Here is a 450,016-nt window from a genome sequence, read left to right on the forward strand (position 1 = left end):
GGCAACGAGCCGGCCAACCGCCGCCTGGTGATTCGCGTTCGCGGCGACCTTCGGCTGTAGGAGGTACCCATGGCACTGGAGTCCTGGTTGGGGAAGGTTTCCGAGCGTCAGCGCACCTTCACGGCGGAGCTGGAGACGTCCCGGGTGCAGTCGGAGCGCGGACTCAAGCTGCTGTCGCAGCGACTGGATGCCGCCCAGCAGCGCATGGAAGAGCGCGAGCCCTCGCGCGTCGAGCGCATGCGCGAGTCGATCAACAAGGTCCGGGTCAAGCAGCGGGTATCGGAGAAGGACTTCACCAGCCTCTCCCGCCGGGAGCAGCGTGCGGTTCCCGCGTTGTGGCAGTTCATTGGCGTCGAGCCCATGCGCGGGTTCCTGGAGTGGAGTCCCCACTCCTGGCCGCGTCTGGTGCGTCAGTTGCTGCGAGACTGGAGCCCCGATTGGGATGCGCAGGAGCTGGCGAGATGGGCGCAGCTCGCGGGCAAGGCTCCGAGCAACCCGAGGTGGCGGCTGCCACTTCCCATCGAGAGCGTGCTGCGGCGGGAAGGTCCGGGACTGCTCGCCGCCCGGTGGATGGACAAGCCGCTGCTCGAAGTGGTCGAGATGCTCCGGGCCGCCGGGTTGCGGCCGGTGAGCGTCTACGCCGGGCATGTCGTGGCCGAGCACCTGCGGTTGGGCATCAAGGCGCGCGAGGACTGCACGGTCAGTCTGGCGTTCTTGATGGACGATGCGAGGGGACGGGCGTGGCTGCCCTTCACCGGGACGGAGACGAATGTCCTGCCCGCCCCCATGGATGCCCGCGTCGAGGTGGTGGCCGCCTCGCTGGAGTGCAGGGCACGGGGCGTCTGTAGTGAGTTGGTCCGGGCTCGGCTGACGGAGCGGCTGGTCTCGAAGGATTCCGAGTTCGGAGACCCCCGGCAGTCTCAGTCGGCGTCCGCCTGGGCGCGGGTCCGGGCGCGCGCGCCCGAGGCCTTCCAGGCCTTCCTTTCGGGGCTCATCCAGCAGGACCTGGCGTTCTTCTTCGACCACGGCATGAATGAGGAGGACCGGCGCGAGTTCTGGCTCTGCTACCTCGGCTCCATTCGCTCCACGACGTGCTACCTGGCGGCGCCCATCTACGACTCGCTGGCCCGCAGGGTGGCGGCGCTCCCGCCCGATCAACAAGCTGCCTTCCGGCGCGCGCTGCGGCTGGACCGGGAGAAGTACGAGGTCAGCGCCTTCGTCCTCTCATTTGGGGCGTACGATGTGGTGGAGTTCTCGAAGAACGGACATGCGTCCTACGTGTACCCGCGGGGCGCGCTCCAGCAGATGCTGAAGGGACAGCGCCCGGAGACGGTCAGGGACTTGAGAGATGGCCCGTCCGGCCGGTTCCACATCCAGCGGCTGCTGCACGTGACTGGCTGGCAGGTCCGCGTCACGCAGCAGTTGCTGGCAATCGGCATCGAATGGGACAAAAGCGGGCGAAATCCCTGGAGCTGAGTCGCCCCGCTATCATGCGCCGCCAAGGTGGACGGGCGCGCAATGGACTACCAGGCGATTCTCGACGAAGTGATGGCAGCGGTCCGACCCGTGATTGGCCAGGGACGCGTCGCCAACTACATCCCCGCGCTCGCGGCGGTGGACCCGGGCCGCTTCGGCATGGCGCTGGCCACCGTGGACGGCGATGTCTACGGCGTCGGCGACTGGCGCGTCCCCTTCTCCGTCCAGAGCATCTCCAAGGTCTTCACCCTCGCCCTCACCCTGGCCCGCGACGGTGACGCCGTCTGGCGCCGCGTGGGCAAGGAGCCCTCGGGCAATCCCTTCAACTCCCTCGTCCAGCTCGAATACGAGCAGGGCATCCCCCGCAACCCGTTCATCAACGCGGGCGCGCTCGTCATCACCGACCGGTTGCTCCGCCTCACCGGCGACGCCCGCGGCGTGCTGCGCGACTTCCTCCGCGCGGAGAGCGGCAACCCCACGCTCGACTTCGACCCCGGCGTCGCCGCGTCCGAGGCCGAGCACGGCCACCGCAACTCCGCCCTGGCCCACTTCATGGCCAGCTACGGCAACATCGAGAACCCCGTCCCCCAGGTGCTGGAGCACTACTTCTGGCAGTGCTCCCTCACCGCGAGCTGCGCGGACCTCGCCCGCGCCTGTGGCTTCCTCGCGCGCCACGGCCAGCGCGCCAGCGGGGAGCGCCTGCTCACGCGCAGCCAGGCCAAGCAGGTCAACGCGGTGATGCTCACCTGCGGCACCTACGATGCCGCGGGCGAGTTCGCCTACCGCGTCGGCCTGCCCGGCAAGAGCGGCGTGGGGGGCGGCATCATCGCCGTCATCCCCAACCGCTGCGGCCTCTGCGTGTGGAGCCCCGGGCTGGATGCACGGGGCAACTCCGTGGCCGGTGTGGAGGCGCTGGACCGCTTCACCACCCTCACCGGCCTCTCGGTGTTCTGAGGCCCCGCGGGCTCACGTCATCCGGGACGGGTACGGATAGAAGAAGTGCGGCGTGACGTCTCCCCGGTGCCGGATGAAGAGCGGGCCCCACGACGGGTTCTGGTCGTGCATCTGCTTCAGCAGCCGAATCATCCGGTCGAAGATTCTCTTCACGTCGGCCTCTCCGGCCAGCGCGGCCGTGACACCCGCCGCCACCAGGTGCGCGGCGTAGATGCCCTCGGTGACGCGCTCGGAGAGCGTCCCCACGCCGGTGACGAGCAGGCGGCGCATGTCCTCCACCTTCAGCTCGTCCCGGTTGCGCCAGTTCTGGATGGAGCCCAGGGCATGTCCCTCGAGCGCCTCCAGCTTGTGCATGACAATCGTGTCCGCGACCAGCCGGGCGGACTTGCGTGCATCGTCGGGGGACACCTTCTGTCCCGCGAGCACGAGCTCCGCGGGAACCAGGTCCTTCTCCGTCTCCGCGAGGATGGCTTGAGACCACGCCCCTGCCTGGTCGAAGCGCAGGCGCGAGACGGTGTAGCCCGCCAGGAAGCCCCGGAGGATGTCGGCGGGATGCGGGTCCGCCGAGGGCCCCCGGTTGCGCAGCTTCCCGGGCCCACCGAAGGCGAGGCTCAGCCCCCGGAAGTAGCCGATGAGGCCGATGCCCGCCGCCGGCCCCATGTTGAGGATGCCGAGGACGTCGGACGCCGTCTCGTCGATGCGCTCGCTCCAGTAGTTCCCCAGCGCGGGGAGCCCTTCCGCGGCGAGGCGGTCGTGCACCGCGTTGGCGAGCTCCTCAGGCAGCCCCACGTCGGCGTGGAGGATGTCGTGCCCGCCCACCTCGTGCCCGAGCGCGGCCCAGGCCAGCAGGCCCGCCCTCGCGTGCGCCGGGGGAAGGTTGACGATGCCGGCGTCCATCTCCAGCACGGCGTTCGTCACGTCCACCGGCCACGTGTACGGCCCGAAGTCGGGGTTGCCCCACTTCACCAGCGGGGGGATGACGCCCAGGTCGGGTGGCTTCACACCCCGGCGGTCCTCGGCGCTGAGGAAGCCGTCATACAAGTCACTCACCACCTCCTCGAAGGCGTCCGTTGCGACGAGCAGGTAGTTCTCCCCGTTCTGGAGGATGGTGTGCGCCGCGTCGAGCAGGAGCCCCGCCTCGCGCTCGCGGTTGGGGTCTCTCAGCAGCACGTCCGAGTAACCCTGGGGCCCGAGCTGGTCCAGGATGACCAGGAAGGGCACCAGGACGGCCTCGCGATAGAGCGGCGGCAGGGTGACCCGGGCCGCTTCGAGGCGGCCCCGGAGCTGGTTGTAGTCGAGCGGCTCCGGCGGACCCGGGTCGGTGTCCTGCGCGGCCAGCACGATGTCCTGGATGCAGGCGGGCAGGTTGCGGAGGTCCACGACGGGGGCCTCGCCTGCTCTGCGCGCATCGGTTCGTGACCGACCGGTGGATACCGGACGGGTAGCGATGTCCCCACCGAGCAGCTTGTTGGCCTTCGTTGCGGTGCGCCCCGACGGGGAAACACTTCGTCTGCTCTTCCGACCCTTCTCCTGCCTTGCCATGACCACCTCCACGCTCGCGCGAAGGTGGGAAGCGGACCGCCCCAGGCACACTGGCTCGCGGGGCACTCGGAGTGCTCGCGTCCACACGGCTTCCGGCCCGAGGGGACGTGAAGCGCGGCGAAGGAAACCCGTGGGGGTCGTTCTCCTGTGCGACCGCCTCCGAATTCCCGGGGCGGAGCTGAGAGGTCACGCACATGAAGCTCGCGAAGATGGCGATGATGCTTCCGTTGTTGGCGCTGGCTCCCGCGGTGGCGCAGGCCGGGACGAAGTGCAGCACGACCGCGACGGTGGACGCGACGAACCGGTGGGCGCGGGGCGCGCTGGGCTCCGTGCGCAACAGCGCCGAGGCCACGTCGCTCATCTATTGCATCACCTACTCGTGGGGCTACGCCTTCTGTAGCGCCCGCGACGCCGCGAACGTCACCGGCAGCTGCGGCACCAGCGACCCGGCCTACATCAACGTCCTCAACTCCATGACGGATGACGCGTACGTGTACTTCGCGTGGGATGCGGCGGGCACGTGCACCACCATGGTGGTGGAGAGCATGTCCTGCCTGGACCCCAAGTCGCACTGAGCCCGAGCCTCACGCCCATGCGCCTGTCATTGATGGGAGGCTGGCTGCTCAGCGTCGCCCTCGCGGGCATGGGCGGGTATGGCCTGGCCCGGAGCACGGACTCCGGGCCGGTGCCCCAACAAGGCCCCGACCTCCAGACGCAGCTGGAGCAGCAGCGAGCCCTGCTCGTCTCGCTGCGGGCCCAGGTGGGCGCGCTGGATTCACGCCTCACGGAGCTGGCCCGCGCTCCGTCCGTCGCACCTCTGCCCACGGCCTCCTCGCCACTGCCTGCCGCCACGGCCCTGGCGGCACCTCCCGAGGCGGAAGTCGATGAAGAGGCCCGGGAGCGAGCGCGCGTGGAAGCGGAGGCCCTCGTGTCGCGAGGCGAGCGCATGGTGGAGTCCGCGCTGAGCACGGGGCGCTGGCGGCAGGAGGACATGCTCTCGCTGCGCGCCCTGCTACCCGGGATGCCCAAGACCCAGCGCGAGGCCATGCTGAGCCGGCTCATCACCGCCTACAATGAGGGGCGGCTCACCCAGGAGGAAACCGGACCGCTCTTCTGAGCCAGCGACCGCTGGCGGTGGGCGCAGTCAGGGATTCAGGACCAGGTCCATCAGCCGCAGCGTCATGCCTCCGGTGAAGTCGATGGTGGCGCCGTTGAACCACGCGGCGTCATCACCGACGAGCACGCTGACGAAGCGGGCCACCTCCTCCACCGTGCACATGCGCCCGGCCGGATGCATCCGCGCGTGCGCGGCCTCCAGCCGTACCAGCGCCTCCGGCGAGTACACGTGCTTCAGCGCGGGCGTCATCACCGTGGCGAACTTGAGCAGGTTGACGCGGTGCCCGAGCGGCCCCAATTCCATCGCCAGGTGCTGCACGTACATCTCCAGCGCCGCCTTGGACGCGCTGATGAGCCCGGTGTTGTGCAGGTGGGTTACATCCAGCGGGTTCTGCAGGCCGAGCAGCCGGGCCTCCGGCGCCAACATGTCCGCGGCCACCAGCGCCTGCGCCCAGTAGATGAACGAGTGCGCCATGGTGTCGAAGGTGCGGCGGATGCGGCGCGCGTGCAGCCGGTCCTCGCCCTCCGCCAGGAATTGTCCCACGGATGCACCTGCAATCGAGTGGACGAAGAGCTTCACGCTGCGAGGGCCGGCCACCCGACGCAGTGCCTCCACCCCGGCCTCGGCCGCCTCCGGCGTGGACGCGTCCGCCTGCCAGAGCACCGCGCGGCGTCCCGCCTCCCGCACCGAGGCCTCCATCCGCGCGCCGCTGTCCGGGTACCGCCCGCGGTGGACGCCGAAGACGTCCAGTCCGGGCCTGCGCGCCACCGCCTCCGAGATGGCGGCGCCCGAGCCCGATGAGGCTCCCAGGACGAGCGCCCACTGCGAGGCGCCCGCGCCCTCATCCTCCTCCATACCGCTCATACCCCTCTACCTTCCCAGGCCCCTGCCGCGCTCCGCCGGCCGCTCGCGCGCACTATCCAGCAACGACTGCACCGCACCCGCCACCTCGTGGTGTGCCGCCAGCAGCGCGGCCCTGTCGCCCGCGTCGAAGCCGGGCTCCAGGTGGCGCGTCAACGGCTCGCCCACCCACTGCGTCATCTTCACGGGGAAGGGCAGGGAGAAGGGCCACACGCCCGTCGCGCCCACGCCCAGCCACAACGGCAGCCGTGCCGGCATCCCCACCCGCCGTCCTAACGCATAGCCGTCGTTGAGGCCCAGGTACGCATCGTCCATGCCGCTTCCACCCACGGGGACAATCGGCAGCCGGTAGCGCACCGCCAGCCGCAGGTAGCCCAGCCGCTCGCCCCAGTCCACGCGGTAGCGATTGCGGAAGCTCCGGCAGCCCTCGCGCGTGCCCCCGGGCTGCAGCAGCACGTGCTCGCCGCGCGCCACCGCCTCCGCCAGTCGCGGGTCATCCCCGGTGACGAAGCCCAGTCCGTCCGCCACCGCGCGCATGCCGGGAAGCCGGTCGAAGGCGCCGTGGGCCACGCCGTGCGGCAGGTAGCCCAGGCGCTCGTGCAGCGTCACCGTCAGCATGCACAGGTCCACCGCCAGGGGGCGCCCGTGGTAGCCGACGATGAGCTTCGCGCCGGGGCGCAAGAGCGGCTCCAGGTTCACGACCTCGTAGCGGTGGTAGCGGCGGAGCAGCCGGAAGGTGGCCAGCCACGTGGCCAGCGGCAGGCCGCCCGCGCGCTTCATCCGCCCACCCGGTACAGCACCGCGCCGTGCGCCACGCCCGCGCCCACGCCCACCAGCAGAATCCTGTCCCCGGGCTTCACCGGCCGCGTGCGCAGGAGCCTGTCCAGCCCCACGCCCAGCGACGCCGAGCCCACGCTGCCCACCGTGTCCACCACGCGCACGCTCCGCTCCAGCGTCACGTCCATGGCCCCGAGGATGGCCTCCAGCATGCTCCCGTTGGGCTGGTGCGTGAGCACCCACTCCACGTCGCCCAGTGCGACGTTGGCTTCCGTCAGCACCGAGCGCGCGGCGCCCAGCAGCGCGTCCAGCGCCACGCGTGTCATCTCCTTGCTGGGCGTGAGGAAGCGCATCCGCTCCGGCTTGCCGGTGGCGTGCGGGTTCTCCAGCACCACGTCCGTGGGCAGCGTGCCGTCGTTGCCCAGGGCCACGCCCAGCACGCCCTCGCCGGGGCGCCCCGCGCCGAGCACCGCCGCGGCCGCCGCGTCGCCCAGCACCAGGTACGGACGCGGGTCCTCCGGCGTGGTGGTGCGCGACAGCAACTCCACCGAGACGATGCCCACCGGCCCCCAGCCCGTCGCCACCGAGCGCGCCGCCAGGTCAAAGGCGCTCAAGAAACCCATGCACGCGTTGCTCAGGTCCATGGCGTCACAGGTGCCGGCGAGCCCCAGCGCCGCCGCCACGCGGTTGGCGGTGGCGGGCGTGGTGACGTCGCCGCCCATGGAGGTGACGCAGAGGATGCGGCGCAGCGCCCGGGCCTCCAGCCCCGCCGCCTCCAGCGCGCCGCGCAGCGCGGTGGCCGCCACGTCCGCGGCCTTCGTGCCCGGCGGCGCGAAGTGCCGGGTGTGGATGCCCGTCTTCTTCTCCACCTCCGCGGCATCGCGGCCCACGCGCGCGCACAGCTCCGCCGTCGTCACGGCCGGGCCGGGGAGGACGTGCGCGGTGCCGAGGATGCGGACGGGAATCATGCCGCCCGCCTTCCGCCGGGGTGGGGCTCCTGGGGACAAGCGCGCGTCCTCACGCGGCACCAGAGCGCCTTCAGTTCCTCCAGCTTCTGGGCCAGCGCGCCGTCCGCTGCCGCGCGGTCGAGGATGTCCCGCGCGCGGGCGAAGTCCATGGCCGTGAGCAGCGGCAGCTCCGCCGAGGGGATGTCATAGCTGACGTCCGCCAGCAGCGACTCCGAGTCCCCGCTGCGGTGCAGCAGCAGCACGCCGCTGGCCACCAGGTCCAGCGCCCGCGACACCGGGTTGAGGCCCGCGAGGAAGCGGCCCAGCCCCGTGCGCGGCATGAAGGCCGAGTCGCGGACGCCGAAGGGGAAGATGTTGCTGGAGAAGATGAGGTCCGCGCCCGCGCCCAGCAGCACGTTGGCCGGCACCATGCTGGTGAAGGCGCCGTCCACGTACCGCGCGGGAGGCACCAGCGTGGGGGCGAAGACGCCGGGCGCCGAGCCGCTGGCGCGCACGCCCATCGCCACCGGGCCGTGCTCCAGTGCCACGCAGTGCCCGCTCGTCAGGTCCGTCGCCACCGGCAGGAAGCGGATGGACAGCTCCTCCAGCGAGGTGTCCCCCAAGTCACTCCGCACGAAGCGCTCCAGCGAGTACGACGTCACCATCGCGCCCGTGGCGGCCAGCGAGAGCTGGCGATTCACCGCGCGCTCCTCCAGGCGCAACAGCCCCTCCAGTCCGCTCTTCCCGTCCAGCGCGCTGCCGCAGAAGTACGCGCCCACCAGCGAGCCCATGCTGGCGCTGCTGATGAGGTCGATGGGGATGCCCTGGCCCACCAGCCAGCGCAGGATGAACACGTGGTAGAAACCCCACACGCCGCCGCCGCTGAGCGCCAGCCCCACGCGCCGGTGGCTGATGGCCCGCGCCCAGCGCGACAGTGCGTCCTGCTCCGCGTCGCTCAACTCCACGTCCTCCAGGGGGCGCTCGCCCACGGGCAGCCGCACCAGCCGCTTCAGCCCCAGCCGCAGCCAGCACGCCGGCAGCACGCGCGTGTCCACGGACAGCTCTGTGTCCCGAGGCAGTCCGCCCAGCGCCGCGCCCCGGGACGGGTGCTCGGGGTCGATGACCACCGTGGGCAGCACGCGGTGCCCCGGCGTCAGCGGAGGCCGCGCGTGCAGCGGGCCGGGGACCAGCCGCACCGTCTTTCCCGGCAGTGATGTGTCCGTGACGCGGCAGCCGTCCAGGAAGACGTAGTGCGCGTCATGCTCTCGCGCAACTCGCTGGAGCATGTCCGCATCCACCTGGCCGGGGACTCCCGGTGCGGGTGCGCAGGCGCGGAGCACGCCGTCCGCGCCCATGGAAACCCCGGTGGCCGGGCCCTCCGCGCGCAGCACCAGCACCCGGTCCCCGAAGTCCCGGACGAGCACCTTCGCCACCAGCGCGATGAGCGTGGACAGCGGCGCGCCCGGCACGTCGCTCTCGAAGGCCACCACCTCCGCGCTGGCGTGCAGCGGCTCCTTCCTGGACGGGCCCGCCGCGCGGAGGCCCTGGCCCTGTCGCGGCTCCGCGCGGGCCCGCACCAGCTCCCAGACGGCGTCCCGGGGAAAGAAGAGGCCGTGCGAGTCGGAGGTCGCCCGCGCGGTGACGGCGTTCTTCCCGCCCATCAGCGCCTCCACGCCCAGCGGCGTGCCCGGCCGCAGCGTCAGCAGGTGCTCCCCACCCCGGCGCACGTCCAGCTCCCCGTCCAGCAGCAGGAAGAAGCCCTCCGCGTCCCGGTCCTCCTCACACACCACCGCGTCCTTCGCCCACCAGGCCTCCTGGCCCCGCTCCAGCAACTGCAGCAGCACGGTGTTGCTGGTGTGCCGGAGCGCTGGAGCACGCTTCAGGGCGTAGAGCCTTCGGCGCTGCACATCGAGGCGCGTGGAGTTTGCCATTGAGGCTTCAAAGAATAACAAAGCCTCTCTGGCAGCGGATACGGGTCGGAACGGCCCCGTGTCTATTTTTGCATCGGTATTGCTTGTTTTGCTTGTTTCACGCGGACTCTGGCCGGCCGGGCCCGAAATCCTGTTCCTACTCGCGTGCATACCCGGGTCTCCGGAGCGCCGTGCGCGGGCCCGGGTGCCGGGCCGACGGCGCCAGATATAGCGGGCGCTCCGGTCCCCTCGAATACCTCTGCGTGGGTAGTGCATCCGGGCGCGGAGCCCGGAAGGGGCTCACGCGGACTGTGGCCCCGGGGTGTTTTCCGCTGGGGGCGGAGGGCGCGGCGGGTGGTGCCTTCGGACGCGTGAGCGCGCCGTCTCCACCAGCACGTACAGCACGGGGATGAAGATGAGATTGACGAAGGTGGACAGGAGCATGCCCCCGAAGACGGTGGTGCCCAATGACTTGCGCGCGGAGGCGCCCGCGCCGGAGGCGAGCATCAGCGGCACCACGCCCATGAGGAAGGCGAAGGACGTCATCAGGATGGGGCGCAGGCGCGTCTGCGCGGCGTGGATGGCGGAGTCCACCACGCTCCGGCCCTCGCCGCGCAATTGCTCGGCGAACTCGACGATGAGGATGGCGTTCTTGCTGGCCAGGCCCACCAACATGACGAGCCCCACCTGGCAGAACACGTCGTTCTGCAGGCCGCGCAGGTTCTGCAATGCGAGCGCGCCCAGCATGGCCACCGGCACGCCGAGGAGGATGACGGCGGGCAGGGCGAAGCTCTCGTACTGCGCGGACAGCACCAGGAACACGAAGACGACGCCCAGGCCGAAGATGAGCAGCACGCTGCTGCCCGCCTGCCGCTGCTCCTGGGACAGGCCCGTCCACTCGAAGGTGTAGCCCGCGGGCAGGGACGCGCGCGCCACCTTCTCCATGGCGTCCAGCGCCTGCCCGGTGCTGCGGCCCGGCGCCGCCTGGCCATTGAGGCCCGCCGAGCGGAAGAGGTTGTAGTGCTGGATGTTCTGCGCGCTGGTAATCGGCTTCACGCTCACGAGCGACTCCAGCGGCACCATCTGCCCCGACGCCGCGCGCACGTAGAGCGCGTTGATGTCCTTGGGCTCGTTGCGGAAGGGCACCGCCGCCTGCACGTAGACGCGGTACACGCGGCTGGCGAAGGTGAAGTCATTCACGTACTGGCTGCCCAGGTACACCTGCAGGGTGGAGAAGACGGCGTCCAGCGGCACCCCCAGCGCCAGCGCCTTCTCGCGGTCCACCTGCACGTCCAGGAGCGGCGTGCTGGCGGTGAACGAGGAGAAGACGCCCCGCAGGCCCGGGTCCAGGCTGGCGCGCCCCACCAGCGCATCCGTCGTCTGCGACAGCTCCGCCAGCGAGCGGCCGCCCTGCTGGTCCTCGAGGACGAACTCGAAGCCGCCCACGCTGCCCACGCCGCGGATGGCGGGTGGCTCGAAGGGGAGCACGCGCGCGCCGCCGATGCCCAGCAGCGGGCCGCGCAGCCGCTCCACGATGCCCGCCACGCTCTGCTCCCGTTTCGTGCGCTCGTCCCACGGGTGCAGGTTGATGAAGAGGGTGCCGTAGTTGGCGCCGGTGCCCAGCAGCGAGAAGCCGCCCACGGTGAAGATGTCCTGCACCTCCGGTTGTTTGCGCAGCACGCCTTCCGCCTGGAGGAGCACCTGGCGCGTGTAGTCCAGCGACGTGCCCTCCGGGCCCTGCACCGCGACGATGAGGTAGCCCTGGTCCTCGCCGGGGATGAAGCCCGCGGGCGTGAGGCGGTAGACGAACAAGGTGCCAGCGAGGCACACGACGAAGGCGATGGCCACCGGCCACTTCAGCGGCCCGGTGAGCCGCACCAGCAGCCCGCCGTACGCGTCGCGGAACTTCTCCAGCACCCGGTCGAACGCCCGGAACACCTTCCACTTCTGGCCCTCGTGCGCCTTGAGGAGCAGCGCGCACAGCGCGGGCGACAGCGTGAGGGCCACCAGCGCGGAGAGGCTGATGGAGAAGGCGAGGGTGAGCGCGAACTGCCGGTAGATGATGCCCGTGGTGCCGGGGAAGAAGGACACGGGGACGAACACGGAGGACAGCACGAGGGCAATGGCCACCAGCGCGCCGGCCACCTGCTTCATGCCCCGGTGGGTGGCCTCGCGGGCGTCCACGTTGTCCTGCTCCATGGTGCGCTCGACGTTCTCGATGACGATGATGGCGTCGTCCACCACGAGACCCGTGGCCAGGGTGAGGCCGAAGAGCGTCAGCGTGTTGATGGAGAAGCCGAACGCGCTGATGAAGAGGAAGGTGCCCACCAGCGACACCGGGAGCGTGGTGGCCACCACCAATACGCTGCGCCAGCCGTGCAGGAAGATGAACACCACCAGCACCACCAGGAGGATGGCCTCGCCCAACGTCTGGAGCACCTCTTCAATCGACGCCTGCACCGCGGCGGTGGTGTCGAAGGCGCGTTGGTACGCCATGCCCGGAGGGAAGTTCCCCTTGAGCCGCTCCAGCTCGGTGATGACGCCGTCGCGCACCTCCAGCGCGTTGGAGCCGGGGAGCTGGAAGATGCCCAGGCCCACGGCCTCGCGGCCGTTGAAGCGCAACATCTGCCCGTAGTTCTCCGCGCCCAGCTCCGCGCGGCCCACGTCCTTGAGCCGCACCAGCGAGCCGCCCTGCCCACGCTGCACGACGATTTCGCCGAACTGCTCCGCCGTGGTGAGCTGCCCCAGCACGCGCACGGTGAACTGGTACGTCTGGCCCGGAGGGGCGGGCGCCTGGCCCACCTGGCCCGCGCCCACCTGCACGTTCTGCGAGCGCAGGGCATTCACGACGTCCGTCGCCGCCAGCCCGCGCCGAGCCAGCTCCGTGGGGTCCAGCCACAGGCGCATGGCGAAGCGGCGCTCACCGAAGATGCGCACGTCGCCCACGCCCTTCACGCGCAGGAGCGCGTCGCGGATGAAGACATCCGCGTAGTTGCTGAGGAAGCCCGTGTCGTAGCGGCTCTCCCTGTCGAACAGGCCGAAGGCCATGAGCAGCTGCGTCTGGGCCTTGTTGACGGTGACGCCCAACGCGTTGACCTCGGTGGGCAGCTGCGCGGACGCGGTGGCCACGCGGTTCTGCACGTCCACCGCCGCGAGGTCCAGGTCGCGGCCCTGGTCGAAGGTGACGGTGATGCTGCTCTGCCCGGTGTTGCTGCTGGTGGAGGAGATGTAGCGCATCCCCTGCACGCCGTTGAGCTGGCGCTCCAACACGGTGGTGACGGCGCTCTCCACCGTCTCCGCGGACGCGCCGATATAGGTCGCCGTCACCTGCACCACGGGCAGCGACAGGTCCGGATACTGCTCGATGGAGAGCGAGGGGATGGAGATGGCCCCCACCAGCGTGATGATGATGGACACCACGCTGGAGAAGACGGGCCGGCGGATGAAGAAGTCCGTGAACATGCCGTCCCCTCACCGAGCCGGTGTCGAGCTGCCGCCCGCGCCCGTGGGCTGGGGTTTTCCGTCGCCGCTGCCGCCCACGCCGTGGGAAGCGTCCCCGGCGTCGGGCTTCACCGGCGTGGGCTGAATCGGCTGGCCGTCGCGCAGGAGCTGGATGCTGCTGACCACCACCTGCGTGCCGGCGTCCAGGCCACCCGTCACCTCGTAGGCATTGCCGGAGACCTGGCCCAGACTCACGGGGGCGCGCTGGGCCACCGTGCCGCCGTCGCCCTGGCCCACCACGTAGACGAAGGACTGGCTGCTGATGCGCGTCACCGCGAAGGTGGGCACCTGCAAGGCGTCACGTGTCTCGTACACCACGCTCGCCCGGACGAGCTGCCCGGCCCGCAGCCCCACCGTGTTCTCGACGGCGGCCTTCACCTCGACGAGCTGGGTGGCTGGGGAGGGCGTCGGCGCGACGAAGAAGACGGGCGCGGACACCACCACCTTGCCATCCGCGTCCAGCACCTCCACCGGCGTGCCGCCGACCTTGATGTCGCGGGCCCGCTCGACGGGCACCTGCACGGACACCTCCAGCGCGCGGCTCTGGTCCAGCTGGGTGAGCGGCGTCTGCTGCGTGACGAAGTCGCCCACCTTCACCGGGTAGTTGCCCACCACGCCCGCGAAGGGGGCGCTCACCCGGTAGAAGCCGAGCTGCACTTCCTGCACCTGCATTTCCGCCTCGATGGCGCGCGCGCTGGCCTCGGCCTGCTCGGCCTGCGCCACCGCCTGGTCATAGTCCTGCTGGCTCTGCAGTCCTTCCTTCAGGAGCTGCGCGCTGCGCCTGCGGGTGCTCTGGGCGAACTCGCGCTGGGCCTCGGCGGCGGCCTTCTGGGCCTGGGTGGCGCGCAGGCCGGCGCGCTGCTGGCGGGGGTCCACCACCAGGAGCACGTCGCCCTGCTTCACCCGGGTGCCGGGGCGGACGGGAATCTCCTGCACGTAGCCGGCGACCTGCGGGAAGACGGTGATGCTGCTGCGGGAGATGAGCGTGGCCACGTACTCGCTGGTGTCGCGCACCTGTCCCGGGGCCAGCGCCTGCACCTGGACGGGCATGGCCTTGCCCGCGCCGGCCTGGCCGCCCTGGGGGCCGTCCTCCGGTGAGCCCTTGCACGCCGCCAGGAGCATGAGCCCCGCGCTCCATGTCCTCACCACTCGCATGCCGCCTCCGCCAGGAATGCCTCGACTCGCGACTGCGCCAGCTCGAAGTCGCGGACCACCAGCGCCAGCTCCGCCTGCCGCAGCGCCGACGCGGCATCGATGAGCTCCAGGCTGGTGCCCGTCCCCACCTCGAAGCTGCGCCGGGTGAGGCGGTCGTTCTCCTCGGCCAGCACTCGCTCACGCGCGGCGATGTCGCGGGCCGCACTCGCCACGCCCACCCCGCGCCGCGCCTGCGCCACCTCCACCGAGACGTTGCGCTGCAACTCCACCACGTCCTGCCGGGCCACCTCCGCCTCGGCCCGCGTCTGCCGCAACCGGCCCCCGCGCGCGCCGCCTTCCCAGAAGGGCAGCACGAGGCTGGCGCCGACGTTCCACGCCGGCACCTCCGCGAAGCCGTCCTCCACCGTGAGGGCCACCGTGGTGCTGCTCAACGTCACCGTGGGCAGGTAGCTCCGCTTCACCTCCGTCACCTGCGACTCGGCCACGGTGAGCCGCGAGCGCGCCGCCGCGAGGTCCGGCCGGCTGTCCACGTCCGCCAGCCGCTGGCAGTCCTGCTTCGCGCTCTCGAGCAGCGTCTCGAGCTGGACGCCCCGCGCGAGCCCCACCGCGCTCGAGGTGCCCAGCGTCAGGCCGAGCGACTCCCGCGCCTGTCGCAATTGCTCGTCACCCGTCACCACCAGCGTGCGCGCGGACTCCGCGTCCTGCTGCGCGCGGACCACGTCGAGCCGGGTGCCCGCGCCCAGCTCCAGCCGGCGCTGGGTGAGGGCCAGCCGCTCCAGGGCGGTGCGCAGGTTGATGCGGTTGACCTCGGCCAGCCGCTCCCGGGCGGACACCGCCACCAGCGCCTGGGCGAGCGCGCCGGTGAGCTGGCGCCGTGTCTCGGCGAGGGACAGGGCCGCGGTGCGCCGGGACTCGTCAGCGGTGTGCAGCACGGCGATGGCCTGCAGGTCGAGCAGCGGCATGGATGCGGTCAGCGTCCCCACGACGGGTGGCGAGGTGGGCTTCAGGCTGTCGGTTCCGCCGCTGCTCACCCCACCGCTGATGCCCCCACTTCCGCCGCCGAGGAACGTCGTCGCCTCGGGGTTGAGCACGTTGTACTGGGTGGCCACGGTGCCAGTGAGGGTCGGCAGCAGGCCCGCGAGGGCGATGCGCCGCAGCCCCGCCGCCACCTCCACCTGGGCGAGCGCGGTGCGCAGGTCCGTGGAGCGCTGGCGCAACATGTCCAGCGCCTCCCGCCACGAGGACACCTGCATGGGCGCCGGGGGGATGGGCTCCAGCATCGGGTCCGACACCTGGAACTGCGCGGGTGGCGGCAGGTCCCCGGGCTGCGCCTCGGGAGCGGTGCGCGGAGGCCCCGCCTGGCCTCCCGGGCTCGCGGGTGCGCGCGGTGTGCCGGTGGGAGGAGGCGTGGCGGCCGCACCGGAGCTCGGCTGCCGCACGGCACCGGGGTCCGCCTGGGCAAGCAGGATGCCGGGCAGGACGCCGGAGCGGGAGAGCAGGACTGCCAGCAGCAGGGCATTCATGGGGGCGCGCCAGAGGTACGAGGAGCGCATCCCGGGGACCACGTCCCTACGGGCAACCCTGCGTCTGGTGGACAAATGAAGCGCGCGGGTTGCTCAGCAGTGGATGAAGCACGGGCTGGCAGGAGTCATGCCAGGGGAGTGATTCGCGACGGTGTTGCGAATGCAACGCCGCATCCGAGGCGGCGGGTCCCTCAGGGCCCGCGCCCGGTCATCGCCGTGGAGCCGCTCACTGTCCCTGGCGGAGCATGTTGAGCCGCTGCCTCGCGGCCTTGCTCTGCGGGTCGAAGCGCAGGGCCTCCTCCAGGCGCTCCTGGCCCTTCGGCGCCTGGCCCTGGACGACGTACAGGTCGGCCAGCCGCACGAGGGCCTCGGCGTTGTAGGGCTGGAGGTCCAGCGCGCGCTCGAACTCACGGATGGCGGTGGGCAGGTCCTTCCGGCGGACGGCGAGCTGGCCGAGCATGATGTGCGGCTGCACCAGCCCGGACGTCTCCGGCCGGGAGGCCAGGGACTCCAGCGTGGAGATGGCGCGCGGGTCTCCGAGGCTCGCCAGCGTCAGCGCCGCGGCCTGCCGTACCCAGAGGGAGGCATCCGCGAGCAGCGGCACCAGGTCATTCGCGGCCTCGCGCGCGCCTGCCGTTCCGAGCCCGTCGATGACGTCCGAGCGCAGCAGGCTGTCCGTGGTGCCCTTCAGCGCCGCGCGCAGGGCGGGCACGGCGTCGTGCCTGAAGCGGCGGGCCAGCAGCTTCGCGGCGACCCCGCGCAGCGAGGGCGCCTCCGCCGTGTCGGCGAGCACGGCCTCCAGCGAGGGGCGGCTGGTGGCGGCCGTCTTCTCGTCGAAGGCGTTGGCCAACGTCAGGCGGCGCTGCTGGCGCGTGGCGGCCTGGGGCCACCACTTCGTGAGCGCCTGCGACATGGCCGCGGGGGTCTCCTTGGCGTGGCAGGTGTTGCAGGCGTTGGGGATGTCGTGGCGGGCGGTGTTGTCCGGGGCGGGCACGTCGATGGCGTGGTCGGCGAACTTGTCGAGCACGCCGGAGACGACAGCCGGCATGTGGCAGGACAGGCAGTCATTGGCGGCGCGGGCGGAGTGGTGCGTGTGGGCCTTGCCCTGCGCGAAGACGTCCTCGTGGCACTGCTGGCAGGTGGAGGCGCTGGCGGAGACGTGGGCGGGAGTCTTGGCCGGCTTCGGTATCTCGAGCTCGTTGGCGCCGTGCGGCTCGTGGGGGGCGGTGTGGCAGGTGAGGCAGGTGGCGCCGCCCTGGAGGTGGCAGCGGGACTGGAGGAGGGCCTGGTACTCGAAGCTGGAGGTGCTGGGGCGGCCGTCGGTGAAGTAGTCGCCGGAGCGCTCGTTGCCGACGAGGAGGACGATGGGTTGGTAGTAGTCGTCGTAGCGCTGGCCGGGCTGGAAGCGGTGGGCGCCGTCGAGGATGGGGAACAGCGGGCGGCGCGGCCCGTGGCACTGCGCGCACACGGCCATGGCCTGCGCGTTGGAGAGCTTCGCGGGCTGGACGATGTCCTTCGGGTCCTGCGTGTCGGCGTGGCGGGCGCCGGGGCCGTGGCAGCTCTCGCAGGCGACGCCGGCGTCTGTGAAGCGCGTGTCCCAGGTGTGCGAGGCGCGGTCATAGCTCGCGTCGAGCCCGGTGACGTGACAGTCGAGACAGGCGTGCTGGGCGCTGCGGCGGAAGTTGGCCCAGAAGAAGGGGTGGTCCGGGGTGAGGGCGCCCTGCTTGGTCTCCGAGTAGTCCACCCACTCGCCCTTGCCGGTGACGTGGAAGTAGATGGGCAGCACCTGCCAGCGGCCGTCGGGGAGCATGGTGACGGGGTCCTGCATGCGCTTGCCGCCGACGACCCACTGCACGGGGAACTCGGCGAGCTGGCCGTCCGCACCGCGGGTGCGCATGAGGTGTTTCTCGGCGTCGCGGCGCATCCACGCCTCGCTGGAGTCGCCCTTGAAGTGCGTGTTGCGGAAGTTGCCGACGACGAACTTCGACGTGGCGGGGGAGAGCGCGCGGGAGTGCCAGTCCTTGCGCCACGCGGCGTGCTCGTCCTCGTGGCACTCGCTGCAGGCCTCGGAGCCGGCGTAGGCGCCCACGGGAGGGTGGGAGTCCTTCACCGGAGCGGGCGCGGGGCTCGCGGGGGCGCTCGCCGTGACGGTGGGCGCGGGTGCGGGCGCGGCGGCGACGGGAGGGGAGGGAGGCACGGGCTCCGGGGAGGAGCGCACGGCGAAGGTGATTCCCGCGGCCGCACCGAGCACGGCGAGGACCACGAGGGCGAGCAGGGCGGGGCGAGAGGGGCGCATCGGAGGTGTTTAGGGATGCTGCCCCGGGGGGCGACGCGATACAAGGAGGGCTCATGTCCCGAGAGGCGAGCCTCATCCGGGTGGGAGAGGCCCGTTCCAATGCGGTGAAGTGGACTGGAGTCACGCGTCAGGGGGATCTCGATGGGCGCTGATTACGATGACGACGTCAGGGGCATCATCAAGGTGCGGTTTCCGGAGGCGAAGCGGCTCCCAGGCGGTGGGTGGGGACAGAGATGGCGCATTGAAACGGGTGTGGATGTCCCCATGACAGGCGATGCGCTTGGGGCGGCCGAGAAGGCCATGGCCCAGGAAGATTTTGAGGTGAGGATTGACATAGTCGGCCACCGGACCGTGGACCTGCTGGTGACGACCCGCGAAGACTCGAAACAGGGTCGATTCCTGTATGCAATCTACAATGCCTTGCGCATCTTTGATCAGGGCGTGGCCTCTATTCTTTCAGTTGAAGGGCAGCCACGTGAGCACTGGACACCGTTGCGAGACTGGACGGCTTCACGGAGTTGATTTCGTTCACTGGCGGCCCGTCGAATGATGATGCTCATCCTCGTGTCGGCGCTCGTCTCCCTCTTGGGGCTGGTGCTCTGGTTTTCCTGGGGAACAGGCTTGCTGAGGCGATTCGTCGCAGTGGTCCTGCTGTTTGGCGGGGTCGGGACACTCCTGAGCGTCGTGTACTTCGAGTACTTTCACGGCCGTTAGCGCGTTGAGTCCGAAGTCACGTGGGCTCATCCTGGTGGTCCGGGTCATAGGATGAATTCACGCCCTTTTCTGGTCGCCGCGAGCCGCTAGTTATGGGCCATGACCACGAAACAAGAGCCCCTGAATTCTGGCTATGGCGCGCGGACGACGGCGCGTGAGGTACTTGGCAACCGCAGGCTCGATGGAGCCCTCGCCGTGGTGACGGGCGGGTATGCGGGCGTCGGGCTGGAGACCACGCGCGCGCTCGCTGCCGCCGGTGCGACGGTGGTCGTCCCCGCGCGAACGCTCGACAAGGCACGCACCGCATTGGCGGGCCTGGAGCGCGTGGAGCTGGAGCACTTGGACCTGAGCGAGCCGGCGTCGATTGACGCATTCGCCGCGCGCTTCCTGGCGTCCGGCCGCCCCGTCCACATGCTCGTGAACAACGCCGGCATCATGGCGACTCCGCTCGTGAGGGATGCGCGCGGGTTCGAGTCCCAGCTCGCGACCAACCACCTCGGGCACTTCCAGCTCACGGCGCGCCTCTGGCCCGCGCTGCGAAGGGCCCACGGTGCACGCGTGGTCTCCCTGTCGTCACGGGGGCACAGGCGCGCCGCCATCGACTTCGAGGACCCGCACTTCGAGCGGCGCCCCTACGACAAGTGGGTTGCCTACGGCCAGTCGAAGACGGCGAACGCGCTCTTCGCGCTCGCGCTCGACGCACGGGGCGAGCCGCACCGCATCCGTGCGTTCTCCGTCCACCCTGGGGCCATCATGACGGAGCTGGTGCGGTGGATGTCCGACGAGGAGTTGCACGCCATCCGCTCCGCGAACGCAGCGGACTTCTACAAGAACACCGAGCAGGGCGCGGCGACGAGCGTCTGGTGCGCCACGAGCCCCCAGCTCGAAGGACTCGGCGGCGTCTATTGCGAGGACGTGGACATCGCCCAGGCCGTGCCCGCCGATTTTCCCGAGCAACGCGGTGTGAGGCCGTGGGCGATGGACCCGGACCTGGCCGAGCGCCTGTGGACGAAGAGCGAGGAATGGACCGGCGTGACGCTCACCGCGTGACGCGCCGGAACAGCTTCCGTGCGCGCGTCGTGCTCGCCCCGGGCCGTGGCGAGTAGAGCGTGACACGGAGCTGGTGACCGTCGGGCTCCGAGTGCGTGAGCGCGACGTGCTCGAACTCGATGACGCCCAGGCCCGGATGGTCGATGACCTTCAGGCCCTCCGGCCCTTCGACCACGTCGTGCTCACCCCAGAAGCGCGCGAACTCCGGGCTGACGCTCGCCAGCTCCTCGACGAGCGCATCGAACTCCGTCCGGTCGGCGGCGCGCGCGGCGTCGAGGCGGAAGCCCGCCACGGCCCTGCGCGCATCCGCTTCCCATCCCGGCATGCGTGCGCGCCGGTCCGGGTTCATGAACAGCGACCACAGCCCGTTGCGCCGCTCCGGGGGCAGGAGGCCGAAGTCTCCGTAGAGGATGACCGCCGGTGCGTTCCAGGCGAGCACGTCCCACCGCCGTGTCGAGACCAGGGCCGGAAACGGGTAGTCGTCGATGACGCGCTGAAGGGCATCACTGACCCTGGCGGGAGCGATGGCGGGACGCGCCGCCGGTCGCCCGTGCGCCAGCTCGAACAGGTGCGCCCGCTCCGTCGGCGTCAGGTGGAGCGCCCGTGCGAGGCGCTCGAGCAGCGGCTCCGACACGTGGATGTCCCGGCCCTGCTCCAGCCACGTGTACCAACTCACCCCCACGTCCGCGAGGCGGGCGACCTCCTCGCGACGCAGGCCCGGCGTGCGCCGCCGGGTGCCGGCCGGCAGGCCCACCTCCGCCGGACGAACGCGCGCACGACGGGTGCGCAGGAACTGCGCGAGCTCGGCGCGCCGTGGAATGCGTGGCGTACTCGTCACGAGGCCGCACGTTACGTGAGCGTCGAAGGGGGCACCACGCCCACTCCCAAAAGACAACCGGCGCGGCCGCCAGGAATGGCAGCCGCGCCGGCATTTGAAACACAGGCCTACCGCGAACTACTGACCGGAGCTCACCGTGTAGGTGACGCCGGAGTAGGCCGTGTAGCCCTTGATGAGGACGTAGTAGGTGCCCTGCTTCGCGCCGTTGATGGTGCAGGTCTCCGTGGCGGTGGCGCTCCCCGAGATGCAGTCGTAGCTCGTGGTGGTGGGGGCGCTGCCGAACTTCACGTACATGTCCGCGTCACCCGTGCCGCCCGTCGTCGCGAACTTCATCGCCGTCGCGCCGGCCGGCGTGACGTGCGTGTAGGTCTTGCTGCTGCTCTTCGCGCCGGACAGGTTGCTCACCGTGGAAATGACCGTCCAGGTCGGCGGAGGAGCCACGCCCACCGCCGTCCAGCCCGCGTTCACCGAGGCCGCCGCGGTCGCGCCGTACAGGTCCTGCGCCGCCTGCGCCGTGGCGCCGCGCGCGTCGGAGAAGGTGCTGCCCGGGGTCAGGTACACCGTGTTCGCACGGTAGAAGATGGCCGCGCCCTTCATGATGCTCGTGAAGCCGTCCGCGTCGAGCGCCGGCACCACGGTGGTCGTCTTGCCGCGCGGGTGCGTGCCACCCGTCACCATCAGCTTGAACGCCAGGTTGGCGATACCCGAGTTCCAGTGCACGCCACCGTTGTCCGAAGTGCCGGTGTAACGCGTGGGGTAGTAGTCATAGTCGCCCGCGATGGCCGGGTCGTTCATGTAGCGGAGCGCGTCGCCCGCGGTCGCCGGGGTCCAGCACTCCTCGCCAATCTTCCAGGTGTTGGCCGTGACAGCGCCATCCCGGAACGCCTCGATGGAGGAGCCGAAGATGTCGGACATCGCCTCGTTGAGGGCGCCGGACTCACCCTGGTAGATGAGCTCGGACGAGGTGTCGGTGACGGCGTGGGTCAGCTCGTGGCCCACCACGTCCAGCACCGTCAGCGGGCCGGACTGCGAGCCGTCGCCGTCGCCGTAGACCATCTGCGTCCCGTTCCAGAACGCGTTCACGTAGTTGCGGCTGTAGTGCACCGACGAGATGAGGTTCGTCCCCAGGCCGTCGAAGCTGTCACGCCCGAACTTGCTGAAGTAGAAGTCGTACGTGAAGCCTGCGTTGTCGTGCGCCGCGTTCAGCGTCGCGTCGCTCGTGGGCGCCGTGGTCTCGCTGCGCACCAGCGTGCCGGGCAGCGTCGTCCGGTTGTTGGCGGTGTACGTCTTGCGGTTGCGCTGCGTCTTGATGTTGTCGAACGACAGCGCCGTCTCGCCGGTGTGCGCGTCGACGAACACGTTCGGCATCGCCGGCTCACCTTCGGCCGACACCGTCTCCAGCTGCACCCGCCACGTCAGCCGGGCACCCTTGCCGATGCTGTTGGGGAGGATCTGGAGGTCCGCCTTCGGCGCGCCCACCAGGACGCTCCCGGCGGCCATCTGCGCGACGGCGGCCTGGATGGCCCGGCTCGACCCGATGCTCGGGCGGACGTCGATCTTCAGGTCGCGCGCCAGCCGGTCGGTGATGGAGGAGAGGGTGCCGTCCTCCTTCAGGTGGACGATGGCCTGGGCCCCGAAGACGGGCACGCCGTTGATGCTCTGCGTCACGCGCTCGTGGGCCTTGCCACCGCGCTCCGACAGGGTGCGCTTGGCGGCCAGCTCGCCCGTACCACCAAGGAATTCAGGCTGTTGCACCTGCACCTGACGCAGGCCCTGGCCCGTCTGGCCAAGGGTCTGCAGGTCCTGCGGAGACTGCGTGTCGGCGTCCAGGGTCTCGACGCCGCAAGCACTTCCGAGGAGCAGAGGGAGGATGGAAACAAAACGAGTCATGCGCATGAAGGACTTCCTCCAGATCGGCCAGGTGGCCGAGCGCTACCCTTCTCACGAAATGAAAAGTTCAGTCAAACTGTATAAGTGTAACTCACTTGCATCTTGGGAACCTGAGTGATTCCGGTTATTTAGGTTCGGAATATTTGACTCCCAGTTAATTCTTGTTTTCGCGGCGTGGGAGCAGGCGAGTTCGGACGGGCCTGGCGTCCGGCTTCCTCGGGTTGACGCTGGCGGCGGGCGAGAGGAGCCTCCGGGCCGATGCTCAAGCTCCAGTGGCTCCAGGTCCACCAGTTCCGCTCCGTGCAGCCCGGGACGCGGCTGTCGTTCAGCCCGTCCCTCAACGTGCTCCTGGGAGAGAACGGCACCGGGAAGACGATGCTGCTGGAGCTGGTCGCCGCCGTCGCCAGCTCCGACTTCAGCGCGCTGCGGACGGAGGCGTTCGACCTCGAATACGAGCTGACGTCCGACACCGGCCGCATCACCGTGCGCGTGCGCAACGAGCCGGGAGACAGCGGCACCGGGCTCGTCATGGACCTGGTCGTCGCGCCGGGGGACATGGCGTGGCCGCTCGTCATCCACCGTGAGGGACAGCAGGTCACCGTCTCCCGCCAGGACGACACCTCGGACATCGTCCACGAGCGCATCGCCCCCGAGGTGGGGGGGCGGCTGTGGCTGGTCCTCATGTCCGGCGGCATCGCCTGGGTGGAGAAGACGGGCGAGGGCGCCGCCGCCGTGGAGCCGCTGCTCGCCATGGCCCGCGAGGTGTCCGCCCAGGCGGGCCTGGGCCGCTTCGACGAGGGGCTCGGCTACTTCGACCAGCTCTACCAGGTGGAGCTGCGCCTCTCGCGCCGCGCGGAAGGGGTGCTCGCCACCGGCACCGGGCTCGCGTCGGAGGACCTGCTGGACGGGCTGCGCAAGGTGGCCGCCGCGCAGTGGGGCTCCGCCCGGTACGTGCTCCCCTCCGAGTGCATCCCCTTCCTCCGCGACGCCGCGCGGCTGCTCGGCTTCGCCTCCGCCGAGGCGCTCCTGGCCCCGCTGGAGTCCCAACCCCAGGGCCGGTACGAGACGCTGTCGCTCGGACATCTGGAGCTGGTCTTCACCGGGCCGGGTGGGCGGCGCGTCTCCGTGCGGGAGCTGGGCTACGGCCAGAAGCGCCTCGTGGCCTTCCTGCACTACCTCGCCCATGCGCGCGCCGTGGTGGTGGCCGACGAGCTGGCCCACGCCCTCCACCCCCGGCAGCTCCGCGCCGGCCTCGAGCAGCTCGGCGCCCGGCAGTCCTTCCTCACCAGCCAGAGCCCGCTCCTGCTCGACAGCCTCAACTTCGACTCGGCCGAGCACGTGCGCGATACCTTCGTGCGCTGCCGCCGAGAGGACGGCACTGGCGTCCTCGTCTGGGAGGACCTGTCCCCCGAGGCCGCCGAGGACTTCTTCACCGCGTACCGCGCCGCCCCCCAGCGCGTGGGAGAGCTGCTCCAGGCGCGGGGGCTCTGGTAGCGCCGCCAGGCGCGGGGCTCTGGTAGCGCCGCCAGGCGCGGGGCTCTGGTAGCGCGTAGAGGGACGCGTTCGTCACCCGGATGACGTCCCGCGCCACTTCGGGGTGGGACACCGCGTCATGGCATGGCCTATCCTTCCGGGCGGGGAGGGAACCGCCAATGCCGATGCTGTCCGTCAATGGAACCGAGCTTCACTACGAGGACACGGGGGGCTCCGGGCCGCCCATCGTCTTCAGCCATGGGTTGCTGTGGAGCAGCCGTCTGTATGACCCGCAGGTGGACGCGCTGCGCGGCCGCTACCGCTGCATCGCGTATGACCACCGGGGGCAGGGCCGCAGCGCGGTGCCGCCGGAGAGCGTCATCGACATGGAGACGCTGTACCTGGATGCGATTGGCCTCATCGAGAAGCTCGGCGTGAAGCCGTGCCACTTCGTGGGCCTGTCCATGGGAGGCTTCATCGGCATGCGGCTGGCGGCGCGGAGGCCGGACCTGCTGCGCTCGCTGGTGCTGCTGGAGACGTCCGCCGACCCAGAGCCCCTGGGCAACGTGCCGCGCTACACGCTGCTCAACCTCATCGCCCGGCTCGCGGGCGTGCGGCCGGTGGCGGACCCGGTGATGCGCATCATGTTCGGCAAGGGCTTCCTGAGCGACCCGAACCGCGCCGAGGAGCGGGCCCTGTGGCGCGCGCGGCTGTTGGAGAACCGCAAGGACGTCTGGCGCGCCGTCAACGGCGTCATCAAGCGCCGCGCCGTGAGCGCCGAGCTTCCCAGCATCAAGGTGCCCACGCTCGTCGTCGTGGGCGAGGAGGACGTGGCCACCGTCCCCGCGAAGGCCGAGCGCCTCCACCAGCTCATCCCCGGCTCGCGCCTGGTGCGGCTGCCACGCGGGGGACACTCCGTCACCGTGGAGGAGCCCGCGCTCGTCAACGCCACCCTGGGCACCTTCCTCGACGCGCAGTCCGAGCAGTCCGCGGCGCAGGCGGGCTGAGCCAAAGCCCGCGGCACCCGCGTCCACGCGGGCCGTGGAGCACCTGACAGGACGTGCGGCGGGCGTGCTTCCGTGAGTGCGCCCCCGCGCGTTCGCCGTTATGCCCAACCTTCGAGCCTTGGAAGGAGCACCGTCATGCCAGTGGCGAAGTGGAACGGGGTGGTGATTGCGGAGAGCCCGCGCTGCGAGAAGGTGGAGGGCAACTGCTACTTCCCGGCCGAGGCCATCCGCCGCGAGTACTTCCGCCCGAGCGACACGCACACCGTCTGCCCGTGGAAGGGGACGGCGAGCTACTACGACGTCGTCGTCGACGGGCAGGTGAACAAGGACGCGGCCTGGTACTACCCGGAGCCGAAGGCCGCCGCGTCCAACATCACCGGCCACGTGGCCTTCTGGCGCGGAGTCACGGTGGAGGGCTGAGCGCCTACGCCTTCACCCCCAGCAGCTTCTTTGCCGTCCGGGACAGCGCCTTGTCCGCGGCCACCTCGGGCACGCCCAAGAGCACCTGGGCCACCGGCTTCCCGGCGCCGTGCGCGTTCTCCGCCGCGAGCTTGAGGTACACCGCGCACCGGGCGAGGAACTCCGGGTGCTCGCGCGAGGCCTTCACCCGGTTGAGCAGCTCCTCCGCCAGCGCGTCGGCGGGGAACTTCTCGAACAGGTTGCGCAGCGCCTGGCGCTCCACGGCTTCTGGTCGAATCTCCGCCAGCCGCACCGCGGGCCCCAGCATGGCGAGGCCGAACGTCTTCAGCGACTCGGACACCACGCCCGGCTTCCAGCCGTCCACGAAGGCCGCCAGCAGCGTCTCCGCGCCGCGCACGTCGCCCAGCACTCCCAGGGCATACGTCGCCGTCTTCGCCTCCTCGTCGTCCCCGCCGCGTGCCTCCACGCTGGCGACGTAGCGCTCCAGCACCTCCGCGTCCCCCAGCCACGCCAGGGCCATGGCCGCGCGGTTGCGCACCTCGCGCGCCGGGTCCCCGTACAGCACCTGCCGCAGCACCGGCCACGCCACCGTCAGCCCCACGCCCTCGAGCTGGTCCACCGCGCCCCGGCGGGCCTCCTTCGTCGGCTCCGTGAGCGCCCGCTGCGAGTACGCGTGGATGCGCTCGCGCCGCGTCTTCAGCAGCGCCGACATGGCCTCGGGGCCCGCCTCGCGCGCCCGCACGTCCTCCAGCACCTCGCGCGCGAACAGGCGCAGGCCCGCGTCGTGTCCCTTGCGCGTGAGCGCGTCCAGGAGCTGCCGCGCCTCGGTGCCGCCCAGCATGCCCAGCACGCGAATCGCCGTGCGGCGCACCATGCGGCTGTGGTGCTCGGCCAGGGCCGTCTTCGCCACCGCGAGCGCCTTGTCCCGCGAGCCCTGGGCCACCGCCCGCGCCACGAAGGCACTGGCCGCGCCGTCGCTCCAGGCCGGGTACAGCTCGCCCAGCAGCGCGTCCGGCTTCATGCTCGCGTAGAAGTGCGCCGCGTGGGCCGCCGCCTCGTAGCGGGTCAGCTCGCCGCGCGCGCGCTTCAGCAGCGCCTCGCCCGGAGGCAGCGGCACCTCGGGCCTGCGCACGTGGATGCTCGGGTGCGTGGGCACCGGCTGCAGCGCGCCGCCGTCCACCTGCACCGCGCCCGCCAGCCGCACCAGGGCGATGCCGAGCACCTGGTACACCTTGATGAAGTCGTCCAGCCGCTCCCCCGCGTCGGGCCTTCCGGCCAGCGCTTCCAGCAGCGCCGCCGGCTTCTCCAGCCCCAGCTCGCGCAGCCGCGCCACCAGCGGCTCCACCGCGCGCGTGGACAGCGCGGGCAGCCCGTTGGCGAACTTCTCCGCCAGTTCGTCCCGCACCTCCGCCAGGGCAATGGCCGCGCGCGACGCACCCGCCGCCCGCGCCGCGTCCGACCACCCGCTCCGGGGCACCGCCACCGGCGCCGCCGCCGGCTTCGAGCCGCCCCGACGGCGCGACGTGAAGGCCTCGCCCTCCAGCCTTCCCAGTCCGCGCAGCTCCAGCCCCTCCGGCGTCTCCACCACCACCGCGAGGGGGAACAGCGTGGGCAGCGCCGCCTCCAGGCCCACGTCTCCCAGCACCACCTTCAGCTTCGCGCCCTCCAGCGCCGCGGCCAGGGGCTCCTCCAGCGCCGCGTCCCCCGGGAGGAACAGGCCCCGGTCTCCCGAGTCCACCAGCTGCGAGCGCTGTCCGCTCGCCAGCAGCGTCTCCACCCGGAGCGTCACCGGCAGCAGGTCCGGCGCGAAGACGTCCTTGCGGTGCTCCTGGAAGGCCGCCAGCGCCGCGCCCACGTCCGGCAGCGCCACCTCCACCAGCCGTCGCAGCGCCGCGCCGTCCAGCGGCAGCTTCCGCGCCTCCGCGTCCAAATCCAGTCGGTGCGGCGCGAAGCCCGGATACTGGCCACCCTTCGCCTCTTCCAGCACCAGCCCCGCGTGGCTCTTCTTCGGCTCCACGCTCTTGAGGAACGCGGGGAGAATCTGCTTCTCCGCGTAGTGCTTCCCGGAGGCGAGGTCCACGAAGCGACTCTCACGCACGAGGAAGTTGTCCGGCGTGGTGCGCGTGGTGAAGGCGTACTCCACCAGCGTCAGGCCCTCCACCGGCGCGCGGTCCTTCTTCGTCCACGTCTTGCCAATCAGCTCCTCGACGTAGCGGTCCTCCAGCGCCTCGCCGCCCAGGTGCTTCTCCACCTTGCGCACGGTGAGCAGCATGTCCGCTACAAGGTCCGCGTAGACCGGCGCTTCGAAGGTGCCCGTGCGCGCTACCGCGAGGTCCAGGAGTCCCGCCACCTCCACCGTGCGCGCCGCCAGCCGGCGCAGGCCATTGGCCCGCAGCACCTCTCCGAGCTGGCGCACCTGCTCCGGCCGGTCCGCGCCCAGCGACACCACGCCCGACAGGCCCAGCTCCCGCACCAGCGTGGACACCTGCGCCACGCCTGCCTTCATCAAATCCGCGGTCTCCGCCTTGCCCTTCTTGACGCTCTTCTTCTTCGAGCCGTCCGAGCCACCGGCGGGCGCCGCGTCCGTGGTGACGAAGGCCTCCGGCGCCCGGGCCCACGCCACCAGCAGCGCCGCCGCGTGCTTGCAGAAGGGCCGCGAGCGCGCCGCCATGCACGAGCAGCGCCCCTTCACCTCGCGCCCGTCGCCGAACACCAGCGAGACCTTGTACGGCGACGCCCCCGAGCCCAGCGCGTCCGCGAAGAGCCGGTTCTCGTACCGGGACAGGTTGGAGAGCTGCTTGCCGTCGAAGAGCTGCGCGCCCTTCGTCAGCTCCGCCCGGTCGCTGATGATTTCCGTCAGCGCCCCGAGTCCCCCCGTCAGCTTCCGCACCTCAGCCATGGCGCGCCTCCTTGTCGGCCGACACGAGCGGCCCCAGATCCTGGTTGCGCATCACCCGCTCCACCACGTCCACCAGCTTGCGCGGCGTACAGCCGAAGCACGGAATGCCCAGCGCGGTGAGCTTCTCCGCCATCGCATGGTCGTACGAGGGCTTGCCCCCGTCCGACAGCGCCAGCAGGCACAGCACCTTCGCCCGCGAGTCCACGAGCTGCCGCAGCCGTGCCACCAATTCCTCGGCGTTGCCGCCCTCGTACAAATCCGTAATCAGGATGAAGAGCGTCTTCTCCGGCCGCTGCACGTGGTTGGCCTGCGCGTACGCCACCGCGCGGTTGATGTCCGTGCCACCGCCGAGCTGCGCCGTGAAGAGCACCTCCACCGGGTCCGCCAGCATGGGCGTCATGTCCACCACCTCGGTGTCGAACAGGACGAGGCTGGTGCGCAGCACGTCCAGCGACGCGAAGATGGCCGCCATCACCGAGCTGTAGACGACGCTCTCCGCCATGGAGCCGGACTGGTCCACCACCAGCGTCACGTCCCACTCGTGGTGCCGCCGCTGGTTGGGCCAGAAGTAGAAGCGCTCCGGAATCAGCCGCTTGCGCTCCGCGTCCCAGCCCTTCAGGTTCTGCCGAATCGTGCGCTTCCAGTCCATGTTGCGCGCAATCGGCAGTGGGCTCGTCCTGTCCCGCTTCAGCGCTCCGAACACGGCCGTGCGGACGGACGCCTCCAGCTTCCTACGCAGGTCATCAACGACTTCGCGGACGATTTGACGGGCGATGTCCTTCGCCTGGTCCGGAATCAGCCCGCGCGCGCTGACGAGCGTCGTCACGAGCTCCACGTTCTTGTCCAGGAAGGGCAGCGTCTCCGGCTCGAAGAGGAGCTGCGTCAGCCCCTTCTTCTCAATCGCATCCTTCTGGACGAGCGCAATCACGTCGTCGCGGAAGAAGCCTCGCAGCGCGCCCAGCCACTTGGGGATGTACGGCCGCGAGCCCGACGTGTTCGCGTTCCGCTCGCCGTAGACGAAGGAGAGCGCGTCATCCAATTCCTCCAGGTCCGACTCGCCCACGCCCACCGCGCCCGCGCCGCCGGCCAGTCCTCGCAGCGAGGGGCACGAGCCCGTCTTCTCCGCCGCCGGGCCCAGCGCCAGCCGCCAGCGCAGGAGCGCATCCCGGTCCTTCTCCGATAGGTCCTTGGGGTCCACGCTCATAGCAGGTCGTCCAGGTCATCGAGCGCCTTGCCCAGCTCCGCGCTCATGTCCTTGAGCTTCTCCTTGTCCTTCTCCTCGAGGACGACCTTCACCGCCTGCCCCTTCGTCCCGAGCTGTCGCAGCGCCACCACGTTCTCCATCAGGTAGCGGCGCTCCGTGGGACCCAGCGCGCCCAGTGCTCTTCTCAATACCGGCAGGGTCTGACGGAAGCGCTCGGCCTCCACGCTGGTGAGGAAGTCATCCAACGCCTTCACCACCTCGCGGCTCTTCACCAGCACCAGCGCGTTCACCTGGAGGAAGCCCTCCAGGTACGCCGCGCCCGCCTCCGGCTCCACCGCCAGCGACAGCCGCCGCCCCACCTCCAGCGCCACGTCCGACTCTGCCAGCTCCTGCGCGAGGTACAGCAGCCCCGTGGCCAGTCCCGACGTCGACGGATGCACGGCGTGGCTCTCCATCAGCCCGCGCGCCTCCGCCAGCCACCCGGCCTTGTCCGCGCGAGGCTGCGCCAGCGCCACCTCGTGCAGCGTGCGCAGCGCCTCCAGCACCGGGCCCACTGCGTCCGGCGCGCAGGCACTGGCCTCGCGCACCCGCAGCAGCGCTCGGCCGAAGGTCTTCTCGCACAGCACCGCCACCGCCTCGTCGCCCACGTCGGCGTGCGCCCGGGACGTGCCGTACGCCACCAGCCCGGACAGGGCCCGCGCGGCGGAGGCAAGCGACGGTAGATCCGAGTCCGTGGCCGCGTGCGCATCACAGGCCCGCAGGGCCGCCGCCACCGTCTGCGAGCAGCCGGTAATCACCGACTCCAGCAGCACGTCCGCCGCGTCGGCGGTGGACTTCGCCTCGGTCAGCCGCTCCTGGAGGATGCGCGTCGTCACCGCCTCCAGCGTGTCGCCGAGGACAATCTTCTCCACCAGCGCCACGTCCGTGGACGGCGTCCACTGCGCCTGCCAGGACTCACGCACGCGGGTGAGCGCGGCATAGCCCCCGGCCTCCGCCGGCGGTGCCCCCCGCTGCTGCCCCGCACCCTGGAGCGCCGCGTACGGAATCCCCGCCACGCGCAGCCGGTGCAGGAAGACGGAGGAGCCCACCTCCACGTCGTTGTTCAACCGCAGGGAGAACGTCTCCGGGCTGTCCGAGCGCGGCAGGCGGCGAGCGTCCACCTCGCGCCAGAACTCAGCCTGGAGCGAGTTCTGCCCAATGCGGCTCGCCACCCGTCCCACCTGGTGGCCGATGACGCTCTTCCACAGGAAGCCGTCCACGTGCGTCGCGTCCCCGCGGCACAGCGTGGCCACCGTGGCCTCGCGCAGTTCGTCCAGGCCCGGCGCGCTCTTCTCCCTCATGTCCGCCAGCGTCAACGCCAGCCGGTACGCCTCCAGCACGTCCGACAGCGACGCGGTGAAGCCGCGCGTGCGCAGGTGCCCCGCGAAGTCGATGAGCACCTCCAGCGTCGCGCGCCGGAAGTCGCACTTCGCCTCGTGGGCCTTCTGGTAGAACTGCGGCGCCCGGTTGCCCGCGCCATACCCGAGCTGCTCCGCGAGCCGGGGGAAGCTGTACGGAATCACCGTCACCGCGCAGGGCACGCCCTTGGGCAGCTTCGCCTCCAGCGCCGCGTCCACGTCGCCGGCAATGAAGGCCGCCACGTGCGCGGCGCCCGCCACCACCGCCACCTTCTCCGGCGGTACACCGCTGGCCACCACCTCCAGCACCTTGCGCGCCATGAAGGCATCGCGCCAGCGGTGGTAGTCATTCCGCGGGCCCGCGTTCAGCACGTCCGCCCAGGCCAGCAGCACCGGCCGGAAGCCCTCGGGCGTCCAGTCAGGCGCCTCGAACATCGCCTCCCACAACTCCTCGAAGGAGCGGTAGCCGCGCTCCTTCGCGAAGCGCTCCGAGATGGGCTCCTCGGGCTCATGGGTGACGGAGGTGGCGGCGGACTCCGTCTCGACGCCGGGCTCGGCGCCGGGCTCCTCGCTGTCCTCGCGGTCCACCTCCAGGCTGACGCCGACGGGGATGTCGATGAACTCCGCGCGGGCCTTGTTCGCCTTCGCCCAGCGCAGCGCCGCGTACTCGGGCGAGTACTCCGCGAAGGGCCACAGCGCCGAGCGCGGCGTGCCGTCCGTCCGGTAGCCCAGAATCGCCACCGGCGGCTTCGTCGCCTCGTCGCACAGCACGTCCACGAGGCCCGTCGCGTCACACGGACCTTCCACCAGGATGACTTCCGGCCGGACACGTTCCAGCCACCGGCCCAGCACCGCCGTGGTGCGCGGCGAGTGGTGGCGCACCGGGAACAGGTGCACCCGGGAGAGCAGGGCGAGGTCCATCAGCCCCTCAAGAGCTTCTTGCTCGCGGTGTACAGCTCCTTCCACGCGCCCGTGCGGCTCTTGGCCACCGTCTCCATGTACTCGCGCAGGGCCTTCACGTCGTCCTCCTGCTCCTTCACCACCGCGCCCACCAGCGACGCCGCCAGCTCGTGCGGCGTCACCTTCCCGCCGCCGAACTGCTCCGCGAGGATGGAGCTGTTGAACAGCACACTGATGGCCTCCGCCGTGGACAGCACCGCGCCCGGCGTGCGCACCTTCGTCTTCCCGTCCTTCGTCACGCCCTTGCGCAGCTCCTGGAAGAGCGTCAGCAGCAGCCGCGACAGCTCCTCCGGCGGGGGCACGCCGACCTGGTAGTCATTGCGCAGCTCGGCCTCGCGCTTGGTGACGATTTGAATCTCCTGCTCCAGGTCCTCCACCACCGGCACGGTGACGAAGTTGAAGCGGCGCTTGAGCGCGGCGCTCATCTCGTTCACCCCGCGGTCTCGCGTATTCGCGGTGGCGATGAGGTTGAAGCCCCGCTGCGCGCTCACCACGTCGCCCAGCTCCGGAATGGAGACCTGCTTCTCCGAGAGGATGGAGATGAGCGCGTCCTGGATCTCCGGCGACGTGCGCGTCACTTCCTCGAAGCGGGCGAACTTGCCCGTCTTCATCGCGCGCAGCACGGGGGAGGGGACCAGCGCTTCCGGTGACGGGCCCTGCGCCAGCAGCAGCGCGTAGTTCCATGAGTACTTGAGGTGGTCCTCGCTGGTGCCCGCCGTGCCCTGGACGATGAGGGCGGAGGTGCCGCTGACGGCCGCGGAGAGGTGCTCGGACAGCCAGCTCTTCGCGGTGCCCGGCTCGCCCACCAGCATCAGCGCGCGGTCGGAGGCGAGCGTGGCGATGCACACCTGGATGAGCCCCTTGTCACCGACGTACTTGGGCGTGATGGACACGCCTCCGACGGGCTTGGGGCTCCCGAGGATGTACATCTCCACCGCGCGCGGCGACAGCGCCCAACCCGGTGGGCGGGGCTTGTCGTCGTGGGCGGCGAGGGCTTCGAGCTCGGTCTTGTACTTCGCTTCGGCGGGCAGGCGGATGTCCGGCATGCGGAGAAAGCTATCCCCACGGTCTGACACGCGGCAATCCGTGGGGTGGCTTCTTGGGTGGGACTCGGGACAACCCGTGAGGTGACGTCACGGGTGGGCACCCTCGCGCGTCACGGCTTCCGTCAGGACTCCGGAAACCGCGCCGTCAGCCGCTGCCCCGCTGAAGGATGTGAACCCCATCGAAGGAGGTCGTCCTTGCCCCTCGTCATGGCGCAGTTCTACGTGCTCCGTCCCACGCAGGCGCTGCTCGAGTGGTTGGCGCAACGGGATGTTCCCCAGTGGATGCGGCTGGACCAGCCCCATGTCTGGAGCCAGCTGGGCGTTGGAGACCATGACTACGTGGGCCAGGAGGAGAACGCGCAGACCTTCCTCAAGCTCGCCGTCCTCGCCAACTTCCAGGATGACCTGGAGCGCGCCACGCATTCCCCCATTGGCATCATGGCCGACCACGAAGCGGTGAGGCGGCGGGTGCTCCCGGAGCTGCTCGGGCCACCGCCGCTGACGGTGGAGGTCTTCGACCGCTGGTGGCTCCTGGAGAGCGCGGTGGGACTACACGGCGTCGAGTCCACCATCGCCCATACGCCCGTCCCCACGCTGCGCAAGGTGCGCGGCCCGGAGAAGCTCAGTCCCACGGTGCAGGCCCAACTGGCGTTCACCGGGAGGCGCGTCCGTCCGGTCGGTGAGTGGTGGGAGGACGCCATCCGCGACCGCGAGGAACATGCGCCCTGCCTCCAAGCCGCCGTGAGCTGGGTGCTGGAGCGCCTGGCGGAGAAGACGCCCCACCGTGTCTGCGCGCTCCGAACCCTGCCCTTCTCGCTCGATGCGCGCGTCGAGGACGTCCTCCACGTTCCGGGATGGACGCTGCGCAATCGCGGCCATGACCTCCGCGAGGGCATCCGGCTCACCCTCGAGGACTTCGAGCCGTACTCCGAGGACGTGTGGTCCTTCACGTACCGCGTCTTCGCGGGAGAGCGGCGGGCCGTGCTGAAGGGCACTGCGTCCCTCCGGCTCGAGAAGAAACAGGACGGCTGGACGGTCCGCTCCGGCACTGTCGACCCTTGAAGAATCACCGTGGCGCACGGGCGTCCGGCCGCGCAGATTACCCACCATGATTCAGACCTACCCGCGCACGACGACCACCGAGCGGCTGCTGCTCCGCCCCTTTCGTGAGAGCGAAGTGGAGGTCATCCTCGCCCTCCACGGGGACCCGGAGACGAACCGGTTCAATCCCAACGGGCCCATGCGCACCCTGCACGACGCGCGCGAGCGGCTGGCGCTGTGGCTGGGCGACTGGTCCCAGCAGGGCGTGGGGTACTGGGCGGTGGAGCGGCTCGAGGCCCCTGGCGTCGTCGTGGGCGTCGGTGGCCTGCGCCACAAGGAGCTCCAGGGGCAGACGGTGCTGAACCTCGCCTACCGCTTCGCTCCCGAGGCGTGGGGCTCGGGGTTCGCGACGGAGGTGTCCCGCGTTGCCCTGGAGCAGGCGCGCGAGCACATCCCCGACATCCCCGTGGTGGCCATCATCAATCAGTTGAATGCGCCGTCCATCCGCGTGGCGGAGCGGCTCGGGATGCGGCTGGACCGGGACATCGACTACGACGGCATGCCGAGCCGGGTGTACATGTCCCGGTGAGACTCACCGTGCTTCACGGGTGCGGCGAGGCGATGCCGAAGCGCGCCGCGAGCCACCGGGCGATGGCCTCCTTGCCGGAGATGAACCGTCGCCCCTCGAAGGAGCCCGTCGCGCAGCCGTGGTCATTCGAGCCCTCGCCGAGCACCAGCAGCGGGAGCCACTGGTTGTGCTCGCCCACCAGCTCCACCACCGCGGTGCGAGGCCGGGGCCAGGGGATGCGGCGCACGTCCAGCGCGCTCGCGGCCTGCGGGTAGTAGCTCAGCACGCCCTCCAGCTGCGCGCAGTGCTCGCAGTAGAAGCGCACGCCGGGATATGCCGGGTCCTCGAAGCCGGGAGACAACAGAAACAAGGTGTCGGATGGCATGGTCACCGAGCTAAGCCTCGTTCAGTCCGGGAGCCAGGGCAAATCGACCTCGGGCACCCCTCAATGAACAGCGAGCAGCCGCCGCACCGCCGCCGCGATGGCGTCCGGACGGTCCCTGGGAATGTGATGGCCCGTCCGCTCGACGACCTCGAGTTCGCCGGGTGTGCCGCCGACGACGAGCTTGCTTTGCGAGGCCAGGTTCTCCTCCCAGCCCGGCTCGCCACGGTGGTCCGCGACGAGCGCGAGCACCGGCACGCCGTGCGGAAGCTCCACGTCCATCGCTTCGCGGAAGCTGCGGACCCAGTCGATGTGCTGCGTCTCCGACACCGGCCAGGCCTGCGCCGGGTCGAATTGGTCCTGAGTCACGGAGTCGACGAACACGGCGCCGGCCAGTGACTCGGGCGCGGCGGCCGAGGCCATGCGCACCACGAGCCCGCCATAGGAGTGCCCCACGAGCACCCAGCGCTTCGCCTGTCCCTTCAAGGCATCGAGCAGCAGCCGCGTGTCGTTCCCGGCGGTGCGAGGCCATGAGCGCGGTGGCTCCCACGCGCACGTCCTCACCTCCGGGTTCAGGGCCGCGCGCACCGTGTCCCAGTCCGCCGCGCCCCGCGACGCGCCCGGGATGAAGACCACCGCGAGCTCCCCCGCGTTGCGACAGTCGAGCTTCCCCATGTCGGCGGCGGGAGCGGGGCGAACCGTGGAGCATGCGGAGAGCAGCAGCAGGGCGGGGAGCAATCGGCGCATCGGGTGAGTCTATGGGTTCATTCCCGCCCGTTTGTGAACGGACAGCTCGCGCCGCGCGCGCTGTGCCCGGAGAGGGCTCTCGATGTTGGTTCTGGTATGTCTCGGAAGACATGAATTCCTGTTCTGGGCTCCAGGTTGAACCGACATGCCCGAGAGGCGGACACGAGCGATGAGACGTACGACGCGCTGGAAGTGGACCCTGCTGCTGCTCGCCTTCACGGGGAGCGCTCACGCGGTGACGCCGACGGGCGTGACGAAGGTGTCGCGCGTCACCGGGGCGACGCCGGCCGGAGAGACGATTCCGAATCCCAACCAGACGCATACCAACTACGAGGTGTACGGGACGGACCTTGGCATCATCTGGGACAAGGGCGGCGGTGAGGTCTTCCTGGCGTTCGGCGACACGTTCGGCGCGGGGTGGTGCGGCAACGGAGGCTGTGGTGGCGGCTGGCGCAGCAACGTGCTCGCACGGTCCTCCGATACGACGCTGTCGAACGGACTCACGTTCACCACGATGATTCAGGACCAAGCGCGGCACGCGAAGGAAATCCTCCCGTCGAAGAAGGTGAACAACGACGAGATGACGGTCATCCCCACGGCCGGCGTCACCGTGGGCTCGCGGCACTACCTCCACTACATGTCCGTGAATCACTGGGGTGAGGCGGGGCTCTGGTACACGAACTACTCGGGCATCGCGTACTCGGACGACAACGGGCAGAACTGGGTGAAGCACCCGAGCGCGCGCTGGGTGAACAACGCCTCGTGGACGAACAACTTCCAGATGGCCGCCTTCGTGAAGAATGGCGGGTTCGTCTACATGTACGCGACGCCGAACGGCCGCCGCGGCAACGTGCACCTGGCGCGCGTGCCCGAGGGCTCGCTGCTGGATATCAACGCGTATCGCTACTGGGATGGGAATGGCTGGTCCGCATCCCAGGCGGCGGCTCGGCCGGTCGCCATCGGCATCGCGAGCGAGTTGTCCGTTTCGTACAACGCGGCGCTCGGCCGGTTCCTGATGACGTACCTGAACGAGCACCGGCAGGCCGTCGTCCTCCGCGACGCCGGCACGCCCACGGGTCCGTGGAGCGGCGAGAAGGTGCTCGCCAGTGGCAGTGCGTTCCCCGGGCTCTACAACGCGTTCATTCATCCATGGGGGAACACGGCGACGGAGCTGTACTTCGTCATGTCGCAGTGGACGCCGTACAACACGTTCCTGATGCGGGCGACGCTGGTGGGCGACTCGGAAGGGGACAACCTGCTCTCCGAGCCGGGCTTCGAGACGCAGGCGGCGACGCCGGTGATGGCACCCTGGTGGCTGGAGGGCGGCGGCGGCGTGGACCGCAACGTGGGCGGCGCGCGGACGGGACAGGACAACGGTTTCGTGCGCGCCAGCAGCGGGTGGAATGCGCTGAAGCAGAGCGTGGTGGTGCAGCCGTACACGGACTACACGCTGCGGGGCTGGGTGCGCACGTCCGCGAACAACACGACGGGGTACTTCGGGGTTCGGGGACCGGGCAACGGGCCCATCCTGGGAGAGCGGCCCTTCGGCTCGCTGCCGGGCTACACGGAGCAGGTCGTGAGCTTCAACTCCGGAGCGAGCTCCGTGGTGGAGGTGTACAGCGGCCTGTGGGCGAGCGGGGACACGTGGCTGCAGCTCGATGACGTGAGCCTGCGCCGGGGTGCGAACCTCGTTGGCCACGCGGGCTTCGAGCAGCAGACGGCCGCGAGCGCGACGTCACCCTGGTACTCGGAGGGCAACGCGGGCATCGACCGGGGCGCCGGGTTCGCGCGGACGGGCGCGAACAACGCGTGGGCGCGGAACACGGAGGGGTGGAACGCCCTCAAGCAGGAGGTCGGCGTGACGCCGAACACGAGCTACACGCTCACCGGCTGGGTGAAGACGGCCGGGGCGCACACCGATGGCTACTTCGGCGCGCGCGTGCTCGGCGGTGGACCCATCTTGAATGAGGTCCATTTCACGCAGCCGCTGGGCAGCTACACGCAGCTGACGGTGACGTTCAACTCGGGAGCGAACCACAGCGTGGAGCTGTTCGCGGGGATGTGGGGCCACGGCACGGATACCTGGATTCAGGTGGATGACGTGAGCCTGATGCGGAACTGAGCTCAGTACACGCGGGTGGCCTTCTTCGCCCAGGGGCTCTTCTTGTAGTGCTCGTGCAGGTAGCGGAAGGCCTCCTTGGCTTCCGCCGTGCCCTGGCGGCAGCCGCGCCGGCTGGCCCTCACGACGCGGAAGAGCGCCTTGGGCGAGCGCGGGTCCTCGGGATGCGCCTTCGCCCAGTCGAGCGCCACGCGCGCGAAGTACGGCACCGAGTCCCCCGCGTCGATGAGCGCCTTCCACTCGGCGGCGGAGGTCTTCTGCTCCGCCTCGCTCGCGAAGGGGAAGGGCTGCACGGGCTCGCCCGCCTTGGGCGCGCACCACCAGTTCGTTCCGGACACGTCCAGCGTCAGGTCGAACTTCGGGTCATCGGTCGCCAGCCGGGACACCCAGGGCCCCAGCCGCGCCGACACCGCGGGCAGCCCCATGAGCAACACCTGCGCCTCGAAGCGGCGCTCCTCGGGCGTCGGCTTCCCGTCGATGGCGAGCAGCTCCGCCTTCGCCGCGGGCTCCTTCGCGGCGAGCGACTTCGCCGTGGCCCGCATCGTCTCGTCGTCGCCCACCACGGTGGCGCGGGCGAAGGCCGTCCAGCCCGCCCACCGGCGCAGGGCCGGGGACAGGGCGTCGCTCGCCGCCAGTTCGGCCATCCGCCGCGCAGTCAGCCGGGGCTCCAGGATGGGAAGGACCTCCTCACCGAAGGACACCGGCCGCGCATCGGGTGGTGCGTCCACCGCGTCGCTGTAGCTCTCCATGGACTGGATGCCGGCGAGCCGGCGCGTCGAGTTGCGGAACAGCTCCTCCCAGCTCCGCGCCGTCGCGAAGCGCTCCTCGCGCAGCAGGTTGTCCGCGGACACCTGGTCTCGCGTCAGCTCCAGCGGCACCGTCGCGAGCCGCGCCTGTGCCCCCTTCACGTCCCCCTGCTCGCGCAGCAGGTGCGCGGAGCGGTACGCCAGCGTCACCCCGGCCGGTGAGGCGACAGGCACCTTCGCCGCGTCCGCCAGCAGTGTCGCCAGTCCAGCGGAGTCCGGCCACGCCTTGAGCAGTGCGGTGACGAGCCACGGCACGTGCGCCGTCTTCTTCCATCGGGCCACGGCCGTGTCGTACGCCTGGAGGCGCACGTCCACCTCGGACTGCCCGGGCTCCGTGATTCCCCGCGTGGCGGTGAGCCACTCGGACAGCTCCGCCGCGGGAGCGGGGAGCCCCGTGCAGCGCTCCGCCCGCCACCCCACCAGGTCCAGGTCGCCCAGCTCCGCGCCGAGCGACGAGCCCGTGCCCGGCTGGAGCACGCGCGAGAGCAGCTCGCAGCCCCAGCTCTCCGGCCGCAGGCGGATGCGCACGAGGCTCTGCAAGCGCCGCGCGGGCCCGTGCACCTGCGCCCACTTCGGCGCGGCGAGCACCTTTTCGAGGACCTTGTCCGCCTCGGTGAGCCGCGCGACGAACTCGGGGTCCGTGGGCGGTTGACCGAGGAAGGAAGTCTCCTTGCGCCCGAAGAGCGCCTGGCGCACGCGGCTGCGCGCCACGAGGTACGCACCGAGTGCCTGGTACGGCGAGTCCGCCGACTGGGAGATGCCCTGGAAGGCCTCGGCCGCGTTGTCATAGGCGCCGCAATAGAAAGCTGCGGCGGCCTGCTGGTAGTCGTGCTCGGCCTTGCGGCGGGCCTTCTCGGCGGGCTTCAGGCCTTCGTCGAGCTTCGGCTCCAACTCCTGCACCGCGCCGCACGAGCCGAAGACGGCGACCTGGTTGCGCACCCACTCCTCCACCAGCGCCGGGTGCTCCTTCCACTCGCGCGCGAGCGAGCGCGCGGTGTCCGCGGCCTTCAGGAAGGCATCGCCCTGGATGCGCGCGTACTGGGAGTAGTCGGCTTCCACCACGGCCTGCGGCGCGGAGGCCGGCAGCGAGGGCGCCACCTCCGTCCGGGCGGCGAGCCAGCGCTTCAGCTCGTCCTCACCGGTGAGGGACACGTCGCCCTGCTTGCGCGACCACATGTCCACGAGGTGCCGCTGCTCGTCCGCCGTGGTGGGCACGCCCATCATCGAGCGGTACGCATAGGCGAGGTACATGTGCCGGTACTTCTCGCGCAGCACGCCCAGGCGCCCTGCGGCGAAGGACGTGAAGGGCCGGTCGGGATGGGTGCGGTGGACCTGGATGGGCGAACCGTCGTCGGTGGCACAGGCCTCCGCGGAGGACGGTGGCACGAGGAGCGCGAGGCCGAGCACGGCCGGGAGCAGAGTCTTCATGGCTTCATTCCCGCCACCGCGCGCGTGAACGCCTCGGGCGTCCACGGGCGGGGGCTGAAGAGGTAGAGGGTGGAGACGCCGGGAGGCACGGGCTGCCACTCGTCGAGCGCGAGGCCCACGCTGCCTTTGCACGGCAGCGGAAGCCCACGTGCGAAGCGGGCGCGGAAGGCGGGTGCCTCGGCGCCCATGCGGAAGAGCTGGGGCACCACCTCGTCCACCGGCGCGCGTGTGAGCCAGCTTCCCGCGACGCACCAGGAGGCCAGCCCGGTGATGGACAGGGGCAGGGCCGCGGGCAGCAGCCGGCGCGTCTCCTGGAGCAGCGCGACGTAGGCGTCCTGCTCCGACTCACGCGCGTCGAAGTCGAGCTGCAGCGCCGTCACGTCGGGACGGTGCGCGAGGGTGGCGAGGCGCTCGGCCAGGCTGCGAAGGCGCTCGGGTGGAAAGTCCGCGAGCGAAGTCCCCGGATGCATCTCCAGTCGCACGGTGGCCTTGAGCGAGACTCCCGGTGGAAGGCGCAGCGGCTGGCGGCGCGGGTGCACGAGCACGTCCGTTCCGGTCAGCTCCAGCGTCGCCAGCAGGAAGGCCACGTCTGCGGCCTGGCCCGCGAGGAAGCGCAGGTCCTCCGGCCGCTCCCAGGCCCAGAGGACGACGCGCGGAGGCTCGGCGGCGGGCGTGCAGGCCAGGAGGGTGCACAGCAGCAGTGCGGCCCGGTGGCCATGACGTGGCGTGGCGGCCTCGGAGTCCTCCGGGCGCATGGCGGTTGTCGGGCCACACCCGGCGAGGGCTCGGGTCGCTCGGCGCGGGATGGTGGCCTCGGGCGGTGGGGGACGCGCTGGGAACATGGGGGTGGATGCCGGACGCCGCGTTGATGGTGGGTGCTTCGGCCGTACGGGACATTCTGCAATGCCGGCGCCAGGGATTCATCGCCGGGGCGAGTCATTGCTCCCCGGGGTATGCGCATCCCGGCCTCGCGGTGCGGGTCCGGACAGCGGCGCAGACGCGCCCGGACACGGGCGCCCGGAATAGAGTTCCGCGCATGAGCGACGATGATTCCCGGAAGCACCTGTTCGCCCGCGTCGAGTGTGCGGTGCGCGGCGGCTTCGAGGACGAGGAAGAGCTCCTCGAGAGCCTGGAGCAGTGGGTGGAGGACGAGCTGGGCGAGGGCAGCAGCGCGCTGTACGAGCAGCTGGAGGCCCACGCCCGGAAGCTGCTCCAGGAGCAGCGCGTCCGGGAGGCGGGCTGGAGCGAGCCGACGTTGAATGACGCCATCGACAGCGCCTTCGACGAGCTGAACCAGCGCGGCATCGTCGCGCTGGAGAACGCGGGCTATACGATGTCCGACGGCTGGTCCGACGTGAATGAGATCGCCAACTACCAGGACACTCCGCCGCGCGGGGCCGTCTTCTACCACGGGCAGGACTTGGAGCGCGGCGTCGCGGGCCGGGGACTGATGCTGGCCTTCGGTGCCTACGAGAGCAACCCCGCGAAGCACGCGGAGGCGAGCCTCGCCATCGGCCGCGAGGTGTGTGAGGTGCTCGGGCGCCATGGGGTGAAGACGGAGTGGAACGGCTCCGTCGAGGAGCGCATCCAGATTCCCCCCTTCGAGTGGCGCAAGCGCCGCTGGACCGAGCTGGCCCGGGCGTAGCTCAGCCGCGCTTCGCCCAGCGCTCCGCCCAGTCGACCAGCGGGAGGAAGCGCTCCAGCAGCTCCCGTCCCAGCGGGGTGAGCACGTAGCCCTCGGCCTCGTCGAGCGTCACCAGGTCGCTGTCGCGCAGCTCCTTGAGGCGCGTGTTGAGGACCGAGGGGCTCACGTCGCCACAGGCCTCGCGCAGGGCGCGGAAGGTGAGGGCGTCCCCCCGCAGCTCCCAGACGATGCGCAGGGCCCACCGCCGGCCGAGCAGGTCCAGCAGCACCATGACCGGCCGGCCGGTGCGGGAGCCTCGGGCGGCGGAGCCGGGTCTGGGCGTTCGTGCCACGGTGTCTCCCTTGCGCTACGGAAAACGTAGCGTTAGAAGGATGGTGCTACGGAAAACGTAGCATCCCGAAGACGAGGAGGCGAGACATGAACGGGGCCCGAATCGCGCCCATGGAGCCGCCGTACTCCGAGGCCGTCACCGCCGCGCTCGCGCGCATCATGCCGGAGGGGGTGCCGCCCCTCGTGCTCTTCCGCACGCTGGCGAAGAATGAGCGTGTCTTCAGCCGGCTGATGGCGGGCGGGCTGCTGGACAAGGGCAGCGTGAGTCTGCGCGAGCGGGAGCTGGTCATCGACCGCACCTGCTGGCGCTGCGGCTCCGAGTACGAGTGGGGCGTCCACGTGGCCTTCTTCGGCGAGCGCGTGCGCCTGACGCCCGAAGAGGTCCGCGGCCTGTGCACGGAAGACGTGGAGGCCACGCCCTTCAGCCCTCGCGAGCGGCTGCTGCTGCGGCTCTGTGACGCGCTGCACGCGAGCGCCACCGTGTCGGACGCGCTCTGGACGGAGCTGGCGCGCGAGTGGAGCGAGCCGCAGCTGTTGGAGCTGCTCGTGCTGGCGGGCTACTACCACGCCATCTCGTTCGTCACGAACGCGCTGCGCCTGCCGCTGGAGTCCTTCGCCGCGCGCTTCCCCGGCCCGTCGTGACGCTCAGGCCTGGGACTTGCTCTTCGCGCGGCGCTGCAGCCAGTTCTTGATGAAGGCCTTCACCTCGGGGTGCTGGGACTCGCGGAACTTGTCCGGGGGGCCGTACTCGACGATGAGGCCCTCGTGCATGAGGGCGAGGGCGTCGGCCATGCCGAAGGCGGACGCCACGTCCGGCGTAATCACCAGCGAGGTGGCGCCGAGCTGCTGCTTGCCCGTGAAGATGATTTCGTTGACGGCGGCGGTGGTGAGCGGGTCCAGACCGGCCGTGGGGTCGTCGTAGAGGAGGATTTTCGGCTGGAGGATGGTGGCGCGCGCGAAGCCCACGCGCTTCTGCATGCCGCCGGACAGCTCGCCCGGGAAGCGCGTGGTGGCGTGCGACAGGCCCACCTTGGCCAGCGTCTTGTCCACCGTCTCCTTGATTTCCGCCTCGGACATCTTCGTGCGCTCGCGCAGCGGGAACGCCACGTTGTCGTAGACGTTGAGCGAGTCGAAGAGGGCGTTGGCCTGGAAGAGGATGCCCTGCTTGCGGCGCATGTTGTTCAGCGCCGTCTCGTCCATCTGCGCCAGGTCCTGGCCCTCCACCAGCACCGCGCCCTTGTCCGGCTTGAGCAGGCCCATGATGTGCTTCATCAGCACCGTCTTGCCGGAGCCGGAGACACCCATCAGCACGCAGGTGGTGCCCTCGGGGACGACGAGGCTGACGCCTCGCAGGGCCTCGGTGGCGCCGAAGGACTTGTGGATGTCCCGGACCTCGATGGCCGGGGGACGCGCCGGCTCACTGCTCGTGTCGCTCATTGCCGCTCCACCATAGTGCGCGGGGCGTCCCTCCGCTGCCTCAATCCCTTCGCTCACGGGAGGGCGTACCCCGGGTGCGCGGCGTCTCCCTGGGGGCCTGATGTCCGCGGGTGCACGACGGCGTGACGGAGTGCTTGCCGTGCAGGCAGGGGAAGGGATGCTCCGAGCCATGCGGAGGGTGGACTCGTCGAGACGGTGTGGCGCGCGGTGGGCCCGGGGTCCGGGCGGCGGGGAGGTCTAGCCGCGTGGCGACGGTGTCCCTGCAGGACGTGCGCAAGGTGTACCGGGGCGGGGTGGCCGCGGTGAAGGGCGTGACGCTGGACATCGCGGACGGCGAGTTCGTGTCGCTGGTGGGGCCGTCGGGCTGCGGCAAGTCCACGACGTTGAACCTCATCGCCGGGCTGGAGGAGCTGTCGGGCGGGACGCTGCGCATCGACGGCGCGGTGGTGAATGGGATGTCACCGCGCGAGCGGGACATCGCCATGGTGTTCCAGAGCTACGCGCTCTATCCGCACATGGACGTGGCGAAGAACCTGGCCTTCCCGCTGGAGGTGGCGGGGCTGGGGCGCGCGGACATCGACGCACGGGTGCGCGAGGTGGCGTCGACGCTGGGACTGGAGACGCTGCTGGCGCGACGGCCGAAGGAGCTGTCGGGTGGGCAGCGGCAGCGCGTGGCGCTGGGGCGCGCGCTGGTGCGCAGGCCGAAGGTGTTCCTGTTCGACGAGCCGCTGTCCAACCTGGACGCGGCGCTGCGCGCGCAGATGCGCGGTGAAATCAAGAAGCTGCACGAGCAGCTCAAGGCGACGTTCATCTACGTCACGCATGACCAGGCCGAGGCGATGACGCTGTCGGACCGGGTGGTGGTGATGCACCAGGGCGAGGTGCAGCAGGTGGCGCCGCCGCGAGAGCTGTATGACGCGCCGGCGAACCTGTTCGTGGCGGGCTTCTTCGGCTCGCCGCGAATCAACCTGGTGAAGCCGGGCACGCTGGGCCGGCCGGACGTGGACGTGGTGCTGGGGCTGCGCCCCGAGCACCTGGAGGTGGGGCAGGGCGCGGCACCCTCGGGAGCGCTGGAGGGCCGCGTGTACCTGGTGGAGCCGATGGGCGCGGAGAGCTGGGTGACGGTGGAGGTGGCCGGCGAGCGCATGGTGGCGCGCGCGGCCGGAGACTTCCGTGTGCCCACCGGGAGTCCCGTGTGGCTGCGCTACGACGCGGCGAGGCTGCGGCGGTTCGATGCGAAGTCGGGCCGGGCGGTGTGAGCGGAGAAGTCGCCTCATTCCCTTGCGAGGAACAATCGCTCCACGTCCCGAAGGTGCCGCATGCCCGCCTCGCGCCCGAGGTGCTCCAGGGTGCCTGCTTCCCGGAGGTCATCCAGGGCGATGTCGCCGGGAAGAGGTTCGTCGATGCGGAGGTATCGCTCCGGACCAATCAGCAGACGAGCCTGCTCGTGGGCGGCATCTGCCTGGGCGGCGAGGACGACCTCGATGACATCAGGCGCCCAGCGAAGCCGTCCTCGATTGCGGATGTCCTGGTAGCGGAAGTGTCGCTTCCGTCTTCCGGTGCCTATCGAGAGGAGCCTCGTGGATGGAAAGTCCGCTCCCAGGTAGCGCCGTGCCTCGATGAGCCCCACCACTGAGGGATTGTTCGCCCACAGCCCTCCATCCAGGTATGTGCCGAGCCCTTCAATCTGGACGGCTGGCAGGTACGTGGGGGCGGCCGCGCTCGCCAGCGCCACCTCCCACATCTTCTTCCCGCCTTCCCGAAGGTCTGGATGGTGGTTGTCCTTCCACACCCGGGTTCGCCCTGTCAGCGCTTCGAGCGTGGGAATGGCAATGGGGACGCAGGCGTCGTTCAGCGTCTTCTCCTGGAACGTCCGCTGGAGCCAGTGAATCAGCTGGGTATTGTCATGGGCCGTCCTGAACAGTCGTGAGAACCAGCCGCGGCCCCGGCCGAAGATGAGGGGACCTGCCGTCTTGTATGCCTCCAGCGCCTCCTTCGCCGACATGCCAGAGGCCAGTGCGAGGGCGATGATGGCTCCCGTCGACGTGCCCGTGAGCAGCCGCAGGTGCTTCACGATTCGGATCTGGAGGTGCTCCTCGACATAGGCGAGGCAGGCGGCGGTGAGGATGCCGCGGATGCCACCTCCGTCGAGCGCCAAGATGGTTCGGGGACTAGCATCCATTGAAGGCCGCCCTCCAGGCTGAGCGCGCCCGTTCCCTGTCAGGCGCTTGCAGCGCCCGCTCCGCGTGGGGAATCGCCGTCGCCAGCTTGCCGAGGAACTCGCCGAACGAGGTGGCGTCCCACTCGTCGGGAGTCAGGAGGTTGCCCTCGCCCGCGATGCGGGACAGGGAGCCCTGGGCACGCGGATACCGCTCGACGATTCGCTTCGCCACCGTCATGAAGTCGATGACGGGGTCGCCGGAGAAGGTGTCGTTGGGCAGTTGGTAGAGCAGCGATTCGACGTAGTACGAGGGCGCGACCTTCCTCGTGCCGAACTGGCACGTCTTCCACTTCTTGAACAACCGGACTGCCTGTTTGAAGCCTCCGTTCGTGGCCTGGCTCTTCAGGCGCCCGCGCTCCTGGTGGCCATGGGGCCAGTTCTTCTTCTGCCTGCCCGTCCTGAACGAATAGATGGCGATGGGGTCCCCGGCAGGGTCGCTCCCGAGCGCGATGGCCGGGACGATATCGACGCGCACGCCCGGCGTATTCAGCCGGATGCACTTGTCCTCCCGCTTCCATGGGCCGAGGGGAGCAAGCTTCGCTCCGACCTCCCGGAAGAGGCTGCTCCACTGCTCCGCACCGAGGGACGCGGAGCCCGCGCCGCCGAGGCCCCGCCGTACGGCGACGATGTCGACGTCATTCATGTCCGCCCGGGCCGTGTCGTTGCTGTAGGAGCCCTGGAGGAAGGTCACGTAGTCCCTGTCCCCCAGTTGCGCGCGGACCTTCTGGTGGTGGGCGATCGCCTGAGCTCGCACCGCCTCCGAAGGCCCGCGGGCATAGGCCAGGACGAACTCATTATCCAACGCGCGAGTCATTTGCGGCCTCCTTTCCATGCTGGCTGACGCCCGTGCTGAGCAAGGCCCTCGTTCCGTAGGGCACGCGCTGCAAGGGGGCATCAAGACCCGCCAGTTCGAACAACTTCCGGAACTCCGCCCCGGTGCGCTCGCGGCCTCCGGTCGTCACGAGCATGTGCAAGTCGAGCAGGCCGCCGCTCACGCCTTCGAGGAGCATCTCGATGACATGGACTCGACCTCCTGGCCGTAGCGCTTCGCGAGCACGGTGCAGAATGCGCAGCGCATCCGCGTCATCCCAGTCATGCAGCACACGGGCCAGGATGACCGCATCGGCCTGGACACTCCACGGGGCGAAGAAGTCCCCTGGGAGCACCGTGAGCCGCTCACGCAGGTCCGGTGGCACCTCCACGCTTCGCGCCACCTCCGGCCGCTCCAGCAGCACTCCCTGGAGCTCCGGTCTCCGCCGCAGCAGCTCACACAGCAACGTCCCCGAACCTCCACCCGCATCGAGCACCACCCCTCGGGTGAGCTCCGGCAGGTACTCCGCGAGGTCCGTGTAGTCGTGCCGTGCATACGTGGCCATCGCGCGGTGGTAGCTCGCGACGCGCTCCGGGGCCTTCGCCAGCGCCTCGAAGAAGCGAGGCGGCTCCCAGCGCGTGTCCTGGCGCAGCGCCGCGGGTAGCTCCTCCCAGAGCCCGTAGCAGTCCCGGCCCCAGTGGAGCGCGGCATCGTGCAGGCTCATCGGGTGCGCGGGAGTGAGCAGGGCACCACGCCGGGTCACCTTCCAGGTGTCACCCTCCCGCTCGACGAGCCCCACCTCTCCCAGGGCACGCAGCAGGCGCGCGCAGCGGTCCGGGCGCAGTGCACGTTGCTCGGCCACGTGGGCCACCGTGGCGGGAAGCACTTCCAGGATGCGCAGCTCCGCCGCCGCGCACAGCGTCTGCGTCCTCCAGAAGCCCACCATCTCCCCGGACAGCCCCTCCAGCTCCGTCCGTGAGGGCGGCCGGAGTTCGCACACCGTTTCTCCACGCTCGTCGATGACGGCCAGCGCGCCGTCCTCGCGCTCCACTCGCGACTGGCCGTTGTAGAAGGGCTCCACCGCCGCGAAGCGGTGCGGATACAGCGGGGCCCCGTCCCGGTCTACGTGGTGCCAGCCACGCGCGTCTCTCGCCCGCGCGTAGCCCTTGTGGAACACGTCCAGGTCCAGGAACCGCCGGGCATTCAGCGGGCGCCCGTCCCGGTCAATGTGCAGGTGAAGGCCGGAGCCCTCCTGCACCACCGCGCTGCCCTCCCGGTAGTCTCCGGCGTACGCGTACCGCTCGCCGTACACCGCGCTCCCCTCCCGGTCGATGTGGAAGTAGCGCCCGTCCGTGCCGCGCACGGTGCAGCGCCCATCCTGGAAGTTCCCGCACCACGCGTGCCGCACACCCGCCAGCGCCGAGCCATCCGGGCGCACGTGGAACGCTCCGTCCTCCGACTCCACGGCGGCCAGTGCCTCGTAGAAGCCGAAGGTCCGCCGGAAGCGGCGCGAGTAGGCGGCACGCCCCGCCGTGTCGATGTGGAAGGCGCCTGATGCGTCCAGCGCCGCCGCCAGCCCGGGTGCGTGGAAGGAGAGCACCTCCGTGAAGCGCTCCGAGTACAGGGGTGCTCCGTCCAGCAGGTGGTGCGTCCGGTCCAGCGCAACCCGCGTCTTCGCCCAGTCGCTCATCGCGCCACCTCCGCGGGCTGGCGCATGTTGCAGCCCTTGCACAGCGGGTGCTCGGGGTACGTCTCCCGCAGCCGCAGGTACTTCTCTCCGTTCCACACCTCCTGGATGCCCACGTGGTTCAGGTCGCCGAACTCGCCGAGCGTCCGCCGCTCCTTGTCCGGCGCGCAGCACGGGTCGAAGCGCCCGAGCGCGCTCACCCAGGCCTCCTTCCCGAGGAACGGGCACCTCGCACCGGGAGCCAGGTCCGCCACGGCCTCCTCCCCGAGCACATGGATGTTCTCCATCAATACCGTGCGCCCGTCCGGCAGGGGATGCGCCGCCGCCGCCTCGCGCGCCTCGCGGACGGCCGCGTTCCAGCGGGCGATGGACTCGGGGCTCCGGCGCATGGACAGCGGCTGTATCTGCTCGAAGTGCGCCCACAGGTGGTGGCCCTTCACCCGGTCCACGCCGAGGCTCGCGGCCAGCCGCACGATGTCCGCGAGCTCCGCCACGTTCGACTCCAGGAAGGTGAGCTGGAGCGTCACGCGGCATCGGTGGCCGCCCGCGTGGGCGTGCGCATCCCGCTCGGAGATGAAGGTGCGCACGTTCTCCAGCACCCGCTCCCACCGCGTGCCGAGCATCACCGCTTCCTGGGTCTGCTTCGTCGCTCCGTTCCAGGAAATCTTCACGTCGGAGGTGATGGGCACCAGCCGCCGGGCCCACTCGCGCGCGCCCCTCCGGGGGAAGGTGCCGTTGGTGGTGAGGTTCATCAGCACGCCGTGCTCCATGCACAGGTCGATGATGTCGTCGAAGTGGGCGTAGAGCAGCGGCTCGCCCATGGTGGAGGGGATGATTTCGCGCAGCGGCGTGTCGCGGCTGTCCTCCATCACCCGACGCAGCAGTGAGAGGGGCATCCGCCGCTTCGGCACTCCGGCGGCTTCGCGCTCGCGCTGCGTGTGGCTGTAGGGCGAGTGCTCCTCGCACATGATGCACTTGAGGTTGCAGTCGTCCGGGTTGGTGTCGAAGGTGATGCGCCATGGCCCCGGGCGCGTGGGCTGCCGGGCCTCGCGCCTGCTCCGGATGACCTGGGCGTAGAGCGCCTCCACCTGCTGCACGTGCTCCGCCATGCCGGGGACGTCGCCGCTCACCGACTGGACGTAGCCGCGAGCCCCGAGGCGCGCCGCGAGCCCGGGCTCGTCCACCAGCTGCTGCATGGCTCGTGCGAGCGACCCGGGCTCCCGGTGCGTGAAGAGCAGTCCATTCACTCCGTCCTGGACGTACTCGCGCATGCCGCCCGCGTCGGCGGTGATGACGGGGACGCGGGCCTGGAGCGCCTCATGGATGACGAGCGGCGAGTTCTCCGCCCAGACCGACGGCACCACGATGGCGTCCACGTGGTCGAACACGTCGCGGACGATGTCCATGTTGCGGTACTCGGGGCGCCACTCGACGCGGGCGGCGGCGTCTCCGGGGAGGGCGCGGGCCATGGCCTGGAGTGCCTCCGTGTCCGCGCCGCGAGGGCGGCCCCAGATGCGCAGCCTCGCCTGGCCCTTCACCTGGCCGAAGGCCTGGAGGAGGTGGTGGATGCCCTTCGCGGGGATGTGCGTGCCGATGTAGCCGAGGACGGGCTCCGGCTCGGCCTGGCGCTGCCGGCCGCGCAGGCGCGCGAGGTCGAAGCCGTAGTCGAGGTACAGCAGCTTCGAGGCGGGCAGGCCGAAGTCATCGCGGAAGCGCTCGAGCAGGTAGCGCGAGGGGGCAATGAAGAGGTCCACCCGCTCGGCCATCCGCCTCACGTGCTCCATGCGGCGGCGCACCCAGCCCTGCCAGTGGGCGATGTCCTCCTCCCGCTCCTCGGGAGCGCCGGAGAAGTAGCGCGCGTAGCAGCGCTCGGCGCACTTGCGGTCCTCCTGTCCACCGCAGGCGGCCCAGAGGTTGTTCGGGTCCTCCGGGTGCATCTGCATGAACTGGCCACGCGGGCACATCAGCCAGTAGTCGTGGAGGGTGAAGACGATGGGGAGCTGACGGGACGAGGCCACCTCGAGGAGCGACGTGGAGAGGTGGTTGAGATGGCCCACGTGGACGACGTGCGGCTGGAACGCGTCGACGACCTCCGCGAAGCGCTGGTCCACGCCTTCGTGGCGGTAGCGGTCCCGGCTGTTGGGGAGGTTGACGAGGTGCAACTGGACGCGAGGGTCGTCCGGGTCCGACTCGCGCCGCAGGGTGTAGTCCGGCGCGAAGGAGTCCTCCTGCCGGGTGAAGACCTGGACCTGATGGCGTCCGGAGAGCGCCTGGGACAGGGCCTGGGTGTAGACCTCGGACCCGGCGTTGAACCGCATCGGGTAGCCGTGGATGACCTGAAGGATTCGCATGGATGCAGGTGTCCTGTTCCGGCCGCGTGCGAGTCGCGCCGGGATGAGAGGTAGAGCGAGCCGTGTGCGGCTTCACGCCTGGCAGGCGCATCTCGTGGCAGTGCAGCGGTTGCCAATCCGAGAGGGCGCGAAGCCGTCAGGGCTCTGTTGCTAATTCATGCGAGGGAATGAAGGGCCGCCTGCCGAGTCCATCCGCACCTCCGATTGAATCCGGTGCGTGAAGACACCGGCCTGGTCGATCAAGTCAGCGCGGTGGCCCTCGGGGTGAGGTGCTCCGCCTGTCTGAACGGGAGTCGTGCCGTGAGCGAGGTTCTTCCCGGTACTTCTCCAAATGGGACGTGCTGCCCATTCCCGACGACCCGACAGGTCAAGGAGAGTAGAGGCTCGCTTCAATTGACGTTAGAGAGCTGCGCAATTCTTTGCAAGGTCATCCACGGGGAGGGTTCAATGCCTTGCGAAGCGCTGCATGAGGCGCCCTCCGAGTGAGCGCATGGGGGTGCCGCTGCCGCGTGCTACGCGTGCAGCTCCGCCGGTGCGTACGCCAGCTCCCTCGGACGGTCCCTGACGATGTGCCCGAGCAGCGGCTCCTCCAACTGGAGGAACTCCTCGAAGCGCAGCTCGAGGACCTCCGTGTGCGAGCCCGCGCGGAACAGCAACCGCCCGGCGTGGCGCAGGTGCTCGTCCACCATCACGGGCAGGCCGTAGAGCTGGCCGAAGGGGGGCTCGGCGCCTGCCTCGCACTCGGGGAAGAGGTCGACGAACTCGGACTCCTCCGCCAGCCGCAGCCTCCGGACTCCGAGCATCTCCGCGACGCGGCCCAGGTCCACGGTGTCCGGGGCGCTCACCACGCAGAGCCACAGCCGGTCCGGCGCATGGAGGATGACCGTCTTCGCCACCTGGAAGCCCGTGACGTGCAGCGACGCCGCGAGCGACTGCGCGCGGATGGCCCGGAAGTGCGACCGCCGCTCGAAGGGGACGCGGTGGCGCTGGAGATACGCGATGATGGAGTCCGGAATCATGCGAGCCGCTGCGCCGGACTCAGGCGTAGACCTGGTTTCCTTCGAGCGTCATCTCCAGACGCCGCGTGAGTTGTTCCATCCGGTCGTATCGCTCGCGCAGCATGTCGCGATACGCGCGCTGGTCGGCATGGGCAATCTCGTCCAGGAGCACGCGCAGCGCCGAGTCCAGCGCCTGCTTCAGCTCGCGCGCCTCTATCGCGGACAGTTCCAACAGCATGAAGCACCTCCTGCGACGAACGTTAGGCACCGCCGCGAGCACCGGCCCCGAGTGCCCGCCCGGCGCCCGCGTCGCCCGTCCGCCTGACGCCGTGTCCCTCTCCGCTTCCGCATCGGAGCAGTGGAGGGCTCCTCCTCCTGCTCTGCTGCGCGGTGCGCGCTGGCCCCTCACGTTGAGCCGCGCTCGAGGCAGGGGGAAGCGATGCCCGTGCCAGCAGCAGGCAGCAGGGACGGGCGCTCCTCTGGCCGTCTCCCCGCTGGTGCCGTCCGCCGTGCGAGCCCGCACTGTTCTTCTCATGCGGGCCCGGGTGGTCCGGGCGCCACGAGCACGAGGAGGCCCAGATGGTTCAGGTCGGGGAAGTGCGCGAGGGGATGACGGTGCGGACCGCGGACGGGCGCGTCGTGGGGCGCGTGGCCGCGGTGGGCGACATCCACTTCGAGCTGGAGCAGGGGATCGTGCCCATTCCGCGGCGCGACTACCTGGTGGAGTACGGCGACGTGGACTTCATCCGCGACCAGGACGTGTACCTGGCGAACGCGGACCACCCGCTGCTCACGCTGGAGGAGGACGACGACGGCGGCGCCCTGCCACCCCGCCACTGCCAGGGCATGGACGCCGAGCCCGTGAATGCCGCCCCCGACCTGGAGGTGGAGCCCGTCCACCACTGAGTGATGCGCTGCGCCAGCGCCCCTGGCGCGGGCCCCGTCACGAACTCGCTTTGCTGGAATTCCGACCCGCGGGGCGGTGTAAGCGTCGGGAATCACTCAGGTGGGATAGCCCAGGAATGTCAGACCGTCAGGCTAAACGAGTCCGCTTCGACCAGCCATCCGGGTGGGCTCATGCGACGGTTCTCGACATCCTGCGTTACCGCGGCGCTCTTCGCGCTGGTGTTCTCGTGCAGCTCCGATCCACGTGCCGAAGAGGGGCACGTGGACGCGGCCGCGCGGCCGCTGGCGTTGGCCACGCCGCGCCAGCTGCTGCCCTTCGTCTCGCTGGCGGATGGGCGGGTGCTGGCCGTGGGAGGGCATGACGGCAATCGCACGCTCGCGAGCTGCGAGGTGTTCGAGCCGGCATCGGGCACATGGCACGTGACGGGTTCGATGCGCACGGCGCGGCGCAACCACGCGGCGGCGCGGCTGGCGGACGGGCGCGTGCTGGTGGTGGGGGGCACGCACAGCACGGCGATGGGGGCGCTCGCGAGCGCCGAGGTCTACGACCCGGCCACGGGGGCGTGGACGGACACGGCGTCGATGGCCGAGGCGCGCAATGACCCGGCGATGGTGCTGCTGCCGGACGGGCGCGTGCTGGTGGCGGGGGGCACGGACGTGGACCGGCGGCCACTGCGCTCGGCGGAGCTGTACGACGCGGCGACGGGCACGTGGAGCGCGGCGGAGGCGTCCGGCTTCGCTCGCGGCGGTGCTCGGACGGCGGTGCTGCTGGCCAACGGCAAGGCGCTCTTCGCGAGCGGCCTGCAGGCGGAAGTGTACGACGCGGCGACGGGCCACTGGGAGAAGGCGGGACCGGCGGGCGGCGCGGCGGGGACGCATCGGCTGGCGCACACGGTGACGCTGCTGCCGGACGGGCGCGTGCTGGTGGTGGGGGGCACGACGGCGCGCGCGGCGAGCACGGCGGAGGTATACGCGCCGGACACGGGTGAGTGGACGCTGGTGGCGGCGCCGGCGGTGCCTCGCGAGCACCACGCGGCGGTGGTGACGGCGGACGGCGCGGTGTGGGTGCTGGGTGGCGAGCACTACACGACGGGGGCGCTCGCGTCGGTGGAGCGCTTCGAGCCGGCGACGGGGACGTGGGCGTCGGTGCCGGCGCTGGCGGAGCCGCGCGGGAAGCTGGCTGCGGCGATGCTGCCGGACGGCGCGGTGCTGGTGATGGGCGGTGGGAATGAGGTGGGGGGGTTGCTGTCCGTGAGCGAGCGGTACGTGCCGGGCGGGTGCGTGCCGACGGTGTGCTCGGCGCGGGAGGGGATGTGCGGGCCGGTGGCGGATGGCTGTGGCGGGACGGTGGACTGCGGGCCGTGCGGCGCGGAGGTCTGCGGGGCGGGGGAGTGCCGCGCGGAGGGGTCGAGCGCGCCGTGAGCGGGCGGGCATGCGGCGCCGTGGATGACGGCGGCGCCGCGCCCGGGTGAGATGCGGGCATGAAGCGATTCCTGGTGGTGGGCGCGCTGCTCGCGGGTTGTGGAGGCTCGGAGGAGGCGCAACTCAGTTACACCGAGCTGGCGGAGCGCACGGCCGCGGCGATGTGCACGTACGCGGAGCGGTGTGACGGGAGCACGGGGCCGTATGAGCAGTGCGTGGCGGAGGTGCTCGCGGCGTACGCGGCGGTGGAGCCGGAGCTGAACGGCGCTGTCTCGGGTGCGAAGTCGGGATGCGTGCAGTGCATGCGCATCCGCACCGAGGAGCTGGAGTCGGCGCTGGCGAGCGAGTGCCAGCGGGCTCCGGACGCGGCGCGGGTGAGCGCGGTGTGCGGCGTGGATGACGCGGCGTGCGCGGGGGCTCCTTGAGTTGAGGTCCGTGTTCGTTTCCTGACGCGCGGAGGTTCGGCGCGCTCCTGGCTGCGGAGGAGAAGTCTCTATCGTGTCCGGCAGTGACCGACCTCGTCGGAGGCACGATGGTCATCCCGTCTTGGCTTCAGCGAGCGAGGCTGCTGCTTGGCGCGGGAGGCGGGGTGGCCTTCCTGCTCTCCTGTGGAGCGCACTCCGCGGGCTCCAGCTCCGCGCTTCGAGCGGACCATCCTCGGGGGCCCGGGAGCTTCTGTGCGCTGAATCCAGAGGGATGTCCGCCTCCCACCGTTGCTTCCACTGAGCCTGGTACCTTCAACCTGGACACGTGCCTCAAGGCTTGTGATGCCGGAGGCGCGGTGCTCGAGAGCTTCTGTCGGGGGCTGGCGGAGTCCTGGCAGCGTGAGCTGTGTTGGGCAGCCGTCTCGGGCACGAAGGTCGCGTGCAAGAACATGTGCTACCGCGTGCATGCGTGTATGGACGACTCTACCCGGTGTCCCGAGCGGACAGAGTGAGAGGAGCCTCATGGCTGGCTGGCTGCCGCAGCTCACCTCCATTGATGACCCGATTGCCGACGACTACTGGTCCTTCGAGACGGATGAAGGGCAGAAGCGCTTCGTCCGCATCACCGTCGGCCGGCCCGTCCCGATTCCGGGAGACCCGAACGGGGATTGGTACTGCCCGCTGCTTATCGAGTACCCGCAGCATCCCGACTTCTACTCGGTCGTGGGTGTCGGTCCCGTCGATGCATTGAGGAACGCGATGCGAATCGTGGGAGATGGGTTCCGCGACCTGCGCAAGGTCAGTCCGCGCGCAAAGCCTCCGGCCGCTCCCTGACTTGCACGCTCGCGCGTCACAGCGGCGCACCGCCCCTACCCGTGACAGACTGCGCGCCCATGCGCACCCGGACCCTGCTCGTCGCACCGCTGCTCCTGTCCACCGCCTGTGCCACCGCACCCGCCTCCTCGCCGGGTGAGCCGCTGGCCATCACCGCCACCCGCGCCCCCGCGCCCGAGCGCCCCTTCGGCACCCTGCGCGAGCAGGCCCAGCGCCAGCAGGCCTGGCTCAATGAGCGCATGGAGAAGGCCCTCCCCCAGCTCATGCGCCAGTACGGCATCGAGCTGTGGGTCGTCCCCATGCGCGAGTACAACGAGGACCCCGTCTTCACCGCGCTGTCCGCCCCCACCACCTTCGCCGCCCGCCGCCGCACCATCTACGTCTTCCACGACCGCGGCCCGGAGAAGGGCGTGGAGCGGCTCGCCCTCGGCGGCGGCTCGCAGGGCGGTGTCTTCACCCCGCGCCGCGCCCAGCGCCAGGTGGACGGCGGCGGCGTCAGCCGCGAGGCCGAGCTCTGGGGCCCCGAGCAGTGGCAGGTCCTCAAGCAGGTCCTCCAGGAGCGCAACCCGAAGGTCATCGGCCTCAACGTGTCCCGCACCTTCGCCTTCGCCGACGGCCTCACCCACGGCGAATACGAGGGCATGGCCGAGGCCCTCGGTCCCGACTGGGTCAAGCGCTTCAAGCCCGCGGAGGGGCTCGTCGTGGACCTCATCGCCTGGCGCTCCGCCGACGAGGCCCGCTTCTACGAGGACATGACGAAGCTCGCCTGGAACATCATCGAGCGCGCCTTCTCCAGCGACGTCATCACTCCCGGCACCACCCGCGCGCACGACGTGGAGTGGTGGATGCGGCAGCGGCTCACCGACCTGGGCCTGGACACCTGGTTCCACCCCTCCGTGGACGTGCAGCGCCAGGGCGCCACCGAGGAGCAGCTCGGCGAGGACCCCGTCATCCAGCGCGGCGACGTGCTCCACTGCGACTTCGGCATCACCGCGCTGCGCCTGAACACGGACACGCAGCACATGGGCTACGTGCTGCGCGAGGGCGAGAAGGACGCCCCCGAGGGCCTCAAGGCCGCGCTCAAGGCGTCCAACCGCCTCCAGGACATCGTCTTCGAGGAGCTGCGCCCCGGCCGCACCGGCAACGAAATCCTCCGCGTCGCGCGCGAGCGGATGAAGGGCGAGGGGCTCGACGGCACCATCTACTCGCACCCCATCGGCCTGCACGGCCACGGTGCGGGCCCCTTCGTCGGCCTGTGGGACCGTCAGGAGGGCGTGCCCGGCAACGGCGACCACAAGGTCATCGCCAACCAGTGGTTCTCCATCGAGCTCCAGGCGACGACGGCCGTGCCCGAGTGGAACGGGCAGCGCGTCCGCTCCGCGCAGGAGGAGGACATCACCATCGACGCCCAGGGGAAGGTGCACTGGGGCTGGCAGCGCCAGACGGACTTCCACCTGGTGCGCTGAGCAGCACCGCGGGGCTCCCGTCCAGCGGGAGCCCCCTCACGCTGCCGTCAGCGCGCCGCCCCGGTCATCGACTTCAGCAGCGCCACCAGCGCCTGCTTCTCCTCGTCGGACAGGTCCAGCTTCACGATGGTGTCTGTCCTCCGCCCGGTGAAGGAGCCCGCTGGGTCACCGCCCTCGTTGTAGAAGTCGATGACGTCCTCCAGGGTGGCCTGCGCGCCGGTGTGCATGTACGGCGCCGTCAGCGCCACGTTGCGCAGCGACGGCGTGCGGAACGCCCCCTCCATCTCCTGCTGGTTCGCCTGCGTCCGCAGCGTCTTCAGCCGCACCGCGTCCGTGCCCGCCGGCGCGTCGCTGAAGGCGCTCGCGGCGTTGAACTCCCAGTCCAGCAGCGGCTCCAGCGCCGCCCACTGTCCGCCCGCGCCGCTCCCCGAGTCCTCCACGCCGATGTTGTGGAACAGGTCGTCGCTCAGCGACGGGCCCTTGTGGCACACCACGCACTGGCCCTTGCGCACGAAGGTCTTCAGCGCCAGGTACGCCGCGTCGTCCTCCGCCGTCCCGGCCTCCGCCGCCGCGATGAAGCGCTTCACGTCCTCGTCGAAGGGCGCGTCGATGCGCACCAGCGTCCGCTCGTACGCCGCCAGCACCTTGCCCACGTTGGCCAGCAGCGTCGGGCCCGCCTCGTCCTCGGGGAATCTGCCGAAGAGGGCCTGGTACTCGCCCCGGTACTCCGCCGCCGCCAGCCGCGCGCCCACCACCGTCGCGTCCGAGTTCATCTCCACCGGGTTCGTCAGCGGCAGCACCGCCTGGCTCCAGAGCCGGTCCGCGCGCCCGTCCCACATGAACCAGCGGCTGTAGGCCACGTTCAGCACCGTGGGCGGGTTGCGCAGCGTGCGCTGGCCGCCGCAGCCCTCCGCCGTCGCCGTGTCCACCGTGCGCCCGTCGCCGCCGTGGCAGCTCTGGCACGACACCGTCCCACAGCGCGACAGCTTCGGGTCGTGGAAGAGCAGGTCGCCCAGCCGCTCCGCCCGCGCGACGCCGTCCACCCGGTTGGTGCCGTCCTTCGGGGGCTGCCGCGCCTGGGTGTGGAGGCTTCGGAGCTGGTCCAGCTCGTCGAGGTTGGGAAATGCCTCCTCGGAGTCACACGCCAGCCCCAGCCCGCCCAGGGCCAGGGCGAGCGCTGCGGCGCGCAAGCGATACGGGGTCATCACCGGGTCGTCCTTCTTCACGTCCATGGCGGCCCCGGCCATCCCGGTACCTCACGCCATTCCTGGACTTCGAGCCGGCAGCTTCGCGTCCCCTTCCTCGCGAATCAATCCCCCGCGTCCCCCCTCGAGTGGAGAGGGGACGCGGACCCGGCGTCATCAGGCGCCGCAGCTCAGCGTGAAGTCCCGGTTCGCGGTGCCGTAGCTCTTCATCTTCACCGCCGACGGGGCGGGCGTAATCGTCGGCGTGGCCCCGCTCTCACACTTCAGGCCGGAGTCCACCGCCAGACCTACCTGCAGGTCCATCTCGCTGGGCAGGCCCGACACCGTGAACGAGCAGCGGCCATTGCGGCTGGGCTTCAGCATCGCCCGGCCCAGCGCGTCCGCCGGCGTGGACGGCGACGACACCACCACCTTCAGCTGGTCGCACGCGCCGTCGTTCTTCATCCCGCTCTGCGGCAGGCTCACCACGCCCGCGACGGTGGCGTTGCCCTCGCGGCTGCCTCCTCCTCCCATGGTGGCGCAACCGGTGGCGGCAAGGACGAGGGCGGCAACGGCAATCCGATACATAAATCCTCAATTCGTGGGGTAACGAGAAGGCGGCTCGGCCGCGGTACAGGCGACCTACGGCGCGGCCACCCATACAATTGCGTAGGGAATTCATTCCATTTCTTTTGTGCCACCCCGCCGGTACGGGGTTTCTGGAATTCTCCAGGAATTCCGACCACTTCCGGACACTGTGTCCCTCTTTCGGACACGCGCTGTATCGGAGAATCAGGCCGCTTCATCGCTGCAATCAAAGACAGACATGACACGGTGCGAGATGTCCCGGGAATGGACACACGCGTCCCATTTCCGCGAAGCCGGCGGGGCCGCTTGCTCTGCCGGTGACAGCCCGGTGACGCGGAGCAAACGGCCGGGACGATGGCCCTCCGCCTGCTGCCAGCCGCTGCCGCCGCCCCCACGGTGAAGGCCAGGAGAGGAGACGCGCATGTCGATGCAGAAGCAGGATCAGACGCAGTCGTGGTCGGGACTGGGGGTGGGGACGGACCGGAAGTCCTTCCTCGACAAGGTGTCGGCGCAGCTTCCGGCCTACGAGGCGGCGCTCGCCGCGGAGGCGGTGTTCTGCGCGCTGTCGGAGCGGCTGCCCGGAGGCCTGGTGCGGCAGCTGCGTGAGCAGCTCTCGCCGGACGTCCGGGAGATGATGGGCGCCTGCCACCGGCACCGCGGCGAGGAGCCCGCCAACCTGGACCGCGACGACTTCTACCTCATGGTGGCCAACCACCTGAACGCCGAGCCGGAGAACGTGCGCCTCGTGCTCCACGGCGTGTTCGCCGCGCTCCACACGCAGCTCGTCGAGGCCGAGGCGCGGAAGATAGAGGGCCAGCTCCCCAAGTGGCTCCAGGGGACCTGGGCCGCGGCGCGCCGGCAGATTGACCGCCCGGCCTGAGCCGTCATGTGCCCGCCGCGGCGGGAGGGCCGGTGTCCTCCCGCCCGGCCCTCCCTGGCGCTACCGCCCCCGGAAAGTCGGCGCGGGCGCCCGGAGCACGCATACGTCCGGACGCCCGCTGTCTCCGTGACCGCTCGGTGGAGCGGGCGCTCAGTAGGTCCCTCCCAGCGACAGCGTCGCCGAGTAGCGGCCGTCCCCCACGCCCGGGTCGAGCGTGCTGGGGGCGAAGTCCTGGTCGAACAGGATGTTGTAGGCGACGCGCGCGTCGGCGGTGATGAGGCCGCCCAGCTGGTAGCGCAGCCCGATGCCCGCCGGGACGTAGCCGCTGGTGTCGTCGTTGAAGCCGAGCGCCGAGCCCCGCCCGTCGCTGCGGACGTTGTAGGTCTCCACGCCGACACCGCTCACCACGTACGGCTGCAGCTTCGTGTCCGTCATGTTGCCCACGAGGAGGGCCTGGCCGCCGTTGCGGACGATGTCCGGGCCCTCGGCGATGCCGCCGCCGTTGGGTCGGTTGAAGTCGACGTCAGTCAGGCCGCCGCTGTAGCCCAGCTCGACTCCGAAGTAGGGCGAGGGGCGGTAGCCCAGCGTGGCGCCATAGGACAGGCCGGGGTTGACCGACGGCGCCAGCTGTCCGGTGTAGCCCTCCGCGCCACCGGCCAGCATGGCGTAGACGCCGGTGTCCGCCCGGTTCGTCCGGCTGTACTGCTCCACGGTCTCCACCTCGACGTTCTCCGCGCGAGGCTGGTAATCCTCCTGGGCCCGCGCCGCGCCTCCCCAGAGCGCCGCCGCGCACAACCCGCTCAGCACGAATGCCTTCATCGCTCGGACTCCTTTTTCCTTCGTCCGAAAGGCAACGTGCTCCGCGGGGGTAGTCCCGGCAACGTCCCGGCGCCGGGGGTGCGCCGCTCCTCCCTCCTGGCGGCGGCCCCTCGGGCACTTCATGTGCCCGCCCTTCCCGCCCCGTGGGGCGGGGCGGCCTCATCCCGACGGCCAGAGCGCCCGGCTCACGGCAGCGGCGACAGTGCGTCCAGCGCGTCCAGCGCGTCCTTCGCCTGCACCAGCCCGCGGCCGTAGTCCTCGCTGAAGTCGTCGGCGCCCAGCTTCTTCGCGGTGTCCAGCAGGGCATTCTTCACCTGCTCCGGCGTGGCGGACGGGTGGGCGCTGAAGAGCAGCGCGGCGATGCCGCTCACGTGCGGCGCGGCCATGGACGTCCCGGACATGTACGTGTAGTCCGCCCGGTCCACGTCGATGCGCACGGGGTAGTCGAACAGCCGGCTCAGCATGGTGCTGCCCGCATGGTTGATGGTGACCGCCGGCACCCACGTGCCGCCCTGGGGCAGCGAGAGCACCTGCGCGCCGCTCCCCACGACGTCGGTGGCGAAGATGACGGCCTTGGCACCCTGCATCATCACGTTGACCATGGCCTGCTCCACGGAGACACGGCCGGGGCGCACGTAGGCGATGAAGCCGCTGCACACGCTGCCCGCGCACGAGTCCATCGTCTCCGCCCCGCCGCAGTCCACCAGCTTCTCGTTGTACCCGCCCGGGGGCGCGTACAGCAGCGCGCGAGCCACGGGGGACGTGTCGTCCGCGGTGATGTTGGCCAGGGTGCCCCAGCCCCTGGGGAAGGTGGACAGCACGTCCACGCCCGGCGCCATCAGCCCGAGGTCGTGGCCGCCCGTGGAGAACGGCGCCCGCCGTCCCTGCGCGTCCACCGCGCCCACCGCCAGCACGGACGGGTCCGACGCGGGGTAGGACACCACCTTGCCGCCGTCATTGCCGGACGCGGCCACCACCAGCATCCCGCCGTTGTACGCCGCCTTGAAGGCCTGCAGCGTGGTGCGCGAGGCGAAGCCGCCGCCCAGCGACAGCGAGGCCACCTTCGCCCCCTGGCTCGAGCAGTACTCCAGCGCCTCCAGCACGTAGCTCATCTGCGTGCTGCCGTAGAAGTCCAGCACCCGGGCGATGACCAGCTCCACGCCCGGCGCCACGCCGATGAGGCCGCGGCCCGACGGCAGCTCCTTCCCGGCCTCGGCGCCCGCGCCCGCCCGCGCGGCGATGATGCCCGCCACGTGCGTGCCATGGCCGGTGCCCCAATCGGCAGGACTGCCGTCCCAGGGCTCGTCGTCATCGTCCAGGAAGTCGTGCCCCGCCACCACCGCGCCGCGCAGCTCCGGGTGCTCCAGGTCCAGGCCGCTGTCGATGATGCACACCCGCACGCCCTGGCCCGTGGGCCGCCCCGGGTCCGGTTGGCCGTCCCCGTCCACGTCCCACACCTGGTTCGCCTGCACCTGGCGCAGCCCTTCGGTGTACTCGCCCTTGGCGGTGCTGCCCTTCACCGTCGCGGAGGCGAAGGCCAGCGCCGGCACGGTGGTCGGCCCCAGCGAGTGCCAGACCTGGTCCGGCTCGATGCTCTCCACCCGCGAGTCCCTCGCCAGCGCGTCGCGCTCGTGCTCCGTCAGGCGCGCGGCCACGGCGGGCACGCTCCGGTAGGTGGACGTCACCCGGCCGCCCAGCTGGTGCACCTGCGAGGCGGCCGACACGCCGCCGTCCCGGAAGCGGACGATGTACGACTGGCGGCCGTCATCCTTCGGCGTGTCGGGGCCGCTGGACTGGCCCGGCGGGGCCGCCTCCAGCGCGCCCGCCGAGACATTCGGGCACATCCCGCCCTGGGCGTTCCTGGAAGAAGTGTCCTCCGGTGCGCATGCCACCATCGCCACGAGCCCGACGAGTCCCCAGCGCTTCATGAGCCACTCCTTCCGTCACCGCCACCCGGCGAGATACCCATACGCAGCGGCCCGGATGCCTCCGGCCAGTCGCGCATGCCTCCAGGGAGTGCATCGCCTCGCGCCTCCGCAACGGTTGCGGGAGGCCGGGGCAACGGGAGGTGTGGAGGTTCACATCCCGTGTGTTGGGGGCCGGAACCGCTTCCGGACCCTGGACGCCCCCGGGAACCGCGCCTACGGCGTGGCGCTCCGGCCGCCCACCCACACCGACGGGTGGGCCCCGGACTCACTCGTGAAAAGTCTCAACGACGCGGAGCCGGGGACGTATTGGCGGTTTCACGGACAGTCTTGCCGGAAGGGTCTGACACCCTCCCCGGGGGAGGGGCTTTCCGTTCAGGGCGACAAAGGTGTCCATCCATTGGAAGTCCCCCGCCTGCTTGATTCGTCCAGTGGCGGGTGCTTCGCTGCCGGGAGAAGCCATGAGCACCGCACCTACAGAGTCCCCACGCTTCCTCGGGCGTTATGAGCTCGTCCACCCCCTGGGCCAGGGCGGCATGGGCGAGGTCTTCCTGGCGAAGATCAGCGGCGCGGCCGGCTTCGAGAAGCCGTGCATCGTCAAGACGATTCTGCCGACGCTGCTGAAGGACCGGCAGTTCCTGGACCGCTTCCACCACGAGGCCAAGGTGCTGGTGCACCTCGTCCACTCGTCGATTGCCCAGGTGTACGACATGGGCGAGGCGGACGGCACCTACTTCATGGCGCTGGAGTACGTGGCGGGCGTGGACCTGGCGTACCTGCTGGAGCAGGCGCGGGCGCAGAACGTCCAGGTGCCGGTGCCGGTGGCGCTCTTCATCGGCCAGCGCATGGCCGAGGGCCTGGGCTACGCGCACCGCAAGGCGGGGCCGGACGGCACGCCGCTGGGCATCGTCCACCGCGACGTGTCCCCGCACAACGTCATGGTGTCGTACGAGGGCGAGGTGAAGGTCATCGACTTCGGCCTCGCCAAGTCCGCGGCGCGCAGCAAGTACACGCTGCCGGCCACGGTGATGGGGAAGCTGGGGTACATGTCCCCGGAGCAGGTGCGCGCCGAGGCGCTGGACCACCGCAGCGACATCTACTCGTCCGGCGTGGTGGTGTGGGAGATGCTCGCGGGCCGCTCGCTGATTCCCCACGGGACGGTGGGGGAGATGATGGCGGCCATGTCGCAGCCGGTGGTGCCCTCGCTGACCGAGGCCCGGCCGGACGTGGATGCCGCGCTGGACGCCGTGGTGCGGCGCTCGCTGGAGGCGAAGCCGGACACGCGCTACGCGCGCTCGGATGAATGGGCCCGCGCGCTCAACGGGGAGCTGGTCCGCACGGGCGCGGCGGTGGGCGCGGAGGAGGTGGGCCAGTTCGTCCGCGCGCTGTGCCCGGAGGCCTTCGCCTCGCAGCGCAAGCTCATCTCCAAGGTCAGCTCGTCTTCAGGCCACCACCGCACCCCCGCGCCGGGCACGGGCACGGGCATGTTCGGCACCGGCCCGCAGCCGCCGGCGGACGCTGACGCCTCCGGCTACGAGTCCACGATGGTGCGCGGCGGGAGCGACAGCCAGCCCGCGCGCTCCTCGGGAGGCGTGGCCCGGCCCGACGCCGTGTATGCGGACGATGACGCCGCGGAGCTGGGCGCCACCTCGGTGCGCCAGCCCTCCGGCGCCGCGCCGGCTCCCGCGCGTGCACCGAGTGGAAGCCAGGGCGTGCGCAAGCCGTCGCGTCCGGTGCCCGCGGTGGAGGTGGACGCGTCCGCCGCCGAGGAGGCGCTGGAGGCGCGCGCGGCCCGGAGACGTCCGACGGGGCTCTACGCCGCCATCGCCGTGCTGCTGGTGATTGCCACCGCCGCCACCACCGCGCTGGTCGTCGGCAAGACGGGAGGCGCGGCGCAGGCCCCGGCCACCGCGGTGAAGGACACTCCGGCCCCCACGACGAACAGCGGGAGCGTGAAGGGGCCCGAGACGGCGGCTGGCACGACGGGCACGGCGGTCGCGGGGACTTCGGGCACGGCCTCCAACACGGGGACCGCGACGACGGGAGCTCCGGCCACTGGCGCCGGGGACGCCGGGCCCGTGGTGGCCGCCTCGGGACAGGGCGCTCCGGCGGCGGCGGCCGTGCCGTCCTCGGCGAGCGTCGCCGCTGGCAGCGTGACGCCCGGCACGACGGAGCCGGTGGAGCCCGCGGCGCACCCGGCGCCCACGACGACGGCGAAGGCCCCGGGGAAGAAGAAGCCCGCCACCCCGCCCACCCCTGTTGCCGCGCCCGCGCCGGCCCCGAAGTACGTCACCCCGGCGAAGGTCCTCCAGGTCGTGGACGACAACGGCAAGGTCTACGTCACGCGGTTGGGGGTGACGGGGTTCGTTCCGGACGTCGAGGTGGACGTGGTGGGGCCCCCGCTGAAGAACAACAAGCGGGAAGTGCTCGGCAAGGCCCGGGTGGTGTCGCCGCCTGCCAGGGCGAGGAAGCTGTATCCCCTGCGAGCCTTCCTCGAGCTCGACGAGAAGGCGCAGGTCGCCCCCGGAGACCTCTTCGTGGACGTGTCCGGGTTCGTGGCGGCGGCTCCCGACAAGGCCGAGTCGGGCACCGACACCGAGGAGCCGGCCACCGCCGAGGCGCCCACGAAGCCCGAGAAGAAGAGCATTTATGGCTCGGTGAGGGAGCAGACCTGGACGGAGAACCTCGTCGAGCCGGGCATCAAGATTCGAAACACGGGCACCACGCCGTGGACCGATTGCACGGTGGTGAAGGACAGGCGCAAATCGGCCTGGCTGGGCAGCGTTGCGCCACATGAGGAGAAGTCCGTCAGCAACAAGCGGTTCACGCTCAACACGGCCTACGACGTGGGCTCCGGCAAGGTGGGCATCTACTGCGACGAAGGTGAAACCATCCTGGACCTGAAGTAGCCGGGCTCCACCGCGAAGGGTCCGGCCTTCGTCGCCGGACCCGTGCCCCTCACTCGTTCAGCCGGTCCACGGCCACGGGGCAGTCGGCCACCAGCGCCTTCGCCTCCGCGTCACCACCGCGCGCGCTGCGCACCAGCCGGTCCAGTGAGCGCCGGCACTCCCACGTCGCGTCCCGCGTGCCGTGGCAGCAGTGCCAGCCGGTCAGCGTCTTCCCCAGGTACTTCAGCGTCTCCGCCTTCGTCGGCGTGATGAGCAGCCACACCGCGCCGGCCAGCACCACCAGCCACGGCAACTGCACGGCCACGCCCTTCAGCCGCGGGCCCGCGCCCGGCGTCACCGGCTCGGCGTGCACGCCCAGCTTCGCGTCCAGCGGGCGCCGGTGCAGCACGCCCGTCAGCAGCAACTCCACGGGCGCGGTGGCGGCCCGCGCCAGCCCGAGCGGCAGGCCCGGCGCGACCTCGCCCCGCACCAGCCGCACGCCGGCCACCTGACGCCACAGCGTCCGGCCGGTGAGCCCGCCCACCGCGGACGCGACGAGCCACGCCAGCGCCACGGCGAGCAACATCGTTCCCGCCGTGCGCTCCACCTCCAGCAGGCGCAGCGCGGCCCAGCCGACCAGCGCCGCCGTCGCCAGGTCCAGCAGGTCCGCCAGCCAGAGGTGCCACTGGTACCGGGACTCGGGTCTCACCGAGTCCATCGAGAACAACGCCCCGTCGCTCATCCACCCTCTTTTCGGGAGGCAGGAGCATAGACCGGCCCGCGCCCCCGGGTTGCCCGGACATTCCGCCGTGACAGCCGGGGAACACCTCGCGCGCCCTGTCCTGGAGGTGTCGCTGCACGGACCGCTTCGGCACCCTCGTCCACGCGGGTTCCGGAGCCCCGCCTCCCGAGTCGCCGCGGACCTTCCGCGACTCTCCGTGCGTGGGCCGCGCTGGAGCGCGGGGCTCCCGCGACTCCCGGACGATGCCGGCCCGCCGCCGCGTGTCCACCTTCCCGCCCTCCCCGGACGCGGGGCCCCCGGCCGCGAGCGGAGGCAGGCGAGTCGGGAGGCGCCAGGTGTGCCGTCTGGTTCGACCGGAGGACATGCCTCGTGTCGCCTTCTCGCAGTGGCGTCAGAGGGGAACGGCTCTCATCTTCAGCCCAGCGCGATGCGGCGAAGCCTCCACCACCACCGGGGCTTCGCGTCGGCAGGCGCGATGGCCCTGGCCAGATGGGCGTCGGGAAGGCCCCGGCGTGGTGGGCGGTGACGGGCGAGGCGGCAGCGGCGGGAGCGGTGGGGGGCTGTACCGGGGATGGAGGTCGCGCCCCCGCCGCTGCCGCCAAGGCTGCACCACTCAACGTTGCACCCCAGGTGAGACGTACCGCGTTTGGCCTCCAGACCGGTTCTGCCGGACACTAGGGCCCTCATGTGCATTCCGGGGTACAGGCCCCACGCCGGGTGGCGTGGGCTCATCGGGTTCTTCTTCCTCGCGGGGCTCCTCCTCGCGAGGCCGGGCATGGCCCTGGACCCGGAGCGCCGCGTCTCCCAGTTCAGCCAGGACTCGTGGCGCAGCGACGACGGGCTGCCGCAGAACAGCCTGCTGTCGCTGGCGCAGACGCGCGACGGCTACCTGTGGCTGGGCACGTGGGAGGGGCTGGTGCGCTTCGACGGGGCGCGCTTCGTCGTCTTCGACAAGCGCAACACGGAGGAGCTGCGCAACCACACCATCAAGGCGCTCGCGGAGGACGCGTCGGGCACGCTGTGGGTGGGCACCGAGCAGGGCCTGGTGTCGTACCGCGACGGCCGCTTCGAGCGCGCTTCGGGCGCGGCCGCGCCGCTGGACGGCGTGAAGGTGGAGGAGTTGCTGGTGGGCGAGGGCGTGCTCTGGGTGGGCACGTCCGTGGGCCTGTGGCAGGTACCCCTGGGAGACGGGGCGGCGCGCCAGTACACCGTGGAGCAGGGCCTGCCGGCCTCGTACGTCACCGCGCTGACGCAGGGCGAGGGCGGCTCGGTGTGGGTGGGCACGAAGGAAGGGCTGGCGCGCGTGGTGGGCGGCGAGGTGGAGGGCAGCGCCTTCGCCATTCCAGTGCCGAAGCCGCGGCCGGAGATTCTGGCGCTGAGCCGGGACTCATCGGGCGTGCTGTGGGTGGGCACCAGCTCGGGGCTCGTCTCCTGGAACGGGACGGTGGCCCGGCGCTTCACCGCGGACGACGGACTGCCGGCGACCTTCGTCACCGCGCTGTTCACCGACACGCACGGCACGCTCTGGGTGGGCACGCGCCGCGGCGGCCTGGTGCGGCACAACGCGGAGGGCTTCAGCGAGCCCGTGCCCGGCACCGGCCTGGTGGAGGCCGAGGTGCTGTCCCTGCTGGAGGACCGGGACGGGCACCTGTGGGTGGGCACCTATTCGGGGCTGTTCCGCCTGCGGGACGGCTCGTTCTCCACCTACGGGCTGCCGGAGGGGCTGGACCCGGAGGGGACGGTCACCGCCGTGCTGGAGGACCGGCACGGGACGATGTGGATTGGCACCCTGGGCGCCGGGCTGTACCGCCTGGAGAACGGCGTCTTCCGTCACGTGGGCGCGGAGGAGGGGCTGGCGGAGAAGGTCATCCCCGCGATTCACGAGGCGGCCGACGGGACGCTGTGGGTGGGCACCGTCGGCGGTCTGTACCGGTATGACGGCAAGCGCTTCACGAAGCTGTCGCGCGAGCAGGGAGGCCCCCAGGACGTGGTGACGGCCATCCTGGTGGACTCGCGGGGCGACACCTGGGTGGGGACGCAGGCGGGCCTGGTGCGCATCCACGAGGGCTCCGCCACGATGTACGCCGCGAAGCAGGGCTTCACCCACCCGGTCATCGTCATCACCGAGGACGCGGCGGGTCGGGTGTGGTTCGGCTCGGAGGCGGGGCTGTCGCGGTGGGAGGGGGACAAGAAGGGCTTCCGCCAGTACACGCAGAAGGACGGGCTGCCGGGAGACCTGGTGCTGGCGCTGCTGGCGGACGAGGACGGCACGCTGTGGGTGGGCACGGAGACGGGGCTGGGGCGGTGGCGCGAGGAGAAGTGGGCGCGCTTCACCGTGCAGCAGGGGCTCTACGACGACGCGGTGTTCAGCCTGGTGCCGGACGGGGACGGGCACTTGTGGATGAGCAGCAACAAGGGCGTGTCCCGCGTGTCGCGGCGCGAGCTGGAGGAGGTGGCGGACAAGAAGCGCCCACGCGTGGCCTCGCTGGACTTCGACCAGCGCGACGGCATGCGCAGCGCGGAGTGCAACGGCAACACGCAGCCGTCCGGCTGGCGGGCGAAGGACGGGCGGCTGTGGTTCACCAACCTGAGCGGCGCGATTGCGGTGGACCCGGTGCGGGTGCATGCGAGCCGTCAGCCGCCCGAGGTGCGGATTGAAGAGGTGCGGGTGCAGGGGCGGCCGGTGCCGGTGGAGGGGCGGGTGGAGCTGCCGTCGGGAGGCTCGCGGCTGGAGATTCGCTTCACGGCCTTCTCGCCGGTGGACGCGGCGCGGCTGCGCTTCCGCTACCGGCTGCAGGGGCACGACGACGGCTGGGTGAACGCGGAAGTCCGCATGGCCACGTACACGGGGCTGCGTCCGGGCAGCTACCGCTTCGAGGTGCAGGCGGAGGGCCGCGACGGCGCCTGGTCCGAGCCGGTGGTGCTGGACGTGGCGCTGGAGCCGAGGCTCTGGCAGCGCACGGGGTTCTGGCTGCTGTGCGTGCTGGGGACGGGGCTGGTGGGCGTGAGCGTGTACCTCTTGCGCGTGGGGCAGTTGAAGGCGCGCGAGCGGTGGCTGGCGGAGCGGGTGCAGGACCGCACGCGGGCGCTGGCGCGGGCGAACGAGGAGCTGGAAGCGCACATGCGCACGCTGCGGCAGACGCAGGCGCAGCTCGTCCAGGCGGGGAGGATGGCGGCGGTGGGGCAGCTGGCGGCGGGGGTGGGGCACGAAATCAACAACCCGCTGGCGTACATCGTGTCGAACCTGGAGCACGCGAGCGAGGAGGCGGAGGCGCTCGCGCGAGAGCTGGGGGAGACGCGGGGCGCGGGGCCGAGGTTGCGCGAGGTGAGCCAGGCGCTGCGCGAGGCGCTGCACGGCGCGGACCGGGTGCGGCGCATCGTGCGGGACTTGAAGACCTTCTCGCGGCCGGACGACGAGAAGCAGGGTCCGGTGGAGCTGCACGCGGTGCTGGACTCGGCGGTGAAGATTGCGATGGCCGAGCTGCGCCCGCGCGCGAAGCTGGTGCGGGACTACGGCGACGTGCCGAGGGTGGAAGGCAACGAGGCGCGGCTGGCGCAGGTGTTCCTGAACCTGCTCATCAACGCGGCGCAGGCGCTGCCGGAGGGGCGGGCGGAGGAGAACGAGGTCCGGCTCGTCACGCGGCTGGCGCCGAATGGGATGGTGATTGCGGAGGTGCACGACACCGGCACCGGCATCGCCTCGGAGGCGCTCGGGCGCATCTTCGACCCGTTCTACACGACGAAGCCGCCGGGAGTGGGCACGGGGCTGGGGCTGTCGCTGTGCCACGCGTACGTGTCGGCGATGGGCGGCACCATCTCCGTGGAGAGCGAGCCGGGCCGGGGCGCGGTGTTCCGCGTGGCGCTCCGGCGAGCGCCCCCCGAGTCCCTGGCGGTGCCGGCTATGCCCCGTGCCGCGCGCGAGTCCGGGTCGCTGCCGGCGGTGCAGCTGCCGCGCGGAGCCCGTGAGTCCGGAGCGTTGCCGGCGGTGCAGGTGCAGGGCACCGCGGTGGAGTCGAAGCCAGTGCCTGCGGTGCAGGTGCAGGGCACCGCGGTGGAGTCGAAGCCGGTGCCGGCGGTGCAGGTGCAGGGCACTGCGGTGGAGTCGAAGCCGGTGCCGGCTGCGCAGGTGCAGGCCCCTGCGCGCGAGCCGCAGTCCGTGCCAGCCGCACAGGGCTGGAGCACCGCGCGCGAGTCGGTACCCGCCGTGCCGGCGCCCCGTGCCGCGCGCGAGTCGATGTCGCTGCCCGCCGTGCCCGCGCAGGCACGGAGCGCTCTGTCGGGAACAGGCCTGGAAGCAGGGCAGGAGCGGGGCAGGGAGCCTTCGGCGCGTCCCGGCGCGGGCTCGCCCTCACGAGGTCCGGAGGCCCCGTCCGCGTCGGTGAGCGGCACGGAGGCCGCCACTGTTCCCACCTCGAACGTCGCTGCCGGAGCCACCGCGTCGCGGACTTCGAGCCCGGCGGCCGAGGTCGTCCCCTCCGCGAGGGTTCTCCATGGAGCGGCGCGAGCGCAGGTTCCCGACGTGCAGGGAGCACCCCGCGAGTCCCGCACGGACACCGTGCCGCCAGAGTCAGCCGAAGGACAGGCACTCATCGAGGGCCCCGTGCCGGCGCGCGGGCGCGTGCTGGTGGTGGACGACGATGCGCTGGTGAGCGGAGCCATCCGCCGCACGCTGTCGCGAGAGAATGACGTCGAGGTGTTGGTGAGCGCGAGGCAGGCCCTGGCGCAACTGACGGCGCAGGAGCTGCGCTACGACATCGTGCTCTGCGACCTGATGATGCCGGAGATGACCGGCATGGACCTGTTCGAGGCACTCCAGCGGTCGGCACCGAAAGTCGCCGAGCGGGTGGTCTTCATCACCGGCGGCGCCTTCACGCCGGCCGCGCGCACCTTCCTGGACCGGGTGGAGAACCCCCGCGTGGAGAAGCCCTTCGACCCCGAGGCCCTGCGAACGCTGATTCGCACCGAGGTCGCACGCGTCCGTCGCGCGGCCTCCGAGCGGGCCGCGTAGTCCCGGCCCCCGGGCGCCGTTACCCTTCCGCCATATTCGCAACGAAGTAACAGTTGCCCGCGCCTCCGGTGTTCAGGCCGAAACCTGTGCACGGAGGGGGACGGATGAGCCGAGGGTTGAAGTTGCTGTCGCTGGCGTTGCTCGTGACGCTGGCGGCATGTGGCAAGGACGACGACGGCGGCAGACCGCCCCTCGGAGGCGCGCTGGAGGGGAGCTGGGTGACGGTGGGCTACGGCTACACCGTGCGCTTCGAGGGCGACGAGGTGGATCTGTACGAGCTCACCGCCGTGAGCTGCCTGCCCCTGGCCGACGGAGACGTGGAGGAGGACGGCACCGCGCCGGACCTCGCGCTGCGCTTCACGCGCGAGGGGGAGGCGCTCGTCATCGAGAACGGGCAGACGTTCCACGTCACCGCGCAACGCGCCCCGCTCCCCGAGGTCTGCACCGGGACGAAGCCGCCGAAGAAGGACCCGAGGTGAACTTCGAGGTGTTCTGGCACACCTTCGCGGAGCAATACGCCCTCTTCGACCTCTACGGAGTCGACTGGCAGTCCCGCTACGACACCTTCCGTCCGCGAGTCACCGCCGCCACGACGGACGACGAGCTCTTCACCCTCTTGTCCGAGCTGCTCGAGCCGCTCACGGACGGGCACATCAGCCTCGAAGCGGGCGAGCGCGTCTTCCTCCCCAAGCCGCACCCCGAGTGGGTCGACACGCATCTCGAAGCGGTGAAGCAGTACGTGAGAGCGCACTACCTCGGTGGCCCGGGCGTCACGGTGAAGGCGGGCGAGCGCGTGGCCTGGCAGTCCCTCGACGCGCACGTCGGGTACATCCTGCTCACCGGCATGGCCGGCTTCACGGGCGACGGGACGGATGAAGCGGCGGACGTGGAGGCGGCCGGCCGCGCCATCGACGAGGCGCTCGCGGCGCTGGGCGACAAGGACGCCCTCATCCTCGACCTGCGCTTCAACGGTGGCGGCTACGACGCCGCCTCGATGGCCATCGCGAGCCGCTTCACCGTCGTGGAGCGGGTGGCCTTCACCAAGAAGGCCCGCGCGGGAGCCGGCTTCACGCCTTCACGCGAGTACCGCTTCGCTCCGGCGGGGGCGCGGCGCTTCACCCGGCCCGTCTACCTGCTCACGAGCAGCCTGACCGCCAGCGCGGCGGAGATCTTCACCATGGCCATGAGCGCGCTCCCTCACGTCACCGTGGTGGGGGAGCGGACGGATGGCGCCCACTCGGATGTTCTCACCCGGCAGCTCCCGAATGGCTGGTCCTTCGGCCTGTCGAACGAGCTGTACACCGCGCCGGACGGCGAGGTGTACGAGAAGGTTGGCCTGCCTCCGGACGTGGCGGTGTCCCTCGACGCGCCGGCACTGGCCGGAGGCACGGACCGCATCCTCCAGGAAGCGCTTCGGCTCGCGAACGGCGGCTGACGGCGGGCGAAGCGCCAGTCCCGCGCCCGGTGCGAGCAGCGCACCGGGTCCTCTAAGCCAGGCACCCGCGCTGGAGCGCGACGGCTACAGGTCCAGCACCAGCCGCTTGGAGCGGGCGCGAGACACGCAGACGAGCATGCGCTTGTCGCCCGCGGGCTCCTGCTGGAAGAACGTGTCGCGGTGCTCGGGCTGGCCGTCGCAGACGCGGGTGAGGCACGTGCCGCACGAGCCGGCCTCGCAGTCACTCTGCACGCGCACGCCGTTGCGGCGGAGCACGTTGAGCACGGACTGCCCGGCGGGCACCTGGAGCACCTGGCCGGTGCTGCGGATGGACACCTCGAAGTCGGAGTCCACCTGGCCCGTGGCGGCGCCGGTGCCCTCGGCGGTGAAGGACTCGAAGTGCACCTTCTCCCAGGGCCAGCGGTGGTGCGTGGCCGCGTCGCGCACGGCCTTCATCAGCCCCGAGGGGCCGCAGCAGTACAGGCGCGCCCCTGGCCCGCGAGTGGCCAGCAGCGCCTTCACGTCCAGGCCCTTCGACGGGTCTCCGCCGTCGAAGTAGAAGCGCACGCGGTCCGCGAAGGGCGCGGTGGAGAGCAGCTCGCGGAAGGCGGTGCGCTCGGGCGTGCGGGAGCAGTAGTGCAGCGTGTAGTTGGCGCCGGTGCGCTCGAGCATCCGCACCATGGCCAGCATCGGGGTGATGCCGATGCCGCCCGCCACCAGCACGTAGCTGCGCGCGAAGAGCAGGGGGAAGTTGTTGTTGGGCGCACCCACTTCGAGCACGTCGCCCACGTGGACGCGCTCGTGCATGGCGCGCGAGCCACCGCGCCCCCTGCCATCCATGTGCACGGCGATGACGTAGCGGTGCGTCTCGTCCGGGTCATTGCAGAGCGAGTACGAGCGCACGAAGTCGCCCGGCCCCGGCACGCATACTTGAAGGTGGGCACCGGCCTCGAACCCGGGCAGCGCGCCGCCGTCCTCGGCGACCAGCTCGTACGACAGGATGTCCTCTGCCTCGCGAGTGATGCTCGCGACCCGCACCCGCAGGGTGTCATTCACCACGGTGTCTCCCCTTCCCCTCGCTCGCCGCCGGCGGGACGCCGCCACCCGGTCAGGGCGCCCCGGACATTGGTCAGCGACCGTCCGAGCGGTGATTGCACCGGGGTACAGGGTGTTCGTCCGCTTCAAGGCGATGCAACCCCTTGAGGGCCCGTGAGCTGGGCTGCAAACCCCGCCGCTCGTGGAAACCGGAGCGGAGCGCGGCACGTCTCCGTGACACCCGCGCCTCCCGGAGGGGCACGCGGTGGTGGCGATCGGACAAGTTCGCCCGGCCGCCTGCCGGGCATGCGGAGCAGCGGGCCATCCCCGAGCCACCCCGGCATGCGGGAGCGGCCATCCACACCATCCACTACGTGCCGCGCTGCGCCAGGAGTCCTGCGCTCGGTGGGGGAATGCGCGGCCTCACGACTTCAAGGAGGTTTCCATGGATGCCATCGCGTTGCTGAAGGCGGACCACAAGACGGTGGAGCAGCTCTTCCGGAAGTACGAGAAGGCGGGCCCCAACGCCCACAAGCTGAAGCGGAAGCTGGTGGATCAGCTGGTGCACGAGCTGTCCGTGCATGCCGCCATCGAGGAGCAGGTCTTCTATCCGGCGGTGCGCGCGCGCTCGGAGGAGCTGGGGAGCGACGTGCTGAACGCGCTGGAGGAGCACCACGTGGTGAAGCTGGTGCTCGCGGAGCTGGACGCGATGCCGCCCGAGGCGGAGCGCTTCGACGCCAAGGTGCACGTGCTGATGGAGAGCGTGCGCGCGCACGTGCTGGAGGAGGAGACCGAGCTCTTCCCGGCCGTGAAGAAGGCCTTCCGCCCGCAGGAGCTGCGGACGATGGGGGATGTGCTGGAGATGGCGAAGAGGGCGGCGCCCACGCGGCCGCACCCGCTGGCGCCGGACACGCCGCCGGCCAACCTGGTGGCGGGCGCGGTGTCGGCGGTGATGGACATCGGCCGGGACGCGCTGAGGGCCGCGCGCCGAAAGGCGACTACGAAGGTCCGCTCGGTAGCAGGGCTCCGTCCGAGCCCGAAGCAGGAGCCTCGCCCGGGGTACGGGGCGGGCGGCGACGCGGCGAGCCCGTGAGCCGGGACCGGGCGGATGGCTGAGACGCGCGCCAGGGGCCGGCGGTTCCAGTTCGTGGCGCACGCATGAGGCAGGGCGAAAGAGAGTGAAGGGCACCGTGGCGGAGTGAATGCCGCGCGGTGCCCGGCCGTCTTGTGGGTGAGGACGTCGCATCACGACCCCGCACCACTGGATTCGCCCGAGGAGGCGCCATGCTCCCTGCCCGACCTGTCCGTTCCCTGTTTCTCACCGCGCTGCTGCTCACTGGCCTGGTGGCCTCCGCGCAGCCCGAGCCCGTGTCCCAGCCGCGCCCGCCGGTGGACCCCGCCGTGCGGACGATTCGCGTGGAGGGCACGGGCGAGGTGAAGGCGCAGCCGGACGAGGCCTTCATCGACCTGGCGGTGGAGACGGTGGCGCCGAACGCGAAGGTGGCGGGCGAGCAGAACGCGAAGCGGATGGAGAAGGTGATTGCGGCGCTGACGTCCGCGGGGATTGCGCGGCGGGAAATCCAGACGCGCAACTACTCGGTGTACCCGGAGTACGCGCCGCCCGCGCCCAACGAGCAGGAGCCGAAGCTGAAGGGCTACCGCGTGAGCAACGTGGTCAGCGTGCATGTGACGGAGCTGTCGCGGGTGGGAAGCCTGCTGGACCAGGCGCTCGCGGCGGGAGCGAACCGGGTGGACCAGGTGCGCTTCGGGCTGAGCCGTGAGGACGCGGTGCAGGGCGAGGCGCTGCGTCAGGCCGTGGCGCGGGCGCGCAAGTCGGCCGAGGTGCTCGCGGCGGCGCTGAACGTGAAGCTGGGCGCGGTGCTGGACGCGAGCACGGTGACGGAGCCCCCGAGGCTGTACCCGGCGCGGCTGGCGATGGCGGAGATGTCGGACGCCCGCGCGACGACGACGCCCATCCAGCCGGAGGAGCAGACGGTGCAGGCGAAGGTGACGCTCATCTACGTCATCGAGTCCGCGAAGTAGCCGCGCTCTCCCGTCAGGCGGCACGGTGCTCCGCTGCCTGCCTGACCTCCCTCTGGGCTGGGAGGGTGGAGCACCTGGGTTCTCGGTCGCCTGGACCGTTCGCATCATGAGGAGGGGAGGGACGCCGGGCATGTGGGCCCGGGCCCTCGGACTTCTTGCACGGGCAGGAGGGCAGGGGACGATGACCGGCAGACGCGGCTGGACGTTCGTGGCGCTCGTGGTGGGCAGCCTGGCGCTGGGGTGCCGGGACGAGGAGGTCGAGGGGACGGCGGGTCCCTCGGCGGGCGAACGAGAAGGACGCTCCGATGTCCTCCGGGGGCTGATGGCTTCGAAGGAGCGGGCACCCGAGCCGGAGAACCTCAAGGGTCCCTCTGACTTGATGCCCCAGCCCACCCCGCCCGAGCCCCAGCCGGAGCAGGGACAGGGAGGCTCGGGTCGTCCCGAGCCCATGCGGAGTGTGCAGGGTCAGGTGTCGTGGGTCGGAGACGACGAGCTCCTCATCCGCGACGCGGAGGGCAAGGAGCACGACTTCGAGGTGAACGCGGACACGCGGCTCGTGGTGGGGAAGGACGTCGTGTCGCTGCGCGCGATGCACAAGGACGACGCGGTCCGCGTGAGCTACGACGAGGGCGCGGGCGGTCTGGTGGCGCGCCAGGTGGAGGTGATGCCTGAGCAGGACACGCGTCCTGGCCAGGAACGCGCGCCGCGGGGCGAAGACGCCGCGCCGCCGCGCTGAGCCCGCGCGGGGTGTCGCGTCAGAACGCGCCGCCGTCCGCGCGCCGGCCCGCGGAGGAGCCGAGTCCCGGGTTGAGCGTGGTGTGCGAAACCCAGCCCGCGTCGGGCACGGCGTCCGGCATCCGGTTGATGGACACGTTGTCGATGGTGGTGGTGTAGCTCACCGAGTCCACGACACCGCCGTCGGGAGCACGCAGGCTGGTGGTGTCGCCATCGTTGTTGAGGCCGAGCTGCCCGGTGGAAGCGGACAGCGTGTTGGGAGTGCCGGCGTCGAACCCCCTGGGGCCGCCGTACACGACGAAGGCGCGGCCCGGAGCGAGCGACGTCCCCGAGGGGAAGACGTGCCGCACGAAGGCGGAGTCCCACAGGCTCCAGCCGGACAGGTCCGCGTTGGAGGCGCCGGAGTTGAGCACCTCGATGAACTCGAAGTGGGGGTCGCCCACGCCGGCGTCTCCGGCGGGCTCGTTGGCGAGGACCTCGTTGATGAAGAGCATGGGCGTGGTCGGGGGAACCGAGCCGCCTCCGCCCAGGTCGTACTGACTGACGACGGGGTAGTGGTCGCTGACGGTGTTGCCGTAGTCGGGAATCCAGCTGTCGGGGCGCAGCACGCGGACGGAGCCGGACAGGTAGTCCACGGTCATCTCGTTGGTGGCGAGCGTGTGGTCGATGGCGTCGCGGTACACGACGGTGGTGCGCTCCCCGGCGAGCGACAGCGGCCGGGTGATGAAGGTGTAGTTGACCGTGTCGAGCAAGAAGGGCTCGAAGGGGCTGGCAAGGTACTGGCCGTCATTGCCGCGGGTGATGGAGTGGTCGACGTCATCGTTCCAGTCGCCGATGACGAGCACGCGCTCGGAGGGCATGGCGCTGTCGAGATAGCTCTTGAGCGCGATGCCGCCGCGCTGCCGCTGCCCGTAGGAGACCTCGTCATCGAACGCCTTCATGTGGAGGACGATGACGACGAGGGGCACGTCGGCGCCGCTGACGCGCAGGGTGAAGTCCACGCGAAGGGGCGGGCGGCCACCAAAGTCGGCGGCCTGCGCCGTGAGGATGAGCTGGGCGCTGCGCCAGGTGAGGGAGCTGTCGTAGAGGATGCCGGGCTTCTGCTCACCGGCGCTGTACCAGGACGCGCCGCCAGGGACGAAGGACACGTCGTTGGCGAGGAAGCCGCTGTACCCGGGAAGCTGGGCCTTGAGGGTGGCGAAGTCCGCGGAGTCCACCATCTCCACGAGTCCCCACACGTTGACGCCCGCGTCGCGCATGACGTCGCGCGCGTAGGCAATCTGCAGGTCGTCAGGGGTGCCACCGTCGGAGGTGGAGTTCGGAGGCCCCTGGTTGGGGGCGCCGAACCACTCGAGGTTCCACTGGCCCACGGTGAGCGGGGCGCTCGAGCCGCGCACGTTGAGTGACAGCGCGCGGGAGTCACCGTTGCCTTCGGCGTCCAGCACGGAGACGGTGAAGCTCGCGGAGCCGCTCGCCGTGGGAGTACCGGAGATGACGCCCAAGGCGGACAGCGAGAGGCCCGCGGGCAGCGAGCCGGTGTGGCTCCAGGACAGCGGGGCACGGCCATTGGAGGCGGTGAGCGTGGCGCTGTAGGGCTGGCTCCGGACGGCATCGGGGAGCGAGGCCGTCGTCACGAGCGGTGGGACGTAGACAGGCAGCGTGAGGGTGCGCAGCGCGACGCGGCCGTTGGCATCGGCGACGCGCGCGGTGAACGACGTGGTGCCGCTGGAGGGCGTGCCGCTGATGTTCCCCGTGCTGGACAGGGTGAGCCCCGTCGGAAGCGAACCCGAGAAGATGGTCCAGGTGAGCGGGGCCTTGCCGCCGGAGGCGAGCAGCGAGGCGGAGTAGGACACACCGCCCCGGCCCTCGGGGAGCGAGCTGGTGGTGACAGCGGGGAGCAGGAAGGTGGTGAGCGCGAAGGCGCGCGAGGCGGTGCGGCCATTGGCGTCGGAGATGCCGACCTGTCCGGAGGTGGTGCTCGGGGCGGAGGGCGTGCCGGTGAGCTCGCCGAGGCTGGTGAGGACCAGCCAGTTGGGCAGGGGGCTCGGGGTGAAGAAGGTGTACGGCGGCTTTCCCTCGCTGGCTGAGTACGTGACGCTGAAGGGCTCGGAGACATAGCCGTCGAGCTGGAGGGGCGGGCCCGAGAGGGACGGCAGCCGGTACATGGCGAGCGCGAGCGCGCGGGTGGTGGTGCGCCCGCCGCTGTCGGTGACGCGGACGGTGAGGGAGAAGGTGCCGTTGCTTCCGCCGGGGGTACCGGAGATGGCGCCGCTGCTCTGCGTGAGGGTGAGTCCCTGGGGCAGGGCGCCCGAGTCGATGGACCAGGTGTGCGGCGCGCGTCCCCCGGTGGCGGTGAGGCTGGCGGTGTACGTGCCGCCCACGTACCCGTCGGGGAGTGAGCTGGTGGTGACGGTGGGCGGAGCGTAGACGGTGAGGGACAGCGCGCGGCTGTCGGTGCGACCGCTGTCGTCGGTGACGCGAACGGTGAAGGACGAAGCTCCCGCGGCGGAAGGCGTCCCGCTCAGCGTGCCGTCGGACGCGAGCGACAGGCCCGAGGGCAGGGTGCCGGAAGCAAGGGACCAGGTGAGCGGGGCCCGGCCACCCGAAGCGGCGAGGCGGGTGGAGTACGCCTTGCCCGGGTCGCCATCCGGAAGCGTGGTCGTGGTGATGGAGGGGAGCGCGACGACGGTGAAGGACACGGAGCGCGAGGCGGTGCGGCCGTTGGCGTCACGAGCGCTGACGTCGAAGGTGAAGACACCTGCCTGGGCGGGCTTGCCATGGAGGAGCCCCTCTTCCGCGAGTGTGAGCCCGGGAGGGAGCACGCCCGAGGCGGTGAAGAGGTACGGAGCCTTGCCGCCGGAAGCGGAGAAGGGCAGCGCGACGCTGTCACCGACGTAGGCGCTCTGAGCGGGCACGGCGGCGAGCGAGGGAGGCGGGTACGTGGTGAGGGACACCGCGCGCGTATCGGTGGCGCTCAGCGAGTCGGTGACGCGGACGGTGAAGGAAGTGGTGCCGGCGGCGGAAGCAGTGCCGTCGAGGGCGCCCGAGTCGAGGAGTCGCAGGCCCGCGGGCAGCGAGCCCTGCGTGAGGGCCCAGGTGTACGGAGGCTGACCGCCGGCGGCGGAGAGGCCATGGCCGTAGGGCGCATCGGTGTATGCGTCGGGCAGGGTGGTGGGGGTGACGGTGAGGCCGCCGCGGACGGTGAGCTGGAAGGAAGCGGACGCGGCGCGGTCGTTGAGGTCCTGGACCTCGACGGTGAAGGACGCGGCACCCGGGGTGGTGGGAGTGCCGAGCACGGAGCCGCCCTCCAGCCGGAGCCCTTCCGGCAGCGAGCCCGAGGCGATGCGGAAGGAGAGCGGAGCCTTGCCGCCGCTGGCGTTCAGGGAAGCGGAGTAGGGAGCGCCGACGACAGCGAGGTCGAGCGAAGCGCCGGAGATGGAAGGGGGCGCGAAGACGGACAGCGTGAGGTCGCGCTGGGCGGAGAGGCCGGAGGCGTCCTGGACGCTGAGGGTGACGGCGAAGGTCCCGGAGCCGACGGGAGCGCCAGCAAAGCGGCCATTCGCGCCCAGGCGCAGGCCCGAGGGCAGCGAGCCACTGGCGATGACCCAGATGTACGGAGGCGTGCCGCCGGCGGCGGAGAGCAGCGTCGTGTACTCGTTGCCGAGGTACGCATCCGGGAGCGAGGAGGTGGCGACCGAGAAGCCGGAGCCGAGGACGTCAATGCCAAGCGTCCCGTGAGCGAACCGGCCGGCGGAGTCGCGGACCTCGACGGTGAATGAGGTGGAGCCCTGAGCGGAGGGCGTGCCGGTGATTTCGCCCGAGTCGGAGAGGGACAGGCCCGCGGGCAGGGCGCCCTGGACGAGCTGCCACGAGTACGCGGGCGAGCCGCCGGAGGCGGCGAGGGTGACGCGGTAGGGCTGGGAGACGGTGGCTGCCGGGAGCTCTTCGGTGGTGAGCGTGAGGGAGGAGTCGCCCCCGTCATTGGAGTCCGAACCCGCGTCCGTGAGGGGCACGAGTGGGTCGACGGGCTTGGAGCCGGGACACGCGGTGAGGAAAAGAGCGAGCAGCAGCGACAGGGCGCGGGGGAACCGCATGGCAACTCCGGCCCGGCACAGCAGGGCCCACGGAAGAAAAGGGCCTCACTGTACTGTGTTGGACGAATGGGGGCCCAGGGGTCGCTGCCCACCCACCGGAAAAGAAAAGGGCCGCGGCTCTCGAAGGAGCCGCGGCCCGGATGTTTCAGTCGCGAGGACTCAGGCTACGGATTGGCAGCGCCCCACGAATGCGCACCGACCGCCCAGTCATCCTTGGTGTTGGTGTCAGTGGCGCTGACACGGCGGATGGTGACCGAGGTCTTCGTTGCATTGGAGGCGGGGATGCCCTTCCAGTCGGCAGCCACCTCGATAGCCGTCGGAGCCGAGGTGTACGTGCATGCAGTCCCGGCGCAGTCAGCCGGCAGCCACTGTCCAGTAGCCTGGAGCGCCTGAAGATTGCCTGGGAATGCAGCCGGGGGTGTACCCGTCAGGTCCGACTTCGCGAACGCCACGCCATCCTGGATGGCTCCCGACGGATCCTTAATGACCAGGAGCCGGTTCGACAGCGTGATGCCGGTGGTTCCACCGACGAAGTCCCACGCCGTATCGTAGTTGTCAGCGAACTGGCCGGCAGGGGCCTCATCCTTGGCGGTGGTTTCGGCTTTGACTGTGGCGCCAGTGCCGGTCACGGGGTTGAGGTGAACGACGATGAGGTCTCCTGCCGCCACGGTCACATCCGGAAGCGTGGCCAGGAGCGCCGACGAGTTCAGGTCCTGCTGGAGCACGATGCCATCGGTCGTGCCGGCGCTGAGAACCAGAAGCTCCACGAGGTCCCTGCTGTTCGCCACGCTGGGCTGGACCTCGTTGATGCGCAGGACGGCAAGCGTGCGGTAGCCCTTGAACGTCGCTGTGTTATTTGCACCTACAACAGGGGTCCCTGCCCTATCAGTGACGCTCGAAGCAACCGTGACGGTGTAGCTGGTCCCCGGAGTCTGCGCACTCGTCGTCAGGGTGACCTGCCGACCAGTGACCTGTGCGGCCGAGCTCGTGAGCCCCCCCGTAAAGGTGAACTGAGTAGCCGCGTTGGTGATGCTCGTCGCAGAGATGCTCCGGTCGAACGTCAGCACGACTTCTGTCAGCGACTTCGCGGACGCAGACACAAGCTTGGGCCCGGGGCAATTGGAGACAGTCAGGTCGGAGGCAGAGAACGCAGACGGCTGAGCGTTGTTGGTGGTTCCGTTCACGAACCGCCACATGGGGCCGGCGTTGAGCGTGAAGTCGCAGCCCTGGGCGATATCCATGGCGGTGATCAAGGCGTCGGGAACACGCAGGCGGACGGTATCGGTCCCGGTCTGGATGCCTCCCGTGGTGATCTGGAAGGAGGAGTAGACAGTGCCACCGGCGGCAGCAGAAGCTGAGGCAATCTTGCCAGTCATGGAGAGCAGCGTGGACTCCAGGGTGTCCAGGTTTGCCACCAGGGTCGCTGCAGCAGTCGGGGACTGGTTGACCTTCAAACCCGCCGGGGTCGCGCTCGCGAGGTTCTGAACCGGGTGGCCCTGGCTGATACGGGTGAAGTTGCTGACGGCGGTCGCAATCCTCATCCCGTTGGTGATCGCCTTCGTCGTCACGGTCAGGCTCACCCGGTCGCCAACGGCCACCTGGCTCAGGGTGCCCGTGTCGCTCACGAACACGGCGGGTCCCGCAGACTCCGCCTGGAGGAAGTAGCCACCGCCCTCGCTGCTTCCAGCCACTGCGGGCTTGATGAAGGTGACGAACGCGCCGGTGATGGGAAGGTCGACGGTCCCGGCAGCGGCCGCCTGGAAGGCCTGGATCTGCGCGCTGGTCTGCGCAGGGGTCGTGGAAACGCTCGAGTCCACGCAGGTGTTCGACTCGTTGCACACCTGGGTCAGCGAGCAGTTCGCATTGCTGAGGCACTGTACGCAGGCCGTCCGGTTGTTGCAGATCGGCTTGCTCGCATCCACGGAGACGCAGTTGGCATCCGTGACGCATACCTCGCACACGCCGCGGCCGTTGTTGGCAGTGGTGTCGCAGAAGTCGCGGTTGCTATCCGGCGTGTCCGTGCACTGCGTATCCGAGGAGCAGCCGCAGAAGTTGCTGTTGCACGAAGGCTTGCTCGCATCGCACCGGGCATGGCTGCCGGCGGTGCACTCGACGCAGGTGGTCGGCTGCGTGTCCGTGCGGCAGACCGGGGTCTCCGTGGCGCACGAAGTGTCATCAGCGCAGCCCTCGCAGGCCGTGCCCGCCGCGTTGCAGGTCTGGGTGCCCTGGCAGCCGACAGTGGTGCCGCTGGTCGTCACGCAGACCTTGCACTCACCGGCGCCACTGGCCGCAGTGGTGTCGCAGATGTTGGTGGGTGAGTTGCAGCCCTGGTCCGCCGTGTTGCCCTGGGCCGAGTCGAGGCACACCTTGCACGCGCCCGCGCCGCTGGCCGCAGTGGCGTCGCAGATGGGGGCCGTGGCAGCGCAGCCCGTGTCCTGGGCACCAGCCTGAGCCGAGTCGAGGCACACCACGCACGCGCCCGCGCCGCTGGCCGCAGTGGTGTTGCAGATGGGAGCCGTGGCAGCGCAGCCCGTGTCCTGGGCACCAGCCTGAGCCGAGTCGAGGCACACCACGCACGCGCCCGCGCCGCTGGCCGCAGTGGTGTTGCAGATGGGAGCCGTGGCAGCGCAGCCCGTGTCCTGGGCACCAGCCTGAGCCGAGTCGAGGCACACCACGCACGCGCCCGCGCCGCTGGCCGCAGTGGTGTTGCAGATGGGAGCCGTGGCAGCGCAGCCCGTGTCCTGGGCACCAGCCTGAGCCGAGTCGAGGCACGCCACGCACTTGTCGTTCGCCGTGTCGCAGACAGGAGTCGTGGCGGTGCAGCCCTGGTCCTGACCCGCGCCCTGGGCCGTGTCGGTGCACGCCTTCACGCCCGCGTCGGTGCCGGCATCCGTGCCCGCATCAGTTCCCGCGTCGGTGCCAGCATCCGTGCCCGCATCGGTCCCTGCGTCGGTGCCCGCGTCAGTCCCCGCGTCCACGGGAGGCGGCTGGGTGATGTCACGCTGCGAGCACGTGCCGTCGCTGCAGGTCCATTCCCTGCCCGGGTCCGGCTGCCCGTTGTCGTTACGACAGTCGAACGCGTCGGTGCACTCGTCTCCACAGCCCGTTCCCACCGTCACCAGCACGGCGGTCAAAAGAGCCGGAAGCCAATTCCGTCTCAGCATGCGTTCCCCTCCCAGGGATACAGGTCTCCGCCCCCCTTACACCCGAACCCGGAGAGGGTCCATTGTGCGACCCCCGAGTCACGGTCATTTCACTCGGGGCTCGCTTGAATTGTCAGGTGTTCAAGGACTGGCGCGCGGAGCCTTCGCCGCCGGCCCCGCGTAGAGGTCGATGACTTCAGTGATTGCGCTCTGACACACCGCGCAGAACGGCACCCTGTCTCGGGTGAACATCACGCAGTCGAGCTGGGGTCGGAAATACCCACGCGGCTCGTACATGGCGCCCTCGAAGGCACCCACCCGGCCCGAGAACTTCTGAGAGGACAGGAACTTCTCCTCCCAGTCCCGCTGGGCCACGAAGAGGGCGTCCATCTCCGTCTCCGGCTTGCGCTGGGCGCGAATCTGGCGCCGCTGCTTCTGCACGGTGTTGGAGTGGCTCTCGTAGCCCTCCTTGTTCCACGGCGTGGGGAGCGGCGTGCCCGGCGCCACCAAGTGCTTCCACTTCAGTTGCTCCGGGTCATGCAGCGCGGTGACGTTCTTCTCCCAGGGCTCCAGCCGCTCCTCGGTGGGGGCGTAGACGGACTCGGAGGTGTAGTACTCGTCGGCCAGGCCGGCGAAGTGGTGGCCGAACTCGTGGACGAAGACGTACGGCGCCCACAGGCTGTCAGCGGCCACGGTGCCGTAGAGGCCGAAGATGCCTCCGCCGCCGTAGGTGTTGCCGTTGGCAAGGATTTCCACGAACTCGTAGGGCGCGAAGGCGGCCGCCTCCCGGAACGCCTTGTTGTCGAACGTGAGGACGTAACGCTCGCTGCCAAAGGCGTCGTAGGTGGTGCCCACGGGCGAGCGCCGGTGGATGCCGGTGGACGGCCGGGAGATGCCGGACTGCGCGGCGGCGGGCATCAGTCCCCAGACGTTGAAGTCTCCCTTGCGCTCCTTGAAGGGCGAGAAGGTGAAGAGGATGTCCGCCATGCGGCGGGCGTCCTTCTCGAACTTGGGGCGCTCGGCCTCGGTGTAGCCGTCGCCGAGGATGAGCAGGTCCACCTTCTGCTCCGACGGTCCGTTCTCCACCAGCTTCAGCAGCGGGCCGGGAGCTGGCGGCGAAGACGGGTCCACGAACATGTCCTTCGGGTCCACGACGAGCGACCACACCTCGCGGAAGGCGTTCTGCGCGTCGCGCTTCTTGAGGAGCACCTGGACGGGGCCTTCCGGCGCGGGGAAGCGCAGCGATTCTTGGAAGGTGCGGTGCAGGCTCTTTGCTTCGGTCGTGCTTTCCCACTCGCCGTAGATGGAGGCGAAGCCGCGCGAGAACAGGAGTCGGTTGGTGGCCCTGTCTCGCACCTCGAAGAGGTACTTGCCGAGGTTTGTCTCGTCGATGGCGCGCGAGGGGTGGCCGGGCCAGGGCAGCGGCTCGATGACCGCCTTGTCGAAGCTGAAGCGCTCCTCGGTGGCGTTGCCGGTGTGGAAGTAGTCGACGCGGAAGGTGCGAGGGGCCGCGGCGGAGGCGCTCGTGGCCAACAGCAGGACGAGGAGGGCACGCATCATGCGCGCACTCTACGCGTCCATCAGGGCTCACGCTGTCCTTCCGTGAGCGGGCCCTGCCCATGGCGTGTCCTGGCGCAATGACCAGGACACGCCACGAGAGCCTCTGTCAGAAGGAGCCGGACAAGGTGGCTGACGCGCCTTCCCCGTCCATGGTGACGCCCACGGACACAGGGGGAGGCGTGGTCGAGGACGGCGACAGCAGGAAGAGGACGGCGCCAGTCGCCACGGCGGCCCCTCCGCTGACGAGCAGTCCGGTCAGGACATTGCCCTTCTGGGCCAGCGAGTCGCGGAGCACCAGGGACTCCTTGTCGGTCGAGAGGATGCGGCCGTTGTCGAGCCGCTTCTCCAGCGCATCCAGGTCCTTCTGCGCGAGGAACCGCACCACGCCCGCGCCGCCCAATGCCGCCGCGCCCACTCCAAGCGCCACATAGGACGCCGTGCGCAGACCCGAGGTGGAGCGGGGCGCCGCCGTGTCCTCCACGCCTTCGGAAAGGCGATTGGGCGCGCTGAGGTCCATCCCTCCTTGCGAGCTGTTCGACTTGTCCACGCTGCCCGGCTGTTCCCAGGGCGCCTTGCCGTTGGCGTTCATCACCACGAGGTTGGAAGGGGAGCGGCCGGTGGTGACGAAGTCCACCAGGGCGGAGAGGGCCTCCGCCGGAGCGTCGAGGCCCTGCGTCTTGAAGCCTCCTTCGCGCAGCTTCTGGCCGCCCTCGACGTTGAGCACGGTGGCGGCGAACCACTTCGGCCCGCTGCTCGGACGCTCCAAGCGGACGACGATGACCTCCTCCACGCCGAGCGTGCCGCCCAACCGGACGGAGTGGCTGAGCGTCCGCTCGTCATTTCCGTCCCGGGACGCGAGGCACGGAAAGGGACTGGCGGAGACGGAGCCCTCGTAGGCCACGTCGATGAGAAGGGGCATGTCCGCGCCCTGCACCTGGACCTGGCGCGGGAAGCTGGTGGTGGTGCCCTTCACCAGGGTGATGTCGTAGGTGCCCGCAGCCACCTCCAGAGTCACGGGCGTCTGTCCGACCTTGAGCCCTTCCAGGTACACGTCCGAGGCGGGCTGCGAGGACTTCACGGCCAGCTTCACCTTGCGCGTTTTGGCGAGTTCACGCCGGAGCTTGTCGAACCCCTGTCGGACGGAGGGCGCGAACTGGTCCGGGTCGAGCTCGTAGTCGGGCTGGAGCCGGAGGACGTTGCGGAACGCGGTGTCGCTCTCCTTCGGCTTGCCCAGGGCGCGGTAGTTCAGGCCGTGGAGGAGCTGGGCATCCACGAAGAGCTTCCAGCGCGGCTCGCCCACGGGGAGGCGGGTGATCTGCTGGAGGGCCTCGTCGAGGGCCTGGGCGGCCTTGGCGTTGCGGCCCTCGTAGAAGTGGTCCTGGGCGGCTTCGAGCTGGCGCTGCAGGTCCTCGAAGCTCTTGGAGGACTGGGGGAAGAGCCGCTCGCCGAACTCGGTGGCGGTCAGCACGTCCTGCTCGGGGCGGGACGTGAGCGTGTCCAGGAAGGCCTTGGTCTGGCCGCCGAGCTCCGCGTCGGTGCAGTCGCCGCTGGCGACGACCATGCGCCGCGGTGCCGCATACGTCAAAAGAGGGAGGGTAGCGACGAGAATGGCGATTACACGGGGTGCTTGCATCGAACCAACCTTGGGATGCGTTTAGATGGCCTGAACGCGCAGTAGGGTTCTGGTGACGTGGCGAACGCTGCTGCCACTATTGAATCTATCTTGTTAGCGGTTGAGTCGACGCATCCGTATGTGTGTTTCATCGCCTGCGAAGTGAAACCAGGTCAGGATGAGGTCTCCTGACGGGGTGAGCTGCAGCGACTCGGAAGTGACGTAGCTGTCGACCTCGGAGTTGGACGCGTCATCCAGAAACTGCCAGCTGGTTCCAGTCCAACGTTGCACGTGAAGCCGGCCGTCTGCCCAGGTGAGGAATGGGGTGCCGCTAGAGTCGGCCTGCAGTGAATGACTGCCCAAGGGGCTGATGGTGCGAAATGGGGGTTGGGCGCCCAGAAGTCGCCAATCCTCTCCGCTCCAGTGCTCTGTGGTGAGGGCGTAGTTCCCGTTCCCAAGAGGGAAGTACCAGGCGATTGCCGGCAACCCACTGCTGTTGAAGGTCATTGAAATGCCGGTGATTTGGAGATCGGTGTCGTGATCGCCATCAAGTCGCGTCCACGTCCCATTTACGTATTGGCTGGCGAATACTTTGTTGTAGCCGCCGCGCTCTTCGAACCATGCAACAGTGGCGTTCCCGAGGGGGGAGAACTTCAGTGTCGGATTGGTATGGTAGACGGGGTTGACTAGGATATCAATGCAGGGGCCGATAAGCGCCCATTCGGAAGTTTGCCATTCGCCCGTGCACAATTTGCCCGTCGTACCAGCGCTGTCCTCTGCGCTCCATACGATGCTGGGGTTGCCGCGAGAGCTTGTCTGTAGATCGAAGAATTGTCTCCTGGGCAAGCCATCGGCAGAACTCAACCCACTCCCGAAGTTCACCCATTGATTGTCGACCCATTTCTTGATTGAGATTTCAGCGACGCTCGAGTTGCTCACCTGACTCCATGCGACAACTGGAGTGCCACTGCCATCCAGTACTAGGTCCTTGGAAGGGATTTCCAAGTCGCTCTTGGCTGATGCCAGGCTTTGGCCGAGCGTCTTCCAGTCGCCAGCTTCGAATCTCTTGGCAAGAATGGAGAAGCCGTTGCCGCTCGTGCTTCGCCAGATTGCCGTCAGGTTGCCTGAGTGATCGTATGCGTATTTTTCGACCCAGTCGGAGTGATTGCCGACAATGGCATTGTCCGCACTTCCCCACGGAACCCAGTAGGGGACCAGCCACGTCCATGCCTCGGCAAGGCTCACGCTGTTGCCAGCAAGATCCGTCGCCTGGGGCAGAAACTCGAGCGTGACGGGATTCGAAGGCACATAGCCCTCCCCTGGCACCACCGTCGCCGTCCTCCCATCCGCCGACACTGACACCGTACGCGCCACCTCCACCCCACCCACGGTCAACCGCACGGACTCACTCGTCAGCGTGCCCACCTTCACCGGCTCGGAGAACACCGCCTGGATGGGACTCTTCACCCAGACATCCTGGGCCCCCGGTTCCGGAGTCCGCGACACCACCGTCGGCGGCGTCCGGTCCACCACCACCTCCTGCGCCTCGCTGGCGAACGTCACCTCCCCGAACACCGCCCGCGCCACCAACTGGTGCGTCCCCTCCGCCACCCCCGCCGTGTCCCACGCATACACATACGGCGCTGCCACCTCCGCCAGCACCTCACCGTCGCTCAGCAGCTCGACGCGCTCGGGCGTATGCCCCGTCACCTCCAGCCGGACCTCCAACACACCATTCGTGTAGGCCCGCCCCTCCGGCGAGGTGATGCGCACCTCCGCCTTCGCGGGCTCGATGTCCGGCACGCTGATGCACGCCGGTGAAGACAGCAGGACGACAGCCACCCAGGGCAGCAGGAAGAAAGGTCTTGGGGAGTTCATGGCTCGGAGCCGGTGCAGGGAGCGTTCCGTCGGCTACCCGACAGTCGAGCGCACATACCAAGCCTCCCCGCCTTCCTCCAAACCACCCCCACTCCCCAGAAACCCAAGTCATTTCCGACCCTTGCCCGAACCCATCCCCCGTCCTCCCTGATTGAAACCCCACGGGAGTACGGACGGCCCCCGTCCCGACCGTGGACCCCCGTCCGCTCCGCCGCCTGCCCCCCAAGAGAGCTTGCGATGGCCGGGTGCGTCGCAACGTGCCGTCCCCATCTTGGCGAAGGGGTTGGGGCCATGGGGGCAGGGGCTCGGCCCGGCAAGGAGACCGTGGCTTATGAAGCGTGCTTGGAAGGACCGAGTCATCGTCATCACCGGCGCATCCAGTGGAATCGGCCGCGCCACCGCGCTCGCCCTGGCGAAGAAGGGCGCCCACGTGGTGCTGGCCGCCCGTCGCGAGGAGCCGCTGGATGACCTCGCCCGCGAGTGCGAGTCCCACGGCGTCCGCGCCCTCGTCGTCCCCACGGACGTCTCGGACCCCGCCGCCGTGCGCCACCTGGCCGACGAGGCCCTCAACGCCTTCGGCCGCTTCGACGCGTGGATCAACAACGCGGGCGTCTACCTCATGGGCAGCCTCGAGGAGACTCCCGACGACGCCTTCCGCCAGCTCATGGAGACCAACTTCTTCGGCACCGTCACCGGCACCCGCGTCGCCGTGACGCAGTTCCGCCACCAGGGCTACGGCACCCTCGTCAACGTCTCCTCCACCTTCGGCACCGTCGCCGCGCCCTACGTCAGCGCCTACGTCGCCTCCAAGCACGCCGTGCGAGGCTTCTCCTCCTCCGTCCGCCAGGAACTGCTCAACACCGGCATCGACGTGTGCACCGTGCTCCCCGCCGCCATCGACACGCCGCTGTGGCAGCACACTGCCAACTACACCGGCTGGCGCATCCGCCCCGTGGAGCCCGTCTACACGCCGGAGCGCGTCGCCCGCGCCATCCTCCGTGTCCTGCGCAGCCCGAAGCACGAAATCATGGTCGGCCCCGCCGCCCGCAGCTTCGCCGCCATGCACGGCCTCATGCCGGCCACCTTCGAGCGCACCATGCGCGGCGCCACCGAGTCCCAGCACTTCGAAAAGGTGCGCCAGGGACACACCTCCGGCAGCCTCTTCCACCCCATGGCCGAGGGCACCGGCACCTCTGGCGGCTACCACTCGGCCGGCAAGCAGTGGCTGCGCCGGCTGTTGTTGGCAGGGGGACTGGCGGTAGCGGCCGCCTCCTTCCGCAGGGGAGGGGCAGGACGAAGACTCGGAGTGCGTGTGGCCCACGCGCTGGCCAGCTGAGGGTCATCTTTGCGTCACGAGCCGCCCCGGGTTGCGGCGCTGTGACCGGGCCATGACACAGCCTGGGGAGAGTCCGCCCGCCATGACCGACATCGCCGTCCTCGTGAACCTGCGCGCCCGCCGCGGCACCGAAGGAGTAGGAGGCCTCGTGGAGCGCTTCCTCCCCCGGGCGCGCGTGGCGCTCACCCGCTCTCTCGAGGAGGCACGGGCCTGGATTTCCGACACGCTCCGGCCCAACCCTCCCAGGCTGCTGCTCGCGGGCGGAGGGGACGGCACGATTACCGGGCTCCTCAATGAGCTGCGCATGGCGGGGGTGGCGCTGCCGGCCATCGGCGTGCTGCCACTGGGCACCGGCAACGCCTGGGCCCGCGTCACCGGCGCGCCCCGGGCCGCGGTGGCGCTGAAGCAGATTGCCGCGGTGGGCGAGCGCCTGCCGCCCCTGCGTCCCTTCTCCCTGGTGCGCGTGGAGGGCAAGGTCGCCCCCTTCGCCGGCACCGGCTGGGACGCGGAGATGATTCAGGACTTCAAGAACCAGCTCGCCATGTCCGGGCCGCTGCACAGCACCCAGGCGGGCCTGCGCGGCTACCTCGGGGCCATGTTCACCCGCACGGTGCCCCGGCACGTCTTCGGCGACGGCAACCCGCAGGTGTCCGTCTACAACATGGGCGACACCGCGCTCACCCTGGACGCACGCGGCGCGGTGCAGCCGGTGGCGCATGGGGACAAGGGCGCGCTCCTGTACCAGGGGCCCGCGGGCGTCGCCGGCGCGGCCACCACGCCCGAGTGGGGCTTCGGCTTCAAGGCCTTCCCCTTCGCGCAGGCCGTGCCGCACCGGCTGTCCGTGCGCGTCTATGGCGCCACCGTGCTGGAGGCCACGCGCAACATGTTCAAGCTGTGGCGCGGCGAGCACCCGCTGCCTCGCATGCACGACTGGTTCGTCCAGCGCGTGCGCATGGACTTCGACCGCGAGGTGCCCTTCCAGATGGGCGGCGACGTCATCGGCATGCGCCGCTCGCTGGAGTTCGACCTGGCCGAGGAGAGCGTCCAGCTCGTCGACTGGCGCCAGCTGTCGCGCATGGTGCGGGTGTAGTCGCGGGCCCGGCTTGACCGGGGTGTGCGTTGGACACTATGGCTGCATCCAGTCCAGCGCCCGCGAACGGATGGAGCCGTGAGCCACACCTACGAGTACCCCAGGCCCGCCTTGACGGTGGACTGCGTCGTCTTCGGCCAGGATGAAGAGGACCTGAAGGTGCTGCTCATCCGCCGGGGCGTGGAGCCCTACGCGGGGCGCTGGGCGCTGCCCGGCGGCTTCGTGCGCATGGAGGAGTCCCTGGACGCCGCCGCGCGCCGCGAGCTGGAGGAAGAGGCCGGCATCCGCCCCGGGCACATGGAGCAGCTCTACACCTTCGGCGACCCGGGGAGGGACCCGCGCGGGCGCGTCGTCACGGTGGCGTACTTTGCGCTGGTGAAGCTCAGCGACCACACGCTGCACGCGGCCACGGACGCGCGAGAGGCGGCGTGGTTCTCCGTGTGGGACGCACCCAAGCTGGCGTTCGACCATGCGGACGTCCTCGCCACCGCGCTGCAGCGGCTCAAGGGCAAGGTCCGCTACCAGCCCATCGGCTTCGAGCTGCTGCCTCCCAAGTTCACCCTGACGCAGCTCCAGCGGCTGTACGAAGTCATCCTGGAGCGGCCGCTCGACAAGCGGAACTTCCGCAAGAAGATTCTCGCCATGGACCTGCTGGAGGAGCTGGACGAGGTGGAGCAGGACGTCTCCCACCGCGCCGCGCGCCTCTACCGGTTCGACCACAAGAAATACAAACAGCTGGAGAAGGCGGGCTTCAACTTCGAGCTGTGAGGCTTTGAGCCGGGGCCTCCGGCTCAGCCGAGGTCCTTCACGAGCACCCACGCGTCCTCGGCGGGGACCTGGGTCTCGTGCGAGGGCGCGGGCTGGCCGGGCTTGATGTCGAGAGGTTGAAGCTCCCAGACCGTCATGGTGAAGCCGGGCAGCCGCACGCGCCGCGCGGGCCCGTGAAAGGGGAGCTCCACTTCGTCCGCACTACCCTCGGCCATGCGGGCCGCGGCGTCCGCGCCGGCCTGGGCGATGTCGTCCGGGATGAGGTTCTGCCGGCCCTGGTGCGAGTGGGCGAGCAGGAGTGCTGCCTCCGTCACCTCGCCGCCGCTCAGCGCTCGGAGCACGCGGTCCGCCCAGCGAACGCGCCACAGGTCGGACCAGGCCTCCTGCGACAGCCAGCCCGGCCGTCCCGGCGCTTCGTCCTCGCGCACCGCGTCCGCCCGGTTGACCCAGGACTTGAACGGGGCGGCGCCGCCCACGCGGTGGACCCAGAGCGTGTCCGAGTGCCGCGTGTATCCGGCCAGCCAGTACGCCTGCCCATGGCTTTCGAGGAAGTGGCGCGTCTGCGCATCCAGGGACGTCAGCCTCGCGAGCTGGTCGAGGGTCAGTGACTCGAGCTCGCGCGTGTCGGGCGCGAACTCGGCGTTCAGCTCCGCCATCTCCCAGAGATACACCTCGAGCCCGGTGCGCTCTTCGTCCGGGAGCCGGATGTCGGCCTGCTTCCGCAGCTCGGGCGGAATCGTGCGCGCATCGACCAGGGCCACGTCGCGCTTCCACTCCGCCAGCGGATACGCCTCGGGAAAGCCCGCGTCGGGGCCGAGGAGCACATGCACCCTCTTGCCGAAGGACAGGCTGCTGGGAGAGCGCACGCCGATGATTCCCGGCACGGCCAGGTGGTTTTCAGCAAGGCGGAAGGGACGGATGGCGGACTCCTCTCGATGACGTTTCGTCATCCTACGTGAGTGCCTCCTGACATCCGAGTGTCCGCAAGCCCGCGAAAGCCTTGCCCGCAGGTGCGAGCGGCCCCGATTGATTTGACAAGGTGTCACTTGGACACTATGTTGGTGTTGTATAAACACGAACCTGGAGACGAGGCACCACCGCCGCGCCACGAGAGGAGAGGCGCGCCCGCGGCGCCCGCTTCCAGGAACGTGTGGAGGCCGCCATCCGTGGGGAGCCCACGGACGAGGCGCGTCCCCCTATGCGTCGTCCCGCTGTCCGTGCCCGAAGAGGGCCACGGGAGAGTCATGTCCGCGCTGCCCTTCGACATCGCCGCCGCCTCGGTGCAGGGCCGGGAGCACGCTCGGGCGGGGCGCAACAACCAGGATGCGCTGTGCATCCGCGCCAGCGAGCACGGGCTGGTGGCCGTCGTCGCGGACGGGTGCGGCAGTCAGCCGTGCAGCGAACTGGGCGCGCAGCTCGGGGTGCGGCGGCTGGTGCAGGCGGCGCAGCAGCGGCTCGCGGAGGGCGAGCGCGTGGATGCGGCCTCCTTCCTCCCGGGCCTGCGCGAGGACCTGCTGTGCCTCCTGGGCGAGCTTCGGGGCGAATTGGGCCGCGAAGCGCTGGCGGACTTCCTCTTCACCGTGGTGGGCGCGGTGGTGACGCCCGCGAAGACGCTCATCTTCTCCGCGGGGGACGGGGTGTGGGCGCTCAACGGCGAGGTGCATCCGCTAGGGCCCTTCCCTGGGAATGCGCCGCCGTACCTCGCCTATGCGCTGATGCGCGGCGATGACGTGCCGCTGTCCACGCAGGCGCTGATTCCCACCGAGGACGTGCACGCGCTGCTCCTGGGCACGGATGGAGTGGCGGACCTGGAGCGGCTCGCCTCGGCGCGAATCCCCGAGAAGGACGAGCCGGTGGGCCCGCTGTCTCGACTCTGGACGGAGGACCGGTACTTCACCAACCCGGATGCGCTGCGGCGCCGGCTGGCGCTGCTCAACCGCGAGTCCGTGCGCGCCGACTTCGACGCCCGCCGCGTGGTGCGCACGCCGGGGCTGCTGCCGGATGACACGACGCTCGTGGTGCTGCGTCGCCGCATGGGGAGGGCGTGACGCCATGGACGTGTGGCTCGAGGGGAAGAAGGTGCGGCTGAATCCGGCGCACGCGCTGGGCAAGGGTGGCGAGGCGGACGTGTTCGACCTCGGTGACGGCCGCGCCCTCAAGGTGTTCAAGCCGCCCGAGCACCCCGACTACACGGGGCTGCCCGCGGAGCAGGCCGCCGCGCGCGTCCGCCTGGACGAGCACCAGCGCAAGCTGCGCGTCTTCCCGGCGGGACTGCCCGGGCGCGTGGTGGTGCCGCAGGTGCTCGCCACGGACAAGAAGGGGCAGACGGTGCTGGGCTATGCGATGCGCAAGCTCGACGCCGTGGAGCCGCTGCGCCGCTTCGGTGAGCTGTCGTTCCGCCGCGCCGGTGCCACGTCCGCGCGCGTGGTGGAGGTGCTGCGCGGGCTGCACCGGACGCTCGACGCCGTGCATGCGTCGGGTGTGGTGGTGGGGGACTTCAACGACCTCAACGTGCTCGTGTCCGGAGTCGCGGACGCGTACTTCATCGACGCGGACAGCTTCCAGTTCGGCGCGTTCCTCTGCCCGGTGTTCACCGAGCGGTTCCTGGACCCGCTGCGAGTCGGCGGCAACGGTGCCAACGGCCTGGTGCCTGCGCGGCCCGCGTCGGCGGAGAGCGACTGGTACGCCTTCGCGGTGACGGTGATGCAGGGGCTGCTGTGCGTGGGCCCGCATGGCGGTGTGCATCGGCCGAAGACTCCGGCGGGGCGCACGACGCCCGCGGGCCGGGTGCTCCAGCGCGTCACCGTCTTCCACCCGGAGGTGCAGTACCCCAAGCCCGCGCTGCCGCTGGCCACGCTGCCGGACGACGTGCTGCACCACCTGCACCGCATCTTCGTGGAGGATTTGCGCGGCGTCTTCCCGCTGCCGCTGCTCGAAGGACTGCGCTTTACCGCGTGCGCCTCGTGCGGCGTGGAGCATGCGCGCGGCGCGTGCCCCACGTGCCAGCCGAACGCCACGGCCACGGTGACGCCTGTCACGTCGGTGCGCGGGCAGGTGACGGCGACGCGGCTGTTCTCCACGCGCGGAGTGCTGGTGCACGCCAGCGCCGAGGACGGCGTCCTGCGCTGGCTGTACCACGCGGAAGGGGCGTACCGGCGCGAGGACGGGCGCGTCGTGCTACGCGGTCCGTTGGACCCGTCGCTGCGCTGGGCGCTGCAAGGGGACGTGACGCTGGTGGGGCGGGCAGGGGAAGTGGTGGTGCTGGCACCGGGGAAGCCGGCGGAGCGCGTGGGGGTGGACGCGCCCGAGGGTCAGCCGGCCTTCGCCGCCAACGCGCGTCACCGCTACTGGGCCGTAGGGGGCGGCCTGTGGCGGGACGGGGCGTACGGAGCGGAGCGCATCGGCGACGTGCTGGAGGGACAGACGCGCCTCTTCGTGGGGCCTCGCTTCGGGCTGGGCTTCCACCGAGCGGGCGGGCTGCGCGGGGCGTTCGTCTTCGACGCGGGGCGGACGGGGCTGAAGGACGGGCTCGCGCTGCCGTGGCCCTCGGGCCAACTGGTGGATGCGGAGTGCATCTTCGACGGGCCGAACGCGTGGCTGTTCCTGGTGGAGCAGGCCGGTGGGCGCACGGTGCACCACTGCGTGGTGGTGGGCTCGGACGGAGCGGTGCGCGCGAGCGCGGTGGCCGAGGCCGGTGACGGCTCGTGGCTGGGCAGTGGGCCTCGGGGACGGTGCGCGGCGGGGGACGCGCTGTTCTGCGCGACGGACGCGGGGCTCGTCCGGGTGGAGCTGCGGCAGGGCCGACTGGAGGCCGTGCGCGAGTTCCCGGATGCCGAGCCCTTCGTGGACTCGGGCAGCCAGCTCTTCCTCGTGAAGCAGGGGCTGGCGGTGGTGGGCCGGCAGGACATCTCCGCGCTGCGGATGTCCTGAGCGGAATGAACGTTCCTTTCAATCAACGCGCGCGGGCCGGGGGCCCTCGCGCCACACAGGGGGTAGGACGATGAGGACGCAAATCAAGGAGCTGCCGTTGCCGGGGTTCTACCGGGCGGACCACGCGGGCGAGTACGGCTACGGGCCGAACGCCGGGAAGCTCCAGGAGGCCGCCGTCACCTGGCGGGCGGCGAATGACCTCTCCGTGGCGGCGACGGACAAGTTCAACCTGCACCTGCTGCTCATCGACGTGCAGAAGGACTTCTGCTTCCCCGATGGCTCGCTCTACGTGGCGGGGCGCAGCGGCCGCGGCGCGGTGGACGACAGCCGCCGCATCGCCGAGTTCATCTACCGCAACCTCGGCGCGCTCACGAATGTGACGGCGACGCTCGACACCCACTTCGCGTACCAGATTTTCTTCCCGTCCTTCTGGGTGGACCAGGATGACAAGCCGCTCACCGCGTACCGCGAGGTGACGCGCGAGCAGATTGAGCGCGGGCAGGCGCGGCCGAATCCCGCGATGGCGAAGTGGTTGTGCGGGGGCAACTACCCGTGGCTGCTCAAGCAGGTGAAGTACTACTGCGAGGAGTTGGAGCGGGCGGGGAAGTACACGCTGTACCTGTGGCCGCCGCACTGCCTGCTGGGCAGCGACGGGCACGCACTGGCGGGCGTGGTGCAGGAGGCGCGGCTGTTCCACTCCTTCGCGCGCGGCATGCAGTCGTGGGCGGAGGTGAAGGGCGGCAACCCGCTGACGGAGAACTACTCGGTGATGCGGCCGGAGGTGCTGTCGCGGCATGACGGGCAGCCGCTGGCGCAGCGCAATACACAGTTCCTCAAGACGCTGCTGACGGCGGACGCGGTGGTGATTGGCGGCCAGGCGGCAAGCCACTGCGTGAAGAGCTCCATCGACGACCTGCTGGGGGAGATTGTCGCGCAGGACGCGGCGCTGGCTCGCAAGGTGTACCTGCTCACGGACTGCATGTCGGCGGTGACGGTGCCGGACGGGAAGGGCGGCTTCGCGGCGGACTTCACGCCGCAGGCGGATGCGGCGCTGAAGCGCTTCGCGGACGCGGGCATGCACCTGGTGAAGTCCACGGACCCGCTGGCGAGCTGGCCGGACCTGCGCATCGCCTGAGCGGCACCTGACGGCGGCAGTCGAGTGAATGCGGGACCTGCTCCCTGACGGGAGCGGGAACGGCGGAGCCATGCCCTCGGGGAGAGGGCGAAGGAGTCGGGGACATGATCAGCAAGGCGAACGGTGGGAACGGCAGTGGCATCCAGCAGCTCTTCAGCTCCGCGCACGCGGAGGGCCTGCTGAGCCCGGCGGGGTTGCAGGCGCTGACGGTGGTGGACCTGGGGGCGCAGATTCAGGCGGGGCTCGGCGTGTGCGTGGAGGACGTGCAGGCCAGCGAGGTAGTGCTGGTGACGGTGATGCCGGATGACTCGGGGAGCATCTCGAATGCGGGGCACGAGAAGCTGGTGTGCGACGGGCACAACCTGGTGCTCGACGCGCTCTTGGCGAGCAAGCAGAAGGACGGGGTGCTGTTCCACACGCGCTACCTGAATGGGAATGTGCTGAACCCGTTCCGGCCGCTGGAGGACGTGGTGCGGATGCACTCGGGGAACTACCGGGCGGACCAGGGGACTCCGCTGTATGACCAGGCGGTGGTGCTGCTGGGCACGGTGCTGGCGAAGTCGCAGGAGTTCAGCGGGAATGGCGTGCCGGTGCGGACGGTGACGCTGTTGATTACGGACGGCGCGGACATGCACTCGCAGAAAGCGAGGGCGAAGGACGTGGCGGCGCTGGTGAAGGACCTGCAGCGGGCGGAGAATCACATCATCGCGGCGATGGGGATTGATGACGGGAGCACGGACTTCCGCCGCGTGTTCCGGGAGATGGGCATCGAGGACAAGTGGATTCTGACGCCGGGACAGAAGGCCCAGGAGATTCGGGCGGCGTTCCAGGTGTTCAGCCAGAGCGCCGTGAAGGTGAGCCAGGGCGCGGCGAGCTTCAGCCGGACGGCACTGGGTGGGTTCGGGCGGTGACGGGAGGTTGAGATGGACGAACTGTTGAGCAGGAGCGCGGAGTTGCTCAGGGAGCGCGTCGCGAGGAGCAACCCCGCGCTCCGGGCGTCCGCGTTGACGCGACGCCATGCGCAACAGGAAGCCCACAACGGTGGGTTGTATGGCGGGCCAAGGGTCCACACGGAGCACTTCGAGGAGCGTGGGTTGGTGCTCGTGGACCGTTACACGCAGACCCGGGGCGAGAACCTGAACTTCGAATTCTTCGGTGGGAGCTGTCTCGTGCTGTTGGCGGATGGGAGGTTGGCCGAGCTGGAGCGGTCAGGCTCCACCGGGTGTGACACCGGAGAGTGGAATGCCACGATGCGGTTCGTTTCTCCGGAAGAGGCGGTGAGCCGATACGGCTTGGAGGCCTGCATCGCGAAGCTTTACCGGTAGAGCACGCGACGCGCGGGCGGGCGTATCGTGGAAGACGGTGGGGGGCGGGCGGCTCCATCTTCGCGGTAATGGAGAAGGGGGCCGCGTTATCTTGGCGACGTGGACGACTACCTCAAGGTGCTCCTGCAGGTGGGCAGCCGACTCGAGCAGGCGGGCATTCCGTACATGCTGAGTGGCTCTACTGCGATGAACTTCTATGCACGGCCACGCATGACCCGGGACGTTGACATCGTTGTCGAATTGGGTGCACCGGATGTGGCGGGAATGGTGGAGCTCTTCCAGGAGGACTTCTCGATTGACGAGCAGGAGATCCGCGAGGCGATTGCTCGCCAGTCTCTCTTCAATCTCATCCACTACGACACGGTGGTGAAGGTCGACTGCATCGTTCGTAAGAAAACCGCCTACCGTCAGGAGGAGTTCAAGCGACGGCGCACCATCGATGTTCAAGAGCAGCGCATCTGGGTCGTCTCGCCAGAAGACCTGGTTCTCTCCAAGCTCTATTGGGCCCGAGACAGTCTTTCCGAGATGCAGCTCGGGGATGTGAGCAACATCATTGACGCGCTGCCGGCGTTGGACTGGGCGTACATGGCACACTGGGCTCGGGACCTGGGAATCGAGCCCCTGCTGGAGAAGGTGAAGCGATGAACGACACCCTTCCACGTGCCGAAGCGCTGGTTCGGACCTTGATGCTTCGGCGCTCCGGGGAAGAGCGCCTCAAGATGGGAGCGGACATGTTCTCCGCCTCCCGCGCGCTCATTGCTGCATCGCTACGGGAAGAGGGACTGGTTCCTGGCTCCGCCGAGTGGAAGCTCCGCTTGCTGGACCGGACCTATGGTTCGGAGATTTCGCCTGCGCAGCGGCAACGCCTGCTTGCGCGCTGGCGCTCTGAATCCGGAGCCTGAATCACTCCGGGTGGTAGACGTTCGCGACGGCTCCCTTGTCGAACCGCGTCGAGCTCACCAGCCGGAGGTTCATGGGCTGAGCGCGCTCCGGGAACAGCCGTAGCCCGCTTCCCAGCACCACCGGGTGGATGATGAGCCGATACTCATCGACGAGTCCGTGCTTCACGAGGGACTGCACGAACCTCGCGCCTCCGTAGCCCCGTCGTCGAGCGTCGGGAACAGCCACTCGACCTCGCCCTTCGGTCCACCCACGAAGCCATCGAGGGACATCGACATCTTCAGGAGGAGCTTCCTCATGTCACCCAACTCCCTTCAGCCGCAGGGGCGCTGGACCGGATTGCCCAGCGCTACACCCTGCTCCTGAAGTGGCGACGAATGAGGCCGCGGTGAATCGACACTCCGGGCACTTCCCCAACAAGTGCCCGGAGTCACGACCTGCTCAGTGCACGCGAGCAGGCGGCAGGTTGGACGGCGCCACCCCACCCGACTTGAGCTGCGTGGCAGAGGGGCAGACCAGCGCCTTCAGGTCGTCGGCTCGCCGGCCCAGGTCGTCGAACACTCGCGTCGCGTGCGTCACCGGGTCCGTCACCGTCGTCCCCTTCAGGTAGGGCGACAGCACCGCCGCCTTGCCCGCCACTCGCGGCGCCACGTGGAGGAACTCCGTCTGCGTCTCTCCCGAGTGGCACCCGCTGCACGTGTTCATGGAGAACTTGTGCCGCGCCTCCGTGTTCACGCCCGGCGCCCTCCAGAAGAAGTCCAGCGGCGCCCTCGCCATCGCCCCCAGGAACGGATTCCCGTTCAGACTGTTCGGCACCGTGTGCCGCTCCGCGATGATGTCCGCCTGGTTCTGCTGGATGTAGCTCGCCAGCGTCGCCGTGTTCTCGAAGTGCATCGCGGGTGTCAGCTTCACCGTCGCTGGCATCAGCCCCTGCGCCGTGAGGTTGAACTCGCGCATCTCCCAGGGCTCGGCCAACGTAATCTCGTTGGTCCGAATCTGGTTCAGCGCGCTGCCCGCCTGGCGGCCCGTCATCACCCCCGCCTTCGCGAACCGGTCCGTCAGCGCCTGGAGCTTCGCGTTGTAGCCCGCGCTCCCCACCTTCCCCAGCGCGTGCCAGTCATTGGCCCAGGTCTGGATGGCCGCCGTCGTGCCGCCCGGCAGCGCGTACTCCAGGATGATGGTGAACTCGAGCGGCGCCCCATTCGCGTCCAGCACGCCGAAGACGAAGCGGCCCTCTCCCGCCTGGACTCCCGGATTGCGCAGGTCCATGCGGTTGACGATGGCCAGCAGCCGGAACGGCGCCTTGCTGAAGTCCAGCGGCTTGGACGCGCCGCCGCTGCGCTGCTCCCACGGGCCCAGCACCTTCGTCTGCATCTCCTGCCGCGCCGGCAAATCCAGCCCGTTCACCACCTGCTTCGTCGTCCACGTCTTCAGCCACGCGCGCACCATGGGCGACGGGTCCTGCCCGCCCGCCATCTCCTTCATCAGCGTGCCGAAGTTCCACGCGCCACCGGGCGCCGTGCGCACCGGGTCCTCCACCACCGACAGCGCCGTCACCATCAGCTCGCTCGGACGGTCGATGGTGCACGCCGTCGCCTGGCAGGCGTACGTGGACTCGCAGCCGTTGGCCACGTTGCCGTCGCAGTCGTAGTAGCCCGGCTGGCAGGTGTTGCCGCACGTCGCCGCCTGGCACACGCCCTGCGCGTAGTTGTTGTCCTGGCACGTCGTACCGCAGGCACCGCAGTGGTCCTCGTCCGTCGTCAGGTCCACCTCGCAGCCGTTGCTGGAGTTGCCGTCACAGTCCGCCGTGCCCGCGGGGCAGCGCACTTCGTACGCCGGCCCTTCCGTGCACGTGGACTCGTTGCCCAGCGCGTCCCTCGCCGCCACGAAGACGCGGTGGCTGTTGCCCGTGGCGAACGGCATCGTCGCGCTGAAGCGGCCCTCCGCGTCCGCCTGCACCGTCTTCGCCGGCGTCCCCGTGCACGCCACGTCGATGAAGATGCCCACCGTGGCGCCCGGCTCGGCCGTGCCCGTCACCGTGAGCTGGCGCCCCGTGCTCGTGTACTGCCACTTCGTGTCGATGATGACCGGCCCCGGGGGCGGCGTGCTGTCGTTCTGGTACTCCAAATCGTTGGAGCACGCGGACGGCTCGCCGTAGCCGCCGCTCGTGTCCTTCAGCCGCGCGGACACCGTCAGCTTCCCGTTCTTCGCTACCGTCCCCTGGAAGGTGAAGGCGCCCTGCGCGTCCGCCGTCACCACCTCGTCCACGGGGCCCTCGCAGTCAGCACGCTCGAAGAGCTCCACCGTGGCGCGCGGCGTCGCACGCCCGTCGAACAGAGGCTGCAGGCTGAGCCCCGGCGAGCCGGGCCTCGTGCCCAGCAGCACCGGCGTCGTCCCATCCGTGCCACTGCCCGGGCCCTCCACCGTGGGGCTGCAGCTGGACCGATTGCCGGCTGCGTCGTACGCGCGAACGGAGAAGGTCCTGAACGCCGGCAGGGTGAGGGGCACCTCGCAGGACGTGCTCGTGTCCACCACCGCGCTGCCCACCTCCGTGCCGGTGCAGTCCGGGCCGTCGTAGACGCGCACCGTGGCGCCGGACTCGGCCTCGATGATGAGCGAGCGGCCCGTGGTCGTGCTCTCCGGGGCCCAGGCCGCGATGGGCGTCTGCGGCGACGTGTGGTCCACGGTGACGAAGCCGGCCGAGCGCTCGTTGTTGCTCTCGTCGCTCTCGTCCACCTTGAAGGTCGGGTCCACCTCGGCGACCAGCGTGTACCGGCCTTCGGGCATGGACGGCGCGGTGACCCAGACCCACACGTCCGCGCACTCGCCCGCCAGGGGGCCGCCTCGTGCGCTCGTCGCCAGCAGCCGGTCCGTCGGGTCCATGAAGCGGTCGGCGGAGAGATAGAAGGACACCTCCGTCATCGCGAAGTCGGTCCCGACGTTGCAGACGCGCGCCTGCACCTTCTGCGAGCCCGCCCCCAGGTCCGAGGGGCCTGTCAGGGAGTCGATGCGGAAGTCCGGCTCGCCGGAGCTCGTGTCCGGGTCCGAGGTGTCGGGCCAGTCGGAGTCGTCGTCCCAGTCCGAGTAGTCGTCGGAGGGAGGCTCAATCACACAGCCTACGAGGGAACCCGCGAGCGCGAGTGCCCACCAGCGCCTTGCTTGCATGACAGTTGCCTTGGGGAGCCAGGGGAGATCCGGCCTTGGGGTTGATGCGGTGGCTCCGCCGTGTGCCTGGACGGGCGTGCTCGCCGTTTATTCACGGAATTGAATGGGCGTTGGCCGGGGTAGGTTTCCTGGCCCATGTCCACCCACCTTCGCGTCCTCCTGCTCGCTGAACGCTTCCCTCCGGACATCGGGGGGCTGGCTCGCAGTGGCGCGCGGACGGCGGGCTCGCTGGTGAAGCTGGGGGCGCAGGTGGACGTGCTCGCGTGGACTCGCACCGCGGCGCCCGGTTCGCTCCAGACGGTGGATGACGCGGGCTCCGTCACGCCCTTCGCGCGGGGCGTCACGCTGCACCGGCTGGGCTTGTTCGGCAGCACGGACCTGTCCATGCAGCACACGCTGGATGTGCTCGGCTACCTGCATGCGAAGCGGCGGTATGACCTGGTATGGGGCCACTACCTGTCGCCGCCCGGGTTCCTCGCCGTCGTGTTCGCGGAGTCCGTGGGCATCAGGTCCACCGTCAGTGCTCGCGGCAACGACGTGGACCAGCTCATGTTCCCTCCCGGGGACTTCGCTCGGCTGCTGTGGACGCTCCAGCGCGCGGATGTGCTCACCGCGGCCTCGGCGGACCTCGGGCGGAAGATGAGCATGCTGCTGGGGAGGGACCCGGGCGTCGAGGTCATCCCCAACGCGGTGGACACCGACGTGTTCTCTCCCGGCCCCGCGGACCCGGAGCTCCGCGCACGGCTGGGCATTGCGCCAGACGAGGTGGTGCTCGGCTTCTCCGGAGAGCTGCGCCACAAGAAGGGGCTGCCGTTCCTGCTGTCCGCGCTCACGGAGGTGCGGCGCTCACGGCCCGCGTGTCTGCTCATCATCGGTGAGGTGCGGCCTCGTGACGCCGAGCACCTCGTCGCCTTCCGCGCCGAGCATCCCGAGGACGCCGCGCGGCTGCTCATCTCCGGGCCGCTCGATACGCCCGAGGCCATTGCCGCGCACCTGCGCGTCTGTGATTTGTATCTCCAGCCGTCACTCTGGGAGGGCATGCCCAATGCGTTGCTGGAGGCCATGGCGTGTGCCCGTCCTGTCGTCGCCAGTGACGCGGGCGGCATTCCCGAGGCAGTGGACCACGGACGCAATGGCTTCATCGTGCCCAAGGCGCTGCTCAATCACCTGGGGCAGGCGTGTCTCGACGTGCTCTCGCTGCCTCCCGAGCACCGGGCCGCGCTTGGCACCGCCGCGCGCCAGCGAATCGAGGCGGGCTTCAAGGCCGAGGCGGAGGCGGAGGTGCTTCGGCGCGTGCTGGCCCGAGCCATTCCGTAGGCGCTACGCCGCTGACGGAGTGCTCCGCCGAGCCAGCCCGAACGCCTGTGCATAGGCATCCACCAGCGACGCCTGCGCCCGGCCCCACGGGAAGTCGCGCTCCACCCGCGCACGAGCCTTCACACTCAGCGCCGGCCCCAGCGCCGCATCCGCCCTCAGCGCCTTCACCGCCTCCGCAATCGCCTTCGCCGAGCCCGGCCGGATGAGCAGGACTTCCTCCGGTCCAGCCAGGGTGCGCACCACGGGGAGGTTGCTCGCCACCACCGGTGTGCCCGTGGCCATCGCCTCCAGCAACTTCAGCGGGCAGCAGCCCTGCACGCAGTTGCGGTCGTTCACCGGCAGCGGCACCAGCACCACGTCACACGCATGGTGCAGCCGCGCCAGCTCTGCCTGCGGTAGCGGCTCCAGCAGCTCCACCGCGCCCTCCAGCAGGAGGTCTCCACACCGGTCCATCAGCGCCCGCCGCCCGTTCCTCCTCAGCGGCCCCACCAGCGTCAGCACCGTGGGCATTTCCCGCCGCAGCAGCCGGCACGCCTCGATGGCGTGGTGCACGCCCTGCCACGACGTCATCGTCCCGCTGTACAGCAGCCGCACCGGTCGGCCCGCCTCCATCGCTCGCGGCGGCGCGTACCGGAACACCTCCAGGTCCACGCCGTTCGGAATCACGCGCACACGTCCCGCGTCCGCCCCACGCTGGACGAGGTACTCCGCCGTCACCTCGCTCGGCGTCACCAGCAGGTCCGCGCGGGAGATGCACAGGTCCTCCTGCGCTACCAGCTTGCGCAGCAGCTCCGCGTCGTCCGCCACGTCCGGGTGGTGGTACTTCAGCTCGATGGACGGCAGCCCATTCACCTCGAACACCAGCGCGTCAGTCAGCGCCTCCTTCCTCCGGGCCACCGGGTAGCCCTCGAAGATGGAGCGCACGTGCACCACCGCCGCCTTCGGCCTTCCCCTCCACCACGCCGCCAGGTGCGAGCGGAAGGACAGCGCCTGCTCCACCAAATCCCGGCCCCGTGCCTCCAGCGGGTGGTACGTGACGCCCTCCGCGAGTGCGTGTGGGTCCGTGCTCGCGGTGCTGGCATCCCGAAGCGCCAGCAGGTCCACCCCGCCGAACGCCGCGCCCAGTGCCTCCACGAAGGCCCGGATGTGCACCGCCGCCCCCTTGGGCGCGGGGAAGCGGTCGAACGACGCGTAGACGATGCCGGTGCCGGACGGAGAGGACACGCCCGGTTGCTACCGCGCCATGCCCACGGCCGGCAAATGAGCGCGTTTGACCCTCGCGGCAACGGACCCGTACGCTTCCCCTCCTTCCGTCGCTCCGAGGGGGAGCTTCCCGCCGTGGCCTTCGACTTCGACCGTTTCCGCTTCGAGCGGGTCTACCGCACCACCGCCCCGGTGCCCGTGGTGATGGCCGACCTCGGCGGGCTGCGGAGCTTCGATGCGGAGATGGCCCTGCGGCAGAAGGCGTGGAGCCTGCGCGCGCACATCTGCGGTTACTCGGCACTCGCGGCTGGAATCGGAGCGTTCTTTCTCCTGTCCACGGACTTCAGTGGCCTGGCCTTCCTCCTCGTCGCCGTGCTGTTCGTGGCGATGCTCGTCTGCAACGGCATCTCCTCCCGCTTCCTCAAGCTGGACCTCCAGAACCGGCGCTACGAGTTGGTGGCGCGCCTCCTCCAGCGGCTTCGCAAGGACATCGCTCCGGACGAGCCCGTGACGGTGGAGCTGGACTTCCGCCCCACGACGGACAAGGAGAACCTCGCGGACCGTGGCAGCGCGGGCGAATGGAAGACCGAGTCCTTCGTCCAGCGCTGGCTCACGCTCCAGGTGCGGTTGATGGACGGCACGCACCTGCGGCTCGGCATGGAGGAGCGGCTCCAGCTGCGGCGCCGCACGAGGATCAATCCCCGGGGCAAGTACAAGACCAAGAACAAGCAGAAGGGCACCGCGCTCCTCCACGTCCAGCTCCGCGTGAAGCCGGAGCACCACCCCCACCTCGCCCGGCTCGAGGCGCGGGCGCGACAGGCGGTGCGGCTGCCGGAATACGTCTCGCTCGTGAAGCTGGAGGTGGCGGAGGACCGCCTCTCCCTGCGCTCCGGACTGCCGCTCGACTGGGAGGCCGCGGACCGCGTGTCGCCCGTGTCGTGTGACGCGCCCAAGGCCGCGGTGATGTCACTGCTGAGTCTCTACCAGGTGCTCAACTACTCCACCGCGCTTCGCAAGCAGGCGCCTGTGAGGGTCTCCTCATGATGCGCCGTGTCCTCCTCGTCTCCCTGCTGGTGCTCACCGGGTGCTCGCGCCAGGAAGGCGCCGACTCGCGGGCGCCCCAGACCCAGCAACAGCCTGCCGCCAGTGCCGAGGCCGCCGCCCCGGACAAGCTCAAGTTCAAGGACGCCGACGACCGCGAGCGCTTCTCCCTCAAGCCCAAGGACGACGGCGCCAAGCTGGTGGACGGCGAGGACCGCGAGCTGGCGCGCTACAAGTGGAAGGGCACCTCGCTCAAGGTCTCCGGCCCGGATGATGCCGTGCTCGGCTACATCGTCGGCTCGGCGGGCGGAGCGCTCACCGTGCGCGACGCCGCGCAGCAGCAGATCCTCTTCACCCTCGCGCGCCAGGGGCCGGGCTGGCGGCTCAACGACGTGAAGGGCGCGCTCCTCTACACGGTGTCCCCCGAAGACGAGGGCGCCACCATCCAGGACGCCTCCGGCACCGAGGTGGCCCGCGTGAAGGTGCGCGAGGGCAAGGTGTCCCTGCGCGACGCGACGGGGCGCACGCTGCTCGCGACGAAGTCGCTGGTGAGCGCCGAGGCCGCCGCGTGCCTCGCCTTCGAGCGGATGGAGTTGCCGCTGCGCATGGCGCTGCTCTTCCACCTCCAGTCCCCCCAGGAGGCCCGCCGCCCATGAGCCCCATGTTCGAGGGCCCCTGCCAGCAGAGCACCGGGTTCCTCTTCTCGCATGACTGCGGCCGGCCCGCGGCGGCGTCATGCATGAAGTGCGGCAAGCGCGTCTGTGACATGCACCTCACCGCGCTGGGCGCGGAGCTGGTCTGCTCCACGTGCGCCGAGGACGACGACGAGGAGGACGGCGACAGCGACTCCGGCGACCCGGACTCCGCGCCCGACGAGGACGACCCCAGCTACTACTACAAGGACTACGGCTACTACGGCCCCGGCTCGGCGTGGGGACGTGGCAAGGACCCCAACGACTTCACCGAGGCCGACGGTGAGAGCCTCCGCCACGAAGAGGACGCCTCCTTCGAGGAGGACCTGGGCGGAAGCTGATGGCAGCTTTTCGTTGGCTCATCTATGCGCTCGGCGGTGGGATGGGGCATCTCACCCGCGCCAGCGCGCTCGCGCGGGCGGCCGCGCGCCAGGGGCACTCCGTCACCCTGCTCATCAACAGCCCCTTCGCTCCGGGCGTGCCGCTGGAGGCGGTGCTGGGGCCCGGCGTGGAAGTGCTGCGGCTGGACGCGGCGCTGGACAAGCGCGCCGTGCGGGAGGTGGTGGAGTGCTGCCTCCAGGACGTGCGTCCGGACGTGTTCATCGTGGACACCTTCCCTCGGGGACTGGGCGGAGAGCTGGTGTCGCTGCTGCCGGGGCTGCGGGCCCGGAAGGTGCTCGTCCACCGGGACTTGAACCCCGCCTATCTGGAGCGGTTCGACGTGGCGCGCGCGGTGGACGCGTTCGACTTGCTGCTCGTTCCCGGTGAGGACGCGCCCCTCGCCGGGCACGCTCGCGCCGTGCGCACCTCGCCGTGGCTGTTGCTGGAGGCCGGGGAGTTGCTGCCGCGCGCCGAGGCGCGGGCTCGGCTTGGCGTGCCGGCCGGGGATGCGCGGCCGGTGGTGGCGGTGATGGGGTGTGGCACCCACTCCGAGGTGGAGGAGGCGGGGACGCTCGCCGCGCGGCTGCACTCGCTGCTGGGCGAGGCGGCCCGGGTGCGGTGGCTGGTACCTCCGGGACAGGCGACCGCACTTCCGGTGGCGGCCGAGCCGCTCCACGTGCCGGTGTGGCCCGCGGTGGCGGTGCTGCCGGGCGTGGACGTGCTGGTGGGGGCGGGCGGGTACAACACCGTCAACGAGGCGCGGGCGACGGGCACGCCCTTCGTGGCCCTGGCCCGGCCCCGGCTCTACGACAGGCAGGCGCTCCGGCTCCGCGCGGAGGAGCTCGCGGGCTCCGTGGAGGCGCTGCTGGAGAAGGCCGTCCTGCTCGCCCGCCGTCCCCCTGCGCGAGGGCCCAGGCGGTATGCGAGCGGCACCGGCGACGCCGTGGCGCTCATCGAGCGCCTGCGGCTCAATGCTTGAGGTCCTTGTGGCCCGGCGCCGGGTCGATGCCGTGCGCCATGACGAAGTGGTAGAGCACCTGCGGGTCCTCCTTCGGGCCGCCCATCAGCTCCACCAGGATGTGGCCCTGGGTGCCCGTGTCCGGGTCCGGCGCCACATTCACTTCGGTGACTTCGCGGCCCGCCATCACCAACTCGCCCACCAGCACCTTGCCCTGGAGCACCTGCACCACGTGCTGGCGGTCCTCCTCCAGCAGCGCCCAGTGGAAGGCGTCGTGGTCGTAGAGCATCGCGTCGACGGAGCCACACCGCAGGATGCAGTGCGTGTGTTCCTGGAGCCAGCGCCAGAAGCCATCGAATTTCAGGGTGCGTACCGGCTGGGAGAGTATGTCCATGGAGACCTCGCACGTGGCCCGGCGCTCGCCCGCCACGTCCGTCCTCCCTAGCACGGCCGGGGCTGCTCGGCTCTGGCGCCGTGCAGGGAACCTCACTCCGTGCCCGCCTGCTGTCCAGTCCGCGAATCCCTCCCGCGCCGGGCTTGTTCCTCCTCTCAGGAGGGGGGCGCGCTCACGAAGCCCCGGCTCCGGGAGGGCGGCACGTGGGATTCCCGTCGGATGGTCCGGTGTCTCGCGAGGCCCCCGGCCCCGCCCTGGAGGTCGCATGAGTCTGCGCTCCTGGCTCGCGGCGACGATGGGGGTGCTGGCCCTGCTCACGCTGGCGGCCGCCGTCTCGCTCGTCGTCCTGACGAGCGTGTTGGACCGCTCCGCCAGCACGCTGGGCAACTCCGTCGAGGGCGTCCGGCTCGCGGAGGAGGTGGAGGTGGGTCTGCTCTCTCACGAGCGGCTGGTGAGGGAGCGGTTGACCTCCGTGCCCCTCGATGACGGCCGGGCCTCGCGCGAGGTGCTGGAGTCCTCCCTGCAGCCACAGCTCGCGGAGCTCCGGCGCATCGCCGCCACCGACGGGGAGCGGGCGCTGCTGGATGACGTGCGCAAGAATGTCGACGTCTACCTCGCCCAGCAGCGGGACAAGCTCGAGACGCGCGTCGAGGAGGCGGGGCCACCGCTCGACAGGGCGTTGAACGGGCTGGAGAAGGTCATCGAAATCAACGTGGAGGAGGCCCGCGCCGCGCGCGAGGATGCGGCGCGGCTCAACCGCCTCGCCGACACGGTGGGCCTGGTGCTCGGCGTGATGCTGCTGGCCGGCGTGGTGGCCGTCACCTTCCTGTTGCGGAGCATCGCCCTGCAGCCGCTGCGGGACATCAGCCAGGCCATGCGTCGCTTCGGCTCCGGCCGCAAGCGCACCCGCGCGCCCGAGGCGGGCCCCACGGAGCTGCGCGACATGGCGCGCACCTTCAACGAGATGGCCAACAGCCTGGCGCACCAGCAGGAGCAGCAGCTCGCCTTCCTCGCCGGGGTGGCCCACGAGCTGCGCAACCCGCTGTCCGCCCTCAAGCTGTCCACCGCCCTGACGGGCCGGAGCGGCGCCCCGATGACGCCCGAGCGCATGGAGCGCACCCTGGCGCTGGTGGGCCGGCAGGTGGAGCGGCTGGACCGGATGGTGGGAGATTTGCTCGACTCCACGCGAATCGAGGCCGGCAAGCTGGAGCTGCGGCCGGAGGTGCGCGACGCGAGGGAGCTGGCCCGCGAGGTGGTGGAGCTCTACCGCTCCGGGGACAGCGGGCATGTCCTCCAGTTGTCGCTGTCGGAGACCTCCGTGCTGGTGCGCGTGGACCCGGCCCGGCTGGAGCAGGTGGTGCACAACCTGGTCAGCAACGCGCTGAAGTACTCGCCGGCCGGCAGCCGCGTGGACGTGGCGGTGCGCCGCGTGGAAGAGGAGGCCGTGCTGTCCGTGACGGACCAGGGCATCGGCATCTCCGAGGACGAGAAGCGGCTGCTCTTCGCCCCCTTCCAGCGCGCCGGCAACGCCCGCCAGCGGGCCCCGGGCGTGGGCCTGGGACTGTCGGTGGCCCGCCGCATCGTCGAGGCGCACGGGGGACGCATCGAGGTGGAGAGCCAGCCCGGTACCGGCTCCGTCTTCAAGGTGTGCCTGCCGCTCGCCGCCATGGTGGCCCGGCTCCCCGAGGCCGCGTCCCCGCCGGCCAGCTCGCTGCCTCCTCCGGAGGGGACGCTGCACTGAGGACGGGGCCCGGTGTTGCCTGACGCGCGTCGGCCCGGAGATGCAGGATGCACCCTTGCGGACCCGGACGTACCTTGCGGTCCACACCATGGGAGTTTCCCGGAATATGAAGACCCTGCGCCGAGTCGCGCCGCTCGCCGCCCTGCTGGCCCTCGGGGGCCTGGGGGCGTGTGCGTCCCAGAAGCAGGGGCCGGCCGCCGCCACCCCGCCCGCGCCGAAGCAGGACGCGGCCACTGTCATCCAGTCCACGGAGGGCGGCTTCGCCGTCGCCATCCCCGGGCCGGTGAGTGAGGAGCGCCGCACGCAGACCACCGAGGTCGGCGAGGTGACACTCCACACCTTCATCGCCGTACGCCCGGAGGCGGACACCGCCTACTACGTCTCCTACACGGACTTCCCGGCCGCCGCGGTGGCCCAGGCGGACCCGCGCGACGTGGTGGCCCGCGCCAGCCACGGAGCGCTGGAGGCGCTGGGGGCCACCGGCCTGGCCTCGCGGCCCCTGATGATGGACGGCTTCCCCGGCTGGGAGGTGGAGGGCGTCTCCGGCCCGCGCCACCTGCGCGGCCGCTTCTTCCTTGTGGGCCCGCGCCTGTACCAGCAACTGCTGCTGCATCCGGACGGCAAGCCGCCCCACGACGCGGACCGCTTCTTCGAGTCCTTCAAGCTGGACCCGCAGGTGACGGCGATGCTCACGGGCTCGCGCCGCTCCTGAGCCGTTACCGGAGTGCTGCTACCGCGAGGGCGGGTGCAGCGGCAGCCGGACGGTGAACGTCGTTCCTTCTTCTTCCTCCGAGCGCACGGCGAGGCCACCGCCGTGCGCGCGCACGATTTCGTGCGCGATGTAGAGGCCCAGGCCCAGGCCCCTGCGGCCCGGGGTGTGCGCGCCCCGGCGGAAGGGCTCGAAGAGGTGCGCGCGCAGGTCCGGAGGGATGGCGGGGCCCTGGTTGTGGACCTCCAGCACGGCGATGGTGCCGTCGGCGCGCGTGGTGACTGTCACGGGCGTGCCCTCCGGGCTGTGCTGGAGCGCGTTGCCCACCAGGTTGGAGACCACCTGGGTGAGCCGGCTCCGGTCCCACCTTCCCGGCGGCAGGGGCGCGAGCAGGCTGCGCAGTTCGCGCGCGGGCCAGGCGACCTCCAGCTCCTCCACCACCTCCTGGCAGAGGGTGTCCAGGTGCATGGACACGGGCTCCAGCGGGAAGCCGTCGCCCAGCCGGACGCGGGTGAAGTCGAGCAGGTCGCCAATCATGCGCTCCATGCCGGCGGCGCTCCGGGCGATGCGGGCCACCACGCGGCCCTGGCGCTCGTCGAGCGTGCCCGCATGGAGCAAGGCGTTGGCCCCGGCGAGGATGGCGCTGAGCGGGTTGCGCAAATCGTGGCTCACCACGCCGAGGAAGTGCTCGCGGAAGCGGGAGGTGCGCTCGCGTTCCTCCTCGGCGCGGTAGCGCTCGGTGACGTCGAGCACGGTGCTGACGTAGCCGGCGACGGTGCCGTCCGGGTGCACGTGCGGCACATAGGTGGCGTTGATGCAGCGGGTGCCGCCGCTGTAGGGCACGGGCCGCTCGAAGTGGACGCGCTGGCCGGCCAGGGCGACGCGGACGGCGGGGCGGAGCATCTCGTAGGCTGCGTCTCCCACCACCTCGCGCACGGTGCGGCCGAGCATCGCCTCGCGGGGGTGGTTGAACCACGCGGCGTAGGTGGTGTTGGCGAAGAGGTAGCGCTCCTTCGCGTCCACGTACGCCAGCATGACCGGGGCCGCGTCCGCCACGACGCGCAGGCGCTGCGCGAAGGTCTCCAGGTCCTCGTCGGGCTGTGGTGGGAAGGGAGGGCGCAACACATACCGGCCGTAGCACGGCCTCGAGGCCGTCGCTTGCGAGCGGCCCCGGGGCGTCCAAATCCAGACGCTCCGCTCGCATGCCAGGGCCAATCCCTGCTCAATGACTCATTGCTTCATGCGGGGCGGGTGATGATGCGCCTCCGGGGTGCTCGTGTTGTCGGGCCTGGTTGTCGGATAGTGCTGGCTTCAGTCAGGCAGGAGGCAGGACGGATGCATTGGCGAGCCGCCGGAATGGGGTCACTCTGTCTCGTCACGAGCCTCGGATGCCCGCACGAGTACGCGCGCGAAGGGACCGTTGACCGTGCCGTGCACAAGGACGTCATGGAACGTCAGCGGCAGCGCTGCTCGGAAGAGGACCTCGAGCGGTTCTGCAAGGACGAGGAAAGCGCACAGTGCCGCGAGAAGTGCGGATGACCGCGAAGCGCGCGGTGCTCGGCACTGTCGTGGCGGTGCTTCTGCCGGTGCCGCTCGTGTTGCTGTTCCTCGAGAGCAGGGGGGGGATGGGTCCGGGCCGTGGGGGCGCGGAAGCGGACGGGGTCGTCCCTGTCCTCAGTCACGAAGAGCGTAGGGCGCGGGCGACCTATCACCGGGACTGTGAGCGCGGCTCGGACTGTGAGGCGCCGCTGGCCTGTGTCACGGACCCTCGGGTCTGGGTCGGCTACTGCACCGACAGCCAGTGCATGTCGGACGTGCAATGCCCGGAGGGGCAGGTCTGCCGGAGCGTGGCCTCCACCGAGGGAAGGCCCCTGGTGCGCTACTGCATCCCGAAGGGAGCGCGCCACGAGGGAGAGCGCTGCGTGCCCCTTCCGAGCACTCGGGAAGAAGCGTGTGCCGAGGGTTTGCTGTGCGGAGGCGGCCAGGGGTGGTGCGGCCGTCCCTGCCGTCGAGGCGAGCCGGGAGCCTGCGCGGACGGATTCTTCTGTGCGGACGTCACGCCCGAGCCCATCTGCCTGCCGAGTTGTAGGGCGCAGGGCTGTGCTGAAGGACAGCAGTGCATCCGGTTCGACGAGGGCGCGTCCGCGTGTGCAAACGTATACGGGAGCCAGTGCCAGCAGGCCACCTGCCTACCCGACAGTGAGTGCCGGGTGCTCGACTCGCTGTCACGTCCAGGCAGTGTGTGGATGGACTGCGTGCGCAAGTGCGGGGAGGGACGGCCCGCCTGTCCCTCCGGGAGTGTCTGTTACATGTGGCGCTGCCAGCCCTCGTGCGACCCCCACGTGCCAGGTGCATGCGGGGATGGTTTCCGCTGCGAGCAACTCAAGCCCGACAAGCCGTGGGTCTGCCGTCCGGACTGGTAGCGCGACGCCAGGGTACTGGGGAGCGACATCCGGCCCTGCCACGGCAGGTGCAGTACCTGCGCATGACGGGCCGGGGCTCAGACCGCGCGCAGCAGCGGCAGCCCCGCGCGCATGCGGGCGACGATGAGCGGCTCGACGAGGCTCCCGGAGTCGTCGAACAGCGACGCGTCGAGGACCTTGCGGCGCTCCTCGTCCTTCATGCCTCCCAGCGCGGCCACTCGCGCGCTCACGCTCCCGTGGACGGAGACGACGTTGCTCAGCGAGAGGGCCGCCTCGCCCGACAGGCTCCCGAGCACCTCGAAGAAGTGCCCCTTCTCCACCAGGCACCGCGTGGTGAAGCTCCCCTTCACCACGCACACCTCGTTGCAGAACGAGTTGCCGTACACGTCGCCCACCACCACGTCCCCCAGCACGACGAGCTTCCCCATCGTGAGCAGCGCCCCGGCCCTCAGCGAGCCGGTGACGACGAGCGTCGTGTGCGGCGGATTGACGAGCAGCCCATCCACCTGGAGGTCGCCGAGGACGATGCAGGACTCTTCCTGCTCGAAGTCGGGCAGGTGCACGGGTCCCGGGAGAACGGGGACGCCCTCGCGGAGGGGACCGAAGTAGTCCGAGAACTCGGTGGGGATGCTCGCGTTGAGGCTCGCGGTTTCATCGGCGGACAGTGGGCGCGGCGACGGCAGGCTCATGGACGCGTGACGCTACCGGGTGACGTAGAGGTACGCGAGGCACATCTCGTCCTGGGTGCCCTCGCCCCACCGCACCGTGCGCGGCGTGGGGTTGTCCCAGATGCAGCTCAGTTGCAGCCGCGAGCGGCCCGAGCGGAAGTCCACCGGCTCCTCGTAGAAGTACATCTGCTGCCAGTGGAAGTCCCACGCGGGGATGTCGATGAGCGTGCCGGCCTCGCGCTGCAGGACGATGCGCCGCCCCAGCGTGTGCATGTGCGGAATGACGCCCCATAGCCTCCCCGCCGGGACGACCTGCTGGAACGTGTATCGGTAGCCCTGCCCACCCGCCGGAATCGCGAAGCCGTCGCTCGCCACCAGCATCAGCGCGGCGGGGTTCGCCACCGGCTCCCTCGCGAACTGCAAATCCACTCCCGTGCGGTCCGCGACGCGGGGTCCGTTGTTCAGGTTGTAGTGGACCTGCATCACCACCACCGTGCCCGGCTGCACGCGCACCCCCGTGCCCTCCGGGTAGCGGGTGGCCGGCGTGCCCGGCGCCCACGCGCCCAGCACGGACTGGTCCTCCACGCCCGAGTCTCCGAAGCACGTCCACCCCGGCCCCGGCTCGCGCGCATCGGCCTGACGCGCGGCCGCCTCGGGCACGTTGAAGAGCAGCACGTGGTGCACCTGGTGCCGCGCTCCCGGCAGCACCTCGAAGCCGATGACGTCCCGCGCCTCGCGGAAGCCGGGCTCCAGCAGGAAGCAGTGGTAGTCGTCCTGCTGGGTGCCGTTGGGCACGTAGGCCTCGGCGGGCTCCATGCGCGTGTCCACCCAGCCCAGGCCCTGCGGCGCGGGCTCGGGCGGCGGCGCGGTGGCCGGGTCTCCCTCTGGCGCGCCCTGCGTGGACCAGGCGGAGAGGATGGCCACCTCACCGCGCGTCAGCCGGCGCGAGTCCTTGAAGCGGAGCTCCCCCGGCGCGGGCATCCACGGTGGCATCCGCAGCTGTGTCACCGCGGTGGCCATGGCCGCGTGTCGGGCGGATGCCTGCGAGTAGGTCTTCATCGCGAAGGGCGCCATGCCGGCCTCCGCGTGGCAGCCCTGGCAGCGGCGCTGGACGATGGGCGCCACGTCGTGGTGCCACGTCACCGGGCCTCCGCTGTAGGCGGGGCCTCCCTCCTCGGGCTCGGCGGTCCGTATCTCCGGGAGCGGGAAGGCATCGTCTTCGTCGTCCCCGGGGTCCTCCTTCGCGCAGCCCACGGCCCCCAGCAGTCCGACGCCCGCCAGCAGGGTCAGCAGCAGTCGATTCATCCTTGAATCCTCCTCGTCCGACGTCCGGCCACGCGTGCTCCCGCACCCTGCCAGTGAAACGCGCCGCGCACATCCGTCCCCGGTTGGAGGCGGAGGCCGGGAGGGCGGGCCAGGGGACTCCGTCTGGAGGCGGAGTCCTCGCTCCTCCTCCAGGCGGTGGAGATGCGGGAGGCGGCGTGCCAACCTCGGCGGCCTCCATGCGTCCCTTGCGTCCCTGGCAGCGGTTGCAGTGGCGGCTCACACTGGCCTGTGTGGGCGCCACGCTGGGCCTCGCGTTGCTGCTCGTCGTGGTGCTGCTGGCGCTGGCCGGCAACTACCTGCTCCGCTCGCAGGGCATGGCGGTGGACGTGGCGGCGGAGGCGCTCGCCAAGGCCGGCGGCCTCGCGCCCGCGCTGGCGGCGCGGCCTCCGGACGTGGACGCGATGGAGCGCATCCTCTCGCGGGAGCTGGGGCAGGCGGAGGCGCCGCCGCCGTCGCAGGAGAATGCGCTGGAGGTGGAGATTCGCCTGGGCGGCCCCGGGGCGGGCACGGTGGGCGTGCTCGACGCGAAGGGTGCGCCCCTGATGGCGGTGGACTTCTCCGGCGCGGGCGTGTCGCGCGCGGAGGGCTTCAGTCCCTCGGCGGAGGAGGCCGTGCTCATCACCCGGGCGCTGTCGGGCGTGACGGCACCGGAGTCGCTGGGCCTGCGCGGGGACAATGGCGGCTTGGTGGCGGCGGTGCCGGTGAGGGATGGCGCCGGGCACGTGCTGGGCGCGGTGGTGGCGCGGATGAAGCCACCCATGCGGCCGAGGGACTTCGTGGGCTCGGTGCTCGGGTTCGTCCTCGCGCTGGGCGTGCCGCTGGTGCTGCTGGGCACGGCGGTGGGGCTGGTGGTGGGCGCGCTCAGCGCGCGGCGGTTGCTCGCGGGGCTGCGGCCGCTCACCTCCGCCGCGGATGCGTGGTCCAAGGGAGAGCTGGACGTGGTGGCGTCCGTGCCGCCCGGGGATGAGTTGGCCGTGCTCGCGGACCGGCTCAACCAGATGGCCGGGCAGCTTCGCGCAGTGGTGGGACTGCGGCAGGAACTAGCAGCTCGCGAGGAGCGGGACAGGCTGGCGAGGGACCTGCACGACACGGTGAAACAGCACCTCTTCGCGGCGGCGATGCAGCTGGGCGCGGCGAAGGCGCACCTGCAGCGCCAGCCCGAGCGCGCCGAGGCCTGTCTCACCGAGGCCAGCGAGCTGGTGGGGACCTCGCAGCGCGAGCTGGTGTCGCTGCTCCAGGAGTTGCGGCCGCGCGCTCTCGGCGGCCCGTGGCCCGAGCCGCTGCGCCAGCAGGTGGAGTCGTGGTCCGCGCGCACCGGCATCGCCGCCGACGTGCGGCTGGATGCGGGGCCGTTGCCGCCCTCCACCGCCGAGGCGCTCCTGCGCATCCTCCAGGAAGCCCTGGCCAACGTCGCGCGGCACAGCGGTGCGAGCCGGGTGCGCGTGTGGTTGGGGAGCACCGGGCCCGAGCGCCAGGCCCTCGTGGTGGAGGACGACGGCCGCGGGCTGCCTGCGGAGCGCCGTGGCGGCATGGGCCTGGACATCATGCGCGAGCGCGCCGAAGCGCTGCCGGGAGGCCACTTCCGCCTGGCTCCGGGCGAGGCGCTGCCGGGCCTGCGCGTCGAGGCGGCCTTCACCTCCGGCCCGCCCGAGCTGGTGTCGCGACAGGTGAGTCCCCAGCCCCAGGGTGGGCCTTGAGACCCGCGACCGGAGTGTGACTGCGAGTGTCAGTAATCCAGGGTACAAGGTGAAGCGCGCCACGCTAAAGGCGCATACAGCCTCCTTCGGGAGGCAGAACCAGGGGCACTCCATGTTCACGGTGCGTATGCAGTGGAAGGTCGGGCTGGCGGCGCTACTCGCGGTGGCGGTCCTCGCGGTTCCAGGCGCCGTCGTGGCGAAGGGCCCGCACGGCTCCATCGCCCAGGCACGCCAGCAGCCACTGGGCAGCACGGTGACGGTAGTGGGCGTGGCGACGTCGTTCACCGGAGCGTTCTTCCCCAACGACAACGGCTTCGCCATCCAGGACAAGAAGGTCGGCATCTACATCCTCGACTCGCTCGCCGCGGACATCCAGGTCGGCCAGGTGGTGCGGGTGACGGGCACGCTGACCAACTCCTTCGCACAGGTGCTCAGCGTCGCGCCGACGTCCATCGAGGTGTTGGGCGAGGCGAACGTGCCCCCGCCCCATCCCGTGAAGACGGGGGATGTGAGCGAGGCGACCGAGGGCCGCCTCGTGCGCATCAAGGGCACCATCGTCAGCGACATCGAGGATGACGCCCCCTACGGGTTCAAGTTCGAGGTGGATGACGGCACTGGCCCCACGTTCGTGTTCGTCAACACCGGCACGGGCATCGACGTGAGCGGGCTGGAGCAGGGCCAGCGCGTCGTCATCGAGGGCTTCAGCGGAGAGTTCCTCGGGGAGTACGAAGTGGACCCCGTGTTCCAGGAGGACATCCGCGTCCTTCCGTCACACTGAGGGTTCTCGCGAGACGACATGCCACCGCTCACCGTCCTCATCACCGATGACCACACCCTGGTGCGCCAGGGCATCCGCGCGCTGCTGGCGGCGCAGTCCGACATCGAAGTGGTGGGTGACGCCGCCACGGGTGAGGCCGCGGTGGAGCTGGCGCGTGAGCACGCTCCCGACGTCGCTCTCGTGGACGTGCTGATGCCGGGCCTGGGTGGCATCGAAACGGCGCGGCGGCTGAAGGAGGCCAGCCCGCGCACGCAGGTGCTGATGCTCACCTCGTCGCATGAGGAGGAGCACATCGTTCCAGCACTGCGCGCGGGCGCGCTCTCCTACCTCCTCAAGGACGCGAGCGCCGAGGAGCTGGTGCAGGCCGTGCGTCGGGCAGCGGCGGGCGAGGCCACGCTGCACCCACGCGTCGCCAGCCAGGTGGTGCGCCTGCTGCGCGAGCCCTCACGAGCGCGTCCCTCCGCGCACACCGAGCTGAGCGAGCGTGAGCGCGAGGTGCTGTTGCTCATCGCGGATGGCTCCTCCAACGCGGACATCGCGGCGCGGCTCGGCGTGGCCGAGAAGACGGTGAAGTCCCACGTGAGCAACATCCTCGGCAAGCTGCACCTGGAGGACCGCACGCAGGCCGCCGTCTTCGCCTGGCGCGAGGGACTCAAGCAGCGCTGAGCCGCACGTCCGCGCCGCTCGGTGGAGAAGGTCATGCAGCGTCGAGACGTAGCGGGTGGACCCTCCTACCGCGCCGCCCGGCGGAGCAGCGGCCGGCGCTGTACCGGCGCAGCCTCGAGACGTGGCGGAGTGACTACCCCCGTGGAGAACGGGTGCGCGGCTTGCCCGGTCGGGAATGGCGCCGCACGGTCGCCAGGCCCCTCCGGAGCGGCGTCCGCTCCCTGCCGCTGCCCAGCTCGCGCAGGTGTGCGAGCAGCTCGGTGACGGCGGGACGCACGGGCGCGCGGGCGCGGAGCACCGCGTAGATGGAATTGGTGAGCGCCGGCTTGCCCCAGTCCACCGTGGTCAGACGTCGCCCGGCGCCGAGGCAGAAGTCGGGCACGACGGCGACGCCCTCGTCACGGGCGACCAGCGCGAGCACCTCCTCCAATTCCTCGAAGTGGGCGACGGAGTGCCAGCGCGGCTGACGCCTGCCGAAGTGGTGGCCGAGCCAGCGGCCGACGACGTAGTCGCCCTCGTCGTACGTCACCACGGGGACATCCTGGAACCCGGCCTGCTCGCGCAGGCGCTGCGCCCACTTTGGCCCCGCGGCCAGCACCAGCCGCTCCTCGTACACCGGCTCCAGTGTCAGGCGCGGGTGCACCGTGGGCTGGTAGCTGAAGCCCACGTCCACCTGGCCTTCGAGCACGCGCTGGAAGACTCCCTCGGCCGTGGGGAAACGCAGCGTGAGTCCCTTGCGCAGCCGCGCCGACTCCAGCACCACGGGGAAGAGGACGTAGCGGCCGAAGCCCGCCACCGCCGCCACCTCCAGCGGCCGGTCCTCCTCCACTCCCGATAGGACGGAGTGCACGTCGCGCGCGAAGCCGCCGAGGAACCGGAAGAGCCGGTCCGCCAGCGCCGTGGGAAACAGGCGCGCCGAGCGTCGCTCGAAGAGGGGGGCACCGAGCGCCTCTTCGAGACGCTGGAGCTGGTAGCTCACGGTGGGCTGCGTGCGGTGCAGGCGCCTCGCGGCCGTGGTGATGCTGCCCGTCTCGTAGACCCTCACGAAGGTGCCCAGAAAGGGGAGGTCCGGAAAATCCATGGAGGATTTCTATGGCCTGGGCCCTGAACTATCAATTGGCATGTGAGGCCCGGGCGGGCGCAACTTCACCGCATGTCGAAGTCACTGCCCCTCTTCGCCGTCCTCGCGGCGCTCTGCGCCTGCGCCCACGCCCCCACCATGTCCACCCAGACTCCCGACCACCGGCAGCACGACACCCCCGAGGACGCGGTGCGAGCGTACTTCCGCGCCTCGGACACCGGCTCCAGCCGCACGCTGCGCTCGGCGTTCCACCCCAGTGCTCTCATGCGCTACGTGGAGCCCGACAGCGGCGCGCTGCGCACGGTGACGCAGCTGGAGTGGTGGCAGCGGCTGGACTCCAGCGCGTCCCCGCCTCAGCCCGCCACCGAGCGGCACTTGAAGGTGTTGGACCGCGAAGGCCCGCTCGCGCTGGTGGAGGCCGTGTCGCGCTGGCCGGGCCACGCCTTCGACGACCTGATGCTGGTAGTGGAGACACCCGAGGGCTGGCGCATCGTCGGCAAGGCCTTCGAGCGCATCGAGGCGGGCGCACGGCTTCCCGAGACGCCATCCGCGGAAGTGGACATCCGCGCGGTGCTCGCCGGGAAGATTGAGGCCCATGCCGCCTACAGCCCGGCGCTGCTGCACCAGACGCACACGCCAGACTGTCCGTACTACCGCGTCCACGTGAAGGGCGTCCCCTTCGCCCTCGTCACCCTCTCCGAGGCGGCGGCGGGCTACGCCGACCACCAGGAGCGCGGCGAGACGGACCGCGAGAGTCCCTGGCGAATCCTCGCCGTGGAGGTCCGGGGCAACATCGCGGCGGCGAAGCTGGACGTCGTCTTCGAGGGCGTGCGCTACATCGACCACCTGCTCCTGGTGCGCGAGCGCGGCACCTGGCGCATCGCCGAGGCGGCCTGGGGCGCGCCCCGCTGAGGCCCCGCCTACTTCCGCCCCAGCATCAGCAGGATGCGGTGCAGCCCGAGCCCGCGCGTGGGCTGGATGCGCGTGTTGTGGAACGCGGTGAACTCCCATTCCCCGTTCTGCTTCACTGCCACCAGCGTCTGCCGCGAGCGCCGCCCCGGTGCCAGCTTCTTCTGCCACCGCAGCTTCACCCCGCCCGAGGCATGGACGATGGCCAGCTCCGGCGTCACGAAGCGCACCGACTCCACGTCCCCCTCGATGCGGGAGCCGCGCAGGAAGAAGCCGTCGAACAAGTCCTGATGCAGCTGCGCGTTGGCGCTCCGGCCCTTGAGGTGCCGGCCGTCGAAGGCCACGTAGTCGCAGTCCTCTGAATAGAAGGCCGCGTACGCGTGGCCGTCTCCCCGGTTCCAGCAGTCGAACATGCGGTGGACCCGCTCGCGCAGCAGCCGTTCATCCGTGCCCTGGTTCATGCGGCTCAAATTACGGAGGTCGAGCCGTTGGCGACAGTGATGGTTCATGAGGTATGGAATCACTCCCATGAATCTCTCGGCGGTGGACCTCAACCTCTTCCTCGTCCTCCACGCGGTGCTGGAGACAGGCAGCGCCACGGGCGCGGCGAGGCAGCTCCACGTCACGCAGTCGGCGGTGAGCAACGCGCTGGCGCGGCTGCGGGACGTGCTCGGGGACCCGCTGCTGGTGCGCAGCGGGCGGGGGCTCGTCGCCACGCCCCGGTGCGAGGCGCTGCGGCCGCTCATCACCTCCGCGGTGGCGCAGCTCCAGTCGGCCGTGGACGGAAACCAGTTCAACCCCGCGGAGAGCACGCGCCAGTTCACGATTGCCTGCGGCGACAACCAGCACCTGCATGACCTGCCGCTCATCGTCGAGGCGTTCGCCCGGCGCATGCCCCGGGCGAAGCTGCGCGTGGTGAGCCTGGACTACCTCATTGCGAGCGACGGCCTGGCCACCGGTGACGTGGACGCCACCGTCGGCCCCGAGCAGGCGGGCGAGCGGGAAGGCTTCTTCACGGAGCTGCTCTACCTGGAGCAGGTGGTGTTCCTCGCCCGGAAGGACCATCCGCGCCTGCGCGGGACGGTGCTGACGAAGGAGGCCTTCAATGCGTCACAGCAGGTGGACCTGCACATCTCCCACGGGCGCCCGGGAATCGGCCACCGCCTGTTCGGTCAGATGATGAAGCAGCATGGCCTCACCCAGAACATCGCGCTCACGGTGTCCAACTTCATCGCCGCGGCCGTGGCCGTCAGCCGGACGGACTACGTGGTGGGGATGCCGGCGCGGACCGCGGAGGCCCTATGCGGCATGCTGTCGCTGAAGCAGCTCACGCTCGAGCTGAACCCGAAGCCTCCTCCGCTGACCATGGCGCTCATCTGGCACACCCGCACGCACGCGGACCCGGGCGCGCGAGCCTTCCGCCAGCTGGTCATCGATGCGCTCAGGGACGGCAGTGTGCCGACACGGCCGCCAGCAGCTCGTCCATCTCGAAGGGCTTCTTGATGATGGCCTTGATGCCCGGGAACATGCCCCGCCCGCTGGCCGTCACCAGGATGACGGGCAGCGCGGCCAGCGCCGGCTCCTTCTGGAGGTGCCCGACGAGCTCCTCCCCATCCATGACGGGCATCATCAGGTCCAACAGGATGATGCACGGGCTCAGCCGCGGCTCCCGGCTCAGCAGCTCCAGCGCCTCCCGGCCGTTGTCCGCCTGCACCACCCCGTAGCCCTCGAAGGAGAGGATGTCCTGAACGGCTTCCCGGATGTCGGGGTCGTCGTCCACTACCAGGACGGGCTTCGATGCGGGGCTCACGCCTGCATTGTCGTGGGAACGCCGCGAATGGGAAGGGGGAATACCAGCGAGTGTCTCAAGGCACGCGGTGCTCCCGGAAGGTGACTCGCAGCGTGTATCCGCCCGGAGTCGTTTCAACTTGTACGAAGTCGCGAGGCTGCGGCGTCTCCAGGCGCAGGGTTCCGCCCTGACCGTCGCGCTCCCATGCCACCACCGCCAGGTCGTCCACGGCGAGCAGGCCCGACCCTTTGGCGGGTGGGGCCTCGTGGAGCGCGAGCTGCAGGGCCCAGGGCGCGTTGTAGAGGTCCGGCTGCGGCGGCGAGCGGGGGAAGCTCAGGTCCGTCGTCACCTGCGTCCAGTCGAACGTGCCGCCCGGGTGGCGCAGGACGTCCTGCTCGCCGAATACATTGTAGAACTGGATGGGTTGATACTGGACGACGACGCGGAACGCACCGGCGCCGCGGCCCTTGAGCCAGCCCACCACCGTGAGGTCCTGGCGGGGCTGGCCCTCCGCGAAGCCCGGCAGGCGGAGCCGGTTGTGCAGGTCCACCACCGCGTCCTTTTTGTCGCCCGCGCTTCGCGTCTGGCAGAGCGCCGCGGCGCCCCGGTGCGGCGCGTCCTGGCACACGAAGCCCGCGCCGCCGTCCAGCTCCCAGCGCGCGGCCTCGCTGGCGTCGCCGTCCACGTCGTGGTCCTCGAAGTCGCCGTGGAGCAGCACGTCCCGCCCGGCGCGCAGCCGCCGCGCCGTCGCGTGCTGGCCATTGGCGCCCAGCAGCTCCGCGACGGCCATGGACTCGCCCTCGTGACGGAAGGGCCGCAGGTCCACCGTCGCCGCGCCACTCGCGTCCACCATCACCGGCACGTCCACCGTGCGCTCGGCCACGGCGGCGGACTGGCCCTCGGGCAGCAGCTCTCCGGACGACAGCTGCGGCACCAGCGTCACGCCGCCCTCGCGCGACAGCTCGGAGAGGTTTCGCAGCGTGAGCTCCGCCAGTTCGCCCGCGACGGGGCGGGGCCGGTAGTCCTCGATGTAGACGGGCAGGGCGCGCGCTCGGGACACGGTGGCGCCGTGCAGCTCCACCTCCGTCATCATGCCCACCATCGTCTCCAGCCGGTCCTGGTCGAAGGCGAGGTTGCCGAGCGACTGTGCCACCAGCACGCCCCGGTAGCGCAGGAAGCCGTGGGGCGTGTGCGGGTGGTGCCCGATGACGAGCGCCGCGCCCTGGTCCACCGCGTTGCGCAGCTGCTGCGACGCGAAGTCAGAGGGCCGCTCGCTGTACTCGACGCCCGTGTGCAGGATGGCGATGGGCACCCGCTGCGCGCTCTTCTCGGCGCCCAGCACCGCCGCCACGCGCGCGGTGTCTCGCAGGTCCGCCGCGCCGCCCTGGGTGGGGCCGGCGACGTAGTCGTGCACCTCGCCTTCGCCACTGATGCCGCACATGGAGACGAAGCTGTAGGGCGAGCCCGCCAGCTCCGTGCGCCACGGGCGGAAGGCCTCGTCCGGGGTGCGCCCCGCGCCGCTGTACGAGAGCCCCGCCGCCGAGACATGGCGCAGCGTGTCCTGCAGGCCCGCGTCCAGGTAGTCATAGACGTGGTTGTTGCCCATGCTCACGTAGTCCACGCCCAGCCAGGGCAGCGCGGGCAGCGAGCCGGGGAGGGTGAAGAAGGCGAAGTCCTTCGAGCCGTGCGGCGTGGCCGGCGTGTCCGTCACCGGCGTCTCCAGATTCACGACGCGGAACTCCGCCGCCTGGAAGAAGGGCCGCACGTAGGTGAACACCGCCTTCGTGCCGGGCAGCGGGTCCGATACACGGATGAGCGCGTCGGGGTGGTCTTCCGGGACGCGGTCTCTGGGCGTCTGGTCCGTCGGGTCCAGGAAGCGGCGCCCCAGCGACACGTCTCCGCCGAAGAGCATCCGCACGCCGCCGTCCTTCGGCGTCAGTCGCAGCGGGGGCAGGGCCACCCGTGTCTCGGACAGGCCGCGCCGCAATTCCACCGCGACGAGGGACGGGCGGAAGCCCTCCGCCTCCACTTGAAGGAGCGCGTTGTGCCGGGCGAGCACCGGGAAGCGGAAGCGTCCGTCCGCGCCGGTGCGCTGGCTCGTGTCACCCAGCTTCACCGTCGCGCCGGCCACGGGCGCGCCGGAGGTGGAGAGCACGGTGCCCTCCAGCGAGATGCCGGTGCATGCGTAGTCATGGCGGGCCTTGCGCTCCGCCTCGGGCACCGGGCCGGTGTCACCGGCGGGCTCGGGGGCGCAGGTCGTCAGCGCCGGAGTGTCCTCGGGAGGAGGCTCCTCCGGAGTCGGCTCTGGCGTCGGGTCGGGGTCCGGCAGCGGGCCGGGGGCCGGGTCGGGAAGGGGCGAGCCGCCCGCATCGGGCTCCTCCACGGCCGGTTCCCTCGCGCCCGGCTCCTGCCGCGACTGCGGCTCGCTCGAGCAGGCAACCAGGCACAGCGCCAGCACTCCGGCGGGCAGCCACCGATGCCACATCTTCCGTCCCCTCCCTCGCACGCCTCTGTCCGCATTCGAGGGTGGAAGCGGCGGCGGGCTGGCGCCAGGAACGTTCAGTGCTCGGAGCCTGGTTGCCTGCCCTCCGTTCGTCCGGGAGACGACATGAAACAACCATGGATTACGATTACTTACTGGATGTCAGGTTGGTCTTATTTTACCCAATCTTGAAATAAATCTCATAAAACAAGAATCATCCAGGCTCCTCTTGAAAGGAGCCGCATGAGACCTCACCCGCTCGTTGCATGGCTGTGCCTGGCTTCTCTGCCCGTGGTCGCCGCGCAGGACGTTGCTCCCGCACCCGAGTCCTTCTCACCGCTCCAGCTCTCGCGTGACTCGGCGGCGCTCGCCTCGCGCGGGCGGGACATCGAGGGCGGCAGGCTGTACGTGGACTCACGGACGGAGCAGCAGGAGGGACGGCTCCTGAAGACGTTCACGCTCGAGGTGGAGCGGGCCGGCGACTACTTCGTCGCGGCGCACGCCCAGGCGCTGAACGCCGTCCCCGCGGATGCCCGTGAGGCGAAGGCGAAGTCGTACCCGCTCCAGCGCATCTCCGTGTCGCTGGACGGCAAGGCCCTCGGTGATTTGGACCTGAAGAAGAACGGCTGGCAGTCGTCGCGCATCCAGGGCCAGGGCCGTGTCTACTTCTCCGCCGGCCGCCACACGCTCGCCTTCGAGAGCGCGGCTCCGCACTTCCCGGATGTCGATGCGGTGAAGCTCGTGGCCAACGAAGGTCAGGCCACCTTCGACATGGGCCTCTACGACGAGTACGTCTCCGACCTGAGGCGCGGCGCGGACCTGCGCGTGGGCAGGAAGGACAAGGTGGAGCCCGTCGCGCCGCCGCAGGGCCCGCCGCCGTCGACGGGGCCCATCCAGGGCGCGGCCTCCACGGGTTCGTACACCTGGCAGGTGACGCCGTACACGCTGAGCAATCCGAACGGCAACTACGCGCACCTGATGACGGTGCCGGTGGTCTACACGTACTACCGGAAGCTCACGCTGAACGCGGGCACCAACGTGACGTTCAACACGGCGCCCATCGCGGGGCAGGACTACTACGCGGTGGACCCGGTGATGTACCTGTTCTGCTCCACCGACAACACGGTGGCGTGGTCCAACGACGACGACGTGGGTCGCCACCCGCGCATCAACGTCACCATCCCCAAGACGTGTGAATACAACCTCGTGCTGCGGGCCTACAGCAGCTACTACGCGGGCACGTCCACGGGCTCCGCGGGCACCGTGAATGTCTACCAGAACGGCGCCATCCTGCAGGAGAACGCCATGGTGTCCGGCTACATGGTGAGCGTGGGCACGTCCAACACGGGCACGCTCAACTACTTCACCGGCTACTCCACCGGCCTGCCCATGCTGTGGCTCGCGCCGGAAGGAAACCTGACGCCGATGCGCTTCGCGGGTGGCCGGTACTGGTACCTGCCGCCCATGGACTACAACTGGTTCGACGATGCGCGCTTCCGCATCGTGAAGAACACGACGTCGTTCATGAACATGTACCTGCTCGTGTCCGCCGAGGGCGCCTGGTACGTGTACTGGGGCAACGCGGACGTGTACGGCTCGGTGAAGCACCCCAGCAGCTCGCCGTTCAACTCCTTCCCGAACCTGAAGCAGGCGGACGGGATGCAGACCGCGCCCTCCACCAACACGTACAACTGCGCGTCGTGGGCCGGCGGCCTGACGAACGGGTGGTACTGGGGCTGCCTCTACGCCAGCAACTCCGGCGGCGCCTGCATCAACGGCACGTACTACAGCAATCCCTACTCCTGGTACTCGTGGGACAACTTCTTCGGCAACAACCCGCTGCGCTACACGGGCGCGCTCACGTACACGCGGACCGACGCCAACTCGAGCAACGCCGAAATCGCTGTCTGGTCCACCAGCAGCGACATCTACAACGCGACGCACTTCTCCGTGCGCCGCGAGGCCAACCGCAACCCGCACGGGTATGACTGGGAGAGCAAGCCGGGTGGCCTGGAGCGCATCTTCCACCCGATGAACGCGCTGAACAGCACCAGCTACGGCAGCATCATCGGCTACTACCGCGACGCGGCGAGGGACCCGTACACCCCCTGGCCCCTCGTCCCGGGACTCTCCGGCATGGAGAAGGTCAGCACGCCGTCCCTCACCTTCGACGAGTCCGTGGCCGCGGGCCTCACCGTGGTGCCCCGCGTGGAGCTGACCCGCTCCGAGGCGGGCAAGCTCGCGGAGCTGCGCGCGGGCGTCGGCAAGGCGCGGCCCCAGCTGGACCGGCTCTACAACGACTGGCTGGCCCGCGTCCGCTCCGAGGACCTGCGCGTCTTCAGCAACCCGGCCGTGTTCTTCGAGCAGCGGGAGTTCTCCAAGCTGGAGTCCTGGTTCCGCAACCACGAGGACGTGGCGGTGCCCTTCCTGATGGAGAAGGTGGCGGCCAGCGAGGAGGACGGGCTGGAGTCGACGCTCGCCGCCCTGGTGCTGGGCCGCCTCACCGGTGAGCACGACGGCGTGCTGATGAACGAGGTGAAGGAGGACTGGCGCCGCGACAGCTACACGGCGGACGGCGCGTATGTGGCCCCGTCGGCGCTGGCGAACTCGAAGAACTTCGTGCGCAAGCTCCTCCAGCGGCGGTACGGCGTGGCGGATGAGCGCGCGTCGCTCGCGCCCCGCGCGGAGAACAGCCACGAGCGCTTCAGCGTGTCGCCCAACCCGATGGTCGAATCGTCGAGCGTGCGGTTCCGCGTGGACTCCACCGCCACCGTGTCGGCGGCCCTGTACGACGTGAAGGGCACGCTCGTGCGCGAGCTGGCCTCTGGCGCGTACCCGGCCGGCACCCACGGACTGGAGCTGGACCGTGGCGCGCTGAAGCCCGGTGTCTACTCGCTGCGGCTGACGGTGGGGGACGAGGTGCTCACCCGCAAGGTCGCCATCCAGTAACGGTTGTCACTGGTGAAGGTGCGAGCGCCATCCCGTGTCCCGAGGGATGGCGCTCGCGCGTCGGAGGTGTCAGGGCCGGCGGGGATACTTCGCTTCCAGACAGTCCTGGAGGAGGCAGCCCATGACGAGCCCGATGACCGGTGTCCCCGCCGCGCAGCCCATGCCCTCGCAGCAGCAGGGCGTGGCGCAGGCGGCGCCCATGGACAAGCAGGCGGAGTCGCGCTTCGACGGAGTCCTCGCGGACAAGACCCGCGCCACCGGCACGCCCGCGGTTCAGGGGGTGCACGCGGTGGAGGAGGTCGCCCGCACGGAGCGGCCCGTGCTCAACGCCGTCTCCACCGTCGTGCGTGCGCTGGAGCAGGGCCAGCTCGACATGGACCGCATCATCCGGGAGGCCAGCTCCGGCAAGCCGTTCTCCAACGCGGAGCTGCTGTCGCTCCAGGCTTCCATGTACCGCTACACGCAGGAGCTGGACCTGGTGAGTCGCGTGGTCGAGAAGGCCACCACGGGCCTGAAGGACGTGGTCAAGACGCAGGTGTAGCCGCGCGCAGGCGGAAGGCGGCGCTCAGGCCGAGCCCGGCCAGTACGCCGGCCGTGTAGCAGACGAGGTCGCTCCACAGGAACCCGGCGCCCAGCACCAGCCGGCCCGGCAGCGTCCTGCGCACCGCGTTCAGCCAGGGCGCCTGGTAGAGCTGGCTGAACTCCACCGCGAAGGAGAAGGCCAGAGCCGCGGCCGCCACGTGGAGCACCGGACGCGCGGGCGCCACGAAGCGCAGCAGCAGGAACACCAGCAGCGCCCACAGCGTGTCCCCCGCGTATTCGGCGAAGAACGGCGGCCACGCCACCGACTTCGAGCGCGAGGCCAGGCCCAGCGCCAGCACGAGCACCGCCAGCACCAGCGAGGTGAGGCGCACCCGGCGCGTCGACGGGGGTGGGGCGGAAGGAACGTTCATTCCGCTCAGGTCTACACGGCGGAGGGGAGGAGCGGAATGACGGTTCCTTCCGGTCGGGTGCCCGCGGGGAGCTGAGCCGCATCCGGAATGAACGTTCCTTCCGCTCCTGGGGCGGCGGGCCCTGAGCGGAATGAACGTTCCTTCCGCGCGGGTCGCGGCCCGGCGCCGGGTCCAGGGTGATAGGGTACCCACCCGTTCCACCCTCGGAGGTGCCGCATGGGAGGCCCGTCCCTGCAGCTGGACGCCCACGAGCAGGGGCTCGTGCTGGAGCTGGTGGAGACGCTGGGCAGCTCGCTCAACCTCTCGGAGGTGCTGGACGGGGCGTACGGGCTGCTCGCGCGGCTGCTGCCGACGGACTGCGCGGCCATGTGCGTGTCCCAGCCCGAGCTGCCCGGTGGGTACGACTGGGTGGTGACGCGGATGCCGGAGGCCTTCGTCACCCACTACGGCGAGCTGTCCGCCGTGGACTTCGTGCGCGAGGCCGTCGTCCACCAGCCCAACGTGGTGCTGCGCGACTCGGAGATGGTGACGCCCCGGGCGCTGGAGCGCACGGCGCTGTACCAGCGCTGTCACGAGATTGGCTTCCCGATGCGGCACGTGATGTCGGTGCTGCTGGACGTGCGCGGCGACTGGCACGGCGGCCTCACGCTGTACCGCGAGCGGCAGCGGCCCTTCTCGGACAATGACCGCGCCCTGCTGCAGCGGCTCACGCCGATGCTCGTCAGCACGGTGCGCAACTGCCGACTGCTGGGCCAGCAGTCGCGCCGGGCCGCGCTGCTGGACACCCTCTTCCACCACCAGGGCGCCGAGTGCGTGGTGCTGGCGCCCTCCGGCCGCGAGGTGATGCGCACCGCGCACGCCACCGCGCTGCTGGAGCAATGGTTCTCTCCGCTGGAGCGCGGGCCGGGCGGGCTGCCACTGGCCCTGCTGGCGCCGCTGGCCCGGCTGTCCGGTGCGAGGGGACTGGAGGCACCGCCCCCGGACGCCTGGCTGCGCGAGGGGCCGATGAGGGACCTGCGCGTCACCTACGTGCCGTTGCCACCGGATGGCGCGGGCCGGCGCGAGTGGGCGCTGCTGCTGCGGGAGACGCCGCATGGCACGCCGCTGCCCGAGGCGTGGCGCGAGCGGCTCACGCCGCGCGAGGCGGAGGTGGTGTCAGCCGTGCTGCGCGGCTGGGACAATCAGCTCATCGCGGATGACTTGAAGTGCTCGCTGGGCACGGTGAAGAAGCACCTCCAGCACGTCTTCGACAAGCTGGGGGTGTCCAGCCGCGCCGCGCTCCTGCACCATGCGGCGCGGAAGCAGTGAGTGTGAGACGCGTCAGCGCTCCTCGAACATGGCCTGGATGACGCGCCAGGCAAGCTCCACCTCCCGGCCCGAGCGGTGGGCGAGGAAGTCGCAAATCTCGGCCACGGCATCGGTGCGCTCGCGCTCGAAGCCGTGGAAGAGCGTCTTCAGCGACACGTCCAGGCCCACCGTCAGCTTGCCCAGCGTGTCCAGTGAGGGCGAGAACGAGCCGCGCTCGATACGGCGGATGGCGTCGACGGAAAGGTTGCTGCGTTCGGCCAGGCTCTCCTGTGTCAGCTCCCGCGAGTTCCTCAGCTTGCGTACGTGGTCGCCGAACCGTCGGTGCAGCCGGGTCCAGTTCGCTACCCTGTTCTTTGGTTTCTCCATAAGCCGCGGCGGATAATTTGGGGCATGGGTGTCCCAAGTGAAGGGACGATGTTCGGGGCTTGACCTTGCATCTTTGCAGGGCCTGTTCTCAGGGGTTGGGGTGTCCGAGATGAAGCGAACCCCGCGTTTCAGCTCGCAAGGCGGGTCGCGAGGCTGGATGATTCCAGCGGGCAGGGAAGCGCGGCACCCGGCCGGGAACATGCGTGGGCGGGGGCTTTCGTCTACGCTCCCGGGCGCATGACGCATTCGGAAGTCCGGTGGGGGCGGGCGTGGCTCCCCGTCCTGGCCTGTGGCCTGCTGGCCGCCTGTGAAATCGGGTCGGAGCCGCGACGCCTCACGCCCACATCCATCCTGCCGGCAGCGCCCGTCACGCCTCCGGAGGCGCCCGTGCCCGTGCCGGCGCCCACCGCCGTGCGCGAGCCACCTCCCGCGCGGGTGATGCCTGCTCGCCCGGTACGCGTGCAGGCACTCCAGGAGCTGGCGGAGCGGCTTGGCGCGCCCGGCGCGAGGGTGGATGACCCGTGCGTGAGTCCGGACGGGACGGGCTGCGCGCGCACCGCGCTGGCGCCCTTCTTCGAGTCGCTGGACGCGCTGGCGGTGGGCAGGGCCTCGGGCCCCACCGTCATCGAGGCGTTCGGCAACTCGCTGATCGCCGGAGACCGCATCGTCGACATCCTCCGCGAGGACCTGGGCACCGCCTTCGGCACCTCCGGTCGGGGGCTGCTGCTGGTGGACCGGATGGCGCCCTACGGAGGGCGGGGCCGCGCCAGTCACAGCGCCAGCGGGTGGCAGCCGCGCACGCTGGGCGAGCTGCGCGCGCCGCCGCTGCCCTTCGGAATCACGGGCGTGTACCACGTGGCCACCACCGCGAAGGCACGAGGCCGCTTCAAGCTGGAGGGTGAGTCCCGGGGCACGCTGTGGTGGCTGGACGTGCCGAAGGGCGGGGCGCTCACCGTGTCCAGTGGCGGCCAGGTGCTCGCGAAGACGGAGCCCACGGGCGACGGCGCGGCGCACGCCACCCGCTTCGACCTTCCCGAGGGCGCCACGTCGGTGGACGTGGTGGCGGAGGGCAAGGGCGCGGTGGTGCAGGGCGTGGTGCTCCAGCACGCGCGCCCCGGCATCGTCCTGGACATGCTGGGCGTGCCGTCCGCGGACGCGGGGCTCTACGCGCGCATGGACGACGCCATGCTCCGAGCGCAGCTCGCCGAGCGCGAGCCGAAGCTGATGCTCTTCTTCCTCGGCGGCAACGAGTCCAAGCGGCTGGAGTGGAAGCGCATGGATTTGGAGAAGCTGCGCGCGGACCTGCAGACGCTGCTGCGGCGTGCGCGCGCGGCCGCACCGGCCAGCGCCTGCATGGTGGTGGGGCCGATGGACGCGGTGAGCGACTCGCACGGGAAGGCGCAGACCTTCAAGCAGCGCCCGTTCCTGGAGTCCGTGGTGGGCGCCGAGCGCGAAATCGCCCTGGCCGAGGGCTGCGCCTTCTTCGACACCTTCACCGCCATGGGCGGCGCGGGCTCGCTGGCGCGCTTCTACAAGGCGGGCTTCATGCACGAGGACCTCGTGCACCCGCGCGGCCGGGGGCTGGACCTCCTCGGCCACCTCGTCACGGACGCGTTGCTGCGCGCCTGGGTGGAGACTCCGCCCGGGGCTGGCAGGGTGGCCACCCTATCGCCTGCTACGGGCCCGCGGACTTCCTCGTCCGCGCCCACCGCGGAGGCCGCGCCTTGAGCCCCTCATTCCTGAAGTCCCTGGTCGCCGCCGTCCTGCTGCTCGTCGGGCCCGCCACGTCGTGGGCGGCGCCGCGCGGCGCGCCGGTGTGCGAGCCCGTCGACGCCGAGGGCTCGCCGCGCGCCTTCCCTCCCGAGGCCCAGCGCGCGCTGGACGCCATCGTCCGCGCCGAGCTGTCACAAGGGCCCGTGGCGGGCCTGTCCGTGGGCGTCACGCGGGGCGACCAGCGCTGGGTGTGCGCGTACGGCCAGCGAGACCTGGCCCGCCGCCTGCCCGCGACGCCGCGCACCACGTACCGCATGGCGTCCGTCACCAAGTCCTTCACCGCGGTGGCGGTGCTCCAATTGGTGGAGCAGGGGAAGCTGGGCCTGGACGCGGACATCAGCACGCTGGTGTCCTCCTGGCCGCGGAAGCAGTGGCCCGTCACCGTGCACGATTTGCTGGGCCATCTGAGTGGCGTGCCGACCTATGACGGCCTGGCCTCCAGCAACAACGTGAAGGCGGTGAGCACGCAGGAGGCCATCGCCATGTTCGCGGACAAGCAGCTCGCCTTCGAGCCGCGCACCCGCTACCTGTACAGCACGTGGGGCTTCAACCTGCTGGGCGCCGCGGTGGAGGCGGCCTCCGGCCAGTCCTACCGCGACTACCTGCGCGAGCACGTCTTCCAGCCCTCGGGCATGGAGCACGCCGACCTGGACATCATCTCCACGCGCGACGAACACCAGGCGGTGGGCTACCGCGTGGTGGGCGGCGTGCTGAAGCCGTCGCGCTTCCTGGACGTGTCCAGCCGCTTCGGTGGCGGCGGCACCCGCGGCACGGTGGGGGACATGCTCGGCTTCGGCCGCGCGGTGCTGGCGAACACGCTGGTGTCTCGCGACACGATGGGCCGCATGCAGGCGTCCATGGCCACCTCGGACGGGCGCCTCACCGACTACGGCATGGGCTTCGCGACCTACCCGCTGCGCGGCCACTACCTGGTGGCGCACGCGGGCGGCCAGCCGGAGACCACCACGCTGCTGGTGATGTTCCCCGCCGAGGACACGGTGATTGCCCTGGCCACCAACGTGGAGGGCGAGGCGAAGCGGCTGCGGCGCCTGTCCATCCGGTTGATGGAGCAGGTGCTGGAGGACGGCGTCACGCGGCGCGACGCGCACCTGGCGGACGCGGTTGACGCGGTGGTGTACGAGGGCCTGGGCCGCATCGCCAGCTACGGGCTGGCGTACCACCAGTGGGCCACGCGCGGGCCGGGCTCGCTGCCGCCGGATGAAGATCTGCCCGGCGCCTTCACCCGCGTCTCCGACCTGCTGGACCGCAAGGAGATTGCGAAGGACTCGCGCGCGGCGCTGGAGCGCATCAAGGGGGCGCATGACCCGCGCATGGGCTCCGTCTTCATCCGCGTGGGCGCGCACATGGCGCGCACGCTGGAGAAGGCCCACGGCGCCGAGCGGCTGCGCACCTACCCCGCCGAGGGGCCGCTGTCCTTCTTCTCGGACTACCTGGCTGCGTGCGACGCGCAGGGCCTGCCCGACACGGAGCGCTTCGGCGGGCCGCTGCGCGAGGACCTGCTGCGCTTCGTCTCCAGTTGGAAGCGCGCGGAGGTGCCCGCGCTGCGCCGCCAGCGGCTGGATGAAATGAAGGACCCGGAGCGCCACATGCCCGCGCTGCGCGAGGCGGCGGCCCGGGCCCCGGAGGTGCGGCCGGACTACTCGGACGAGTTGCTGCGCATCGCCGAGGGACATGCGCTGCTCAAGCAGTCCGCCGCGCGCCTGCGCTGGCTGGAGCTCGCGGTGGAACTGCAGCCGCGCAGTGTGGACGCGCGGGTGGCGCTGGCCCAGGCGCTGCTGGCGGCGAAGCGTGACGGCGACGCGCTGCCGCACCTGCGCGAGGCGCTGGCCACGCCCCAGGGCGCGCTGTCGCTGGCCCCCGGCGGGCTGCTCAAGCGCGTGGGCGAGGCGGAATCTCCCCAGGTGGGGCTGGGCCTCTTGCGCGCGGGCGTGACGCTGCACCCGGACTCGCCCGAGTTGTGGGAGGCGCTGGCGAAGCGCGAGGGCGCGCAGGGGCACAAGGCCCAGGCGAAGGCCGCGCTGCGCCAGGCCCGGCGTGCCCGGGAGGTGGCGCCCGCGCCCTCGACGTCCGCGAGCCGCGCGGGCGCGGAGCGGGGCTCCAGCGGTCCGGTGCCGGACGACCACGGGCTCGTGCGTCCCCGCCAGCAGTAGCCCTGAAGCGCCCGCGCGGACAGCGGCGCTTCCTCGTACCCGCCGTCCTGGCTCCGCTCCCTTCGAGCCCCGAGAGTCCGTGGCGCGAGCGCACCGTCGTGCGAGGATGGCGCGCCCATGCGCATCCCCTGTCCCAATTGCCCTGCCGCCATCATCCCGGGTGCCGAGTCCTGCGGAATGTGTGGCGCCTCGCTGCTGAAGGAGGCGGTGCCGGGCTCCGCGGAGCCGGTGTGCGCGGTCCACCCGGAGTACCTGAGCCTGAGCGCCTGCAGCCGCTGCGGCAACTTCGCGTGCGCGAAGTGCCTGCGGCAGGGACCGCGCGGTGAGATTGTCTGCGCCGCGTGCCATGAGCGCCAGCCGGCGGGGCTGCTGGCGTGGGACCGGCGCGAGGAGGTGGGGACGCTCCGGGCCTTCTGGGAGACGTGCCTGGACATCATGTTCCGCCCGGGGCCGACCTTCGAGCGGCTGAATCCGGAGGGCACGGTGGGCAGCTCGCTCGGCTTCACGATGCTGTGCAACTTCGTGGGCTACTTCACCACGGCGCTCGTCTACATGGCCTTCATGGCCGTCTTCCCCATGCCGGACGAGACGATGAAGGCCGACAACGTGGACCCGGCGGCGTTCAAGGCGATTGGCGCCGGCATGTTCGCCGCGATGACGGTCCTGGCACCCCTGATGGGCGTGGTCGTCACGCTGTTCAGCTCCGGCGTGGACCACCTGCTGCTCCGGATGGCGGGCAGTGAGCACCCGTACGCGGTGACGCTGCGGGGCAATGCCCTCTCCCAGGCGCCCTACCTGATTGGACTGATTCCGATGTGCGGCATGTACGTGGCCCCACTGTGGGCCGTCGGCCTGCGTATCATCGCCTACCGCCACCTGAACGCGGTGAGCTGGGGCGGGGCGGCGTTCGGAGCGCTCGCGGGGCCCCTGCTCACCTGCTTCCTGTGCGGCGGCAGCTACCTCGCGCTCTTCTCCGCCGCGTCGGCCATCTCCGGATGAGCGCGGCGACCTGAATGCCACCCCGACAGACGACGGAAGCCGACTACCAGCGGCGGTTGCTCCGGGCGCAGCAGGTGCTGCAGGAGCGCCTGGACGCGCCCGTCGACCCCACGGCCCTGGCCCAGGCGGCGAGCTTCTCGCTGCACCACTTCCACCGCATCTTCCGCGCGCGGATGGGGGAGAGCGTCATGGAGCACGTGCGCCGCCTGCGCCTGGAGCGGGCCGCGCGCAGACTCCGCGCCAGTGCTGACGCGCGCCTGCTCGATGTCGCGCTCGACGCTGGCTACGAGTCCCACGAGGCCTTCACCCGCGCGTTCATCACGCGCTTCGGCGTGCCTCCCTCTGAGTTCCGCGAGCAGCCCCCGTCGCGAGTCCTCGCGTGGCAGCAGGCGCATGCCGGGGCGCCCGGGGTGGACGTCCAGGTGCACACGTATCCAGCGCTGCGCGTGGCCTTCATGCGCCACCGCGGCAGCTACGCGGACATCGGGCACCTGTGGCAGCGGATGCAGGCCTGGGCCACGCAGCACGGGCTCCTCGGCGCGGACCCCGTCCTCTACGGCGTGTGTCCGGATGACCCGGAGGTCACCGAGGAGGCGCTGCTGCGCTTCGACGCGTGTGTCGCCGTCGGTGGAGGCTTCACCGCCACGGACGAGGTCGGCGTCATGGACCTTCCCGGCGGCACATACGCCGTGGGGATGCACCGGGGTTCCTACGCGCGGCTGGCGGAGACGTACCTCGATGTCATCGGCCGTTGGTTCCCCACCAGCGGGTACGAGCCCGCGCCGGAGGCCGTCATCGAGCACTACCTCAACGACCCCGAGCAGACCCCGGAGACAGAGCTGCTCACCGAGGTGCGCGTCCGCATCGCGGATTAGGACAGGCCCACCAGCACCTCGGCTTCGAGGACTCCCCGGGCCATGGCGGCCACTTCGTAGCGCTCGAAGTCAGCGACGTAGCGCCGCTCCGCGCGCCGCTCCCAGGCTTCCCAGACGTGGGCCCAGGTGGCCCAGAGCGCCCGGGCCGGGTCGCCCCGGGCCATGAAGCGTGCGTACTCGCCGCGGGGGATGACCACCCTGCGCAGGCCGTCCGGCACCGGTGCCTCCGCGGGGGCCCGCGTGCCGATGACCAGGGTGTAGGGGCCGCGGTGGTCGCTCTCGTAGTCGCAATAGACGGCGTAGACGTCGCGCGCGTCCTTCCGCGCGGGCAGGTGCTCGCGCATGAAGCGCTGCCAGAAGTGGGGGATGTCCTGGCCGGCCTGCTCGGGCGAGGTGCGCAGCGCCGGGCCGATGATGACGAGGTCTTCGTCCTGCTTCAGGTACTCCGCATGCATCTTCGTGACTCCGCGTGCTCGTGTGGAACGACGCGGAGGAAGGTAGCGGGGGCGCCCGGCGCCCATTTGATGGCCCGTGCTCTTTTCGAGGCGGCTACTGCGCGGTGGCGGTGGACGCGTCGGAGGGCGCCGCCGCGGTGACGGTGCGCGGCTTCGGCCAGAAGCGCGTCGCGTGCACGCCGTCGAGCGCGAAGACGCGCCGCTTCGCCTTCGCGTCATAGACGCGCACGGCCTTGTCGGAGGAGACGAGCAGCAGCGGCCCGCGCACCCGCAGGTCCACCGCGGACGTGGGCGCCAGGGCCAGCTCCTCGGGCTCCACCAGCCGGTCCTGCACCTCCCAGCGCAGCGGCGGCATCAGCGCGGACAGCTCGCCGGTGGCCCGCCAGGCGTAGAGGGGGCCGCCGTCCGTCTCGAGGGAGACCCACTCGCCGAACCTGTCGTGGCCCTTCTCCGTCACCACCGCGTCGAGCCGGGCGGTGTCCTCGCTGCCCTCGGGGAACGCGTTGGTCGCGGGAGCGTCCGCGTCCAGGCCCGAGGTGGAGGACACGAGCATGGTCGCGGTGGTGAGCGCGCCGGTGCCGGCCGCGGTGTCGGCCTCGTAGACGGTGGCCACCGTCTCGATGCGCTTCCACGCGTCACCCTCACGGCGGAAGGCGTGTGCGAGGCCGACGCTGCCCTCGGCCTGGGTGATGGGGAGGCGCTGGCCCTCGAAGAGGAAGTACTCGTCGGTGCCATCCGCCTTGCGGACGAGGTCGTCCACCTGGGACACCAGCGCGACGGGACGGCCCGCGGCGTCGAAGCCCACGGCGTCCGTGTGGCCCGTCTCCGGCAGTGCGAGCGGAGTCCCCTGGCCGGCCTGGACGTCCACCAGCCAGGCGCGCGGCTTCACGGTGCCGTTGCCCCGGTCCACCACCGCGCCCTGCCGGCCGTCCGGGCTCCACGCGAGGCCGAGCCGCTCACACGCCGCGTCCACGGTGAAGAGGGCCTTCTTCGCACCGCCCGTGTCCTGGCGCGTCCAGGTGCAGCCCGAGGGCGGGGCGTCCTGGAGGTAGGAGAGGGTGAACGCGGGCGCGGGCGCTACGGCCTTCGCCTCCGCCGGAGCCGGGGAGGGAGCCACGGGGGCGGGGTCCTGGGACTTCTTGCAAGCACCGAGCAGAAGCACGGAACCGAGGAAGAACGCGGGGCCGAGACGGCGGTCCATGAGGCTCTCCGGGGGAGTGACATCTGCAACATGGCAGAACGGCGGGAGTGGGCGGAAGTCACTCGCGGCGTAGCAGGTGGTACACAAAACGTTTTGACGTGCGGGTTGTGAAACCTGCTTGCCTGCTCTGACTTTCCGTCGCAGGCGCCGCTGTCATGGCGCTCGCCTGGAGCGGCACGTGCGCGAAGGCGGGGTGCGTCACGCGCCTGGAGCGCAGGACGGAGACACCGACACCCGCGAGCGCGATGAGGCGCGGCCAGAGTGGAGTCGGAAACGCCAGTGCGAGGGCGAGGAGCGCGCCCGCGGAGATGGCGAACAGCGCGACCAGGCCGTAACGGCGCGCCCGTACCACGCGCAAGCCCAGGACGATGAGCGCGAGGGCGACGAGGGCGTTCCCCGCATGGACGACGAGCGGTGCTGCTCCCCGCGCGGTGCTCGCCCCGGTGCCGATGGCGGACAGATACACGGCGATGCATACCGGACACTTGGGCACGAGCACTCCCACGAGCACCGGGAGGAATGCGAGGCGAGTGAAGCGCCGGGAGGAGTGGGCTGGCTCGGTGCGATGTCGGAGAGGTGGGGTCCGCATATGCAATCCATAGTCAGCGGCTCCAGCTCCGAGGAGTAACAAGCGCGGCGCGAATCCGTACTCCAGGGAGGAGCTGTGGGGGTGTTCCAGTTGGTGATGCGCAGGCGCGGCGTGAAGCTGTTCCACGGGACGGTCTGCTGACAGGGACTGTGCGAATGCGCCTCTGGCGGTGAGATATGCAGGCGCGGCGCGAAGCTCTTCCGTGGGAGGGCGTGGTGACAGGGACCGTGCGTGCCCTCTCCGCCGGTGACGCGCAGGCGCGGCGCGAAGCTCTTCCGTGGGAGGGCCTGCTGAAGGGGACCGTGCAAGCCCTCTTCGCAGGTGATGCGCAGGCGCGGCGCGAAGCCGTGCCGTGAAGGTAGCCTGTCGGCATGGACTCCCTGATAGCCGCCGCCGCACGCGCGCTCTCCGCCGGTGATGCGCTGGGCGCGCTGAAGCGCGTGGCCCTTCGCGACGACGCTCCGGCGCTCGCGTTGCGCGGTATCGCGATGGCCCAGCTCGGTGAGCATGCGCGGGCTCGTGAGCTCCTGAGGCGCGCCGCCCGTGGCTTCGGCCCGGGTGAGGACCTTGCACGCGCACGGTGCCGGGTGGCCGAAGCGGAGGTGGCGCTGGCGGTGCGCGACCTGACCTGGTCCCCACGCGCACTCGACGCAGCGCTCGTGACGCTCGATGCCCGAGGGGACCGGGCGAACGCACTGCATGCGCGCCTCATCGCGATACGCCGGCTCCTGCTGCTCGGTCGCCTCGACGAGGCCGAGGCCTTGCGCTCACACCTGGATGCGCGTGGCATGCCGCCCGCGCTCGTGGCCGTCGCGGAGCTCGTGGCGGCCGACATCGCCTCGAGACGGGTCCGGACACGCCCGGCGCGCGAGGCGCTCGAACGGGCTCACGAGGCGGCGAGACGCGCGTTCGTGCCCGCCCTGGTGGCCGAGGTCGAGCAGGCCCGCACGGCGCTCGAACGGCCCGCCGCGCGCCAGCTCAGCGCGGGCTCCGAGCGTGCGCTCCTGCTCGAAGACGTGGAGGCGGTGTTCACGTCGGGCGACCTGGTCGTCGACGCCTGCCATCGCGCGCTGCGAAGTGGAGCGCAGGAGGTCTCCCTCGCCAGGAGGCCGGTGCTCTTCGCGCTGGCGCGCGCGCTGGGGGAAGCCTGGCCGGAAGGCGTCGACCGCGACGTCCTCATTGCCCGTGTCTTCGGTGCGCGCCGCGCGAATGAGTCCCATCGGGTCCGCCTGAGGGTGGAGGTCGGCCGCCTGCGCGCGGTGCTCGCGCCGCTGGCCCGCGTCGATGCCACCCAGGACGGCTTCGCGCTCACGCCGCGCCTCGCCCGCGAGGTCTCCGTGCTGCTGCCACCCATCGACGGGGACCCGGCGTCGCTGCTGGCGCTGCTCTCCGACGGCGAGGCCTGGTCGACCTCTGCGCTCGCACTCGCGCTCGGCGAGAGCCAGCGCACGGTCCAGCGGGCGCTCGCCGAGCTCGAAGCCGCGGGACGGGTGCACTCGGTGGGACGTGCCCGTTCCCAGCGCTGGCTGTCGCCTCCGCTCACGGGATTCACGACGACGTTGTTACTCCCCGCGACGCTGCCGGCTGGGTACTCATTGCATGGAGCGGCGGAGAAGCCGCGAGGAGCCACGTCATGACTCGCACTTCAAGCAAGACAGCCACAGCGCAACCTCCGGCCCGAGTGCAGGCCGCCGAGGTCGTGCGGGAATACGGCCCGTTCGCGGGCGCCGAACACGTGCACGGTGTCACGCACGACGGGCGCCACGTCTGGGCCGCCACCGGCGAGAAGCTCGTCGCCTTCGACCCGGAGAGCGGCAAGCCCGTGCGGACGCTGGACGTCGCGTCGGATGCGGGCACCGCGTTCGACGGCAAGCACCTGTTCCAGATTGCCGAGGCGCGCATCGACAAGATCGACCCGGCGACGGGAAAGGTCCTCGCGTCGATACCGGCCCCCGGAGGCGGCAAGGACTCCGGGCTCGCCTGGGCCGAGGGCACGCTCTGGGTCGGCCAGTACCGGGAGCGCAAGATTCATCAAATCGACCCGGAGACGGGCGCCATCCTGCGCACCATCGAGTCCAACCGCTTCGTGACGGGAGTGACGTGGGTCGACGGAGAGCTCTGGCACGGCACCTGGGAAGGTGACGCGAGCGACGTGCGCCGCATCCAGCCGGACACGGGCGAGGTGCTCGAGCGGCTCGAGCTGCCTGCCGGAGTCATGGTGTCCGGGCTCGAGTCGGACGGTGGGGCGCTGTTCTTCTGTGGCGGTGGGCCGAGCGGAAAGGTCCGCGCCGTGCGGCGGCCGAAAGGGGCGCGGTCATGAACAAGCACAGCGTCGTTTCGCGGGAGGAGTGGCTGGACGCGCGCAAGCGCCTCTTGCTCAAGGAGAAGGACTTCACCCACGCGAGAGACCAGCTGAGCCAGGAGCGGCGCGAGCTTCCCTGGGTCCGGGTGGGCAAGCCGTACGTCTTCCAGGGGCCCGACGGCGAGGAGACGCTGTCACAGCTCTTTCAGGGACGAAGCCAGCTCATCGTGTACCACTTCATGTTCGCCCCGGAGTGGGAGGCAGGCTGCAAGAGTTGCTCGTTCTGGGCCGACAACTTCAATGGCGTCGTGCTGCACCTGGAGCAGCGTGACGTGTCATTCGTCGCGATTTCCCGCGCGCCCTTCGCGAAGCTGCAGGCGTTCGAGCGCCGCATGGAGTGGAGCTTCAAGTGGTTGTCCTCCTTCGGGACGGACTTCAACTACGACTACGGCGTCTCGTTCACCCCGGAGGACCTCGCCGCGAAGCGGGCGACGTACAACTACGCGCCGCTCGAACTCTCCAAGACGGACCTGCAAGGCATCAGCACGTTCTACAAGGACGCCGACGGCGGGCTCTTCCACACCTACTCCTGCTACGGGCGAGGGGTGGACATGATGAACACGGCGTATCAGTACCTGGACCTCGTGCCGAAGGGACGCGACGAGCAGGGGCTCCCGTGGCCGATGGCCTGGGTCAAGCACCGGGACGAGTACCGGTGAAGGCGCGTGCCCGGGAAGGCATGGACGCGGCGGCGGTGAAGTAGCAGCCTCGGGGGCCATGGCTTTCGACCTGACGGCGCCCGTGGTCCCGGAGGAGGTCATCTCCCTGGGAACGCTCATCGTGGACCTGGTGGGCGTGTTCGCGGGCTCGGTGCTGGGGGCGTTGCAGGCCGAGCGGCGGAAGATGGACCTGATGGGGTACCTGGTGCTGGGGCTCGTCTCCGGTGTCGGCGGCGGCATCATCCGCGACACGCTCTTGCAGGCGGGGCCTCCGCTGGCGCTGGTGCGGCCGGGGTATCTGACCATGGCGTTGCTGGGCTCGCTCGCGGCCTTCCTCTTCGAGCTGAGACACGGGCCGGGGGTGAAGCTGCTCGCGACGCTGGACGCGCTGACGCTGGGCGCGTTCGCGGTGGCGGGGACACAGCGGACGCTGGAGGTGGGGCTGCACCCTGGCACGTCGCTGTTGATGGGCGTCATCACCGCGGCCGGAGGGGGCATCGTTCGCGACGTGCTGAGCCGGCAGACGCCGGCGCTGATGCGGGCCGTGCCGGGCTACTACGCGACGGCGGCGCTGGCGGCGAGCATCGTCTGCCTCGCGTTCTCCCAGGCGGGGCATCCGAAGCTGGCGCTGTTGGCAGGGATGCTGGTGGGAGGGGCGCTGCGGCTCGTGTCGCTGCGCTTCGGCTGGAGGCTCCCCGTCAAGCGGGTGCGCCCACCGGGGCCGCCGTCGCAGGGTCCCGGGAAGCGCGAGGAGCGTCCGTAGTCGCGCGGGCTGGCGCGCTCCGCCTTCGCGGTGTCAGGCGGGCCGTGCCGCCGGGAAGAGCCGCACCAGCCAGTCCATGACGGCGGCGACGCGGGCACTATGACGAAGGTCCTGGTGGGTGACGGCCCACAGCTCACGGGTGGGGAGCGCGGCGCGCGGGAGCACGGGGACGAGGCGCGCGTCACAGGCCGCGAGCAGCTCCGGGAACACGGCGAGCCCCTGTCCCGCGGCACAGGCCGACATGAGGACGGTGGTGGCGCTGGAGCGCAGGGCGATGCGCGAGGCGGGGATGTGGCGGCGCAGCCACTGTCCCGGCGGCGTGCCGTCCTGCGCTGACTCCGGACCGAGCCAGTCATGCCGGGCCGCATCCTTCATCCCGGAGGGCCGGCCCCGGCGGGCGAGGTAGGGCTCGCCGCCGTAGATGCCGAAAGTGAAGGGCGCCAGCCGGCGCGTGATGAGGGACTGCTCGCGGGGGCGGAACAGGCGCAGGGCGACGTCCGCCTCACGGCGGGACAGGTCCACAGCGAGGTTGTCCGCGCGCAACTCCACTCGCAGCTCCGGGTGCGCCTGCTGGAGCTCCGTCAGCCGGGGGGCGAGCAGGTGGGTAGCCATTCCATCTCCCGCGGTGAGGCGCACCGGGCCCGACACGCGCCGGTCCGCGCCGGTCAGCTCGCGCTCGGAGGCGAATACCTCGGCTTCCACCCGCTCGGCATGGGCGCGCAGCACCTGCCCGTTCTCTCCGAGGACCAGTCCGCCAGGCGTGCGCTGGAAGAGCTTCACGCCGAGCGCCTCCTCCAGCGCGGCCAGCCTCCGGCCGATGGTGGTGGGCGCGACACGCAGCGCGCGGCCCGCCGCGGCGTGCGTGCCATGGCGGTGCACGGCGAGGAAGTAGCGCAGGTCATCCCACTGGAGCATGGCCGTGCATGATTGCACGTCGGACGTGCATGGACGTTCGTTTCCGCAGCCCCGGCCCGGGCGCATGTTTCGGGCATGAAGACCTACGAGCTGATTCGAGGAAGCGGTCCGGAGTCCCTGGTCCCGACGGAGCGGCCGGTGCCGGTGCCAGGGCCGCGCGAGCTACTGTTGAAGCTGCGCGCCGTGTCGCTGAACTACCGGGACCTGGCCATCCTTCGAGGGACGTACGGCGACTATCCGCGCCCGCTGGTGCCCGTCTCGGACGGCGTGGGCGAGGTGGTGGCGGTGGGCGCGGAGGTGCGGCGCTTCAAGGTGGGTGACCGCATCATCCCGGCATATGTGCCGGACTGGGTTCGTGGCGGGCCCACGGAGGAGAACACCCGCAGGCGGCTGGGCGGCCCGTTGGATGGACTGCTGCGCGAATACGCCTGCATCCACGAGGAGGCGGCGGTGGCCGCGCCGACGCACCTGACGGACGCGGAGGCGGCAACGCTGCCGATTGCCGGCGTCACCGCGTGGCATGCGCTGTTCACGGCGGGGCGCGTGGGGCCCGGGGATACGGTGGTGGTGCAGGGGACGGGTGGGGTGTCGCTGTTCGCGCTCCAGCTGGCACGGATGGCGGGAGCCCGGGTGCTCGTGACTTCGCGGAGCCCGGCGAAGCTGGAGCGGGCGGTGGCGCTGGGCGCAGCGGCCGGTATCCACACGGGGACGGAGCCGGAGTGGGATGCGCGGGTGCTGGCGCTGACAGAGGGACGCGGGGCGGAGCACGTGGTGGACGTGGTCGGCGGAGAAGGGGTGGGGCGCTCCATCGGGGCGGCGCGGGTGGGCGGGACGGTGACGCTGGTGGGCTTCCTGGACAGCGCCACGGTGCGGTTCGATTTGACGAGGGCGTTGCGGCGCGTGGTGCGGTTGCAGGCGGTGTCGGTGGGTAGCCGGGAGGACCTGGAGGCGCTGGGGCGCGCGCTGGCGACGCAGGGCGTGCGGCCGGTGGTGGACCGCGTGTTCTCCTTCGACGAGGCACACGCGGCCTACGCGTACCTGGCCAGCGGGGCGCAGTTCGGGAAGGTGGTCATCACGCTCCCTTGAGTGCGCTGCGCTATGTTCGCCCGGAGGGGGAATCATCCATGAGCTTGTTGTCGACCGCAGCGGTGCTCTTCGTGCTGAAGGCCGGTGGGGCGTCGCAGTCCGCCCGGCCCATCGACTTCATCTACTCCCAGGGGGGCTACCCAGACGTGGGCCTGGCCTACGCCGGTTGCGATGCGCTGCCGTCCGCCAAGGTCGACTACTGCGTGCCAGACGGCACCTGGGTGGGACTGTGCTCGCGGAACAAACAGCCCGACGTCCTGACGCGTGTCGAGGGCCCGCTCGTCTTCAAGGACGCGATTCCGCGCATCCAGGGCTGTGAGGAGAAATTCCGGCTGATGTGGAGGCGACAGGGAAGCGACGCGCCGGCCTACCAGGCCCCGAAGGCCGGGCCGGTAAGGCTGGGGCAGGACGGGGAGGCCGTGGACCTCACCCAGGATGGCAACACATACGCCATCGCGCTGGACAAGAAGGCACTCCGGCTCGAAGTGAAGGACACGGCTGGGAAGAAACGCGTCATGAGCCTCCAGAAGGAATTTGGCGACGCCGTGAAGCAGTCGAAATCCGTGTCGCTCGACATCGTGGGGGACGTCAGCGGTGACGGCGCCCCTGAAGCCATCGTCGCGCTCACCCTCGAGGGCTACACGCGGGAGCTCGAGCTCAGGCGGTACATCCCGGTCGCGGTGATGGTCACCCTGTCAGACCCGCTGCGCGTGGTGGGCTTCACTTCCGGCTCGCCCTTCAAGCTGTACGGCGCCGGGAACTGCGCCGCCGTGGGCTGTGACGTCGTCGCCTTCCTCGACAAGAAGGACTCATGCGACCACTTCTCGGGCGAGGAGCCCTACGACGAGGAACGGCGGAAGGAAATCGAGGACGCCATGAAGGGCTGCAACAAGCTGGAGGCTCGGCGCAAGGCCCTGCTCAAGAAGTACCGCTCCAATGCCACTGTGACGAAGGCGCTCACGAAAGCGGCGCCGGGACCCTGAGGGACGGCATTCACCGGAGCGCCGCGAACCGCGGTGCCCCGGTGGTTCTCCCTGTCGAGCCCGCGCTCACCCCACCTGCGGCGGCTTGAAGCACAGCCGCACCACGTCTCCACGCTTCAGTGGCGCGAGGTACTCCGGTAGCTCGCCCTGCACGCGGAAGGACTTCACGTAGTAGCTGCCGCCCTCCACCACCGGCAGCCCGTGCTCGGCGAGCCACGCGCCCACCCAGGCGCGTCGCTCTGCGTCCACCGCCTGCATCCGCTCCAGGTCCACCGCGAGGAAGGCCCGCGCCGCCAGCGCGTTGAAGAAGTACGTGTGCCAGTTCCACTGCGTCTCGAAGCGCTTCAGGTACGGGTGGTCCTTGTGCACCAGCGCCACGCCGAGCTGTGACGCCGTCAGCCCGAAACCCCGGCTGAAGCTGATGGACAGCACCGACTTCGGCAGCAACGGCAGCAGCTGGCCCGCCACCTCCGTCCGCTCGTCGGCTGACAGCGTCGGGTAGAGGTTCAGGTTGAGCAGGCAGTGCGACGATGCCCCGAGGAAGCGCAGCATCTCCTCCGTCACGTGCCCGTTGCGCACCGAGGGAATGCACAGACACGCCAGCGCTCCAGGGGACTCCGCGTCCCAGCGGATGCCCTCCTGCTGCGTGCAGCCCACCGAGAAGCCGTGCCAGTCCCCGGGATACAGACGCACCGGCTCTCTCGCCGCGACGGCCTCGACCAGGTGGCTCATGAAGTCGCAGTCGCTGCCCGCCGCGAAGGCCACGTAGTCGTCGAGCCGCCACACTCCGCCGCTCAGCGCGCTCAGCCGGGCCTTCACCTTCGGCACCAGCTCCTCGTGGAAGAAGCGCAGGCCCCGCGTGTAGTGCTGCGTCAGGTCGTCCGCCGTCAGCCCCTCCGCCGCGCGGCGGTACGCCTCCGCGCCCGCCGCGTACCCCACGGGCAGCAGCGGTCGGAACGTCTCCACCATGTCTGGAGACAGCGCCTTCGCTAGCTGCTCAGCCGATACAACAGGCTCCGCGAGTCCTCCAGTGACGCGTACACGCTCCCGTCCGACAACAGATTCAGCGAGCGGCACAGCCCGTTCTCCTGCTCCCACTGCGGCGTCGGCTCCCGGTAGTAACAAACCTGCACCTCCTCGACCTTGCGAATGACGGGGCCCCACGGCAGGCGGCCCACCACCTGTCCCTGGCCCTCGAAGACGTCTTCTTCCACCTGGTGCTCACGCGCCCACCGGTCCGCCGGGGACTCGCGGAACACCGACTGCGCGTAGGCCACGTACGTGTGCTTGAAGGTGAACTCGCGCACCCCCAGCGGCGCCAGCGCGCGGATGTAGCGCCACGCGTCCTCCGGCCCGTCCACGTGCCCGCGCGCCATGACACACGTCGCGCGGACCTTGAGCGGCCTCGCGGCCTCCAGGAAGTCCGCGCGCGGTGGCGCTCCCTTCCCCATCAGCATCCGGTTGTCCGCGTCGTCCACCGCGTGCCGGGACCAGCAGACGTAGGAGAGGCCCGCGTCCGCGAGCTCCTCCGCCAGCGCTCGGGTCAGGAACGTGCCGTTGGTGAAGAGGGCAATCTCGTCGAAGCAGCGGCGGCCCTCGCGTACGAGGTGCACCACCGTCTCCGGGCGCAGCAGCGGCTCACCGCCCCCGGTGATGACCAGGCGCGTGGCCCCGCGCTCGCGCGCGTCGCGGTAGTAGCGCGCCACGTCCAGGTGCAGGAGGTCCGACGTCTCGTGCTTCAGCGCGCTGATGGACGAGCGCGAGAAGCAGAACGGGCAGCGCAGGTTGCACGCCAGCCGCACCGGCAGCACGCTGCACGTCAGCGCGCGGCAGGACTCCCAGGGGACGAGGGCGGGCAGGGGCTTCGCGGCGCTCATGGCCTCGTGCCTCCTTCCACGACTCGCGCCAGCTCCCGCGCGGTACAGGGCTCCCTGGCGCCACCGTGGCCGAGGGCGTTCGCGGCACTCATATCACCGCGCCTCCTTCAACGACTCGCGCCAGCTCCAGCCGCGGCAGCGCCTCCTTCAGCAGCGCGCGGCGCTCTCGCGGCAGGTGGTGCCATGCGGCGCACAGGTCATTCTCCTCCACGCCCAGCCGTGCCAGTTCCTCGCGGGCCCGCAGCCGCTCGTCGCGCAGGTGCGACTGGAGCGCCCGCCGCAGCGGCTCCGCGCGCGTCTCCGTCGCCTCCAACTCCGCCACCAGTCCATCCAGTGCGTGCAGTGCCCCGGCCACCTGCTCGTCGTACTCCCTCCCGCCGAGCGCCTCGCGCAGCTCCGCCGCGTCCTTCACCTCGCGCGCCAGCGGCTCCACCGACTCCAGGGGAATGGAGCCCGGGCAGTACGCCACCGTGGACAGGTCCACCGGGCGCGTGGCCCTGGCCACGAAAACGCCGGGCACTCCCGAGCGCCACGGCTGCACGTGCAGTGGCCGCAGGAAGACGAGCCGGCCGGTGTTCTCGTAATCGGTGTACGGCTCTCGGAAGTCCACCGTGCGCATGTAGAGCAGCGGCGTGAGCGGGCCCGCCAGTCTCGGCAGCGTGCCCCGGAGGTGGCGCCGCAGCGCCACCGGGCCCAAATCCCGATACAGCACGGGGCACGGCTCGTCCGGCCTCAGCGCCGACAGCGACGCGCCGGTGTGGAACTGGTAGCGGCGCAGGTCCTCGGCCGGGTACTCCGTGCCGGCGCTCGCGGGCGTCTCCAGCATGGCTACCACTTCCCCCGGGGCGAGAGCTTCGCGTCCTGCGCCTCGCGCAGCTTCTTCAGCTTCTCCTGCCGCGCCTCCGCCGCCTTCTTCGCCCGCTCCGCCTCCGCCAGCAGCTTCGCGTAGTCCAGCCGCGCCAGTCGCTGCGCGCTCTCCTCGTCCGTCTCTCCCTGGAGGCCCGCGCCCAGGGACGCGGCCCACCGCCGCGCCAGCTCCTCCAGCCGCAACGGGCTCTGGCCGAGCAGCTCCAGCGTCAGCAGCCGAGCCTCGCGCGCGAAGCTCGCGAAGCCCTCGCGCACCTGCTGCTCCAGGCCCTGCGCCTTCGCCAGCGATGCCACCGCCGTGCCCACCGGGGACTCCTCCAGCGCGGACGTCACCAGCGCCAGCCTCCGCCAGCCCTCGGCGTCCAGGCCCTCGCACAGCGTGAGGAAGGACTCCGGCGGCAGCGGCTCCAGCCCGTGGTCCCTCTGGAAGTCCGCGAGCCGTGCGCGCATGAGCACCGGCTCCACGTCCTTGCGCTCCAGCGCGGGGCGGCGGCGCGCCAGCGCCTCGCACAGCGGGGCCAGGTCCAGCCGGGGCCGCTCGTCGGGGCCGGCGGGCGTGCCGCTCTTGCGGCCGAACAGGCGCTCAAGGCGCGACATGGCGTTCCTCCTGGAAGAGGGCGTGCGCGAGCGCGGCCGCCACCTTCGGGAAATGCTCCAGCTCCATCACCTCGGCCACGCGCGCGCCCTGCTTCCGGTAGCGCGACACCCGCTCGGGGTCGGGGTGGTGCAGCAGCAGGACGAGCGGCGCGGAGGCGTCCGCGGCCTCGGCGAAGATGCGCGCATGGCTCGCATCCGCGTCGAGGTTGGCGTCGAAGTCCCGGTCGGTGATGACGACGCGGGTGGGCTGACGGCCGCGCTGCTCGCGCACCGAGTCCGCCAGTCGCGCGAAGGGAAAGCGCGTCCCCCCGCCGATGTAGTGCATGAGGAAGCGCGACATCTCCACCTCGGAGCGGCACCACGTCCAGTACGCCACGAAGTCCGTCGAGTAGAGCAGCGCCCGCACCCAGCCGCCCGCGCGCACGGCCCCCACGCAGAGAATCTGCGCGGCCAGCGTCATCGCGTTGAGCGTGGCGCGCGGGTCCGGCATGGAGCCGGAGACATCCAGGTAGATTTCCACGCGCGGCTGCCACAGCGGCACGTCCATGCCCTCGTAGTCGGCGATGCGCTCGCGCTTGAGCGGCATCACCGCGCCCAGCCGGTCCCCGCGCAGGGCCAGCGTGGCCAGCCAGTCCACGGTGGGCAGCGCGTCTCCCAGCTCCCACTCCTCCAGCGTGGTGGGCACCACCGCCTCGCCCAGGTGCAGCCGGTCCGGCGGGCGCAGCAGGTGGCGCTCCGCCTCCTGCCGGTAGTACGCCGCCATGACCTCCGGCACCGCCTCCGCGTCCGCCGTCCCCTGGCCCGGCAGCGAGGCGATGCGCCGCTCGCGGCTCTTGTCGCCCACGAGCCGGTCCGCGTTCTCCTTGTCCAGCCACCCTTCCGCGAGCGCGCGGCGCACGGCCTCCTTCTCCCTTGCGCCCGGGGTGAGCGCCTCCGCCCAGTCCTCCGGGCGCGGCGCGTCCTTGCAGCAGGCCTGCGGGTCCGTGCTCTCCGGCACCTCGCCCTTCATCGGCTGTACGTAGCGCGTGCAGATGGAGAGGAAGTAGAGGAACTGCGTGTAGACGTTGGGGCCCAGGTGGAAGAGGTTCTGCGCCATCAGCTGCGCGTCCGCGCGCGCGTCGGGGAACTGCTTCGAGAAGGCAGCGGACTCCGGCCCCATCAGGTGCCCCGGCTCCAGGCGCCACAGCTCCTCGTAGACGGAGAGGTAGAAGAAGAAGGCCGGGTCCTGCTTCCAGCGGTAGTCCTTCTGGAAGGAGCGGTAGATGGCGATGAGCTGCGGGCGGAGCGTCTCGTCCGCGCCGAGCTGCTCGTTGATGAGCAGGTCGCAGAAGACGTTGATGAGCGAGTAATCCCCCAGCGGCAGCAGCGTCTTTTCCATCATCCGCATGCGCGCGGAGACACCCAGGCTGCCCGGGTAGCGCACGTGGTGCCCCACCTCGTGCGCGAGCACCGCCTCCAGGCTGTCCAACAGCTTCCGGGAGCGCAGCTCACGGGCGTTGAACCAGACCTGCCGGCTGATGAGGTTGATGTGCGCCAGCGCGCAGCCCTGCTTCGCCGAGCGCGGCTCGCCGAGCAGCAGGAAATGGGACCAGTGCCCCTGCGCGCGCCGCCAGCAATCGTCCACCTGTTGCTGGAGCTCCGGCTCCAGCGCCTCGTGCACGGGCGCCTGCTGGAGGGCCGCGTCCGTCATGGCGTGTCCAGCACCCACAGCCGCTGCGAGTCCACCGCGCTGGCCACCACGTACCCGCTCCGCGCGGCGAGCGTCTGGTGGGGCATGCCCAGCAGCGGCAGCGTGGCCACCCGCTTGTTCACCCGCACCGCGCCCGGCCGCACCTCCAGCGGAGGCGTCGCTCCCTCCGACCAGGTACCCAGGCATGGCAGGAGCCCGAGGAAGCGCGCCTTCCCCTCGGGCGCGAGGAAAAGGCCCACCTTCACGTCCTCCGCGCGGCGGTCATGCACGCAGAGGATGGAGGGCGCCGCGAGGTGCATGTCCCCGGGGAGGAACTCGTCCATCACCTTGCGCGTGTCGAGCATCGCCAGCGTGAAGGGCCCGGAGAACGTGGACTCCCGCGCCGGGGCGAGGGCCGGGGCCAGGGTGGTGACGAGGAACTCGTCCAGCTTCTCCAGCGCCGGGGCTTCCACCGCCGCCGCGGTGACATAGCGGTTGAGCCACAGGGGCTGCGTGGCGAGGCCCTCGCACAGGTTCCAGGTGCGCGCGAGCAGCGCCACTGCTTGGTCCGCGGGGTACGCGGGCAGCTGCGCGGGCGCGAGCTGCAGGAGGCAGCGCCCCATCAGCGTCACCGACTCCGGCACCTTGCCCCGGCCGGTGAGGAGGTAGCGCGCGCTGGCGCGGTCCACCTGGCCCAGGCCCACCGCCTCGGCGGCGAGCTTCAGCCACGCGCCCGCCACCGCGTCCCGGCGCGGCTCGGCGGGGAGCGCGGCCCGGAGCGCTGCCCCGGTGTCATGGACGAGCGTCTCGAAGAGGGCCGCGTCCCAGTCCGAGTGCCGGCGCGGGCCCTGGGTGGTCAGCTCGCGCACGAGGGCTTCCCAGGCGTCGCTCATGCGCCCTCCGCCCTGCCCCGGCGCTCCAGGTTGCGCAGGTAGGCGCCATAGCGCCCGTGCAGGTTCTTGAGGAGGACGAGGTCCTCGTGGACGGGGCCGTTGAGCTCCTGCTTCTGGAGCACCTTCTCCATCACCTGCTGGATGTCGCTCATCCGCCGGCGGACCTCGCCCGCGTCGAGCCCGGCGGGGCCCGCCTCGGCCTGGGCCTTCAGCTTCGCCACCGGCTCGCGCACCTTCGCGTAGGCGGCCTGCTGCACCACCGCGGCGTCGAAGAGATGGCGCACCCAGCCGATGCGGTCGAGCAGGTGCACCGCGTGCTCGGGCTTCTGGAAGAAGGCGCTCTGCGGGTTGGGCTTGAGCTTCTCGTGCAGCGCCCAGGGGAGCACCTGGCGCAGGTCCTCCACGGTGACTTCGGCCGCGCCCCGGAAGTACGCCAGCGCCTTGGTGAAGAGGAGCACCGCCTGGTACGCGCGGGCGGAGACGCCGTTCTCCGTCTGCGTGCAGAGGTTGACGCTCTTGTCGAGCGGGCAGTCCTCCGTGCACACGTGCCCCACGCGGCGGCCGGCGAGGTGCAGCGTGTCCTTCAGCATGTACTCGAGCTGCCCGGACGCGCGCTGGCAGAACTCGAGCTGCCCGGCGAAGAAGCCCAGCAGCTCCAGCACCGCGGGCGGCACCGGCACGGCGCGCACCTCGCGCTCCAGCGCGTCCAGCTCCTCGGCGGTGAAGACGATGTCCGCGGGGACGAACTGGCCCGGCGCCGTGCCCTCGGCCACACGCTTCGCGAGCGTCTCCAGGTGGTGCGAGTGGAAGGGCATGCTGCGCACCACGAGGTCGATGCGGTCCTTCAGCGCCTCGATGACGGGGAAGGTGCCGCCGCCCTGGTCGTCGTTGGCGGTGAGGAACCACGCGGAGCGGCCGCACTCCACCACCTGCTCGAACATCTCCGCATAGCCCTCCGCCATCAGGGACAGGAGCGCGGACTGCGTCTTGGTGGGGATGCGGTTGTACTCGTCGACAATCTTCACGCGCTGGGTGAGCCAGCGGCGCCAGGAGACGCGGATGTGGCTGGCGTCCTCGGCACGGATGAGCTCGCTGGGCAGCGGGCTGCCGAGCAGGTCCGTCAGGGTGAGCTGCGGGTGGCCGTGCTGCACGCTGCGGCGTACCTCGTCTGGGGCGCCTCCGGCGATGAGGGCCACCAGCGTGGCCATGGTTGTCTTTCCGCGCCCGGGCGCGCCGACGAAGAGCAGGCGCTGCGAGGTGGCGAGGTTGAGCAGCGGCAGGAGCACGTAGGCGGAGTAGCCCACGGGGCCCAACTCCACGCGCGTGCCCGCGCCGGTGAGGACGACGGGGTCACCGAACTGCACGTCCTGGTACGGGCTGACGAGCGCCTGGGTGGCAATCCACGTGTACGCGCGCCGGAGCTTGGCGGCGAGGGCGGACACCGCGCGGGGCGCGAGCCGGAGCTCCAGGTCCGGACCGAGGGTGGCACGGCCCTGGAGCCACGAGGCGACGAGCTGGGAGGATTCCATGTGGGACGCGCGCGAGTAGAGCACGCGTCCCCGGGGTGGGACCAGATGGCCTCCCCGCCCCATGGAGGGCTGCACCACGCGTGCGGGTACGTGGGGCGGGGCGTCAGCGGTGGCTCACGGCTCCGTGAAGATCTCGGCGGAGGAGTACCACTCGGGCTCCTCCTGGCTGGTGCCTCCCACGACGAGGACCCCGCCCGTGAGGAGCAGCGTCGCCGTGTGGCCGGTGGTGGCCGCGTCCGAGCCCACGACGTACAGGGACCAGGAGTCGGGGTCGAACAGCTCCGCGCTGCCGCCAATCTGGTTGCGCGTGCCGCGCGCGACGAGCACCTGGCCCGACGGCAGCAGCGTCAGCGAGTGGCCCCGGCGGCGCGCCTCGTTGGCGTAGGAGACGTACTCCCAATAGTCGTCCTCCGGGAAGTACAGCCACGCGCCGCTGTCGTACCAGTACTGCTCCTGGCCCGTGGCCAGCACCGCGCCCGAGTCCAGCCGCACCGCCGCGTGTCCAGAGAACGCCGGCGGGTCCGACACGCGCGTCCACGTGCCGGTGGACGGGGTGTAGACCTCGGCGGCGGCGACCACGCCGTCGTCATTGATGGCGAGCACCCGGCCGTCCTCGAGCAGCGTGGCGGTGACCGTCCCCGCCGCCGTCGACAGTGAGCCCGTGGCCGTCCACCGGCCCGTGGACGGGTTGTAGAGCTCCGCGCTGCGCAGCGCGCTGTTGTACGAGGTGGTGCCAAAGCCGCCGACGGCGAGCACCTGACCCGAGAGCAGCAACACCGCCTTGTGGTTGCGGCGCGCCGTCACCATGGCTCCCGTGGCGGTGAAGGTGTTGGTGGCGGCGTTGTACAGCTCCGCGCTCGCGTGGACGGTGGTGCTGGTACTACCGCCGACGATGAGCACCCGGCCCGAGGGCAACCGCGTGGCGGTGTGGCCCGAGCGCGCCACGCCCAGGTTCGCGGAAGGGGCCCACGTGTTGGTGGCGGGGTCATACGTCTCGGTGGTGGCCGTCACGCCGCCCGAGCTGGCGCCACCGGTGACGAGCACCTTGCCCGACGGCAGCAGCGTGGCCGTGTGCGAGTAGCGATACCGGCTCATCGACGCGGCTTGGGTCCACGGCGAGATGAGGCTTGTCTGGGGGGCCGGCGTCGCGGGCAGTCCCGACGCAGCGGCCAGCGTGCTCCACAGTCCGAGCAAGAGCCACGTCTTCGTTGCGAATCCTCGTGTCATACGTTCCTCGTGGTTTGGGGGGGCCGGCATTGTGACGGGAAGGACTGACGAAGCGCGCGCACTTCACGTCAACACCGCGTGACGGTGTGGGTGTCATGTGTCGTATTTGCACCGCTGTTGCGGTTGTGACGCTGAGAGCGGATGCGCGCAGCGGTTGCGCCCGGGGACCGGGGACGGCGCAGGGGTTGCGCGCGTCCGGTGTCCCTCCCGAGGGACGGGAGCCGGTACGGGCTTTGCTCCTGGAGAGGGCGTGCGTGCCCAAGCGCCAGGAAGTTCCACCTCGCCGCCTCGCCGTCGAGTTCGTCGTCGAAGCGGACGAGGAGGAGAGGGCGCAGCAGGCACGCCCCGGGGCGCCCCTTCCCCCCCCGCCACGCGCGGATGCGCATCGTGGCGGGCGGGGTGCCCCGGGTGATTCTTCCCCGTCCGGGAACAGGCCCCATGGAGGGCTCTTGATGTCACGTGAAGGCTTGGGGAAGCTGAAGCGTGGGCGTGGGGCCCGACCCGGAGCGGGGAGCGGTGGCGCGAGCGCCGGCCTTCATCGGCCTCGCGCCGCCGTGGCAGTCTGTGCCGGTGAGCGAACCCCTCTTCGATGACCTCCTCGGCCTCGCGTGCTTCGCGCGAGTCGTGGAGCACCGATCCTTCACGCAGGCGGCCACGGCGCTCGGGGTGTCGAAGTCCGTGGTCAGCGCGCGGGTGTCCCGGCTGGAGTCACGCGTGGGCGAGCGCCTGCTCATCCGCACCACGCGCAAGCTCACCGTCACCGACGCGGGCCTGGGGGTGTATGCGCACTGCGCGCGGATGCTCCAGGAGGCAGGGGCCGCCACGCGCGGCGCCTCCGACGCGGGCCGGGGCACGCTGCGCCTCAACGTGCCCGTCAGCTTCGCGCAGCTGTACCTCGCCGCGCCGCTGGCCCGGTTCCTCGCCGCGCACCCGGACACCACCGTGGACGTCGTGCTGAGCGACAGGCTCGTGGACCTCGTGGAGGAGCGCGTGGATGTGGCCCTCCGGATTACCCGCCTGCGCGACTCCAGCCTCGTGGCCCGCAAGCTGGCCACCACGTCGCTGCACGTGTGCGCGGCTCCCGCGTACCTGAAGCGGCGGGGCACTCCCGAGCGGCCCGAGGACCTCATCCACCACGACTGTCTGCGCTACACGCACCTGCGCACCGAGGACGAGTGGCGCTTCTATGGCGCGGAAGGGCGCATCCGCGTCCCCGTGTCCGGCTCGCTGGCCACGGGCAACGGCACCATGCTCCGCGAGGCCGCGGCCCAGGGCATCGGCCTCGCCATGCTGCCGCGCTTCATGGTGGACGAGGACCTGCGCTCCGGCCGGCTCGTCACAGTGCTCGACGACTTCGCGCCCCGGCCCCTGGGCATCTACGCCGTCCATGCCTCCGGCCGGACTCCCGCCCCGCGCCTGCGGGCCCTGCTCGACGTGCTGGCCGCGGAGTTCCGCTCCCCACGGTGGGGGTGATTGTTCTGCTGGGAGAACGATTCGTTCGCGAGCCGCCCCTTCCGGCGCGGACATGAGGACGGCATTCCATGGAGCGTCCGAGGGGAACTCTTCCCCTCTCGCTTCGAGGAGTCACCGTCATGAGCCGCATCGAGTCCTTCCTGTCCTCTGCTTCCGCTCGCGACGCGGGCGCCACCGTGCTCCGCGTCGCCCTGGGCGCGGTGTTCCTCGCGCACGCGGGCGCCAAGGCGTTCATCTTCACCTTCGCGGGCACCGCCAGCTTCTTCGAGGCCCACGGCTTCCCCGGGTGGACCGCGTGGCCCGTGTTCCTGGCGGAGCTGCTCGGTGGGCTGGCGCTGGTGGCCGGGTTCCGCACGCGCCTCGTGGCGCTCGGGCTGGTGCCGGTGATGCTCGGCGCGCTCAAGCCGCATGTCGCCAACGGGTGGATGTTCACCAACTCCGGCGGCGGCTGGGAGTACGTGGCCTTCCTCATCCTCGCGCTGGTGACGCAGGCGCTGATTGGCAGCGGGGCCTTCGCGCTGGATGGCGCGCGGGAGCGCCGCACCGCTCCGACGGGCCGCACGGCGAGCGTGGTGGGGTGAAGCCGGGAGCCGGGTTGGGGCCAACCTGACTTCGCACGTGTGCAGTCCGGTGCACACGCTGCGCCGCGAGACCTCGTCCTCTCCCGTGTTTACGCATGGCATGCGGATTGGATTGGAGCGCGGGTGCCATGACTCTCCACATCTCTCGCTTCTGCGTCCTCGCTGGCCTCCTCTCCACTCCCGTCGCCGCGCTCGCCCAGGAGGAGGCTCCGAGCGAGCCCCTTCCCACGAGCCCGAGCCGCTCGCGCAGCGCGCTGGCCATCGGCGTTCGCAGCCACTCGCTCTCAGTGGATGCCCCCACGCCCGAGGCGCCGGCCCTGGCCGTGGACGTCGAGCAGCCCTTGATGCAGTACCTCACGGTGTTCGGAGGCTTTCATCTCGGCATGGGCCTGGATGCCGTGGGGCTCCAGGCCGGCAGCCGACTCTATGTCGGCGGTCAGCCCTTCCAGGGGCTCTTCCTGGCGGTGCAGGCGGAGGGCACCCTCTTCGAGGGCGATGCGCAGGTGAGCGGGAGTCGTGCGTCCGTCGGCGGGCTCCTGGGCTACTCCCAGACGCTCGGGGAGAAGTGGCTCGTGTCGCTCGGCGCGGGGGCTGACGTCAGCCAGACGCGGAGCGAGACCGTGGTCCCGCCGAGCCCGGAGTGCGTCCTCTTCACCCCGTGCCTGGTGGCCGGCCGCGAGACGCGCGTCGAGAAGCAGGAGGCTGTGCAGCCCCTCGTCCGAATCGCTGCCGTCTACAAGTTCTGAGCGGGCTCATGGGAGCTCGAGGCCGTGCACGCTCCATGACGTTCAAATCGGGGGCGGACTTGCGAGCGCTTCGGGTTCCGCTGAGGATGCCGGCGGGGCCGCCAAGCAAAGTAGGGACGCAGATGCGTAAGCTGACAGTGTTGCTGCTCTGGGCTGTGTGGCTGGGCTGCAGTTCGGGTGGAGCGGATTCCAGGGAAGGCGCGCCACAGGACGCGGGGCCGGACGACACGACGGCGGCGGAGTGCGTGGCATCCGAGATGCCCACCTGCTGCCGGGAGTGCTCAGACATCCTCATGCAGCCCGTGTGCACCGACGGGAGCTGGAGCTGCCCGGCGGGCTCGACGGACGAACGGCAGTGTCCGAGCAGTCCGGACCAGCTGGCATGCTCGCCGCCCATCCACCCGCAGGCGAGGTACACGTACCCGGGCTGCGCCAACGAGGACTACCACTGCCCGCGCTTGAAGACCGTGTACTGCGCGCTGGACAGCCTCCGCTCGGAGCACACCGCCTGCGAGCAGGACGATGACTGCGTGGCGGCCACCGTTAACGGCCGTTGCACGGGCTATGGAACGTGTCCGCCGGCCATGGTGAACGCCGCCGGCCGCGCGGACTTCGAGACCCGGGCCTCCGCAGAGGTGTCTCGCTACTGCACCGAGTCCCCCATCTGCACCAGCAGTGGCTCGTGTGCCTTCCCATCCTTCGTGCCCCGCTGCCGGCAGGGGCAATGCGTGGCGGAGGTGCCCTGAGCTCCGCTGCCGCGAAGGCCCATCGAGTTCGTGCCTTCATCTTGATGTGAACGTGATGGAACCGTGAGGAACGGGCGGGCGCGGCGTGGGACAGTCCTCCCATGCTCGCGCTCTTCCCGATGGGGGTCGGGAGGCGGTCTCGCGGGCACTGCTGTCTCACGACAGTGCCCGCGCCGCGCCCCAGGACCTTGGAGCTGGGGCCCGCTGGCCAGGCTGGCCCTGGACGTGAGCAGCAGTGCCCGCGTGTCCCGTCAGGATGCTCTCCCGATTTCACCGCCAATGACAGACACGCACGCGGGCCGTGGGCCCTCCGCCTGGGGTGCCCCTTCGAAGGGGTGTGCTTGTCAGGCTGATATGGACTCTCCTAGAAGGCCGCGCATGCTTCGCAAGCCTTTGCTCTCGCTCCTGCTGCTCCTCGGCGCCCCTGTCCTCTTCGGCGCGTGCTCTGACTCCGACGACGAGAAGACCGGGTCGGCCGCCCTCATCATCGACCGGGAGTCGCTCGACTACGGTGAGCTGGAGGTGGGGAAGACGTCCCCCGAGCAGCTCTTCACCATCCGCAACGCCTCGCCGGCCGCCGTGGAGTCGGTGTCGATGTCCATCGACGGCCAGGGCTTCACCATCACCGCCAACACCTGCGAGCGGTATCTCGACGCGGGAATGGAGTGCGAGGTGCGCGTGAAGTTCACGCCCAAGGTGGCTGGCGCGCACGAGGCCCGCCTCAAGGTGGACGGGGCACCCGCCGTGGACCAGACGGTCCTCAAGGGGATGGCCGTCACCTCGGTGGAAGTGGCCTCCATGCCCGCGGGCGTGCGCGTCGTGGCCGGCGACGACGAGTGGTCCTGCGACCAGCCGTGCACGATGGCCGTGCGCACGCCGGAGCTCATCCTCCGGACCGCGCCCGGGGGCTACCCCATCTGGGACGGGGCCTGCGACACGGCGCCCAACAACGGCTGTCGGCTCCGCATGGACGGGCCGAAGCGCGTCTCCGTGAAGTCGTTCAGCCCGCTGTTCCAGTGGGAAGTGCGGCGAGCCTCCGAGCCCTTGAACGTGGCTTCCGCGCCCAACGGCGACATCCTCGTCCTGGACTCGACGACGCTGACACGGCTGAGCAGCACCGGGCAGGAGCTCTGGACGCGCTCCGTTCCGGGCGCGTCGGAGATGGCCGTGGACGGTGCGGGCAACGTCTACCTGATGGACTTCGCCGGCCGGGTGACCCGCCGCGCCGCGGATGGGCAGGAGCTGTGGAGCCATACCCCGGAGGGCGAGTCCCTGAGCGCGCACAGCCTCGTGGCGAGCGCCAGCGGACACGTCTACGCGCTGGTGGGCCTGGGCTCCTTCGAGACCACGCGGCTGTTCAAGCTCGTCTCACTCACGCCCGAGGGGACCGAGCGCTGGAACGTGCTCTTCAATGATGGCGAGCGCAACTACCCCACCGGACTGGGGGTGGACCCGGATGGGCGGGTCTTCGTGTCCGGCAACACGTACATTCGCGGCGAGGCGCCCGGGGAGTTCATCTTCTTGAAGGGCTACTACCAGAAGTTCACCACCGAGGGCGCTCGGGTGTGGGCGACGGACAGCTCCTGGTACGAATTCGTCATCAGCCCCACGGGGGAGACGAGCTCCTTCATCTCCGTTCCCGGCTCGGTTCCGGCTCCGGGTGGCTTCACGCACTACTGGCTGGGTACGGACGGGAAGCTGCAGTGGAGTGCCTCGTCCTCGAGCGGGCCGGGCATCGTCCTCGCGCAGGCCTTCTCGTCCACGGGCACGCTGCTCATCGGCGGGTATGAGGCGATTGCCAACAGCTCCAATGCGGCCAGGGGCTGGTTCTCCCTGATGAACCTGCAGACGCGGACGCCGGGCCCCGTCACATATGTCGAAGTGGCCGGAGGCGCCGGGACGCGGGTCTCCCACGTCGCCTTCACCTCCACCGGGAAGGTCGTGGTGAGCGGCGGCGGCAACCCGGGGACCACCGGGGGCTTCATCCGCCAGTACGACGCCCGCGTGCTCACGGGCAACTGAGGCTCAGGGCGCCGCGGACCACGCCTCCACCTGCGCCGCGCGCGCCCGCTCCAGCTCCGTGCCCACCCTCACCGGGTACGGTGGCCTCGCGGGCGCCAGCGCGCGCACCTCGCGCGGGAGCCGCGACACCTCCCGCCTCGCGCAGGCCCGCACGTCCGCCAGCGGCGGGGAGGCTCCGGGCAGCCGCTTCCCCGCGCGCATCACCGGCCGCAGCAGCGGTCTTCCCTGCACCACGTCTCCGCGCCGGGTGAGGACATCCCCGCGCGCGACGCCGTCCTCCTCCTGCCGGTACACCTGCTTCGCGCCCGGCAGGAGCACCTTCCCCTCGGACAGCTTCACGCGCTCGCGGCCCGCGTACTCCACCAGCTTGTACGCCATGTCCAGCGATGGCGCGTCCGCGGACACACCCATCGCCGTCCCCACGCCGAAGGCGTCAATCGGCGCGCCATGCGCGACGAGCCTCGCCACCGCGTCCTCGTCCAGCCCGCCGCTGGCGACGAGCCGCACCGGCTGCAGCCCCGCCTCGTCCAGCATCTCCCGCGCCGCGTGCGACAGCGCCAGCAGGTCTCCCGAGTCCAGCCGCAGCGCGCGCACCTGGAAGTCCTCGCCCCGCTCGCGCGCCAGTCGGATGGCGTGCTGCACCCCGTGCAGCGTGTCGTACGTGTCCACCAGCAGCGTCGCGTCCGGGTACACGCGCGTGAAGGCGCGGAAGGCCTCCAGCTCGTCGTCGTGCGCCTGCACGTAGCTGTGCGCCATGGTGCCCGCCACCGGAATGCCGTAGCGCTTCCCCGCGAGCACGTTGGACGTGGAGTCCACCCCCGCGACGTACGCGGCCCGCGCCACCTTCAGCCCCGCGTCCGCGCCGTGGATGCGCCGCAGGCCGAACTCCATCACCGGGCGCCCCGCCGCCGCCTCCACCACCCGCGCCGCCTTCGACGCCGCGAGCGTCTGGAGGTGGACCTGGTTGAGCAGGTACGTCTCCACCAGCTGTGCCTCCGGCAGCGGCGCGCGCACCTCCAGCACCGGCTCCTGGGCGAACACCGGCGTGCCCTCGGGCACCGCGTCCACGTCCCCGCTGAAGCGGAAGCGCTCCAGCCAGCCGAGCAGTCGGTCCGAGAAGCGTCCCAGCGAGGCCAGCCAGTCCAGGTCCTCCGCGCGGAAGCGCAGGCGCTCCAGCAGGTCCAGCGCGTCCTCCAGCCCCGCCGCGAGCAGGTAGTTGCGGTGCTCCGGGAGGCGCCGGACGAAGAGGCTGAACACCGCTTCGTCCCACAACCCCTCGTCGAGGTACGCCTCCGCCATCGTCAGTTGGTAGAGGTCCGTCAGCAGCGCGGCGCCATCCTCCATGACGTGCCTCCTTGTACGTGGGGGCTCACGCGGTGGCGTTCGCGCCGCCCTGCGCCACCGACGTCATCACCCACCGCTCCAGCTCCGCGCGGGGCAGCACGCCGCTGCGCCGTGCCACCTCGCGTCCGCCCGCGAATACCACGAAGGTGGGGATGCCCTGCACCCGCAGCGTGCTGGCCGCGTGGGGGTGCTGCTCGGTGTTCAGCTTCAGCACCAGCAGCCGTCCCGCCTGCGCCCGGCCCACCGCTTCCACGATGGGGCTCGCGGCGCGGCACGGCGCGCACCAGGGGGCCCACAAGTCCAGCAGCACCGGCACCGGGGAGCCGAGGACGGCGCGGTCCAGCCCCTCGCCATCCACCTCCTGCGGGGCGCCGGTGACGTCCAGCGCGGAGTGACAGCGGCCGCACTCGGGCGCGCCCGGCGGACGGGGCTCGCGCACACGGTTGAACGCCCCACAGGCCTTACAGCGGAACATGGCTCCTCCCGACGCGAACTCTTCGCACCAAGGTAGGCCTCGGCCCCTTCGCGCGCCCTGAAATGCGAAGTCGCAAGCTCGCTGCCGGGCCAACCTCCGCTCGCCTGGCGCGCAGCTTTTGCAGCGTCGACCCTGCGTGCGCAGCTTTTGCGCGGCCCGTGCGGGTACCTCGGGGGCGTGGACTGGAGCGGGCATTGCACTGACACCAGGGCGATACGGCGGGCATGCAGTCCAGCCGGGCAGGGGAGCAGACATGCGGCTGGCCGTCTTCGACACCCACCGTTATGACCGTGAGGCGCTGGAGAAGGCCAACGCGCACTTCGCTCACGCGCTCACCTTCTTCGAGCCGCGCCTGACGCTGCAGACCGCGAAGCTGGCGGACGGCTTTCCCGCGGTGTGCTCCTTCGTCAACGACAAGCTGGACGCGGCGACTCTGGCGGCGCTGCAGGCGGGTGGGGTGCGGCTCGTGGCGGCGCGCTCGGCGGGCTACAACCACGTGGACCTGGAGGCGGCGCGGCGGCTGGGCATCCGCGTGACGCGCGTGCCGGAGTACTCACCGCACGCGGTGGCCGAGCACGCGGTGACGCTGGTGCTCTCCCTCAATCGCCACATCCCCCGCGCCTTCTTGCGTGTGCGCGACTGGAACTTCTCCCTCGACGGGCTGGTGGGCTTCGACCTCGCGGGCAAGACGGTGGGCGTGGTGGGCACGGGCCGCATCGGCCGCGTGGCGGCGCGCATCTTCCGGGGCTTCGGCTGCCAGGTGCTCTGCTACGACGTGGCGCCGGACGCCGCCTTCGAGCGCGAAGCGGGCGTGCGCTTCGTCCCGCTGGAGGAGCTGTTCGCCGCGTCGGACGTCATCTCCCTCCACGTGCCGCTCACGCCGGGCACGCGCCACATGGTGGACGCGGCGGCGCTGGCGCGGATGAAGAAGGGCGTGGTGCTCATCAACACCGGCCGCGGCGCGCTCATCGACAGCCGGGCCCTGCTCGACGCGCTGAAGGCGGGTCACATCGGCGGCGCGGGGCTGGACGTGTACGAGGAGGAGGAGGGCATCTTCTTCCAGGACCTCTCCGGGCAGGTGCTCCAGGACGACGTGCTGGCGCGGCTGCTCACCTTTCCCAACGTCCTCGTCACCTCGCACCAGGCCTTCCTCACCCACGAGGCCCTGGCCAACATCGCCGAGACGACACTGGCCAGCGTGCGGGCCTTCGAGCAGGGCGAGCCCCTGGTGAACGAGGTGCGCGCCGAGCAGGTGCTGCGTGCGCCGGCCGCGACGAGCTGAGCACTGGCACGGAAGGTGAATTGTCTTCACCTCGAACCGAGCCGCACCACCGAAGCTGGGAGAGAGTGACATGTCCATCATCTGCGCCACGAACTTCTCCGACGCCGCGCTGCGCGCGTCAGCACTGGCCGCGGAGCTCGCCCGGAAGACGGGGGAGCCGCTGCGCCTGGTGCACGTACTGAATCCGAACTCCGCGCGCGCCTTCGGGCGGGCGCTGACCGACGCGGCCGAGGCCGCCCTGGCCGACCAGACGAAGCGCCTGGAGAAGTCGGGCGCGAAGGTGGAGCGTGTGCTGCTCACCGGTGAGCCGGCGGAGGCGGTGGAGGCCGCCGCGCGGGAGCAGAAGGCCTCGCTGGTGGTGACGGCGGCGCCGAGCGACGAGGCGCCCTTCCTGAGCGTGGGGGGCACGGTGGACCGGCTGGCGCAGGCGCTGACCGTCCCGCTGCTGGTGGTGCGCGATGCGGCGCCGCTGGAGGCGTGGGCCCGGGGTGAGCGGCCGCTGAAGGTGATGCTGGGCGTGGACCGCTCGCTGCCCTTCGAGGCCGCGCGCGAGTGGGTGAAGGGCCTGCGCCGCTGGGGCGCGGTGGAGGTGGTGGGCGCGCGCGTGTACTGGCCGGAGGAGGAGTACCCGCGCCTGGGGCTGCCGCTTCCTCCCGCCTTCGGCGACATCACGGCGGAACTGCGGCAGGCGGTGGAGCAGGAGACGGCCGCGCTGATGGCGCCGCTGGCTTCCGGAGGACAGGCGCCTCGCGTCGTGGCGCACGCGGGCGTGGGGCGCATCGCCGACCACCTGGTGGACCTGGCCGCGCGCGAGGGCGCGGACCTGCTGGTGGTGGGCACGCACCACCGGCGCGCCCTGGGCCGGCTGTGGAGCGTGTCGCACCACGCGGTGCGGCTGGCGCGCATGTCCGTGGCGTGCGTGCCCTCCATGGTGGCGCCCTCGGTCGCGGACGTGACGCTGCCCGTGTTCCGCGAGGTGCTCGTGGCCACCGACTTCTCCGAGACGGGCAACCGCGCGGTGGCTCACGCCTGCGGGCTGGTGCCCGAGGGCGGCACGGTGCACCTCGTCCATGTGCTGGAGGGGCGGGTGAAGCCCGAGCAGGAGGCGGAGCTGAAGCAGCAGCTCCTCGCGGTGGTGCCGAAGGCGGCGCAGGCCGGCGGGCGGCGCGTGCAGGTGGAGGTCCTCGCTCATGGCCGGGACGTGGTGACGACGCTGGTGCAGGCCGCCGAGCGGCTCCGCGTGGATGCGCTCGTCATGGGTACGCACGGGCGCTCGGGGTTGAAGCGCGCGGTGCTCGGCTCGGTGGCGCAGGAGGTGCTGCTGCGCACGGACCGGCCCGTGCTGGTGGTGCGGCCTCCCAGGGGGTGAGGTCGGGGCAAGCGGGGCTACACTGCCGCCCCGTGAGTGACACCCTGAGAGACCTCCTCGGACGCGCGCTGGAGGCCTTCGAGCGCCACGCCGAGGAGGAGGCCCTGGGCCGCCTGCTGGAGGCGTGGCGGCATGCCCGGGACTCGCACATCGCCGCACTCGTGGAGCGACTGTCGGAGCGGCTCACGCGGGGACTGTCGCCACTCGACTGCGAGCCTGGCTCGTCCACCATGTTGGAGCACCGGCCGCTCGATTTGCCACGGCTGCTCGTCACCGTCCAGGAGGGCGCGGACCGGGGCTTTCCCGGCTCGCTGCGCAAGTCGCTCCGGGCGTTCCGTGAGTGGCCCGCGGACCCGCGCTTCACGCCCGTGCTGCTGGACATCTCCCGGATGCCCGTCGCTGGTGACCTCGGCGTTCCCGACGTGCTGTGTGGACTGCTGGAGGAGGTGAGGGACCCGCGCACGCTGGAGCCACTGCGGGAGGTGCGCGCGGGCCTGCCTCCGGGCTCCGAGCTCTCGACGCGGCTGGAGGCCGTCATCCAGCGCCTCCTCGCGAGGCCGGGCCTGCCGCTGGATGAGGAGGCCTCGCGCCTGTGCGAGGAGCTGGAGGAGGCCCTCTTCGAGCGCGGGGCTGCTGAAGTCCGGAGCGCGCCCATTCGCGAGTCGCTCCTGGCGCGCGTGTACGAGGACCCGGAGGACCTGGAGGCGCGGATGGTGCTGGCGGACCACCTGCTGGAGCAGGGCGACCCGCTGGGCGAGCTCATCACCTTGCAGTGCGCGTCCCAGCCCGACGAGGCGCGCATCGAGGAGCTGCTGGCGGCGCACCGCCTTCGCTGGGAGGCGCCGCTCGGGCCCTCCATCGTGCGTGGCGGCACGCGCTTCGAGCGGGGCTTCCCGAGGGCCGTACAGATGAACCCCTGGTGGAGAGAGCCGCTGCCGGAGGCCGCGCCTGGCTGGGCCACGGTGCAGGAGATTGACTGGGCCCGCGCGATGTTGCCGGACATGGCGGCGTGGCTCGCGCACCCGCACCTGCGCAACGTGCGGGTGCTGTGGCACGTGGAGGCGGAGCTGGCGCGGGGACTGGGTGAGCGCGGGCTGGGCGTGCGGCAGCTCGGTGTCATGGGCCCCGTCGTGGACAATGCGCCGGAGCTGTTCACCCGACTGGATGGGCTGCCCCACCTGACGCGCCTGCTGGTGGAGGACTCGGACCCGGAGGACGTGCGCCTGTGCGTGAAGTCCCGGCTGGCGTCGCGACTGGAGCGCTTCGAGGCGCGGGGCACGGTGGGATGGGCGCTGGTGCTGATGCTTCGGAAGGACCTGCCCGTCCTGGCAAAGCTCCTGGGCGAGGAGGGAGTCCGGCCGCTCGCTCGCGCCATCCAGCACGCGGCGGGCTTCGGCATCCGGAAGCTCCACATCCGGGTGGAGTGCCGCCTGACGGCGCCGGACCGGAAGCTCCTGGGGGCGGCGGCGTCTGTCTATGAGCGGGTGGAGTGGAGCTGAGATGGCGGACGCGTTCCTCACCGGGCTCCTCGAACTCGCGCGCTCGGTCTTCGAGCGGGGCGAGGAAGAGCAGGCCCTGCGGTTCCTGCTCGAGGCCTGGCGGGAGACGCGCTCGGAGCGCCTCGCCGGGCTGGTGGAGAAGCTGTCGGCACGGCTCACCGCCGAGCTGCCACCGCTCGCATGCGAGCCCCACTCATCCGAGATGGAGCTGCGGCAACCTCTCGATTTGCCACGGATGCTCGAGTCGCTCCTGGAGACCGCGAACCAGGGCCGGCTCATCGTGCTGCGCGAGCAGCTCGAGGCGCTCCGGAAGTGGCCCGCGGACCCACGGCTGGTGCCGCCACTGCTCGCCATCGCGTCCATGCCCGCCGCCGGGAACCTATGGGTCCGGGCGGCGCTCATCGACCTCTTCGGCCACCTGCGGGATTCGCGCACGGCCCTGGCCCTCCAGGCGCTGTATGAGGCCCCAGACGGCGAGCGCTACGACTTCGGGCGGCGAGGCGCCTTCCTCCCGCGGGTGGACGCATCGGAGCCTTCCCCACTGGATGCGGAGGCTCGCGCGCTGTGCAGGTCGCTGGAGGAGGACCTCGACGCGCGCGAGGAGGCCGACGCGAGTCGCAGGTCCCTCCGGAAGGAGCTCCTCGCGCGCGTCCGCGCGAGGCCGGAGGACGACGGCGCGCGGCTCGTGCTGGCCGACCAGCTGCTGGAGCAGGGCGACCCGCTGGGGGAATTCATCGCGCTCCAGTGCTCGCCGCATCCCGATGAGGACCGGGTCAAGGCGCTGCTGGCGCGGCACGGGATGTCCTGGCGGGCCCCGCTGGGGCCGCTCGCCGACCCGGACCACACGCGTTTCGAGCGGGGCTTCCCGGCGTCGGTCCGCCTGTCCATCCGGCGCGGGCAGCAGGTCCTGCCTCCACCCGGGCCGGCATGGGGCACGGTGCGGGAAATCGACTGGTATTGGGAGAGTCCTCCAGGCGCCGCGGCGTGGCTCGCACATCCGCACCTGGGGGGCGTGACGCGGCTGCTCCGGATGCGGGACGCCACCGCCCGGGAGCTGGGCAGATACCCGCTGCCGGTGCGGAGCCTGCAGCTCAGGGGGGGCGTCGCCTCGCAACTGACGGAGGCCTTCACCCTGCTGGCCGCCCTGCCGCACCTGACGTGCGTGGACATCTACAACGCGCTGCCGGACGACGTGCGCCTGTGCGCGACGTCGCCGCTGGCCGCGCGGCTGCAACGCTTCACGGCGTCCGTGTCCGGGTACTGGTCGCTCGTGGTGACACCCTCGGCCGAAGTGACGGTGGAGGCCACGCTGCTGAACGTGCAGCGCGCCGCGGCGCTCGCGGACGCCATCCGCGCCGCGGTGGGCTTCGGCACCCGGGCCCTGCGCGTGCGCGACGGCTTCCCGCCCGATGAGCGGGCGCGCCTCCAGCTGCGGAGCGCGGCCTCCGCCTACGCGCGCGTGGAGTGGGAGTGAGCCCTCACTGTGACGAGTCGACGTCCACGTACGCGCGCTTCGCGAGCACCGACACGAGGCGCCCTTCCGGCAGGACGTACGCGGACAACCGCCCGCCGTACACGCAGCCCGAGTCCAGCCCGAGCGCGTACGGGTGCCGCTGAATCCCGCGCATGGCGTCGTGCCCGAAGATGACCAGCTCCGGCCCCTTCCAGCAGCTGCCCCACGGCTCGCCGCCGTCCACGCGCTTCGACGGCGTGCCGTCCGCGGCGATGCTGCGCAGGTTGAGCAGCTCGTCCTCTTTCTGATGCTCCAGCGCCACGCCCGGCACCAGCCCGCCGTGCACCGCCACCACGTTCAGCTCCGGGAAGTGGCGGTAGAGCGGCTGGGCCGCCAGCCACTCCCAGTCCTCGGGCGACAGCGTGTCCAGCACGTGCTGGTGCTCGGGCTTGAGCTTCTTGCCCTTGGGCCCCCGGCCCGCGTGCCAGCGCAGCACGTGCGCGTCATGGTTGCCGCGCACCGCGAGGAAGCCGCGCTCGCGGGCCCGGCGCACCACGCCCGCCGAGTCCGGACCCTTCGCCACCAGGTCCCCCACCAGCACCACGCGGTCGTCCGGCCGCCAGCCGCACTCGGCCAGCAGCGCGTCCAGTTCCTCCGCGCATCCGTGCACGTCCCCGATGAAGAGCGTTCGCATCCCGCTCCTTCTTTAATGCGCTTCGTGTGCGGGACGGGAGCCCCATGCGCTTCTTTCGTCGCCCGCCGTGCTTCCAGCAGGCGCTAGCGCGTGCCGGCCGCCGGCACCCGGGCGGGCCGGGGCAGGCTGGCGCGCCACGCGTCCATCTCCACCACCACCTTCACGTAGCGCTCGCCCATGCCGGTGAACATCTCCCGCGCCTCCTCGGCGAGCCGCAGGGCGCGGGGCCGGTCCAGGTTCCCCTCCCACAGCGCCCGGGCCAGCGCGTAGCGCGAGAAGGCCCGCTCCCCTTGGGTCTGCTTCGAGCCGGAGCGGTTCGCCACCGCCAGCTCCAGCACCTCGGCGGCCTTGCGCGGCTGCTTCAAGTCCAACCAGTTGCGGCCCAGGTCAATCCACGTGCCCGTCCGGTAGCCATACGGGTCATCCTGGCGCGACTCGAGGATGGCCAGCGCACGCAGCAGGTAGGGCTGGGCCTCCTGGTAGCGCTTCATGTCGCGGTAGTTGTTGCCGCACGCCCGGTGGGCCCTGGCCAGGAAGGGGTGCTGGGGCCCGAGCCGCTGCTCCAGCGGGGCAATGGTGGCCATGTGGTGCGCCAGGGCCTCCTCATGGCGCCCCATCCGCGCCAGCAGGTTGGCCAGGTTGCTCAGGACGATTTGCGTGCCGGAGCTCTCCACGCCCTCCACCTGGAGGGTGATGTCCAGCGCGCGCTCCTGGAGTCGCAGGGCCTCCTCGCCCCGGCCTCGTCGCTCCACGACGGCCGCCAGCATCTCGAGCGCGGTCGACACGTCGCGGTGCCCGGGGCCGAGCGCGCGCTCGAACACCGCCAGCGCCGTGCGCGACAGCTCCTCCACCCGCGCCAGGTTGCCCTGTCGCCAATAGACCTCGGTCAGGTTCATCTGGGCGCGGGCCACGTCGGGGTGGTCCGGGCCCAGGGCCTTGCGCCGCGTCTCCAGGGCCTGCTCGGTGAGCTTCAGCGCATCGTCCACGCGGTGCTGGGCGATGCGCGTGGAGCCCAGCCCCAGCCGGACGTCCGCCGCCTCCAGGCTGTCCGGGCCATAGGTCTGCTCCAGCCGGGCGAGCGCCGCCTCCTGCTGCTCGGAGGCCTCCGTGTAGCGGCCCTGCACGAAGTGCAGCGCCCCCGTGCGCACCTGGAGCTGCGCGCTCAGCACCGCGTCGCCGCCCATCCGCTCGATGGCCGCCTCGGCGCGCTCCTTCCAGCGCCAGGCCAGGGCGTACTGCTCCAGCACCTCGCCGGACGTGTGCACCAGCGACGTCCAGGCCCGCGCGGCCACCACGTCGTTGCGCCCGGCCTCGGCGGCCCACACCGCCTCGAAGAGCGTGGCCTCCGCCTTGCGCGGGTCGCCCAGCTCCTCCTGCAGCTCGCCCAGGGGCAGCAGCAGGTCGGCGGCGCCGTAGCGGTCCCCCGCGTCCTTCGCGGACTTCACTGCCGGCTCCAGCAGCGCCACCGCCTCCGCGTACTTGCCGGCCGCCTTCAGCGCGCGCGCCCGCACCAGCGTCCGGCGCAGCGCCTCCGTCCGCGCGCGGGCCTCGGCGTCCACGGGCTCGGGCGCGCGCGCGGCCAGGGCCACGAGGTCCGAGCAGCGCTGCAAGGGCGGCAGCGCCTCCGCTGCGCGCGCGGCCAATTCCACCGTGCCCGCGTCAGCGCGGGCGAAGAGCTGCGTGAGGGCGGCGACCTCCGCCAGCCGGCCGTCGAGGCAGTGCATGCGCCGGGCGAGCACCTCCTCGGGCTGCTCGCGCCGCACGCGCGTGGCCTCGCAGGCGGTGGTGCGCGTCGTCACCCACTCGGCGGTGTACACGTCCAGCGTGCGCCGCACGCGCTGCCACGCCGCGCCCGCGTAGGGCTTGCCGGTGGCGAGGAAGGCGGACTGGATGGCCGCCTGCTGCGACGGCCCCCACACCGTGGCGAGCTCCTTGCCCGCGCCAGCACATACCTGCTCGCGGCGCGAGCCCACCGCGTGGGTGATGGCCACCGCCGTCAGGAGCAGCGCCGCGCCGCCCGCCACCTTGAGCCGCCGCGCCCAGCGCGCCGCCGGGTCGTGCTGGAGCGCGGCCAGCAGCGCCTCCATGGAGACATACCGGTCCATGGGGTCGACGGACAGACCGCGCACCATCACACGCCGCAGCCACGGTGGCACCGGCGAGCCCCGGGGCGCGGGCTTCACCCGCCCGGTGCGAATCTCCGCCAGCAGCTCGCGCACCGTGGCGGCGGCGAACGGGCGCTCGCCGTGGAGCGCCTCGTACAGGGCCACGCAGAAGGCGAACTGGTCGCTGCGCGCGTCCGGGTGCGCGTCCGGGTCCAGCTGCTCCGGCGACATGTACGCGGGCGTGCCGCCGGCCACGGGTGTGCCCGGTGCGTCCTCGCCCAGCGGGTTGGCGCTGCGGGCGAGGCCGAAGTCGGTGACGCGCACGCGGCCGTCGCGGCCGACGAGGAGGTTCTCCGGCTTGATGTCGCCGTGCACCACGCCCGCCGCGTGCGCCGCCGTGAGGCCCCGGCCCGCGTCCAGGAAGAGGGCCAGCACCTGCCGCCACGGGCGCGGCGCGGCCTTCAGCCACTGGCGCAGCGTCTGCGCCTCCACCAGCTCCATGGCGAGGAAGACGTTCTCTCCGAAGGTCCCCACGTCGTAGATGGGCACCACGTGCGGGTGCGAGACGCGGGCCATGGCCTGCGCCTCGTGCAGCAGGTGGGCGCGGCCCTCTTCCACCTCCAGGCCCAGCACGCCCACGCGCAGCAGCTTGAGAGCCACGCGCCGGTCCAGCTCCGGGTCATACGCGCTGTAGACGACGCCCATGCCGCCGGAGCCCAGCCGCTCCAGCACGAGGTAGCGGCCCACCGCGGTGCCCTTCTCCAGCGGCGCGTCCTCTCCGCGCGCGGGGCGGGGCGGCGTGAGCGCGGTGGCCTCGCCGGGCGGCCCCTCGTCGGGAGACTGCGCGCGCAGGCCCTGGGCCACCATGCGCCGGCATGAGGCGCACGTGTCCAGGTGCGCGTCCACCTCCGAGGCGCGGGCCGGAGGCAGACTGCCCATCAGCAGCTCGACGAAGGTGCTCTCGTCCAGGCAGGCCACGGCGTGGAGGCTTTCGTCAGTCCAGCCGCGAGCGCAGCAGGCGGCTGAGGCTCACGTCGAGCTGGCTGGAGATGAGGCGCAGCACGCTGTCGAGCTGCGAGCGGGTGAGGCGCAGGCGGTCGGTGAGCAGGCGCCGCGTCTCCTGGAGCAGAGCCTCCTGCGCGCCCACCACCCAGCGCGCCGCGGTGGAGCGGTGCACGCCGTACAGCGCGCCGAGCTGGTCGATGCTCAGCCCGTCCAGGTACTTCAGGCGCAGGAAGTTGCGCTGGCGCGGCTCCAGGGCCGCGAGCGCCGCCGCGAAGGACGCGTTGAACTCCGCGCGGTACGTCGTCTTGAGGTACGCCAGCTCCGGGTCATCGCCGGGGGCCATCAGCACGGACAGGTCCCCGTCATCCACCTGGGCCTGGCCGCTGCGCTGGCGCTGCCAGTCCAATGCGAGCCACAGCGCCGCCGCGCGCACCCATCCGCTCAGGGGGCCGGTGCCCGGGTAGGCGGCCAGCCGGGCGGGCGCCTCCGCGCTGCCCACCAGCATGCGCTGGCGCAGCAGCTGGCGCACCTCGTCCAGGCCCGTGGGGGGCAGCTTCAGGCGCGCCACCGCCGCGTCGACCTCGGGGAGGAAGCGCGCCTCGAAGGCCTTGAGCGCGGCGGGCAGTCCGTCCGCCGCCGCGCGCGCGAGGTACACGTCCGGCAGGTTCAGCTTCTCCACGTCCTCGTCAGGGGCCTCGCCCGCGAGCAGCCGTGCGAGGTGACCGACGTAGCGCGGGCCGTTCAGCTCCACTCCGGGCCATGCCGAGCGCGCCGAGTCCAGCACGCGCGCCAGCCGCTCCTGCAAGGAAGGCAGCGACTCCGGAGCAGCGGTGCCGCCGCGCGCCGCGACGAAGGCCTGGGCCAGGGAAACGTCCGGTGTGGACACGAGGGCGACGATAACACCGCCTCCGGTAATCCGGTTTCGACTGTTTCCCCGGTGAAGTGCTTGCACGCCTGCTCTATGGCTTCCAGAAAGGAGGGTGTGGGGCACGGGCGCAGTGGAGCCCACGCCGGCTCCCGTCCGCCTGCCCCGCGCGCGGGCACGTGTGTGGCCGGGGTGCCGCATACCCCATGGCCCGCGCATTGCTGGTATGGGGCGCTGAGTCGAGGTGGAGGTGCAAGTGGAGTCGATTGGGAGCGGCCCTGGAGACGCGGTCCATGCCTCGTGGCTGGAGCTGAGCGCGTCCGCGCTGCGGCACAACGTGGCGGTGTTCCGGGTGCTGGAGGGGAAGGGTGCGCCGCCGCGCGCGCTGGGCGTGGTGCTGAAGGGCAATGCCTACGGGCACGGGCTGGCGCAGGTGCTGCCGCTGGTGCACGGGCACGTGGACGTCCTCTATTTCATCGCGCCGCAGGACGCGCTGAAGGTGCGCGAGCACGAGCGGGCACACGGGCTGCCTCCGCGGCAGGTGCTGGTGCTGGGCGCGGTGGCGCCGGCGGAGGCGGTGGTGCTGGCGCGCGAGGGCATCGACGCGGTGGTGGCGGACCGTGGCTGGGCGGACGCGGTGGCGGTGCTGCGCGCGGCGAAGCTGGAGAAGCCGCTGCGGGTGCACGTGCACATCGACACGGGACTGGGGCGCGAGGGCTTCACGCTGGACGGGCTGCCGCGCGAGTCGCACTTCCTGCTGGAGGCGCGGGATGTGCTGGAGGTGGTGGGGGCGCTGAGCCACTTCGCGAACACGGAGGACGTGACGGAGCAGGGGTACGCGCTGGCGCAGGTGGACGCGTTCGAGACGGGGATGGCGTTCCTGGAGTCGCAGTTGAAGCCGGCGAAGCCGCTGCAGCGGCACATCGCCGCGAGCGCCGCGACGCTGGTGCTGCCGAGGGCGCGCTACGAGGCACTGCGGGTGGGGATTTCGCTGTATGGGCTGTGGCCCTCGCCGGAGACGCGGCTGTCGGCGCGGCTGGTGCTGGGCGAGGTGCCGGTGCTCAAGCCGGTGCTGTCATGGAAGTGCCGCAGCCAGGTGGTGAAGTGGCTGCCGGCGGGCAGCTACGTGGGCTACGGCTGCACGTACCGGTGCCCGGAGCCCACGCGCATCGCCGTGCTGCCGGTGGGGTACTACGACGGCTACCCGAGGCTGGCGTCGGGCAAGGCGCACGTGCTCGTGAATGGGCGCCGGTGCCCGGTGCTGGGTCGCGTGATGATGAACCACCTCATCGTGGACGTGACGCGCGCAACTTCCGACGAGCGCCCCGTGACGGCGACGCTGATGGGCAAGGACGGCGAGGAGTCCGTGTCCGCGGAGTCACTCGCGAGCTGGGCGCAGACGATTCACTACGAAGTCGTCACGCGGCTGGGCGCGCACCTGAGGCGGGTGGTGGTGGAGTAGGGAGCCCAGGGTGTCGTGAGTCGAACGAAGCTCCTGAGGTTTGATGTCGGCTCCAGGAGCAGGGCGCGGAAGCGGGTGATGCTGCATCTCGGGCCGACGGGAGTTCCGGCCGGGAGGGCGCATGCGACCGGGTCTCGTGCTGACCGTGCTGCTCGCGTGGATGCTGGTGGGGAGCCTTGGCTCCGGCTGTGCGGCCGGCGCCGCCGGGCGGATTCCGCCTGCGGCCTTCCAGTTCCACGAGGTGGTTTCTCGGCAGGGTCGCGCGGCAGGAGGGTGGAAGGTGGCGCAGACCACCATCACTCTCACACGTGTTTCTCAGACCCAGCCGGTCCAAGCCCAGTGTGACGTCGAGATTGGCGTCCCGCTCAAGACCAGGAAGGGGGGCATTGCCGATGTCATGGCACAAGAGGCGGCAGCCATGGCAGCCGATGAGGCCGCACGTCTTGCCTTGAGTCAGCGACCCGCGACGAGCGCGGAACTCTGCTTCCTGTTCCTGGAGCACATGAGGACCCTTCTGGAGTCGCGGCTTCCGGGAGTCAGGGTCCGTCGCTTCATCGAGCCAGGAATCCCCCGAACGAAGTTCGCACCGGAGTAGCGGACTGTCGTAGGGCCAGCACGCATCGCCACTGGCCACACGAGTGCCTATCTTCCAGCAAGCAGGGAGGCAGTCTCATGGGCCAGTTACTCACCGCGGAGGCACTCCTCCGACTCGTCCATCAGTACTACCCGGCGGGCCTCTATGAGACCGACCCCCGGTACGAGTCCACGGAGGAGTTCAAGCGGCTCGACAAGCTCCGGCGTGCCGCTGTGAGCGATGCCCGTGCATGGGACGCATTTCTTCAGCGCGTCAAGGCGGAGATGCCGGACGGCGACGCGTGGGACTATCCCAACATCCGCTACGACCCTGCCTACTCACTCCGGTTGGGGCTGCCTGGCCATCCCGTGGGGGCACCGGAGCACAAAGAGGTGGTGCTGATGGTCTGCATCCTGGTGCCCGTGCACATCATCTACGCCGACCACAGCAAGCACGTGGGCGACATCACGGAGACCATCACCTATCAGCCTCCGCTCCCCGCGGAGTTCCTGCCCTTCGCGGAGAAGCTCGAAGCCCTCGCCATCGAAACGTTTGGCACCACTCGCCTGCAGCAGGACGTGCTTTCCACGCCCGTGCCGGACCTTCAGGTGGGCAATACCGGCTTCGGCAAGGTCACGCTCGCCGACTGCCTCTTCGGTGACTATCGCTGGTAGCCGCCCTCAGCTCTTCGCCTCGAGCGAGGCCTCCGGCTTCCCAGCGGCCGCCGGCTCCGGCTGGTACTTCCACCGCCGGTGCAGCCACATCCACTGGTCCGGGTACTTCCGGATGCAGCGCTCCAGCGCGGCCGTCACGCGCGCCGTGTGCTCGGTAATCGGGTCCTCCGCCTCACCCGGCGCGGGCGGGAGAATCGGCCCCTCCACCTCCAGCCGCAGCCTCGCCCCGCCGCGCCCGTTGCGCACGCCCATCACCACGAACACCGGCGCGCCCGTGCGCTTCGCCGCCACCGCCATGGCCGGCGTCGTGGACGCCAGCTTCCCGAAGAAGGGCACGAAGACCGCCGCCTTCGCCGGCAGCGCCTGGTCCAGCAGCATGAACGGGGACTCGCCCCGCTTCACCGCGTCGATGATTTCCTGGATGGCTCCACGCGGGTAGATGAGCCCCGCGCCGCAGCCCACGCGGTTCACCGCGATGCGCGTGTTGAGCGCGCCCTTCAGCGGCCGCACCAGCGCATCCAGCGGCACGCCCCAGCGGATGAGCATGTTCCCCAAGAGCTCCCAGTTGCCGAAGTGCGCCGTCACCATCAGCACGCCCTGGCCCGTGGCCACGTGCGCCTTCAGCGCCTCCCACGCCTCGCCGCCCTCCACTCCCTGCTCGGCCCAGTCCGGCGGCAGCCGCTCACCGCTCGGCAGCGACTCCACCACCACGCGCGCCATGTTGATGTAGGCCCCGCGCGCAATCTCCCGCCGCTCCGCCTCACTCTTCTCCGGCATCGCCATGGCCAGGTTGCCCAGCGCCACGCGGCGGCGGATGCCCAGCGTGTAGGCCAGGTTCCCCACGAAGCGGGCGAGCGCGTCGCGCGACTCGGGCGACAGCCACGTGAGGAACGCCCACACCACGCGCGTGAGCAGGTCCACCACCTTGCCGGGCGGCGTGCCGACGATGTGGCGCAGGTGCTCCGGGGGCAGCGCCTGCCTGGCCGGTTGTGGGATTTCGGGAGAGGACGTTGAGGCGATCTGGGACACGGCGGCACTCCACCTCGAACCCGCGGTGACGGCAAGGACACACACGCGCTCCGCGCTACCCTGCCTGCTTCTCATGGGCCACTATGCGCGCCATGCCCAACCTGCTCCGTCCGGCGGCCCTGGCCGTCGTCACCCTCCTCAGCGCGTGCGGTGCTCGGCAGAATCCCCCCACCGAGCCTCCCGCCGCCTCCGCCCAGGCCTCGCAGTCCGCCGCGGCCGAGGCTTCCACTCCCACCCCGCCCGAGCTGCGCCTCCCCGGCGACGTGCGCCCCACCGGGTACACGGTGGAGCTCACCGTGGACCCGAAGGCCACCACCTTCCAGGGCACGGCCGTCCTCGACCTGGAGGTGGTGAAGCCCACCTCCGTCGTGTGGCTCCACGGCAAGGCGCTCATCGTGAAGCAGGCCACGCTCACGCAGGATGGCTCGGCCATCGACGTGAAGCCCGTGAAGGGCGGCACCGACTTCCTCGGCTTCTCGCTGGCGAAGCCGCTGGAGAAGGGCGCCGCGCAGCTGCGCGTGGTGTACGAGGGCCTCGCCTCCGAGAAGGACACGGACGGCGCCTTCCGCGTCAACGAGGGCGGTGACTGGTACGTCTACACCCAGTTCGAGCCCATCGACGCGCGCCGCGTCTTCCCCTCCTTCGACGAGCCCGGCTTCAAGGTGCCGTGGCAGCTCACCTTCCACGTGCCCGCCGGCAACGTGGCCGTCACCAACACGCCGCAGGTGAGCGAGGAGTCCGGCCCCAATGGCGGCCGCACCTTCCGCTTCGCGCGCACCCAGCCGCTGCCCAGCTACCTCATCGCCTTCGGCGTGGGCCCCTTCGACTTCCACCCCGCCGCGCCCTCCGGCAAGAAGAAGGTGAAGACGCGCATCATCACCCCGAAGGGCCGCGCGGTGGAGGCCACCTACGCCGCCGAGGTGACGCCGCAAATCCTCGGCGCGCTGGAGGAGTACTTCGGCATCCCCTACGCCTACGAGAAGCTGGACGTGCTCGCGGTGCCGCTGCTCGGTGGCGCCATGGAGCACCCGGGCCTGGTGACGTTCAACTCGCGCCTCATCCTCTCCAAGCTGGACGAGGACACCCCCGGCCGCCAGCGCGCCTTCTCCAACACGCAGGTGCACGAGCTGGCGCACCAGTGGTTCGGCGACCTCGTCACCATGGCGTGGTGGGACGACCTGTGGCTCAACGAGGCCTTCGCCACGTGGATGACCCCGCGCATCATCGAGACGTGGCGCCCCACGTGGGACGCCCCGGTGGAGCGGGTGACCGAGCGCAGCGACGCGCTGGACTCCGACAGCCTCCTGTCCGCGCGCCGCATCCGCCAGCCGATTGAGAGCCAGAACGACATCGTCAACGCCTTCGACGGGATTACCTACGGCAAGGGCGCCGCGGTGCTCTCCATGACGGAGGAGTGGCTGGGCCGCGACGTGTTCCGCCGCGGAATCCAGCGTCACCTCAAGGCGCACGCGCACGGCAACGCCACCGCGAAGGACTTCCTCACCGCCCTGGACACCGAGTCCGGCAAGGACGTGACGGGGATGATGAGCACCTTCCTGGACCAGGGCGGCGCGCCGCTCGTCACCGCGTCGCTGGAGTGCGGCGCGGCCGGCGCCGACGGCGCGCCAAGCGTCAAGGTCGTGCTCACCCAGAAGCGCTACCTGCCGCTGGGCTCCAAGGCGCCGGGCCCGCAGTCCTGGCGGGTGCCGGTGTGCGTGGAGTACTCGGCCGACAAGAAGGAGGGCCGCGTGTGCACGCTGCTGGAGGGCGAGCGCACGGAAGTGGCGCTGACCGACGCGAAGTCGTGCCCGGCCTGGGTGTTCCCCAACGCGGAGGGTGCGGGCTACTACCGCATGCAGCTGTCGGGCGAGGCGGCGACGAAGCTGTCGAAGGGGGGCATGGACTCGCTGTCGCGCGCCGAGCGCGTGGCCTTCCTGGGCGACGTGCGCGCGCTGGCCATGGCCGGCTCGCTGCCCGCGTCCGAGGCGCTGGCGCTGGCGGCCCGCACCGCCAACGACAAGGACCGCGTCGTCACCGAGGCCTCGCTGGACCTGCTGGACCTGGCCGGCATGCGGCTGATTCCGGAGGCGAAGGAGGAGGAGCGCGCCCGCTTCCTGCGCGACACGTACGGCCCGCGCGCGCGGCAGCTCGGCTTCACGCCGCGCAAGGGTGAGACTGAGGACACGCGCCTGCTGCGCGGGCGGCTGGTGCGGCTGGCGGGCCGCGAGGGCGGTGACCCGAAGCTCGTCGCCGAGGCGCGCACGCTCGCGGACGCGTGGCTGAAGGACAAGCGCGCGGTGGCGCCGGAGATGGTGGACACGGTGCTCGCCATCGCCGCCGGCCACGATGACGCGGCCTTCCAGCAGAAGCTCATCACCGCGGTGCGCACGGAGCAGGACCGCAAGACGCGGCAGCAGTTGATCCAAGCGCTGGGCGGCTTCACGGACCCGGAGCTGGCGAAGCAGAGCTTCGCGCTGATTCTCGAGAAGGACCTGGACCCGCGCGAGTCGATTGGCATGTTCTTCGGACCGCGCAACCCGCGCACCGCGGCCACCGTCTACGACTTCGTGACGCAGAACTACGACAAGCTCGTGGGGGACTCGCCGGACGCGCTGCTGCCCAAGGACTGGGCGGCGCGCATGTCCTTCGTGGGCTTCGGCTTCTGCGACGCGAACAAGCGCAAGCAGGTGGCCGACTTCTTCACCGAGCGCAACGCGCGCGCTCAAGGCGGTCCCCGCATGCTGGCCCAGGTGCTGGAGGCGGTGGACCAGTGCACCGCGCTGAAGGAGGCGCAGGGGCAGAGCATCGAGACCTTCCTCGACCAGCGCGCCGCGCCCAAGCCGCCGCAGGCACCGAAGTCGCGCTGACCTCCGGATGAAGCAGGGGCCCGGATGCCGCGACCGGCGTCCGGGCCCTTATCGTTTCTGCCTACTTCTTGGAGCCGCGGGACATGAAGGCCATGAAGGCCTCCTGCGCTTCGGTGGACTGGAGGCGCTGGACGAACTCGGCGCCCTCGCGCGCCAGCGTGGCGCGGACTTCGGCGCGCAGCGGCTCGCGAATCAGTCGCTTCGTCACGCGCACCGCCTCGGCGGGACGGGAGGCCAGGGCGCTCGCGCGCTCGGCGGCCACTTCCTGGAGGTTGGCGGCCGGCACCACCTTGTTGACCAGGCCCGCGCGCTGCGCGGTGGCCGCGTCGAAGGGCTCGCCGAACAGGAGCAGCTCGCTCGCCAGCGCGAAGCCCGCCATCCTCGGCAGGAGCAGGCTGCTCGCTCCCTCGGCGCACAGCCCCAACTGCACGAAGGGCATGTTGAAGCGCGCTCGCTCGCTTGCCACGACGTAGTCGCAGTGCAGCAGCATCGTCGTGCCGATGCCCACCGCCGGCCCGTCCACCGCCGCGAGCACCGGCTTGGACGCGTCCACCAGCGCGTGCAGGAAGCGGAACACCGCGCTGTCCTCGCCGGAGGGCGGGTGCTCCATGAAGTCGCCAATGTCATTGCCCGCGGTGAAGACGCCGCCCGCGCCGGTGAGCAGCACCACGCGGACGTCGGCGTTGCCTTCCGCCTGCCGCAGCGCGTTGGTCGCCGCCTCGTACATGGCGTGCGTGAAGGCGTTCTTCTTCTCGGGCCGGTTGAAGGTGAGGGTGAGGACCCCGGACTCCAGCTTCGTCAGCAACGTGTCGGACATGACCCGGCAGCCTAGCCGAGTCCCGGCGTGGGGAGGGCCCATGGCAACTTCGGCGCACAGCCTGCGACAATCCCACCAGAACGTTGCCTTATCCGAGGAAGACCATGACTGTCCGCAGCGCCACCGCCAGCGCCCCCACCTTCCGCACGGCCAGCGCCCCTCCGCGCTTCGATGGCAGCAAGCCGGCTCCCGGCACGACCAACACCAATGCCGCGCAGGTGACGAACCCGCCGCTGCGGGGTGACCCGAAGAACCGCAACGCGGACACGTACAACCAGGTCATCAACCAGTTCGCGGTGGGCAACAACCCGCGCTACACGCCGCGCGACTCCAACGGTGACGGCACGCGCGACACCTTCTGCAACATCTTCCTGTGGGACGTGACGCGCGCGATGGGCGCGGAGATTCCCCACTGGGTGGACGGCAACGGCAACTCCGTGGCCCCGGGCAAGGGCCGGGAGATGAACGCCAACTCCACCGTGGACTGGATGCACCAGCACGGCGCGGAGAATGGCTGGCGGAAGGCGACGCCGGAGGAAGCGCAGAAGATGGCCAACGAGGGCCACCCCTCCGTCGCGCTGTGGAAGAACCCGGGCGGTATCGGCCACGTGGCGGTGGTGCGCCCCGGTGAAGTCACGGCGCAGGGGCCCGCGTCGGCGCAGGCCGGTGGGAAGAACTTCAACAGCAAGCACATCAAGGACGGCTTCGGCAACGCGAAGCCCGAGTACTGGGTGAACGACAGCGGCAAGGCCACCGGCAAGCCGCCCACCGAGCCCACGAAGCCGCCCACCACCACCCCGCCCACGACGCCCACCACGCCTCCCTCCACTGGTGGCGTGAGCGTGCCGAAGACGGACCTCAAGCGCGGCGCGGAAGGCGCGGAGGTGCTCAAGCTGCAGAAGGCGCTCGTCAAGCTGGGCTACATGACGCAGGCGCAGGTGAACACCGGCCCGGGCATGTTCGGTCCGAAGACGGAAGCGGCGGTGGCGAAGTTCCAGAAGGACCACGCCATCAGCCCCAACTCCGGCATCTTCGGCCCCAAGACGCGCGCGGCGATGACCGAGGCGCTCAAGGGCAACGGTGGCACGCAGGGCCCGGGCCCCACGGGCCCCGTCACGGGGCCGACTGCGCCCACGGGCTCGGACGCGGCGAAGGCGGCGAAGATTGACCAGATTCTGAAGGGCACGGGCCTGGCGGGTCAGGGCGCGCACATCGTGGCGATGTCCAAGAAGTACAACGTGCCGCCGGAGCTGGCGCTGGCGATGTTCCGCAAGGAAGCGTCGTTCATGACGGCGGGCTCGGCCGTGAAGAACAACAACCCGGGCAACCTGCGCTTCGCGCAGTGGGAGACGCAGTTCGGCGGCAAGCCGAACGGCAGCTTCGCGCACTTCCCCGACGTGAAGAGCGGCGTGGAGGCCTACTTCCGGCTGCTCGGCGGCCCCGCGTACCGCGACTTCATCGACCGCGGCGACTTCAAGGGCCTCATCAACAAGTACGCGCCCCCGACGGAGAACGACAGCGGGCTGTACCTCAAGCAGGTCACGCAGTGGATGCAGGAGTACAAGGCGAAGATTGGCTAGTGCTCGCTGCGTAGACGTCTGGAATTGACGAAGGGGTGGAGGGCGCTTCGGGTGCCTTCCGCCCCTTGTCGTTGGTGCGCCTGAAGGGGCAGCACCTCAGGGCAGCGAGGCGCCGCCATCCGGTCGCAGCGAGGGTGGGAGGTGTTGCGGGTCGCTCGGTGTCTCGGAGGATTGGGAGGACACCCCGGGTGCCGCGGGCACTCCCATGTCGCCCGCATCCGGGCCTTCCGGACGGAGGAGTTCGGTCGGCTGTCCATCCATGAGACTCCGGAGGATTCGCCCATCCCGGCTGATGGCGTAGCTGGCGCCTGAGTGCAGTGCGGGAGTCTGCTGGCCACAGGCCTGAGGGTCTTCGTCGATTCGGACGAAGATGATCTCCGCATGGCGGATGACCCGGTAGCGATGCGACTCCTGTCGGTCCTCGCATGCGGGCTGCTTCGCGTGTGAAGGCAGGAAGTCATTCGCGGCAAGGGTGAGAGCCCGCAGGGTGGCGCCATCCAGCTCGTACGTTCCTCCCTGCGCGCCGACCTCCACCACGGTCTGCTCGAAGAAGTGGGGGAAGACGATGGACGGGTCCTCTTCCCGTGCGACGGGACGTGTGAGGGCGCGAGGCGGCCCACACGCCAATCCCATGACGGCCCATGCCAGGGCGCACCGCCTCAGTGCCCTGGCCGTGCGAAAGCGCCTCAAGGCCGAAGCGCGCGAGCCACCAGCGGCGCCAGCGTCACCACCTCATGCGGGAACGGCAACCCCGTGGGCGGCTCCACGCTGTCCGTACTCACCAGCCGCGTCAGCGGCAGCGTGCGCAGCCGTTCAATCGCGGGGCCCACCAGCAGCGCGTGCGTCGTCACCACCGTGAAGTCCTCCGCGCAGCCCGCCTCGCGCAGCGTGCCGGCCGCCGCCGCGAGCGTGCCTCCCGTGGACACCATGTCGTCCACGAGAATCGGACGCCGTCCGCGCACCTCGCCCATCAGTCCGCTGGCGTGGACCTCATCGCCGCTCAGTCGCACCTTGTGAATCACCGCCCACGGGCGTCCCAGCAACCGCGCCAGCGCCTCCGCGCGCTTCACCGCGCCCAAATCCGGCGCCACCACCACCGACGTGTCCGTCACGTTCGGCCGCAGCGCCTCCGCCAGCAGCGGCAGCGCGGTGAGGTGCTCCAGCGGCGCGCCGAAGCACCCCTCCAGCGCGGGGCTGTGCAGGTCCACCACCAGCACCCGGGCGAACCGCCCCTGCGACAGCATGTCTGCTATCAGCCGGCCACCCAGGGGCTCGCCTGGCCGGGCGCGCCGGTCCTGCCGGGCGTAGCCCAGGTACGGCACCACCGCCTCCAGCCGGGCCGCGCCCGCCCGCCAGCACGCATCCGCCATGAGCAGCAATTCCAGCAGGTGCTCGCCCGTGGGCGGAGTCGTCGCCTGCACGATGACGGCGGTGCGCCCGCGCACCGACGCGGGCACCTCCACGTGCATCTCCCCATCGGGGAAGCGCTCGAAGTGGCAGTCGGAAGGGGCCACACCCAGGGCGGCGCCGAGGGCTCGCCCCAGGTGGGGGCTGGCAGTGCCAATGAGGAGGACGGGGTCCATGGCCTCTACCCTAGCGCGCCTTCCGGGCCGGGGGCGCGGGGCCCGGTGCTCCCCCCGGAAGCAATCCGGCGGGAGGGCCTCTGCCCGGACCTCCGCCGCCACCCGCGCCCGCCGTGCTTCACCTTGAGGGGTGGAGGATGGCGATGCGCTTTCAGGACCGGGCAGAAGGAGGCCGCCAACTGGCGACCCGGCTGTTGTCCTACCGGGGCATGAACGTGGGCGTGCTGGGACTGGCACGCGGCGGCATGCGTGTGGCCTACGAGGTGGCACGCGCCCTGGAGGCACCCCTCCAGGTCTGGGTGGCGCGGAAGGTGGACATCCCGGGACGTCCGACGACGCTGGGCGCCGTGTCCGAGGGCGGTGGCCTGTACCTGGACCGTGAGGCGCTCCGTCTGTCGCCGGTTGCCGAGCGGGCGTTCAACAACCTCGCGAATGACGCGTCGGCCGAGGTGGACTCCGAGGCGCAGCTCCTGCGCGGGCGCAGCTTCCTGGCGCTGGGCGGCGCCACGGTGCTGCTCGTGGACGACGGGCTGGTGACGGGCGCCACCGCCGCCGCGGCGCTCCAGGCCCTGCGCAAGCTGGGCGTCGCGCGGCTGGTGCTGGCCGCGCCGGTGGCCACACCGCACGCGCTGGACGTGGTGCGTCCCCTGGCGGACGCGGTGCACTGCGTGCGGACGATTGATGCCCTGCACTCGGTGTCCGAGGCCTACGTCGACCACCGCCCCGTGCCGGACGTGGAGGTGCGGCAGTTGCTGGAGCGCTCGCGCCAGCCGCCCTACCCGCGCGAGGTGCTGGAGTCCACGGACCCCGGAGGTTTCTGGATGTGAGACGAGGAGGCATGGCTACATGAAACACGGGAGGAGCACGGACCCGGACGTACGAGAGGTGAAGGTGGTGGCGGGCGGCGTGGAGCTGGGCGGGAGCCTGGGGCTGCCCTCCGGGGCGCACGGGCTGGTCATCTTCGCGCACGGCAGCGGCAGCAGCCGCTTCAGCCCGCGCAACCGCGCCGTGGCGCGCGCGCTGCGGGAAGCCGGGCTGGGCACGCTGCTGTTCGACCTGCTCAGCGAAGAGGAGGAAGCGCGCGACGCGCACACCGGCGAGCTGCGCTTCGACATCCCCTTCCTCGCGCGGCGGCTGGCGGCGGTGACGGAGTGGGCGCGGGGACAGCCGGAGCTGGCACCGCTGCGCTTCGGCTACTTCGGCTCCAGCACGGGCGCGGCGGCGGCGCTGGTGGCGGCGGCGCTGCACCCGGACCTCATCCACGCGGTGGTGTCGCGCGGCGGGCGGCCGGACCTGGCCGGGCCGATTCTTGCGCGCGTGCAGGCGCCCACGCTGCTGCTCGTCGGCGGGCGGGACATCGGCGTGCTGGAGCTGAACGAGGAGGCGCTGGCGCGGCTGGAGGGCCTGAAGGACATCCGCATCATCCCCAACGCCACGCACCTCTTCGAGGAGTCCGGCGCGCTGGAGGAGGTGTCGCGCCTGGCGGCGGAGTGGTTCACGCGCTGCCTCGGCGCGGCCATGCCGGAGGCGCGCGCATGAGCCTGGACACGCAGGGGAGCCCCGCGCTCGCGAGGGACTCCGAAGGAGGCACCATGGACGCTGGACCCGTGCCCGACGCGGGCGCCGCGCTACCCCGGGCGGAACACCCCGCCCCCGGCATGACGAGGACAGTGCGCGGCGAGGGCCGCTCGGAGGAGCAGGCGCTGGAGCAGGCCGCGGTGGCGCTGTGCGCGCTGGTGGCGGACCCGGCCACGGTGGAGGTGCGCGAGGAGGTGGAGATGGAGTGCGACGCGAAGGACCTGGACCACCTGCTCGCGGACTGGCTGGGCGCCATCGTCCACAACATGGCCGCGCGGCGGCTGCGCTTCCGGTGCTTCGCGGTGCGCCTGGACGGGCGCCACCTGTTCGGCCATGCCTTCGGCGAGCCCATGGACCCGGCGCGGCACCACGGCGCCCTCGGCCTGCGCCACCTGTCGCTTACGAGGCCCACCGTGCGGCGGAGCGCGGACGGGCGGTGGATGGCGGAGTTCGAGGTGCAGGGCTGAGCCGCACGAGAGGAGGCACGGATGGGCACCCGGGCGGTGGAGCTGCGCGGCGCGGGCGGTGTCCCGGTGACGGCGGTGCTGGAGTTGCCACCCGGCAGGCCCGCCGCCAGCGCGGTGCTGGTGTCGTGCTTCGCGTGCCTGGGCCAGTCGCCCGGGCCGGCGCGGCTGTGCCATGCGCTGGTGTCCCGCGGCTTCGCGGTGCTGCGAGTCGACTTCACCGCGCCGCCCGTCGGTAGCGACGGCGCCCAGACGAAGCCGGACACGCTGCCCTCGGTGGACGCGGTGGTGGAGGCGGCGGCGTGGCTGCGCGAGCGCTACCCGCCGGCCCGCCTGCTGGTGGGCCACAGCCTGGGAGGCACCGCGGCGGCGGCGGCGCTGCCCCGCCTGCCGGAGGTCGCCGCGCTGGCCCTGGTGAACGCACCTTCAGGCCCGGAGCCCGTGCTCGAGCGACTGACGGCGCTTGAGCGCGAGGCACAGGAGGGCGAAGTCTCCCTGGGCCCCGGACGGCTGCGCCTGGCGAAGGGCTTCCTCCACGACATCGCCGCGGAGCGGGTGGCCCAGGCGCTGGGCGCCTTCCCGGGCGCGGTGCTGGTGCTGCACGCGCCCGAGGACCGGTACGTGTCGCTGGAGCACGCGCGGCGCCTGCTGGCGGCGGCGAGGCGTCCGGGCAGCCTGTTCCTGCTGGACGGCGCGGACCACTTCCTCTCCCGCGAGGCGGACGCGTCGCTCGCCGCGGACGTGCTGGGCCCGTGGGCCGCGCGGCACGTGACGCCGGTGACGGAGCGCGAGGCCCCACTGCCGCCGGGCGTGGTGGAGGTCCACGAAGCGGGGGAGGGAAGCTTCGCCCAGGACATCCGCACGGGTCGGCACCGGCTGCGCGCGGACGAGCCGCTGAGCGTGGGCGGCGAGGACTCGGGCCCCACACCCTATGGCCTGCTGCTGGCCGCACTGGGCGCGTGTACGGCCATGACGCTGCGCATGTACGCGTCGCGCAAGGGCTGGCCGCTGGAGCACGTCCACGTGCAACTCAGCCACGACAAGGTGCACGCGAAGGACTGCCAGGAGTGCGAGACGAAGACGCGGAAGGTGGACCGGCTCAAACGCTCGGTGAAGCTGGTGGGCCCGCTCTCGGAGGAGCAGCGCGCGAAGCTCACGGCCATGGCGGACCGCTGCCCGGTGCACCAGACGCTGGAGTCGGAAGTGGATGTCCTGACGGTGCTGGAGGATTGAGCCTCGCACCCCGTCCCCGGGCTGGTAGGGTGACCGCATGATTTCGCGTGAGCAGCGCTTCGTTTGGTTGGACCTGGAGATGACGGGATTGGACCCGGAGACGTGCGCCATCATCGAGATAGGCGTCATCATCACCGGGCCGGATCTGCGTCCCCTGGCGGAGATGGAGCGCGTCATCTGGCAGCCGGAAGAAGTGCTCCTGCGCATGGAGCCGGTGGTGAAGGAGATGCACACCCGCAACGGGCTCTTGGAGAAGGTGCGCGCCTCCACCACGGCGCTGCGCGTGGCGGAGCGCGACGTGACGGCCCTCATCTCCGAGCACTGCGCGCTGGGCGAGGGCGTGCTCGCCGGCAACTCCATCCATACGGACCGGCGCTTCCTGTTCCGCTACATGCCCCTGCTGGAGCGCTACCTGCACTACCGCATGGTGGATGTGACGAGCCTCAAGGTGCTGACGCGCGCCTGGTACCCGAACCTCGTGGAGCCCCGCAAGCCGCCGAGCGGGCACACCGCGCTGGCGGACGTGCGCTCCAGCATCGCGGAGCTGCAGTACTACCGGGACGTCCTCTTCCGCGGCACGCCGGGCTGAGCGCCCGGCCTCAGTTGTCGAGCAGCTCGGAGATGGTGTCGAGCAGCAAATCCAACTCGAAGGGCTTGGCGAGGAAGCGCGCGCTGGTGCGGCGCTCCTCGTCGGAGATGCGGCCGGCGCTCATCACCACCACGGGGACGTCGCGCAGCGCGGCGTCCTCGCGCATGCGGCGCAGCATCTCCCGGCCGTCCATGACGGGCATCATCAAGTCCAGCAGCACCAGGTCCGGCTTCGCGCCCGCCATGCGCTGCAGCCCTTCCGCGCCGTTGAAGGCGGTGACGACGTCGTAGCCCTCCACGGAGAGGATGTCCTGGAGCGCCTCGACGATGGCGAGCTCGTCGTCGACGATGAGGAGCCGCTTCATGCGCCCCCCTTCCGGCGCCGCAACAGCCCCCTGCGCTTGCCGGGCTTCGCCGGCTTCTTCAGCACGCCGGGGATCAGGGGCCGTGCCTGACCGGTGAGGATGGCCTCGGCGCTCTCGAAAGTCTCCGCCACGTCGATGCCCTCGTTGGTGATGGAGAACAGCCGGAGGGCCGGGTCATTGTCGCTCTCGCGCATCTTCAGCACGGACAGCATGCGGTAGAGCTGCGAGCGCAACTCCACGAAGCGCAGGAGGAGGATGTTGTCGATGATGGCCTCCACCCGCTCCAGCGGCGCGTGCAGCACCGGGCCGAAGAGGGTGTTGGTCTGCTGTGTCGCCAGCATGGTGACGCCCAGGGCACGCAGCTGGTTGTTCATCGCGGTGAGGAAGCGCGGGATGCGGTGGGGGTCCGTGGACTCCTGGACGAAGGGCTCCAGCCCGTCCAGCACCAGGCGCTTGATGCCGTGCTTCTCCACCAGGTCGAACAGCTCCTGCACCAGCGCGTCCGGCAGCGACTCCACCGCCAGGCGCGACTCCAGTCTCACCAGGCCCGAGCTCGCGTACTCGCGCAGGTCCAGGCCCACCATGTCCGCCTTGTTGAGGATGCGGGCGCCAGTCTCCACGAAGCCGAAGTAGAGGCCCGGCTCCCCCAGGCGCGCGCCTTCCGCCAGGAAGTGCAGGCACATCAGCGTCTTGCCACTCCCGGGAGAGCCGAAGACGAGCGTGGACGAGTAGCGCACCAGCCCGCCGTGCAGCATCTCGTCCAGCCGGGGAATGCCGAAGGCCAGCCGCTCCCGCAGCTCCGGCACGCGCTCCGCCTGCTCCGAGTAGAGGGCCTCGGTGCGCGGGTAGATGGTGAGCCCGGAGTCCGAGATGTCGAAGCTGTGCTTGCCGGCCAGCTGCCCGGCGCCGCGGAACTTCGCCACCTCCACGCTGCGCACGGACTTGACGCCCTGCGGGTCCATGGTGAGGAGGACGACGCCGTCCACCATGGCGAACTGCGGGTCGGCCGCGTCGCTGCTCTGGCCGGTGAGCAGCAGCGTGGTGCAGCCCGCGAGCGCGTTGTGCACGCACAGGCCATGGAGGAACTCGCGGAAGGCGATGCGCGACTCGGCGCTCTCCTCCACCGCGGACAGCCCGTCCAGCACCAGCGCGGTGGCGCCTTGCTCGCGCACCGCGCGGAAGATGAGCCGGCTCAGGCCCGCGAGCCCCTCTGACTTGAGGGGCGCGTAGCCGCTCTCATAGTTCACCGTCCGGCCCACCTCCTCCTTGCGGAAGAAGCTCATGCCCTGCAGGTGCAGCACCATGCGCGCGTGCGACTCGGCGAGCACGGTGAGGTAGATGGCCTTGCCGCCGTGGGCGACGGTGGAGAAGCAGAACTGGTTGCCGAGGATGGTCTTCCCCGTGCCCGGCACACCGGTGACGATGTACGTGCCACCGCGCAGCCAGCCGCCACGCAACAGGGTGTCCAGCCCTGGCACGCCGCTGGGGACCCGCGCGTCGCTAGAGCCCGCCAGGTCAGAGGTGTCCGTCACAGGTGCTCCTTCCTCCCTCGGCCGCGAAGGTAGGCCACCGGGGGATGCCAGCCACGGAATTGAACGCGCTGTGTTCGGAATGCAGCGATGGACGCGCATATGCCGACAGGTGCGTTATCCCCGTTGACCGGTGATGTCGGGACATCCACAGTACGCGCGTTTCATCCCCCATCACCGAGGTCCGAATGTCGTCAGGCATGTTCATGCGTCGCTGGGCGGTTGCGAGCGCGATGTCGCTGCTGGTCGGTTGCGGTCCGGAGGTCGTCGAAGAGAAGGGCACCCAGGAGCCGGTGGCGTCCGACGCGCAGGAAATCGTCGGTGGCACCAACACGACCATCGCCGCCAACCCCTGGCAGGTGTCGCTGCAGACGAGCTCGGGCTTCCACTTCTGCGGCGGCTCGGTGCTGAACGCGAACTGGATTCTGACCGCGCAGCACTGCGTGAATGATGGCGGCGTCATCAGCAAGCCGGCGCGCGTGGCGGCGGGCAGCACGACGCTGAGCGGGATGAGCACCTCCGGGCAGATTCGCTCGGTGGCCGAGGTCATCGTGTATCCCGGCTATTCCGGCCCCGAGACGGGCAAGGACGTGGCGCTGCTGCGCCTGTCCACGCCGTTGGACCTGAGCGGCGCCAACGTGAAGGCCATCGGCCTCGTCACGGCGGCGGACGCGTCCTCGGGCGTCACCAACACGGGTGTCGTCACGCGCGTCACCGGCTGGGGCACGCTGTCCAGTGGCGGCTCGAGCCCCAACACGCTGCAGACGGTGGACGTGAACATCCTGAGCAACGCCTCGGCGCAGACGTCCTACCCGAGCGAGACCATCACCGCGGACCAGCTCGCCGCGGCTGCGGCCGGCAAGGACTCGTGCCAGGGCGACAGCGGCGGTCCGCTGACGGTGCTCAAGGGCAGCACCCGCGTGCTGGCGGGCGTCGTCAGCTGGGGTTACGGCTGCGCCGACTCGCGCTACCCGGGCATGTACTCGCGCGTGTCGTCCTTCGAGAGCTGGATTACGCCGAAGATCAGCGGCACGCCTCCTCCGACGACGACGCTGCTCACCAAGACGGGCCTGTCCGGTGCGACGAGCAGCTTCCAGCACTTCCCCATCACCGTCCCGGCGGGCTCCACCAGCCTCACGGTGCTCCAGTCCGGCGGCACGGGTGACGCGGACCTCTACGTGCGCCAGGGCTCGCAGCCGACGACGACGGCGTACAACTGCCGCCCGTACCTCAGCGGCAACGCGGAGACCTGCACCATCTCCAGCCCCGCCGCGGGCACCTGGTACGTCTCGGTGCGCGGCTACTCGACGTTCTCCGGCGTGTCGCTGACCGCGACCGTTCCGTAGCGCGTCTGGCTTCAAGGGCGGCGCCGGCCCCCACGAGGGGACGGCGCCGCCCGCCCGGCCACCGGTCCAGGAGGCGCCGGGCTGGGCTCCGACATGCTCGAGCCCTAGGTTGATGCAGCGTCGAACCGGGGGTCATCCATGAGAAGCGCACGTGTGCTGGGAATCGCTCTGCTCTCCTGTCTCGTCCTGGCCCCGCTGGCGGAGGCGAAGAGCGTCGTTTTCTCCGGCTATCAGTGGGACGTGCGCAGTGGCCAGGGCGGCCCGGGTCCCAACACCTGGGATGACCGCAACGTCTGGGTGGATGCGAACGGCTGGCTCCACCTGAAGATTGCCTGGCGTGACGGCCGCTGGACGACGGCGGAGCTGTACATGCCGCAGCAGCGTCTGGGATTCGGCACCTACCAGTTCAAGGTGGTGGGCCGGCCGGACCTCTTCGACGACAACGTGGTGCTGGGCCTGTTCAACTACACGCGTCCCGACGTGGGGCCGGACGGCACGAACGAAATCGACCTCGAGTTCGCGAAGTGGGGTGGCAGCCAGTCGCAGATGGGCAACTGGGCCGTGTACCCCGCGGTGACGGGCGTCACCTATTCCCACCAGTCCTACCCCATCAGCCTCACGGGGACCTACTCCACCCACCGCTTCCAGTGGTCGTCGAGTCAGGTCTACTTCCAGGCGCTGCACGGCCACCAGAATGGCAACACCAACCAGTTCGCGAGCTGGCTCTTCAGTCCGCCGGACTCCCTGCAGCGCATTCCCCAGAACCCGCTGCCGGTCCACATGAACCTCTGGCTCTTCCAGGGGCAGGCGCCCAAGAACGGCCAGGAGGTCGAGGTCGTCATCGCGGAGTTCAAGTTCATCCCCGCGCCGTAGGGCGGGCCTGGATTGAATTTCCAGCGCGCTCCACCGTCGGCTGTTTCAGCCCCCGCACCGTGGAGTCGCCCATGTCCCGCACCCTCGCCAGCCTCATTCCCCTCTGCTTCCTCGTCGCCGCGTGTGGGACGTCCGCGCGGCAGCAGGCGCTCATCGAGCGGCGGGACGCCATCCGTACCGCGAATGCGGAGCACCAGGAGGAGTTCATCCGGACCTATCGCGGCGACGACGGGTTCCAGGACACGCGCTGGGGCATGTCGCCCGAGGAGGTGAAGGCGCTGTACCCGGAGGCGTCGACGACCAGCTCGGAGGGAGACCTGCGCGCCACCACCGAGGTCGCTGACCGCGACGCCACCGTGGACTTCTTCTTCGCCATGGACAAGCTCGCGGCCGTCGTCGTCCAGTTCGAGCAGCCGGACCCGCTCCGGGAGGAGTTCGGCTCGCTCTCGGAGTTGCTGCGGATGAAGTACGGCCAGCCCGTGGCCGAGCGGGACACCACCGCGGACGCGGAGCGGAAGCTGTGGGACATCGAGTCCTTCAATGACCGGACGGAGCGCACCGCGAGGATGCGCGAGCTTGGCTCCAAGCGCCGCTCCACCCAGGACCCCGTGGATGCCGAGTCCCGGCAGCAGGAAGAGGAAGAGCGGCTCGAGGCCATCCAGGCCCGCAACGACTTTGGCCTCTGGAGCGAGTGGCGGACCGGCGAGACGCAGCTCGCCCTCATCGGACGCCAGACGCCCGCGACGAGCATGCTCCTCATCCAGTACGAGAGCCGCCACCTGAAGCCCTACCTGAAGCGCTTCCTGGACAGCTCCGAGGCGGAGCGCAAGCGCGACCAGGTCCGGGACCTGTAGTCGCGCGAAGGGCGCTCAGCGCGCCGCCAGCCTGTCTCGCAGCAGGTGCTTCTGCACCTTGCCCAGTGCATTGCGAGGCAGTGCCTCCACGAAGACCACGCGGCGCGGCTTCTTGAAGCTGGCGAGCCGGTCCTTGCACCAGTCCACCAGTGCCTGCGCTTCCGGCGCGGGCACACCGGCGGGCGGCACCACCACCGCCACCACCTGCTCGCCGAAGTCCGCGTCTGGCATTCCGAGCACCGCGACCTCCGCGACGCCGGGGTGCGAGGCGAGCACCTCCTCCACCTCGCGCGGGTACACGTTGAAGCCGCCGCTGATGATGAGCTCGCGCGCGCGGCCGGTAATCCGCAGGTAGCCGTCCGCGTCGTGCTCGCCGAGGTCACCGGTGCGGAACCAGCCCTCCGCGTCGAAGGACTCGGTGGTGGCGTCCGGGCGGCGCCAGTAGCCGGCGAAGACGTGGGGCCCGCGCACTTCAATCTCGCCCGTCTCGCCGCGGGCCAGCGGCTTGCGCGAGCGCACGTCCACCACGCGCGCCTCCTGGCCGGGGTAGGGGAAGCCCACCGTGCCGGGGCGGCGCTCGCCGTCGTACGGGTTGGTGGTGTTCATGATGGTCTCCGTCATCCCGTACCGCTCCAGGATGCGCGCGCCGAACTCCGCCTCGATGTCGCCGAAGAGCTGCGGGCTCAGCGGCGCCGAGCCGGACACCCACAGCCGCAGCTTGTGAGGCTTCACACCCGTGCGCCGCGCCTCCTCCAGCAGGCGCCCGTACATGGTGGGCACGCCGAAGAACATCGTGAGCGAGGCGTCATCGCGCAGCGCCTCCAGTGCCTCCGACGCGACGAAGCGCCGGCGCAGGTCCGCGCTGGCGCCGGTGTAGAGCGTGCCGTGCAGGCCCACCATGAGGCCGTGGGTGTGGAACAGCGGCAGCGCGAGCAGCAGGCGGTCTTTCTCCGTCCAGCCCCAAGCCTCGGTGACGGCCTTCACGTTGGCCAGCAGGTTGCGGTGCAGCAGCATGGCGCCCTTGGAGCGGCCCGTGGTGCCGGAGGTGTAACCCAGCACCGCCAGCTCCTCGGGACGCGGCAGCTCCAGCGGCGTGGAGGAGGCGGCGGTGCCCTGCGCGAGCAGCGTGTCGAAGGGCACCACCGTGAGGGACGCGGGAAGCGCGGTGGCCGGAGCCTCCACGGTGACGAGCCACTGGAGCGAGGGGAGCTGCTCCCGCAGTGGCGCCAGCTCCGCCGCACCGGCCGCGCCGGTGACGCATGCGCGCACCTCCGCGTCGGAGAGGATGTGGGCCAGCTCCACCTGCTTGTACGCGGTGTTGACGAGCACCACCACGCCGCCCGCGTGCTGCACGCCGAGGTAGGCGATGGCGAACTGCGGACTGTTCTCCAGGAACAGCGCCACGCGCTCCCCGCGCTGCAGCCCGAGCGCCTTCAGGCCCCGAGCGAACTCGGCGACGCGTCCGGCGAGCGCGCCATAGGTGTACGCCTCGCCCTCGAAGGTGAGCAGCGGGCGAGACGGAGTGCGGTGGGCGTGGTCCAGGAAGGCTTCGAGCAGGGAGGCCGGCATGGCGGCGCAGCCTACCGCCAGCGCCCCGGCGGGAGGCCCGGACAATCATGCTCGGGTAATAAATGAATAAACGGAATAGCAGGTTCCTGGCTAGGGTGGCCCATTCCTCTTCTCCAGGAGCCATCCATGACTTGGGAGTTCCGCCGTTGGAGCCGGTTGCTCGCGGTGCTGCTGACGGGGTTGGTGATGCCCACGGTGGCGTCGGCGCAGCTGCCGTACCCCACGCGCAGCGCGTACCGCATCAAGAGCGTGCAGCCCGACTTCTGGCCCAGCTACGACGAAATCGCGGGCAACAACACGGGCGGCGTGGCCATGAACCTGGTGTGGGCCAACTGGGAGCCGTCGGTGCAGGCGCCGCCGTGCGCGGCGGGGCGGGTGGAGTACAGCGGGCGCTGCTACGTGCTGGACGCGGGGGTGGACGCGGCCATCCGCGAGTGGACGGCGCGCGGCCTGGTGGTGACGGCGATTGTGTACGGCGTGCCCGCCTGGGCGCGCGCGGGGCGGGTGTGCACGCCGGCCGCGCCGGGCTTCGAAATCTTCTGCGCGCCCAACAACGCGGCGGACTACGGGCGCTTCGCCGGCATGCTGTCGTGGCTCTACAACGGACAGAATGGCCATGGCCGCATCGCGGACTTCGTCATCCACAACGAGGTCAACTCCAACGACTGGTTCGACATCGGCTGCGGGCAGGGCGCGGGGGCGTGCAACGTCACGGCGTGGCTGGACACGTACGCGGCCAACTACAACGCGGCCTATGACCAGGTGGTGGCGTGGCAGCCCGCGGCGAAGGTGCTCATCTCGCTGACGCACCACTTCGGCACCGAGTTCGACCAGCCCTCGGCCTCGAGCCCGCTGCTGTCGGGCATCACCGTCATCAGCGGCATCGCCGCGCGGGCGGGCTCGCGCTCGTGGCGCGTGGCGTACCACCCGTATGCGCCGGACCTCTTGCGGCCCCAGTTCTCCGCGGACGACTACCCGCGCGTGACGTACGGCAACCTGGGCGTGCTGGCGGGCTGGTTGCGCAAGACGTACCCGGGCCGGCCGCACGCGTGGGAAATCCAGCTCACGGAGAGTGGCATCCACTCGGGCAGCCCGCAGTCCTCCGAGGCCGCGCAGCAGGCCGCGGTCTGCGACACGTTCCGCAACGTGCTCGGGACGCCGGGCATCGAGAACTACGTCTACCACCGCATGCAGGACAACGCGGCGGAGGGCGGGCTGGCGCTCGGGCTGCGCCGCACGGACGGCAGCGCGAAGCCGTCGTGGTCCACGTGGGCACTGGCGAACCGCAATGACTTGAACCCGCCCCAGCTCTCCTGCGGCTTCGAGGACCTGCCGTACACGCGCCTGCGCCGGGCCTACCACTCCACGAAGGGCCACTGGGCGTCGTCGCGGCTGCCTCCTCCGGGCTTCGGGGTGGAGCGCTCGTGGCGGCTGCTGCGCGACGCGGCCGCGAACACGCGACTGTTGTACGAGTGCCGCGTGGGCAACCACAACCTGCTCTCGCCGGATGTGAACTGCGAGGGTCAGTTCGCGATGGGGCCGGTGGGCTACATCTACACCTCGCAGGTGACGGGCACGGTGCCGCTGTACCGCTGCCGCATCGGGCAGGGGCAGGACCACTTCATCTCCGGTGCGTCCAACTGCGAGGGACAGGTGACGGAGCAGCTCCTCGGCTACGCGGTGCCGTAGCGCTGGAAGTCGGTGGGGCAGTGGGCGCAGAAGACGCTCACTGCCTTCGAGTGGTCTCTTACGAGCTCCCGCAGGCGCGCCTGGTTCGCCACGCGCGCCGGGTTGTCCGTCGAGCGCAGCCACTGGAAGAGGGCCACACCGGGCGGGCTGCGCGGGGACACCGGGTGGATTTCGCGGTGGCTGAAGTACGCATCCCCCGCGTGGAGCAGCCAGCCGCCCGGGGTCTTCACCGCGATGCCGCAGTGGCCGTCCGAGTGGCCGACGAGCGGGACGATGAGCACCTCGTCGGAGAGGCCGGGGATGGGGCGCACGGCCTCGAAGCCGAACCAGCGCTCGCCGTCCACCGCGTGCACGTTCCACCGGGGCCCGTGGGCCCACTGCTGGGGCCGGTAGCCGAACTTCTTGCTGCGGTCCACGGGCTTCATCGCGGCGGCATGCTCGTCGCGGAAGACATGCACCTCGGCGGTGGGGAAGTCCGCCAGGCCGCCCGCGTGGTCCAGGTCCAGGTGCGTGGGGAGGATGTGGCGCACGTCCTCGCGCTTGAAGCCGAGCTGCTCGACACGCGCGACGGCGGTCTCACGCGGGTCCAGCCGGGGCGCGTTGCGCTTGATGAAGCGCTGGCCCAGGCGTGAGGGGTCCTGGATGTCGTGCGTGCCCAGGCCGGTGTCGACCAGGGCGAGGCCCTGGGAGGTCTCCAGCACGAGGCAGTGGCAGACCATCTGTGCGCGAGAGAAGAAGCTGCCCTCGCCCAGCACGAAGCGGGCGCTGGCGGGGCAGAGGGTGCCGCAGTTGATGTGGTGGACTCGCATGGTCCGCTTCGAATAGGCGCGATGGCCTGGGGGCGATTGGAGGAATCGGCCATTCCTCCCGGCACGGGTTGAAGGCGGTGGAGCGGTGGCCCATGCTTGGGGCGTGACTGTCTCGGTCCTCCCCGTTGCGCCCGCGAGCGCGCTGTCGCGCTTCGTGAAGTGCTTCCGCGTCATCTCCGGCGGAGACGACGAGGGCTCCTTCATCCGGCTACCGGATGGCGAGGCGGACCTGGTGCTGCGCTTCACGGCTTCCTACGGTGGGGTGCATGCCATCGGCACGCGCTTGAGCGTGCTGCGCAAGCCGGTGGACGTGGTGCCGCCGCAGACGCTCGTGGTGCGCTTCAAGCCCGGGGGCGCCTATCCCTTCTTCGGCGTGCCCATGTCCGAGCTCACCAACCGCATCGTGTCCATCGACACGCTCTGGGGCGCGGACGGCTCGCGCCTGCGTGAGAGGCTCGGGGACGCGGCCTCTGTATCCGAGCGGCTGCACGTGCTGGAAGGCGTCCTCACGGAGCGCATCCAGCGCGGAGACGTGTTCGAGCCCGCCGGGGCGTACGTCGTGCGGCGCGCCGTCCGACTCATCACCGAGGCCACCGAGCTGCCACGCGTCGAGGGACTGGCGCGCGAATTGGGCATCAGCCCGCGGCACCTGCGACGCGCCTTCGAGGACGTGGTGGGCGTGGGCCCGAAGGAGTTCGCGCGAGTCGTGCGGTTCCAGCGCGCGGTGCGCGCCTCACAGCGCGCCACCACGCCGGACTGGGGCGCCATCGCCGCGGCGACGGGCTACTACGACCAGTCCCACCTCATCACCGAGTTCAAGGCGCTGACGGGCGTCACGCCCCGCGTGCTCCTGCGCCCGCTCAGCGCGTCTCCTGCTGGAAGGTCTTCACCAGCGCGTTGATGCGCCGCCCGGTGGGGTCTTCCTTCCGGGGGTCGGCGATGACGAGCACGAGCTTGCCGGAGACCACCGTGGAGCCCACGGTGTTGCCGACGAGCGTCCACCCGGCCTCCTCGGCCTGCTTGGCCTTCTCGGCGTTGTCGAAGACGCACACCGTGGTGTCCAGGCCGCTCACCTTGCCGGCCTGGCACTTTCCACCGGGCAGCTTCTCGCCGGCATCGGTGAACGCCGAGGGCGACTCTCCGGCCGCCTTCCACGCATCAATCACATCGTCCGCGCCGCTGGAGCAGCCCGCCACCAGCAGGGCCATCAGCGGGAATGCCGCGCGCCGCATGCTCAGTGCCGTCCCTTGTGCTTCTTGTGCTTCTTGTGCTTCCTGTAGTCGTCGTGGCCGCAGTGGTCGTCGTGGTGGTGCTCGTGCACGACGCGCTCCTCGCGAATGATGACCACCTCGCGCTCGGGCGGAGGAGGCGGAGGAGGGGGAGGAGTGCCCACCCGCACCTCGATGCTGGGCACCGGGAGGTTGAGGCCCACCTGGATGATGGGGCCGTGGTACTCGGGCGGCGGGGCCACCCGCACCACCGGGCGCGGGGCGCTCCAGGGGCGGTAGACCGCGTTGACGCGCAACAGCTTCGGGCTCGCCAGCTTGTACTCCTCGGGGTACTCGCCCGCGTAGTAGGAGACGTCCTCCTTCTCCACGAACTCGTGGCGCGGCGGCGGCTCGTAGGCGTGGTAGTGCGGCCCGTCCTGGTAGCAGTACTCCACGTCGTCCTCATCCGCGTCGACGTGGATGATGACGTTGATGACCACCGGATGATGCCCGTAGTAGGCGTGCCGCGGGCCCTCGTAGCCGAAGGGCGTCGGGTCCCCGATGAAGACGTAGACGTTGTCGCGCGTGCGGTAGAGCACGTCCGCGTGCAGCGGCGAGGCGGTGTGCACGTGCGTCATCTCGATGTGGCACAGCCCATCCGCGGGCTGGCCGGTGCGCGGATGCAGGCCCGCGTACTTCCACTGCTTCGCCTCGGCCACGCCGGCGGCGGTGAGCAGGAGCACCGCGGACAGGCCGGCCAGATTCAGTCGTGACATGGTGGGGTTCTTCCTCGGGGGACGGACGTCATACCAGACCCTGTGGGTGTGGGACCGAGCACACTCGGGATCGCGACTCCCACGCGGCATGTCTGCCTGCCTGCTCCGGGAGCGCTCAGCGGACAGCCAGCGCGAAACATTTCCACCTCGCGACACGCCGAACCAGGATGCGCGCCCCGGAGTAACCTCCGCGCTCCGCCTCCCGATGCTCCCCGCCCCCCACACGCTCCGCCGCTGGCTGCTCGCGATTGCGGGGGGGCTGACCGCCCTGGGGATGGGCGTGGAGGTGGCGTTCTACACACAGGACGCGCGGACGCTCGAGCCCCTCGTCGCGTTCCTCTCCCTCAGCTACGAGCGCAACCTTCCCACCTGGTACGCCTCGGGGCTGCTGCTGGCGTGTGCGTTCCTGCTGGCGGCCATTGCCCGGACCGCGACGCTCGCGCGCGCCCCGGGGCGGCATCACTGGTGGGCGCTGGCGGTGGCCTTCGCCTACATCTCGCTGGACGAGAGCGTGGGCCTTCACGAGAACCTGGGGGACCTGCTCTCGCTGGGCGGAGTGCTGTTCTTCACGTGGGTGGTGCCGGCGGCCGCCGTGGTGGTGCTGGGCGGGCTCGCCTTCCTGCCCTTCCTCGCGCGGCTCCCGTCGCGCCGGCGCTGGCAGTTCATCCTGGCCGGCGTCGTGTACGTGGGCGGCGCGCTGGCCATGGAGCTGCCGCTGGGGTGGTGGACGGAGCGGCATGGCAACGACAACCTCGTGTACGCGCTCATCGACCACGTGGAGGAGGCGTTGGAGCTGGTGGGGGCCAGCCTCTTCCTCGCGGCGCTGGCGGAGGAGCTGGGCGAGCGGGTGGTGCTGACGGCGCGACAGGAGGCGGCGCATGGGGCTTCCCCAGACGGCTCCCGCTGAAGCCGCGCGCCCGGAGCTCGCGCTCGTGCGCGAGGTGCCCGCGCGCTCGCCCTACATCGTCGGGCCCGTCTTCGACTGGGTCTTCTTCCTTCTGCCTCCCGTGCTGGCGCTCGGGCTGGGCATCGCCATCTCGGGCACGGCCTTCAGCGACACGCCGGTCCGCTTCTTCGGTCAGGAGAAGACCCGGGCCGGGCTGATGGTGGGCAGCCTCATCCATGCGCACCTGGTGGCGGTGTTCTTCCGCAGCCACGGCAACCCCGCCATCTTCCGGCTCTACCCGCTGCGCTTCGTGGCGGTGCCCGTGCTGGCGTGGGCGGCCATCCGCGGCTCGGCGGTGGTGGCCGTGGCCGCCACGGTGCTCGCGACGTTCTGGGACGTGTGGCACTCGGGGCTGCAGACGTTCGGCCTCGCGCGCATCTACGACCGCAACCGGGGCAACCCGCCCACGGCGGGGCGCCGGCTCGACTTCTGGCTGAACCACCTGCTGTACGCGGGCCCCATCCTCGCGGGCGCCACGATGCTGGACCACTTCGTGAGCTTCGAGGCCTTCGACGAGGTGGGGATGCCGTGGCTCGCCTCGGTGCCCGCGCGCATGACGGCCACGCATGCGCTGTGGACCCGGGGCGTGCTGGCCGTGGGCGGCGCCATCCTCGTCCTCTACGTGGCGGCCTCGGTGCGCCTGCTGCGGCGGGGCCACCGGCCCTCCTTCCACAAGACGTTCCTGCTCGTGACGACGGGAGCCTGCTCCCTCTACAGCTGGGGCTTCGACACGTGGGGCGAGGCGTTCTTCATCATGAACCTCCTCCACGCCGTGCAGTACCTGGCGCTGGTGTGGGCCATGGAGGGCGAGCGCCTGCGGGAGCGGCTGCGGCTGAAGTGGCGCTGGCTGGCGCTGTCGCTCTTCCTGGGCAGCGTGCTCGCGTATGGCGTGGGGGCCGAGCTGCTGGACCCGGACCTGGAGAGCCTGTGGGCCTTCACGCTCGTCGTGTCGCTGATGCACTTCTGGTACGACGGCTTCATCTGGTCCGTGGCACGCAAGCAGGTGTGAGGCTCGCCTGCTCCCCCGGTCCTCTTCGCGTCCTGGAGCTTGTTATCGTGCGCGCCCATGAGTGAGCCCACGGCCGTTTCGGATCCTCGCATCGGCTCGGTGCTGCAGGAGCGCTACCGCATCATCGAGCGGCTCGCCGCGGGCGGCATGGGCATCGTCTACCGGGGCGAGCGGCTGGAGGTGGGCAAGGCCGTGGCCATCAAGTTCCTCCACGCCTGGGCGGCCCGGGACGAGGACTTCCGCAAGCGGTTCCAGGTGGAGGCGCGCGCGATGAGCCGCCTCACCCATCCGTGCTGTGTGTCGGTCATCGACTTCGGTGTGGACCAGGACTCGCCGTACATGGTCATGGACTTCGTCACCGGAGAGACGCTGCGGGGCCTGCTGCGCGAAGGCCCGCTGCCCCTGGCCCGGGCCCTGGCCACCGTGCGGCAGGTGCTCGCCGGGCTGGCCCATGCCCATGGGCAGGGCATCATCCACCGCGACATCAAACCCGAGAACATCATCGTCACCCATGCCGTCGGGCTCGGGGAGCAGGTGCGCATCCTCGACTTCGGGCTGGCCAAGCTCCGGGACGAGGTGACGGGAATCACCTCGGGGATGATGCTCGGGACTCCGGCGTACATGGCCCCGGAGCAGATTCACGGCGAGCCGGTGGGGCCTCCGACGGACCTGTATGCCACCGGCGTGCTGCTCTTCGAGCTGCTCACCGCGAAGAAGCCCTTCTCCGCGCCGGGCACCGCGGAGCTGCTGCGCATGCACCGCGAGGTGACGCCTCCGCTGCTGCGCGAGGCGGCCCCCGAAGCCGGCTTCTCCGCCGGGCTCGAGGCCGTGGTGGCGAAGGCCCTGGCGAAGGCCCCAGGGGAGCGCTTCCAGTCCTCGGCCGAGTTCCTGGCCGCGCTCGAGACGGAGCGTCCGGCGGTCTTCCTCTCCGCGCCCGAGCCCGCGAGCCCCGTGGCCTCCACGCCGGCACGTCCGGAGGAGGCGGCGCAGGTGACGGAGAGCGCGCCGGCGCCGACCCGCGAGCTGCGGGTTCGTACTCCGGTCGGGGCCCAGGCTCCGGTACCGGCGCGGGAGGCTTCAGTGGAAGCCGTGGTGGCGGCGGTGCCGGACTCCTCGCGGAGTGACTCCACGGTGCGCGTCCCCGCCGCACGGCCACCCGCCCCCGAGGCGAAGGTCCGCGCCACTCCCGCCCCGTCCCCGTTCGCCAGCTTCCGCTCACGCGCCGTGTCGGGAGGCGCCGGGGGGCTCGTGTTGCTGGGGGCGGGCCTCGTCTGGTGGGCGGTCTCCTCGACTGCGCGTCCATCTCCCTCGGCCTCGAAGGGTGGGGAGGCAGGGGAGGGCGCTCGGACGGGCTCGGCGCCTGCCGGCGCCTGGCGGGCCGTCCCGGAGCAGCTCCCGGGCATCGACGAGGTCCATCGCTTGATTGAGGCCCAGCGGCGGGACGCGGCGCTGGCGGCCCTGAAGAAGCTGGCCGCGAAGCACCCGGCGAGCGCCTATGTCCGCTACCTGGAGGGGAACGTCGACTTCGACAACCTTCGCTGGGTGGATGGTGTGGCGGCGTACCGGGCGGCGCTGCGCAACGACGCCGCGTACCGCAATGAACCCACCCTCATCCAGAACGCCATCCGCTGCCTCGTCAGCGACCGGTTCCACGGCCTCTGCGAGGACTTCATCCGCAAGGACCTGGGTGAAGCCGCCGTGCCGTACCTGGAGGATGCCGCCCGTTCCGACCCCATGGCCAACGTGCGGACCCGGGCCTCGGGGCTGCTTCGCCAGCGTTAGCGCCTGTCCTGTCATACGACGGGCTGTCGCCAGGAGCGTGTGAGGTGGGCAGGGCCTTTCTGGTGGAAGCGCCGTATCAGCTCGTCTCGGCCGGGCTTGCCGTGCTCCACAGCAGGTAAGCCAGCTCCGTGGGCAGCAGTGCCTTGACGGTGACGAGCCGCACCTGTCCGGAGGGGACGGCGAGGTGCCCGGGCAACGTGGCTGCGTCCATGCCCAGCAGCACGCCCACGCGTCCGTCCTTCGTGAGGAGCGGCTCGGGCATCCCCTTCCCGGCGACCTCCATGGACATGAAGCCTCCCTTCACCTGCGCGCGCACCCGCTCGTGCGTGGCCACAGCGCCTCGCAGCACTGCCCGCTGGTGGACGCGGCTCGCATTCGTGGGCTCACGTCGCACGCTGGACTCAAGGCATCCTCCATCCGTGGTCTCTCCCGCTCCTTCACCCACCTCCGACCTGGTCGAGCGCGCCTTCACCCGCACCTCCGGCGCCCTGCTGATTCCAGGCAATGCAGTCCGGGTCCTCCTCGATGCCGCGGAGAACTATCCCGCGTGGCTCGAAGCCATCCGCTCCGCGCAGCGGTCCATCCTCTTCGAGAACTACATCATCGAGGAGGACGAGGTCGGCCTCGCCTTCGCGGAAGAGCTCGCGCGGCGTGCCCGCGCCGGAGTGAAGGTCCGCTTGATTCGAGACTGGATGGGCTCTCGCTCGGGCGCATCGCGCCGGTTCTGGCGCACCCTGGAAGAGGCAGGCGTCGAGCTCCGCGTCTTCAACCCGCCCAGCCTGGCGAGCCCCCTGGGCTGGGTCAGTCGAGATCACCGCAAGATGATTGCCGTGGACGGCCACACGGGCTTCGTCACCGGCCTCTGCGTCAGCAAGCGATGGCTGGGCGACCCCGCGCGCCGCATCGCTCCCTGGCGAGACACCGGCGTGGAGCTGCGCGGACCGGCCGTCGCCTGGGTGGAGCGGGCCTTCAAGGAGGTCTGGGACGCCACGGGCGAACCCCTGCCCATGGAAGAGCTCTCGGCTCCCGATGCCATCGCGCTCGCCGGAGATGTCTCCGTGCGCATCGTCGCGGGGCGGCCCAACGCCACGGACATGTTCCGGCTGGACCAGCTCATCGCCGCCGCGGCCCAGCGCACGCTGTGGCTCACCGATGCGTACTTCGTCGGCTTCATCCCCTACGTCCAGGCGCTCCGGGGCGCCGCGCGAGATGGCGTGGATGTCCGGCTCCTCGTCCCGTCCACCACGGACCTCCCGCTCATCAGCCCCCTGTCACGCGCCGGCTACCGGCCGCTGCTGGAGGCGGGCGTGCGCGTCTTCGAGTGGAACGGCTCGATGATTCACGCGAAGACGGCCGTCGCCGATGGCCGCTGGGCCCGCGTCGGGTCATCCAACCTCAACGTCGCCAGCTTCATCGGCAACTACGAGCTGGACGTGGCCATCGAGGACGCGTCCGTCGCGAGGCACCTGGAAGACGTCTACCTGCGAGACCTCGCGAACAGCACCGAGATTGTCCTGAGCCGCCATCGCCGCGTCCGGCCTGTCGCTCCAAGAGTTCAGCCAGCGCCCTGGGGCTCGGGCCGTCCACGCGTGGGCGCGGTCCGGTTCGCCAACGCCGTGGGCGCGGCGGCGGCCTCGGGCACCCGGGCGCTCGGCGCGGTGGAGGGCGGAATCGAGCTGGCCCTGGCCGGCGGCCTGCTCGCGCTGGCCGGGGTGGGCTTCCTGTGGCCGGCCGTGCTCGCGTACCCAATCGCGGTATTGGGCGTGTGGCTCTCCATCACGCTGATGCTGCGCGCGCGAAGGAACGCCCAGCAACGCAAGGCCGACCGCACCGGGCCGAGCGCCGTGCAGAGCCCATCGAAGAGCATGTAGCGCTCGCCCGCCCGCCCGCCCGTCCGCCTGGCCTGCACCCCGGGTGACAGGCGCCCGTTGATCCGCGCCCAATCCCCTGTCCGCTTCTGGGACGTCACTTTCCGCAACCGGGCACCGGACCCGGGACGCCCCCCTCCATTCCGAACAAATCCAGGGATTTGAGCGGCGAAAAGCAATTGGCACGAGCCTCGCTCTTAGAGAGCCCGTGGACATCCCCAAAGCCAAGAAGAAGACCCGCAAGCCCTGGGTCCTCGCCATCGCCGGAGCCTGCGCGCTCATCGCCGTGACAGTGGGCCTGTCCAAGCTGCGCCCCGCGTCGCCCTCGGTGGAGCGGGCCTCGGTGTGGCTGGACACGGTGAAGCGTGGCCCCATGGTCCGCCAGGTGAAGGGCGCCGGCACGCTGGTTCCCGAATACATCCGCTGGCTCACCGCCGACACCGCCGGCCGCGTGGAGCGCATCCACGTGCGCCCCGGCGCCGTCGTGAAGGCCGACACGGTCCTCATGGAGCTGGCCAACCCGGACGTGCAGCTGCAGGCCCTCGAGGCCGAGCGTCAGCTCGCCAGCGCCCAGGCGGAGCTCATCCGCATGCGCACGGAGCTGGAGACCATGCGCCTGGGGCAGGAGGCCACCGTGGCCTCCATGACCGCCGAGTCCGCCGACGCCTCCCGTCGCGCCGAGGCCAGCGACGCCCTCTTCCAGAAAGAGCTCATCGGCAACCTGGAGGTGAAGCAGACCTCCGAGAAGGCCGGCGAGCTGTCCCGCCGCCTGGACCTGGAGCGCAAGAAGCTCCACGTGGTGGCCACCAACATGAAGGACCAGCTCGCCGCGCAGCAGGGCCAGGTCGAGCGCTTGAAAGCGGTTGCCCAGTTCCGCCGTACACAGGTGGAGTCCATGAAAGTCGTGGCCGGGGAGGACGGGGTGCTGCAGGACCTGCCGCTGGAGCTGGGTCAGTGGGTGACGCCGGGCGTGCTGCTCGCCAAGGTGGTCAAGCCCGACCGGCTGAAGGCGGAGCTGCGCATCGCGGAGACGCAGGCGCGAGACATCCAGCCCGGCCAGAAGGCGCTGGTGGATACGCGCAACGGGGTGGTGGAGGGCACGGTGGCGCGGGTGGCGCCGGCGGCGAGCCAGGGCACGGTGCGGGTGGAAGTGACGCTGCCCGCCGAGCTGCCCCGGGGCGCGCGGCCCGACCTCACGGTGGAGGGGACGGTGGAATTGGAGCGGCTGGGCAACGTGCTCTCCGTGGGCCGGCCCGCGGGCGCGCAGCCCAACGGAACCATGTCCCTCTTCCGGCTGATGCCGGGGAGCGACGAGGCGATTCGGGTGCCGGTGCAGCTGGGCCGGGGCTCCGTGAATGCCGTGGAAGTGGTGCAGGGTCTTCAAGAAGGCGACCAGGTGGTGCTGTCTGACATGGCCGCGTGGGACGCGGTCGAGCGGGTGAGATTGCGATGATGACGACGAACGACGTGAAGGCGCCCGCTTCGACGGAAGAGGCGGTGCTGGCGGGTGGACCGAAGACGGACGCGGGCAAGTCCCTCATCCAGCTCGAGGGGCTCACCAAGGTCTTCGAGACGGAAGAAGTCGAGACGCACGCCCTCTCCAACATCCACCTCAACATCCGCCAGGGCGAGTGGGTGGCCATCGTCGGTCCCTCCGGCTCCGGCAAGTCCACGCTGCTGGCGGTGCTGGGCCTGCTCGACACGGCCTCGCGCGGTGCGTACCTGCTGGACGGGCGCAGCGTGCTGGAGCTGTCGCCGTCCGACCGCGCGCTGGTGCGCAACCGGCACATCGGCTTCATCTTCCAGAGCTTCAACCTCATCGGCGACCTGACGGTCTTCGAGAACGTGGAGCTGCCCCTGACGTACCGGGGCATGCCCGCGGCCGAGCGCAAGCAGCGCACGGAGCGCGCGCTGGAGAAGGTGGGCATGGCGCACCGGGCGCGGCACATGCCGGGCCAGCTCTCCGGCGGTCAGCAGCAGCGCGTCGCCGTGGCGCGCGCGGTGGCGGGAGACCCGCTCATCCTCCTCGCCGACGAGCCCACCGGTAACCTCGACTCGAAGAATGGCGAGGCGGTGATGCAGCTGCTCTCCGAGCTGCACAAGGGCGGCGCCACCATCTGCATGGTGACGCACGACCCTGCGCACGCGCGTACCGCCACGCGCACGGTGAGCCTCTTCGACGGCCGCATCGTCCAGGACGAGCAGCGCCGCTAGCCCTCCGCTTCACCCGCCGTCCTGCTTCGCTCCCGAAAGGGCGGAGTCCGGGCGGCGTGTGTCCGTGCCCTTCACCCGCCGTGGCTCCGGAAACCCCCGCATGGAAACCCTCCTTCAAGACGTCCGCTACGCGCTGCGCACGCTGCGCAAGAGCCCTGGCTTCGCGGTGGTGGCGGTGCTCGCGCTGGCGCTGGGCATCGGCGCCAACAGCGCGGTGTTCAGCGTGGTGAATGGCGTGCTGCTCAAGGCGCCGCCCTTCGCGGAGCCGGAGCAGTTGGTGCACGTCCGGGGCAACTTCCTCAAGGCGGACCTCAAGGACATCTCGGTGTCGGTGCCGGAGTACCGGGACTACCTCACGCTGCCCCGGGCCTTCGCGTCGGTGGCGGCGTTCGACGTCAACGACGCCACGCTCACCGGCGGGGACGTGCCGGAGCGGCTCAGCGTCACCACGTCCACGGCCTCGCTCTTCGCCACGCTGGGGGTGTCGCCCGTGCGCGGCCGGGCCTTCACCGAGGAGGAGGAGACGCCGGGCCGCGAGCGGGTGCTGGTGCTCACGGACAAGGCCTGGCGCACGCGCTTCGCGGAGGACGAGGGCGTGCTGGGCCGCGAGCTGCAGCTCGACGGGGACACGTACACGGTGGTGGGCGTGCTGCCGCCCGGAGTGGAGTACCCGGCGGGCACGGACGTGTACGCGCCCTTCGCGCCCACGCCAGAGCAGACGTCGGACGAGCGCCGTGGCAGCCGCTATCTCGACGTGATTGCGCGGCTGAAGCCGGGGATGACGTTGGAGGCGGCGCGTGCGGACCTGGCCCGGGTGGCGGGGGAGCAGGAGCGCCTGCACGAGAAGAACTACAAGGGCGGCGGCTGGGGCATCAGCGTGAACTCGCTGGAGGACACGGTGGTGGGCGACGTGAAGGGCACGCTGTGGCTGCTGCTGGGCGCGGTGGGTTTCGTGCTGCTGGTGGCGTGCAGCAGCGTGGCCAACCTCCTGCTGGCGCGGGCGGCGGCGCGAGGGCGCGAGGTATCCATCCGCGCGGCGCTGGGCGCGGGCCGGAGGCGGCTGGTGGCGCAGTTCCTCACGGAGAGCCTGGTGCTGTCCGTGGCGGGTGGCGCGCTGGGGTTGCTGCTGGCGGTGTGGGGCACGGACGTGTTGCTGGCGGTGGTGGGGGAAGGACTTCCGCGCGCGGCGGAGGTGCGGCTGGACGTGGCGTCGGTGTTCTTCACGGCGGGCGTGTCGCTGCTCACGGGGCTGGGGTTCGGCCTGGTGCCGGCGCTGCAGGCCAGCCGGGCGGACCTGAACAGCGCGCTGCGCGAGGGCACGCGCGGCACGGATGGACGGAAGGCGGGCCGGCTGCGCGCGGGGCTGGTGGTGGCGCAGGTGGCGCTCGCGCTGGTGCTGCTGGTGGGCGCGGGCCTCTTCGCGAAGAGCTTCCTCGCGCTGAGCGAGGTGGAGGCGGGCTTCACCCCGGAGGGCGTGCTCACCGGGCGCGTCGCGCTGCCGCAGTCGACCTACGCGGACGCGGCGCGCCGGGCATCCTTCATGGGTGAGTTGCTCACCCGCGTCCAGGTGCTGCCCGGCGTGGAGTCCGCGGGCATCTCGAACATGCTGCCTCTGGGTGGGCGGACCGACAACAGCTTCGACATCGAGGGACGGACGAAGGCGCCGGACGAGATGTGGCCGGCGGTGGAGACGCGCTTCGCCAGCGTGAACTACCTGAGCGCGCTGCGGGTGAAGCTGCGCGAGGGCCGCATGCTGGCGGAGACGGACAATCTGGACGCGCCCGGCGCGGTGGTCATCAACAAGACCTTCGCGGACCTCTACTGGCCGAAGGGCGACGCGCTGGGGCAGCGGCTGAAGCTGCACCGCCAGGAGACACGGTGGGCCACGGTGGTGGGCATCGTCGATGACCTGCGCGAGTGGGGGCTCGACAAGCCCGCGCGCCCGGCGGCGTACTACTCGGCGGCGCAGTTCCCTCTCTACAATCTCAACCTGGTGGTGCGCGCGAAGGCGGGCAGCCCGGAGGCGCTGCGCACGGCGATTGAAGCCGAGGTGCGCGCGCTCGACGGCAACCTGCCCCTGTTCAACGTGGCCCGCATGGTGCGGCTCGTTGACGACTCCATCGGCTCGCGGCGGCTGTCGGCCATGCTGATGGGGCTGTTCGCGGGCACCGCGCTGTTGCTGGCGGCGCTGGGCATCTCCGGCGTCATCGGCTACTCGGTGGCGCAGCGCACGCGGGAGATGGGCATCCGCATGGCGCTGGGTGCGGCGCGGCGGGACGTGCTGGCGCTGGTGCTGGGCCAGGGCCTGAAGCTGGCGGGCCTGGGCGTGGCGGTGGGCCTGGTGTTGTCACTGGGCCTGGCGCGGCTCCTGAGTGCGCTGCTGTACGGCGTGACGGCGTATGACCCGTGGACCTTCGTGGGAGTGGCCGTGCTGCTGGCGGGCGTGGCGCTCTTCGCCACCTGGCTGCCCGCGCGCCGTGCCACGCGCGTGGACCCCATCATCGCCCTGAAGGCGGAGTAGGAGCGCACGTCGATGGAAACCCTGCTCCAGGACTTGCGGTACGCAGTGCGCGGGCTGCTGAGAGACCGCGCCTTCACGCTCGCGGCGGTGCTCGCGCTGGCGCTGGGCATCGGCGCCAACAGCGCGGTGTTCAGCGTGGTGAACGGCGTGCTGCTCAAGGCGCCGCCCTTCGCCGAGCCGGACCGGCTGGTGGACGTCTCGAACACCTTCGGGAGGGTGGGGCGGACGGGGCTCACCTCGTCGGTGGTGGAGTACCGGGAGTACCGCGAGCTGCCCCGGGTCTTCTCCTCGGTGGCGGCCTTCACGGACGATGACGTGACGCTCACGGGCGTGGACACCCCGCGGCACCTGCACATCGTGGAAGCCACGGCCTCATTCCTTCCGACGCTGGGCGTGACGCCCGTCCTGGGCCGCGGCTTCACCGAGGCCGAGGAGACGCCGGGACAGGACCGGGTGGTGGTGCTCACGCACAAGACGTGGCGCACGCACTTCGCGGAGGACCCGGGCGTGCTCGGACGCACGCTCCAGCTCGACGGGGTGCCGTACACGGTGGTGGGGGTGTTGCCTCGGAGCGTGGAGTATCCGGCGGGCTCGGACCTCTACCGCCCCTTCGCGCCTGACCCGGAGCTGGCGTCGGAAGAGAAGCGGGACACCCGCTTCCTCGAGGTGATGGCGCGGCTGAAGTCCGGGGTGACGATGGAGGACGCGGCGAAGGACCTGTCGCGCGTCTCCCTGTCGCTGGCGGAGGCCCACCCGAAGTACCAGGTCGGCAGGCGCTCCATCGGACTGAAGTCGCTGGAGGACGAGGTGGTGGGCGACGTGAAGGGCACGCTGTGGCTGCTGCTGGGCGCGGTGGGCTTCGTGCTGCTGGTGGCCTGCGGCAGCGTGGCCAACCTGCTGCTGGCGCGGGCGGCGGCGCGTGGACGCGAGGTGTCCATCCGCGCGGCGCTGGGCGCGGGCCGGCGGCGGCTGGTGGCGCAGTTCCTCACGGAGAGCCTGGTGCTGTCCGTGGCGGGCGGGGCGCTGGGGCTGCTGCTGGCGATGTGGGGCATGGACGTGCTGCTGGCGGTGGTGGGGGAGGGGCTGCCTCGCGCGGCGGACGTGCGGCTGGACGCGCGCACGGTGCTGTTCACCACCGGGGTGAGCCTGCTGACGGGGCTGGTGTTCGGCCTGGTGCCGGCGCTCCAGTCGAGCCGCGCGGACCTGAGCGCCGCGATGCGCGAGGGCGCACGGGGCACGGCGGGCGGGCGCTCGGGCCGGCTCCGCTCGACGCTGGTGGTGACGCAGGTGTCGCTGGCGCTGGTGCTGCTCGTGGGCGCGGGGCTGTTCGGGAAGAGCCTCCTCGCGTTGCTCTCCGTGGACACGGGCTTCACGCCCGAGGGCGTGCTCACCGGGCAGCTCTCACTCCCGGGCGCGAGCTACGAGTCGCCGGAGCGTCAGGTGGCCTTCTCGCGCGAGCTGCTGGGGCGCGTCCAGGGCCTGCCGGGCGTGGAGTCCGCGGGGCTGACCAACGCGCTGCCGCTGGGCATGTCCATCACCTTCGGTTTCGCCATCGACGGGCGGACGAAGGCGCCGGACGAGATATGGCCGGCCGTGCAGCTGCGCACCGTCAGCCCCGGCTACCACCGCGTGCTGAACGTCCGCCTGCGCGAGGGCCGCATGTTGCAGGAGACGGACGGCCCGGACGCGCCGTGGGTAGTGGTCATCAACAAGGCCTTCGCGGACGCGTACTGGCCCAAGGGCGACGCGCTGGGCCAGCGGCTGAAGCTGAACCGCCCCGACGCCCAGTGGACCACGGTGGTGGGCATCGTGGAAGACGTGCGCGAGTGGGCGTTGGACCGGCCGACCCCGCCGATGGCGTACTACTCGCTCTACCAGGTGCCCTCCACGGGCCTGGCGCTCGCGGCCCGAGCCAGGGCCGGCAACCCGGAGGCGCTGCGCACTGCCATCGAAGCGGAGCTTCGCGCGGTGGACCGCAACGTGCCCCTGTTCAACGTGGCCCCCTTGATGCGGCTGGTGGATGACTCCATCGGCGCGCGGCGGCTGTCGGCGCTGTTGATGGGGCTGTTCGCGGGCACCGCGCTGCTGCTGGCGGCGCTGGGCATCTCTGGCGTCATCGGCTACTCGGTGGCGCAGCGTACGCGGGAGATGGGCATCCGCATGGCGCTGGGTGCGGCGCGGCGGGACGTGCTGGCGCTGGTGCTCGGCCAGGGCCTGAAGCTGGCGGGGCTGGGCGTGGCGGTGGGCCTGGTGCTCTCGCTTGGTCTTGCACGCCTGCTGAATTCGCTGCTCTACGGCGTGACAGCGTATGACCCGTGGACCTTCGCCGGAGTGGCCGCGCTCCTGGCGGGCGTGGCGCTCTTCGCCACCTGGCTGCCCGCGCGCCGTGCCACGCGTGTGGACCCCATCATTGCCCTGCGCTCCGAGTGAGCGCCCGAGAGACTCATGTCCCAGCCCCTGATTTCGCTGCGTAATGTCGAGAAGTCCTACCCCCTGGCGGGCGGCCGTGCCTGGGTGCTGCGCCGCATCGACCTGGACATCCAGCCCGGCGAGTTCATCACGCTGATGGGCCCGTCCGGCGCGGGCAAGTCCACGCTGCTGTCCATCCTCGGCATGCTCGATGCGGAGTGGACGGGCGAGTACACGCTGGACGGCCAGGGTGTGCACGCGATGAAGCCGAAGGAGCGCGCGGAGCTGTCGCGGCGCACCATCGGCTTCGTCTTCCAGCAGTACCACCTGCTGGACAACCTCACGGTGGCGGAGAACCTGGAGGTGCCGCTGTCCTACCGCAACCTCAAGCGCGGCGAGCGCGAGGCGCTGGTGGGCGACATGCTGGACCGCTTCAGCCTGGTGGGGAAGAAGGACCTGTTCCCCGCGCAGCTCTCCGGCGGCCAGCAGCAGTTGGTGGGCATCGCCCGCGCGCTCATCGCCAACCCGAAGGTGCTGCTCGCGGACGAGCCCACGGGCAACCTCCACTCCGCGCAAGCCAAGCACATCATGGAGGTCTTCCAGGGCCTCAACCGGGACGGCACCACGATTGTCCAGGTGACGCACTCGGACGCCAACGCCGCGTATGGCCACCGGGTGGTGCAGCTCGCGGACGGCTGGTTGCAGAAGCCCTGAGCCCCTTCGTCGTGAGCCGGGAGGCTCGTCATGTTGAGCGACGTGAAGATGGACCTGCGGTACGCGCTGCGCACGATGCGCCAGTCGCCCGTGTTCACCGTGGCGGCGGTGTTGGTGCTGTCGCTGGGCATCGGCGCGACGACGGCGCTGTTCAGCGTGGTGGACGCGGTGCTGCTGCGGCCACTGCCCTTCGCGGAGCCGGAGCGGGTGGTGATGCTCGGCTCGGACAAGGTGCAGCGCGTGCCTCCGCGCTACAGCCTGATGAGCTTCGATGACATCGCGCGCCAGTCCACGCAGCTGCGCGCGCTCACCGCGTATTCCAACAACCTCTTCAACCTCACCGGTGACGGGGACGCGCAGCAGCTGCGCGGCACGGTGGTGGCGGGCGACTTCTTCGGCGCCTTCGGGGTGCAGCCGCTGCTCGGGCGCACCTTCACGCCCCAGGAGCTGGCCACGCCGGTGGCGGTGCTGTCCTACGGCCAGTGGAAGTCCATGGGAGGCGGGGAGGACATCCTCGGCCGCTCGCTGACCTTGAGCGGCCAGCCCTACACAGTGGTGGGGGTGATGCCGCCCTTCTTTCAGGTGCCCCAGGCGAACATCGCGGCGTGGGTGCCGTACGACAGCCAGCCGGGCGCGGCCACGTCCGAGGCGCGCACGCAGCGCGGCTACCGCGCGTTCAGCATCACCGGGAGGCTGGCGCCCGGCGCCTCGCTGGAGTCCGCGCGACAGGAGCTGGCGGCGCTCGCTCCGGACCTCCTGAAGGAGGACGCCGCCCAGGAGTTCGGGGTGGTGAGCTACGCGGAGCAGCTCACCCGCGACGTGCGCCTGGCGCTGTGGGTGCTGCTGGGCGCGGTGGCGCTGGTGCTGCTCCTGGCGGCGGCCAACGTGGCACATCTACAATTGGCGCGCGCGGCGTCGAGGCAGCGGGAGCTGGGCATCCGCGTGGCGCTCGGCGCGGGGCGGGGGCGGCTGGTGCGGCAGCTCCTCACGGAGAGCCTGATGCTGGCGCTGCTGGGCGGCCTGGGCGGCGTGCTGCTGGCCCTGTGGGGCACGGACTTGTTGTTGGCCCTGGGCGCCAATGCACTGCCGCGCGGTGATGGCGTGGCGGTGCAGGGACGGGTGCTCCTCTTCTCGCTGGCGGTGACGCTGCTGACGGGTGTGGGCGTGGGGCTCGTGCCCGCGCTGCAGCGCAGCCAGCTCAGCCCGGGGACGGTGCTGGGCCGGGGTGCCACCGAGGCGACGCGGGGGCGGGCGCACGCGGTGCTGGTGGTGGCGGAGGTGGCGCTGGCGCTGGTGCTCATCACCGGCGCGGGGCTGATGCTCAAGAGCTTCTGGCGCCTGCAGCAGGTGGACCCGGGGCTGGACCCGGAGGGCGTCTTCGTCGCGCGGCTGTCGCTGTCGAGGGACCGCTACCAGGAGCAGGGACGGGCGGCGGCCTTCTATCGGGACTTCATGGCCCGGCTCGCCGCGCGCCCGGAGGTGGCCGCCGCGGGCGTGGGCACGAGTCTGCCGGGGGGCTGGGACATCCGCCGCTCGGGCTACTGGGTGGAGGGGACGCCGGACAATTCCAACCGGCCCAACGCCCTCGTCAACACGTCCACACCGGGCTTCCTGGAGGCGCTGCGGGTGCCGCTGCTCGCGGGCCGCCGGCTCACCGTCGCGGACAAGGCGGATGCGTCGCAGGTGATGGTGGTGAGCGAGCGCTTCGCCCGCGACGTCTTCCCGGGGCAGGACCCGCTGGGCCGCAGGGTGACGCTCGGCGGCGACGACGCGCAGGGCAACCCCCTGTGGCTGACGGTGGTGGGCGTGGTGGGGGACGTGCCGTATGCCGGGGTGGAGGCTGGCCAGGAGCCCACGGTGTACGTGCCCATGGACCAGGGCGGGCAGGGGTACTTCGCGGGCGGGCCGCTCGTGGTGCGGGCCGCCCCGGGCCTGGCGCCCCTGGCGCTGGAGGCCGTGGTGCGCGAGGAGCTGCGCGCGGTGGACTCGACGGTGGCGCTCGCGCAGCCCACCACGATGGAGGACCGGCTGGCGACGGACCTGTCCCGGCCCCGCTTCCGCACGGTGCTGCTGGGGGCCTTCGGCGTGCTGGCGCTGGTGCTGGCCGCGGTGGGCATCTACGGCGTGATGTCCTACGCGGTGGCGCAGCGCTCGCACGAGATGGGCGTGCGGATGGCGCTGGGCGCTCAGCGCGCGGACGTGCTGCGGCTGGTGGTGGGTCAGGCGCTGCGGCGGGTGGGGCTGGGGCTCGGGCTGGGCCTGGGCGGGGCGCTGGCGGCGCATCGGGTGATGGAGGGGTTGCTGTATGGCGTGGGCTCGCTCGACCTCTCCGTGCTCGCCGCCGTGGCGTTGCTGCTATTGGCCACCGCCTGGCTGGCGAGCTGGCTGCCGGCGCGTCGGGCGGCCAGCGTGGACCCGGCCATCGTCCTTCGTCGCGGCTGACGCCGCCCGTTTTCTGGCGCATTCTTGCCCTGGGTAACCTCCGTGTCCGAGCCTCTTCCCCAAGTCCCGACTCCCCCCGCCCCCGCGCCGGCGTCCACCGCCCGGCCCTCCCGCATCCTCATCGCCGATGACCAGGCCGACGTGCTGGAAGCGCTGCGGCTGCTGCTCAAGCGCGATGGGTACTCCGTCGTCACCTCCCAGTCGCCCCAGGGTGCGCTGGCGACCTTGGAATCGGAGGACGTGGACCTGGTCCTGATGGACCTGAACTACGCGCGCGACACGACGTCCGGGCGCGAGGGCATGGACCTGCTGGGCCGCATCCGCGCGCAGGACGCGGCGCTGCCGGTGGTCGTGATGACGGCCTGGGGCAGCGTGGAGGGCGCGGTGGAGGCCATGCGCGGCGGCGCGCGCGACTACGTGCAGAAGCCGTGGGACAACACGCGCCTGCTGGCCACGCTGCGCACGCAACTGGAGCTGGGTCGGGCGCTGAAGCGCAGCCGGCGGCTGGAGGAGGAGAACCAGCACCTGCGCCGCGGCCAGGGTGGCCTGCCCACCATGGTGTCCGAGTCGCGCGCCATGCAGCCCATCCGCCGCTTGATTGAGCGCGTGGCCCCGTCTGGCGCCAACGTGCTGGTGACGGGCGAGCACGGTACGGGCAAGGAAGTGGTGGCGCGCCTGCTCCACGCGTCCTCGACGCGGGCGGACCGGCCCTTCGTGGCGGTGAACTCGGGTGGCCTGTCCGAGGGCGTCTTCGAGAGCGAGCTGTTCGGCCACGTGAAGGGCGCCTTCACCGACGCGAAGACGGACCGCATCGGCTGCTTCGAGCTGGCGGACGGTGGCACGCTCTTCCTGGACGAGATTGGCAACATGCCGCTGTCGCAGCAGGCGAAGCTCTTGCGCGTGCTGCAGACGGGCGAGCTGCACCCGGTGGGCTCGTCGAAGACGCGGCGGGTGGACGTGCGCGTGGTGAGCGCCACCAACGTGGACCTGTCCAAGGCGGTGACGGAGGGGCGCTTCCGCGAGGACCTCCTCTACCGTCTCAACACGGTGGAGCTGCAGTTGCCGGCGCTGCGCGAGCGGCGCGAGGACATTCCCCTGCTCGCGTCGCACTTCCTGGCGGAGCACGGCCGGCGCTATGGGCGGCCCACGATGCGGCTGTCTCCGGGAGCGCTGGAGGCGCTGCTGTCGTACGCGTGGCCGGGCAACGTGCGCGAATTGGAGCACGCGGTGGAGCGCGCGCTCCTGATGGCGGCGGGCGACGAGGTGACGGCGGAGGACCTGCTGCTCAAGCGGGCGACGCGTGAGGGTGCGTCTCGGCTGGAGGAGATGACGCTGGAAGAGGTGGAGCGCTACCTCATCGAGCGCGCGCTGGCGCGGCACGAGGGCAACGTGAGCGAGGCGGCCAAGGGGCTGGGCCTGTCGCGCAGCGCGCTGTACCGGCGGCTGCAGCACTACGGAATCAAGGGAGCTCGGTGAAGCAGAAGCGCGGGCCGCCGCAGCATGACTTGCAGGTGCTCGGCCTCGCGTGGCTCGCGGGCCTGCCGGGCTCGGTGGCGTCGCTCGTGCTGGTGTGGCTGGGGGACTTCTCCGCCAAGGTGCAGTGGACGCTGACCACGCTGGTGGTGGGCATGTTCCTGGGCGTGGGGCTGCTGGTGCGCGAGCGGGTGATGCGGCCGCTGCACGCGGTGGCGAACCTGTTGGCCGCGCTGCGCGAGGGGGACTACTCCGTGCGCGGCCGGGGCGCGCGAGGTGGCGACGCGCTGGGCGAGGTGCTGCTGGAGGTCAACGCGCTGGGCGACACGCTGCGCGAGCAGCGGCTGGGAGCGCTGGAGGCGGGCGCGCTCCTGGAAGCGGTGATGGAGGAAATCGACGTCGGCGTGCTGGCCTTCGACGGCGAGGGCACGCTGAAGCTCGTGAATCGCGCGGGTGAGCGGCTGCTGGGACAGTCGCGCCAGCAGCTGATGGGGAAGGGCGCGGGCACGCTGAACCTGACGGACCTGCTGGAGGGCCCGGCGCCCCGGAGGCTGACGCGCAGCTTCGCGGAGGAGGGCGGCCCGTATGAATTGCGGCGCGGCACGTTCCGCCAGGGCGGCCTGCCGCACACGCTGGTGGTGCTGGCGGACCTGCGGCTGGCGCTGCGCGAGCAGGAGCGCGAGGCGTGGCGCCGGCTGGTGCGGGTGCTGAGCCACGAAATCAACAACTCGCTGGCGCCGATTGGCTCCATTGCGGAGGCGCTGCGCGACACGCTGGTGATGCAGCCGCGTCCATCGGACTGGGAGGACGACGCGAAGAGCGGGCTGGGCATCATCGCCCGTCGCTCGGAGTCGCTGGGGCGCTTCATGTCGGCCTACGCGCGGCTGGCGCGGCTTCCGCCTCCGGCGCTGGCGGACGTGGAGGTGGACGGCTGGGTGCGGCGGGTGGCGGCGCTGGAGAAGCGCCGGCCGGTGGGCGTGCGCGCGGGGCCGGCGCTGGTGTTGAGCGGGGACGTGGACCAGTTGGAGCAGCTCCTCATCAACCTGGTGCGCAACGCGGTGGACGCGGTGCAGTCGGTGCCGGATGGGGGCGAGGTCTGGGTGTCCTGGGCGGTGCTGACGCCGGGCGCGGTGGAGGTCTGGGTGGAGGACGAGGGCCCGGGCCTCGTGGACTCCGGCAACCTCTTCGTGCCGTTCTTCACGACGAAGCCGCAGGGCAGCGGCATCGGCCTCGCGCTGAGCCGGCAGATTGCGGAGGCGCACGGCGGAGGACTTCGGCTGGAGAACCGCCCCGAGGGACGCGGGTGCCGCGCGCGGCTGAAGCTGCCGTTGGACACGCCAGGGTTGGCGGTGGGACAGAGTTGACTCTGCATCGACTCCCTCACCCCGCGGGGCAGCCTCGGAGGAGCAAGGTGCGGCGCTAGCATTGCCCGCATGTCCCTGGCGATTACCGGGCTGGGCATGGTGTCCACGTTGGGCCATGACGTGGTCTCGGGTTGCGCGGCGCTCCGCTGCGGAATGGCCCGTCCCAGTCCGCTCGAGCTCCAGGTCGTATCATCGGGCGATACGCCGGGAGTGGAGCCCGTCATGGGACATCCGCTCCGGGGACTCAGCGATGGGTTCGTGGGCCTGGGGCTGTATGCGCTCCTCGTGCAGGAAGCCATCCGGGACCTCGTCGTCTATTCAGGGCTCGCTTCGGATGATGGGGGCGCTTGGGAAAGCACCGCCTTGTTCCTCTGCATTTCAGCGGCTCGAGCTCCCGAGCAGGAGGGCCCGGAGCTTCTCCTTCAGGAGTGGCTCGCCCCGCTGGTGGTCCGACGCACCCGACTGCCCATCCGAACGAATGCGCAGAAGGTATTCCCATACGGGAACGTCGCGGTGCTGGCGGCGATGGCAGAAGCGTCGAAGGCAATCGCCGCAGGCCAGTTCGAGCGGGTGCTCATCGTGGGTGTGGACAGCCTCACGAGTGACCTGGGCGTGCTCGAAGCGCTGGCCATGCGTCGGCGGCTCAAGACCGCCGAGCACCCGGTGGGCTTCATGCCGGGTGAGGCGGCGGCGGCCGTGCTGGTCGAGCATGAGGCCGTGGCGCGAAGACGGGGCGCCCGGATTGAAGCGCGTGTCGAAGCACTCCGCGTGAGCGGCACGCCCGAAGCTGGAGCGCCGGTGGAGGGGTCTCCTCCCATGATGCGCCTGGTCGGAGCCGTCGAAGGCACCCTGGCCCAGGCCACCCGGGTCGGGGATGTGTACGGCGACCTCAATGGCGAGGAGTCTCGTGCCATGGAGTGGGGCACCGCCCTGGCGCGCCTTCGTGAAGGGCCCGTGCTGGCCGAGGCCCGGACGCATTGGCCGGCGGTGTCCCTGGGCGACACCGGGGCCGCCAGTGGAGCCATCTCGGTCGCCGCGGCAACGCGCTCGTTCGTCAGGAAGTACGCGCGTGGAAACGAAATCCTCGTCTGGTCCAGGTCGGATTCCGGCGCGGTGGCCTCGGGCCTTCTCGTCCGTCCAAGGGAGTGAGCACGCATGGCCTCCAGCGACAGCCATCTGGGTTGGGACCCGAAGACGCTCAACCACCCGGACCGACCTTCCGGCTTCGGTTGCCTGTGGCGGCACACCCTCACGGACAATGCCGGGTGGAGTTCCCATCCGTGCAATCACATGACCAATGGCTACAGGGTGTCCCTGGCGGAGCGCAGCGCGCTCTACAACAAGGACCACTCGAAGATTGCCCGGCGGATGAAGCTCATTGATGAGGACTTCGGACTGGACGGCAAGGCGCAGAAGCGCATCTGGAGGCGCTTCCCCGTCAGTGGGAACTCGGAGCGCAAGCTCACGCTCGATGACTTCATCAAGAAGGCGAGGAAGTCGCTCACCTGGCTGCGCCGTGGGCCGGAAGGATGGCACCTCGGGGTGAAACATCTCGCCCATGTTCCCAGGCAGCTGTTGAGGGTGGGCAATCGGCCCAACTTCCAGCCTCGCCAGAACAAGGCGCTGGGCGGCTATGGCGCCTTCTATCCGTACGAGCACAACTACCACCACCTCATCCCCATCGGAGCCGTCGAGAACTGGGTCATCGGGAACGGGGCTTCCGGCAGCCCGTCGCGCTCCGACCTGGTGGTGAAGCTCGTCCTCATCTCGCGATGGAACATCCACAATGAGAAGAACATGATGCTCCTGCCCCAGCAGGAGTTCGAATCGCTCATCGTGGGACTGCCGGCCCACTGTCCATGGGGTGTGCCGGCGCACAAGGCGTACCAGGTCTCACTCAAAAAGAGGCTGCGTGACCTCAGGAAGTCTCTTGACGCCGCCATCCTGCAGAAGAGGCACCCGAAGGATCTCAAGGCCAAAATCCTCGACAACCTGAACTCCTTGTCGGTGGAGCTGCTGGAGCAGGTCAAGACCATGAAGGCCGGTGTTCAGCTCACGGCCGCCAACGTCTGAACCGTGAACCTATGCCCTATTTCTATTACACATTCGGACATGCCCTGGACCCGCGCGCGGTGGAGATCGTCGACCTGCCGGACAAGGTCGAGACTTATGTCTACCTGAGCGATGGCATTCCCTGTGCCTCCTACCTGCCGCCGACGACCGAGCTCAGCCTGTACGAAGAGGCTGGCGACATGCTCACGGACTTCATCGACAACCCGGACCGTATGCTCTACGCGTCCCAGCGTGTACAAGCCGTCTTGAAGGAGCGGGGGCTGGTGGGTACCGCTGTCGAGCTACTGCCCTTCAATCTCCTGGACAAGCGCGGCCGCCGCGTCCGTGAGCCCTACGTCATCGTCAATCCGCTGGTACGGGTGCCGTGTCTGGATTTCGAGCGCTCGAAGTATCGGCGCTACACCAGCGACCCGAACGAGCTCGCGGAGGTCAAGTTGCTGTGCGTCCGTGAGGAGGCCGTCCCCGACAACGCCCAGCTCTTTCGCCTCGGCGAGCTCCCGAGGCTCATGGTGCTGCGCTCCGACCTGCTCGAAGCCTTCCAGCAAGCCGGGCTCACGGGGCTCGCGGTCAACCCAGCGGGCAAGACGATTCCAGGCTGAGGCCTCCCGTTCATGGACACGGTCCTCGACAACCTCCTCTTCCTCCTGGGCCAGCGAATGCCCCGGCTCCAGTCGTCGTCGGCGAAGCCGGACGCGAAGCTGACACTCGAGACCGCGTCCCTCTGGCGGCAGTACGGCTGCGGGTTGCTGCTGTCCGAGCTGGACGAGGATGGCTTCCGTGACGGCCTCGAACAGGCGGCGACGCTCTACCAGGGCCTGCTGAGGCGCCGGAGCGCGTGCTCCGAGTTCGACCAGTACTACCTCGCGCGCAGCAAGGGCGAACCGCTCTTCGATGCCATCACCGTGGGGGCGTGGGAGCGGGCCAGGGACCTCGCGGCGGCGATGACGCCGACCTGGATGCCGCGGATGGAGGCCGAAGAGGACTTCCACTACTTCGGCGGACTCATCTCCCTGCTCCTCCAGCGCAAGGACCTGGACGCGGGGCTGGCGGCCTTCGAGCGCTGCCTCCAGGGCGGGCAGTCCTTCCGGTTCGACACCCTGAAGGCCCTGGCCACCGAGGACGAGCAGGCCTTCGACGCGGGTCTGCAGGGGATGATCTCCGAGCAGGCGGCCTGGATGGAGCGGCAGCAGCGCTCCGGCGTCTTCGACCCCTACCTCCACAAGACGTCCGCCTTTGTCTTCGTCGAAGGCGCGGCGCTCGTCCTCCTGGCAAGGAGCCGAGCGCTGAAGACGCAGGCGTCGTACCGCCTCATCCCCGCGCCCGCGCTGGAAGCCGCCGGTCGGTAGTCCATGACCGGGTGGAATTTGGAGCCTCGCGGAAGCCGTCCCTAGGATGGCGCCCTGTAGCGGGCCGTGGCCGGGAACTTCCGTGGCCGGGTCCGTTCTTCTGGGGTGAATGTCATGAACGCAGGACGGATGGCCGTGCTCGTCGTCTTTGGCCTGATGGGGACGGCGCTGGCGGCGGACTCCTCGCCCGAGTCGGACGAGGACCTGTCGAAGCAGTCCACGGGACTCGTCCAGTCGCGGATGGCCTCGGAGCAGAAGCGGCTGGAGGAGGCCGAGTCCGAGCTCTCCACGCTTCGTCACGAGCTCCAGAAGGCGCGGGCGCGGCAGGCGGATGTCCAGGCGCAGAAGTTCGACAGCGCGCGGATGGCGCCCCTGCTCAACCGCTTCCAGAAGGACTTCGCGGCGGTGAACGAGGTGACGACGAGGGGCGCCCTTCCGACGAGGGAGGCCTACTCCCGGCTGGAGCGGACCGCCACCGAGCTGGCCGACGCCATGGCCTTCGCGCTGGCGGACTTCCTGCCCCGCCCCCCGAGCCAGGAGCAGCGCATTCCGCTCATCGACGACCTGTATGGCGATATCAAGCGCACGGCGTTGCCGAGCTGGACCGAGCTGCAGGTGCTGCGCTTCCCCCAGACGGGCCGCGACAGCGGGATGACCCCGGACGTATTCCAGGAGCAGATGCGGGAGTCGCTCGCGGGCGCCACCGAGCGCGCGAAGACGCTATCGCTCGGTGAGCTGGAGCGGCTGTTCACCCAGGACCAGGATGCGGTGGCGAAGACGTGGCAGGGCATCATCGACCGCGCGCAGGCCACCAGCGACCTGCACAACAGGCAGGTGAAGGACTCGCAGGCCGCCATCGACAAGCTGAGTGTGGAGCTGGACGCGCGTCAGGTGCAGAAGTTCGAGACGGACGGGCGGCTCACCTGGGCCATCATCATCATGGTCGTGGTGCTGCTGCTGCTCTACCTCGCCACGCTCCTGTTCAAGCCCGAGGTGCAGCAGACCATCTTCCACCAGCGCATCCTCGTCGAGATGATTGGCATGGCCTTCCTGCTGCTGACCATCATCATCCTCGGCACGGGAGAGAAGATTGACCGCGCGGTGCTCGGCACGCTGCTGGGCACGGTGGGCGGCTACATCTTCGGCCAGCAGCAGGCGCGTCGAAGTGCTCCGGAGCCCCAGCCGGCCGCGCAGCCCGCCGCGACGGCGGTGCCCTCGCAGCCGGTGGCGGCCGCCCCCGTGTATGCGCAGCCCGTGGCAATGGCCCCGGCTGCACCCGTGAGCATCGTGCCTGCCCAGGCCACCGCGCTGTTGCAGCAGGCCGCGCAGACGGCAAGCCCGCCCGCCCCCGCGCCAGAGCCTGCTTCAGAGCCGGCGCCCGCCGCGAGCGAGAAGCGCGCCTGACCCAGCCCCCCGCGAGCCGCGCGGTGTACTTGCTCACTCAGGAGCGGTCAACGGGCCCTGAGAAACGTCACGGGCCGCCCGCGGACCGTGGTGCAGGTCCGGGAGCGGCCCAGGGGACTTCGGCGTGTCGGAAGGCTCAGGCCGTCTGCGCGGCGGGGGCCTCGTCGGGCGGCGCGTCGTAGGCGGGGGTGAGGTCCACCACGTCGACGGTGACCAGGTGGTAGACGATGCAGTTGCTCATCCAGAAGAAGATGGCGCACCAGTGCACGTAGATGAGCGGCGAGCCGGGCCACACCTGGAGCGGGTGGCCGAAGACGTTGGCCGCCACGTACCCGCCGAACCACTCACCGGCCCACGTGAAGACGGTGGCGATGGCGATGCGCGTCCACACCTTCACGCGGCGCGGGTAGAACCAGAAGAAGTGCAGGCTCCACAGCATGGCCACGCAGCCAGCCCAGAGGATGAGGCTCCCGAAGGAGAACCAGTGGTAGGGCGACTCGGGAAACACCCAGCCCCAGTCCCCGTTGACCTGCCGCCACGCCATGTTCTGCGCCAGCTCCATGAACCAGAAGAGGGGAGCGATGTAGAGGACCTGGGTCATCAGGATGCGCAGCCAGGTCGCGACCCTCTTCCAGAAGAACCCCATGGGCAAGGCGAGCGAGATCATGCGTTCCCCTCCGGCCGCGGCGTGGTGTGGACGGACGCCGCGCAGAAGTAAGAACGGAGTAAGTCTCATTTCTTGGCAATTTCCGACGCCAAGGGATTGCGAATGGGCGCCAGAAATCCGCTCTCGCCTGAACAGTGATTCAGGTTCTACGCACCGCGCCGTGAAACAAACCCGAGGAGTCCCGGAGGGTTGTCCCGACTCGTGACGTAAGCGGTGCCCCAAAATGCCGGTAGCCCGAGGCACTGTGCCTCGAGCTACCGGGTGTGCGGGTCGCCATGGTGCGAACGGCCCGCACAAAAATCTTGGGGCTGATGGCTGGTCGGGTCGTCCGGCCAGGTGCCCGGGTCGAGCTCGTCCCGGTCCAGATCGCGGTCGATGCCGATGCGAACCTCGGAGCCTTTGGGCACCACCGTGCAGGTCAGCTCATTGCCCGTGCGTCCAGGGTCTGCGGAAGCGAAGCCTCACCGTCTCTGAGACCCGGTCTGACCGAAACTGGCCACTTCCGATCACCGTCACATGGGTGAAGCCATCCGCGGAGACGCACGACGCGCATGAGACGCTCCCTCCCTGTGACGCCGGGCGCGCTCCTACCCCGTACCGACAGCGCGACCGGCTTCTCTTAAAATACTGGATAATCCATTAATCAAGGACCTTGAACACGAGTCCCCGGCCACGGTTGCGGGGGAGGGGGGCGAAAAAAAGCGCTCGGGGTCGGCGCTGCCCCGCGTCGGGGGCCAGGCCCTGGGTAGCCGTTGGCCCCGGGGCCGGAAGCACTCCAGAATCCGCGCCATGCAACCCGTTCCAAGCCCGTACCGCCTCGCGGTGCCCCTCGTCCTCACCCTCCTCTGTGCCGTGGCGCCGAACGCCCGCGCCGAGGTCGCCGTCCAGCGCACCTTCCTGCGCCTGCCGTCGTCCAACGGCCACGGCGCCGTGATGCTGGACCTGGAGCAGAAGAAGGTGACGCACTTCCGCGAGCACCTCTTCGCCACCGAGGAGCCCATCATCGACGCGATGGGCGCGGACGTCTTCGAGAAGGGCCAGCCGAAGGTGGTGCACTCGCGCGACGTGCTCTTCGACGCGTTCTTCGGGCTGCGCTCGGGCGGCACGCAGCGCTGGCTGAGCACGCAGGACGCCAACCTGGAAGCCAGCGGCTACGCGCCCTGGGCGCCGGGGAAGACGGCGGGCACGGGGGTGACCATGCTGGTGCAGAAGGTGGGCACGCTGGAGGCGACGACGTACGTCTTCGCGCCCCAGGGCCTGCCGCACGCGGCCTTCGTCATGGCGCTGCGGGTGCGCAACACGGGCACGGCGGCGGTGACGGGGGTGAGCGCCTTCTCGCTCCACAACTTCCACCTGGGCTTCGGCCGGCCGGGCGTGATGTCCGAGACGGACGAGAATGGCGAGACGGTGGAGCTCACCGGCGACGTCTTCTCGGAGAAGGGCTTCGCGGGCGTGCTGGCGGCGCGGCCTCTGGGGACGGTGGCGAAGAAGGCGGCCTGGCTGGCGAGCGCCACGGGCTCGCAGAACGGCTTCAACGTGGTGAACGGCGGCGGCTCGCAGGACCTGCAGGACTTCACGGCGCAGCCGTCCGCGGGCACGGGCTGGGCCACGGCGTACCAGTTCAACCTCGGTGACATCGCGGCGGGCGCGGAGAAGTGGGCGGGCGTGGCCTTCGCGCACCACGCGAATCCGGAGTCCGGGGCGGTGGCGGGGAAGTGGCTGACGGACTACGCGGGCGCCTCCGACGCGAAGGCGCTGGTGGAGGCGGAGCTTGCGCGCTGGGAGGGAATCCAGCGCGAGCTCGTGAAGGTGCCCGCGGGCGTGTCGGAGGACGAGGAGTCGCTGGTGCGCCAGTCGGCGGTGGTGCTGGCGATGGCACAGGTCCGCGAGACCGATGCGTACCTGCGCGAGTGGCTGACGAAGGACGGCGAGGTGCGCCGCACGCGCTTCAAGGACGTCGAAGGCAAGCCGGCGGTGCTGCCGGTCCGGGTGCAGCACGCGGGCCAGGGCGCGGTGCTGGCCAGCCTTCCGCCGGGACAGTGGACGTATGCGTGGATTCGGGACGGCGCCTACGCGGCGGCGGCGATGTCGACGCTGGGGATGACCAACGGCGCTCGCGCGGCGCTGGCGTACTACCTCCAGGCGGACAGCGGCCGGTTCCGCGACTGGCGCGAGCTGCAGTCGTACAACATGCCGCCGTACATCATCACGCTGACGCGCTACCACGGCTTCGGCGTGGAGGAGACGGACTTCAACGAGTCCGGCCCCAACCTGGAGTTCGACGGCTTCGGCCTCTTCCTCTGGTCGCTGCGGCACTACGAGCAGGTGACGGGGGAGCTGTCGCTGGTGGACGAGCACTGGGACACGGTGTCCACGAAGGTGGCGGACGCGCTGGTGGCGCTCATCGACCCGGAGACGGGGCTCATCCGTCCGGACTCGTCCATCTGGGAGACGCACTGGAACGGGCGGCAGCGCGCGTGGGCGTACACCAGCATCACCGCGGCGCGCGGCCTGTGTGACGCGGCGGTGCTGGCCGAGCGCAAGGGCGACGCGGACCGGGCGCTGCGCTACCGCAACGCGGGCAATGGCATCCGTCGCGCGCTGGCGGAGAAGCTGACGGACGCCAACTTCGCGCTGGGCTCGAACCTGGAGGAATTGAAGACGGGCCGGGGCTACTGGGACGCGGCGGTGTTCGACGCGTTCGCCTTCGGCCTGTTCGACCCGAAGGGGAAGATTGCGACGGCCACGATGCGCGGGCTGGACTTGCGCCTGTCCTCACCGGCGGGCGCGGGCTGGCAGCGCAACGATGACCGGTATGACCACTCGGGCGGCGCGGACGTGAGCCCGTGGGGCAGCGAGTACGACAGCGCGGAGTGGGTCATCGTCAGCCTGCGCGGCGCGGTGGCCAAGCGTCTGGCCGGGGACACGGCGCGGGCGGACCGCGTGCTGAACTGGGTGAAGGACCAGTCGCTGAAGAACTACCTCGCGGTGGCGGAGACGTACGACGAGAGCAACGGCAGGTACAAGTTCAACGCCCCCATGGTCGGCTTCGGCGCGGGCGCCTACGTGCTGGCCCTGGCGCAGCGCGCGGCCGCGACGGAGGACCCGGCGTGCGGCGCGTACTTCGACGAGAGCACGCTGACGAAGGAGCCGGACGCGGGCACGCCGGACGCGGGCACGCAGGTGCCGGATGCGGGGACGCAGCCGCCGGACGCGGGCACGTCGACCGACGGTGACGTGGGCGGCGGAGGCTGCAACGCAACGGGCCCTGGCGCCCTGGCGATGTGGCTGGTGGTGGCGCTCGCGGGCGCCGTCCTGGCCCTGCGCCGCCGCGGAGCCTGAGCACCCCTGTGAAACAAGGGCCCGCGCCGGAGACACCGGGCGCGGGCCCACGAATCGTCAGTGCGCCCGGGGCTCCGTCGTCGGGGACGGCGCCGCCCCCATGAACGCCGCATCCCCCATCGCCGAGGGCGACAGCCCGTGGCTGGACAGCCACTCGAGCGCCGTCTCGGCGACCTCCTTCCATCCGCGGTCGATGACCAGCGAGTGTCCCCTGTCAGGGAACACCTTGTAGTCATTCACGGTGGGCGCCTTGCGATACAGGTTGTGCGCCGCGCGGCTGATGACCTCCGGCACGGTGCCATCCTTCCCGCCGCCGATGATGAGCAGGGGGCCGCGCTTCGCGTGGAGGTCCACCCGGGCCGCCGTCCCGGGGTTCAGGTTGGCCAGCGCCGCCTCGAACAGGGGGCGGGCGGGCGAAGGAATCATGTACTTCGCGTGCAGCGCGTCGGACTCCTCTCGCGTGACGGTGCTCGCGAAGCCCCGGTGGAACTGGTCCGGCGTCAGGGCCACGGCGCGCTTGTAGTTGAGCGGGTTGCCAAGCACCGGCAGCGCGTTGCGGAGCTGGACGAGGGGCAGCGGGAGCACGCCGCGTATCTGCGCCGGGTCGATGGCCACGGCCGCCGCCGCGACTCCCATGCCGAGCAGCTTCTGGACAATCAGGCCACCGAACGAGTGGCCAATCACAATCGGCTTCGCGCCGAGCGAGCGGATGACTCGCTCGTAGTGCTCGGTCACCTCGGCGATGCCCTTGTTGGCGACGAGCTCCGGATGAGCCATCGCCTCCGCCGCGGTACCCGGCTCCCCGGGCCATCCCGGGTTCAGGGTCTCGTAGCCGACCGCGCGGAACAGCTCCATCCAGGGCTTCCAGCTGTCGGCATGCATCCAGAGTCCGTGGACGAAGACAACGGTGGGGCGCGTCGCTGCCATGAGGTCCATCCTTGTGATTGCCGGGCCCGGGGGGACATCCGGGCCCGGCGGGAAGATGCTACCGACTCAGTGACAGGGCATTGTAACCGCCCGGTGAAGCACGCGAGCCGTGGCCCGTCCGCCTCAGGGGTGACTGAGGGGATTCGCCGCGTCGGTGCCCGCGGCCCGCTCGTCTCCGTCCAGGTGCCCGTCGAGGTCCCGGTCCAGACCGATGCGCGGGCCCGAGCCCGGAGGCACGCAGGTATACGTCATCACCCCGTTGCCCAGGACGACGCCCAGCCGCAGGTCCGAGTCGGAGACGAGCGGCCACTGCTGCCGGTCACCCTTGAACTTCCCGCTCCCGGAGTAGAGGAAGCCCATGTCCTGCCCGGCGACCCGGCCCTTCGCCACCAGCTCACACTCGCTGGCGTCCGCGCGCTGCCGCATCAGGTCGATGCGCGGGCTCGTCACGGACACGTTGCCCGAGGTGAGCGTCACCTGCTGCCCGACGATGGGCGCCAGGTTGCTCTCGAAGACGAGCATGTACTGCTCCATGTTCTTCTTCGCCGTGAAGCCCTCCGGCGTGTGCGGGATGCCGACGGGGTTGAGCAGGCTCAGGTCGAAGTCGCTCCCGAAGCGGAACAGCGTGGGAATGGTGCCGTCGCTGTTGAAGCCGAAGCCGCGCACCTGGTCTCCGAGGAAGGCATCTCCCGGCACCGTGCTGCCCGAGGTGAACGCCACGCCGAACATGCCCACCTTCTGGTACTGATTGCGCAGGTGCGGCACCTTGGGGAACTGCCTGCCGGCGTCGAAGCCGGAGCGGCCGTCCGCTCCGAAGAAGCCCTTGAAGGGGCCCTCGCCCGGGTTGGCATTCAGGTCCACCACGTGGCAGGAATTGCACGCCCCCTGGAAGTCCGTGGTGACGTTGACGAAGAAGTTCCGGCCAGCCTGCTGCTGCGGCGTGAGCGAGTTGTCCAGCTTGCGGATGGGGTTGGGCGGGTACATCACCTGGAGGATGAAGGTGGTGAACTTCTGCATCTCCTGCGGGGTGAGCTGCGAGTTGCGCCCCAGCAGGTCCATGAACGCCGGGTTGAACCGCTTGAAGGCCGCGTCCTCGTCGAAGGAGCCGCTGGCCGGCTGCGAGCTGGGCGCGGCGTCGCCTCCGTTCCGGTCTCCACGCCAGTGCATGGGGCCGTGGTTGGCCATGCCGCGCAGGCTCTGCGTCACCATGGGGCCCTTGAGCGGGTGGAAGGACGTGTCCTGCCCCAGCGTCGGGTCATCACCGAACTCGGGCAGCACCGGGACGATGGGGCTCGGGTTGAGCTTCACGGTGCCGTCCGGGTTGCCCAAATCCCAGGCCAGGCTGTCGAAGTCACCGAAGATGTGGCAGCTCGCGCAGGACGAGTCGCCATGGCTGGAGCTGCGCCGCGCGTCGTAGAGGAAGGGGCGCCCCTCCACCACGCTCGCCGGCTCCGGGTTGAACATGGGCAGGTGGGCCACCTCCTGCTTCGTCGCGGTGTTGACGACGGAGATAGCGTTGTCGAAGCGCGTGAGCACGTAGAGGCGCCCGCGCGCCTCGTCCAGCACCATGCCCGTGGGGCCGCCGCCGGTGAGCGGAATCTGGTTGGCCGTGTTGGGCACGAAGGTGTCCGCCTCCAGCGCGGCGGTGGAGTACACGCCCAGCTTGGAGGAGCCGAAGGCCGCGACGTACAGCGTGGCGCCGTTGGACGTCACCGCCATGCCCATCGGCTGCGCGAGGCTCTTCTCGCTCTCCGCGTTGGGGACGGGCGCGCAGCAGACGCCGTAGTTGATGTGCTTGTTGAGGTGCCGGGCCGCGACGCCGCCCGCGCCCAGCACGGTGATGCGGCTCTCGTGCAGGTGTCCGCGGAGGCTGGTGCCGGCGAAGGTGCCGGGGCCTTCGAAGCGCAAATCGTTCCGGGCCTCGGTGTTGCTGACGTAGACCTTCCCGCTCACCGGGTTGACGGCCATGTTGAACAGGACGGTGCCCACGCCGGAGTAGAAACCCGCGGAGCCCGGGAGCTGCACGGGCGGGTTGGCGGTGGCGGAGATGGCGAACACGTCCTTGTCCGGCAGCGAGAAGCGCACCTGGTCCGTCCAGGGGCGCCCCACCACGTCCAGCCAGTCCTGGCCGTTGTACTTGAGAATCATGGCGACTTCGGGTGCGGGCACGCCCTGGAAGTTGGTGTTGGGGCCGGGGTCGCCGCCCGCCGCCTCGCCGCCGTCGGGGATGATGCGCTCGGCGAGCACGGTGGTGCGGTTGCCGGAGTGGAACGCCGCCGCGTAGACGCGCGAGCCGTCCGGCGTCACCGCGAGCGCGCGGGGGGTGTCACTGAAGAGGGAGATGATGGTGAGCGGGTTGCCGCCCAGCGTGCTGCCCAGGTTCTCCGAGTCGAATACCCAGACGTCCGCGCGGCCGATACCCGGCGTGGTGAGCTTCGGGTCGAACGAGGCATTCTGTCCCCGGTGCGCGGCGGTGATGAAGGCGCGCTTGCGGCCCGGGCCGGCGAAGACGATGTCGCGGGGCTCGTCACCCACGAGCAGCGTCCGCGTCACCGTGCCGCCACTGTCATTCGAGTCGAGGCGCACGACGCTGACACTGTCGGACAGGTGATTGACCACCCAGACCTCTTCGTTGCTCCGCGCCGCGACGGCGACGGGCTCCAGGCCCACGGGCACCGAGCCGCGGTGGACGAGGCCGCTGGTCTCCACCCGGAAGATTTCAAGGCGGTTGTCCGGCGTGTTGGCGGCGAAGAGCAGCTTCCCGTTGGGAGAGAGTGCGAGGGGTCGGACCTGACCGCTCTCGAAGAGGGCGAACGGTGCCGCTGACGCGGAGGCTCCTACCAGGAGAACTGAAAGCCACAGCCCTACGAGAACCGCACTACAGTCTCGACGATGAATAACGCAACGGGATTGCATGATTCCCCCTGAGGTGTCTGCCCCCGTACTCGTGAATGGGCGCGAGGATAGGGGGCTGTGGGGAATCAAACGCCCGTGCGGCGGTCGCTGTAAATGGGCGATAGCCAACAGTGAAGTGCCAAGGACGCATACACTTTGCATATGACACGCAGTATCAACTGGCGATGGTGGTTGGCCGCGTTCGCCTATTGGGCCCTCTCGGGTCTGGCGGCCGCGAGCGAAGCCCACGACGTGGGAGGTGCCACCTGGGAGCACGCGCTGCTCACCTGGGGAAGCTCCAACGTCCTGTGGACGCCCATTACAATTGCCATCCTATGGTTCGGGCTGCGCTTCCCGCTGGAGCGGCGGCACCTGACCTCACGCGTCACGCTCCACGTGGCCGGTGCGCTCGCGGTGTCGCTGTTCCGCGCGACGGTCATCTTCCTGACGGAGCCGTGGGTCGGCTGGTACAGCCAGCCTCCCGCCTTCCTCGACGTGCTCGCGCACGCGCTGCTCTACAACCCGTTCATCTACCTCACGATTCTCGGGGTGGCGCACGCCGTCTACTACGCCGACCAGGTCCGGCTGCGGGACACCCAGCTCGCCCGCGCGCAGCTGCACGTGCTCAAGGCACAGCTCCATCCGCACTTCCTCTTCAACGCGCTCAACTCCATCTCTGCCATGGTGCATCGGGACCCGCGCGGCAGTGAGCGGATGATTGCGCGGCTGAGCGCGCTGCTGCGTGGAACGCTCGACGCGGCCACCCGGGAGGAGGTCACCCTCCAGGACGAGCTGCGCACCCTGCAGCTCTACCTGGACATCCAGGGGGTGCGCTTCGCCGACCGGCTGACGGTGACGCAGGACATCGCGCCGGAGACGCTCGCCGCGCACGTCCCCCATCTCGTCCTCCAGCCCCTGGTGGAGAACGCCATCCAGCACGGCATCGCCCCGCGCTCCGCGCCAGGCACGGTGACGGTGGCCGCGCGCCGCGAGGGCCCCGCGCTCCTGCTGGAGGTGCGGGACGATGGCGTGGGCCTGAACGCCGCGCCCGCGCCCACGCACGCGAGCAGCGGGAAGGGGCTGTGGATTACCCGCGAGCGGCTGCAGCAGCTCTACGGCACGGACCATCGGCTGGAGTTGCGGGACGCGGCCGGCGGGGGCGCTTCGGTGACGCTCGCCATCCCCTTCCGCACGGTGCCGTCCACATGACGCCGCGGACGCGGGTGTTGATTGTCGACGACGAGCCGCTCGCCCGCGAGCGCCTCAAGGACCTCCTGTCGGAAGAAGCCGACATGGAAGTCATTGGCGAGTGCAGGGACGGCCGCGAGGCCATCGCGTCCATCGAGGCGGTGCGTCCGGACCTCGTCTTCCTGGACGTGCAGATGCCAGCGCCCGACGGCTTCGGCGTCCTCCGCGCGGTGGCGCCCGAGAAGCGGCCCACCGTCGTCTTCGTCACGGCCCACCGCGACTTCGCGGTGCAGGCGTTCGAGGCCAACGCGCTCGACTACCTGCTCAAGCCGTTCGACCAGGAGCGCTTCCGCATGAGCCTCGCCCGCGCGCGCGAGCGGCGGCGCTCCCCGGCCACGGACCTGTTGGAGCGGCTCGAGTCGCTCTCGCTCCCCCGGCCCCCGGCGCAGGAGCGGTATGCGACGCGGCTCATCACCAAGGTGGGCTGGCGCATGCGCTTCCTGCGCGTCGAGGACATCGACTACCTGGAGGCGGAGGGGAACTACGTCTCCGTGCACCTGGGGAAGCAGTCGTACCTCGCACGGGAGACGATGAGCGCGCTGGAGGAGAAGCTGGACCCCGCGAAGTTCATGCGGGTCCACCGCTCGCTCATCGTGCGGCTGGACCGCATCGAGGAGGTGGAGCCGCTGCCCCCGGGCGAGTACGTGCTGCTCCTTCGTGACGGCACGAAGCTGACCACGGGCCGGAGCTACCGGGCGCGGCTGCAACAGGTGCTCGATCTGTCCTCGTGAAGCGGGGCCGCATGCGCGGCTCCACCGTTCGTCCCAGGGCCTCCACCGTTCGTCACATCGGCGTCGACCCTCGTGCGAGGCGGGGCGACTGTCTCCAGACAACAAAGGAGACGTCGCATGCATACGTCGCTCAAGCAGTGGTCCATGTCCCTCATCCTCGCCATGTCGTCGGCCACCGTGGCGTGCAATCCCCCCGAGCCCATCGTGCCGGACGAGGCGTGGGAGACGGGCGAGGCCGCGCAGCCGCTGGGGCCCGCGGCCTGCGAGCCGGGAGGCAGCCTCTTCGCACCCGGGGAGATTTCGCTGCCGGAGCGCTCGGAGTACCGGCTGTCCATCTCAGCGGACGGGCGGACGGCGTACTACCACGTCGACCACGAGGCGCCGCCGTACCAGACGATTTACGTGACGCACCTGCGGAATGGGCACTGGACTCCCGGCGAGGTGGCGCCGTTCTCGGGCACGTACCAGGACTCGGACCCGTTCATCTCTCCGGACGGCCGGTCGATCTACTTCTCGTCCATCCGCCCGGTGGATGGCGTGCTGCGCGACGACACCGACCTCTACGTCGTGCGTCGCGTCGGGAGTGGGTGGGGGCCGGCCGAGCACCTCGGGCCCAACGTCAACTCCGTGCGGCAGGAGTTGTACGCGAGCGTGACGAACGACGGGACGCTGTACTTCGCGAGCGGCACGTTCGACTCGGACTTCGAAATCTACCGCTCGGTGCGCACGCGGACGGGCTACGCGCCGGCGGAGAACCTGGGCCTTGGCGTGAACAGCCCGGACACCTGGGAGTACAACCCGTGGGTGTCTCCGGATGGGCGGCTGATGGTCTTCGCCACGCTCAACCGGCCGGATGGGTACGGGCTGGGTGACCTCTACGTGAGCTACAACCGCGGCGGCACGTGGTCGCAGGCCATCAACCTGGGCCCGGCGGTGAACACGGAGAAGGACGAGTTCCACCCCCTGGTGAGCCGTGACTTGCGCCAGCTCTACTTCGTGCGGCAGACGTGGAACCCGTTCGTGCCGTCCGACTTCTACCGCCTCGACACGCGCTGCCTGTTCCGCTGAGCCGTGACGGTGGGGTGCCCACGCAAGGGGGAGGCGTGGGCGCCTTGCTTCCCTACCAGGGGATGCTGCACGGGAGCGTCTTGTACACCACGGCGGAGGGGGCGCCGTTGGCGTCCACCGCGTAGGCCTCCACCCTGAGCGACCAGAGGTACTCCTCTCCGCGGATGGGGGCGCGCGGGCAGTAGAAGTGCTCGATGTTGGCACCCTGGTACCAGCCGCTCACGTAGACGTTGCCGCTCCAGGACTGGGTCTCGGTGGTCTGCCAGTAGTACGTGTAGGGCGCGGGGCCGCTGCTGACGGTGTTCGTGAACACGGTGTCGCCCGTGCTGATGTTGCGGGTGAACGTCAGGTAGGACGTCAGCGACTGCTCGCTGCTGCCGTACTCGGGCGCGGTGCCTTCCTCCAGCGTGGGAGCGCCGCACGCATACAGCGAGCCACTGACCACGACGAGGAGCGCCTGACGGGACACGAGCTTCAGCATGGTGCGTTCTCCAGAGGCACTGCGGGCACGGACGACAGGGAGGACGCGCCCGCCCGTTTCAGTCGAGGCGCTCCCAGATGCCGTTGTCCTTCAAGCGGAACACACCTCCGCTCTTGATGGAACACAGCCCCAGGTCTCCGGCGGAGAGGAGCATGCGGCAGGAGGTGTCTTCTTCCTGCTCGTCGCTGTCATCCGCCAGGGCGGAGAGGCGGCTCTCCCCCGTGAGCTTGAACACGCGGGAGTCCGTACGGACGAAGACCTCACCCTGATGGAAGCACACGTCCCGGAGGTCCTCGTGCCGGCCCGTGTCGAGCGCCTCCCACCGGCCCCGCCGTCCACGGACCAGCGCTCCCTCCTGGCCGACGATGTAGACGAGCCCCTCCTCGGTGACGGTGACGGCGCCCAGGTGCGCCCGGGTCGGCGAGTCCTCACGACTCCATCCCTCACCGGTGCGGACCCAGATTTCACCCTTCCACCCCACCGCGTAGACTTCGTTCGCGGAGCGGCCCGCGAGGCCGGTGAAGTGGACGACGCCGTCCTCGACACCCGGTACGGGGGCGCTCAGGTCGGTCCACCGTCCATCCACTTCACGGCGCAGGACTTCCCGGCCCAGGCCGCACGCGTAGATGGCGTTGTCGATGGTCGCGAGGAGGGTCACCCCGATGTGCCTGGGAATGCGCGACAGCGACGCCTGCATCCCTTCCGCCCACGGGCGCAGCTCGCACAACTTGCCGCCCTCGCCCAGGGCCAGGACGAGCCAGGTGGACTCACCCGGAGGGCGCGCGGCCGTCATGCTGAAGGTCGTCCAGTCCGGCCTCGTCTCGAACGGGTGCCACTGCCCGTCGAGGTACATGCTGAACACGCTCTGGGGCTTGCCGACGGCCGCCAGGTGGAAGTCCTCCGCCGCGACGAAGAGCGGTCCGTCCGCGGCACCCGCCACGCATCCGCCGATGAACCTGAATCGCTCCGTATCCAAGTTGCATTCTCTCCGTCGGAGCACCGTAGAGGCCCGAGCCCGGCCAGGCAAGCGGCAGGGCCCCCGGGCTCCGGGTGCGGACCCTCACTGCGCGGAGGCGGCCAGCTCCAGCGCGTGAGGGCGTTCCACGTCGTCCATCCGGAAGCCATCCGCCAGCCGCACCACGCGCCGGGCGCGCTTCATCACGCGAGGGTCGTGTGTGGAGAAGAGGAACGTGACGTGGTGCGTGCGGTTGAGCTCCTCCATCAGGTCCAGAATCTGCTCGCTCGTGACGGAGTCCAGGTTCGCAGTCGGCTCGTCCGCGAGGACGATTTGCGGCTGCGTCACCAGGGCGCGGGCAATGGCCACTCGCTGCCGCTGGCCGCCGGACAGCTCGTCGGGGCGGTGCTTCAGCACGTGGGACAGCCCCACGTCCTTCGCGATGCTCAGGGCCCGGGCGCGCAGGGTGGAGCGCGGCTCGTCGCGGATGAGGCAGGGGAACTCGATGTTCTCCAGCACGTTCAGCACGGGGATGAGGTTGAACGCCTGGAAGATGAAGCCAATCTTCCGGTTGCGCAGCTCGGCGAGCTCGTTGAAGTCGCGGTCGCCAATCTCGCGCCCCTCCAGCTTGTACGAGCCGTGCGTCGCCTGGTCCAGGCAGCCGATGATGTTGAGCAGCGTCGTCTTGCCCGAGCCCGACGGCCCCATCACCACGGTGAACTCGCCCTCCTCCACGTCCAGGTCCACGCCCCGGAGCGCCTCCACGGTGGTCTTCCCCAGCTGGTAGCTCTTGTGGATGTCCCGCATCTCGACGATGGCCATGGTGTTCCTTTCGCTTCGTTAGAAGAAGGCGCGAGCGCTCATCAGCGCGCGCCAGTCGGTGGAGGAGAGCGCCAGCTCTCCGTACGTCCTGCCGCCCACCTCCACGCCGTTCAGCACGGGCAGTGGGATGTAGGCGGCGGCGGTGAGCGTCAGCCAGTCTCGGGCCGACCAGCTCAGGGATGGGCTGAGCTGCCCGGAGAAGTCCCCCAGGCTCAGCACCAGCGATGCGCCCGCCGTGAAGTCGTCATGAATCTGCGGCTTGCTGTAGCTGACGAACAGGTAGTGCCGGCGCAGCGGGTCGAAGCTGTACCGCTGCGGCGTCCCCGGGTCCGAGGCCGCGCCCGAGCCGCCCAGCACGCCCGCGATGCTCGCGGCCAGCGCCGGATTCGCGCGCGCCAGCTCGCCCGCGGCGGCCATCGTTCCCACGTAGCGAGCGAAGCCCGCGGAGTCCAACCCGTCCGCGTGGAACGCATACTCAGCCGACAGCATCGCGCTGTCCTCGAAGAGGTACCGCGCGCCCAGGAGCACCTGCGGCCGCAGCCGTCCGTCATGCAGCCGGGGGCGCGAGGCCAGCGCCACATCCCGCGCCACGCAGTCCGCCAGCGCTTCCGCGCTGCCCGTGCATGCGGGCTCCAACTCCAGCCGCGTGGAGCCCGTCTGGAGCAGCGCCTCGCCGTGGACCTCCAGCCCGCCGAAGACGTGCGAGACGGACAGGCCCAGCCGGTGCTTGTGCGTGAAGGCGTCGTTGTAGAGGTGGGTGAAGGCGTAGACGACGTTGATGTCCGTGTCCGCCACCAGCGCGTAGGCGCGCGCGGCCACCGCGTAGTGGGCCTCGTCGTCGCGGTCGTCCGCCACCAGGCCCTGCTCGGCCTCCGCCGTGGGCTGGTCCGGGTAGACGAGCAGCGCGGTGGGCAGGCCCGCGTACTGCCGCAGCACCTTGGCCGCGCCCACGAGCGAGAAGGTGAAGCGGTCGAAGGGCAGCTCCACCCGCGCCAGCCACGCGCCGGCCCGCTGCGCCGCCGGGTCGGTGGGGTCCTTGGGCGGGTTGAGGAAGTCCGTCGGGTTCTGCGCCAGCCCCGCGCCCCACACCACGCGCTTCTTGCCCACGGTAAGGCTCAGGTGCGGCGTCAGCGCCCAGTCGCCATACAGCTCGCTCACCACGATGGAGGGGCGGTACTCGGGCAGGTCCCGCTCCACGCCTTCGACGAGGCCGGCGCGCTGCCAGAAGAGGGACACGTCCGTGTTCAGGAAGGCTTCGGGGGTGAAGCGCAGCTTGAGCTGGAGGTTGCCCTCGGTGAGGTTCGTCAGCGCGGGCTGGCCCTCGCCGGGCAACATGCGCTCGGAGAGGATGCGCGCGTAGGTGAAGCGGCTGTCGAGGTAGCCCGTCGTCGTCACCTCGAGCGAGTGAGACGACTCGGCCGCGGGCGCGTCCTCGACGGGAGCCTGCGCGAGGAAGGCGGCGGTGAGCAGCGAAGGGAGCAGGGGCATCATGGCGCGCACTCGGAAGGGGTTTCAGCGGCCCAGGTCGTCGAGGACGAAGCGCCCGTTCGGCAGCGCGTCGCGCAGCTCGAAGCGGTCGAAGGTCAGCTCGCTGAAGCGCTGGGTGACAATCATGTTGCGCATGAGCACGCGGGCCGGGCGGCGCAGTCCGCCGAAGTCGCGCACCTCGGTGAACTCGGCGGTGCGCAGCAGCTTGCCGCTGACCGTGTAGTACTCGCCCTTCAGCGGGACGCCGTCCGCCTTGCTCAGCCAGAGCTTGATGCGGTCATACGCGGCGTCCTCCGTCTTCGCGTGCAGCTCCAGCACCCACGCCTGCTCTTCCTCGGCGAGCAGCTTCGCTTCGTAGTCCCGCGTGTAGTTGGTGCGCAGCACGTCCGCGTTGTTGAAGTCACCGCCCTGGAACGAGTCGCGGTTGGCGATGCGCAGCGCCCGCTTGAGGTTCGGCATGTAGACCCAGGAGTTGTCCCCCACGCGGAGCATCTCCTGTCCGCGCGAGGCGGCCGGCTCCTGGAACCAGGCGCGGAAGCGGTCCGTGCCGGACTTCATCACCTTCATCCGGTACGTCCGCGTGCTGCCGTCTTCGCGGTGCGCCGTCATCACCATGACGGCCTCGAAGCTCGCGGGCCCCATGACGGCGTCGTACTGGCGGAGCAGCTCCTCCGGGGACGGTGACGCGGCGGAGGCGGCGAGGGGAAGCAACGACAGACACAGCAGGAGTGCGAGTGACTTCATGGAGGTCTCCAGGCGAAGGAGGGCCGCGCTCACAGCGAGCGCAGCGCCTCGACGGGGTGCAGGCGCGCGGCGCGCAGCGCGGGGAACACGGCGGCCACGACGGCGCCGAGCGTGGAGGTGAGCAGCACCGCCGCCAGCAGCCGCGGCGTGAGGGCGGGGATGATGGTGTACGGGGCGGTGCCGCCGGGCATGGCCATCTGGAAGCCGCCCCGTGCGGCGGACACGGCCACCTGCGCGAAGACGAGGCCCGCGCCGAGCACTCCCCCGAGCAGCGCCTGGAGCGCGGCCTCCAGGAGGAACAGCCCGCCCACCTGCCAGCGGCGGATGCCCACGGCCAGCATGGTGCCAATCTCGCGGGTGCGCTCCTTCACGCTCATCCACATGGCGTTGGCCACGCCGAAGACGGCCAGGATGATGCACACCCCGACGATGATGGTGAGCATGACCTGCTGGGTGCGGATGCGGTCCACGACTCCCGGGCGCAGATCCGCCCAGGTGTGCACCTCGTATGTGTCCCCCAGCGCCGCCCGCAGCCGCGCCGCCACCGCGTCCACCTCGTCGCGGTCCTCCACCGCCACCACGTACTCGGTGACGCGTCCGTCCATGCGCAGCAGCCGCTGCGCTTCGGCGAGGGGCAGGGACAGCGTGCGCTTGGACTCCTGCGGGTTGAGGCTGATGACGGTGCCGACGAGGTCCAAATCGAGCGCGTTCTCCTTGTTCTTCTGCGTGGTGGCCTGGAGCACCAGGGACGCTCCGGGCTTCAGCTCCAGCGCGCTGGCCAGCTCCTGGCCCATCACCGCGCCCTGGGGCGCGTCCGCGCTCACGGGGCGGCCGTGCACCTCGCGGTGGGCCAGCGGCAGCACGTCCAGCTCGCGCGCGGGGTCCACGCCCTGGCCGACCACGAGCGTGGCGCGCGAGCCGTTCGACACCTGCCCGGAGAAGGCGATGCGCGGCATCACCTCGCGCACGCCGGGCACGGCGCGCAGCTTCGCCTCCAGCGCGGTGTCCCGCGGCAGGTCCAGCTTCAGCGGCTGGTTCTCCTTCAGGTCGAAGTAGCCGCGGCGGTGGACCTGGATGGCGCCCACGCGCGCCTCGACGACGTCGTCGACGGCGGCGTTCTGCATGCCCTTGATGCGGGCGCCGAGGAACAGGCTCACGGCGACGCCGAAGAGGATGGCGCCGGTGGTGATGGCGTTCCGGGCCTTGCTGCGGGTGAGGTTGCGAACGGCGAGCGTCAGCAGGGGTGACATGGCTTGGAGCTCCGGTGGGGCGCGGAAGAAGAGGGCCTTCAGTTGCCGGCGAGGGCCTGCACGGGACGCAGGCGGCTGGCGCGCCAGGCGGGGTAGAGCGAGAAGAGGGCCGCGCCCACGACGGCCACCGCGACGAGCAGGGCCAGCTCCCCGGGCGGCATCGCGGGGTGCACCTCGATGGGGATGACGCCCTTGGCGCCCATGGGGACGAAGGAGAGGCCCTTGCGCCCCAGGTGCGCGACGACGGCCATTCCAACGAGCGCGCCACCGGCTGCACCGAGGAGGCCCATCACCGCCGCCTCGGCGAGGAAGAGGGCCGCAATCCACGAGCGGCGCACGCCCACGGCCATCATGGTGCCAATCTCGCGGGTGCGCTCCAGCACCGTCATCAGCGAGGTGTTGGCCACACCCAGCAGCATCAGCACCAGGAACACCGTCGTCACCGTGGAGGACAGGTTGCCCATGCGCTCCATGGCGTCCTTCGCCACCGGGGCCACCTCGTCCCACGTGTGCACCTCGTACTCGGGGCCCAGCTCGGCGCGCAGGCGGCCGGCCACCTCGGGGGCACGGTCCAGGTCCTTCACCGACACGGCCAGCTCCGTGGCGCGGCCCTCCATGCGGAGCAGGCGCTGCGCCATCGCGAGCGACACCTGGCCGAAGCGCGCCTCACCGGGGCCGAGCGCCAGCAGCGTGCCGCTCATCTTCGCGGCCTCCGCGTTGAGTGCGCCGTCGCGGTCCGCCGCGAGCAGCACGGCCTCGGTGCCCGGGTGCAGGCCCACCGCAGACGACAGCGACTCCGCGAGCAGCAGGTCCGCGTCCTCCTTGAAGGTGGAGCCTGGCAGCCGGGTGAGCGCCCGCCGGGGGCACACCGCCTGCTCACGCTCGGGGTCCAGCCCCAGGGCCGTGAAGAAGAGGCTCTCGTCGCCCACGCTCATCGTGCCGGAGAACTGGAGCCGGGGGGCCACGGCGGTGACGCCCTCCACGTGACTCACGCGGGAGAGGAAGGCGTCGTCGGCGGGCACGTCCAGCGAGAGCGGCGTGGAGAGGACGTTCTTCACGTAGCCGGCGTGGTGCACCTGCACCGCGCCCGTGGCGGCGGTGACGAACTGCACCACGATGCCGCGCTTCATCCCGTTGACGAAGCCGTGGACGATGACGGTGATGCCCACGCCCACCACGAGTGCCGCGAGGGTGAGCGCGGTGCGGCGGCGGTTGCGCAGGACGTTCCTGCAGGCGACGGTGAAAAGGGTCCACATGGGCGGGGCGGCTCCGGCTGGCGATTCGGCGGAGCGGCCCTTGAGCACGGCGCATGCCAGGGCCCTTCTCGCTGGAGCCGAGGCGCGGATGGCCCGCCGAGGTGTCAGGAGAGCCGGCGGAGGGGTGCCGGATTTCCTGACAGGTGGCTGGGGAGCGAGGGCCTCTTCCCTCTTGGCTCGCGGCCCTGGCCGGTGAGGCCCGGGACGTGCACCATGGGTCCCCGGAGGATGGCCTTGAGTACGAACCCCTCATCCGACGCAGAACTGGCGCTGCCCCCCGACATCCAGCAGCTCATCACCCCCCGGGGGCTCCTGAAGATGGGGCTCTCGCGCCTGGCCTTCGCCCTGGGGTTGTTCGTGGCGCTCGGCTTCGTCGTGAACAGCGGCATGGTGCTGTGGCGCAAGCTCATCCTGGGAGGCATCGCCGGCGGGCTCGGGCTGGCGCTCTTCAGCTTCTCCGTGACGGTGCTCGTGACGGGGGGGGCGCCCCACCGGAGGCGGCGGATGCTGACCGAGCGCGTGGTCCAGCACCTGCGCGAGCAGCACCCCTGGGTGCTGCGGCCGGACGTCATGGTGAGCGACTACTGGAGGAAGTGGCAGCCCATGCAGTTCCCGGGCATCACCCAGCGGCGCACGTACGGGGCGCTGGGCGTGTTCCTGCTCCTCTCCTGCGGCGTCATCGTCTCGACGGGCGGCATCCTGAGCCCGGCGCTGCCGCTGCTCATCGTCTTCTGCCTGTTCATCGGCAGCATCATCCCGAAGCAGGCCACGCCTCCCTTCGTCTGGGGCGTGCTGTCGCTCGTCTGGGGGCTTGCCTGGGTGGCGACCCACGGCCTCGTTCCGGGCTACATCCCCGGTGTCTTCGGCGGGGATGCGCTGGTGCCGCAGTCGAAGTCCCTGGTGTATGCGCAGGCCGCCGCGTTCTCCCTCTTCTTGATGTGGAGCGTCTTCGGCGCCAATCGCTTCCAGGTGGTGTTCCTGAGCGCGGTGCAGAAGGCGCTGGATGCGCGCGACGAGGCCCTGCAGAGCCACACCGAGCACGCCGCCACGCTCACCGCGCTGTCCGGGGAGATTGCGCACGAATTGAAGAACCCACTGGCGAGCGTGAAGGGGCTGGCGACGCTGATTGGAAGGGACTTGGAGGGCAAGCCCGCCGAGCGGCTCGCGGTGCTCCAGCGCGAGGTCGGGCGGATGGAGGAAATCCTGGAGGGCTTCCTCAACTTCTCCCGGCCGCTGCTCCCGCTGCATCAGGAGGAGCAGCCGCTGCGGCACCTGTGTGACTCGGTGGTGGCGCTCCATGAAGGGCTGGCCCGGGAGCATGAGGTGACGCTGACCGTCGTGGAGGAGCAGGCCGTCCACGCGTGGTGTGATACGCGCAAGGTGAAGCAGGTGCTCATCAACCTCGTGCAGAACGCGCTCGATGCGAGCCCGGTGGGTGCCACCGTGGAGCTGGTGCTGCTCGGAGGAAGGGAGGCGCGGGTGGAGGTGAGGGACCGGGGGGCGGGACTGCCAGAGTCGGTGCGTGCGCGCCTCTTCGAGCCGGGCGTCACCACCAAGGAGCGGGGCTCCGGCCTGGGTCTGGCGCTGGCGCGCGGGCTGGTGCGGCAACACGGCGGTGAGCTGACGCTGGAGGACCGCGAGGGCGGCGGGTGCGTGGCGGCGCTGACGCTCCCCACGCGGCGGCCCGCGTCCTCGGTGGAAGGAGAGGCGGCATGACGGCGCGGGTGTTGGTGGTCGATGACGACGATGGGGTCCGCTACACGCTGCGCGGCATGTTCGAGGACGCGGGTCTCGAAGTAGAGGAGGCCGCGGACGGCGAGGCCGGCCTGGAGCGCCTGAAGCGCGGCGGCGTGGACCTCGTCGTGTCCGACCTGCGCATGCCGCGCATGGACGGGCTGGAGTTGCTGCGCCAGTCGCGCTCGCTCGTCCCGGTGCCGAAGGTCATCCTCGTCACCGCGCACGGCTCGGAGCGGCACGCGGTGGAGGCGATGAAGCTCGGCGCGCTGGACTACTTCCGCAAGCCCTTCGTCGTGGACGAGGTGCTGGCGGTGGTGCGCCGCGCGGTGGGCCTGGTGCGGCTGGAGGCGGAGAACGAGCGACTGCAGGGTGAAGTCAACCTGCTCAAGTCGATGGTGTTCGCCTCGCAGGCGATGTCGCGGCTCGCGCTGCTCATCCAGCGCGTGGCTCCGCGTGACGTGACGGTGCTGCTCACCGGAGAGAGCGGCACCGGCAAGGAGCGCGTGACGGAGGCGCTGGTGCGGGCGTCGTCGCGCGCGGAGAAGCCCTTCGTGCGGTTCAACTGCGCGGCGCTCACTCCTGAGCTGGCCGAGGCGGAGCTGTTCGGCCACACCCGGGGCGCCTTCACCGGCGCGGTGCGCGCGCGCAACGGCCTGTTCCGCGAGGCGGACGGCGGCACGCTGTTCCTGGACGAGATTGGCGAGCTGGACGCGGCCACGCAGGCGAAGCTGCTGCGCGTCCTCCAGGAGGGCGAAGTCCGCCCCGTGGGCGAGGACCGGGCGTACCGCATCGACGTGCGCATCGTCGCCGCGACGCACAGGGACCTCGCGCAGCGGGTGGCGTCCGGACTGTTCCGCGAGGACCTCTACTACCGCCTCAAGGTGGTGCACCTGCACGTGCCACCGCTGCGGCAGCGGCCGGAGGACATCCCCGTGCTGGCGCGTCACTTCCTGGGCCGCTTCGCCGAGCGCTTCGGCACCGCACCCGTGGCCGTCACCCCGGAGCTGCTGGCGAGGCTCACCGCCCACCCGTGGCCCGGCAACGTGCGCGAGCTGGAGAACGCGCTGGAGAGCGCCGTGGCCCTCTCACTGGACGGCACGCTCGACCTGTCGCTCCTGCCCGGAGGCACACCGGGCAGCGCGGAGCCGGCGGTGCGGGCGGGGCTCAAGGAGCGCGTGGGCGCCTACGAGCGGGGACTCATCGTGGCGGCGCTCGAAGGGGCGAAGGGCAACCGGAGCGAGGCGGCGCGGCTGCTCGACATCAGCCGCGCGACGCTGCACGACAAGCTGCGCAAGTACGGGCTCGCCGCCGGCGAGGAGGACGGCGACTGAGGGACTACGCCTCGGGGTCGACCAGCTTCCCCTGGAACAGCACCGCGCCGCTCCACGTGTCGCGGATGAAGAACAGGAACGGGTGGTCCGCGTGAAAGGGCGTTATCTGCATGATGGCCGACCGGGCCGCCATGACCACCGCCGTGGCTGCCGCCGCTTCGGTGCCCTGCTCGTTCACGTTGAGCTCCGCCTGGTGCAGCACCGCCGAGAGGTTCAGCGGCTCCTTCGTCGTCATGCCCGAGAAGTCCGCGAGGGACGGGTTGAACGCCAGCGGCATCCCCAGGCCGGAGAGCGCGTCGTTCAGCTGGAACGCCGTCGACAGCTTGAACTTCGGCAGCCTCAGCGCCACCTTCCCGCTGTTCAGCTGGGAGGCCCGCTTGTCCAGCACCTGCGCGTCCAGTGACGCCTCGAGCCGGGCCAGGTCGTCCATGCGCTTCGGCAGGGCGATGAGCATGGCCACCTCTCCGCCCTTGTAGGGGAGCTCCAGCCACTGCGCGAGCGCGTCCTCGCCATGACGGAACCGCTCCGTCTGCTGCATCATCGAGACCTTCGCCGTCCTGCGGGACGAGACGTGGAAGGGCACGCCGTCCTGGGTGTAGTCGGCGTTGAACGGGTCCTGCCATTGGCCCTGGAAGTAGATGGCGTTGGTGAGCACCAGCCGCGTGAGGCCATCCAGCACGTCCTTCCTGATGAGCTCGCGAATCTTCTCCCGCGTCTCCTTCGCGACCCAGCGGTTGATGTGCTGGCGCGCGGCCTCGGTGTCCTGCTGGAAGTCCACCTCCTCCAACGAGGCGCCGTAGTGGCTGTTCGTCGCGCCCAGGAAGGAGGGGAGGAAACCGAACCCGCGCTGTCCCCAGAGGCGGTTCGCGGTTCGCAGCTCCACGTTCCCGCTCTTGTTGGCGGCGGCGAGGTGGCCACCCAGCGCCGCGTACGCCTTCTGGAAGGTCGTCTCTCGCACGGCGTCGAGCCCGAGCACCCGCTCCAGCTGCGCCTGCGTCTCCCCGCGCGCGCCCAGCGCCGTCATTGCAAGTGCGAGGGAGAGGCTGGCAGGTGAGTAGAACGTGTTCGCTGGCTTCGCGCCCACCCGGGCATGGAGGGCGGAGGCGAAGTGGTTGCTGGCCGCGGCGCCCGCTCGCATGGCCGCGAAGTTGCTCTCAGACATGACCGGCTCCTCTGGGGAGTCCCCATCCTAGCCGGTCAGTGAGAGCGGGCGCGGCCGTGCTACGGCAGTGCCGCCGTACAGCCGCTGCTCCAGCTGCCGGAGCAGTCGTACTTCTCCGTGGACGGAGTCACCGCGCCGCCCGGCCAGGTGATGGTCGCGGCCTTCCACACGGACCTGGGAGGCAGGTCCTGGATGTCGATGACCGTCACCTGTCCGGCCACGTTGAGGACGAGGCGCCCGTCGGACTCCGGGCTGCCGGCGCCCCAGTGCTCGACCATGACGTGGTAGGTGCCGTTCTCCGGCCGGGCGAGGAGGATGTTCTCCGGGCCGAAGTCGCCGGTGTCGTCCACGTCCTTCTTCGGGTCATCGGCCAGGTCGCCTTGCACGCCCCAGTCCGGCCGGCTCCCCACGCACGAGGTCCACGTGCAGTCCGTGGCGTCGTCGTTGATGTGCCCGCCCGGCTTGATGAGGTGCAGCTCCCAGTCGCTGCCCTGGGCGTCCCAGGACAGCGTCGCGCGGATGTCGGGGGTGATGCAGTCCGTGGTGACGACGCGGGTGACGAGCACGTAGCTGCCCGCCGCGTTGGACCAGACGCACTTCACCAGCTGCTCGCCGCAGAAGAGGGGCGCGGTGAAGCTGAAGTCTCCGGTGTCCGGGTCGGTGGCGATGGGGCCGGCCAGCTCCTGGCCGTCCTCGCCCGCCACGTAGAAGGTGCCGTTGCCCACGGCGTTGCTCACCGTGCCGTCGAACGTGTCCTGCGTCACGTTGCCCGCGTTGTACTCGAAGGAGCTGATGTCCGTGTCCGGGCAGCCCGCGCAGGTGTACTCGCCGGGCTTGGTGCGCGTGGGCGCGGGGTCCAGGGCGGAAGGCGTCCCCGAGTCGGGAATGGGTGGCTCCTTCTCGTCGCCTGAACCGCAGGCCGTGCTCGCCAGCACGAGCCACACCAGGGATGCACGGAGACCACACCGGGAGAGCAACCGCATCTCGACGCTCCTTCGCAGACCCGTCCGACGGCGCGACCTGCGCCGTGCGCCGTGTCATGTCTGTTACGGAGCGTAGGGTGGAACCGGGTTGTGGGGCGTGCTTCGTCTTTCCTGCCCCAGGAGGTCTCGGCGGACCTCAGACGGCGTCGTGCGTCCAGTCCTCTCGGCCGTAGCGCTCCGCGACGAGCGCCTCCGCGCGGGCGCGCACGTACGGCGCAATCGAGATGGAGGTCCAGCTTGCACCGAGGCTCTCGGTGAAGCCCTGCTTGAGGGCCTCCGCGGCTTCGGCGTGGCTCACCTCGCGGCCGGCTGCTTCCTTCAGGTCCATCATCGCCCCGCGCAGTCGCTCCGGCTCCAGGCCGAAGAGGCGTGCGTGCAGCGCGTAGTCCGTCACGAGCGGCAGCGCGCCGTGCTGCATGAAGGCCCCGCGCTGCCGGCGCTGGGCACTGCCCACGAGCTTGCGCCCGTTCACCTTCAGCTCCTTGAGGGCAGGGGTGAGGAAGCACGCGCCGCTGGCCAGATTGCGCTCGGGCCGCGCGGGCTCCAGGTCGGCGCGGACGGCGAAGCGGCTCGCGAGGCCCGCGGCGATGGCTTCTGACAGCAGGGTGTAGTTCTGCTCGATGCTGTCGGTGAACGGCGCGCCCACGCGGGCGATGAAGCTGTACGTCAGCTCTCCGTGGTGCAGTACGCCCGAGCCGCCTGTCACCCGGCGTACCAGCTCGAGTCCCTGCTCCTTCGCGGCGGCGGCATCGACGCTCTCATAGGACTGCGTGCGCCCGAGGCTGAGGCAGCCCGGCGTGAAGACGTAGAGGCGCAGGGTGGGGACGAAGTCCGCCCGCGCGCAGGCGTCATCGAGCAGCGCCTCGTCGAGCGCCATCTGCCAGGAGCCCGGGGATTTCTCGAGAGGCTCGATGACGTTCCAGGCGCGGGGCGCTTCGGCGGGGGAGGACGGAGACATGCGGGCATCCTCTCCACTTCGGTCGGGAACGCAATGCCGGCCGGCGGGCCACTCCAGGCGGGCCTCCCGGTCGGCGAGTGGCCGGAAGGAACGTTCATTCCGCCGGACAGGCCGCCCCGGAAGGCAGGTGGCCGGAAGGAACGTTCATTCCGCCGGGTGGGTCGCCCCAGGAGCCGGGTGGCCGGAAGGAACGCTCATTCCGCCGGAGAGCCATGCCGACGCTGGGTGGCTGGAAGGAACACTCATTCCGCCGGAGAGCCATGCCGACGCTGGGTGGCCGGAAGGAACGTTCATTCCGCCGGAGAGCCATGCCGACGCTGGGTGGCCGGAAGGAACGTTCATTCCGCCGAGCTGGGAGTGCCGACGGCGGCTTCCTGGAAGGAACGTTCATTTCGCTCGGTAGGCTCGCCGGACGCCGGGTGGCTGGAAGGAACGCTCATTCCGCCGCATCCCGGGCCGACAGGGGCAGGTGGCGTCACGCTCACAGGGCCGACGCGAACCTCGCGGCGATGGGGGCGGCGACCCGGCCGCCCACGCCTCCGCCCTCCACCAGGACGGCGAAGGCGATGCCGTTGCGGAAGCCGATGAACCACGCGTGCGTCGGGAGCGGGGGGACGGTGCCGAACTCCGCGGTGCCCGTCTTGCCCGCGAGCTCCGGTACTCCCGCCGCCGCCCTGCCGGTGCCCTCGGTGACGACGGCCCGCATCAACAGATGCAGCGCTCCCCGGGTTCCGTCCGCCAGCGAGGCGCTCGGCCCGTCGTCGAGGTCCGTGACGAGGTAGGGCGCACGCCATCGGCCCGACTCGGCCGCCGCGGCGACGGAGGCCAGGTGCAGCGGCGTGGCCAGCACGCGCCCCTGGCCGATGGAGGAGGCCGCCAGCTCGACGGCGTTGCGGGGCGCGGGGAATGTGCCGCCGGAGGAGGGAAGCCCCGGGTGGTACTCCACGTCGAAGCCGAAGCGGCGGGCCGCCTCGCCGAGCGCCTCACCGCCGAGGTTCGCGGACAGCAGCACGAAGGCGGTGTTGCACGAGTGCGCGAAGGCTCCACGCAGCGTGATGGCACCGAGCGCCTCATCCTCGAAGTTGCGGAAGGACTTCCCCTTCACCGCCACCGTGGGAGGGCAGGGCGCTGGCGCATCCACGCCCATGCCCCGCGCGAGCAGCGCCTCCGTGGTGACGACCTTGAAGGTGGACCCCGGCGGGTAGCGACCCGTGAGTGCCCGGTGCAGCGGCTGCGAGAGCGGACGGCTCGCGATGGCCAGGACTGCGCCCGACTCACTGTCCACCGCGACGAGCGCCGCCGGCTGCGTCACGCCTTCGAGCGCTGCCTCCGCGGCCATCTGCAGCGCGGGGCGCAGCGTGGTGGTCAGCGGCGTGCCCTGCTTTCCCTCGAAGCGGAAGACGACCTGTGCCTCTCCCGACGGGCGCGTGAGGACCACCTCTCCCGAGGGCGTTCCCGCGAGCTGCGGCTCGAAGGCCCGCTCCAGCCCGGACAGGCCCACGATGTCCCCGGGCTGGTACAGCGGGCCCAGTTGCGCGAGCAGCTCGGCCGTCACCTCGCCCACGCGGCCAAGGGTGTGCGAGGCGAAGCCCTCCGAGGGAGACAGCCGGGCCGTCTTCTTGCGGAAGAAGATGCCGGGCACGGGCGCCAGCGCGGGGCGCACGAGTTGGTAGCGCTCGGGGCGCACGTCGATGATGGGCACGAAGTTCGCGGCCGTCGCGCCCGTGGCGTTCAGGGCCTTCTCCACGCGCGCCGGGTCCACCTCGAGCTGCACCTGGAGCGCGGAGGTGACGTCGGCGCGGCTGCGCACGCGTGTCGGGTCCACGCCGATGGTGATGACCTCGCCCACGTGGGTGAGCGGCTCGCCGTATGCGTCCAGCAGCTCCGCGCGCTCCAGCCACGTTCGGGTGCGTGAGTAACGGTCGCCCTCGCGTGCTTCCGGGTGGAGCACGGCGGGAGTCCAGCGCACGAACCAGCGCCCCTCGCGGCGCACGAAGGGCAGCGTGCTTTCAAGCTCCCACTCACCGAGCCCGCGCAGCACGTGGACGGCGCGGAAGGTGGCCCTCGCCTGCTCCCCGTCGCGCTCGACGCGGCCGAGCTCGAAGCGCGAGGAGACGATGCGCAGCCCGTCGCGGAAGCGCTGGTGTTGCTCCTCGAAGCTCGCCGGCGGCCCGGCCACCGCGCGCTTCATGGCGGCTACATCATTGGCGGCCCAGGCACGCAGGTACGCCTCGGCCTCGTCCACCGGCCCGTCCGCGGGCCTGCCTCGCACGGAGGCGCACGCCGACAGCAACAGGGACAGCGCGGCAGCAACTCCCACCCTCCACACTCGCCAGGACATGGCGGCGCACTCTGCTGTGCGTCTGGCGCGGCGTCACGCACGAAGGACGCGATGGCGCCGCCATGGCACACGCGGTGCGTCTGCCTCCTCACGGAGGGAGACACGGAGACACGCCTCGGTTCGCGGTGAAGGTCGTGTCGTTCCGGTAGCGCAGCGTCTGCGACCCGTCGGCCGTGTAGACCCGCGTGTCCACGCGGTACGTCCCGGCGGGGCTGCACGTGGGGACAGCGTCCGGGCAGGGAAGAGGGACGACGTATGGCGGAGCGACGACTCCGGGCGTGGCGTGCTTCACGCCCGGAGCCTCCGTGCGACGTGCTAGCTGTTCGGGGTCCAGCACCTGTAGGTCTGCGTCACCTCGTTCGACACATAGGTGTTGGCGTCGAGGATGCGGAACCGGATGTACTTCGTCCAGTACCTCCCGTACGTGAAGAAGCCGACCTTGCAGTAGTCGTTGTACGAGGTGGTGCCGTTGTACCAGTAGGGGCTCGTCGAGCCGCCCCCGAAGTCATCCACCACCTGCCACTGGTACGTGTACGGCGTCACTCCGTTGGCGCCGCTGCCGGAGCACGAGACGTCAGTCCCCACCCTTGAGCAGTTCATCGTCGCCGTCGGGGGAATGATGTCGAAGGCGGTGACGGTGTCGCCCGTGCCGGCCGCCTCCTGCTCGGCCTCTTCACCGGCGAGGGGTTCGCCACAGGCACCGAGCATGGCTGCCGCCGATATGAGCACGGCGCCGAACTGAAGGTGCTTCACGACACGCTGGATGGACATGAGGTTCTCCTGCGGATGTGGGGGTGCGGCGAGACTCAGTATTCACGAAATACAGGTAAAACTGAACAGCCCATGAAGGCGTGTGCCTGGCGGCGAGGACTCCTCTCCGGGCGTAGATGCAATCCAGTGGCGCGAGAATGCGACACCCATGCCGGGGGGCTGTCCCCACCTGTGCAGCGCGGTGCACGACTCACGCGTGGCGCTCGTGGGTTGCACTCGGAGCGCGGAGGGCACGCGGCTTGCTCTTCCCTCTCGCGGTGGCGGGCCGGGTCCGCCGTGGAGGAGCTGTCGCATGAAGAGGCGTGCCGTCGCGTTCACCTTGCTCTGGCTGTCGTTGCTGGCTCCGGGCATCGTCCGGGCGGAGGGCCGCGCGTTCGATTTCTCCGGGGCCTCGCGGTCCGCGCGCCTGCTGGACAGGCAGTCGCCGTGGGCCCGCGGCCAGGCGGGAGGAGACCGCATCCGTGCGCTTTCCCATTCCGGCGTCACCGTCACCACGTCGGACGAGGTCATCCCCACGCATCTGTGGGTGGTGCCCCTGGTGCTCACCGGAGTCGGGTTCCTCGGCGGCGTCACCTGGTGTGCCCTCGAAAGCGCGTACGGAGGTGATGGCTCCGACTGCTCAGGGGCCCTGCTGGGCGGAACGGTCGTGGGTGCGCTACTCGGCCTGGGCTACCTCTACGCGGCGGCGTGCGCCGAATCGGAGGAGGGCTGTTCCGAGGAGTGCTCCGAGGAGGACGAGGACTGCATCGCGGAAGAGGCCGTGAAGGCTTCCCGGTCGCGCACGGCCCTCCGCGACGCGCGCCGCAAGCTGACGCAGGGCGCGCCGCAGGGCCTGCCGCTGGGGCTCGCGCCCACGGTGGGGTTCGTCAACGACAGGGCCGTCTTCGGACTGGGCGGCCACTTCTGACGGAGGGGCCTGCCGCTACTCCCGGCAGAATCGGAGGACCGCATCGCCGCTCGCGGCATACCCCCGAGCCGCCGTGCCCGCGAAGGTGTCCGGCGCGGACTGGAACGGCAGCTCCCGCCAGCCATCCCCCACGCGGTGGAAGAACGCGGTGCCGCAGGTCAGATAGGTCGCGTCCGGGCTGGCGCTCCACACCTTCCAGCACCGCTCGCGTCCCGGTGGCGCTGCCACGTCCTTCCAGGCCGCGCCGTCCCAGTGGTGGAGGCGAGCCCCCGCCGCCCAGACGTCAGCGGGGCCGGAGCCGGAGCCGGAGAGGCTCGTGATGCGCAGGTCCTCCGCCGCGTCGAGTCCGGGCGCCGGAGCCCACGCCGCGCCATCCCAGTGGATGAGCGTGGCACCGCCCGCCCAGACATCGTCGGTGCCGCTCGACCAGAGCACCTGGAGGTCGCCGGTGGTTCCGGTGGAGACCTCGCTCCAGCCGGTGCCCCGCCAGCGGGCCGCGCGTCCGCCCAGGCCGACCGCCCACACGTCGTCCCGCGAAACCGAGCGGAGGTCGGTGAAGAAGCCGGCGTCGTACCCGGTCCACGCGCTTCCATCCCAGTGCTGGGGGCGGCCGGAGAGCACCCAGACGTCATCGGGTGCCGTCCCCGTGAGGCGGCCGGAGTCGAAGCCGCCCACTGCCACCTGCCGCCAGGCCGTGCCGTCCCAGCGCAGGCCGCCGAGGCTCGGGCCACGGCTCCACGTCAAGGCCCAGAGCTCACCCGTGTCGAGGGGCAGCAGCTCGGCGACCGTGCCCGGGATTCGCGGAGGCGCGGACCAGGAGGCGCCATCCCAGTGGAGCGTGCGTCCGGCGTCACCCAGCAGGAAGGCACCGCCGCCGTCGAGCAGGGCGAGGCTCCTCGGCATTCCCGCCGCATGGAGCGAGGTGGTGAGGAACATCTCGCTCCAGGCCACGCGAGCCTCCTTCCCGTCCCAGCGCAGCAGCATCCTGCCTTCGTCGACTCCGGTGCCCACGCCGCCACGGCTGGCGAACACCCAGAGGTCCCCGCCGCGCTGCGCCAGGAAGTCGATGGAGAAGCTGTCGTTGGCGATGGCGAAGCGCTCCTCGAAGGCGCTGCCGTTCCACTGGTACAGCGCGTTGGCCACGGCGACGTAGGGCCTGCCGCGCTCCGAGCCGCCGAGCCTGCCGCCGACGAAAGGCGCTTCCACCTCGCGCAGGGCCGCGCCGTCCCAGTGGTGGCCCGTCTTCTCGCCGAGAATCCAGACGTCGTCGGGCCCCGAGGACCAGACGTCGTAGCGGCCCTCGCCGCGCACCATCCACGACCAGGTGCCCTCGTGATGGCGGGCGACGCCCCCGGCGGTGGCAATCCACACGTTCCCGGGCGCGCTGACCTCGACCTGGGAGATGTCTCCCGAGCCCAAGCCCGAGTCCGGGCCCGTCACCGCACTCCAGCGGCCAGCCGTGCGGCGCAGAATCACGCCTCCGCCGCCCACTGCCCAGACCTCGCCGCCTGCCTCGTCCACGTCGGTCAGTGCCACACGGGTGCCGGACTCCTCCCGGGACCAGCGCGTGCCGTCCCAGTGGAGGAGGGTCCCCACCGCGCCCACTGCCCAGACCTCGGTGCCGGACGAGGCAGACGCGGACAGACTGTTCCCCTGCTGACCTTCCAGCTCCCAGCACCAGCTGTCGTGGCAGAGCAGCCCCTGGGCCGACAGGTCGGCGCAGCGCGGCGCGGCGGCCTCGACGTTGCCATCCCCGGAGCCACTGTTGTCGCTACCGCCGGAGCCCTCGTCACCGCTGTCGTCTGCGTCCCCCGGGTCGGGGCCATCGTCCCCGACGCCCGGAACGTCATCCGTCTCGGGGCGGTCGTCCTCCACTCCCACGGGCGTTGTCGAGTCGACATCCAGCGTGCTGCTGCCGCCGCACCCCGCCACCGCCACCGCCGCCACCCACGCCATCGTCCGATTCACGGGCAGAAGGTGTGCAAGCCCCTCGCGGTTGACCAGTGGGATGCCAATGCCGCGGGCCTACTCGAACAGGGAGACCTCTCCCAGCTTCCACAGCCGGCCCTTCCACGTCGCATCCTCCGGCGTGACGTACAGCCGCACGTAGCGCACCGGCAGCTCCCCGGTGAGGGGCACATCGACGAAGACGGGAGGCGTCCACAGCTCCATCGGCCCGTCGAAGGGGCTGTCGGTGGCGGTGTCCCGCAGGGCGGAGTCCAGGAGCGACCGGCTCGGGTCGTCCGCGTGGTTCACGTGGACGAAGCTCCCCAGCTGCGTCCACGCCTCGCCGTCCCCGCTGCCCTCCAGCACCACCCGCATGCGGGCCTGGTAGTCGAGCGTCGTCTCCAGGTTGCGCACCACCAGCCTGCGCAGCCGCGCGGGAGCATCCAGGGTGAAGGTCAGCGACTCCACGCCTCCATCGAAGATGCTCCCGTCGCTCGGAAGGAGCGTCACCACGCTCTCGAGCTTCCCGTCCGTGTAGGGACACGGGCGGTCCACGGGGCCCGGGCTGCACGGCCTGTCCCGGCTCACGGGCCGCAGGGCGCCTGCGGGCAGGGCCACGCGCGGGCTTCGCCACTCCATGCGGAACGTCAGCGAGCTGGGCTCGGCGAGCAGCGGCTCGAAGTACCACTGGCCCGCGGTGGCCGCGCGGACCTGGGCCTCCACTCCGTCGAAGTCCTCCAGCACGTAGGGGCTGGGAGCCCAGGGAGAGGTGGCCGCCACCTGCTGCCACACCAGCCCGTCACCCCTCACGAGCTGCACCACCGGCTCGGGGGGGCTGGGAGGGGCGCTGATGGGGTCGTCGGAGCCGCCCACGGAGACTTGCGGCAGCGTCGCGGACGGTGGCAGCTCCGGAGCGGGCGGCGCGGCGGCGAACGTCAGCGAGGGCCCGGCGCCCACCGCGAAGCCCGAGGCCCAAGGCTGGAGCGGTGGCAGCTCCACGTCGTCGTCGGCGGTAAAGGCGACGAAGACGCCGCTGCCGTCCGCTTCGAGTGGCGGGTACACGCGGAAGCGGTGCCACAGGATGCCGTAATAGCCACTCTCCTCCATGAAGGACTCCGCGAAGAGGTCCTGCGCCAGGGCCTCCAGCGTGAAGCTTCCCGAGGCCTCGGTGGCGCCCTCCGAGAACGGCTCGTACTTCCACACGCGGCCCTCCAGGTAGCTGGGGCCCCCGGGCAGGTAGTCGAAGCTGTCCAGCGCGCGCTCCATGCGCAGCGGGGTGCCGCCGGCCGGTGAGCCGTCCAGGTGCTTCACCTGGCCGTACATGAAGATGGGGTCCTCCGGCATCCGCTCACAGCCGGTGACGAGGAGCGCGAGCAGGGGCAGAGACGAAGCGCGCATGTCAGTAGGTCCCCTTCAGGCCGAGCATGGGAAGGATGACGGGCAGGCGCAGCGGCTCGCGCACCGGGCCCTCGATGTCCAGGCGGTACTCGTAGCCGAACGTCTCCCACTGAGCGGAGATGTTGAGCACGTCCAGGTACGCGTCGAGCGTGAAGTCCTCCATGGCCCACGACTTCGCGGCGCGGAAGTCCACGCGGAAGAAGCTGCCCAGCCGCTCGACGCGGTCCTCGTCCACGCGCACCCACCTCGGGCGCCCGCCGGGGTCCGTCACCAGGCGGTGCGTCTGCGTGGACACCTGCCCGGACTCGGGCCGGCCGGTGTTGAAGTGCACCACCGTGCCGAACGTCCACGTGTCGAACTTGTAGCTGAGTGCGGCGTTGAAGACGTGCGCCTGCTCGAAGGCGAAGGGCAGGGTGCCCTCCACCGTCTCGAGGACGCGGTTGTCATCGCCGTACCGCTCGATGCGCACGCGGCGCCGGCTCTGGAGGAAGCTGTACGAGGCCCAGCCGAACCAGTTGCCGCCGAGCGGGTGGCGCGCCATCAGCTCGAAGCCGTACGCGTAGCCGGTGGTGGCGGGGTCCTCGGACAGGTTGCCGCGGCGCCGGTTCTCCGCCACGTCCAGCACGTCGAACTCCACCGCGCGCGACAGCGGGTTGTAGAAGGCGTCGCCGCTCACCTCCAGCCCCTCCGTGGCCTTCCACTCCGCGCCCACGTCGAACTGCGCGCCGGACTGGAGGCCGTAGCGCAGGCCGGCGGTGTCCAGCGCGGGCACGTGCAGCAGCACGGTGGGCGGCTGGTGGAAGAGGCCCGCGCCGCCCTTGAGGGTCAGCGCGTCCGTGAGCTGGTGGCGCACCGTGAGGCGCGGCTCCACGGTGGTGTGGGTGATGCCGGGCACCAGGTGGTACGCGTCCACGCGCACGCCGGGCTGCACGAGCCAGCGCTCCGCCGGCCGCCATGTGGCCGTAGCGTACGTACCGGAGAAGGTGGCCAGCGACGAAGGACTCTTCAGCGGGTCTCCCGTCACGCCGGGCTGCTGGCCGGGGGCCACGGCCGTGCCGGTGATGACGGTGGCGGCGCGCCGGTGCTCCACGTCTCCTCCCACGGCCACCTCCAGCGTCTCGGAGAGGTGCCGCTTCCAGCCCGCGCGCACGGAGTACGTCGTCTGGGCCAGGCCGTACTCGCCCGCGTCCCTCACCCCCAGTCCGCCGCCCGCGTCGAGCACCGTCTCCTGGCCGGCGAAGGCCACCTCGTCCCAGCCCACCGTGAAGCCCACCTCCGCCTCGCCTCCCGCCCACGGGTGCGTGCCGCGCAGGTCCACCCGGTGGAAGCGGGACACGATGCTCCCGCCCGTGTTGCCCTCCCAGTCCAGGGACGGACTCGAGCCCACGTCGTCCGAGCTTCCCAGCGCGAAGAGCCGTACCCGCCCCTCGCCCACCTGCTGCTCCACGCGCGCCTGGTAGTCGTAGAACTGGGCGTGCAGCTTCTCCGACTGCGCATTGGAGACCAACCGCTGGCCCAGGCCAATCAGGAGTCCCGTGTAGCTGACGCGGCCGGCGACGCTGACGGAGGTGCCTGTCTTCTCGAAGGGGTACTCGATGAAGCCGCCGCTGTTGATGAGGTCCGCGTACGCGGTGAAGTGCAGCCGGTCCTCGCGAGGCCGTGAGAGGCGCCCCTCCACCGCGCCCCCCAGCAGGCGGCCGAACTGCACCGGCGGCGTGCCCGGATAGAAGTCCACGGTATCGATGAAGTCCGGGTGGATGACCGCGGGCCCCAGCAGCAGGTGGTACAGCATGGGGATGCGCACGCCATCGAGGAAGAAGCCGGTGGCCGCCGGCTGGCTGCCGCGCACCACCGGGTAGCTCACCCCGGAGGCGATGCTGCCCACGCCCGGCATCAGCATCACGACGCGGAACGGGTCTCCCAGTGTGCCGGGCACCTCGCGAAGCTCCTGCTCGTGCAGGCTGATGCGGGTGACTTCCGTGCGCGGCCGCTCGTCGCGCACCACCGTCTCATACGGATTCACGCGGCCGGGCTGCAGCCGGTAGACGACCTGCACGGACTGGCCCCGTGTCACCGTCTCGTCGAAGGTCGCCGACTGGTGGCCGGGCGCGCGTACCTCCACGCGATGGGGGCCGGGAGGCACTTCGAGGTCGAAGCGCCCCCGCGCGTCCACGGTGCCCGCCGGCTCGGTGCTGCCGTCGAGGAAGAGGGTGGCGTCCGCGAGGGGCCGGCGCGTGCCCCGGGCGCGCACCTCGCCCGTCAGATGCGCGGTGGCGGCGGGCACCTGGACGGGTGGTGCGAAGCGGTAGACGAAGGGCAGGCGCACCGCCACCGGCATGCCGCCCAGCGTGGCCGGGGTGAAGCGCAGGCCGGGCGCGGCCTTCAGCGCGGCCTCGGTGAGGCGCGGCTCGGCGGGAGCCTGCATCACCTTCACCTCGGCCACCGCGCCCTGCACGTCCACGAGCAACTCCAGCGTCACCTCGCCGGGCGTGCCCTCCAGTCCTTCAGGCCACGCGGCGGGTGACTCCGTCACCAGCGTGGGAGGCACCAATTCCCCGGGGGTGAGGCCCAGGCGCTCGGCGTCCTCGGCGGACACGGCGGTGCCCGCGTCGGTGGCCTGGACGTCCACCTCCACCGCGCGCTGCTCGCTGGCGGGCGAGGGCACGCCCTGGGCACCCGCGACGCCGGGCACCCCCGCCAGGAGGAGCAGGAGGAAAATGCAGAAGCGTTGCGGTTGCATCACACGCACCAACACCAGGGCTCGCGAAGCGGACACTCCGGCCAGTGCGGTTCGCGGGCGCCGCCTATATCAGCCAGGGGAAGTCTCCTCAAAACCCCCCACCCGGCTGGCGCGGTCAGCGACCCGCATTTTTTCTACGGGGTGTCGTCCGCGGGCTCCGGCGCCACCGGCTCCTGCGAGGTGCGCGGGGGCAGCGGAGGTGGGGCGAGGTAGTTGGTGTTGCTCACGAAGAGCCCCCTCCGGGGGAGCTCGTGGGCACGGGGGCCCTTGTAGCGCAGCACGTAGAGTCCGCTGTTCTCGTCGGTGATGTAGATGAGGCCGTTGTAGAGGATGGGGTGCGGCCACATCCACACGTCGGGGCTGTCGCGAAAGCGCTCCACCACGCGCGAGGCCGGCTTCGGCACGTAGACGCCCACCTCCATCGGCAGCACCGGGTTGGCGATGTCCCACACCCGCAGCCCCGCCGAGTACCAGGAGACGAAGAAGAGGTTGGGGAAGACGAGCTGCTGGTGCGGGGAGAACTCGCGCTGGAGCGACGGGTCTCCCGGGCCGCCGGGCACGCAGTTGGGCTCCAGGTTCTCCGGCAGCATGTACCGCGAGACGACCTGCGGCCGCCGCTCGTTGGAGATGTCCAGGATGTGCCCCCAGCTCCACGGGCACGTCTCCGTGCCGTTGCGCTCGCCGGAGATGACCAGGTACGGCCGACCCGGCACCGGGTATACCGAGTGCTCCGTCCACGCATACGGCGGAGTGAAGTCCACCCGCGCGTCCGGGTCCGGGTTCAGCTTGCGCAGGCACAGGTTGGGGTCGGTGTTGCTCGTCTCGTCCACGGTGACGGTGTCGCGGATGCACGGCTCACGGTTGGCCAGCCGCGAGCTGTCCAGCACGTAGTAGCCGCCGTGGATGTTGGCCACGTACACGCGCGTGCCATCCTGCGAGACGGACATGGAGTGGACGTTGTTGCGCTGCACGGCGGGCTTCTCCGTGTCGAAGACGAAGTGGTCATCGCGCCACTCGAAGGGCTGCACCGGCTGCACGCGGGGGACGGCGGGCGTGAGGGTGAAGGTGGCCACCGGCTCCGGGCTGATGGGGCCGTCCGGGGGGGCCATCAGCTCGAAGACGCGCAGCGACGGCTCGCGCACGTCGCCCAGGTGGATGGAGGAGTAGAGGAGGAAGCGCGCCGGCTCGCGCGGGTCTCTCCACAGGAAGAACTCGTGCGGCCGGTCGATGCCGAGCGAAATCGTCTGCCGCAGCACCGGGCGGCGGCAGTCGGTGATGTCATAGACCTGGTAGTTGTTCACCGCGCCGCTGTCCTCGCCCGTCTCCCGGAAGTTCATGACGATGAGCGCGTGCGCGTCCGGGATGGTGCGCAGCTCGCGCGAGGTGGCGTTGAGAATCGTCGGGAGCGCGCCCACGGGCCTCGGCCGGCGCGGGTTGGAGATGTCGACGATGAGCACCTCGGGCGGCAGCGGCGGGGTGCCGAACAGCGGGCCGGTGCCGGGTCTTCGACCGATGCGGCTGCCCACGTAGAGACAGTCGCCGGAGATGCCGGTGGGCCCGTTGCGGCCCCGGGCGATGGTGTCTCCCGGGTTGGGCAGCGGGTGGTAGCCGACGAGCTCGAAGTTGTCGTTCTGCGGCAATTCGTGCAGCGGCTGGCGCAGGGCGCCGATGATGGGGCGCGGCACCTTCTTGAAGGGCGTGTCCACGACGGGCGGGAAGCGCGGGTGCTTCCAGCTGGAGTCCTGCGCCCGGGCCGCGCTCCCCCAGGGCCCGGCCAGCGCCAGCAGCCCCGCGAGCATCCGCCACGTCCTCATTGCTCCAGCCATTCATCCTCCGTGCATCCGGCTTCTCGAAGGGGGCGCAAGGTAGGGATGGCTCCCCGACGCGACGATGGGCCGTGGGTGGGGCTCCGCGAGCGGCGGCGGACAGCTTTCCTGACTCGCGGGGTGGGCGGAGTGCGCGGACCTTCAGCGCGCGTCCGCGGTGGGACATGTGTGCGCCTTCCGAGGCATGGGACAGAGGGTCCATCCAAGGGTGGACGGGCGCACACGCTTCGGCCTCGCCGGGCATGAAGCATGTGGGCCAGCCCACGGAGGGAGGGGCAGGCGGCGCGCGCACCTGGAGGCACGAGCGCGTGCGTCATTACTCTTTTTCAAACTCAATGAACGCACGCGCTGCTGGGAACGGGAGGTACGCCCATGCGCACGCCGAAGGATGAGCTGCTGCTCCAGGGGTTGGAGCATGCACTGGCGGGCCGGTCCACGCAGGCGGCGCAGGCGCTCCTCTCCCTGTACGCGCTGCTGGACGTGCAGGGCGTGTCGGAGGACCTGCACTACCTCCTCTTCGCCACGGCGCTCTCTCGGCGGCTCGAGGGCGCGAGCGCGGTGCCGCGCAATCCGTACCTGCACCCGGAGCCGGAAGCGGAGCCGCGGCAGATTGATTTGTTCCGCCTGCTGATGGCGCACATGCCGCTGGCGTCGGCGGCGGACGCGGTGGCCAACGCGGTGCTCGTGGGACTTTTGCGCGGGCACGACGAGGCCACGCTGTTGGACGTGGGCATCGGCCAGGGGCGGCAGGAATGCGGGCTGCTGCACGCGTTGGCACGGGCGGGAGCGCTGCCGCGCCGGCTGACGCTGGTGGGCGTGGACCCGAGCGGCGCCAGTCTGCGCCAGGCGGAGGCCACGGTGGCGGAGGTGGCGCGTGAGGTGGGCGCGGCCGTGCGCTTCGTGGGACTGGAGACGCCGGTGGAGGCGCTGGAGGACGCGACGTGGGCGGCGCTGCGCGGGGTGCCCCGGCCGCTGGTGGTGAACGCGGCCTTCGCGCTGCACCACGTGGCGGAGGCGCCTGACAGCGGCGGCACGGCGCGCGACGCGGTGCTGCGGCGCCTGCGCGCGCTGGAGCCGACGGGGCTGGTGCTGTGCGAGCCCAACGTGGACCACCACCGCGCGCCGGTGCGCGAGCGCTTCCGCAACGCGTGGAACCACTTCACGCGCGTGTTCGAATTGCTGGACACGCTGGACGTGCCGAGGGCGGAGCGCGCGGCGATAAAGCGCTTCTTCGGCCGCGAGGTGGATGACGTCGTGGGCACGGTGGACGAGTCCGCCCGCTGCGAGCGCCACGAGACGGCGCAGTCGTGGATGGACCGGCTGCGCCGCGCGGGCTTCGTGGCGCTGGAGTCGCTGGAGCGGGTGCGGCCCGCGGACATCCACCCGGCGGTGGCGCTGCGACGGGAGCGGGGCTTCGTGGGAATCTCCTACCGGGAAGACACGCTGGTGGCGGTGCTGGGCGCACGGCCGGCGGAGGGACACCGATGACGAGCGAGACACCGGACGTGCTGGCCGCCAGGGTGCTGCGGCGCTGCCGTGAGACGGGCGTGCGGTTGGTGCTGGTGGAGGCGTGCACGGGCGGCCTCGTGTGCGCGCGGCTGACGGACGTGCCGGGCGCGTCGGCGGTGGTGGAGCGCGGGTTCATTCCGTACTCGAACGAGTCCAAGGTGGAGCAGCTCGGCGTGCCGCTGGAGCTGCTCCAGGCGCATGGCTCGGTGAGCGCGGAGGCGGTGGAGGCGCTGGCCCGCGCCGCGCTGGAGCGCTCGCGCGCGGACTGGGCGGTGGCGGAGACGGGCATCGCGGGGCCCACGGGCGGCACGCCGCAGAAGCCGGTGGGGCTGGCCTTCGTCGCGGTGCTGCGCCGGGGCCAGAAGGCCACGGTGGAGCGTCACGTCTTCACGGGAGACCGGAGCGCGGTGCGCCGTGCCATCGCGGAGCGCGCGCTGGAGCTGCTGCTCGACAGGCTGGGGTCCCCATCATGAATTCAACGCTGGGCCCGTCCTGCTGGACGCCTATCGGCACCCGCGTCGCTTCTCTACTCTCCTAATCACGCCAGAGCGGCTCACCCCGTAATTCCCTGCGCGAGAAGGAGAGCCCGGTGTTCCAGATAGAGGTCGACCGGCAGCACGGCATCGTGGACTTCATCCTCGACGGCTACATCCGCGTGGAGGAGATGCAGCGCTTCGTGGCGGAGCTGCGAGGCGCCACCGACTCGTTGTCGGGGAAGGACATCAAAATCAAGGCGGACGTGCGCACGTTCAAGCCCGCGTCACCGGAGGCCGCGGACATGATTCGCCGCGTGCAGGAGTACGGCCTGCGCTCGGGCGTGGTGCGCGTGGCGGAGCTGGTGGAGAGCCAGATTGTGGCGCTGCAGCTCAACCGGATTGCGCGCGAGAGCCACACGGACCGGATTCTGCGGCGCTTCTGGCAGGAGTCCTCCGCGCGCCAGTGGCTCATCCACGGCGACGAGGACATGGGGATGCATCCGGGGGTGTGAAGGGCGGGCATGAGCCTCCGGCACGCTGGCTGGAGCGTGCCGCGGCGTGGACGTTGCGCCGAAGGTCCGTTCGTGGGGAATGACGTCACCCCAGCATGCGCGGCCATCCGGGAGGCTCTCACGCGTCCCCAGCTTCCGCACGACTTGCATGCCCGGATGAGGATGCGGGCCTCATGGAGCCCATCGTCGGCCATCCGATCCGGGCCTTCACGCAGAGGTTCGGCGTCATCGGACGGTGGCTCTGCCCTGTCTGAGAGGGCGTGTCCGCGACCTCAGCCACCATGGCGAGCTGCCGTCGGCCTCTGAAGCGGACTTCTGGCGCATGACAGGGCTTCTGGCCGGCCATGTGCGTGTCCGGCTGTCGGAGCGCCCGGGGGGAAGGGGCGCGATTGCTCCTACCCGCGCTTTCCCTGGGGCACACGGGAGCCGCGAGTGACGCTGTCTCCGTGTGCGTAGCGGCGAGGGCTCCTCGTTCGAGGCTACGCTCGGGCAGAGCGGGTCCTGGTCGCAGCGAGCTCGGAACGTGGGCATGTGGGCACCCTGAGCCTCCGAAGGAGCAGGTGAGTCATGTCAGCGACGGACGAGCAGCACGAGTCAGATGTCCAGGAGCACATCCATGTGGGTATCAACAACAGCATGGAGGGCGGACGCTGCCTCAACCGACATGAAGCGGAGTGGAAACCGCATTCCTGCTCTCACCGGTGGCAGGCCTTCAAGCACGCCGTGGAGGATTCCCATCTCTACAACTGGCCGGCCTACAAGAAGCTCGTCACGCGCGGCAAGGACATCCGCACGGACGCGCTGAAGGACCATACGAGCAAGAAGGGTGAGTTCTTCCCCATCTTCCCCAAGGGCTACAGGTTCCTGCTCAAGGCTCCGGCGGAGAAGGAATGGGATGTGGCGGAGGACCTGGGGAATCGGAACTTCAAATGGAGCTCCCGGACACCCTATCTCCACAACGCCCACCACCTGGTCACCAACAGCAAGCTGCGAGAGGCCATCGTCAAGAGTGAGAAGAAGTTCTCTGGGTTCGACCTCATCGTGCGCAAGGGGCTGGCGAGAGCCGGATACAACCTGAACCACAAGGAGAACATGGTCATCCTGCCCATGGACAAGAAGGTGGCGGGCGCCCTGAATCTGCCGCGTCACCTCATCACGCCTCTGCACCGGGACCACCATGTCTACAGCAAGCACGTTGCCCAGGAGCTGAGCGTCATCATGCAGGAGTACGAGGAGCAGCTCAGCGACTACCTCAAGAATCGTGACAAGGAGCACGTCAAGCTGGAACACGAGCTGTGCAAGGAGCGCATCGTCTTCCTCTCCAAGCAGCTCTACGGCCAGGTGACGTCCCGGATGACCAGGCAGGAGCGCGAGTCGGCGGGGTTCAACTACGAGGGCACGCTCGATTCCATGATGCAGGACTCGCCATGAGATTCTTCAAGCTGGAGACGCTGGGGCTCGCGGATGCCCCCGACTTGATCATGCTGGAGGCCGAGCCCGAGGCGCTCGGCCTGGAGGCGCACTGCGCGGCCGTCGGAAAGCCCATCGCGAGCGCCTGGCCCGCTGACGCCAGGATGCAGCTGAGCGAAGAGAACCCCGGCGTCAGGCTCACCTCGCTGCTGGGCAACACCTTCAATTACCTCATCGTGGACGCGGCGGTGAGGGACGTCATCGCCCAGCATTGCGCCTCCGTCCCCATCGAGTACCTGCCCTTCACCCTCATCGACCACCGGGGACGCGTTCACAGCAAGGACTACTTCGTCGTCAATCCGCTCGGGCACCGGGACTGTGTGGATGCAGCGGCAAGTGACATCCAGTACCTCCGAGGCAAGGTGGTCGGCATTCGCAAGCTGGTGCTGGACCCGGAGAAGCTGCGCGATGCTCCCGCGCTCTTCCGTCTCGAGCAGAAGCGGCAGACCTACGTGGTGAGCCAGGCGCTGGCGGATGCGCTCCGCCAGCACGGCTTCACCAACATCCCGCTGCGGGAAATCCCCGTCTCCACGACAAAGGCCTGAGCGGGCCGCCGGAGGTCGCTGGTGTGACGCCGGGCCTCAGCCCCGGAGCCCTTCCGCGAACGGCCGGCTGAACGACGAGGCCTGCACCGAGCGGGCCGCCTTCAGCGCGTCGAGCTGCGGCATCGCGAACGCACGTGTCGGCACCTGAATCGCGCCCCGGCTGCGCAGCGCCAGCTCCAGCGCCAGCGCATGGCGACGTCGCATGGGCGCGCTGGCGAGCGCGTCGAGCAGGGCCAGAGGGGTGAACGGCTGCCCCGCGAGGTAGCGCTGCTTCGCGTCCAGCCGCTGGCGCTCCTGCTGCCACCACGCCGCCACGCTCTCGGGCCGCGGCTTCGGCAGTGCGTCCTCGGGCTTCGGCGTGAGGTCCGCGGCGAGGTCCTCCTCCAGGGGAGGAAGCGCCTCGTCCTCTTCCTCACGCGGGACTGCGTACTCCTCCGCGATGCGCAGCCCGGTGATGGCGCTGAAGGCCTCGCCCGCGAGCGCGGCGACGGGCTTGTGCCGCATCAGCTCCACGCAGGCATCCGCAGCGGCCACGCGTCCGGAGAAGCCGAGTGCCCACAGCACGTCCGGCCGGAGCGCCTCGGTGGAGAGCAGCTCCAGCAGCTGCTTCACGTCCCGCTCATCTCCGCTCATCCCCAGCAGCAGCAGGGGCAGCCGGTCTCCGGGCGCAGGCGCTCTGGCCACGGCCTGACAGGCACTCCAGGCACCGCGATGGCCCCCCATCAGCCCCGTGACGATGGCGGCATCGCGCAGCGTGGGCTCGGCCGAGTCCAGCGCGAGCTGCAGCATGGCGGGCTCCAGCGGCAGCCGGGCGCGGCTGGCGGCGCGCAGGGCGGCGGCGGCCACCAGGGGCTCCGGGTGCGCGAGGAATGGCAGGCACAGCGGCGCCGTGGCCAGCCCGTGCACGCCCAGCGTGTCGAGCACCAGGGCCAGCCGCCCGGGGGCGGCGTCCTCATGCTTCAGGAGCGCGGGCAGGCTCGCGGGAAGGGCGGCCGCGGGCACCAGCTCGAACGCACGCCGGAGCGCGGCGAGCGCGGGAGGCTCGGCTGCGGGCAGCGCGGCCAGCACGGCGGCAGGCCCGGAAGGCGCCTCCGCCTGGAGCAGTGCGAGCGCCGCGGCGACGATGCGCTCGGGCTCGTCCGCCAGCGCGGGCACCAGCAGGCGCTCCGCCACGGGCTCACCGCCCAGCACCAGGCCGTCCACGTGCGCGGCGACGTGCTCCTCCTGCTCCGCCACTTCCTCCAGCACGAAGTCAGGCGCATCGAGCGCCGTCTCCCACTGGCTCCAGCGGAAGGCGGCCTCTTCGAGGTGCGTCTCGTAGATGTCCCAGCGAAGCGGGCGTCCGGAAGGCTCGGCCATGGCGGGCTAGTTGATCTCCACCGAGCCACCCTTGATGCGGTGGGTGCCGGTGGCGCGCGATTCCAGGTACGTGCCCTTCACGATGACCTTGCCGTTGCGGCGCAGGGTGATGCTGGCCTCGCCGCACTTGAGGACGATTTCGTCCTGGCCCTCGATGACGATGCGCTTGCCGTCCACACGGGCCTCGGTGGGAGGCCGGGCCGCCTCGGCGTCGGGTGGAGCCTCCAGCAGCGCGTCCAGCAGCGGCGTGGCGCTGGGCTCCTGGATGAGGCCCATGACGAAGGGCTGGCCCGGGTCTCCATTCTCGAAGAGGAGGACCACCTTCTGCCGGCGGGCCACTGCTTCCTGGAGGGCCTTCGCATCCAGGATGGTGGCCAGCCGCGCGGGCACGGGGCCGGCGGTGTTCCCCGGGAAGTCGACGCGGGGGAGGCCATTGGCATCCAGCCCGACGAGCTGCCCGGCCCGGCTGCCGAGGATGGGCTCGGGCATGGCCGGACCGGTGGGGAGGGGCTTGCTGTCGGGATGCGCGCTCATGGTGTGGATTCCGGCGGGGCGCCTAGACCTCGTGGTCGCAGACGAGGCACTTGGGCTTGCCCTCGTTGCCACCCATGGCCACGACGGGCCCCTGCATGACGGGGAACGGCGGCGTGTTCTTGTCGTTGTGGAGCATCAGGTCCATGGCGCGCGCCACGTTCTTCCCCTCGAACTTCACGTCGAAGGAGAAGTTGACGAACTCGGCCTTGCCCTTCGTCTTGCTGGAGGCCACGCCGCCGCCGGCGGTGCCCGCCTCGTCGCCGGAGCTCGTCTTGAAGTTGGAGTCCTTCACGCACACCGGGTTGCCGCCGACGGACACCTTCTTGGTGCCCTTATCCGTGTCCGAGGACTGGGCGATGTTGGGGTACGGAATGGGCACCGGCCCGGCGGGGCTGGGCGTCTTGCACACGTCCGGGAAGGCCGAGGTGATACCGCCACTGTCCTTCGTCACCACGGACATCTTGTTCACACCGGTATTGACGGGCATGGCGTCCACCTCCAGGAAGGCACAGTCTACTCCCTCGGAGCGACGCGGCGCGAGCACCCGCCGGAGCAGGAGTCAGAGGTGCGATGATGCAGGCGCAAGTCCCCGGAAGCCTGGGAACCCCCTGTTCTTTCAGGCCTTCTTCGGCGGGGAGACCCCTTCCGCGGTGAGCTTCAGCCCGCGCACGTCATGGACGCCCTCGCCGAGCACCACGTGCCCGCGCCACAGCAGCGTCACCTGCTCCGCGTCCGTGTCGAGGATGACGGTGTCCAGGCGCAGCTCCGGCTTCGCGTCCTCACCGCTGGCCAGTTCCACGGTGATGACCGGTGCCGCCTGCCCGGGGAGCGGGAAGGCGAGCCGGCCCTTCGGTGAAGCCCCCGCGATGACGACGGCCTCGTCCCCCTTCAGGTAGCCGGGAGCGACGAGCCCTGGCGCGGCGGCGTTGAAGAAGCGCCGGTCGAAGTCCTTGGGGAGCAGCGGCTTGCGCGTCTTGTTCCAGGCTTCGTCATAGGTGCCCGCGAACTTCGCGCGCGGCTGCCAGTGCGGGGAGGTGAAGCCGAAGCCCGCGGGGGTGACTCTCTGCCCGAACTCGCGCAGCGGCTCCACCGGGTCCTCCAGGTTGGGCAGCTTCAGCCCCTCCTCGAAGTGGCGCGGGCTGGCGCGAAAACCGGTGCCCACGGGGTTGCGCGGCTCGAAGGCGGGCTTCGCCGCGTCCGTCCTGTCCCACCCTCCGAAGGCGCGCTCCCACGTGAGGGGCAGCTTGTCGAAGGGCAGCGGCTTCGTCGCGGCGATGTGGCCCATGCTCCGGAACCACGTCCGCTCGCCCACCACGCGCACGGCCTTCTTCAGCGGGCCTACCTGCAGGGCCACCAGCGACTCGGTGGCGCCCTTCTGCGGCGGGTACGCGTGGCCAAGGAGCACCACGTCCGTGGCGAGCTTGATGAACGCGGTTCCCGGCTCGTACCTGTCGCTGGACTCGCCGGGCTTGCCCCAGGACTCGCCGCTCCACTTCACCGGCGCCTGCTTCTCCGCCAGCTTCAGCCCGGAGTCACCCATGGCGTAGGTGGCCTTCACCACGAGCAGCATGAGGGGCCGACCTTCCTCGTCGACGAGGCCCATCATGTCGAAGGCGAAGGGGGTCTCGTTCTCGATGGACGGGTGTGCCATGGCGTGGGAGCGAGTGTATCAGCCGGAACCGGGGCGATTCTCGCGAGCGCGCTCCTTTGTCCGGGACAGCTTGCTTGTGTGGGGCCGCGTTGGGACAATCCACGCCCTGCGCGGAAGAAGAGGACGAGCCCATTGGAAGTCGTCGTCACCAGTCTGGGAATGGTCTCCTCCGTGGGACGGGATGTCGTGACGGCCTGCGCGGCCATGCGCGCGGGAATCGTCCGGGCCCAGCCCCTCACCTATTTCCAGGCGCTGGATGAGACGTCACAGGAGATGGAGCCCATCACCGGTCATCCCGTGCGCGCCCTGACCGAGGGGTTCACCATCATCGGACGCTGGCTCGGGCTGGCGCGTGGCTGCGTGTCCGACCTGCTCCGCCAGGGGGCGCTTCCGGACGCCTCGGATGTGGCCTTCTGGCGTTCGACGGGCGTGCTGGCCGTCACCCCGTACCACGACGATGACCGGTTCGGCGGTGAAGCCAGCGATGACGCCCCTCCCTCCACGGAGCCGGTCCGGCTTGCCTACCTGCAGCCGCTGCTCGAGGCGCTGGGGCTGCCCATCGACGAGCGGAACGCGGAGGTCCTCTGCCTGGGCGCCGCGGGGGCCGTCCACGCCATCCACCAGGCCAGCCGCTGGATGGCGGACCGGGGGCTCGAACGGCTCCTCGTCATCGCGGTGGACTCCTACTGTGATCCGCTGACGCTGGAGTGGCTCCTTCAATACCGGCGCCTCAAGACGCCGGAGCACCCCCAGGGCCTGATGCCGGGAGAGGCGGGGGCGTGCTTCCTGCTGGAGTCCGCCGCGAGCGCCCGTCGGAGGCAGCCCCCGATGCAGCTCGCCATCGTCAGCGCGGCGGTCCGGATGGAGAAGGACCACTTCTTCACCCGGAAGCCCAACCTGGGCGTCGCGTTGGCGGACGCCCTGGAGGAGGTCCTGGCCGGCGCGGCGCTCAAGGCGCCCTTCGCGGGCAGCCTCGTCTCGGACCTGAATGGCGAGAACTGGCGCGCGAATGAGTGGGGCTACGCCCGGCTCAGGCTGGGGCAGAAGCTGGCCGAGGGACTCCACCTGGTCCTGCCCGCCACCTCGGTGGGGGACACGGGCGCGGCCAGTGGCGCCGTCGGCCTGTGCGTGGCCGCGAGGGCGCTCGTGCGAGGGTATGCGCGGGCCGAGCATGTCGTGACGGTCTCCAGTTCGGAGCGTGGGCAGGTCGGCGCCGTGTGTCTCAAGCTGAAGGGGTGAACCATGACGGATGCATCCGCCGCGCAGCATGAAGAGGACGTCGCCAACTGGATTCACGTCAGCGTCAAGAACAGCACCGAAGGCGGGCGCTGTCTCAACCGCCACGTGGCCGCATGGGACCCCATCACGTGCTCCCACCGCTGGCAGGCCTTCAAGCACGCGCTGGAGGACTCCCACCTCTACAACTGGCCCGCGTACAAGAAGCTCGCGCGCGGCAAGGACATCCGCACCGATGCGATGCGGAACTACACCAGCAAGAGCGGGACGCTCTATCCCATCTTCCCCGAGGGCTACCGGTTCCTGCTCAAGGCGCCCAAGCAGGGGGACTGGGACGTCTCCGAGTCGCTGACCAACAAGAACTTCAAGTGGGACTACCGGACGCCGTACATCCACAACGGCCACCACGTCGTCACCAACAGCCAGCTGCGCGTGGCCATGAACAATCTGGAGAAGAAGTTCCCGAACGCCACGCTCATCGTTCGCCGGGGACTGGCCAGGGCCGGCTACAACCTGAACCACAAGATCAACATGGTCATCCTGCCCATGGACAAGAAGGTGGCCGGGGCCCTGAACCTGCCGCGCCACCTCATCACCTTCCTGTACCGGGACCACCGCGCGTACAGCGACTACGTGGCGAAGCGCATCGACAAGGTCATGCGCACCTACGAGGGCGAGCTGCGCAAGTATGTCCGCAAGGACAAGGAGCACACGAAGCTCGCCCACGAGCTGGCCAAGGAGAAGATCGAGCAACTGTCCGAGGAGCTCTACGCGCAAATCACCGCGCGCCAGAGCAAAGCGGAGCGTGAGGCGGGCACTCCGGGGTATACGGGCACGCTCGACACCCTCATCAACGGGATGCCATGAGATTCTTCGAACTGGAGACCCTGGGCGACCTCAACGACTCCGAGTTGCTCGTTCTGGACCAGGAGCCGGAGGCGGTGGGGCTGGACGGGTATTGCCTGGCCGCGGGTGAGCCCATCAGCGGCTCCTATCCCGCGGACGTGAAGGTCCAGCCGAGCGAGGAGCGCACCGGCATCCAGCTCTCCGCGGTGCTGGGCAACACCTTCAACTACCTCGTCGTCTCCGGCGCGATGAAGGACGTCATCGCCGAGCACTGCCCGAAGGCCGCCATCGAGTACCTGCCCTTCACCCTCCTGGACCACCGCGGGCGCGTGCGCAGCCAGGACTACTTCTTCGTGAATCCGCTCGGCGGCGTGGACGGCGTGGACGTCAAGGCCAGCGACATCAAGTACCACCGCAGCGGAGCCATCGTCGGCATCCGCAAGCTGGTGCTGGACCCGGAGAAGCTGCGCGACGCTCCCGCGCTCTTCCGCCTCCAGCAGGACCTGCAGCTCTACGTGGTGAGCGAGCCCCTGGCCCGCGCGTTCAAAGAGAAGGGCTTCACCAACGTGGTGCTGCGGGAGCTGACGGTCTCCGCGGCGAAGGCCTGAGTCCGTCGCCTGGAAGGGGATTGTCCTTGGCCTCGAAGTTCCTGCCCGTCTTCATCGGCAATGCGCTCGGCGACAACGAGGAGCTGCTCCCGGCCTTCACCGCCGGGAAGGGAGGGCTGAAGGAGGCCCTGCGCTTCTGCCAGAACTTCCGCATCGCCGGCATCGGCTCGCTGTTGATGTCCGGCACCGCGGCGCGCTTCCACGAGTGCCTGCATGCGAGCGCCCGCGCCTTCGTGCAGTTCGCCAGCGCCGCGCCCGAGGCCCAGAAGCTGACCAGCCGGGCGGAGCCGTTCTTCGACGCGGTGGCCTGCGGGGACACCGAGGCCGCGCGGGAGCTGGCGCGCCTGTTACCCCGAGCCGCCGACAAGAACCGCGAGTACGAGGAGGACTTCCTCTTCGTCCGCTTCCTGATGGACCACTTCTTCCTGGGAAGGGACGCGAGCGAGGGACGGGACCTCCTCGAACGCTACGAGAAGGTCCTCGAGGGCTCTGAGGACCCGCGGCTCGCGGTATGCCATGCCCTGCTGGCGGTGGATGGGGCCGGCTTCGACGACGCCCTGACGCGCATGATGAATGCGCGGGAGGTGCGCTTCGGAAAGCTGCGCGACAAGGAGGCGCTGGAGCCGGAGGTGCTCGAAACGGAGGGGTACGTCTCCATCGAGGGGCTCGCCCTGGTGCGCCTCGCCGTCTCGAAGGGGCTCCAGCCGCTGGAGGACGTCCTCTTCATTCCCTCGGTGGCGCGGGAGCAGGTCCGCCTTCGCTATCGCGCGGACATCTGGAAGCAGTTGCTCGCGTAGCGCCCGGGCCGCCTGCCTCACGACCACGCCAGCAGCCCGGCCAGTCCCGCATACAGTGGCACGTTGAGCGCCAGCGTGAGCCGGTTGATGCGGCGGAAGCGCGCCTGCTCCTCGTCGGCGAACCAGATGCCCTCGTCGCCCGTGGTGCGTCCCTCCACCGCGTGGAAGAAGAGCGCCGCGTACGCCACCTCGACGAACAGGCTCAACAGCACCAGGCCCACGAAGGCCAGCGCCCACACGTTCGCGGCGCCTGACGTCCCCAGCCACCGTGCGCGTCCCCACGCCAGCCCGCCGAGCACCAGCGCGATGCACGCCACGTCGTGCGCCACGCCGTACGGGGGCCGCCAGCTCTTCGTCACATAGAGCAGGTACAGCTCCGCCGCGCCGCGCAGCCACATGAAGCCGGCGAACGCGCCGAGCACCGCGCGCGCCTCCATGGGGACCTTCGCGTCCAGCGCCACCAGCGGGCAGACGAGGAACCAGAGGAACACCGCGTAGAAGAGCCACGCCACCTTGGGCCCGGAGATGCGGCCGCCTCGCGCGCCCTTCGCGTTCTGCGCGCGGCGGAAGAACAGCGCGACCACGCCACAGAGGAGCGCGAGCACGGCGACGAGGACGCGGGTGTGCGGGGAGAGCATCAGAAGCGCCGGGGCGGAGGGTAGTGCGAGGGAAAGCGCGCGACGTACCACGCGCGCAGCCGGGGCAGGTGCTCCAGTGAGACTTGCGGATGCAGGTGGTGCACCACGTGGCAGCCCACGTTGCGCGGCGCCAGCCACAGCCGGCCCGGCCACCCGAGCCCGTGGTCCATCGTCACCGCGAGCACGTCCTCCAGCGTGCGCCCGCGCGCCGGCACCGCGGTGTGCTCGGCCAGCAGCCGGTGCGCGTTGAAGCCCGAGGCCACCAGCAGCGGCAGCGCGTAACCCCATGCCACGGCTTCCGGCCAGCGCCACGCCAGCGCCAGCACGCAAAGGTGGAAGAGCACCTGTCCCTGCTCGGAGCGCGCGCAGGCCCGTACTTCCTCCGGGTCCGCGAGCCCGGGAGACGCCGGTGCCTGGAGGAACAGCCGCGCATACGGGACGCGCAGCGCGGGCACGGCCCACGCGAGCAGCCCCACCGGTCCGCGCAGCACCCAGAAGGGCACCACGCCCACCAGCAGCAGCCACGCGCGCGCCAGGCGCCAGCCATGCAGCGGCCTGCGGCGATACGGGTCCGACGGCAGGCCCGCGTCATGGTGGTGGCGCAGGTGGTGGTAGCGCGTGGACTCCCAGGTGCTGGCCACCGGGTAGCCCGCGAGCAGCTCCACGAGCCTCAGCCCCACGCTCTTGCGCCGCACGCTCAGGTGGACCGCGTCGTGGAAGATGACGCCCAGCGCATGAATCCGCCCGGCGATGACGGGCACCGCGAGCAGCGCGGCCCACGGCCACCACGCCAGCGCGAGCCAGCATGCGCCCATCCAGGCCCACTCGATGGCGGCGAGGCGCAGCAGTCCCGGCACGGTGGCACGCACCAGCAGCGCGGGTGGCACCGCGGCGCGTCGGGGAAGGGGCTCGGGCGCCGTGCTCGCGGCTTGCAGTGAGGCACTCATGACATGGACGGAATGCACGAAGTGAGCACAGGCGGGGAGGGCGGATGCAAGCCCCGATGCTGATTGGACAGCCCGCGAGCGGCGGGGCACGCTCGCAAGACCTGCCCGGTCTGGTGCCGAGGCGTGAGTCGCACAGGGGCGGAGGCGGCGAACCATGAGCGCTGGACCGGGGGCGAACCTGGCTGCACAGGTGTACGCCCCGCTGCACACGACACCGCGCGTCGAGCGCTGGGGCTGGACGTGGCCCCGGTGGAATGACCCACGCCTGCCCTTCGCGGCGCTCCTCACGCTCTACGGCGTGCTGGGCTTCACCTTCTTCGGCTTCAACCGCAGCCCGTGGCAGATGGCCACGATTGTCGTTACTGGCAGCGCGCTGGACGTGGCGCTCGGGTGGTTGCTGGCGCGGCGGAAGGTGGTGCCGCTGAGCGCGTACATCTCCTGCTGCTCGCTGGCGCTGCTGCTCAACTACTCGCACTCGAGCTGGCTGCTCTTCCTGCCGGTGTGGCTGGCCATCGGCTCCAAGTACGTGCTCACCGTCGAGGGCCGGCACGTCTTCAATCCGTCCATGTTCGGCGTGGCGCTGTCGCTGTTGCTGACGCGCGAGCTCATCACCGCCGCGCCCGCATACCAGTGGGCCAACGGCAACGTGGCGCTGTCCGCCTTCATCCTCATGGCGGCGCTGGTGCTCTTCTTCTTCCGCGTGGGCCGGGGCTGGCTGGTGGTCAGCTTCCTCGGCTTCTACGCGCTGCAGACGGCGCTGCGCGCGTTCATCATGCGGCACCACCTGCCGCCGGAGGTCCTCTTCCTCGGCACGCTGGGCGCGCCGTCCTTCTTCATCTTCGTCTTCTACATGCTCACCGACCCGGCCACCTCGCCGGGCACGCGGCGCGGGCAGATTCTATTGGCCCTGGCGGTGACGCTGGTGGACCTGGTGCTGCACCTGAAGGAGAGCGTCTACACGTTCTTCTACGCGGCCCTCACCTGCGCGGCGGTGCGCTTCCTCTTCCTCCACGCGCGCGCGGCGTGGAAGCGCGGGGCGGGCGAATCGCTCAAGGCGTTGTTGTCCCCTGCGTACCTGAGGCGAGCGGGCGTGGTGGGCGGGCTCGGTGCGGTCATGGCCGTGGGCTTCACCGTGGCCGCCGCGCCCGGTGTCCGCACGAAGCCGCTGTCCTTCCACATGGACCGCGTGGACGTGGCGGCGGCGGGGCTGGGCTCCACGATGGGCCACACGCTGGAGGAGCTGGACCCGCGCCTGGCGCACGTGGCGAAGTGGCTGGTGGCGGTGGGCGACGCGGTGGCCACGGGGGACTACGACGGGGACGGGAAGCTGGACCTGTTCCTCTCTCACCCGCTGGCCACGCCCGAGCACCACGCCGGCCTCTACCGCAACCTCGGCGACTTCCGCTTCGAGCGCGTGCCCGTGCCCGCGCTGGAGCACTTCGCCACCCGCTACAAGGAAGAGGGACTGGCAGGCGGCGGCACCTTCGTGGACTGGGATGGAGATGGGGACGCGGACCTCGCGGTGGCGGTGGCCTTCGGACCGGTGCGGCTGCTGCGCAACACGCTGCGCGAGACAGGCATCGCCGGCTTCGAGGACGTGACGGAAGCGGCGGGCGTGACGGACCACGCGGTGAGCCTGGGGCTCACCTTCCTCGACTACGACCGCGACGGGCACCTGGACCTCTTCGTCCTCAACGCGCTGACGACGCACCTGCCGGACTACTCGCCGCCGGTGCCGCTCAACCTCTTCCGCCTGCCACAGCCGGAGACTCCGGACGACCGGCGCATGTTCCGCTTCATGCACGACGGCTGGCACAACGCCACCAATGGCGGCCTCAACGCGCTGTACCGGGGCCGGGGTAACGGCACCTTCGAGAAGGTGGACGTGAAGGCGCTGGGGTTGGGGGACACGCACTGGTCGCTCGCGGTGAGCACGGTGGACCTCAACCACGACGGCTGGACGGACCTGTACGTGGCCAACGACTTCGGGCCGGATGACGTCTACCTCAACGAGCAGGGCCGCCACTTCCGCCGCGTCGCCGGGCGCCTCTTCGGTGAGATTGGGAAGGACACGTACAAGGGCATGAACGCGTCCGTGGCGGACTTCGACCGCAACGGATGGCTGGACGTGTACGTCTCCAACGTGCACCACTCGCTGCAGGCGGAGGGCAGCCTGCTGTGGATGGTGGGTCCGGGCGAGGACGCCTTCACGCCGGCGTTCCACGACGAGGCCACCTTCCGCGGCGCGCTCAACGAGCGGCGCTTTGGCTGGGGCGCGGCGGCTGGAGATTTGGACAACGACGGCTGGCCGGACCTGGTGCAGGCCAATGGCATGGTGGACGACCGGCTGGACGGGGCTCAGTGGCGCATCCCCGATGGCCAGCGCAAGGACTACTGGTACGTCAATCACAAGCTGATGCAGTCCGGGCCGGAGATGCATACGTACGCGGACAAGTGGGGCGACATCCGCGGGCGGACGCTCTACCCGAACGAGGCGCGGCGCGTGTACCTCAACCTGGGCGACGAGAATCCCGGGCACTTCGTGGACCTGGCGCGCGAGCTGGGAATGGAGGACCCGGACAACTCGCGCGGCGTGCTGCTCGCGGACCTGGATGATGACGGGGACCTGGATGCGCTCGTCACCAACCAGCACGCGCCCCTGTCGCTGTACCGCAACACGCTGCGGGGCGCGGTGACTCCAGAGGCGCACTTCGTGGGGCTGACGCTGGTGGGCAACGGCACGGGCACGCACCGGAGCGCGGTGGGCACGCGCATCGTCGTCTCCTACGTGGAGGACGGGCGGCGCGTGGAGCAGGTGCGCGAGGTGGGGCTGATGGGCGGCTTCTCCGCTTCGGCCGACCCCCGGCTGCACTTCGGGCTGGGGCGCTACTCCGGGCCGGTGAAGGCGGAGGTGCACTGGTACGGCGGCGCGGTGCAGGAGGTGACACTGGAGCCGGACCGCTACCACGAGCTGCGGCAGCCCGCGGGTGCCGCCGCGCTGCGCGGGAGCGTCACGCCATGATGTCTCCGCTCAAGGGCTCCACGGTGCGGCGCGAGTCGCTCACGGAGGCGCAGCGCGCGCAGATGCTGGCGCTGATGCAGCTCTGCTACGCGGGCGTGTCGCCGGAGCGATTCGCGGAGGACCTGGACGGCAAGCAGTACGTCATCCTGCTGCATGCGCGGCGCGGCTCGGAGCTGGTGGGCTTCAGCACGCTGCGTGTCGCGGAGGAGCGCGCGGCGGGACGCGTGGTGGAGGTGGTGTACTCGGGCGACACCGTCATCCATCCGGACTGGTGGGGACACAAGGTGTTGCAGGTGTGCTTCGGGCGCTTCCTGCTGTCGCGCAAGCTGCGCAACCCGCTGCGTCCGCTGCACTGGCTGCTGCTGAGCGCCGGGTTCAAGACGTACCTGCTCGCGGTGAACTACTTCGGGAGGACGGTGCCCCGGCGCGACTGGACGCCGCCACCCGGACGCGAGGACTTCCTGCGCGAGCTGGCCACGCGCTGGTTCGGTACGCAGTACGACGCGGGGCGGGGCACGCTGCGCTTCCACGGCGCGCACTACCGGGTGCGGGATGGCATTGCCCCCATCGACCGTGCCGCGGCGGCGCACCCGCACATCGCCTTCTTCGCCGAGCGCAACCCCGGCCACGCGGACGGCGAGGAGCTGGTGTGCCTGGTGGAGATTCGCTGGTGGGACCTCACCCGGGCCCTGGGGCGAAGCGTGTGGGGACAGCTTCGGGGCTGGGCACGGCGCGGGCTGCGGCAGGTGGGCGTCCGCGTGGGGACGTGAGGAGGCGCGCGACGTGATGGCCTCTTCTGTGTTGCTCGGAGGGCTGCGTGCCGCGCTTGCGCCCTCGGCGCTGCGCTTCCACCGGGCCTTGCGTGAGCCCGAGGCGGCGCAGGCGGAGTGTCTGGCCCGGGTGCTGCGAGCCGTCTCGGGAAGCCAGCAGGCCGCGCGCATCCCGGGCTTCGAGCGGGTGCGCACCGCGCGGGACTTCCAGGACGCGGTGCCGATGGTGACGCCCGACGGCGTCGCACCGGACGTGGAGCGCATCGCCTCCGGTGAGGCTCGCGTGCTCACCCGTGAGCCGGTGACGCGCTTCGAGCCCTCGGGCGGTTCCTCCGGTGCGAGCAAGCTCGTGCCGGTGACGCAGGGCCTGCTGGACGAGTTCCAGCGCGCGCTGTCTCCCATGCTGTTCGAGCTGCTCCACCACAGGCCCGTGCTCCGCACCGGACCGAGCTACTGGTCCATCTCTCCCATGGGTCGCAAGCAGGGCAGGACCTCGGGGGGCCTCCCGGTGGGAAGCGTGGAGGACAGCGCCTACTTCTCCCGCGCGCTGCGACCGCTGCTCTCGCGGGTGTTCGCGGTGCCGGGAGCCGTGGGCGCGCTGCCCGACGTGGAGCGCTGCCGGTACGTGACGCTGTGGCACCTCGTCGCGCGTGAGGACCTGGTCCTCATCAGCGTGTGGAACCCGAGCTTCCTCACGCTGCTCATGGATGCACTGGAGCAACACGGGGAGCGGCTGGCGGAGGACCTGGAACGGGGCACCTGCCGCCCACCGGAGCGTGAGGCTGGTGCGGTCATCACGCCGAGCCCGTCTCACGCCTCCTCGCTGGAGATGACGGACGACGCGGCGGTCCGCTCGGTCCTCGCCCGCATGCACTTTCCTCCGCGCCCCGAGCGCGCCGCCGCGCTCCGCTCCGCCCTGCGGCACGGCCTCCAGGCCCGCGCGCTGTGGCCGCGTCTTTCCCTGCTCAGCATGTGGACGGACGCGCAGGCCGCGCACGCGGTGCCCGCCGCGTGCCGCCGCTTCACCGGCGTGGAGGTGCAGGGCAAGGGACTGCTGGCCACGGAGGGCGTTGTCACCGTGCCCCTCTTTGATGCGCCCGCGCCCGTGCTCGCCGTCCGCAGTCACTTCTTCGAGTTCGTCGATGCCGAGCATCCCGACGCCCGCCCGCGCCTCGCGCACGAGCTGGAGCGGGGCCGCACGTACACGGTGCTCCTCTCCACCTCTGGCGGGCTGCTGCGCTACCGGCTGGGAGACCTCGTGCGCGTGGAGGGCTTCCGGCACGCCACGCCCTGCCTGCGCTTCCTCGGCCGCGCGGACGCCGTCTGCGACCTCGTGGGGGAGAAGCTCGCCGCGACGCGCGTCGCCGCCGTGCTGGACGCCACGCTCCCGTGCTTCTTCGGCGGTGAACGCCCCGCCTTCGCCATGCTCGCCCCCGAGTGGCACCCGGCGCCGGAGCCTCCCGCCTACCGGCTCTTCCTGGAGACGGGCGCTCCCGACGCGCGCCTCGCCGAAGCCGCGGCCGCCGTGGAGCGCGCGCTTCACGAGGGCCACCACTACCGCTACGCGCGTGAGCTGGGGCAGCTCGGCCCGGTGCGCGCCGTGCGCGTCTCGGAAGGGGCCCGCCGCTATGAGGCCCGCTGCATCGCGCTCGGCCAGCGCGCCGGTGACATCAAGCCCATGGACCTGCACCGCCAGCCCGGCTGGTCCGCCCACTTCACAGGAGCCGCCGCATGAGACAGCCCCACCACCTGCAACCCGTGGAGGCTCCTCGCACGCCCAACGTGGAGCTCGACGCGGAGGCCGACCTCGCCCGCTGCGGCGCGCTGAAGGACTACTGGTACGTGGCCTGTCTCTCCACTGAGCTGAAGATGGGCACGCCGCTCGCACGCACCCTCTTCGGCACGGGCGTGGTCCTCTTCCGCGACGCGCACGGCCGGCCCGCCGCCCTGCGGGACAGGTGCCTGCACCGCAACGCACGGCTGTCGCGCGGGGCCGTGTTCAACGGGCGCCTGGGCTGCCCGTACCACGGCTGGGTCTATGACGCGTCCGGCGCGGTGGTGGAGGTGCCCTCGCTCGGGCCCTCGCAGCGGAGTGAGTTGATGGACGCGGACGCCTGCGCGCGCGAGGGACTCCAGTCCGAGCCCTGCAAGCTGGGCCAGCTCCAGCGCTTCCCGACGGTGGAGCAGGACGGGCTCGTCTTCGTCTTCATGGGAGGCCCCGACGCCTCGCGCGCCCGGGCCGAGCCCTTCCGCGTCCCCTACTGGGGACAGCCCGGGTGGACTGTCTACTTCATGGTGACGCGCTTCCCGAACGGGGTGACGAACCTCGTCGAGAACTTCATGGACGTGCCGCACACGCTCTTCGTCCACCCGGGCTGGTTCCGGAAGCCGGCGAGCAGACGCGTCCCCGCCACGGTGCGGCGCACGGCGGGCAGCGTGCTGGTGACGTACAAGCAGGAGCAGGACACCGTCACCGGGCTCGGCCGCCTCTTCAACCCGAGCGGCCTGCCGCTGCTCCACACGGACAAGTACTACGTCCCCAACGTCACCCGCGTGGACTACCTGTGGGGCGACCACGGCTTCGTCATCAACTCGCAGTGCACGCCCATCGGCGCCACGGACAGCCTCGTCTACACGGCCATCAGCTACCGGCTCCCGGTGGACCTGCCGGGGGCGCTGGTGGGACGCGCGCTGATGCCGCTGGTGCGCTGGTACACGCGGCAGGTCATCCAGCAGGACGTCGTCATCATGGGCATCCAGCGCGAGGCGCTGCTCGACGGGCCCGGTGGCGGCGTCTACTCCGGCACCGAGGCGGACCTGCACCACGCCGACATCGAGGCGTATCGCCGCTGGCTGCGCGAGGGCGGCCACGGCGCCGGCCCCGAGGAGGCCGAGCGCGACATGGTCTTCTGGATATGAGCGGCGCTACCCGCGTCGGGAGGGAAGCTTGAGGGTGAAGGTGGCTCCGTGTCCCGGCTCGCTCTGGACCTGGAGGCTCCCGCCGTGGGCTTCCACGAGCCGTCGAGCCATCCAGAGGCCCAGCCCCAGGCCGCCGAAGTGGTGCGACGGCGCGGCGCGCTCGAAGCGGCGGAAGATGCGGTCCTGGTGCTCGGCGGGAATCCCGATGCCGTGGTCCTTCACGACGAGCCGCGCGCGCTCCGCGCTTCCTTCGACGCGCACCTCCACGGGCCGGCCCCGGCCGTACTTGAGCGCGTTGTCGAACAGGTTGAAGAACACCTGCTCCAGGCGCTGCCGGTCCCACCGCCCGAGCACGGGCGCCTCGGCCACCACGTCGACGTGGCACTCCGCGCGGGCCACCGCGTCGCTGGAGCTCGCGACCGCGTCGCGGACGAGCCGTGACAGGTCGACCTCCTCCGCTTCGAGCTGGAGCTGCCCGTCGCTGATGCGGGACACGTCGAGCAGTCCCTCCACCAGCAGGCCGAGCCGCTCGGCATGCCGCGTGGCCCGCGTCAGTCGCTCGCGGAGGTGCTCTTCCCGGGGCTCGTCTCCATGGGGCGCGGACATCCGCGAGAGCACCTGGAGCTGGAGCTGGAGCGCCGTCAGCGGTGTCCGCAGCTCGTGGCTGGCCGCCCAGAGGAACGTGTCGCGGCTGCTCAGCGCTTCCAGGAGCCGCTGCTCGACCTGCTTCCGGTGCGCGACTTCGTTCTCCAGGGCGAGGGCGCGTTGCTGGAGGAGCGTGACTTCACGCAGGCGGCAGTCGGGGTCCTCCATCGTGGCGTAGCTCTCGGTGGGGACGACGTGGGTGTGCGCCCGGCAGATGTCGCGGAACGACGGAGCGTGGGCCTCCTCGCCGAAGCCGCCGAGGGCGTAGGTGCACAACAGGGAGAACGGGTACCGCGCCGCGAGGTCGTTCCACAGCTCCTCGAGCGCCACGGCCGCTTCACCCAGGCCGTCATGCCAGAGGAGGTCCACCATCTCTCCGTAGGCGCGGACCCGGCTTCCCTTGCCCACGGCCAGGACCTTCGCGAGCGTCCCGCCGATGATGTCCTGGAAGCGCTCCGCGTCAGGCCTGCCCTCCACCATGAACAGGGACAGTGTCTCCCGGGCGTCGAGCAGGGTGAGCTGGCCGCCGCCACACGCGGCCTCGACGTCCACGCCCGTCGCCACGAGTCGCTCGGTGATGCCCCGCCGGTGCGAGTCCGTCGCGATGACGACGAGCGGCTCTCCCGCCGCGAGGCCTTCACCCAGGTAGTGGGCGAGGACCTCCATGAGGAAGGCCTCGTCCTCGTAGAACTGGACGATGTGGCTGTCGTTCGCGGGGTGGCGCAGCAGCTCCTTCCCGAGGTGGTACGGCGAGCCGTCGTGTGGAGGAGCGGCAGTGGGAAGCGGCATGACAGTCACCATGGACGGCAGGACGGCCATTATCCCTTCCGGGGAGCATGGGTGACCATGCACCCCGGGCCGGGCCGGCGACTGTGTGCTCCAGCCAACCGTGCGAGTGGGCGCTGGACGTCTTTCCGCCGCTCACCCGCGCCGCGAGTCGTAGGCCGGGCGCCGGTTGTGCTCCCGCTCCCAGCGCTCGCGCTCCAGCCGCGCCAGCCGCTCGCGCTCCTTGCGCTCCCGCTCGATGCGGGCGAGCCGCTCGCGCTCCGCCCGCTCCCGCTCGATACGGGCCACCCGCTCGCGCTCCCGCTCCGCCCGCTCGCGCTCGATGCGGGCCATCCGCTCACGCTCCAGTCGCTCCTTGCGCTCGCGCTCGATGCGGGCCACCCGCTCCCGCTCCAGCCGCTCGCGCTCGATGCGGGCCTGCCGCTCGCGCTCGGCGCGGTTGTTCTCCACCCGCCCGTACGGCTCTCCGACGCGGATGCTGGAGGCACCGTGCACGCTCTCGGCAAGCACCGGACTCCCGACGGACATCGCGAGGACCACGAGCACTCGAATCATCTTCCCGTTCATGACGGCCTCCAGTCGCGGCGGGTTGCGCCGCGTTCTGTCCCTTCTGACGGGAGCCCCCGGGGACGATTCTTCCGCCGACCATTTCGGTTCATTACGCGCCGCACCCACCCCGCCACACCCAATCCCTTTCACGGGAAATCCTGGGGGCTTCAGGCCACACATGAATTGGAGCATTCTTGCTCCACGGGGAAATTAACGTAAATAACGCTTACGAAATGAGGGCCCCACCCCTCGGAAAAGTGCGCTCCGCAGGTAACAAAACACTCTGAAACAGAAATCACGCACTAGGGGTTTGAAATTCACATTCCAGGTGTGTCACGAATAGCGGGCCTTTCTCCCTGGAGGTATTTCGTTGGCTATTCGAGTCTTGAAGAAGTTTGGAGCGGCATGGCTGGGTCTGGCTCTCACTGCTTGCGGCGCGGTGGACACCGCGGCGGGTGACGAGGCCCAGCCGGAGAAGGGGGGGGAGGACATCCAGGCTTCGCTGGGTGCCCTCAACAACGCCGGCGTCGTCGGCGTGCACGAGGACGGCATCCCGTCCACCGTCCGCGGTGAGCTCGGCAAGGTGGAGCGCTCGCTGACGGCCATGGGCATCGGCCAGGCCGCCATCGCGGCCGCCCCGACGCTGGGTGTCGTGGCGCCTGTGTTCCGCCTGAGCCCCGAGGACATGTACCTGCGCAGCGCGCGCACGGACGACCTGGGCAACCAGCACCTGCGCTACTCGCAGACCAAGAACGGCCTCCCGGTGGTCAACGGCGAGCTGCTCGTCCACGTTCGCCCCAACGGCACCGTGTACCTCGCCAACGGCTCCGCCCGTGACGGCGTGGCGCTGCCCGCGAAGGCCACCGTGGCCGCCGCCGCCGCCGCGCAGGCCGCCGTGAAGGCCACTGCCGGCACCGGCATCGGCGCCTCCGGCGCCCCGCGCCTGGTGTACGTGCGCGACGATGCCGAGAAGCTGCACCTCGCCTGGGAAGTCCGCGTGTCCGGCGCCGAGCTGAACGGCATGCCGATTGTCGACCTGGTCTATGTGGACGCCCGCAACGGCGAGATTGCCGCGCGCTTCCCGCAGATCCACTCGGCGCTCAACCGCAAGGTGTACTCGGCCAACAACGGCACGACCACCCCGGGTACCCTGAAGCGCAGCGAGGGTGGGGCCGCCATCGGCGACTCGCATGTCGACATGAACTACGACATGCTCGGCTACACGTACAACTGCTACAAGTCGCTGTTCAACCGCGACTCCATCAACAACGCGGGCGCGACGCTCATCAGCACCGTGCACTACAGCACCAACTACGTGAACGCCTACTGGGACGGCACGCAGATGGTGTACGGCGATGGCGACGGCGTGAACTCCATCGAGCTGGGCAAGGACGCGGACGTCACCGTCCACGAGCTGACCCACGCCGTGACGGAGAACGAGTCCAACCTCACCTACTCCGGTCAGTCCGGTGGCCTGAACGAGGCCATGTCCGACACCTTCTCCGCCATCTGCGAGAGCCAGGCCTCGGGCACCTGGAGCACCGCCGCCGCCATCTGGATGATTGGCGAGGACGTGTGGACCCCGGGCACCGCGAACGACGCGCTCCGCTACATGGATGACCCGGCCAAGGACGGCGCGTCCAAGGACTGGGCGGCCAACGTGACGTCGGGCACCGACGTGCACTACAGCTCCGGCGTGCCCAACCTGGCCTTCGCGCTGCTCTCCAAGGGTGGTCTGCACCCGCGCGGCCGCTCCACCATCAACGTGCCGGCCATCGGCGTCGAGAAGGCCGCTCGCATCTGGTACAAGGCCAACACCGACCTGTACACGGCCTCCACCACCTTCGCGAACGCGAAGACCTGGACCATCCAGGCCGCCGCGGACCTGGGCTACGACGCGGCCACGCAGGACGCCGTGAAGGCCGCGTGGGAAGCGGTGGGCGTGGGCGTCACCACTCCTCCCCCGACCACCACCCCGCTGACCAACAACGTCGCGGTGACGGGCATCGGCGACAGCGCGGGCAACAACAAGTTCTACACCCTGGTCGTCCCCACGGGCGCCACCACCCTGAAGTTCACCACCTCCGGTGGCACGGGTGACGTGGACCTGTACGTGAAGTTCGGCGCCGCGCCGGACTCCGCCACGTACGACTGCCGTCCGTACGCCAGCGGCAACGCCGAGACCTGCACCATCACCAACATCCAGGCGGGCACCTACTACGTGATGCTCAACGCGTACTCGACCTACTCGGGCGTGACGCTGCTGGGTGCTTACACCACGGGTACGCCTCCGACGGGCAACGTGCTGACGCGCGGCGTCCCGAAGACGGGCCTGTCCGGCGCCTCCGGCTCCGTGTCGGCCAACTACACCCTGGCCGTGCCGGCCAGCACCGCCGCCACCATCTCCATCTCCGGTGGCACGGGCGACGCGGACCTGTACGTGCGCTGGAACGCCGCGCCGACGACGACCACGTACGACTGCCGTCCGTACTCGTCCGGCAACAACGAGTCGTGCAGCCTGGCGGCGAAGACCACGGCGGGCACGTACTACGTGAACCTCCGCGGCTACACGGCCTACTCGGGCGTGTCGCTGCTGGGCAACTACTAGTCCCAAGCGCTGAATGAAGCACCGGCACCCGGGCGGCCTTCAGGCCTCCCGGGTGCTGTCGTTTCAGGGGACGGGCATGGCCGCCGCCGGGAGCTCGGATTCCTCCTGGGGAGGCCCGGCGCATGGCAGCTCCACGGTGAAGGCGGTGCCGGCGTCGACGGTGCTCTCCACTCGGATGCTCCCGCCGAGCGCGGTGAGGATTTCACGCACCAGGTGCAGGCCCAGTCCCAGGCCGCCGTAGGCGCGCACGGACACGGCGCGCTCGAAGCGGTCGAAGATGTGCGGCAGCCGGTCCGGTGCGATGCCGATGCCGTGGTCCCTCACGCGCAGCCACGCGGTGCCATGCTCCACCCCGGCCTCGACGAGGATGGGCTTGCCGGCGCCGAACTTGATGGCGTTGGAGAGCAGGTTGAGCAGCACCTGCCCCAGGCGCATGGCATCCCAGTGCCCCGAGATGGGGCCCTCCAGGCGCAGCTCCAGCGCGCAGCCCGCCCGCTCCAGCGGTTCGCGCAGACGCGCGGCCACGCCGTGGATGACGTCCCGCAGGTCCACCTGCTCCAGGTTCAAATCCAACCGGCCGGCGTGCAGGCGCGAGACGTCGAGCAATTCCTCGATGAGCGTGGCCAGCCGGAGTGACTGGCCATCCACCGTGCGCAGGGCGCGCAGCGCGGTCTCCGGCAGGCCCTCGGGCGCGTGGCGCAGCAGCGACTGCACCATCAGCCGCAGCGACGTGAGGGGCGTGTTGAGCTCGTGCGAGGCGACGCTGAGGAACTCGTCGCGCAGCCGGATGGCGTCCTGGGACGCGCGGTACAGGCGCGCGTTGTCGATGCAGACGGCGACGCGACGGGCCAGCTCCTGCGCCAGGTCCAGGTCCGCTTCGCCGTAGCGGCGGCCGGCCGCGCCCGTGGCGAGGGTGATGACCCCCAGCGTCTTGCCCCGTGAGGTCAGCGGCACGTGCATGGCCGTGCGCGTGCCCAGCGACAGGATGCCCTTCACGTACTCCGGCCCCTGCCCCGCCTCCGCCAGCACCTCGGCGGTGAGCTCGGCGCGCAGCAGGGGACGGCCCGTCCGCAGGACGCCCATGATGGAGGCCGGCGAGTTCCAGTCGGGCGGGTACTTCGCCAGCAGCTCGCGCATGCCGACCTCCTTCTCGGGGTCCGCATGCGCGGAGGCGGCCACCCGCAGGCGCTCGTCGTCCTCGGCGACGATGAACATGCACCAGTCCGCGAGGAAGGGGACGACCATGCGGGTGGCCTTCGCCAGCGTCAGCTCCAAGTCCAACGACTCGGCCAGCGCCAGCCCCGACTCCGCCAGGAAGCGCACGGTGGCCTCCGCCTTGCGGCGCTCCCGCACCTCCACGTTGAGCCGCTCGAAGAGCTGGCTGTTCTCCAGGGAGATGGCCAGCTGCGAGGACAGCGCCCGCAGCACGCCCACGCGCTCGGAGGGGAAGGCGTGCGTGGCCAGGTCGTTCTCCAGGTAGAGCACGCCCACCGTTCGCGCCTGCCGTTGGATGGGCACGGCCAGGGCGGACTTCACGGCGCGCTGGACGACGCTCGGGTCGGCGACGAAGCGGCCCTGGTGTGCCGCGTCCCCCAGCACGAGCGTCTCTCCCGTCAGCCACGCGTGCTCCACCAGCGTGGCGGGGACGGTGCTCGCGGAGACCAGCGGCGTGTGCTCCAGGCTGACGGGCTCCGACACGGTGCCCTGCGCGCGCACCACCAGGGTGCCCGCCTCCTCCAGCACCAGCGCGCCCCGTGTCGCACCCGCGGACTCCAGGCACACCGCCATCAGCTTCTCCAGCAGCCTGTCCAACACCACCTCGCCCACCAGCGTCGCGGAGGCCTTGAGCAGGCTGCGCAGGTCCAGCGCCGCGCCCTGCGGCCCCTCGTTCTCCGACGGGACGGCGGGCCCGCTCCAGGCCCTGCCGCCCAGGGACTTCAAGTCAGGGAACTCCTCCTCCAGCAGCGACACCTTGGCCCACGCGCCCCAGCGGGCGAAGGCCTCCAGGGCGGCGCGCAGGTGGAGCGCCGCGAAGCGCTTGCGGCCCAGCGCGTGGTAGTAGCGCCCCGCCAGCTCGTTCCCCAGGGCCTCGTCCTGGAGGACACCCTCGGTGTGGGCCCCGTCGATGGCGGCGTCGTAGAGGGCCATCGCCTCCACGTGCCGCCCCTCGAGCCGGGCCACCTCGGCGGCCACGAGCTGGTGCTTGTGGCGGAAGTTCTCCGGGCAGGCCTCCGCCCACGCGCCGAGCTGGCGCTGGTTGTCGGCGATACGCGCCAGGGCTTGTGGCCGCGTCTCCGACAGGGCTTCCGCCCGGCCTTCTGAAGCCTCGTCGCACCGGGCCACCAGCAGCAGCGACGTCACGACGTTGTACTCGGGGATGCGGTGCGAGCCCTGCACGTGCACCGCGTGGCGGCCCGCCAACTCGGCCATGGCGCGGGCCTCCTCGAAGTCGCCCAGCAGGTACGCGACGAGCAGGCGCAGCATGGCGTGGAAGCCGCGGTTGAGGGGCGCCAGGTCCTTCCTGGCGAGGAAGGACGCCTCGTCGAAGTCCTCGTCATCGAAGCGGGCCGGCTGGCGGGTGTGGCCCTGGAGGGCGCGGATGGTCTGGCGCAAGAGGGTGCCGGTGTCCTGCATGGGCAGCTCGCCGCACTTGCGGAAGAAGGACATGCACGTCTCGACGGAGGCGAGCACGCGGGGCAGCTCGACGCCCAGGGTCAGCTCGGCGGACGCGCCGCTGATGAGCGCGTAGCCCGCGAAGTGCAGATCTCCTCCCGCCAGCCCCACCGCGAAGGCGCGGCGCACCAGGGGGAGGTTGGTGCGCAGCGGCCTCCTCCAGTAGTTGAGTTGCAGGAGCGAGATGAGCGCCCGGCACTCCTGGCGGGGGTCTCCCTGCCGCCGGCCCAGCTCCGCCGCCATGGTCGCGAAGGCATGGCCGGACACGATGTCGCCCCCGCGCATGGTCATCATCAGCCCGTGGCCCCCGTACACCACTGGCGCCCACGGGGAGTTGCCGTGCTCCAGCGTGAGGTTGAGGGCGCGCGTGTTGACGAGGCCGAACAGCTCCGGGTGGATGTAGAAGGCGGCGTTGTCCAGCTCCGCCAGCAGCCGCACGCAGGCCAGCAGCTCCGGGTCCTCCATGCGCGGGGCCTCCAGCAGCTCCTCCACCGTGCGGCCCCGCATGTTGACGGCCACCTGGGCCAGCTCCGCCGTGAGCGCCTGGGTGTAGTCGCGCTCCGGCAGCTCCATGCCGAACAGTCGCAGTCCCTCGAGCCCCCACCGGAGCGCCTCGTCGAAGCGGGCGTTGATGGCATTGGCGAGCACGAGGAGGCAGTGCAGGTTCGCCTTCTCCAGCCGCGAGGGCGCATGCTCCAGCGCGGTGCGCATCAGCTCCCCGGCGAGCACGATGTCTCCCGAGAAGTAGGCGCACTCCGCCGCCTCCCTGTGCAGGCGGAAGACCTGCTCCTGGCGCGAGCCCCACTGCTCCCGGGGCAGCAGCTCGATGCCGCGCAGCAGGTACACCAGCGCCGCGCCGAACGCCGACGTCCCCTTGGCCTTGAGGCCCGCGCGGAAGTTGAGCTCCGCCAGCTCCATCCCCTCCACCGTCCCGCCCGGCCGCGCCAGGCCCAGGTGGAAGTGGTCCGCCGCCGCGAAGAGCCGCTCGTCGAGCAGGTCCCCGCGGATTTCGCGCAGCAGCAGGCGCCCGGCCTCGTGGTGCAGGCGCCGACGCTCGTCCTCGGAGAGCAGGGAGTACGCCGCCTGGCGGACCCGGTCATGCGCGAAGACGTACGTCGCCTCCCGCGCCTGGACGCGCGCGAGCCTGCCGTCCCGCTCCGGCACGAGCAGCCCCTCGCGCAACAGGCACCACAGCGCCGAGGCCGCGTCGCCCTCGCAGTCCCCCATCAGCGCGGACAACAGCCGCAGCTGCACCCGGTCTCCCAGGCAGGCGGCGACCTCCAGCGCGCGCTGGGCCCGCTCCGGCAGCCGGCGGATGGTGGCCATCATCAGCTCCACCACGTTCTCCGTCACCTGCACCCGCTCCAGCCGGTCCAGGTCCCACCGCCACTCGCCGCGGTCCAGGTCGAAGGCCAGCAGGCCGGACTGGTGGAGCAACCGCATCAGCCGGGTGAGGAAGAGCGGGTTGCCGGCCGTCTTGCGCAGCAGGCAGTCCGCGAGCGGGCGCGCGCGCGCGGGGCCGCAGCGGAAGGTGTCGGCGCACAGCGCGGTGACGGCGGGCAAATCCAACGGGGCCAGCTCGAGCGTCCGGAAGGACATCGCCTCTTCCTCGCGCAGGGACGCGAGCAGCCGGGACAGCGGGTGGCCCTCGTCCACCTCGCGCGGCCGGTACGCGCCCACCACCAGGACGTGGCACGAGTCCGGGTCCATGGCCAGGTGGTGGAGGAGCTGGAGCGAGCCGGGGTCCGCCCACTGCAGGTCCTCCAGGAAGAGCACGAGCACGTGCTCGGCGGACGCGAGCGCCTGGACGAAGGATTGGAAGACGAGCTGCAGCCGCGCCGCGGCCTCCACCGGCTCCAGCGTGAGGGGCGTGGGCTGGGGGCCCAGCAGCGCTTCCAGCTCCGGGATGATGTCGCTGATGACGTGGCTGTTGGGGCCCAGCGCGGAGAGCAGCCGGCGCCGCCAGCCCTCGCGCACCTCCGGGGGCTGCTCCTCCAGCCGGTGCATCAGGCCCTGGAAGGCCTCCACGAAGGCCGGGTAGGGCACGTTGCCCTGGATGGTGGCGAACTTGCCGCTGAGCACATGGTCTCCCGGCGCGGCGCGGCGGCCCAGCTCCCGGATGAGCTCCGACTTGCCGATGCCCGCCTCGCCCGCGAGCAGCACGCCCTCGCTGCGGCCATGGCGCACGCGCTCCAGCGCCTCGCGCAGCCGCGCCAGCTCGCGCTCACGGCCGTACAGGCGCCGGGGGAAGGTGAGCTGCCGGGCCAGGTCCACGCGGCCCAGCTCGAACGAGCCCACGGGCCCCGAGGCCTGCCGGCGCCGCGTCTCCAGCAGGTCCGCGAGCAGCGCCTCGGCGCTCTGGTAGCGCTCCTCCGGCATCTTCGCGAGCAGCTTCAGCACCAGGTCCGAGAGGATTTTCGGGACGGCGGGGTTGGCGAACGCGGGCGGCACGGGCGGCTTCGCCAGGTGGGCGTGCACCAGCTCGGCCGGGTCCATGGACACGAAGGGCGGCAGCCCGGTGAGCAGCTCGTAGAAGGTGGCGCCCAGCGAGTAGAGGTCCGCGCGGTGGTCGATGGGGCGGTTCATCCGCCCGGTCTGCTCGGGCGCGACGTAGGGCAGGGCCCACTGCAATTCGTCCGGCATCTCGTGGCTGGGGGGCAGGCCGGCCACGCGCGTGGCGAGGTCGAAGTCGATGACGGTGACATGCCGGCTGCCTGCGCCCACCACCATGTTGGTGGGGTTGAGGTCGCGGTGGATGACGTGCTGCTGGTGCAGGCTGGCGATGATGCCGGCGAGCTGGAGGGCCAGTTCCAGGAAGGCATCCATGGCCACCGGCCGGCGCCCCAGCCACTCCTGGAGGTTCTGCGGGCCGGCATCCTCCAGGACGAGGGACGGCATGCTCGCCGCGTCCTCCTCCAGCGTCACCGGGCGCGAGACGCCGGGCACTTCTCCGTTGAGGGAGCGCAGCAGCGAGTACTCGTGGCGCAGCATGGCCATGCTGCCGGTGGCGAGCGGACCGGCGCGTACCCGCTTGACGACCAGGGGCTCGCCGTCCTGCCTGGTGCCGCGCAGCACCACGTAGCGGCGCCCCCGGTGGATTTCCCGCAACCCCTCGTCACCGAGCGCCTGGAGCATCGCGCGACTCTCCACCTCCATTCATTCTCCTCCTTGAGGATTTGGATGGCGGAGCGCCGGAGCACTCCCGGGAGCCGTTGCCTGAGCGCCCGCCAGTGCTGTCGCAGGTGTCGTTGCCAGCAGGGCGCTGGCTTCCCGCCTTCCCCTCATGGGCGGGCATGCCCCGCTTGACGTCTGCTCGCTTGGTAAGCTATTACTTACGGTAAGTCATGACTAACGCAACGGACGGCTTCGCCGCGCTGGCGGACGACACGCGCCGGGACATCTTCGAGCGGTTGGCGAAGCGCCCGCTGTCGGTGGGGGAGCTGGCGGAGAAGCTGCCGGTGTCGCGGCCGGCGGTGTCGCAGCACCTCAAGATTTTGAAGGCCGCGGGGCTGGTGGTGGACCACGCGGAGGGGACGCGGCGCGTCTACCGCGTGGACCCGCGCGGCGTGGAGGCCATGCGCGGCTATCTCGACAGGTTCTGGGACAGGGCACTCGCCGCCTTCAAGGAGGCGGTGGAAGAGGAGAAGGACTCGTGAGCGGAAAGAGCGTGGAGCCGGTTCGCAAGCACGTCGTCGTCGAGGCACCCCAGGAGCGGGCGTTCCGGGTGTTCACGGAGAACATCGACCGCTGGTGGCCTCGGGAGCACCACATCGGCAAGACGACGATGAAGACGGCCGTGCTGGAGCCGAAGGAGAATGGCCGCTGGTACGAGGTGTGCGAGGACGGCTCGCAGTGTGACTGGGGCAAGGTGCTGGCCTGGGAGCCGCCCCGGCGCGTGGTGCTCGCGTGGCAGCTTTCCGCGCAGTGGCAGTACGACGCGTCGCTCATCACCGAGGTGGAAGTCACCTTCACCCCCGAGGGCCCGCGCCGCACGCGGGTGGACCTGGAGCACCGCAACCTCGAGCGCTTCGGCGACGCCGCGGAGGCGGTGCGCAACTCGGTGGGCGGGACGGGCGGCTGGATGCAGCTGCTGGAGCTCTACGCGAAGGCCGCGCAGGGCTGAAAGCACCGCACCGGGACGGGGCAGTGAGCGCGCGGGGGGCTACCCCACGCGCCGCAGTCCCGCCAGGTCCTCCGGCCGCAGGGCCCAGCGCGGCGGGGGCGGCGGCGTGGAGAGGGTGCCCGTCTGCACCGCCGGGAAGCCCTCCACCCGCGCGCCGTCCGGGAAGCTGGAGGCCGGCTTCACCAGGCTGCCCGCGCTCACGATGCAGCCCCGGCCCAGGCGGCTGCCGTCGCAGAGGATGGCGCCCGGCTCCACCACGGTGCCCGCGCCCACGTGGCAGCCGTGCACCGTGCAGCCCGGGCCGATGATGACGCCGTCCTCCAGCACCAGTCCGCTGTCCTGTGGCAGGTGCAACACGGTATTGGAAAGTACCTGGACGCCCGCGCCCAGGCGCACCGGCCCCCCGGCGTCGCCGACAATCTTCACCCCGGACCCGATGATGCAGCCGGGGCCGATGACCACGTCTCCGGACACCTCGGCGGTGGAGAAGAGGGTGGCCGTCGGATGGACGAGCGGGTGCTTGTCCCGAAACGTGTAGAGCTGTCCCATGGGGGCATCCTCGGCGCGGTCTCTCGCGGAAAAGACGGTGAGTGGCTGGCCCGGCAGAGAGAGGCTGCCGCCACGCAGCCGCCGCAGTCGCTCCAGGTCTTCGGCGGTGGCACGGCGGAGGACCTGGCCGGGGCGGCCCTCCACCACTGACTCGTCCGGCACCACCATGCCGGAGGGAATGACGGTGCCTTCGCCCACCAGGCAGCGCGCGCCCACGCGGGCGAAGGGCATGAGGATGGCGCCGCTGCCCACCTCGGACAGGGCCCCCACCTCCGCGCCCAGCACGACGCTCCGGTGGCCCAGCACCGCCCGCTCGCCCACGATGACGGGGTGCTCGGACGTGCCGGTGACGGTGGCGTTCTCCAGCACGGCCGCGCCTGCCCCCAGCCGCACCGCGCCCCCGTGGGAGCGGATGACCGCGCCCTGGGCGATGACGGCGCCAGGGCCCAGGTGCAGCGTCCCGAGGACCCGGGCGCTGCTGGACAGACTGAAGTGTGCGGCCCCCCCGGTGGGACCCCCGCTCGGACTCACGGGTGGCAGGCTGATTCCCATTGTGCAGGCACCCTACACCCGGCCCTCCGACTTAAAGACGGCCCCGCGGCGCAGGGTGGTTGTCCAGCGCTCGACGCTGTCTCGGACTCAACCGTCCTCGCGCACAGAGTCACCGTCCAGTGGCCACGGAGTTTTTGTCAGGGCCCTTGTGGTTTCCCCTTAAAGCAGCAGGCAGGCCACGCAGCGCCCGCCCGGCCACGGGGTGGATCAGCGGCCGGGCCTCACCCGGGGTCCGGGCCGCACGCGCCGGGTCAGGCGAGGGCGGCAGTCCCGTCCCTGGACGCGGTCGCACCTTCCTGACACAAGGGCGGCTCGGAGGCATGCAATGTCGGATACATCTCCCGCCGGTGTGGAGCCGTCGCCGGTGGTCGAGGCCGGAGGTCTGCCCGAGGCGGCGACCCCCGGACTGTGGACGTCCTTGAAGGAGGCCGTTCACGGGACGCGGCAGGACCTCACCCGGCTGCCGATACGGCGGGCCATCTTCCTGCTCTCCGTGCCCATGGTGCTGGAGATGGTGATGGAGTCCGTCTTCGCCGTGGTGGACGTCTTCTTCGTCGGCCGCCTGGGGGCGGACGCCGTGGCGACGGTGGGGCTGACGGAGTCGCTGCTCACCATCATCTACGCGGCGGCCATGGGGTTGAGCATCGGCGCCACGGCCCTGGTGTCCCGGCGCATCGGTGAAGGAGACCCGGAGCGCGCCGCACGCACCGCGGTGCAGGCCATCGGCCTGGGCGTGGCGCTCGCAATCCCAATCGCAGTGGCGGGCGTCGCCTTCGCGCGGCCGCTGATGGCGCTGATGGGCGGCTCGCCGTGGGTGCTGGAGCACGGCGTGCGCTACACGCAGGTGATGCTGGGCGGCATGGGCAGCGTGCTGCTGCTCTTCCTCATCAACGCCATCTTCAGAGGCGCCGGGGACGCGGCCATCTCCATGCGCGTGCTGTGGCTGGCCAACGCCATCAACATCGTCCTCGCCCCCATGCTCATCTTCGGCGTGGGGCCCTTCCCGGAGCTGGGCGTCATGGGCGCGGCGGTGGCCACGACGTTCGGCCGCAGCTGCGGCGTGGCGTACCAGCTCTACCGGCTGGCGCGCGGGGACGGGCGGCTGAAGCTGCGGCGCGAGCACCTGAAGCTGGAGCCGGGGACGATGCTGGCCATGCTGAAGATGTCTGGCGCGGGCACCGCGCAGGCGCTGGTGAACACCACCAGCTGGGTGGTGCTGGCGCGCATCGTCGCGACGTTCGGCAGCGCGGCGGTGGCGGGCTACACCATCGCCCTGCGCATCGTCCTCTTCGCGCTCCTGCCCTCGTGGGGCTTGAGCAACGCGGCCACCACGTTGGTGGGACAGAGCCTGGGCGCTCGCAAGCCGGAGCGCGGTGAGCAGGCGGTGTGGACGGCGGCCCGTATCAACGCCATCTTCCTGGGCACGGTGGGGCTGGTGTTCTTCGTCACCGCCGAGCCGCTGGTGGCGGCCTTCGCCCGCGAGCCGGAGGTCGTCTTCCACGCGTCCCACGCGCTGCGCATCATCAGCGGCGGCTTCCTCTTCTACGCGTTCGGCATGGTGCTGTCGCAGGCCTTCAACGGCGCGGGGGACACCACCACGCCCACCGTCCTCAACATCTGCTGCTTCTGGTTGCTGGAGGTGCCGCTGGCCTGGGTGCTCGCCGGGCCGGTGGGGATGGGGCCCTCGGGCGTCTTCCTGTCCATCGCCGTCGCCTTCTCCGTGCTGGCGGTGGCGGCGGTCATCCTCTTCCGGCGCGGCACCTGGAAGCACCGCGAGGTCTGAAGCCCCATGCCCCTCCGCCTCCTCCCGAGCCTCCTCGCGTGCGGGCTCGTCCTGGCCGCGTGTGGTTCCACCGTGGAGCCGCCGGACGACGCCGAGGTCTGCGCCGGCATCCAGTGCACCGCGGGCGAGTGCTTCTCCAACGCGGGGCAGCCCACGTGCCGCTGCGGCGCGTGGGAGGCCGCCGCCGGAGTGACGTGCGAGGTCGGCGCCTTCGAGACGGCGGATGACCTCGGGGGCTCGCCCGCGAGCGCCACGGTGCTGACGCTCCCCATGGCCGCGCGGACCGCCGCGCTCCAGAAAGGTCAGCGCACGGAGCTGAGGGACAGGGACCTCTTCGCCTTCACCTCCCAGGCGGGCCACGCGTACACCTTCCGCTGCGGGCGGGTGACGCTGAGCGATTGCAAGCTGCGACTGCTGGACGCCTCGGGCCAGGCGGCACCGCTCGCCTTGAGCGTGGTGACGGAAGACAAGCGGGTGTGGCTGGGTACGGCCCTGCTGAGGACGGCGGACACCTGGTACATCGAGGTGAGCAGCGACACGTTCGAGGGGACGTACACGTACCAGTTGCTGGACCTGGGCGCGGACGACCATGGCGACAGCCGGGAGCAGGCCACGACGCTCCAGGCCTCCCGCGAGCCCCTCCCCTTCCCGGTGATGCACAGCACGCCGGAGGACCGGGACGTCTTCACCTTCCGCGCCGTCGCGGGGCGGGGCTACCGCTTCAGCTGCGAGCAGGCGAACACCATCTACCAGGAGCTGCGGCTGACGACGGCCAGCAGGCGGGTGCTGGAGGTCCTCCCGCAGTACGCGGTGGGCCGGGCCGCCGTCGGCGCCCTGGCGACGGAGACGGAGGACTGGTTCGTGGAGCTTCGCGTCTCGTCCGGCGTGTTCCCCGTGACGTCTTCCTGCCGGCTCGACGACCTGGGCCCGGACGAGCACGCGGATGGAATGGAAGGAGCCACGCCGCTGGTGCCGGGGACTCCGGTGTCCGTCACCCTCCAGTCGAGGGCCGACACGGACGTGCTCTCCTTCACCGGCGAGGCCGGCCACAGCTACACGCTGAAGTCGGAGGGGGCCGGAGCGGTGGAGTGCGAGGCGGCGGTGACCGACGCCGCCGGAGTGCCGCTGGCCCTGGGGACCTCCAACTCGCTGAGCTTCGAGCCGATGGTGCGGGGGACGTACTACCTCTTCCTGGCGCGGGGCTCCGCCTGGCTGCCCCCCTTCCTCCTCACGGTGGTGGACCGGGGGCTGAGGGGCTTCACGCCGCCCGAGCAGTGAGCGCAGGCCATCACTCCGGACGCCACTGCCACCCGGCCGACGGGCGGCGTGTGCGCTGGGGAACACGCAGCGCGGCCGCGCGAGGGCGGTGCGTTGGCGGGGCGCGGAGCCATCCATAGCTCCAGTGCGCGCCGTCAACCCGAGGTCCGCACTTGCTTCGCTCATCGCTCCGCGGGGGAGTCGCTCCCCTGTTCATCACCGTCCTCCTCGCCCTCGCCGGCTGTGGCCCCACGTTCGAGACGGCGGAAGACGACGCGACTGCCTGTGAGGGCGTGCGGTGCACGGCGGGCACGTGCTTCTCCAACGCGGGCCAGCCCAGTTGCCGCTGCGGCACCTGGGAGGAGTCCGCCGGGCTGCTGTGCCAGGTCGCCGCCTTCGTGACGCCGGACGACCATGGGGGCTCGCCCGGAGAGGCCACCCCGCTGGAGTTGGGCCGACCGCACGAGGGCCGCATCAACGCCAGCACGCGCGGCCAGTCGGACCGGGACCTCTTCTCCTTCACCGCGAAGGCCGGTCACACCTACTTCTTCTTCTGCGGGTTGCAGTCGGACTCGCTGCCCCGCTGCCTGCCGCGGCTGCTGGACGGCTCCGGCCGGCAGGTGAGCAGCTTCGTCCTCGACCGCGAGCGGAGCTCCTGGGTCTTCACGGGACTGGAGGAGGGCACCTGGTACGTCGAGGTGTCCGGCGACGGCGGCGTGACGGGCACGTACACGTACCAGTTCGTGGACATGGGGCTGGATGACTTTGGCGACCAGCCGGCGGCGGCCTCGGGAAGAGAGCCGTCCGACGCGCCCTTCAAGGTGACGAGCACGTTCCTGGGGGACGAGGACGTCGTCCGCTTCCAGGCCGTGGCGGGCCACGCCTACCGCTTCGGCTGCGAGCTGCCGACGCTGGAGTCCGGCGTGGTGCTGCGCCTGCTGGATGGCTCGGGCCGGGTGGTGGACTCCGCCGAGGGGCTCGGGGTGCGCAACCAGGCCCGGCTGGACATGAAGGCCGTCACGTCCGGGACGTGGTTCATCCAGGTGAGCCCGACGCTGGGCGAGCCGCCGCTGACCTTCGATTGCCGGCTGACGGACCTGGGGCTGGATGACCATGGGGACACGCCGGCCACCGCCACGCGGCTGACGGCCGGAGTGCCCGTCTCCGTGCGGATGCACTCGAGCAAGGACGTGGACGAGTTCGTCTTCACGGCGGAGCTGGGCCACGTCTATGCGCTGCGGCAGCAGCCCTCGCTGCCCGTGGACGTCCAGCTCTTCGACAGCGCCGGGGGGCGGCTGGGTGCGGTGGCCGTCAACGCATTCCTCCCGATTCCCGGCGGCGGGGCGGGCGCGTATCACCTCAAGCTCACGCCTTCTCGGAGCAGCACCTCGGACGCGCCCTTCCAGCTCGTGCTGGAGGACCTGGGCCCGGACGACCACCCCACCTACGTCGCGGAGGCGGCCCTCTCGCCGCTGGGCGTTCCCATCTCCGTGCGCGCCCACTCCAGCTCGGACCTCGACACCCTTGTCTTCGAGACCGACCCGGACGGCGTCTACGTGGTGAGCTGCGAGCCCGAGTGCCGGATGAGCATCAACGCCCATGGCTCGCGGAGCAGCTCGGCGCCGGAGCGCGTGAGCTCCAAGCACGTCAACGTCAATGGCGTCCCGTCGCTCAGCCTCACCGTGCTGTCGACCTCCTTCATGGAGGCCCACACGCTGAAGGTGGAGAAGGTGGGCACCGATGACCTTCCGGGCATATCGAGCCAGGCCGCTCCGCTGGCGCTGCCCGCGTCGGGGAACTTCGAGGCGGAGAACGACCTGGACGTCTTCACCGTCACGCTGGAGGGGGAGCGGACGTACAGGGTGGAGACGTCACCGTCCGCGCGCGTCTCCTTGTTGCTACCCGGCGGACTGGAGTGGGCGCCGTTGGGTGGCCGGGTGACCGTGTCCCAGTCGGGCACGTACGTGATGCAGCTCTCGCTGGAGGAAGGCGGCTACCCGGGGGCCTGGAGCCTGTCGCTGACGCCGGAGTGAGGCGGCTTGACTCGGACGGGCCGGGCGGAGGGCAATGCGTCCCATGCGACGCTCGTTCTTCCTGGCCTCCCTCGTCCTGTCCTTCGCCGCTTCCGCGGCGGAGGCTCCTCCGAAGTCCTACGTCCTCAAGGCCGCGCGCCTGTTCGACGCGAAGGCGGGGAAGCTCGTCACGCCGGGCGTGGTGGTGGTGCAGGACGGGAAGGTGACGGCGGTGGGGGCGGGCGCGAACGTTCCCGCCGGAGCGCGCGTGGTGGAGCTGGGTGACGCCACGCTGCTGCCGGGCTTCATGGACGCGCACACGCACCTGACGGGCGAGCCGGGCCCGGACTGGCGCCAGGACGTCATCGACGACCTGCAGCGCACCATCCCCGAGCAGACGCTGGAGTCGCTGCCGAAGGTGCGCGCGACGCTGATGGCGGGCTTCACCACGGTGCGCAACCTGGGGGCGCCGGACTTCATCGACGTGGGACTGCGCAACTCCATCCGCCGGGGCACGGTGGTGGGGCCGCGCATCATCGCCGCCACGGTGGGACTGGGCAGCACGGGCGGGCACTGCGACGGGGGCAACTCCTTCCGCAAGGGAATGCTCGCGGAGGAGTCCACGCGCGGCGTGGCCAATGGCCCGGAGGCGCTGCGCGCCCTGGTGCGGGAGAACCTCAAGTTCGGCGCGGACCTCATCAAGGTGTGCGCCACGGGCGGGGTGCTGAGCCTGAACTCGGACGTGGACTCGCCGCAGCTCACCCAGGCGGAGCTGGATGCCATCGTCGACGAGGCGCACGCGCGCAAGCGCAAGGTGGCCGCGCACGCACACGGAGCGGAAGGGGCGAAGCGGGCCATCCGCGCGGGCGTGGACTCCATCGAGCACGGCTCGCTGCTGGATGACGAGGCGCTGGATTTGATGAAGAAGAAGGGCACCTGGTACGTGCCCACGGCCATGGCCTTCCAGGGCGTGCGCGAGCGCGCGGACAAGGGAATGCTGCCGGAGGAGAACATCCGCAAGGTGCGCGCGGTGGACGAGGCGCGGAAGCAGGCGCTGCGCAAGGCGATTGCGAAGGGCGTGCGGATTGCCTTCGGCACGGACGCGGGCGTCTTCGCGCACGGGCGCAACGCGGGCGAGTTCGCGCTGATGGTGGAGGCGGGCCTGCCGCCCGTGGAGGCGCTGCGCGCGGCCACCGTCAACGCGGCGGAGCTGTTGGGCGTGTCCTCGACGCTGGGCACGCTGGAGCCGGGGAAGCTGGCGGACGTGGTGGCGGTGCCGGGCAACCCTCTCCAGGACATCCGCAAGACGGAGGCCGTCTTCTTCGTGATGAAGGAGGGCGTCGTCTACCGGAACGACACGGAGGCCCAGGCGCCGAGCGCGGCACGGTAGGCCGCGACTACGGGAGGCAGATTTCGAAGCCGGTGCGCCCGGGCGGGAAGGTGTCGCGCGGGCGCGAGGCGGGTGTGACGGCGTAGAGGTGGAAGTCGAGCCGACGCTGGAGGAAGCCCTTCAGCGCCGGGGCCAGTGCGTCGTCCTCGCCCTGGTAGAGGGTGAAGAAGTGGAAGCCCTGGCCGTGGAAGTCCGCGTACACCTGCTCCAGCAGGGCGCGGAAGATGGCGGGGTCCTCGCCGCGCACGCTCGTGTTGCAGAGGTAGAAGTAGCGGAAGTCGCCGCCCGGCGCGGGCAGGCGCGGCGCCCGCACCACGGACGCCATGGCATTCCACCCGAGCCGCACCCAGCGCATGCCGCCCCGGTACGCGAGGACGCGGTAGCGCTTCACGGCCTGTGGGTTCCACGCGGAGGTGCAGCCCACCAGCCGCCCGCCCGCGTCGAACGCGAGATACGAATCCTCCACGCGCAGCCCCGGCCAGCGGGCGAAGCGGTGCTCCAGTTCGCCGGTGTCGAAGCGGTAGCCGAAGGGGCGCGTGCGGTGGTCCGCGTCGAGGAGCGCGGCCATGGCGGGCACGTCCGCGGCCGTGGCGCGGCGCACGGTGAAGACGCTGGGACGGGGCCGGCGGCGGAGGAGGAACTGGATGGAGACGGCGGAGAAGCGGCGGAGCAGGGCGTAGTGGGGCTGGGCCTCGCGTCCGGGCTTGCGACGCACCAGGGCCTGGAGGGCGGTGGCGTTGGAGGCCATGACGGCGGTGAGGAAGGTGTCCACGCCCAGGCGCTCGGCGGTCTCCTCCAGCACGGGGCCGAAGTGGCGGGCGAGGCCGCGGGCCCGGCGCGCGGCGAAGCGGGTGCGCAGGTCTCCGAGGTAGCCCACGCGGCACGGGCGGCCGTCCAGCCAGCCGTCGCGCACGTGGATGGCGCCCATGCCGTCGAGCCGGTACTCCTCTTCGCCGTGGTGGACCCAGACCTCGGCGTCCCCGCGCTGCATGTCGAAGAGGGCGAAGTAGTCCGGGGAGCGCTGGGTGGAGAGGACCAGCTCGCCCTGCATCGGCACCGCGCCGAACAGGTCGAGCAGCGTCGGGTTGTCGTCACGGGTGGCGCGTCGGAGGAGGCTCATGCGGCGGCGTGGAGCCTACCCGGTGCGGGCCGCGCGTTGGCGCCTGGCACGGCGCCGTGCTCACATCCGGCCCGTTCGCCCGAGGGGTACGGAAGGAAGGTCCATGAGGGAGCTGTTGCTGCGCCTCAACCGCCGCTTCGCCGGCCGCCTGGCCACCACGGTGGTCGTCCTCGTGGGCACCTTCCAGTGCTACTGGTGGCTCAACGCGCACCTGCCGCCGCGCGTTGACTTGTCGCTGCCGGTGGACGCGGCCATTCCGTTCCTCCCGTGGACGTACGCCGTCTACACGTCCTTCTTCGTCTTCCCGCTCGTGGCGGCGTGGGCGCTGGAGGCGGAGGAGTACGTGCGCATGCTGGGCGCGGTGCTGGCGGTGAATGCGCTGTGCTACCTGGGCTTCTTCCTCTTCACCTCGCACTTCCCTCGCCCGCCGGTGGAGTCGATTGCGTCCCCGTACTGGCGCGAGCAGTTCCGGGTGATGTGGTCTCAGGATTTGCCGGGCAACACGTTCCCGAGCCTCCATGTCGCCGTCACCGTGCTCGGGGCGCTGCGGCTGCGGCACCGGCGCGCGGGAGCACTGTGGCTCGTGTGGGCCGCGCTCATCTCCGTGTCCACGCTCACCGTGAAGCAGCACTTCGTGGTGGATGTGCTGGGCGGAGTGGCGGTGGCGCTCGCGGCGCATGCGGTGTTCTTCAGGCGGGAGGGGGTGCCCGTGAGCGGCACGTCCGTGGACATCCCCGCGCCGCCGGGGCGGCTCAACGTGGCGCTGGCGCTCGGCATCATCTCTGGGGGCGTGGCATTGCAGTGGGTCGCCTCGCGCGCGGATGGGTGGCTTGGGGTGCTGGGCGCGGGCGTGGCCTTCTCGTTCCTCTTCCTGCCGCTGTACTCGCTGCTGCACGAGGCGGAGCACCGCGTGTTCCACGCGCACGCGGCGGTCAACGAGGGCTTCGGCCTGTTGCTCGCGGCCTTCTTCCCGGGGCCGTTCTCCTTCCTGCGCGCGTGTCACCTGGGGCACCACCGCCGCAACCGCAGCGACGCGGAGATGTTCGACCTGTACTACCCGGGCGACGACGTGCGGCGGAAGCGCGTCACCTTCTACGCGCTCTACCTGGGAGGCTTCTGGCTGCTGGTGCCCCTGGCGATGGCAGTGGTGCTGGTGGCGCCCGGGGCGCTGCGTGGCCGGCTGGTGAAGGACCCGTCCGCCGTGGCCATGGTGGAGGGCATCCCCGAGTCCTTCATGCGCCGCATCCGCCTGGAGTGCGTCGGCGTGGTGCTGCTGCACGTGGGACTGGTCCTCGCGCTGGACCTGTCTCCCGGGCGGTACCTGCTGCTGTACGCGCTCTATGGGCTCAACTGGTCGGCGCAGCAGTACGTCACCCACGCGCACAGCCCCAGGCATGTACTGGACGGGGCGCACAACCTGCGAGCCCATCCGCTGTACGAGTCGCTGCTGCTGCACTTCAACTGGCACCTGGCCCACCACCAGCACCCGCGCGTGCCGTGGCTGTACCTGCCGCGCCATGACGACACGACGCGCGAGCGGCCGGGCTACCTCACGGCCTTCGTGCGCTTTTGGCGCGGGCCCCGACTGGTGACTCCGGAGCCCGTGCCAGTGGCGGGGCGCCCGACGCGCGCGGGTGGGTGAGCCCCCCGCGCTTCAACGGGCTACTTCGTCTGCCAGCGCTGCGTGCCGCGGCCGTTGCACTTGCGCGCCACCAGCTTCGTCTCCTTCCCCTGCTTCTCGCTGTCGAGACAGACGGGGACCTTGTCCGGCGTGGGCAGGATGCTCTGGAGCTGCCCGTCCTTCACCACCCACCGCTGGTTTGGCCCGTTGTGGCACTCCCACAGCAGCACGCGCGTGGTGCCCTGCGTCTTGCCTTCCTCGATGTCCAGGCAGAGCGCGCCGTTCATCACGCTGAACTGGCCACCGGTGTAGTCGAACTTCTGATTCACGCCCGAGTGGCACTTCCACAGGATGGGCTGCACGCCCTTGCTGAAGTTGCCGTTGGGGATGTCCACACACTGGTCGATGCCCGCCATCTTGATGCCCGTCGGCTTCGCGTCCGCCTCCGTGGCCCCCAGGAACGCCACGATGCACGCTGCCGCCGCCACACTGTTGCGAATGAGTCCCTTCATGGTGATGCCCCCTCGCGATGAATTGGAATGTACTCGGTTCGGAGCGGAGGGGATGTTTGTCTTTTCTTGAAAGTTACAAAATGGTTCAAGCACAACCCCGATCGGGTCGGAGCGCACACCGCGCGCTCCTTTGCGGGGAGTGGTGGCGCGTCCGCACGCTCGGTTGTCCGTGACGCACCGCAAGCGCCAGGTTGCTGCTTTTCGTGCGACCGCGAGTGCGGGCTGTAACACCTGAGCGGGTCACGACCTACGCACCCGGGAGTCACGAAGCCATGGCCGACAACGAAGCCGTCCGAGCACCGGAGCGCCCCGCACCCTCCGGCTTCCTGAGCTGGGTGGCGGTGCTCGTGCATGAGCATCGCGCGAGGCTGCTGGCCCTGGCGCGGAGCCGGGGGCTGGACGCGGAGGAGGCGCTGGACGCGGTGCAGGACAGCTTCGTCTCGTTCTTTCAGCTCCCGGAGGCGCGGGCCATCGCGGGGGCGCCGGAGGACTCGCTGAAGCTGCTGACGGTGATTCTCCAGCACAACGTGCAGAACCGGCGGAGGAAGCACTCGAGGCGGCAGCGAGCGCGGCTGCTGCTCGAAGCGGCCTCCTCCCCGAGCGAGGACACGACGAGCGAGGAGCTGATTGCCCAGGCCGAGGAGCTGGCCCGGGTGAACGGCTGCATCGTCCGCATGGGGCGGCTCCAGCGGAGCGTGGTGAAGCTGAGCCTGATTGACGAGCAACCGCGAGAGGAGGTCGCGAAGGTGCTCGGCATCTCCGATGGCTACGTGCGCGTCCTCGTTTACCGGGCGAGGGAGCACCTGCGCTCCTGTGGCTTCCCGGAGGACGATGACGGGCCCGTCGTCGACGAGCCGTGGGAATGACGGGGCCCGTGTAACGCGCGCCCGGGGCGCGACCTACGTGTCTGCGAACGGGCACTTTTGCCCGTCGCTCGAAGGAGCGGCAGACATGGCAGGCAAGGTGGCAATCATCACGGGCGCGTCGAGTGGTATCGGGCTTGGGCTCACGAAGACACTGGTGGAGCGCGGGTACTCCGTGGTTGGCACGTCACGGAGCGCGTCGAAGTCAGGTGCGCTCTCCGTGTCGAACCGGCTGGCGCTGGTGGACGGCGACGTGGGCGAGGCGTCGACGGCGAGGCGGGTGGTGGACGAGGCGCTGTCCCGGTTCGGCGGCGTGGACCTGCTGGTGAACAACGCGGGGACGTTCATCTCCAAGCCGTTCACCGACTTCACGCCCGAGGACTACGCGACGCTCCTGTCGACGAACGTCGCCGGCTTCTTCCACATGACGCAGGCCGTGCTGAAGCACATGGTGGACCGGAAGTCGGGGCACGTGGTGAACATCGGGACGTCCCTCGTCAAGCAGCCCATGGCGGGGGTGCCCGGCGCGCTCTCCATCCTCACCAAGGGAGGCATCGAAGCGGCGACGCGGGCGCTCGCCATCGAGTACGCGCCGCACGGCATCCGTGTGAACACCGTGGCAGCGGGCGCCATCGACACGCCGATGCACACGCCGGACAAGCACGGCTTCCTCAAGAGCATGAGCCCGGCGAATCGGGTTGGCACGGTGCCGGAGATGGTGGATGCGGTGCTGTACCTCGACTCCGCGGGCTTCGTGTCCGGCGAAATCCTCCACGTCGACGGGGGCGCGCACGCGGGGAGGTGGTAGCCAATTCAGTGCAGGGAGGGCTCGCGGAGGCTCACGTCGCAGAGCCAGCGTCGCGTGCCGGGGAAGTACGCGCAGGTCTCCAGTAGGCCGCAGGCCTGGGCATCCTTCGAATCACATGGACGCCGACACTCCTTCTGCTCGCAGACAGTGCCTTCGGGGCAGGGAGGATGGTCCGCACCGCATCGCCGCGTGCATTCCATCTCGATCTCCCCCGGACGTCCGGGGAGATAGCTCACGCTGCACGAGGTCCCTTCAGGACAGGCCTGGCGCTGGCAGTTCTCTCCCCAGATGCGAGCACATACCGAGGAGCCCTTCTTGAAGGGTACGCATTCCTGTCCTTCAGGGCAGGCGCGTCCATCACAGGTCGGCATGCAGGAGGGACCTTCCTTCCCCTGCAGGCAGAGGGTGCCTTCAGGGCAGGTTCCCGGCTCGCCGAGCTGGCATGGTCGTCCGCAGTAGCTATTGCAGAGCAGGCCCGGGCGGCAGACTGCCTCCTGCATGAACGTGAAAGTGGCGGAGCAGGGCGCTCCCTCCTCCGCCGTGCCCCTGACGACGCAGGTGCGTACCCGTGGCCCCTGGCCTCGGCTCCGCAGTGCCCGGCAGGTGAACCCCTCGGCGCACTGCAGATCTGTCTGACACTCGCTGGCCATGCAGAGTGCGCGGCCCCAGTCCAGGTCCAGGCATCCAAGCGGGGGTTCACAGTCCTCCGCTCTCTGGCAGGCGCGCTCGTGGGACATGAGTGCCCGACGCTCCTCAAGAGAGAGAATGGGGCTGACGGGCTTCGTTTCCTGAGCCTCGGCCCGTCTCGAGTGGAACCGGCCAGATTCGACTGCCAGGACGAGCGGAAGAGGGAGCAGAAGGATGGCAAATGTCGCGACTGCGGGTCGCCATCTCATAGACAGCCCCATTTACACTCCAACTCGTCCTCATCGGACTCCTTGCAGACCTTTTGCCAACTCTGTCCCGGTGGGCACTGCTGTTTGAGTGCCTCCTTCTCGTCCTTGCGCGCGGCGCGGTCGATGAAGCCATCCCGCATGTGGTCATGCGGGCATCCCGTTCCGGTCAAGAGCAAGACTGCAGACATCACACCGTGGCGCCAGCGCATGACTCCCCCCAGGGGCAGCGACAGCCTGCTCAGGGTAGCGCCAACGAAAGACAGGTCGCGCTCAACGCCTCGTGCGAGTGCTCAACACCCGACTGCCAGCGTCAGCGTTGCTCCGCCTTCTTGAACCGCAGCCGTTTCAGTTCCTCGAACCGCGCCCGGTTGCGAGGCGGCGTGGTTGCCACCAGCCCGTCGAGCATGCGCTTGGAGCTCTGATAGATCTCCTCCACGGCGATGTCGAAGGCGTCGGTGTTCTGCTTCGACGGCTTGCGCGTGGCGGCAATCTTGCGGACGAACTGCAGCGCCGCCGCGCGGATGTCGTCGTCGGTGGCGGGCGGCTCGAAGTTGAACAGGGGCTTGATGTTCCGGCACATGCCCCAAGGCTAGGAGCGTGCGGGGCGCACGGGCAAGGCCACTCAGGCCGGCCGGTCGGCGGTGGCGACGAGCCGCTCGTGGAGCACGAAGAGCACCAGCGCGAAGCAGGCAATCACCGGTGCGATGGCCCGCAGGCCGGCGTATTCGCTCACGAGGCCGGCGATGTTCGGGAGCACGGCGATACCCAGCGTCGCCGCGCTCACCTGGAAGCCCACCGCATGCGGCGCCATGTGCACCCCGACACGCCGGGGCGTCTCCGCCATGAGCCCCGGGTAGATGGACGCGAGCGAGAACGAGAGCAGTGGGAGCGCGACGGCCCCCAGCGCCAGCCCGGGAATGGCGAAGAGCGCGGCGGAGAGGACCACCCCCACGGTGGCCAGCCGGATCATCCGGACCTGCCCCAGCCGCTCCACTACCAGGCCCAGCACGAGCCGCCCCACCAGGAGCCCGCCCCAGAAGGCCGCCACCCAGGTCCCCGCCGCCGTCCCGGAGAAGCCGCGCTCCTCGGTGAGCAGCGTGTAGCTCCACTGACCCGCGCAGACCTCGATGCCCGTGTAGAAGAAGAAGATGGCGAGCTGCAGCCACACCGTGCCGCTGCGCAGCGCCGTGCGGCCACTGACGCGCGGAGCTTCCTCCGGCACGGGACCGATGCCACCGGGCGCGTCCAGCACCACTGACGCGTCGGAGGGCGGTGTGTCCCAGCGCCTGCGAGACACGATGAAGGCGATGACCATGGTGGCGAGCAGCCCGCCAACCACCGCATAGCCGACCCGCCAGGAGCCACCCCGGCCGAGGACGGCGGTCATGATGGCCGGCCCCACCGTGGCGCCGGCCGCGTACGCGGCATGGAGCCAGGACATGTGCTTCGGCCCGAAGTTCCGGGCCGCGTAGGTATTCAGCGCGGCGTCGATGGCGCCGGAGCCGAAGCCCATCAGGAGCGACGCCAGCAGGATGAGCGCGAAGGCGGGCGCGGCCGAGATGCCCAGGACACTCGCGGCGACGAGCGCGGTGCTCCCCGCCAACAGCAGGCCGATGCCCAGGCCCTGGATGAGCCTGCCCGCGAGCATGCCGGAGAGGAAGTACGAGCCCGCGGCAACCGCGACCGGCGCACCGAGGAGCGCCTGATGGAGGCCCAGTCCGTCCCGCATCGACGGCCAGGCCACTCCCAGCAGCGCGTCGGGCAGGCCCAGGCTGATGAAGGCGAAATAGGCGAGGGCCAGGATGGACCCGGAGGTGCGGGAGGTCGGACGTTGCATGTCGGTGTGGACCGTGGATGCCACGGGACTCCGCTGGGACACCAGCGACAGTTTCCGGCGGAGCGGAGTGGCCAACGCACGCCTGCCCGGGCGCGGACGGCCCGGGCGGACCGGCACACCTGCCGCACCTTTCGGACCGCGACTGTGTCTTCACGCGGACGGCGGATGCCCGTTAGAACGTGCGGACCATGGCGTCCTCACCTCTACAGACCTGTCTCGTCACGCGGCGCGAGGAGCTGGAGCAGATACTCCAGCTCCAGGCCGCCAACCTGAAGCAACACGTGTCACCCGAGCAGGCCGCGCGTGAAGGCTTCCTGACGGTGGCGCACACGCTGGACGTGCTGGAGCGGATGCACGCGCTCGCGCCGAGCGTCATCGCGAAGGACGGCGACACGCTCGCGGGCTATGCGCTGGTGATGCCCGTGGAGGCGCGCGCCTTCGTCCCCCTCCTCGAGCCCATGTTCCAGCTCTTCGAGACGCTGAGCTGGCGCAATCGCCCGCTGCGCGACCACCGCTACTACGTCATGGGCCAGGTGTGCGTGGCCGAGGCCTGGCGCGGCCAGGGCATCTTCGACGCGCTCTACCGCGGGCACCGCGAAAGCTACGGGACGCGCTTCGACTGCACGGTAACGGAGGTGGCTACGCGCAACACGCGCTCGATGCGAGCCCACACCCGCGTCGGCTTCGAGCTGCTGAAGACGTACCGGGACGCCACGGACGAGTGGGCCGTCGTCGCAATGCCGCTGCACGGGTAGTTGTCGGGGAATGAGCGGGCCTGTTCAGCGTTGCATGGCCCCGGAAGAAGCGGGGGTGCCCCCGTCTGGCCGAATGGTACGGTCCGGCGCTGCCTCCGCCCTTCCTGTCCTACAGAGGAGCCCACCCATGACGCACCGCCGAACCTCGCTGAGCATTCCGACCCTGGCCGCGCTCGTCTTCCTCGCCGCCACGCCCGCGCTGGCGCAGAAGAGCATTGCCCCCGAGAAGGCCCCCGTCAGCCCGCTGCAGATGGCGGCGAAGAAGCTGGACGACAAGACGTACGTGAAGGTGACGTACAGCTCGCCGCGCATCCAGGACCCGAAGACGGGCGAGAAGCGCGTCGTCTTCGGCAAGCTGGTCCCCTATGGCGAGGTGTGGCGCCTGGGCGCGAATGCCGCCACGGAGCTGACCACCACGGGTGACCTCGAAGTCTCGGGCAAGAAGCTCGCGGCCGGCACCTATGCCGTGTTTGCCATTCCGCAGGCCGACAAGTGGACGCTCATCTTCAACAAGGACCTCGGCGAGTGGGGCGCCTACAAGTACAACAAGGACCAGGACGCCCTGCGCGTGGACGTGCCGGCGAAGAAGAGCGCCGACACCTACGAGGCGTTCACCATCGCCTTTGACGACAAGGGCACCGCGCTGAACCTCTCGTGGGAGAACACGCAGGTCTCCGTCCCCGTGAAGCCGGCGAAGAAGGGCTGAGCCACACGGCCTTCGCTCACCGGGAGGCGAACCGCTTCGCCTTCCAGATGCGCACGGCCAGCAATTCCCCCGCGCGGACCTCGCGCGGGGGACCCACCACGCGCAGCAGCGTGCCGCCCACCGGGAAGCGGTACTCCGCCGCGTGCCCGAGGAACAGGCGCGCGGAGAGCGGCAGCAGGGTGCCCTCTCCTCCGCCCAGCTCCAGGTCCTCCGGGCGGACCACCAGCGTGCACGGGCCGTCCGGGGCCACCATGCCCGCGGGCAGGGGGAACTTCGCGTCACCCTGCGCGGTGTGGAACTCCCAGTCGCGCACGTGGCCCACGAGGACATTCGCGCCTCCGACGAAGCCCGCGACGAAGGGCGTCGTGGGCTCGCCGTAGAGGCGCTCGGGCGTGTCCACCTGCTCGATGACGCCCTGGTTCATCACCGCGATGCGGTCCGACAGCGCGAGCGCCTCGCCCTGGTCGTGCGTGACGAAGACCATGGTGGTGCCCAGCCTCGCGCGCAGGGCGGCGATTTCCGCGCGCAGCTCCTCGCGCAGCGCCGCGTCCAGGTTGGACAGCGGCTCATCCAGCAGCAGCACGCGGGGGTTCGCCACCAGCGCCCTCGCGAGCGCCACGCGCTGGAGCTGTCCGCCCGACAGCTCGTGGGGTCTCCGCGTCGCGAGCGCCTCCAGCCGCACCCAGCGCAGCGCCTCCTTCACGCGCGATGCCACCTCCGACTTCGGCAGGCGCCGCAGCGTCAGCGGGTACGCGACGTTCTCCTCCACGGAGCGGTGCGGCCACACGGCGTAGCTCTGGAAGACCATGCCCAGTCCCCGGCGCTCGGGCGGGATGCGGACTCCGGGCCCGGCCACCGTCTCCCCGCCGATGCGGATGACGCCCGCGTCCGGATGCTCCAGCCCCGCCAGCATCCGCAGCGTCGTCGTCTTGCCGCAGCCGGAGGGGCCCAGCAGTGACACCAACTCTCCCTCGCGCACCTCCAGGCTGAGGCCGCGCACCACCGGCGTGGTGCCGTACGACTTGAACAGGCCCTCCAGCGCGAGCGCCGCCATCACCGCACCTCCACCGCGCGCCGACCCATCCGCGCGAGCACCGCCTGTCCCACCACCACCAGCGCGACGAAGGCACACGCCAGCACCGCCGCCGCCGCCGGGTCCGCGTAGCTCTGCAATTCGAACAGCAGCGTGCCCAGCACCTCCGAGCCCGCCGGCACCAGCAGCACCGACATGGTGATTTCCGTCGCGCACGCGAGGAACGCGAGCACGAAGGCCACCACGAGCGCCGGCCTGAGCAGCGGGAGCGGCGCGTCCACGAACGCGCGCAGCGGGCCCGCGCCGCTCACCCGCGCGGCCTCCGCCAGCGAGGGGTCAATCTGCGCCAGCGCCTCCGCGCTGTTCCGCGCCCCGAGCGCCAGGTACTTCGCCGCGTAGGCGATGAGCAGCAGCCACGGTGTGTGCGCCAGGGCCAGCACGAAGGCGACGCGGCCCAGCAGGATGAAGCGGAGGTCCCTCGAGAAGGCGAGGAGCAACGCCAGCGCGAGCACCGTGCCCGGCACGGCGTAGGGCCACACCGCGAGCGCCTCCACTCCCGCTCCCGCGCGACGGAAGCTCCGCTGGAGCACCGCCGCCGCGAGCCCCAGCAGGCACACCAGCCCTCCCGCGCCCGTCGCCAGCAGCAGGCTGCGTCCGGTGGCGCGCAGCGTGCGCGGCTCCAGCAGCACGCCGGACCAGTGCGCCAGCGTCAACTCCCGCCACGCCAGGTCCGCGCCGAAGCTGCGCTGCAGGGACGTGAGGAGGATGGCCGCCAGCGGGAGCAGCACCCACACCGCGCAGGTGACGCCCACCGCCACCGTGGCCGGCCCTCGCGCTCGGCCCAGCGGGAAGAGGCGGAAGGACATCCCCTTGCCCGCGCTCAGGCGCACGCGGCCCGAGCGTCCCAGGGCCCACGTCGCCACGAGCGCCAGGGGCACGAGCAGCAGCAGCCCCGTGGCCAGCACCGACGCACGCGCCAGCCCCCCGTCTCCGCCCAGCAGCACCAGTTCGTAGATGCGTGTGGTGAGCACGCGCGTGGGCGGCGACGCCGACACGCCCAGGAGGTACGGCACGCCGAAGGACGATGCCGCCATGAGGAACACCATCACCGCGCCGGACATCAGGGACGGCAGGGCCAGCGGCAGCGTCGTCGTCAGCAGCGCGCGCACCGGCGAGGCACCGCACACGCGCGCCGCCTCCTCCAACGCCGGGTCCACCCGCCGGAACGCGGCGGCCCCGGCGAGCAGCACCAGCGGCAGGCCCGAGAGTCCCTCCACGAAGGCGATGCCCGCCGGACCGTAGATGTTGAGCGTGCCGTCGCCCAGCAGTCGGTTGAGGTAGCCCGCTCGAGGGCTCGCGAGCGACAGCCATCCCATGCCCCAGATGAACGCGGGAATGGCGGAGGGCAGGGTGAACAGCACCGTGAAGGCCCCGCGCAGCGGCAGGTCCGTGCGGAACAGCAGCAGCGCCAGCGGCGTACCGAGCACCAGCGCCAGCAGCGCGGCCCCCGTGGACACCTTCAGCGTGTTCCCCAGCGCCCCACCTTCCGAGGCCAGCCACGACAGGTCCCCAGTCGTCCCCACTCCGCGCAGGAGCAGCACGACGACGGGGCCCACTGCGAAGAACAGGACGGGCACCAGCCACGCGCCCAGCCCGAGCCACCGCCCTGGCGCCGCGTGCGTGCTCATCGGGAGAACGCCCGGGTGAAGGACTCCTTGACGTCCCCACCGCGCGTGAGGCCCCGCTCCACGAGCGCGGGTGTCCACGGCTGCGCGCGCTCCAGCAACGCGTCCACACCGGGCTCACCGCGCGGACCTCCGAGCCTCGGGTCCACCGCGTGCATGTCGCCCTTCTCGACGATGAGGCGCTGGCCCTCGGGGGACAGGAGTACGTCGAGCACGGCCTTCGCCGCCACCGGGTTGGGCGTCGTCGCGAAGAGGCCCACCGGGCCGGGGATGACCACGGCGCCGTCGGTGGGCCACACCACCTGGATGGGACTGCCGCGCGCCCGGGCCGCGAGCGCGTTCTCCAGCAGCAGCACTCCGGCGTCCGCCTCGCCGCTCTCCACCTTCTGGAGCACCGCCGCGTTGCCTCCGGCGACGATGGCGCCGCGCTCGCGCAGGCCGGTGAAGAAGGCGTCGCCGTACCTCGCCTGGCAGAACACCGCCCAGGTGAAGGCGGTGCCCGACGTCAGCGGATCACCAATGGCCACGCGCCCCTTCCAGCGTCCGTCCGCCAGCTCCGCGAAGGACGACGGCACGGGCAGGGTGCCCTGGCGGTGCACCAGCACCATGGTGGACAGGCGGATGGCCGCATAGCGCGCGTCCAGGTCCACCAGCGGGCGGGGCACCCGGAGCACGTTCGGCGAGGCGTAGCGCGCGAAGGCGCCCTCGCGCGCGAGCCGCTCGTAGAGGAAAGGGTCCGACGTGGCGAGCAGGTCCGCGCGCACGGCGCCCGCGGCGCGCTCGGCTTCGAGCCGGCTGGCCACCTTCTCGCTGCCGGCCTGGTACCAGTGCACCTGCACGCCGGGGAGCTTCTCCTTCAGCAGCGGATCCAACGCGTCCAGCACGTGCCGGTACATGGACGTGTAGACCCATACGTCTCCGGACGGGGCGCCCTCGCGCGCGGCCACGGGGCCGGACGCGGGCGCGGCGGACTCGATGCGGCACGCGGCGAGCAGGGCGAGCACGGCGGCCAGGCCGGCGCCCCGGACCAGGGCAGGAGAGGGCATTCGCCAGGGATTATGCGGAACGGGAGCGGAAAGTCACCGCCGTGTCCTGCTGCGGCATGGATGCATTGGCTTCAGCGGATGCAGCACCTGCCTCGCTCGCGGCGGTGTGGAAGTTCGTCGGGTGGTAGCGGTCTCGCAGCCGCATGAACGGCGTCTCGACGAAGCGGTACAGCAGCCAGCCTCCGAGCAGGCAGAGGGCGGCGATGATGGCCACCGTGGCGCCGCTGCCCAGGCCCCAGGGCTTCAGTTGCTCCCGGGCGATGTGGGCGAGCGGCTTGTGCGTCAGGTAGATGGCGTAGGACCACGCCGCGAGCGGCGCGGCGCCCGGCACGCGCACCCGGTACAGCAGCGAGCCGGGGCTCAGCGCGGCCACCACCAGCAGTGCGAAGGCGCAGGCCACCAGCGAGTAGCCGAAGCCCGTCATCGCGAAGCCGTACCCGTAGCCGTCGACGTAGTAGTACCGCGCGAGCAGCGCGAAGAGGACCGCGGTGGCGAGCACTCCCGCGCCCAGCGTGGCCCGGCCCCAGCCGGTGACGCGCTTCCAGAGCTCCGGATGGAAGTTCTTCAGCATGGCGATGGCCACGCCGGGCAGGAACTCATCGAAGCGGCAGAACGAGGAGTAGTAGATGTTCGGGTAGTAGCCCTCGACAGCGCCGCCCTCCTCCAGCCCGTACCGGAACCACAGCACGCAGCGCAGCGTGACTCCGGCGACCATCAGCCCCGCCAGTGCGAGCCAGGCCACCCGCTTCGACAGGGAGCGGCCGAAGTGCAGCGCGCCGACGATGACCAGCGGGAGCACCACGTAGAACTGCTCCTCGATGCACAGCGACCACGCATGGGAGAACGCAGTGCCCGGCTGCAGCCACAGGTTCTGCGTGAAGGTGAGGAAGCGCCACAGCGGTGGAGGCGTCCTGCCGCCCATGAGCGTGGGCAGCGTGAAGTACAGCGCCAGCACCACGTAGTAGTTGGGCAGCGTCCGCAGCAGGCGCCGCAGGTAGAACGCCCGCAGGGACAGCGACTTCCCCTTCGTGACTCCGGAGAGGAGCTGGTTGCCGATGAGGTAACCGCTCAGCACGAAGAACAGGTCCACCCCCGTCCAGCCCACGGTGCTGACCCAGCCGAAGGTCGGCTCACCGCTGACGAACACCCTGTAGTGGTAGGCGAACACCAGCAGGATGGCGACCGCTCGGAGCGTGTCGAGCCCATCGAACCGGGGGGAAGTCTGCGCGGAAGTCACGGTGCGAATCCTCGTCCCGGGGGCGATGGGCTCCCAGGGCTGTAGCACCGGAGGGTCGGCTGGAAACACCCACCCCGCCACTTTGTGGCGAGGCCCCGCGGATGTGTCCTGCGCCACGCAGGCGGGCTGCACTCCCAGCCGCTGCCGCTCCGGCGTCCACCTCCCTAATTCCTCGCCCTTCGTCGCGGTCCTTCTCCGACCAGGGGGAAACATGTCCGGGTATCGCTTCATCTCAGGGCTCGTGGTGCTGGGCGGCCTGCTTGGCTTCGCCCAGCCCGCCGAGGCCGCGTGCAGCTACGCGGCGTGCACCGCCCTGGCGCCCGTCGACCACACCTTCACCTCGGGCACGCGGTGGACGTTCTCCGTCCAGAACTGCCCGTGTGAGGGGTTGACCATCAGGAGTGCTTCCTTCACGCCTCGGGGAGGCACGTCGCGCATGGTGCTCTCGCAGGCGGCCATCGCGGAGATTCACGTCCCCTATCTGGTGGGCACGCCCCGCCTCCTGGACGTCACCCGGGATTCCACGGGGCTGGGCGTCAGGGCCATCCTGCTGAGCCAGGCGGAGTGCGCGGGGGGCACGCGCCTGGCCGGCAACCGCATCTGTGTGAATGTCGAGGACCGCGGCTACGCCTGGAAGATGACGACGAGCTTCCAGCAGGGAGAGCTCGTCTCGGTGACCATGGCCTCGCAGCTCGGCACGTACACGTACATCAACCGGTGGGAGTTCCACGATGATGGGACCATCCAGCCCATGCTGGGGATGACGGGCCGGCTCGCGTACTACGGGACGACCGCGGCCTATTCGCCCTATGGCAGCCGCCTGGACTCCGTGGCGAACCCGACGCCGTCCTACGGGCTCACCCACATGCACAACGTCTATTACCGGATGGACTTCGACATCGGTGGCTCGGCGAACGACGCCGTCGCGCGGATGACCCTCCAGCCGTCCACGGCCCCGTCTCCCGGGAGCACCTGCGCCACGCCGGGAACCTGCTGGGTGAACGAGGAGACGCCCATCCTGACCGAGTCCGCCCACGACATCGTCGCCGAGAACTATTCGACGTGGCGCATCTACGACAAGCAGCTCACCAACAGCGACGGACGCAGCGTGGGCTATGAGCTGGTCCCCAAGCTCGACGGACTGTGGACCGGACAGGTCACCACCGATGAGCCCTGGTCCGAGCACGAGCTCTGGGTCACCCGGTACAACTCCTGCGAGACGCTCGCGGTGAGGAACTTCCCTCCCCACATCAGGTCGACGTGCACCACCGCTCCGGCGAATGTGGGCGCCATGGTCGACGGTCAATCCGTGGATGGGCAGGACCTGGTGGTCTGGTACGTCAACCGGCACCTGCACACGCCTCGTGACGAGGACGAGGTCAACATGCCCACCGAGTGGATGTCCTTCATGCTCAAGCCGAGAAGCTTCCACCACCGGAACCCGCTCGAGCTCTGAGCGCGGGTTGCCGCGCCGTCCCGGGCGCGCTCAGAACGGCTCGAAGCAGTCGTAGTTGCGCTGCGAGAGGATGCGGCCGTCCTTGAAGGTGAGGAACATGCCGCACGCGGCGCGCAGCTCCGCCCCCGCGGCCAGCGTGCGCAGCGGCACCGCGAGCGTGCCCGTCCAGTCCACCTCCAGCGCCACGGTGTCGCCCTGCTCCAGGGTGCCGCGCACGGCGTAGCGCTGCGACGACATCAGCGTCTTCGCGCGCTCCGAGTCCGCGAGCAGCTTCTTCAGCTCCCGCGTCTGGCCGTTGCGGGTGAGCAGGTTGGGGTACTCGCGCTGCACCGCGTCCGGGTGGAAGAAGGGCGCCAGCGCTTCGCCCGCCGCCCCGTTCTCCAAGGCCTGGAGGTAGCGCAGCGCGGTGTCGAGGTTCGTCGTGGACATGGACTCCTCCATGGAAATTGCACAACCCATGTTGCACAACCATGGTTGTGAATGCAAGAGAAGAGGACATGCCACGCAAGAAGGACGACGCCGCGGCGGTGCGGCTCGAGTCGCTCGATTTGGGGTACCTCGCGCTCTTCGTGGGGCAGCGGATGAACGAGCAGGTGCTGGAGGACCTGCACGCCGCGGGCTTCACCGGCCTCCGCCACGCGCACGGCTACGTCTTCCAACACCTGCTGGGCGGCCCGCGCTCCATCAGCGAATTGGCGGCGCTGCTGGAGGTGACGCAGCAGGCGGCCTCCAAGACGGTGGCCGAGCTGGAGGGGCTGGGCTACGTGGAGAAGACGGAGTCCGACGACGCGCGGGTGCGGCGGGTGGCGCTGTCCACTCGCGGGCGGGCCTCGGTGGAGAAGGCGCGCGCCGTGCGCGAGGCGCTCCAGAAGCGCTTCGAGCGGCAACACGGAGCACGCGCGGTGGAAGAGGCCCGGCGGCTGCTGGCGGACGTGCTCACCTCGCTGGGCGGCGCGGAGGCCGTGCGGACGCGCCGGGTGCGGGCGCCGCGCTGAGGCCCTGGAGGGTGGGTGCGGGCAGCCCCTCGGGGCGTTGTGCCATGCTCGCGCGCCATGGCCCTTCCCCTGGAAGACTACGCCCTCATCGGTGACACGCAGAGCGCCGCGCTGGTTGGAAAGGACGGCTCCATCGACTGGCTGTGCTGGCCGCGCTTCGACTCGGACGCGTGCTTCGCCGCGCTGCTGGGAGACGCGTCGCATGGCCGGTGGCTGCTCGCCCCGGCGGGCGGCGTCCTCAAGGTGACGCGCCGCTACCGCCCCGGCTCGCTGGTGCTGGAGACGGACTACGAGACGGAGGACGGAGTGGTGCGCGTGGTGGACTGCATGCCCCCGCGCGGCAGGGAGCCGGACCTCGTGCGCGTGGTGTACGGCCTCAAGGGCTCCGTCCCCATGCGCATGGAGCTGCTCGCGCACTTCGGCTACGGCGACCGCTCGCCGTGGGTGCGCTTCCATGATGACCATGCGTCCGCGCGCGCGGGCCCGGACTCGGTGGCCCTGCGCACCCCCGTGACGCTGCGCCGACAGGGTGGCGTCTTCACCGCGGACTTCCCGGTGGACCCGGGCGCGCGCGTGCCCTTCGTCCTCTCCTGGCATCCCTCGCACGAGCCCCCGCCGCCTCCGCTGGACGCGCTGGCCGCCGTGGCGGACACCGAGGCGTGGTGGAAGGAGTGGTCCTCGCGCCTCGTGTCCACCGGGCCGTGGCACGAGCATGTCGAGCGCTCGCTCATCACCCTCAAGGCGCTCACGTACTCGCCTACGGGTGGCATCGTCGCGGCGCCCACCACGTCGCTGCCGCTGACCTCGGGAGGCCGTCCCGGCGACGCGCGCCTCTGCTGGCTGCGCGACTCGACGAGCGCGCTCCAGGCCCTGCTGGACGGGGGTTACCTGGACGAGGCCCGCGCGTGGCGCGACTGGCTGGTGCGCGCGGTGGCCGGCGAGCCGGACGAGCTGCAGTCCTCGTACGGCGTCGCGGGCGAGCGGCGCTTCCCCGAGCAGGACCTGCCGTGGCTGCCCGGCTACGAGGGCACGCGGCCGGTGCGCATCGGCCATGCGCCCCATCGCGGCCTGGACACCGAGGCCGTGGGCGAAGTCATGGGCTGCTTCAGCGATGCCGCGCGCCGGGGACTGCCTCCCAGCGGCGACGCGTGGGCACTGCAGCGGGCCATGCTGGAGCACCTGGAGGGGACGTGGCTCCAGCCTCCGGTGGAGGGGCCGGCCCTCACGTATCCCCGGGTGATGGCGTGGGTGGCGGTGGACCGGGCGCTGGAGAGCGCCGCGCGCTTCGGCCTGGACGCGCCGGTGGAGCGCTGGAAGCGCCTGCGCTCGGACGTGCACGCGGAGGTGTGCCGCGACGGCTTCGACTCGCGGCGCGGCGCCTTCTCGCGTGAGTACGGCGGCAAGGGCCTGGACGCGCGGTTGCTGCGCCTGGGGCGGCTGGGCTTCCTGCCCGCGGACGACGCGCGCGTGCGCGGCACGGTGGAGGCGGTGGAGCGCGGCCTGGGCGAGGGAGACTTCGTGCGCCAGGACGACGCGCACGGCGCGGGTGTGTCGCTGGTGTGCAGCTTCTGGCTGGCGGACAGCCTGCACCTCATGGGCCGGCGCGACGAGGCCCGCGTCCTCTTCGAGCGGCTCCTGCACGTGCGCAACGACGTGGGCCTGCTGCCGGAGGAGTACGACCCGCGCCAGCGCCGCATGGCCGGCAATTTCCCGCACACGTCCAGCCACGTGGCCCTGGTCCAGGCGGCCATGGGCCTGTCGCGAGCCACCGCGCTGAGAGGGCAGGGCGCCTGAAAGACAAAGCCCCTCCGTGCGACCTGCACGGAGGGGCCTGACTTCGATTCGGACCGGGCTCCCGCCTACTTGCAGGAGCGCGACGGCATGGAGTCAATCCAGTCGGCGATGAGCTGCGAGCCCTGGTCGTGCCGGAGGGCGCGGCCCAGCTGCGGCATCATCTTCCCGGACTCCACGGTGTTGAGCCGGTACCAGAGGATGGACACCGCGTGGTCGCCGGGGACGATGTCGAACTCCCCTCCCACGCCACTGCCCGCCGAGCCCGGCCGCTTGCAGACGCCCGCGTTCAGGTCGAGCGTCTCCGTGCTGTCGATGTCGAGGAACAGCTGGCTGGTATCCCCCGCCGTCGCGTTGCGCCGGTGGCAGTGCGCGCAGTTGATGTCCAGGTAGGTGCGGGCCCGGATGCTCAGGTCCGCCGCCGCCGGGTTGAACGCATCCGGCGCGCTCGGAAGCTGGATGGCGGGAGGCGCTCCCGTCAGCTTCCCCAGCTCCGCCAGGTGCTGGAGCTGGTTGACCTCTACCCCACCGTAGTCGTGGTTCCGGTTGAGGTAGCGGGCCTTCACTCCGATGGGCAGCAGCACCTGGTTCTGTGCCGCGTCCAGGATGTGGTGGCACTGGCTGCACTGGTTCTTGCTGGGCACCAGGTAGTCGAGCGTCCGGGACACACCGTCCGCGCCGATGAACTGGAGGTTGCGCACCACCCGGCCACCGTTGGCCAGCGTGGCCTCCGTCTGGGCGTCGTTCCAGAAGTACGGGTACGCCTCCCAGCCGCCGGGCTGCCGCACCAGCACGCGCGTCTCGATGACGCGCACGTTCTTCTCCGGCTCGCGGAAGTCCGTGGGGAAGGCGAACGTCTTGGTGATGAGCGTGCCCACCGGCAGGTCCAGCACGTTCTTGGGCTGATACACCGCCGCCTTCCCCGGGGGGATGTAGAGCGTGCGGGACTTGAGGGCGTAGTCGGAGAAGAGCGCCGTGGTCAGCTCGTAGGGGACGTTGCCCGCCACCGGCACGAGCCCGCCCGCCGCGGGACTGCCGGTGAAGAGGCCCAGGTCCGACAGGTTCGTGGGGATGACCACCGAGCCGTCCGGCAGCCCCGGTCCGGCGTCCGGTGTCCCCGAGTCCCCGCCATCCGGAGTCCCGCTGTCCTCGCCCGCGTCCGTGCCGGCATCCACCCCGGCGTCCGCGGTGCCACTGTCCACCGGCGTGCCGGAGTCCTCCTGGGATGTCCCCGCGTCGGGCCCCGTTCCGGGCGGGTCATCGCCGCCGGAGCACGAGGCCACCGCCGCGGTCAGCAGCACCGCGGCGAGGCCCCATCCGAGTCCGGAGCTGAACGGCTTGCGCATGCGACTCTTCTCCTCCGGCACCCTCATCGCGGACGGCCTCAGGGAAGCGACAGGCCGGGGGCGAAGCCGGAGCAGTTGAACGGCGCCGCGCCCTGCGTGTAGCGCCGCGTCTCCGCGAAGGCGCCGGGCAGGTCGGGCGTCGCGCTCATCAGCTTCCCGGCGACCGCCTGCAGGTCGAAGTCCACGATGGCTTCCTTGGTCGTGGCCGGCAGCGTGTTGCCGGTGAAGCAGATGTTGATGGGGTTCTTCAGCGTCTCGTTGCGCGGCGCCGGGTCGATGCCGTCCCAGAGCAGGTGCTCCACGCGCGTCGTGGCCTGCGTCGCGGCGCCATAGGCGTACACCGCGCTCACCAGCGCGCCCAGCGGGCGGCGCTCGGCGTCCGGCCGGCCGTTGTCCACCGACTCACCGCTGCCACCCGTGAAGGTGTTGCCGTGGATGTAGACGTCCCCGCTGGTGAAGTTGAAGAACCCGGCGCTCCACTGGCTCAGGTCCGGCTCGATCGCCAGGCCGCTGAGCACGGCGATGTCCACCGTGTGGTTGTCACCCCAGGTGTTGCCGACGAACTCCACCCGGCGCGACGCGAGGATGAACGTGCCGGTGCCGGCGGGCACCTGCGACACCGTGCTGCTGCTGGCCGTCACGGAGGCGAAGTTCTCGCGGTTGTTCCCCGTAATCGTGTTGCCGGTGACGAGGATGTCCGTGCCCTTGATGGGGTTGCCGGGCAGGTCGAACACCACGAGGCCCGTGGTGTTGTCCTGCGCGACGTTGGCCTGCACGAAGGCGAACTTCGTGTTCTCGATTTCGATGCCCGCCACGTTCTGCTTCGCGATGTTGCGGCGGACGATGGCGTAGCGCGTCTGCCCCACGTAGATGCCGGCGTCGGCCGCGTTGTAGGCCTCGCAGTCCTCAATCGTCACGTAGGACGACTTCACCGGGTAGATGCCGTACTTGCCGTTGCTCTCGTTGTTCGTGTTCGCCCACTCGGTGCGGATGCGCTGGACGAAGACGTTGGCGGAGGACTCGATGCGCAGCGCGTCCTTGCGCGCGTTCCAGATGGCCAGGTCCTTCACGGTGAACAGCTTGCCCACCACGTCGATGCCGTTGGTGTTGCTGGCGGCGCCGGAGAAGTCGAGCACCGTGCTGGCGCTGCCACCCGTGCCCTCGCCCTTGGTGCCCTTGCCCGCGCCGACGACGGTGATGCCGTTCGTGCGGATGGTGAGGGCGTTGTCGAACACGAAGGTGCCCGCGCCGAGCTGAATCGTGGTGCACTCGGCCAGGTCGTTGACCGCGTCCTGGAGCTCCTGCACCTGGTTGGCGTTGAAGGTCAGCGTCTTCTGAGGCTTGCCCGTGCAGGAGAACTCCTGGGGCCAGGCCTGGGTGGTGCCGCCGTCCGTCCCCGCGTCGGTGCCGGCATCCGTTCCCGCATCGGTGCCCGCGTCCACCCCCGGGTTGCCGGCGTCCACCCCCGGGTTGCCGGCGTCCGGAGTGCCGGTGCCGTCATCATCATCCGAGCAAGCGGGAAGGGCGAGCAGACCCACCAGGGCCAGGAGCACGGTACGGGGCGCGCGCGACAGCGGCAGACGGTGCATCAGTTTCCTCCTGCGGAAAGCGCTGCGCCTCTTCACTCCCGAGCGTGGAGCTCCAGGGCGCGAGCAAGACGGGGCGAATCCTCCTCGTGAAGGTGGCCAACCTCAAGAGTCCAGTAGCGAATTCATGAACACACTACCGTGACGCAGTGCGTTCTGTAACTCGGTTGAGAATAGGCTCGGGCCACGACACGCACGGTGCGGTCCGCTTCACGTGGATTCGTGCCGTGGAGGCACCCCGCACCGGGCCTCGTCGCGCGCCACCCCGGCCGGCCGGCGGCGCCGGCCAGGCCGGGTAGAGAAAGCTCCTACCCGGGCGTTGGAGGCCCTGTGGAAGGCGGGCGCCCCTCTGGGAGTTGCAGGCGGGAAATGACCCGGGGGCCCCGGAAGGGCCGGAATCGCCGTCAAGCGGACGACAGACCGTTCCTGTAGTAAGTCGCCCCCGGAACCGACTGTGGCGGCGGTGTCTCACCGACCGCGCAAGGCGAAGGAAGGGCAACGACATGCGGAAGACGTGGCTGGTCGCGGTGATGCTGGTGCTGGCGGGCTGCCAGCAGCCGGCGAAGACGGATACGGCGTCCGGCGGGGGCGCGACGGGTGGCAACGCCGCCAACCCGCAGACGGAGGAGCAGAAGACGCTGTACGCGCTCGGCCTGTCCATTGGCCGGAGCATCAGCGTGTTCGACATGACTCCGGAGGAGCTGGAGTACGTCAAGGCCGGCATCACCACCCAGGTGAAGGGTGAGAAGTCGCCGGTGGACATGGAGACGTACGGTCCGAAGCTGCAGGAGCTGGCGCGCTCGCGCAGCACCCGCAAGGCGGAGAAGGAGAAGGAGAACTCCAAGAAGTTCCTCGAGGAGGCCGCCAAGGAGTCCGGCGCCAAGAAGACCGAGTCCGGCCTCGTCTACAAGGAGCTGACCCCCGGCACCGGTGAGTCGCCCAAGGCGTCCGACATCGTGAAGGTGCACTACAAGGGCACGCTGACCAACGGCACCGAGTTCGACAGCTCCTACAAGCGCGGCGAGCCCACGCAGTTCCCGCTCCAGGGCGTCATCAAGTGCTGGACCGAGGGCGTGCAGATGATGAAGGTGGGCGGCAAGGCGAAGCTGACCTGCCCGTCGGACATCGCCTACGGCGACCGCGGCGCCCCGCCGAACATCCCCGGTGGCGCGGCCCTGGTGTTCGAGGTGGAACTGCTGGAGATCGTGAAGGCCCCCGAGGGCCAGCCGGGCATGCCGGGCATGCCGGGTGGCGCTCCTCCGACGGGCGCTCCGCACGGCAAGCCGGCGACGCCTCCGGCGCCGACGAAGTAGTCACTCCGCTGCTCCACGCGAGCGGCGTCTGAAAGAGGGCTGGTGGGGGATGTCTCCCTCCCAGCCCTCTTCGTATTTGCGGGGGGCCGTCCGCGCGCGCGACGCAGGTGGTGCGCGGCGGCCGGCCCGGGGTACGCCACGGGGTCATGCACTCGAAGAGGGAGCACGCGATGCGCCGGAGCCTGCTGCTGTTCTTGGGAGCGCTGTTGCTGGGAGCCTGTGTCAGCGGACGCACCGTGGAGGTGGGTCGCGAGCCGTCGCCGACGGGGGCCGTGTCGGAGGCGGAGTTCAAGGCGATGCACACGCTGCGCACGGACGCGGCGCCGCCGCGCAAGGGGCAGGAGGTGGAGGTCGCGGGGACGAAGATGTACCTGAGCCTCCCCGAGGGTGCGAAGGGGCCGCTGCCGGCCGTGCTCGTCATCCACGAGTGGTGGGGCCTCAACGAGCACATCCAGCACTGGGCGGACCGGCTGGCGGCGAACGGGTACGCGGCGCTGGCGGTGGACCTGTACGGCGGCAAGGTGGCCACCACGCGGGAGGAGGCGATGGCGCTGGTGAAGTCGGTGGACGCGGCGCGCGCGCTGGAGGTGCTGAAGGCCGCGCACGCCTTCCTCCAGAAGGACGAGCGTATCCGGGCGGAGCGCACGGGAAGCCTCGGCTGGTGCTTCGGGGGCGGCTGGTCGCTGCGCGCGGCCATGGCCCTGCCGGAGCTGGACGCGGCGGTGCTCTATTACGGCAACCCGGTGACGGACCCGAACGAGCTGTCCACCATCCGCGCGGCGGTGCTGGGCATCTTCGGGACGAAGGACGCGTCCATTCCGCCGGAGAAGGTGGCGGAGTTCCGCCAGGCGCTGGACACCGCGGGCGTGCAGCACCGCATCCTGGAGTTCGACGCGGACCATGCCTTCGCCAACCCGTCCGGCAACCGCTACGACGAGCACGCCGCGTCCACGGCGTGGCAGGAGACGTCCGCGTTCCTGGAGCAGCACCTGAAGCGCTGAGGCGTGCGGCGCGGGCCGGGGACGAGGTGTTGGCCACCCGTCCCATTGGAGCCGCGCCGCTCGGCCGGCTGTTGCTCCCGGCCTCCGGGTCGGCTTGAAGGGCGGGCTCATCTTGGAGGGCATGGTGCTGAGGACTGGAGCGCGCGTCGCGGTGGGGCTGTGCCTGCTGCTGTGCAGCGGGGTGGGGCGGGCGGCGGACGGCGGCGTGGCGGCGCCGCGCACGGAGGAGGTCACCTTCCGGAGCGGGGACGTCACCCTCGCCGGGACGCTGTGGCTGCCGTCGGGCACTGCGCCCCGCGCGGCGGTGGTGCTGCTGCACGATGAGGACTCCGGGGCACGGCTGCCGCCGGAGCCGTATCCGGCCTTCCTCGTCCGGCAGGGGCTCGCGGTGCTCAGCTATGACCGGCGGGGCGCGGGGCGCTCCTCGGGGGATGGGCAGCCGTGGGTGGCCGGCATCGACGCGTGGGCGGACGACGGGCTCGCGGCGGTGCGGCTGCTCCGTGAGCGCACCGGCGTGCGTGACGTGGGGATGATGGGCTTCGGCCAGGGCGCGTGGGTGGCCATCCACGCGGCGGCCCGTGCGCCCGACGTCGGCTTCCTGGTGCTCGTGTCCGGCGGCGGAGGTCCGCTGTGGAAGCAGCAGGAGCACCGCCTGCGCAACGAAGCCCGCGCGAAGGGACTCACCGGCCCGGAGGTGGTGGACCTGCAGGAGCACCTGACCGCGCTCCACGATGCGCGCCTCTATTCGCCCGAGCGTGAGGCGAAGGCGCTGAAGACGCTCGACTTCCAGCTCAAGCGGGCAAAGCGCCGCCGGTGGTACCCGGTGTCGCCGCTGTCGCGCTTCGAGGAGTTGCCGCTGCCCCGCCTGCTGGAGGTGCAGCGCGGCGTGTGGCGCAACGTGCTGTCCTACGACTCCACGGAGGACCTGGGCCGCGTGCGCGTCCCGGTGCTCGCGCTGCTCGGAGAAGTGGACGAGGTGACGCCCACGCTGGCCGTGGCGCGCGCGCTGTCCCAGGGGCTCGCGCGAGACGCCGGGAGCGAGCCTCCACGGGTGACGGTGAAGGTGCTACGGGGCGCGGACCACCGGCTCGTCCTTCCGGCCGACGCGAAGCGGCCGGGTGTGGAGACGATGGCGGAGGACATGTTCCCGACGCTGGAGGCGTGGCTGCGCGAGTGGGGCCCGGCCGCGCCGTGAGTCAGTACGGCCGCTGGCCGGTGTAGTTGCCGGGCGGCGCGTAGTTGCACACCCAGAACTGCCACTTCGGCACCTGCGCGCCGAAGGGCGAGTTCTTCGTGCACACCTGCGTGGCGCAGCCCACGCGCTTCGTGTCCCGCCACACCACCTGCGTGTAGTGGCCGCACTGCTTGCCCTCGGCGCAGGTGTTGCGCGTGTAGTCGTAGTCGGTCACCTCGTCCGTCCACGCCTTCACCACCCCCTGGGTCGTCCAGTAGTCGAGCGAGGCGGCGGCGATGTTCTCGCCCAGGTTGCCGCGGTTGGCGTTGTGGCCCCACTCGCACTTCGCCGCGTAGTCCGTCGCGACGGTCGCCGCGCGGGTGTCCCAGCCCAGCGGCTCCAGCGCCGGGTTGGGCGTGGGCGTCTTCACCGCCGCCCGCGCCGCGTTGTGCGCGTCCAGCATGTCGCGGGCGAACAGGGGCAGCGTGCTCGGGTCCGGGTCGGTGTCTTCGTCGTCCGGAGTGGACTCACCGGAGTCACAGCCAGTGGAGAGCCACGGCACCAGGAACCCAAGTGCCAGCAGGTATCGGAAGGAGGGGCGGGACATGGCTGGGATTATCCGTGCCCGCGCGCGCCCATGCACCCGGCCCGCATCCTCCGCCAGAGGTATTGCACCGGGCGGAAAGTTCCAGCGCCCGGGGGCGGGCCCCGCGTCTGGAATCGCACGGGGCGGGAGGGGGAGGAGCGCGGGCGCCGGGAGCCTGCTAATCTCACCCTTCCGTACCGGAGACGCCCATGAGCAAAGAACCCCCACAGAGCCGCGCGAGCAAGGTCTTCACCTCGCTCGAGGGCATGGACGAGTTCAGCGTCATGTCCATCGACCCGGACGCCCGGAAGCTGAAGGTGGAGCTGGAGGGCAAGCGTGCGGCCTCGGAGGGCCAGCCCGAGCCCGTGTCGTCCGGCGTCTTCTCGCGCCTGTTCCGTCGCCTCTTCCGCGGCTGAAGTCTCCCGGCGGCCGCTCCCTTCAGAAGGGGCGCTGGCCCACCCAGTTGCCCGGCGGCGTGTAGTTGCACACCCAGTTCTGCCACGTGGGGAACTGCGAGCCGAAGGGCGAGTTCTTGTTGCACATCACTGTGGCGCACCCCACCGCGCCCGTCTTCCGCCACACCACCTGCGTGTAGTGGCCGCACACCTTGCCCTTCTTGCAGGTGTTGCGCGTGAAGTCGTAGTCCGCCGCCTCGTCCGCCCAGCTCTTCACCACGTCGGCCGTGGTCCACGCGTTGGGCGTGGCGGCGGCGAGGTTCTCCCCGAAGTCACCCCGGTCGGGGTTGTGCTCGAACTTGCATTCCTTCGCCCAGGACGCGGCCTTCTTCGCGGCCTCGTCGGACCAGGTGAGGGGCGGCAGCGCGGGCTTCGGCGTGGGCTTCGCCTGCGCGCGCGCCTGGTTGTGCGCCGCCACCATGTCGCGCGCGAAGTCCTTCGGCGCGGGCAGCCCCGGGCGGGCGGGGGCCTTCTCCCGCGTCGCCGTTGCCGGGGCCTTCTCCCGCGAGGCCGTCGCCGTCTGCCTTGCCGCCACCTGCCGCTGGCCGCTCCGGCCCGTCGGGCCGCAGCCGAGCAGCGGGGTGAGCAGGAGCAGGGCGGACCAGCGGAGCCAGCGCGAAGACGGAGCCATGGAGCGCCATGATGCGCCAGGACGCCTCGCGCCTGCATGGGAACCGTGCGCGGCGGGCGGGACGTGCAGGGGCCGGCCGCACGCCTGCTGTCGCCGGCACGGCCCCGGACTACTCCTTGAGGCCCGTCAGCGGGCCGGTGCCGTTGTCCCCGAAAGTCGTGACGCCGGGCACGCCCATGGCCTGCATCAGGGAGATGTACAGGTTGGCGAGCGGCGTCGCGGCGTTGTAGCGGACGTGCCGGCCCGGAGTGAGGGCGCCGCCGCCGCTGCCGCCGATGAGGACGGGCAGGTTCTTGTGCTCGTGCGAGTTGCCGTCCGCGATTTCGCTGGAGAAGTACACCATCGAGTTGTCGAGCAGCGTCCGCCCGTTCCCCTCCTGGATGCCCTTCATGCGCTCCAGGAGGTACGCGTACTGCTCCACCTCCCACCGGTCGATGGTGGCGAGCGCGTCGTAGTTGGCCTGCAGCTTCTGGTGGTGCGAGTACGTGTGGTGCCCGCCGCTCAAGCCCAGGAAGCCGTACACCTTGAGGCTGCGCGCGTTGGCCAGCATGAAGGTGGCGACGCGGGTGAGGTCGCACTGGAAGGCGAGGACGATGAGGTCCATCATCGCCTTCGTCTTCACGCGCGGGTCTTCGTTGTCCGCCGGCACGGGGCCCGGGTTGCACGACGGGCCGTCCACCTCTATCGCCTCCACCTGCTTCTCCAAATCCCGCACGCTGGTGAAGTACTCGTCCAGCTTGCGCAGGTCCGAGGCGCCCAGCTGCGTCTTCAGCGTGGTGGCGTCGTCGCGCACGAAGTCGATGATGCTCTTGCCGTACGCGCGGCGCTTCTCCACCGTGGCCTGGGTGGCGTTCGGGTCGAAGCCCGCGAAGAGCCGGTCGAACACCGACTTGGGGTGTGTTTCTTTAGCCACCGGCGTGGTGGGGCCGGCCCAGGCGATGTTGTTGGCATACGGGCAGGCGTAGCCGGAGTCGCAGTTGCCAATGCCCTTGCCAGCGTCGTTGCCCAGCTCCAGCGAGGCGAAGCGGGTGGCCTTCTGCGACGCCAGGTGGTTGGCGATGACCTGGTCCATGGAGATGCCCGCGCGGAAGTCGGTGCCCTCCGTCTTGAAGGCCTTCTTGCAGCTCAGGAAGGCGGCGGTGGCGGCGGCGTGGTGGCCGTCGCCGTCCGGCAGGGCGGGGAGGTTGGCCAGGCCGCTGAGGACGAGCACGTCGTTCTTCACCGCGGCCAGCGGTGCCAGCGTGGGCGTCAGCTCCCAGGCGGCGCCGGTGCCGGTGGGCGTCCACTTCGGCATGTGGATGCCATTGGGCGTGTAGAAGACGGCCAGGCGCAGGGGCGCGGAGCCGGTGGCCGCCCGGGCCGTCGTGGGCACCATCTGCTCCAGCACGGGGAGCGCCATCAGCGCCCCCGCGCCGCGCAGCAGGGTCCTCCGGGACAGTTGGAACTTCTTGCTCATGGCTGCTGGGCCTCCGTCTCGCCGCGACGCATGGTGAAGTGCTCGCTGAGGACGATGCTGAGGATGTAATCGCTGAGTCGGCCGCCGCTGGCCTCCGCCGTGGCGGCGATTTCCCTCACCGCGCACTCGTCTTCCGGCCGCATGCCGCGGCCGAGCGCGTAGGTGAGCAGGTGCTCGGTGAGGCACGAGGGCAGCTTCGGGTCGTCCTTCACGAAGCGCCGCATGTCGTCGCCGCCGCGCAGGACGGTGCCGTTCGGCAACTCGCCCGTGGGGTCCACCGGCGCGCCGCTGACCTCGTTCAGCCGCCAGCGGCCGATGGGGTCATAGTTCTCCAGCGCCAGGCCCAGTGGGTCCATCATCCGGTGGCAGCCCGCGCAGGCCGGCTGGCTGCGGTGCTGCGCCATGCGCTCGCGCATCGTCTGGTTCGGGTCCACCGCCGGCGGCAGGTTCTCCACGTTGGGCGGCGGCGGCGGCGGCGCGGCGCACAGCAGCTGCTCCAGCACCCAGACGCCGCGCTGCACCGGCGAGGTGCGGTCCGGGTTGGAGGTGACGGTGAGCAGCGAGCCCTGGCCGAAGATGCCCAGGCGCTCCGGGTGGCCGGTGAGGTTCACGCGCACGGGCGTGCGGCTGCCCGGCTTCGGCAGGCCGTAGTGCGTGGCCAGCGTGTCATTCACGTACGTGAAGGGCGCGTCCACCAGGTCGCGCAGCTTGTGGTTGCCGGTGATGAACTCGCGGAAGACGAGCTGCGTCTCCTGGCGCATGGCGGCGCGCAAATCTTCATTGAAGGCGCCGTAGAGCGTCGGGTCCGGCTCCGCGGAGTCCAGCGCGCGCGTGTAGAGCCACTGGCCCGCGAAGTTCTCCACCAGGGCGTTGGACTTCGGGTCCGCGAGCAGGCGGCGCACCTGGGCCTCGAGCTCCTCGGGCTGGCTCAGCTTCCCCGCCTCGGCGGCGGCGAGGAGCTTCTCGTCCGGCATGCTGCTCCACAGGAAGTAGGAGAGCCGGCTGGCCAGCTCCACGTCGGTGAGCCGGTGCGGCGTGGTGGAGCCGGGCTCCGGGTCCTTCTCCACGCGGAAGAGGAAGTAGGGCGACACCAGCACCGAGCGCAGCGCCAGCTTCACGCCCGCCTCCGGCCCGTCGCCGTGCGTCTTCGCCAGCGTGACGAAGCCCACCAGCCGCTCCACCTCCGCGGGCGTCACCGGCCGGCGCCAGGCGCGGCGGGCGAAGCGGGAGAGGATGTCCCGGGCACAGGGCTCGGGGTTCGTCGCAGTCAGCGTGCAGGTGCCGAAGGTGCCCTTCGTCCAGGCCGCCTCCACCAGCTTCTCCGCCGCGGTGGAGTACTTCTCCATCAGCAGCGGGGACATGCTGAGCACGTCCGCGTTGTTGTCGAAGCCGTAGCCGTGGTCGTCCGTCGGGAAGTCGCGGGCCGGCCGGGTGGTGTCGCCCAGCAGGTCGCGCACGGTGGCGTCGTACTCGGCGCGGTTGAGGCGGTGCAGGGTGATGCGGCCCGGGTCCTTCGGGACGTCCTTGCACTCGTCGTTCTGCTGCTGGGTGCCGCCGTCGGGCGGCGGTTGAGAATCCTGGCCCGGAAGGTCCTCACCGGGGAGGACCCGGGCCTGGGGAAGACTGTCGCCAACGCAGCCGGCGAGCAGCAGCGCGCAACCCGCGCCCGCCAGCAGCCGCCAGCTCCGTCCTCTTGGAAGCCTGGGTGTCACGTCCCTACCCCCTCCACACTCGCCACGCGCCCCCATGCCGCGGCGCCGCCCGGAGGTAAGCAAGACGCTCACCAACGCCGTGTGCGGAGTGGTGGACGGCTCCGGGCGGGCGCGGGCAGGCTGACGTCCGGAATCCACCAGCGGCTGGGTGGCCCCGGTGGGTGGGAGGGAAAGGGTTTTCCCCAGGTGGGAAGCCCTCGTGAGGGGAGGGGCCGGGGGAGCCCGTGCAGGGCGGGCGGGGAAGGCACACCGTTGATGAGGAGCGCAGAGGGACAGGAAATGACACCGCGTGCCGATGCCGTCGCTGACGACTTCCAGTTGCTGGTGAGCGTGCTCCCGGGCCCCCTGCAGGCGGCGGTGCGAGCGCTGCCGTCCCAGCAGGTGCTCGAGGTGGTGATGGACCTGGGCCGCCCGCCCGAGGCGCGACTGGTGGACCGGGTGGAGCGGCTGCGCGAGGAGCCGGTGCTCCGGGAGGACCTGGAGCACGTGCTGGCGCAGGTGGGGCCGCCGGGGGACGACAACCGCGCGGGGATTGAACGGACGCTGCACCGCGTGTCCGCCATCCGCAACCGCAAGGGCAAGGTGGTGGGGCTGACGCTGCGCGTGGGGCGCGCCATCTACGGCACCATCGACATGCTGAAGGACCTCATCGGCTCCGGGCGCAACATCCTGCTGCTGGGACGGCCGGGCGTGGGGAAGACGACGAAGCTGCGCGAGGTGGCCCGCGTGCTGGCGGACGACCTGCGCAAGCGCGTCATGGTGGTGGACACGTCGAACGAGATTGGCGGGGACGGGGATGTGCCTCACCCGGGCATCGGCACCGCGCGGCGGATGCAGGTGTCGCGGCCGGACCGGCAGCACGACGTGATGATTGAGGCCGTGGAGAACCACATGCCGGAGGCCATCATCGTCGACGAGATTGGCACGTCGGCGGAGGCCGCGGCGGCGCGCACGATTGCGGAGCGCGGCGTGCAGCTGGTGGCCACGGCGCACGGCAACACGCTGGAGAACCTGGTGCTGAACCCCACGCTGTCGGACCTCGTGGGCGGCGTGCACACGGTGACGCTGAGCGACGAGGAGGCCCGGCGCCGGCACACGCAGAAGACCATCAGCGAGCGCAAGGCGCCGCCCACCTTCGACATCGTGGTGGAGATGGTGAGCCGGGACGAGGTGCTGGTGCACCCGGACACGGCGGAGTCGGTGGACCGGCTGCTGGCGGGGCAGGCCGTGGGGGGCGAGCGCCGCAAGCAGGACGTGGACTCGGGGCAGGTGGAGGTGGAGGCGGTGAAGGCGGCGCCGCCGTCACTGCCCGCGCTGCGGCCGGGGCGCACGGCGGGGCCCGGCGTGCGCGGTGCGGAGAACGTCACCGCGCGGATTCCCGGCCTGGGCGGGACGACGAAGGTGTACGCGCACGCGGTGAGCCGGGACTTGCTGGAGAAGGTGCTGCGGGAGCTGGCGGTGGACGTGCGGCTGGTGAGCCGGCTGGACGCGGCGGACATGGTGGTGACGCTGCGCTCGCGCGCGAATGACCCGAGGCTGCGGCGCACGGCGGAGAAGTCGGGGGCGCGGGTGGAGGTGGTGAAGCGCAACAGCTCCTCGGAGCTGCGCCGGGTGCTGAAGACGGCCTTCCACGTGGTGGAGGGCGTGGACGAGGACCAGGTCCGCGAGGCCGTGGCCGAGGTGGAGCACGCGATTGAAAGGGTGCTCAGCGAGGGCGTGTCGGTGCCGCTGGCGCCGAGGCCACCCAGGCTGCGCAAGCTGCAGCACCGGCTGGTGAGCCGCTACCACCTGGAGGCGGTGAGCCAGGGCAGCGAACCGATGCGGCACCTGACCATCTTCCCCCTGGGCGCGGAGGTGGACGCCGCGCTCGCGCAGGAGGAGGCCGAGGGGACGGCGTGAAGCACCGTCCCCTCAGCGGGTAGAGACGCGCGCTAGTTGCGGTCGAGGTAGGCCTTGTACGCGTCGAAGCCGTAGTCGCGGCCGAGGAAGTCCTTCACCAGCTCGGCGGCGGGCTTGGAGCCGCCGGGCTCCAGCACGGTGCGGCGGTACTTCATCGCCGTGTCCCGGTCCAGGTAGCCGTGCTTCTCGAACTCCGTCTCCAGGTCCTTCGCGATGACCGACGACCAGAGGTACGTGTAGTAGGCGGCCGAGTACGACTCCAGGTGCCCGAAGGCGAGCTCGAAGTGCGTGCCGTCGCGGTACTCGTGCTTGAAGGGGCTGAGCTTCTTCTGCAGCACCGCCAGCGCCTCCGTGGTGTCGAAGCCCGGCTTGCGCGAGTAGTAGTCCAGGCTCACCGCCGACAGGAACAGCTGCCGGCGCGACCACAGCCCCTTGCCGAACTCCTTCGACGCCCGCAGCTTCGCCACCAGCTCCGCCGGAATCGGCTCGTTCGTCTGGTGGTGCTTCGCGAACAGCCCCAGCACCTGCGCGTTGCTCGCCCACTGCTGGAGGAGCATGGACGGCGTCTCCACGAAGTCCCACTCCACGCGCGTGCCGGCGATGCCGCTCCACTGCTGGCGGCCCGCGAAGACGGCGTGCACCAGGTGGCCGAACTCGTGGAAGAAGGTCTCCACCTCGTCGTACGTCATCAGCTCGCCGGGGCGGCCGAAGTTGCACACCAGCGTGGCCTCCGGGTAGCGCTTGCCGGCCTGGCCCGCCACGAGGTCGAACTGCGCCGCGTGCTTGTACTTGTCGTCACGCGGGTGCATGTCCAGGTAGATGCGGCCCAAGCGCGTGCTCCCGTCGAGCACGTCGTACGCCTCGACCTCCGGGTGCCACACCTTCGCGTCGTCCACCTTGCGCCAGGTGAGCCCCCACATGCGCGCGGCGATGTCCATGACGCCTGCCTTCACCCGGGCGTACTCGAAGTAGGGCCGCACCGCCTGCGAGTCGAAGCCGAAGCGCTCCGCGCGCAGCCGGTCCTCGTAGTAGTCCTGGTCCCACGGCTCCAGCGTCTTCGCCCCGGGCACGTCCTTCTGCTTGCGCGCGAGCAACTCCGCGAACTCCTTCTTCGCGCGCGTCTCGGTGGCCGCCGCCAGCTTGTCGATGAAGTCCGCCGCCGCCTGCTGCGTGCGGGTCATCTTCGTCTCGGTGGTGTACGCGGCCCAGGTCTCGTAGCCCAGCAGCGTGGCCAGTTCGTGGCGCTTGGAGATGAGCTGCGCGAGCACCGTCTGGTTCTTGGGGAACGCGCGCTGGCGGTAGGCGCGCCACAGCTTCTCGCGGGCCCGCGTGTCCTTCGCGTACGTCATGAAGGGGAAGTAGTCGGGGTAGTTGGAGGTGATGATCACCTTGCCGTCCTTCCCCACCGGGTGCGCCTTCCGGTAGTCCTCCGGCAGGCCGTCCAGGTCCTTCGGGGCGAAGGACACGCTGCGCACGTCCTCGGCGATGTTCTTCCCGAACTCCTGGCCCAGTTTGAGGATGTCCTCGTTGAGCGACTTCACCTTCTCGCGGGTGGCGTCGTCCCGGTCCACGCCGGCGCGGCGGAAGTCGAGCAGCGAGCGCTCCATCCAGTACCGCGTGGCCGCGTCCGCCTGGGACAGGTCCACCGCCACCAGGGCGTCGTAGACGCCGCGGTCCTGCGACAGCGCCACGTTGGCCGAGTCCACCCGCTGCTCGCACTCGCGCGCGGCGTCGCGGAAGGCGGCGTCGGGGTGCACCTCGCGGGCGAGGCTGGAGCGGTTGGTGGCGGCCGTCAGCGCGCCGGTGGCCTCGTCGTACGCGGCCAGCACGGCCTTCGCGTCCTTGCGCGCGTCCAGCGTCTTGAGCGCGGTGATTTGTGTCTTGGCGCGCTCCAGGTCCGCGTCACATGCGGCGGTGTAGGCCTGCACGGTGCCGGAGAGGATGTCGGCGAAGCGGGGCGGGGGCGGCTCGGCGGGAGCGGGGGCCTGCGCGGGAGCGGGGGCCTCGGCCTGGGGCTGGGCCTGCTGGGGAGCGGGCTCGGTGGCCGCGGTGCCGTGCGAGCAGCCGGCCGCCGCCAGTGCCGCGGAGAGGGTGAGGGCGGTGAGTCTCTTCAAGGGTGGGTTCCTCCGGAGTCCATCGGAAACGCGGAAACGTCATGCCACATCCCGACGCCTTCCGCTGGGCCGTGGGGCAGGGGGCCGGGGGGCGTGCCACATGGCCGACTCCGCGGCGGGATGGGGGTGCTTCGGCCCGGGCACCGCGAGCGCCCCAGGAGCGGTGGACGTGTGCTCCCGCCCGTCGGCTGTACCTTGCCCGGATGCCGGCAGCACCCGACGTGAGGAGATTCACTCCGTGACGGACCCTGAGTGCGTGGAGTTGCTGCAGTGGGCCGCGCCCCAGCTGCGCCTGCGCTGGGACGGCTTCCGCCGTGTCCGGGGGCAGGTGTGCAAGCGCATCCACCGCAGGCTCCAGGTGCTGGGAATTGCGGACGCCGCCGCCTACCGCGCCCGGCTGGAGGCGGACGCGGACGAGTGGGCGGTGCTCGACTCGCTCTGCCGCGTCACCATCTCCCGCTTCTACCGCGACGCGCATGTCTTCGACGTGCTGCGCGATGAGCTGCTGCCGGCCCTGCTGGAGGCGCTGCCCGTGGGGAGCACCTTCCGCGCGTGGAGCGCCGGGTGTGCCTCCGGCGAGGAGCCCTCCACGGTGGCCGTCCTCTTCCGGCTCGGCCTCCAGCCCCGCTTCCCGGAGGTGCGCCTGGAGTTGCTCGCCACTGATGCAGATGAGGCGCTGCTCGCCCGCGCGCGCCGGGGCTGCTACCCGCGCGGCTCGCTGCGCGAGTTGCCTTCGGAGTGGGCCGCCCGGGCCTTTCCTGACCCAGGCCCGGAGCCGTGTATCGCCCCCGCGTACCGCGAGGGAATCACCCTCCTCCGCCAGGACCTGCGCACGGAGATGCCGGACGGCCCGTTCCACCTGGTGCTGTGCCGCAACGTGGCCTTCACCTACTTCGCGCCGCCATTGCAGCGCGAGGTGCTGATGCGGCTGGTGACACACCTGGTGCCGGGCGGGCTGCTCGTCATCGGCGGCCATGAGTCGCTGCCAGAGCACGGCGCGGAATGGGAGCGCGCCGCGGGGCCGCTGCCCGTCTTCCGACGGACGATGGGCTGAGCGACGGACGATGGGCTGAGCGACGGACGATGCGCTGAGCGACGGACGATGGGCTGAGGCGCTTCGGACCCGGTTTCAATACACCCCGTGAAACATGAGTCATGTGTCATGCGTCGTGACGCGCCCGGCCTTGAGCGCTGCCCGAGTGCCCGGTACCACCATCGTCTCTTTGGGGCCAAACCCCTGGCCGGAGGGAAGGCAACGTTATGCGCAAGGCGCTGTGTGCGGCGGTCGCGTCGTTGATGCTGGCTGCATGTGGAGGTTCCAGTGGTGGTGACACCGCCGCCGAGGTGAAGCAGGACGGGCTGTCCATGTCCGAGGCCGCGGGCCGCACGGACGGCACCTTCGTCCAGGGCGGCGGCGAGGTGTCGTTCTCCTCGCGCGAGGTCGAGCCCGGCGTGTACCGACTGGAGGTGCGGCTGCGCGGGATGACGCTCACCGGGCTGATGGACCCGGCCAGCGGCGTCTCCACGCTGGACGGCTTCGCGGACGGAAGCGCGACGGACACGCAGCTCGGTGACTCGGACCGCGAGCTGCTCGCCGCCTTCTACGGCGCGCTCAATGCGCAGCTTCCCGCCGGCGATGCGGCGGCCCCCGAGGCCATGTACCTGCGCCGCGCGGTGGGCCTGTGGGCGCAGAACCCCGGCACCGTGGACCTGAAGCGCACGGTGATGGGCGAGCAGGGCCGCGGCTACACCATGCTGTGCAGCTATACCAAGTGCAACGGCCGCCAGACGGGCAGCTGCGGCGGCGTGTACAACTGGTACTCGTACTCGAAGCACGACTGCAACAAGGGCGGCTTCGACTGGGCGGGCAACCAGCAGATTGCGCAGCTCGGCGACCACACCTCGTGCAGCGGTGATGAGTACTACCTGAGCGGCAGCACGTGGCTGTGCGGTGAGCCGGACCACTGGTCCCGCCCGAAGGTGATGGGCAACTGCTACGGCCGCTGCGGCGGCGGCTGCGGCGGTGACACCCAGTACACGCTGGATGCCACCAACCACGACGGCTGCGTGCGCAACGGCCACGTGCTGGCGAGCGGCTACTGCGATGACCAGTTCGTGTCCGCCAGCGACGACGAGCTGATGGCGCCCAACTGCTACTGAGCGCATGCCAGCGGTTCGCATGAAGGGGAGGCGGGCGGGCGTCGGGGCGTGCTGGCTGGTGCTGGCCGCCCTGGGGTGCTCGTCCGCGTCTTCCAAGACACAGGCCGCGGAGGAGACGGTGCGCCGCTTCTTCGCGGCGCTGCCCTCGGAGGACTGCGCGGTGCTGGAGCCGCTGCTGGCCACCGGGGGCAGCGCGCGCCCCTGCGAGGAGACCGTGCGGGAGCTGAATGAGCACGGCTTCTCCCTGGTGGCCATCTCCGGGGCGACCGTGGACGGGCGGGACGCGGAGGCCGTCATCGTCCGGGCCCGCGTCGCGCGGGACGGTGAAGAGCGCAAGGAGCCGTGGCTGTTGCGAGTGGAACGGCAGGCAGGCGCGTGGCGCGTGCGGTTCTGAGAAGTGGAGTACGCTTCACGTCCGGCTTCCTGCACGCGCCTTGCAGTACGGCGGGCGCGAGGGAGGGCAAGCGAGTCATGAGGATTCGATACCGTCTGATGTTGGCCGCCGCCGTGGCGCTCACCGTGTCCCTGCTGGCGGTGGTGCTGTGGCCGACGTCTTCCGTGCCTCCGGTCGTGTCCGAGGCTCCTGTCGCGGCGGCGTCCGTTGCGTCCGTGGGGTCAGCGCCGGTGCCGGTGCCGGTGCCCGAGAAGGCCGCCGCGCGGACTCGGGCGGAGCCGGTGCTCGCGAGCAGCGAGGCGCAGGCCACGGTGGTGGCGCTGCGGCCCGGTGACGTCGCGCCGGAGCCGGAGGTGGAGGGCGCGTCTTCGCAGGAGAATGACGAGATTGCTCCCGAGCTGCCGCAGACGGCGCAGTGGCGGCTGGAGAAGACGACGCACATCACCGCGCTGCTGGGGCGGGATGTGGAGCGGCTGGAGCGCGAGCGCGAGGAGGCCGAGTCGCGTGGTGACGACCGGCGCAGCGCGCAGCTCCAGACGCTTCTCATACGCGACCGGGCCCGGCTGCACGAGCTGCGCGAGGAGCTTCAGGAGCTGAGCGAGGCGGCGAAGCAGGAGTCGTCCGCCGAATGAGGCGGCGTCCCGCGTCGGCGCGTGCTCCGGCGTCCCGCGCGAGGGCCGGTGGCTGGCATCGTGGAGTGGGGGCGCTGCTCCTGCTGACGGCTGTGGCCTCGCTGCTCGCATGCCAGCCCGTGACGGAGGCGTCGTCCGTCGGCATGCCGCGCACGGACTCGACGTCCATCGTGGACGGCACGGACGCGCCGGAAGACGTCGCTGCCGTGGCGCTCATCGCCCGGCGCACGCGCTGCAGTGGCGAGCCTCCGGTGCTGCTCTGCTCCGGTGCGCTCATCGCTCCGGACGTGGTGCTCACGGCGGCGCACTGTCTGGCCATCTTCGGGCCGGAAGGGCCGCACGAGGTCTACTTCGGCCAGGTGGTGCTTCCCCAACCGGAGCCCTCGCCGCGTGGCCGCTTCGCTCGCGTGTCCCATGCTGTCATCCACCCGGACTACGACGCCGCCACGCATGCGTATGACGCCGCGCTGCTGCGGCTCGCGGCACCGGTGGACGTGACGCCGTTCGCACTGCCCGAGTCCACGAACGCCGCGCCCGTCGTCGGTGCCTCCGTGCGGGTGGTGGGCTTCGGGGACACGAAGGACGCGCGGGCCCCGTCCGGCCGGAGGCGGCAGGGGACGCTCGCGGTAACGCAGGTGGAGCCCGCGGCCTTCCGCGCGGGGCCTTCGCCGAGCATGAGCTGTGTGGGGGACAGCGGTGGGCCGGTGCTCCTGCGCGACGGTGAGCGAGAGGTACTGGTCGGGCTCACCGCGAGCGGTGACGTCGCCTGCCGGGACGAGGCCCGCAACGTGCGCGTGGATGCACTGCTCGATGGCTTCATCCGCCCGTTCCTCGCGGAGGTGCCCGCGCCCGGAGTGCCCACGCTGGCACCAGAAGACCTCTGCCGCGCCACGTGCACGCGCGACGCGGAGTGCCCCTCCGGGCTCACCTGTGTGTCCGCTGACGGTGCGCCCGGCCGGTGCCTGCTGCCCGCACTCCAGGAGGGGGACTACGGCGCGATGTGCACGGACGACGCCTCGTGTGGTGCGGGCGGGTTGTGCGCGCGGCTGGAGCCCGAGGGCGATGCCTCGTGCCGCTGCTTCACGTCCTGCACCGGGCCGCTTCCCGACCCGGTGGACCCTCGCGAGCCCGAAGCCGACGACACGGGAGGCTGCGCGAGCGTGCCGGGTCCTTCGCTCCTCGGATTGCTCGTGCTTGCGCTTCGAGCCGCGCGCGGCGTACGTCGGCTCGCACGGCGCTGAGCGCCTGTGGGAGGACGGTGCGCATGCTGCATCTGCTGGTCCTGCGGTACCGCGTGGCGGAGCATGAGGCGGAGCCCTACGTCGCTGAGCACGTCCGCTACCTGGAGCGCCACCACCGGGCCGGGACTTTCCTCGTGTCCGGGCAGACGGTTCCGTCGGCGCACGGAGGCGCCATCGTGGCCCGCGGCGTCGACCGCGCTGCCGTGGAGCGGATCACCACCGAGGACCCCTTCGTCCGGGCCGGCGTCGCGGAGTACATGGTGACGACCATCGACCCGGGCCGTGTGCATCCCGCCCTCGCGGAGTTGCTTGGTGTGGGGGCGTCGCGCGTGCGTCCCAGCCCGGCGGGCGGCGAACCTGTGGAATGAAGCTTCCTTCCGCTCTCGATGGCGGCAGGGTGGGGTCGCCGGGCGGCGGAGGCGCGGAATGAAGCCTCCTTCCGCTCCCGATGGCGGCCGGCGGGGCTGCTGTGTGGCGGATGCGCGGAATGAAGCTTCCTTCCGTTCTCGATGGCTGAAGGGCGGGGTCGCCAGGCAGTGCGCCGCTGAAGGCAATGCATCTGCCGTCCGCTTCTGCTCAGTGCCGGCATCGGACCCGCGGAATGAAGCTTCCTTCCGCTCCCGATGGCTGCCGGGCGGGGCCATCGAGCGGCGGTCGCGCGGAATGAAGCTTCCTTCCGCTTCCGCTCCGGTTGCCGGGCGGGGCCGTCGGGCGTCGGACTGCTGAAGGGAATGAGTCTTCTCTCCGCTTCCGCTGGCTGCCGGGCAGCGAAGGCGTGGAATGAGCCTTCCTTCCGCTCTGGCTATCGGGAGGGGCCGTCGGGCGGCGGATGCGCGGAATGAAGCTTCCTTCCGCATCCACTCCGGCTGCCTGGCGGGGCCGTCGGGCGGCGGGCTGCTGAAGGCAATGAGCCTTCCCTCCGATTCCATTGGCTGCTGGGCGGCGAATGCGCGGAATGAGCCTTCCTTCCGCTCTGGCTATCGGGTGGGGCCGTCGGGTGGCGGATGCGCGGAATGAAGCTTCCTTTCGCTCCCGCAGGCTGCCAGCCCGGGCCGTCGGGCGGCGAAGGCGCGGAATGAAGCTTCCTTCCGCTTCCGATGGCTGCCGGGCCGGGCCCGTCGAGCGGTGGATGCGTGGAATGAAGCTTCCTTCCGCTTCCGCTCCGAATGCCGGGCAGGGCCTTCAGCCGGTGGACCGCTGATGGCGAAGTATCCTCCGTGACGCCAAAGGCCCTGACACCCACGGCGTCGCATGGCTCCACTCATCACGCCTTCATCTCCATTCAGTCACGCCGGGCCATACAGGCCGCACCCACGCCTCGGCTGAGCCCAGCGGCATGCATGCCCGGTTCCCCGACGCACGGCCCCCGTGTCACTCAGGCGCGGATGCTCGTCTTGCGCGCGCCCCGTCTCTTGTAGACCTTCCCCGCCTTCAGCGGCGTCGTGTCCCCGCGTCCCGTGGTGCGCTTGGCGGTGCCTTCCTTGCGGTACGCCACGGCGGCCGCGGACGGCAGCGTCTTGCGGCGCGACGTGCTGCTGCCCAGCTCCGGCACCGGCAACTTGCGGCTCTTCGCCGTGAGCCCCTTGCCCGGCGCACTGCGCGGGCTGACGGTGCGGTCCTGGAAGTCCGCGCTCCCCAGCGCCAGTCGACCGCTCTTCTTCGCCTTGTGGGTGCTCTCGCCCGCGGCCTGGCCCACGTCCGTGGCCTTGAGGGCCAGCGTCGTGCCCCTCTTCTTTGCGTTCTTCACACGCACCGCCCGAGTCTTCTCTGGCATGGAACCTCCCAGGCACTCAGGTAGGAATGAATCTCCCCGGTTGCCAGGGAGCGGCAGGGCTGACGGGCCCCAGCGCTGCCGTCCGCTGCGAGCCTTCTCCCTCCGGCCACACCCGCGTCGCACCCGGGACGAGGTTGCGCACGCGCACGTCGCGGTGCTCCCATGACGCCACCGTGCCCCGCCCACCCTCCATGCCGGACGCCTCCCACCGCGCCTGCCCCGGCTGTGGCCGGGCCGTCCTCCCGGGCCGCGACGCGCGCTGCCGTGAGTGTGGAGGCTTCCTGGAGGACGCCGCACACGTCTCGCGCGGACCTCCGCCCCCACCCCCTCCGCGCCGGCTCACCCGGGCGCAGCGGAGCGCCGTCCTTCGTCCGAGGCTGGGAACCCAGTACTGGCTGGGCACGTTCTTCCTCGCCCTGGGCGCGCTGATGCTGCCGGTGGCGCTCGTGTTCCTCCGGCCCCTGCTGTTGATGACCGGCATCTTTCTTCTGGTGGGCGTGCTGCTCCGCCGCGCGGGCTGGCCCGGAGCGCTCCGCCGCGAGCAGCGCCGCCGCCTCCAGGCCCTGCGCTGGGGCCTGAGCGCCCCGGCGGAGCTGACGCGCGTGGAGCGCCACATCGTCCCCGGACTCGAGGCGGGACGCGTGGCCCAGCTCGACTACGTCTTCCTCGTTCACGGCCAGCCCGTGCCGGGGAGCGTGCCCTCGTCGCGCCTCGCGGACTCACGACGGCTCCCGGGGGAGCCCGTCTGGGCCGTCTACCTGGCCGACAGTCCGGACGTCAGCGCGCTCTGGCCGCCCGCGTCCTGAGGGACACCCGGCCCTGGCCCGGACGTTGCTTTGGCCTGTGGGCACATTCCTTCCCAGGCCCCTCCCCGTGTCCTCCGGGCCACGGTGCGCGGCCCGGCTGCCCCACCGTCACCATGTCCATGACTCCGACTGCCCCTCCTGCCTTCCTGTCCGTGCTGCGCCGCCATGGCTTCTGGCCCGCGCTCCTGAGCAGTGCCGTCGCGGTGGGCATGCTGGCCCTCCGGCTCGACTGGAGCGAGCGCGCCAGCTTCGCGTTCCTCCCCTGGAACCTGTTCCTGGCGTGGGTGCCCTACGTCCTGTCGCTGGTGGCGCGCCTGTTGATGGCGCGGGGAAGGGGGCGCGGGTGGCTGCTGGCACCGCTGGCGCTCGGGTGGCTCGCGCTGTTCCCCAACGCGCCGTACCTCCTCACGGACTTCATCCACCTGCGCCAGCGGCCCGTGGTGCCGCTCTGGTTCGACGCGGCGCTGCTCGCGCTCTTCGCCGCGACGGGCTGGCTGATGGGGCTGCTCTCGCTGGAGGTGTGGAAGGAGTGGCTGGAGCAGCGCTGGGGCCGGGCCCGCGCCTGGGCCTTCGTCGCCGCCACGTCGCTCTTGTGTGGCTATGGCATCTACCTGGGCCGCGTGGAGCGGTGGAACAGCTGGGACGTGCTCGCCGAGCCGGGGCGCCTGCTCTCCACCATGGCCGCGCACCTGCGCGAGCCCGGCGCCTTCCCGCACCTGACGCGCCTCACCGTGCTCTTCGCGGGGCTGGTGCTGCTCTCCTACGCCCTCTTCGAGACGCTGATGGCCCGCCTGCGCTGCCGCCGCGCCACGTAGCGGGCGGAAAGCCCCCAGCCGAAGGCACTCCCCGGAAACGAGGACACCGTCCGCACCCGGTGCACCCGGGCGGGACGGTGTCCCACGTGCTTCGGGCGTCCGCTCAGCCGCCGTGCAGGGGTGCCCGCTTCTTGGGCCCACCCCGGTGCTTCACGTTCATCTCACTGGGGGCCTTCTTGCGGCCCTTGAGCGTCGTCGCGCGACGCCGCTGGCTCTTGGGCTCGTGCAACTCGGCGGCGGGCCCGAGCGTCACCCGCTCCAGCGTCTTCTGACGGCGCAGCGCCGCGGCGTCGTCCCGGGGCAGCGTCTTGCGCCCCTTGCTGGCCTGCACACTGGGCTGGGCCGAGTGCGCATCCACCCGCCGCTTGTTCTTGATTCCTGCCACTTTCGTCCGCACGGCCATGATGCCCTCCTTCCGTGGAGAGGTAAGGACGGCGCCCCGGCTTTTCCATCCCCCTCCGGGGGAGGCGACGGGGGCCACGCCGCGTGCTTGCGTGCTCTCCAGCCGCTCCTCCCTCCCCGTGGGGCGGGACACTTCCCTCCGGGCCGACATCGGGCTCGTGGGCCCGGCGGCGCGTGGCGGGAAGCCCTACGTCGACGAGCGCTTCCCCTTCTTGGGCGGGCGGGTGCTGGTGGTGCTCTCGGGCGGGAAGAGCCAGCCCTCGGCGGCGCGGGAGGAGGTGGTGTTCTGCGTGGCCTCGGAGGGCTCCAGGTGGAGGCCGCGGCAGCCGCGGCACCAGGACTGGGGCCGGCGCCCGCTCTTCATGATGCGGTAGCCGAAGTCCTGCTCGGTGGGGCCCGTGTGGCCGCAGCGCGGGCACCGGCTCAGCGACGTGGTGCCAATCTCCTTGGCCTTCTGGCGGCCGTGCTCCACCACCAGCGCCAGGGCCGCCGCGAAGCCAATCCGTCCCGTCGAGGCGACGTGGAAGCTGCGTCCGCGCTTGCGGTTGCCGCGGCCCAGTACGGGCCTGAGGTCCATCCCCCCGAGCAGGTTGCGCTGCTCGAGGACACGCGACGGCGAGTTGTCCGGGGTCGAGTGGCTCACGGGACCATTCATACTGGGGCGGTCTGACATGCCCTGCCCGCGGGCCCTGGCCCCCTGGCCGGTCTCCAGGGGTGTGCTGAACAAAAGTCCAGTGATGTCGCGGATCTACACGCATCCCACCCCGTGAGTGGGGTGGCTCGGGAGGCCGTATGACTGGCTGGAAGGCCCGGCGGAGGCGGGGGCGTGCGCAGCTTGTCGGGGACGAACGGAGGCCCCCGACATGACGCGCCCCACCAATGAGACGGAGCTGATGCAGCGCCGCGTGCAGCGGCACGAGTCCCACACCCGCTCCACCTACGCGGCCTTCATCCGGCACCTGTGCGAGGTGGGGAAGCTGGAGCCGTCGCTGGCCGAGTGCGCGGCGGTGGCCGTGCTCCGGGCGCTGGAGCGGCGCATCCTCCCGGCCGAGGCCAAGGATTTGGAGGCCCAGCTGCCGCGCCGGCTGGTGGACTTCCTCCCCCCGCTGGAGCAGCGCCCGCAGCGGCCCCGGCGCTTCGGCAAGGAGGAGTTCCTCCAGACGGTGGCGGACGATTTGGAGAAGCCGGTGGAGGAGATGGAGCCCGTGGTGCGCGCGGTGTTCCGCGCGATGAGAGACCTCATCTCCGAGGGCGAGGCGAACGACGTCGCCAGCAACCTGCCCCCGGACCTCCAGGCGCTCTGGCGGCTCACGCAGTAGGCGGGAAGGCCGCTACTCCCCGACGTCCGGGCCCATCAGCCCGCCACCGCCGCTGTCCGAGGAGGGAAACACGGGCGTGCCGCCGGGCAGGCTCGGGTCGTGCGGCAGGCTGCCGCGCGGGCTGCGCAGGTACACGAAGGGCGTGGCGAAGAGGAAGTTGGACACGCGCGACGTGTAGATGTCCGCGTAGCGCTCCATCTGCCGCGCCAGGTGGCTCTTGTCATTGCCCGCGCGCGTGAGCAGGCCCCAGACGGGGTTGGACAGCTCGGTGGCGGCGCGCGCCATGGGCCCCAGCTCCGCGTCCAGCGCCTCCAGCTCCGTGCGCAGCTCGGCCTGCCGCGCCACCAGCTCTGTCTCCGAAGGGGTGTCCGAGCGCGGGCCGTACTGGAAGCGGCGCCGCTGCTGCTCCAGCCGCAGCTGACAGCTCTCCGCCTCCAGTCGCTCCTTGTGCTCCATGCGCTCGCCCAGCCGGGCCTCGGTGGCGCGGAAGCCGGCGATGGCGCGCACCTCGTCCTCCAGCTCGCGGAGGATGAGCGCCGTGCGCCAGCGCAGCACGTCCTTCGTCACGTGCACGTCGCCGAACATGTGGTCGCCCACGTAGAGAATCTGGTCCCCGCTCAGCCCCAGGTGGCGCTCCAGCTCCAGCGCGCTGCCGCCGAAGTAGGGCGTGCCGGGCTTCAAGGGCCCCGAGTGCTGCCGCAGCAGCGCCTCGCCGCCCACCTCCACCACCTCATAGAGCGCCGAGCGCGTGGTGAAGAACTCCGGCTTGCGCGCGGACACAATCACCACGTCGAACAGCTGCCGCCACGTCATGCCCCCCGGCAGGTGCCGGTCGAAGGCGAAGTGCATCATGGGCTCGGTGTAGGCCCACTCGCTGTTGGTAATCAGCAGGAGCTTCTTGCCGGCGTGGCGCTGGTCCAGCAGCGCCAGCGGCGTCTCCGGGTCGTCGATGACGTAGCGCTCCGGGTCGGCGATGATTTCCGCCTTCAGCCGCCCCTGCATGTGCGTGGCGTCCAGATTCTTTCGCACGTGCTCGTAGAGGTCCGTGTACCCCATGGGCGTCGAGCCCGGGAGCTGGCCGGCGTCCAGCCGGTCCACCAGCTGCGCGTAGATGCACGCCTCGGACAGCGAGAAGAGCGTGTTGAGGAACACCCAGCGCCGCTCGTGCAAATCGATGAGGGTGCTGGCGTACTCGTCGCGCTGGGCCTCGAAGTCCATGGGCCGGGTGCCATGGAGGGCCTTCTTCACGATTCCGAAGCGGTTGGCCTTGAGGAGGTTGCCCTTCTCCGTGTCGATGATGAGCCCGCGGATGGCGAGCCCCGGGTCGAACGTCAAATCCCCCACGGGCCAGCCCTGCGCCACCAGCCTGTCGCGGATGTATTCGTACGCACGGCGCTCCCACGCTTCCACGCGGTAGTGGATGAGCGTGTAGTCCATGTCGTAGCCCACGGCCTTGATGGCGCGCAGGTTGAGGGTGCGGTTGCAGAAGAGGCCCCGCTCGGGCGGGGGACCAGAAGGGTGCGAGCGCATAGACACCCCTGGCTTTGCCCCGGCCCGAGGCAAAAGTCGATGCCCACGTGGCCCCTCGTTTGCTGGAGGGCACATGCCCGGGCGCCGGACGCGGACAAAATGACGGGACGAGGGTTGCCACCGGAGAGGGGTATTCGTACGGTGCGCGCACCCCCGGAGCCGCATGCCTGGAGTCTCCCGCCGCATCGCCATCAGCGCTGTCGTGCTCGCCGTCCTGGTGGGCACCGCCGTCGGCGCGGGCGGGTACACCTTCGTCTATGCGAAGGGCGCCTCGTACCTCACCGACGATCCGGCCGCGTGCGCCAACTGCCACGTGATGAACGAGCAGTACGCGGGCTGGGTGAAGAGCAGCCACCATACCGTGGCCGTCTGCAATGACTGTCACACCCCGCACGACTTCTTCGGGAAGTACTTCACCAAGGCGCTCAATGGCTGGCATCACTCGGTGGCCTTCACCTCCGGGGACTTCCACGAGCCCATCCACATCGGTGAGCGCAACCTGCGGGTGACGGAGGCGGCGTGCCGCTCCTGTCACCAGGACATCGTCCACGCCATCGAGCCGGGGCTGCTGGTGCGGGTGTCCGCGCAATCCCCGGGTGACACCCCGAAGGACGCCAACCTGCATGGCAGCCTGCACCCTCCGCCCGAGGACGGGACGCTGAGCTGCCTGCGCTGCCACCACTCGGTGGGACACCTGGAGCTGGACTGATATGGCGAACCCGAATGCTCCCGTGAAGCGGCGGGGCCTGCTGCTCCTGGTGGCCGTGGGCGTGGTGTCGGCCCTGGCCGCGGCGGCCGCCGTCGCGCTGGCCACCAACATCTTCGAGCGCAAGCAGGAGGCCCGAAGCCCGTTCTTCCGCGTGGTGGAGCTCACCGACGACACGGTGGACCCGGCCGTGTGGGGGAAGAACTTCCCGCTCCAGTACGACATGTACCTGCGCACGGTGGACCAGACGCGCACGAAGTACGGCGGCAGCGAGGCGGTGCCGCACGCGCCCACGCAGGCGGACCCGCGCTCGGTGGTGGCGCAGAGCCGGCTGGAGGAGGACCCGCGCCTGAAGCGCATGTGGGCCGGCTATGCCTTCAGCAAGGACTTCCGCGAGGAGCGCGGCCACGCGTACATGCTGACGGACCAGACCTTCACCGAGCGCCAGCAGGTGACGCAGCAGCCGGGCGCGTGCCTGCACTGCCACGCCAGCTCGTACACGCTCTACAAGAAGCTGGGCAACGGGGACCTCTTCAAGGGCTTCGACGCCGTCAACCACCTGCCGTACTTCGAGGCGCGCAAGCAGGTGGAGCACCCGGTGAGCTGCATCGACTGTCACGACAGCCAGACGCTGCAGCTGCGGGTGACGAAGCCGGCCTTCATGCTGGGCATGAAGCGGATGAAGGCCGCGCAGGGCGTGCTGGACTACGACGTCAACCGGGACGCCACGCGCCAGGAGATGCGCAGCTACGTCTGCGGCCAGTGCCACGTGGAGTACTACTTCAAGGGCCCGGAGAAGACGCTCACCTTCCCGTGGGACAAGGGACTCAAAATCGAGAACATCCTCGCGTACTACGAGGAGAACCCGCACAAGGACTGGACGCACGCGGAGACGGGCGCGCCGGTGCTGAAGGCGCAGCACCCCGAGTTCGAGATGTGGAACCAGGGCATCCACGCGCGCTCGGGCGTGGCGTGCTCGGACTGCCACATGCCGTACACGCGGGTGGGGGCGCAGAAAATCAGCGACCACCACGTGCGCAGCCCGCTGCTCAACATCAACCGCGCGTGCCAGACGTGCCACCACTTCTCCGAGGCCGAGCTGCGCGCCCGCGCCGAGGCGCTCCAGGAGCGCACCTTCCGGCTGCGCAACCAGGGGCTGGATGCGCTGATGGGGTTGCTCAACGACGTGAAGGCCGCGAAGGCGGCGGGGAAGACGGACGCGGAGCTGGCCGGGGTGTACGCGCTGCAGCGGCGCGGGCAGTTCATGCTCGACTTCATCGAGGCGGAGAACTCGATGGGCTTCCATGCTCCGGAGGAGGCGGCCCGCATTCTCGGGCAGGCCACCAACCTCATCCGTCAGGCGCAGGTGCTGGTGAGGGATTCCACCTTCAAGCCGGAGATTCCCGACATGCTGCCCGCCGCCGAGGGAGATGCCCACCCCGGGCCCGGCGTCCGGGGCAAGACAGTGGGCGCCCCCATGGGTGGCGCGGGCGGCGGAGGGCGGCCCGGCGATGCGGGTGGCGCGGGCGGCGGAGGGGGACCCGGCGATGCGGGTGGCGCGGCCGCTGCTCCGGCGGAGGGAGGCGGCGCGGCCGACGGTGGCAAACCGACCCGGTGATGATTCAGCCGGTGCGGAAGCCCCAGCGGTGAGGGTGGCACCCGGCGCCAGCCCGGCGGTGACGGCGGCACTCATTCCCAGTGACGAAGCCAGCCAGCGCCAGCCCGGCGGTGACGGCGGCACTCATTCCCAGTGACGAAGCCAGCCAGCGCCAGCCCGGCGGCGATGGCGGCACTCATTGTGACGAGGCCAGCCAGCCATGCCACGGCTGGGAATGACGGCACTCATTGTGACGAGGCCAGCCAGCCATGCCACGGCTGGGAGTGACGGCACCGCGGTGGATGGCGCCTCTTCATGAGCAGCGGCTGCCCGGCCGGTGGTGGAGCGGGCGCACGCTGTCTTCGGGAGGTCTTCCCTCCCGGGTGGGGGAGGCGCAGCGCCGGGCCCTGGTGGACTGAATGCCCGGGAGCGCTCGTCCGTTGGAAGGGTGTTGGAGGCAGCAGCACACCGGGCCGGAGCGCAGGAGAAGGTCGCATGAAGATGCCATGGAGCCCGGGAGCCATCGCCGCCGTGCTGGTGCTCTCCGCCGGGATGTCGCGCGCGGAAGAGGCGTGGGAGACGGTGGCGGAGAAGCCATACCTGGTGAAGGTGCGGCCCCGGCCGGGCACCGGTGCGAAGGATGTGTGGGCCGAAGGTGAACTCGCCGCCAGCGCGGCCGACGTGCAGGCGGTGCTGACGGACGTGGACGCGTACCGATTGTGGATGCCGTACGTGAAGGAGTCGCGCACCCTCGAGGAACTGCCCGACGGCGCGCGGCGGACGTACACGCGGCTGGACCTGCCCGTGGTGTCCTCGCGCGACTACGTGAGCCATGTCGTGCAGGACTCGAAGCTGGCCGAGGATGGCACGGGGGTCTTCGCCCAGCACTGGAGGGCGGAGCCGGACGCCATTCCCCAGCGCCGCGACACGGTGCGGCTGCGGCTCAACGAGGGCAGCTGGCGCGTGGAGCCTCGCGGCGAGGGGAAGGCCCAGGTCGTGTACAGATTCACCGTGGACCCCGCCGGCTCCATCCCCGGCTTCCTGGCCAACATGGGCCAGAAGGACGGAGTGGTGGACACCTTCCGCGCGGTGGAGAAGCGGGCCCGGCAGCATGCAGAGGCGCGACTGAAGCCGAAGTGACGCGGGCCGGCTGCGCATCGGCGTCACGGGGTGTGAGACCACGTCGGTGGACGGTGGCTCGTCACGCCGGTGGACGGTGGCTCGTCACGCCGGTGGACGGTGGCTCGTCACGCCGGTGGACGGTGGCTCGTGACGTCCGGTGGACGGTGGCTCGTCGCGTTCATACCGCGTGGCGTGGAGGCCCACCGCACGGGGGCTTGTGAGCGCGCGGCGGCCATGGGCCGCAGGCTCGGAGCACGTGGGGCTCGAAGCTGAAACGCCGGGCCGCGACTGCGGGCGGCACAGGTCGGGTGGATGGCCGGTTGGCCCGGAGTTCCGGGGCGTGCGACCGCGTGGCACCCGGGCAGCGGGCGAAACTCGTCGATGACCGCCAGCCCTACTCCACCGGAAAGGTAGTCCCGCCCTACCCGACCCATGTCAGCCCCCTCCGGTAGAAGGTATTGGCGGAAGGAACGTTCCTTCCGCGTGAGGGTCCGCCCGGCGGGGTGGGGGAAGGGGACGGGGTATGGGGCTGCTGGAGCTGCACCACGGTGGGATGATGTTCGACGTGGCGGAGGTGCTGGGGCTGCGCGGCTACGACCACGTGCCCGCGGAGGAGCTGGCCCGGGTGGCGCGCATGTCGGTGGGCTCTTTGTACCGGCGCTACGGCAGCAAGGAGGCCTTCGCCCTGGCGGCGCAGGCCTACAGCGAGGACGACTTCTGCCGCTCGGCGGAATGGACTCCCTCCGCGGAGCTGCGTGCGGCCGCGGAGATAGACTTCCGCGAGGCGTTCTTCACCTTCTGGTACAGCCTGGTGAACTGGGCGTTCGCGCTGCCGGGCCCCTTCTGCTTCACCTTCCTGCACCGCTACCCGGAGACGTCCGGGCGGCAGCAGCCCGGCAGTGCGGCCCGGGCCCTGGTGCGCGAAGTCCTCCTTCAGGGGGAGCAGGAAGGTGCGCTGGTGCCGGGCTGCGCCCGAGCGGGCGAGGTGCTCGTCTGGGGGACGCTGACCGAAGTGGTGCGTGGGTGGGCCGAGCGACATGAGCCGGTGTCCGAGGACGACGTCCACGCCTCCGCCCAGACGCTCTGGCGCGCGCTGGCGAAGGCGGAAGACTCTGACAAGCCTCGCGGAGCAGGCTCTCCTCCTCCCGGAGCAGCGCACCCCGAACCCGAGATGTCCGGGACGCTCGCGACGACCCCAGCGCCCGCTTTGCTGGAGGCCGAGCAGGATGCGGCGCAGGCCGCGTCTGCCGTTCAGTCTCCGGTCGCGGAGTCCGAAAGCCTCGTGCGGGTTTCGTCCGTTGCACCGCTGGATGCCTTCGTGGCCGGCTTCAACCCGACAGGCGAGGCACTTCACGTGCAGCGGCCACGGAGCTCATGCCAACGCGACGCCGAGCAGCACGGCGGTGGCGAGGCCCGCGACGGCGAAGCTCCAGCCCAGTCGCTTGAGATGTCGCGGCGTGGGCAGCAGGAGCAGGGTTCCGAGCGCCACCAGCGCGGCTGGCAGCAGCGCCACCACGCGCCATGGCGACACGTCCGTGGACAGCGTCCACAGGAGGGCGCCCGCGACTCCGAGCCCACTGGCGGCAAGGCCCACGAGGCGCAGCAGGGCGCGGTCCTCGCCGGGCTTGTGGGCCCGGATGACGACGTGCACCGCCACCGTGGCCAGCGCGAACCCGAGTGCGAAGGTGCCCCACAGGGACAGGGCCGCCCCCGGTGCCAGGCCTCCCTCGATGCCCACCGGTACCGCCCACGCTCCGAGCGCCATGGCCGCGAGCAGCTCGCCCGAGAGCGTGCGCTCCTGCCGTCCCCAGGTCATCAGCAGTACCTCCGCTCCCAGGATGCCGGGAAGCGCGAGGTAGGGCCGCGCGGTGGGCTCGAGGTCCTGAAGGGCGAGCAGCAGCGCGGCGGCTCCGAGTGCTGCGAGGACGGCCGTCCGACTCCGGGCCAGGAGGCGTTCCTCTTCGTGGCGGCGAGCACCCCGGTGGCCGAGCAGGACGAGGAGGGGCTCGTACACGAGGAAGCTGGCGACCGCCGCGGTGGCGAGCCACAGCGCGGTGGGGCTCGGACCGGTGACGGCGAGCGCCGTGGCCAGCGGCAGACCGAGCTGGAAGTACGCGCCGTGTTCCCGGGGCAGCAGCGCCTGGCGGGAGAGGGAAACCCGCGGTCGGTCGGAGAGGGTCAGCATGGGGCGGTGTGGAGCAAGCGGCGTTCCGCTCCTGAAGCCAGGGGGCGGGACTGGAAGACGGCGCAACGGGTGCGGAGGCGTCGGGAGCCCGCGCAAGCCTTGCGCCGGGACTCCGTCCGGGACGCCCGGGACGGGGAGGCACGGTTCCTGAAATGTCCTCGCCCCACCCTGGAGCACACGACTCCGGGAGTGGCCATGGCCTTGAAGCCGCCAGGGGGCCGCTGTGGGAGGCGAACATGGACATGCTGGCCCGTGAGGCCCAAGAAGCGCTGCGGCAGCGCAGCCAACGCCTGCGGGCTCGCGCCCGAGCGTCCTCGGAAGTGCGGGAGGCCGATGCGGCCGGGCTCACTGACTCGGAGCGACAGGAGCTGGATGCCATCGAGGAGGCGCTCGCCCGCATCGATGGCGGAGAGTTCGGCCGCTGCGCGCGGTGTGGCGGGGCCATCGGCCGGCACCGGCTTCGCGCCGTCCCCGAGGCGCGTCTCTGCATGACGTGCTCGGCCGTGGAGCGGTGAGCGGGTTCCGACGCGGGCTCGTCGTGCGCACCGGCTTCGCGCTGCTCGGCCGTGGAGCGGTGAGCGGTTTCCGACGCGGGCTCGTCGTGCGCACCGGCTTCGCGCTGCTCGGCCGTGGAACGGTGAGCGGTTTCCGACGCGGGCTCGTCGTGCGCTCCGGTTCCTCGCTGCTCACCCCGGACGGAGCTTACAGGTCGGGGAACAGCACCGAGCCGAGCCTGAGGGTGCGGTCTCCTCCTGCTTCCCACAACTCCAGGGTGTGGGGGCCGAGGGGCCTGCTCCCGGAGGCCTCTGCTTCCACGACGAGCAGGACCTCGGCGGCGCCTCCCGCCGTGGACTTGGACTGCCACACCTGAACGATGTGCAGCCTGTGGCCATCCGGGCCAATGAGCGCCGCGCTCCCCATCGACCAGGGGCGCTCGCTTCGAGAGAACTTCACCGTCAGCTTCACCGCGACCCTGCTTGCCGCTCGGAAGCACAGGGCGTCATCCAGCTCGAGGTCCGCTCCCATGACACGAGGAAGGGGCCGCTTGAACTGTTCGGCGGCGATGCCTCGGTTCCGCATCCATGGCGCCGTGATGGCATCGAGGAGGTTGGAGGGTGCGCGCTCCGCTCGAAGTCGGGCGTTCTCCTCCCGTAGCCGCTGAAGCTCTTCCGTCAGCTCGGTGGCCTCGCTCTGTGCAGGCCCAGAGGTGCGTTGGACGCGCAGGACCTCCACCTGCGTGTCCGCTTGCGCCGGAACCACCACGAGCAGGAAGTGGGCTTCACCCGGCATTGCATCCGCGGCGAAGCGGACGGTGAGGTGCAGGCGCTCTCCCTCACGGAGCGCTTCCGAAGGCATGAGCGCCACGGTGTCCTCGCCGACGACGACGCGGCGGAAGCGCTCCTTGCCCTCCAATTCGACGCCGTCGCTCGCGAGCGGCGTGTCGAACAGCAAGAGGCTGGCGATGCCCGGCTGGATGGAAATCTCCGGGAGTGTGGCGGGTGGCTCGGAGGTCAGCTCGATGCGTCGTGTCCGGCCCTGCATGGCGGAGCCAGGTGGCTCCTGTGCTCGAACAGCAGTGCCCATGATTGCGACGAAGGCGAAGAGCAGGACACGAAGCCGGGCTGACACGAAGCAGGCTCCGGGAGTCACTCGAAGCGCTTGAAGCGGTAGACCACTTCGATGTCGACCCGGGAGATGATGATGGCGTTCCGTGCATCGCCCCCGGCCTCTCTGCGGATGCCGCGCATCCGGTCCTCCAGTTCACGGATTTCGAAGCAGACCGGGTACTGCGCACCCTCAAAGCGCAGCGTCTTGAAGCGGCCGAAGACGCGCTTGCTTCCAGCAAAGAGCTGCCCGGAGAACTCCGCCTGGCTGGGGATGTTTCCCAGGCTTCTGACGGCATAGGCCGTGACCCGCTCCTCGTGAACGGTGGTGATGGGGTTGGCCTTGCCATTCGGGACGAGCTCGACGGACACGCTGTCCCCATCGAAGACATCCAGCTTCTTCATCGCCGCAATCGCCTCGCGTGGGCACTCCTCCTCGGGTGGCATGGCCGGCTCCAATCGCGGGGGCGCGCCAGCACAGGCCAGCCCCACGCACGCGGCGGCGGTGGCAGCCGTCCGGGCCAGGCTGCTGGCGTCTCGGGAGCGGGGCGTCTCGGGCTTCTTCTCCGGGGCCTGGAGCCCGGAGACGGGGTTGGTCTTCTTCACGGCGGAGGCTTCCTGGGGTGGCGCCACCGGTGCGGTGGCGGCCGCGATGGTGGGCCCCGCGGGTGGCGGGCTCGCGACCGTTGCAGTGTGTGGGGCCTCCGTGACGCTGGCCAATTTATGACCGGCTGCGGTGGTTGTTTCATCCACGACCTGGGTGGTTGTGTCGCGCCATGAGGCCGTGGCCAGGCCCGCCAGTGCCACCACTGCGACGCCCATCGTCGCCAGCAGGGCCCGTTGCCTGCCGCGTGGATGTATCCGGCGGGCTCGGCCTTCCACCACGGCCTTCCGGGGGGACGCGTGAGGCGTGGGCTTCGGTGGCGGACGCAGCACGCCGAGCAACTCGGCCCACAGGCGCAGCAGCTTCGCCCTCGCCACCGAGGGCGGCCGGTGCTTGTGCGCCGGCCATTCCGGGCGGCGCGTGCGCGGACTCCGGGCGGGTGCGCCTTCCCCGGCGGGGAGTGGAGGCTCAAGCCACTCGAAGAGGTGGGCGTCCCGCGCCTCGCCCGGTTGCTCGTTCAGGGCCACCTCCAGCGCCTGGTGCAACTGCGCGCCCGTCTGGATGCGCTGCTCGGGGTCCTTCTCCAGCAGGCGGAGGATGACGGCGCCCAGCGCGGGCGGCACTCGGGGGTTCACCACCGAGGGCGCCGGCGGCTGCTGCGAGACGATGGCCGCGCAGAGCACTTCCGGCGGCCACTCGGGGGAGAAGGGGTAGTGGCCGGTGAGTGCGCGGTAGAGACAGACGCCCAGCGAATACAGGTCATCGGTGGGCGCGAAGGCGTAGCGCGCGTCGATGCGCCAGTGGCGCTGGTGGAAGCGGACGGACTCGGGGCTGCGCAGGTGGCGCGTGCCCGGCGGCAGGGGGCCCGTGGTGAGCGTGGGCGCCCCGGCATAGTCACCCGAGCCCAGGTCGATGAGCACCGGGTCTCCATGCGGGCCGCGCATGAGGATGTGCTCGGGCTTGAGGTCCCTGTGCAGGACGCCCCCGGCGTGCAGCGTGTCCAGGATGAGCGCCACGCGGCTCGCGGCGTCCACGAACTGCTGGAAGGAGGGGTTGTGGAGGTCCGCCCAGAGGTGGAGCGCGGGGCCGGGCACCCAGTCCATGACGAAGAAGAAGTGGCCGGTGACGACGTCCGGCCAGCGACCGCAGGCGTGGACGGCCACCACGTGCGGGTGGACGGCCTTGTCCAGCAGCAGGGTCAGCTCGCGCGTCGAGCGCGGCTCGAAGGGCTGCCGCGCCAGCTTGAGCGCGAAGTAGCGACCCGGGTCCTGGATGGCCTCCACCTTGTAGACCGCGCCGTAGCCGCCCGCGCCCAGCCGCTCGAGGAGGCGCCAGCTGCCACCCACCACCGTACCGGGTGGCAGTGTCTCCGGATTCACCTGGGGGATGCTCGTGGACATGACCTTGAGAGTCTCCTGGAATCCAGTCAACCTAGCAGGTTGATAGGCTTCGTGGAGACCTGGTGTGTCCCCCGGGAGGCGGGCGTCCGTCTGTCCGAACGCCCGGCCCCCCGGTGTCCCGCGGGTGTCCTCCAGGAGGCGCCTGCCCGGGGGCTCCCGGAAAGAAGCCGTGCATGTGGGCGTGTCTATGGGTATAGACACGCCCACATGTGTCCCATGGTGAAGACCGAAGACCTCATCGACGCCCAGGCGGTGGCCGGGTTGCTGCGCCTGAGCCACACCAACAGCGTCAGCACCTACCTGCGCCGCTACCCGGACATGCCACGGCCGGTGCTGGACCTGGGCGCCGGCCGCCCCCGGCTCTGGCTCCGCCCCCAGGTGGTGCGCTGGATGCGCGCCCGCCAATCCGAGCAGCTCAGCGTTGGAGGTGAATCATGACCACCGCCGTTCCCCGTACACCCCCGGCCGTCCTGCCCGGCCCCAATGACACCTGCTGGTGCGGCAGTGGCGCCAAGTACAAGAAGTGCCACCGTGGCGCCGACGCCGTCGAGGCGCGCAAGAAGGGGCCGGAGGCCGCTCGCAAGGGTGTGCGTCCGGGGCTCGTCAGCCCGCGCCGCGACGTGCCCCTGCACATCCCCCGCCCGGACTACGCGGCGACGGGGCGGCCGGGGCGCCGTGGCAATGCCTCGGAAATCAACACGCCGGACGTCATCGCCCGCATGCGCCGCGCCTGCAAGGCCGCCGCCGAGGTGCTCCAGGAAGTGGCCGCCCACGTGCGCCCGGGCATCACCACCGACGAGCTGGATGCGATTACGCACGAGGCGTACATCAAGCGCGGCGGCTACCCGAGCACGCTGAACTACCACAACTTCCCCAAGTCGCTCTGCACCTCGGTCAACGAGGTCGTCTGCCACGGCATCCCCGACAGCCGCGCGCTGGAGGACGGCGACATCGTCAACCTGGACATCACCATCTACCTGGATGGTGTGCACGGTGACTGCTCGGCCACCTACTTCGTCGGCAACGTGGACGCGGAGAGCCAGCGGCTGGTGAAGGTGACGCGCGAGTGCCTGGACGTTGGCATCGCCGCGGTGAAGCCGGGCCGGCCCATCAGCGACATCGGCCGCGCGATTGAGGACCACGCCACGAAGCACGGCATGAGCGTGGTGCGCGCCTACTGCGGCCACGGCATCGGCGAGACGTTCCACACGTCCCTGCAGATTCCCCACTACTACGAGCCCGAGTCCAACACCGTCATGGAGCCCGGGATGATTTTCACCGTGGAGCCGATGATCAACCTGGGCGGGTGGGGCAGCCGGACGTGGGACGACGGGTGGACCGCCGTCACCTCCGACGGCAGCCGCAGCGCCCAGTTCGAGCACACCCTCCTCGTCAACGAGAAGGGCGCCGAAATCCTCACGGTGTCTTGAGCGAGGCCTCGGGCGCGGGCAGCCGCTGGATGCGGCTGCGCGCGCTCGCGAGCACGCAGCCCACCACGAGCAGCGCGGCGCCCAGCGTGCCGCGCCCCACCTCCTCGCCGAGCAGCAGCACGGACCAGCCCATCGTGAGCAGGGGCTGGAGGAGCTGGAGCTGGCTGACGCGGGCGACGCCTCCCAGGGCGAGGCCCCGGTACCAGGCGAGGAAGCCGAGGAACATGCTCACGCCCGAGACGTAGGCGAAGCCGGCCCAGGCTCGGGGGCTGGCGTGCAGCAGGCGCGCGTCGAGGTGGAGCGCGACGATGGGCAGCAGCACCGGTGCGGACAGCACCAGCGCCCAGCACAGCACCCGCCAGCCGCCGAGCTCCCGGGAGAGGGCTCCGCCCTCGGCGTAGCCCACCGCGGCGGCCGCCACCGCGAGGAGCACGAGCCCGTCTCCCGGCGTGGGCTTCCCCGCGCCCTGCGCCGCCGCGAAGGCCAGCACGGCGGCGAGGCCCGCGGCGCTCACCAGCCAGAAGGTGACGGAGGGACGCTCGCGGGCGCGGAACACCGCCGCCACGGCGGTGGTCGCCGGTAGCAGGCCCACCAGCACCGCGCCGTGCGCGGCGGGCATGTCGCGCATGGCCAGCGAGGAGAGCAGCGGGAAGCCCACCACCACGCCGGCCGCGATGAGCGCGAGCCGGGGCCAGTGACGACGCTCGGGGAGGCGCTCGCGACGCACGGCCAGGAGGATGGCCGCGAGCATTGCCGCCACCAGCGCGCGCCCGAGTCCCACCACCGTGCCGCCGAGCTCCGGCACGGCGGCGCGGGTCGCCGGCAGCGTCAGGCTGAAGGCGAGGACTCCGAGTCCGCCGAGCAGGAGTCCTTCACGTGTCCTCGACTGTTCCGTCATGGGCTGTGCGTTTCCAAGCCGTGGGGCCGTGGGGGCCGTGCCGCCGACTCGCGGGGCGGCGGTGTTTGCGTCCTCGTCTGTGCCGTCATGGCGCGCAGGCGTCCGGGTGAGAGGCCTCGCTGCCGGTGTGCGTGGCTGTCCTGATTGTGTCCTCGACTGTGCCGTCATGGAGCGCAGGCGTCCGGGCCGAGAGGCCGCGTTGCCGGTGTATCTGGCCGCGCGGGTTGCGTCCGCGACTGTGCCGTCATGGCGCGCAGGCCTCCGGCCCGTGGGGCCGCGGCTCCCGCTCCACTCCCTCCGGCCACCGTGCGAGGCAGAGGCTCGCGGGCCTCAGCGCCTGCACCACCACGTGCCCGGGCGCGTCCACGTGCACGGTGTCCCCGGCACCGAGCACGTAGTCTCTCGCGTCTCCCTCACACGTGAGCCACAGCTGCCCGTCGACGCAGGTGAGCGCCAGGTGCTCGCCGCCGTGCAGGTGCGCGCTCCACATGGCGCCGCGCGCCAGGCACAGCGGCCCCGCGCTCCCGTCCCCGCGCGCCCCGGGCCTCAGCCGCTCCGCCAGGGCCCGCATCCAGTCGTGAACCGTGAAGGTGGGAGTCACCGTCATCGCCGCCTCCTCCTGTCCCGCGCAACATGCGCCCGGCGGGAAGAACGGAACAGATGCAGCGGATTCAGATTGTGACCGGTACAGTAATAGGTATGTGAACTGTACTGGTCACTGTACCGGTGAGGTGTATCTGTTCCGCGAGACGCAGGCCGGGTACCGATGAAAGCCGGGAAGCAACCCACCCCGGGGAGGACGCATGGGCGCGCTGGCGCATAGACCGAAGCTGTACGAGCAGGTGGCCGAGCGGCTGGGAGACGCCATCTCCGCGGGCACGCTGCGGGCAGGAGACCGGCTGCCGTCCGTGCGGCAGCTCAGCCTCCGCGAGCGCGTGAGCATCTCCACCGTGCTCCAGGCGTACCTGCACCTGGAGTCCGTCGGCCTCATCGAGACGCGCCCGCAGTCCGGCCACTACGTGCGCCGCCGCGAGCGCCCCCGCCTCGCCGAGCCCCTGGTCTCCCGGCCCGCCGCCGCCGCCACGCCCGTCACCGTCAGCGCATTGGTGGCCCGCGTGTACCGCTCCGCGCGCGATTCACGCCTCGTGCAGTTCGGCACCGCGTCGCCCGCCCCCGAGCTCTTGCCCACCCGGCGGCTGTACCGCGAGCTCAACGCCCTCACCCGCGAGGCGGGGGACACCGGCATCCTCTACGATTTGCCTCCCGGCTGCCCGGAGCTGCGCCAGCAGCTCGCCCGCCGCTCGCTGGACTGGGGCTGCGCGCTGTCCCCCGAGGACTTCATCACCACGTGCGGCGCGTCCGAGGCCATCAACCTGTGCCTGCTCGCCGTGGCGCGCACCGGTGACACCATCGCGATTGAGTCCCCCGCGTACTACGGCACGCTGCAGGCCATCGAAGCGCTCGGGCTGCGCGCGCTGGAGATTCCGAGCAGCCCCCGCTCTGGCATGGAGCTGGACGCGCTGCAGGCCGCGCTGGAGCGGCGGCGCGTGGCCGCGGTGCTGGTGGTGCCCAGCTTCAGCAACCCGGTGGGCAGCTGCATGCCGGAGGAGAACCGCAGGCGACTGGTGGCCATGCTCGCCGAGCGCGACGTGCCCCTCATCGAGGACGACATCTACGGCGATTTGCACTTCGGCTCGGAGCGCCCGCGCACGTGCAAGGCGTTCGACACGACGGGCAACGTGATGCTGTGCGGCTCGTTCTCCAAGACGCTCGCCCCGGGCTTCCGCGTGGGCTTCGTGGCCCCGGGCCGCTTCCGCGAGCGCGTGGAGCTGCTCAAGTTCTCCCACACCGTGGCCACCGCCACGCTGCCGCAGCTGACGATTGCGCGCTTCCTCCAGGAGGGCGGCTACGACAGGCACCTGCGCGCCCTGCGCCGCCGGCTCGCCGCGCAGGTGGAGCGCATGGCCGAGGCCGTGGCCGAGCACTTCCCCGAGGGCACCCGCGTGGCCCGCCCCCTGGGCAGCTCGCTGCTCTGGGTGGAGCTGCCGCCGCGCGTGGACGCGCTGGAGCTGCACGCGAAGGCGCTGGAGGCGGGCGTCAGCATCGCCCCCGGACCCATCTTCTCCGCGCGTCCGGACTCGTACCGGAACTTCATCCGGCTGAGCTGCGGCCACCCGTGGACGCCCCGAATCGAGGGCGCCATGTCCACCCTGGGCAGCCTCGCGCGCAGCCTCGCGTGACGGCTGCGCCTACTGCGGCCGGAGCCCGAAGGCCGACAGCCGGTCGTCCGGCGCGAGCCCCACGAACAGGCGAAAGGTCTTCGTCCCGAACGTCACCAGGTACGTGTACACGCGGTCATCCCCCAGCGTGCGCCGCTCCACCAGCACCGGCTGACCCGCGGGCCCCAGCGTGTTCAGCTGGGCCTGGTACATCTTCGCGCCTTCCGGAAAGAAGCCCGCGCGGACGTATGCGAAGTCGGCCGGCGCGAGCTTTCCTTCACGGGTCTTCTCCAGCAGCGCCGCGACTCGCGCGGTGATTTGCGGCTCGCGGTCCTCGATGGGCGTGGTGAGGGCCGGCGGGGCGAGCGAGGGGGCGATGAGGGCCGCGAGGCCCTGCGCGAAGCGCGAGGGGCTCGCCATCGCGGAGTTGGTCAGCACGACGAGGGAGAGGCCCTCTCCCAGGTAGCGGCCGAAGTAGCTCGTGAAGCCCTGCCACGAGCCGGTGTGCTGGTGCAGCGGCTTTCCGGCCCGCTCCTCGAGTTGCCAGCCAAAGCCGTACGGATAGGTGGCGCCGCTGGTGAGCGGCGCGGGCGTGAGGATTTCCTTCCAGCTCTCCGGCGTGAGGATTGCGCGCGCCTGGACGGCCGCGTCCCACGCAATCATGTCCCGCACGGACACATACATGGAGCCGTCCGCCGTGGTGTTGAGCGAGGGCGACACCCACTCCTGGTTCTTCAGCGTCTCCTTGACGAGTCGGTAGCCGGCCGCGCGGTGGGGGATGATGTCCTCCTCGCTGATGATGCGCGCCGTCGTCATGCCGGCGGGCTTGAAGACCTTTCCCCGCAGCACGTCGCCGTAGAACGTGCCGGAGACGCGGTTCACGATGATGCCCAGCAGGACGTAGCCGGTGTTGCTGTAGGACCAGCGCGAGCCGGGGGCGAACTCGAGCGTCAGCGCGTAGGCGAAACGCGCGAGGTCCTCGTCGGTGTAGTCCTTGCGGTAGTCGAGCGTGCCCTCCAGGTCTGGCAGGCCGGAGGTGTGGTTCAGGAGGTTGCACACGGTGATGCCGGCCCACGACGCGGGGGCTCCGGGGAAGAACTTCGTCAGCGGGTCCGTGAGCTGGAGCTTCCCCGCCTCCACCTGGAGCATCACCGCCATCGCGGTGAACTGCTTTCCGAGCGAGCCCGCCTGGAAGAGGGTTTCAGGCCTGGTGGGGACCTGATGCTCCAGGTTGGCGAAGCCGTACCCCTTCGCGAGGACGACCTTGCCGTTCTTCACGATGCCGATGCCGACGCCGGGCACCTGCTGGCGCTCCATCTCCGCGCGCATGAAGGCGTCGATGCGCTCACGGAGCGGGGCCGGCGCGGCGGCGGCGCGGCTCGCGGAGAGAGCCAGCAGGAGGGCGGAGAGCAGGACGAGACTGCGCACGTGAGCGACTCCTTCGAGGCGGGGCGGTCCGCGCCTGTGGCGGAGGACATACCGCGCACCGCGTGGACGGGGCCATGGGCGGCGGGTGCAGGATGGGGCGGGACCGGCGAAGACGGCCAGGCGCGAGGCTTCACGCCGCGAGGCTGGCGGGGCTTCACGGCCGCGACTCCTGGCAAGGGCGTCAGCGGGCGAAGATCAGGCCCGCGCCCTCTCGGGCCGCGCGGTCCACCGCGTGCGTCACCGCGTCCAGCGCGACGGCTGGGCTTCCCCGGCTCGCGAGTGACAGCCCGCGCTGGAGCATGGAGGTGAAGCGCGCCATGCCGCGCACGGGCTTGTAGTCCGGCGGGCCGCCCAGGTGCTCGCGCAGGTCATCGCGCACCTGCTTCACTTCGGTGGCCGTCCAGTACCCCGGCGACGGAATCTGCCTCTTCAGGCCGATGCCCTGGCCCACCTCCATGCCCGGCGCGCGGCCCCAGACGAGGTGTCTCCAGAGCTGACGCGTCCGCTCCGGACAGGCCGAGCCGATGACGGCCTCCGCCGCCTGGACGTCCCGGTCGTCCGGCTTGCGCTCCGTGGCCAGCACCAGGGCGTCGTCCGCTCCGTGCTCGCCTCGGGTGAAGAAGTCGGAGAGCTCGTCGAGCAGGTCCACCACCGAGCCCTGGAGGCGCGCCGGCGGGCGGGCCAGCGCCGCGCCGCCCTCGTGGACGAGGTGGTCCACCAGCGCCACCGTGGCCTGGAGGTCCTCCTCCAATTCCTGCTCACCCGGAGGCGCGTCCTGGGTCCACTCGTGGATGAACCACGCGCGGAACGTCGTGAGCCGCTCCGGGGTGAGCAGGCCGGTGAGGCCCTCGGGAGGGGTGAGGAAGAGGCAGACGTCCATGGCGTCCTTCTACTCCGGGACGCGGACGGCCGGGCCGCCCCCTCGCGCCGGCTTCAGCCGAGATGCGGCTGGCGCCCCGGCCCTCGGCTGAAGCGGAACGAACGTTCCTTCCGAGCCGCGGCCGGCTCCCCGAGCCCTCGGCTGAAGCGGAACGAACGTTCCTTCCGAGACGCGGCCGGCTCCCCGAGCCCGCAGCAGAAGCGGAATGAACGTGCCTTCCGAGACGCGGCCGGCTCCCCGAGCCCGCAGCGGAAGCGGAATGAACGTTCCTTCCGAGACGTGGCCGGCTTCCCGGGCCCCGGCGGAAGCGGAATGAACGTTTCTTCCGAGACGTGGCCGGCTCCCCGAGCCCGCAGCGGAAGCGGAATGAACGTTCCTTCCGAGACGTAGCCGGCTCCTCCCGAGCCCACGGCGGAAGCGGAAGGAACATTCCTTCCGCGGACCCGCCGCCCGGGGCGGTGGCTCATCAGCCCGCGCGAGTCACCTGCGGCATGTCGATGTGCAGCTCGACGCGCCGGTTGGCGGTGCGGCCCTGGTCGGTGGTGTTGGGGGCGACGGGCTCCGTCTCGCCCTGGCCGAGCACCACCATCTGCCGCTCCTCCACGCCGCGTCCCTTGAGCACGCGCGCCACCGCGTCCGCGCGCCGCAGCGACAGCGATTCGTTGTAGGGCTCCGTGCCCCGGCTGTCCGTGTGGCCTTCGATGGTGAGGCGGTCATCCGGGTACTTCGCGAGGATGTCGCCAATCTGCGTCAGCTGCGCCACCGCGTCCCGGGTGAGCACGGCGCTGTTCGTCTCGAAGAGCAGCTCGCTCTGGAGGTTGAGCAGCAGGCCGTGATCCGTCTTCTTCGTCTCGGCGACCTTCTCCAGCTCCTGCGCGCGCTTGTCGAGGTAGTTGCCCACGCCACCGCCCACGGCCGCGCCCGCCGCGGCGCCCACGGCCGCGCCCTTCCAGCCACCGGCGATGGCGCCCGCGCCCGCGCCCGCGACTCCGCCCACGGCCGCGCCTGTCGCCGTCCGCTTCCCGGGGGTGGCGCAGCCCATGCCCAGCAGCGCCGTGGAGAGGAGCACCGCCGCCGCCGTCTTCCGAACCGCCGCGTTCTTTCGAGTCGTCACGTGAAGCCTCCTTGTCTCTGGGTTGGAAGGCTCCACACGGTGGAGATTCATGTGACGCATGGGGAGCCCCGGACGGCTGCCTGCTGTCCAGGCATCACCTGCTCCTTCGGCCGTGGGGCGGGCAGCCGCGTCAGGTTCCGGGGTCCGCTTCGATACCCGACCGTTGCTCCACCTTCGCGCTCGGCAGCCGCCAGAAGCACCAGACATACGCCGCGAGCAGTACCCCCAGGGCCCAGGCCGAGGCGTTGAACATGCCCACATGCCTCAGCTCCGAGCCGTGGTACGCGCCGCCCATGGAGATGGCGCCCAGGCCGAAGACGGGAATGGCGCACAGCCCCAGGAGCCACTTCCAGACGAGCGTGGCCGTGGGCCCGCGCACCACCAGCCCGACGAAGAAGGCGACGACGGCGCAGAGAAAGACGGGCGGCAGGAACACCAGCGCGCCCAGCTCGCACATGTCGCTGGCCCATGCGGGAGAGGAAACCAGGAGAGCGAAGACGCCCACCGCCTGCTTCGAGCCGCGCATCGAGAACCCCTCGTTCGAGGCCCCGAGGCTACCGCACGCGCGTCCCGGCTACACGCGGATGGGCGGCTCGATGAGCACCGGCGCCGTGGCCTTCGGGTCATCCGGGTCGAAGGCGGGCGCGTAGGGGCCCGCGTGCGTCGCCTTCCACTCGCGCGGCACGCGCTCCACGCCCACCGGGTACACCATGAGGTGCCCGTCCTCGTTGATGTGCAGGCGCAGGAAGTTCTTCCAGTCCGGCAGCGCCAGCGAGATGAACGCCTCGTTGGAGTGGGCCCCGAAGAAGTTGACGCTCAGCCACAGGTACAGCCCCATGACGAACGGGCCCACCAGGAAGCCGAACAGGAAGGTGAAGCCCGAGGACAGCAGGAACTTGCCCGCCAGGTGCGCCCAGCCGTCCGCGCAGTTGAGCCCGTCCGCCGTCAGGTCCGGACAGACGCCCAGACCGCTCACCGTGAAGTACGTGGCCGCCCACGCCGTGAAGAACGCGCCGAGGATGTGGCCCAGCCCGTGGAGCGTCCCCGCCAGCGTCCGCCACTTCCCGAAGTGCGGGTCCGCGAAGCCGATGAGCCCGCCGATGGTGCCGAGCCCCAGCACCAGCGTCCACGGTCGGCTCACCATGCTGTTGGCCACCGCCATCACCACCTTGGGCAATTGCGTCAGCCCTAGCGAGCCCACCTCCGCGTACGCCGCGAGCGCGAGCAGGAGGTAGAGCGCCCCCGTTATCAACCCGAAGAGCGGGCTGTAGCGGATGAGCAGCAGGTTCTTCCGCGCCAGCTTCCGGGAGGTGCGCTCGTCCGGGAAGCTCTTCTGGAGCGTGTAGCCGTCGCGCAGCACGTGCGCCGCCGGAGCGTGCGTGGGGTGCAGGAAGGCGCCGCCTCCGCCCGCCGTGATTTTCTGCCGGCCCGCGGCGTCCTCGTGCCGGCGGTAGTGGTGCAAGTCTCCCGCGAGGAAGACGCTGATGCGCCGGCCCAGCACCTTCTCCTGGAGGTACTCCAGGTTGTTCTCCAGGTAGCTGCCCTTGCGCCGCGCGGCCGCCGCGAGAATCCACGCAGGCTCCGCGTTGCAGAGGATGACGCGGTCATCCGGCCCCATGTGCTGGGCCACCTCGCGGAAGTACTCCACCTGGGGCACGTCGATGTCGCTGTTGAGCTGCACGTCCGTGCCGATGAGCCACCAACGGTGCGGCAGCTTCAGCGCGAAGTAGCTGCGGCTCTGCCGCGTGCGCCGGCCCGCAATCCACCGGTTCGCGCAGAACAGCCGCATGAAGGCGGACAGCCCGTCGTACCAGTCGTGGTTGCCCGGAATGACGAACAGGTCCGGGTTGGGCGCGTGCGAGCGGCGCATGGCCGCCTCGTAGGGCTGCACCAGCCGCTCCTCGTACACCTCGCGACTGGCCCCCGGGTACACGCCGTCCCCGCCGAACACGAGCACCCGCCCGCGCTTCGTCTCGTACGGCTCGCCCCGGGAGATGCCGCGCACGGGCAGCGTCAGCCGGGGCAGCGCGAGCAGCCGCGCCACGGTGTACGTGGAGTTCCACCCGTCACCCGTGTCCGCCACGTAGTCGAGCCAGAAGTCGCCCTCGGGGAGCGCCTCCTGCGAGTAGTCGAAGTAGGGCGACTGCGGCCGCACCACGGCCTCGATGAGGCGGTGGTCCGCTCGCGCGCCGAACACCGCCGCCACCAGCGCGTCCAGGCCCGTGCGCAACAGCTGCGCCGGGTGCAGCCAGCGCACCATGTCCACGCGCTCGCGCGGATGCGTGGCCATGCCGCTGTCGGAGATGGGCAGGCCTTCGCGTGGCGACACCGGCTGTGGACGCTCGGGGGTGGTCAGGGCGGGCGAGGAGGAGGTGGACTCGTCCGTGCGCGCGGCCGCCGTGTTCCGCTCACCGGCCATGGGGGGCGTTCTCCCGGGGGCCCTGCGTGAAGCGCTGCTCGGGGCCGGGGCCGGCGTACACCTGCACGGCCTTGAACGTCGGACCCGGCGACACGCGCGCCGAGTGCTTCGCTCCCGCGGGGATGTAGACGGCGTCTCCCTTGCCGACGCGCAGCTTCTCTCCGGAGACGGCCATCTCCGCGGTGCCTTCCTCGATGTAGAGAATCTCGGCGCTCGTGTCGTGGGTGTGCTCGGGCACCTCCGCACCGGGTTGCAATTCCAGCAACGTGACGGACGCGGCGGTGGCGCCCGTGGACGGGTTGAGGAGCAGCGTCGCGCGGCCCTTGCCCCCGGCGATGATGTGGCGCGGGGCTTCGGAGGTGGGCACGCGGTAGCGCACGGGGGCCGCTGGAGCGGCGGGGCTCGCGGGTGCGGCCGGCGCGGTGGGCACTGCCGTGGATGTAGAGGCGGGCGCGGAAGCAGTGGTCGGCTGAGTCGCCTGTGCGGCGGGGCTCGCGGCCGATGCGGCGGGCGCGGGAGTCCGGGCGGCGGGCTTCGCGGGCGCGGTGGGCGCCGCCGTGGACGGAGCCGCTGTGGCGGGCTTCGCGGACACGGGAGCGGACTGGGGCGCCGGCTCGCGGGCCCAGGACAGCGCGGCGGTACCGCTGAGTGCGAGCACGGGAATCAGGAGGCGGGAGCGCATGACCCCCATGAATTACCACGTCGGTGCCCCTTGTCTGGAGGGCAGGCAGGCGCGGTTCTCCGTTCCCTGGGCGCCCGGCCTGGGGCACCCTGGCCGCCATGTCGCACTCCCCCCTCAAGGACTTTCCCGTGGTCGTCCCCTTCACGCTCCACTGGAGCGAGATGGACGCCTTCGGCCACGCCAACAACGCCCGCACCTTCACCTGGTTCGAGTCCTCCCGCATCGCCTACTTCGCCCGCGTGGGCCTCACCGGGCCCTCGGGCGCGGGGGAAGACAGGACGCCGGGCGGCGTCGGCCCCATCCTCGCGGCGACGAATGCGGAGTACCTCCGCCCCGTCGTCTTCCCCGCGCGCCTGTTGGCCGGCACCCGCGTCAGCCGCATCGGCACCTCGTCCATCACCATCGAGCACGCGGTGGCCGGCGAAGAGGACGGCATCCTCTACACCCGGGGCGGCTGCGTCATCGTCACCCTGAAGTACGGCACCCACGAGAAGGTCCCCGTCCCCGCGCCCATCCGCGCCGCCATCGAGGCGCTGGAGGGCCGGTCCTTCGGGGCGTGAAGCCCACGGTCCACCGCGAGACGCCCGCATGCACGCGGCAGGTGCATGCCCGGCCATGAGTGGTAGGACACGCCGCGATGAGTGACGCGGTACTGGGGTTCTACGAAGGACTGGCGGAGGAGTACCACCTGCTCTTCGCCAACTGGGCGCAGACGGTGGAGCGGCAGGGCGCCGCGCTGGATGCCCTGCTGCGCCGCTGCGGCGCGCCTCCGCCCCGGCGCGTGCTCGACTGTGCGTGTGGCATCGGCACCCAGGCGCTGGGCCTGGCGGCTCGCGGCTACGTCGTCCACGCCACTGACTTGAGCCCCGCCGCCGTGGCCCGCGCCGAGCGCGAGGCCCGCGCCATGCACGTCACCCTCACCACGGGCGTGGCGGACATGCGCACGCTGGACACGCAGGTGGCAGGCCTCTTCCCCGTGGTGCTCGCCTTCGACAACGCGGTGCCGCACCTGCTGACGGACGAGGACCTCGACGCCGCCGCGCACGCCATGGCGGCGAAGCTGACCCCGGGTGGACTGCTGGCGCTGAGCATCCGCGACTACGACACGCTGGTGACGCAGCAGCCGCGCTTCACCTCGGAGCGGGTGCTCGACGCCCCCGAGGGACGCCGCATCCTCTTCCAGCTCTGGGACTGGTCCGCCGACGGGCGGACGTACACCGTGCACCAGTTCATCCTGCGCCCCGAGGGCAGCGGGTGGCAGACCACCGAGCACACCGGCGTGTACCGCGCCCTCCAGCGCGTGGAATTGGAGCGGGCCCTGACGCGGGCCGGCCTCATGGACACGCGGTGGTACTCGCCCGAGGAGACGGGCTTCTACCAGCCCATCCTCACCGCCCGGAGGCCGTGACGCGCCGGGCCCTGGGCTCGCTGGCATTCTTGCGCGGCGCCTGCGCCTGCCGGGCCCGCGCCTCGAGGATGCGGGGCAGGCTCTCCTCAATCCAGTCGGTGAGCGCCTCGACGTGTCCGGCGACCTCCTCGCCCAGGGGCGTGAGGGTGTAGTCCACGTGCGGCGGAATCACCGGATGGACTTCGCGCAGCACGAAGCCGTCCTCCTCCAGCGCGTGCAGCGTCTGGGCGAGCATCTTCTCGCTCACCCCCGCCACCTTCCGCCGCAGCTCGCTGAAGCGGTGCGTACCGTCCAGCAGGGCGACCAGCACCAGCACGCCCCAGCGGCTGGTGACGTGCTCCAGGACGCCACGGGAAGGGCAGTCCGCCGCGTGCACATCGCCACGTTGCTCGGCCAGCTTCGTCATCATCCGGCTCAGGTGCCGGGGCCCCTTCGTCGTCGCCATGCCAGTAACTTACCTCAAGGTAGGTACTTACGAATAGTTAGTACCGCCGTTACGGTGAGTCTCGCGTTTCAACGAAGCATTCACGCCAGGAGATTCACCCCATGATTCTCGTCACCGCCGCCACCGGGAAGCTCGGTCGTCTCGTCGTCGAGGAGCTGCTCGAGAAGGTCCCCGCCAGCCAGGTCGCCGTAGGAGTGCGAAATCCCGCGAAGGCAGCGGACTTCACCGCGCGCGGCGTCCAGGTGCGCCAGGCGGACTACAGCCGGCCGGAGACGCTCGGGGCGGCGCTGGCCGGGGTGGAGAAGGTGCTGCTCATCTCCTCCAACGAGGTGGGGCAGCGGGCCACGCAACACCAGGCGGTGATTGCGGCGGCGAAGAAGGCCGGAGTCCGGCTGCTGGCCTACACGAGCATCCTGCACGCGGACCGCACGCGCATGGCGCTGGCCGGGGAGCACAAGGCCACCGAGGAGGCCATCCGCGCTTCGGGCCTGCCCTTCGTGTTCCTGCGCAATGGCTGGTACTTCGAGAACTACACCGAGAATCTGGGCCCCGCGCTGGCGCACGGCGCGCTCGTGGGCAGCGCGGGCGAGGGCCGCGTCGCGGCGGCCACCCGGGCGGACTACGCGGCGGCCGCGGCGGCGGTGCTGACCACGCCGGGGCAGGAGAACAAGGTGTACGAGCTGGCGGGTGACGTCCCGTTCACCATGGCCGAGCTCGCCGCCGAGGTGTCTCGCCAGGCCGGCAAGCCCATTGCCTACAACAACCTGCCGGCCCAGCAGTACCAGGGCGTGCTCGTGGGAGCCGGCGTGCCGGGGCCGTTCGCGGAGATTCTGGCGGACTCCGATGTCGGTGCCTCCCGCGGCGAGCTGAACGACAGCTCGGGGGATTTGCGCCGCCTCATCGGCCGGCCGACGACGCCGCTCGCGGACGCGGTGGCGGTGGCCTTCAAGCGCTGAGGCTCACCGGGCCGCGCGGGCGGAGGCCGCCGCGAGGAAGGCCTGGACGAGCGGATGGGGCTGGCCCGTGCTCGCGCTGAGCTCGGGCTGGAACAGCGTGGCCAGGAAGAAGGGGTGCGCCGCGAGCTCCACCACGCGCACGGCGCCCTCTTCGTCCTCGCCGGTGATGCGCAGCGCGGCGCCGTCGAGCACGTGCCGGTAGTGCGCGTTGAGGCCGTAGTTGCAGTGGTAGGCCTCGGTGGACTCGGTGCGGCCGAAGGCCCGGGCCGCGTGGGAGCCCGCCGTCAGCGTCACCTTGCCCCGCGTGCCCACCAGCGAGCATGAGAGGGCGCCGACCAGCGGCAGGGCGGCGTCCGGGTTGGACTCGGCGTGGTCCGCCTCGCGCAGGCCGAGCACGTGGCGGGCGAACTCGATGAGCGCGTGCTGGAAGCCGCCGCAGGTGCCGAGGAACGGGAGGCCCTGCTCGCGCGCCACGCGAATCGCCGAGAGTGCGCCGTCCATGCTCTCGTAGGGGCTGCCGGGGACGCACCAGATTCCTGCGAACGGGGTGAGCGTGTCCTCGCGCACTCCGTCCAGCTGGCGTGTGCTCAACCAGGTCAGCTCGGGGGACACACCGAGCGCCCGGCCCGCGAGCTCCAGGGCCACGGGGATGGCGCCATGCGCGCGCACGGCGGGACTGCGGTCTCCCACGAGACCGATACGGACGACGGGGTGGCTCACGGTTCCTCCTGACGGTTCGACCGCTCCGGGTACGCGACAGCAGCGCGAGCGGGATGCGCCAGGGAGTTCGCGGATAGCAGCCCGGCCTCCGTGCGACAAGGATTCAGTGCCGCGCGTCCATGAGCTTCGACCACAGCTCCTCGTCGAAGTCGGACAGCGTCTCCGCGGTGCGGGTGCCGGCCTGGGCTCCCAGCCGCGTCACCACGAGGCGCAGCGAGCGGCTCACGTAGACCTTCTGGTCGTCCTTGCCCAGGCCCGCGAACACGTCTTGCGGCGCGCTGGGGATGAGCGGGCCGTCGATGCGGGCGCTCGCGGGCGGTATCAGCGTGAAGGACTGTCCGTTGAGCCAGAAGAGCTGGCCATAGGCGGGGTTGAAGGCCTGCGACGGGCGGGTCGCCGCGGCGAGGTACGCAGAGGGCGCGACCTGTGTCCCATGCCAGGCTCCGTCCGCCAGCATCAGCAGGCCGAAGCGCGCCAGGTCTCTCGCGCTCATCGACAGGCCCCAGAGAGGCAGTCCCTGGCTGTCCGTCTGTGCTCGCGGTGCCCACTCGCTGTGCGTCGCGCCCAGCGGCTGGAACAGCCAGGCCCGCGAGAGCGCGTCGATGCCCAGGCCGCTGCGCTTCTCGAGCACGAGCTGCAGCCGATGGTAGGCGTCGTTGTTGTACAGCCAGGTCGTCCCGGGTGCCGCCTGCACTTCGAGCGTCAGGCCCAGGCCGCTCGTCATGGTCAGCAGGTGCCTCACGGTGATGCGGGCTTCGGCCTCGGCGGCGGCGTTCGACCAGCCGGCACCGAGCACCCCGGAGACGCTCTCATCGAGCGTGAGGAGCTGCTTCTCCACCGCGATGCCGACCAGCACCGAGACGATGCTCTTCTGCGCGGAGGCGATGTCTCGCATGAAGTTCGGGCCGACCGTCCAGTAGCGCTCGGCGAGGATTCGCCCATCCTGCAGGATGACGAGCGCGCGTGTGTTGCGAGCGCCCGCGAAGTCGAGCGCCGCGTTCAGCTTCGCCACGTCCCAGCCCGCGCTGGCCGGGGCCACCGTCGGCCAGCTCGCGTCGTCTCCGGGGAAGATGAGCTCCTGTGTCGCGCCCGCGTCCGTGCCGGCATCCACTCCGGCGTCCGGGGATGCATTCCCGCCCGCGTCCGAAGGGGCCTCCACGCCGGCGTCCGGAGTCGCGTCCGCGTCTTCGTCCGGTGTGGCGGCGGCGCACGCACATGCGACGCAGGCGAGGGTCATGAGCAGGGCGCGCAGGGGCATTCGAGCAGTAACCCATCCCGACGGGGAAGGTTGCGGCGGGTGTTCGGCCACGAGGCCCCACTGAGGGCTTCCGCGTCCTGAATCAGGTGCCGCGCTTCGCGTCCGCGGGAGCGTTCGGGTGGCGGGTGAGGAGCGTGCGGAGCTGCGGCTGGCGGCGGACCGCCTCCTGCCTCAACAGGTGCGCGATGAGGACCGGCGGCGCCGCGCTCCATCGCGCGATGTTCTGGATGAGCAGGGGCGAGCGGTACGTGCGCCCGCACAGCAGCGACGCCGTCTTCCCGTCCACCGGCAGACCGATGAGCGCCGCCAGCGAGCGGCCCTCGGTGTTGATGATGAGCTCCACCTTCTCCTCGGCGGGGCCGCTGGCGAAGCGCTGCCGGAGCACCTCGCGCGCCGAGCGCCGCGTGCCCTCGGGGATGTCGCGGTCGTTCGTCACCTTGTGCAGTTCCATGAGACGCCTCGCGCCCCACAGCCGGCGGAAGAGTCCCGCCGGGAGCTGCGGGTTGCGCACCAGCCACCGCCGCACACCCGTGTCCGCCGTGAAGGCCGCCCGCCCGCACAGCGCCTCCAGCCCCACCGGGTTGCGGTGGTAGCGCGCCACCAGTCGCGCATGCGCCAGCCCCGTGCGCGCGTTCTCCAGCACCGCCTTGATGACCGCCGGTACCGGGTCGAAGCACAGCGCCGACAACACCGGGTCCTCCGCCGCGTGTGCATGCGCCACGCGCTGGTCCTCCGGCAGCGGGTGCAGCCGTGTCTCGAAGAGCTGGCGGTAGTTGCCCAGCGCGACCTCCGGCTCGTCGTCCGCGGGCTCCGAGTCGTCCGGAGCGTCGCCGGCTTCCGGGGGCGCATCGGCCTCGTGGGCCGTCAGGTCCAGCGTGGGGAGGTCCTCCTCCGCTTCACCGGGGGGACCCGGCTGGGGGCGTGCGCCTTGTGCCGGAGCCGTTTGGCCGTGAAGGGGGCTCGCGCCCTGCGCCGGAGCCGTTTGGCCGTGAAGAGAACTCGCGTCGTGCGCCGGAGTCGTGGTGGCCACTGTCGGCCGGGCGGCCTGGGCCACCGGTGCTGGCGCCGCACCCGGGCTCGCGGCCACGGTGGCGGGGAGCAGGGCGCCCTCGGAGACGAGCCGCGTGAGGATGGTCCTCAGCCGCTCCACGGGCAGCCCCGTCAGCGCGGGGAGGTTCCTCGCGGGCGTGGCCCCGTCCAGTCGCGAGAGCACGAAGCCCTCCTCGGGGCTGAGCGCCAGCTTCCGCAGGTCCACCGCGGGATTCAGCTTCGGAATCCATTCCGCCATCGCCCCGCAGTCTCCCACGAGCCACGCGCCTCGCGGAGCGCCTCACTTCCCCCTGCCGGCACCCTGTCGCAAATTGCGCGTGAGACTGAAAGCCCGCCCCATGGACGGTCGGCCGGCGGGCACTCGGTCGAGTCCATGCCTACACGCTACGACCTGGGCCAGGTTGACGCGGGGGCCTCCCCTGGACACAACTTCACCCCATGTCCGACCGCATCCAGACCTATGCCGAGTTCTGGCCGTTCTACCTGCGGGAGCACGCGCTGCCCTCCACGCGCTGGCTCCACTTCATGGGCACCAGCCTGGGCACGGGCATCGGCATCACCGCCGCCGTGACGGGACGTGGGCTGCTCGTGCCGGCCGCGCTCGTTGCCGCCTACGGCTTCGCGTGGTTCAGCCACTTCGTCATCGAGCGCAACAAGCCGGCCTCCTTCAAGTACCCGCTCTGGTCGCTCATCTCCGACTACCGCATGGCGGGGCTCATGGCCCTGGGCAAGCTCAACCCGCACATGGACCAGGCCCTCGCGGGTGGTCCGGGCTCCGGCGCCGCGAACCGGCTGCCCGCCGCGCAGCAGGCCCGGTAGTCATCCCGAGGCTGCCCCGGTCCCTCCGCACCGGGGCGTGCCCGCGTGGCCCGACGCCGCCCCGATTCCTCCGCACCGGGGCGTGCCCGCGTGGCCCGACGCCGCCTCAGCCCACTTCCCGCGGCGGCGGCTCGCGGAACGCGTCGAGCTCCTTCAGCGTCTCCATCACATTCGGCCCGCCCTCGCGCGCGGAGCGCTAACGCGCCTCGGCGTGCAACGCGGCGCGCCGCCCGCCCTGCAGGGGAGCCACGGGCGCCATCCACCCCAGGACATCGCCGCGAGTGAAGTGGCGTGGGAGTAGCCACGCGGAAGGGCGCCGACCTATACATCCCCACCCATGGGACGCATTTTCGAGACACGCAAGGCCACGATGATGGCCCGCTGGAACAAGATGGCGAAGGTGTTCACGCGGATCAGCAAGGACATCGCCATCTCCGTGAAGGCGGGTGGGCCCAATCCCGATTCGAACTCCTCGCTGCGACGGATCCTCCAGAACGCCCGCGCCGCGAACATGCCGAAGGACAAGGTCGACGCCGCCATCAAGCGCGCCAGCGGCCAGGCAGCGACCGACTACGAAATCGTGCTCTACGAGGGCTACGCCCCCCACGGCATCGCCCTGCTCGTGGAGACGGCCACCGACAACGTCGTGCGCACCGTGGCCAACGTGCGCATGCACTTCAACAAGTACGGCGGCAACCTGGGCACCACCGGCAGCGTGGCCTTCATGTTCCAGCGCATGGGCGTCTTCCGCCTCAACCCCGAGGGCATCAACGCGGACGAGCTGGAGCTGGAGCTCATCGACCACGGCCTGGCGGACATGGGCGAGGGCAAGGGTGAGAAGGGCGAGAAGCAGCTCATCCTCCACTGCGCCTTCACCGACTTCGGACAGCTGCAGCACGCCATCGAAGCCAAGGGCCTGTCGCCCATCTCCGCCGAGTCCGAGTACGTGCCCCAGAACCTCATCGAGCTGCCCGAGGACAAGGCCACCGAGGTGCTCGAATTGGTGGACTCGCTGGAGCAGGACGAAGACGTGCAGCGCGTCTTCCACAACCTGGGCTGAGCTCCGGCGCCCGCCTGCTTGCCTGGTAAAGCCTTCTTGGGGCGGCCCTCCTACCCTCATGCGATGCTCCGCGGCGTGAGTAAGCGTCTTCCAGCGTTCTGCGCCGCGCTCCTGCTGGCGGGCGCGGGCTGTGACGAGTCCGACGAGGACCCGCCACCGCCCGTCGTCGCCCCGGCCCCGGACGCCGCGAGCGCCCCGCCGCGCAATGCGTGGCGCGAGGCGCGCGTCGGAGACTCGGTGGAGTACGAGTACACGTACGAGCACGGCTCCTTCAAACGCCCCGAGTCCCGGAGGAAGCTGGATGCCACCGCCAGGCTGGAGGTCATCTCCATCCAGCCGCCGTGGGTCTGGGTCCAGGCCACGGTGAAGGTGGCGCACGCCGCCACGCCCCAGCGCAGGTTCCTCATCCCCGTGGACTGGGAGCACGCGCCTCCGCCGTCTCCGCGCCCCATTCCTCCTCCCAGCGTGGACGACCCGCTCGTGACGACACGCATTGGCGGGGTGCCCGTCACCTGCGTGGAGGGCGGGGCCGATGACCGCACGGCCGACGGGCCCGTCAGCTTCTGGTGTGACTCGGACGCGCCGGAGTTCTACCTCTCCCGGCGCATCTGGGAGAAGACCACCGGCGCCCTCCTGGCGGGCGGCTATTACAGCTGGAAGCTCCAGGCCACCCGCATCCAGCGCGGTGCGAAGAGCCAGCCGGTGCCGCCGCCCGCGGACGTGCCCCGGCTCTACTCGCCCGAGGCGTGGTGCCGGCGCATCCCCGTCTCCGGCCACCATGGCGCGGTGGGCGCGGAGCAGCAGGAGCGCTTCATCGGCGGATGGGGCCTGTCGCGCCGCCGCACGCTCTCGCGCGTCCTTCGCACGACGGAGGACCTGCGGCGCAACGACCTGCTGAAGACCGCGGACGGCTGGTACGAGGCGAGCGAGTGGTACGAGGAGCCCACCGGCTCGCTTCTCGACGCGGTGCTGACCATCGGCCGCATGGAGGGCCAGCGGCCGGGGCACGCGGGGAAGGCCACGCCCGGGCGCGTCCGCCTGGCCTCGGGCGTGGAGCTGGAGAGCCGCATCTTCGAGGACCGCCTCTTCCGCAGGGAGTATGCGAAGGACGCCTGGGACCCGGCCTTCGACGGGCTCCCCTGGTTCCCCCGCTGGGAGCCGCTCGTCGAGGTGGAATTGCCGGACGGGCGCGTGCGCGGAGACCGGCTGTGGGAGTGTGGCCCGGGGCCGCTGGCGCCCTCGCCCATTCCCCCGGAAGATTTGCCCGACCGCGTCAGCCCGCATGAGGTCTCGCGGCTCGCCAACGCGCCGGAGCTGAACGAGGCCTGCGGGCAGACCTCGCCCACGAGCAAGCCCGCGCCCTACACGCTGAAGGTGCAGGTGGAGCCGGATGGCAGCGTCCGCTCCGCCACGCTGAGCGCCGCGAGCCGCGAGCCGTCCAGGGAGAGCGTCCCGTCCCGGCGCCTGCGGTGCCTGGAGGGCAAGTTCCGGCAGCTGCGCTTCCCGGCGCACCGGCTGCGCATGCCCCCGGTGGAGACCGTCCTCTTCATCCGCCACTGAGCTACACCTGTTACCGAGGTGAGGCGGGCGAAGCTCGCCCGCGGAAGGGAGCTGGAGATGGGCACCGGAGGCTGGTCGAAGGCGCGGCTCGGCCGCATGCATGACGTCATGGCCCGTCACGTGGAGGAGGGCCGTGCGCCCGGCCTCGTCACGCTGCTCTGCCGGCGGGGCGAGGTGCACGCGGACGTCATCGGCCGCAAGGCGCTCGGTGGCGGCGAGCCGATGCGGCGCGACACGCTCTTCCGCATCACCTCGATGACGAAGCCCGTCACCGCCGTGGCGGCGATGGTGCTGGTGGAGGAGTGCCGGCTGCGGCTGGACGAGCCGGTGGACCGGTGGCTGCCCGAGCTCGCCAACCGCCGGGTGCTGAAGCGGCTCGCGGCATCGCTCGAGGACACCGTGCCGGCGAATCGGCCGATAACGGTCCGCGACCTGCTCACCTTCCAGATGGGCTTCGGCCTCGTCATGCCGCCGTCGGGCGCGCTGCCCATCGAGAAGGCCATCAGCGGGTTGCAGCTCTCCTGGGGGCCGCCGAAGCCGGCGACGCCGCACGCGCCGGACGAGTGGATGCGGCGGCTGGGGACGCTGCCGCTGATGCACCAGCCGGGCGAGCGGTGGATGTACAACACGGGCTCGCAGGTGCTGGGCGTGTTGATTGCGCGCGCGTCCGGCCAGCCGCTGGAGGCGTTCTTCCGCGAGCGCATCTTCGAGCCGCTCGGCATGAAGGACACCGGGTTCACCGTGCCGGCGGAGAAGCTGGAGCGGCTGGCGACGTCCTACATGGTGAACAACGAGACGGGGGCGCTCGAGCTGCACGACGGCGTCCAGGACAGCCAGTGGAGCCGCCCGCCCGCGTTTCCGGATGGCGCGGCGGGGCTGGTGTCCACCGCCGATGACTTCCTGGCCTTCGCGCGGATGCTGCTGGGCAACGGGAAGCTCGGGAGCGTGCGCCTCCTGTCGCGGCCGTCGGTGGATGCGATGACGACGGACCAGCTCACGCCCGAGCAGAAGGTGGCGTCCGGGCTCGTCCCCGGCGCGTGGGGCCGCTTCGGCTGGGGCTTCGGCGTCTCCATCGTCACCCACCGCGACGGGGTGGCGGCGGTGCCCGGGCGCTACGGCTGGGACGGCGGCTATGGCACCGCGTGGGCCAATGACCCGGAGGAGGAGATGATTTCCATCCTCATGACCCAGCGCGCGGGCTACCCCGCGCTCTCGCCCGTGTACCAGGACTTCTGGACCCTGGCGTACCAGGCCATCGACGACTGAGAGGGCGGCCGCCCGTGACGCGCGGCCGCCCTCGGTGTCATTACTTCGTGAAGGTGATGGGCCCGTTGGACTGCGTGCTGTTGCCCGCGCCGTCCACCGCGCGCACCCGCCACGTGTGGCTGCCGGCGTTCAGCCCCGTAATCGACAGCTGCTCCGTGCCCACGCCGTACACCTCGAACTCCCACAGCGAGTAGCCGTAGCCCGTCGCGCGCTGCACGCCGCGCATGCGCACGTAGCGCCCGACGCCGCTCAGCGTGTCGAGGATGTCCTCGCCGCCGTCACCGGCCGTCACGCTGCGCAGCGTCTGCCAGCCCGTGGCGCCGTCGAGCGACGTCTCCACGACGTACTGGCGGCCGTATGCGGCCTCCCAGCTCAGCCGCACGCGCTTGATGGAGTAGACGCCACCGAGGTCCACGGTGATGGACTCCGTGTCCGGGTTGGCCACGTCGATGCGGCTGGACCAGCGCGTGGTGGCGTTGCCGTCCACCGCGTCGTTGGCGCTGCCGAACTCGTTGGACGTGGCGCTCACGTTGCGGCCGAGCGCGAGGTTGACGCTCGTCCCCACGTACGCCCGCGGCGTCGCCGTGGGCGAGCGGTCCGTGCCGTCCACGTTGAGCACGTACTGCGACACGCCCGCGCCCACGTCCGTCGTCTGCTCCCAGATGAACGTGGTGATGGCACCCGGCGCCGTCGAGCCCGCCGCCGGCACCAGCGCCGCGAAGGCCGCGGGCGGCGCGGTGTCGTTCATGGTGAAGGTGGCCGTGGCCGAGGTGGTGACGCCCCCTGCCCAGTTGTACGCCTTCACGAACCACGTGTGCGCCCCGTTGCCGATGGCCGTGCTTGTGAGCGAGGCGGACGGTGTCTTCGTCGTCGCCACGGGGAACGGATTCCCGTCGAGGAAGACCTCGTAGCGGTGGATGCCCGTCTGCGGGTCGCTGCTCGCCGTCCAGGTGAAGGTCGGCTTGGTGGTGATGGTGGAGCCCGGCGTCGGCGTGGTGAGGGTGAAGGCCGTGGGTGGCGTGCTGTCGCTCAAGCCGAAGCCCTGGATGCCCGCGCCGTACTGGAACAGCGGGTTGCCGTAGATGGGCTGCACCGGCAGGCCCTGCGCGATGCGCGAGCGAATCTCCGCCCGCTGCGCCGCCGTGGCGCCCAGGTCGAAGGGCAGGTCCCACTGCTCGAGCTGGCCCGTCTCCACGTCGGTGCCCACCTGGTTCATGTCACGCGGGAGCTGCCAGGGCAGCATGCCGCGCGGGAAGACATCGCCGAAGAGGATGTCCGCGACGGCGGGGCCTCCGGAGTCACCGGGCCGGTACGCAATCAGCAGCGCGTTCGTCTGCGGCACCACGTTGGTGAGGACGTACGGGCGCGGGAGGATGACCACCGTCGTCGTGGGGATGTTCCGCGACTTGAAGCTGGTGATGACGCCGTACTGGTTGCCCCACTTCGCGTCGTGCGCCGGGCCGATGGGGTCGCCCGGCAGGTAGGGCTTCTCCTTGTCCCACTCGGTGCCGTGGGTGAAGTAGCTCTCGCCCACCACGACGATGGCCGCGTTGGGCGTCACGCCCGCGGGCGCGTTGTCCTTGTAGACGGTGATGCCCGCCGCTTCCGCGCGCTGTTTGAGCGCCTGGTAGATGGTGAGGTCGCCGAACTCCGTCCCGTGGAAGTCGGAGCGCCACGTCACCATGCAGGACGGGTCGTCCGCGCGCGGGCCGGCGATGACGATGGAGGAGCCGGCGGCCAGGCGCAGCGGCAGGGCGCCGTCGTTCTTCAAGAGCGTCATCGCGTTGGCGGCCGCTCGGCGCACCAGCGCCTTGTGGTCCGCCGTGTGCCACTGCGAGGTGCCGGCGAGGCCTCCGCGGTACGGGTCCTCGAAGATGCCCAGGCGGAACTTCAAGTCCAGGATGCGGCGCACGGCCTCGTCGATGCGGGACGCCGGGACTTCGCTCTCGAAGGCGCCCATCTGCGCGGGATTGGCGCCGCCCATGACGTCCGAGCCCGCGTTGGCCGAGCGCGACCACGCGCCCGACGGCAGCCAGTCCGAGCAGATGACGCCCGTGTAGCCGAGCTTCTGGCGCAGGTAGTTGAGGATGCCCGGGTTGTCACCGGCGCCGTAGCCCTCCGGCCCCAGCAGCCAGCTTCCGGCGTAGCCCGGCATGATGCCGCTGGTGCCGGCCTCGATGGCCGCGTGCCACGGACGCATGTGGTAGTGGATGGTGGTGCCGTCGTAGGTGATGCCGGCCTCACCGCCCGCGCCCTGGCCCGGCCAGTGCTTCGTCGTCACCCAGATGGAGTGCGGGTTCACCTCGGGGCCACCCTGCAGGCCCGCGACGATGGCGCGGGTGAGGCTGGCGGCCAGGTCGGCGTCCTCGCCGTTGCCCTCCTGGATGCGCGGGTAGAGCACCTTGGTGCCGACCTCGGCCAGCGGCGACAGCGTGCCGCGGCTGCCCACCGCGAGCTGCTCGCGGCGCTGCATGTCTCCCACCTCGTAGACGGTGTCCAGGTCTCTCGCGGCGGCGAGCGCGGGCTGCGTGGGCCAGCTCGTCTTGTAGCCGTGGATGCTGTCGCCCGCGTCGATGTGCGGGATGCCCAGGCGCGTGGCGGCGGAGGCCCGCTGGAAGCTGACGATGTCCTCCGGGCTCAACGGGCCCATGGTGAAGCCGGCCTCGGGGACCGTCTTCGCCTCGTAGAACATCTGCAGGGCCTTCTCGTGCAGCGTCATGCGCGACATCAAGTCGTTGACGCGCGTGGTGATGGGGTTGTGCCAGTCCTCGTACGGCTCAATCTGGCCGTTCTTGTTGAGGTCCCGCATGCCGTTGATGAGCGGCACCGCGTCCGCCGCCGTCTCCACCACCGGGAGGTAGACGGAGAAGGTGCGCAAATCCGAGCGACTGGTGTTGCCGCTCGGTAGGGTGGCCACGACGTACCACTTGTACGTCCAGCGGTCGGCCAGGTCCGAGGTCAGCGTCCACGAGGTGCCCGTGGTGGTGGTCATCAGCGTGTAGCGGTCCAGCAGGCTGCCCGGCGCCATCCAGTCGTAATCGTCGCGGCTGATGTTGAGGTAGACCTTGTAGTTCGTCGCGCCGGTGACGGCGGCCCACTGGAGCGTGGGCCGGCGGGTGTTGGTAATCATCGCGGCGTTGGCGGGCGCGGTGACGGCGAAGGCTCCGGCGATGGCGGGCGGCGCGGGTGCCACGTACGGGTCGGGGATGATGGTCCTGTCACGCCCGTCCGGGCCCGTGCCCGTCGAATAGATTTCCACCTTCCACTCGGCGCCCTGCACCGCGAGCGCGGAGACGGACTGCCCGCGCTGCACCACGCCGTTGGAGTCGGTGACGACCAGGCGGATGTCCGTGTTGGGCTGGGTGGGGGAGAACTGGTTCTTCGACATCGTCACCGTGGTGTTCGGCGCGAAGGTGATTTCGTAGGTGAAGGGCCCGGGCGGGTTGCGCACGGAGGGCGTGGTGTTGCCCTCCTCGGGCGTCGGCGTGACGCTGATGGGCGCGGGCGAGACGTTGATCTTCGCGTAGGCCAGCTCGGGGAACATGAGCTTCACCGTCTGGTTCGTCGTCTGCGGGGGCGGGTTGTTGGGGCCGCCGCCGGGCGCGTACACCTCGAAGGACCAGAGCGAGTAGCCGTAGCCGGTGCCGCGCTCGATGCCGCGCATGCGCACGTAGCGGGCGCTGCCCGTCACGGTGATGGTGCGCGGGCCCGCCGCGCCGTTGGTGACGTTGGGCGCGAGCGCCGACCAATTCGTATCGTCGTTGGAGCCCTCGATTGCGTACGTCTTGCCGTACGCGCCCTCCCAGTTGAGCACCACCGAGCCCAGCTGCTGCGAGCTGCCGAGGTCCACGCGAATCCACTGCGCCTCGAGCGCCTCGGAGGACCAGCGGGTGCCGACGTCGCCGTCGAACGCGTACTGCGGCGCGAGGTGCGGGGCGTTGACCTCCACGCTGGACGCGGTGGCGGGCCGGCCCTTCGCGAGGTCACCCGTCGCGCCGGTGCCGCTGTACACGGCGAGCTCCCACAGCGAGTAGCCGTAGTCGATGGCGCCGCGCACCTGCCCGAGGATGCGCACGTAGCGGCCAGTGGCCGTCAGCGCGAGGTCATCCGTGCCGCCGTCGCCGTCGGTGATGACGCGCGCGTTCTGCCAGTTCACCGCGTCCGTGGAGACCTGAACGGTGTAGCCCTTGCCGTAGGCCGTCTCCCAGGTGAGCACCACGCGGCCGATGCTCGTGCTCGCGCCGAGGTCGACCTGGATCCACTCGTTCGTGGTGAAGGCGCTGCCCCACCGCGTGGTGGCGAGGCCGTCCACCGCGTAGCTGCCGGGGAGGCCGGCCTCCGCGGAGGACGTCGTCACCGGCTTGTTGAGGGCCAGGTTCACCGTCCCCACCTGCGCCTGGGCGGAGGAGGCGAAGGCCACCACTCCCAACACCGCGAGTACCGCGCACGCCCGGGCCAACCACGAGCCGGGGCCTTGCACGCCCTGCACACGTCGCGTCAGCACTCTCATAGGGGAAAAGCGGACCACTGGAGAAAGTGGGGGAGGGGGTCGGCGGACACCGGTCGAGGAGGCGCTACGTCCGAGTGGTCCTTTCCTTTCTGGTTGGGATTTTAATTGTTCGGACTCTGAATAAAGTCAAACCAGGTCCGGATAACGCGGCAAGTCAGGGCTTCCCTGTGAACGCGGGCGCATGGAAACCACAGTCCGGACGGACATCTACCGGGCTGCTACTGCTGTCGGGTTGCAATGGGAGGAAGGTGGCGGCGGGCACCCTCACGTGGAGGCGCCACGGGCACGCCGGAAAAAGCGCGGGGGCCTCCGTCGAGACGGAGGCCCCTCGCGTTACCACAAGGGACTCAGGCGCTGACGCCCACGCCCACCGGGCAGGTCACGCCGGTGCCGCCGATGCCGCAGTAGCCACCCGGGTTCTTCTCCAGGTACTGCTGGTGGTAGTCCTCGGCGTAATAGAAGGGCGGCGCGGGGATGATTTCCGTCGTAATCGTGTCGAAGCCCTTCGCCTGCAGCGCCTTCTGGTACGCGTCGCGGCTGGCCTCGGCGGCGCGCTTCTGGGCCTCGCTCGTGTAGTAGATGCCGGAGCGGTACTGCGTGCCCGTGTCGTTGCCCTGACGCATGCCCTGCGTCGGGTCGTGGTTCTCCCAGAACACGCGCAGCAGCTGCTCGAAGGAGACCTTCTTCGGGTCGTACACGACGCGCACCACCTCGTTGTGGCCCGTGAGTCCGGAGCACACCTCGCGGTAGTCGGGGTTGGGCGTCAGTCCACCGGCGTAGCCCGCCGCGGTGCTGTACACGCCGGGCACCTGGTAGAACTTGCGCTCCACGCCCCAGAAGCAGCCCATGCCGAAGATGGCCACCTCGTGGCCCTCCGGCACCGGGCCCTTCAGCGGGGTGCCGAGCACCTCGTGCTTCGCGGGGACGGGCATCTCTTCCGACCGGCCCGGCAGTGCCTCTTCCGGGCTCGGGATACGCAGCTTCTTCGTGGGGTTGAAGAACATGCCCCAGGAATAGCGACCTCGGCGCCCGGTTTCACCCCCAGACGGAGCAGGCGGCCAGCCGGAGGGTGGAAGGCCCGTTCCGCCGGTGGGCCGCCCTGTGTCCCTGGACTACGGTGTCCCCCCACATGCGCACAAGACTGACCGCCGCCCTTCTCTGTGTCCTCCCCTCCCTGGCCTTCGCCGCGAAGGACTCGCGCTGCCAGGGCACCCCCAAGGCCCGCGCCGCCCGCTTCTCCGAGGCCGCGATGAAGGGCACCCCCGCCGCCGAGCGCTATGCCGCCTACGTCCAGGCCTGCGCCCTGGACGAGGTGGTGGAGCTGACGAAGCAGCTCGTCCGCTTCAAGACGGTGAGCAGCGAGGTGCCCGCCGCGAAGAGCCCCGCCATCGCCGACATGGGCCGCTTCCTCCAGAAGTGGGCGAAGGCGCACGGCATGACGTACCGCGCCGTGGGCGCCAACGACGTCTTCGAGCTGGCCTGGGGCGAGGGCGCGCCTGGCCTGGGCCTCATCTTCCACGGCGACGTGGTGCCCGCCCCCGCGCACGAGTGGAAGAAGCCCCCCTTCGAGCCCTACGTCCAGGACGGCCGCCTCTATGGCCGCGGCGTGGAGGACGACAAGGGGCCCCTGGCCCAGGCGCTGGTGGCGCTCGACTTCGCGCGGCAGCTGGGCCTGAAGCCCCAGGGCCGCGTGCTCGTCATCGTCGGCAACGGCGAGGAGAGCGACTGGACGGGCATGACGAAGTACGCGGCCTCCGAGCCCAAGGCCACGCACGTCATCTCCGTGGACTCCAACTACCCGGTGGTGGCCGCGCAGTCCGGCTTCGTCGCGTGGAGTCTGGAGGCCCCGGTGGGCGAGTCCGTGAAGGCCGCCAACGCCACCCTGCGCGCGGTGGACGTCACCGGCGGCGAGTTCCTCACCCAGGTGCCCGGCGCCGCCACGCTGAAGCTGGCGCCCTCCGCGGGCCGCACCGCCGAGCAGGCCCTGGCGGACGTGCAGGCCGCGGTGGCCGGGGAGAAGGGCGCGCGCGCCACGCTCCAGGCCGACGTGAAGCGCGACGGTGACACCGTGGTGCTCACCACGCACGGCAAGGCGGTGCACGCGTCCATCGCCGACGAGGGACACAACGCCATGTGGGACCTGGCCGCCGTGGCCGCGCGTCTGCCACTGGAGGACAACGGCATCGCCGCCATGCTGCGCGTGGTGGCCCGCCGCTTCGACGGCGACCACTTCGGGCAGAAGCTGGGCGTGGCCTACAAGGACGACGGCCTCATGGGCCCGCTCCTCTCCGCGCCCACCGTGCTGCGCGTGGCGGACGGCAAAGTCACCCTGGGCGTCAACATGCGCCGGCCCCAGGGGAAGGACGCCGCGGCCTTCAACGCCACGCTCGACCAGGCGGCGAAGCTGGTGGGCGAGGACACCGGCGGCCGCGTCAAGGAGGCCGGCGGCCGCTACGTGGGAGACGCGCACGTGGCGGATACGTCCGGCACGCTCGTCACCACGCTGCTGGACATCTACAAGCGCCACAAGAACGCCCCGGACGTGAAGCCAGGCTCCGTGCGCGGCGGCACCTACGCGCGCCTGTTCCCCAGGGGCGTGGACTTCGGGCCCGGCTTCCCCGGCGAGCTGTACACCGGCCACGCGCCGGACGAGTCCATCTCCCTGGAGAGCCTGGACGCCGGCACGCGCATGCTGGCCGAGGCCGTGCACACGCTCGCCCTGGCGCCCCAGGCTCCGGCGCCCCAGGCTCCGGAGACGAAGTAGGTACCCGCGCCCCCGCTCACGCGGGCGGGAGCACGCGGGGCCAGTGCACGGTGAAGGTGGTGCCGTCTTCCGCCGTGGAGCGCACCTCCACGTGGCCGCCGTGCACCCCGGCAATCTGGCTGACGATGTAGAGCCCCAGCCCCAGGCTGCGCTTCTGCTTCGCCGTGTCCTGCGGGCCGAGGTACGTCTTGAACGGGTCGAAGATGCGCGCCCGCAGCTCGGCGGGAATCGGCTCGCCGAGGTTGTGGACCTCCAGCACCACCTCGTCGGGCTCGCCGCGTACGAGCGTGCGCACCGGGGCCCCGTCCTGTCCGTGCTGAATCGCGTTGGCCACCAGGTTGCCCATCACCTGGGACACGCGGTCCGGGTCCCACTCCCCCCAGGTGTCGCCGCGCGCCTCGCAGTGGAGCTGGCGCTCCGGGTGGCTGACCTGCAGCTCCTCCAGCGCGGCCTGGCACACCTCGGCCATGTTCATGCGCTGGCGCGCCACCGGAATCCCGCCGCCCAGCCGGCTGCGCGCGAAGTCGAGGATGTCGTTGATCATCCGCCCCATGCGCGCGGAGGCCTTGCGGATGCGGTCCACCGCGCGTTGCTCCGGCGTTCCCAACGCCTCTGCCCGCGAGAGCTGGAAGGCCGACGCGGTGATGGCGTTGAGCGGGTTGCGCAGGTCATGGCCCAGCACCGCGAGGAGCTGCTCGCGGAAGTCCACCGCCTGCTGGAGCGAGGCCTCCGACTGCTTGTGCTCGGTGATGTCCACCACGGCGCAGCCCAGGCCCAGCACCTCGCCCAGCGCGGTGCGCACCGGGTAGAAGCTGGCCTGCCACATGCGGCCTCCGCCCCGTGGCGCGGAAGGGGGCAGGCTGTACTCGAACGAGCGCACCGGCTCGCCCGTCTCGAGCACGCGGTGGAGGATGGGCTCCAACGCGTCCGCCACCTCGGGCAGGTGGATTTCGCGGAAGGGGCGCTCCTGATGGTCGTCCAGGGAGAACCCGTTGATGTCCGCCATGGCCTGGTTGAGGCGCACGTAGCGCAGCTCCGTGTCCAGGAAGGCGATGCCCACGGGCGTGGCGGACAGCAGCGCGTCCAGCAGCGCGAGCGAGCGCTGCGCCTCCACGCGCGCGGCGCGCTCATCCGCCCGCAGCCGGGCCTGGACGAGGTAGGTGGTGGCGCGCTGGACGATGCTGCGGAACAGCAGGGTGTCCGGGTCGGAGAAGAGGAAGGCGGTGCGCGAGCCCATGTACGCCACGCCCAGCAGCCGCTCGTCCTCCAGCAGGGGCACGCCGTAGATGGCACGCAGCCCCGGCTCCCGGAGAGAGGGCAGCACCACGCGCGGGTCCGTGGAGGCCGAGCGCAGCGCCTGCGCCTTGCGCGTGGTGGCCACCTGGCCCATGAAGCCCTCGTCCCGCCGCAGGGAGCTGCCCAGGGCCCTGTCCGCCTCCAGCCCCACCGCGGCGCGCACCACCAGCCGGTCTCCCTCCAGCGTCATCACCGCCGCCGAGTCCACCGCGAGCGCGGACTCCATCAGCACGGTGAGCAGCCGCGTCAGGAGGATGTCCGCGGGTGGGTTGTCCAGCGTGGCCTGCGTCATGCGGTCCATCGCCTGGAGGATGCGCTGACGGGCCTGCGAGAAGCACGTCATGGTGCGCGTGACGACGCGGTCCAGTGCTTCTTCCAGCCGCTCCAGCTCGCCCGGCGCCAGTCCGCGCGGCTCGGCCTCCAGCCGGCGCAGGATGCACTTGCGCAGGAGCGCGTACTCGGACGCGACCTCGCCCAAATCAAAGCCCTGGTCCAGCCGTATCACCGCGTGCTCGTCCCAGAGCGCGGTGCCGAGCCCCTCGGGGCCCTGCTCGATGACCTCGGCCAGCGCGAGGAGCAATTCGGGCATGTGGTCCATGAGCCAGGAGTGCCGCTCCGCGCGGTCCGCGTGGAGCGCGTGCATCCCCTGCTCCCAGTCGGACAGGAGCTCGGCGCGATGCGCGCGCAGGAAGTCCGCGGCCCGGAGCGTCCTCGCCCCACCGGGCTCCTCTTTATTCACGGAGCGTGATTCCGGCTCCAGCATCGCCGACCTCCCGAGGCCCTGCCCGCCCTCGCCACCGCCGCCTCAATGTTGGGCACGATGGGAGCGGCGTGCCTTGCCCTCGCGTCCCGGTGAAGGCGCACTCCCGGGCGCCACGTCGCGCCGCCGCCGTCCGGGCTCGCGGCGCTGCGCCCGCCGGGGCCGGCTGCCTCTCCCCGCGAGGCGACGCACCGTCGTACAGGGGCCACTTCGTCCACCGGCGGGCGCTTGCCGCGCGCGGGGTGCACGGGGCGCTGGGGGGACGGAGCCGCTGGCGTTAGGTTGGGTGGAAGATGCGCACCCTCCTGCTGAATCGCTCCGACGTGTCCCGCAACCTCCAGGCGCTCACCCTGCTGGAGGACATGCGTGAGGCCTTCCGCACCGATGCTCTCGCCCGCACGGTGGCTCCCCAGCGCGCGCGCGGCCCGCTGCACGCGGAGGGCACCGCGCTGGTGCTCTTCCCCGGCAGCCTGCCCGGCATCCCCGCCTACACGGTGAAGGTGCACGCGAAGTTCCCCGGGCAGACGCCGGCCATCCAGGGCGTGGTGCAGCTGCATGACCTGGCCACGGGCGCGCTGCTGGCCATCATGGACTCCGGCCACCTGACGGCGGTGCGCACGGGCGTGGTGGGCGCGCTCGCGGCGGACGTGCTGGCGCGGCCGGACGCGAGCCGGGTGGCGCTCATCGGCGCGGGACGGCAGGCGGTGCTCCAGCTCAAGTCACTGCGGCTGGTGCGCTCGCTGGAGCACGTGCGCGTCTACGACACGGAAATGGAGCGCGCGCTCGCCTTCGCCACGCGCATGTACAACGAGCTGAACCTGCCGGTGCGCATGGAGGAGTCGGTGGCGGACGCGGTGGCGGACGCGGACATCGTCGTCACGTCGACGTGGAGCCGGGAGCCCTTCCTGCACCCCGGCATGCTGCGGCCGGGCACGCACGTCATCACCCTGGGCGCGGACGAGCCGGGCAAGGCGGAGGTGTCCGCGGGGGTGCTGAAGCAGTCGCTCTTCGTGGTGGACCACCGGTGGTTGGCCGTCAGCAGCGGCGCGGCGGGCAGCGTGGGGCTGGACGAGGACGCCATCCACGCGGAGCTGGGGGAAATCCTCGCGGGCCTGAAGCCGGGGCGCACGTCGCCGGAGCAGGTGACGGTGTTCGGCGCGGTGGGGCTGCCGTTCCAGGATCTGGCGGCCGCGTGGCACGTGTACCAGGCGGCGCAGGGTGACGACGCGGTGCAGGGCATGGACTTCAGCGCATGAGGGCCTGGGACGCGCTGCTCACGCGACTGGGGCTCACCCGGCCGGAGCTGCGCGCGTGGGCGCTGTACGACTGGGCCAACTCCGCCTACGTCACCACCGTCATCGCGGTGGTGTTCCCGCTGTACTACGCGTCGGTGGTGTCGGACGGGCTGCCGCGCGAGGTGGCCACCACCCGCTTCGCCACCGCCACCTCCGTGGCGCTGGCCGTGGTGGCGCTGCTGTCGCCAGTCCTGGGCGCGCTGAGCGACAGGGCGGGGCGCCTCAAGCAGCTGCTGGGCGGCTTCCTGGTGCTGGGCGTGCTGGCCACGGTGGGGCTGTCCGGAGTGGGGCGCGGCGACTGGGCCTGGGGGCTGGTGCTCTTCGGCTTGGGCAACGTGGGGGTGACGGGCAGCATCGTCTTCTACGACGCGCTCTTGCGGCACATCGCCCGGGATGACGAGCTGGACCGGGTGTCCACCGCGGGCTACGCGCTGGGCTACCTGGGCGGCGGGCTGCTGCTGGCGGCGCAGTTGGTGCTGCTGCTCCAGCCGCACTGGTTCGGGCTGGCGGACGCGGCGGCGGCCTCGCGCGTGGCCTTCCTGTCCGTGGCGGTGTGGTGGGCGGGCTTCTCGGTGCCGCTGTTCCTGCGGATTCCGGAGCCGAGGCCGGTGCACAACGGCCGCGACAGGCGCGTGTCCCTGCGCGGCACGTTCCTCCAGCTCGGCCAGACGCTGAAGGGGCTGCGCGAGCACCGGCAGGCGCTGCTCTTGCTGGTGGCGTACCTGCTCTACAGCGACGGCATCGGCACCATCATCCGGCTGTCCACGCTGTACGGGACGGAGCTGGGCATCGGCCGTGGGTCGCTGATTGGGGCGCTGCTCTTGACGCAGGTGGTGGGCGTGCCGTGCGCGGTGCTGTTCGGCCGGGGCGCGGCGCGGGTGGGGGCGAAGCCGGCGCTGATGCTGGCGCTGGCGGTGTACGTGGGGGTGACGTTCCTGGGCTACTTCATGCGCACGGCGGCGCACTTCTTCGCGCTGGCGCTGCTGGTGGGCATGGTGCAGGGCGGGAGCCAGGCGCTGAGCCGCTCGCTGTTCGCGCAGATGGTGCCGCGCGACAGGGCGGCGGAGTTCTTCGGCCTCTTCAGCGTCTTCGAGAAGGTGACGGCGGTGGCGGGCCCGCTGGTGTTCGCGGCCACGGTGGAGCTGACGGGCTCCAGCCGGCAGGCGGTGCTGTCGCTGCTCGTCTTCTTCGCCGCGGGTGCGGCGGTGCTGCAGCGCGTGGACGTGGAGGCGGGGCGGCGCGCGGCTCGCGAGGCGGAGGCGCGCGCTGGCTGGGGCGAGGCGCCGCTGACGGACGGCGCCCCGGAGGGTGCGCCCGGAGGAGACCGGGCGTAGACGTCACTGGTGGATGGGAGGCACTTCCCGCGGCGCGGCGAAGAGGCTGTCGCGACCGTGGTTGAGCACCACCTCGCCGTGAATCACCTCGCGCACGTCTTCGATGGCGACGGCGAAGTCATGGTGGCGGAAGACTCCCTTCTCCACGATGAGCTCCTTGTCCGTCATCTCGACGATGCGGCCGATGGTGTGGCCATCGTTGCCGCGGACCTTCATCCCCTTGTGGATTTCCGAACGGTTGAACATCGTTGGCTCCCCGGGGCCAGGAAGGGCAGGCCCCTGCGCAAAAGCTGCCGTCTGCCTCCATGGGACGCAGCGGGCATGCGGCGCGTGGCCCCGTCTCTTCCCCGTGCCCCGGACATGCCGGGCAGCGGTGCGCTTCCCGGTTGGCGCGCCTCCCCCGTCGAGGAGGCAGGCAGGCGTCCGTTGCATGGCTCCCCGGTGCCAGTGCGCGCCGCCGGGTTGCACCGGGAGCGAGTCAGCCCCATCGGTGAAGGGCGGAGGACCGGGCGAGGAACCGTCGCGTGCCGGGCGCTCCGCCCGTGGGGTGCGGGCGCGGGCCGGCGCCTCCCCCTCGGTTCTCTTCGTGGGAGAGGAGTGCGGATGCGCCGCATCGCTGACTACGCGCTCCTGGGGGACTGTCACTCCGCCGCGCTGGTGGGAAGGGACGGCTCCATCGACTGGGCCTGCTTCCCCCGCTTCGACTCGCCCGCGGTGTTCTGCCGCATCCTCGATGTCCGGCGCGGCGGCAGCTTCGGCGTGGCGCCGGAGGGACGCTACCAGTCCACGCGCTCCTACCTGGAGGACACCAACGTCCTGGTGACGACCTTCACGACGCCGCGTGGGATGCTGGAAGTCGTGGACTGCATGCCCGTGTTCCCCGGAGGCGGCGCGCGCGGCACGCACGTGGGCACGCGCCACGCGCTGCTGCGGCGGGTGCGGTGCCTGGCCGGCGAAGTCACGGTGCGCGTGGTGCTGACGCCGCGCTTCGAGTACGGCGCCTTCGTCCCGCGCATGCGCCTCACCTCGAGGCGCACCGCGGAGGTGGTGGGCGGCGCGGACGCGTTGTGGGTGACGACGACGCACCCGCTGGTGGCGCGCGAGGACGCGCTGCGCGCCCGGTGGAAGCTGAGCGCGGGCGAGGAGGCCTGGGTGGAGGCGGCGTGGACGCCGTCCTTCGTCGAGCGCTCCCCCCTGGACGCGCCGGACCGCGCCGACTTCCGCCAGCGCCTGGAGGACACGCTCACCTTCTGGCGTACGTGGATTGCCCGCTGCGCGTACACCGGCGAGCACGTGCGCGCGGTGCGGCGCTCCGCGCTGACGCTCAAGGCGCTCACGTATGCGCCCACCGGCGCGCTGGTGGCCGCGCCCACCACGTCGCTGCCGGAGGAGCACGGGGGCGTGCGCAACTGGGACTACCGCTTCACCTGGCTGCGCGACGCGTCGCTCACGCTCATCTCGCTGCTGGTGCTGGGCTACCGCGACGAGGCGGACGCCTTCCGTCACTGGCTGCGGCGCACCAGCGCGGGCCGCGCGGCGGACGTTCAAATCATGTACGGCATCCAGGGCCACCGCCTGCTGCCGGAGGTGGAGCTGCCGCACCTGGAGGGCTTCGGCGGCGCGAGGCCGGTGCGCGTGGGCAACGGCGCGGTGAAGCAGCTCCAGCACGACGTGTCCGGCGAGCTGCTGGAGGCGGCGTGGCTGTACGTGCGCGCGGGCGGGCCGATGTCGAAGACGAACTGGGCCTTCCTGTCCGGGCTGGTGGAGGAGGTGTGCCTCCGCTGGCGCCTGCCGGACCAGGGACTGTGGGAGATTCGCGACGCGCCCCGGCACTTCGTCCACTCGAAGCTGCTGTGCTGGGTGGCGCTGGACAGGGCGCTGCGGCTGGCCCGCGCACGGAGGCTGCCGGCGCCGCTGTCCCGCTGGGCCCGGGAGCGCGCTGCGCTGCGCCGCTACCTGCTGGAGTGCGCGGAGGGCGGCTGGTTCCCGCAGGCGCGCGGCTGGGACGCGGCGGACGCGTCCACGCTGCTGGTGCCGGCCCTGGGCTTCCTGCCGGTGGCACACCCGCTGGTGCGGCGCACGGTGCAGGTGGTGCGCGAGCGGCTGGAGTCTCACGGGCTGCTGTACCGCTACCACGCGCCGGACGGGCTCGCGGGCGGGGAGGGGACGTTCCTCCTGTGCTCGTTCTGGCTGGTGGACGTGCTGGCCCACGCGGGCCGGTGGGACGAGGCGGAGGTGGTGCTGGCGCGGCTGTTGGGACTGGCCAATGACGTGGGGCTCTACGCGGAGGAGGCCGTGCCCGGCACCGGCGAGGCGCTCGGCAACTTCCCCCAGGCCTTCACGCACATGGCCCTGGTGTCGTCGTGCGCGCAGCTCTCCGCCGTGTACGCCGCCCAGCGGCGCCCCACGCCCGAGCGGGCGTATGACTTCGCCAGCTTCGCGCTGGAGAAGCTGCTCACGCGCAGGCGGAGCCGGGTGGAGCGGCCGGATGAGTCCATCGTCCCGAGGGGATTCATTCACGACGCCGCGTCGCCAGAGTGAAGCGCGGCCTCATGCCCGGTCGGCTGCCCGCCGTGCCTCCGGACGTGGGGTGCGCTCCCGCTGGCCGGCGGTCCGGGCGTGCCCATCTTCGCCCTGGGGAGGTGTCTATGGTCGTCGGCTTCATTGCGTCGCGGACGGGGCGGTGGCTCCGCATCGTGACGGGCGCTGGGCTGGTGCTTGGAGGGCTGACCTCGGGGACGTCGCGCGGCGCGCTCGTGGCGCTCGCGGGGCTGGGGCCGCTCATCACCGGCGTACTGGACCTGGTGCCCATCGCCCCGCTCTTCGGCCTGCCGATGCGCGGCGAGGAGCTGCGCCGGGCGCTGGGCGTGCCGGACGAGACGTCGCTGCTGGACGGGCTCCAGCGGCCGTCCACGCGCCCCACGCCCATCACCCTCCACTGACGGCGGCCGTCCGTCAGCCCTTCTGGACCTGGAAGGGGATGTCGAGCGTGCCGAACGGCTCGCCGGTCTTCGCATCCACGAGCCGGGCCTGGAGCACGACCTGGCTCTCGCGCTCGGTCACGCCCTGGAAGTAGAGGAAGCCCTCCACGCGGCCCCCGTCCGCGAGCGTGCCCTCGGGCAGCGCCTGCTCGAGCATGTCCTTGGTGGGCAGCGGCTCCTGGCAGCTGTAACCGCCGTAGTACGGGTACGGGTAGAAGGAGCTGTACGGGCCCACGAAGGGCCCTTGGAAATAGGGGCCGAAGCCGTAGCCGTAGCGGCCAAAACCCCAGTAGGGCCCATACCCCCAGCCCGCTCCCACCCCCAGGTACATCGTCGTGCTCCCCGAGCCGCCGTGTCCCTGTCCCTGTCCCTCCTTCGAGGCCACGCTATTGCTCAACGTCAGCGGCGGCACCGCGGCGTAGCGGAAGCGCGACTGCGTGCCGACGATGGCGAAGTCTCCGTACGCGAGGCGCAGGGGCCGGCCGCTGTGGTTGTCCAGGAGGACCCGCACGGGCGTGAGGCTGCGCTCCAGGTCGTGCGGACTGCCCCTCCACGCGGTGCCGTCCGCCAGCAGCACCACACCGGACGCCTCCGCCTTGGCGACTTCATTGTCACCCTGTTGCAGCTGTGCCCCGGTCGACGGCCGCAGCTGCGCCTCCGGGATGCAGCCCGACGCGATGAGCAGCGACGCGGCGACGAGCCCGAATCCACGCATGGGACTCCCTCCTCTGGTGAAAGGTAGGAAGCCACGCCATGGGCGCGGGTACCGTCGGGGGAGCCCACTCGGGCCGCGAGGGGCCCGGGTGGTGTCTCAGTGGCTGGTCGGAGGGGTGGGCTCCGCGGCCGCGTGAGGCCAGGCGGGCGAGGTGAGCGCACTCCAGTCCTGGCCACGCGCCCAGTCCTCGAAGGTGTGCCAGCGCACCTCGGGATACGAGTGCCGCAGGGTGAGGATGTCCGCGTGGTAGCTCACCCGGTCCAACCATTCCCACATGGCCGCGAGGTCCTCGCTGCGCTCGCGCAGGAAGTCCAGGGAGAGCTGCTCGTAGTGGATGCGGTGGCCGCTCACCATGGAGAGCAGCCCCGCGGCCTGCTGCCCCGTCACCTCGTCGGAGGCCACGTCGATGCGCTCCTCGAAGAAGCGGTCCGGCTCCTCAATCACCCGCACGGTGAAGGCGGCCAGGTCGTCCAGCGCCACCATCTGCAGGCCGCGCGAGGGCGGCAGGCCCATGGCGAGCACGCCCGCCTTCAGGCCCTTCTCGAACATGGGGCTGGTGAGGTTCTCCATGAAGAAGGTGGGGCCCAGAATCGTGTAGGGCAGGCCGCTGCGCCGCACGTGCAGCTCCACCCGGTGCTTGCTGTCGAAGTGGGGGATGCCCGTCTTCCGGTCCGCGCCGGCCACCGACGAGTAGACGTAGTGCCGCACGCCCGCCAGCCGCGCCGCGTCCGCCAGGTTGAGGCCGTGGCGGATCTCCGTCTCCACGCCGCCCTCGAAGGGCGTGGCCATGGCGTACATGGCGTCCATGCCCTGCGCCGCGAGGGCGATGGCGTCCACGTTGTCGAAGTCTCCCACGGCGAGCTCGGCACCCATGGAGCGGAGCTCCTCGGCGGCTGGGGATTCTGCGCTCCGGACGAAAGCGGTGACGCGGTGGCCGCGCTTCAGGAGCTGGCGGGCCACGGCGCCGCCCTGCTTGCCGGTAGCGCCGGTGACGAGCACGGAGCGGAAGAAGGCCATGGGCATGGTTCGAACCTCGGGCGATGGATGTGGGGAAGTTGGGGACGGCGGGAGCCGCTGGCGAGCACGAGCAGCCGGGTTCCCCGTCTCCTGCCTGGGACTGCCGGGCAGGAGACCAGGCAGGGTGGCGGCCGCGTCCCACGGCCCGGGCAGGCTCGCGAGCGCGTGCTCAGGACCTGGCAGGTGGGCGGCGTTGCCGCGGTGCTCGGGCCCGCTCCCGTCCGGGTGCTCAGGACACGGAGCGTAGCGGGCAGCGCGCAGCGCCAGGCAGGCAGCGCGTGCCGGCGATGACCGGCCGCGCACGTTCCTCCCGGCGCCATCCCTCACTTCGGAAGGGTCTCCGCCAGGACGTGCCAGCGGAGACCCGCGGGCGGACTAGCGCTTCTTGCTCGTGCCGCCGCGCGTGCTCGACTTGTCCGCCTTCGCGTCCGTCTTGGCCTTCGCGCCCGTCTTGGCCTTCGCGTCCGTCTTGGCGGTCTTGCCCTTGCCGGCGCGGACCTCCTTCGCGAGGGCCGCCGCGCGCGCCAGGCCCTTCGAGCCCGTCGCCAGCGCCGTCCGGGTCACCGTACCCACCATGCGCCCGAGCAGGCCCTGCTTCGAGGCGGGCTCGGCGCGCTTGGCCGGGGCGCTGGAGCGCTCGGCCGCCGGCTCCGCGCGCTTCGCCGTCTTCTTGCGCGCTGTCTTCGCCGTCGTGTGCTCCGCCGTGGCCTTCTTCGCCGTCTTGCTCGCGGGCTTCGCACGGGCCGTCTTCGCGGTGGCCTTATCGCTGCCCTTCGCGGCCGTCTTCGTCGTGGCCGTGTCGCTGCCCTTGGCGACCGCCTTCCGCGCGCCCGAGGGACGCTTCGTGGCCGCCTTGGCGCGGGCCTCCTTCTTGACCCGGGCCGCCCGGCGCTCCTGGAGGCGCTTCACCGTCTCCGAGTGCGCCATGCCGTAGTGGATTTCACCCTGGTGCGCGCCGGGGACGGTGTCCGGGTGCGACGCCTGCAGCTCGCTCTTGAGCGGCTTCTGCTTGTCGTCGTCGGTGCCGAGCTGTCCCGGCGTGCCGATTGCCGCCTGCACCGGCTTCTTGGGTTGGAAGTGGTCGAAACTGTAGGTCCGGGTCATGTCGTTCTCTCTCCTGGTGAGCCACGCGCACCCGCGCGCTTTCCGCACAAGGTAGGAACCCTTCGGTCCAGCGGGCAGGTCTCCCACGCAACCCGAACGTCCCGAGCTGCGCGCATGCGGACACTCGGCGCCGCATGGAGCGCTCCATGCGCCGTGCTCTGTCCGGAATCAGAAGCGCCGACACCACACCGGCCCTCGTGCGTGCCATGTTCCCGCCCACCATGAGCAAGCGCGACAAGCCGCAGGAATCGGAGCTGGTGGCCGCCGCACAGGCCCTCGACGAGGGACTGGAGCGCTTCGAGGCCCTGTCCGAGCAGCTCCAGAAGGCCCCCCTCCAGTCCGAGAAGCACCTGGAGCGGGCCTCCGCCACGTTGAAGAGCCTGGCCGACATGGATGACCAGCTTCGCCAGCGCGTCGGCGCGCTCGTCGCCGCCATCTCCCGGGTGCGCGACAGGCAGCAGACCCAGGCCGAGGCCGTCCACCAGCGCGCCCAGGAGCTGCAGTCACGCACCGAGGTCTTCAAGGACTTGCTCGTGCGCTACGGCAACATGGGCCAGAGCGCGGGCGAGCTGAACGTGCAGATGCAGCAGTTCGCGCAGCAGCGCCAGCAGGCGAAGACGCCCGAGGAGAACGCCGCGCTCGCCACCACCTTCCAGGCGCTCCAGGACCGGATGACCGAGGTAGCCACCGAGGCCGAGGCGCTGTCCACCGCCGCCGACGAGAAGGAGTTCCACGACATCGCCCGGCAGGCGGACTCGCTGCGCCAGCAGCTCTTGTCCGCGCGCAACAAGATGGGCCTGCTCCAGAAGAGCTTCGGCGGGAGCTGAGCGTCCTTCAGCTGAGGTAGGTGGGCGCGAAGTCGTCCGGGCTGTCGATGGGGCGCCGTCCGGCGAAGCCATCCTGCAGCTCGTGCCAGTGGGTGACGGCGGGCTCGCCGAAGCGCCAGCAGAGGAACACGGGGTCGTCACCTCGGTGGGCCCGGAAGTCCACGAGCCCATCCGCGCCCTTGATTTCCAGCCCCATCTCCGTGAGCTGGAGCAGCTCGCCGCGGATGCGCTCCAGCAGGGCGTCGCGCTCCTCGCGCAGCGTGTCCAGGTGGAGGTCGCGGGTGCTCTCGGGCGAGCCGAGGGTGTCCGCGAGCTGCTGCGCCCGCTCCACCCACGGGCGGACGCGCTCGAAGGTGCGGGACAGCAGCGGCACGAGCCGGTTGGCTTCTTCCACGCTGAAGTAGCGCATTGCCCGGGAGCATGCCGCCTCCAGGCCCGCCTCCGCTACTGCCTCCGGGCGGCGGGCGTCAGCCGCGCATCAGCGAGGTGAGGTTCTCCGCGAGCCAGCGCTGTGCCGACTCGCGCAAGGGGAAGGCGGCCTCGCGCTCGCAGAAGGCGGGGGTGTGCTCGGGTGCGCAGCGGCCGTCGGCGTCCAGGGGCGCGTCGTCCGGCCCGGCGAGGTCCGCGTGCAGCATGGCGTGGAAGACGAGGTAGTCCACCACGAAGGCCGGGACGTGCGGGCGGTCCAGGGCGGGGTGGATGCGAATCTCGCGCAGGCGCGCGTCGTAGCCGCCCAGGTGGATGCTGCGGCGCCGGGCCCTGCCGGGCTTGCGCGCCCAGCCCACGTCCACGCGCACGCGCCCGTCGAAGTGGGCGGCGTTGAGGCGGGTAGCGAGAGCGCGCAGGTCGAAGCACCTGCCCCGCGTGCGCAGGGGCTTGCCGGGGCGGCGCTCACGGCGCACGAGGCCGCGATGGGTGCGGGCGTAGGACTCCAGTGCCTCGCCGGCGTCGGCGTCATTGCGGCCCGCGTAGCGCGCCATGGCGTGGACCACTTCGTCCGGGGCTCCGAGGAAGAGGTGGTGCGCGCGCAGGCGGATGCCCTCGGGGCCACGGCGGAAGCTGACCAGTGTGGCGCGGTTGTCCGTGAGCCGCAGGTGCACGGGGACGCCGAGCATCGACGACAGCTTGCGGGCCAGCTCCGCGGCCAGCGGGAGCGCGTCCTCCCGCACGGGCAGCCGGTGGCGGGTGGCGCCTTCACCGGGGGATTCCGTGGAGGGCTCTGGATGCGTGTCGTGCTCGGAGTGGGCGGCAGCCTCGGAACGCTCGTGCCTCGCGGCCTGCTCGAGCTGGGCAGGGCCCTCGGAACGGGCTACCCCCTCGGGCCGCTCAGGACGCGCGGGGGCCGGAGCGTCGAACAGCGCCAGCTGCGAGGGTGGGTGCGAGGGCATCCGCCGTCAAAGGTAAGCCTCCTCGCGCGAGGTTTCCAGGAGGACGAGCGCCCCCCGGGCAGGGGAGCAAGGTTCACTGTTCACAACTCAGGGCCCCATGCGGGTCTCGGGGCGCCCGGGTGCGGAACGCGCCCGCCACCTCGAAGGTGACACCCCGGCCGTCGATGCCGCGCTGGGAGCTGAAGTAGAGGCGCCGGCCATCCGGGCTGAAGGCCGCGCCGGCAATCTCCGAGCCGGAGTGGCCCACCACCTGGAGGAAGGGCGACACCTTCCGGTCCGACGACAGGAGGCACACCTGCATGTCATCACCGTCCTCGCAGACGAAGACCTCGCGGCCGCGCGACACGGTGACGTTGTCCACGCCCATCAGCGGCGAGCCCGGATAGCTCGCCGCTTCGTAGAGCACCTCCAGCCGCCCGTTGCCGAGCGTGAGCGCCCAGACGCGGTTGTCCCGCTTGGTGGTGAAGTACACGACGCCCCCGTCGTACCAGCACCCCTCTCCGCCCCGGAACACCGTCGTCTCGCCCGCGGCGGGCTGCTCGGAGGCGGGGGCCTCGGGAGACACGGGCACCCAGTGCACCTTCGCGCCCTTCATCACGTCACCGGTGACGCTCGCGGCCTCCAGCGTGCCCGCGTCCAGCGAGGGCCACTGCGTCGGAGTGAAGCGGTAGAAGCGCCCGTCCGACGTGTCCTCGGTGAGGTACAGGCGCCGGCCAATCGGGTCCACCGCCACGGCCTCGTGCGTGAAGGTGCCGAGCGCGGGCCGCTCCACGCCCTGGCTCGGGCGCGACGGGTCACACTCCCAGACGTGGCCGCGCGGGTGCTCCTCGCAGGACAGCCAGGTGCCCCAGGGCGTGGGGCCGCCGGCGCAGTTGACGTTCGTGCCGGAGAGGATGCGGTAGGCGTCCGTCACCTCGCCCCCGGCGCCGAAGCGCACCGCGGACACTCCGCCGTCCGGAGACGTCTCGCTGTTGCACGCGTACACCCAGCCGCCATCCGGCTGCGTGAAGCAGGCGCCGCCATCCGGAGCCATGTGCCATGCGTAGCGCGTGCCCGGCACCACGTCGCGGCTGACGGCGATGATGCGCGAGGTGAAGCCCTGGGGCAGGAGCAGGCCATTCGCATCCGGAGCGCTCGCCAGCGGGCCGTAGGGGCCGGGGCCGTCAGGTTGCGGCGGCGTGGCGTAGACGTTCCGCCAGAAGCCGAGGCTGCCCAGCGCGAGCGCGCTGCTTCCGAGGGCGGTGAAGCGGAGGAAGTGACGGCGTTCCATGAAGCGGTTGTCGCTCAGGTCGCGCCCGCATGGAAGCCCCCCACGAGGGCAGGGCCGGAGCCGTTGCGGCGCCTCGCGTCATCCCCGCCTGGAGGGCAGCCGGGGCTTCACGCCCCCTCAGGACTCACGGCACAGCCGGTCCACCCGGTTGAGCATGGTGGGGATGCGCGAGGCCCCATGCATCCGCCGGACGCACTGCGCGGCGGTGGCCGTCTCCATGCCCACCGCGGTGACGAAGAGGGGGCGCAGGCTCTGGCCGCGCAGCACGGGCAGGGCAGGGCCGGTGGTGACGTACGCCGTCTTGGCCACGCCGATGATGGGCACGGCGCGGTTGAGCGCCTCGTACAGGTGCGCGCCCAGGCCGGGCCTGTCCTCGCCGAGCCACACGTAGCCATCCACGACGATGGTCTCCAGCGGCTCCTGCACCATGGCGAGCACGCGCAGCAGGTGGGGCAGCTCGCGGCGGTAGAAGTGGCCCGGCTCGTACGGCGCGGCGGGAGGGCCGTGGTCCACCAGGTGCGACGCCTCCGAGCCCGCCGGCCAGTCACGGAAGAGGACACACGCGGCCACGGTGAGCTCGGGGCGGTAGTCCACATCCAGGCAGGCGAGCATCGGTTCCTCCTCGGGGGCGCGGCCCCTCATGCAGGGGCCTGACGCGGGGTGCTCCGGCGGGCTGACCGGAAAGGGTGCTGCACTCAGGGGCCGACGTAGTCCTCCAGCTCCACGCGGGCCGCGCTCAGCCGCGCCAGCACGTCCGGCGCGGGCCACGAGTGGGTGCGGTGGCGCGGCGGCCAGGACTCGGGCACGGGCGTGATGCAGCCGGGCGCCAGACGCTCCACGTCCTCCCACGGCACCATGAAGACGTCCTGGTTGCCCGGGTTCATCGCCACCACGTCCGAGCGCGGCAGCAGCGTGTCCACGTCACGGCTCCAGATGCACCAGGTGACGGGGCGCTCGTCCTTCTTCCGGGCGACGGCGGAGAGGTTGGCGACGAACACGTCCACGTGGGTCGCCTCGTGGAGCTTGTCGAGCGACTCCTTCTGCGCGGCGTACTCGGACAGGGCGAGGCGCACGTGGGCCAGCCGCACGCGCTGGGCGAGCGCGTCGTTGCCCGGGCGCACGTACGGCACCACGCGGCCGGCATCGTCCACCGTGTAGAGCGCGGGGGTGAGGCGGCGCGACGCGGCCTCGTACTCGCGCTCGCCGCTCTCGCACAGGCGCGCCACGGTGGCGGGATTCGCGTCTCCGGCGATGAACACCGTGGAGCGCTCGGGGAGGATGGCGATGGGGCGGCCCTCCACGCGCCCGGCGAAGGACGCGAGGAAGCCCGGGTGCAGCAGGCGCGACGTCTCGTACGTGTCGCCGGAGTCGACGGACCAGATGGGACTCGGCGCGCGGTCGTACAGCTCCACGCCGTCGAGCGGGAGGCCGGCGAGATTGTCATGCGCCGCGGCGAAGGCGGCTTCCTCGTCCGCGCCCCACTCCCGGAGGTGCCGCCGCTGCACGAACATGGCGGACTCGGGCAGGTCCACCACCACCAGCTCGCGCAGGAAGGGCAGTGTGCGCCGTCCCACCAGCTCGCGGTCGGACTCGAGCTGGGCGAGCTGCGACATGCCGAAGGTGGACGAGCGCAGCACGGGCAGCAGGCGCCGCCGCACTTCCTCCCAGGGGAGCGAGTCCGGGCCGTCCTGCCAGAGCGAGCGGAGGAACCGCTGGATGAGCTGGGTGCGCGCCTCGGGTGGCACGTCGCGGGTGTCCGCGAAGAGGTTGTCGAGGAACACGCTGCCCTGGCGCCCGTCGCGGGTGAACTGGAGGCCGTAGCTGTCCGGGTGGCGCTCCACCTTCTCCACCTTCGGCTCGGCGCGCAGCAGATTCTCCACCTGCTTCAGGAGGTACTCGCGCGGGTCCACGGTGCGCACCGGGTTCTCCACACGGGCCGAGACAGCAGGCTGCGGCGCCGGAGCCTTCCGTCCGAACAGCCTGTCCCAGAACCCCATGCGTGCTCCCGCGTGCGTGCCGTGGGCGAGGTTACGCCCTGGACGCGGTGGGTGTCACAAGTCCAGGAAGGTGAGCAGCGCGCCGAGGTCCGCGTCGGACAGGGCCTCCAGGCTGTACGGAGGCATGTTGCCGCCGACGCCGAAGAACTGGCCGTGCCGCACCTTCTCGATGACCACCAGCGACGGAGGCACCCCGGGGAAGATTTCGCCGTACTCCTCCGTCACCTCGGGCAGCAGCGAGGCCGCCTCCGTCAGCCGGCCCGCGCCCGTGTGCGGCTCGCCGTGACAGCTCTGGCAGGCCGCGCGGTACACCTCCTGCCCGCGCGCCCTGTCTCCGCGGGTCACGTCGGCGGCGTTCTTCACCACCGTCATCGGCAGCGGCCGCGCGTCCTGATTGGGGCTGATGCTCACGAGGTACTCGTAGAGCGCGCGGCTCTGTGGCGAGTCCTCGGGCAGCGGCGCCACGCCGCGCATGAAGCTGACGTAGCAGAAGTTCACCGCGTCCAGCAGGCGCGTCTCGTACCCGCCCCACCACGCCTTGCGGAAGGCCGAGTCATACAGCGTGTATCCCGAGTCCAGTCGTCCCGCCGGAGCGGTGGGTGTCGTCGCATGGCACGTGGCGCAGGAGAAGCTGTTGAACTGGCTCTCCGACAGTCGCGCGTCGCTGAACAGCCGCTCGCCATACTCCGCCGCGGGCACCGGCGCGTCTTCGCCGTCACAGGCCGGCGCGACGAGCGCCAGCGCCGCGAGCACCGCCAGCCTCGCGAGCTTCATGGCTGCCCCCGGAGGATGCTCACCGAGTCCGGGAAGATGCCCACCCGCACCGTGCCCACCACCGTGCCGGCGGCGAGGTCCACCGCGTGCACCGTGCCCGGGCCCTGGTGGTCGCCTTCACAGACGACGAGCCCGTACTTCTCGTCGGGCGTCAGCGTCACCTGGTGCACGTTGAGACAGCCGGCCGATGCGAGGTCCACCTCGCGCCGCACCAGTCCCGTCGCCGGGTCGATGTCCGCGAGCGCGTCCGCCGCCTGGTAGGGCAGGTAGAGCGTCTTGCCGTCGGAGGTGAAGGTCCCGAACATGGGCGCGCCGCGCAGCCCCGTCACCGTGCGCGTCGGGTCCATCGCCTTCGTGGTGGGATTGAGCACCTGCACCTGCCGGCTGGACAGGGAGCTGACCCACGCCTCGCCCGTGGTGGGCGACAGCGTGAGCGCGTAGGGCTCGTGTTGCGGACGCACCGCCGTGCCCGTGTTGGCCGCCACCTTCACCCGCTGCACCGTGGGCGGAGTCGCGGTGAGATCCACAATGGCCACCTCGTCAGACCAGCAGGCGATGTACGCCGTGCGCTCGTCCGCGGACAGGCGCACCGCGTGGGGCGCCGGGCAGACCTCCACCATGCTCTTCCGCGTCATGGTGGCCGCGTCGATGATGGCCAGCCGCGCGTTCATCTCCGCCTCGGTGCCGTTCCGCCGCGCCACCTCGGTAATCTTCAGGGTGTCGAAGTGCGTCTGGTACAGCGTGCGCCCGTCCCGGCTGACGATGATGTCGCCGGGGTTGGGGTCCACGCGCACGGAGCCCATCAGCCGGTTGTCGCGCGCGTCGAGCTTGAGGCAGTAGCCGTCCTCGGAGCCCGTGCCGTGCGTGCCATGCGGCCCCGAGCCGCCGCCCGGCACGTAGTTGGAGATGCCGACGTAGTAGGCCGAGCCGTCCGGAGCCACCGCCGTGTGGTGCGGCCCCTCCAGCTCCACCGGGTTGAGCCCCACCGGCACGCGCGCCAGCTCCTTGAAGCCGGGCGTGCCCACGGTGTCCAGCTCGATGAGGCTCATCGTGTCGTCGAGGCTGTTGGTGATGAGGATGCGCCCGCCGGGCCCGGGCGGCGGAACGACGGTTCCTTCCGCCCACGGGTCCGGGTGCGCGTACTCGAGGTTCTCCGGGGGCGTCTCGGCGTCCCCCGGCTCCGGGTCCTCGGTGCACGCGGCCAGCGCGAGCGCGAGCGCCGGCACCCACCGGCGTGCCTGCTTCATCGCGCGCCCACCATGTGGACGGTGTGCGGCGTGGCCAGCTTGTAGGGGCCCTCGCGCAGGCGGTTCTCCACGAGGTACGCGCTCGTCACCTGGACGGACACGTCCTGGCCCATCGCGCCGCGCAGCGTGTCCCATGTGGCCGCGTCGAGCGTCCACTGCAGGTTGGAGGTGAGCATCTCCACCGGGCACGTGCGGCCCGGCACCGTCACCTGCACCCAGTAGATGTCGCCGGTGAAGGGCGGCAGGTGCGCCTCGGCCGAGGGAAGAATCAGGTTCCCCAGCCACGCCAGCACGGAGCGGCCCTCCTCACGAGGGAGCGCCTGGGGCGAGGGCGCCGTGCCGGGCGTGAGCGATGCAATGGGCGACGTCCACTGCCACGTGGGTGGCGCCTCGGTGGTGACGTAGGACTGCCCCTGGGTGGGGGACACCAGCGTCACCGACTGCGCGCTGGCCGTGGCCTTGTCCTTCGCGTCCACCAGGGTGCGCCACGCCTCGTCGGTGGCGTCGCCGCCGTAGAGCGGCTCGCCGCACTCATCGGCCTCCGGCTCGTCGTTGTCACAGGCGGGGGCCAGCGCCAGCAGCGCGGCCGACAGGGACGTCCACAAGAGCTTCCGGGAGAGGGTCTTCATGGTGAGGGGCCTACCGGGTGTTCGAGCGCCGCCGGCCGCGGCGCCACAGCGTGAGGGTCGACAGAAGCAGCAGGACGGGCGCCGCATTCCCGGACGCCGCGCCGCAGCCATCGGATTTCGACGGAGGCGCCGTCCCGGCGTCGGCGTCGGACGTGCCCGCGTCCTGGGGCGGCGGCGGAGGTGGCTCCTCCACGCCGCCGTCGGTGTACACCTCCGCGCCGAGCTGGTCCGCGAGCTGCGGCCAGAGGCCCGGGCAGATTTTCTGCGCCGGCGTGCCCACGGGGCAGTGCTCGGGGCCCTGGATGCCGTAGAGGGTGAACAGCGGCTCCCACGTGTCACCCTGGTCGTTGCTGCGCGCCAGGGCCCAGTCGTGTAGCCAGGTGGAGCCGCAGGCGTAGAGCGTCTCGCCCGTGCGCAGCGCGCACGAGTTGCCGGTGGGCAGTGGCCGCTTCTCCAGCGGGCCGGAGCTCGGGCCGCGGAAGAAGTAGTTCAGGGTGCCCACCCACGCGGTGCCGCCGTCGGAGGACAGCTCCATGTTGGTGAAGATGTCGTCCAGTTGCTGCACCTGCGTCAGCGTGCGGCCGCCGTCGTCGCTGCGCATCAGGTGCGTGTAGCCCTGCGCGGACACGCGCACCCACACGATGTCCGCCTGCACGGGGTCCACCGCCGTCACCACCAGGTCGTACGGACGCAGCAGCTCCGGCAGCGCGTGGGGGATTTCCTCCCAGGTGTCGCCCGCGTCGTCGCTGCGGAAGAGGAGCAACTGTCCCGCCGCGTCGCCGGAGGCATACACGCGCCGGGGGTCCACCGGCGAGACGCGCACGGCGTTGAGGTTGAGCCCCGTGCGCAACAGCGTCGTGGGCTCCCACGTCTCGCCGCCGTCGCGGGAGCGGTACACGCCATTGGGCGTCGTGGGCCGGCCGGTGACGGCATAGAGGATGCGGTCGTCCGTGGGATGCGCGGCGAGTCCCGTCACCCAGGTGCTCTTGAAATACGGATGCGTATTCCAGGAGCAGCCGTTGTCGGCCGAGCGCAGGATGGAACTGCCGGTGGCGGCGATGATGTCGCCGGTCTCGCGCCACAGGAAGGACTCCGGGCGCCAGCCGCCGTAGCCCATGGCGTCCGGGCATATCCACCGCCACGTCTGGCCGCTGTCGCGCGAAATCACCGCGCCGAACGTCGCGCCCACGAAGAAGTCCTCGGGGTGGCCTCGGCGAATGGTGACGTTGGACGTCTCCGGCAGGCCCGCATGTGCGTGCGCGGCCCCGCCCGTGCCCAGGGCCAGCAGGGTGATGATCGCTGTCACCGTGTTGCGAGGATTCATCTCCACGACTCCAGGAACGTGCCGGCCCGGCTCCACGATAACGCCCGGCGCGTCCACGCATAGCGGCGGAGCGTGAAACGTCGTGCGATATGCGCGTGCTTCCCCGCTCGTTCACCAGGCAGCGCGGGTGGGAAGGACCCCACGGGCCGGGTGGGGCTTCCCGACGCGCTCACCCATCATTGCGGAAGGATGCCTTCGATGAAGCAGTGGTCGCGAAGCGCGTGGGGGCTCGTGTTGTCTGGTGTGCTGGGCGTGACGGCCGGTTGCTCGGGGGAGCTGGTGACGCCCCCCATCGTCAGACATGAGGTGAAGCCGTGGATGGTGGACAGCCCGGACTGGGAGCACACGGGGCCGCTGGCCGCCTGCAAGCCGGCCGCGAATGCCGCCGTCCCGTGCGGCGCGTACGAGTCCTTCGACTACTCCGCCTGCAACCTGGCTTCACTGAAGGCCGCGAAGGCAGGCGGCCTCTACACCACGCACGTCATCCTGGATGACATCGAGCCGGTGTTCAGCACGGTCAACTCGCTGCGGGTGGCGACGGACGGTGGCGTCTCCCACCACAGCACCGTCGTCTTCTCCGAGCAGCAATTGGAAGATGGCCGGCTCTACCTGGAGTCGCACAGGAGCCGCCCGGATGGCGGTTCCTCCACGCTGGTGATGGTGGGGTGCGAGGCCAGCGAGGACGGGCTCACGCTGAAGGGCTGCTACCAGCAGTGCCTCAACGGGGCGGGGTTCCTCTCCGGCACCTTCGAGGCCGCGCGCGTGGTGCGCCGCCAGGGCGAGTCGGAGGCCTCCGGCCTGTCGCTGCTGTCGGAGACGGCGGTGGGCGAGGCGACGCCCGCGGACGTGTACGTGACGAAGGGCCATGCGTACGTGGTGTCGCTGCCCTTGATGGGCCGGCCCGGCGGGCTGAGCGTGTTCGACGTGTCCAACCCGCGCGCGCCGGTGCTGAAGAAGTCGATTTCGTATCCCAATGACAACTACTGGAACGGCGTCTGGGCGAAGGACGACGCGCTCTACGTGGCGAGCGGTAACCAGGGCCTGCACGTCTTCGACATCTCCGACCCGGCGGACCCGAAGTTCCTGCGCTCGCTGCCCGGGGACGAGGGCGGCATCGACGTGCACACCGTCATCGTCGACGGCAACCGGCTGTATGCCATGTCGCCGGGGCCCAACGTGGAGACGCTCATCTTCGACGTGAAGGACGCGAAGCAGCCCGTCCTGCTCACCCGCTTCGTGCCTCCAGGCGTGGGCTCGGCGACGATCAACACCTACCCCCACGACGCCTTCCCCTTCGAGAACAGGCTCTACATCAGCCACTGGGCGGGCGGTTACCTCATCGCGGACGTGAGGGACACGGAGGCGGTGGAGGTGGTGGGCGAGTACGTCTACGAGCACTCCACCAGCCACACCAGCCGGGTGATGCGCAAAGGGCACCGGCTCTTCGCCTTCGAGGGCGGTGAGCACTGGGGCGCGCACCTGCGCGTGCTGGACGTGACGGACCCGGAGGCGGTGCGCATCGTCGGTGAGTACCGCCTGCGGCCGGGCATCTCCATCCACAACATGGAGCTGAAGGGCAACCGGCTGTACCTCTCCCACTACCAGGACGGGGTGCGGGTGCTGGACGTGACGCTGCCCTGGCAGCCGCGCGAGGTGGGCTACTACAACACCTACCAGCCGGACCACCCGAACGCGGGCTACTCCTTCTACGACGGCGCCATCGGCATCCGCGTGCCGGGGGACGGCCACGTGTACGTCATCGACACCGTGCGCGGTCTGCTCATCCTGCAGGAGGGCTGAGCCAGGCCCCGTGGCGGGTGGAAGGTTGTCCACCCGTCACAACGCCCCGGGGGACGCCCACTCGGAAGCGTCCGCGGGAGGTGGGCCCGGTGCGCGGGGCTCGCCTCCCACCCGTCCTGTCTGCTACGGACGCGTCAGACACCCGGTCCGAGGGCGGCTCCTGGCAGGCGGCCCACGGGTGTCCTTCGGGGGAGTGCAAGACATGGCGGGGTCCACGGTGGAGCCCAAGCGCATCGACGACAGTGCGGGGCGGGGGGACGTGCCCGTGGGGGCCGCCACGCGCGCCGTCTGGGAGGCGGTGATGCAGGGAGCGGTGGAGGTGGCCGTCCGGGCCTACGAGGACCTGGCCGCGCCGCAGCGGGAGCGCGTGCTGGAGGAGTCTTCCGGCGTGCCCGGGCAGACGCGCTCGTCGCTGGTGGAGGTGCTGAGAAGGGCGCGGGACTTCGCGGGAGCCGCGCGCCTGCTGGAAGCGGATGGCGCGCACGCGGCATCGGCCCCGCTGCACGAGCAGTCCGGCGCCCTGCAGAAGGCGGCCGAGGCGTGGCTGCGCGCCGGCGAGCGCGGGCGGGCCGCCGCCGCCTTCGAGCGCGCGGGCAGCCTGGAGCGGGCGCTGGAGTTGTACCGGGCTCTGGATGCGCGCGAGTCCATGGCCCAGTGTCTCACGCGCCTGCAGCGGCCCCTGGAGGCCGCGGCGGTGTACCGCGAGCTGGGCAACGCGCACGCGGAATTGGAGTCGCTGCGCGCGATTGCGCCCGGGCACCCGCGCCGGCGCGAGGCGGTGCTGCGGATGAGCGCGCTGCTGGACGCGCTGGGTGACTCGTGGCGGGCGCTGGTGCTGCTGGCGGACGCGATGCAGGAGTCCGGCGCGGCGCGCGAGGACGGCGCGCTCCAGGCGGAGCACGCGCGGCTGCTCAGGCACCTGGGGCTGGACGCGGGCGTGACGGAGCCCGAGCGGGCGCCCCCGCCGCCGGACGGCTACGAGTACCTCAAGGCCATCCCCATCTTCGGCGAGCTGCCGATGCAGGACATGAAGGACCTGTTCCGCATGGCGCAGCAGGTGCTCATCCCCGAGGACACCACGGTGCTGGAGAAGGGCGCGCGGGGCACGGGGCTCCTGGTGCTGCTGGACGGGACGGTGGACGTGTTCAGCGGCCCAGGGATGGACGCTCGGCTGCTCAACACGCTGGGGCCGGGGGCGTTCCTGGGTGAAATCTCACTCATCCTGGACGGGTCCACGTCCGCGCACGTGCGCTCGCGCACGGCGGTGCGGGCGCTGCGGGTGACGCGGGTGGACTTCCAGCACTACCTGGACACCCACGAGGCTGCCGCGCTGCGCATCTACCGGCTGTTCACCGAGAATCTGGCCGAGCGCGTCCGGGCGCTGAGCGCGTAGGCTGGGGCTCGCAATGGCGGACACGCGTGGCGCGAGCAGGGAGCGGGCCGTCCAGCTCGCCGGTGAAGGCAAGCTGGAGGAAGCGCTGGCGGAGTACCAGGGCGTGGCGAAGTCCGCCCCGGACGACGCGGAGGTCCGCCAGAAGGTGGCGGAGCTGCTGGAGTGGCTTGGGCGACAGTCGGAGTCCGCGACGGCGTACGAGGCCGCCGCGCTGGCCTGGGCGAAGGTGCAGCAGCCGCTGCGCGCCGTGGCCGCGTGTCTGGCCCTGCCCCGGCTCAGCGCGCCCCCGGCCGCGACGACGCGCACCGCGCGCGTGCTGGCCGAGCGCTTCGCCCTGTCGCCGAGCGCCGCGGCCCCGACGGCCTCCCAGGGGGCCATGGCCCCGGTGCCCGGGCCCGAGGCACCGGGCGCGATGCCCATCCTCTCGCACCTGGGCCGCGAGGCCTTCATCGCGCTGCTGGAGGTGATGGAGGTGCGCGCCTTCTTCCCCGGGCAGGCGGTGGTGGAGGAGGGCAGCGCCGGCGCGTCCATGTTCGCGCTGGTGGAGGGCAAGGCGGACGTGCTGCGCACGCTGGAGGGTGGCGAGCGCAAGTCGGTGGGCACCGTGCTGCCGGGGGACTTCTTCGGTGAGCTGGCGCTCGTCTCCGAGGGGCCCCGGCTGGCCACGGTGGTGGCCACCGAGCGGGCCGTGCTCCTGGAGCTGACGCGCGAGCGCATGGAGGCGGTGGCCGCGCGCCACCCCACGGTGGCCGGCGCGGTGGAGGCCTTCTACCGGCGGCGCATGGTGGAGAACCTGCTGCGCAGCAACCCGCTGCTCAGCAAGCTGACGCCGGAGCAGAAGGCGGCCATCTCTCGCGACTTCCAGCTGCGCACGGTGAGCGCGGGCGAGGCGCTGCTGACGCAGGGGCAGGCCGGGGACGCCTTCTACGTGGTGCTGCGCGGCAGGTACACGCCGTGGCTGGAGCAGATGCACGGCCGGCGCGTGGCGCTGGCGGAGCTGCGCGAGGGCGACGTCTTCGGCGAAATCTCCCTGCTGCTGGACAAGCCCGTGTCCGCCACGGTGCGCGCGGATGTGGCGGGCGTGGTGCTGCGCCTGGACCGCGCCGCCTTCGAGAAGCACCTGCTCAGCCAGCCCGGCCTCAAGGGCATGCTGATGCGCATGGGCACCGAGCGCCTCCAGCGCACCGCCCAGGCGCTGGCCTCCGGCCGCGTGCTGCACGACGGAGACTTGCGCGTCTGACGCGGGCGAGGGCCCCCTGGAAAAACGAAACGCCCGGGCCCCCGTGAGGGAGACCCGGGCGTCGGGACTGCTGCCCCGGCTCGAGGAGCCGGGGCAGGGGCTTTGGCTACATGGAGTAGCCGAGCGTCAGGCCGAACACGTGCGCGGTGCCGTTGTACTTGCCGGGGACGCCCGGCGCGGTGCTCACCTTGTCGGACAGCGTGACGAACTGGTAGCCCAGGTCGGCGCGCAGGCCGCCGAAGCCGTAGCCCAGGCCGCCCGTCACCGCGAAGCGGTTCGCGTCCGGCAGGTCCGGCGTCAGCGTGTCATCCGGGCTCGGGGACGGGTCGATGACGACGCCGGCGCGCACGCGCAGCGCCTCCGTCACGCCGTACTCGGCGCCGAAGTGGAAGTTCCACGTCGCCTTCCAGCGCTTGGGCAGCGGGTTGTTGAGCGCCGGGTTCTCCGGGAACTCAATCGCCAGCTGCTCGAAGTCGGACCAGTCCACCCAGTTCGCATCGAAGGCCAGCGTCAGCCGCTCGATGGGCGTGACGGCCACGCCCGCCGCGACGGACTGCGGCAGCGTGACGTCACCCTCGACGATGGTGTCCTTCAGGCGGCCCTGGAACTCCGCCGGGACGTCCTGGAAGTCCGCGTCGCCCTTGAACGTCAGCTTCATGGGGCTGCGGTAGTGCACGCCGGCGGTGATGAGCTTGGGGACGATGACGCCCTGGACGCCGACGTTGGCGCCGATGCCCCACGCGCCGCCGCCCAGGTGGACGTTGCCCTCGCTCTCGACGAAGTCCAGGCCACGCTTCAGCTCCAGCGTGCCCCGGCCGATGTCGAGCCCGGCGCCCACGCGGATGCGGTCGTGCACCTGGTAGGCCACCGTCGGGTTGATGTTGTAGACGGCCATGGCCGACTCACGGGCGCGGAAGCGGCCCGAGAAGTCATCCACCCAGCGGCTGCGCGCGCCGAAGGGCGTGTAGATGCCCAGGCCCACCGCCAGCTTGTCCATCACCTGGTACGTGGCGAACAGGTGCGGCGGCGGGGACAGGGTGGTCTTCTGACCCTCCGTCGCCCCGCCCTCCGGGGTGAACTTCAGGCTGGGGAGGATGCCGGTGTCGCCCACCGTCACGTCCAGCTTCTTGTCGCCCAGGATGTTCGCCGCGTTGGAGTAGACGGCGGACGAGTCGTTGAGCCACGCGGTGGCCGCGTTGCCCATGCCCGTGGAGCGGGCGCTCTGGGTGTTGATCTGGAAGCCCGCGGCCTGCGAGGTGCCGGCCGCGAGTAGCGCTACCAGGGAGAGTGTCTTCTTCATGGTCTTGGGTCTCTCTCGGGGGGCGATTACGGGATGGGCGCGATGCCGGTCTTCAGGAAGCCGGCCATCTGGCCCTGAGCCGAGTCACGCACGGACTTGAGGAACTGCGCGGTGCTCGTGGACGGGTCCAGGGTGGGGTCGAAGATGGTGAAGAAGCCATGCTTGACGTCCGTGGGCAGCGGCGCGACGTCGAACATGTACGACTGCACCGAGCGCTGACTGTTCTGGTTGGCCGCGCCGAGCAGGTAGTCCGTCACCGGGTTGGGGATGACGTCGTCGCCCTTGATGTACTGGATGAACGCATCGCGGTTGGCCGCCTGGCCGTTCTCCAGGAAGTAGCCGTAGTTGCGCGGGTCCGCCGGGTCCAGGATGGTCCGGGCCAGGGTGATGAACTCGTCGTAGGCCGGCGTGCCGACCGGGCGGCCGGCGCTGGTCAGCAGGGCGTTGAAGCCGTTGCGGCTCGCGACGAAGGTGGCGTTGGTGGACGTCAGCAGCACGTCGACCAGACCGCCGCCCGCGGCGTTGAGGCCCACGCGGTGGACGCGCTCGTTCACCGAGGCGATCAGGGCGCCCTGGAGGCCGCCGAGGCTCTGGCCCACGTACTCGACCTGCGCGCCGTTGAGGGTGCCGGCGCCGGCCGCGGAGAGGCGGGCGTTGATGCTGTCGGTGGCCAGCACGCGCGCGAGCTGCGCGGCGTCCACCACGGAGTGGCGGAAGTTGTCGCGCGTGGCGAACAGGTTGGTGAGGTTGAGGAAGTTCCAGGCGTTGATGACCGGCACCGCGCGCGGGTTGTCGTTGCTGGCGCGCAGGAAGTCACCGCCCTCGCACTTGCCGGTGGTGGCGCTGGTGGCCACGCAGCGGCCCTGGCGCTGGGAGGCGCAGACCAGGTCGCCGTGGGTGGCGGCCGGGGTCGCCGGGTCCGTCGGGCGCGGGTCGCAGTCGATGGAGGCGGCGGCGTTCACACAGCGCCCGAAGGTGGGGCTGTTCGGCGTCACGTCGCAGGTGCCGCTGGAGCAGGCGCCGTTCGGCGTGGAGATGACCGTGGGGTTGGCCGGGTCACCGTACAGCACCGGCGTCTGGGCGGAGATGCCCGCGCAGCTGACGCGGTCGCCGTGCTGCACGGTGTCGATGGCGGCCACCGCGAAGCCGTTGGCGTTCAGCGTGTTGGCGACGGCCAGGATGTTGGAGCGGTTGCCCGTCAGGCCGTGGCCGAAGATGACCACCGGGAAGCCGCCCTCGGGCGCCGGCAGCTTCGGCGTGAAGAGCATGAACGGGATGCGGTCGATGCGCGGCGCGGCGCGGTTGAGCGTGCCCTGGGCGTCGCTGAGCAGGTAGGGCGAGAGGTAGGCGCCGATGAAGGCACTGCCCACGTCGGCGTTGTCCAGCTTGTTGGCCGCCATGGTGGCCTTGAGCGTGGCCGTCTGGTCCGTCAGGAAGTACGGGTCCGCCGGCACCGCGGTGGGGGCCGCGTTCAGCTTCTGGAGGATGGAGCGGGTGCTCTGGGTGGTGAAGGCCCACGCCAGGTTCACGTCCTTGCGCTTGATGCCCTGGGCCTCGAGGCCGTCATAGAGCGGCTTGAGCGCCAGGCGCGCCGGCTCGAGCTGGGCGGCGAGGAAGTCCGGCACCGCGGCCAGCTGGCTCTTGCCGTTCGCGTCGATCAGCGCCGCCTTGCTGCGCAGCAGGACCTGGGGAGCGGTGGGCGCCACGGCGCGGCCCTTGATGTCCTTCATGCCGCGCAGCATGACCACGGCGTACTGGGTGCCCTCGTCCAGCGGCACCTCGGGGATGATCTGCAGCTGCTGCGGGGTGGTCTGCGCGCTGCCGTCCAGCTTCAGGCTGGACGTGCAGTTGAGGCACACCTTGACCTTGGGGGCCGTGCCCTTGTCGGTGTTGGTGGCCTTGATGAAGAACACCGTCTGGCCCAGCTTCACGGTGTTCAGGTCCAGCTCGGCGCCCACGTCGATGGCGCCCGTCTTCACGCCGTTCTCGGAGACGATGGGGGCGGTGGTGGACCAGCCGTCCAGCGTGTTGAGGCCCGTGGAGATGGCGACCTCCAGCGGGTTGGCGTTGGGGGACGTGTTGACCGGCAGGTTCAGGTGCGCCGGGGTGGTGCCCTGGGCCGGAACGCGCAGCAGGTCGTTGGGGAAGGGGATGATGCTGTTGGCCGGGTCGAACGTGGCCTCCGGCATGTTCATCACCGTGAAGGTCCACAGCAGGACGATGTCGTCGCGCTTGAGGGTGAACTTGTCGGCGACCGCGTCGATGACGGGCGCGTAGCTGCGGCGCAGCTGCTCCAGGCGGAGCGCGGTGGCCGTCTGCTCCGCGATGCGCGCGGCGGGCTCCGTCGCGGTGGCCGGGATGAGCTCCGTGGCCGCGCGGCAGTTGGGGGCCGTCAGGTCCTCACAGGTGACGAGCGGCTCCTGGGAGCTGGCGAAGGCCCACGTGGCCGACGGGATGACCGTCTTGCCGGACGTCGTCTTCAGGCCGTTCTCACCGCCGACGAGCGCCACCGCGTAGCGGCCGCCCTTGGGCCAGCCGGTGGGGGCAATCACGTTGATGCGGTCGGTGTCCTCGTTGTAGCCGATGACGACGTTCGCCGGCACCGGACGCGACAGCGGCGTGCCCGCGTACAGGTCGAGGATCTTCACCGTGCTCGGCGTCACGCTCGCCGGGTCCAGGTTCTTGACCGTCGTGGTCGCGGAGATGGCCGTGGGGAAGCCATCCAGCGTGTTCACGTAGTCGCGCGTGAATTCCTGCTCAGCCTCGGGCGCGTTCGGGTTGATGGGCGCGGCGACGAGGCCCGTCTTCGCGTCCAACGCCAGGTCGTTGGGAGACGGGACGACGGCGGGCGAGGCCGCGGGGTCGAACTCCGCGACGACAGCTTCTTCGGCGGGCGGTGCATCCTTCGCAATGTCCGGATCACACGCAGCCGCACCGAGGGCAAGAGCCCCCAGGAACAACACCTTTTTCATGGGTAAGACCCCTCGCGTCCAAAGTTGGACTGCTGAAAACGATTCCGTGGCGTAGCACGTTGCTTGGTTGGCAGGAAGACAGCCAGCTTGACGCGCCGTGTTAGCCATGGTTGGCGTCCGAGCGGGACGGACTGGCTGTCTCAGCGGCTGCGCTGGGGACATGCGGCGGGTACGTTACGGGGCATGAACCGACTGCTGAGTGTGCTGGTGGTGACCGTGGCCGTGGTGGCTCACGCGGAGGATGCCGGGGGGTTGACGTGGACGGCCCCGGCGGAGTGGACGGCGCAGGGTGAGCGGCCGATGCGCGCGGCCACGTACAAGATTCCGGCGGCGAAGGGTGACGCCGAGGGCGGCGAATTGGCCGTCTTCTACTTCGGCCAGGGCCAGGGCGGCGCGGTGGACGCCAACGTGAAGCGCTGGGTGGGCCAATTCCAGACGCCGGACGGCAAGCCCGTGGACAAGGCGGCGAAGACGAAGACGGAGAAGCTCAACGGCATGCCCGTCACCACGGTGGACGTGAAGGGCACGTACGCGGGCGGCGGACCGATGATGGGTCCCTCCGCGCCGAAGCCGGGCTACCGCCTGCTGGGCGCGATTGTCGAAGGGCCCGAGGGCGCCGTCTTCTTCAAGCTGACTGCGCCCGAGAAGACGGCTGCAGCCGCGGAGAAGCCCTTCCGCAAGCTGCTGGAGACGGTGAAGAAGAAGTAGCCGGCGCCCGCGGGGACGAAAGGTTACTTCGTCCCCTTCGCGGGCTTCACCGCGTTCTTCGGCGTGGTGGAGTCCGCGAGGGCGCGCTTCACCACCGCCGTGTTGCGCTGCTTGGGCAGGTCCGGCATGAGCAGGATTTCGATGCGGCGGTTGCGCGCGCGGCCCACCGGGGTGGCGTTGGCGGCCACCGGGCGCATCTCGCCGTAGCCCGCGGCCACCAGCCTGCGCGCGGGCACGCCGCCCTTCTCCTGGAGGAAGCGCACCACGTTGACGGCGCGCGCCACGGACAGCTCCCAGTTGGTGGGGAAGGTGCCCTGCAGCTTCTGGGACGGCGGCGAGTCATCCGTGTGGCCGGACACCTGGATGGACTTGTCCTCGACCTTCGCGAGCACGCCGCCCAGCCGCGTGAGGACCTCCTGGCCGCGCGTGCTGATGCTCGCGTCGCCGGAGTCGAAGAGCACCTTGTCCACCAGGTCCACCTGGATGCGGCCCTTGTCCTGCGACAGCTTGATGGCGCCGTTGGCGATCTCCGCCTTCATCTTGTCCTGCAGGTCGTCGTAGGTGGCCTTGAGCTTCGCGAGCTCCGCCTCCTGCTCCTGCACCGTCTGGCTGAGCTGCTCCTTCTCGCTGCTGAGCTGCTCCTTCTCGGTGGCCAGCTTCGTGCGCTCGGACTCCGCCGCGGCCAGCTTCTCCGCCAATTGCAGCCGCGCGGCCTCCGCGTCACGGGCGCGGTTGGCGGCCTCCTCGGCGGCGGCGCGTGACTGCTCGGCCAGGGCCTGGGCCTGCTGCGAGCTCCTGTTGGCGAGGAACAGCACGCCGCCCGCCAGCAGCACCACCAGCGCCGTCACCAGCCAGGGGACCCAGGTGCGCTGCTGCCGGCCATGCTCGTGCGGGACTTCCGTCATGTCGTGACCTCCTGTAGGGGCGCCGCGAGGCGCCACGGTCGCGCCGGGGGGCGCCACGGTCTGCACGCTGACGTCGGGGGACGCCATCGCCTTCGGTGAAGAAGAGACTCGCGAGCCACCGTAGCGACCACGCCCGGGTGCGCTTCAAGGCGCCCCGGGTGCGTGCAGGTATCTGGAGGTTCAACGTTGCAGCAACGTCAGAACGGGAACCACGAGGGGCGCACGCTGCGTGGATTGCCCAGGGCCTCGGAGAGCTGCGCGTTCAAATCACCGAAGGCCTGGTTGTCCAGCCACATGGCTTCAATCTTCTGCTTCCCGAGCTTCACCTCGTGGTGCTTGCCGTCCGCTCCGGTGGCCGTTACGGAATCGCCGCCGTTGTACGTGACGCGGAAGGACTCGCCCTTCACATTCACGGGCACGTCGAAGTGGAGGTTGGCGGGCACCTGGGTGGAGAGGTTGGTGCCGCGCGCGCCGGGCTTGCCGAGGTCGTCCATGAACTCGCGCAGGAAGCCCTGCGTCACCTGGCGCGTCTGCTTGTCGAGCGCGGGGTCCACCTTCGCGTCGTAGCCGAAGCCGAGCATGCTGTTGCTCTTCTTCGGGTCGGTGAGGTCCCACGTGGGCACGCTGAGCATGAACTGGTTGGCGCCCGGCTGGGTGCGGTCCCTCCAGTCCTGCGCGTTGGTGGCGTTCTCCTTCAGCATGGAGACGCCGTTGAAGGCGTTCCACAGCACGTCGTCCGTGTCGAGCTGGCCGGTGGGCAGCGGCTTCGCGGTGGCCTGGCCATTCACGGGGTGCGCGTCACCGCGCGAGGAGAGCGACGCGCCAATCTGCGGCAGGTCGTTCTTGTTGTAGCCCATGGGCAGGTTGTCCAGCGTGCCGCCGTCAATCAGGTGCATGTTGCGGCCGGTGACGGGGTCCACCACCTGCACGGGCTCGAAGACGCCCGGAATGGCCATGGAGGCGCGCATGGCGAGCGCCACCGGCGTGTCCGGCGTCGTCTCCTGGCTGAAGACGAAGACGCGGTCCTTGGCGCTCTTGAAGCCCTCCTTGCCCACCGCGCTGTCGTACGCCTTGGCGGCGACGAGCTGCAGCGGCACCTTCAGGTCCGCGAAGGTGACGGGCCGGTCCTTGATGCCGGTCAGCTCGCGCAGCTTCGCGTCGAAGAGGTCATACGCGGCCTGCCCGTCGAGGATGCCGCCGTCCTTCATGTCCAGGTCGAAGTCGTAGAGCTTGCCCAGGCGCGGGTCCTTCGCCACGTCCTCGAGCTGCTTCGGCGTGGCGCCGGTGGCGGCGAAGGCCGCGGCGATGGAGCCGGCCGACGTGCCCGTCAGGCTCACCGGCACGACGCCCATCTCCTGCATCTCCGCCATCATCGCGGCGTAGCGCTTGCCCTTGCCGCCGCCGCCCTGGAGGGACAGGTGCACGCCGATGGGCTCGCCGCCCTGCACCGGCATGCCGGCCTCTTCACGGCGCTTCGCGACCGAGGCGGTGTACGCGGCGGCCTTCGCCTTGTCGCCGCCGAAGAGGAAGTCGAGGGGCTTGGGCGGCTTCGTCACCGGCGTGCCGGTGGGGAACTTGCTGGCATTGACCTGGCCGTTGGGGAGCTCCTTGGCCAGGAACTGCGGGTCCAGCCACAGCGAGCCCGCGCGGGGCGCGGTGGCGCGGGTGTAGCCCGTCGTCTTCGTCAGCTCGGCCTCGGCCTTGGCCAGCTCCGCCTTCACCTGCGCGTGGCGCGGGTGCGAGGGGGGCAGCAGGTCCAGCTCCAGCGCCAGCGAGCGCACCTTGCCGAGGTTGTCGCGGAAGCCCTGCGTCTGGGCGATGAGCTGCTTGCCCTGCTTGTCGTCAATCTTCTGCGGGACGATGTGCTCCAGGACCTTGCGGAGGTCGCCCAGGTCGACCTGGAGCAGCTTGTCGAAGGGAATCTGGAGCGGCTTGCCCGTGAGGGTGATGCCCTCCCAGGGCTTGCCGGAGGTGCCGGGCAGCTTCGGGAGGCCGAGCTTGCCCAGGTCCGGCAGGCGGGCCTCGAAGCCGTCGACGAGCTGCTCCGCCTTGCGGGCGACGTTCTGGAGCCCCTGGCCGAGCTTCGCGATGAGGTTGGTGTCCTCGGCCTTGCGCGGGGCGACGGGCGCGGGGGCGTCGGGGGTACGGCGGGGCGCGACCGGGGTGGGAGACAGGGTGTTCTTGACGGTCATGGGCGGGCAGGCTCCGCGGATCAGCCGGGGGGAAGGCGATTGTAGCGGGATTATCGCGCGTACCTTGTCGTAGGTTGTGTGTTCTTCTCTCGGGGCGAGAATTCGGGGCGGCAAGGCCCTTGCTACAGGGTGATCCACGAGGCGTCCGGCGCCTCGGTATCCGGAGGCATCCGTGACGACGTGCCGCAGTCCCCAGATCCAGTCCCTCGTTTCGCGTGCGGTGACGCTCTTCCCCGAGGACACCGTCCTTTCCGCACTCCAGGTGATGCACCGCCACGGGCTGCACGTGCTCCCGGTGGTGGATGGCGAGAACGGGGAGCTGCTGGGGGAGGTGTCGGAGGGGGAGCTGCAGCGGCTCTCCGCCTGCGCTCCGCTGGTCCCGCTGGCTGAAATTCTGACCGCAAAGGCCCTCACGGGCATGGAAGAAACGACGGGCGTTCCGTACGAGTCGCTGAAGGCCGCGCCCGAGCGTTCCTGGCTGCACTGAGCGCGTCAGGCGGCCGCGGCACCCGCCACGCGCAGCACCGCCGCGGCGATTTCGTCCGGCACCTCCTCCTGGAGGAAGTGTCCCGCCTGCGTCTCGGTGACGCGCGCGTGCGGCATTGCTTCCCGGTGCCGCTTCAGCGCGCGGCCGAGAATCGGGTCCTTCAGTCCCCACACCAGCTCCGTGGGCCCGCGGAAGCCGCGCACCCACGCGTCGCCCTCCGCCAGCTCCGGCACGGTGGGGTGGTCCTCGCGGTTGGGCACCATGCGCGCCAGCGCCAGCGGCGCGGCCCGGTCCACCACGCGCCGCAGCGGCCACGCATACGCCTTCGCCACGTCACCGGAGATGGAGCGCGCATCGCCCTGCGTGCGCCCCAGCATCGGCACCGGGAAGTTGAACAGCTGGAACGCCACGTCGCTCACCACCGGCAGGTGCGAGAAGCGGTGGAACGCCGTGGTCCGGAGCGTGCGCGGCGTCAGCACCGACGTGTTCAGCACCACCAGCCCCGTCACCCGCCCGCCCGAGCGCGCCGCCATCCACGCGCCCATCGGCCCGCCCCAGTCCTGCACGCACAGCACCACGTCGCGCAGATTCAAGCGCTCCACCAGGTCCAGCACCGCCTGCCCGTGGTTGGGCAGCGTGTGCACGGCCAGCGAGCGCGGCTTGTCGCTCAGCCCCAGGCCGATGAGGTCCGGCGCCACCAGGCGCAGGCCCCGCCCGTCCAGCCCCGCCATCACCTTGCGCCAGAGGAAGGACCACGTCGGGTTGCCGTGCAGCAGCAGCACCGGCCGGCCCTGTCCCTGGTCCAGGAAGTGCATTTTCACGAGCCCGGTGCCGAAGCGCACCGGGGCGAAATGGGAGTGGAAGGGGAGCAGGCGCGAGATGAAGTCGGGAAGGGCGCTCATGGTGGAGTGGTGGACGTTCTACCGCCAGGCAGGCTCTGCCAGCCAACACCCCGCCCGAGTGACTGGCGGCTGGCTGACGGCTCGGACCTGGGGGCGGGCTGCAATCCCGGAAGAAGTCCACAGCCTCTAACCGGTGGCCCCCGGGCCTGCTGGCGTTCATTTCTTGGGGGGCGGAGGAGGCGTGGCATGAAGGCAGTCGCAATCATCCTCGCTGCGGGTGAGGCCCGGCGGATGGCCCATCCCAAGGCGCTCATCGAACACGAGGGAGGAAAGAGTTTCCTCCAATCACTGGCATCCACGTTTGGAAAGGCGGGTTGCTCGGTCATCGGAGTCCTGGGCAAGGACTCGGAGGCCGTGCGTGAGCAGCACCCGGGGCTGGAGTTGGTGGAGTCGGAACGGTGGCAGGAGGGGCCGCTGGCCTCGGTGAAGGCGGGGCTCGACGCCGCGCTGGAGTCCGGAGCGGACGTGCTGCTGCTGCAACCGGTGGACATGCCGGCGCTCCGCGCGTCCACGCTCAAGTCCCTGCTCAAGCTGATGGGTGAGGGAGACGAAGTCATGCGGCCGGAGTTCGAGGGCGCGCCCGGCTGGCCGCTGGTGCTCTCACGGGGTGCGGCCGAGCGGCTGCGCGCCGCGGAGGGCCAGCAGCTGGAGCCCGCGCTGACGGCACTCAAGGTGCGGCGGGTGCCGGTGAAGGACCCGGGCGTGGTGGTGAACATCAACACGCCGGAGACGTACGAGCGGCTCTTCGGAACGGCACCGAAGCTGGCGCCTCCACCGAAGCGGCGCGGCAAGCGCACCGGCACCGGGGCCACCACCGTCGGCGAGCTGGGCGGTGGCGCGGCGCCCATGGCCGCCGCGTCCGAAGAATAGGTCCTCGAGGGCCGGAGCTCCCCTGTGTCCGGGTGGCTCCGGCCCGGAAGTACCTTCCGAGGTGACGGCCCCGTCCCTTTCGCGCCGTGCGGCGGAAGGCCGGGGCTTTCGCGCTTCACGCCGTGAAGCGCCGCTGCTCAGGGCCCGAGGCCCGGGCCGGGCCGCCAGGGCCCCGGCACGGAGCACCGCCCCTCAGAACGCCAGGCCCAGCCCGAGGTACGGGCCGCCGAAGCCCTCGGCGTGCTCGATGCCGTCCACGTGGCCGCCATCGTTGAGGTACAGGCCGCGCCAGCCGCCGCGCACGTTGAGGGTGCCCAGGTGCGCCGCGAGGCCGGCCTGCACATCCACCTGGCGGTGCGGGTAGGGCGTGGCATGCAGGCGCGCCTCCAGGTCCACCGGGGAGCGGCCGATGCACGCCTCCGCCGAGGCGCCGAAGCTGGGCCCCACGAAGATGATGTCCGGCGCGTGCGCGGTGGCCACGCCCGCCTCCACGCGCACGCGGCCGCGCGGTCCCGCCCACAGCGCGGCGGTGAGGTGCGTGCTCAGCAGGGTGATGCGGTCCACCGCGTCCGAGCCGTCATCCGCCGGCAGCGAGATGCCGGTGATGCGCGTGTCCACGCCGAGACGCCGTCCCTCCACGGCCATGAACAGGCCCATGGCGCCGCCGTCGCCGAGCAGTCCGCCCTCCACGCCCAGCCGCACCATCAGGGGGACGGGCTCGTGCCGCTCGCGCACCCGGGTGAGGGGCGCCAGCGCGCGGGGGCGCGGCGCGGCGATGATGGCGCCGGCGACGATGAGCTCCGTGAGCGGGCGGCGCACGAGGGCCCGCCGCCTCCGCCGGGGCGCGTCGCCATCGTTGTTCGACGCCTCCCTGCCGACGGGCGTCGCCTGGTGCGTGCGCGGTCGCTCGTCACGCGAAGGGCGCGAGCCGCGGTCCTTGCCCTGGTTGTTGGACTGCGAGGAGGAGTGCTTGCCGAAGCGGGCCTCGGCGGAGGTGGGGCCCACGAGGGCACCGGCGGCAAGCGCGGCGCACAGCACGGCCTTGGGGGATGGCACGGTCCACTCCTCTTCTCGGGATTCGGAATGCTCGCGGGGAAGCGGAATCAAACGCCTTCCCGGCCAGGCCGGCCATGGGCCCCCGGGCGGGGCGTGTCGTTGGCCAACATCACCTGTGCGGCCGTGGACAGCGCTCCCGCCAGAAGCCTGGCATCACGCGCGGTGGTGGACGTCAATCCCCGCCCCGGGCCGGGCGCGGACTGTTTCCAGGGGCCTGTAATATCTGCCTGTCCTCCCCATGCAGATGCTCATGGTTCGACACTGGGCCGGCGGAGGGATGGCGGCGCCCACGACCCGCGTGTTTCCCGAGGAAGGAGCGGTTAGGGTGGCCGCTGTGACCCATGCTCTGGCGCGACCCATGGTCCTCCTCGTCGAGGACGACCCGGATGTCCGGGGAGCCATGGCGGAAGCGCTCCACGACGAAGGCTACGAAGTGGCCATGGCCATCAACGGCCAGGAGGGGCTGCGCGTGGTGCTGGCGCTGGAGTCGCCGTGCCTCGTGCTGCTGGACCTGGAGATTCCCCGGGTGGACGGGCACGCCTTCCTCGAGCGGCTGAGGACGGACGCGCGCTTCGCCGGCACGCAGGTGGTGGGGATGACGGGAGAGGTCGGGCCTCCGCCCCAGGGCGTGGTGGGGCTGCTACGCAAGCCCGTCAAGCTGGCCGCGCTGCTCGCCGCGGTGGCGCGGCACTGCCCCCGGCGGGACACCGAGGGCTCGTCGTCGAGCGGCTAGCGAGCGGCTAGTACGAGAGGCCCAGGCCGAAGAACGGGCCGTGGAAGGTGTCCACGTGCGTGACGCCGTCCACCTGCCCGGCGTCATCCAGCACCATGCCCCGGTAGCCGCCGCGCACCACCAGCGCGCCCAGGTGCAGCGCCAGCGCGGCGCTCGCGTCCACCTGGCGGTAGGGGAAGGGCGTCGTCTGCACGCGCGCCTCGAAGTCCAGCGGGCCCGCCATGCACGCCTCCAGGGACATGCCCAGGCTGGGGCCCACGAAGGTGACGTCCGGCGCATGCGCGCTGCTCACGCCCGCCTCCACGCGCAGCCGCGCGCGCTGCATGGAGATGAGCGCCCAGGTGAGGTGCGCCTCCATCAGGGAAATGCTGTCCGTGTCCTCGGAGCCGTCATCCGCGCTCAGCCCCATGCCGGTGAGGCGCGCGTCCACGCCGAAGCGCCGCCCCTCCAGGCCGATGAACAGGTCCACCGCCGCGCCCTCGGTGACGGGGCCGCCCTGCAGGCCCAGGCGGAAGGACAGCGGCGCCGCGTGACGCTGCTCGCGGAATTCGCCGCGGGGGCCCCGCTGATCGTCGACGATGAGCCGGTGGTTGCCGCTGGAGAAGATGAAGGCGAAGAACCCAAACGTCGCGTCCAGGTCCGAGTGGTGGCGCACGTTGCGGCGGCGCGGACGGTCATCGTCCTTGTCGTCGTCCGAGTCCTCCTCGCCCACCGCCGTGGCCTCGTGCCCCTTGTCGTCGTCCTTCTTCGAGTCGCTCTGGTTGGAGCGCGAGCGCTTGCCGAAGCGGGCCTCGGCCGGCGTCGGGCCGAAGACGAGCCCGAGTGCGAGAGCGGCACACAGCACTGCCCGAAGTGGGGACACGGTTCTGCTCCTCGGTGGGGACCGGGAAAGGGGCCTTCCGGAACCGTGGACGGATGCCCGGCTGCTTTATTCATTTCACGGCAATTCTCCACCCCCCACCCTGGAGGGCACCGGGGCGGGCTTCCCGCCCCGGGCCGTGCCGACCCGCACCTACTTCTGGGGAGACTCGGGAGGCTTGGACGGCGGCGTGTAGCTGTACTTCTGGAGGCACTCGCCCGGCGACATGGGCCGGCACTTGGTGGTGCAGGAGGAGAGCCTGTTGCACGTCGTGGTGCACACCTTCTGCACGCTGGGGGGGACGAGGTCACACGGGCTGCTCAGGTAGATGGAGATGGGCTCGGGGTGGAAGGCGCCAATCTCGTCCTGGCAGGACTCGAAGTCTCCGTCGCCCTTCACCTCGTAGCCGTCATTCACCTTGCAGCGGGGCGGCCGCGTGCTGGTGCTGCCGGGCTCGCAGGGCCCCGCCGTGCGGGCCACGCAGACGTTGGCGCTCACGCCGGAGACGGTGGTGTTGGCGCAGATGCGCGCGGCCAGGTGGCTGTCGCCGGACACCCAGTCCCGCGAGTAGCAGGCGTGGACGCCGTTGTAGGGGTAGCCCTTGAACTCCGACTTCGTGACGAGCTTGGGCTTGAAGGTGTCCTTCTCCAGGATGACCTCTGCCAGGAGCAGGCCCGGGTCGAAGAGGTTCCCGTAGAATGCGCCCTCGCGGAAGGTGTACGCCCCGAAGGGCTCCGCTGGGTACGCGCTCGGCGAGCTGGAGGTCGCCTGCGGCCACACCCACGAGCCGGGCAGCGCGTCGCGGTTGTACGGCGCGGACATGAGGCTGTAGCTGCCGGAGCCGGGGCAGGTGAAGGTGACGCTCGGGGCGATGCCGCACGGGTTGTGGTCCGTCTCCGCGATGAGGTCCGTCCGCTCGCAGCCCCTGGGGTCCTTGCACACGCGCAGGACGCGGTCGCCGCTGATTTCGCCCAGCTTGCCCGTGCAGGCGACGGTGTCGTACGGCGCGCCCGCGGCCACCGTCACGGCGGCGCCCGGGGTGCAGCTGCCCACGCCTTCCCCCAGCCAGCCGCACTCGGGCGTCAGCCCGTAGGCGCCGCTGGAGGGGCAGGGCAGGAACAGGGTGCTCCACTCCACGGGGGCGCCGGACGGGTTGAAGCGCTTCGCGTCACGCGTGTCCTCGCCGCGCATGGACAGCGGCACCTCGACGCCATAGGCGTTGTTGCGCGCCAAGAGGCACGCGGACACGTAGCCCAGGCACTCGCGGGTCGGCGCGTCGTACTGCCACTCCTTGCACAGGCCCACGGAGCCCTCGAAGTAGTGCGTCACGCCCGCCTGGCTCGTCCACTTCACCCCCTCGCCCGCGGGCAGGGCGCACTCCACCAGGTACTTCATGACGCGGAGCGCGGGCGGGTGCTCCAGCTGGTGCTTGAGGCGGTCATCGCCGTCGAAGGCCTTGGAGCTGAGCGGCCCCGTCGTGAGGGCCTGCAGCGAGTCCCGGTTGGTGGTGAGGGCGTTGAGCGCCAGGTCCGACGTGGAGAGCGAATTCAGGATGCGGATGCCCGGCTCTGCAGCGGCCCTGGACGCCGGGAGCATCAGCGCGAGCAGGCACGCGAGCGCGGCCAGCACGGGCCGCGAGGGAGCACGGAGGACGAAGGGCGACATGGGGAACGGACCTCGACGGGAAGAGTACGCGACAGGACGGTTAGCACGCGGCGGGCCGGACCCTGTCCCCCTGTCCTTTCGCGAGGTTGCACGGCGCCAGCGCGGCCGGTGTTGCCTGCCGGTCCACAGCGCTCCCGGCGGGTGTGGACGCGAGGGCAACGGCCACCCTCAGCGCCGGGCCACCTTCTTGCCCCGGACGGAGGTCTTCGCGGCGCGGCGGGGCTCGGGGCGGGCCTGGGCGGAGTCCGGCGGGGCGGCGCAGGTGGCGGTGGTGGCCAGGGCGGCCTGCGCGGCCTGGTGCTGAACTTCCAGCGTGCGCAGCCGACGCGACTGGGACTCGCGCAGCGCCTGCAGCTCCGCCACCCGGGCCTCGGACTCGGCGGCCTCGCGCTCGAGCTGGCCATTGCGCTCCACCAGCGCGGAGATGGAGCGCGAGCCCGCCCAGGTCCCCGACGTGGCGAGCACCACCGCGCCCACCAGCAGGCCCCAGGGCAGCCACGCCCGGCGTCGCCGCGCCGACTCGCTCTGCTGCGTCGCTTCCATGGCCCGCAAGGCTAGCGGGCCCACCGGGGTAGGCCTCAAGGTGGCGGTACGCGCCCCGCGTCCTACCCCTGGCCCGAGTCCCGGGGCAGCCGCAGCACGAAGCGGGTGCCGGGGCCCTCGGGCGGGTCCTCCACCGAGAGGTCGCCGCCGTGGGCTCGGGCAATCTGCCGGGAGATGTAGAGCCCCAGGCCCAGGCTGGCGCGGGCGTGCTCACCGGTGGCTCGCTCGAAGCGCTCGAAGATGCGCGCCTGCGCCTCGCGGGGGATGCCGGGGCCCCAGTCGCGCACGACGATGACGGCCGTCCCGCCGTCGGGCTCGACGGACAGCTCCACCGGCTGGCCGGACGCGTACTTCATCGCGTTGGACAGGAGGTTCGTCAGCACCTGCTCCAGCCGGAGCCGGTCCACCCGGGCCCGCACCGGCGTGTCCGTGTGGACGACGGGCGCGCAGCCCGCGGCGGCCAGCGCGTCCTCCATGCGCGCCACCAGCCGGTGCGCCAGCGCGGACAGGTCCACCTCCTCGCGCTCCAGCTCCAGGCGCCCGGTGCTGATGCGCGCCACGTCGAACAGGTGGGTGACCAGGTGGCTCAGCCGCTCCGCCTGCCGCCGCGCGCCGTCCAGCCCCTGCTTCAGCCGCTCCGGCGGAATCGGCGTGTCGCGCTCCGTCGCGCGCTGGAGCGAGGCGAGCTGCAGCAGCAGCGCGGACAGCGGCGTGCGCAGCTCGTGTGTGGCGATGGCCACGAACTCGTCGCGCGCCGCCACCGCCCCCTCCGCCTCGCGGTACAGCCACGCGTTGTCCACCGCGAGCGCCGCGCGCGACGCCACGTCCTCCATGAAGCCGAGGTCCCTGGCGCAATAGCGTCGGGACGTGCTCTGCGAGACGACGCTCACCACGCCGAGCGTCCGCCCGCGCGCCACCAGCGGGACGAACATCGCCGAGCGCGGGTGCAGCGACTCCATGTGCCGGCGGTGCTCGGGCGACACGGCGAGGGCGTCCAGCCACGCCGGGTCCAGGTCCGACGCCAGCTCCGGCTGCCCCGACTCCAGGACGCGGCGCAGCGGCGTGCGCAGGCCGGGCGGAGGAGGGAAGCGCAGCGACTTCTCCAGCATGAGCTGCGTCTGTGAGTCACGGGAGCGCGCCTCCACGCGCTCCAGCCGCTCGCCGTCCGGGGTGAGGATGTCCACCGTGCAGTAGTCCGCCAGCTGCTCCACCAGCACCTCCGCCACGGTGCGCAGCGTGGTGCGCCAGTCGAGCGAGCTGGACAGGCGCGCGGTGGCGTCCGCGAGGAAGCGCAGCCGCTCCTCCTCGCGCTTCTCTTCCGTCACCTCCCGCACCGTGGCGCCCACGCCCAGCGGCTCACCGTCCACGCACACCGGGAAGTAGGTGGTCAGGTAGTGACGGGGCTCGCCGGGGCGCGGGTCCATCATCAGCTGGTCCACCACCGGCGCGCCCGTGCGCAGCACCTGCCGCAGCAGCGGCATCAGGGCCTCCGCGCCGGCGCCCAGCACCTCCGTCGGGAGGCGGCCCCGGTGCGCCTCCGACGGCACGCCGTTGATGTCGGCCAGCGCCGTGTTGACGCGGACGTAGCGCAGCTCCCGGTCCACGAAGGCCATGCCCACGGGCGAGGCGGCGAGGAGGGACTCCAGCTGCGCCAGCGACGCGTCGCGCTCCCGCAGCGCCTCCTTCGCCTCGCGGTACAGCCGCGCGCTGTCCACCGCGAGCGCCGCGCGGCGGGCGAACTCCTCCGCGTACGCGAGGTCCCTCGGCGTGTAGCGGCGCGCGAGCGAGGTGGAGATGAGGGTGATGAGGCCGAAGCGGCGCTCGCCCCGCGCCAGCGGGAGCGCGAGCATGGAGCGCGGCGCCAGCTCCTCCATCATCCTCAAGTGGTCCGGGCTGCGCGCGTGGCGCTCCAGCCACTCCGGGGTGATGTCCGGCACCAGCAGGGAGCGCCCCTCGGCGATGGCCCGCGCCATCACCGTGTCCGCGTCCAGCCGCCCCGGGTAGGGCAGCGCGCGATTCAACAGCGCCTGGCGCGCCGGGTCCCTGGCGAAGAGGGCGAGCCGGTGCAGGGTGCCGTCCCCGGCCAGCACGTCCACCAGGCAGTAGTCCGCCCACTCGTGCGTGGCCAGGCGCGCCACCGCCTTGAGCGTCGGCTCCCACTCCAGGGACTCCGCGAGCAGGCGGCTGGCCCCGGAGAGGAAGGCCTCCGCGCGCTCGGCCACCTTGCGCTCGGTGATGTCCACGTTGACGGCCACCGCGCCCAGCAGGCTGCCGTCCGCGGCGTACAGCGGCGTGGCCGAGTTGAGGATGGTGCGCCGCGCGCCGTCGAAGGCGACGATGTCCACCTCCTGGTTGAGCACCGTCTCCCCGTCGCGCAGCGCGCGCGCCAGGCCCCACTCGTGCGCCTCCAGCCGCCGTCCGGTGTCCGGCCACCAGCCGGCGTACTCGCCATACCGGGAGGGGTCCTCCACCAGGGGCCTCTGTCCCCCCCAGATGGCCTCCGCCACCGCGTTCGTCTCCAGCAGCCGCCCCTGCGCGTCGGCGATGAAGACGCCCACCGGCAACAACCGCAGCACGGCGCGCAGCCGCTCCCGCTCGGCGAAAGGCACGGCCTCGGTGGCGGAGGACGGAAGCTCGGTCATGCGAAGGGTGGGTGGGGGGCGCCCCGGACACCTACCTTGGGTCCGCCGTCCCGGGCTGACAACCCAGGCCTGCTCGCAACGTCGGCGGCTGGATTTGCACTTCTAGCCAGGAAATCAGTGTGTTGTCGGACGGGGCGGACTTGATTCCGGGACGGGGGCGGGGCGTCATCTGGCCCCTTTCACGAACTGACTTCGGGAGCCGGTGGGCTGATGGCGATTGCGTGTGTAGTGCTGGACTTCGATGGGACCTTCACCGACGTGGCGGCGGAGAGCGCGCCGTTCCTGCGTCACTTCCGCGACGGCCTGGCGCGGGTGGTGGGGCAGCAGCTGGAGGTGGCGTGGGAGGAGGAGGTCTCCGCGCTGAAGGCGGGGGCGGACTCGCTGGGCTGGGAGCTGGGCGGCAGGGTGGTGGCGCCGGCCACGGCGGACCCGTACCTGATGGCGACGTGCGCGGCGCACCGGCTGCTGCAGCGCTTTGGCACGGGCGCGGACGAGGCGATGCGCTCGGAGGCGGTGCAGGGGCTGTACCGCGAGGCGTACGCGTACTCGGCCACGGCCTTCAAGCCGGAGGCGAAGGAGGTGCTGGAGGCGCTGCTGGCCACGGGCCTGCCGGTGACGGTGGTGACGAACGCGCACACGGACCTGGTGGAGAAGAAGCTGGACCAGCTCGCGCCCAAGGGGCGGGAGCGGCTGCAGGTGTCCGGGGACGCGCGCAAGTTCCTGCTGGACCCGCCGGACGCGCCCGACGCGCGCTTCGACTCGGTGCCGGAGACGCAGGTGATGGACGGGGCGCTGCGCCGGCCCATCTACCTGCGCCGCGGCCGCTACTTCCAGGCGCTCAAGCGCGTCTGGGACTCCACGGGCACGCGGCCCGAGGAGACGCTGGTGGCCGGCGACATCTACGAGCTGGACCTCGCGCTGCCGGCCGCGTTGGGCGCGCACGTGCAGCTGGTGGCCCGCGACAACGTGCTGCCCTACGAGCTGAAGGCGGTGCACGCGCTCGGCATCCGCGGCGGCGTGGACCGCAGCCTGCGCGCCCTGCTGCCGCGCCTGCGCTGACGCCGGAAGCACGAAGCCCCGCGTCCCGGTGAAGGGAGCGGGGCTTCTGTGCTGGCGGGGCCCCCTCTCGAAGAGGGCCCCACCGGAGCAACGGGGACGCCTTAGACCTTGGCGCCCGGCGTGGGCTGGAACACCTCGTTGAACTCGGTGATGGCCTTGTTCAGCGCTGCCTTGGTGTCGTTGGTCAGCTCGCGCTTCGTCTGGATGTCCTTGGCGACGTTCGGGTGCTTCCCGTCCGCGAACTCCAGGAACTCACGCATCCAGCGCACCATGTCGGCCACCGGGATGTCGCGAATCCAGCCGCGCTTCTTGGGGTCGTCGCGGTTGGTGGCGGCGTACAGCTGCATGACCTGCTTCTCGACGGGGAGCGGCTCGTACTGGCCCTGCTTGAGCACCTCCACCATGCGGGCGCCGCGGGCCAGCGTCTCCTGCGTGGCCTTGTCGAGGTCCGAGCCGAACTGCGCGAAGGCCGCGAGCTCGCGGTACTGCGCCAGGTCCAGCTTCATGGTGCCGGCCACCTGCTTCATGGCCTTGATCTGCGCGGCGGAACCGACGCGGGACACCGACAGACCGACGTTGATGGCGGGGCGGACGCCGGCGAAGAAGAGGTCCGTCTCGAGGAAGATCTGCCCGTCCGTAATCGAGATGACGTTCGTCGGGATGTACGCGGACACGTCACCGGCCTGCGTCTCGATGATGGGGAGCGCGGTCAGCGAGCCGGCGCCCTCCTCGTCGGACAGCTTGGCGGCGCGCTCCAGCAGGCGGCTGTGCACGTAGAACACGTCGCCCGGGTACGCCTCGCGGCCCGGCGGGCGGCGCAGGAGCAGCGACAGCTGCCGGTACGCCACGGCCTGCTTGGACAGGTCGTCGTAGATGATGAGCGCGTGCATCTTGTTGTCGCGGAAGTACTCGCCAATGGCCACACCGGCGTACGGCGCGAAGAACTGCATCGGCGCCGAGTCGGAGGCGTTGGCGGCCACGACCGTGGTGAACTCCATGGCGCCGAAGCGGTTCAGCTTCTCCACCACCTGGGCCACCGTGGACTGCTTCTGGCCGATGGCGACGTAGATGCAGTAAACGCCCAGGCCCTTCTGGTTGATGATGGTGTCGATGGCGACGGCCGTCTTGCCCGTCTGGCGGTCACCGATGATGAGCTCGCGCTGACCGCGGCCCACCGGCACCAGCGCGTCCAGCGCCTTGATGCCCGTCTGCAGGGGCTCGTGCACGCTCTTGCGCTTCACGATGCCGGGCGCCTTCACCTCGAGACGGCGCGTCTCGGTGCCGACGATGGGGCCCTTGCCGTCCAGCGGCTTGCCGAGCGGGTCCACGACGCGGCCCAGCAGCCCCTTGCCCACGGGCACGGAGGCAATCTGCTGGGTGCGCTTGACGGTGTCGCCCTCGCGGATGTGCTGGAAGTCACCCATGATGGCGACGCCGACGTTGTCCTCTTCGAGGTTGAGCACCAGGCCCTGCACCCCGTTGTGGAACTCCACCAGCTCGCCGGCCAGGGCGCCTTCGAGGCCATAGATGCGGGCGATACCGTCACCGACGGACAGCACGGTGCCAGTCTCCGCGATGGTGACCTTCTTGCCGTAATCCTTGATCTGCTCCCGGATGATTCTGCTGATCTCGTCGGCGCGGATTTCCATGGGCGTTTCGCGTCCTTGCACTGGGCGGCCAACTGGGGGACGGCCGCGTAAAGCTGGAAGTGGGGGCCCCTTACCATGCACACCCCCCCGCTGCAATGCGCACGGCATGCCAGCGCGTGCGGGGGATGATGGCCCCGGTAAGGGCCAGTCGGCCCGGGCCTGGAAGCAGGGAGGGCGGGCAGGGGCGCTGCCGCCTCAGGGGCTGGCGGCCTCGCGGGGAAGCCAGACGATGAAGCGCACCCCGCCGCCGGTGCGGGACTCCACGGTGAGCCGGCCGCCATGGGCGAGGGCGATCTGCCGGGCGATGTAGAGCCCCAGCCCCAGCCCATCCGGGCTCGCGGCGCGGCCCCGGCGGAAGGGCTCGAAGAGGGCGGCGTGCTCCTCGGCGGGCACCACCAGCCCGTCGTTGTGGACGGCGAGGGTGACGCCTCCCACCGTGCCGGACAGCCGCAGCAGCACGGGGGCGTCCTCGGGGCCGTGCTGGAGGACACTCCCCAGCAGGTTGTCCGTGAGCTGCGCCAGCCGGGGCGCGTCCCAGCGACCGCGCAAATCCCCGTCGGACTCCAGCTGGATGGTGCGCCCGGGGTGCGCCAGCCGGCGCTCCTCCACCACCCGCTCCACCACCAGGTCCAGCACGCCGGGCTCCGGCCGCACCACCAGCCCGCCGGCCAGCCGCTCCCGGGTGAAGTCGAGCAGCTCGTGGATCATCCGCTCCATGCGCCGGGCGGCCTGGGCCATGTGGCCCACCAGCCGGCGCTGGGGCTCCTCCAGCCCGCCCAGGCGCTGCAGCGCACCGGTGCCCAGCTGGATGGACTGCAAGGGCGTGCGCAGGTCCGTGCCGATGACGCCCAAGAGCTGGTCCCGGAAGTGCTCCGTGCGGGCGACGCGCTCCTCCGAGGCCTTGCGGCTGCTGATGTCCCAGAGGGCCACCAGCCGCGCCGGTTGGCCCTCCCACGTCACGTCACGCGCCAGCACCTCCAGGGGGATGCGCTGGCCGTCGACGCGCACGCACACGACTTCGTATGGCGTCTCCACCCCGCGGCTCATCGCCCCGAGCACCGTCTGGCGGAACTCCGGCGCCACCCACTCGGCCAGGTTGCGGCCCCGCATCTGCGAGGGCGAGGTGAGCCCCAGCAGCGTCGCCACCGCGCGGTTGGCCTCGACCACCTTGCCGTCGATGTGCAGGAAGTGCCCGTCGCACGCCACGTCCGCGAGGCTGCGCATGTGGGCCTCGCGCTCGCGCAGCCGCTGCTCCTCGCGCACGCGCTCCGTCTCGTCGCGCACCCACAGCACCACACCCGCCAGCGCGCCGCCATTCAGCGCGGGCGACGTGCCCACCCTCAAGTGCCGCTCTCCGGCCGAGGCCGCCAGCGCGCCGTACACCGGCGCCTCCGTCACATCCTCGCCCGCCAGCGCGCGGGCCAGCAGCGGAAACAGCGCGGGCGCCACCTGGGGCCACAGCTCAGGGAGCGGACGGCCCACGTGCGCGCGGGGCTCCTGGCCTGACAGCGCCGCCATTGCCGCGTTCACCCAGAGCGGCCTGAGCTCCCTGTCCAGGAGGGCCACGCCACAACCCGCCGCGTTGAGGAACGCGCCAAGGAAGGGCCTCGACTCCTCGGGCGCGGCCGACGAAGGCGCGCCATCAGGGAGCCGGTGGAGCAGGGACTGCGGCATGTTCAGGTCGTCCGGATAACGCGGGCTTGTCCCGCGTCATGCCGAGTATACCCCTTCCCAGGGCCCGCTGGAAATACCGGTTTACCCTGGACTGCGGGACGAGAAGACGACCTGGACAGTTGGCTGCCGGACGGGCAGCCAGACGTCAGTGCTCCTTGAGCTCGCGGCGCATCTGCTCCAGCTGGGTGCGGAGGCTGCCGTCATACAAGGTGCTGCCGACCTGCGCGGACACGCCACCCAGGAGGGAGGGGTCCACGCGCGTCTCCAGGATGACGTTGCGCTGGGTGAGCTGCTGCAGCTGCTGCTGGATGCGGGCGAGGGCGTCGGGCTGCAGCGGGGCGGCGGTGGTGACCTGGCCCCGGATGCGGCCGGCACGGGCATCCGCCATGTCGCCGAACAGGCGGGCGATGTCCGTGAGGTAGCCGAGGCGGCTGCGGTCCACCAGCAGGCGCAGGGTGCTGGCCAGGATGGGGTCCGCCCCACCGGGGAGGGCCTTCATCACGCCCTCCACCACCTGGGTGCGCTGGCTGCGGGAGTAGGCGGGGTTGAGGAGCACATCCGTCAGCTCCGGGCTCTTCGCGAACACCTGGGCGAAGGCGGTGAGCTGCTCGGCGATGGCGTCGGTACGGCCCGCCTCCGAGGCAACATCGAGGAGCGCACGGGCGTAGCGGCGGGCGATGGAGACATTCACCATGACGGGGGCGCCCTTAGCATGGTGCCTGGCCCCGAGCAACGGCCGTGGCGGCCGCGGGCAACGGCCGTGGCGGCCCCGGCGCCCGCCCTTTCCCTGACAGGACGGACGGCCTGGAGGGCGGGGAGGCGTCGGGTACACCGGGGGTATGGGGAAATAGGGGACTTGGCGAGGTGGCCGGAAGGCCCGTACCGTGGTGTCCTGACCGCCCCCATGCACGACCCCGTCATCGGCATCGACCTGGGTACCACCAACAGCGCCGTGGCGACCGTCGAGGACGGCCGCGCGCGCCTCATCCCCTCGCGCGCTGGTGGCCGGCTGACGCCCTCCGTGGTGGGAATCACGAAATCCGGCGAGCGCATGGTGGGCCACGCCGCGCAGGCGCTCGGGGAGGAACATCCCGACGCCGTGGTGTGGGCCACCAAGCGCTTCCTGGGGCGGCGCTACACGCCGGAGCTGGTGCAGCAGGCGAAGGCGACGGTGCCCTATCCGCTGGTGGCGGGGCCGTCGGGCGACGTGCGCGTGAAGCTGGGCGGGCGGGTGATGCCCGTCACCCAGGTGTCCGCGATGATTCTGGGCGAGCTGGCGCTGGACGCGCAGGCGCACTTCGGACGTCCCGTCTCCAAGTGCGTGATTACGGTGCCCGCCAACTTCGACGACAACCAGCGCCAGGCCACGCGCGAGGCGGCGACGATTGCCGGGCTGGACGTGGTGCGGCTGGTGAACGAGCCCACCGCGGCGGCGCTGGCCTACGGCCTGTCGCGCGGCTTCGAGGGCAACGCGCTCGTGTTCGACCTGGGCGGCGGCACCTTCGACGTTTCGATTCTGGAGGTGAAGGCCGGCGTCTTCGAGGTGCGCGCCACCGGTGGAGACCCGAGGCTGGGCGGCGAGGACTTCGATCAGCGCATCGTCCAATGGCTGCTGGCGCAGGTGGACGATGAGATGCGGCACCTGGTGTCGCAGGACGCGCAGAGCCTGCGCCGCCTGAAGGTGGCCGCCGAGGCCGCCAAGCGCACCCTCACCGAGGCGGACGAGGCCACCGTCTCCGTGGCCGGGCTGGGCGACCACGCCACCAGCGGCCGGCGGCTGACGGAGCTGGAGACGGTGCTGACGCGCTCCTTCTTCGAGACGCTGTCCGAGCCGCTGTCGCGCCGCTGCCTGGAGGTGTGCCAGGGGGTGATGCGCGAGGCGAAGATGGACCCGCGCTCGGTGGACGTGGTGCTGCTGGTGGGCGGCATGACGCGCGTGCCGCTGATTCGGCGGCTGGTGGCGGACTTCTTCGGCCGCGCGCCGTCCACCGACGTGCACCCGGACGAGGCCGTCGCCCTGGGCGCGGCGGTGCAGGCGGACGAATTGCTGCGCCAGTCCGGACAGGCGCTGCTGTTGGACGTGGCCAGCCAGAGCCTGGGCGTGGGCGTGCTGGGCGGGCGCGTGAAGCGGCTCATCGCGAAGAACACCGGCGTGCCGGTGGTGGCGCGCGACATCTTCTTCCCCGGGACTGCCGGCCAGAACGAGGCGCGCATCCCCGTGTACCAGGGGGAGAGCGACTTCCAGGATGAGAACCACAAGCTGGGCGAGGTGGTGCTGAAGAACCTGCACGTGGCCGCGCGCGGCGACGTGCCGCTGGAAGTCGTCTTCGAGCTGTCCAGCGAGGGCATCCTCGCGGTGAAGGCCACGGACCTGACCACCGGCAACATGGAGCTGGTGCGCCTGGAGGCGCGGCCGGGCATGCCGCAGGGCGAGGCGGAGAAGCTGGGCGCGGAGCAGGCCCACTACGCGCAGAGCCAGGGCGTGATGGACGCGAAGCGTGCGGAGGAGCTGTTCCGCAAGCTGCTGGAGCGCGGCGACAAGCTGGCGCGGATGCTCCAGAAGAGCGCGCAGGAGAACCCCAGCCCCGAGGCCCAGGCCGCCGTGGGCACCGTGCAGCAGCTGCTGGACGGCGGGCGCAGCGCGCTCGAGAGCCGGGATGCCGCGCAGTGCGCCTCGATTGCAAGGCAGCTCACGCAACTGCTGTCTGGCCGGCAGGAGCCCCGCGCCTGAGCGTCCAGACTCGAACGCTGGCCCGCCGGGCCCGTGGTTGTCCCTTCTCTTCCTTCCTATCCGTGAGCCCATGACCGTCCCCCCCTCCGCCGCGCGCGACACCGTGTTCGTGGTGGACGACTCCCGTACCGCCCGGGAGGTGGTGCGCCTGCACCTGGCGCGGCTGGGCTGCGAGGCCGTGGCGATGGAGGGCGGTGAGGCGTGTCTCGCGGAGCTGGCGCGGCGCGCGCCCGCGCTCATCCTCCTGGATTTGCGCATGGAGCGCATGCAGGGCGACGAGGTGTGCCGCCTCGTGAAGGCGCACCCGGCGGGCCGCAACGTGCCCGTCATCATGTTCACCTCCGCGGGCGAGCCGCATGAGGTGATGCACTGCTGGCGCGCGGGCGCGGACGACTTCTTGCCCAAGCCCGTGGCGCTGGAGGCGCTGGAGGCGAAGCTGGCCGCGGTGCGCTCGGCGCGCGAGCGGGCGCAGGGGGCGCCTCGTGGGCGCCGCGTGCTGCTGGTGGAGGGCGGGCGCTTCCTGCACACCTTCCTGGGCGGCGCGCTGGAGCAGGAGGGCCTGCACGTGCTCTACGCGCGCGACGCCGAGGACGCCGCGCGCCTGGCCGCGCTGCACGGCGCGCAACTGGATGGCTTCGTGGTGGACGTATCCCGCACGCCCCGCGAGGCGCTGGGGCTGGCCACGAGGCTGCGCGAGGTGCACGCGCGCAAGCCGCTGGTGCTGCTGTCGCGCGCGGAGGAGTCCGCCGAGGTGCTCACCCGGGCCCAGGCGGTGTCGGGCGCGCCGCTGTTGGAGAAGCGCCACCTGGGCGCGGACGAATTGCTGGGCAAGGTGCTGGGGCGGCTGGTGCCGGGGCTCGTCCCGCTGCGCGCCGCGGAGCGCGTGCCCTTCTTCACCGTGGTGGAGTTCTCCACGGCGGGCGGCGCGGCCATGTCCGGCTTCAGCCACGACGCGAGCCCGGAGGCCCTCTTCGTGCGCACCCTCACCCCCGCGCGCGAGGGTGCCCGGCTGTCGTTGAAGGTCCTGCTCGCCGGCCAGCGCACGCCCTGCACCGCCGAGGCGACGGTGGCCTGGGCCAACCCGCCGCACCCCCAGGGCGCCTTCCGCGCCCCCGCCGGCATGGGCCTGCGCCTGGAGCGCATGGATTCGTCACTCACCCAGCAGTTCGTCCGCTTCGTGCCGCGGACCCTCGGTTTTCCGCTCTCGGGTTCCCCGCGCGTCTCAGGTTTCTGAGAGGCCCCCTCTCTCGCAAACCCCTGGAAACCCCGGGCCCTGGGTCGCTGCGCGCCCTGGCATGGGCGTGGCAATGCGTGCGGCGGCCGCTGGTGCAGGTGTTGGACGCGAGGTCCGCGCCGCCAGTGGGGCCAATGATGAAGCGGGAGGGTTCGATGCGGCAGTGGAAACGCTATGGATGGGTGGGGCTGGCGTTGGTGGCGGCGGGCTGCGGCAGTAGCTCGAAGACTTCGGGGGTCACGAACGAGCCGGTGCAGTCGGCGGCGAAGCTGGAGTCCTTCGAAGGCTGTGAAGCGCTGGAGCAGTACATCGAGGACAGTGCGACGAAGCAGATGCGCGCCTCGCTGGAGTCCCTCAAGAACAACGGCGGAGGCTGGGGCTACGGAGGCCTTCCCCGCGGGGAGGACATGGGGGACGGCGCGCCGCCGACGGGCGCTCCCATGCCCACGGAGGACGCCGCGGGAGGTGGCAACTCCGGGCCGAACGACTCCACGGACACCAACAACCAGGTGGAGGGCGTGCACGAGGCGGACTTCGTGCAGAACGACGGCACGCGCATCTTCGTGCTGTCCGGCCCGCGGCTGTACATCCACCGCTCGTGGCCGGCGGAGCAGCTGGTGCGCACGGCGGCGCTGGAGGTGGAGGGCTGGCCTCGGGAGATGCTCCTGGACGCGGAGCGCAACCGGCTGGTCATCACCTCGCAGGTGTACGAGCAGCGGCCGGGCCGTCCCACGCTGACGGGCGGCGATGGTGTCGCGGCGCCCGCCATGGACTGCGCGGGCTTCGGGTGTGGCTACTACTACGGTGACACGCTGAAGGTGACGGTGGTGGACGTGGCGGACCTCGCCGCGCCGAAAGTCGTGGAGCAGGTGTACCTGCCCGGCGGCTACCTCAACGCGCGGCGCGTGGAGGGTGCGGTGCGGCTGGTGCTCTCGGACCAGTTCCGCTGGCCGGAGGATGTGAGCTTCTACCCCGAGTACTCGCGCGACCTCTACGAGGACAAGGACAAGCTGGCGGACGCGGTGGACGCGCTCATCGCCAAGAACGAGAAGCTCATCCGCGCGCAGTCGCTGGAGGCGTGGCTGCCCGGTGGGCGGCGCGTGGACGCGGCGGGGCACACCGCGCCGCTGACGTATTCGTGCACGGACTTCTTCCACGCCAACGCGCCCACGGGCCTGGGCTTCGTGACGGTGCTGTCCATGAACCTGGACGCGGAAGCGGCCAATGCGGCGCCGCGCCGCACCAGCGTGGTGACGTCGCCGGGTGAGGTCTACGCGTCGAAGGACTCGCTCTACATGGCCACCGGCCATTGGTGGTGGTGGCCGGAGGTGGGGCAGTCGGACTTCACGTACCTGCACAAGTTCGACATCCGCGAGCCGGGCAAGGCCACCTACGTGGGCAGCGGCACCATGGAAGGCCACATCGCCAACCAGTTCTCCCTGGACGAGCACGAGGGCGTGCTGCGCGTCGCCACCACCGTGAGCACCCGGACCGTGGACCTGCAGAACCAGAACTGGTGGCGCTTCGACACCGTCAGCCGCGTGGTCACCTTCCACGAGCAGGACGGGAAGCTGGAGGAGCTGGGGCGCACGGAGAATCTGGCGCCGGGTGAGAGCATCTTCAGCGCGCGCTTCGTGGGCAAGAAGGGCTACGTCGTCACCTTCCGGCAGACGGACCCGCTCTTCACCTTCGACCTGAGCGACCCGGCCCACCCGCGCAAGGTGGGCGAGCTCAAGGTGCTGGGCTTCTCCACGTACATCCACCCGATTGGCGACACGCACCTGCTCACCCTGGGCGAGCAGCGGGACGAGACGGGCAACTGGAACAGCCGCGCCCTCAAGGTGACGCTGTTCGACGTGACGGACCTGGAGCACCCGAAGGAGTCCTTCACGCAGACGGTCGGCACGGCGAGCAGCTACAGCGAGGCGCTCTACGAGCACAAGGCCTTCAACTACTTCGCGGCCAAGGGGCTGCTGGCCATTCCCTTCACCGACTGGAGCTACGACTACACCGACTACTGGTCCAGCTTCCGCAGCGAGCTGCGCGTGTTCCGCGTGGACACCGCCACCGGCATCACCCCGGTGGGCGCGCTGTCGATGAAGGACGTGTACCAGACGTTCAACCAGCGTGGCTGGTCCTGGTACTGGTCGCCCATGGTGCGCCGCAGCGTCATGGCGGATGACTATGTCTACGCCATCACCGACGGCGGCCTGCGCGTGGCGAAGGTGGACGCGCTCCAGACGCCGCTCGCCACGTCGCTGTTCCAGCCTCCGATGGTGCCCTGATGAAGCTCGCGAAATGGATGATGGCGGCGCTGCTGCTCGTGGGCGCGGTGGGATGCGGCACCGAGGCTTCGGGGAAGGAAGAGCCGCTGCCCGACACCGTGGTCCAGGCCGCCTCGGACGACCCCCGCCTGCCCGAGGGCACGGTGCGGAGGCTGACCCTCACCGACCTTCCCAACCGCTGCAGGGTGGCCGCCACCTGTGGTGACCTGGTGGGCGTCGACTGCGGGGCCGAAGTGGACGGGCCGTACTACTACGTGGAGAAGCCCACGGGGCGCATCGTCGAGTACTGCGGCGGGGCGTGCATGATGGGGCCGTCTCCGGACAGCCCGTACTGCCGTCACTGCCCGCCGCTCGGGTGGACGTGCAAGGACTCCCCGTAGCCGTCCCGTGACAGGACTGGACCCGCCCTCCCCGGTCAGGTTGGGGAGCGGCGGGGCGTCACAAGCGGGGAGCGCATTCTCTGCTGGAAGGCGCTATAGGCGCGCCTGCCATGACCATCGCCGCGACTTCGTCCCAGCCCGTGAAGACCTACCGCACGGAGCTCCGTGAGCTGAGCCGGCTGGCGCTCCCCATCGCGATTGCGCAGGGCGGCCAGGCGCTCATGGGCCTGGTGGACACGCTGGTGGTGGGGCGGGCGGGGACGTCCGCGCTGGCGTCGGTGGGCCTGGGCAACGGCCTCTTCTTCGCCGTGAGCGGCTTCGGCATTGGGCTGATGATGGGCTTCGACCCGCTCCTGTCCCAGGCCATTGGCGCGCGCCACTTCGACCGGGCGCGGGCGCTTTTGTGGCAGGGCGGGTGGATGTCGTTGTTCGCGGGCGTGACGCTGTTCGCACTGATGCTGTTGACGCCGTTGCTGTTGCCACTGGCGGGCATTGCCCCCGAGCAGGTGGACGGCGCGCGGGACTACCTGTTGTGGCGCGGGCCCAGCATGCCGCTGATGCTGGCCTTCCTGACGATGCGCTCCTACCTCCAGTCCACGGCCTTCACCCGGCCGCTGGTGGTAGCCACGGTGGCGGCGAACGTCCTCAACCTGTTCGGGGACATCCTGCTGGTGTTCGGCGGGGCGGACCTGCCGGCGTACTTCGGGCCGCTGCGCGCGGTGCCGGCGATGGGCGTGGCGGGCTCGGCGCTGGCCACGTCGCTGTGCACGGGGCTGCAGTTGCTCATCGTGCTCTGGTCGGTGCGGGCTCGGGGGCTGGAGGGCACGGCGCGGCCCACGCGCAAGCCGGTGTGGGCGGACCTGGCGCAGGCGGCGCGGGTGGGCCTTCCGATTGGCCTCCACATCACCGCGGAGATTGGCGTCTTCACCCTGGCGGGCGTGCTGGCGGGAGGCCTGGGCGCGGCGAGCGTGGGGGCGCACCAGATTGCCATCTCCTTCGCGAGCGTCACCTTCACGGTGGCCATGGGCATCGGCAACGCGGGCAGCGTGCGGGTGGGCTGGGCGGTGGGGGCGCACAACACGCCGCAGGCGCGGGTGAGCGGCTTCACCGCCTTCGCGGGCGGCGCGGGCTTCATGGCGCTGGGGGGACTGGTGTTCGCCCTCTTCCCACACGCGCTGGCGAAGCTGGCCGGGGCGCCGGAGGACGTCTTTCCCCTGGTGGTGCCGCTGCTGATGGTGAGCGCCGTGTTCCAGGTGTTCGACGGCGTGCAGGGCGTGGGCGCGGGCGTGCTGCGCGGCGCGGGCGACACGCGCTTCACCTTCATCGCCAACATGGTGGGGCACTACGCCATCGGCCTGCCGCTGACGCTGCTCCTGGGCTTCGGGCTGGGCCTGGGCGTGGTGGGCATCTGGTGGGGCCTGTGCGCGGGGCTCGTCTCGGTGGCGGTGGCGCTCCTGTGGCGCTTCAACCGCCTGAGCGCCGGTACGCTGCGCCCGCTGGAGGCGTAGCGCGTACCGGCGCGGCCCGCCGCGCTACCAGGGCAGGTACTGCTGAATCATCTGCCGCCACACGGGCCAGTCGTGGGTGCCGCCCTGCCACACGGACAGGTGGTTGCCGATGCCCTTCTTCCACAGGAGGCTGGAGAGGTGCTCGTTGGAGGGGCGGCAGAAATCGTGCTCGCCCACCGCCAGCACCATCTCCACGCGCTGCAGGGCGGACAGCTGCGCGGCGTCGTTGAGGCCGTGCAGCCACTGCGTGCAGGAGTGGAAGTAGACCTCCGAGTCGTTGTGGCCGTCGAGGAACTCGTCCGTCTCGAACTTGCCGCCCATGGAGATGAGGCGGCGGAAGACGTGCGGGTGGCGCAGGCCCACGTTGTACGAGTGGAAGCCGCCGAAGCTGCACCCGGCGAGGGTGAGACGGCCGCCGGTGCTGCGGCGGGTGAGCAGCGGCACCACCTCGTGGAGGAGGTAGTCCTCCCACTGCTGGTGGCGCATGACGCGGTCATGCGGGTGGATGGACTTGTTGAACCAGGACTCTTCGTCCACCGAGTCCGGACACACCACGATGTAGCGGCCGGACTGGATGCGGTCGGCGATGGCGCCGATGAGGCCGAAGTCCTCGGCCTGGTAGAAGCGGCCCTTGCTCGTGGGCAGCAACAGCACCGGCTCGCCCGAGTGGCCGAAGAGGAGCACCTCCATGTCCCGGTGCAGGCGCTCGCTGTACCAGCGGTGGTATTCGCGGTTCATGCGCGGGAACTTAACCGCGTTGCGTCAAAGACAAGTACAGGAGTGTGGCTCGCGCGCCCGGGGGGCGTGGGAGTGAACATCCGGGCCATGGGGCCCGATGGAAGTCCGTTAGGGGGGCCTTTCAAGTCCTCACGGTATGGAGCGCCCGCCGTACGACGTCGAGCCCGGACCGCATGGCGGCGCGCGTGGCGCCCGCGAAGCCGAAGACGAGCCCGCCACGGCGGGTGGCGCCGAACTTCGAGAGGGGCTGGACCTCGATGCCCGAGCGGGCGCACTCCGCGGCCACCGCGCGGTCGTCCAGGTGCTCCTTGAAGAGGCCGGCGACGTGCATGCCGGCCCTCGCCGGACCGAAGTCCAGGCTGTCGGCGAGGACCTTCGCTTCCTCCAGGAAGGCCAGACGCCGCTCGTCGTAGAGGGCGCGCGTCTTTCGCAGATGGCGCGCCAGGTGCCCTTCCTGGATGAACGCCGCGAGCACGCCTTGCGTGAGCAGGGCGGTGTGGCCGTCCGCGACGTGCTTCGCGTCGACGAAGGCGCCAACGAGCTGCTCCGGCACGATGGCGTAGGCAATCCTCAGTCCGGGGAAGAGGATTTTGTTGAAGCTGCCCACGTAGATGACCCGCCCATCTCCATCCATGCCTTGCAGGGACGCGAGCGGGCGGCCCTCGTAGCGGTAGTCACCGTCGTAGTCGTCTTCGACGATGTACGCGTCCTGCTCGCGGGCCCAGCGGAGCAGTGCCTTCCTGCGCTCGAGTGACATCTCGTAGCCCAGCGGGTACTGGTGCGCCGGGGTGACGTACGCCAGGCGCGCGCGCGGCGCGAGCCGCTGGCCGGCCTCCACGTCGAGGCCGTGTTCATCGACAGGCACCTGTATGACTTCCAGGCCCACCGCGCGCAGACAGTGCTGCACGGGCTGGTAGCCCGGCACTTCGGCCCAGGCCGCATCACCGGGGTCGGCGAGCGCCTTTCCGGCGAGCTCCACGGCCTGCTGCGTGCTCGTCACCACGACCACCTGTTCGGGAGAACAGGCCACGGCCCGCATGGCGGAGGCGTGTGCGGCGATGGCCTCGCGCAGGGCGGGCAGGCCGTTGCTCGCGCCGTAGGCCCAATAGGCGCTGCCGGGTCGAGCCGCCTCGCGGTTCAGGAGGCGATTCCAGGCCGCGCGCGGAAACAGCTCGACGGGCGGGAGCGAGGGGGTGAAGGGCACCGCCTTGAGGGGCTGATAGTGGCCCGGGTAGCTGCGCAGCGCCGTGGCGCGTTGGGACAAGCGCCGTTCCGTCCCGGCCGCCTTCGATGCGGCTACGCGCTTCGGTGTCAGCGGAGGCGCGTCGTGGTCGGGAAGGCGGGGGGCCACGAAGCTGCCCGCGCCCCGGCGCCGGACGATGTAGCCCTCGGCCACCAGCTGGCCGAGTGCCCAGTCCACGGTGTTCCTCGCCACGCCGAAGTCCTTCGCGAGCGTCCGGCTCGAAGGCAGGCGCGCGTTGAGCACGAGCGCTCCGCTCCGGATGGCGGTGCGGATTCTGTCGCAGATGCGCGCGTAGGCGGGCTGGCCCGGCGCGGCTTCGAGTCCCGCGACATCGACCGAGAAGATGGAAGCGGCATGTTTGGCCATCAACTCCCGAGGTTAGCCCTTCACCCGGGAGTGCTCGACCACCCAGTTCTTCTCCCACGCCTTGCCGTCGAGGGAGAAGGACTGCTCCCAGCGCGCGGCGTCAGGCCCGAGGCGCGTCCAGTGGAACACGACCTTGATGGGCCGGCCGTCGTCCGTGTCATCGCCGTAGAACTCGCCGTGGTCGCCGGTGAATCCGCCCACGACGGGAGGAAACAGCTCACCGGTCCTGCTGTTGATCCAATACAGGGACCACTGGCGCTTCTCGATGCTGAAGGTGCGCACGGTCATCCCGGACCAGCCCTTCGTCGGGAAGACCACCTCGTCGATGTTCACGATGCCGCCCATGCGGCTCTCGCAGCGGACCGTGTTCGGAAAGACGTCCCAGTCGGTGCTGCCGACCCAGCGCTTCTTCAGGCGCCGGTTCACGCTCGACCAGTTGCCGACGAAGAAGTCGAAGTCGTGGATGTCCCCTGTGGGGAGCTTGGGGATGGAAGGCGTCTTGCCTGCGGACGGAGCCTGGGGGCCGGCGGCGCTCGGGAAGGGCAGGAGCGACATGGCGCCGGCACCCGCGAGGGCGTGGGTCAGCAGCTTCCGGCGTGAGGGAGAGATGAGGAGGGGCATGCGGAAACGCTCGCTCGGGAGGAGGTGTGCCCGAGCAAGATGCGCGCAAGCCGGAGGGGTGAGAAGCGCCACTTAGGCGGGAGGGATTGGGCCACTCCGGAAGCGCTGTCCCATACGCGATGGTCGAATGCGCCAGAGGGTGATTTCGCGCAGAGCGGGCTGGCAGTGTGCTTCGGCCATGCCTGTCATCAGGTAGGGACGTGATGCAGAGCGACTACTGTGTGCTCGAGCGCGAAGGCCCTGATACCTATCCGCTCCTGGGTTGGGACCAGAGCGGGAGGGCCTTCAGAAAAGGCACGGCGGTTCATGTGACGGAGCCCATCCGACTGCGCCTGCGGACGCCGGTACCAGGTACACCCGTCATGGTGGACCACCACAGCCTTCCTGCTCCGGTCCTCTCGACTCGGCTGAAGGAGGTGCTGGCTCCGTTGTCCCTCTACAACGTGCAGCTCGTTCCGGCTGACGTGCGCGTAGGGGATGCGGTTCTCCGGTACTGGCTGCTTCACGTCCACAACGAAGTGCCGTGCATGGACAAGGCGCGCTCGGTCTTCGAGCTTTCCTCATGTGGGCGACTGGTGCTCAGTCTCGACAAGCTCGTCCTCGACGAGAACGTCCTTGCCGATATTCCTCTGGAGCGCCGGCTCGTTTTCGTCCTGGCCGAGGCTACGTCTGTCTGCCTCGTTCATTGTTCCGTTATCGACCGGATGCTCTCACTCACACCGCGACCGCAGGGGCTGCGCTTCATTCCCGTCACGGAGTGGAGCGACGCGGCTGGTTTCCGTGGCGATACGTCGTCCTGAGAGGCCAGGCACGTTACCGGCCCACTCCCCACGGGCGCAGGAAGTCGTCGGACTCGGAGAGGATGCGGGGGAGGGATGCGGTGAGCTCGTGGCCGTCGTCCACCTCCACCAGGCGGACGTGGCGCCGGCCCTCGGCCCACTGCTGTGAGTAGCGGAGGAGGCAGGTGTCATCCGTGCGTCCGTGGATGATGAGCGTAGGGACTCGCACGTCGGGCCAGCCGCCCGTGCGCGCGTCCACCGCTTCCGCGTCCGGGATGAAGCCGGAGTGGATGCGCACCTTGCGCTTCTCCGCGAAGTCGTCCGTCTCAATCCAGCCGGCCTTGTTCCAGTGCGCCCAGCCCGCGTCTCCCATGCGGCGGTGGAGCTGCTCCACCACCCGGAACGCGGGCGCCAGCAGTACGAGCGCGCACACGCGGGCGTCCTGCTCCGCCGTACGCGCGGCGACGAGCCCGCCCAGGCTGGAGCCGAAGAGGACCGCGCGCTCCTCGGACCCTCCGAGCGCCGCGCGCACCGTGGCGAGCATGGCGCTCAGGCGCAGCTCTTCCATCGACGGAACGCGCAGGTTGAGGCGCTCCACGTGAAGGCCCTGGCTCGCGTAGTGCCTTGCTACCGCCACGCCTTTCGTCGAGTCAGGCCCCGAGGCGAAGCCGTGCAGGTACAGCCAGCGAGGACCGATGGGCGCGGGGACGGGAGGCGGCGTGCTCATGGCGGCGCACTGTACCTGCCGGTTGTCACAGGTGTGCGCTGGAATGCCTTCGTGAGCGTCCGGCCGATTCTCGCCAGCAGGTGCTCCGCTTCGGTGACGCGACGGAAACCTCGGGTACACGCGGCCACGATGATGGGGTGTCCTGGTTGGAGTTCGAGGATGCCCACGTCACAGGCACGCCGGTGCTGCGTGCCCGTCTTGTGTGCCCAGGTGGCCGTGCCAGGGAGCCCGGCACGGATTCGGGCTCGGCCCGTGTCGCAGCTTCGCATCAGGGACTTCGCGTGTTCGCAGGTCGCGGGGCTCAAGCCCTCGCAGCGGGCCACCTGCTCCAGCAGTTGGCCCAGCTCGCGCATCGACGCGGAGTTGGTGCCCTCCGCGTAGTACGCGTCGAAGGCGGACTCCAGCTCGCTGCCAGTCCAGGCGGGCGTGTGGCCCAGGACTTCGGAGAGGGCCCTTGCTCGTGTCCCGAGCGTGTTCCTCCGGCCCAGCTCGCGCACCTGTTCGGGTGTCAGCGCCGCGCCCCTCGGGTCCAGCTTTCCGTAGACGTGGTGCCGGTCTTCCAGCAGCGAGACGAGCGGACCGAAGTGCACACCTCTGCGCTCCAGTCCCGCATTCACGTGGTCGATGCCGACCTTTCCGATGAGCAGGTCCGCCGCCGCGTTGTCGCTGTGCACCATCATGTGTTCGAGCAGTGTCGCCACGGTGAGCGCTGTGCCCGGAGGCACCTTCGCCATCGGGTGCATGCCGTCGCGGGCATCGTCAGGCTCGAAGGCGATGGGGGTGTCGAGCGCGAGTGTCCCCGCGTCCACCTGACGCAGCACCTCCAGCATCACGGCCACCTTGATGGCCGAGGAGAGGTACATGGGCGTGCTCGCGTTGAGGGCATACTCCTCGCCCGTGCTCAGGTCGCGGACGTAGAGCGCCAATTCCCCGTCGAAGTCGCGCGCGGCCGCGTCCACGCCTTCGCGCAGGACGGCGCGCCACGACGGCTCGGAGACGGCGGGCGCGGCATGGGCGGCACCGGCCAGCATTCCGAGCAGCGTCACGAGGAGTGACAGCCACCTGCTTCCGATGCCGCCGCGCAAGGCGTGCGTCTCCGAACCTTTTCAGGAGGGCCTGATACCGCTCAGCCCCCACCGCCTCCGGCCAGGCCCGTGTCCTCGCTCGCGGGCGGGGATGTGGGGGCCTCGGACTGCTGGCCCGCGCCGCCGATGCCCGTGGCGTCTTCGTCGGGGTCAGGGGCCGGCGTGGTGTCCGGTTCCGGCGTCGCCTGTTGCTGGGCCGTGGCGCTGGTGTCTGGAGTCGCGGGTGAAGGCGTAGGCGCCGGAGGAGTCGCGGGCTGCTGGGCCGCGCTGCCAAGGGCCGTGGCCTCGGTCGACGTGTCCGGAGCGGGTGCGGGCGAAGTGGTGGGTTGCCGCGCCGTGCTGCCGACGGTGGTGGCCTCGCTCTGTGCGGGCTGCCGTGTGGCGGCACCGCCGACGGTGGTGGCCTCGCTTTGCGCGGACTGCTGTGCCGCACTGCCGACGGTGGTGGCCTTGCTCGGCGTGGACTGTCGGGCCGCACTGCCGACGGAGGTCGCTTCGCTCGGCGTGGACTGCCGGGCCGCACTGCCGACAGAGGTCGCTTCGCTCGGCTCGGACTGCCTCGCTGCACTGCCGACCGTCGTGCCCTCGGACGACGTGTCGAGCGAGGAGTCCGACGAGGTCGTGGACCGTTGTCGTCCCGCGCCACCCGTGGCCTGCTCGTCGCATTCCTCCTGCTTCTTCTGTGCGGCGCTCGCGGACTGCTGCCCGGAGCCACCGGTGCCCACCACTTCGCAGATGTAGCCGGGCTGTTGCTCGGGGGTGGGGGCGCTCGCCCGTCGCGGGCTGACGTGCTGTCCCGTGCTGTTCGTGCCCTGTACGCGCGGTTTGGGGTTCGTCGTGTCCGCGGGTCTGCTCTGGTCATGCGCGCAGCCGGTGCCGAGCAGCAACGCCGCCGCGATGGGTCCAATGACTTTCATGGTCACCCCGTCTGGTTTGAGCCTGTCGCCGGGGAAGGTGGGGCGTGCGTCGCAGAACGAACAGTTGGGGGCCTGCCGGGACGCTCCCCCTATGGGAGGGCTGGCGGGGAAGCTGCCGCCCGCCGTGCCGTCCGCACCCGCCGGGAAGAGCGCAGGCTCAGAACCGCAACACCGGACCCGCAATCACGGACTGAATCGGCCGGAAGCACACGTCCTGGATGTCCTCGGGGATTCGCACATCGCAGAACTGGATGGCCGAGGCCACTGACACGCCCCAACGCTCGCTGAACCAGCCGTCAATGCCCACCCGGATGGCCATGCTCGTGGTGTCGAACTTCTTCCGCCGCAGCTCGCCGAAGTCATCCGGCGTGAAGGGGTTGGACCAGCTCTTCGACAGCCGCGCTCCCACCCACGGGTTGATGGGCTTGTCCCGGAAGAAGCGCAGCCGCGCCTCGATGCCCACCGCCTTGTAGTCGAACTGCGAGGACTCCAATTGATTCGGGTCCACGGCCGTCGGGAACTTCTCGCCCCACATCTCCGCGACCTCCGCCAACAGCCCCAGCGACAGTCCCACGGGCGCCTCCACGCCCAGATAGCCGTGCAGCGCCGGGCCCTTCGCGTGGAAGCCGCTCAGGTGGTCCAACGCGATGCCCGCGCCCAGCGACGCGTAGCCGTGCCAGCCGTCCGCCATCGCCTCCGTGCCCATGCCCAGCACACCCGCCAGTGCCACCCACTTCGACAGCTTTCTCATGCGCGCCAGTCTAAGCCCGGGAGCGTGCTCCCCGGGAGCGCTGTCGCCTGTCCCCGTGCGTCCGTGTCATGAACGTCGGCGGACCCCCGTCACGGAGAGGCACATGCGCGTTCCGCCGGACAACCTGCCCGCCACCTTCACCGTCTCCGCTGTGCAGTCCCAACAGCGCGAGGGCGGCAGGCCCTACCTGGAGTTCCTCCGCCGCGCGTCCATGAGCGCGGGCCTCTATGTCCTCGAGGCCGGCGCCACAGACGGCCAGCGCCCCCATGCGGAGGACGAGGCGTACTACGCCGTGTCCGGACGTGCGCGACTCACCGTGGGGGAGACCGAGCAGGCGGTGGAGCCCGGCTCCTTCATCTACGTCCCCCAGCACGTGCCCCACCGCTTCCACTCCATCGAGGAGCGGCTGGTGCTCCTGGTGCTCTTCGCGCCGGCCGAGTCCGGCGGTTAGGCTCACCCCCCATGTCCGTTTCCTTCGAAGCCGCCGCCTCCGCCGTTCGCGATGCCCTCACCGACGCGGGGCGCGGACTCGTCGAGCGCGAGGCCATGGTGGAGCTCGTCGCCCTGTCCGCCGTGGCCGGCGAGCACCTGCTCGTCATCGGCCCGCCCGGCACCGCGAAGAGCGAGGCCGTGCGCCGCACCTCTCGGGCCCTCGGTGGCTCCTACTTCGAGTACCTCCTGGGCCGCTTCACCGAGCCCTCCGAGCTGTTCGGCCCCGTGGACCTGCGCAAGCTGCGCGAGGGGCTCGTGGAGACGGAGACCTCCGGCATGCTGCCCGAGGCCGAGGTGGCGTTCCTCGACGAGGTCTTCCTCGGCTCCACCGCCATCCTCAACACGCTGCTTGGCATCCTCAACGAGCGCACCTTCCGCCGCGGCCACACGCGCATGCGCTGCCCGCTGCGCGTCTGCGTGGGCGCGTCCAACGCGCTGCCCGAGGACGACTCGCTCGCCGCCTTCGCGGACCGCTTCCTCGCGCGCATCTTCGTAGAGCCCGTGCCCGACCCGCGGCTGGAGGAGCTGCTCGCGGGCGGTGCCTCGCTGTGGGGCGAGGGCGAGGCCCGCTCCACCTCGCTGGCGTCCCTGGACGTGCTCGCCCAGGCGGCGCGCGAGGCGGACCTCTCGGCCGTCCGCCCGCACCTGGCGCATGCGCTGCGCACGCTGCGCTCCGCCGGCATCGGCCTGTCCGACCGCCGCGCGGTGAAGGTGCAGAAGCTCATCGCCTCCGCCGCCGCCCTTGCCGGACGGAGCGTGCCGACGACCGCGGACCTGTGGCCGCTCGTCTACGCCGTGCCCACGAAGGAGGCGCAGGCGCTTGCTCGCGACGTGCTGCGGGATTTGCTCGCGGCGTCGGAGAACCCGGCCCTGGCCGCCGCCGCGCTGGAGGCCAGCGCGGGCCCTCGTGCTCGCGCGCAGCGCATCGCCACGGCGGGAAAGTTGCTGCTCTCGGAGCGGCCCGCGCAGGGGGACTCGGAGGCGCTCGCCGCATGGCGTTTGAAGCTGGAGGGCGTGGCGCGGGAGATGGACGCGGGCTTCTCGCCCGAGGCCATGCCCGAGGACCTCAAGGCCCTGCGGGCCCAGGTGTCCGCGGCGCTGGTGCCCGAGGCCTCCATGGGTGCGCCGGGCGTGGCGGCCTGAGCGCGGCACGGTCAGTCGCCTGCGTGGGCTCGCGTCGCTGCTCCCTTCCGGAGTCCCGGTGGTGGAGTCGCTGGAGCGTGCCGGCGGGTATGATGAATCAGTGGCCTCTGCCGAGCGTGGGCGCGGCATGAGGGGGGACGGGCATGGGTAGCCAAGGAGTACCGGTGCGTTGGGGACCCCGGGCCGAGCCGCTGGAGCCGCTCGCCGTCGCGGGTGAGGGAGCGGTTGCGCTCGCGCTCGCGCGCCGGGTGCTCTCCGAGACGGACGCGCGGCTCGCCGAGTGGAGTGGGGTGGCCGGGACGGGTGTGCTCGTCCTGCTGGGCCCCGCGGGCTTGCTGCCCTGGGTGGATGGCGCCGTGTATCTCGGCAGGGACTCCGCCGCGCCGTCGCTGCTGCTGCCTTGTGCGTTGGTGCCCGATGTAGCGGTGTCGATGCTGGAGCGCGCGCTGCTCGCTCGCGTGGGGAACGCGGGGACTCCGGTGGCGGTGCTGCCCGCGTCCGGTCATCTCGTCCCGGTGGGCGCGGCGCGGCCCGTGTCCCGCATCACGCTCACCACGTGGCTGGCTCCGAGCACCGCGCAGGTGACTCCGTGAGCGCGCTGCCTCCGGCGCTGCGGCCCTGGGCCTCGCAGCTCTCCCTGTTTCCCGATGAGCTGGTCCTGCACCTGGGCCCGTACGTGGCGCGGCTGTCCGCGGCGCTCGGCGCGTTGCGCCCCCGGGGCGAGGCCGATGGCGGCGAGCCGCAGGGCTATGACGGCCTCACCCGACGCGGCACCTTCGACCGGCTGCTGGTGAGCGAGTGGCTGTGGGCCCTCGAGGCTCCCGACGAATTGGTGCGCCGCGCCGCCTTCGGCGAGCTGTCCTTCCTCAAGCCCGCGTTCCGCCAGCCGCAGGGGGCCCGGCGCACCGTGGCGCTGCTGGACGCGGGGCCGGACCAGCTCGGTGCTCCGCGCATCGCGCACCTCGCGCTCCTCATCGTCCTGTCCCGTCGCGCCGAGGCCGCAGGCGCCGCCTTCTCCTGGGCGGTGCTCCAGTCCGACCCCGGCAAGGGCGCCTTCTCCGAGGTGACGGCGGGCACCCTCACCACCTGGCTCGCCGCGAGAGACCTGGAGCCTCCCACCGATGAGCGGCTCGCCGCGTGGCGGGACGCGCTGTCGCTCGACGCGGCCCCGGAGGATGCGTGGCTCGTGGGCGACGCGCGACTGTCCAAGCTGCCGAAGGCCACCGGCCTGTCCCGCGTCGAGGTGGCCGAGGTGCTGGCCCCTGGCACCCGGCAGCTCACCGTGGACGTGCGTCCCGCCTCGCGCGCCTCGCGCTCCGTGCTGCTGGACCTGCCGCCGCCCGACACCAGCGTGCGTCTGCTCAGAGACCCGCTGCAGAAGCCCCGCGTCGCGCCACCCGTGATGCCGCGCCCGTCGCAGCTGACGGCGCCGCTGCGCTCGTTCTCCTTCTCCGCGGATGGCAAGCGACTGCTGCTCTACCGCGAGGACGGCAGCGTGGGTGCCATGGCCATTCCGCACTCCATCCGCGCCACCGTGCCCAAGGCCCGGCGTGTGACGCCGCCTGCGGGGCAGGTGGTGCTGGGCACGGGCTGGCGCCACAACGGCGGCCTCATCATCCTGTCGATGCGTGGGAGCGAGTATGTGCTCCACGGCAAGCTCCGGGGCTCCTCGCGCGGCAAGCCCGACCGTGAGGTCTTCCACTACGAGCCCACGTCCGTGGAGCTGTGGCCTCCGGCGAGTGGCGCGGCTCCGGGCCGGCTGCTGAGCTGCGAGGACTCCAACGGCAACGAGCGCCTGTTGCTGGCCGGAGTGAACAACAGCCTCTACCTCGTCGAGGAGGACCGGGCCACGCGGCGCATCAGCGTGTTCCTCGTGGCACGAGGGGTCACCGCCGCGGCCGAGGTGAACCGCAAGGTGGTCTTCGTGTCGCGCTCCCCGCCCGCGGAGCCGGGAAACGAGTCGTCTGGCGCATGGCTCGGCGTCGTGGAGAAGGACTGCGTGCGCCACCTGCCGCTCGGCGCGCGGGACGGTGACGCGTACTTCGGCTACCTGGACGGAGCCGCCCACCCCGACGCGGGCCTGCTCGCGGTGCGGCACAAGCCGGGCTTGTGGCGCCTGTTCCGCTCGGATGGAGCGCAGGAAATCGAATTCTCCACGGACATGAGCGTGCTCGGCGCGGGCACGTGCCGCGCGGCTCCGGGAGACCCCGGGCTGCTGGTGCTCGATGAGGACCGGCGCACGCTGTGGCTCATCAGTCCCACGGCCCGCTACCAGGTGACGGTGGCCTGGGAGGGCGTGATGCACGCGCAGGCCAGCCATGGGACGCCGGTGCTCGGGTGGATGCTGAGAGGGGGCACGCTGGTGCTGAGCAACCTGCGCGAGGGCGGCATCCTGTACCAGGCGATGCCGAGGGCGGGCTGATGCGCACGACTTCCACGACGCTGCGTCCTCGAAGGCATCTGCACCGTGGCACCGTGCGGGCCTCCGCGCTCTGGTTCGACCCCGCACTGCTCGGTGAGGGCGAGGCGCGGCGTCGCGTGCTCGCCGCGTGGACTCCGGGCGCCGTCGTGTTCTCCGTGGCCGGGGGCTACCTGCTGCGCCTGTCGCGGCCGTGTGTCGTCGCCAGTGACTCCGCGCCGGGACTGCCGCTCACGCTGGAGCAGGGCGTCCTCTCCTCCGCGCCCCTGTCTGCCGCCGAGCGCGGGCACCCGGAGCTGCGCGACGGCACGGTGGTGCTGATGCGCGCGGGGCAGGCACACGTCCACGTGCTGACGGGCGCGCGCGCGGTGGACCTGTCGGAGTGGCTCGACGTGTCCGCGTGGGTGACGCTGCCCGTGCGCGGACTCGGTGCGCCGCCACCGCCGGTGCCCGCGCTGGAGCCCCTGCCGCCACCCACGCGCGCGTTCTTCGGTCCCTCCGTGCCCACGCTCGCGCCCGAGGCGCAGGTGATGCTCGCGCGCATGCAGGGCAAGCCTCCGCCGGAGGGGCTCGTGGTGGCGGAGCCTCCGGGCCTGCTGGCGCGGCTGCGCGCGGCGCTCTTCGGCGGCCAGGAAGCAGGCGCGGCGGGTGGACCCACCGCCGCGCGCCGCGCCGGCCTGCTCGCGCGACTGCGCGCGGCGATGTCGGGGCGTGGCGTGGGTGCTGCCTCTCCGGCGTCGGCGTCCAGCCCGGGGCTGCTCGCGCGGCTGCGCGCGGCGTTCCGGTCAGCGACGGGTTCAGGCGATGCGGGCTCCGGCTCCACCGCGTCCCGTCCCGGTCTGCTCTCCCGGCTCGCCGCGTGGTTCCAGCGGGGCGCGGCTTCGCAGTCACTGCCCTCGGGTGCTGGCACCGCCGCGGGCGGCATGCAGCGCGGCTCCGCTGCGTCGAAGCCGCGACGGCCCTCGTGGCTGAGCCGGTTCCTCGCGTACTTCGCCCCCACCGACGAGCACATGGCAGGTGCCACCGGCAGCGGTGATTCTGGCGCCGCGCCCTCCGGTCCTCCGCCCGCACCTCCGGGACCGAGCATGCTGTCCCGTCTGTCCGAGTGGATGCTGCGCAACACGCCGCTCGGCGAGCTGCTGGGACGGCGCAAGGCGGAGTACGTGCGCCGCCTCTTCGACCTCTTCGAGGAGGGCAACCTCCAGGAGGCCTTGCGCTACGCCATTCCCCTGGGCACCAACGAGCTGAGTGAGAATGCGCGCATCGCGCTCGGCGTGCCCGGCCCGCGCGAGTCGCTCTCCATCCAGCCCTCGCGGGGCGGCGCCGCTTCCGTCTTCGCCGGGGGCGAGGCGCTGTTCTCCGCCCTCAAGGAGCGCTACCGCGAGGCCTTCCGCCGCTTCGAGCGCGAGGGCCGCATCGACGAGGCGGCCTTCATCCTGGCCGAGCTGCTGGGCGCGCACGAGGAGGCCGTCTCCTTCCTGGAGCGGCACGGCCGCTTCAAGCTGGCCGCCGAGCTGGCCGAGGGCCGCAACCTGTCCCCGGGCCTCGTGGTGCGCCAGTGGTTCCTCGCGAAGGACGTGGCGCGCGCGACGGCCATCGCCCGGCGCAGCGGCGCCTTCGCGGACGCGGTGCTGCGGCTGGAGCGCACGCACCCGGAGCAGGCCCGCGTGCTGCGCCTGCTGTGGGGCGAGACGCTCGCCGAGTCCGGCGACTGGGCCCGCGCGGTGCAGGCGGTGTGGCCCATCACCGACGCCCGCGCGCTGGCGCGCGGCTGGTTGGAGCGGGGTGTGGCCTGCGGTGGCGCGAGCGGCGCGCGGCTGCTCGCGCTGTGGGTGACGGCCTTCCCCGACGGACTCGCGGCGGCGAGCGCGCAGGTGCGCGAGTTGCTCGACGACTCCCCGGAGCGTGCCCCCGAGCGCTTCGCCTTCGCCCTCACGCTGGCCGGCGAGTCCCCCTCCGCGGGCCGCACCGCGCTGGTGGTGCCCACGGTGCGCGCGCTGCTGCGAGACAGGGCGGCGGGCCGGGCCCGCTTCAACCCCGACTTCCTCACCCGCCTGCTGCGCGACGCCCCCGACGGCACGCTGCGCTCGGACCTGCCCCCGCTGACGGAGCGCTCCCGCATCGCGTGGAGCACCGACGTGTCCCGTCCTCCCGTCCACGCCACCGTGCGCGAGACGGACGACGGCGCCTTCCCCGTCCACGACGCGGTGGCGCTGCCGGACGGCCGGCTGCTGCTCGCGCTGGGCGAGGCGGGCGCTCGGCTGGTGCGCGCGGACGGCCAGCTGGTGGCGCACTTCGACGTGCCGGCCTTCGCGCTGGTGCCTTCCGTCCATGGAGACCGGGCCCTGGCCATTGCCCCTCGCGGCGAGGTGCGGCGCCTGTCACGCCTGGACCTGGTGGCGCGCCGGGCCACCCCGTGGTGCGACGCGGCGGTGGACACCTGGGCCCCCACCTACGACGGCAGCGTCTGGTTCGTCGCCTCCCGGCGCACGGTGATGATGGTGGACGCGCTCGCCAATGACTTGCGTGCGCTCTGGCGGGTGCCGGACGTGCCGGCCCCCGTGCACGCGCTGGCCGTGGATGCCGGGCGGCTCAGCCTCCTCACCGGAGACCGCGAGCGGTGGACGTATGAGCTGCCGCAGGGGCCCACGCTGCGCGCCCGCACCCCGCTGCTGACCGATGGCGACATCCTCCATTTCATCCTCCTGGGCCTCTCACTGACCGCGGATGGAGAGTCCGCCGCGGTGGGCCACGTCACCGTCCAAGGCCCACCGTCGCCGGAGTCGCCCGGTGTGCCCGGGCTCCCCCGGGAGGAGGTGCGCCTGTTCTGGCTGAGGCCCCTGGGCTCCCGCGCGGCAACACCGCCGGAGCGCCTCCGCCCGGGCCGCGCGAAGCTCCTCCTCTCCGACGCCTGGCGGGTGGACGTGCTGTGGTGCACGGGCCACTGGCAGCTCCACCTGGTGGACGCGCGCGGCACCGCGAGAGCGCTGCTCGTCTTCGAGGGAGAGACCCGGCCCCGCGTGCGCCTCACCGACACCGCGCTGCTGGCCTTCGACGAGCGCGGCCGCCTGCTGGTGTTGGACTTGGAAGAGGGCATCGCCCGGCACGTGGCCGTGCGGTGACGCTCAGGACGCGCGGAAGAGGTCCGGCGGAACGTCGATGGAGGAGGCGATGAGCACGCGCTGCTCGTCGTCCACCTCCAGCACCACCCGCACGCCCCCCACCGTCACCAGCAGCGCGGGCGGGACGCCCGGCAGCGCCATCAGCCACGTGGACGTCATGGGCAGCTCCGTGCCCACCAACTCCGCCGCGCGCAGCAGGTGCAGCCGCACCGCGTGGCACTCCGCCCGGGGCAGCAAATCCAACGAGAGGGCCACGTGCTCCTGGAGCCGCAGCGCGTACGGCCCGGAAGGCTCGCGGAGCTCGGTTTCGGGCAGGTGCCGCAGCCGCGTGCGCAGCTCGCCCAGCATCGCCTCCGGGACGGCGGGCTTGCGCAGGTAGCCCACCACGCCTCCGAGCGGAGGCTCGCCGCCGCTCAGTGCCCCGGAGAACATCAGCACGTTCAGGTGCCGCAGCCGCTCGTTCGTCCGCAGCTGGCCGTACAGCTCCCAGCCATCCATCCGCGGCAGCACCAGGTCCAGCAGGATGAGGTCCGGGTGCCCCGCGCGCGGGTGGGTCCGCAGCCATTCCAAGGCTTCCACCCCATCCGAGGCGTGGGAGACGTGGAGTCCTTCCTCACGCGCGGCGTCCCCCAGGCGTTGTTGCCAGGTGGAGTCATCCTCGACGAGGAGCAGATGATTGACGGGCCGGGACATGGCGCGGAATTCGGAAGCGAGCGGGGACTGATTACTCCCGGCGAAGACTTTGAGCCAGATGGGAAATGCACCCCGTCTCCTGACGGACAGCGCGCGGGATGTCTCGCACCGCACAGCGGAGTGTGGGGGACATCCCCCCGCATGACGTGGGGAAGCCGACGACCGCATTGGACTCGCGGTACGGCTTGTTCCGCAGAACGGAACTGGTCAGTCTGGAAGCATCATGGCCCTCCGCCTCCAGCTCGAGCCCCGGGCACTGCGCACCCTCTGTGGGTGTCCATCGGCGGTGCGGGAGCGGCTGCAGTCGGAGCTCGGCGCGCTCGCCGCCGGGCTCCCGCTCGACGGGCCGCTCGTCACCGGGCGGGCGGGGCTGGTGGTGCTCGACTCGGGCTTCCGCGTCCGCTACCAGCTGGAGCTGAGCCACCGCCTGCTGCGGCTGACGCACATGCAGCCGCCCCAGGCCCAGGCACGCTGAGTGGAGGTCGCCGGGCACACCCCCTCTGTCCGGTACAGGCCGAAGCGCCCATGTCAGCCCGGGGCCGTAACGTCGTGAAATGGAAATCTCCGTCCCTGGTGTCGGCTCGGTCCTCGTGGTGGAGGACGACGCGGACCTGCGCGCCGCCGTCGCCGACATCCTGGAGGACGCGGGCTTCGAGGTGCACGTGGCCGAGAACGGCCAGGACGCCCTGCACGTCTTCGGAGAGCTGGGACACCAGGGCGAGCGCCCCGGCCTCGTGCTGCTCGACTTGATGATGCCCGTCATGGACGGCTTCGCCTTCATGGCGCACGTGCGCGCGGACCCCGGGCTGAGCCAGGTCCCCATCGTGGTGTTCTCCGCCTCGGTGCGCGAGCCGCCCGAGGGCGCCCGGGCCATGCTGCGCAAGCCCTTCGAGATTCCCCTCCTGCTGGACACCGTGGCCGGCTTCTGCGCGCAGGGCTGAGGGCCGCGCCTTTCGCTGCACGGCACTGCGCGCGGATTGCGGTTGTCGGGGGGCAGCCCGGGGACTTACATCCCGCGCCACCGTGCCCACCACCCTGGCCGACTTCCTCCTCCAGCAGCAGGACGCCCTCATGGAGGCGTGGGAGGCGGAGGTGCGCGCCATGCCCGCGGCGCAGGCCCTGTCGCGGCTCGCGCTGCGCGACGGCCTGCCCCGGCTGCTGGAAGTGGTGGCCACGCTGATGCGCGAGCGGCCCCGGGGCAGGGTGGTCTCGGGGATGGGACCCATTCCGGACCTGCACGCGCTGGAGCGGCTGGGCGAGGGCTTCAACCTGCGGCAGGTGGTGACGGAGTACCGCTTGCTGCGCGGCTGCGTGCTGCGGTTGTGGACGAGCCGGGCCCAGGCCGCCCCCAGCCCGGAGGAGGAGCGCGTCTTCCACGAGGCCCTGGACGAGGCCATGGCCACCTCCGTCAGCCGCTACACCCGCGCGCGCGAGCGCACGCTGCAGGCGTTGGACCGCATCAGCACCGCGGCCCTGGGCAGCGAGGACGTGGCGGGCTTCCTCCCTCGCCTCCTGCTGGTGCTGCGCGAGACGGTGGCCGCGGTGGACGTGGCCGCGGTGCTGCTGCGCGACGGGGACATGCTGCGGGTGGAGAGCGTGGTGGGCGAGGGGCTGGAGCCCGGCGCCCGGGTGCCCGTGGGCGAGGGCTTCACCGGCACCATCGCCGCCTCACGCCAGCCGCTGCTGGTGCACGAGGCGGGCACGGACGCGCATGTGGCGGAGCGGACGCTGCGCGAGGCCGGCCTGCGCGCGCTGTACGGCGTGCCGCTGGTGCTGGACTCGGAGCTGCTGGGCGTGGCGCTGATGGGCAGCCGCGCCAGCAGCGAGCTGTCCGAGGAGGACCTGCTGCTGTTTCGCGCCATGGCGGCGCGCGCCACCGCGCTGCTGTCCCAGGCGCAGGCCCATGCCCGCGAGCGCCAGGCGCGCGCCGAGGCGGAGGCGTCGCTGGCCCGCCTGCGCGAGAGCGAGGCCGGCCTGCGGCGCTGGGAGGAGGTCTTCACCCGGCTGGGCGTGGGCGTGGCGGTGATGAGCGCGGACGACAACGTCCTGCTCGACGTGAATCCCGCCTTCGCGCGCATGCACGGGTACACGCCCGAGGAGCTGAAGGGACGGCCGCTGGAGGACACCTTCGCGCCCGAGGCGCGCGGCGCGCTGCCCCGGCACGTGGCCGCCGCGCACTCCAAGCTCTCGCACGAGTACGAGTCGCTTCACCTCCGCAAGGACGGCAGCCGCTTCCCCGCCTTCTCCCACGAGACGGCCTTCCGCGACGCGTCCGGCCGCGTGGTGCAGCGCGTGGCCACCGTGCTGGACATCACCCAGCGGCGCGCGGTGGAGGTGGACCGGCAGCGGCTGCTGGCGGCGATTGAAGCGGAGCGGGCGCGGCTGGCGTCGGTGCTGGACCAGATGCCCGCCGGCGTCTTCATCGCCGAGGCCCCCGGCGGGCGGCTGTTGATGACCAACCGGCAGGTGGAGGAAATCACCGGCCAGCCCTTCCAGGCGTCCTCCCCGCTGGAGGACTACACGCGCAGCTCCCCCGAGGTGCTGCACCCCGACGGGCGGCCGTATGCTCCCGAGGAGCGGCCGCTGATGCGCAGCGTCCTCCACGGCGAGGTGGTGCGCGGCGAGGAGCTGCTCCTGCCGCGCGCGGACGGCCAGCGGTTGACGGTGCTCGTCTCCAGCGCGCCCATCCGCGACAGGGACGGCGCCATCGTCGCCGCGGTGGCCACCATGGTGGACGTCACCGAGCGGCGCCGCGCGCAGGAGGCCGCCCTGCAGGCCGCCCTCTTCGGCGAGCGGCTCATCGCCATCGTCA

The 450,016-nt window shown here is 71.0% G+C and carries 381 protein-coding genes and 1 pseudogene (2 of these 382 only partly in view); 198 read left to right on the plus strand and 184 right to left on the minus strand.

The window, feature by feature from the left end; genetic code table 11:
• The 3 genes in view from G4D86_RS07550 to G4D86_RS07560 are tightly spaced (at most 42 nt apart) and all read left to right on the plus strand, a layout consistent with a single transcriptional unit that may run on beyond the window.
• Positions 1 to 60: the final stretch of a hypothetical protein gene (locus tag G4D86_RS07550; RefSeq protein ID WP_163991062.1), read on the plus strand. 675 nt of this gene lie to the left of the window's left edge; 60 of the gene's 735 nt are visible here — the last part of the coding sequence; its start codon lies off the left edge, out of view; it ends in the stop codon at positions 58 to 60.
• 9 nt (positions 61 to 69) lie between these two features.
• On the plus strand, positions 70 to 1,476 hold the full coding sequence (locus G4D86_RS07555) for an EH signature domain-containing protein (RefSeq protein WP_163991064.1): 1,407 nt from the start codon (positions 70 to 72) through the stop codon (positions 1,474 to 1,476).
• 42 nt (positions 1,477 to 1,518) lie between these two features.
• Entirely contained in the window at positions 1,519 to 2,430 is a 912-nt protein-coding gene (locus G4D86_RS07560) for a glutaminase (protein WP_163991066.1), read from the plus strand.
• Positions 2,431 to 2,442: 12 nt separating this feature from the next.
• Here the strand turns inward: G4D86_RS07560 and G4D86_RS07565 are convergent, their stop codons facing one another.
• A complete protein-coding gene (locus G4D86_RS07565; RefSeq protein ID WP_240360108.1) occupies positions 2,443 to 3,810 on the minus strand; it encodes a hypothetical protein in 1,368 nt (455 codons plus the stop codon).
• A 356-nt stretch (positions 3,811 to 4,166) separates the two neighbouring features.
• Between G4D86_RS07565 and G4D86_RS07570 the strand changes: the two genes are divergently transcribed.
• Both G4D86_RS07570 and G4D86_RS07575 read left to right on the plus strand, forming a co-directional pair.
• Positions 4,167 to 4,547 (plus strand): hypothetical protein, encoded by a 381-nt coding sequence (locus G4D86_RS07570; RefSeq protein WP_163991071.1) that lies wholly within the window; start codon positions 4,167 to 4,169, stop codon positions 4,545 to 4,547.
• 17 nt (positions 4,548 to 4,564) lie between these two features.
• A complete protein-coding gene (locus G4D86_RS07575; RefSeq protein ID WP_163991073.1) occupies positions 4,565 to 5,089 on the plus strand; it encodes a hypothetical protein in 525 nt (174 codons plus the stop codon).
• Positions 5,090 to 5,116: 27 nt separating this feature from the next.
• Here the strand turns inward: G4D86_RS07575 and G4D86_RS07580 are convergent, their stop codons facing one another.
• The 8 genes from G4D86_RS07580 to G4D86_RS07615 all read right to left on the minus strand — a co-directional run bounded on the left by G4D86_RS07580 (position 5,117) and on the right by G4D86_RS07615 (position 18,059).
• Complete coding sequence (locus G4D86_RS07580) at positions 5,117 to 5,944, minus strand: SDR family NAD(P)-dependent oxidoreductase (RefSeq protein WP_163992155.1); 828 nt, start codon at positions 5,942 to 5,944, stop codon at positions 5,117 to 5,119.
• A gap of 15 nt (positions 5,945 to 5,959) precedes the next feature.
• Positions 5,960 to 6,730: a lysophospholipid acyltransferase family protein gene (locus G4D86_RS07585; RefSeq protein WP_163991075.1), complete on the minus strand. Its 771-nt coding sequence runs from the start codon at positions 6,728 to 6,730 to the stop codon at positions 5,960 to 5,962.
• Positions 6,727 to 7,695 (minus strand): 3-oxoacyl-ACP synthase III family protein, encoded by a 969-nt coding sequence (locus tag G4D86_RS07590; RefSeq protein WP_163991077.1) that lies wholly within the window; start codon positions 7,693 to 7,695, stop codon positions 6,727 to 6,729. The genes G4D86_RS07585 and G4D86_RS07590 overlap by 4 nt, the downstream gene beginning before the upstream one ends.
• Positions 7,692 to 9,605 (minus strand): cyclic nucleotide-binding and patatin-like phospholipase domain-containing protein, encoded by a 1,914-nt coding sequence (locus G4D86_RS07595; RefSeq protein WP_163991079.1) that lies wholly within the window; start codon positions 9,603 to 9,605, stop codon positions 7,692 to 7,694. The genes G4D86_RS07590 and G4D86_RS07595 overlap by 4 nt, the downstream gene beginning before the upstream one ends.
• 279 nt (positions 9,606 to 9,884) lie before the next feature.
• Entirely contained in the window at positions 9,885 to 13,046 is a 3,162-nt protein-coding gene (locus tag G4D86_RS07600; protein WP_163991081.1) for an efflux RND transporter permease subunit, read from the minus strand.
• A gap of 9 nt (positions 13,047 to 13,055) precedes the next feature.
• On the minus strand, positions 13,056 to 14,240 hold the full coding sequence (locus G4D86_RS07605) for an efflux RND transporter periplasmic adaptor subunit (RefSeq protein ID WP_163991082.1): 1,185 nt from the start codon (positions 14,238 to 14,240) through the stop codon (positions 13,056 to 13,058).
• On the minus strand, positions 14,228 to 15,763 hold the full coding sequence (locus G4D86_RS07610; protein ID WP_163991084.1) for a TolC family protein: 1,536 nt from the start codon (positions 15,761 to 15,763) through the stop codon (positions 14,228 to 14,230). Before G4D86_RS07610 ends, G4D86_RS07605 begins: the two co-directional genes overlap by 13 nt.
• Positions 15,764 to 15,989: 226 nt before the next feature.
• Entirely contained in the window at positions 15,990 to 18,059 is a 2,070-nt protein-coding gene (locus G4D86_RS07615) for a HEAT repeat domain-containing protein (RefSeq protein WP_163991086.1), read from the minus strand.
• A gap of 141 nt (positions 18,060 to 18,200) precedes the next feature.
• On the opposite strand from G4D86_RS07615, the gene G4D86_RS07620 reads away from it, so the two are divergent.
• The 3 genes from G4D86_RS07620 to G4D86_RS07630 all read left to right on the plus strand — a co-directional run bounded on the left by G4D86_RS07620 (position 18,201) and on the right by G4D86_RS07630 (position 19,823).
• Positions 18,201 to 18,581 carry a hypothetical protein gene (locus G4D86_RS07620; RefSeq protein WP_163991089.1) on the plus strand — a complete coding sequence of 127 codons (381 nt, stop codon included), beginning with the start codon at positions 18,201 to 18,203 and terminating at the stop codon, positions 18,579 to 18,581.
• A gap of 24 nt (positions 18,582 to 18,605) precedes the next feature.
• Positions 18,606 to 18,773, plus strand: a complete 168-nt coding sequence (locus G4D86_RS07625) for a hypothetical protein (protein WP_163991091.1) — start codon at positions 18,606 to 18,608, stop codon at positions 18,771 to 18,773.
• A gap of 99 nt (positions 18,774 to 18,872) precedes the next feature.
• Positions 18,873 to 19,823 (plus strand): oxidoreductase, encoded by a 951-nt coding sequence (locus G4D86_RS07630; RefSeq protein ID WP_163991092.1) that lies wholly within the window; start codon positions 18,873 to 18,875, stop codon positions 19,821 to 19,823.
• Here the strand turns inward: G4D86_RS07630 and G4D86_RS07635 are convergent.
• Together G4D86_RS07635 and G4D86_RS07640 are read right to left on the minus strand one after the other, a co-directional pair.
• On the minus strand, positions 19,813 to 20,661 hold the full coding sequence (locus G4D86_RS07635; RefSeq protein WP_163991094.1) for a helix-turn-helix transcriptional regulator: 849 nt from the start codon (positions 20,659 to 20,661) through the stop codon (positions 19,813 to 19,815). The two genes, G4D86_RS07630 and G4D86_RS07635, sit on opposite strands and share 11 nt — an antisense overlap.
• A 117-nt stretch (positions 20,662 to 20,778) precedes the next feature.
• On the minus strand, positions 20,779 to 22,551 hold the full coding sequence (locus tag G4D86_RS07640) for a M4 family metallopeptidase (protein ID WP_240360109.1): 1,773 nt from the start codon (positions 22,549 to 22,551) through the stop codon (positions 20,779 to 20,781).
• Between the two features lie 258 nt (positions 22,552 to 22,809).
• On the opposite strand from G4D86_RS07640, the gene G4D86_RS07645 reads away from it, so the two are divergent.
• The 3 genes from G4D86_RS07645 (at position 22,810) to G4D86_RS07655 (ending at position 25,451) form a co-directional block, all read left to right on the plus strand.
• Entirely contained in the window at positions 22,810 to 24,045 is a 1,236-nt protein-coding gene (locus tag G4D86_RS07645; protein WP_163991098.1) for an AAA family ATPase, read from the plus strand.
• A 158-nt stretch (positions 24,046 to 24,203) separates the two neighbouring features.
• Positions 24,204 to 25,031, plus strand: a complete 828-nt coding sequence (locus G4D86_RS07650; RefSeq protein ID WP_163991100.1) for an alpha/beta fold hydrolase — start codon at positions 24,204 to 24,206, stop codon at positions 25,029 to 25,031.
• A gap of 135 nt (positions 25,032 to 25,166) precedes the next feature.
• Entirely contained in the window at positions 25,167 to 25,451 is a 285-nt protein-coding gene (locus G4D86_RS07655) for a DUF427 domain-containing protein (protein WP_163991102.1), read from the plus strand.
• A gap of 4 nt (positions 25,452 to 25,455) precedes the next feature.
• Here G4D86_RS07655 and G4D86_RS07660 read toward each other — a convergent pair whose 3' ends face one another.
• Genes G4D86_RS07660 through G4D86_RS07675 form a run of 4 tightly spaced genes read right to left on the minus strand, consistent with a single transcriptional unit; the run spans position 25,456 to position 32,957 of the window.
• Positions 25,456 to 28,350 (minus strand): HEAT repeat domain-containing protein, encoded by a 2,895-nt coding sequence (locus tag G4D86_RS07660; RefSeq protein ID WP_163991104.1) that lies wholly within the window; start codon positions 28,348 to 28,350, stop codon positions 25,456 to 25,458.
• Positions 28,343 to 29,554: a VWA domain-containing protein gene (locus G4D86_RS07665; RefSeq protein ID WP_163991106.1), complete on the minus strand. Its 1,212-nt coding sequence runs from the start codon at positions 29,552 to 29,554 to the stop codon at positions 28,343 to 28,345. The genes G4D86_RS07660 and G4D86_RS07665 overlap by 8 nt, the downstream gene beginning before the upstream one ends.
• Positions 29,551 to 31,872 (minus strand): DUF5682 family protein, encoded by a 2,322-nt coding sequence (locus G4D86_RS07670; RefSeq protein ID WP_163991108.1) that lies wholly within the window; start codon positions 31,870 to 31,872, stop codon positions 29,551 to 29,553. The genes G4D86_RS07665 and G4D86_RS07670 overlap by 4 nt, the downstream gene beginning before the upstream one ends.
• Positions 31,872 to 32,957, minus strand: coding sequence for an ATP-binding protein (locus tag G4D86_RS07675; protein WP_163991110.1), 1,086 nt, complete (start codon positions 32,955 to 32,957; stop codon positions 31,872 to 31,874). The genes G4D86_RS07670 and G4D86_RS07675 overlap by 1 nt, the downstream gene beginning before the upstream one ends.
• Positions 32,958 to 33,152: 195 nt before the next feature.
• On the opposite strand from G4D86_RS07675, the gene G4D86_RS07680 reads away from it, so the two are divergent.
• Positions 33,153 to 34,019 (plus strand): hypothetical protein, encoded by an 867-nt coding sequence (locus G4D86_RS07680; protein ID WP_240360110.1) that lies wholly within the window; start codon positions 33,153 to 33,155, stop codon positions 34,017 to 34,019.
• A gap of 46 nt (positions 34,020 to 34,065) precedes the next feature.
• A complete protein-coding gene (locus tag G4D86_RS07685) occupies positions 34,066 to 34,587 on the plus strand; it encodes a GNAT family N-acetyltransferase (protein ID WP_163991112.1) in 522 nt (173 codons plus the stop codon).
• A 13-nt stretch (positions 34,588 to 34,600) separates the two neighbouring features.
• On the opposite strand, the gene G4D86_RS07690 is transcribed toward G4D86_RS07685, so the two are convergent.
• Positions 34,601 to 34,951: a DUF3088 domain-containing protein gene (locus G4D86_RS07690; protein WP_163991114.1), complete on the minus strand. Its 351-nt coding sequence runs from the start codon at positions 34,949 to 34,951 to the stop codon at positions 34,601 to 34,603.
• Between the two features lie 60 nt (positions 34,952 to 35,011).
• Positions 35,012 to 35,695, minus strand: a complete 684-nt coding sequence (locus G4D86_RS07695) for an alpha/beta fold hydrolase (RefSeq protein ID WP_163991115.1) — start codon at positions 35,693 to 35,695, stop codon at positions 35,012 to 35,014.
• Between the two features lie 169 nt (positions 35,696 to 35,864).
• Here G4D86_RS07695 and G4D86_RS07700 point away from each other — a divergent pair, with 169 nt between their 5' ends.
• Complete coding sequence (locus G4D86_RS07700; protein ID WP_163991118.1) at positions 35,865 to 37,817, plus strand: DUF4185 domain-containing protein; 1,953 nt, start codon at positions 35,865 to 35,867, stop codon at positions 37,815 to 37,817.
• Positions 37,818 to 37,819: 2 nt separating this feature from the next.
• Here the strand turns inward: G4D86_RS07700 and G4D86_RS07705 are convergent, their stop codons facing one another.
• Positions 37,820 to 40,048: a hypothetical protein gene (locus tag G4D86_RS07705; protein ID WP_163991120.1), complete on the minus strand. Its 2,229-nt coding sequence runs from the start codon at positions 40,046 to 40,048 to the stop codon at positions 37,820 to 37,822.
• Positions 40,045 to 40,803, minus strand: a complete 759-nt coding sequence (locus G4D86_RS07710) for a hypothetical protein (protein WP_240360111.1) — start codon at positions 40,801 to 40,803, stop codon at positions 40,045 to 40,047. Before G4D86_RS07710 ends, G4D86_RS07705 begins: the two co-directional genes overlap by 4 nt.
• Before the next feature lie 281 nt (positions 40,804 to 41,084).
• Here G4D86_RS07710 and G4D86_RS07715 point away from each other — a divergent pair, with 281 nt between their 5' ends.
• Positions 41,085 to 41,693 (plus strand): DUF6891 domain-containing protein, encoded by a 609-nt coding sequence (locus tag G4D86_RS07715; protein ID WP_163991122.1) that lies wholly within the window; start codon positions 41,085 to 41,087, stop codon positions 41,691 to 41,693.
• A gap of 1 nt (position 41,694) precedes the next feature.
• On the opposite strand, the gene G4D86_RS07720 is transcribed toward G4D86_RS07715, so the two are convergent.
• On the minus strand, positions 41,695 to 42,024 hold the full coding sequence (locus G4D86_RS07720; RefSeq protein WP_240360112.1) for a winged helix-turn-helix transcriptional regulator: 330 nt from the start codon (positions 42,022 to 42,024) through the stop codon (positions 41,695 to 41,697).
• A gap of 86 nt (positions 42,025 to 42,110) precedes the next feature.
• Between G4D86_RS07720 and G4D86_RS07725 the strand changes: the two genes are divergently transcribed.
• Positions 42,111 to 42,665, plus strand: a complete 555-nt coding sequence (locus G4D86_RS07725) for a carboxymuconolactone decarboxylase family protein (RefSeq protein WP_163991123.1) — start codon at positions 42,111 to 42,113, stop codon at positions 42,663 to 42,665.
• A 3-nt stretch (positions 42,666 to 42,668) separates the two neighbouring features.
• On the opposite strand, the gene G4D86_RS07730 is transcribed toward G4D86_RS07725, so the two are convergent.
• Positions 42,669 to 43,460 carry an ABC transporter ATP-binding protein gene (locus G4D86_RS07730; protein ID WP_163991134.1) on the minus strand — a complete coding sequence of 264 codons (792 nt, stop codon included), beginning with the start codon at positions 43,458 to 43,460 and terminating at the stop codon, positions 42,669 to 42,671.
• A 245-nt stretch (positions 43,461 to 43,705) separates the two neighbouring features.
• Between G4D86_RS07730 and G4D86_RS07735 the strand changes: the two genes are divergently transcribed.
• A complete protein-coding gene (locus tag G4D86_RS07735) occupies positions 43,706 to 44,719 on the plus strand; it encodes an ABC transporter ATP-binding protein (RefSeq protein ID WP_163991136.1) in 1,014 nt (337 codons plus the stop codon).
• Between the two features lie 14 nt (positions 44,720 to 44,733).
• Here the strand turns inward: G4D86_RS07735 and G4D86_RS07740 are convergent, their stop codons facing one another.
• The 6 genes from G4D86_RS07740 to G4D86_RS07770 all read right to left on the minus strand — a co-directional run bounded on the left by G4D86_RS07740 (position 44,734) and on the right by G4D86_RS07770 (position 51,766).
• Positions 44,734 to 45,642, minus strand: coding sequence for a CBASS cGAMP-activated phospholipase (locus G4D86_RS07740; RefSeq protein ID WP_163991138.1), 909 nt, complete (start codon positions 45,640 to 45,642; stop codon positions 44,734 to 44,736).
• The gene (locus G4D86_RS07745) at positions 45,632 to 46,495 is read right to left on the minus strand and encodes a nucleotidyltransferase-like protein (protein WP_163991139.1); all 864 of its coding nucleotides are present in this window, start codon (positions 46,493 to 46,495) and stop codon (positions 45,632 to 45,634) included. Before G4D86_RS07745 ends, G4D86_RS07740 begins: the two co-directional genes overlap by 11 nt.
• Positions 46,476 to 48,182 carry a methyltransferase gene (locus tag G4D86_RS52640; protein WP_240360113.1) on the minus strand — a complete coding sequence of 569 codons (1,707 nt, stop codon included), beginning with the start codon at positions 48,180 to 48,182 and terminating at the stop codon, positions 46,476 to 46,478. Before G4D86_RS52640 ends, G4D86_RS07745 begins: the two co-directional genes overlap by 20 nt.
• Positions 48,179 to 50,530, minus strand: a complete 2,352-nt coding sequence (locus G4D86_RS52070; protein WP_205519493.1) for a glycosyltransferase — start codon at positions 50,528 to 50,530, stop codon at positions 48,179 to 48,181. Before G4D86_RS52070 ends, G4D86_RS52640 begins: the two co-directional genes overlap by 4 nt.
• A 512-nt stretch (positions 50,531 to 51,042) precedes the next feature.
• Entirely contained in the window at positions 51,043 to 51,549 is a 507-nt protein-coding gene (locus tag G4D86_RS07765; RefSeq protein WP_163991141.1) for an aminoacyl-tRNA deacylase, read from the minus strand.
• A 19-nt stretch (positions 51,550 to 51,568) separates the two neighbouring features.
• On the minus strand, positions 51,569 to 51,766 hold the full coding sequence (locus G4D86_RS07770) for a hypothetical protein (protein ID WP_163991143.1): 198 nt from the start codon (positions 51,764 to 51,766) through the stop codon (positions 51,569 to 51,571).
• Between the two features lie 341 nt (positions 51,767 to 52,107).
• On the opposite strand from G4D86_RS07770, the gene G4D86_RS07775 reads away from it, so the two are divergent.
• From G4D86_RS07775 to G4D86_RS07795, 5 genes are all read left to right on the plus strand, one after another.
• Complete coding sequence (locus G4D86_RS07775; RefSeq protein ID WP_163991145.1) at positions 52,108 to 52,434, plus strand: DUF2171 domain-containing protein; 327 nt, start codon at positions 52,108 to 52,110, stop codon at positions 52,432 to 52,434.
• 171 nt (positions 52,435 to 52,605) lie between these two features.
• On the plus strand, positions 52,606 to 53,856 hold the full coding sequence (locus G4D86_RS07780; RefSeq protein WP_163991148.1) for a Kelch repeat-containing protein: 1,251 nt from the start codon (positions 52,606 to 52,608) through the stop codon (positions 53,854 to 53,856).
• Between the two features lie 59 nt (positions 53,857 to 53,915).
• Entirely contained in the window at positions 53,916 to 54,281 is a 366-nt protein-coding gene (locus tag G4D86_RS07785; RefSeq protein WP_163991150.1) for a hypothetical protein, read from the plus strand.
• 522 nt (positions 54,282 to 54,803) lie between these two features.
• Positions 54,804 to 55,115 carry a DUF6968 family protein gene (locus G4D86_RS07790; protein ID WP_163991152.1) on the plus strand — a complete coding sequence of 104 codons (312 nt, stop codon included), beginning with the start codon at positions 54,804 to 54,806 and terminating at the stop codon, positions 55,113 to 55,115.
• Positions 55,116 to 55,174: 59 nt separating this feature from the next.
• The gene (locus G4D86_RS07795; RefSeq protein WP_163991154.1) at positions 55,175 to 56,581 is read left to right on the plus strand and encodes a M24 family metallopeptidase; all 1,407 of its coding nucleotides are present in this window, start codon (positions 55,175 to 55,177) and stop codon (positions 56,579 to 56,581) included.
• 47 nt (positions 56,582 to 56,628) lie between these two features.
• On the opposite strand, the gene G4D86_RS07800 is transcribed toward G4D86_RS07795, so the two are convergent.
• Together G4D86_RS07800 and G4D86_RS07805 are read right to left on the minus strand one after the other, a co-directional pair.
• Positions 56,629 to 57,786 carry a cytochrome-c peroxidase gene (locus tag G4D86_RS07800; protein WP_163992168.1) on the minus strand — a complete coding sequence of 386 codons (1,158 nt, stop codon included), beginning with the start codon at positions 57,784 to 57,786 and terminating at the stop codon, positions 56,629 to 56,631.
• A gap of 156 nt (positions 57,787 to 57,942) precedes the next feature.
• A complete protein-coding gene (locus tag G4D86_RS07805) occupies positions 57,943 to 58,353 on the minus strand; it encodes a hypothetical protein (RefSeq protein WP_163991156.1) in 411 nt (136 codons plus the stop codon).
• Between the two features lie 421 nt (positions 58,354 to 58,774).
• Between G4D86_RS07805 and G4D86_RS07810 the strand changes: the two genes are divergently transcribed.
• Positions 58,775 to 59,233 (plus strand): DUF2267 domain-containing protein, encoded by a 459-nt coding sequence (locus tag G4D86_RS07810; protein WP_163991158.1) that lies wholly within the window; start codon positions 58,775 to 58,777, stop codon positions 59,231 to 59,233.
• 150 nt (positions 59,234 to 59,383) lie between these two features.
• Here G4D86_RS07810 and G4D86_RS07815 read toward each other — a convergent pair whose 3' ends face one another.
• Positions 59,384 to 60,052, minus strand: a complete 669-nt coding sequence (locus G4D86_RS07815) for an outer membrane beta-barrel protein (protein WP_163991160.1) — start codon at positions 60,050 to 60,052, stop codon at positions 59,384 to 59,386.
• A 185-nt stretch (positions 60,053 to 60,237) separates the two neighbouring features.
• A complete protein-coding gene (locus G4D86_RS07820; protein WP_163991162.1) occupies positions 60,238 to 61,980 on the minus strand; it encodes a S8 family serine peptidase in 1,743 nt (580 codons plus the stop codon).
• A 458-nt stretch (positions 61,981 to 62,438) separates the two neighbouring features.
• On the opposite strand from G4D86_RS07820, the gene G4D86_RS07825 reads away from it, so the two are divergent.
• Positions 62,439 to 64,886, plus strand: coding sequence for a serine/threonine protein kinase (locus G4D86_RS07825; protein WP_163991173.1), 2,448 nt, complete (start codon positions 62,439 to 62,441; stop codon positions 64,884 to 64,886).
• Positions 64,887 to 64,935: 49 nt separating this feature from the next.
• On the opposite strand, the gene G4D86_RS07830 is transcribed toward G4D86_RS07825, so the two are convergent.
• Positions 64,936 to 65,607, minus strand: coding sequence for a hypothetical protein (locus tag G4D86_RS07830; protein ID WP_163991175.1), 672 nt, complete (start codon positions 65,605 to 65,607; stop codon positions 64,936 to 64,938).
• 685 nt (positions 65,608 to 66,292) lie between these two features.
• On the opposite strand from G4D86_RS07830, the gene G4D86_RS07835 reads away from it, so the two are divergent.
• From G4D86_RS07835 to G4D86_RS07845, 3 genes are all read left to right on the plus strand, one after another.
• Entirely contained in the window at positions 66,293 to 70,615 is a 4,323-nt protein-coding gene (locus G4D86_RS07835) for a two-component regulator propeller domain-containing protein (protein WP_205519494.1), read from the plus strand.
• Between the two features lie 104 nt (positions 70,616 to 70,719).
• Positions 70,720 to 71,094, plus strand: a complete 375-nt coding sequence (locus tag G4D86_RS07840; protein ID WP_163991180.1) for a hypothetical protein — start codon at positions 70,720 to 70,722, stop codon at positions 71,092 to 71,094.
• Positions 71,091 to 72,050 (plus strand): S41 family peptidase, encoded by a 960-nt coding sequence (locus G4D86_RS07845; protein ID WP_163991182.1) that lies wholly within the window; start codon positions 71,091 to 71,093, stop codon positions 72,048 to 72,050. The genes G4D86_RS07840 and G4D86_RS07845 overlap by 4 nt, the downstream gene beginning before the upstream one ends.
• A gap of 84 nt (positions 72,051 to 72,134) precedes the next feature.
• On the opposite strand, the gene G4D86_RS07850 is transcribed toward G4D86_RS07845, so the two are convergent.
• Positions 72,135 to 73,106, minus strand: coding sequence for a PDR/VanB family oxidoreductase (locus G4D86_RS07850; RefSeq protein ID WP_163991184.1), 972 nt, complete (start codon positions 73,104 to 73,106; stop codon positions 72,135 to 72,137).
• 424 nt (positions 73,107 to 73,530) lie between these two features.
• On the opposite strand from G4D86_RS07850, the gene G4D86_RS07855 reads away from it, so the two are divergent.
• The 3 genes from G4D86_RS07855 to G4D86_RS07865 all read left to right on the plus strand — a co-directional run bounded on the left by G4D86_RS07855 (position 73,531) and on the right by G4D86_RS07865 (position 75,864).
• A complete protein-coding gene (locus G4D86_RS07855; RefSeq protein WP_163991186.1) occupies positions 73,531 to 74,178 on the plus strand; it encodes a hemerythrin domain-containing protein in 648 nt (215 codons plus the stop codon).
• 191 nt (positions 74,179 to 74,369) lie between these two features.
• Positions 74,370 to 75,128 (plus strand): SIMPL domain-containing protein, encoded by a 759-nt coding sequence (locus tag G4D86_RS07860; RefSeq protein WP_163991188.1) that lies wholly within the window; start codon positions 74,370 to 74,372, stop codon positions 75,126 to 75,128.
• A 181-nt stretch (positions 75,129 to 75,309) separates the two neighbouring features.
• Positions 75,310 to 75,864, plus strand: a complete 555-nt coding sequence (locus G4D86_RS07865) for a hypothetical protein (RefSeq protein ID WP_163991190.1) — start codon at positions 75,310 to 75,312, stop codon at positions 75,862 to 75,864.
• 19 nt (positions 75,865 to 75,883) lie between these two features.
• Here G4D86_RS07865 and G4D86_RS53730 read toward each other — a convergent pair whose 3' ends face one another.
• The 5 genes from G4D86_RS53730 to G4D86_RS07895 form a co-directional block, all read right to left on the minus strand.
• The gene (locus tag G4D86_RS53730) at positions 75,884 to 79,957 is read right to left on the minus strand and encodes a putative Ig domain-containing protein (RefSeq protein WP_163991192.1); all 4,074 of its coding nucleotides are present in this window, start codon (positions 79,955 to 79,957) and stop codon (positions 75,884 to 75,886) included.
• 164 nt (positions 79,958 to 80,121) lie between these two features.
• Positions 80,122 to 83,121: an Ig-like domain-containing domain gene (locus tag G4D86_RS54270; RefSeq protein ID WP_420821845.1), complete on the minus strand. Its 3,000-nt coding sequence runs from the start codon at positions 83,119 to 83,121 to the stop codon at positions 80,122 to 80,124.
• A 120-nt stretch (positions 83,122 to 83,241) separates the two neighbouring features.
• A complete protein-coding gene (locus tag G4D86_RS07885) occupies positions 83,242 to 84,660 on the minus strand; it encodes an IgA Peptidase M64 (protein WP_205519495.1) in 1,419 nt (472 codons plus the stop codon).
• Positions 84,661 to 84,766: 106 nt separating this feature from the next.
• Complete coding sequence (locus G4D86_RS07890; protein WP_420821846.1) at positions 84,767 to 86,221, minus strand: PEGA domain-containing protein; 1,455 nt, start codon at positions 86,219 to 86,221, stop codon at positions 84,767 to 84,769.
• Between the two features lie 165 nt (positions 86,222 to 86,386).
• Positions 86,387 to 88,150, minus strand: coding sequence for an Ig-like domain-containing protein (locus G4D86_RS07895; RefSeq protein ID WP_163991194.1), 1,764 nt, complete (start codon positions 88,148 to 88,150; stop codon positions 86,387 to 86,389).
• A 331-nt stretch (positions 88,151 to 88,481) separates the two neighbouring features.
• On the opposite strand from G4D86_RS07895, the gene G4D86_RS07900 reads away from it, so the two are divergent.
• The 3 genes from G4D86_RS07900 to G4D86_RS07910 all read left to right on the plus strand — a co-directional run bounded on the left by G4D86_RS07900 (position 88,482) and on the right by G4D86_RS07910 (position 91,344).
• A complete protein-coding gene (locus G4D86_RS07900) occupies positions 88,482 to 89,486 on the plus strand; it encodes an SDR family NAD(P)-dependent oxidoreductase (RefSeq protein WP_163991196.1) in 1,005 nt (334 codons plus the stop codon).
• A gap of 82 nt (positions 89,487 to 89,568) precedes the next feature.
• The gene (locus G4D86_RS07905; protein ID WP_163991198.1) at positions 89,569 to 90,576 is read left to right on the plus strand and encodes a diacylglycerol/lipid kinase family protein; all 1,008 of its coding nucleotides are present in this window, start codon (positions 89,569 to 89,571) and stop codon (positions 90,574 to 90,576) included.
• Positions 90,577 to 90,654: 78 nt separating this feature from the next.
• Positions 90,655 to 91,344 carry an NUDIX hydrolase gene (locus G4D86_RS07910; RefSeq protein ID WP_163991200.1) on the plus strand — a complete coding sequence of 230 codons (690 nt, stop codon included), beginning with the start codon at positions 90,655 to 90,657 and terminating at the stop codon, positions 91,342 to 91,344.
• 23 nt (positions 91,345 to 91,367) lie between these two features.
• On the opposite strand, the gene G4D86_RS07915 is transcribed toward G4D86_RS07910, so the two are convergent.
• Positions 91,368 to 92,294 carry a hypothetical protein gene (locus G4D86_RS07915; RefSeq protein WP_163991201.1) on the minus strand — a complete coding sequence of 309 codons (927 nt, stop codon included), beginning with the start codon at positions 92,292 to 92,294 and terminating at the stop codon, positions 91,368 to 91,370.
• Positions 92,295 to 92,588: 294 nt separating this feature from the next.
• On the opposite strand from G4D86_RS07915, the gene G4D86_RS07920 reads away from it, so the two are divergent.
• The 7 genes from G4D86_RS07920 to G4D86_RS07950 all read left to right on the plus strand — a co-directional run bounded on the left by G4D86_RS07920 (position 92,589) and on the right by G4D86_RS07950 (position 98,636).
• On the plus strand, positions 92,589 to 93,392 hold the full coding sequence (locus G4D86_RS07920) for a protein phosphatase 2C domain-containing protein (protein WP_163991204.1): 804 nt from the start codon (positions 92,589 to 92,591) through the stop codon (positions 93,390 to 93,392).
• A gap of 4 nt (positions 93,393 to 93,396) precedes the next feature.
• On the plus strand, positions 93,397 to 95,274 hold the full coding sequence (locus G4D86_RS07925; protein ID WP_205519496.1) for a hypothetical protein: 1,878 nt from the start codon (positions 93,397 to 93,399) through the stop codon (positions 95,272 to 95,274).
• 70 nt (positions 95,275 to 95,344) lie between these two features.
• A complete protein-coding gene (locus tag G4D86_RS07930) occupies positions 95,345 to 96,409 on the plus strand; it encodes a cysteine hydrolase family protein (RefSeq protein ID WP_163991208.1) in 1,065 nt (354 codons plus the stop codon).
• 104 nt (positions 96,410 to 96,513) lie between these two features.
• Positions 96,514 to 97,320, plus strand: a complete 807-nt coding sequence (locus tag G4D86_RS07935) for a hypothetical protein (protein WP_205519497.1) — start codon at positions 96,514 to 96,516, stop codon at positions 97,318 to 97,320.
• Between the two features lie 12 nt (positions 97,321 to 97,332).
• Positions 97,333 to 97,734 (plus strand): hypothetical protein, encoded by a 402-nt coding sequence (locus G4D86_RS07940; protein WP_163991210.1) that lies wholly within the window; start codon positions 97,333 to 97,335, stop codon positions 97,732 to 97,734.
• A gap of 99 nt (positions 97,735 to 97,833) precedes the next feature.
• Positions 97,834 to 98,379, plus strand: a complete 546-nt coding sequence (locus G4D86_RS07945; RefSeq protein WP_163991212.1) for a nucleotidyl transferase AbiEii/AbiGii toxin family protein — start codon at positions 97,834 to 97,836, stop codon at positions 98,377 to 98,379.
• Positions 98,376 to 98,636, plus strand: coding sequence for a hypothetical protein (locus G4D86_RS07950; protein ID WP_163991214.1), 261 nt, complete (start codon positions 98,376 to 98,378; stop codon positions 98,634 to 98,636). Before G4D86_RS07945 ends, G4D86_RS07950 begins: the two co-directional genes overlap by 4 nt.
• Before the next feature lies 1 nt (position 98,637).
• On the opposite strand, the gene G4D86_RS07955 is transcribed toward G4D86_RS07950, so the two are convergent.
• From G4D86_RS07955 to G4D86_RS07960, 3 genes are all read right to left on the minus strand, one after another.
• Complete coding sequence (locus tag G4D86_RS07955; protein WP_240360114.1) at positions 98,638 to 98,802, minus strand: dihydrofolate reductase family protein; 165 nt, start codon at positions 98,800 to 98,802, stop codon at positions 98,638 to 98,640.
• A complete protein-coding gene (locus tag G4D86_RS52665) occupies positions 98,799 to 98,933 on the minus strand; it encodes a dihydrofolate reductase family protein (RefSeq protein ID WP_240360115.1) in 135 nt (44 codons plus the stop codon). Before G4D86_RS52665 ends, G4D86_RS07955 begins: the two co-directional genes overlap by 4 nt.
• A gap of 142 nt (positions 98,934 to 99,075) precedes the next feature.
• Entirely contained in the window at positions 99,076 to 101,745 is a 2,670-nt protein-coding gene (locus G4D86_RS07960) for an Ig-like domain-containing protein (protein ID WP_240360116.1), read from the minus strand.
• Positions 101,746 to 101,934: 189 nt separating this feature from the next.
• On the opposite strand from G4D86_RS07960, the gene G4D86_RS07965 reads away from it, so the two are divergent.
• Complete coding sequence (locus G4D86_RS07965; protein ID WP_163991216.1) at positions 101,935 to 103,116, plus strand: glycosyltransferase; 1,182 nt, start codon at positions 101,935 to 101,937, stop codon at positions 103,114 to 103,116.
• A 3-nt stretch (positions 103,117 to 103,119) separates the two neighbouring features.
• Here G4D86_RS07965 and G4D86_RS07970 read toward each other — a convergent pair whose 3' ends face one another.
• Positions 103,120 to 104,340 carry a glycosyltransferase family 4 protein gene (locus G4D86_RS07970; RefSeq protein ID WP_163991218.1) on the minus strand — a complete coding sequence of 407 codons (1,221 nt, stop codon included), beginning with the start codon at positions 104,338 to 104,340 and terminating at the stop codon, positions 103,120 to 103,122.
• A gap of 114 nt (positions 104,341 to 104,454) precedes the next feature.
• Here G4D86_RS07970 and G4D86_RS07975 point away from each other — a divergent pair, with 114 nt between their 5' ends.
• The 4 genes from G4D86_RS07975 to G4D86_RS07990 are packed head-to-tail and all read left to right on the plus strand — an operon-like array spanning position 104,455 to position 107,412.
• Positions 104,455 to 105,363: a hypothetical protein gene (locus tag G4D86_RS07975; RefSeq protein ID WP_163991219.1), complete on the plus strand. Its 909-nt coding sequence runs from the start codon at positions 104,455 to 104,457 to the stop codon at positions 105,361 to 105,363.
• Complete coding sequence (locus tag G4D86_RS07980; protein ID WP_163991222.1) at positions 105,360 to 106,016, plus strand: hypothetical protein; 657 nt, start codon at positions 105,360 to 105,362, stop codon at positions 106,014 to 106,016. The genes G4D86_RS07975 and G4D86_RS07980 overlap by 4 nt, the downstream gene beginning before the upstream one ends.
• The gene (locus tag G4D86_RS07985; protein WP_163991224.1) at positions 106,013 to 106,393 is read left to right on the plus strand and encodes a hypothetical protein; all 381 of its coding nucleotides are present in this window, start codon (positions 106,013 to 106,015) and stop codon (positions 106,391 to 106,393) included. The genes G4D86_RS07980 and G4D86_RS07985 overlap by 4 nt, the downstream gene beginning before the upstream one ends.
• Positions 106,393 to 107,412, plus strand: coding sequence for a hypothetical protein (locus G4D86_RS07990; protein ID WP_163991226.1), 1,020 nt, complete (start codon positions 106,393 to 106,395; stop codon positions 107,410 to 107,412). Before G4D86_RS07985 ends, G4D86_RS07990 begins: the two co-directional genes overlap by 1 nt.
• On the opposite strand, the gene G4D86_RS07995 is transcribed toward G4D86_RS07990, so the two are convergent.
• Positions 107,402 to 107,785 (minus strand): serine/threonine protein kinase, encoded by a 384-nt coding sequence (locus G4D86_RS07995; RefSeq protein WP_163991228.1) that lies wholly within the window; start codon positions 107,783 to 107,785, stop codon positions 107,402 to 107,404. The genes G4D86_RS07990 and G4D86_RS07995 overlap by 11 nt on opposite strands.
• A 265-nt stretch (positions 107,786 to 108,050) precedes the next feature.
• Between G4D86_RS07995 and G4D86_RS08000 the strand changes: the two genes are divergently transcribed.
• Both G4D86_RS08000 and G4D86_RS08005 read left to right on the plus strand, forming a co-directional pair.
• Complete coding sequence (locus G4D86_RS08000; protein ID WP_163991230.1) at positions 108,051 to 109,526, plus strand: HAMP domain-containing sensor histidine kinase; 1,476 nt, start codon at positions 108,051 to 108,053, stop codon at positions 109,524 to 109,526.
• 106 nt (positions 109,527 to 109,632) lie between these two features.
• Positions 109,633 to 110,238, plus strand: a complete 606-nt coding sequence (locus G4D86_RS08005; RefSeq protein WP_163991232.1) for a tudor domain-containing protein — start codon at positions 109,633 to 109,635, stop codon at positions 110,236 to 110,238.
• 18 nt (positions 110,239 to 110,256) lie between these two features.
• Here the strand turns inward: G4D86_RS08005 and G4D86_RS08010 are convergent, their stop codons facing one another.
• From G4D86_RS08010 to G4D86_RS08020, 3 genes are all read right to left on the minus strand, one after another.
• Entirely contained in the window at positions 110,257 to 111,357 is a 1,101-nt protein-coding gene (locus G4D86_RS08010; RefSeq protein ID WP_205519499.1) for a sensor histidine kinase, read from the minus strand.
• Between the two features lie 1,378 nt (positions 111,358 to 112,735).
• Positions 112,736 to 113,347, minus strand: a complete 612-nt coding sequence (locus G4D86_RS08015) for a hypothetical protein (protein WP_163991236.1) — start codon at positions 113,345 to 113,347, stop codon at positions 112,736 to 112,738.
• A 12-nt stretch (positions 113,348 to 113,359) separates the two neighbouring features.
• Positions 113,360 to 114,631 (minus strand): monooxygenase, encoded by a 1,272-nt coding sequence (locus G4D86_RS08020; protein WP_163991237.1) that lies wholly within the window; start codon positions 114,629 to 114,631, stop codon positions 113,360 to 113,362.
• Positions 114,632 to 114,828: 197 nt separating this feature from the next.
• Here G4D86_RS08020 and G4D86_RS53735 point away from each other — a divergent pair, with 197 nt between their 5' ends.
• The 3 genes from G4D86_RS53735 (at position 114,829) to G4D86_RS08035 (ending at position 117,793) form a co-directional block, all read left to right on the plus strand.
• Positions 114,829 to 116,349: a sensor histidine kinase gene (locus G4D86_RS53735; protein ID WP_163991239.1), complete on the plus strand. Its 1,521-nt coding sequence runs from the start codon at positions 114,829 to 114,831 to the stop codon at positions 116,347 to 116,349.
• A 112-nt stretch (positions 116,350 to 116,461) separates the two neighbouring features.
• Positions 116,462 to 117,127, plus strand: coding sequence for a single stranded DNA-binding domain-containing protein (locus G4D86_RS08030; protein WP_163991241.1), 666 nt, complete (start codon positions 116,462 to 116,464; stop codon positions 117,125 to 117,127).
• A gap of 18 nt (positions 117,128 to 117,145) precedes the next feature.
• Positions 117,146 to 117,793 carry a response regulator gene (locus G4D86_RS08035; RefSeq protein WP_163991243.1) on the plus strand — a complete coding sequence of 216 codons (648 nt, stop codon included), beginning with the start codon at positions 117,146 to 117,148 and terminating at the stop codon, positions 117,791 to 117,793.
• 133 nt (positions 117,794 to 117,926) lie between these two features.
• Here G4D86_RS08035 and G4D86_RS08040 read toward each other — a convergent pair whose 3' ends face one another.
• Entirely contained in the window at positions 117,927 to 118,874 is a 948-nt protein-coding gene (locus G4D86_RS08040; RefSeq protein ID WP_163991245.1) for a LysR family transcriptional regulator, read from the minus strand.
• Between the two features lie 72 nt (positions 118,875 to 118,946).
• Here G4D86_RS08040 and G4D86_RS08045 point away from each other — a divergent pair, with 72 nt between their 5' ends.
• Positions 118,947 to 119,786 carry a nuclear transport factor 2 family protein gene (locus G4D86_RS08045; protein WP_163991247.1) on the plus strand — a complete coding sequence of 280 codons (840 nt, stop codon included), beginning with the start codon at positions 118,947 to 118,949 and terminating at the stop codon, positions 119,784 to 119,786.
• 8 nt (positions 119,787 to 119,794) lie between these two features.
• On the opposite strand, the gene G4D86_RS08050 is transcribed toward G4D86_RS08045, so the two are convergent.
• Positions 119,795 to 120,244 carry an SgcJ/EcaC family oxidoreductase gene (locus G4D86_RS08050; RefSeq protein ID WP_163991255.1) on the minus strand — a complete coding sequence of 150 codons (450 nt, stop codon included), beginning with the start codon at positions 120,242 to 120,244 and terminating at the stop codon, positions 119,795 to 119,797.
• Between the two features lie 67 nt (positions 120,245 to 120,311).
• Here G4D86_RS08050 and G4D86_RS08055 point away from each other — a divergent pair, with 67 nt between their 5' ends.
• Entirely contained in the window at positions 120,312 to 121,286 is a 975-nt protein-coding gene (locus tag G4D86_RS08055) for a LysR family transcriptional regulator (RefSeq protein WP_163991258.1), read from the plus strand.
• Here G4D86_RS08055 and G4D86_RS08060 read toward each other — a convergent pair.
• On the minus strand, positions 121,225 to 121,593 hold the full coding sequence (locus tag G4D86_RS08060) for a response regulator (RefSeq protein ID WP_163991260.1): 369 nt from the start codon (positions 121,591 to 121,593) through the stop codon (positions 121,225 to 121,227). The two genes, G4D86_RS08055 and G4D86_RS08060, sit on opposite strands and share 62 nt — an antisense overlap.
• A gap of 55 nt (positions 121,594 to 121,648) precedes the next feature.
• Entirely contained in the window at positions 121,649 to 124,057 is a 2,409-nt protein-coding gene (locus tag G4D86_RS08065; protein ID WP_163991262.1) for a CapA family protein, read from the minus strand.
• Between the two features lie 240 nt (positions 124,058 to 124,297).
• Between G4D86_RS08065 and G4D86_RS08070 the strand changes: the two genes are divergently transcribed.
• Together G4D86_RS08070 and G4D86_RS08075 are read left to right on the plus strand one after the other, a co-directional pair.
• A complete protein-coding gene (locus tag G4D86_RS08070; protein WP_163991264.1) occupies positions 124,298 to 127,003 on the plus strand; it encodes a T9SS type A sorting domain-containing protein in 2,706 nt (901 codons plus the stop codon).
• Between the two features lie 121 nt (positions 127,004 to 127,124).
• Positions 127,125 to 127,544, plus strand: a complete 420-nt coding sequence (locus G4D86_RS08075) for an ATP-dependent helicase HrpB (RefSeq protein ID WP_240360117.1) — start codon at positions 127,125 to 127,127, stop codon at positions 127,542 to 127,544.
• Here G4D86_RS08075 and G4D86_RS08080 read toward each other — a convergent pair.
• Positions 127,528 to 127,956: a ribosomal maturation YjgA family protein gene (locus G4D86_RS08080; RefSeq protein ID WP_163991266.1), complete on the minus strand. Its 429-nt coding sequence runs from the start codon at positions 127,954 to 127,956 to the stop codon at positions 127,528 to 127,530. The genes G4D86_RS08075 and G4D86_RS08080 overlap by 17 nt on opposite strands.
• A 216-nt stretch (positions 127,957 to 128,172) precedes the next feature.
• On the opposite strand from G4D86_RS08080, the gene G4D86_RS08085 reads away from it, so the two are divergent.
• The gene (locus G4D86_RS08085; RefSeq protein WP_163991268.1) at positions 128,173 to 129,264 is read left to right on the plus strand and encodes a helix-turn-helix transcriptional regulator; all 1,092 of its coding nucleotides are present in this window, start codon (positions 128,173 to 128,175) and stop codon (positions 129,262 to 129,264) included.
• Positions 129,265 to 129,276: 12 nt separating this feature from the next.
• On the opposite strand, the gene G4D86_RS08090 is transcribed toward G4D86_RS08085, so the two are convergent.
• Complete coding sequence (locus tag G4D86_RS08090) at positions 129,277 to 129,630, minus strand: helix-turn-helix domain-containing protein (protein ID WP_163991270.1); 354 nt, start codon at positions 129,628 to 129,630, stop codon at positions 129,277 to 129,279.
• Positions 129,631 to 130,017: 387 nt separating this feature from the next.
• Between G4D86_RS08090 and G4D86_RS08095 the strand changes: the two genes are divergently transcribed.
• From G4D86_RS08095 to G4D86_RS08110, 4 genes are all read left to right on the plus strand, one after another.
• Positions 130,018 to 131,358: a GDSL-type esterase/lipase family protein gene (locus G4D86_RS08095; RefSeq protein ID WP_420821847.1), complete on the plus strand. Its 1,341-nt coding sequence runs from the start codon at positions 130,018 to 130,020 to the stop codon at positions 131,356 to 131,358.
• The gene (locus tag G4D86_RS08100) at positions 131,355 to 133,574 is read left to right on the plus strand and encodes a serine hydrolase domain-containing protein (RefSeq protein ID WP_163991274.1); all 2,220 of its coding nucleotides are present in this window, start codon (positions 131,355 to 131,357) and stop codon (positions 133,572 to 133,574) included. Before G4D86_RS08095 ends, G4D86_RS08100 begins: the two co-directional genes overlap by 4 nt.
• Before the next feature lie 117 nt (positions 133,575 to 133,691).
• A complete protein-coding gene (locus G4D86_RS08105) occupies positions 133,692 to 134,573 on the plus strand; it encodes a YIP1 family protein (RefSeq protein ID WP_163991276.1) in 882 nt (293 codons plus the stop codon).
• Between the two features lie 14 nt (positions 134,574 to 134,587).
• Positions 134,588 to 135,448 (plus strand): AraC family transcriptional regulator, encoded by an 861-nt coding sequence (locus tag G4D86_RS08110; protein ID WP_163991278.1) that lies wholly within the window; start codon positions 134,588 to 134,590, stop codon positions 135,446 to 135,448.
• Here the strand turns inward: G4D86_RS08110 and G4D86_RS08115 are convergent.
• The 3 genes from G4D86_RS08115 to G4D86_RS08125 form a co-directional block, all read right to left on the minus strand.
• A complete protein-coding gene (locus tag G4D86_RS08115; protein WP_163991280.1) occupies positions 135,445 to 135,903 on the minus strand; it encodes a GyrI-like domain-containing protein in 459 nt (152 codons plus the stop codon). The genes G4D86_RS08110 and G4D86_RS08115 overlap by 4 nt on opposite strands.
• Before the next feature lie 94 nt (positions 135,904 to 135,997).
• Positions 135,998 to 137,104: a hypothetical protein gene (locus tag G4D86_RS08120; RefSeq protein WP_163991282.1), complete on the minus strand. Its 1,107-nt coding sequence runs from the start codon at positions 137,102 to 137,104 to the stop codon at positions 135,998 to 136,000.
• Between the two features lie 58 nt (positions 137,105 to 137,162).
• The gene (locus G4D86_RS08125; protein ID WP_163991283.1) at positions 137,163 to 137,603 is read right to left on the minus strand and encodes a hypothetical protein; all 441 of its coding nucleotides are present in this window, start codon (positions 137,601 to 137,603) and stop codon (positions 137,163 to 137,165) included.
• Between the two features lie 461 nt (positions 137,604 to 138,064).
• On the opposite strand from G4D86_RS08125, the gene G4D86_RS08130 reads away from it, so the two are divergent.
• The 4 genes from G4D86_RS08130 to G4D86_RS08145 are packed head-to-tail and all read left to right on the plus strand — an operon-like array spanning position 138,065 to position 141,477.
• The gene (locus G4D86_RS08130; RefSeq protein ID WP_163991285.1) at positions 138,065 to 139,330 is read left to right on the plus strand and encodes a helix-turn-helix domain-containing protein; all 1,266 of its coding nucleotides are present in this window, start codon (positions 138,065 to 138,067) and stop codon (positions 139,328 to 139,330) included.
• A complete protein-coding gene (locus tag G4D86_RS08135; RefSeq protein WP_163991288.1) occupies positions 139,327 to 140,013 on the plus strand; it encodes an outer membrane protein assembly factor BamB family protein in 687 nt (228 codons plus the stop codon). The genes G4D86_RS08130 and G4D86_RS08135 overlap by 4 nt, the downstream gene beginning before the upstream one ends.
• The gene (locus tag G4D86_RS08140; RefSeq protein ID WP_163991290.1) at positions 140,010 to 140,714 is read left to right on the plus strand and encodes a DUF899 domain-containing protein; all 705 of its coding nucleotides are present in this window, start codon (positions 140,010 to 140,012) and stop codon (positions 140,712 to 140,714) included. Before G4D86_RS08135 ends, G4D86_RS08140 begins: the two co-directional genes overlap by 4 nt.
• Before the next feature lie 58 nt (positions 140,715 to 140,772).
• The gene (locus G4D86_RS08145) at positions 140,773 to 141,477 is read left to right on the plus strand and encodes a trimeric intracellular cation channel family protein (protein ID WP_163991292.1); all 705 of its coding nucleotides are present in this window, start codon (positions 140,773 to 140,775) and stop codon (positions 141,475 to 141,477) included.
• A gap of 33 nt (positions 141,478 to 141,510) precedes the next feature.
• Here G4D86_RS08145 and G4D86_RS08150 read toward each other — a convergent pair whose 3' ends face one another.
• The gene (locus tag G4D86_RS08150) at positions 141,511 to 142,392 is read right to left on the minus strand and encodes a LysR family transcriptional regulator (RefSeq protein ID WP_163991294.1); all 882 of its coding nucleotides are present in this window, start codon (positions 142,390 to 142,392) and stop codon (positions 141,511 to 141,513) included.
• 75 nt (positions 142,393 to 142,467) lie between these two features.
• Between G4D86_RS08150 and G4D86_RS08155 the strand changes: the two genes are divergently transcribed.
• Both G4D86_RS08155 and G4D86_RS08160 read left to right on the plus strand, forming a co-directional pair.
• Positions 142,468 to 143,478, plus strand: a complete 1,011-nt coding sequence (locus tag G4D86_RS08155) for a zinc-dependent alcohol dehydrogenase family protein (protein ID WP_163991296.1) — start codon at positions 142,468 to 142,470, stop codon at positions 143,476 to 143,478.
• Between the two features lie 38 nt (positions 143,479 to 143,516).
• Positions 143,517 to 144,461, plus strand: a complete 945-nt coding sequence (locus tag G4D86_RS08160) for a hypothetical protein (protein ID WP_163991298.1) — start codon at positions 143,517 to 143,519, stop codon at positions 144,459 to 144,461.
• A gap of 66 nt (positions 144,462 to 144,527) precedes the next feature.
• Here the strand turns inward: G4D86_RS08160 and G4D86_RS08165 are convergent, their stop codons facing one another.
• From G4D86_RS08165 to G4D86_RS08200, 8 genes are all read right to left on the minus strand, one after another.
• Positions 144,528 to 145,430, minus strand: a complete 903-nt coding sequence (locus G4D86_RS08165; RefSeq protein ID WP_163991299.1) for a PLP-dependent aminotransferase family protein — start codon at positions 145,428 to 145,430, stop codon at positions 144,528 to 144,530.
• A gap of 20 nt (positions 145,431 to 145,450) precedes the next feature.
• Positions 145,451 to 146,338 carry a radical SAM protein gene (locus G4D86_RS08170; RefSeq protein ID WP_163991300.1) on the minus strand — a complete coding sequence of 296 codons (888 nt, stop codon included), beginning with the start codon at positions 146,336 to 146,338 and terminating at the stop codon, positions 145,451 to 145,453.
• A gap of 88 nt (positions 146,339 to 146,426) precedes the next feature.
• Positions 146,427 to 147,164: a hypothetical protein gene (locus G4D86_RS08175; RefSeq protein WP_163991301.1), complete on the minus strand. Its 738-nt coding sequence runs from the start codon at positions 147,162 to 147,164 to the stop codon at positions 146,427 to 146,429.
• 2 nt (positions 147,165 to 147,166) lie between these two features.
• Positions 147,167 to 147,802: a hypothetical protein gene (locus G4D86_RS08180; RefSeq protein ID WP_163991302.1), complete on the minus strand. Its 636-nt coding sequence runs from the start codon at positions 147,800 to 147,802 to the stop codon at positions 147,167 to 147,169.
• Positions 147,789 to 149,492 (minus strand): VWA domain-containing protein, encoded by a 1,704-nt coding sequence (locus G4D86_RS08185; RefSeq protein WP_163991303.1) that lies wholly within the window; start codon positions 149,490 to 149,492, stop codon positions 147,789 to 147,791. Before G4D86_RS08185 ends, G4D86_RS08180 begins: the two co-directional genes overlap by 14 nt.
• Entirely contained in the window at positions 149,489 to 150,364 is an 876-nt protein-coding gene (locus G4D86_RS08190; RefSeq protein WP_163991304.1) for a hypothetical protein, read from the minus strand. Before G4D86_RS08190 ends, G4D86_RS08185 begins: the two co-directional genes overlap by 4 nt.
• A complete protein-coding gene (locus G4D86_RS08195) occupies positions 150,361 to 151,893 on the minus strand; it encodes an AAA family ATPase (protein ID WP_163991305.1) in 1,533 nt (510 codons plus the stop codon). The genes G4D86_RS08190 and G4D86_RS08195 overlap by 4 nt, the downstream gene beginning before the upstream one ends.
• A gap of 114 nt (positions 151,894 to 152,007) precedes the next feature.
• Positions 152,008 to 153,120 (minus strand): Kelch repeat-containing protein, encoded by a 1,113-nt coding sequence (locus G4D86_RS08200; RefSeq protein ID WP_163991306.1) that lies wholly within the window; start codon positions 153,118 to 153,120, stop codon positions 152,008 to 152,010.
• 483 nt (positions 153,121 to 153,603) lie between these two features.
• On the opposite strand from G4D86_RS08200, the gene G4D86_RS08205 reads away from it, so the two are divergent.
• The 5 genes from G4D86_RS08205 to G4D86_RS08225 all read left to right on the plus strand — a co-directional run bounded on the left by G4D86_RS08205 (position 153,604) and on the right by G4D86_RS08225 (position 158,688).
• Positions 153,604 to 154,593: a LysR family transcriptional regulator gene (locus tag G4D86_RS08205; protein WP_240360118.1), complete on the plus strand. Its 990-nt coding sequence runs from the start codon at positions 153,604 to 153,606 to the stop codon at positions 154,591 to 154,593.
• Between the two features lie 119 nt (positions 154,594 to 154,712).
• Entirely contained in the window at positions 154,713 to 155,174 is a 462-nt protein-coding gene (locus G4D86_RS08210; protein WP_163991308.1) for a DoxX family protein, read from the plus strand.
• A gap of 128 nt (positions 155,175 to 155,302) precedes the next feature.
• Positions 155,303 to 155,920 carry a hypothetical protein gene (locus G4D86_RS08215; protein WP_163991311.1) on the plus strand — a complete coding sequence of 206 codons (618 nt, stop codon included), beginning with the start codon at positions 155,303 to 155,305 and terminating at the stop codon, positions 155,918 to 155,920.
• A 293-nt stretch (positions 155,921 to 156,213) separates the two neighbouring features.
• Positions 156,214 to 156,666 (plus strand): hypothetical protein, encoded by a 453-nt coding sequence (locus tag G4D86_RS08220; RefSeq protein ID WP_163991313.1) that lies wholly within the window; start codon positions 156,214 to 156,216, stop codon positions 156,664 to 156,666.
• 378 nt (positions 156,667 to 157,044) lie between these two features.
• Positions 157,045 to 158,688: a choice-of-anchor D domain-containing protein gene (locus G4D86_RS08225; protein ID WP_163991314.1), complete on the plus strand. Its 1,644-nt coding sequence runs from the start codon at positions 157,045 to 157,047 to the stop codon at positions 158,686 to 158,688.
• 3 nt (positions 158,689 to 158,691) lie between these two features.
• On the opposite strand, the gene G4D86_RS08230 is transcribed toward G4D86_RS08225, so the two are convergent.
• Positions 158,692 to 160,032: a nicotinate phosphoribosyltransferase gene (locus G4D86_RS08230; RefSeq protein WP_163991316.1), complete on the minus strand. Its 1,341-nt coding sequence runs from the start codon at positions 160,030 to 160,032 to the stop codon at positions 158,692 to 158,694.
• Positions 160,033 to 160,057: 25 nt separating this feature from the next.
• Positions 160,058 to 160,507, minus strand: coding sequence for a thioredoxin family protein (locus G4D86_RS08235; RefSeq protein WP_163991318.1), 450 nt, complete (start codon positions 160,505 to 160,507; stop codon positions 160,058 to 160,060).
• Between the two features lie 253 nt (positions 160,508 to 160,760).
• Between G4D86_RS08235 and G4D86_RS08240 the strand changes: the two genes are divergently transcribed.
• From G4D86_RS08240 to G4D86_RS08255, 4 genes are all read left to right on the plus strand, one after another.
• Complete coding sequence (locus tag G4D86_RS08240; protein WP_163991320.1) at positions 160,761 to 161,789, plus strand: 2-hydroxyacid dehydrogenase; 1,029 nt, start codon at positions 160,761 to 160,763, stop codon at positions 161,787 to 161,789.
• Positions 161,790 to 161,859: 70 nt separating this feature from the next.
• Positions 161,860 to 163,158, plus strand: coding sequence for a universal stress protein (locus G4D86_RS08245; RefSeq protein WP_163991322.1), 1,299 nt, complete (start codon positions 161,860 to 161,862; stop codon positions 163,156 to 163,158).
• 32 nt (positions 163,159 to 163,190) lie between these two features.
• On the plus strand, positions 163,191 to 164,657 hold the full coding sequence (locus G4D86_RS08250) for a TIGR02996 domain-containing protein (RefSeq protein WP_163991324.1): 1,467 nt from the start codon (positions 163,191 to 163,193) through the stop codon (positions 164,655 to 164,657).
• A 1-nt stretch (position 164,658) separates the two neighbouring features.
• Positions 164,659 to 166,131 (plus strand): TIGR02996 domain-containing protein, encoded by a 1,473-nt coding sequence (locus tag G4D86_RS08255; protein WP_163991326.1) that lies wholly within the window; start codon positions 164,659 to 164,661, stop codon positions 166,129 to 166,131.
• A 4-nt stretch (positions 166,132 to 166,135) separates the two neighbouring features.
• Here the strand turns inward: G4D86_RS08255 and G4D86_RS08260 are convergent, their stop codons facing one another.
• The 3 genes from G4D86_RS08260 to G4D86_RS08270 all read right to left on the minus strand — a co-directional run bounded on the left by G4D86_RS08260 (position 166,136) and on the right by G4D86_RS08270 (position 170,800).
• The gene (locus G4D86_RS08260) at positions 166,136 to 166,804 is read right to left on the minus strand and encodes a metallophosphoesterase (RefSeq protein WP_163991328.1); all 669 of its coding nucleotides are present in this window, start codon (positions 166,802 to 166,804) and stop codon (positions 166,136 to 166,138) included.
• An 83-nt stretch (positions 166,805 to 166,887) separates the two neighbouring features.
• Positions 166,888 to 169,887: a serine/threonine-protein kinase gene (locus G4D86_RS08265; protein ID WP_163991330.1), complete on the minus strand. Its 3,000-nt coding sequence runs from the start codon at positions 169,885 to 169,887 to the stop codon at positions 166,888 to 166,890.
• A 16-nt stretch (positions 169,888 to 169,903) separates the two neighbouring features.
• Positions 169,904 to 170,800, minus strand: a complete 897-nt coding sequence (locus G4D86_RS08270; protein WP_163991332.1) for a sigma-70 family RNA polymerase sigma factor — start codon at positions 170,798 to 170,800, stop codon at positions 169,904 to 169,906.
• A 235-nt stretch (positions 170,801 to 171,035) separates the two neighbouring features.
• On the opposite strand from G4D86_RS08270, the gene alr reads away from it, so the two are divergent.
• From alr to G4D86_RS08285, 3 genes are all read left to right on the plus strand, one after another.
• On the plus strand, positions 171,036 to 172,241 hold the full coding sequence (alr, locus tag G4D86_RS08275) for an alanine racemase (protein WP_240360119.1): 1,206 nt from the start codon (positions 171,036 to 171,038) through the stop codon (positions 172,239 to 172,241).
• Positions 172,242 to 172,362: 121 nt separating this feature from the next.
• Complete coding sequence (locus G4D86_RS08280) at positions 172,363 to 172,836, plus strand: hypothetical protein (RefSeq protein WP_163991335.1); 474 nt, start codon at positions 172,363 to 172,365, stop codon at positions 172,834 to 172,836.
• A 77-nt stretch (positions 172,837 to 172,913) separates the two neighbouring features.
• A complete protein-coding gene (locus G4D86_RS08285) occupies positions 172,914 to 173,489 on the plus strand; it encodes a hypothetical protein (protein ID WP_163991337.1) in 576 nt (191 codons plus the stop codon).
• A 6-nt stretch (positions 173,490 to 173,495) separates the two neighbouring features.
• Here G4D86_RS08285 and G4D86_RS08290 read toward each other — a convergent pair whose 3' ends face one another.
• On the minus strand, positions 173,496 to 174,518 hold the full coding sequence (locus G4D86_RS08290) for a lysophospholipid acyltransferase family protein (RefSeq protein ID WP_420821848.1): 1,023 nt from the start codon (positions 174,516 to 174,518) through the stop codon (positions 173,496 to 173,498).
• A 92-nt stretch (positions 174,519 to 174,610) separates the two neighbouring features.
• Between G4D86_RS08290 and G4D86_RS08295 the strand changes: the two genes are divergently transcribed.
• Entirely contained in the window at positions 174,611 to 177,385 is a 2,775-nt protein-coding gene (locus tag G4D86_RS08295; RefSeq protein WP_163991341.1) for a M1 family metallopeptidase, read from the plus strand.
• Positions 177,386 to 177,446: 61 nt separating this feature from the next.
• Here the strand turns inward: G4D86_RS08295 and G4D86_RS08300 are convergent, their stop codons facing one another.
• The gene (locus G4D86_RS08300; RefSeq protein WP_163991343.1) at positions 177,447 to 178,202 is read right to left on the minus strand and encodes an enoyl-CoA hydratase; all 756 of its coding nucleotides are present in this window, start codon (positions 178,200 to 178,202) and stop codon (positions 177,447 to 177,449) included.
• A 104-nt stretch (positions 178,203 to 178,306) separates the two neighbouring features.
• Here G4D86_RS08300 and G4D86_RS08305 point away from each other — a divergent pair, with 104 nt between their 5' ends.
• Entirely contained in the window at positions 178,307 to 179,782 is a 1,476-nt protein-coding gene (locus tag G4D86_RS08305; RefSeq protein WP_163991345.1) for a peptidoglycan-binding protein, read from the plus strand.
• A 96-nt stretch (positions 179,783 to 179,878) separates the two neighbouring features.
• Here the strand turns inward: G4D86_RS08305 and G4D86_RS08310 are convergent, their stop codons facing one another.
• Positions 179,879 to 180,415: a hypothetical protein gene (locus tag G4D86_RS08310; RefSeq protein ID WP_163991347.1), complete on the minus strand. Its 537-nt coding sequence runs from the start codon at positions 180,413 to 180,415 to the stop codon at positions 179,879 to 179,881.
• A 53-nt stretch (positions 180,416 to 180,468) separates the two neighbouring features.
• On the minus strand, positions 180,469 to 181,365 hold the full coding sequence (locus G4D86_RS08315; protein WP_163991349.1) for a ribose-phosphate diphosphokinase: 897 nt from the start codon (positions 181,363 to 181,365) through the stop codon (positions 180,469 to 180,471).
• Positions 181,366 to 181,508: 143 nt separating this feature from the next.
• Here G4D86_RS08315 and G4D86_RS08320 point away from each other — a divergent pair, with 143 nt between their 5' ends.
• Genes G4D86_RS08320 through orn form a run of 5 tightly spaced genes read left to right on the plus strand, consistent with a single transcriptional unit; the run spans position 181,509 to position 185,229 of the window.
• Positions 181,509 to 182,192, plus strand: coding sequence for a phosphoribosyltransferase (locus tag G4D86_RS08320; protein ID WP_163991351.1), 684 nt, complete (start codon positions 181,509 to 181,511; stop codon positions 182,190 to 182,192).
• A gap of 19 nt (positions 182,193 to 182,211) precedes the next feature.
• Positions 182,212 to 182,904 (plus strand): dienelactone hydrolase family protein, encoded by a 693-nt coding sequence (locus tag G4D86_RS08325; RefSeq protein WP_163991353.1) that lies wholly within the window; start codon positions 182,212 to 182,214, stop codon positions 182,902 to 182,904.
• A gap of 53 nt (positions 182,905 to 182,957) precedes the next feature.
• Complete coding sequence (locus tag G4D86_RS08330; RefSeq protein ID WP_240360120.1) at positions 182,958 to 183,410, plus strand: archease; 453 nt, start codon at positions 182,958 to 182,960, stop codon at positions 183,408 to 183,410.
• Positions 183,411 to 183,431: 21 nt separating this feature from the next.
• Positions 183,432 to 184,640 (plus strand): alpha/beta fold hydrolase, encoded by a 1,209-nt coding sequence (locus tag G4D86_RS08335; protein WP_163991357.1) that lies wholly within the window; start codon positions 183,432 to 183,434, stop codon positions 184,638 to 184,640.
• A gap of 37 nt (positions 184,641 to 184,677) precedes the next feature.
• Positions 184,678 to 185,229 (plus strand): oligoribonuclease, encoded by a 552-nt coding sequence (orn, locus tag G4D86_RS08340; RefSeq protein WP_163991359.1) that lies wholly within the window; start codon positions 184,678 to 184,680, stop codon positions 185,227 to 185,229.
• A gap of 10 nt (positions 185,230 to 185,239) precedes the next feature.
• Here the strand turns inward: orn and G4D86_RS08345 are convergent, their stop codons facing one another.
• Both G4D86_RS08345 and G4D86_RS08350 read right to left on the minus strand, forming a co-directional pair.
• Complete coding sequence (locus G4D86_RS08345) at positions 185,240 to 185,593, minus strand: response regulator (protein ID WP_163991362.1); 354 nt, start codon at positions 185,591 to 185,593, stop codon at positions 185,240 to 185,242.
• Positions 185,590 to 187,125, minus strand: a complete 1,536-nt coding sequence (locus G4D86_RS08350; RefSeq protein WP_163991364.1) for an ATPase domain-containing protein — start codon at positions 187,123 to 187,125, stop codon at positions 185,590 to 185,592. The genes G4D86_RS08345 and G4D86_RS08350 overlap by 4 nt, the downstream gene beginning before the upstream one ends.
• A 203-nt stretch (positions 187,126 to 187,328) precedes the next feature.
• Here G4D86_RS08350 and G4D86_RS08355 point away from each other — a divergent pair, with 203 nt between their 5' ends.
• The 3 genes from G4D86_RS08355 (at position 187,329) to G4D86_RS08365 (ending at position 190,195) form a co-directional block, all read left to right on the plus strand.
• Positions 187,329 to 188,468 carry a trypsin-like serine protease gene (locus tag G4D86_RS08355; RefSeq protein WP_275899100.1) on the plus strand — a complete coding sequence of 380 codons (1,140 nt, stop codon included), beginning with the start codon at positions 187,329 to 187,331 and terminating at the stop codon, positions 188,466 to 188,468.
• 138 nt (positions 188,469 to 188,606) lie between these two features.
• Positions 188,607 to 189,341 carry a glycoside hydrolase family 16 protein gene (locus G4D86_RS08360; RefSeq protein WP_163991369.1) on the plus strand — a complete coding sequence of 245 codons (735 nt, stop codon included), beginning with the start codon at positions 188,607 to 188,609 and terminating at the stop codon, positions 189,339 to 189,341.
• Between the two features lie 71 nt (positions 189,342 to 189,412).
• Entirely contained in the window at positions 189,413 to 190,195 is a 783-nt protein-coding gene (locus tag G4D86_RS08365) for a hypothetical protein (RefSeq protein WP_163991371.1), read from the plus strand.
• A gap of 15 nt (positions 190,196 to 190,210) precedes the next feature.
• Here G4D86_RS08365 and G4D86_RS08370 read toward each other — a convergent pair whose 3' ends face one another.
• On the minus strand, positions 190,211 to 191,764 hold the full coding sequence (locus G4D86_RS08370; RefSeq protein ID WP_163991372.1) for an AMP-binding protein: 1,554 nt from the start codon (positions 191,762 to 191,764) through the stop codon (positions 190,211 to 190,213).
• Between the two features lie 126 nt (positions 191,765 to 191,890).
• On the opposite strand from G4D86_RS08370, the gene G4D86_RS08375 reads away from it, so the two are divergent.
• Positions 191,891 to 193,453, plus strand: coding sequence for a DUF5722 domain-containing protein (locus G4D86_RS08375; RefSeq protein ID WP_240360121.1), 1,563 nt, complete (start codon positions 191,891 to 191,893; stop codon positions 193,451 to 193,453).
• Here G4D86_RS08375 and G4D86_RS08380 read toward each other — a convergent pair.
• On the minus strand, positions 193,438 to 194,262 hold the full coding sequence (locus G4D86_RS08380; protein ID WP_163991374.1) for an MBL fold metallo-hydrolase: 825 nt from the start codon (positions 194,260 to 194,262) through the stop codon (positions 193,438 to 193,440). The two genes, G4D86_RS08375 and G4D86_RS08380, sit on opposite strands and share 16 nt — an antisense overlap.
• 103 nt (positions 194,263 to 194,365) lie before the next feature.
• Between G4D86_RS08380 and G4D86_RS08385 the strand changes: the two genes are divergently transcribed.
• Entirely contained in the window at positions 194,366 to 195,163 is a 798-nt protein-coding gene (locus G4D86_RS08385) for a helix-turn-helix domain-containing protein (protein WP_240360122.1), read from the plus strand.
• Here the strand turns inward: G4D86_RS08385 and G4D86_RS08390 are convergent.
• Positions 195,123 to 195,494 carry a hypothetical protein gene (locus G4D86_RS08390; RefSeq protein WP_163991376.1) on the minus strand — a complete coding sequence of 124 codons (372 nt, stop codon included), beginning with the start codon at positions 195,492 to 195,494 and terminating at the stop codon, positions 195,123 to 195,125. The genes G4D86_RS08385 and G4D86_RS08390 overlap by 41 nt on opposite strands.
• A gap of 2 nt (positions 195,495 to 195,496) precedes the next feature.
• On the minus strand, positions 195,497 to 196,246 hold the full coding sequence (locus tag G4D86_RS08395; protein WP_163991378.1) for a hypothetical protein: 750 nt from the start codon (positions 196,244 to 196,246) through the stop codon (positions 195,497 to 195,499).
• Between the two features lie 205 nt (positions 196,247 to 196,451).
• Between G4D86_RS08395 and G4D86_RS08400 the strand changes: the two genes are divergently transcribed.
• From G4D86_RS08400 to G4D86_RS08410, 3 genes are read left to right on the plus strand one after another with little or no spacing between them, the layout of a single operon-like run.
• Entirely contained in the window at positions 196,452 to 197,153 is a 702-nt protein-coding gene (locus G4D86_RS08400) for a hypothetical protein (RefSeq protein WP_163991380.1), read from the plus strand.
• Positions 197,125 to 198,201, plus strand: a complete 1,077-nt coding sequence (locus G4D86_RS08405) for a hypothetical protein (RefSeq protein WP_163991382.1) — start codon at positions 197,125 to 197,127, stop codon at positions 198,199 to 198,201. The genes G4D86_RS08400 and G4D86_RS08405 overlap by 29 nt, the downstream gene beginning before the upstream one ends.
• A 57-nt stretch (positions 198,202 to 198,258) precedes the next feature.
• A complete protein-coding gene (locus tag G4D86_RS08410) occupies positions 198,259 to 199,983 on the plus strand; it encodes a serine/threonine-protein kinase (protein ID WP_163991384.1) in 1,725 nt (574 codons plus the stop codon).
• Between the two features lie 76 nt (positions 199,984 to 200,059).
• On the opposite strand, the gene G4D86_RS08415 is transcribed toward G4D86_RS08410, so the two are convergent.
• Complete coding sequence (locus G4D86_RS08415; RefSeq protein WP_163990891.1) at positions 200,060 to 200,377, minus strand: hypothetical protein; 318 nt, start codon at positions 200,375 to 200,377, stop codon at positions 200,060 to 200,062.
• A 25-nt stretch (positions 200,378 to 200,402) separates the two neighbouring features.
• On the opposite strand from G4D86_RS08415, the gene G4D86_RS08420 reads away from it, so the two are divergent.
• From G4D86_RS08420 to G4D86_RS08485, 14 genes are all read left to right on the plus strand, one after another.
• Positions 200,403 to 201,854 carry a phospholipase D-like domain-containing protein gene (locus G4D86_RS08420; RefSeq protein WP_240360123.1) on the plus strand — a complete coding sequence of 484 codons (1,452 nt, stop codon included), beginning with the start codon at positions 200,403 to 200,405 and terminating at the stop codon, positions 201,852 to 201,854.
• 205 nt (positions 201,855 to 202,059) lie between these two features.
• On the plus strand, positions 202,060 to 203,304 hold the full coding sequence (locus G4D86_RS08425) for an efflux RND transporter periplasmic adaptor subunit (RefSeq protein WP_163991386.1): 1,245 nt from the start codon (positions 202,060 to 202,062) through the stop codon (positions 203,302 to 203,304).
• Positions 203,304 to 204,065 (plus strand): ABC transporter ATP-binding protein, encoded by a 762-nt coding sequence (locus tag G4D86_RS08430; RefSeq protein WP_163992188.1) that lies wholly within the window; start codon positions 203,304 to 203,306, stop codon positions 204,063 to 204,065. Before G4D86_RS08425 ends, G4D86_RS08430 begins: the two co-directional genes overlap by 1 nt.
• Before the next feature lie 100 nt (positions 204,066 to 204,165).
• Entirely contained in the window at positions 204,166 to 206,586 is a 2,421-nt protein-coding gene (locus G4D86_RS08435) for an ABC transporter permease (RefSeq protein ID WP_163991388.1), read from the plus strand.
• A gap of 12 nt (positions 206,587 to 206,598) precedes the next feature.
• Positions 206,599 to 209,016, plus strand: coding sequence for an ABC transporter permease (locus G4D86_RS08440; protein ID WP_163991390.1), 2,418 nt, complete (start codon positions 206,599 to 206,601; stop codon positions 209,014 to 209,016).
• A gap of 15 nt (positions 209,017 to 209,031) precedes the next feature.
• Positions 209,032 to 209,709, plus strand: a complete 678-nt coding sequence (locus G4D86_RS08445) for an ABC transporter ATP-binding protein (protein ID WP_163991392.1) — start codon at positions 209,032 to 209,034, stop codon at positions 209,707 to 209,709.
• Positions 209,710 to 209,739: 30 nt separating this feature from the next.
• Positions 209,740 to 212,151 (plus strand): ABC transporter permease, encoded by a 2,412-nt coding sequence (locus G4D86_RS08450; RefSeq protein WP_163991394.1) that lies wholly within the window; start codon positions 209,740 to 209,742, stop codon positions 212,149 to 212,151.
• A 42-nt stretch (positions 212,152 to 212,193) separates the two neighbouring features.
• Complete coding sequence (locus tag G4D86_RS08455; RefSeq protein ID WP_205519500.1) at positions 212,194 to 213,627, plus strand: sigma-54-dependent transcriptional regulator; 1,434 nt, start codon at positions 212,194 to 212,196, stop codon at positions 213,625 to 213,627.
• Positions 213,624 to 214,988 (plus strand): sensor histidine kinase, encoded by a 1,365-nt coding sequence (locus G4D86_RS08460; RefSeq protein WP_163991397.1) that lies wholly within the window; start codon positions 213,624 to 213,626, stop codon positions 214,986 to 214,988. Before G4D86_RS08455 ends, G4D86_RS08460 begins: the two co-directional genes overlap by 4 nt.
• Before the next feature lie 222 nt (positions 214,989 to 215,210).
• Positions 215,211 to 216,137: a hypothetical protein gene (locus tag G4D86_RS08465; protein WP_240360124.1), complete on the plus strand. Its 927-nt coding sequence runs from the start codon at positions 215,211 to 215,213 to the stop codon at positions 216,135 to 216,137.
• A 6-nt stretch (positions 216,138 to 216,143) separates the two neighbouring features.
• On the plus strand, positions 216,144 to 217,061 hold the full coding sequence (locus tag G4D86_RS08470; protein ID WP_163991401.1) for a hypothetical protein: 918 nt from the start codon (positions 216,144 to 216,146) through the stop codon (positions 217,059 to 217,061).
• 11 nt (positions 217,062 to 217,072) lie between these two features.
• Complete coding sequence (locus G4D86_RS08475) at positions 217,073 to 217,660, plus strand: imm11 family protein (protein WP_163991403.1); 588 nt, start codon at positions 217,073 to 217,075, stop codon at positions 217,658 to 217,660.
• A 12-nt stretch (positions 217,661 to 217,672) separates the two neighbouring features.
• Positions 217,673 to 218,407 (plus strand): immunity 49 family protein, encoded by a 735-nt coding sequence (locus G4D86_RS08480; protein ID WP_163991405.1) that lies wholly within the window; start codon positions 217,673 to 217,675, stop codon positions 218,405 to 218,407.
• Between the two features lie 114 nt (positions 218,408 to 218,521).
• Positions 218,522 to 219,811, plus strand: a complete 1,290-nt coding sequence (locus tag G4D86_RS08485; protein WP_163991407.1) for a hypothetical protein — start codon at positions 218,522 to 218,524, stop codon at positions 219,809 to 219,811.
• Positions 219,812 to 219,947: 136 nt separating this feature from the next.
• On the opposite strand, the gene G4D86_RS08490 is transcribed toward G4D86_RS08485, so the two are convergent.
• A complete protein-coding gene (locus G4D86_RS08490; protein ID WP_163991409.1) occupies positions 219,948 to 220,478 on the minus strand; it encodes a hypothetical protein in 531 nt (176 codons plus the stop codon).
• 789 nt (positions 220,479 to 221,267) lie between these two features.
• On the opposite strand from G4D86_RS08490, the gene G4D86_RS08495 reads away from it, so the two are divergent.
• Complete coding sequence (locus G4D86_RS08495) at positions 221,268 to 223,820, plus strand: glycoside hydrolase family 15 protein (RefSeq protein ID WP_163991411.1); 2,553 nt, start codon at positions 221,268 to 221,270, stop codon at positions 223,818 to 223,820.
• Between the two features lie 57 nt (positions 223,821 to 223,877).
• Here G4D86_RS08495 and G4D86_RS08500 read toward each other — a convergent pair whose 3' ends face one another.
• Positions 223,878 to 224,747 (minus strand): alpha/beta hydrolase, encoded by an 870-nt coding sequence (locus G4D86_RS08500; protein WP_163991413.1) that lies wholly within the window; start codon positions 224,745 to 224,747, stop codon positions 223,878 to 223,880.
• A gap of 123 nt (positions 224,748 to 224,870) precedes the next feature.
• Complete coding sequence (locus G4D86_RS08505) at positions 224,871 to 227,663, minus strand: YncE family protein (RefSeq protein ID WP_163991415.1); 2,793 nt, start codon at positions 227,661 to 227,663, stop codon at positions 224,871 to 224,873.
• 141 nt (positions 227,664 to 227,804) lie between these two features.
• Here G4D86_RS08505 and G4D86_RS08510 point away from each other — a divergent pair, with 141 nt between their 5' ends.
• The 3 genes from G4D86_RS08510 (at position 227,805) to G4D86_RS08520 (ending at position 230,689) form a co-directional block, all read left to right on the plus strand.
• Positions 227,805 to 228,851, plus strand: coding sequence for a sensor histidine kinase (locus G4D86_RS08510; protein ID WP_163991417.1), 1,047 nt, complete (start codon positions 227,805 to 227,807; stop codon positions 228,849 to 228,851).
• On the plus strand, positions 228,848 to 229,621 hold the full coding sequence (locus G4D86_RS08515) for a LytR/AlgR family response regulator transcription factor (protein WP_163991419.1): 774 nt from the start codon (positions 228,848 to 228,850) through the stop codon (positions 229,619 to 229,621). Before G4D86_RS08510 ends, G4D86_RS08515 begins: the two co-directional genes overlap by 4 nt.
• 117 nt (positions 229,622 to 229,738) lie before the next feature.
• Positions 229,739 to 230,689 carry a TolB family protein gene (locus tag G4D86_RS08520; protein WP_163991421.1) on the plus strand — a complete coding sequence of 317 codons (951 nt, stop codon included), beginning with the start codon at positions 229,739 to 229,741 and terminating at the stop codon, positions 230,687 to 230,689.
• A 52-nt stretch (positions 230,690 to 230,741) separates the two neighbouring features.
• Here the strand turns inward: G4D86_RS08520 and G4D86_RS08525 are convergent, their stop codons facing one another.
• The 7 genes from G4D86_RS08525 to G4D86_RS08555 all read right to left on the minus strand — a co-directional run bounded on the left by G4D86_RS08525 (position 230,742) and on the right by G4D86_RS08555 (position 237,685).
• The gene (locus tag G4D86_RS08525; RefSeq protein WP_163991423.1) at positions 230,742 to 231,170 is read right to left on the minus strand and encodes a hypothetical protein; all 429 of its coding nucleotides are present in this window, start codon (positions 231,168 to 231,170) and stop codon (positions 230,742 to 230,744) included.
• A gap of 58 nt (positions 231,171 to 231,228) precedes the next feature.
• Positions 231,229 to 232,146, minus strand: a complete 918-nt coding sequence (locus G4D86_RS08530) for a beta propeller repeat protein (protein ID WP_163991425.1) — start codon at positions 232,144 to 232,146, stop codon at positions 231,229 to 231,231.
• Between the two features lie 84 nt (positions 232,147 to 232,230).
• Entirely contained in the window at positions 232,231 to 232,947 is a 717-nt protein-coding gene (locus G4D86_RS08535; protein ID WP_163991427.1) for an ABC transporter ATP-binding protein, read from the minus strand.
• 18 nt (positions 232,948 to 232,965) lie between these two features.
• Positions 232,966 to 234,438, minus strand: a complete 1,473-nt coding sequence (locus tag G4D86_RS08540; protein ID WP_163991429.1) for a hypothetical protein — start codon at positions 234,436 to 234,438, stop codon at positions 232,966 to 232,968.
• Between the two features lie 21 nt (positions 234,439 to 234,459).
• A complete protein-coding gene (locus tag G4D86_RS08545; protein WP_163991431.1) occupies positions 234,460 to 235,179 on the minus strand; it encodes an outer membrane lipoprotein-sorting protein in 720 nt (239 codons plus the stop codon).
• A gap of 29 nt (positions 235,180 to 235,208) precedes the next feature.
• Positions 235,209 to 236,429 carry an ABC transporter permease gene (locus G4D86_RS08550; RefSeq protein ID WP_163991433.1) on the minus strand — a complete coding sequence of 407 codons (1,221 nt, stop codon included), beginning with the start codon at positions 236,427 to 236,429 and terminating at the stop codon, positions 235,209 to 235,211.
• Between the two features lie 38 nt (positions 236,430 to 236,467).
• The gene (locus tag G4D86_RS08555; RefSeq protein WP_163991435.1) at positions 236,468 to 237,685 is read right to left on the minus strand and encodes an ABC transporter permease; all 1,218 of its coding nucleotides are present in this window, start codon (positions 237,683 to 237,685) and stop codon (positions 236,468 to 236,470) included.
• A gap of 234 nt (positions 237,686 to 237,919) precedes the next feature.
• On the opposite strand from G4D86_RS08555, the gene G4D86_RS08560 reads away from it, so the two are divergent.
• Positions 237,920 to 239,401 (plus strand): sensor histidine kinase, encoded by a 1,482-nt coding sequence (locus G4D86_RS08560; protein ID WP_163991437.1) that lies wholly within the window; start codon positions 237,920 to 237,922, stop codon positions 239,399 to 239,401.
• Positions 239,398 to 240,753 carry a sigma-54-dependent transcriptional regulator gene (locus G4D86_RS08565; protein WP_163991439.1) on the plus strand — a complete coding sequence of 452 codons (1,356 nt, stop codon included), beginning with the start codon at positions 239,398 to 239,400 and terminating at the stop codon, positions 240,751 to 240,753. The genes G4D86_RS08560 and G4D86_RS08565 overlap by 4 nt, the downstream gene beginning before the upstream one ends.
• Positions 240,754 to 240,757: 4 nt before the next feature.
• Here the strand turns inward: G4D86_RS08565 and G4D86_RS08570 are convergent, their stop codons facing one another.
• The 6 genes from G4D86_RS08570 to G4D86_RS08595 form a co-directional block, all read right to left on the minus strand.
• The gene (locus G4D86_RS08570) at positions 240,758 to 241,915 is read right to left on the minus strand and encodes a serpin family protein (RefSeq protein ID WP_163991441.1); all 1,158 of its coding nucleotides are present in this window, start codon (positions 241,913 to 241,915) and stop codon (positions 240,758 to 240,760) included.
• Positions 241,916 to 241,974: 59 nt separating this feature from the next.
• Positions 241,975 to 242,898 carry a hypothetical protein gene (locus G4D86_RS08575; protein WP_163991443.1) on the minus strand — a complete coding sequence of 308 codons (924 nt, stop codon included), beginning with the start codon at positions 242,896 to 242,898 and terminating at the stop codon, positions 241,975 to 241,977.
• A gap of 136 nt (positions 242,899 to 243,034) precedes the next feature.
• Positions 243,035 to 243,856: a lipoate--protein ligase family protein gene (locus G4D86_RS08580; RefSeq protein WP_163991445.1), complete on the minus strand. Its 822-nt coding sequence runs from the start codon at positions 243,854 to 243,856 to the stop codon at positions 243,035 to 243,037.
• A gap of 481 nt (positions 243,857 to 244,337) precedes the next feature.
• Entirely contained in the window at positions 244,338 to 246,197 is a 1,860-nt protein-coding gene (locus G4D86_RS08585) for a penicillin-binding transpeptidase domain-containing protein (protein WP_163991447.1), read from the minus strand.
• Positions 246,198 to 246,285: 88 nt separating this feature from the next.
• Complete coding sequence (locus G4D86_RS08590; RefSeq protein WP_163990893.1) at positions 246,286 to 246,489, minus strand: hypothetical protein; 204 nt, start codon at positions 246,487 to 246,489, stop codon at positions 246,286 to 246,288.
• Positions 246,490 to 246,512: 23 nt separating this feature from the next.
• Entirely contained in the window at positions 246,513 to 246,968 is a 456-nt protein-coding gene (locus tag G4D86_RS08595; protein WP_163991449.1) for a hypothetical protein, read from the minus strand.
• 292 nt (positions 246,969 to 247,260) lie between these two features.
• On the opposite strand from G4D86_RS08595, the gene G4D86_RS08600 reads away from it, so the two are divergent.
• Entirely contained in the window at positions 247,261 to 247,875 is a 615-nt protein-coding gene (locus tag G4D86_RS08600) for a hypothetical protein (protein WP_163991451.1), read from the plus strand.
• 15 nt (positions 247,876 to 247,890) lie between these two features.
• Here G4D86_RS08600 and G4D86_RS08605 read toward each other — a convergent pair whose 3' ends face one another.
• From G4D86_RS08605 to G4D86_RS08620, 4 genes are all read right to left on the minus strand, one after another.
• Positions 247,891 to 249,843 (minus strand): beta propeller repeat protein, encoded by a 1,953-nt coding sequence (locus tag G4D86_RS08605; RefSeq protein WP_205519501.1) that lies wholly within the window; start codon positions 249,841 to 249,843, stop codon positions 247,891 to 247,893.
• 57 nt (positions 249,844 to 249,900) lie between these two features.
• Positions 249,901 to 251,220: a hypothetical protein gene (locus G4D86_RS08610; protein ID WP_163991455.1), complete on the minus strand. Its 1,320-nt coding sequence runs from the start codon at positions 251,218 to 251,220 to the stop codon at positions 249,901 to 249,903.
• Between the two features lies 1 nt (position 251,221).
• Entirely contained in the window at positions 251,222 to 253,960 is a 2,739-nt protein-coding gene (locus G4D86_RS08615) for a TonB-dependent receptor domain-containing protein (RefSeq protein ID WP_163991457.1), read from the minus strand.
• 134 nt (positions 253,961 to 254,094) lie between these two features.
• Entirely contained in the window at positions 254,095 to 255,786 is a 1,692-nt protein-coding gene (locus tag G4D86_RS08620) for an LVIVD repeat-containing protein (protein ID WP_163991459.1), read from the minus strand.
• A 372-nt stretch (positions 255,787 to 256,158) separates the two neighbouring features.
• Here G4D86_RS08620 and G4D86_RS08625 point away from each other — a divergent pair, with 372 nt between their 5' ends.
• The 5 genes from G4D86_RS08625 to G4D86_RS08645 all read left to right on the plus strand — a co-directional run bounded on the left by G4D86_RS08625 (position 256,159) and on the right by G4D86_RS08645 (position 260,298).
• Complete coding sequence (locus G4D86_RS08625) at positions 256,159 to 257,274, plus strand: GRAS family protein (RefSeq protein WP_163991461.1); 1,116 nt, start codon at positions 256,159 to 256,161, stop codon at positions 257,272 to 257,274.
• Positions 257,271 to 257,768 (plus strand): CinA family protein, encoded by a 498-nt coding sequence (locus tag G4D86_RS08630; protein ID WP_163991462.1) that lies wholly within the window; start codon positions 257,271 to 257,273, stop codon positions 257,766 to 257,768. The genes G4D86_RS08625 and G4D86_RS08630 overlap by 4 nt, the downstream gene beginning before the upstream one ends.
• Before the next feature lie 116 nt (positions 257,769 to 257,884).
• Positions 257,885 to 258,283: an STAS/SEC14 domain-containing protein gene (locus G4D86_RS08635; protein ID WP_163991464.1), complete on the plus strand. Its 399-nt coding sequence runs from the start codon at positions 257,885 to 257,887 to the stop codon at positions 258,281 to 258,283.
• Positions 258,284 to 258,850: 567 nt separating this feature from the next.
• The gene (locus G4D86_RS08640; RefSeq protein WP_163991466.1) at positions 258,851 to 259,714 is read left to right on the plus strand and encodes an AHH domain-containing protein; all 864 of its coding nucleotides are present in this window, start codon (positions 258,851 to 258,853) and stop codon (positions 259,712 to 259,714) included.
• Positions 259,711 to 260,298 (plus strand): imm11 family protein, encoded by a 588-nt coding sequence (locus G4D86_RS08645; RefSeq protein ID WP_163991469.1) that lies wholly within the window; start codon positions 259,711 to 259,713, stop codon positions 260,296 to 260,298. Before G4D86_RS08640 ends, G4D86_RS08645 begins: the two co-directional genes overlap by 4 nt.
• A gap of 36 nt (positions 260,299 to 260,334) precedes the next feature.
• Here the strand turns inward: G4D86_RS08645 and G4D86_RS08650 are convergent, their stop codons facing one another.
• From G4D86_RS08650 to G4D86_RS08665, 4 genes are all read right to left on the minus strand, one after another.
• Positions 260,335 to 261,657, minus strand: a complete 1,323-nt coding sequence (locus tag G4D86_RS08650) for a TIGR02270 family protein (protein WP_163991472.1) — start codon at positions 261,655 to 261,657, stop codon at positions 260,335 to 260,337.
• A 6-nt stretch (positions 261,658 to 261,663) separates the two neighbouring features.
• On the minus strand, positions 261,664 to 262,191 hold the full coding sequence (locus G4D86_RS08655; protein WP_163991473.1) for a DUF6484 domain-containing protein: 528 nt from the start codon (positions 262,189 to 262,191) through the stop codon (positions 261,664 to 261,666).
• Positions 262,192 to 262,213: 22 nt separating this feature from the next.
• Positions 262,214 to 262,678: a DUF4150 domain-containing protein gene (locus tag G4D86_RS08660; protein WP_163991476.1), complete on the minus strand. Its 465-nt coding sequence runs from the start codon at positions 262,676 to 262,678 to the stop codon at positions 262,214 to 262,216.
• 129 nt (positions 262,679 to 262,807) lie between these two features.
• Positions 262,808 to 263,842, minus strand: a complete 1,035-nt coding sequence (locus G4D86_RS08665) for a DUF2169 family type VI secretion system accessory protein (RefSeq protein ID WP_163991478.1) — start codon at positions 263,840 to 263,842, stop codon at positions 262,808 to 262,810.
• A 132-nt stretch (positions 263,843 to 263,974) separates the two neighbouring features.
• On the opposite strand from G4D86_RS08665, the gene G4D86_RS08670 reads away from it, so the two are divergent.
• The 4 genes from G4D86_RS08670 to G4D86_RS08685 are packed head-to-tail and all read left to right on the plus strand — an operon-like array spanning position 263,975 to position 267,329.
• A complete protein-coding gene (locus G4D86_RS08670) occupies positions 263,975 to 265,081 on the plus strand; it encodes a hypothetical protein (protein ID WP_163991480.1) in 1,107 nt (368 codons plus the stop codon).
• Between the two features lie 3 nt (positions 265,082 to 265,084).
• The gene (locus tag G4D86_RS08675) at positions 265,085 to 265,945 is read left to right on the plus strand and encodes an AHH domain-containing protein (protein ID WP_163991482.1); all 861 of its coding nucleotides are present in this window, start codon (positions 265,085 to 265,087) and stop codon (positions 265,943 to 265,945) included.
• Entirely contained in the window at positions 265,942 to 266,532 is a 591-nt protein-coding gene (locus tag G4D86_RS08680; RefSeq protein ID WP_163991484.1) for an imm11 family protein, read from the plus strand. Before G4D86_RS08675 ends, G4D86_RS08680 begins: the two co-directional genes overlap by 4 nt.
• Positions 266,533 to 266,558: 26 nt before the next feature.
• Positions 266,559 to 267,329 carry an Imm49 family immunity protein gene (locus tag G4D86_RS08685; protein ID WP_163991486.1) on the plus strand — a complete coding sequence of 257 codons (771 nt, stop codon included), beginning with the start codon at positions 266,559 to 266,561 and terminating at the stop codon, positions 267,327 to 267,329.
• Between the two features lie 17 nt (positions 267,330 to 267,346).
• Here the strand turns inward: G4D86_RS08685 and G4D86_RS08690 are convergent, their stop codons facing one another.
• Together G4D86_RS08690 and G4D86_RS08695 are read right to left on the minus strand one after the other, a co-directional pair.
• Positions 267,347 to 267,967 (minus strand): hypothetical protein, encoded by a 621-nt coding sequence (locus G4D86_RS08690; protein WP_163991488.1) that lies wholly within the window; start codon positions 267,965 to 267,967, stop codon positions 267,347 to 267,349.
• Entirely contained in the window at positions 267,967 to 268,914 is a 948-nt protein-coding gene (locus tag G4D86_RS08695; protein ID WP_163991490.1) for a fatty acid desaturase family protein, read from the minus strand. The genes G4D86_RS08690 and G4D86_RS08695 overlap by 1 nt, the downstream gene beginning before the upstream one ends.
• Positions 268,915 to 269,068: 154 nt before the next feature.
• Here G4D86_RS08695 and G4D86_RS08700 point away from each other — a divergent pair, with 154 nt between their 5' ends.
• The 4 genes from G4D86_RS08700 to G4D86_RS08715 are packed head-to-tail and all read left to right on the plus strand — an operon-like array spanning position 269,069 to position 275,625.
• Positions 269,069 to 271,936: an FG-GAP-like repeat-containing protein gene (locus G4D86_RS08700; RefSeq protein ID WP_163991492.1), complete on the plus strand. Its 2,868-nt coding sequence runs from the start codon at positions 269,069 to 269,071 to the stop codon at positions 271,934 to 271,936.
• A complete protein-coding gene (locus G4D86_RS08705; protein WP_163991493.1) occupies positions 271,933 to 272,706 on the plus strand; it encodes a hypothetical protein in 774 nt (257 codons plus the stop codon). The genes G4D86_RS08700 and G4D86_RS08705 overlap by 4 nt, the downstream gene beginning before the upstream one ends.
• 16 nt (positions 272,707 to 272,722) lie before the next feature.
• Positions 272,723 to 274,441: a GH3 family acyl-acid amido synthetase gene (locus tag G4D86_RS08710; RefSeq protein ID WP_240360166.1), complete on the plus strand. Its 1,719-nt coding sequence runs from the start codon at positions 272,723 to 272,725 to the stop codon at positions 274,439 to 274,441.
• Entirely contained in the window at positions 274,438 to 275,625 is a 1,188-nt protein-coding gene (locus G4D86_RS08715; protein WP_163991498.1) for an aromatic ring-hydroxylating oxygenase subunit alpha, read from the plus strand. Before G4D86_RS08710 ends, G4D86_RS08715 begins: the two co-directional genes overlap by 4 nt.
• A gap of 6 nt (positions 275,626 to 275,631) precedes the next feature.
• On the opposite strand, the gene G4D86_RS08720 is transcribed toward G4D86_RS08715, so the two are convergent.
• Together G4D86_RS08720 and G4D86_RS08725 are read right to left on the minus strand one after the other, a co-directional pair.
• Entirely contained in the window at positions 275,632 to 277,059 is a 1,428-nt protein-coding gene (locus tag G4D86_RS08720) for an ATP-binding protein (protein WP_163991500.1), read from the minus strand.
• 132 nt (positions 277,060 to 277,191) lie between these two features.
• Positions 277,192 to 277,623 carry an ATP-dependent DNA helicase gene (locus G4D86_RS08725; RefSeq protein WP_163991502.1) on the minus strand — a complete coding sequence of 144 codons (432 nt, stop codon included), beginning with the start codon at positions 277,621 to 277,623 and terminating at the stop codon, positions 277,192 to 277,194.
• A 358-nt stretch (positions 277,624 to 277,981) separates the two neighbouring features.
• Here G4D86_RS08725 and G4D86_RS08730 point away from each other — a divergent pair, with 358 nt between their 5' ends.
• On the plus strand, positions 277,982 to 280,213 hold the full coding sequence (locus G4D86_RS08730; protein ID WP_420821852.1) for a M4 family metallopeptidase: 2,232 nt from the start codon (positions 277,982 to 277,984) through the stop codon (positions 280,211 to 280,213).
• 63 nt (positions 280,214 to 280,276) lie between these two features.
• Here G4D86_RS08730 and G4D86_RS08735 read toward each other — a convergent pair whose 3' ends face one another.
• Entirely contained in the window at positions 280,277 to 286,042 is a 5,766-nt protein-coding gene (locus tag G4D86_RS08735; protein ID WP_163991506.1) for an AAA family ATPase, read from the minus strand.
• A gap of 188 nt (positions 286,043 to 286,230) precedes the next feature.
• Here G4D86_RS08735 and G4D86_RS08740 point away from each other — a divergent pair, with 188 nt between their 5' ends.
• A complete protein-coding gene (locus tag G4D86_RS08740; protein WP_163991508.1) occupies positions 286,231 to 286,542 on the plus strand; it encodes an ArsR/SmtB family transcription factor in 312 nt (103 codons plus the stop codon).
• A complete protein-coding gene (locus G4D86_RS08745; protein WP_163991510.1) occupies positions 286,539 to 287,009 on the plus strand; it encodes an SRPBCC family protein in 471 nt (156 codons plus the stop codon). The genes G4D86_RS08740 and G4D86_RS08745 overlap by 4 nt, the downstream gene beginning before the upstream one ends.
• A 39-nt stretch (positions 287,010 to 287,048) precedes the next feature.
• On the opposite strand, the gene G4D86_RS08750 is transcribed toward G4D86_RS08745, so the two are convergent.
• Positions 287,049 to 288,089 (minus strand): gamma carbonic anhydrase family protein, encoded by a 1,041-nt coding sequence (locus G4D86_RS08750; RefSeq protein ID WP_240360126.1) that lies wholly within the window; start codon positions 288,087 to 288,089, stop codon positions 287,049 to 287,051.
• Positions 288,090 to 288,435: 346 nt separating this feature from the next.
• Here G4D86_RS08750 and G4D86_RS08755 point away from each other — a divergent pair, with 346 nt between their 5' ends.
• The 4 genes from G4D86_RS08755 to G4D86_RS08770 all read left to right on the plus strand — a co-directional run bounded on the left by G4D86_RS08755 (position 288,436) and on the right by G4D86_RS08770 (position 294,552).
• Complete coding sequence (locus G4D86_RS08755; protein WP_163991514.1) at positions 288,436 to 289,893, plus strand: MATE family efflux transporter; 1,458 nt, start codon at positions 288,436 to 288,438, stop codon at positions 289,891 to 289,893.
• Positions 289,894 to 289,899: 6 nt separating this feature from the next.
• Positions 289,900 to 291,171: a hypothetical protein gene (locus G4D86_RS08760; RefSeq protein ID WP_163991516.1), complete on the plus strand. Its 1,272-nt coding sequence runs from the start codon at positions 289,900 to 289,902 to the stop codon at positions 291,169 to 291,171.
• A gap of 152 nt (positions 291,172 to 291,323) precedes the next feature.
• Positions 291,324 to 293,183, plus strand: a complete 1,860-nt coding sequence (locus G4D86_RS08765) for a hypothetical protein (protein ID WP_163991518.1) — start codon at positions 291,324 to 291,326, stop codon at positions 293,181 to 293,183.
• Between the two features lie 43 nt (positions 293,184 to 293,226).
• On the plus strand, positions 293,227 to 294,552 hold the full coding sequence (locus G4D86_RS08770; protein ID WP_163991521.1) for a metal-dependent hydrolase family protein: 1,326 nt from the start codon (positions 293,227 to 293,229) through the stop codon (positions 294,550 to 294,552).
• A 7-nt stretch (positions 294,553 to 294,559) separates the two neighbouring features.
• Here the strand turns inward: G4D86_RS08770 and G4D86_RS08775 are convergent, their stop codons facing one another.
• Positions 294,560 to 295,672, minus strand: a complete 1,113-nt coding sequence (locus G4D86_RS08775) for a GNAT family N-acetyltransferase (protein ID WP_163991523.1) — start codon at positions 295,670 to 295,672, stop codon at positions 294,560 to 294,562.
• 103 nt (positions 295,673 to 295,775) lie between these two features.
• Between G4D86_RS08775 and G4D86_RS08780 the strand changes: the two genes are divergently transcribed.
• On the plus strand, positions 295,776 to 297,314 hold the full coding sequence (locus G4D86_RS08780; protein ID WP_163991525.1) for a fatty acid desaturase: 1,539 nt from the start codon (positions 295,776 to 295,778) through the stop codon (positions 297,312 to 297,314).
• A 20-nt stretch (positions 297,315 to 297,334) separates the two neighbouring features.
• On the opposite strand, the gene G4D86_RS08785 is transcribed toward G4D86_RS08780, so the two are convergent.
• Positions 297,335 to 297,805: an RICIN domain-containing protein gene (locus tag G4D86_RS08785; RefSeq protein WP_163991527.1), complete on the minus strand. Its 471-nt coding sequence runs from the start codon at positions 297,803 to 297,805 to the stop codon at positions 297,335 to 297,337.
• Between the two features lie 272 nt (positions 297,806 to 298,077).
• Between G4D86_RS08785 and G4D86_RS08790 the strand changes: the two genes are divergently transcribed.
• Together G4D86_RS08790 and G4D86_RS08795 are read left to right on the plus strand one after the other, a co-directional pair.
• Entirely contained in the window at positions 298,078 to 298,671 is a 594-nt protein-coding gene (locus tag G4D86_RS08790; RefSeq protein ID WP_163991529.1) for an RNA polymerase sigma factor, read from the plus strand.
• Positions 298,672 to 298,756: 85 nt separating this feature from the next.
• Entirely contained in the window at positions 298,757 to 299,476 is a 720-nt protein-coding gene (locus G4D86_RS08795) for an SDR family NAD(P)-dependent oxidoreductase (RefSeq protein WP_163991531.1), read from the plus strand.
• Between the two features lie 1,206 nt (positions 299,477 to 300,682).
• On the opposite strand, the gene G4D86_RS08800 is transcribed toward G4D86_RS08795, so the two are convergent.
• Positions 300,683 to 300,952: a DUF2277 domain-containing protein gene (locus tag G4D86_RS08800; protein ID WP_163991533.1), complete on the minus strand. Its 270-nt coding sequence runs from the start codon at positions 300,950 to 300,952 to the stop codon at positions 300,683 to 300,685.
• Positions 300,953 to 300,994: 42 nt separating this feature from the next.
• Positions 300,995 to 302,209 carry an MFS transporter gene (locus tag G4D86_RS08805; RefSeq protein WP_163991535.1) on the minus strand — a complete coding sequence of 405 codons (1,215 nt, stop codon included), beginning with the start codon at positions 302,207 to 302,209 and terminating at the stop codon, positions 300,995 to 300,997.
• A 188-nt stretch (positions 302,210 to 302,397) separates the two neighbouring features.
• Between G4D86_RS08805 and G4D86_RS08810 the strand changes: the two genes are divergently transcribed.
• A complete protein-coding gene (locus G4D86_RS08810) occupies positions 302,398 to 302,964 on the plus strand; it encodes a GNAT family N-acetyltransferase (RefSeq protein ID WP_163991537.1) in 567 nt (188 codons plus the stop codon).
• 127 nt (positions 302,965 to 303,091) lie between these two features.
• Complete coding sequence (locus G4D86_RS08815; RefSeq protein WP_163991539.1) at positions 303,092 to 303,670, plus strand: DUF2911 domain-containing protein; 579 nt, start codon at positions 303,092 to 303,094, stop codon at positions 303,668 to 303,670.
• Between the two features lie 16 nt (positions 303,671 to 303,686).
• Here the strand turns inward: G4D86_RS08815 and G4D86_RS08820 are convergent, their stop codons facing one another.
• Genes G4D86_RS08820 through G4D86_RS08835 form a run of 4 tightly spaced genes read right to left on the minus strand, consistent with a single transcriptional unit; the run spans position 303,687 to position 308,671 of the window.
• Complete coding sequence (locus G4D86_RS08820; RefSeq protein ID WP_163991542.1) at positions 303,687 to 304,724, minus strand: ABC transporter ATP-binding protein; 1,038 nt, start codon at positions 304,722 to 304,724, stop codon at positions 303,687 to 303,689.
• Positions 304,724 to 306,391, minus strand: a complete 1,668-nt coding sequence (locus G4D86_RS08825) for an ABC transporter permease (RefSeq protein WP_163991544.1) — start codon at positions 306,389 to 306,391, stop codon at positions 304,724 to 304,726. Before G4D86_RS08825 ends, G4D86_RS08820 begins: the two co-directional genes overlap by 1 nt.
• Positions 306,388 to 307,434, minus strand: a complete 1,047-nt coding sequence (locus G4D86_RS08830; RefSeq protein ID WP_163991546.1) for an ABC transporter substrate-binding protein — start codon at positions 307,432 to 307,434, stop codon at positions 306,388 to 306,390. The genes G4D86_RS08825 and G4D86_RS08830 overlap by 4 nt, the downstream gene beginning before the upstream one ends.
• Positions 307,435 to 307,444: 10 nt before the next feature.
• Entirely contained in the window at positions 307,445 to 308,671 is a 1,227-nt protein-coding gene (locus tag G4D86_RS08835) for an acyltransferase family protein (RefSeq protein WP_240360127.1), read from the minus strand.
• Between the two features lie 211 nt (positions 308,672 to 308,882).
• Between G4D86_RS08835 and G4D86_RS08840 the strand changes: the two genes are divergently transcribed.
• Positions 308,883 to 310,127, plus strand: coding sequence for a copper amine oxidase (locus tag G4D86_RS08840; RefSeq protein ID WP_163991549.1), 1,245 nt, complete (start codon positions 308,883 to 308,885; stop codon positions 310,125 to 310,127).
• 30 nt (positions 310,128 to 310,157) lie between these two features.
• Here G4D86_RS08840 and G4D86_RS08845 read toward each other — a convergent pair whose 3' ends face one another.
• Positions 310,158 to 310,556, minus strand: coding sequence for a nuclear transport factor 2 family protein (locus G4D86_RS08845; protein ID WP_163991551.1), 399 nt, complete (start codon positions 310,554 to 310,556; stop codon positions 310,158 to 310,160).
• A 68-nt stretch (positions 310,557 to 310,624) separates the two neighbouring features.
• Here G4D86_RS08845 and G4D86_RS08850 point away from each other — a divergent pair, with 68 nt between their 5' ends.
• Positions 310,625 to 311,122 carry a MarR family winged helix-turn-helix transcriptional regulator gene (locus tag G4D86_RS08850; protein ID WP_205519502.1) on the plus strand — a complete coding sequence of 166 codons (498 nt, stop codon included), beginning with the start codon at positions 310,625 to 310,627 and terminating at the stop codon, positions 311,120 to 311,122.
• 57 nt (positions 311,123 to 311,179) lie between these two features.
• Positions 311,180 to 312,916 carry a glycoside hydrolase family 15 protein gene (locus tag G4D86_RS08855; protein WP_163991554.1) on the plus strand — a complete coding sequence of 579 codons (1,737 nt, stop codon included), beginning with the start codon at positions 311,180 to 311,182 and terminating at the stop codon, positions 312,914 to 312,916.
• A 65-nt stretch (positions 312,917 to 312,981) separates the two neighbouring features.
• On the opposite strand, the gene G4D86_RS08860 is transcribed toward G4D86_RS08855, so the two are convergent.
• Together G4D86_RS08860 and G4D86_RS08865 are read right to left on the minus strand one after the other, a co-directional pair.
• A complete protein-coding gene (locus G4D86_RS08860; RefSeq protein WP_163991556.1) occupies positions 312,982 to 314,259 on the minus strand; it encodes an SO2930 family diheme c-type cytochrome in 1,278 nt (425 codons plus the stop codon).
• Between the two features lie 38 nt (positions 314,260 to 314,297).
• Positions 314,298 to 315,848 (minus strand): parallel beta-helix domain-containing protein, encoded by a 1,551-nt coding sequence (locus G4D86_RS08865; protein ID WP_163991557.1) that lies wholly within the window; start codon positions 315,846 to 315,848, stop codon positions 314,298 to 314,300.
• Positions 315,849 to 316,348: 500 nt separating this feature from the next.
• Between G4D86_RS08865 and G4D86_RS08870 the strand changes: the two genes are divergently transcribed.
• The 3 genes from G4D86_RS08870 to G4D86_RS08880 all read left to right on the plus strand — a co-directional run bounded on the left by G4D86_RS08870 (position 316,349) and on the right by G4D86_RS08880 (position 319,354).
• Positions 316,349 to 317,158 carry an FKBP-type peptidyl-prolyl cis-trans isomerase gene (locus tag G4D86_RS08870; RefSeq protein WP_163991559.1) on the plus strand — a complete coding sequence of 270 codons (810 nt, stop codon included), beginning with the start codon at positions 316,349 to 316,351 and terminating at the stop codon, positions 317,156 to 317,158.
• A 170-nt stretch (positions 317,159 to 317,328) separates the two neighbouring features.
• Entirely contained in the window at positions 317,329 to 318,159 is an 831-nt protein-coding gene (locus G4D86_RS08875; protein WP_163991561.1) for a dienelactone hydrolase family protein, read from the plus strand.
• 121 nt (positions 318,160 to 318,280) lie between these two features.
• The gene (locus G4D86_RS08880) at positions 318,281 to 319,354 is read left to right on the plus strand and encodes an alpha/beta hydrolase (protein ID WP_163991563.1); all 1,074 of its coding nucleotides are present in this window, start codon (positions 318,281 to 318,283) and stop codon (positions 319,352 to 319,354) included.
• Between the two features lies 1 nt (position 319,355).
• Here the strand turns inward: G4D86_RS08880 and G4D86_RS08885 are convergent, their stop codons facing one another.
• Complete coding sequence (locus tag G4D86_RS08885; protein WP_163991565.1) at positions 319,356 to 319,940, minus strand: CAP domain-containing protein; 585 nt, start codon at positions 319,938 to 319,940, stop codon at positions 319,356 to 319,358.
• 188 nt (positions 319,941 to 320,128) lie between these two features.
• Between G4D86_RS08885 and G4D86_RS08890 the strand changes: the two genes are divergently transcribed.
• Positions 320,129 to 320,335 carry a hypothetical protein gene (locus G4D86_RS08890; RefSeq protein ID WP_163991567.1) on the plus strand — a complete coding sequence of 69 codons (207 nt, stop codon included), beginning with the start codon at positions 320,129 to 320,131 and terminating at the stop codon, positions 320,333 to 320,335.
• A 22-nt stretch (positions 320,336 to 320,357) separates the two neighbouring features.
• Here G4D86_RS08890 and G4D86_RS08895 read toward each other — a convergent pair whose 3' ends face one another.
• The 3 genes from G4D86_RS08895 to G4D86_RS08905 all read right to left on the minus strand — a co-directional run bounded on the left by G4D86_RS08895 (position 320,358) and on the right by G4D86_RS08905 (position 324,173).
• Positions 320,358 to 321,005: a CAP domain-containing protein gene (locus G4D86_RS08895; RefSeq protein WP_163991569.1), complete on the minus strand. Its 648-nt coding sequence runs from the start codon at positions 321,003 to 321,005 to the stop codon at positions 320,358 to 320,360.
• 109 nt (positions 321,006 to 321,114) lie between these two features.
• The gene (locus G4D86_RS08900; protein WP_163991571.1) at positions 321,115 to 322,461 is read right to left on the minus strand and encodes a DUF1552 domain-containing protein; all 1,347 of its coding nucleotides are present in this window, start codon (positions 322,459 to 322,461) and stop codon (positions 321,115 to 321,117) included.
• On the minus strand, positions 322,458 to 324,173 hold the full coding sequence (locus G4D86_RS08905; protein ID WP_240360128.1) for a DUF1592 domain-containing protein: 1,716 nt from the start codon (positions 324,171 to 324,173) through the stop codon (positions 322,458 to 322,460). Before G4D86_RS08905 ends, G4D86_RS08900 begins: the two co-directional genes overlap by 4 nt.
• A 279-nt stretch (positions 324,174 to 324,452) precedes the next feature.
• On the opposite strand from G4D86_RS08905, the gene G4D86_RS08910 reads away from it, so the two are divergent.
• Positions 324,453 to 326,072 carry a R3H domain-containing nucleic acid-binding protein gene (locus G4D86_RS08910; RefSeq protein ID WP_163991573.1) on the plus strand — a complete coding sequence of 540 codons (1,620 nt, stop codon included), beginning with the start codon at positions 324,453 to 324,455 and terminating at the stop codon, positions 326,070 to 326,072.
• 32 nt (positions 326,073 to 326,104) lie between these two features.
• Here the strand turns inward: G4D86_RS08910 and G4D86_RS08915 are convergent, their stop codons facing one another.
• A complete protein-coding gene (locus G4D86_RS08915; protein ID WP_205519503.1) occupies positions 326,105 to 328,186 on the minus strand; it encodes a M3 family metallopeptidase in 2,082 nt (693 codons plus the stop codon).
• Positions 328,187 to 328,424: 238 nt separating this feature from the next.
• On the opposite strand from G4D86_RS08915, the gene G4D86_RS08920 reads away from it, so the two are divergent.
• The 6 genes from G4D86_RS08920 (at position 328,425) to G4D86_RS08945 (ending at position 332,981) form a co-directional block, all read left to right on the plus strand.
• Complete coding sequence (locus G4D86_RS08920; protein ID WP_205519504.1) at positions 328,425 to 329,240, plus strand: CheR family methyltransferase; 816 nt, start codon at positions 328,425 to 328,427, stop codon at positions 329,238 to 329,240.
• A 206-nt stretch (positions 329,241 to 329,446) separates the two neighbouring features.
• Positions 329,447 to 330,346 (plus strand): hypothetical protein, encoded by a 900-nt coding sequence (locus G4D86_RS08925; protein WP_163991577.1) that lies wholly within the window; start codon positions 329,447 to 329,449, stop codon positions 330,344 to 330,346.
• 19 nt (positions 330,347 to 330,365) lie between these two features.
• The gene (locus G4D86_RS08930; RefSeq protein ID WP_163991579.1) at positions 330,366 to 330,740 is read left to right on the plus strand and encodes a type I phosphoribosyltransferase; all 375 of its coding nucleotides are present in this window, start codon (positions 330,366 to 330,368) and stop codon (positions 330,738 to 330,740) included.
• 77 nt (positions 330,741 to 330,817) lie between these two features.
• Positions 330,818 to 331,372 (plus strand): hypothetical protein, encoded by a 555-nt coding sequence (locus G4D86_RS08935; RefSeq protein ID WP_163991581.1) that lies wholly within the window; start codon positions 330,818 to 330,820, stop codon positions 331,370 to 331,372.
• Complete coding sequence (locus tag G4D86_RS08940) at positions 331,369 to 332,613, plus strand: S1 family peptidase (RefSeq protein WP_240360129.1); 1,245 nt, start codon at positions 331,369 to 331,371, stop codon at positions 332,611 to 332,613. Before G4D86_RS08935 ends, G4D86_RS08940 begins: the two co-directional genes overlap by 4 nt.
• A 23-nt stretch (positions 332,614 to 332,636) precedes the next feature.
• Positions 332,637 to 332,981, plus strand: a complete 345-nt coding sequence (locus tag G4D86_RS08945; RefSeq protein WP_163991583.1) for a YciI family protein — start codon at positions 332,637 to 332,639, stop codon at positions 332,979 to 332,981.
• 1,007 nt (positions 332,982 to 333,988) lie between these two features.
• On the opposite strand, the gene G4D86_RS08950 is transcribed toward G4D86_RS08945, so the two are convergent.
• Entirely contained in the window at positions 333,989 to 334,387 is a 399-nt protein-coding gene (locus tag G4D86_RS08950) for a hypothetical protein (RefSeq protein WP_163991585.1), read from the minus strand.
• A 173-nt stretch (positions 334,388 to 334,560) separates the two neighbouring features.
• On the opposite strand from G4D86_RS08950, the gene G4D86_RS08955 reads away from it, so the two are divergent.
• Together G4D86_RS08955 and G4D86_RS08960 are read left to right on the plus strand one after the other, a co-directional pair.
• On the plus strand, positions 334,561 to 335,193 hold the full coding sequence (locus G4D86_RS08955) for a hypothetical protein (protein WP_240360130.1): 633 nt from the start codon (positions 334,561 to 334,563) through the stop codon (positions 335,191 to 335,193).
• A gap of 119 nt (positions 335,194 to 335,312) precedes the next feature.
• Positions 335,313 to 336,008 (plus strand): DUF1361 domain-containing protein, encoded by a 696-nt coding sequence (locus G4D86_RS08960; protein ID WP_163991589.1) that lies wholly within the window; start codon positions 335,313 to 335,315, stop codon positions 336,006 to 336,008.
• Between the two features lie 103 nt (positions 336,009 to 336,111).
• Here G4D86_RS08960 and G4D86_RS08965 read toward each other — a convergent pair whose 3' ends face one another.
• A complete protein-coding gene (locus tag G4D86_RS08965) occupies positions 336,112 to 336,411 on the minus strand; it encodes a hypothetical protein (protein ID WP_240360131.1) in 300 nt (99 codons plus the stop codon).
• Positions 336,412 to 336,597: 186 nt separating this feature from the next.
• On the minus strand, positions 336,598 to 337,083 hold the full coding sequence (locus G4D86_RS08970) for a hypothetical protein (RefSeq protein WP_163991591.1): 486 nt from the start codon (positions 337,081 to 337,083) through the stop codon (positions 336,598 to 336,600).
• Positions 337,084 to 337,273: 190 nt separating this feature from the next.
• On the opposite strand from G4D86_RS08970, the gene G4D86_RS08975 reads away from it, so the two are divergent.
• Positions 337,274 to 337,729 carry a DUF2267 domain-containing protein gene (locus G4D86_RS08975; protein ID WP_163991604.1) on the plus strand — a complete coding sequence of 152 codons (456 nt, stop codon included), beginning with the start codon at positions 337,274 to 337,276 and terminating at the stop codon, positions 337,727 to 337,729.
• A gap of 12 nt (positions 337,730 to 337,741) precedes the next feature.
• Here G4D86_RS08975 and G4D86_RS08980 read toward each other — a convergent pair whose 3' ends face one another.
• Entirely contained in the window at positions 337,742 to 339,259 is a 1,518-nt protein-coding gene (locus G4D86_RS08980; RefSeq protein ID WP_163991605.1) for an HAD-IG family 5'-nucleotidase, read from the minus strand.
• A gap of 163 nt (positions 339,260 to 339,422) precedes the next feature.
• On the opposite strand from G4D86_RS08980, the gene nrfH reads away from it, so the two are divergent.
• The 4 genes and pseudogenes from nrfH to G4D86_RS54275 form a co-directional block, all read left to right on the plus strand.
• Positions 339,423 to 339,968 carry a cytochrome c nitrite reductase small subunit gene (gene nrfH, locus G4D86_RS08985; protein ID WP_163991608.1) on the plus strand — a complete coding sequence of 182 codons (546 nt, stop codon included), beginning with the start codon at positions 339,423 to 339,425 and terminating at the stop codon, positions 339,966 to 339,968.
• A 1-nt stretch (position 339,969) separates the two neighbouring features.
• Entirely contained in the window at positions 339,970 to 341,583 is a 1,614-nt protein-coding gene (locus tag G4D86_RS08990; protein ID WP_163991610.1) for an ammonia-forming cytochrome c nitrite reductase subunit c552, read from the plus strand.
• Positions 341,584 to 342,057: 474 nt separating this feature from the next.
• Positions 342,058 to 342,702, plus strand: a complete 645-nt coding sequence (locus tag G4D86_RS08995; RefSeq protein WP_163991613.1) for an START domain-containing protein — start codon at positions 342,058 to 342,060, stop codon at positions 342,700 to 342,702.
• Between the two features lie 538 nt (positions 342,703 to 343,240).
• Positions 343,241 to 343,363: pseudogene (locus tag G4D86_RS54275) on the plus strand (helix-turn-helix domain-containing protein); the annotation flags it as partial.
• A gap of 20 nt (positions 343,364 to 343,383) precedes the next feature.
• Here the strand turns inward: G4D86_RS54275 and G4D86_RS09005 are convergent.
• Together G4D86_RS09005 and G4D86_RS09010 are read right to left on the minus strand one after the other, a co-directional pair.
• Positions 343,384 to 343,536 carry a hypothetical protein gene (locus tag G4D86_RS09005; protein WP_163991615.1) on the minus strand — a complete coding sequence of 51 codons (153 nt, stop codon included), beginning with the start codon at positions 343,534 to 343,536 and terminating at the stop codon, positions 343,384 to 343,386.
• A gap of 520 nt (positions 343,537 to 344,056) precedes the next feature.
• Positions 344,057 to 344,869, minus strand: a complete 813-nt coding sequence (locus G4D86_RS09010; RefSeq protein WP_163991617.1) for a YwiC-like family protein — start codon at positions 344,867 to 344,869, stop codon at positions 344,057 to 344,059.
• A 236-nt stretch (positions 344,870 to 345,105) separates the two neighbouring features.
• Between G4D86_RS09010 and G4D86_RS09015 the strand changes: the two genes are divergently transcribed.
• Positions 345,106 to 345,384, plus strand: a complete 279-nt coding sequence (locus tag G4D86_RS09015) for a TraR/DksA family transcriptional regulator (protein ID WP_163991619.1) — start codon at positions 345,106 to 345,108, stop codon at positions 345,382 to 345,384.
• A gap of 187 nt (positions 345,385 to 345,571) precedes the next feature.
• Here the strand turns inward: G4D86_RS09015 and G4D86_RS09020 are convergent, their stop codons facing one another.
• Both G4D86_RS09020 and G4D86_RS09025 read right to left on the minus strand, forming a co-directional pair.
• Positions 345,572 to 346,519, minus strand: a complete 948-nt coding sequence (locus G4D86_RS09020) for a DUF2381 family protein (protein WP_338050596.1) — start codon at positions 346,517 to 346,519, stop codon at positions 345,572 to 345,574.
• Positions 346,516 to 348,477: a serine/threonine protein kinase gene (locus G4D86_RS09025; protein WP_163991623.1), complete on the minus strand. Its 1,962-nt coding sequence runs from the start codon at positions 348,475 to 348,477 to the stop codon at positions 346,516 to 346,518. Before G4D86_RS09025 ends, G4D86_RS09020 begins: the two co-directional genes overlap by 4 nt.
• A 216-nt stretch (positions 348,478 to 348,693) precedes the next feature.
• Between G4D86_RS09025 and G4D86_RS09030 the strand changes: the two genes are divergently transcribed.
• Both G4D86_RS09030 and map read left to right on the plus strand, forming a co-directional pair.
• Positions 348,694 to 348,915 carry a hypothetical protein gene (locus G4D86_RS09030; RefSeq protein ID WP_163991626.1) on the plus strand — a complete coding sequence of 74 codons (222 nt, stop codon included), beginning with the start codon at positions 348,694 to 348,696 and terminating at the stop codon, positions 348,913 to 348,915.
• The gene (gene map, locus G4D86_RS09035) at positions 348,912 to 349,907 is read left to right on the plus strand and encodes a type I methionyl aminopeptidase (RefSeq protein ID WP_163991627.1); all 996 of its coding nucleotides are present in this window, start codon (positions 348,912 to 348,914) and stop codon (positions 349,905 to 349,907) included. The genes G4D86_RS09030 and map overlap by 4 nt, the downstream gene beginning before the upstream one ends.
• Here map and G4D86_RS09040 read toward each other — a convergent pair.
• Together G4D86_RS09040 and G4D86_RS09045 are read right to left on the minus strand one after the other, a co-directional pair.
• Positions 349,894 to 350,805: a DMT family transporter gene (locus tag G4D86_RS09040; RefSeq protein WP_163991630.1), complete on the minus strand. Its 912-nt coding sequence runs from the start codon at positions 350,803 to 350,805 to the stop codon at positions 349,894 to 349,896. The genes map and G4D86_RS09040 overlap by 14 nt on opposite strands.
• Before the next feature lie 244 nt (positions 350,806 to 351,049).
• The gene (locus tag G4D86_RS09045; protein WP_163991632.1) at positions 351,050 to 351,412 is read right to left on the minus strand and encodes a DUF2917 domain-containing protein; all 363 of its coding nucleotides are present in this window, start codon (positions 351,410 to 351,412) and stop codon (positions 351,050 to 351,052) included.
• 196 nt (positions 351,413 to 351,608) lie between these two features.
• Here G4D86_RS09045 and G4D86_RS09050 point away from each other — a divergent pair, with 196 nt between their 5' ends.
• Positions 351,609 to 353,045: an aminotransferase-like domain-containing protein gene (locus G4D86_RS09050; RefSeq protein ID WP_163991634.1), complete on the plus strand. Its 1,437-nt coding sequence runs from the start codon at positions 351,609 to 351,611 to the stop codon at positions 353,043 to 353,045.
• Between the two features lie 9 nt (positions 353,046 to 353,054).
• On the opposite strand, the gene G4D86_RS09055 is transcribed toward G4D86_RS09050, so the two are convergent.
• The 6 genes from G4D86_RS09055 to G4D86_RS09080 form a co-directional block, all read right to left on the minus strand.
• Positions 353,055 to 354,452 carry a serine hydrolase domain-containing protein gene (locus tag G4D86_RS09055; protein WP_163991636.1) on the minus strand — a complete coding sequence of 466 codons (1,398 nt, stop codon included), beginning with the start codon at positions 354,450 to 354,452 and terminating at the stop codon, positions 353,055 to 353,057.
• 181 nt (positions 354,453 to 354,633) lie between these two features.
• Positions 354,634 to 355,332: a hypothetical protein gene (locus G4D86_RS09060; protein WP_163991638.1), complete on the minus strand. Its 699-nt coding sequence runs from the start codon at positions 355,330 to 355,332 to the stop codon at positions 354,634 to 354,636.
• Between the two features lie 466 nt (positions 355,333 to 355,798).
• Positions 355,799 to 356,446: a YiaD family glycine zipper/OmpA-like lipoprotein gene (locus tag G4D86_RS09065; protein WP_240360133.1), complete on the minus strand. Its 648-nt coding sequence runs from the start codon at positions 356,444 to 356,446 to the stop codon at positions 355,799 to 355,801.
• A gap of 130 nt (positions 356,447 to 356,576) precedes the next feature.
• Positions 356,577 to 356,972: a hypothetical protein gene (locus tag G4D86_RS09070; RefSeq protein WP_163991642.1), complete on the minus strand. Its 396-nt coding sequence runs from the start codon at positions 356,970 to 356,972 to the stop codon at positions 356,577 to 356,579.
• Between the two features lie 48 nt (positions 356,973 to 357,020).
• The gene (locus G4D86_RS09075; RefSeq protein ID WP_420821849.1) at positions 357,021 to 358,865 is read right to left on the minus strand and encodes a metallophosphoesterase; all 1,845 of its coding nucleotides are present in this window, start codon (positions 358,863 to 358,865) and stop codon (positions 357,021 to 357,023) included.
• The gene (locus tag G4D86_RS09080) at positions 358,855 to 359,547 is read right to left on the minus strand and encodes a cupin domain-containing protein (RefSeq protein ID WP_163991644.1); all 693 of its coding nucleotides are present in this window, start codon (positions 359,545 to 359,547) and stop codon (positions 358,855 to 358,857) included. Before G4D86_RS09080 ends, G4D86_RS09075 begins: the two co-directional genes overlap by 11 nt.
• Before the next feature lie 98 nt (positions 359,548 to 359,645).
• Here G4D86_RS09080 and G4D86_RS09085 point away from each other — a divergent pair, with 98 nt between their 5' ends.
• Both G4D86_RS09085 and G4D86_RS09090 read left to right on the plus strand, forming a co-directional pair.
• A complete protein-coding gene (locus G4D86_RS09085) occupies positions 359,646 to 360,107 on the plus strand; it encodes an acyl-CoA thioesterase (protein WP_163991646.1) in 462 nt (153 codons plus the stop codon).
• A 77-nt stretch (positions 360,108 to 360,184) separates the two neighbouring features.
• On the plus strand, positions 360,185 to 360,955 hold the full coding sequence (locus G4D86_RS09090) for a class I SAM-dependent methyltransferase (protein ID WP_163991647.1): 771 nt from the start codon (positions 360,185 to 360,187) through the stop codon (positions 360,953 to 360,955).
• Here G4D86_RS09090 and G4D86_RS09095 read toward each other — a convergent pair.
• A complete protein-coding gene (locus G4D86_RS09095) occupies positions 360,936 to 361,400 on the minus strand; it encodes a winged helix-turn-helix transcriptional regulator (RefSeq protein WP_163991649.1) in 465 nt (154 codons plus the stop codon). The two genes, G4D86_RS09090 and G4D86_RS09095, sit on opposite strands and share 20 nt — an antisense overlap.
• Before the next feature lie 101 nt (positions 361,401 to 361,501).
• Here G4D86_RS09095 and G4D86_RS09100 point away from each other — a divergent pair, with 101 nt between their 5' ends.
• Positions 361,502 to 362,356, plus strand: a complete 855-nt coding sequence (locus G4D86_RS09100) for an SDR family oxidoreductase (protein ID WP_205519505.1) — start codon at positions 361,502 to 361,504, stop codon at positions 362,354 to 362,356.
• Between the two features lie 3 nt (positions 362,357 to 362,359).
• Here the strand turns inward: G4D86_RS09100 and G4D86_RS09105 are convergent, their stop codons facing one another.
• The 3 genes from G4D86_RS09105 to G4D86_RS09115 form a co-directional block, all read right to left on the minus strand.
• Complete coding sequence (locus tag G4D86_RS09105) at positions 362,360 to 363,076, minus strand: CTP synthase C-terminal region-related (seleno)protein (protein ID WP_163991651.1); 717 nt, start codon at positions 363,074 to 363,076, stop codon at positions 362,360 to 362,362.
• 103 nt (positions 363,077 to 363,179) lie between these two features.
• The gene (locus G4D86_RS09110) at positions 363,180 to 364,334 is read right to left on the minus strand and encodes a serine hydrolase domain-containing protein (protein ID WP_163991654.1); all 1,155 of its coding nucleotides are present in this window, start codon (positions 364,332 to 364,334) and stop codon (positions 363,180 to 363,182) included.
• Positions 364,335 to 364,416: 82 nt separating this feature from the next.
• Positions 364,417 to 365,622: a hypothetical protein gene (locus G4D86_RS09115; RefSeq protein WP_205519506.1), complete on the minus strand. Its 1,206-nt coding sequence runs from the start codon at positions 365,620 to 365,622 to the stop codon at positions 364,417 to 364,419.
• 200 nt (positions 365,623 to 365,822) lie between these two features.
• Here G4D86_RS09115 and G4D86_RS09120 point away from each other — a divergent pair, with 200 nt between their 5' ends.
• The 4 genes from G4D86_RS09120 to G4D86_RS09135 all read left to right on the plus strand — a co-directional run bounded on the left by G4D86_RS09120 (position 365,823) and on the right by G4D86_RS09135 (position 370,089).
• Positions 365,823 to 366,203, plus strand: a complete 381-nt coding sequence (locus tag G4D86_RS09120; protein ID WP_163991658.1) for an Mpo1-like protein — start codon at positions 365,823 to 365,825, stop codon at positions 366,201 to 366,203.
• Between the two features lie 337 nt (positions 366,204 to 366,540).
• Positions 366,541 to 367,263 (plus strand): YebC/PmpR family DNA-binding transcriptional regulator, encoded by a 723-nt coding sequence (locus G4D86_RS09125; protein ID WP_163991660.1) that lies wholly within the window; start codon positions 366,541 to 366,543, stop codon positions 367,261 to 367,263.
• 75 nt (positions 367,264 to 367,338) lie between these two features.
• The gene (locus G4D86_RS09130; RefSeq protein WP_163991662.1) at positions 367,339 to 368,823 is read left to right on the plus strand and encodes a DUF6068 family protein; all 1,485 of its coding nucleotides are present in this window, start codon (positions 367,339 to 367,341) and stop codon (positions 368,821 to 368,823) included.
• Between the two features lie 57 nt (positions 368,824 to 368,880).
• Positions 368,881 to 370,089 (plus strand): serine hydrolase domain-containing protein, encoded by a 1,209-nt coding sequence (locus G4D86_RS09135; protein WP_163991664.1) that lies wholly within the window; start codon positions 368,881 to 368,883, stop codon positions 370,087 to 370,089.
• A gap of 40 nt (positions 370,090 to 370,129) precedes the next feature.
• Here the strand turns inward: G4D86_RS09135 and G4D86_RS09140 are convergent, their stop codons facing one another.
• Together G4D86_RS09140 and msrA are read right to left on the minus strand one after the other, a co-directional pair.
• On the minus strand, positions 370,130 to 374,599 hold the full coding sequence (locus tag G4D86_RS09140; RefSeq protein ID WP_163991666.1) for a galactose-binding domain-containing protein: 4,470 nt from the start codon (positions 374,597 to 374,599) through the stop codon (positions 370,130 to 370,132).
• Positions 374,600 to 374,946: 347 nt separating this feature from the next.
• On the minus strand, positions 374,947 to 375,603 hold the full coding sequence (gene msrA, locus G4D86_RS09145; RefSeq protein ID WP_163991667.1) for a peptide-methionine (S)-S-oxide reductase MsrA: 657 nt from the start codon (positions 375,601 to 375,603) through the stop codon (positions 374,947 to 374,949).
• A gap of 125 nt (positions 375,604 to 375,728) precedes the next feature.
• Here msrA and G4D86_RS09150 point away from each other — a divergent pair, with 125 nt between their 5' ends.
• Complete coding sequence (locus G4D86_RS09150) at positions 375,729 to 377,363, plus strand: Sapep family Mn(2+)-dependent dipeptidase (protein WP_163991669.1); 1,635 nt, start codon at positions 375,729 to 375,731, stop codon at positions 377,361 to 377,363.
• Between the two features lie 16 nt (positions 377,364 to 377,379).
• Here G4D86_RS09150 and G4D86_RS53740 read toward each other — a convergent pair whose 3' ends face one another.
• Positions 377,380 to 379,422 (minus strand): PAS domain-containing protein, encoded by a 2,043-nt coding sequence (locus G4D86_RS53740; RefSeq protein WP_163991671.1) that lies wholly within the window; start codon positions 379,420 to 379,422, stop codon positions 377,380 to 377,382.
• Positions 379,423 to 379,712: 290 nt separating this feature from the next.
• On the opposite strand from G4D86_RS53740, the gene G4D86_RS09160 reads away from it, so the two are divergent.
• On the plus strand, positions 379,713 to 380,675 hold the full coding sequence (locus tag G4D86_RS09160; RefSeq protein WP_163991673.1) for an ornithine cyclodeaminase family protein: 963 nt from the start codon (positions 379,713 to 379,715) through the stop codon (positions 380,673 to 380,675).
• Positions 380,672 to 382,048, plus strand: a complete 1,377-nt coding sequence (locus G4D86_RS09165) for an MFS transporter (RefSeq protein WP_163991674.1) — start codon at positions 380,672 to 380,674, stop codon at positions 382,046 to 382,048. Before G4D86_RS09160 ends, G4D86_RS09165 begins: the two co-directional genes overlap by 4 nt.
• Before the next feature lie 3 nt (positions 382,049 to 382,051).
• Here the strand turns inward: G4D86_RS09165 and G4D86_RS09170 are convergent, their stop codons facing one another.
• Positions 382,052 to 382,294 (minus strand): hypothetical protein, encoded by a 243-nt coding sequence (locus tag G4D86_RS09170; RefSeq protein WP_163991676.1) that lies wholly within the window; start codon positions 382,292 to 382,294, stop codon positions 382,052 to 382,054.
• A 357-nt stretch (positions 382,295 to 382,651) separates the two neighbouring features.
• Here G4D86_RS09170 and G4D86_RS09175 point away from each other — a divergent pair, with 357 nt between their 5' ends.
• Both G4D86_RS09175 and G4D86_RS09180 read left to right on the plus strand, forming a co-directional pair.
• On the plus strand, positions 382,652 to 384,589 hold the full coding sequence (locus tag G4D86_RS09175) for a glycoside hydrolase family 15 protein (protein ID WP_163991678.1): 1,938 nt from the start codon (positions 382,652 to 382,654) through the stop codon (positions 384,587 to 384,589).
• A 107-nt stretch (positions 384,590 to 384,696) separates the two neighbouring features.
• Positions 384,697 to 384,990, plus strand: coding sequence for a YgaP-like transmembrane domain (locus tag G4D86_RS09180; RefSeq protein ID WP_163991680.1), 294 nt, complete (start codon positions 384,697 to 384,699; stop codon positions 384,988 to 384,990).
• A 13-nt stretch (positions 384,991 to 385,003) separates the two neighbouring features.
• On the opposite strand, the gene G4D86_RS09185 is transcribed toward G4D86_RS09180, so the two are convergent.
• The 3 genes from G4D86_RS09185 to G4D86_RS09195 form a co-directional block, all read right to left on the minus strand.
• Positions 385,004 to 385,744 carry a hypothetical protein gene (locus tag G4D86_RS09185; RefSeq protein WP_163991682.1) on the minus strand — a complete coding sequence of 247 codons (741 nt, stop codon included), beginning with the start codon at positions 385,742 to 385,744 and terminating at the stop codon, positions 385,004 to 385,006.
• 96 nt (positions 385,745 to 385,840) lie between these two features.
• Positions 385,841 to 386,767: an NmrA/HSCARG family protein gene (locus tag G4D86_RS09190; RefSeq protein ID WP_163991684.1), complete on the minus strand. Its 927-nt coding sequence runs from the start codon at positions 386,765 to 386,767 to the stop codon at positions 385,841 to 385,843.
• 369 nt (positions 386,768 to 387,136) lie between these two features.
• The gene (locus G4D86_RS09195) at positions 387,137 to 387,865 is read right to left on the minus strand and encodes a hypothetical protein (protein ID WP_163991686.1); all 729 of its coding nucleotides are present in this window, start codon (positions 387,863 to 387,865) and stop codon (positions 387,137 to 387,139) included.
• Positions 387,866 to 388,071: 206 nt separating this feature from the next.
• On the opposite strand from G4D86_RS09195, the gene G4D86_RS09200 reads away from it, so the two are divergent.
• Positions 388,072 to 388,692: a hypothetical protein gene (locus tag G4D86_RS09200; protein WP_240360135.1), complete on the plus strand. Its 621-nt coding sequence runs from the start codon at positions 388,072 to 388,074 to the stop codon at positions 388,690 to 388,692.
• A gap of 7 nt (positions 388,693 to 388,699) precedes the next feature.
• Here the strand turns inward: G4D86_RS09200 and G4D86_RS09205 are convergent, their stop codons facing one another.
• From G4D86_RS09205 to G4D86_RS09245, 9 genes are all read right to left on the minus strand, one after another.
• Positions 388,700 to 389,101, minus strand: coding sequence for a DUF2203 domain-containing protein (locus tag G4D86_RS09205; RefSeq protein ID WP_163991689.1), 402 nt, complete (start codon positions 389,099 to 389,101; stop codon positions 388,700 to 388,702).
• A gap of 58 nt (positions 389,102 to 389,159) precedes the next feature.
• Positions 389,160 to 390,080: a hypothetical protein gene (locus G4D86_RS09210; RefSeq protein WP_163991691.1), complete on the minus strand. Its 921-nt coding sequence runs from the start codon at positions 390,078 to 390,080 to the stop codon at positions 389,160 to 389,162.
• A 73-nt stretch (positions 390,081 to 390,153) separates the two neighbouring features.
• Positions 390,154 to 391,350: an alkaline phosphatase PhoX gene (locus tag G4D86_RS09215; RefSeq protein ID WP_163991693.1), complete on the minus strand. Its 1,197-nt coding sequence runs from the start codon at positions 391,348 to 391,350 to the stop codon at positions 390,154 to 390,156.
• Positions 391,351 to 391,467: 117 nt separating this feature from the next.
• Entirely contained in the window at positions 391,468 to 391,962 is a 495-nt protein-coding gene (locus G4D86_RS09220) for an endonuclease V (RefSeq protein ID WP_163991695.1), read from the minus strand.
• Between the two features lie 83 nt (positions 391,963 to 392,045).
• Positions 392,046 to 393,347 carry a DUF1444 domain-containing protein gene (locus G4D86_RS09225; protein ID WP_163991696.1) on the minus strand — a complete coding sequence of 434 codons (1,302 nt, stop codon included), beginning with the start codon at positions 393,345 to 393,347 and terminating at the stop codon, positions 392,046 to 392,048.
• Between the two features lie 54 nt (positions 393,348 to 393,401).
• Positions 393,402 to 394,121, minus strand: a complete 720-nt coding sequence (locus tag G4D86_RS09230; RefSeq protein WP_163991699.1) for a c-type cytochrome — start codon at positions 394,119 to 394,121, stop codon at positions 393,402 to 393,404.
• Positions 394,118 to 395,368 carry a YncE family protein gene (locus tag G4D86_RS09235; RefSeq protein ID WP_163991701.1) on the minus strand — a complete coding sequence of 417 codons (1,251 nt, stop codon included), beginning with the start codon at positions 395,366 to 395,368 and terminating at the stop codon, positions 394,118 to 394,120. The genes G4D86_RS09230 and G4D86_RS09235 overlap by 4 nt, the downstream gene beginning before the upstream one ends.
• Positions 395,365 to 395,997 carry a hypothetical protein gene (locus tag G4D86_RS09240; protein WP_163991703.1) on the minus strand — a complete coding sequence of 211 codons (633 nt, stop codon included), beginning with the start codon at positions 395,995 to 395,997 and terminating at the stop codon, positions 395,365 to 395,367. Before G4D86_RS09240 ends, G4D86_RS09235 begins: the two co-directional genes overlap by 4 nt.
• A 10-nt stretch (positions 395,998 to 396,007) precedes the next feature.
• Positions 396,008 to 397,321, minus strand: coding sequence for a WD40/YVTN/BNR-like repeat-containing protein (locus G4D86_RS09245; protein ID WP_163991705.1), 1,314 nt, complete (start codon positions 397,319 to 397,321; stop codon positions 396,008 to 396,010).
• Positions 397,322 to 397,519: 198 nt separating this feature from the next.
• Here G4D86_RS09245 and G4D86_RS09250 point away from each other — a divergent pair, with 198 nt between their 5' ends.
• From G4D86_RS09250 to G4D86_RS09260, 3 genes are all read left to right on the plus strand, one after another.
• A complete protein-coding gene (locus tag G4D86_RS09250) occupies positions 397,520 to 399,121 on the plus strand; it encodes an LVIVD repeat-containing protein (protein ID WP_163991707.1) in 1,602 nt (533 codons plus the stop codon).
• Positions 399,122 to 399,323: 202 nt separating this feature from the next.
• Positions 399,324 to 400,514 (plus strand): cyclic nucleotide-binding domain-containing protein, encoded by a 1,191-nt coding sequence (locus tag G4D86_RS09255; RefSeq protein ID WP_163991709.1) that lies wholly within the window; start codon positions 399,324 to 399,326, stop codon positions 400,512 to 400,514.
• Between the two features lie 13 nt (positions 400,515 to 400,527).
• Positions 400,528 to 401,754, plus strand: coding sequence for a cyclic nucleotide-binding domain-containing protein (locus G4D86_RS09260; protein WP_163991711.1), 1,227 nt, complete (start codon positions 400,528 to 400,530; stop codon positions 401,752 to 401,754).
• A 106-nt stretch (positions 401,755 to 401,860) separates the two neighbouring features.
• Here G4D86_RS09260 and G4D86_RS09265 read toward each other — a convergent pair whose 3' ends face one another.
• Both G4D86_RS09265 and G4D86_RS09270 read right to left on the minus strand, forming a co-directional pair.
• On the minus strand, positions 401,861 to 403,054 hold the full coding sequence (locus tag G4D86_RS09265; RefSeq protein WP_163991712.1) for an OmpP1/FadL family transporter: 1,194 nt from the start codon (positions 403,052 to 403,054) through the stop codon (positions 401,861 to 401,863).
• A gap of 26 nt (positions 403,055 to 403,080) precedes the next feature.
• Positions 403,081 to 406,026 (minus strand): alpha/beta hydrolase, encoded by a 2,946-nt coding sequence (locus tag G4D86_RS09270; protein ID WP_163991714.1) that lies wholly within the window; start codon positions 406,024 to 406,026, stop codon positions 403,081 to 403,083.
• A 183-nt stretch (positions 406,027 to 406,209) separates the two neighbouring features.
• Between G4D86_RS09270 and G4D86_RS09275 the strand changes: the two genes are divergently transcribed.
• Positions 406,210 to 406,734, plus strand: a complete 525-nt coding sequence (locus G4D86_RS09275) for a hypothetical protein (RefSeq protein WP_205519507.1) — start codon at positions 406,210 to 406,212, stop codon at positions 406,732 to 406,734.
• Positions 406,735 to 406,757: 23 nt separating this feature from the next.
• Here the strand turns inward: G4D86_RS09275 and G4D86_RS09280 are convergent, their stop codons facing one another.
• Complete coding sequence (locus G4D86_RS09280; protein ID WP_163991716.1) at positions 406,758 to 407,639, minus strand: OmpA/MotB family protein; 882 nt, start codon at positions 407,637 to 407,639, stop codon at positions 406,758 to 406,760.
• A 197-nt stretch (positions 407,640 to 407,836) separates the two neighbouring features.
• Positions 407,837 to 409,831, minus strand: a complete 1,995-nt coding sequence (locus G4D86_RS09285; RefSeq protein WP_163991718.1) for a patatin-like phospholipase family protein — start codon at positions 409,829 to 409,831, stop codon at positions 407,837 to 407,839.
• Between the two features lie 172 nt (positions 409,832 to 410,003).
• Between G4D86_RS09285 and G4D86_RS09290 the strand changes: the two genes are divergently transcribed.
• A complete protein-coding gene (locus G4D86_RS09290) occupies positions 410,004 to 410,318 on the plus strand; it encodes a CBS domain-containing protein (RefSeq protein WP_163991720.1) in 315 nt (104 codons plus the stop codon).
• Between the two features lie 5 nt (positions 410,319 to 410,323).
• On the opposite strand, the gene G4D86_RS09295 is transcribed toward G4D86_RS09290, so the two are convergent.
• On the minus strand, positions 410,324 to 411,220 hold the full coding sequence (locus G4D86_RS09295; protein ID WP_163991722.1) for an alpha/beta fold hydrolase: 897 nt from the start codon (positions 411,218 to 411,220) through the stop codon (positions 410,324 to 410,326).
• Positions 411,221 to 411,406: 186 nt separating this feature from the next.
• Between G4D86_RS09295 and G4D86_RS09300 the strand changes: the two genes are divergently transcribed.
• The gene (locus G4D86_RS09300) at positions 411,407 to 412,090 is read left to right on the plus strand and encodes a nucleotidyltransferase family protein (protein WP_163991724.1); all 684 of its coding nucleotides are present in this window, start codon (positions 411,407 to 411,409) and stop codon (positions 412,088 to 412,090) included.
• 192 nt (positions 412,091 to 412,282) lie between these two features.
• On the opposite strand, the gene G4D86_RS09305 is transcribed toward G4D86_RS09300, so the two are convergent.
• Positions 412,283 to 413,146 (minus strand): porin family protein, encoded by an 864-nt coding sequence (locus G4D86_RS09305; protein ID WP_205519508.1) that lies wholly within the window; start codon positions 413,144 to 413,146, stop codon positions 412,283 to 412,285.
• A gap of 358 nt (positions 413,147 to 413,504) precedes the next feature.
• Here G4D86_RS09305 and G4D86_RS09310 point away from each other — a divergent pair, with 358 nt between their 5' ends.
• Positions 413,505 to 413,879: a response regulator gene (locus G4D86_RS09310; RefSeq protein WP_240360136.1), complete on the plus strand. Its 375-nt coding sequence runs from the start codon at positions 413,505 to 413,507 to the stop codon at positions 413,877 to 413,879.
• Positions 413,880 to 413,886: 7 nt separating this feature from the next.
• On the opposite strand, the gene G4D86_RS09315 is transcribed toward G4D86_RS09310, so the two are convergent.
• From G4D86_RS09315 to G4D86_RS09330, 4 genes are all read right to left on the minus strand, one after another.
• Positions 413,887 to 414,741: a hypothetical protein gene (locus G4D86_RS09315; protein ID WP_163991728.1), complete on the minus strand. Its 855-nt coding sequence runs from the start codon at positions 414,739 to 414,741 to the stop codon at positions 413,887 to 413,889.
• A gap of 150 nt (positions 414,742 to 414,891) precedes the next feature.
• Positions 414,892 to 416,403 (minus strand): hypothetical protein, encoded by a 1,512-nt coding sequence (locus G4D86_RS09320; protein ID WP_163991731.1) that lies wholly within the window; start codon positions 416,401 to 416,403, stop codon positions 414,892 to 414,894.
• A 168-nt stretch (positions 416,404 to 416,571) separates the two neighbouring features.
• Positions 416,572 to 416,946: a hypothetical protein gene (locus G4D86_RS09325; RefSeq protein WP_163991733.1), complete on the minus strand. Its 375-nt coding sequence runs from the start codon at positions 416,944 to 416,946 to the stop codon at positions 416,572 to 416,574.
• A 62-nt stretch (positions 416,947 to 417,008) separates the two neighbouring features.
• Positions 417,009 to 419,588, minus strand: coding sequence for a PAS domain-containing protein (locus G4D86_RS09330; protein ID WP_163991735.1), 2,580 nt, complete (start codon positions 419,586 to 419,588; stop codon positions 417,009 to 417,011).
• Positions 419,589 to 419,798: 210 nt separating this feature from the next.
• On the opposite strand from G4D86_RS09330, the gene G4D86_RS09335 reads away from it, so the two are divergent.
• Entirely contained in the window at positions 419,799 to 420,647 is an 849-nt protein-coding gene (locus G4D86_RS09335) for an HAD family hydrolase (protein ID WP_163991737.1), read from the plus strand.
• A gap of 101 nt (positions 420,648 to 420,748) precedes the next feature.
• Here the strand turns inward: G4D86_RS09335 and atpA are convergent, their stop codons facing one another.
• The 3 genes from atpA to atpH all read right to left on the minus strand — a co-directional run bounded on the left by atpA (position 420,749) and on the right by atpH (position 424,664).
• The gene (atpA, locus tag G4D86_RS09340) at positions 420,749 to 422,296 is read right to left on the minus strand and encodes a F0F1 ATP synthase subunit alpha (RefSeq protein ID WP_163991739.1); all 1,548 of its coding nucleotides are present in this window, start codon (positions 422,294 to 422,296) and stop codon (positions 420,749 to 420,751) included.
• Between the two features lie 195 nt (positions 422,297 to 422,491).
• Positions 422,492 to 423,970, minus strand: coding sequence for a PAS domain-containing sensor histidine kinase (locus G4D86_RS09345; protein WP_163991741.1), 1,479 nt, complete (start codon positions 423,968 to 423,970; stop codon positions 422,492 to 422,494).
• A gap of 145 nt (positions 423,971 to 424,115) precedes the next feature.
• The gene (gene atpH, locus G4D86_RS09350) at positions 424,116 to 424,664 is read right to left on the minus strand and encodes an ATP synthase F1 subunit delta (protein WP_163991744.1); all 549 of its coding nucleotides are present in this window, start codon (positions 424,662 to 424,664) and stop codon (positions 424,116 to 424,118) included.
• A gap of 210 nt (positions 424,665 to 424,874) precedes the next feature.
• On the opposite strand from atpH, the gene G4D86_RS09355 reads away from it, so the two are divergent.
• From G4D86_RS09355 to G4D86_RS09375, 5 genes are all read left to right on the plus strand, one after another.
• Positions 424,875 to 426,701, plus strand: coding sequence for an Hsp70 family protein (locus tag G4D86_RS09355; protein WP_163991746.1), 1,827 nt, complete (start codon positions 424,875 to 424,877; stop codon positions 426,699 to 426,701).
• Between the two features lie 70 nt (positions 426,702 to 426,771).
• Positions 426,772 to 427,935, plus strand: a complete 1,164-nt coding sequence (locus tag G4D86_RS09360) for a TIGR02266 family protein (RefSeq protein WP_163991748.1) — start codon at positions 426,772 to 426,774, stop codon at positions 427,933 to 427,935.
• A gap of 155 nt (positions 427,936 to 428,090) precedes the next feature.
• On the plus strand, positions 428,091 to 430,220 hold the full coding sequence (locus tag G4D86_RS09365) for a beta-propeller domain-containing protein (protein WP_163991750.1): 2,130 nt from the start codon (positions 428,091 to 428,093) through the stop codon (positions 430,218 to 430,220).
• Positions 430,220 to 430,600: a hypothetical protein gene (locus tag G4D86_RS09370; RefSeq protein ID WP_163991752.1), complete on the plus strand. Its 381-nt coding sequence runs from the start codon at positions 430,220 to 430,222 to the stop codon at positions 430,598 to 430,600. The genes G4D86_RS09365 and G4D86_RS09370 overlap by 1 nt, the downstream gene beginning before the upstream one ends.
• A 110-nt stretch (positions 430,601 to 430,710) precedes the next feature.
• A complete protein-coding gene (locus G4D86_RS09375; RefSeq protein ID WP_163991754.1) occupies positions 430,711 to 432,108 on the plus strand; it encodes an MATE family efflux transporter in 1,398 nt (465 codons plus the stop codon).
• A 24-nt stretch (positions 432,109 to 432,132) separates the two neighbouring features.
• Here G4D86_RS09375 and G4D86_RS09380 read toward each other — a convergent pair whose 3' ends face one another.
• The 3 genes from G4D86_RS09380 to G4D86_RS09390 form a co-directional block, all read right to left on the minus strand.
• Positions 432,133 to 432,846, minus strand: a complete 714-nt coding sequence (locus G4D86_RS09380) for an esterase family protein (RefSeq protein ID WP_163991756.1) — start codon at positions 432,844 to 432,846, stop codon at positions 432,133 to 432,135.
• A 121-nt stretch (positions 432,847 to 432,967) separates the two neighbouring features.
• Complete coding sequence (gene pdxR / locus G4D86_RS09385) at positions 432,968 to 434,455, minus strand: MocR-like pyridoxine biosynthesis transcription factor PdxR (protein ID WP_163991758.1); 1,488 nt, start codon at positions 434,453 to 434,455, stop codon at positions 432,968 to 432,970.
• A gap of 12 nt (positions 434,456 to 434,467) precedes the next feature.
• The gene (locus G4D86_RS09390) at positions 434,468 to 435,076 is read right to left on the minus strand and encodes a hypothetical protein (protein ID WP_240360137.1); all 609 of its coding nucleotides are present in this window, start codon (positions 435,074 to 435,076) and stop codon (positions 434,468 to 434,470) included.
• A gap of 203 nt (positions 435,077 to 435,279) precedes the next feature.
• Here G4D86_RS09390 and G4D86_RS09395 point away from each other — a divergent pair, with 203 nt between their 5' ends.
• Positions 435,280 to 435,876 carry an imm11 family protein gene (locus G4D86_RS09395; protein ID WP_163991760.1) on the plus strand — a complete coding sequence of 199 codons (597 nt, stop codon included), beginning with the start codon at positions 435,280 to 435,282 and terminating at the stop codon, positions 435,874 to 435,876.
• 13 nt (positions 435,877 to 435,889) lie between these two features.
• Here G4D86_RS09395 and G4D86_RS09400 read toward each other — a convergent pair whose 3' ends face one another.
• The 4 genes from G4D86_RS09400 to G4D86_RS09415 all read right to left on the minus strand — a co-directional run bounded on the left by G4D86_RS09400 (position 435,890) and on the right by G4D86_RS09415 (position 439,335).
• Complete coding sequence (locus G4D86_RS09400; RefSeq protein WP_163991761.1) at positions 435,890 to 436,582, minus strand: YqiA/YcfP family alpha/beta fold hydrolase; 693 nt, start codon at positions 436,580 to 436,582, stop codon at positions 435,890 to 435,892.
• Entirely contained in the window at positions 436,579 to 437,667 is a 1,089-nt protein-coding gene (locus G4D86_RS09405; RefSeq protein ID WP_163991763.1) for a serine hydrolase, read from the minus strand. Before G4D86_RS09405 ends, G4D86_RS09400 begins: the two co-directional genes overlap by 4 nt.
• Before the next feature lie 41 nt (positions 437,668 to 437,708).
• Complete coding sequence (locus tag G4D86_RS09410) at positions 437,709 to 438,584, minus strand: hypothetical protein (protein ID WP_163991765.1); 876 nt, start codon at positions 438,582 to 438,584, stop codon at positions 437,709 to 437,711.
• A gap of 157 nt (positions 438,585 to 438,741) precedes the next feature.
• Positions 438,742 to 439,335 (minus strand): porin family protein, encoded by a 594-nt coding sequence (locus tag G4D86_RS09415; RefSeq protein ID WP_163991767.1) that lies wholly within the window; start codon positions 439,333 to 439,335, stop codon positions 438,742 to 438,744.
• 103 nt (positions 439,336 to 439,438) lie between these two features.
• On the opposite strand from G4D86_RS09415, the gene G4D86_RS09420 reads away from it, so the two are divergent.
• The 5 genes from G4D86_RS09420 to G4D86_RS09440 all read left to right on the plus strand — a co-directional run bounded on the left by G4D86_RS09420 (position 439,439) and on the right by G4D86_RS09440 (position 446,511).
• Positions 439,439 to 439,786, plus strand: coding sequence for a cupin domain-containing protein (locus G4D86_RS09420; RefSeq protein ID WP_163991769.1), 348 nt, complete (start codon positions 439,439 to 439,441; stop codon positions 439,784 to 439,786).
• Between the two features lie 11 nt (positions 439,787 to 439,797).
• Positions 439,798 to 440,970, plus strand: coding sequence for an AAA family ATPase (locus G4D86_RS09425; protein WP_163991771.1), 1,173 nt, complete (start codon positions 439,798 to 439,800; stop codon positions 440,968 to 440,970).
• 164 nt (positions 440,971 to 441,134) lie between these two features.
• Positions 441,135 to 441,563, plus strand: a complete 429-nt coding sequence (locus G4D86_RS09430; protein WP_240360138.1) for a bpX5 domain-containing protein — start codon at positions 441,135 to 441,137, stop codon at positions 441,561 to 441,563.
• Entirely contained in the window at positions 441,560 to 443,392 is a 1,833-nt protein-coding gene (locus G4D86_RS09435) for a hypothetical protein (protein WP_163991775.1), read from the plus strand. The genes G4D86_RS09430 and G4D86_RS09435 overlap by 4 nt, the downstream gene beginning before the upstream one ends.
• A complete protein-coding gene (locus G4D86_RS09440) occupies positions 443,392 to 446,511 on the plus strand; it encodes a bpX6 domain-containing protein (RefSeq protein WP_163991777.1) in 3,120 nt (1,039 codons plus the stop codon). The genes G4D86_RS09435 and G4D86_RS09440 overlap by 1 nt, the downstream gene beginning before the upstream one ends.
• 3 nt (positions 446,512 to 446,514) lie before the next feature.
• On the opposite strand, the gene G4D86_RS09445 is transcribed toward G4D86_RS09440, so the two are convergent.
• Positions 446,515 to 447,204 carry a response regulator gene (locus G4D86_RS09445; protein ID WP_163991779.1) on the minus strand — a complete coding sequence of 230 codons (690 nt, stop codon included), beginning with the start codon at positions 447,202 to 447,204 and terminating at the stop codon, positions 446,515 to 446,517.
• Between the two features lie 223 nt (positions 447,205 to 447,427).
• On the opposite strand from G4D86_RS09445, the gene G4D86_RS09450 reads away from it, so the two are divergent.
• The 3 genes from G4D86_RS09450 to G4D86_RS09460 form a co-directional block, all read left to right on the plus strand.
• Positions 447,428 to 447,679 (plus strand): hypothetical protein, encoded by a 252-nt coding sequence (locus G4D86_RS09450; RefSeq protein ID WP_240360139.1) that lies wholly within the window; start codon positions 447,428 to 447,430, stop codon positions 447,677 to 447,679.
• Between the two features lie 79 nt (positions 447,680 to 447,758).
• A complete protein-coding gene (locus G4D86_RS09455) occupies positions 447,759 to 448,145 on the plus strand; it encodes a response regulator (RefSeq protein ID WP_205519509.1) in 387 nt (128 codons plus the stop codon).
• An 82-nt stretch (positions 448,146 to 448,227) separates the two neighbouring features.
• Positions 448,228 to 450,016, plus strand: the 5' portion of a protein-coding gene (locus G4D86_RS09460; RefSeq protein WP_163991781.1) for a PAS domain S-box protein. 659 nt of this gene lie beyond the right edge of the window; the window shows 1,789 of its 2,448 coding nt (coding positions 1–1,789); its start codon is at positions 448,228 to 448,230; the stop codon falls past the right edge of the window.

The organism is Pyxidicoccus caerfyrddinensis, assembly GCF_010894405.1.
Taxonomy (GTDB): domain Bacteria; phylum Myxococcota; class Myxococcia; order Myxococcales; family Myxococcaceae; genus Myxococcus; species Myxococcus caerfyrddinensis.

Excerpts from the sequence above, each read along its gene's own strand:
- G4D86_RS09135 (WP_163991664.1), top strand. The coding sequence starts at position 368,881 with ATGGGCACCGGAGGCTGGTCGAAGGCGCGGCTCGGCCGCATGCATGAC.
- G4D86_RS07665 (WP_163991106.1), bottom strand. The coding sequence starts at position 29,554 with ATGAGCGTGGACCCCAAGGACCTATCGGAGAAGGACCGGGATGCGCTC.
- G4D86_RS09050 (WP_163991634.1), top strand. The coding sequence starts at position 351,609 with ATGGGCGCGCTGGCGCATAGACCGAAGCTGTACGAGCAGGTGGCCGAG.
- G4D86_RS08535 (WP_163991427.1), bottom strand. The coding sequence starts at position 232,947 with ATGGCCATCGTCGAGATGCGGGACATCCACAAGAGCTACCAGCTGGGG.
- G4D86_RS07575 (WP_163991073.1), top strand. The coding sequence starts at position 4,565 with ATGCGCCTGTCATTGATGGGAGGCTGGCTGCTCAGCGTCGCCCTCGCG.
- G4D86_RS07775 (WP_163991145.1), top strand. The coding sequence starts at position 52,108 with ATGGTTCAGGTCGGGGAAGTGCGCGAGGGGATGACGGTGCGGACCGCG.
- G4D86_RS07830 (WP_163991175.1), bottom strand. The coding sequence starts at position 65,607 with ATGAGCGACGGGGCGTTGTTCTCGATGGACTCGGTGAGACCCGAGTCC.
- G4D86_RS08625 (WP_163991461.1), top strand. The coding sequence starts at position 256,159 with ATGCGCACGCCGAAGGATGAGCTGCTGCTCCAGGGGTTGGAGCATGCA.
- G4D86_RS09240 (WP_163991703.1), bottom strand. The coding sequence starts at position 395,997 with ATGAAGACCCTCTCCCGGAAGCTCTTGTGGACGTCCCTGTCGGCCGCG.
- G4D86_RS08690 (WP_163991488.1), bottom strand. The coding sequence starts at position 267,967 with ATGCTCTCCCCGCACACCCGCGTCCTCGTCGCCGTGCTCGCGCTCCTC.
- G4D86_RS08140 (WP_163991290.1), top strand. The coding sequence starts at position 140,010 with ATGAACAAGCACAGCGTCGTTTCGCGGGAGGAGTGGCTGGACGCGCGC.
- G4D86_RS09180 (WP_163991680.1), top strand. The coding sequence starts at position 384,697 with ATGGTCGTCGGCTTCATTGCGTCGCGGACGGGGCGGTGGCTCCGCATC.
- G4D86_RS08485 (WP_163991407.1), top strand. The coding sequence starts at position 218,522 with ATGAACGCAGGACGGATGGCCGTGCTCGTCGTCTTTGGCCTGATGGGG.
- G4D86_RS08115 (WP_163991280.1), bottom strand. The coding sequence starts at position 135,903 with ATGCATGCGGAGTACCTGAAGCAGGACGAAGACCTCGTCATCATCGGC.
- G4D86_RS07785 (WP_163991150.1), top strand. The coding sequence starts at position 53,916 with ATGAAGCGATTCCTGGTGGTGGGCGCGCTGCTCGCGGGTTGTGGAGGC.
- G4D86_RS09200 (WP_240360135.1), top strand. The coding sequence starts at position 388,072 with ATGTTCCCGCCCACCATGAGCAAGCGCGACAAGCCGCAGGAATCGGAG.
- G4D86_RS08615 (WP_163991457.1), bottom strand. The coding sequence starts at position 253,960 with ATGCAACCGCAACGCTTCTGCATTTTCCTCCTGCTCCTCCTGGCGGGG.
- G4D86_RS09185 (WP_163991682.1), bottom strand. The coding sequence starts at position 385,744 with ATGCGTGGATTCGGGCTCGTCGCCGCGTCGCTGCTCATCGCGTCGGGC.
- G4D86_RS54270 (WP_420821845.1), bottom strand. The coding sequence starts at position 83,121 with ATGCTGAGACGGAATTGGCTTCCGGCTCTTTTGACCGCCGTGCTGGTG.
- G4D86_RS08585 (WP_163991447.1), bottom strand. The coding sequence starts at position 246,197 with ATGTCCTGGCGAGTGTGGAGGGTGGGAGTTGCTGCCGCGCTGTCCCTG.
- G4D86_RS09365 (WP_163991750.1), top strand. The coding sequence starts at position 428,091 with ATGCGGCAGTGGAAACGCTATGGATGGGTGGGGCTGGCGTTGGTGGCG.
- G4D86_RS08895 (WP_163991569.1), bottom strand. The coding sequence starts at position 321,005 with ATGGCTCCGTCTTCGCGCTGGCTCCGCTGGTCCGCCCTGCTCCTGCTC.
- G4D86_RS08555 (WP_163991435.1), bottom strand. The coding sequence starts at position 237,685 with ATGTGGACCCTTTTCACCGTCGCCTGCAGGAACGTCCTGCGCAACCGC.
- G4D86_RS08050 (WP_163991255.1), bottom strand. The coding sequence starts at position 120,244 with ATGAACCAGGGCACGGATGAACGGCTGCTGCGCGAGCGGGTCCACCGC.
- G4D86_RS08030 (WP_163991241.1), top strand. The coding sequence starts at position 116,462 with ATGTTCACGGTGCGTATGCAGTGGAAGGTCGGGCTGGCGGCGCTACTC.
- G4D86_RS08960 (WP_163991589.1), top strand. The coding sequence starts at position 335,313 with ATGACTCCGACTGCCCCTCCTGCCTTCCTGTCCGTGCTGCGCCGCCAT.
- G4D86_RS08540 (WP_163991429.1), bottom strand. The coding sequence starts at position 234,438 with ATGATGCCCCTGCTCCCTTCGCTGCTCACCGCCGCCTTCCTCGCGCAG.
- G4D86_RS09190 (WP_163991684.1), bottom strand. The coding sequence starts at position 386,767 with ATGCCCATGGCCTTCTTCCGCTCCGTGCTCGTCACCGGCGCTACCGGC.
- G4D86_RS08335 (WP_163991357.1), top strand. The coding sequence starts at position 183,432 with ATGGGCACCCGGGCGGTGGAGCTGCGCGGCGCGGGCGGTGTCCCGGTG.
- G4D86_RS09040 (WP_163991630.1), bottom strand. The coding sequence starts at position 350,805 with ATGACGGAACAGTCGAGGACACGTGAAGGACTCCTGCTCGGCGGACTC.
- G4D86_RS07660 (WP_163991104.1), bottom strand. The coding sequence starts at position 28,350 with ATGGCTGAGGTGCGGAAGCTGACGGGGGGACTCGGGGCGCTGACGGAA.
- G4D86_RS08660 (WP_163991476.1), bottom strand. The coding sequence starts at position 262,678 with ATGCCCGTCAATACCGGTGTGAACAAGATGTCCGTGGTGACGAAGGAC.
- pdxR (WP_163991758.1), bottom strand. The coding sequence starts at position 434,455 with ATGGCCAAACATGCCGCTTCCATCTTCTCGGTCGATGTCGCGGGACTC.
- G4D86_RS08430 (WP_163992188.1), top strand. The coding sequence starts at position 203,304 with ATGACGACGAACGACGTGAAGGCGCCCGCTTCGACGGAAGAGGCGGTG.
- G4D86_RS07675 (WP_163991110.1), bottom strand. The coding sequence starts at position 32,957 with ATGCCGGACATCCGCCTGCCCGCCGAAGCGAAGTACAAGACCGAGCTC.
- G4D86_RS07590 (WP_163991077.1), bottom strand. The coding sequence starts at position 7,695 with ATGATTCCCGTCCGCATCCTCGGCACCGCGCACGTCCTCCCCGGCCCG.
- G4D86_RS07595 (WP_163991079.1), bottom strand. The coding sequence starts at position 9,605 with ATGGCAAACTCCACGCGCCTCGATGTGCAGCGCCGAAGGCTCTACGCC.
- G4D86_RS09415 (WP_163991767.1), bottom strand. The coding sequence starts at position 439,335 with ATGAGAAAGCTGTCGAAGTGGGTGGCACTGGCGGGTGTGCTGGGCATG.
- G4D86_RS08245 (WP_163991322.1), top strand. The coding sequence starts at position 161,860 with ATGTCCATCATCTGCGCCACGAACTTCTCCGACGCCGCGCTGCGCGCG.
- G4D86_RS09250 (WP_163991707.1), top strand. The coding sequence starts at position 397,520 with ATGAAGCAGTGGTCGCGAAGCGCGTGGGGGCTCGTGTTGTCTGGTGTG.
- G4D86_RS08365 (WP_163991371.1), top strand. The coding sequence starts at position 189,413 with ATGTCCCGCACCCTCGCCAGCCTCATTCCCCTCTGCTTCCTCGTCGCC.
- G4D86_RS07940 (WP_163991210.1), top strand. The coding sequence starts at position 97,333 with ATGGACGAACTGTTGAGCAGGAGCGCGGAGTTGCTCAGGGAGCGCGTC.
- G4D86_RS08055 (WP_163991258.1), top strand. The coding sequence starts at position 120,312 with ATGAATCTCTCGGCGGTGGACCTCAACCTCTTCCTCGTCCTCCACGCG.
- G4D86_RS08770 (WP_163991521.1), top strand. The coding sequence starts at position 293,227 with ATGCGACGCTCGTTCTTCCTGGCCTCCCTCGTCCTGTCCTTCGCCGCT.
- G4D86_RS09175 (WP_163991678.1), top strand. The coding sequence starts at position 382,652 with ATGCGCCGCATCGCTGACTACGCGCTCCTGGGGGACTGTCACTCCGCC.
- G4D86_RS09095 (WP_163991649.1), bottom strand. The coding sequence starts at position 361,400 with ATGGCGACGACGAAGGGGCCCCGGCACCTGAGCCGGATGATGACGAAG.
- G4D86_RS08180 (WP_163991302.1), bottom strand. The coding sequence starts at position 147,802 with ATGTCGCGCCTTGAGCGCCTGTTCGGCCGCAAGAGCGGCACGCCCGCC.
- G4D86_RS08610 (WP_163991455.1), bottom strand. The coding sequence starts at position 251,220 with ATGCGCGCTTCGTCTCTGCCCCTGCTCGCGCTCCTCGTCACCGGCTGT.
- G4D86_RS07805 (WP_163991156.1), bottom strand. The coding sequence starts at position 58,353 with ATGTATCGGATTGCCGTTGCCGCCCTCGTCCTTGCCGCCACCGGTTGC.
- G4D86_RS53730 (WP_163991192.1), bottom strand. The coding sequence starts at position 79,957 with ATGCGGTTCCCCCGCGCCCTGTCGCTGCTGCTCGCTCTTTTCCTCACC.
- G4D86_RS07810 (WP_163991158.1), top strand. The coding sequence starts at position 58,775 with ATGTCGATGCAGAAGCAGGATCAGACGCAGTCGTGGTCGGGACTGGGG.
- G4D86_RS08035 (WP_163991243.1), top strand. The coding sequence starts at position 117,146 with ATGCCACCGCTCACCGTCCTCATCACCGATGACCACACCCTGGTGCGC.
- G4D86_RS09025 (WP_163991623.1), bottom strand. The coding sequence starts at position 348,477 with ATGTCCACGAGCATCCCCCAGGTGAATCCGGAGACACTGCCACCCGGT.
- G4D86_RS08330 (WP_240360120.1), top strand. The coding sequence starts at position 182,958 with ATGGACGCTGGACCCGTGCCCGACGCGGGCGCCGCGCTACCCCGGGCG.
- G4D86_RS08665 (WP_163991478.1), bottom strand. The coding sequence starts at position 263,842 with ATGGCACACCCGTCCATCGAGAACGAGACCCCCTTCGCCTTCGACATG.
- G4D86_RS08760 (WP_163991516.1), top strand. The coding sequence starts at position 289,900 with ATGCCCCTCCGCCTCCTCCCGAGCCTCCTCGCGTGCGGGCTCGTCCTG.
- G4D86_RS07615 (WP_163991086.1), bottom strand. The coding sequence starts at position 18,059 with ATGCGCCCCTCTCGCCCCGCCCTGCTCGCCCTCGTGGTCCTCGCCGTG.
- G4D86_RS08070 (WP_163991264.1), top strand. The coding sequence starts at position 124,298 with ATGAGACCTCACCCGCTCGTTGCATGGCTGTGCCTGGCTTCTCTGCCC.
- G4D86_RS08620 (WP_163991459.1), bottom strand. The coding sequence starts at position 255,786 with ATGGCTGGAGCAATGAGGACGTGGCGGATGCTCGCGGGGCTGCTGGCG.
- G4D86_RS08185 (WP_163991303.1), bottom strand. The coding sequence starts at position 149,492 with ATGACGGACGCGGCCCTCCAGCAGGCGCCCGTGCACGAGGCGCTGGAG.
- G4D86_RS08565 (WP_163991439.1), top strand. The coding sequence starts at position 239,398 with ATGACGGCGCGGGTGTTGGTGGTCGATGACGACGATGGGGTCCGCTAC.
- G4D86_RS08310 (WP_163991347.1), bottom strand. The coding sequence starts at position 180,415 with ATGGGATTGGCGTGTGGGCCGCCTCGCGCCCTCACACGTCCCGTCGCA.
- G4D86_RS07795 (WP_163991154.1), top strand. The coding sequence starts at position 55,175 with ATGCGCACCCGGACCCTGCTCGTCGCACCGCTGCTCCTGTCCACCGCC.
- G4D86_RS09455 (WP_205519509.1), top strand. The coding sequence starts at position 447,759 with ATGGAAATCTCCGTCCCTGGTGTCGGCTCGGTCCTCGTGGTGGAGGAC.
- G4D86_RS08800 (WP_163991533.1), bottom strand. The coding sequence starts at position 300,952 with ATGTGCCGGAACATCAAGCCCCTGTTCAACTTCGAGCCGCCCGCCACC.
- G4D86_RS09210 (WP_163991691.1), bottom strand. The coding sequence starts at position 390,080 with ATGCCCTCGCACCCACCCTCGCAGCTGGCGCTGTTCGACGCTCCGGCC.
- G4D86_RS07905 (WP_163991198.1), top strand. The coding sequence starts at position 89,569 with ATGACCGACATCGCCGTCCTCGTGAACCTGCGCGCCCGCCGCGGCACC.
- G4D86_RS09110 (WP_163991654.1), bottom strand. The coding sequence starts at position 364,334 with ATGCCCCTGCGCGCCCTGCTCATGACCCTCGCCTGCGTCGCATGTGCG.
- G4D86_RS08360 (WP_163991369.1), top strand. The coding sequence starts at position 188,607 with ATGAGAAGCGCACGTGTGCTGGGAATCGCTCTGCTCTCCTGTCTCGTC.
- G4D86_RS08450 (WP_163991394.1), top strand. The coding sequence starts at position 209,740 with ATGTTGAGCGACGTGAAGATGGACCTGCGGTACGCGCTGCGCACGATG.
- G4D86_RS08345 (WP_163991362.1), bottom strand. The coding sequence starts at position 185,593 with ATGAAGCGGCTCCTCATCGTCGACGACGAGCTCGCCATCGTCGAGGCG.
- G4D86_RS07560 (WP_163991066.1), top strand. The coding sequence starts at position 1,519 with ATGGACTACCAGGCGATTCTCGACGAAGTGATGGCAGCGGTCCGACCC.
- G4D86_RS08935 (WP_163991581.1), top strand. The coding sequence starts at position 330,818 with ATGAGGATTCGATACCGTCTGATGTTGGCCGCCGCCGTGGCGCTCACC.
- G4D86_RS07820 (WP_163991162.1), bottom strand. The coding sequence starts at position 61,980 with ATGAAGCGCTGGGGACTCGTCGGGCTCGTGGCGATGGTGGCATGCGCA.
- G4D86_RS08110 (WP_163991278.1), top strand. The coding sequence starts at position 134,588 with ATGCCACCCCGACAGACGACGGAAGCCGACTACCAGCGGCGGTTGCTC.
- G4D86_RS08855 (WP_163991554.1), top strand. The coding sequence starts at position 311,180 with ATGGCCCTTCCCCTGGAAGACTACGCCCTCATCGGTGACACGCAGAGC.
- G4D86_RS08175 (WP_163991301.1), bottom strand. The coding sequence starts at position 147,164 with ATGCTGGAGACGCCCGCGAGCGCCGGCACGGAGTACCCGGCCGAGGAC.
- G4D86_RS08130 (WP_163991285.1), top strand. The coding sequence starts at position 138,065 with ATGGACTCCCTGATAGCCGCCGCCGCACGCGCGCTCTCCGCCGGTGAT.
- G4D86_RS08875 (WP_163991561.1), top strand. The coding sequence starts at position 317,329 with ATGCGCCGGAGCCTGCTGCTGTTCTTGGGAGCGCTGTTGCTGGGAGCC.
- G4D86_RS08815 (WP_163991539.1), top strand. The coding sequence starts at position 303,092 with ATGACGCACCGCCGAACCTCGCTGAGCATTCCGACCCTGGCCGCGCTC.
- G4D86_RS08735 (WP_163991506.1), bottom strand. The coding sequence starts at position 286,042 with ATGGAGGTGGAGAGTCGCGCGATGCTCCAGGCGCTCGGTGACGAGGGG.
- orn (WP_163991359.1), top strand. The coding sequence starts at position 184,678 with ATGATTTCGCGTGAGCAGCGCTTCGTTTGGTTGGACCTGGAGATGACG.
- G4D86_RS08145 (WP_163991292.1), top strand. The coding sequence starts at position 140,773 with ATGGCTTTCGACCTGACGGCGCCCGTGGTCCCGGAGGAGGTCATCTCC.
- G4D86_RS09115 (WP_205519506.1), bottom strand. The coding sequence starts at position 365,622 with ATGGCGGAATGGATTCCGAAGCTGAATCCCGCGGTGGACCTGCGGAAG.
- G4D86_RS08640 (WP_163991466.1), top strand. The coding sequence starts at position 258,851 with ATGTCAGCGACGGACGAGCAGCACGAGTCAGATGTCCAGGAGCACATC.
- G4D86_RS07855 (WP_163991186.1), top strand. The coding sequence starts at position 73,531 with ATGGATGCCATCGCGTTGCTGAAGGCGGACCACAAGACGGTGGAGCAG.
- G4D86_RS08515 (WP_163991419.1), top strand. The coding sequence starts at position 228,848 with ATGACGCCGCGGACGCGGGTGTTGATTGTCGACGACGAGCCGCTCGCC.
- G4D86_RS08380 (WP_163991374.1), bottom strand. The coding sequence starts at position 194,262 with ATGCGAGTCCACCACATCAACTGCGGCACCCTCTGCCCCGCCAGCGCC.
- G4D86_RS08865 (WP_163991557.1), bottom strand. The coding sequence starts at position 315,848 with ATGCACCGTCTGCCGCTGTCGCGCGCGCCCCGTACCGTGCTCCTGGCC.
- G4D86_RS09360 (WP_163991748.1), top strand. The coding sequence starts at position 426,772 with ATGACCGTCCCCCCCTCCGCCGCGCGCGACACCGTGTTCGTGGTGGAC.
- G4D86_RS08445 (WP_163991392.1), top strand. The coding sequence starts at position 209,032 with ATGTCCCAGCCCCTGATTTCGCTGCGTAATGTCGAGAAGTCCTACCCC.
- G4D86_RS08645 (WP_163991469.1), top strand. The coding sequence starts at position 259,711 with ATGAGATTCTTCAAGCTGGAGACGCTGGGGCTCGCGGATGCCCCCGAC.
- G4D86_RS07860 (WP_163991188.1), top strand. The coding sequence starts at position 74,370 with ATGCTCCCTGCCCGACCTGTCCGTTCCCTGTTTCTCACCGCGCTGCTG.
- G4D86_RS08165 (WP_163991299.1), bottom strand. The coding sequence starts at position 145,430 with ATGGTGGAGACGTTCCGACCGCTGCTGCCCGTGGGGTACGCGGCGGGC.
- G4D86_RS07695 (WP_163991115.1), bottom strand. The coding sequence starts at position 35,695 with ATGCGCCGATTGCTCCCCGCCCTGCTGCTGCTCTCCGCATGCTCCACG.
- G4D86_RS08120 (WP_163991282.1), bottom strand. The coding sequence starts at position 137,104 with ATGGACCGCCGTCTCGGCCCCGCGTTCTTCCTCGGTTCCGTGCTTCTG.
- G4D86_RS08850 (WP_205519502.1), top strand. The coding sequence starts at position 310,625 with ATGCCACGCAAGAAGGACGACGCCGCGGCGGTGCGGCTCGAGTCGCTC.
- G4D86_RS07620 (WP_163991089.1), top strand. The coding sequence starts at position 18,201 with ATGGGCGCTGATTACGATGACGACGTCAGGGGCATCATCAAGGTGCGG.
- G4D86_RS09255 (WP_163991709.1), top strand. The coding sequence starts at position 399,324 with ATGGCGGGGTCCACGGTGGAGCCCAAGCGCATCGACGACAGTGCGGGG.
- G4D86_RS08925 (WP_163991577.1), top strand. The coding sequence starts at position 329,447 with ATGCGCAAGGCGCTGTGTGCGGCGGTCGCGTCGTTGATGCTGGCTGCA.
- G4D86_RS09195 (WP_163991686.1), bottom strand. The coding sequence starts at position 387,865 with ATGACCCGGACCTACAGTTTCGACCACTTCCAACCCAAGAAGCCGGTG.
- G4D86_RS08475 (WP_163991403.1), top strand. The coding sequence starts at position 217,073 with ATGCCCTATTTCTATTACACATTCGGACATGCCCTGGACCCGCGCGCG.
- G4D86_RS09425 (WP_163991771.1), top strand. The coding sequence starts at position 439,798 with ATGTCCGTTTCCTTCGAAGCCGCCGCCTCCGCCGTTCGCGATGCCCTC.
- G4D86_RS08810 (WP_163991537.1), top strand. The coding sequence starts at position 302,398 with ATGGCGTCCTCACCTCTACAGACCTGTCTCGTCACGCGGCGCGAGGAG.
- G4D86_RS09220 (WP_163991695.1), bottom strand. The coding sequence starts at position 391,962 with ATGCTCGCCTGCCTGGATGTGGACTACCGCCCCGAGCTCACCGTGGCC.
- G4D86_RS08775 (WP_163991523.1), bottom strand. The coding sequence starts at position 295,672 with ATGAGCCTCCTCCGACGCGCCACCCGTGACGACAACCCGACGCTGCTC.
- G4D86_RS09170 (WP_163991676.1), bottom strand. The coding sequence starts at position 382,294 with ATGTTCAACCGTTCGGAAATCCACAAGGGGATGAAGGTCCGCGGCAAC.
- G4D86_RS07710 (WP_240360111.1), bottom strand. The coding sequence starts at position 40,803 with ATGCGCCCGGAGGACTCCGAGGCCGCCACGCCACGTCATGGCCACCGG.
- G4D86_RS07690 (WP_163991114.1), bottom strand. The coding sequence starts at position 34,951 with ATGCCATCCGACACCTTGTTTCTGTTGTCTCCCGGCTTCGAGGACCCG.
- G4D86_RS09060 (WP_163991638.1), bottom strand. The coding sequence starts at position 355,332 with ATGGACGTCTGCCTCTTCCTCACCCCTCCCGAGGGCCTCACCGGCCTG.
- G4D86_RS53735 (WP_163991239.1), top strand. The coding sequence starts at position 114,829 with ATGCGTCCCTTGCGTCCCTGGCAGCGGTTGCAGTGGCGGCTCACACTG.
- G4D86_RS09295 (WP_163991722.1), bottom strand. The coding sequence starts at position 411,220 with ATGAGCGCCCTTCCCGACTTCATCTCGCGCCTGCTCCCCTTCCACTCC.
- G4D86_RS08845 (WP_163991551.1), bottom strand. The coding sequence starts at position 310,556 with ATGTCCACGACGAACCTCGACACCGCGCTGCGCTACCTCCAGGCCTTG.
- G4D86_RS07890 (WP_420821846.1), bottom strand. The coding sequence starts at position 86,221 with ATGGTCGTCGCCAGCGGCGACTGCACCGACGCGGAGCTCGGCGGCCAG.
- G4D86_RS08650 (WP_163991472.1), bottom strand. The coding sequence starts at position 261,657 with ATGGCCGAGCCTTCCGGACGCCCGCTTCGCTGGGACATCTACGAGACG.
- G4D86_RS09395 (WP_163991760.1), top strand. The coding sequence starts at position 435,280 with ATGCAGAGCGACTACTGTGTGCTCGAGCGCGAAGGCCCTGATACCTAT.
- G4D86_RS08280 (WP_163991335.1), top strand. The coding sequence starts at position 172,363 with ATGCGACCGGGTCTCGTGCTGACCGTGCTGCTCGCGTGGATGCTGGTG.
- G4D86_RS07655 (WP_163991102.1), top strand. The coding sequence starts at position 25,167 with ATGCCAGTGGCGAAGTGGAACGGGGTGGTGATTGCGGAGAGCCCGCGC.
- G4D86_RS09325 (WP_163991733.1), bottom strand. The coding sequence starts at position 416,946 with ATGGAAGCGACGCAGCAGAGCGAGTCGGCGCGGCGACGCCGGGCGTGG.
- G4D86_RS08235 (WP_163991318.1), bottom strand. The coding sequence starts at position 160,507 with ATGTTCCGCTGTAAGGCCTGTGGGGCGTTCAACCGTGTGCGCGAGCCC.
- G4D86_RS08755 (WP_163991514.1), top strand. The coding sequence starts at position 288,436 with ATGTCGGATACATCTCCCGCCGGTGTGGAGCCGTCGCCGGTGGTCGAG.
- G4D86_RS07885 (WP_205519495.1), bottom strand. The coding sequence starts at position 84,660 with ATGATGCGTGCCCTCCTCGTCCTGCTGTTGGCCACGAGCGCCTCCGCC.
- G4D86_RS07725 (WP_163991123.1), top strand. The coding sequence starts at position 42,111 with ATGAACGGGGCCCGAATCGCGCCCATGGAGCCGCCGTACTCCGAGGCC.
- G4D86_RS08975 (WP_163991604.1), top strand. The coding sequence starts at position 337,274 with ATGACGCGCCCCACCAATGAGACGGAGCTGATGCAGCGCCGCGTGCAG.
- G4D86_RS08840 (WP_163991549.1), top strand. The coding sequence starts at position 308,883 with ATGTCCGGGTATCGCTTCATCTCAGGGCTCGTGGTGCTGGGCGGCCTG.
- atpA (WP_163991739.1), bottom strand. The coding sequence starts at position 422,296 with ATGGAAATCCGCGCCGACGAGATCAGCAGAATCATCCGGGAGCAGATC.
- G4D86_RS07585 (WP_163991075.1), bottom strand. The coding sequence starts at position 6,730 with ATGAAGCGCGCGGGCGGCCTGCCGCTGGCCACGTGGCTGGCCACCTTC.
- G4D86_RS08230 (WP_163991316.1), bottom strand. The coding sequence starts at position 160,032 with ATGGAGGATGGCGCCGCGCTGCTGACGGACCTCTACCAACTGACGATG.
- G4D86_RS07705 (WP_163991120.1), bottom strand. The coding sequence starts at position 40,048 with ATGAAGACTCTGCTCCCGGCCGTGCTCGGCCTCGCGCTCCTCGTGCCA.
- G4D86_RS08435 (WP_163991388.1), top strand. The coding sequence starts at position 204,166 with ATGGAAACCCTCCTTCAAGACGTCCGCTACGCGCTGCGCACGCTGCGC.
- G4D86_RS08870 (WP_163991559.1), top strand. The coding sequence starts at position 316,349 with ATGCGGAAGACGTGGCTGGTCGCGGTGATGCTGGTGCTGGCGGGCTGC.
- G4D86_RS09215 (WP_163991693.1), bottom strand. The coding sequence starts at position 391,350 with ATGGAACGCCGTCACTTCCTCCGCTTCACCGCCCTCGGAAGCAGCGCG.
- G4D86_RS08405 (WP_163991382.1), top strand. The coding sequence starts at position 197,125 with ATGGGGCTTCCCCAGACGGCTCCCGCTGAAGCCGCGCGCCCGGAGCTC.
- G4D86_RS09075 (WP_420821849.1), bottom strand. The coding sequence starts at position 358,865 with ATGGCCGGTGAGCGGAACACGGCGGCCGCGCGCACGGACGAGTCCACC.
- G4D86_RS08200 (WP_163991306.1), bottom strand. The coding sequence starts at position 153,120 with ATGACACGAGGATTCGCAACGAAGACGTGGCTCTTGCTCGGACTGTGG.
- G4D86_RS08240 (WP_163991320.1), top strand. The coding sequence starts at position 160,761 with ATGCGGCTGGCCGTCTTCGACACCCACCGTTATGACCGTGAGGCGCTG.
- G4D86_RS09140 (WP_163991666.1), bottom strand. The coding sequence starts at position 374,599 with ATGAGAGTGCTGACGCGACGTGTGCAGGGCGTGCAAGGCCCCGGCTCG.
- map (WP_163991627.1), top strand. The coding sequence starts at position 348,912 with ATGACCACCGCCGTTCCCCGTACACCCCCGGCCGTCCTGCCCGGCCCC.
- G4D86_RS08320 (WP_163991351.1), top strand. The coding sequence starts at position 181,509 with ATGCGCTTTCAGGACCGGGCAGAAGGAGGCCGCCAACTGGCGACCCGG.
- G4D86_RS07630 (WP_163991092.1), top strand. The coding sequence starts at position 18,873 with ATGACCACGAAACAAGAGCCCCTGAATTCTGGCTATGGCGCGCGGACG.
- G4D86_RS09285 (WP_163991718.1), bottom strand. The coding sequence starts at position 409,831 with ATGACCGTCAAGAACACCCTGTCTCCCACCCCGGTCGCGCCCCGCCGT.
- G4D86_RS08695 (WP_163991490.1), bottom strand. The coding sequence starts at position 268,914 with ATGAGTGCCTCACTGCAAGCCGCGAGCACGGCGCCCGAGCCCCTTCCC.
- G4D86_RS08965 (WP_240360131.1), bottom strand. The coding sequence starts at position 336,411 with ATGGCCGTGCGGACGAAAGTGGCAGGAATCAAGAACAAGCGGCGGGTG.
- G4D86_RS08825 (WP_163991544.1), bottom strand. The coding sequence starts at position 306,391 with ATGAGCACGCACGCGGCGCCAGGGCGGTGGCTCGGGCTGGGCGCGTGG.
- G4D86_RS08930 (WP_163991579.1), top strand. The coding sequence starts at position 330,366 with ATGAAGGGGAGGCGGGCGGGCGTCGGGGCGTGCTGGCTGGTGCTGGCC.
- G4D86_RS09160 (WP_163991673.1), top strand. The coding sequence starts at position 379,713 with ATGCGCACCCTCCTGCTGAATCGCTCCGACGTGTCCCGCAACCTCCAG.
- G4D86_RS08785 (WP_163991527.1), bottom strand. The coding sequence starts at position 297,805 with ATGAAGGGACTCATTCGCAACAGTGTGGCGGCGGCAGCGTGCATCGTG.
- G4D86_RS52665 (WP_240360115.1), bottom strand. The coding sequence starts at position 98,933 with ATGAGGAAGCTCCTCCTGAAGATGTCGATGTCCCTCGATGGCTTCGTG.
- G4D86_RS09420 (WP_163991769.1), top strand. The coding sequence starts at position 439,439 with ATGCGCGTTCCGCCGGACAACCTGCCCGCCACCTTCACCGTCTCCGCT.
- G4D86_RS08370 (WP_163991372.1), bottom strand. The coding sequence starts at position 191,764 with ATGCCGGCCTCCCTGCTCGAAGCCTTCCTGGACCACGCCCACCGCACT.
- G4D86_RS07610 (WP_163991084.1), bottom strand. The coding sequence starts at position 15,763 with ATGAATGCCCTGCTGCTGGCAGTCCTGCTCTCCCGCTCCGGCGTCCTG.
- G4D86_RS07920 (WP_163991204.1), top strand. The coding sequence starts at position 92,589 with ATGTCCGCGCTGCCCTTCGACATCGCCGCCGCCTCGGTGCAGGGCCGG.
- G4D86_RS08085 (WP_163991268.1), top strand. The coding sequence starts at position 128,173 with ATGGGAGGCCCGTCCCTGCAGCTGGACGCCCACGAGCAGGGGCTCGTG.
- G4D86_RS07780 (WP_163991148.1), top strand. The coding sequence starts at position 52,606 with ATGCGACGGTTCTCGACATCCTGCGTTACCGCGGCGCTCTTCGCGCTG.
- G4D86_RS09345 (WP_163991741.1), bottom strand. The coding sequence starts at position 423,970 with ATGCCGCAGTCCCTGCTCCACCGGCTCCCTGATGGCGCGCCTTCGTCG.
- G4D86_RS08355 (WP_275899100.1), top strand. The coding sequence starts at position 187,329 with ATGCGTCGCTGGGCGGTTGCGAGCGCGATGTCGCTGCTGGTCGGTTGC.
- G4D86_RS07980 (WP_163991222.1), top strand. The coding sequence starts at position 105,360 with ATGATGCGCCGTGTCCTCCTCGTCTCCCTGCTGGTGCTCACCGGGTGC.
- G4D86_RS08225 (WP_163991314.1), top strand. The coding sequence starts at position 157,045 with ATGCTTCGCAAGCCTTTGCTCTCGCTCCTGCTGCTCCTCGGCGCCCCT.
- G4D86_RS07740 (WP_163991138.1), bottom strand. The coding sequence starts at position 45,642 with ATGGATGCTAGTCCCCGAACCATCTTGGCGCTCGACGGAGGTGGCATC.
- G4D86_RS09010 (WP_163991617.1), bottom strand. The coding sequence starts at position 344,869 with ATGCTGACCCTCTCCGACCGACCGCGGGTTTCCCTCTCCCGCCAGGCG.
- G4D86_RS08395 (WP_163991378.1), bottom strand. The coding sequence starts at position 196,246 with ATGTCACGACTGAATCTGGCCGGCCTGTCCGCGGTGCTCCTGCTCACC.
- G4D86_RS07645 (WP_163991098.1), top strand. The coding sequence starts at position 22,810 with ATGCTCAAGCTCCAGTGGCTCCAGGTCCACCAGTTCCGCTCCGTGCAG.
- G4D86_RS08655 (WP_163991473.1), bottom strand. The coding sequence starts at position 262,191 with ATGAGCGCGCATCCCGACAGCAAGCCCCTCCCCACCGGTCCGGCCATG.
- G4D86_RS08995 (WP_163991613.1), top strand. The coding sequence starts at position 342,058 with ATGAAGATGCCATGGAGCCCGGGAGCCATCGCCGCCGTGCTGGTGCTC.
- G4D86_RS08015 (WP_163991236.1), bottom strand. The coding sequence starts at position 113,347 with ATGAGCCTGCCGTCGCCGCGCCCACTGTCCGCCGATGAAACCGCGAGC.
- msrA (WP_163991667.1), bottom strand. The coding sequence starts at position 375,603 with ATGTTCTTCAACCCCACGAAGAAGCTGCGTATCCCGAGCCCGGAAGAG.
- G4D86_RS08255 (WP_163991326.1), top strand. The coding sequence starts at position 164,659 with ATGGCGGACGCGTTCCTCACCGGGCTCCTCGAACTCGCGCGCTCGGTC.
- G4D86_RS09100 (WP_205519505.1), top strand. The coding sequence starts at position 361,502 with ATGATTCTCGTCACCGCCGCCACCGGGAAGCTCGGTCGTCTCGTCGTC.
- G4D86_RS08470 (WP_163991401.1), top strand. The coding sequence starts at position 216,144 with ATGGCCTCCAGCGACAGCCATCTGGGTTGGGACCCGAAGACGCTCAAC.
- G4D86_RS08090 (WP_163991270.1), bottom strand. The coding sequence starts at position 129,630 with ATGGAGAAACCAAAGAACAGGGTAGCGAACTGGACCCGGCTGCACCGA.
- G4D86_RS08285 (WP_163991337.1), top strand. The coding sequence starts at position 172,914 with ATGGGCCAGTTACTCACCGCGGAGGCACTCCTCCGACTCGTCCATCAG.
- G4D86_RS08510 (WP_163991417.1), top strand. The coding sequence starts at position 227,805 with ATGACACGCAGTATCAACTGGCGATGGTGGTTGGCCGCGTTCGCCTAT.
- G4D86_RS09370 (WP_163991752.1), top strand. The coding sequence starts at position 430,220 with ATGAAGCTCGCGAAATGGATGATGGCGGCGCTGCTGCTCGTGGGCGCG.
- G4D86_RS08065 (WP_163991262.1), bottom strand. The coding sequence starts at position 124,057 with ATGTGGCATCGGTGGCTGCCCGCCGGAGTGCTGGCGCTGTGCCTGGTT.
- G4D86_RS08740 (WP_163991508.1), top strand. The coding sequence starts at position 286,231 with ATGACTAACGCAACGGACGGCTTCGCCGCGCTGGCGGACGACACGCGC.
- G4D86_RS07825 (WP_163991173.1), top strand. The coding sequence starts at position 62,439 with ATGAGCACCGCACCTACAGAGTCCCCACGCTTCCTCGGGCGTTATGAG.
- G4D86_RS08260 (WP_163991328.1), bottom strand. The coding sequence starts at position 166,804 with ATGCGAACGCTCTTCATCGGGGACGTGCACGGATGCGCGGAGGAACTG.
- G4D86_RS07730 (WP_163991134.1), bottom strand. The coding sequence starts at position 43,460 with ATGAGCGACACGAGCAGTGAGCCGGCGCGTCCCCCGGCCATCGAGGTC.
- G4D86_RS07965 (WP_163991216.1), top strand. The coding sequence starts at position 101,935 with ATGTCCACCCACCTTCGCGTCCTCCTGCTCGCTGAACGCTTCCCTCCG.
- G4D86_RS09280 (WP_163991716.1), bottom strand. The coding sequence starts at position 407,639 with ATGACGGAAGTCCCGCACGAGCATGGCCGGCAGCAGCGCACCTGGGTC.
- G4D86_RS08190 (WP_163991304.1), bottom strand. The coding sequence starts at position 150,364 with ATGAGCGACGCCTGGGAAGCCCTCGTGCGCGAGCTGACCACCCAGGGC.
- G4D86_RS07650 (WP_163991100.1), top strand. The coding sequence starts at position 24,204 with ATGCCGATGCTGTCCGTCAATGGAACCGAGCTTCACTACGAGGACACG.
- G4D86_RS08940 (WP_240360129.1), top strand. The coding sequence starts at position 331,369 with ATGAGGCGGCGTCCCGCGTCGGCGCGTGCTCCGGCGTCCCGCGCGAGG.
- G4D86_RS08715 (WP_163991498.1), top strand. The coding sequence starts at position 274,438 with ATGAGACAGCCCCACCACCTGCAACCCGTGGAGGCTCCTCGCACGCCC.
- G4D86_RS08860 (WP_163991556.1), bottom strand. The coding sequence starts at position 314,259 with ATGCGCAAGCCGTTCAGCTCCGGACTCGGATGGGGCCTCGCCGCGGTG.
- G4D86_RS09235 (WP_163991701.1), bottom strand. The coding sequence starts at position 395,368 with ATGAAGCAGGCACGCCGGTGGGTGCCGGCGCTCGCGCTCGCGCTGGCC.
- G4D86_RS53740 (WP_163991671.1), bottom strand. The coding sequence starts at position 379,422 with ATGCTGGAGCCGGAATCACGCTCCGTGAATAAAGAGGAGCCCGGTGGG.
- G4D86_RS08710 (WP_240360166.1), top strand. The coding sequence starts at position 272,723 with ATGGCCTCTTCTGTGTTGCTCGGAGGGCTGCGTGCCGCGCTTGCGCCC.
- G4D86_RS07555 (WP_163991064.1), top strand. The coding sequence starts at position 70 with ATGGCACTGGAGTCCTGGTTGGGGAAGGTTTCCGAGCGTCAGCGCACC.
- G4D86_RS08075 (WP_240360117.1), top strand. The coding sequence starts at position 127,125 with ATGACGAGCCCGATGACCGGTGTCCCCGCCGCGCAGCCCATGCCCTCG.
- G4D86_RS07985 (WP_163991224.1), top strand. The coding sequence starts at position 106,013 with ATGAGCCCCATGTTCGAGGGCCCCTGCCAGCAGAGCACCGGGTTCCTC.
- G4D86_RS08595 (WP_163991449.1), bottom strand. The coding sequence starts at position 246,968 with ATGTCCATCCAGCGTGTCGTGAAGCACCTTCAGTTCGGCGCCGTGCTC.
- G4D86_RS08295 (WP_163991341.1), top strand. The coding sequence starts at position 174,611 with ATGCCCAACCTGCTCCGTCCGGCGGCCCTGGCCGTCGTCACCCTCCTC.
- G4D86_RS07935 (WP_205519497.1), top strand. The coding sequence starts at position 96,514 with ATGATCAGCAAGGCGAACGGTGGGAACGGCAGTGGCATCCAGCAGCTC.
- G4D86_RS07835 (WP_205519494.1), top strand. The coding sequence starts at position 66,293 with ATGTGCATTCCGGGGTACAGGCCCCACGCCGGGTGGCGTGGGCTCATC.
- G4D86_RS08105 (WP_163991276.1), top strand. The coding sequence starts at position 133,692 with ATGCGCATCCCCTGTCCCAATTGCCCTGCCGCCATCATCCCGGGTGCC.
- G4D86_RS09150 (WP_163991669.1), top strand. The coding sequence starts at position 375,729 with ATGCGCACAAGACTGACCGCCGCCCTTCTCTGTGTCCTCCCCTCCCTG.
- G4D86_RS08400 (WP_163991380.1), top strand. The coding sequence starts at position 196,452 with ATGCTCCCCGCCCCCCACACGCTCCGCCGCTGGCTGCTCGCGATTGCG.
- G4D86_RS09275 (WP_205519507.1), top strand. The coding sequence starts at position 406,210 with ATGAACCGACTGCTGAGTGTGCTGGTGGTGACCGTGGCCGTGGTGGCT.
- G4D86_RS08795 (WP_163991531.1), top strand. The coding sequence starts at position 298,757 with ATGGCAGGCAAGGTGGCAATCATCACGGGCGCGTCGAGTGGTATCGGG.
- G4D86_RS08805 (WP_163991535.1), bottom strand. The coding sequence starts at position 302,209 with ATGCAACGTCCGACCTCCCGCACCTCCGGGTCCATCCTGGCCCTCGCC.
- G4D86_RS07900 (WP_163991196.1), top strand. The coding sequence starts at position 88,482 with ATGAAGCGTGCTTGGAAGGACCGAGTCATCGTCATCACCGGCGCATCC.
- G4D86_RS08505 (WP_163991415.1), bottom strand. The coding sequence starts at position 227,663 with ATGCAATCCCGTTGCGTTATTCATCGTCGAGACTGTAGTGCGGTTCTC.
- G4D86_RS09245 (WP_163991705.1), bottom strand. The coding sequence starts at position 397,321 with ATGAATCCTCGCAACACGGTGACAGCGATCATCACCCTGCTGGCCCTG.
- G4D86_RS08020 (WP_163991237.1), bottom strand. The coding sequence starts at position 114,631 with ATGAATCGACTGCTGCTGACCCTGCTGGCGGGCGTCGGACTGCTGGGG.
- G4D86_RS08820 (WP_163991542.1), bottom strand. The coding sequence starts at position 304,724 with ATGGCGGCGCTCGCGCTGGAGGGCCTGTTCAAGTCGTACGGCACCACG.
- G4D86_RS07685 (WP_163991112.1), top strand. The coding sequence starts at position 34,066 with ATGATTCAGACCTACCCGCGCACGACGACCACCGAGCGGCTGCTGCTC.
- G4D86_RS09400 (WP_163991761.1), bottom strand. The coding sequence starts at position 436,582 with ATGAGCACGCCGCCTCCCGTCCCCGCGCCCATCGGTCCTCGCTGGCTG.
- G4D86_RS08900 (WP_163991571.1), bottom strand. The coding sequence starts at position 322,461 with ATGAGCAAGAAGTTCCAACTGTCCCGGAGGACCCTGCTGCGCGGCGCG.
- G4D86_RS07745 (WP_163991139.1), bottom strand. The coding sequence starts at position 46,495 with ATGACTCGCGCGTTGGATAATGAGTTCGTCCTGGCCTATGCCCGCGGG.
- G4D86_RS08910 (WP_163991573.1), top strand. The coding sequence starts at position 324,453 with ATGACACCGCGTGCCGATGCCGTCGCTGACGACTTCCAGTTGCTGGTG.
- G4D86_RS09070 (WP_163991642.1), bottom strand. The coding sequence starts at position 356,972 with ATGCGCGGCTCGAAGCAGGCGGTGGGCGTCTTCGCTCTCCTGGTTTCC.
- G4D86_RS09230 (WP_163991699.1), bottom strand. The coding sequence starts at position 394,121 with ATGAAGCTCGCGAGGCTGGCGGTGCTCGCGGCGCTGGCGCTCGTCGCG.
- G4D86_RS08440 (WP_163991390.1), top strand. The coding sequence starts at position 206,599 with ATGGAAACCCTGCTCCAGGACTTGCGGTACGCAGTGCGCGGGCTGCTG.
- G4D86_RS08970 (WP_163991591.1), bottom strand. The coding sequence starts at position 337,083 with ATGTCAGACCGCCCCAGTATGAATGGTCCCGTGAGCCACTCGACCCCG.
- G4D86_RS08950 (WP_163991585.1), bottom strand. The coding sequence starts at position 334,387 with ATGCCAGAGAAGACTCGGGCGGTGCGTGTGAAGAACGCAAAGAAGAGG.
- G4D86_RS08045 (WP_163991247.1), top strand. The coding sequence starts at position 118,947 with ATGTCGAAGTCACTGCCCCTCTTCGCCGTCCTCGCGGCGCTCTGCGCC.
- G4D86_RS09085 (WP_163991646.1), top strand. The coding sequence starts at position 359,646 with ATGTCGCACTCCCCCCTCAAGGACTTTCCCGTGGTCGTCCCCTTCACG.
- G4D86_RS08980 (WP_163991605.1), bottom strand. The coding sequence starts at position 339,259 with ATGCGCTCGCACCCTTCTGGTCCCCCGCCCGAGCGGGGCCTCTTCTGC.
- G4D86_RS08080 (WP_163991266.1), bottom strand. The coding sequence starts at position 127,956 with ATGAACGTTCCTTCCGCCCCACCCCCGTCGACGCGCCGGGTGCGCCTC.
- G4D86_RS09410 (WP_163991765.1), bottom strand. The coding sequence starts at position 438,584 with ATGAAAGTCATTGGACCCATCGCGGCGGCGTTGCTGCTCGGCACCGGC.
- G4D86_RS08305 (WP_163991345.1), top strand. The coding sequence starts at position 178,307 with ATGACTGTCCGCAGCGCCACCGCCAGCGCCCCCACCTTCCGCACGGCC.
- G4D86_RS52640 (WP_240360113.1), bottom strand. The coding sequence starts at position 48,182 with ATGAGCGACTGGGCGAAGACGCGGGTTGCGCTGGACCGGACGCACCAC.
- G4D86_RS09335 (WP_163991737.1), top strand. The coding sequence starts at position 419,799 with ATGGCGATTGCGTGTGTAGTGCTGGACTTCGATGGGACCTTCACCGAC.
- G4D86_RS08150 (WP_163991294.1), bottom strand. The coding sequence starts at position 142,392 with ATGCTCCAGTGGGATGACCTGCGCTACTTCCTCGCCGTGCACCGCCAT.
- G4D86_RS09045 (WP_163991632.1), bottom strand. The coding sequence starts at position 351,412 with ATGACGGTGACTCCCACCTTCACGGTTCACGACTGGATGCGGGCCCTG.
- G4D86_RS08705 (WP_163991493.1), top strand. The coding sequence starts at position 271,933 with ATGATGTCTCCGCTCAAGGGCTCCACGGTGCGGCGCGAGTCGCTCACG.
- G4D86_RS08990 (WP_163991610.1), top strand. The coding sequence starts at position 339,970 with ATGGCGAACCCGAATGCTCCCGTGAAGCGGCGGGGCCTGCTGCTCCTG.
- G4D86_RS07895 (WP_163991194.1), bottom strand. The coding sequence starts at position 88,150 with ATGAACTCCCCAAGACCTTTCTTCCTGCTGCCCTGGGTGGCTGTCGTC.
- G4D86_RS07580 (WP_163992155.1), bottom strand. The coding sequence starts at position 5,944 with ATGGAGGAGGATGAGGGCGCGGGCGCCTCGCAGTGGGCGCTCGTCCTG.
- G4D86_RS08005 (WP_163991232.1), top strand. The coding sequence starts at position 109,633 with ATGAAGACCCTGCGCCGAGTCGCGCCGCTCGCCGCCCTGCTGGCCCTC.
- G4D86_RS07790 (WP_163991152.1), top strand. The coding sequence starts at position 54,804 with ATGGCTGGCTGGCTGCCGCAGCTCACCTCCATTGATGACCCGATTGCC.
- G4D86_RS09165 (WP_163991674.1), top strand. The coding sequence starts at position 380,672 with ATGAGGGCCTGGGACGCGCTGCTCACGCGACTGGGGCTCACCCGGCCG.
- G4D86_RS09310 (WP_240360136.1), top strand. The coding sequence starts at position 413,505 with ATGGTCCTCCTCGTCGAGGACGACCCGGATGTCCGGGGAGCCATGGCG.
- G4D86_RS07800 (WP_163992168.1), bottom strand. The coding sequence starts at position 57,786 with ATGACCCCGTATCGCTTGCGCGCCGCAGCGCTCGCCCTGGCCCTGGGC.
- G4D86_RS09120 (WP_163991658.1), top strand. The coding sequence starts at position 365,823 with ATGTCCGACCGCATCCAGACCTATGCCGAGTTCTGGCCGTTCTACCTG.
- G4D86_RS08220 (WP_163991313.1), top strand. The coding sequence starts at position 156,214 with ATGCAGCCCGTGTGCACCGACGGGAGCTGGAGCTGCCCGGCGGGCTCG.
- G4D86_RS08675 (WP_163991482.1), top strand. The coding sequence starts at position 265,085 with ATGACGGATGCATCCGCCGCGCAGCATGAAGAGGACGTCGCCAACTGG.
- G4D86_RS08040 (WP_163991245.1), bottom strand. The coding sequence starts at position 118,874 with ATGGATTTTCCGGACCTCCCCTTTCTGGGCACCTTCGTGAGGGTCTAC.
- G4D86_RS08465 (WP_240360124.1), top strand. The coding sequence starts at position 215,211 with ATGGGACATCCGCTCCGGGGACTCAGCGATGGGTTCGTGGGCCTGGGG.
- G4D86_RS09300 (WP_163991724.1), top strand. The coding sequence starts at position 411,407 with ATGAAGGCAGTCGCAATCATCCTCGCTGCGGGTGAGGCCCGGCGGATG.
- nrfH (WP_163991608.1), top strand. The coding sequence starts at position 339,423 with ATGCCTGGAGTCTCCCGCCGCATCGCCATCAGCGCTGTCGTGCTCGCC.
- G4D86_RS09355 (WP_163991746.1), top strand. The coding sequence starts at position 424,875 with ATGCACGACCCCGTCATCGGCATCGACCTGGGTACCACCAACAGCGCC.
- G4D86_RS08210 (WP_163991308.1), top strand. The coding sequence starts at position 154,713 with ATGAGCCGCATCGAGTCCTTCCTGTCCTCTGCTTCCGCTCGCGACGCG.
- G4D86_RS08880 (WP_163991563.1), top strand. The coding sequence starts at position 318,281 with ATGGTGCTGAGGACTGGAGCGCGCGTCGCGGTGGGGCTGTGCCTGCTG.
- G4D86_RS07915 (WP_163991201.1), bottom strand. The coding sequence starts at position 92,294 with ATGACGAAACGTCATCGAGAGGAGTCCGCCATCCGTCCCTTCCGCCTT.
- G4D86_RS08000 (WP_163991230.1), top strand. The coding sequence starts at position 108,051 with ATGAGTCTGCGCTCCTGGCTCGCGGCGACGATGGGGGTGCTGGCCCTG.
- G4D86_RS08135 (WP_163991288.1), top strand. The coding sequence starts at position 139,327 with ATGACTCGCACTTCAAGCAAGACAGCCACAGCGCAACCTCCGGCCCGA.
- G4D86_RS07670 (WP_163991108.1), bottom strand. The coding sequence starts at position 31,872 with ATGGACCTCGCCCTGCTCTCCCGGGTGCACCTGTTCCCGGTGCGCCAC.
- G4D86_RS08885 (WP_163991565.1), bottom strand. The coding sequence starts at position 319,940 with ATGTCCCGCCCCTCCTTCCGATACCTGCTGGCACTTGGGTTCCTGGTG.
- G4D86_RS08545 (WP_163991431.1), bottom strand. The coding sequence starts at position 235,179 with ATGAAGTCACTCGCACTCCTGCTGTGTCTGTCGTTGCTTCCCCTCGCC.
- G4D86_RS09445 (WP_163991779.1), bottom strand. The coding sequence starts at position 447,204 with ATGTCCCGGCCCGTCAATCATCTGCTCCTCGTCGAGGATGACTCCACC.
- G4D86_RS09440 (WP_163991777.1), top strand. The coding sequence starts at position 443,392 with ATGCGCACGACTTCCACGACGCTGCGTCCTCGAAGGCATCTGCACCGT.
- G4D86_RS08725 (WP_163991502.1), bottom strand. The coding sequence starts at position 277,623 with ATGAACGGGAAGATGATTCGAGTGCTCGTGGTCCTCGCGATGTCCGTC.
- G4D86_RS08480 (WP_163991405.1), top strand. The coding sequence starts at position 217,673 with ATGGACACGGTCCTCGACAACCTCCTCTTCCTCCTGGGCCAGCGAATG.
- G4D86_RS08945 (WP_163991583.1), top strand. The coding sequence starts at position 332,637 with ATGCTGCATCTGCTGGTCCTGCGGTACCGCGTGGCGGAGCATGAGGCG.
- G4D86_RS08550 (WP_163991433.1), bottom strand. The coding sequence starts at position 236,429 with ATGTCACCCCTGCTGACGCTCGCCGTTCGCAACCTCACCCGCAGCAAG.
- G4D86_RS08315 (WP_163991349.1), bottom strand. The coding sequence starts at position 181,365 with ATGGACCCCGTCCTCCTCATTGGCACTGCCAGCCCCCACCTGGGGCGA.
- G4D86_RS08325 (WP_163991353.1), top strand. The coding sequence starts at position 182,212 with ATGAAACACGGGAGGAGCACGGACCCGGACGTACGAGAGGTGAAGGTG.
- G4D86_RS08780 (WP_163991525.1), top strand. The coding sequence starts at position 295,776 with ATGAGGGAGCTGTTGCTGCGCCTCAACCGCCGCTTCGCCGGCCGCCTG.
- G4D86_RS09330 (WP_163991735.1), bottom strand. The coding sequence starts at position 419,588 with ATGACCGAGCTTCCGTCCTCCGCCACCGAGGCCGTGCCTTTCGCCGAG.
- G4D86_RS08580 (WP_163991445.1), bottom strand. The coding sequence starts at position 243,856 with ATGTCTCCGTCCTCCCCCGCCGAAGCGCCCCGCGCCTGGAACGTCATC.
- G4D86_RS07625 (WP_163991091.1), top strand. The coding sequence starts at position 18,606 with ATGATGATGCTCATCCTCGTGTCGGCGCTCGTCTCCCTCTTGGGGCTG.
- G4D86_RS07865 (WP_163991190.1), top strand. The coding sequence starts at position 75,310 with ATGACCGGCAGACGCGGCTGGACGTTCGTGGCGCTCGTGGTGGGCAGC.
- G4D86_RS08575 (WP_163991443.1), bottom strand. The coding sequence starts at position 242,898 with ATGCGGTTGCTCTCCCGGTGTGGTCTCCGTGCATCCCTGGTGTGGCTC.
- G4D86_RS07950 (WP_163991214.1), top strand. The coding sequence starts at position 98,376 with ATGAACGACACCCTTCCACGTGCCGAAGCGCTGGTTCGGACCTTGATG.
- G4D86_RS09320 (WP_163991731.1), bottom strand. The coding sequence starts at position 416,403 with ATGTCGCCCTTCGTCCTCCGTGCTCCCTCGCGGCCCGTGCTGGCCGCG.
- G4D86_RS08375 (WP_240360121.1), top strand. The coding sequence starts at position 191,891 with ATGACTTGGGAGTTCCGCCGTTGGAGCCGGTTGCTCGCGGTGCTGCTG.
- G4D86_RS09125 (WP_163991660.1), top strand. The coding sequence starts at position 366,541 with ATGGGACGCATTTTCGAGACACGCAAGGCCACGATGATGGCCCGCTGG.
- G4D86_RS08830 (WP_163991546.1), bottom strand. The coding sequence starts at position 307,434 with ATGCCCTCTCCTGCCCTGGTCCGGGGCGCCGGCCTGGCCGCCGTGCTC.
- G4D86_RS08390 (WP_163991376.1), bottom strand. The coding sequence starts at position 195,494 with ATGCGGCGCGCGGCATTCCCGCTGATGGCCCTGCTGGTGGCGGGCTGC.
- G4D86_RS08520 (WP_163991421.1), top strand. The coding sequence starts at position 229,739 with ATGCATACGTCGCTCAAGCAGTGGTCCATGTCCCTCATCCTCGCCATG.
- G4D86_RS08155 (WP_163991296.1), top strand. The coding sequence starts at position 142,468 with ATGAAGACCTACGAGCTGATTCGAGGAAGCGGTCCGGAGTCCCTGGTC.
- G4D86_RS08495 (WP_163991411.1), top strand. The coding sequence starts at position 221,268 with ATGCAACCCGTTCCAAGCCCGTACCGCCTCGCGGTGCCCCTCGTCCTC.
- G4D86_RS08890 (WP_163991567.1), top strand. The coding sequence starts at position 320,129 with ATGAGCAAAGAACCCCCACAGAGCCGCGCGAGCAAGGTCTTCACCTCG.
- G4D86_RS09270 (WP_163991714.1), bottom strand. The coding sequence starts at position 406,026 with ATGAAAAAGGTGTTGTTCCTGGGGGCTCTTGCCCTCGGTGCGGCTGCG.
- G4D86_RS09030 (WP_163991626.1), top strand. The coding sequence starts at position 348,694 with ATGGTGAAGACCGAAGACCTCATCGACGCCCAGGCGGTGGCCGGGTTG.
- G4D86_RS07765 (WP_163991141.1), bottom strand. The coding sequence starts at position 51,549 with ATGATTCCGGACTCCATCATCGCGTATCTCCAGCGCCACCGCGTCCCC.
- G4D86_RS08525 (WP_163991423.1), bottom strand. The coding sequence starts at position 231,170 with ATGCTGAAGCTCGTGTCCCGTCAGGCGCTCCTCGTCGTGGTCAGTGGC.
- G4D86_RS09205 (WP_163991689.1), bottom strand. The coding sequence starts at position 389,101 with ATGCGCTACTTCAGCGTGGAAGAAGCCAACCGGCTCGTGCCGCTGCTG.
- G4D86_RS07995 (WP_163991228.1), bottom strand. The coding sequence starts at position 107,785 with ATGGACATACTCTCCCAGCCGGTACGCACCCTGAAATTCGATGGCTTC.
- G4D86_RS07990 (WP_163991226.1), top strand. The coding sequence starts at position 106,393 with ATGGCAGCTTTTCGTTGGCTCATCTATGCGCTCGGCGGTGGGATGGGG.
- G4D86_RS08500 (WP_163991413.1), bottom strand. The coding sequence starts at position 224,747 with ATGGCAGCGACGCGCCCCACCGTTGTCTTCGTCCACGGACTCTGGATG.
- G4D86_RS07815 (WP_163991160.1), bottom strand. The coding sequence starts at position 60,052 with ATGAAGGCATTCGTGCTGAGCGGGTTGTGCGCGGCGGCGCTCTGGGGA.
- G4D86_RS08195 (WP_163991305.1), bottom strand. The coding sequence starts at position 151,893 with ATGGAATCCTCCCAGCTCGTCGCCTCGTGGCTCCAGGGCCGTGCCACC.
- G4D86_RS07930 (WP_163991208.1), top strand. The coding sequence starts at position 95,345 with ATGAGGACGCAAATCAAGGAGCTGCCGTTGCCGGGGTTCTACCGGGCG.
- G4D86_RS09080 (WP_163991644.1), bottom strand. The coding sequence starts at position 359,547 with ATGCGCTCCCGCCTCCTGATTCCCGTGCTCGCACTCAGCGGTACCGCC.
- G4D86_RS08630 (WP_163991462.1), top strand. The coding sequence starts at position 257,271 with ATGACGAGCGAGACACCGGACGTGCTGGCCGCCAGGGTGCTGCGGCGC.
- G4D86_RS08790 (WP_163991529.1), top strand. The coding sequence starts at position 298,078 with ATGGCCGACAACGAAGCCGTCCGAGCACCGGAGCGCCCCGCACCCTCC.
- G4D86_RS07925 (WP_205519496.1), top strand. The coding sequence starts at position 93,397 with ATGGACGTGTGGCTCGAGGGGAAGAAGGTGCGGCTGAATCCGGCGCAC.
- G4D86_RS08570 (WP_163991441.1), bottom strand. The coding sequence starts at position 241,915 with ATGTCTGAGAGCAACTTCGCGGCCATGCGAGCGGGCGCCGCGGCCAGC.
- G4D86_RS09260 (WP_163991711.1), top strand. The coding sequence starts at position 400,528 with ATGGCGGACACGCGTGGCGCGAGCAGGGAGCGGGCCGTCCAGCTCGCC.
- G4D86_RS08170 (WP_163991300.1), bottom strand. The coding sequence starts at position 146,338 with ATGAGCGCCGCGAAGCCCCTGCCCGCCCTCGTCCCCTGGGAGTCCTGC.
- G4D86_RS09375 (WP_163991754.1), top strand. The coding sequence starts at position 430,711 with ATGACCATCGCCGCGACTTCGTCCCAGCCCGTGAAGACCTACCGCACG.
- G4D86_RS07570 (WP_163991071.1), top strand. The coding sequence starts at position 4,167 with ATGAAGCTCGCGAAGATGGCGATGATGCTTCCGTTGTTGGCGCTGGCT.
- G4D86_RS08600 (WP_163991451.1), top strand. The coding sequence starts at position 247,261 with ATGAAGAGGCGTGCCGTCGCGTTCACCTTGCTCTGGCTGTCGTTGCTG.
- G4D86_RS09015 (WP_163991619.1), top strand. The coding sequence starts at position 345,106 with ATGGACATGCTGGCCCGTGAGGCCCAAGAAGCGCTGCGGCAGCGCAGC.
- G4D86_RS07600 (WP_163991081.1), bottom strand. The coding sequence starts at position 13,046 with ATGTTCACGGACTTCTTCATCCGCCGGCCCGTCTTCTCCAGCGTGGTG.
- G4D86_RS08160 (WP_163991298.1), top strand. The coding sequence starts at position 143,517 with ATGAGCTTGTTGTCGACCGCAGCGGTGCTCTTCGTGCTGAAGGCCGGT.
- G4D86_RS07770 (WP_163991143.1), bottom strand. The coding sequence starts at position 51,766 with ATGCTGTTGGAACTGTCCGCGATAGAGGCGCGCGAGCTGAAGCAGGCG.
- G4D86_RS08300 (WP_163991343.1), bottom strand. The coding sequence starts at position 178,202 with ATGTCCGACACGTTGCTGACGAAGCTGGAGTCCGGGGTCCTCACCCTC.
- G4D86_RS52070 (WP_205519493.1), bottom strand. The coding sequence starts at position 50,530 with ATGCGAATCCTTCAGGTCATCCACGGCTACCCGATGCGGTTCAACGCC.
- G4D86_RS08490 (WP_163991409.1), bottom strand. The coding sequence starts at position 220,478 with ATGATCTCGCTCGCCTTGCCCATGGGGTTCTTCTGGAAGAGGGTCGCG.
- G4D86_RS09090 (WP_163991647.1), top strand. The coding sequence starts at position 360,185 with ATGAGTGACGCGGTACTGGGGTTCTACGAAGGACTGGCGGAGGAGTAC.
- G4D86_RS07700 (WP_163991118.1), top strand. The coding sequence starts at position 35,865 with ATGAGACGTACGACGCGCTGGAAGTGGACCCTGCTGCTGCTCGCCTTC.
- G4D86_RS08680 (WP_163991484.1), top strand. The coding sequence starts at position 265,942 with ATGAGATTCTTCGAACTGGAGACCCTGGGCGACCTCAACGACTCCGAG.
- G4D86_RS08410 (WP_163991384.1), top strand. The coding sequence starts at position 198,259 with ATGAGTGAGCCCACGGCCGTTTCGGATCCTCGCATCGGCTCGGTGCTG.
- G4D86_RS09380 (WP_163991756.1), bottom strand. The coding sequence starts at position 432,846 with ATGAACCGCGAATACCACCGCTGGTACAGCGAGCGCCTGCACCGGGAC.
- G4D86_RS09225 (WP_163991696.1), bottom strand. The coding sequence starts at position 393,347 with ATGGGGTTCTGGGACAGGCTGTTCGGACGGAAGGCTCCGGCGCCGCAG.
- G4D86_RS08215 (WP_163991311.1), top strand. The coding sequence starts at position 155,303 with ATGACTCTCCACATCTCTCGCTTCTGCGTCCTCGCTGGCCTCCTCTCC.
- G4D86_RS07605 (WP_163991082.1), bottom strand. The coding sequence starts at position 14,240 with ATGCGAGTGGTGAGGACATGGAGCGCGGGGCTCATGCTCCTGGCGGCG.
- G4D86_RS07640 (WP_240360109.1), bottom strand. The coding sequence starts at position 22,551 with ATGACTCGTTTTGTTTCCATCCTCCCTCTGCTCCTCGGAAGTGCTTGC.
- atpH (WP_163991744.1), bottom strand. The coding sequence starts at position 424,664 with ATGGTGAATGTCTCCATCGCCCGCCGCTACGCCCGTGCGCTCCTCGAT.
- G4D86_RS09390 (WP_240360137.1), bottom strand. The coding sequence starts at position 435,076 with ATGCCCCTCCTCATCTCTCCCTCACGCCGGAAGCTGCTGACCCACGCC.
- G4D86_RS07715 (WP_163991122.1), top strand. The coding sequence starts at position 41,085 with ATGAGCGACGATGATTCCCGGAAGCACCTGTTCGCCCGCGTCGAGTGT.
- G4D86_RS08700 (WP_163991492.1), top strand. The coding sequence starts at position 269,069 with ATGAGCGCTGGACCGGGGGCGAACCTGGCTGCACAGGTGTACGCCCCG.
- G4D86_RS08720 (WP_163991500.1), bottom strand. The coding sequence starts at position 277,059 with ATGCCGCTTCCCACTGCCGCTCCTCCACACGACGGCTCGCCGTACCAC.
- G4D86_RS09450 (WP_240360139.1), top strand. The coding sequence starts at position 447,428 with ATGGCCCTCCGCCTCCAGCTCGAGCCCCGGGCACTGCGCACCCTCTGT.
- G4D86_RS07840 (WP_163991180.1), top strand. The coding sequence starts at position 70,720 with ATGAGCCGAGGGTTGAAGTTGCTGTCGCTGGCGTTGCTCGTGACGCTG.
- G4D86_RS09265 (WP_163991712.1), bottom strand. The coding sequence starts at position 403,054 with ATGAAGAAGACACTCTCCCTGGTAGCGCTACTCGCGGCCGGCACCTCG.